The 340,603-nt window shown below is 71.8% G+C and carries 256 protein-coding genes, 2 tRNA genes and 2 pseudogenes (1 of these 260 cut by a window edge); 130 read left to right on the top strand and 130 right to left on the bottom strand.

The genetic code is table 11. The annotated features are described in order from the left end of the window. Positions 1–166: 166 nt before the first annotated feature. Entirely contained in the window at positions 167–1,180 is a 1,014-nt protein-coding gene (locus tag WMF44_RS12105; protein WP_437299285.1) for a hypothetical protein, read from the top strand. A gap of 118 nt (positions 1,181–1,298) precedes the next feature. Next, the gene (locus WMF44_RS12100; RefSeq protein WP_437299284.1) at positions 1,299–2,579 is read left to right on the top strand and encodes a sigma 54-interacting transcriptional regulator; all 1,281 of its coding nucleotides are present in this window, start codon (positions 1,299–1,301) and stop codon (positions 2,577–2,579) included. Positions 2,580–2,587: 8 nt separating this feature from the next. Here WMF44_RS12100 and WMF44_RS12095 read toward each other — a convergent pair whose 3' ends face one another. Beyond that, positions 2,588–3,112, bottom strand: coding sequence for an SRPBCC family protein (locus WMF44_RS12095; protein ID WP_169508844.1), 525 nt, complete (start codon positions 3,110–3,112; stop codon positions 2,588–2,590). Beyond that, the gene (locus tag WMF44_RS12090) at positions 3,099–3,455 is read right to left on the bottom strand and encodes an ArsR/SmtB family transcription factor (RefSeq protein ID WP_436601923.1); all 357 of its coding nucleotides are present in this window, start codon (positions 3,453–3,455) and stop codon (positions 3,099–3,101) included. The genes WMF44_RS12095 and WMF44_RS12090 overlap by 14 nt, the downstream gene beginning before the upstream one ends. Before the next feature lie 317 nt (positions 3,456–3,772). On the opposite strand from WMF44_RS12090, the gene WMF44_RS12085 reads away from it, so the two are divergent. Then, positions 3,773–9,325 (top strand): AAA family ATPase, encoded by a 5,553-nt coding sequence (locus WMF44_RS12085; protein ID WP_437299283.1) that lies wholly within the window; start codon positions 3,773–3,775, stop codon positions 9,323–9,325. Between the two features lie 191 nt (positions 9,326–9,516). Here WMF44_RS12085 and WMF44_RS12080 read toward each other — a convergent pair whose 3' ends face one another. Further along, entirely contained in the window at positions 9,517–10,503 is a 987-nt protein-coding gene (locus WMF44_RS12080) for a LysR family transcriptional regulator (RefSeq protein ID WP_437299282.1), read from the bottom strand. Between the two features lie 204 nt (positions 10,504–10,707). Between WMF44_RS12080 and WMF44_RS12075 the strand changes: the two are divergent. Continuing rightward, positions 10,708–11,298, top strand: a pseudogene (locus tag WMF44_RS12075) (malonic semialdehyde reductase); the annotation flags it as partial. 438 nt (positions 11,299–11,736) lie between these two features. Here WMF44_RS12075 and WMF44_RS12070 read toward each other — a convergent pair. Then, a complete protein-coding gene (locus WMF44_RS12070; RefSeq protein WP_437299281.1) occupies positions 11,737–12,648 on the bottom strand; it encodes a LysR family transcriptional regulator in 912 nt (303 codons plus the stop codon). Between the two features lie 103 nt (positions 12,649–12,751). Between WMF44_RS12070 and WMF44_RS12065 the strand changes: the two genes are divergently transcribed. Further along, positions 12,752–12,949 (top strand): hypothetical protein, encoded by a 198-nt coding sequence (locus WMF44_RS12065; protein WP_437299280.1) that lies wholly within the window; start codon positions 12,752–12,754, stop codon positions 12,947–12,949. Beyond that, the gene (locus WMF44_RS12060; protein WP_437299279.1) at positions 12,934–13,809 is read left to right on the top strand and encodes an NAD(P)-dependent oxidoreductase; all 876 of its coding nucleotides are present in this window, start codon (positions 12,934–12,936) and stop codon (positions 13,807–13,809) included. Before WMF44_RS12065 ends, WMF44_RS12060 begins: the two co-directional genes overlap by 16 nt. A gap of 129 nt (positions 13,810–13,938) precedes the next feature. Here WMF44_RS12060 and WMF44_RS12055 read toward each other — a convergent pair whose 3' ends face one another. Beyond that, the gene (locus tag WMF44_RS12055; protein ID WP_437299278.1) at positions 13,939–14,925 is read right to left on the bottom strand and encodes a LysR family transcriptional regulator; all 987 of its coding nucleotides are present in this window, start codon (positions 14,923–14,925) and stop codon (positions 13,939–13,941) included. Positions 14,926–14,964: 39 nt separating this feature from the next. Between WMF44_RS12055 and WMF44_RS12050 the strand changes: the two genes are divergently transcribed. Beyond that, positions 14,965–15,504 (top strand): peroxiredoxin-like family protein, encoded by a 540-nt coding sequence (locus WMF44_RS12050; RefSeq protein WP_437299277.1) that lies wholly within the window; start codon positions 14,965–14,967, stop codon positions 15,502–15,504. 42 nt (positions 15,505–15,546) lie between these two features. On the opposite strand, the gene WMF44_RS12045 is transcribed toward WMF44_RS12050, so the two are convergent. The 3 genes from WMF44_RS12045 to WMF44_RS12035 form a co-directional block, all read right to left on the bottom strand. After that, positions 15,547–15,948, bottom strand: a complete 402-nt coding sequence (locus WMF44_RS12045) for a YciI family protein (protein ID WP_437299276.1) — start codon at positions 15,946–15,948, stop codon at positions 15,547–15,549. Between the two features lie 191 nt (positions 15,949–16,139). Continuing rightward, the gene (locus WMF44_RS12040; protein ID WP_437299275.1) at positions 16,140–17,693 is read right to left on the bottom strand and encodes a M12 family metallopeptidase; all 1,554 of its coding nucleotides are present in this window, start codon (positions 17,691–17,693) and stop codon (positions 16,140–16,142) included. Positions 17,694–18,119: 426 nt separating this feature from the next. Then, complete coding sequence (locus WMF44_RS12035) at positions 18,120–19,034, bottom strand: helix-turn-helix domain-containing protein (RefSeq protein WP_437299274.1); 915 nt, start codon at positions 19,032–19,034, stop codon at positions 18,120–18,122. Positions 19,035–19,157: 123 nt separating this feature from the next. Here WMF44_RS12035 and WMF44_RS12030 point away from each other — a divergent pair, with 123 nt between their 5' ends. Further along, positions 19,158–19,763, top strand: coding sequence for an ATP-dependent Clp protease proteolytic subunit (locus tag WMF44_RS12030; protein WP_437299273.1), 606 nt, complete (start codon positions 19,158–19,160; stop codon positions 19,761–19,763). Between the two features lie 269 nt (positions 19,764–20,032). Here the strand turns inward: WMF44_RS12030 and WMF44_RS12025 are convergent, their stop codons facing one another. After that, a complete protein-coding gene (locus WMF44_RS12025; protein WP_437299272.1) occupies positions 20,033–21,025 on the bottom strand; it encodes a quinone oxidoreductase family protein in 993 nt (330 codons plus the stop codon). A gap of 91 nt (positions 21,026–21,116) precedes the next feature. On the opposite strand from WMF44_RS12025, the gene WMF44_RS12020 reads away from it, so the two are divergent. Further along, entirely contained in the window at positions 21,117–22,022 is a 906-nt protein-coding gene (locus WMF44_RS12020; RefSeq protein WP_437299271.1) for a LysR family transcriptional regulator, read from the top strand. Positions 22,023–22,113: 91 nt separating this feature from the next. Here the strand turns inward: WMF44_RS12020 and WMF44_RS12015 are convergent, their stop codons facing one another. The 4 genes from WMF44_RS12015 to WMF44_RS12000 all read right to left on the bottom strand — a co-directional run bounded on the left by WMF44_RS12015 (position 22,114) and on the right by WMF44_RS12000 (position 29,524). Beyond that, positions 22,114–22,536, bottom strand: coding sequence for a hypothetical protein (locus WMF44_RS12015; protein ID WP_437299270.1), 423 nt, complete (start codon positions 22,534–22,536; stop codon positions 22,114–22,116). A gap of 144 nt (positions 22,537–22,680) precedes the next feature. Beyond that, on the bottom strand, positions 22,681–25,011 hold the full coding sequence (locus WMF44_RS12010; RefSeq protein WP_437299269.1) for a sensor histidine kinase: 2,331 nt from the start codon (positions 25,009–25,011) through the stop codon (positions 22,681–22,683). Then, the gene (locus WMF44_RS12005) at positions 24,906–26,930 is read right to left on the bottom strand and encodes a bifunctional serine/threonine-protein kinase/formylglycine-generating enzyme family protein (protein ID WP_437299268.1); all 2,025 of its coding nucleotides are present in this window, start codon (positions 26,928–26,930) and stop codon (positions 24,906–24,908) included. The genes WMF44_RS12010 and WMF44_RS12005 overlap by 106 nt, the downstream gene beginning before the upstream one ends. Before the next feature lie 206 nt (positions 26,931–27,136). Then, complete coding sequence (locus WMF44_RS12000; protein WP_437299267.1) at positions 27,137–29,524, bottom strand: glycoside hydrolase family 9 protein; 2,388 nt, start codon at positions 29,522–29,524, stop codon at positions 27,137–27,139. Positions 29,525–29,842: 318 nt separating this feature from the next. Between WMF44_RS12000 and WMF44_RS11995 the strand changes: the two genes are divergently transcribed. After that, entirely contained in the window at positions 29,843–30,109 is a 267-nt protein-coding gene (locus tag WMF44_RS11995; protein WP_437299266.1) for a hypothetical protein, read from the top strand. A 239-nt stretch (positions 30,110–30,348) separates the two neighbouring features. Here the strand turns inward: WMF44_RS11995 and WMF44_RS11990 are convergent, their stop codons facing one another. After that, entirely contained in the window at positions 30,349–31,665 is a 1,317-nt protein-coding gene (locus WMF44_RS11990) for a metallophosphoesterase (protein WP_437299265.1), read from the bottom strand. Between the two features lie 258 nt (positions 31,666–31,923). Between WMF44_RS11990 and WMF44_RS11985 the strand changes: the two genes are divergently transcribed. From WMF44_RS11985 to galK, 3 genes are all read left to right on the top strand, one after another. Then, entirely contained in the window at positions 31,924–32,826 is a 903-nt protein-coding gene (locus WMF44_RS11985; RefSeq protein WP_437299264.1) for a bestrophin family protein, read from the top strand. Positions 32,827–33,002: 176 nt separating this feature from the next. Continuing rightward, positions 33,003–33,827, top strand: a complete 825-nt coding sequence (aroE, locus tag WMF44_RS11980) for a shikimate dehydrogenase (RefSeq protein WP_437301554.1) — start codon at positions 33,003–33,005, stop codon at positions 33,825–33,827. Positions 33,828–33,967: 140 nt separating this feature from the next. Beyond that, positions 33,968–35,080 carry a galactokinase gene (gene galK, locus WMF44_RS11975; protein ID WP_437299263.1) on the top strand — a complete coding sequence of 371 codons (1,113 nt, stop codon included), beginning with the start codon at positions 33,968–33,970 and terminating at the stop codon, positions 35,078–35,080. A 70-nt stretch (positions 35,081–35,150) separates the two neighbouring features. Here the strand turns inward: galK and WMF44_RS11970 are convergent, their stop codons facing one another. The 4 genes from WMF44_RS11970 to WMF44_RS11955 form a co-directional block, all read right to left on the bottom strand. Then, positions 35,151–36,143, bottom strand: a complete 993-nt coding sequence (locus tag WMF44_RS11970) for an NAD-dependent epimerase/dehydratase family protein (RefSeq protein WP_437299262.1) — start codon at positions 36,141–36,143, stop codon at positions 35,151–35,153. Positions 36,144–36,167: 24 nt separating this feature from the next. Next, the gene (locus WMF44_RS11965; protein ID WP_437299261.1) at positions 36,168–36,344 is read right to left on the bottom strand and encodes a hypothetical protein; all 177 of its coding nucleotides are present in this window, start codon (positions 36,342–36,344) and stop codon (positions 36,168–36,170) included. Between the two features lie 430 nt (positions 36,345–36,774). Continuing rightward, positions 36,775–37,290: a hypothetical protein gene (locus tag WMF44_RS11960; protein ID WP_437299260.1), complete on the bottom strand. Its 516-nt coding sequence runs from the start codon at positions 37,288–37,290 to the stop codon at positions 36,775–36,777. A gap of 108 nt (positions 37,291–37,398) precedes the next feature. Beyond that, positions 37,399–39,870 carry a DUF3656 domain-containing U32 family peptidase gene (locus tag WMF44_RS11955; protein ID WP_437299259.1) on the bottom strand — a complete coding sequence of 824 codons (2,472 nt, stop codon included), beginning with the start codon at positions 39,868–39,870 and terminating at the stop codon, positions 37,399–37,401. A 376-nt stretch (positions 39,871–40,246) separates the two neighbouring features. Here WMF44_RS11955 and WMF44_RS11950 point away from each other — a divergent pair, with 376 nt between their 5' ends. Further along, a complete protein-coding gene (locus tag WMF44_RS11950; protein ID WP_437299258.1) occupies positions 40,247–43,006 on the top strand; it encodes an MXAN_6577-like cysteine-rich protein in 2,760 nt (919 codons plus the stop codon). Positions 43,007–43,118: 112 nt separating this feature from the next. On the opposite strand, the gene WMF44_RS11945 is transcribed toward WMF44_RS11950, so the two are convergent. Next, on the bottom strand, positions 43,119–44,093 hold the full coding sequence (locus WMF44_RS11945; protein WP_437299257.1) for a CheR family methyltransferase: 975 nt from the start codon (positions 44,091–44,093) through the stop codon (positions 43,119–43,121). Between the two features lie 272 nt (positions 44,094–44,365). On the opposite strand from WMF44_RS11945, the gene WMF44_RS11940 reads away from it, so the two are divergent. Further along, complete coding sequence (locus tag WMF44_RS11940; RefSeq protein ID WP_437299256.1) at positions 44,366–45,244, top strand: alpha/beta fold hydrolase; 879 nt, start codon at positions 44,366–44,368, stop codon at positions 45,242–45,244. Next, a complete protein-coding gene (locus WMF44_RS11935) occupies positions 45,241–46,089 on the top strand; it encodes a CPBP family intramembrane glutamic endopeptidase (RefSeq protein WP_437299255.1) in 849 nt (282 codons plus the stop codon). The genes WMF44_RS11940 and WMF44_RS11935 overlap by 4 nt, the downstream gene beginning before the upstream one ends. A 91-nt stretch (positions 46,090–46,180) precedes the next feature. On the opposite strand, the gene WMF44_RS11930 is transcribed toward WMF44_RS11935, so the two are convergent. From WMF44_RS11930 to WMF44_RS11920, 3 genes are all read right to left on the bottom strand, one after another. Further along, complete coding sequence (locus tag WMF44_RS11930; RefSeq protein ID WP_437299254.1) at positions 46,181–47,635, bottom strand: glucuronyl esterase domain-containing protein; 1,455 nt, start codon at positions 47,633–47,635, stop codon at positions 46,181–46,183. A gap of 275 nt (positions 47,636–47,910) precedes the next feature. Next, complete coding sequence (locus tag WMF44_RS11925) at positions 47,911–48,615, bottom strand: glutathione S-transferase family protein (protein ID WP_437299253.1); 705 nt, start codon at positions 48,613–48,615, stop codon at positions 47,911–47,913. Beyond that, on the bottom strand, positions 48,612–50,129 hold the full coding sequence (locus WMF44_RS11920; RefSeq protein WP_437299252.1) for an isochorismatase family protein: 1,518 nt from the start codon (positions 50,127–50,129) through the stop codon (positions 48,612–48,614). The genes WMF44_RS11925 and WMF44_RS11920 overlap by 4 nt, the downstream gene beginning before the upstream one ends. A 135-nt stretch (positions 50,130–50,264) precedes the next feature. Between WMF44_RS11920 and WMF44_RS11915 the strand changes: the two genes are divergently transcribed. The 11 genes from WMF44_RS11915 (at position 50,265) to WMF44_RS11865 (ending at position 61,590) form a co-directional block, all read left to right on the top strand. Then, positions 50,265–50,423 carry a hypothetical protein gene (locus WMF44_RS11915; RefSeq protein ID WP_437299251.1) on the top strand — a complete coding sequence of 53 codons (159 nt, stop codon included), beginning with the start codon at positions 50,265–50,267 and terminating at the stop codon, positions 50,421–50,423. Positions 50,424–50,909: 486 nt separating this feature from the next. After that, the gene (locus WMF44_RS11910; protein ID WP_437299250.1) at positions 50,910–51,578 is read left to right on the top strand and encodes a hypothetical protein; all 669 of its coding nucleotides are present in this window, start codon (positions 50,910–50,912) and stop codon (positions 51,576–51,578) included. Further along, the gene (locus tag WMF44_RS11905; protein ID WP_437299249.1) at positions 51,575–53,059 is read left to right on the top strand and encodes a calcium-binding EGF-like domain-containing protein; all 1,485 of its coding nucleotides are present in this window, start codon (positions 51,575–51,577) and stop codon (positions 53,057–53,059) included. The genes WMF44_RS11910 and WMF44_RS11905 overlap by 4 nt, the downstream gene beginning before the upstream one ends. Next, the gene (locus tag WMF44_RS11900; protein WP_437299248.1) at positions 53,056–55,059 is read left to right on the top strand and encodes a hypothetical protein; all 2,004 of its coding nucleotides are present in this window, start codon (positions 53,056–53,058) and stop codon (positions 55,057–55,059) included. The genes WMF44_RS11905 and WMF44_RS11900 overlap by 4 nt, the downstream gene beginning before the upstream one ends. Positions 55,060–55,663: 604 nt before the next feature. Next, entirely contained in the window at positions 55,664–56,032 is a 369-nt protein-coding gene (locus WMF44_RS11895) for a response regulator (RefSeq protein ID WP_437299247.1), read from the top strand. An 85-nt stretch (positions 56,033–56,117) separates the two neighbouring features. Further along, complete coding sequence (locus WMF44_RS11890) at positions 56,118–56,795, top strand: GAF domain-containing protein (protein WP_437299246.1); 678 nt, start codon at positions 56,118–56,120, stop codon at positions 56,793–56,795. A 2-nt stretch (positions 56,796–56,797) separates the two neighbouring features. Next, positions 56,798–57,316: a chemotaxis protein CheD gene (locus tag WMF44_RS11885; protein ID WP_437299245.1), complete on the top strand. Its 519-nt coding sequence runs from the start codon at positions 56,798–56,800 to the stop codon at positions 57,314–57,316. Positions 57,317–57,321: 5 nt separating this feature from the next. Further along, entirely contained in the window at positions 57,322–59,043 is a 1,722-nt protein-coding gene (locus tag WMF44_RS11880; RefSeq protein WP_437299244.1) for a chemotaxis protein CheA, read from the top strand. Further along, complete coding sequence (locus WMF44_RS11875; RefSeq protein WP_437299243.1) at positions 59,040–60,806, top strand: methyl-accepting chemotaxis protein; 1,767 nt, start codon at positions 59,040–59,042, stop codon at positions 60,804–60,806. The genes WMF44_RS11880 and WMF44_RS11875 overlap by 4 nt, the downstream gene beginning before the upstream one ends. Beyond that, a complete protein-coding gene (locus WMF44_RS11870; protein WP_437299242.1) occupies positions 60,803–61,330 on the top strand; it encodes a chemotaxis protein CheW in 528 nt (175 codons plus the stop codon). Before WMF44_RS11875 ends, WMF44_RS11870 begins: the two co-directional genes overlap by 4 nt. A gap of 74 nt (positions 61,331–61,404) precedes the next feature. After that, positions 61,405–61,590: a hypothetical protein gene (locus WMF44_RS11865; protein ID WP_437299241.1), complete on the top strand. Its 186-nt coding sequence runs from the start codon at positions 61,405–61,407 to the stop codon at positions 61,588–61,590. Positions 61,591–61,962: 372 nt separating this feature from the next. Here the strand turns inward: WMF44_RS11865 and WMF44_RS11860 are convergent, their stop codons facing one another. The 5 genes from WMF44_RS11860 to WMF44_RS11840 all read right to left on the bottom strand — a co-directional run bounded on the left by WMF44_RS11860 (position 61,963) and on the right by WMF44_RS11840 (position 65,013). Continuing rightward, positions 61,963–62,529, bottom strand: coding sequence for a hypothetical protein (locus WMF44_RS11860; RefSeq protein ID WP_437299240.1), 567 nt, complete (start codon positions 62,527–62,529; stop codon positions 61,963–61,965). 96 nt (positions 62,530–62,625) lie between these two features. Beyond that, positions 62,626–63,003: a hypothetical protein gene (locus tag WMF44_RS11855; protein WP_437299239.1), complete on the bottom strand. Its 378-nt coding sequence runs from the start codon at positions 63,001–63,003 to the stop codon at positions 62,626–62,628. A 301-nt stretch (positions 63,004–63,304) separates the two neighbouring features. Then, positions 63,305–63,664, bottom strand: a complete 360-nt coding sequence (locus WMF44_RS11850) for an immunity 8 family protein (protein WP_437299238.1) — start codon at positions 63,662–63,664, stop codon at positions 63,305–63,307. Between the two features lie 137 nt (positions 63,665–63,801). Beyond that, positions 63,802–64,347 carry a hypothetical protein gene (locus tag WMF44_RS11845; RefSeq protein WP_437299237.1) on the bottom strand — a complete coding sequence of 182 codons (546 nt, stop codon included), beginning with the start codon at positions 64,345–64,347 and terminating at the stop codon, positions 63,802–63,804. 156 nt (positions 64,348–64,503) lie between these two features. Continuing rightward, the gene (locus WMF44_RS11840) at positions 64,504–65,013 is read right to left on the bottom strand and encodes a hypothetical protein (protein ID WP_437299236.1); all 510 of its coding nucleotides are present in this window, start codon (positions 65,011–65,013) and stop codon (positions 64,504–64,506) included. Positions 65,014–65,623: 610 nt separating this feature from the next. On the opposite strand from WMF44_RS11840, the gene WMF44_RS11835 reads away from it, so the two are divergent. From WMF44_RS11835 to WMF44_RS11795, 9 genes are all read left to right on the top strand, one after another. Further along, the gene (locus WMF44_RS11835) at positions 65,624–66,244 is read left to right on the top strand and encodes a glutathione S-transferase family protein (RefSeq protein WP_437299235.1); all 621 of its coding nucleotides are present in this window, start codon (positions 65,624–65,626) and stop codon (positions 66,242–66,244) included. Positions 66,245–66,309: 65 nt separating this feature from the next. Next, on the top strand, positions 66,310–66,651 hold the full coding sequence (locus tag WMF44_RS11830; RefSeq protein ID WP_437299234.1) for a hypothetical protein: 342 nt from the start codon (positions 66,310–66,312) through the stop codon (positions 66,649–66,651). A 246-nt stretch (positions 66,652–66,897) separates the two neighbouring features. Then, a complete protein-coding gene (locus tag WMF44_RS11825) occupies positions 66,898–67,845 on the top strand; it encodes a hypothetical protein (protein WP_437299233.1) in 948 nt (315 codons plus the stop codon). Continuing rightward, entirely contained in the window at positions 67,839–69,299 is a 1,461-nt protein-coding gene (locus WMF44_RS11820; protein WP_437299232.1) for a protein kinase domain-containing protein, read from the top strand. The genes WMF44_RS11825 and WMF44_RS11820 overlap by 7 nt, the downstream gene beginning before the upstream one ends. 115 nt (positions 69,300–69,414) lie before the next feature. Then, positions 69,415–70,239, top strand: coding sequence for a hypothetical protein (locus WMF44_RS11815; RefSeq protein ID WP_437299231.1), 825 nt, complete (start codon positions 69,415–69,417; stop codon positions 70,237–70,239). Positions 70,240–70,561: 322 nt separating this feature from the next. Then, complete coding sequence (locus tag WMF44_RS11810) at positions 70,562–71,134, top strand: hypothetical protein (protein WP_437299230.1); 573 nt, start codon at positions 70,562–70,564, stop codon at positions 71,132–71,134. A gap of 1,332 nt (positions 71,135–72,466) precedes the next feature. Beyond that, the gene (locus WMF44_RS11805; protein WP_437299229.1) at positions 72,467–75,712 is read left to right on the top strand and encodes a DNA methyltransferase; all 3,246 of its coding nucleotides are present in this window, start codon (positions 72,467–72,469) and stop codon (positions 75,710–75,712) included. Then, positions 75,709–76,533, top strand: coding sequence for a hypothetical protein (locus WMF44_RS11800; RefSeq protein ID WP_437299228.1), 825 nt, complete (start codon positions 75,709–75,711; stop codon positions 76,531–76,533). The genes WMF44_RS11805 and WMF44_RS11800 overlap by 4 nt, the downstream gene beginning before the upstream one ends. A gap of 224 nt (positions 76,534–76,757) precedes the next feature. Continuing rightward, positions 76,758–77,888 (top strand): hypothetical protein, encoded by a 1,131-nt coding sequence (locus tag WMF44_RS11795; protein WP_437299227.1) that lies wholly within the window; start codon positions 76,758–76,760, stop codon positions 77,886–77,888. Between the two features lie 153 nt (positions 77,889–78,041). Here the strand turns inward: WMF44_RS11795 and WMF44_RS11790 are convergent, their stop codons facing one another. Beyond that, positions 78,042–78,845, bottom strand: a complete 804-nt coding sequence (locus WMF44_RS11790; protein ID WP_437299226.1) for an alpha/beta hydrolase family protein — start codon at positions 78,843–78,845, stop codon at positions 78,042–78,044. A gap of 121 nt (positions 78,846–78,966) precedes the next feature. Here WMF44_RS11790 and WMF44_RS11785 point away from each other — a divergent pair, with 121 nt between their 5' ends. Further along, positions 78,967–79,146 carry a hypothetical protein gene (locus WMF44_RS11785; protein ID WP_437299225.1) on the top strand — a complete coding sequence of 60 codons (180 nt, stop codon included), beginning with the start codon at positions 78,967–78,969 and terminating at the stop codon, positions 79,144–79,146. 381 nt (positions 79,147–79,527) lie between these two features. Continuing rightward, positions 79,528–80,871, top strand: a complete 1,344-nt coding sequence (locus tag WMF44_RS11780; RefSeq protein ID WP_437299224.1) for an endo-1,4-beta-xylanase — start codon at positions 79,528–79,530, stop codon at positions 80,869–80,871. A 164-nt stretch (positions 80,872–81,035) separates the two neighbouring features. Here the strand turns inward: WMF44_RS11780 and WMF44_RS11775 are convergent, their stop codons facing one another. Next, complete coding sequence (locus tag WMF44_RS11775) at positions 81,036–81,566, bottom strand: YkgB family protein (RefSeq protein WP_437299223.1); 531 nt, start codon at positions 81,564–81,566, stop codon at positions 81,036–81,038. Between the two features lie 15 nt (positions 81,567–81,581). Here WMF44_RS11775 and WMF44_RS11770 point away from each other — a divergent pair, with 15 nt between their 5' ends. After that, positions 81,582–82,334, top strand: coding sequence for a sigma-70 family RNA polymerase sigma factor (locus WMF44_RS11770; protein WP_437299222.1), 753 nt, complete (start codon positions 81,582–81,584; stop codon positions 82,332–82,334). Then, positions 82,331–82,564 (top strand): hypothetical protein, encoded by a 234-nt coding sequence (locus WMF44_RS11765; protein ID WP_437299221.1) that lies wholly within the window; start codon positions 82,331–82,333, stop codon positions 82,562–82,564. Before WMF44_RS11770 ends, WMF44_RS11765 begins: the two co-directional genes overlap by 4 nt. Before the next feature lie 168 nt (positions 82,565–82,732). On the opposite strand, the gene WMF44_RS11760 is transcribed toward WMF44_RS11765, so the two are convergent. The 14 genes from WMF44_RS11760 to WMF44_RS11695 all read right to left on the bottom strand — a co-directional run bounded on the left by WMF44_RS11760 (position 82,733) and on the right by WMF44_RS11695 (position 100,572). Beyond that, on the bottom strand, positions 82,733–83,893 hold the full coding sequence (locus WMF44_RS11760; RefSeq protein ID WP_437299220.1) for a hypothetical protein: 1,161 nt from the start codon (positions 83,891–83,893) through the stop codon (positions 82,733–82,735). A gap of 158 nt (positions 83,894–84,051) precedes the next feature. Continuing rightward, on the bottom strand, positions 84,052–85,284 hold the full coding sequence (locus WMF44_RS11755) for a FecR domain-containing protein (RefSeq protein WP_437299219.1): 1,233 nt from the start codon (positions 85,282–85,284) through the stop codon (positions 84,052–84,054). Further along, complete coding sequence (locus WMF44_RS11750; protein ID WP_437299218.1) at positions 85,281–85,973, bottom strand: RNA polymerase sigma factor; 693 nt, start codon at positions 85,971–85,973, stop codon at positions 85,281–85,283. The genes WMF44_RS11755 and WMF44_RS11750 overlap by 4 nt, the downstream gene beginning before the upstream one ends. A gap of 467 nt (positions 85,974–86,440) precedes the next feature. Next, a complete protein-coding gene (locus WMF44_RS11745; protein WP_437299217.1) occupies positions 86,441–87,181 on the bottom strand; it encodes a serine/threonine-protein kinase in 741 nt (246 codons plus the stop codon). A 111-nt stretch (positions 87,182–87,292) separates the two neighbouring features. Further along, positions 87,293–88,654, bottom strand: coding sequence for a formylglycine-generating enzyme family protein (locus tag WMF44_RS11740; protein WP_437299216.1), 1,362 nt, complete (start codon positions 88,652–88,654; stop codon positions 87,293–87,295). 350 nt (positions 88,655–89,004) lie between these two features. Further along, a complete protein-coding gene (locus tag WMF44_RS11735; protein WP_437299215.1) occupies positions 89,005–89,928 on the bottom strand; it encodes a hypothetical protein in 924 nt (307 codons plus the stop codon). 428 nt (positions 89,929–90,356) lie between these two features. After that, positions 90,357–91,520: an NAD(P)/FAD-dependent oxidoreductase gene (locus WMF44_RS11730; RefSeq protein WP_437299214.1), complete on the bottom strand. Its 1,164-nt coding sequence runs from the start codon at positions 91,518–91,520 to the stop codon at positions 90,357–90,359. After that, entirely contained in the window at positions 91,517–92,251 is a 735-nt protein-coding gene (locus WMF44_RS11725; protein ID WP_437299213.1) for a methyltransferase domain-containing protein, read from the bottom strand. The genes WMF44_RS11730 and WMF44_RS11725 overlap by 4 nt, the downstream gene beginning before the upstream one ends. 4 nt (positions 92,252–92,255) lie before the next feature. Continuing rightward, positions 92,256–93,371 (bottom strand): type III polyketide synthase, encoded by a 1,116-nt coding sequence (locus WMF44_RS11720; RefSeq protein ID WP_437299212.1) that lies wholly within the window; start codon positions 93,369–93,371, stop codon positions 92,256–92,258. Between the two features lie 453 nt (positions 93,372–93,824). Next, a complete protein-coding gene (locus WMF44_RS11715; RefSeq protein ID WP_437299211.1) occupies positions 93,825–94,217 on the bottom strand; it encodes a hypothetical protein in 393 nt (130 codons plus the stop codon). A gap of 161 nt (positions 94,218–94,378) precedes the next feature. Further along, positions 94,379–95,560 (bottom strand): hypothetical protein, encoded by a 1,182-nt coding sequence (locus WMF44_RS11710; protein WP_437299210.1) that lies wholly within the window; start codon positions 95,558–95,560, stop codon positions 94,379–94,381. A gap of 364 nt (positions 95,561–95,924) precedes the next feature. After that, positions 95,925–98,906 (bottom strand): penicillin acylase family protein, encoded by a 2,982-nt coding sequence (locus WMF44_RS11705; RefSeq protein WP_437299209.1) that lies wholly within the window; start codon positions 98,904–98,906, stop codon positions 95,925–95,927. Positions 98,907–99,214: 308 nt separating this feature from the next. Next, on the bottom strand, positions 99,215–100,120 hold the full coding sequence (locus WMF44_RS11700) for a hypothetical protein (protein ID WP_437299208.1): 906 nt from the start codon (positions 100,118–100,120) through the stop codon (positions 99,215–99,217). Positions 100,121–100,443: 323 nt separating this feature from the next. Then, on the bottom strand, positions 100,444–100,572 hold the full coding sequence (locus tag WMF44_RS11695; protein ID WP_437299207.1) for a hypothetical protein: 129 nt from the start codon (positions 100,570–100,572) through the stop codon (positions 100,444–100,446). Positions 100,573–100,688: 116 nt separating this feature from the next. Here WMF44_RS11695 and WMF44_RS11690 point away from each other — a divergent pair, with 116 nt between their 5' ends. Further along, complete coding sequence (locus WMF44_RS11690; protein ID WP_437299206.1) at positions 100,689–101,369, top strand: hypothetical protein; 681 nt, start codon at positions 100,689–100,691, stop codon at positions 101,367–101,369. A gap of 29 nt (positions 101,370–101,398) precedes the next feature. On the opposite strand, the gene WMF44_RS11685 is transcribed toward WMF44_RS11690, so the two are convergent. Beyond that, positions 101,399–102,490, bottom strand: a complete 1,092-nt coding sequence (locus tag WMF44_RS11685) for an SDR family oxidoreductase (protein WP_437299205.1) — start codon at positions 102,488–102,490, stop codon at positions 101,399–101,401. 60 nt (positions 102,491–102,550) lie between these two features. Here WMF44_RS11685 and WMF44_RS11680 point away from each other — a divergent pair, with 60 nt between their 5' ends. The 3 genes from WMF44_RS11680 to WMF44_RS11670 all read left to right on the top strand — a co-directional run bounded on the left by WMF44_RS11680 (position 102,551) and on the right by WMF44_RS11670 (position 106,499). Beyond that, complete coding sequence (locus WMF44_RS11680; protein WP_437299204.1) at positions 102,551–103,504, top strand: LysR family transcriptional regulator; 954 nt, start codon at positions 102,551–102,553, stop codon at positions 103,502–103,504. A gap of 419 nt (positions 103,505–103,923) precedes the next feature. Continuing rightward, positions 103,924–105,408 (top strand): glucuronyl esterase domain-containing protein, encoded by a 1,485-nt coding sequence (locus tag WMF44_RS11675; protein ID WP_437299203.1) that lies wholly within the window; start codon positions 103,924–103,926, stop codon positions 105,406–105,408. Positions 105,409–105,428: 20 nt separating this feature from the next. Continuing rightward, positions 105,429–106,499, top strand: a complete 1,071-nt coding sequence (locus WMF44_RS11670) for a hypothetical protein (protein WP_437299202.1) — start codon at positions 105,429–105,431, stop codon at positions 106,497–106,499. A gap of 164 nt (positions 106,500–106,663) precedes the next feature. On the opposite strand, the gene WMF44_RS11665 is transcribed toward WMF44_RS11670, so the two are convergent. Continuing rightward, positions 106,664–106,960, bottom strand: coding sequence for an ArsR/SmtB family transcription factor (locus WMF44_RS11665; RefSeq protein WP_437299201.1), 297 nt, complete (start codon positions 106,958–106,960; stop codon positions 106,664–106,666). A 242-nt stretch (positions 106,961–107,202) separates the two neighbouring features. Beyond that, positions 107,203–107,367 (bottom strand): hypothetical protein, encoded by a 165-nt coding sequence (locus WMF44_RS11660; protein WP_437299200.1) that lies wholly within the window; start codon positions 107,365–107,367, stop codon positions 107,203–107,205. Positions 107,368–107,647: 280 nt separating this feature from the next. On the opposite strand from WMF44_RS11660, the gene WMF44_RS11655 reads away from it, so the two are divergent. From WMF44_RS11655 to WMF44_RS11645, 3 genes are read left to right on the top strand one after another with little or no spacing between them, the layout of a single operon-like run. Then, on the top strand, positions 107,648–108,610 hold the full coding sequence (locus WMF44_RS11655) for an efflux RND transporter periplasmic adaptor subunit (protein ID WP_437299199.1): 963 nt from the start codon (positions 107,648–107,650) through the stop codon (positions 108,608–108,610). After that, positions 108,607–109,551 carry an efflux RND transporter periplasmic adaptor subunit gene (locus WMF44_RS11650; RefSeq protein ID WP_437299198.1) on the top strand — a complete coding sequence of 315 codons (945 nt, stop codon included), beginning with the start codon at positions 108,607–108,609 and terminating at the stop codon, positions 109,549–109,551. Before WMF44_RS11655 ends, WMF44_RS11650 begins: the two co-directional genes overlap by 4 nt. Beyond that, positions 109,548–111,764, top strand: coding sequence for a peptidase domain-containing ABC transporter (locus tag WMF44_RS11645; RefSeq protein ID WP_437299197.1), 2,217 nt, complete (start codon positions 109,548–109,550; stop codon positions 111,762–111,764). Before WMF44_RS11650 ends, WMF44_RS11645 begins: the two co-directional genes overlap by 4 nt. A gap of 364 nt (positions 111,765–112,128) precedes the next feature. On the opposite strand, the gene WMF44_RS11640 is transcribed toward WMF44_RS11645, so the two are convergent. Then, positions 112,129–113,067 carry a hypothetical protein gene (locus WMF44_RS11640; protein ID WP_437299196.1) on the bottom strand — a complete coding sequence of 313 codons (939 nt, stop codon included), beginning with the start codon at positions 113,065–113,067 and terminating at the stop codon, positions 112,129–112,131. A gap of 527 nt (positions 113,068–113,594) precedes the next feature. Here WMF44_RS11640 and hflX point away from each other — a divergent pair. The 4 genes from hflX to WMF44_RS11620 all read left to right on the top strand — a co-directional run bounded on the left by hflX (position 113,595) and on the right by WMF44_RS11620 (position 118,170). Next, the gene (hflX, locus tag WMF44_RS11635; RefSeq protein ID WP_437299195.1) at positions 113,595–114,935 is read left to right on the top strand and encodes a GTPase HflX; all 1,341 of its coding nucleotides are present in this window, start codon (positions 113,595–113,597) and stop codon (positions 114,933–114,935) included. 731 nt (positions 114,936–115,666) lie between these two features. Then, entirely contained in the window at positions 115,667–116,335 is a 669-nt protein-coding gene (locus tag WMF44_RS11630) for a class I SAM-dependent methyltransferase (protein ID WP_437299194.1), read from the top strand. Positions 116,336–116,449: 114 nt separating this feature from the next. Next, positions 116,450–117,298 (top strand): AraC family transcriptional regulator, encoded by an 849-nt coding sequence (locus tag WMF44_RS11625; RefSeq protein ID WP_437299193.1) that lies wholly within the window; start codon positions 116,450–116,452, stop codon positions 117,296–117,298. Positions 117,299–117,324: 26 nt separating this feature from the next. Continuing rightward, a complete protein-coding gene (locus WMF44_RS11620; protein ID WP_437299192.1) occupies positions 117,325–118,170 on the top strand; it encodes an NmrA family NAD(P)-binding protein in 846 nt (281 codons plus the stop codon). A 463-nt stretch (positions 118,171–118,633) separates the two neighbouring features. On the opposite strand, the gene WMF44_RS11615 is transcribed toward WMF44_RS11620, so the two are convergent. From WMF44_RS11615 to WMF44_RS11565, 11 genes are all read right to left on the bottom strand, one after another. Then, positions 118,634–119,212 carry a Uma2 family endonuclease gene (locus tag WMF44_RS11615; RefSeq protein ID WP_437299191.1) on the bottom strand — a complete coding sequence of 193 codons (579 nt, stop codon included), beginning with the start codon at positions 119,210–119,212 and terminating at the stop codon, positions 118,634–118,636. Positions 119,213–119,384: 172 nt separating this feature from the next. Beyond that, a complete protein-coding gene (locus tag WMF44_RS11610; protein ID WP_437299190.1) occupies positions 119,385–121,193 on the bottom strand; it encodes an ABC transporter substrate-binding protein in 1,809 nt (602 codons plus the stop codon). Further along, a complete protein-coding gene (locus tag WMF44_RS11605; protein ID WP_437299189.1) occupies positions 121,183–121,905 on the bottom strand; it encodes an SCO family protein in 723 nt (240 codons plus the stop codon). The genes WMF44_RS11610 and WMF44_RS11605 overlap by 11 nt, the downstream gene beginning before the upstream one ends. Positions 121,906–121,912: 7 nt before the next feature. Then, on the bottom strand, positions 121,913–122,530 hold the full coding sequence (locus WMF44_RS11600) for an SCO family protein (RefSeq protein WP_437299188.1): 618 nt from the start codon (positions 122,528–122,530) through the stop codon (positions 121,913–121,915). After that, entirely contained in the window at positions 122,527–124,815 is a 2,289-nt protein-coding gene (locus WMF44_RS11595) for a YncE family protein (protein ID WP_437299187.1), read from the bottom strand. The genes WMF44_RS11600 and WMF44_RS11595 overlap by 4 nt, the downstream gene beginning before the upstream one ends. A gap of 19 nt (positions 124,816–124,834) precedes the next feature. Next, positions 124,835–129,547: a copper oxidase gene (locus WMF44_RS11590; RefSeq protein WP_437299186.1), complete on the bottom strand. Its 4,713-nt coding sequence runs from the start codon at positions 129,545–129,547 to the stop codon at positions 124,835–124,837. Between the two features lie 331 nt (positions 129,548–129,878). Further along, a complete protein-coding gene (locus WMF44_RS11585; RefSeq protein WP_437299185.1) occupies positions 129,879–130,349 on the bottom strand; it encodes a DUF3574 domain-containing protein in 471 nt (156 codons plus the stop codon). A gap of 137 nt (positions 130,350–130,486) precedes the next feature. Continuing rightward, positions 130,487–130,858: a DMT family transporter gene (locus WMF44_RS11580; protein ID WP_437299184.1), complete on the bottom strand. Its 372-nt coding sequence runs from the start codon at positions 130,856–130,858 to the stop codon at positions 130,487–130,489. A gap of 145 nt (positions 130,859–131,003) precedes the next feature. Then, positions 131,004–131,390 (bottom strand): nuclear transport factor 2 family protein, encoded by a 387-nt coding sequence (locus tag WMF44_RS11575; protein WP_437301553.1) that lies wholly within the window; start codon positions 131,388–131,390, stop codon positions 131,004–131,006. Positions 131,391–131,434: 44 nt separating this feature from the next. Beyond that, positions 131,435–132,397, bottom strand: a complete 963-nt coding sequence (locus WMF44_RS11570) for an aldo/keto reductase (protein ID WP_437299183.1) — start codon at positions 132,395–132,397, stop codon at positions 131,435–131,437. A gap of 56 nt (positions 132,398–132,453) precedes the next feature. Then, on the bottom strand, positions 132,454–133,545 hold the full coding sequence (locus tag WMF44_RS11565; RefSeq protein WP_437299182.1) for a type III polyketide synthase: 1,092 nt from the start codon (positions 133,543–133,545) through the stop codon (positions 132,454–132,456). 828 nt (positions 133,546–134,373) lie between these two features. Between WMF44_RS11565 and WMF44_RS11560 the strand changes: the two genes are divergently transcribed. Together WMF44_RS11560 and WMF44_RS11555 are read left to right on the top strand one after the other, a co-directional pair. Beyond that, positions 134,374–134,799, top strand: coding sequence for a hypothetical protein (locus tag WMF44_RS11560; RefSeq protein ID WP_437299181.1), 426 nt, complete (start codon positions 134,374–134,376; stop codon positions 134,797–134,799). A gap of 228 nt (positions 134,800–135,027) precedes the next feature. Then, positions 135,028–136,077: an OmpA/MotB family protein gene (locus WMF44_RS11555; RefSeq protein ID WP_437299180.1), complete on the top strand. Its 1,050-nt coding sequence runs from the start codon at positions 135,028–135,030 to the stop codon at positions 136,075–136,077. Positions 136,078–136,122: 45 nt separating this feature from the next. Here the strand turns inward: WMF44_RS11555 and WMF44_RS11550 are convergent, their stop codons facing one another. The 4 genes from WMF44_RS11550 to WMF44_RS11535 all read right to left on the bottom strand — a co-directional run bounded on the left by WMF44_RS11550 (position 136,123) and on the right by WMF44_RS11535 (position 140,665). After that, the gene (locus tag WMF44_RS11550; protein WP_437299179.1) at positions 136,123–138,759 is read right to left on the bottom strand and encodes a VIT domain-containing protein; all 2,637 of its coding nucleotides are present in this window, start codon (positions 138,757–138,759) and stop codon (positions 136,123–136,125) included. Beyond that, a complete protein-coding gene (locus WMF44_RS11545) occupies positions 138,756–139,229 on the bottom strand; it encodes a helix-turn-helix domain-containing protein (protein WP_437301552.1) in 474 nt (157 codons plus the stop codon). Before WMF44_RS11545 ends, WMF44_RS11550 begins: the two co-directional genes overlap by 4 nt. Positions 139,230–139,352: 123 nt before the next feature. Continuing rightward, complete coding sequence (locus tag WMF44_RS11540) at positions 139,353–139,727, bottom strand: hypothetical protein (protein ID WP_437299178.1); 375 nt, start codon at positions 139,725–139,727, stop codon at positions 139,353–139,355. A gap of 53 nt (positions 139,728–139,780) precedes the next feature. Then, positions 139,781–140,665: a LysR family transcriptional regulator gene (locus WMF44_RS11535; protein WP_437299177.1), complete on the bottom strand. Its 885-nt coding sequence runs from the start codon at positions 140,663–140,665 to the stop codon at positions 139,781–139,783. Positions 140,666–140,763: 98 nt separating this feature from the next. Between WMF44_RS11535 and WMF44_RS11530 the strand changes: the two genes are divergently transcribed. The 3 genes from WMF44_RS11530 to WMF44_RS11520 all read left to right on the top strand — a co-directional run bounded on the left by WMF44_RS11530 (position 140,764) and on the right by WMF44_RS11520 (position 145,244). Further along, positions 140,764–142,728 carry a multicopper oxidase family protein gene (locus WMF44_RS11530; protein ID WP_437299176.1) on the top strand — a complete coding sequence of 655 codons (1,965 nt, stop codon included), beginning with the start codon at positions 140,764–140,766 and terminating at the stop codon, positions 142,726–142,728. Positions 142,729–142,913: 185 nt separating this feature from the next. Beyond that, positions 142,914–144,701 carry a thiamine pyrophosphate-requiring protein gene (locus tag WMF44_RS11525; protein ID WP_437299175.1) on the top strand — a complete coding sequence of 596 codons (1,788 nt, stop codon included), beginning with the start codon at positions 142,914–142,916 and terminating at the stop codon, positions 144,699–144,701. Between the two features lie 240 nt (positions 144,702–144,941). Next, on the top strand, positions 144,942–145,244 hold the full coding sequence (locus WMF44_RS11520) for a hypothetical protein (RefSeq protein WP_437299174.1): 303 nt from the start codon (positions 144,942–144,944) through the stop codon (positions 145,242–145,244). 42 nt (positions 145,245–145,286) lie between these two features. On the opposite strand, the gene WMF44_RS11515 is transcribed toward WMF44_RS11520, so the two are convergent. The 6 genes from WMF44_RS11515 to WMF44_RS11490 all read right to left on the bottom strand — a co-directional run bounded on the left by WMF44_RS11515 (position 145,287) and on the right by WMF44_RS11490 (position 158,091). Next, positions 145,287–147,815 (bottom strand): catalase, encoded by a 2,529-nt coding sequence (locus WMF44_RS11515; RefSeq protein ID WP_437299173.1) that lies wholly within the window; start codon positions 147,813–147,815, stop codon positions 145,287–145,289. A gap of 106 nt (positions 147,816–147,921) precedes the next feature. Then, positions 147,922–150,195, bottom strand: coding sequence for a glycosyltransferase family 2 protein (locus tag WMF44_RS11510; protein ID WP_437299172.1), 2,274 nt, complete (start codon positions 150,193–150,195; stop codon positions 147,922–147,924). A 24-nt stretch (positions 150,196–150,219) separates the two neighbouring features. Continuing rightward, entirely contained in the window at positions 150,220–152,238 is a 2,019-nt protein-coding gene (locus WMF44_RS11505) for a CmcI family methyltransferase (protein ID WP_437299171.1), read from the bottom strand. A gap of 131 nt (positions 152,239–152,369) precedes the next feature. After that, the gene (locus WMF44_RS11500; protein WP_437299170.1) at positions 152,370–152,663 is read right to left on the bottom strand and encodes a hypothetical protein; all 294 of its coding nucleotides are present in this window, start codon (positions 152,661–152,663) and stop codon (positions 152,370–152,372) included. Positions 152,664–152,696: 33 nt separating this feature from the next. After that, positions 152,697–156,056 (bottom strand): phage tail protein, encoded by a 3,360-nt coding sequence (locus WMF44_RS11495; protein ID WP_437299169.1) that lies wholly within the window; start codon positions 156,054–156,056, stop codon positions 152,697–152,699. Positions 156,057–156,060: 4 nt separating this feature from the next. Further along, on the bottom strand, positions 156,061–158,091 hold the full coding sequence (locus WMF44_RS11490; RefSeq protein WP_437299168.1) for an ATP-binding protein: 2,031 nt from the start codon (positions 158,089–158,091) through the stop codon (positions 156,061–156,063). Positions 158,092–158,404: 313 nt separating this feature from the next. Here WMF44_RS11490 and WMF44_RS11485 point away from each other — a divergent pair, with 313 nt between their 5' ends. Then, a complete protein-coding gene (locus WMF44_RS11485) occupies positions 158,405–159,193 on the top strand; it encodes a hypothetical protein (RefSeq protein ID WP_437299167.1) in 789 nt (262 codons plus the stop codon). 173 nt (positions 159,194–159,366) lie between these two features. Continuing rightward, positions 159,367–160,077, top strand: a complete 711-nt coding sequence (locus WMF44_RS11480) for a hypothetical protein (protein ID WP_437299166.1) — start codon at positions 159,367–159,369, stop codon at positions 160,075–160,077. A gap of 3 nt (positions 160,078–160,080) precedes the next feature. Here WMF44_RS11480 and WMF44_RS11475 read toward each other — a convergent pair whose 3' ends face one another. The 20 genes from WMF44_RS11475 to WMF44_RS11380 form a co-directional block, all read right to left on the bottom strand. Further along, entirely contained in the window at positions 160,081–161,925 is a 1,845-nt protein-coding gene (locus WMF44_RS11475; protein ID WP_437299165.1) for a hypothetical protein, read from the bottom strand. A 35-nt stretch (positions 161,926–161,960) separates the two neighbouring features. After that, a complete protein-coding gene (locus tag WMF44_RS11470) occupies positions 161,961–163,295 on the bottom strand; it encodes a hypothetical protein (protein ID WP_437299164.1) in 1,335 nt (444 codons plus the stop codon). Positions 163,296–163,313: 18 nt separating this feature from the next. Next, positions 163,314–164,948 (bottom strand): collagen-like triple helix repeat-containing protein, encoded by a 1,635-nt coding sequence (locus WMF44_RS11465; RefSeq protein WP_437299163.1) that lies wholly within the window; start codon positions 164,946–164,948, stop codon positions 163,314–163,316. After that, complete coding sequence (locus WMF44_RS11460; RefSeq protein WP_437299162.1) at positions 164,945–167,860, bottom strand: phage tail protein; 2,916 nt, start codon at positions 167,858–167,860, stop codon at positions 164,945–164,947. The genes WMF44_RS11465 and WMF44_RS11460 overlap by 4 nt, the downstream gene beginning before the upstream one ends. Position 167,861: 1 nt before the next feature. Then, positions 167,862–170,156: a baseplate J/gp47 family protein gene (locus WMF44_RS11455; protein ID WP_437299161.1), complete on the bottom strand. Its 2,295-nt coding sequence runs from the start codon at positions 170,154–170,156 to the stop codon at positions 167,862–167,864. Between the two features lie 13 nt (positions 170,157–170,169). Then, entirely contained in the window at positions 170,170–170,562 is a 393-nt protein-coding gene (locus WMF44_RS11450; protein WP_437299160.1) for a GPW/gp25 family protein, read from the bottom strand. 8 nt (positions 170,563–170,570) lie between these two features. Next, positions 170,571–172,175 (bottom strand): hypothetical protein, encoded by a 1,605-nt coding sequence (locus tag WMF44_RS11445; RefSeq protein ID WP_437299159.1) that lies wholly within the window; start codon positions 172,173–172,175, stop codon positions 170,571–170,573. A 7-nt stretch (positions 172,176–172,182) separates the two neighbouring features. Beyond that, complete coding sequence (locus WMF44_RS11440; protein ID WP_437299158.1) at positions 172,183–172,902, bottom strand: phage baseplate assembly protein V; 720 nt, start codon at positions 172,900–172,902, stop codon at positions 172,183–172,185. Positions 172,903–172,906: 4 nt separating this feature from the next. Then, positions 172,907–173,968: a phage late control D family protein gene (locus WMF44_RS11435; RefSeq protein WP_437299157.1), complete on the bottom strand. Its 1,062-nt coding sequence runs from the start codon at positions 173,966–173,968 to the stop codon at positions 172,907–172,909. 6 nt (positions 173,969–173,974) lie between these two features. Then, a complete protein-coding gene (locus WMF44_RS11430) occupies positions 173,975–174,139 on the bottom strand; it encodes a hypothetical protein (RefSeq protein ID WP_437299156.1) in 165 nt (54 codons plus the stop codon). 13 nt (positions 174,140–174,152) lie between these two features. Further along, positions 174,153–174,923, bottom strand: coding sequence for a CIS tube protein (locus WMF44_RS11425; RefSeq protein ID WP_437299155.1), 771 nt, complete (start codon positions 174,921–174,923; stop codon positions 174,153–174,155). A 4-nt stretch (positions 174,924–174,927) separates the two neighbouring features. Beyond that, entirely contained in the window at positions 174,928–175,431 is a 504-nt protein-coding gene (locus tag WMF44_RS11420; protein WP_437299154.1) for a phage tail protein, read from the bottom strand. 4 nt (positions 175,432–175,435) lie between these two features. Continuing rightward, a complete protein-coding gene (locus WMF44_RS11415) occupies positions 175,436–178,042 on the bottom strand; it encodes a hypothetical protein (RefSeq protein WP_437299153.1) in 2,607 nt (868 codons plus the stop codon). A gap of 91 nt (positions 178,043–178,133) precedes the next feature. Further along, positions 178,134–178,586, bottom strand: coding sequence for a phage tail protein (locus WMF44_RS11410; RefSeq protein ID WP_437299152.1), 453 nt, complete (start codon positions 178,584–178,586; stop codon positions 178,134–178,136). Between the two features lie 30 nt (positions 178,587–178,616). Beyond that, positions 178,617–180,500 (bottom strand): phage tail sheath family protein, encoded by a 1,884-nt coding sequence (locus WMF44_RS11405; protein ID WP_437299151.1) that lies wholly within the window; start codon positions 180,498–180,500, stop codon positions 178,617–178,619. 27 nt (positions 180,501–180,527) lie between these two features. Continuing rightward, on the bottom strand, positions 180,528–181,427 hold the full coding sequence (locus WMF44_RS11400; RefSeq protein ID WP_437299150.1) for a hypothetical protein: 900 nt from the start codon (positions 181,425–181,427) through the stop codon (positions 180,528–180,530). Next, entirely contained in the window at positions 181,424–182,017 is a 594-nt protein-coding gene (locus WMF44_RS11395) for a DUF4255 domain-containing protein (RefSeq protein WP_437299149.1), read from the bottom strand. The genes WMF44_RS11400 and WMF44_RS11395 overlap by 4 nt, the downstream gene beginning before the upstream one ends. Before the next feature lie 612 nt (positions 182,018–182,629). After that, positions 182,630–182,702, bottom strand: a tRNA-Arg gene (locus WMF44_RS11390). Between the two features lie 177 nt (positions 182,703–182,879). Then, a complete protein-coding gene (locus WMF44_RS11385; RefSeq protein ID WP_437299148.1) occupies positions 182,880–183,947 on the bottom strand; it encodes a hypothetical protein in 1,068 nt (355 codons plus the stop codon). A gap of 157 nt (positions 183,948–184,104) precedes the next feature. After that, a complete protein-coding gene (locus tag WMF44_RS11380; RefSeq protein WP_437299147.1) occupies positions 184,105–184,512 on the bottom strand; it encodes a VOC family protein in 408 nt (135 codons plus the stop codon). Positions 184,513–184,718: 206 nt separating this feature from the next. Here WMF44_RS11380 and WMF44_RS11375 point away from each other — a divergent pair. After that, positions 184,719–184,792 (top strand) — tRNA-Pro (locus tag WMF44_RS11375). A 138-nt stretch (positions 184,793–184,930) separates the two neighbouring features. Next, the gene (locus WMF44_RS11370) at positions 184,931–185,521 is read left to right on the top strand and encodes a serine protease (protein WP_437299146.1); all 591 of its coding nucleotides are present in this window, start codon (positions 184,931–184,933) and stop codon (positions 185,519–185,521) included. Positions 185,522–185,572: 51 nt separating this feature from the next. Here WMF44_RS11370 and WMF44_RS11365 read toward each other — a convergent pair whose 3' ends face one another. Further along, on the bottom strand, positions 185,573–186,367 hold the full coding sequence (locus WMF44_RS11365) for an MXAN_2562 family outer membrane beta-barrel protein (protein WP_437299145.1): 795 nt from the start codon (positions 186,365–186,367) through the stop codon (positions 185,573–185,575). After that, entirely contained in the window at positions 186,364–187,584 is a 1,221-nt protein-coding gene (locus tag WMF44_RS11360) for a hypothetical protein (RefSeq protein WP_437299144.1), read from the bottom strand. Before WMF44_RS11360 ends, WMF44_RS11365 begins: the two co-directional genes overlap by 4 nt. A gap of 365 nt (positions 187,585–187,949) precedes the next feature. On the opposite strand from WMF44_RS11360, the gene WMF44_RS11355 reads away from it, so the two are divergent. The 3 genes from WMF44_RS11355 (at position 187,950) to WMF44_RS11345 (ending at position 193,965) form a co-directional block, all read left to right on the top strand. Then, on the top strand, positions 187,950–191,561 hold the full coding sequence (locus tag WMF44_RS11355; protein WP_437299143.1) for a HEAT repeat domain-containing protein: 3,612 nt from the start codon (positions 187,950–187,952) through the stop codon (positions 191,559–191,561). A gap of 304 nt (positions 191,562–191,865) precedes the next feature. Further along, positions 191,866–193,293: a DUF6600 domain-containing protein gene (locus WMF44_RS11350; RefSeq protein ID WP_437299142.1), complete on the top strand. Its 1,428-nt coding sequence runs from the start codon at positions 191,866–191,868 to the stop codon at positions 193,291–193,293. Between the two features lie 45 nt (positions 193,294–193,338). Further along, complete coding sequence (locus WMF44_RS11345) at positions 193,339–193,965, top strand: hypothetical protein (RefSeq protein ID WP_437299141.1); 627 nt, start codon at positions 193,339–193,341, stop codon at positions 193,963–193,965. A gap of 73 nt (positions 193,966–194,038) precedes the next feature. Here WMF44_RS11345 and WMF44_RS11340 read toward each other — a convergent pair whose 3' ends face one another. The 4 genes from WMF44_RS11340 to WMF44_RS11325 form a co-directional block, all read right to left on the bottom strand. Next, positions 194,039–195,592 carry a M16 family metallopeptidase gene (locus WMF44_RS11340; protein ID WP_437299140.1) on the bottom strand — a complete coding sequence of 518 codons (1,554 nt, stop codon included), beginning with the start codon at positions 195,590–195,592 and terminating at the stop codon, positions 194,039–194,041. Beyond that, positions 195,589–197,106: a M16 family metallopeptidase gene (locus WMF44_RS11335; protein WP_437299139.1), complete on the bottom strand. Its 1,518-nt coding sequence runs from the start codon at positions 197,104–197,106 to the stop codon at positions 195,589–195,591. Before WMF44_RS11335 ends, WMF44_RS11340 begins: the two co-directional genes overlap by 4 nt. Positions 197,107–197,379: 273 nt before the next feature. Next, complete coding sequence (locus WMF44_RS11330; RefSeq protein ID WP_437299138.1) at positions 197,380–198,237, bottom strand: hypothetical protein; 858 nt, start codon at positions 198,235–198,237, stop codon at positions 197,380–197,382. A gap of 406 nt (positions 198,238–198,643) precedes the next feature. Then, positions 198,644–199,516, bottom strand: coding sequence for a hypothetical protein (locus tag WMF44_RS11325; RefSeq protein WP_437299137.1), 873 nt, complete (start codon positions 199,514–199,516; stop codon positions 198,644–198,646). A 403-nt stretch (positions 199,517–199,919) separates the two neighbouring features. Here WMF44_RS11325 and WMF44_RS11320 point away from each other — a divergent pair, with 403 nt between their 5' ends. Together WMF44_RS11320 and WMF44_RS11315 are read left to right on the top strand one after the other, a co-directional pair. Then, entirely contained in the window at positions 199,920–202,613 is a 2,694-nt protein-coding gene (locus WMF44_RS11320; RefSeq protein WP_437299136.1) for a CHAT domain-containing protein, read from the top strand. A gap of 507 nt (positions 202,614–203,120) precedes the next feature. Then, the gene (locus WMF44_RS11315; RefSeq protein WP_437299135.1) at positions 203,121–207,359 is read left to right on the top strand and encodes a tetratricopeptide repeat protein; all 4,239 of its coding nucleotides are present in this window, start codon (positions 203,121–203,123) and stop codon (positions 207,357–207,359) included. Between the two features lie 225 nt (positions 207,360–207,584). On the opposite strand, the gene WMF44_RS11310 is transcribed toward WMF44_RS11315, so the two are convergent. The 3 genes from WMF44_RS11310 to WMF44_RS11300 all read right to left on the bottom strand — a co-directional run bounded on the left by WMF44_RS11310 (position 207,585) and on the right by WMF44_RS11300 (position 213,243). Then, positions 207,585–208,778, bottom strand: coding sequence for a trypsin-like serine protease (locus WMF44_RS11310; RefSeq protein ID WP_437299134.1), 1,194 nt, complete (start codon positions 208,776–208,778; stop codon positions 207,585–207,587). A 454-nt stretch (positions 208,779–209,232) separates the two neighbouring features. Continuing rightward, on the bottom strand, positions 209,233–212,511 hold the full coding sequence (locus tag WMF44_RS11305) for a protein kinase domain-containing protein (RefSeq protein WP_437299133.1): 3,279 nt from the start codon (positions 212,509–212,511) through the stop codon (positions 209,233–209,235). An 84-nt stretch (positions 212,512–212,595) separates the two neighbouring features. Next, positions 212,596–213,243: a hypothetical protein gene (locus WMF44_RS11300; RefSeq protein WP_437299132.1), complete on the bottom strand. Its 648-nt coding sequence runs from the start codon at positions 213,241–213,243 to the stop codon at positions 212,596–212,598. A 247-nt stretch (positions 213,244–213,490) separates the two neighbouring features. On the opposite strand from WMF44_RS11300, the gene WMF44_RS11295 reads away from it, so the two are divergent. Continuing rightward, entirely contained in the window at positions 213,491–215,164 is a 1,674-nt protein-coding gene (locus WMF44_RS11295; protein WP_437299131.1) for a sigma 54-interacting transcriptional regulator, read from the top strand. A 138-nt stretch (positions 215,165–215,302) separates the two neighbouring features. On the opposite strand, the gene WMF44_RS11290 is transcribed toward WMF44_RS11295, so the two are convergent. The 4 genes from WMF44_RS11290 to WMF44_RS11275 all read right to left on the bottom strand — a co-directional run bounded on the left by WMF44_RS11290 (position 215,303) and on the right by WMF44_RS11275 (position 218,511). After that, on the bottom strand, positions 215,303–216,043 hold the full coding sequence (locus WMF44_RS11290) for a hypothetical protein (protein WP_437299130.1): 741 nt from the start codon (positions 216,041–216,043) through the stop codon (positions 215,303–215,305). 262 nt (positions 216,044–216,305) lie between these two features. Further along, entirely contained in the window at positions 216,306–217,004 is a 699-nt protein-coding gene (locus tag WMF44_RS11285; RefSeq protein WP_437299129.1) for a hypothetical protein, read from the bottom strand. A 128-nt stretch (positions 217,005–217,132) separates the two neighbouring features. After that, positions 217,133–217,600 (bottom strand): hypothetical protein, encoded by a 468-nt coding sequence (locus WMF44_RS11280; RefSeq protein WP_437299128.1) that lies wholly within the window; start codon positions 217,598–217,600, stop codon positions 217,133–217,135. A 269-nt stretch (positions 217,601–217,869) separates the two neighbouring features. After that, positions 217,870–218,511: an IS3 family transposase gene (locus tag WMF44_RS11275; RefSeq protein WP_437299127.1), complete on the bottom strand. Its 642-nt coding sequence runs from the start codon at positions 218,509–218,511 to the stop codon at positions 217,870–217,872. On the opposite strand from WMF44_RS11275, the gene WMF44_RS11270 reads away from it, so the two are divergent. Together WMF44_RS11270 and WMF44_RS11265 are read left to right on the top strand one after the other, a co-directional pair. Then, on the top strand, positions 218,486–221,764 hold the full coding sequence (locus tag WMF44_RS11270) for a tetratricopeptide repeat protein (protein WP_437299126.1): 3,279 nt from the start codon (positions 218,486–218,488) through the stop codon (positions 221,762–221,764). The two genes, WMF44_RS11275 and WMF44_RS11270, sit on opposite strands and share 26 nt — an antisense overlap. 77 nt (positions 221,765–221,841) lie before the next feature. After that, the gene (locus WMF44_RS11265) at positions 221,842–223,737 is read left to right on the top strand and encodes a hypothetical protein (protein ID WP_437299125.1); all 1,896 of its coding nucleotides are present in this window, start codon (positions 221,842–221,844) and stop codon (positions 223,735–223,737) included. 54 nt (positions 223,738–223,791) lie between these two features. On the opposite strand, the gene WMF44_RS11260 is transcribed toward WMF44_RS11265, so the two are convergent. After that, entirely contained in the window at positions 223,792–224,556 is a 765-nt protein-coding gene (locus WMF44_RS11260) for a hypothetical protein (RefSeq protein ID WP_437299124.1), read from the bottom strand. A gap of 2 nt (positions 224,557–224,558) precedes the next feature. Continuing rightward, the gene (locus tag WMF44_RS11255) at positions 224,559–225,410 is read right to left on the bottom strand and encodes a CHAT domain-containing protein (protein WP_437299123.1); all 852 of its coding nucleotides are present in this window, start codon (positions 225,408–225,410) and stop codon (positions 224,559–224,561) included. Between the two features lie 485 nt (positions 225,411–225,895). Between WMF44_RS11255 and WMF44_RS11250 the strand changes: the two genes are divergently transcribed. Together WMF44_RS11250 and WMF44_RS11245 are read left to right on the top strand one after the other, a co-directional pair. After that, the gene (locus tag WMF44_RS11250) at positions 225,896–227,107 is read left to right on the top strand and encodes a hypothetical protein (RefSeq protein ID WP_437299122.1); all 1,212 of its coding nucleotides are present in this window, start codon (positions 225,896–225,898) and stop codon (positions 227,105–227,107) included. Then, positions 227,104–228,198: a hypothetical protein gene (locus tag WMF44_RS11245; RefSeq protein WP_437299121.1), complete on the top strand. Its 1,095-nt coding sequence runs from the start codon at positions 227,104–227,106 to the stop codon at positions 228,196–228,198. Before WMF44_RS11250 ends, WMF44_RS11245 begins: the two co-directional genes overlap by 4 nt. A 32-nt stretch (positions 228,199–228,230) precedes the next feature. Here the strand turns inward: WMF44_RS11245 and WMF44_RS11240 are convergent, their stop codons facing one another. After that, a complete protein-coding gene (locus WMF44_RS11240) occupies positions 228,231–228,713 on the bottom strand; it encodes a hypothetical protein (protein WP_437299120.1) in 483 nt (160 codons plus the stop codon). Between the two features lie 289 nt (positions 228,714–229,002). Between WMF44_RS11240 and WMF44_RS11235 the strand changes: the two genes are divergently transcribed. From WMF44_RS11235 to WMF44_RS11215, 5 genes are all read left to right on the top strand, one after another. Further along, positions 229,003–229,623 (top strand): LysE family transporter, encoded by a 621-nt coding sequence (locus WMF44_RS11235; protein ID WP_437299119.1) that lies wholly within the window; start codon positions 229,003–229,005, stop codon positions 229,621–229,623. A gap of 89 nt (positions 229,624–229,712) precedes the next feature. Then, on the top strand, positions 229,713–231,992 hold the full coding sequence (locus WMF44_RS11230; protein WP_437299118.1) for an iron-containing redox enzyme family protein: 2,280 nt from the start codon (positions 229,713–229,715) through the stop codon (positions 231,990–231,992). Positions 231,993–232,001: 9 nt separating this feature from the next. Further along, positions 232,002–234,002, top strand: coding sequence for an asparagine synthase (glutamine-hydrolyzing) (asnB, locus tag WMF44_RS11225; RefSeq protein WP_437299117.1), 2,001 nt, complete (start codon positions 232,002–232,004; stop codon positions 234,000–234,002). Then, positions 233,999–234,964 carry a diiron oxygenase gene (locus tag WMF44_RS11220; RefSeq protein ID WP_437299116.1) on the top strand — a complete coding sequence of 322 codons (966 nt, stop codon included), beginning with the start codon at positions 233,999–234,001 and terminating at the stop codon, positions 234,962–234,964. The genes asnB and WMF44_RS11220 overlap by 4 nt, the downstream gene beginning before the upstream one ends. Further along, positions 234,961–236,385: a phospholipase D-like domain-containing protein gene (locus WMF44_RS11215; protein WP_437299115.1), complete on the top strand. Its 1,425-nt coding sequence runs from the start codon at positions 234,961–234,963 to the stop codon at positions 236,383–236,385. Before WMF44_RS11220 ends, WMF44_RS11215 begins: the two co-directional genes overlap by 4 nt. 5 nt (positions 236,386–236,390) lie before the next feature. Here the strand turns inward: WMF44_RS11215 and WMF44_RS11210 are convergent, their stop codons facing one another. Both WMF44_RS11210 and WMF44_RS11205 read right to left on the bottom strand, forming a co-directional pair. Next, positions 236,391–237,179, bottom strand: a complete 789-nt coding sequence (locus WMF44_RS11210; protein WP_437299114.1) for a CPBP family glutamic-type intramembrane protease — start codon at positions 237,177–237,179, stop codon at positions 236,391–236,393. Between the two features lie 14 nt (positions 237,180–237,193). Next, positions 237,194–238,537, bottom strand: a complete 1,344-nt coding sequence (locus tag WMF44_RS11205) for an MFS transporter (protein ID WP_437299113.1) — start codon at positions 238,535–238,537, stop codon at positions 237,194–237,196. A 343-nt stretch (positions 238,538–238,880) separates the two neighbouring features. Here WMF44_RS11205 and WMF44_RS11200 point away from each other — a divergent pair, with 343 nt between their 5' ends. The 6 genes from WMF44_RS11200 (at position 238,881) to WMF44_RS11175 (ending at position 248,011) form a co-directional block, all read left to right on the top strand. Beyond that, entirely contained in the window at positions 238,881–240,161 is a 1,281-nt protein-coding gene (locus WMF44_RS11200; protein WP_437299112.1) for a hypothetical protein, read from the top strand. A 156-nt stretch (positions 240,162–240,317) separates the two neighbouring features. Then, positions 240,318–241,535: a hypothetical protein gene (locus WMF44_RS11195; protein WP_437299111.1), complete on the top strand. Its 1,218-nt coding sequence runs from the start codon at positions 240,318–240,320 to the stop codon at positions 241,533–241,535. After that, entirely contained in the window at positions 241,536–242,561 is a 1,026-nt protein-coding gene (locus WMF44_RS11190) for a diacylglycerol/lipid kinase family protein (protein ID WP_437299110.1), read from the top strand. Positions 242,562–242,701: 140 nt separating this feature from the next. Next, positions 242,702–244,375, top strand: a complete 1,674-nt coding sequence (locus WMF44_RS11185; RefSeq protein WP_437299109.1) for a serine/threonine-protein kinase — start codon at positions 242,702–242,704, stop codon at positions 244,373–244,375. Positions 244,376–244,382: 7 nt separating this feature from the next. Continuing rightward, the gene (locus tag WMF44_RS11180) at positions 244,383–247,001 is read left to right on the top strand and encodes a Kelch repeat-containing protein (protein ID WP_437299108.1); all 2,619 of its coding nucleotides are present in this window, start codon (positions 244,383–244,385) and stop codon (positions 246,999–247,001) included. Continuing rightward, positions 246,998–248,011, top strand: a complete 1,014-nt coding sequence (locus tag WMF44_RS11175; RefSeq protein ID WP_437299107.1) for a hypothetical protein — start codon at positions 246,998–247,000, stop codon at positions 248,009–248,011. The genes WMF44_RS11180 and WMF44_RS11175 overlap by 4 nt, the downstream gene beginning before the upstream one ends. Positions 248,012–248,026: 15 nt before the next feature. Here WMF44_RS11175 and WMF44_RS11170 read toward each other — a convergent pair whose 3' ends face one another. From WMF44_RS11170 to WMF44_RS11135, 8 genes are all read right to left on the bottom strand, one after another. Beyond that, positions 248,027–248,503, bottom strand: coding sequence for a hypothetical protein (locus WMF44_RS11170; protein ID WP_437299106.1), 477 nt, complete (start codon positions 248,501–248,503; stop codon positions 248,027–248,029). Between the two features lie 365 nt (positions 248,504–248,868). After that, positions 248,869–250,008, bottom strand: coding sequence for a hypothetical protein (locus tag WMF44_RS11165; protein ID WP_437299105.1), 1,140 nt, complete (start codon positions 250,006–250,008; stop codon positions 248,869–248,871). Between the two features lie 116 nt (positions 250,009–250,124). Continuing rightward, positions 250,125–250,499 (bottom strand): response regulator, encoded by a 375-nt coding sequence (locus tag WMF44_RS11160; RefSeq protein ID WP_437299104.1) that lies wholly within the window; start codon positions 250,497–250,499, stop codon positions 250,125–250,127. Positions 250,500–250,554: 55 nt separating this feature from the next. Continuing rightward, positions 250,555–252,009, bottom strand: a complete 1,455-nt coding sequence (locus WMF44_RS11155) for an ATP-binding protein (protein ID WP_437299103.1) — start codon at positions 252,007–252,009, stop codon at positions 250,555–250,557. Then, a complete protein-coding gene (locus tag WMF44_RS11150; protein ID WP_437299102.1) occupies positions 252,006–252,692 on the bottom strand; it encodes a response regulator in 687 nt (228 codons plus the stop codon). Before WMF44_RS11150 ends, WMF44_RS11155 begins: the two co-directional genes overlap by 4 nt. A 58-nt stretch (positions 252,693–252,750) precedes the next feature. Next, positions 252,751–252,987, bottom strand: coding sequence for a hypothetical protein (locus tag WMF44_RS11145; RefSeq protein WP_437299101.1), 237 nt, complete (start codon positions 252,985–252,987; stop codon positions 252,751–252,753). Positions 252,988–253,002: 15 nt separating this feature from the next. Next, positions 253,003–253,500, bottom strand: coding sequence for a Spy/CpxP family protein refolding chaperone (locus WMF44_RS11140; RefSeq protein WP_437301551.1), 498 nt, complete (start codon positions 253,498–253,500; stop codon positions 253,003–253,005). 320 nt (positions 253,501–253,820) lie between these two features. Then, positions 253,821–255,404 carry a hypothetical protein gene (locus WMF44_RS11135; protein ID WP_437299100.1) on the bottom strand — a complete coding sequence of 528 codons (1,584 nt, stop codon included), beginning with the start codon at positions 255,402–255,404 and terminating at the stop codon, positions 253,821–253,823. Between the two features lie 272 nt (positions 255,405–255,676). Between WMF44_RS11135 and WMF44_RS11130 the strand changes: the two genes are divergently transcribed. The 4 genes from WMF44_RS11130 to WMF44_RS11115 all read left to right on the top strand — a co-directional run bounded on the left by WMF44_RS11130 (position 255,677) and on the right by WMF44_RS11115 (position 260,082). Next, on the top strand, positions 255,677–256,198 hold the full coding sequence (locus WMF44_RS11130; protein WP_437299099.1) for a hypothetical protein: 522 nt from the start codon (positions 255,677–255,679) through the stop codon (positions 256,196–256,198). Next, the gene (locus WMF44_RS11125; protein WP_437299098.1) at positions 256,195–257,769 is read left to right on the top strand and encodes a GMC family oxidoreductase N-terminal domain-containing protein; all 1,575 of its coding nucleotides are present in this window, start codon (positions 256,195–256,197) and stop codon (positions 257,767–257,769) included. Before WMF44_RS11130 ends, WMF44_RS11125 begins: the two co-directional genes overlap by 4 nt. Before the next feature lie 97 nt (positions 257,770–257,866). Beyond that, a complete protein-coding gene (gene ltaE, locus WMF44_RS11120) occupies positions 257,867–258,970 on the top strand; it encodes a low-specificity L-threonine aldolase (protein ID WP_437299097.1) in 1,104 nt (367 codons plus the stop codon). After that, positions 258,967–260,082: a tetratricopeptide repeat protein gene (locus WMF44_RS11115; protein WP_437299096.1), complete on the top strand. Its 1,116-nt coding sequence runs from the start codon at positions 258,967–258,969 to the stop codon at positions 260,080–260,082. Before ltaE ends, WMF44_RS11115 begins: the two co-directional genes overlap by 4 nt. Positions 260,083–260,130: 48 nt before the next feature. Here WMF44_RS11115 and WMF44_RS11110 read toward each other — a convergent pair whose 3' ends face one another. Next, positions 260,131–260,523: a hypothetical protein gene (locus WMF44_RS11110; RefSeq protein WP_044964534.1), complete on the bottom strand. Its 393-nt coding sequence runs from the start codon at positions 260,521–260,523 to the stop codon at positions 260,131–260,133. A gap of 241 nt (positions 260,524–260,764) precedes the next feature. On the opposite strand from WMF44_RS11110, the gene WMF44_RS11105 reads away from it, so the two are divergent. The 8 genes from WMF44_RS11105 to trxA all read left to right on the top strand — a co-directional run bounded on the left by WMF44_RS11105 (position 260,765) and on the right by trxA (position 271,506). Beyond that, positions 260,765–261,607, top strand: a complete 843-nt coding sequence (locus tag WMF44_RS11105; RefSeq protein WP_437299095.1) for a hypothetical protein — start codon at positions 260,765–260,767, stop codon at positions 261,605–261,607. 38 nt (positions 261,608–261,645) lie between these two features. Then, the gene (locus tag WMF44_RS11100; protein ID WP_437299094.1) at positions 261,646–263,640 is read left to right on the top strand and encodes an FHA domain-containing protein; all 1,995 of its coding nucleotides are present in this window, start codon (positions 261,646–261,648) and stop codon (positions 263,638–263,640) included. Next, entirely contained in the window at positions 263,637–265,451 is a 1,815-nt protein-coding gene (locus WMF44_RS11095) for a Stp1/IreP family PP2C-type Ser/Thr phosphatase (RefSeq protein ID WP_437299093.1), read from the top strand. Before WMF44_RS11100 ends, WMF44_RS11095 begins: the two co-directional genes overlap by 4 nt. A 16-nt stretch (positions 265,452–265,467) precedes the next feature. Next, entirely contained in the window at positions 265,468–266,562 is a 1,095-nt protein-coding gene (locus WMF44_RS11090; RefSeq protein WP_437299092.1) for a S1 family peptidase, read from the top strand. After that, the gene (locus WMF44_RS11085) at positions 266,562–268,166 is read left to right on the top strand and encodes an FHA domain-containing protein (protein ID WP_437301550.1); all 1,605 of its coding nucleotides are present in this window, start codon (positions 266,562–266,564) and stop codon (positions 268,164–268,166) included. The genes WMF44_RS11090 and WMF44_RS11085 overlap by 1 nt, the downstream gene beginning before the upstream one ends. A gap of 16 nt (positions 268,167–268,182) precedes the next feature. After that, positions 268,183–269,712, top strand: coding sequence for an ABC transporter permease subunit (locus WMF44_RS11080; RefSeq protein ID WP_437299091.1), 1,530 nt, complete (start codon positions 268,183–268,185; stop codon positions 269,710–269,712). Continuing rightward, complete coding sequence (locus WMF44_RS11075) at positions 269,709–270,701, top strand: ABC transporter permease (protein WP_437299090.1); 993 nt, start codon at positions 269,709–269,711, stop codon at positions 270,699–270,701. Before WMF44_RS11080 ends, WMF44_RS11075 begins: the two co-directional genes overlap by 4 nt. 163 nt (positions 270,702–270,864) lie before the next feature. After that, on the top strand, positions 270,865–271,506 hold the full coding sequence (trxA, locus tag WMF44_RS11070) for a thioredoxin (RefSeq protein ID WP_044964524.1): 642 nt from the start codon (positions 270,865–270,867) through the stop codon (positions 271,504–271,506). Between the two features lie 72 nt (positions 271,507–271,578). Here trxA and larC read toward each other — a convergent pair whose 3' ends face one another. After that, on the bottom strand, positions 271,579–273,021 hold the full coding sequence (gene larC, locus WMF44_RS11065) for a nickel pincer cofactor biosynthesis protein LarC (RefSeq protein WP_437299089.1): 1,443 nt from the start codon (positions 273,019–273,021) through the stop codon (positions 271,579–271,581). Between the two features lie 68 nt (positions 273,022–273,089). Next, a complete protein-coding gene (gene larB / locus WMF44_RS11060; RefSeq protein WP_437299088.1) occupies positions 273,090–273,842 on the bottom strand; it encodes a nickel pincer cofactor biosynthesis protein LarB in 753 nt (250 codons plus the stop codon). 165 nt (positions 273,843–274,007) lie between these two features. On the opposite strand from larB, the gene WMF44_RS11055 reads away from it, so the two are divergent. Both WMF44_RS11055 and WMF44_RS11050 read left to right on the top strand, forming a co-directional pair. Further along, positions 274,008–274,760 (top strand): hypothetical protein, encoded by a 753-nt coding sequence (locus WMF44_RS11055; protein ID WP_437299087.1) that lies wholly within the window; start codon positions 274,008–274,010, stop codon positions 274,758–274,760. A 105-nt stretch (positions 274,761–274,865) separates the two neighbouring features. Further along, complete coding sequence (locus WMF44_RS11050) at positions 274,866–276,248, top strand: TldD/PmbA family protein (protein WP_437299086.1); 1,383 nt, start codon at positions 274,866–274,868, stop codon at positions 276,246–276,248. A 249-nt stretch (positions 276,249–276,497) separates the two neighbouring features. On the opposite strand, the gene WMF44_RS11045 is transcribed toward WMF44_RS11050, so the two are convergent. Both WMF44_RS11045 and WMF44_RS11040 read right to left on the bottom strand, forming a co-directional pair. Then, positions 276,498–277,127 (bottom strand): helix-turn-helix domain-containing protein, encoded by a 630-nt coding sequence (locus WMF44_RS11045; protein ID WP_437299085.1) that lies wholly within the window; start codon positions 277,125–277,127, stop codon positions 276,498–276,500. A gap of 199 nt (positions 277,128–277,326) precedes the next feature. Further along, positions 277,327–278,931 carry a lamin tail domain-containing protein gene (locus WMF44_RS11040; protein ID WP_437299084.1) on the bottom strand — a complete coding sequence of 535 codons (1,605 nt, stop codon included), beginning with the start codon at positions 278,929–278,931 and terminating at the stop codon, positions 277,327–277,329. 78 nt (positions 278,932–279,009) lie between these two features. Here WMF44_RS11040 and WMF44_RS11035 point away from each other — a divergent pair, with 78 nt between their 5' ends. Next, positions 279,010–279,354 (top strand): helix-turn-helix domain-containing protein, encoded by a 345-nt coding sequence (locus tag WMF44_RS11035; RefSeq protein WP_044964518.1) that lies wholly within the window; start codon positions 279,010–279,012, stop codon positions 279,352–279,354. Between the two features lie 42 nt (positions 279,355–279,396). On the opposite strand, the gene scpB is transcribed toward WMF44_RS11035, so the two are convergent. Beyond that, positions 279,397–281,007 carry an SMC-Scp complex subunit ScpB gene (gene scpB / locus WMF44_RS11030; RefSeq protein WP_437299083.1) on the bottom strand — a complete coding sequence of 537 codons (1,611 nt, stop codon included), beginning with the start codon at positions 281,005–281,007 and terminating at the stop codon, positions 279,397–279,399. Beyond that, entirely contained in the window at positions 280,994–282,721 is a 1,728-nt protein-coding gene (locus tag WMF44_RS11025) for a segregation/condensation protein A (protein ID WP_437299082.1), read from the bottom strand. Before WMF44_RS11025 ends, scpB begins: the two co-directional genes overlap by 14 nt. 125 nt (positions 282,722–282,846) lie before the next feature. Between WMF44_RS11025 and WMF44_RS11020 the strand changes: the two genes are divergently transcribed. From WMF44_RS11020 to WMF44_RS11005, 4 genes are all read left to right on the top strand, one after another. Then, positions 282,847–285,153, top strand: a complete 2,307-nt coding sequence (locus WMF44_RS11020; RefSeq protein ID WP_437299081.1) for a serine/threonine-protein kinase — start codon at positions 282,847–282,849, stop codon at positions 285,151–285,153. Between the two features lie 10 nt (positions 285,154–285,163). Beyond that, positions 285,164–286,000: a hypothetical protein gene (locus WMF44_RS11015; protein WP_437299080.1), complete on the top strand. Its 837-nt coding sequence runs from the start codon at positions 285,164–285,166 to the stop codon at positions 285,998–286,000. 141 nt (positions 286,001–286,141) lie between these two features. Further along, positions 286,142–286,990: a MaoC/PaaZ C-terminal domain-containing protein gene (locus tag WMF44_RS11010; protein ID WP_437299079.1), complete on the top strand. Its 849-nt coding sequence runs from the start codon at positions 286,142–286,144 to the stop codon at positions 286,988–286,990. Positions 286,991–287,041: 51 nt separating this feature from the next. Beyond that, entirely contained in the window at positions 287,042–287,770 is a 729-nt protein-coding gene (locus WMF44_RS11005) for a peptidylprolyl isomerase (RefSeq protein ID WP_437299078.1), read from the top strand. Positions 287,771–287,842: 72 nt separating this feature from the next. Here WMF44_RS11005 and WMF44_RS11000 read toward each other — a convergent pair whose 3' ends face one another. Further along, positions 287,843–289,003 (bottom strand): DUF6599 family protein, encoded by a 1,161-nt coding sequence (locus WMF44_RS11000; RefSeq protein WP_437299077.1) that lies wholly within the window; start codon positions 289,001–289,003, stop codon positions 287,843–287,845. 11 nt (positions 289,004–289,014) lie between these two features. On the opposite strand from WMF44_RS11000, the gene WMF44_RS10995 reads away from it, so the two are divergent. The 9 genes from WMF44_RS10995 to gcvPA all read left to right on the top strand — a co-directional run bounded on the left by WMF44_RS10995 (position 289,015) and on the right by gcvPA (position 299,771). Then, positions 289,015–289,851: a pilus assembly FimT family protein gene (locus tag WMF44_RS10995; protein WP_437299076.1), complete on the top strand. Its 837-nt coding sequence runs from the start codon at positions 289,015–289,017 to the stop codon at positions 289,849–289,851. Further along, the gene (locus WMF44_RS10990) at positions 289,848–290,450 is read left to right on the top strand and encodes a type IV pilus modification PilV family protein (RefSeq protein ID WP_437299075.1); all 603 of its coding nucleotides are present in this window, start codon (positions 289,848–289,850) and stop codon (positions 290,448–290,450) included. Before WMF44_RS10995 ends, WMF44_RS10990 begins: the two co-directional genes overlap by 4 nt. Next, a complete protein-coding gene (locus WMF44_RS10985) occupies positions 290,447–291,820 on the top strand; it encodes a PilW family protein (protein WP_437299074.1) in 1,374 nt (457 codons plus the stop codon). The genes WMF44_RS10990 and WMF44_RS10985 overlap by 4 nt, the downstream gene beginning before the upstream one ends. Next, positions 291,814–292,413, top strand: coding sequence for a hypothetical protein (locus WMF44_RS10980; RefSeq protein WP_437299073.1), 600 nt, complete (start codon positions 291,814–291,816; stop codon positions 292,411–292,413). Before WMF44_RS10985 ends, WMF44_RS10980 begins: the two co-directional genes overlap by 7 nt. Before the next feature lie 16 nt (positions 292,414–292,429). Next, positions 292,430–296,083 carry a hypothetical protein gene (locus tag WMF44_RS10975; RefSeq protein WP_437299072.1) on the top strand — a complete coding sequence of 1,218 codons (3,654 nt, stop codon included), beginning with the start codon at positions 292,430–292,432 and terminating at the stop codon, positions 296,081–296,083. Beyond that, positions 296,080–296,622 (top strand): hypothetical protein, encoded by a 543-nt coding sequence (locus WMF44_RS10970; protein WP_437299071.1) that lies wholly within the window; start codon positions 296,080–296,082, stop codon positions 296,620–296,622. Before WMF44_RS10975 ends, WMF44_RS10970 begins: the two co-directional genes overlap by 4 nt. 116 nt (positions 296,623–296,738) lie before the next feature. Next, positions 296,739–297,860: a glycine cleavage system aminomethyltransferase GcvT gene (gene gcvT / locus WMF44_RS10965; RefSeq protein ID WP_437299070.1), complete on the top strand. Its 1,122-nt coding sequence runs from the start codon at positions 296,739–296,741 to the stop codon at positions 297,858–297,860. An 88-nt stretch (positions 297,861–297,948) separates the two neighbouring features. Continuing rightward, the gene (gcvH, locus tag WMF44_RS10960) at positions 297,949–298,350 is read left to right on the top strand and encodes a glycine cleavage system protein GcvH (protein WP_437299069.1); all 402 of its coding nucleotides are present in this window, start codon (positions 297,949–297,951) and stop codon (positions 298,348–298,350) included. Between the two features lie 56 nt (positions 298,351–298,406). Beyond that, on the top strand, positions 298,407–299,771 hold the full coding sequence (gene gcvPA, locus WMF44_RS10955; RefSeq protein WP_437299068.1) for an aminomethyl-transferring glycine dehydrogenase subunit GcvPA: 1,365 nt from the start codon (positions 298,407–298,409) through the stop codon (positions 299,769–299,771). A 395-nt stretch (positions 299,772–300,166) separates the two neighbouring features. Here gcvPA and WMF44_RS10950 read toward each other — a convergent pair whose 3' ends face one another. Then, complete coding sequence (locus tag WMF44_RS10950; RefSeq protein WP_437299067.1) at positions 300,167–300,289, bottom strand: hypothetical protein; 123 nt, start codon at positions 300,287–300,289, stop codon at positions 300,167–300,169. A gap of 253 nt (positions 300,290–300,542) precedes the next feature. On the opposite strand from WMF44_RS10950, the gene WMF44_RS10945 reads away from it, so the two are divergent. From WMF44_RS10945 to WMF44_RS10935, 3 genes are read left to right on the top strand one after another with little or no spacing between them, the layout of a single operon-like run. Beyond that, positions 300,543–302,660 (top strand): hypothetical protein, encoded by a 2,118-nt coding sequence (locus WMF44_RS10945; RefSeq protein ID WP_437299066.1) that lies wholly within the window; start codon positions 300,543–300,545, stop codon positions 302,658–302,660. Beyond that, a complete protein-coding gene (locus tag WMF44_RS10940) occupies positions 302,657–304,702 on the top strand; it encodes an RHS repeat-associated core domain-containing protein (protein WP_437299065.1) in 2,046 nt (681 codons plus the stop codon). Before WMF44_RS10945 ends, WMF44_RS10940 begins: the two co-directional genes overlap by 4 nt. A 16-nt stretch (positions 304,703–304,718) precedes the next feature. After that, complete coding sequence (locus WMF44_RS10935; RefSeq protein ID WP_437299064.1) at positions 304,719–305,126, top strand: hypothetical protein; 408 nt, start codon at positions 304,719–304,721, stop codon at positions 305,124–305,126. Positions 305,127–305,276: 150 nt separating this feature from the next. Here WMF44_RS10935 and WMF44_RS10930 read toward each other — a convergent pair. From WMF44_RS10930 to WMF44_RS10915, 4 genes and pseudogenes are all read right to left on the bottom strand, one after another. Next, positions 305,277–305,471, bottom strand: a pseudogene (locus WMF44_RS10930) (adenylosuccinate synthetase); the annotation flags it as partial. A gap of 236 nt (positions 305,472–305,707) precedes the next feature. Beyond that, a complete protein-coding gene (locus WMF44_RS10925) occupies positions 305,708–306,274 on the bottom strand; it encodes a hypothetical protein (RefSeq protein ID WP_437299063.1) in 567 nt (188 codons plus the stop codon). 48 nt (positions 306,275–306,322) lie between these two features. Then, on the bottom strand, positions 306,323–307,096 hold the full coding sequence (locus WMF44_RS10920) for an esterase/lipase family protein (protein WP_437299062.1): 774 nt from the start codon (positions 307,094–307,096) through the stop codon (positions 306,323–306,325). A gap of 107 nt (positions 307,097–307,203) precedes the next feature. Continuing rightward, entirely contained in the window at positions 307,204–309,318 is a 2,115-nt protein-coding gene (locus WMF44_RS10915; RefSeq protein WP_437299061.1) for a hypothetical protein, read from the bottom strand. A gap of 62 nt (positions 309,319–309,380) precedes the next feature. On the opposite strand from WMF44_RS10915, the gene WMF44_RS10910 reads away from it, so the two are divergent. From WMF44_RS10910 to WMF44_RS10890, 5 genes are all read left to right on the top strand, one after another. Beyond that, the gene (locus tag WMF44_RS10910) at positions 309,381–309,908 is read left to right on the top strand and encodes a tetratricopeptide repeat protein (RefSeq protein ID WP_437299060.1); all 528 of its coding nucleotides are present in this window, start codon (positions 309,381–309,383) and stop codon (positions 309,906–309,908) included. A 48-nt stretch (positions 309,909–309,956) separates the two neighbouring features. Further along, positions 309,957–311,354, top strand: coding sequence for a Si-specific NAD(P)(+) transhydrogenase (gene sthA, locus WMF44_RS10905; protein ID WP_437299059.1), 1,398 nt, complete (start codon positions 309,957–309,959; stop codon positions 311,352–311,354). Between the two features lie 267 nt (positions 311,355–311,621). Continuing rightward, positions 311,622–316,646 (top strand): AAA family ATPase, encoded by a 5,025-nt coding sequence (locus WMF44_RS10900; RefSeq protein ID WP_437299058.1) that lies wholly within the window; start codon positions 311,622–311,624, stop codon positions 316,644–316,646. Then, entirely contained in the window at positions 316,643–317,446 is an 804-nt protein-coding gene (locus WMF44_RS10895) for a hypothetical protein (RefSeq protein ID WP_437299057.1), read from the top strand. Before WMF44_RS10900 ends, WMF44_RS10895 begins: the two co-directional genes overlap by 4 nt. Before the next feature lie 171 nt (positions 317,447–317,617). After that, complete coding sequence (locus WMF44_RS10890; RefSeq protein WP_437299056.1) at positions 317,618–318,262, top strand: Uma2 family endonuclease; 645 nt, start codon at positions 317,618–317,620, stop codon at positions 318,260–318,262. Positions 318,263–318,325: 63 nt separating this feature from the next. On the opposite strand, the gene WMF44_RS10885 is transcribed toward WMF44_RS10890, so the two are convergent. After that, positions 318,326–319,420: a hypothetical protein gene (locus WMF44_RS10885; RefSeq protein WP_437299055.1), complete on the bottom strand. Its 1,095-nt coding sequence runs from the start codon at positions 319,418–319,420 to the stop codon at positions 318,326–318,328. A 93-nt stretch (positions 319,421–319,513) separates the two neighbouring features. Here WMF44_RS10885 and WMF44_RS10880 point away from each other — a divergent pair, with 93 nt between their 5' ends. The 13 genes from WMF44_RS10880 to WMF44_RS10820 all read left to right on the top strand — a co-directional run bounded on the left by WMF44_RS10880 (position 319,514) and on the right by WMF44_RS10820 (position 339,092). Continuing rightward, entirely contained in the window at positions 319,514–320,275 is a 762-nt protein-coding gene (locus WMF44_RS10880) for an SDR family NAD(P)-dependent oxidoreductase (protein WP_437299054.1), read from the top strand. After that, a complete protein-coding gene (locus tag WMF44_RS10875; RefSeq protein WP_437299053.1) occupies positions 320,272–320,703 on the top strand; it encodes a RidA family protein in 432 nt (143 codons plus the stop codon). The genes WMF44_RS10880 and WMF44_RS10875 overlap by 4 nt, the downstream gene beginning before the upstream one ends. A gap of 32 nt (positions 320,704–320,735) precedes the next feature. Then, on the top strand, positions 320,736–321,278 hold the full coding sequence (locus WMF44_RS10870; protein ID WP_012234634.1) for a MarR family winged helix-turn-helix transcriptional regulator: 543 nt from the start codon (positions 320,736–320,738) through the stop codon (positions 321,276–321,278). Between the two features lie 40 nt (positions 321,279–321,318). Beyond that, positions 321,319–322,206: an enoyl-CoA hydratase family protein gene (locus tag WMF44_RS10865; RefSeq protein ID WP_437299052.1), complete on the top strand. Its 888-nt coding sequence runs from the start codon at positions 321,319–321,321 to the stop codon at positions 322,204–322,206. Continuing rightward, the gene (locus tag WMF44_RS10860; protein WP_437299051.1) at positions 322,203–323,456 is read left to right on the top strand and encodes an acyl-CoA dehydrogenase family protein; all 1,254 of its coding nucleotides are present in this window, start codon (positions 322,203–322,205) and stop codon (positions 323,454–323,456) included. The genes WMF44_RS10865 and WMF44_RS10860 overlap by 4 nt, the downstream gene beginning before the upstream one ends. A gap of 2 nt (positions 323,457–323,458) precedes the next feature. Next, positions 323,459–324,958, top strand: coding sequence for an NADH:flavin oxidoreductase (locus WMF44_RS10855; RefSeq protein ID WP_437299050.1), 1,500 nt, complete (start codon positions 323,459–323,461; stop codon positions 324,956–324,958). After that, positions 324,936–326,639, top strand: coding sequence for a benzoate-CoA ligase family protein (locus WMF44_RS10850; RefSeq protein WP_437299049.1), 1,704 nt, complete (start codon positions 324,936–324,938; stop codon positions 326,637–326,639). The genes WMF44_RS10855 and WMF44_RS10850 overlap by 23 nt, the downstream gene beginning before the upstream one ends. A gap of 3 nt (positions 326,640–326,642) precedes the next feature. After that, positions 326,643–327,437, top strand: coding sequence for a creatininase family protein (locus tag WMF44_RS10845; RefSeq protein WP_437299048.1), 795 nt, complete (start codon positions 326,643–326,645; stop codon positions 327,435–327,437). A gap of 609 nt (positions 327,438–328,046) precedes the next feature. Beyond that, positions 328,047–329,933 (top strand): DNRLRE domain-containing protein, encoded by a 1,887-nt coding sequence (locus tag WMF44_RS10840; protein ID WP_437299047.1) that lies wholly within the window; start codon positions 328,047–328,049, stop codon positions 329,931–329,933. A 232-nt stretch (positions 329,934–330,165) separates the two neighbouring features. Beyond that, positions 330,166–332,265 carry a L,D-transpeptidase family protein gene (locus WMF44_RS10835; RefSeq protein WP_437299046.1) on the top strand — a complete coding sequence of 700 codons (2,100 nt, stop codon included), beginning with the start codon at positions 330,166–330,168 and terminating at the stop codon, positions 332,263–332,265. A gap of 62 nt (positions 332,266–332,327) precedes the next feature. After that, a complete protein-coding gene (locus tag WMF44_RS10830; RefSeq protein WP_437299045.1) occupies positions 332,328–333,512 on the top strand; it encodes an acyl-CoA dehydrogenase family protein in 1,185 nt (394 codons plus the stop codon). Positions 333,513–333,646: 134 nt separating this feature from the next. After that, complete coding sequence (locus WMF44_RS10825) at positions 333,647–338,155, top strand: HipA N-terminal domain-containing protein (RefSeq protein ID WP_437299044.1); 4,509 nt, start codon at positions 333,647–333,649, stop codon at positions 338,153–338,155. 4 nt (positions 338,156–338,159) lie between these two features. Beyond that, complete coding sequence (locus WMF44_RS10820) at positions 338,160–339,092, top strand: type II toxin-antitoxin system HipA family toxin (protein WP_437299043.1); 933 nt, start codon at positions 338,160–338,162, stop codon at positions 339,090–339,092. A gap of 434 nt (positions 339,093–339,526) precedes the next feature. On the opposite strand, the gene WMF44_RS10815 is transcribed toward WMF44_RS10820, so the two are convergent. Then, complete coding sequence (locus tag WMF44_RS10815; protein WP_044968202.1) at positions 339,527–340,144, bottom strand: SAM-dependent methyltransferase; 618 nt, start codon at positions 340,142–340,144, stop codon at positions 339,527–339,529. 69 nt (positions 340,145–340,213) lie between these two features. Further along, on the bottom strand, positions 340,214–340,603 hold the 3' portion of the coding sequence (gene rplC, locus WMF44_RS10810) for a 50S ribosomal protein L3 (RefSeq protein ID WP_437299042.1). The gene runs 309 nt beyond the window's last position; only the last 390 of its 699 coding nucleotides appear in the window; its start codon lies off the right edge, out of view — the gene reads right to left on this strand; the stop codon is at positions 340,214–340,216.

Raw genomic sequence — 340,603 nt, 5'->3', positions numbered from 1 at the left:
GCGCGCGGACGTGGCGCGATCGCGATCGCGATCGCGATCGGTGGCGCCGGGCGCGATCGCGATCGCCCGCTCGGGCCGAATCACGGGCCTAAGTTACTGAATTTACATTGGATATCGTCGGCACGCGGGCTGCTACGGGGGCGCTCGGAGAGGAGCCCCGATGCCGATGATGAGCCGAGATACCTCCGATACGTCCGTCACGTTCTCCCTCGCGGAGCTCGCGAAGCTCGAGGAGGCGCGCGTGCGGGAGGAGCACCTCCAGCGCGCGAGAGCGCGCGAGAAGGAAGCCCGCGAGCAGCGCGAGGAGGAAGCGCGCCGGCGCGCCGCGGAGGCGGCCCGGGCCGCGGCCGAGGCAGAGACGCAGGCGCGGCGCGAGCGGGAGCAGGCCGAGGCGGAGGCGCGCGCGGAAGCGCGGTCACGGGCGGCGCTCGAGGTGGCGCGCATCGAGGCCGAGGCGAAGGCGCGCCTCGAGGCGGAGAACGCGGCGCGCGCGCACGAGCTGGCCGTCGTCCGCGCGCGCGCCGAGGGACGGCGCCGAAGCCTGACGCACGCGCTCGCCGCCGCGCTCGGCCTCGCGCTGTGCGGCGGCGCAGCGGCCGCCTACGGGGTCGCGCAGCACGTGGCAGGCCTCCAGCGAGAAGCCCAGCGCCTCCGCGATGCTCAGGCGGCGCTGGCAGAGGAGCGCGAGAGCGCGAGGGCGGCCGAGCTCGCGGCCCTCGATCGGCGCCACGCGGCGCTGCGCGGCCGGCCCCTCGCCCGCGACGCCGCGGAGGCGACCGCGACCGCGGAGGCGGCGCGGAACGCCCTCGATCCTCGGGCGCTGGACCACAACCGGCTGCGGGCGTTCGGGGACGCGCTCGACGCGCTGGAGACACGGCTCGACGCGCTCGAGAGGATCGCGGCGCTCGATCGGCGCCACGCCGACCTCGCCGCATGGGCCGCGGAGCGGCGGCGGCCCGAGGCGACGGCGGCGGCCCAGGTCGCCGCGGCGCGCGCGAGGACGCCCGGCGCCGACGAGGGCGCGCTCCGCGCTTACGAGAGCGCGCTCGCCCACCTGCGGGAGGCGCTCTCCCGACCCGCGGCGTCGGGACCGCGACCGCAGGTGGAGGTGGGGCCCCAGCAGCCCAGGTGCACGAACCCGGGCGACCCGATGTGCGGGTTCGACGGGCGGTCTCTCTGAGGCGCTGAAGCCGCGCTTCTCTGCGGGAAGCTCCGCGGAGCTCCGGGCGAACGACACCACCGTCGCCCCCAGCGCTGCGCTTCCACGCTCCGGAGGCGCATGGCACCCTGCGAGGAGAATGGCCAAGGACGTGTCGAGCACCGTCGAGCACCGGAGCCCGGTGCGACCCGAGGCCGGGAGGCGGCGGCCAGCGCTTGTGTGCGCGTTCCCGCGGCCCATGGCGTTCGCGCTGCCCGACTCCGGGAGCGTCATCGGCCGCGCCTGGCTCGCGGAACGCGGCCTCGCCGACGCGGAGGTGTCAGGCAAGCACCTGCGGATCGATCGCGCCGGCGGCGCGCTGCGCGTCGCGGACGTCGGGTCGCGCAACGGCACGTGGGTGAACGGGTCGAGGCTCGCGCCGCGCGACCTCACGCCGCTCGACGACGGGGCGGTGCTGCGGCTCGGGCGGGTCCTGTTCGTCTTCCGCGAGGAGCTCCTCGGCCCGCTCGATCCGGCGCCGCCGGTGGGCGGGCTCGTCGGGCCGTACGGCCTGCGCACCGTGGCGCAGCCCCTCGAGGGCCTGCCGCGGAGCCGCCCCGGCAACGTGCTCATCGAAGGAGAGACCGGCGTGGGCAAGGAGCTCGTCGCGCGCGCCACGGCGGCGGCGCTCGGGCGCGCGGCGCCGTTCGCGGCGGTGAACGTGGCCGGCGTCGCCCGCGGCGTGTTCGAGTCCCAGATGTTCGGCCACGTGGCGGGGGCGTTCTCGGACGCGCGCAGCGCCGCGCCCGGGATCGTCGTGGCCCACGACGGCGGGACGCTGTTCCTCGACGAGATCGGCGAGCTCGATCCCGATCTCCAGGCGAAGCTGCTGCGGCTCCTGGAGAACCGCGAGGTGCTGCCGGTCGGGGCGCAGCGGCCGGTCCACGTGAACGTGCTGGTCGTCGCCGCGACCCACAGGGACCTCGAGGACATGGTGGAGCGCGGGGCGTTCCGGCGGGACCTGTTCGCGCGGCTCGCGATGGCGCGCATCCACGTGCCGGCGCTCCGCGAGCGGCGCGAGGACCTCTTCAGCGTGGCAGGCGAGCTCGCGCGGCGCGCGGGCGTCGCGCTCCCGGCCGAAGCGGTCGAGGTCGAGGCCATGGAGCGGCTGCTGCTCGACCCCTGGCCGAGCAACGTGCGCGGGCTCGACGCGGCCCTCGCGGAGGTGCGCCGCCTCGATCACGCGCCCGGGCTGCGGCTGTGGGCGGTCGAAGAGGTGCTGGGGAAGGCGCCGGACGACCAGAAGACCGCGCTCACGCAGGAGCGCGTCGAGGCCGCCCTCGCGGCCGCCGGGGGCAACATGACGTCGGCCGCGGAGCGGCTCGGCGTCTCGCGCGGCAAGCTGCTGCGCTTCCGCAAGCGCGCTCAGCAAGGGGAGTGAGGATGGCTTCAGGACGATCGCGCCGTCGTACCAAGCGTGACGAGGAGCTCATCGAGCTGCTCGAACGTCTCGCCCATCCCGCTGTACGCGCCCGAGGCCAGGGCGGCGTCGCGCGCTTGCTTCGATCGATAGAGCTCGTGCAGCACCTGCAGCGTCTTGCCGCCTTTTTCCTCGAGGGTCACGGTCGTGACGGCGCCATCGTCGCCCGCTTCGTCGTTCGTCCACACGATGCGCGAATGCGGTGTCACTTCGAGGTACGTGCCGAAGAACGCCATCGGCTGCGCGGCATCATGACCAAAGACCAGGCGGTAGCTGCCGCCGGTGCGAATATCCGCTTCGTAGGAAAGTAGAGGCACGGGCATCGACTTCGGTATCCACCACCGCCTGAACAGCTCCGGCGTGGTCCACGCCTGGAACACGATGCGCGCCGGGGCATCGAAGGTCCGTGTGACGACGATCTCGCGATCGGACTTCGGCTCCACCGTCGTGCGATGACTCGTCAGTTTGGGCTCACTCTCTTTACTTGCGTCCATCGACGTTCTCCTTTCGTTTCAGCTCCTCGATGACCTTGTCCAGCTCGTCGAAGCGTGCGGCCCAGAGCTGGCGGTACCTCTCGATCCACGCCGTCTCTTCGTCGAGCCGGCGCGGGCCGAGCTTGCAGGTACGCACGCGGCCGACCTTCTCGGTGGTGACGAGCCCAGCCCGCTCGAGGACGCCGACGTGCTTCTTCATGCCCGTGAGGGTCATGTGAAACTTCTCGGCGAGGTCCGTGATCGAAGCGTCGGCTCGTCCGAGCTGCTCCAGAACGCCGCGCCGGGTCGCGTCGGAAAGCGCGGCGAAGGAAGCATCGAGGCGGGCACTCGAATACTGAACCATGTGGTTCAGTATCTAACGCGCGAGTCGGCGTCGTGCAAGAGGAGATCGAGCGTGTGCTCCGTCGCGAGCCGACTTTGATTCATCAATTTGCGACCATTTGCAGTGACAGCGGAGATCCCGCTTGAGCGCCAAGGGGTGCGCCAAGCGTCCGGACTCCAGGGGGCGTTCGGAGTTTCCTGACGACCTCACGCGCCTGCACACCCGAGAGCCGCACGAGCTGGGCGTGGGCCAAACTCCGCCGGTGCCAAGTCACACCCTTTGGAATATATAAGTAGCTGGTCGCAGTGCGTCGCGTTGACGAGCGAGCAAGGTTTTCGATGATCGTCGAGAGAGGCTACGCGCTCCGCGAAAAAATCGAGGAAACTGCCGATTTTGCACTGTACCGCGCATACCACGAGGGCGACGGCGTCCCGGTTTTGCTGAAAATCCTGTGCGCGGAAAGATCGACCGGCGCCGAGGTCGTGCGCTTCAAGCACCAGTACGAGCGCATCGCGCGCCTCGCCTCGCCCCGCCTCGTCGCCCTGCGCGGCGTCGAGGCGCTCGCCGGCTCCTTGGTCGTCGTCCTCGAGGACTTCCCGGGCCGCGATCTCGCGCAGATCCTCGCCGCGCGCCCGTCACACAGGATGCCGGTCGGCGAGGCGCTCGATCTCGCGGCTGCGCTCGCCGAAGGTCTCGCCGCGGTGCACGTGGCCGGGCTCGTCCACCGCGATCTGCGCCCGCAGAACGTGCTCGTCGGCGCGCGCGGCGCGGTCAAGATCAATGGCTTCGGCGCCGACGCCGAGATCACCCACGCGCACGAGCGGCTCTACGCGCCGGCGGTCATCGCCGACGTGCTGCCCTACGTCTCCCCCGAGCAGACAGGCCGCATGAACCGCGGTGTCGACTACCGGACCGACCTCTACGCGCTCGGCGTCATTCTGTACCAGATGCTCACGGGTCGGCGCCCCTTCGAGGCCCTGGACCCGATGGAGCTCATTCACGCGCACCTCGCCCTCCCGCCCACGCCGCCCTCCTGCGTCGATCCGACCATCCCCGAGGCCGTTTCCGACATCGTGCTCAAGCTGCTCGCGAAGAACGCCGAGGAGCGTTACCAGAGCGCCGAGGGCCTGCTCGCCGACCTCAATCACTGCCGCGAGGCCCTGCGCGGCGCGGGGACGATCGAGCCCTTCGTCGCGGGCCAGCGCGATCGTCAGGACCTCTTCCGGATCCACCAGAAGCTCTATGGCCGCGAGCATGACATCGAGGCGCTCACCGCCGCGTTCGAGCGCGCGCTCGAGGGGGGCCGTGAGATCGTCCTCGTCTCCGGCTACTCGGGGATCGGGAAGTCCTCGCTCGTACACGAGATCTTGAAGCCACTCGCGCGGCAGAAGGGCTATTTCACGAGCGGCAAATACGACCAATACAACCGCGGCGCGCCCTACAGCGCGGTGATCCAGGCGTTCGACGGCCTCGTGCGGCAGATCCTCACCGAGAGCGATGCGCGCATCCTCCGCTTTCGGAGCGCGCTCCTCGAGGCGCTCGGGCCGAACGCGCAGGTCGTCTGCGACGTCATCCCGTCGCTCTCCCACGTGATCGGCCCGCAGCCGCCCGTCCCGGCGCTCGGCCCGATCGAGGCGCAAAACCGCCTGAATCGGTGCTTCTTGCTGTTCGTCTCGGTGTTCGCGCGGCGCGCGCACCCGCTCGTCCTGTTCCTCGACGATCTTCAGTGGATCGACCCCGCGAGCCTCGGGCTGCTCCGCGCGCTCCTCGCCGACGACTCGCTCGATGCCCTCTTTTTCTGCGGCGCTTACCGTGACAACGAGGTATCGCCCGGGCACCCGTTCATCCTGGCGATCGAGGAGCTCAAGCAAGCCGGGCTCGTCGTGCGCAACATCGTACTCGCCCCGCTCGCGCGCCCGCACCTGATCGAGATGCTCTCGGATAGCCTCAAGCGCAGCGACTGTGGGCCGCTCGCCGATGTGGTGCAGAAGAAGACCGGCGGCAACCCGTTCTTCGTCAAGGAGTTCGTCCGGCCGCTGCACGACCACGGCGTCCTCGCGTACGCAGCCGGATCAGGCTGGCGCTGGGACCTCGCCGCGATCGACGCGCTCGGGTACACGGACAACGTCGCAGACCTCATGGTGCGCACCATCGCGCGCCTGCCGCCGGCGACGGTGAAGGCGCTCAACCTCGCCGCGGCGATCGGCAACCGGTTCGACCTCGACGTGCTCGCCGCGGTGAACGAGTGCTCGCCGGAAGACGCGTACGCCCGCCTCGATCCCGCCGTGAGCGAGGGGCTCGTGATCGCCGGGCGCGGCGGCTACCGCTTCGCCCATGACAAGGTCCAGGAGGGCGCCTACGCGATGATCCCGGAGGCGGACCGACCCGCCTTCCACCTCCGGATCGGCCGGCTGCTCGCGGGCAAGCTAGACCTCTCGGAGAGCCAGAACCTCTTCGACGTCGTCGGCCACCTGAACAGCGCAGGCGACCTCGTGTCGGACCCCGCGGAGCGCCTGCACCTCGCCCGCATGAGCCTCGAGGCCGCATGCCGCGCCGAGGACTCGGCCGCCTTCGGCGCCGCGCTGCGCTACCTGCAGTTCGGCCTCCTGCACCTTCCGGAGGACGCCTGGGCGTCACAGTACCCGCTCCGCCTCGAATACGCGAAGAGAGCCGCCCTGATGCTCTCGCTCTGCGGCCAGCATGACGACGCCCTCGCGATCCTCTCCGAAGGCCTGGAGCGGGCCGCGAGCCGGCTCGATCGCACCGAGGTGCTGCGGCTCAAGATGAACGTGCAGGTGCTCAAGAACGACCTGCCAGCCGCGCTCGCGGAGGGGCTCGAGGCCCTGCGCCCGTTCGGGATCGACCTGCCTCTCTTCCCGGACGACGCCATGCTCGACGCCCAGGTGCGGGCGACGATGGATCTCGTCCGGGAAAGGACGATCGAGGCGCTGCCAGGCCTGCCGCCGCTCGCGGACCCGGAGATCCTCGCCATGCAGGACGTGCTCCAGGAGCTCTTTCTCCCCTGCTACTTCCTGGCCACGAACGACCTCGGCATCACGGTCGCGAAGATCCTCGAGAACACGCTGCGCCACGGGCTCTCGAAGAACTCGATCTTCGGCTGCATGAACTTCGGGATGCTCCTCTGCGCCCGCGGCGACATCGCGCTCGGCTACCGCTTCGGCCGCGCCGCCATCGACCTCGCGGACCGCTACACGGACAAGAAGTCCGAGGCGATGCTCCGCAATATGTGGGGCGCCTTCGTGCAGCATTGGCGAGAGGGCTACGCCGCCTGCAAGGCGTCGCTGGTCGCCGGGGTGCACGCCGGGCTCGAAACGGGCCAGTACATCTGGTCGTTCTACAACACGGCCAATGGCATCACGAACAGCCTCCTGCGCGGCCTCCCGCTCTCCGACCTCCTCGCCGAGGCGCGGAGCTACCAGCCGATGCGCAAGCTCGACGAGTTCAATGCCATCACCTGGGCGGTCGGCGCGGTCGGACAGATCGCGCACCAGCTCTCGGTCGAGACCGAGCGCCCCGCAACGCTCAAGGGGGCGTGGGTCGATATCGACGAGGTGATCGAGGAGTCCCGCCGCATCGACAACCAGGCCTCGTTCTTCTTCGCCCACTTCTACATCGTCATCCTCTGCGTCTTCCAGGGGGCGTTCGAGGAAGCGGCGCGCGCTGCGCTCTTGCCGAACATCGAAATCCCGGCCGTGGCGGCCTGGCATGGCAACCCCGCGTTCCATTGCTACGCAGGCATCGCGTTCACGCAGGCGGCGGACGTCGTCTCCCCAGCGGAGCGCGCGCTCTTCCTCGCCCGCGCCGAGGTCTCCGCCGAAAAACTCTCGCGCTGGGCGGACCTCTGCCCGGAGAACCTGGCGCACCGCCGCGCCCTCCTCCTCGCCGAGCTCGCGCGCGTCCGCGGCGACGCGCGCGCCGCCGGGGACCGCTACGACGAGGCGATCGCTCTCGCGCAGCGCGGCGGCTATCTCCACGACGAGGCGCTCGGCAACGAGCTCGCGGGCCTCTGCTTCCGCGCGCTCGGCAAGGAAACCATCGCCGGCGCCTACCTGACCAAGGCGCACAGGGCGTACGGCCGCTGGGGCGCGACGGCGGCGATGCGGCGCCTCGAGAACGCGTACCCCGACCTCGTCCCGGGCGAGAGCCTCCGCGGCGAGAGGAGCCGGCAGGCCGGCGCCGCGCTCGACGTCGGCTCGGTGCTCAAGGCCTCTCAGGCTATCTCGGGCGAGATCGTCCTCGACCGCCTGCTCGACGCGCTCATGCGCATCATGGTCGAGAACGCCGGCGCGCGGCGCGGCGTCCTCCTGCTCCTGCGTGACGGACGGCTCGTCGTCGTGGCCGAGCACCACATCCGGGATGCGTCGGTCCACGTGCTCGGCGCGGCGCCCCTCGAGGGCCGCAAGGACCTGCCGGCCAGCGTCGTCACGTACGTGGCGCGGACGCGCGAGACCGTCCTGCTCGACGACCTCGCGATCGACGGGCCGTTCGGGGGCGATCCCTGCTTCGCCGGCGGTGCGCCGCGCGCCTCGCTCGCCGCGCCCATCGTCTACAAGGGCCGCCTCGCCGGCGTGATCTATCTCGAAAACGACCTCACCCGCTCTGCCTTCACCCCCGATCGCGTCGAGGTGATCCGGCTGCTCTCCGCCCAGGCGGCCAACTCCATCGAAAATGCGCGCCTCTATGCGGATCTGCAGCAAGAGAACGCGGAGCGACGGCGCGCCGAGGAGGTGCTCCGCCATTCCCTCTCGCTCCTCGAGGCCACGCTCGAATCGACGGCGGACGGCATCCTCGTCGTCGACGACGAGCAGCGCGTCCTGTGTCAGAATCACAGGTTCTCGGCGATGTGGCGCATCCCGGACGAGATCCTCTCCACCGGGTCGGACGACACGTTCCGTACGTTCGTCTGCGACCAGGTCCTCGATCCCGAGGCGTTTCTGCAAAGGATCCGCGCTCTCTATGCCTCGCCCGAGGAGTCCAGCTTCGATGCCATCCCGTTCACGGACGGGCGCGTCTTCGAGCGTTATTCGCAGCCCCAGCGCCTCGGCGGGCGCGTGGTCGGGCGGGTCTGGAGCTTCCGCGACATCACCGCGCGCGTGCGCGCCGAGCAGCAGCGCGATCAGCTCCTCCTGGACGAGCGGCGGGCGCGCACGGCAGCGGAGGAGGCCGTGCACCTGCGGGACGAGTTCCTTTCTATCGCCTCGCACGAGCTCCGCACCCCGCTCACGAGCCTGCAGCTCGCCATTCAATCGCTGGGGAAAAGGCTCGCGCGGGGCATGGACGTCGAGCGCGTGCGCTCCGCGGTCGCCCTCTCTGGCCGCCAGATCAAGCGCCTCACCGACCTCATCGATATGCTGCTCGACGTCTCCCGGATCCAGGCGGGGAGGCTCGAGCTGTATACGGCGCCCGTCGAGCTGCGCGCGCTCGTCGACGAGGTCGTCGCCCACCTCGGCGATCAGATCGCGCAGTCAGGCAGCGTGGTCGCCGTGCGCGCGGAGCAGCCGGTCATCGGCCGGTGGGACCCGCTCCGCCTGGAGCAGGTCGTGACCAACCTCCTCACCAATGCGATCAAATTCGGGGAACGCCAGCCGATCGACATCACCATCACCCGGGAAGATCGGGTCGCGCGGCTCTCGGTGACCGACCGTGGGATCGGGATCTCGGCCGAAGTGCAGGCGCAGCTCTTCGAACGATTTCGCCGCGGCGTCTCGTCGAAGCATTACGGGGGGCTCGGGCTCGGCCTCTACATCACCCGCACCATCGTCGAGGCGCACGGCGGCCGAATTCGCGTGTCGAGTGAGGCCGGCCGGGGCTCGACCTTCTGCGTCGAGCTGCCGCTCTCGACCGAGCGCGCGGGGGATTTGTCGTCGTAGCGGTTACCTGGAGCGGCGTCGTGAGCTCGGCTTGGTCACCTGTCCCTCGGTTTGTCCGTTGCTCCCCGCTCGACGATTCCACGTTGTGACGGCGAGGAAGGCGGCGCACGGGCGACGCGAGGCCGCCCGCCCGCTCTGTTCAGGCCGCCATCAGCAAGGACCGCGCTCCCTCCACAGCCTGCAGGGCGAGGCTATCCGGAGGCGCGCCGAGCGCCGCCGGGCGATCTCGAGCGCGGGCGCGGGCCGCTCTTCGCCGCCCGCTTCGGCTTCGGCGCGTCCGCCCGCGGGAGGAGGTTCTCCCCTCCCCACGCCATCACCGCGTCGATGAAGGCGCGGAGCTGCGGCGGCATGAACTCCCGCTCCGCGTAGACCACCGCGATGTGTGATTCCGCCTGGATCGCGCCTTGTAACACGTGCAGGAGGGCGCCGCTCTCGAGGTGAGGGCGCACGACCTGCTGCGGCAAGAGCGCGATGCCGAGGCCCGCTAGCGCGGCGTCGCAGAGCAGGAGGAGGTCGTTCGTGAAGAGCGCGCCCTCGACCTGGAACTTGCCGCCGGAGGACGGCCAGTGCGTCTGCGGCAGCTCCCCCCGGGCGAAGCCCATCATGCAGCGGTGGCTCCGCAGATCACGGCGCGTGCGCGGCGTGCCGCGGGCCTCGAGGTACGCGGGCGAGGCGACCGCGAGGAGCGGCATGCGCGCCAGCGTCCGGGCGATGAGGCCGGGCTCGAGCGCGCTGCTCGCGCGGAGCGCGACGTCGTAGCCGCCGCGCTGGAGGTCGACGTGCTGGGTCGTGCTGTGGACGTGGAGGCGGACCTCGGGGTAGCGCCGCGCAAAATCGCAGATCATCGCGTTGAAGCTCGTGTCCACCATCGGCGGCACCGAGACGCGCAGCTCGCCGCGCACGGCGCCGTCGGCCTTGCGCACGCTCGCCTCGGCGTGATGGACCGCGTCGAGCACGACGCGGGCGTGGCGGTAGAGCGCCTCGCCCGCGTCGGTGGGGGCGAGGCTGCGCGTCGTCCTGCGGAGCAAGCGCACGCCGAGCCGCTCCTCCAGCCGCGCGAGGCGGCGGCTGATGGTGGCGCGAGGGACGCCGAGCTCGGCGGCGGCGCGGGACAGGGATCCGGCCTCCACGGCCTTCGAGAAGGCGAGGAGCTCGGAGGTCTCGAGGGGTTCGTCCATCTGGATCAAATCCTGGCAGCTGCTTCCAATTGTTGATGCATTGTTACAGGCGTGTCCAGGCCTCAGAATGCTCGCTCATGAACGACAGGGCGCGCACCCCCCCGAAGCCCGAGACCGAGGCCCGCGTCGGCGAGCACGCGCTCGCGACCTGAGGCGGGATCTCACGGAACGACTCGCCCCACCTCACCCACTCACCACCGAGCAAGCACCATGAGCGACCAACTCCTCCAGCAAGTCCTCGTCGAAGCGCGCACCCACAACGGCTGGCTCGCCGAGCCCATCGACGACGCGACCCTGCACCGCCTCTACGAGGCCCTGCGCCTCGGCCCGACCGCGGCCAACAGCGTGCCGGCGCGGATCGTCTTCGTGAAGAGCCCTGAGGCCAGGGAGCGCCTGCGCCCCTGCCTCGCGGAGGGCAACGTCGAGAAGACCATGAGCGCGCCCGTCACCGCGATCATCGCCTATGACACGCGCTTTCACGAGAAGATGCCGAAGCTCTTCCCGGCGCGCCCGACGATGGGCGAGGCCCTCGCCGGGATGCCGCCGGAGCAGCGCGACTTCTTTCTCCTCCAGAACGCCTCGCTCCAGGCCGGCTACCTGATCCTCGCGGCCCGCGCGCTCGGGCTCGACTGCGGGCCGATGGGCGGCTTCGACCGGGAGAAGGTCGACGCCGCGTTCTTCGCCGACGTGCCCTGGAGATCGATCCTCCTCATCAACCTGGGCCACGGCGATCCGGCGAAGCTCTACCCGCGCAACCCCCGCCTCGATTTCGAAGAGGCCTGCCGTATCGCGTAGTCGACCGGCTGCCGCCGCCGACGGCGACGGCTGCACCTGGACCTTCGCTGTCCACGGCAACACCGCGTTGCTCGACCCGCCGGCGCAGCGCCGCGGCCCGCTCACGCTTCATCACTGGGCCCTGGCCGGCGACGGCGGCCACGCCGTCGAGGTCCGAAGCGGCGAGCGCGTCGGCTGCCGCGTCCTCCTGACCATCGGCGAGCGCACCCGCCAGCAAGAGCTCATCCGGCCTGGGGCATGCCGTCCTCGTCGAGCCCTCCGCGGGCTGTGGCGTGAAAGCGGCCCGTGACGACCACACGAAGGAGCGCACCTCCTGCATTCCCGCCGCTGTCACCCGCCAGCGAGGCAGCGGTAGAAGCGTTCGTGCTGGTCGGGAGCCTAAAAAACGCTGACAGCCTGAGCAGCGACAAGAAATGGAGGCCCTGGGCGCCATCTGGTTCAACCCGTCTTTCGTTGCAGTTTCGCGGCGAGCCCTGCGGCGAGGTGCTCGGTCAGCGCGCGGACCGTCGTCGATGAAAACCGTCCAGGGGGGCTCAGCGCAAAGACGGGAGCCGGCGGCGTCACGAAGCCCTCGAGCAGCGGGACGAGTCGGCCGCGCTTGATATCGTCGCGCACGAGCCAGTCGGCGAGCAGCGCCACCCCGAGGCCCTGTCGCGCCATGAGCGCCACTGCCTCGCTGTTGTTGGCGGCGAAGCGACCACGGACAGCGACCGGGACGCCTTTGCCAGGCTCCCTCCCGAAGCGCCAAACGGTCGACGCGTTCGCCTCGCCGTGAACGAGGCACTCGTGGGTCCGCAGGTCGCTCGGGGCGCTCGGGCGGCCGCGCGCTCGGAGGTACGACGGCGCGGCGACGAGCACGCGACCGCTGTCGGCGAGCTTCCGCCCGCGGGCGCTCGTGTCAGCGGGGACGCCGACGCGAATCGCCAGGTCGAAGCCCTCGTCGACGAGGCTCACGTACCTGTCGGTCATCACGAGCTCTGCGCTCACCGCGGGGTGGCGCCTCAGGAAGTCGCCGACCGAAGGGACGATGAAGAGCCGACCAAAGACGACGGGGATGCTCACGCGGACACGGCCGCGCGGCTCCCGGTCGCTCTCGTTGAGCTCGCCGCTCAGCTCGTCGAACGCCGCGAGCAGCTCCCGGGCGCGGGCCATCAGACGCTGACCGGCCTCCGTGACGCGAACCGATCGCGTCGTGCGCTCGACGAGGCTCGCGCCGAACTGCGCCTCGAGCTCGGCGACCCACTTGCTCGCTGTCGACTGCTTGATCTTGAGGTCCCGGGCGGCGGCCGAAAAGCTGCCTCGCTCGGCGAGGCGCGAGAACAACCGCAGCGCTTCAAGTCGATCCATCATGCCCCTTTCGGAATAAGTCCTAGCATGAATGCGACATTTCGTCCCCTCCTGGAATGAGTCATTCCTGCCATGTCGATGACGGCGACCCACCAGGAGGCAATCCGTGACGACCACTGTTGACGAGCTCGACCCCGCGCACACCTACGTCGACCTCAGCGTCCGGCACATGACGATCACCGGCCTCGCGCGGGACGCGACGCTCGAGACCGGCGGCGTCGCCGTCGGCGACGCGGTGAAAACCACGACCTGCGGCTCCAGCGAAAGGGGCGAGCGGCGGAGGACTTCATGTGCAAGCGCATGAGGGTGGCGTTCCTCGGCCTCGGTGCGATGGGCGGGCGGATGGCCTCTCGCCTCGTGAACGACGACATCGAGCTGAAGGTCTGGAGCCGTTCGGGAGTACCGTCGTGGGCGCCGTCGCTGGGCGCGTTCGCCGCGCGAACGCCGGCCGATGCCGCCAGAGACGCCGATGCCGTCTTCGCGATGGTCACGGACGACGAAGCGTCGCGCTCCGTGTGGCTCGACGACGACGTCGGCGCGCTGCGCGGGATGCGCAGCGGAGCGGTCATCGTCGAGTGCAGCACGCTGAGTCCAGGCTGGGTGTCGACGCTCGCCGGGCGCGCGAAGGACGCTGGGCTCGCGCTCATCGACGCGCCCGTCGTCGGCTCTCGCCCGCATGCCGAGAGGGGTCACCTGATCTTCCTCGCCGGCGGAGACGCCGCGGCGCTGGAGCCGCTCCGTCCGATCCTCGGCCGCATGGGCGGCGCGGTGAAGCACGTCGGCGCCTCGCCCGCGGGAGCGTACGCGAAGCTCATCGTGAACACCTTGTTCGGCGTCCAGGTCGCGGCGCTCGCCGAGGTCCTCGGGTTCGCGGCGCGAGCGCGGCTCGATACGGCGGCGCTGATGCACGCGCTCGAGGGGCTCCCGGTCCTGAGCCCCGCCGCCAGCGGCGCCGCGGCGGGGATGCTGGCTCGTCGATTCGAGCCGATGTTCCCGGTGTCGCTCGCCGCCAAGGACCTGCGATACGCGCTCGAGGCAGCGGAGCGGGTCGGCGGCGACCTGCCGGTAAGCCGGGGCGCGAGCGAGGTGTTCGAACGCGGCCTCGCGGGCGGACTCCGCGACGAGAACCTGACGGCCGTCGCCAAGCTCTACGACGAGGAGTGAACCTCGCGCCGAGCGCTCCGTGTCCGACAAGGTCCATCGCTGCTCATCACCTGCGTGTGGAGCCCCCGCGACAGCACGAGCGCCAGCACCATCGGCGCGTGGTCGAGAGGGCCGCCGCTTCGCGCTTGATCACCGAGCGCGGCGCGACCGGGGAGCGGCGCGCCCCGCCGCGTCGTCGAGCCCGAGGCGACGGCGCATCGCCGCGGCGACCCGCTCGCGTGCCCAGCGGTGCGCGGGATCGGCCTGGAACCGCTCGTGCCACAGCAGCGCGAAGGGGACCGGCGGCAGGGCGATCGGCGCCTCGCGGACGACCAGCCCCAGGATCCCCGCCACCGCGTCCACGAGGGGCATCGGCGCGTTCATCAGGAGATCCGAGCTGGCGACGATCATCAGGCCGGCGAGGAACGACGGCACCTCGACGCTCACCCGGCGGACCAGCCCACGCCCCGCGAGCTCGTCGCTGATGACGTTCGGGCGCTCGTTGCCGATCCGCACGACCACGTGGGCGTGCGCCAGCCAGCGCGCGACCGTGAGCGGGCGGTCGAGCGCCGGGTGTCCGCGCCGGCCCGCCACGCCGAAGCGCAGATCGCCGAGCGGGCGGGCGATGGCGCTGCCGTCGACGAACCCCGCCGGGGCGAGCGCGAGCGATGGATCACCCGCCGCGAGCGCCCGCCCGAGATCGGGCGTGACGCTGGAGATCCGTAGATCGACGCCGGGAGCATCGCCGGCGAGGTCGGCGAGCAGCCCCGGCACGAGCGGGATGAGCAGGTCCGGCATCGCCAGCGCCAGCGTGTGGCGGCTCGTGGCCGGGTCGAAGCACGACGGCGGCGCGACGGCGGCCTGCAGCGCCCGCAGCGCCGCCGCGAGCGGCCCGGCGATCGCCTCGGCGCGCGGCGTGGGCACCAGCCCTTCGTCGCCGCGCACCAGCAGCGGGTCGGAGAGCGCCTCGCGCAGCCGCCGGAGCCGGTGGCTCATCGACGACTGCGTGAGGCCCATGCGCTGGGCGGCCCGGGTCACGTGGCGCTCCTCCAGGAGAACGTGCAGCGCGTGCAGATGGCTGGGGTCGAGCCCGTCGAACATCCAATCGAACATTACCATGATCGAGATGAAAATCATCGATGAGCACCATGACGCCGGCCCGCTAGAGTCGAGTCCATGGCCGAAAACGTTCGCTCTCATCGCCTGCGCCCCGGAGACCTCCTCGCCCCGTTGACCCTCGAGACGCTGTGCCACGGGCCGCTCCGGATCCCGTCGGGGGGCCTCCTCCACCTCCAGTTTCGCCGCTTCGCCGGCTGCCCGGTGTGTAACCTCCACCTCCGCACGTTCGCCCGGGGGCGCGAGCAGCTCGCGGCGGCGGCGGTGCAGACCGTCGCCTTCTTTCACTCCTCCGCGGAGACGATGCGGCCCTACCACGCCGATCTGCCGTTCCCCGTCGTCCCCGATCCGGAGCGCCGCTGGTACCGGCAATTTGGCGTCGAGCGCTCCGCGCTGGCGGCGGCGCACCCGAAGGTCGCGTGGTCGGCGATCCGCGGCATGGTGAGCGCGCGGTCCAACCCGTTCCACGGGGAAGGGGGCAAGGACGGGCTGCCCGCCGACTTCCTCGTCGGCCCCGACGGCGCGCTCCTCGACGTGCACTACGGAGCTCACGCCGCGGATCACTGGGAGCTCGAGCAGGTGATCGCCCTCGCGCGCTGACGTGGCGGAGCCGCCCGAGCAGCGCGCCGAGCGAGGGTGAGCTCACAGGAGATCTCTGGGGAGCTCGCTCCCGCTCATCACCTGCCGCACCTCGATGGCCATGTTGAGCGGCTCGCCGCCGAGCCCGGGCGCGGCGGACGCCTCTGCGGCGAGCTCGCAGGCGCGCTCGGGGCTCCCGACGTCCACCACCCAGAAGCCGGCGAGGAACTCCTTGGCCTCGGGGAACACGCCGTCGGTGATGGGCTTGCCGTCCTCGCCGGCGCGCACGAGCCTGGCCTGGTCGGGCGCGGTCAGCGCTTCGATCCCCACGAGCTCGCCCGACTCGCGGAGCTTCTGGTTGAAGCTGTTCAGGAACGCGAGGTGCGCCTGCAGGTCCTTCGGCGGCCAGCTCATCAACGCGTAGGGCTCTCGGGTCGGCACGTGCATCATCAGGAGGTATTTCATCGTCAGCTCCCTTTCAGCGTGCGCGCCCCGCATCGGGCGCGCGTCACAGAGGAGTCGGAGCCCAGGCGGCGTTCTCGACATCGCGGGGGACGATACTCGAAGAATTTCCTGGCGGCTGGCAGACGATGTGGGGAAGAGGAAGACCTGCCCCCCCACATCAAAACAGCCGTCCACGCCGAAGGCTCCGTCCGTCAGCGCCAGTGGAAGTCCCACTCCTGGTTGGCCGCGTCCGGCCGGCACGCGTACACGCCGACCTGCGCGCCGGGATACGAAGCGCCGCCGAAGATATCGACGCACTGCCCGAGCGACTTGATAGGACCGTTCAGGTAGAAGTACTCGTTGTAGAGGCCTCGGCCGCAGCCGTCCCACAAGATGATGGGAGAGCCCGGCACCGGCATGCCACCGGATACGTTGAGGCAGCGGTCGACGGCGAACGTCGCCTTGATCTCGCCGGCGAGGAAGCTCAACGTCTGGTACGATGCGGTGTTGATGCACGGCTTCAGCGTCGGCCGCGTGCCGAGGGGCGGGGTGCCGGGCGGCACGTCGACGCACAGATCGGTGCCCGTCAACTGCAGCCTGCTCGCCGCCGTCGCCGTCCAGCGCTCGCGCGCCGACGGCACCTCGCCGCAGCGGCGCACCTCGAGCGTCGAGCCGGCCGTCGTGCCGGTGGCGACGACGCACATGTTGCCCATGGCCCGCAGGCGCATGCCTTCGAACGAGAACAGCTCGTTGGGCGCGCCATCGATCAGGCCCCACGAGATGAGCGGCGTTCCGGACGTCGGCGAGACCACGCCGCCGCCGACGTTCATGGCGAGCATCTCTCCGCCGAGGGTCGCCCGGAGGTGGTGCCCGCCGGACGAGTGCGGCAGCTTCGACCAGGTGTCGTTGGGGGCATCCATGCACTGCCACGCGACGATGTCCTTGCCCCACTCGGTCGTGCCACCGTCGATGTTCAGACAGCGACCTCCGAGCCCCACGATCGAGCCGCCGTGCTTGCGCCCATAGACGTTCTGTGCGCCGATGACGTCCCAGGGAGACAGCGTACGATTCGTGTCGGCCAGGTTGCTGCAGTAGGTGGCCGCCATGATCGAGTCGGTGTCGGCCACCGGCGTCACCTCGCTGGCCCCCGTGTAGGCGACGCCGCAGTAGCCGCTCGGCAGGCAGACCTTGCCGTCGCCGCTCGCGCACTGGGCATTGGACGTGCACTTCATGCATTGCCCCGTCCAGTCGTCGCGGTCGAACTCGTGTGAGAACCCGAGCGCGTGCCCGAACTCGTGCATCGCGACGACCTCGACGCGGCCGTCGGTCGTGTCGAGCGTCATGTGCTGCGCGCCGCTGGGCCCCGGATAGCCCAGCCCGCTGCGGCTGCCGCCGCCCGCGGTGAGGTGGACGACGAGATAGCCGTTCGTGTTCGAGCCGCAGGGGCCCCAGTCTTCGAGCTTGATGTCCGCCGCGCGCTGCCACGAGTCGTCGACCGCGTCGCGGGCTCGAGCGAAGTACTCGAAGCGCCGCTGCCGCTCGCCGCTGGATACCAGATCGTCGATGCGATAACACACCGGCACCCAGCCGCCGGGCCAGGGGGCGCCGACCAGCTGGAGCGCGTCGTGGGTCGACGCGATCAGCTCCTCGTTCGCGGCCGCTTCGTCGCCCGGCTCGCTCGGTCCGCAGCCGGCGATGGCGGCGGAGACCGCGGCGATGGAGATGGCTGAATGGCGCAGGACGAGCGATGAGAATCTGCGTTTCATCGGATGTCTTCCTTCGTTCTATATCGATTTGAATCGCACGGACCAGAGAGCGCTCGGATACGTTGCGCGCCGCAAGCGCCTCGCCGTCGTCGAGAGAGGCTTATGCGGGCCGCCCGCCGCGGCTGACATCACGTGTCGTCTCGCGCATCGGTCGCTCTCCGGTGGCCGCGCCGCCGCAGGCCCGAGGCGCCCCGTCGGAAGAGGGGTATCCTCGGTGGGGTTGCGCTCGCAGGTTCCCTTACAGCCCCCGGATGCGGGGCTACCGCAGGCTCCCGGCTCGCGGGTCGCAGCCAGCGCGCTCCGCGCTCCGCCGCCGCGTGGATTCGTACCGCCGGATCAGCGATCCCTGACGGGACGGTTCAGCGGCGTAAGTAAGCAGCCTTTCCTACACAGCCCGCGGGCTCCCGCTCCGCCCGGGCGGAGCGCTCACGCCGCCGCGCGGACCGGCGGCAGGCGGAACGCGGCCCCCTCGGAGCGGCTGCGCCGGCGGAACGCGCCCGGCGCCTCGCCCGTGTGCCGCTTGAACGCGCGGCTGAAAGCGAACTCCGAGTCGTACCCGACCTCGGCCGCCACGGCGGCCAGCGAGCCGTCGCCCTCGGCGAGCAGCTCGGCCGCCCGCTGCATGCGGAGCTCGGCGAGGTAGCGGAGCGGCGGGACCCCCAGCTCGGCGAGGAACCGCCGCGCCAGCGCGGCGCGGGAGAGTCCCGCCGCCTTCGCGAGCGCCTCGACGCTCCAGCGCTCGGCCGGCTTCTCCTGCATGAGCCGCAGCACGCGCGCGACGCGACGGTCGAAGGCGCGCGCGCCGCGCCGGTCGAGCCCGCGCGACGCGCGCCCTTCGCGCGCATGCTCGTGGCAGTGCAGCGCGTAGGCGAGCAGCGGCTCGAGCAGCGAGCGCGCCAGCCGGGCCTGCCCCGGGGAAGCCTCCGCGAGCGCGGCGCGCAGCAGGCCCACGACCGCAGAGAGCCCCGGCGCGCGCCGCACCTCGCCGGCAGGCAGGTGGACCACGGGCGCGAGCGAGGCGAGCGCCCCGCCGGGCGCGGCGGCGTAGGTCGCCGAGATCAGCTCCGCCTCGGCGGGAGCGCGCCCGGGCGGCGGCGCGACGGAGCGGAGGCTCTGCTCGCGGGGCCCCGCGCCGCGCGGGCCGAACCCGAGGAGCACGACGTCGCCGGCGTCGAGCTCCAGCGCGCACACGCCGTCCTGCGAGAGGCGAAAGGCGCCCTGCACGACGACGTGGAGGCTCGGCGGATCGCCCGCGCCCGCGCGCCAGGGCGCGCCAGGGTGGCCGCAAAGCCGGGAGACCACCACGCCGCGGGGAAGCAGCCGCTCCATCTCGTCCGCCATGCCCCATGGTTGCCCGCGCCGAGGCCGCTCGTCCAGCGCTCGCTCGCGGATCGAGACGCCCGAGCATGACTCCGCGCCTCGCGGTCATGGCGCGCGGGCGAGGGCCGCAGGAAGCTCGGGGCCATGACGCGCCTCGATTCCACGCCGGATTCCACGCCGAACGAAGAAGCGCTCCGCCGCGCGCTGCCCGACAAGGTCCAGAGCAGCCTGCTGAGGAGCCGGACCGTCCTGATCTTCGGGGAGATCACCAGCGAGCTGGCGCAGGCGACAACCGCGCAGCTCCTCGCCCTCGCGAGCGATGATGGCGAGAAGCCGATCCGGATCCTGATCCACTCCCCGGGCGGGCACGTGGAGTCGGGGGACACGATCCACGACGTGATTCGCTTCATCCGGCCCGAGGTCAAGGTGATCGGCACCGGCTGGGTCGCCAGCGCGGGCGCGCTGATCTTCGTCGCCGCGCGGCGGGAGAACCGGTTCGCGCTCCCGAACACGCGCTTCCTCCTGCACCAGCCGCTCGGCGGCGTGCGCGGCCCCGCGTCGGACATCGAGATCGAGGCGGCCCAGATCATGGCCGCGCGCGAGCGGCTCAACCGCATCTTCGCGGAGGCGACGGGGCAGGCGCCCGCGAAGATCGCGCAGGAGACCGAGCGCAACCTGTGGATGACGGCGCGCGAGGCCCAGGAGTACGGCCTCGTGCATCGCATCATCGAGAGCGCGCTGGAGGTCTGAGCGCGCCGATGCGCCGGTCCCGGAGGATGGGTATGCTGCGCCGCGCGCCGTGAGGGCGCGCGGCGCGGTCAGGGGCGGTGTCCCTCGGAGGCTGCCGGGGCCGGGGAAGTCCACGCCCCACCAGTGATGGTCGAGACGCCTCTCGAGCCAACGAGATGATCGCCGCGATGCGCGAAGCGCGCTGTCCAACCTTCCGGCCCGAGCCGGCACCTCTGCGCCTCGGCCCCCGGCGCGGCGCCTCCGTCGCCGCGTCCTCAGGCGCCGCGTCCTCAGGCGGCGCAGCGCAGCAGGATCTTCCCCTGAACGACGCGCGCCCGCAGCGCATCGAGCGCGTCGGCGACACGCTCGAGCGGCCATGTCGCGTGGACGACCGGCTCGAGCGCCCCGCTCTCGACGAGCGAGAGCACCTCGTCCATCGTGCGCGAGAACCGCTCCGGCGCCTCATCGACCACCGTGAACAGGTCGCTCATGGCGAGCGATACGCTGCGTCCGAAGCCGTCCGCGAGCGCGGCGCCGAGCTCGACGCCCGGCGGCCCTTCGAGGAAGCCGAAGGACACGAGGCGGCCGAAGGGCGCGAGCAAGCCGAGATCGCGCGCGAGCGTCGCGCCGCCGGTCGCGTTGAGCGACGCATCGACGCCGCGCCCATCGGTCAGCGCGCGCACCCGCGCCGCGACGTCCTCGCGGCCGTGGACGATCGCGGCGGCGGCGCCGTTGCGCGTCGCATGATCCACCTTGGAGGCGTCGCCGACGAGCGCCACCGCGCGCACGCCGAGGTGCCGCGCGAGCTGCAGCGCGGCGGTCCCCACGCCGCCGGCCCCGCCGTGCACGAGCACCGTCTCGCCGGGGGCGATCCGGGCGCGCTCGCGCAGCAGCACCCACGCCGTCGCGTAGTTGACGATCGACGCGGCGGCGCGGTCGAGCGGCACACCGTCGGGCACGATCGCGGCCCGGCGCGCCTCGACGTCGGCGAGCTCGGCGAACGCGCCGGTGTGCGGCGTGCCCATCGCGACGACGCGCGCGCCCTCCGCCGGCCCCCGCGCGCCCTCGCCGAGCGCCTCGACCGTGCCCGCGAGCTCGAGGCCGAGCCCCACGGGCCTCGGCGTGAGGGGGAGCTTCCCGTCGGCGAGGAGCAGATCGATGTGGTTTACCCCGGCGAACGCGACGCGCACGCGCGCGTGCCCGCGTGGAACGGGGCCGAGCTCCCGCTCGCCGATCACAGCGCCGCCCGCGCCCGGGCCCGGCCTTAGCAATGCAGCTCTCATCCGTGCTGTCCCTCCGCGTTGAACAGGCCCCAGCGTGCGGGCGTGCGGTCGGCCAGTCCAATGGATGCACCGGATGCTATGCATTCACGCCGTGAATCTCTCTGCGCTCGACCTCAATCTCCTCGTCGTCCTGGAGGCGCTGCTCGAGGAGCGCAGCGTGACCGCCGCCGGCAAGCGCGTGGGCCTGAGCCAGCCCGCGACGAGCAACGCCCTCGGCCGGCTCCGCGCGCTGCTCGGCGATCGCCTGCTCGTCCGGCGCGGCCGCGCGCTCTTCCTGACGCCCCGCGGGGAGCAGCTCCGGCGCGACGTGCGCCCGGCCCTGGACCGCCTGCGGGCGGCGCTCGCCCGCCGCCCGGCGTTCGACCCCGCGGCGCTCTGCGACGAGCTGCGGGTGGGCATGAACGACTACGCCGCGTACGTGCTGCTGCCGCGGCTCGTCCGGCGGCTCCGGGCGCGCGCGCCGAGGGCCAGGCTCGCGGTGCTGCCGTTCGAGACGCGCGACGCCGTCCGGGCGCTCGACGCGGGCGAGGTCCACGTCGGCCTGGCAGTGGAGGGGCCCGGGCTGACCGGGCTCGAGTCCCGGCCGCTCCTGCGCGACGACTTCGCCCTCGTCTGCCAGCCTCCCGCGCCGCGCACGCTGCGCTCGTTCCTCGCGCGGCCGCACCTGCTCGTCTCACCGTACGGCGGGCGCGTCGGGGTGGTCGATCGCGCGCTCGCCGCCCAGCAGCTCGAGCGCGACGTCCACGTCACGCTGCCGCACTTCCTGATGGCGCCGCACCTGCTTTCGGGCACCGATCTCATCGGCGTCCTGGCTGGCGAGGTCGCGCGGGACATCGCCCCCGCGCTGAAGCTCGTCGTCGCGCCGCCGCCGCTCGCTCTCCCGGGCTTCACGCTCTCGGCCGTCTGGCACCCCAGGCTCACGGACGATCCGGCGCACGCTTGGCTGCGCGAGCAGCTCGCGGAGGCCGCGGCCGAGCGGCAGGCGTCGGCGCGGTGACGCCGGGTCGCGCGACGTCGCGCGACGTCGCGCGAGATCGCGCGAGATCGCGCGAGATCGCGCGAGATCGCGCGAGATCGCGCGAGATCGCCTACAGAGGGGCGAACGTGCACGCACCGCCGGCGCAGACGGGCCTGGACGCGAGGCACGCAGGCGTGCCGTAGGGGCAGCCCATCCTCCGATGCTCGCGACACACGGTCGCGTCGAGGTGGACGATGAGGCGCCTCATCTGCTGGACGCCCGCCCGGTTGACCACCTCACCACAGGTGCCGCCGCAGTCGGTGCTCGTATCGACGATGGAGCAATCGTTGTCGGAAGCGCATGCCCGGTAAGCGGCCCGGACACGCTCCACCTGGCCGGAGGCGCGGGCATGCAGCTGCTGACAGGCCCTCCAGTCCACCTCTCTCTCGTCCTCCGTGCGTTCCATCGTGTCGGCGAAGCCCGCGATCGCGAGCCCGAATGAAGCCATGGCAAAGAGCGCGGAGATCCCCAGACGAGTCCGGTTCGTTTTCATGCTGCCTCCATCGCGCGCGTGCTCGTGTTCGCCGGCGACGCGGGCGCATCGCGCGGCGACTCGCGTGTCATGAGGCTCCACCCGCGGAAACGGAAGGCGCTCGACGGCGCGTGCCACGGCACAGGTAACCGCGAAACGCCTGTTCTACGTGCCGAGGCCGCGGCCGCCCGCAGGGTTCGCTGCCTGCGCGGGGTGAGCCGCCGGAAACCACAGCCGGAAGGTCGAGCCCTGGCCCGGCGGGCTCTCCGCGGCGATGCTGCCGCCGTGCGCCTCCATCAGCCCCTTGACGATGTAGAGGCCCAGGCCGAGCCCCGTGTTCTTCTCGCGCGCCCGCGGGGCCTGGAAGAAGCGATCGAACAGCCTGCCGAGATCCGACGCCGCGATGCCCGGGCCGCGATCCTCGACCGTCAGCGCCGCGCCTCCCGACTCCGGACGGAGGGTCACGCGGATGGGCGAGCCGGCGCCGGAGTACTTGGCGGCGTTGTCGAGCAGGTTCGTGAGGATCTGCGACAGCCGGGCCGGATCGACGAAGACCTCGGGCACACGCCCCTCCACGTCGAGGGTCACCGGGTGCTGCCCGAGGGTCGGCTCGATCTCGGTGAGCAGCGCGCGCGTCGCCTCCTCCAGCGACACGGACTGGCGCTCGAGCGAGACCCGCCCGAGCTCGATGCGAGAGACGTCGAGCAGGTCCTGGCTCATGTGCGAGATCCGGCGGCCTATCCGGCGCAAGCATTGGAGTTGCTGGATCGACACGACGACCGAACCGTCCTCGCGTTTCGCGAGCAGCCCGTCCAGGAGCAGCGTCATGGCCGCGACGGGGTTGCGGAGATCGTGAGCGATCACGGCCGCGAACTCGCTGCGCAGGCTGTCCGCCTCGCGATGGGCCTCCTGCGTGCGCTCGACTTGCTGGGCGTAGGCGATGGCCAGCGCCGACTGCGCGGCGAAGAGCCGGACCATACGCTCGTCCTCCTCCGCGAACTCGGCGCCACCGTCCTTGTCGCACAGATAGAAGTTTCCGAACACCTTCTGCCCGATGAGCAGCGGGACGCCGAGGAAGGACGTCATTGCGGGGTGATGCGCAGGGAAGCCGCACGACCGCGGATCGGCGTGGATATTCGACACCCGGCTGGGCCGCGGGTCGTGGATGAGCGCGCCCAGGAGCCCGCGGCCCTCGGGTAAGCGGCCGATGTCGCCGGCGACCTTCTCGGTGATGCCGACATAGATGAAGTCGGAGAGCCCGGTGCCCTCGGCGTCGAGCACCCCCAGGGCGCCGTAACGGGCGCGGGTCAGCTCGCAGGCCTGCTCCACCAGGCGGCGCAGCAGCGCGTGCAGGGGCATGGCGGCCTCGATGTCCATGGCCACGTCGCGGAGCAATCGCAGCCGGCGGGCCTCGCGGCGCTCGGCGTCGCGCAGCCGCGCTTGCCGCAGCCCGAGCGCACAGGCGCCCGCCACGCCCCGGAGCAAGCGGCGCTCGATCCGGTTGAGCTTCCCCGGCTTGCGCCGCGCGAGCCCCAGCACCCCGACACGCTCGCCCCCCGCGCTCAGGGGGAACGCAAACACCGCGTGGAGCCCGAGCTCGAGCAGGCGCAGGGTGCCGCGGAAGGGGCCCTCTGGCAGATCCTCGATGCGCGCGACCTCCTGGATGTCGCCGGTCTCGACGGCCAGCGCCATGACGCTGGCAGCCAGGTTCAGGTTGCAATCTCGCGCGAATACCTCGGGAACGCCGACCGAGGCGACCAGCCTGAGGCGTTCGCCTCCCTCGGTGGCGACGAGAAACACGGCATCGGCGCGAACGGCGGCGGCCACCTCGTCGAGCAGCCCATGGGCCAGGGCCGAGGGCTCGTCCGCGCTGGGCAGCGCGGTGCCGACGCTGGCCACGAGATCGGCGAGCCGGATCGCGAAGGGCTGATCGGCGACGTTCTCGAAGACGAGCAGCGCCTCGCCGGCCGACGCGCGGCAGCGCACGAGCAACAGCAGGCTGCGGCCGGTCGGTCGATCGTACCAGACCTCCTCGTCGCTGAAGGACTCGCCGCGAAGCGCGCGCCGCCACGGCAACTCTCTCTCGGCGAGGACCGCCTGGCTCCCGAGCCGTGATATCTCGAAGCGCTCCGACAGGCGTTCCGGGGTCGGTGACTCCATCTCCAGGAGCTCGCTCAAGGACGCGCTCGCCTGGGCTCCATCCGTGCTGGTCAGCCTCATCACTGGCCAGGGGAGCAACGACTCCACGATCATGCGGGAGCTTTTGGTGCGCCCGCGGGCGACCGTCCAGATCACGCCGGCGGCGAGCGCCGGGCGCATCGGGATCGATGACGTGAGGTCGAGCGGCGGCTCCGCCAGGTCGCGCTCGGCAGGGGCTCCGACCCGCGGACCTACGGCGCCTTGGCGCAGCGGAAGCCGATGCTCCAGCCGCGCGCCGTGGAAGCGCTCGGGCGGCGGTGCGCGGAGCGCACATACTGGCTCTCGACCGTATCCCACCCACCGCCGCGGAGCACACGGCGGGAGTCGTCGCAATCGTCCCTGTCGTAAGGGCAATAATGGCTCTCGGTCCACTCCCAGACGTTGCCGGCCAGGTCCAGGGCGCCGGCGGGCGATGTCCCGGCCGGCGATCGCCCGACGGGGGCGGTCGCCGGGGCCGCGTCGTCGTCGTTGTACATGCGAGGCCACGGCCCCTTCCCCACCTTCTCCAGCCGCTCCGTCAGCATCCGGCTGCACTCGGGCCCGCAGGCGTTGAGGCGCTCGCCCGAGGGAGGCGCGTGGCCCCAGGGGTAGGTCCGAGCGTCCTTGCCGCGCGCCGCGAGCTCCCACTCCGCCTCGGTGGGCAACCGCTTGCCGGAGGCGGCGCAGTACGCCTTCGCCTGGTACCAATCGACGCAGTTGATGGGGTGGTCCAGCGCCTCGGGGCCGTTGCAGAACTGGCTCCAGAAGGAGCGGCCGCTGGGCGTGAGCCCCTCCGACTGGACGGTCTTCTGCGGGCGATCGCAGGCCTTGCAGTCCGAGTAGGCCTTCACCGTCACCTCGGTGACGTCGAGGCAAAACCGACTCACGGTCACGCCATGTCGCGGCGTCTCGTCGCTGGGCGTCTCCGCGTCCGCGTCGGAGCCCATCTGGAACTCGGTGCCTTCGACGAGCACCATGCCGGCAGGGCAGCCGCCCGATCCGGCCGACGGCTCGCGCAGGAAGAGGTACCCCCCCGCGCCCGCGGCGCACGCGGCGGCGGCGAGCGGCGCGGCGCGGCGGAGGCGCCTCTCGCGCGCGCGCTCGCCGCCTCCGCGGCCCCGCGCCGCCGGCCGCTCCGCGGCGCGCTGGTGGAGCACGGTGTGGCCAGCCGCGGTGTCCGGGACAGGGGCTGCCGTCACAGGGCCGCCCGCGAGCGCGCCTGAGCTCTCGAGCGTGCCCGAGGTGACAGGCGCTCTCGCGAGCTCGCCGGCGCCGTGGGGAGCGCCCAGAAGAGCGGCCGGCGCGGCCACGGTCGTGGCGAACGCGGCCGGGTGATGGCGGCCCGCGGGGGCGTCGACATCCGCCGTCCGGACCTCCAGGCTCAGGAACGCGTCGACCATCTCGCGCGCCGACTGGAATCGGCAGGTCGGATCGACGGAGAGCGCCTTGGAGAACCAGTCGTCGATCGACGCCGGCAGGCCCGGCCTCTGCTCGCTGGCGGGGCGGAACCTCCCCTTCAGGACCGCCGCGCCGACGGCGACGAACGAGCTGCCCTGGAACGGCTGCGCGCCGGTCAACGCCTCGTAGAGGATGACGCCGAGCGACCAGAGATCGGAGCGGAGATCGACGTCCTTGCTCCCCTCGAGCTGCTCGGGGCTCATGTACGGCGCCGATCCGATCACCATCCCTGTCTCGGTGAGCGCGGGGTTCGCCGCCGGCACGGCCGTGTCGCCCGCGACCTTCGCGACGCCGAAGTCGAGCACCTTGACGAAGAGCGGGTATCCCTGGCCCCCCTCCGTGATGAAGACGTTGTGGGGCTTGATGTCGCGGTGCACGATGCCGAGCTCGTGGGCGCTCTCGAGCGCGCTCCCCACCTGCCGCGCGAGCGACCTCGCGGTGGCGAAGCTGAGGCGACCGCCGCGCTCGAGGAGCTCGGCCAGCGAGAAGCCGCGCAGGAGCTCCATCACGAGGTACGGCACGGCGCCGTCGACGACGCCGTAGTCCATGACCTGCACCACGTGCGGGTGCGCGATCCGCGCCGTGGCCCTCGCCTCGCGCTGGAAGCGCGCGACGAGGGCAGGACGCTCCGCCGCCCGCTCGGGGCGGATGAACTTCACCGCGACGTCGGTGTCGAGGGCGAGGTGCCGCGCCGCCCACACGACGCCCATCCCGCCCTGCCCGAGAGGCCTCAGCAGGTGCAGCTTGTCCGCGATGACGGCGTCGGCTCGGAGCTCCACGAGGACCAGGCGGATGGTACCACCGGCGCGCCGGCGGCCGCATCGTGGCCGGCGGCGCGCCTGCCGTCAGGCGGGGGAACCAACTCCCCTACCCTGCCGGAAGGATGGAACCGCCAAGGCGCCAAGAGACGCCAAGATGTTTGTATTTCACCTGGCGTCCTTGGCGCGCCTGGCGGTTCAAACGACCCCGCCTCCGGCCAGCGCGGCTACGGCTTCGCCTTCTCGTCGAGGAAGCCGGTCACCCACGCGAACGGTGCGTTCCAGTTGATCGTGATCTCGTTCACGCTCCAGGCCTCGATGTTGTCAACGAAGCACCGCTGCGGGACGCACCCCTTGAGGCCGGCGCTCTGGGCGTGAGGATCCTGGAGCGAGGAGTTCGGGCCGCCGGAGACGGCGCCGGGCGGCGCCTTCGGGAACTTGCTGTTCGCCTGGTGCGACCAGAACCGGTGGTGCGGGTTCTCGAGCGGCTTGTCGCCGTAGCCGGTCACGTACGACTGCCCGAGCGGGTTGCGCCCGAGGAGGTAGTCCATGCCCAGCACCACGCCGTCGAGGTACTTCGGCTGCTTGGTGAAGTCGTGGGCGAGCGCCACCACGAGCATGTTGTTCAGCACGCCCGAGTTCGAGCCCCAGTCGTACTTGCCTTCACGCGTCCGGGCGATGAGCGTCCGGTACCCCTCCTTGTCGGCGATGGCGAGGTACTGGTCGGCCGCCTTCGCGATGCGGCCGCGGATCTCCTTCTGCCACGCCGCGTCCACGTGGCCGGGCACGATCGCCATCGACATCTGGCCGAGCGCGTCGGTGACCCGCCAGTTCATCGACGCCGCGCCCCCTTCGACCTCCGTCGGGAAACGCGCGTTGAGCGGCGAGGCCTGCAGGAACTTCTTGTACTCCGGCTTCCCCGTCGTGACGAAGAGCTCCGCCGCGGCCCAGTAGAACTCGTCCTTGGCGTCCGTGTCGTCGTAGGGCCCACCGCCCTTGTCGCCGCCGGGCGGCGCGTAGAGGGCCGGGTTCTGCTTCGCCGCCGCCCAGGCGCGCTCGGCGGCCTTCAGGCACTTGGCCGAGAACGCCGCGTCCACCGTCTTCCAGATGCGCGCGCACTGCGCCCCCGTGGCCGCGACGTTGAGCGTCGCCGCGGTGCTCGGCTTGTGGAGGAAGCGCGCCTGCTTGTCCTCGTGCGGCGCGAGGCCGAGGCCCGTCCACGACTCGTCGTGCATCTTGTGGTGGACCATGCCGGCGAGCGGCTTGCCTTCCGGCACCTGCATGCCCATCAGGAACTCGAGCTCCCAGCGCGCCTCGTCGAGGATGTCGGGCACGCCGTTCTTGCCCTCGGGGATGTTGAGCTTGCCGTCCGCGAAGTCGGCGCTCGAGGCGCCGATGTGCTTCGTGCGCTCGTACCAGTTGAGCAGCGTCCAGACCGAGATGCCGCCGTTGACGACGTACTTGCCGTGGTCGCCGGCGTCGTACCAGCCGCGGGACGCGTCGAGCGCATACTCGCAGCCGCTGTCCTTCAGGCAGGGCGTGCTCTTGTCGTGGAGGTGCCCCGCCGGGCGCGCCAGCTCGGGCTTGCCGGCGAACGGCATCTTGATCTCGATGCCGCTCCGGTTGTGGTAGAAATACGCGAGCGCGTCGTACTTGAGCTTCTGGTAAAGGCCCGTTCCAATGTCGAACGGGAAGCTCTTCTCCTCGCCCACCTTGAGCACGTAGCCCTGGCCAGGCGCCTTGACGGCCGTGAAGTCGACGAGGTGGACGTGATCGCCGGAGGCGCCGTCCTTTCCGAAGACCTTGGTCTGGCCGTGGGCGACCGCCTTGCCGGAGGCGTCGAGCAGCTCCCACGCGACCGGCGCGGTCGCCGCGCTGTTCACGGTGGCGATCTTGATGGCGCCGGGCAGATACCCGACCTGGTTCACGGCGACCTTGGGCGCCGCCGCCTCGGTCACGGGCGCGGCGGCCTTGAACTGCGGGTCGTCCAGGCGGATGTCGTCGATGCAGACCTCGAACGGCTCCTTGGCCGACGCCATGCCGCCGCCGATGTGGAACGCGAGCTCGGCCGTGGCGTCATCGGCCTTCCCCATCGTGAACTTGCCGGAGAAGGTCTTGGGCTCGGTCCCGAGGATCACGGTGTCCGACCAGTACTCCTCGTAAGGCGGCCCCGACATGCCGACCTTCGGGCGCGCCTTCGTGGGCGAGGACGCCCAGGCCTTGTACTGAAGGGTGTAGCTGTGCCCCTTCTGGATCACCATCTCCCGGTGGCGGAACTGGGCGTCCCAGTTGTTCGACCCCTTGTTCGTCACCGTGACGCAATAGGCCCCCTTCTTCACCTCGGCGCTGCCCGCGCCAGGCGCGGTGAACGAGGTGGTCCAGGGCAGGCTCTTGTTGTCGTCGAAGTCGGACGCCTTGAGCAGGTTGGTCTGCGCGGGCCCTTCGCCCCCCGCGGCGCTCGCGTCAGCGCCCGGGCTCGCGCCGGCAGGAGGGGCGGCCCCCGCGCCGGGGCCCTGCGTTACCACGCATCCAGCGCTCAGGCCGAGCGCGAGCGCGAGCGCGGACACCCGCCCCGCTCGGGGGAGGATCGACTGCTTGAGAAAAAGGTCCTTCATAAGTCCTCGGTTCACGGCTGGGAGCAATCGGCGCATAGAAGGCGGCGATTCCGTCCGTCTTGTCAAGCGCAATCCTTACGGATGCGCGGGTTCGAGGCGTCGCGGCGGCCGTCCCGTCGACCTTCGCCAGCAGCCAGCGACGCGCGACCCGCCGTCACCCGCCATCCCGCGCGGCCCTGCGGAGCGCGGCGATCCCGCGTGATCTGCGGCGCGCGGAAGGCCCAGCAAGTTCGCGCTGGTACCCGTGGCGAGGCCGCACTAACCTCCGCCGCACCTCGCGCCGTACCAGGATGGCGATCGAGCACCCCAGGAGACGACATGGCAAAGCACAGCTTCTCAGTCCCCTTCAACGGTCCCTCTCAAGACATCGTCGCGAAGGCCAAGGCGGCGATCGAGAAGGCCGGCGGCAAGTTCACGGGCAACGAGGGCAAGGGCGACTTCTCGGTGCCGACGCCGGCGGGGACCGTGAAGGGGACGTATGCCGTCTCGGCTCAGAGCTTCTCCGTGGACATCACGGACAAGCCCTTCATCGTGCCCGGCAGCACGATCGAGTCCCAGGTGCGCAAGTTCCTCGAGACGGCCTGAGCCCTCTCGGAGCGCACGCCGGCGAGCGCGCCCGCCCCGGAGCGGGCGCGCGGTGGCTCGCAGCAGGAGCGCGGTGACATCGAGTCGCGACGCTCTGGTGACGGTGACGCTCGACGCGGCCGTGGACCAGACGCTGCTGAGCCATCTCTCTGTGGCTCGCTCAATCCCTGTCTTTTTCGCGTCTTTGCGTTGAAATCGGCTCCGTGACCGCCGCGTTCAAGGCAACGGCGCCTCGCCCGTCACACGCCGTCGCCGGCGAGATGGACCTTGAGCACGCTCTCTTCCGCCGGCACGCCGAGCCGAAGGGGAAACCCGTAGTGCCCTGTCCCGCGGTGCACGTAGAGCCGATCCGGGCCGCGGGCCCACAGGCCATGATCGGGCATCTTCACGAAGAGCTGGAGGGCGGTCCAGGAGCCTCCGAGGCTGACCAGGCCGAGCTGCCCGCCGTGGGTGTGGCCCGAGAGCACGAGATCCCCCTCCCCCTCGCCGAGGTGGCGGAACGCGCCCGGATCGTGGAGCAGGACGAGCCGGAGCGCGCCCTTCCTGCGCGGGTGACGGGCGCAGACCGCCGCCATGCGCTCGGCGCGATCGCGGTAGTGGAAGTCCATCCCGAGGACCTGGACCGGCCCGGCGGCTGTCTCGACGAGCGCCGCGTCGTCCACGAGCAGGCGCGCCCCCGCGCGCTCCAGCGCGGTCGCGACGTGGCGGGGCGACTCGTGATCATGGTTGCCGTGGCACGCGAACACACGCCCCTCCAGGGCGCGGAGCGGGGACAGGGCCTCGGCGAGGTGATCCGCGGTGTCCTGCGACTCCATGGTCAGGTAATCGCCGGTGAGCACGACGAGATCGGGATCGCGCTCCACCGCGCGCTCGCAGATGCCGCGGAGCCGAGCGACCGACATGAACGGACCGAGGTGCGGATCGGTGATCTGGACGATGCGGAGGGGCCGGCGCGCGACGGGCGCCCCCTCGCGCGGGAGCGGGTGGCGGCGCAGCCCGTCGACGGGGGCGCGATCGACGACGAGCTCGATCTCCTCGCGGCGGGCGGTGAGCGACTGGAGGATACCGACGACGGCGAGCGCGAAGGGCACCCAGAGGCCGTACGGCGTGGCCCCGAGCGCGCTCGCGATGGCCCACGGGAACGACAGGAAGATCGCCGCCACGAAGTAGGACGCGGGGATGCTCACGAGCGCCCGGTAGGCGAGCGGCCGCATCCGGGGGCGCGAGAGCAGGAGGAAATGCAGGTACACCGCGCCCTGGAGATACGCGAATCCCGGCGCGAGCGGGCCGACGTGGCCGAAGAGCGCGCACGAGATCAAGGTGTGGATGCCGAGCAGCACGCCGACGAACCGCGCGTAGAGCCCGCCCCGGCGGCGCCTCGCCGCTGCCACGACGACGAGCCAGGCCAGGGCGGAGGCCGCCCAGAACAGGACGATGGGGGACACGAACTTCAATCGACGGCTCCAGGCGATCCAGGCGCACAGGACCACCGTGGTCTGCTCTGCCTGGACGGACGCGGAGTGTCCCGCGTCCAGCGCGTCCGCGCCAGGCGCCACCGGAGGCCGACCGCCTGGCGTGTGACGCGCGTGCGCCCGCGCCGCCCGGCGGCGTTGCGACACAGGCGCCTCGCTGGTAGGGAGGCGCGATGCTCCTCTTCGTGAGCCACGCGCTGCGCGCGCTGGATCCCGGCGATCTGGGCGGCGATCCCGACAGGGCCACACGAGGATCGGCACGTTCGATGAGAGGCTGAGGCCTCTTCACGTCCATGGCGCCTTCCGGTGCTCCGGGAGGGCATCGCCACGAGGGTCGCCCCGATGATCCCCTACACCAGGCGCGCTTGGCTGCCGATGCTGGTCTCGCCGCGGGGCTCCCTGTCGCCGGGCGTGATGCGTCGCGTGCTGGCCTTCGGGGTCATCGCCGCCGCGCTCTGGCTCGCGCACAGGCACATCCCCCGCGTGTCGCTCTCGATCGGCGTTCACGAGGTCGCCGGCGCGGTGATCGCGCTCATCCTCGCGTTCCGCACGAACACGGCCTATAACCGCTTCTGGGAGGGTCGCACCCTCTGGGGCTCGATCGTGAACGCGAGCCGCAACATCACGCGCATCGTGAACGCGCACGCCGCGGTGGACCCGGGCGCGGCGCGCGAGGTCGCCGTCTGGGTGGTGGTGTTCGTCCACGCCGCGCGGCGCTCGCTGCGCGGGCAGGCCGAGCGCCCGGAGATCGACCGGCTGCTCCCGGCGGAGCAGGTCGAGGCCCTCTCGGCGCACCCGCACCCGCCGCTCCGCGCGGCGCAGCAGGTCTCCGAGCGCCTCGCGGCCTTCGTCCGGGCCGGGAGCCTCGAGCGCAACATGGCTGTGTGCGCCGAGGAGCAGCTGAGCGTCCTGGTCAACTGCCTCGGGGGCTGCGAGCGCATCCTCAAGACCCCCACGCCGCTCGGCTACATCCTGCTGCTCCAGCGGGGCGTGGCGCTCTACCTGGCCACGCTGCCCCTCGCCCTCGTCGAGGCGCTCGGGGTGCTGACGCCCGTCGTGACGATGCTGGTGGCGTATCCCGTCCTGATGATCGAGGCGCTCGGCGGGGAGCTCGACGACCCGTTCGGCCACGAGCCGAACGACCTGCCCCTCACGCGCATCTGCGACACCATCGAGCGCGACCTCCTGGGGTCGTCGCCGCTCAACCTGGTGATGGCGTCGAAGGCCGAGAGCTACCAGGACTGAGCGCGGCGCGGCGGTGGCGGCGCCTTTCTCGCCTCTTCCCGAGGAGGGCGGTGGAAGGCGCTCTGCACCTCGGCCGCCGGGGCGCCGCCGCGCGCTCCTGGCAATCGGCTGGACACTATCGTAGATCTGCGGCGCTCGCGGGCGCGGCCCCGCGTCGCCGAGGCCTGGACGCACCCATGACCGATCGCTACGCCATCATCGGCAATCCCATCTCCCAGACCAAGTCGCCGGCGCTGCAGACCGCCTTTGCCGAGCAGTGCGGGCAGGACATGGTGTACGGCGCGATCCTCGGCGAGCTGGATGGCTTCGCCGCCGCCGTGCGCGAGTTCCAGGAGAGCGGCGGCAAGGGCATGAACATCACCATGCCCTTCAAGCTCGAGGCCTTCGCGCTGGCCGACGAGCTGACGCCGCGCGGCCGCGCCGCCGGAGCGATCAACATGTTCACCTTGCGCGCCGACGGCACCGTCCTCGGCGACAACACCGACGGCTTCGGCATCGTGCGCGACATCACCCATAACCTCGGCCGCCGCCTCGAGGGCGCGCGCGTGCTGCTCCTCGGCGCGGGCGGCGCGGTGCGCGGCGCCCTGTTGCCGCTCTTCGACGAGCAGCCGGCCGAGATCTTCGTCGCCAACCGCACCGCCAGCAAGGCCGTGGAGCTCGCCGCCGAGTTCGGCCCGCGTGCCGGCGCCGTCCGGCTCGCCGGCGGCGGCTTCGCCGACATCGCCGGGCGCTTCGACGTCATCATCAACGGCTCCGCCTCCTCCATGACCAACGAGGTGCCGCCCCTGCCCGCCGGCGTGTGGAGCGAGGGCTCCCTGGCCTACGACATGGCCTACAAGAAGGAGCCGACCGCCTTCGTGCAGGCCGCGCGCGCGGCTGGGGTGGGTCAGACAGCCGACGGCCTCGGCATGGTGGTCGAGCAGGGCGCCGAGTGCTTCACCCTGTGGCGCGGCATGCGGCCCGACACAGCGCCCGTCATCGCTGCGCTGCGGCGAGCCTGAGCGGCGCGCCCGGCATGGATGAGCGATGAGCGATGAGCGAGCCCATCGAGCTCAAGCAAGGACGGCGATCTCCCGCAGTTGTGGCTTGACGTCTCCGAGGCATTGGGTTCTTTGTTCGCCGTGAACATGGGTGCGCCGCGATGACGGTGAAGGGCAATGGCTTCGAGGTCGTGTTCGGCCGTCCGGCGAAGGTCCTGGCAGAGGCGCCGGGGCGCGTGAACCTGATCGGCGAACACACCGATTACAGCGGCGGGTACGTGCTGCCGACGGCGATCCCGCAGAAGACGCGCGTCGAGCTCGCGCCCCGGGAAGACAGGCTCATCCAGGTCGCGACGACGAACGTGCACGGCGGCGCCCAGCTCTCGTTCCGCGCCGGCGAGGAGGCGCGACGCGGACTGTGGCTCGACTACATTCAGGGCATCACCGCGGTCCTCCGCGGCCGGGGCGCGTCGATCCCCGGCTTCGACGCGAGGATCGAGTCGACAGTACCGCTCGGAAGCGGCCTGTCGTCGAGCGCCTCGCTGCTCGTGGCGCTCGCCCGCGCCCTGCGGTCGATGCTCGGCCTGTCCATCGACGACGTGGAGATCGCCCGGATCGCGCACGCCGCGGAGCACGACTTCGTGGGCGCGCCGGTCGGGACGATGGATCAGATGGCCGCGAGCCTCGCCGACGAGAGCACGGCGCTCTTCATCGACACGAGGACGCTCGCGTTCGAGCGCATCCCGCTGCCCGCGGAGGCCGAGCTGCTCGTCGTCGACTCCGGGGTAACTCACCAGCACGCGAGCGGCGACTACAAGACGCGGCGCGCGGAGTGCGAGCGCGCGGCCGCGGCGCTCGGCGTCCCGGAGCTCCGGGACGTCGACGCGATCGTGGAGCCGCGCATCGCCTCGCTGCCGGCGCCGCTCGACCGGCGCGCGCGCCACGTCGTGACCGAGAACGCCCGGGTGCTCGCCGCCGTGGCCGCGCTCCGCGCCGGGGATCTGGGCCGCCTTGGCGAGCTCTTCGACGCGTCTCACCGGTCGATGCGCGACGATTTCGAGGTGTCCGTGCCGGCGGTCGACGAGCTGGTGGAGAGCGCGCGGGCGCAGCCGGACGTCTTCGGCGCCCGGCTGACCGGCGGCGGCTTCGGCGGCGCGATCGTGGCCCTGGTGAAGCGCGGGCGCGCGGCGAGCGTTGGGCGGACCGTCGTGGAGGCCTACGCGCGCACGCCGGGCCGCCGGGCGAGGGTGCTTGTAGGCGGGCCCGTCCCCTAGCAGCGAAGCTCGGTGTCGGCGCGAGGCTCGTCCACCACGGGGAGGGGCCTCCGCGGGGAGGCAGGGCCCATCAACCGGGGTACCAGGTGACGCGCGGGTCATCGGGCGCGCGCACGTAGTCGAAGGCGGCGTCCGTGAGCCGCGCCAGGTCGTACTGCGGCCGCCAGCCGAGCAGGAACTTCGCCTTCGAGTTGTCCAGCCAAGTCGAATGGAAGGGCGTCTTCACCCTCACGCTCGGCAGGCCCCGCGTCGCCTCCAGGTAACGCGCCAGCTCCCCGTAGTCCACCGGCTCGTCCATGCAGATGTTGAAGGTCTGCTGGCGCGCCTTTTCATGATTGATGGCCTTGACGATCGCGGTGACCAGATCCTCCACATGCACGAAGTTACGCTTCACCGGCTCGCCGCGTCGGTCGAGCATCACCGGCACGGCGCCCGAGCGGACGTACCCCTCTGCCGCCTCGGTACCGACCAGATCGCGCCACCTCGGCCCTCCGAAGACGTCGTCCCCGAAGGATAGCTGCGCCTTGAAGTCGTCTTTCTCCATGATCCACGGCGCGCGCAGGCAGCATCCGTTGAGCTCATACTGAATATAGTACTGCTCGAGCATGACCTCCTCGAGCACCTTGGACAGCGCGTAACAGCCCGGGTAGGCGCTGTGCCGCTGCGCCTCGGTGACGGGGACGGGGTGCGGATAGAAGAAGTGGCCCATCCCGGCGTCGCCACCGACCAGGATGAATTGCTCGAACGCAGGGCTGACGCGGCAGGCCTCCAGCAGCCAGAACATGCCTTTGACGGCCACGTCCATGATGCTCTCGGGGGTCTCCTTGCTGGTCGCCAGGTGCAGCACGTGGCTCACCCCCTCGGTCGCCTCGTTGACGACGGCCCTGTCCTCGATGGCCCCACGCAGCACCTCCACGCGCGCCGACCGCTCCAGCATGCGGTTATGGCACAGCGCACGGACCTTCCACCCCTCGAACGCGGGGTTCGACAGGAACCTGCGGATGAACGCCTGGCCGACCTTGCCCGCCGCCCCGGTGACCAGAATTCGCTTGGCCTCGATCATTCTATCGCTCCTCACTCTCAAGCATCATCGATGACGACCGTACTCCTCCCCCCTGGCTGCGGGGGCCGAGCGGATCAGGACCTGCTGCATGACGATGAAGACGAGCAGCAGCAGCCCGATGCTGATGTGACGCCAGGGCGACGGCAGCCGTCCATCCAGGTTGATCTCCGCCCGCTCCATGCCCGAGATCATCACGCCCATCGCGGTGCCGGCGACGACCGAGCGAACGGAGTTGGTGCAAAATTCAATCAGACGGCGAATGCCTCGGTACGCGTGGCGAGCCGAGCAAGGCGCAACGACAAGGATGCGTCGGCGCCAATGTGAACGATCACATGGGCACCGTCAATTCCAATCGACCGGCCCGTAAGGTTCCCGAGCCCGAGGGAGCTCGAGGCTGGCGGGGCTCCTCCGGAGCGCCGCGGCGAGGGGGGCGGGCGCTCTCTCCGGCGTCCACCGCGAACGGGAGCCGTCCGAGATCCTCCGCACCGGCGGTGATCCCCAGGACGGCGCGCGCCAGCTCGCGTCAGGCGGCGAGGTGCTCGTGTTTTGATCGAACCGCCGCTCGCCGCCCCCGCGGGGAAAGCCCATGGCGGGCGGCGAGCAGCGCGCCGTCGCGCTGCTCGCCGCGCGCTCACTCCGCGCAGCGTGTCACGTCGCTCGTGTCGGCCTGGAAGCAGGTGACTTCCTCGCCGCCCCCTTCTTCACCGCAGTCCCGATAGTAGTCCGCCACATAGCCGTAGCGGTCGTCGAATCGAACGCTGTCGAGCTCGCAGTCATCGCTCTCGCGCGCGGCTCGGTCGAACAGGGCCTCTACCGGATCCGCTTGCTCGGGCGCCTCAGCGAACGTCCAGTCGCCGCTCGACCCGTCAACCCCGCGCTGAGCGGTGGCGACGACGGTATCGCCGGAGACCGCGGCGAGCGTACAGCCGCCGTCAAAGCCGGTGCCGCAGATCGAGATGACATACTCCTCCGGCCGGTCGGAACGCCACTTCTCGCGGTTTGCGTCGAAATCCGAACCGCTGCAGCCAGAGAGCAACCAACACCCCACCGCCATCAAACCCCATGTTTTCATGCCGGAGGAGCTCAGCAACTCACATGCCAACGCGAGAAGCGAGCGGGGTTGGCCGACGAGGAGGGCGCGACGCATGACGCTCCGATCATGCCCGCTGACCACGGCGCTGGGCCTGCCGTCCCGGAGGTCGGGTGTCCTTCCCCATCAAGCGATGATCGGGTCGACGGCCCATGGCCGTTCCTCTCACGCCTGCAGCACGCGCAGCGACCCCCGCACCACCCCGTAGCTCCCCTCGGCCCGCAGCCCGCGCGCGACCTCGGCCGGCGCCACCTCCCCTGCGAGCAGCCGCCGGTACGCCTCGACCACCCGCCGCGCCCCCTCGGCGTCCTCCCGCACCAGCTCGATCCGGAACCGCCGCACGCCGCAGCTCGCGAGCCTCGGCACGAGGTGCGCCGCGCTCTGGGGCGCCGCGTGGAACACCGTGTTGCGACACCCCACGTCCGCCTCGAGCGGGTGATCCATGCCCGCCCGGTCCCGCAGCGACAGCGCGTGCTGCTCGCACGGGCGGCCGCAGGTGAGGTGATCCTTGCCCTCGGACAGCGTCGCCGCGATCACGCAGTGCTCCATGTGGAAGAGCGGCATCGGGTGGTGCACCACCACCTCGGCGAACGGCCCGAACGGCGAGTCCAGCAGCGACTCGAGCTGGGCGGCGTCGAGATCGAACGACGGCGTGAACGCGGCGAGCCCCCGCGAGAGCACCTCGCGCGCGGCCAGCTTGTTCGTGACGTTCAGTGAGAAATCGCCGATCCGGGGCACGCCCGGCGTGGCGTCGAGCAGCGCGCCGAGGCTGCGGACCAGGATCGCCGCCGGCCCGAGCGAGAGCAGGTAGCGGTCGATCTTCTCCTCGCCCGGCTTGCGGATCCGCGGCGGCGCCACCCCGACGGAGGCTCCGGCCGCCATCAGCTCGCGCGCCGCAGCGCCGAGGCCGACCATCTCGAGGAAATCGAGGTAGACGCCGCTCGCTCCGGCGTCGAGCGCCGCCCGCGCCTGCGCCACGTTGCGGCACAGCACGAAGAGGCCCGGCGCCGGCGGCGGCGCGTCCGGCGGAGCGACCCCGGCGACGAGGGCCTCGGCCGAAAGCGGCGCCGACGGATGGGGGCTGTGCGACGCCTCGATCAGCGCCGCGACGAGCGCCCGGCGGGCGCGGTTGAGCGCCGACGGCGGCACGAGCGCGGGCCCGTCGAGCGACAGCCCGACGCTGCGCAGGGCGAACGGCGTGTCGCCCAGCCGATCCAGCTGCTTCCGCAGCGTGGCCTCGTCGAGCGGCGTTCGATCGGCGCGGCCGAGCGGGGTGTCGACCTCGACCGAGGCCGACGCCCCGCCCTCCGTCGCCGCCGAGAGCCGCGGGCGCTCGCCGAGGCGGCCCTCGAGGCGGACGTCGATCGCCACCCGGCGCGGGGCGCGGTCGAGCGCCTCGCGGACCGCGCGCGTGGCGACGGGGTCGCTCGTGCGAAAGACCCGGCGCCCGCGCAGCCCCCGCGCGCCGCTCAGCACGTCCTCGGGCAGCCGCCGGTCCGGGCCGAGCCAGACCTCGACGTCGCCCCCCGCCGGCGCGCGCTCGACCTCGCGGCCAGCGGCCCACAGGCCCCAGATGCGGCCGCCGATCTCGCCCTCGCCGGCGAACCCGCCCTCCACGAGGATCCCCTCGCCGCGCGCGAGCGGCCGGGCGGCGCGGACGACCACGACCTCGTGGCCGCGCCGGCGCGCGGCGCCGCGCGCCTCGCCGACCTCGATGCCGCGGTGATCGCAGGTGCGGCCGTCGACGAGGCGCTGGTGGTCGACACCGCGCAGGAAGCCGGGGCCCGAGCCCCGCGAGAACGCCTGGAGCGCCGCCTCCCGGTCCGTGGCCCCGGGGCCCGCCCCCTCGCCGAGCGCCGCGTCGATCGCGGCGCGGTAGAGCCGCGCGGTCGCGCCTACGTACTCCGGGCCCTTGAGGCGCCCCTCGATCTTCACCGAGGCGACGCCCAGCGCGACGAGGTCGGGGATGACGTCGGTGGCGTCGAGATCCTCCGGCGACAGGAGGTAGGCCGCGTCGCCGAGGTCGCGCAGCGCGCCGTCGACGACGAGGCGGTACGGCAGGCGGCAGGCCTGGGCGCAGGCGCCGCGGTTGGCGCTGCGGCCGCCGATGGCCTCGCTCGTCAGGCACTGCCCCGAGTAGGCGATGCAGAGCGCGCCGTGGACGAAGACCTCGAGCTCGACGTCGGTCGCCCGGCGGATGGCGGCGATGTCGTCGAGCGAGAGCTCCCGGGCGAGGATGACGCGCGCGGCGCCGAGCGATCGCGCGAGCTCGACGCCGGCCGCGTCGGTGCAGGTCATCTGCGTGGAGGCGTGGATCGGGAGCCCGGGCGCGAGCGCCCGCGCGAGGCGCATCACCCCGAGGTCCTGGACGATGACCGCGTCGACGCCGGCCGCGGCGCACGCCTCGATCGCGCCGCGGACCGCCGGGAGCTCGTCGTCGAACACCAGCGTGTTCAGGGTGACGTAGCCCTTCACGCCGTGGGCGTGGAGGAAGCGCACCGCCTCCTCGAGCTCCGCCGCGTCGAAGTTCGCGGCCCGCGCGCGGGCGTTGAAGGGCGACGCCGCGCCGCCGCCCGCGGCGCCCCCGCGGAGGCCGAAGTAGACGGCATCGGCCCCGCCGCGCACGGCGGCTTCCATGGCGGCGCGATCACCGGCGGGAGCGAGGACTTCAGGGCGCGCGGGCCGCGACATGCGGGCGGTTCTAGCAAGGGGTGGCGCGGTTGTCGCTCTTGTCGCTCCTTGGCGCGGGCCAGCCCTGCCGAAGAGCCTGCCGGACGGCGCGCCTTGACCTCGCTTCGCGACGTGAGGCACGATCGTTCAGCGGCCCACCCGGCCGAGGTGCCGTCGGGTCGCCGGCCGGCGCAGCGAGGCCTCGACGACAGGGGCGGATGAGCGGAGCGGCCACGTCAGCCATCAACCACCAGCGCGGAGCCCGGGAGCCGAACGTCGGAGAGGCGCTCGCGTGCTCCGCCGGCTCGCGCGCGTCGGCGGCGCGTGCCGCAGGGGGATGTCGATGAACAGACACGGATTTCGCTTCGGGCGCGCGCTCTCGAGGGCCGCGCTCTGGCTGCCTGCCGCGCTCCTCTCGGCGGCGTCCGCGTGCGGCGGCGACGACGCCCCGGCGCCGCGCTGCGAGGCTCCCTACTCGGTCTGCGGCGGGGCCTGCGTGGCGCTGCACGCCGATCCGGAGCACTGCGGCGCGTGCGGCCAGGAATGTCCGGCCGGGGAGGCGTGCGTGATGGGCGCCTGCGCGCCGCTCGGGACCGGCGGCGGCGGAAACGGCAGCGGGGGTGACGGCGGCGGCGGTGGTGGCGGCGGTGAGCCAGCCGAGTGCCGCGAGGGCCGCTACGTGATGCGCTGCGGCGACGAGTGCGTCGACACGCGCACCGACCCGGACCATTGCGGCAAGTGCGGCGCGCCGTGCCCGCCGGGCCGCGCGTGCTCCGGATCCATCTGCCGGCAGACCTGCCTCCCGGGCCTCACCGACTGCGCCGGCAGCTGCGTGGACCTCGCCGCAGATCCGCAGCACTGCGGCCGGTGCGATCGCGCCTGCGACCCCGGGCGCCCCTGCGAGGGCGGCACCTGCGCGTGCAGCGCGGAGCCCTCCCAGGACATCGGCTCCGCCGTCCCGCAGCGGGTGAGCGGCACGACGACCGGCGCCGACGACGGCCGCTGGCTGACCTGCGCGGAGCCTGGCGCGGCCGATCAGGCGTTCCTGTTCACGGCGCCTCACGCGGGGACGTACCTCTTCGACACCTTCGAGGCCTCGTACGACACGGCGCTCGGCGCGCTGCGGGCGGACACGTGCGAGGAGCTGGCCTGCAACGACAACGCGGGGAGCGTCCAGTCGCAGATCTCCGTCGATCTCGCCGAGGGCGAGCGCATCCTCGTGGTGGTGAGCGGCGCGCGCGGCGCGCAGGGCGATTTCACGCTCCGCGTGGCCGAGCCCGGGCCGGTCCAGTGCGCGCCGACCGCCCTCGATCCCGTCGTCCCGCAGACGGTGACGGGCACGACCGTCTTGCGCGAGGACACGGTGTTCGCCGACTGCGACATCCGCGCGACCCCGGACGCCACGTACACGTTCACGGCCCCGTCGGACGGCACGTACGTGTTCAGCGGGCACGCCCCGTCGGACCTGATCGTCGAGGTCCGCGAGGACGGCACGTGCACGGGCCGCTCGCTCTACTGCGGCTACGGCAGCGGCGAGTCGAACGCGTTCGCGACGCTCGAGGCCGGTCAGACGGTGCTCGTCGCGGTCGCGGATCCGGCCGGCCCGCTGGCGAGCTTCACGCTGGAGATCGTCGAGGCTCCTCCGTGCCCAGGCGCCCAGATCGGCGGGACCCTGCCGCAGACGGTGACCGGGAACAACGAGCACCTCCGCAACGTGATCTCGGCCTGCGCGACCTTCTCGACCGGGGGCGAGGCGACCTACGGCTTCACCGCGCCGCGCGAGGGCATCTACACGTTCGACGCGAGCGGCTCGAGCTTCCCCGTCCTCATGGAGGCGCGCCGCGCCTCGTGCGCCGGCGATCTCGTCGCGTGCGTCGACGGCCTGTTCGAGCCGGCGCTCATCACGCTCTCGCTCGCGGCCGGCGAGACGGTCATCCTCGTCGTGGACACCGCGGGCCCGACGGGCGACTACCGGCTCGAGGTCGACGAGGTGCTGTGCCCGCTCATCGATCTCGGCTCGACGGTGCCGCAGACGGTCACGGGCACGACGGCGGATCTCTCCGATCACCTCGCGCCGGACTGCGCCTCTCGCGGGGCCCCCGAGGCGACGTATCGCTTCACCGCGCCGGCCGACGCGCTCTACACCTTCGACACGGAGGGCTCGGCGCTCGATACGGTCCTGGACGTGCTGAAGGGCTCGTGCTCTGGCCCCTCGCTCAGGTGCAATGACAACGTGGACCCCGCGGGGGTCATCACCCACTCGCGGGCGAGCCTGTTCCTGTCCGCCGGCCAGACGGTGATCGTCTCCGTGGACAGCGCGTCGGCGAGCGGCGAATACACGCTCAACATCACCCAGCGGGAGGCGCCGCCGTGCCCGCTCTTCGCGCTCGACGGCGTGGTCCCGCAGTCGGTCACGGGCAGCACCGAGGGCTATCCCGATCTCCTGGCGCCCTCCTGCGCCTCGGTGCCCGGCGGCGAGGCGACGTACAGCTTCACCGCGCCTACAGATGGCTTCTACCGCATGAACACCGTGGGTTCCACGGTCGATACGGTCCTGTCCGTGCGCGACGGCGGGTGCGAAGGCGACGAGATGGCCTGCGTCAACGATAGCAGGGACTCGAGCAAGCTCGTGTGGCTCGACGCCGGCCAGACCGCCCTGATCAGCGTCGACAGCCACGGCGCGGAGGGCGACTACATGCTCAACGTGGACCTGTTCGACGGCACCGGCACGTGCGATAAGCCCATCGAGCTCGCGCCCCTCGCCTCCCAGACCGCGACGGGGACGACCAAGGGGAGCCTCGCCAGGGTGGACGCGAGCTGCGGCGGCTTCGACGCGCCTGAGGTGGTCTATCTGTTCACCGCGCCGGAGGCGAGGACGTACACGATCGATACGGTCGGCTCCGACTACGACACCGTGCTCGCCGTCTTCGACGGGGACTGTTATGGCGAGGAGATCGCGTGCAGCGACGACGTGCTCGGGGAGGACCTGCACCAGTTCACGTCGGAGGTCACGGTGTCGCTCGACGCAGGGCAGACCATCGTCATCGTGGTCGACGGCGTGTTCGAGGAATCCGGCGTTTACAAGCTCAACATCCATCCTTAACCGCGCACCGCGCACCGCGCACCGCCCCCGTCGAGCAGCGTCGCGGGTCTATACGAGAGAGGGCGGCTCCGCCGGACGAGCTGCTGTTCAGGAGCGACGTCCCGCAGGAGCGCTACGGGTTACGGCTCCCCTTGAGCCTCGTCGGGGGCTGGAGCCGATAGACGGACGGCGCGACGCATCGCACGCGGGGGTCCGTCCCGTGGAGGCCCTCGGCGTGCCCGAGGAACAGGTACCCTCCGGGTGCGAGGCTGGCGATGAGCTTCGCCACGATCTCGGCCTTCGTCGCGGCGTCGAAGTAGATGAAGACGTTCCGGCAGAAGATCAGATCGAACAGGCCGAACCGCTCGGGCGCCGCGTCGAGCAGGTTGAAGCGCCGGAAGGTGACGATCTGGCGCAGCTCCGGCCCGGCCTTCATCAGGCCCGCGCTTGCGCCCGTCCCGCGGAGCATGTAGGCGCGCAGGCGCTCGTCCGGGATCTCCGAGGCCCGATCGATCGGCCACACAGCGCATCGCGCCCGCTCGAGCGCACGGACGGACAGGTCCGTCGCCAGGACGCCGATCTCCGGAACGCCCGCCGGCGCGCCGCCTGCCCAGCGCGGCGCGCGATCAGCCCTCGCGCCGCTGTGATCGGGGGAGGACAGGCAGTCGAGCAGCGTCATCGCTATCGAGTAGGGCTCTTCCCCGGTCGAGCAGGCCGCGCTCCACGCGCGCAGCGGGCGGCGGACGCGCGCGCGGGGCGCTCCGCGATCCGGCGAGCCGTGGCCCGCGCTCTTCTCCCACGCCGGGAGGATCTCGCGCTCGAGGAGCTCGAACTGCTCGCGTTCCCGGAAGAAATGGGTCTCGTTGGTGCAGATGCAGTCGAGCATGTGCGCGAGCTCGCCCTCGCCGCCCGCCGCGGTCACCCGGCGGTAGTACTCGCCAAAGCTGCGGAGTCCGAGCGCGCGGAGCCGGGGCCCGAGTCGGCAGAGCAGGAGCGGCTTCTTCTGCGGGCCCAGGGAGATGCCCGAGAGGCGCTTGACGAGCCTCTGGAACAGGACGAACTCGTCGTCGCTGAGGGTGCGTGTGCCCGGCTCGGCGACCGCGATCATGGCCTGTCCCCTTCCCCGGCCGGCGCGCCCTCGAGCCGTTGATCCATGCGCACTTGCGTGAAGGCCGGCGCGGGCTCGATCACAAATTCACCACCATCCACCCCCTGACAACACCACCTTACCACGGGAGTCCGTGGCAGCTCCATGCGGAACCGGGCAGCACGAACACGTGCGCTCCCTGGTGCATCGTCCTGACCCCGGTCGGTCTCCGCGTCTTCCCGACACGCGCTGGGCGCCTGGCATCCTCGGTGCGGGTCAACTACCTTGGGGCCATGATCAGCGGCGTGGTGGAGCCGGTCCGGCTCGGGGAGACGGCGCTTCCAGACGGCCGGCGGCTGGGCTGGGCTGAGTGGGGACCGGAGGACGGCATCCCCGTGCTGCTCTGCCCCGGCGGCGCCACGAGCCGGTCGATGGGGTTCGGGGGCGACGTCGTCGATGGGCTCGGCGTGCGGCTGATCTCCGTGGATCGCCCGGGGCTCGGGGCGTCGGACGAGGCCCCGGGCCGCACGCTCGACGGCTGGGCGCAGGACATACGGCGCTTCCTCGAGGCGCGGCGGCTGTCCGGCGTGGCGGCCGTCGGGTTCTCGGCGGGCGCGCCGTTCGCCCTTGCCTGCGCGGCGGCCGGCGTCGTGGCTGGCGTGGCCGTGGTCGCGGGGACCGATGAGCTGGCGAACCCGGTGTTCGCCGATGCGCTGGCGCCGGACGTGCGGCGGCTCGTGGAGCTGGTGGCGACCGACGCTGGGCGCGCGGAGGCGTTCTTCAGCGGGTTCAGCGCCGAGGCGATGTGGGGCTTCGTCCTCTCGACGCTCGCGGACGTCGACCGCGCGGTGTACACCGCCCCGGTGTTCGAGCGCGCTTACCGGCGCGCGATGGATGAGGCGTTCTCGCAGGGCCCGGCCGGCTACGCGCGCGACACGGTGCTGACGATGAGCCCGTGGCCGTTCGATCCTGGGAGCATCCGCGCGCCGGTCGACCTGTGGTACGGCGCGCGGGACACGAGCACGGTGCACTCGCCGGACTTCGGAGCGTCGCTCGCCGGGCGGCTGCGCGCGCCAGAGCGGCGCGTGCTCCCGGAGGCGGGAGGATCGCTGCTGTGGACGCACGCGGAGGAGATCCTGCGCTCGCTGCTCCGGCGCACGCGCGGGCGGTGAGCCCCACGACGGGGAACAACCTGCGCGCGCCGCTGTCCCGCCGGTCCATGCCCCGCCCGGTGGCCCGGTTCTTCCTCCTCGCCTACGCCATCACATGGCTCTGCCAGCTGCCCCTGCTTCTCCAGCAGTGGGGCGCCGGCATCCCTCCCGGCGTCGCCATGGCGCCGCTCGTGCTCGGCGCCGTCGGCCCCTCGCTCGCGGCCGTTGTGTGCGCCTGGAAGGAGGGCGGCCGAGCGGGGCTCTCGGGGCTCCTGTCGCCCCACCCCGCCCCGGCGGGCTGGGGCTACGCGCCGCTCGCCCTGTGCATGCCTGCGGCGCTGCACCTCCTCGGCCTCGCGCTGCTGGCGCTCGCCGGCGGGAGCCTGCCGGCGACGCTGCTGTATACGCCCCTCACGCCGGAACACCGCGGCATCGCCGTCCTCGCCCCGCTGGGTGAGGAGCTCGGATGGCGCGGCTATGCCCTCCGGCGGCTCCTTCCGGCGCAGGGTCCCGTGCGCGCCAGCCTCGTCCTCGGCGTCGCGTGGACCTTCTGGCACCTGCCCGCGCTGTGCCTGCCGGGCGTCCCGTGGTGGTCGTGGGCGCTCAGTCTCGTGTTCATCACGTCGCTGAGCGTGCTGATGACGGCGCTGCACCTCCGATCCGGCGGCAGCGTGCTCGTCGCGTGGGCGGCGCACCTCGGCATCCACCTCGACAACGTCTCTCGCGCGCACATGTCCGGCGACGGCGCCGCGCCGCTCCTGGTCACCACGATCGTCGCGCTCGTGGCCGCGGTCATCACCGCTCGGTGGATGCAGATGCAGACACGAAGCGCCGCCACGGCGCAGCCCGCGCCCCGCCCGGGGTGATGCGGGGCGGCTGAGCCCGAATCACACGAACCTGCGCCCCTCTCCGCGTGCACCTCGGCTCAGGGACGATCGCGCTCCCCGAACAGCGCCATCATTCCAGCGTCGGAGCTTGCCAGTCCACCCAGTCCGCCATGCTGAGCGAGCCGCCCGAGCCCACGACGAATTGACCGGGCGCCTCGCCCTCGTGCTTCAGAAATCTGGCGATGTTCTTGACGAGGAGATCGGTGTACTCGTTCTTGTAAGAGCAATGCGCCATCTCGGCGACCTTCGAGTGGTAGCTGACATTCTTCTCCACGCCCAGCGCCTTGTAGACCTCCGCTCCGGCCGCTGTCGCCGTATGACCGGCGGGGGCGCCCATCTGAGCCTGGTGCGGGTTCTCGAGGACGAGCAGGCCGCGCGGCGCCATCATCGCGATCAGGGCGTGGGTGTCGATCGGGAGCTTGACGGCGTTCGAGGCATTGTTCTTGAAGACGAACGGCTCGAAATTGTTGCTGAGCCAGTTCAGCCCGAAGTAGTTGTGGTCCGTCCGCTCCTTGCCCAGCACGTCGGCGATCCGGTAGGCCGGGACACCGGCGGTGCTCGTCTCGTGGGGGATCGTCAAGGCGATCCGATCATCGAAGGCGCCGATGGCAAATGCTCCCTTGCCGTTGCGCGAGCACCCCGTGACGCCGATCCCGGTCGGATCGATGATGTCGCCCCCCGACGCCTGGAGGACGTCGAGGATCCGGCTGGCGCCCCAGGCCCATGCCATCAAGAGGCCCGCGGAGTGTTCGCCGCCGTAGATATCATAGAACTTTCCCGGGTTCGGCTTTCCTCTCGATTGCTCCGCGGTGCCCTCCCTGCCGATCTCGTTGTGGTTGTAGTAGATGACGGCGACGCCTTGATCCAGGATGCGGCTCTCACCCAGCGTGATGCCGCCGAACCCGCCTTTCCCGCCCACGTTGATGATGGCGGGGAAAGGCGCTTCCCCCTTGGAGGGCAGCACGATGTCGGCGCTGAAGTCGATCTTCTTGCCCTGGGCCTCCACATGCACAGAGACCTTGTTCTCGGTGACGGTACCGGTCACCACGTCCGGCATCGGCTTCTCGCCGTAGATGTACTTCTCGGCCTGCTTGCGTATTTCCTGCCTTCGGCAGTGCCATTCTTCTCTCGTGGAAACGCTGGTTCCGTCGAGCTTCGTGAACGGGTCGGGCAACTTGGAGATCTTGGGCAGAGCGCTTGCTTCCGGCAGGGCGGCGACTTCGCAATCGGCGCTCTCGTTCTCGACAGGCGTGTTGTCCGGACCCATGCCCGAGCTGGTGCTCGACGTCGCGCCGACGCCCGAGCTGGAGCTCGACGTCGCGCCGACGCCCGAGCTGGAGCTCGACGTCGCGCCGACGCCCGAGCTGGAGCTCGACGTCGTCTCGCCACTGCTGGTCGCGCCCTCGCCGCCAGAGCCGCCGGCACCTCCTTGCCCGGATAGGTTCGGCTCGGACTGCCCGCAGGCAGCGGCTGTGAGGCAAAGACCGAGGGCGACACGGGCGGTTCGCGTGGCAAGCGTTCGCATGGATGGACCTCCTGGAGCGAGCATCATCAACGTTCATCGGTTGGATTTGCACTCACCGGAACGACAGCTGATATCGGGGCGCAATAAGACGTCCAAACGCGCTTTCATGTCAAGGACAAGGTGGTGCAACTATTCAGCTCACCACGCAATGAACGGCGGACGATCCTGTCCAATGAGTCCCGGTCGAATGACGGCTCTGGGAGGTTCAGTGAGAATGGCCAACTTCAGCCCGGATGATGTGCCGCATTCACGCCACAGCCAGCGGGGCGGCCGCGCTACGTCGCGGCGGCGAGCGCGCGCGCCTGCGCGAACAGGTCGGGGTGCGCCCGGTCGTGGGACCAGCCCTCGGGGTACGAGGCCACCGCCGAGGGGCGACCGCGCACGCGGCGTTCGTAGGCGTCGAGCGCCGGATAGCCGGCGAGCGACAGCCCGCGCCGCTGCATGTAGGCGAGCACCGGGTAGAACGCGCAGTCCGCGAGCGTGAAGGCGTCCGACGCGATGAACCGTGTCTTCTGGGCCCGCGCGTCCCACAGCGCGAGCTCCCGCTCCACGCCCGAGAGCGCGCCCAGGATGGCGGCTCGCCGGTCCGGCGACACGGCCTCCGGGCCGGCCTCGAAGAGGCCCTCGAGCGGGTCGTAGACACACGCGGTGGCCTCGGACTCCTGCGCGAAGGCGAGCGCTCGGGCGAGCGCGCCGGGGTCGGCGAGCGGCGGGAGGAGCGGCGGGTCGGGATACCGCAGCTCGAGGTACGTCAGGATGGCCAGCGACTCGTTCATGGCGGTGCCGTCGGGCTCCACGAGCACCGGGGCCTGGCCGCGCGGGTTGAGGGCAAGGAACTCCGGGGTGCGCGTCTCGCGGGGCTCCCGCATCACGCGCAGGCGGCGCGGCTCGAAGGCGAGGCCCTTCTCGTGAGCCGCCATCAGGACGCGCCAGCTCGAGATCGAGCCGTTCACGAAATACACCGCGCGCCGCGCGCTCATCGGTCACCCCCGGGCTCGTGCGACGCGCGGAGCGTGCGAAAATTGAGCGCCTCGAAGCCGGGGCGGTACGCGGCGACATCGAAGGTGGGATCGATGTTCTCGGCGCGGAAGAGCTGCAACATCCGCTCTGCCTCGCCGCGCTCCGCCGCCTCGCGCTCCGGCTCGGGGACCGCGGCTCGGGCTCGGGCGCGCGCCTCGGCGTCGGCGCGCTCCGACGCGGGCGCGCCGACGCCCCAGACAGCGCCGGTCGCCGGATCGTGAAACGTGCCGATGTGCCGGAACGTGAGCGAGATGCGCGAAGGCGGCGTCGGGCCGCCGCCCTCACCCTCCGTGTCCCCCTCCTGGCGAATGGCGTGATAGAATCGGCGGTTCGTCTCCAGGTCCATGACGAGCAGCGAGCCGTGCGGCAGAGGGACCTTCTGGACAGCCTCCCCGTCCTCGGCGCGCTTCGGCCGGAGCACCATGGTGCGCTGTCGTCCGAGCGAGACATTGACGATGAACGACGGGCGCACGAGGTCGAGCGTCTTGTCGGAGTGCTCGCTGATCCAGTCGCGCCCCGTGCGGTAGAGCTGGAGCAGGCAATGGTTGAGCGGGTGTCCGACGCGGCGCTCGACCTCCCTGCGAATGCGGTCGACGGCGGGGGTGAAGGGGCAGAGATCGGGCTGCTCGTCGGCCGGGTGCCGATAGAGCGGCATCGCGCCGTCGGGCGAGCGCTCGCCCTGGATCGCGACGAGGCGCGGCACCTCCCCTCCGCGGTGGCGCATCGTCGTCCAGGCGACCTCGCGCTCGACGGCGGCGAAGGCGCCTGCGTCCCCGGCGAGGCGCTCGTCGAGGGCGCCGCACCACAGCGCCGTCTCGCCCGCGCCGATGCCGGCGATGTGCACGGGCCCCGGTCCCTCGGAGAGAAGGTCGGCCCAGCTGCGGCGCCTGCCGCCGAGGCCCTCGATCTCGCGCAGCGCCACGGCGTGTTTGCCCGCGGTCCCCGCCGCGGTCGCGTCCCCGAGGATGTCGACGTCGTAGCCGAGCCGGCGCGCGTCGCGGGCGGCGGCGAGGACACACACGTTGGTCGCGACGCCGCACAGGACCACGCCGATCACGCCCGCCTGCGCCAGCCGGGCGTGCAGATCGGTGTCGCGAAACGCCGAATACCAGCGCTTCTCGACGTGCCACTCCGCGGTCCCCGCGGGGCGCTCGGCGCGCACCGGGACGAGCGCCGGGAACAGCTCGGCGCCCCACGTGCCGCGGGCGCAGCACGCGCTGCCGGTGTGCGTCTGCCCGCGGAGCGCGTCCGGCGCCGCGTCGATCTCGCCGTAGACCGAGGTCACCCACACCACGACCCGCCCCTGCGCTCGCGCCGCGCGCGCGAGCCAGGCCACGGTCTGCGCGAGCTGGTGCGGATCGCAGTGGCGCCTCGAGAACGCGCCTCCCTCCGCGAGGAAGTCGTTCTGCATGTCGATGATCAGCAGCGCCGTGCGCGCAGGATCCCGGGAGGGCGCCCCAGCTCTCACGTCCATCGTGTCCTGGTACCACCGGCCGGTCGCTCGGCCAAGCTCCGGCGCCGCGACGCGGGGCACGCAGCAGAGAGCGCCAGGCCGAGCTCACCCAGGATCACCGAGGCTCCAGCGTCGAACAGGGGAGCGTGAGCCTCCATGACGATCGAAGAGGTCGAAGCTGGGACTCGACAGCTCGTCGAGAGGGCCAACGACACGGATGTCGTGGTCTTCGCGAGGCGCGCGGCGGGTTTTGCAGCAGATGCAGCGGATACGACGCTGGCTTGGCCCTTGCTTCAGCTCGCGCCCGAGCTCTAGGATGAGGAAGTGGTGAAAACCCGACGGCGGAGCACCTCGCGAAGGGGGGTCTTCTGGCACGTGCAGTGCCTCGGCTTGATCATGAGCGCGCGGGCGTTCGCTCAGGCGCCCGACGCAAGCGCCATGGAGCCCGCCCCCGCGCCCCCTGCACCGACACAGCCAGCGCCGGCTCCGCCTCCTCCGCCACAGCTCGCGCCCGCGGAAGCCCCGCCGCCCGCCCCTGCACAGCCTGAACCGGAGCAGCCCGCGCCGCCTCCTCCGAGCGCCGCCCAGCCGTATCCATACCCGTATCCGTATCCGTATCCGTATCCGTATCCGTATCGAACCCCGTATCCGTATACCTATCCATCGCAGCCTTACCCGCCTGGGCCTCCACCGTTCATGCCCCCGCCGGCCCCTGGGCCTCCACCGTTCATTCCCCCGCCGGCTCCCACCGCTGACGCGCCGTCGAAGCCAGCGCCTCCGGCCAAGAGGAAGCCGCGGAGCGTGCCGTTGTCCGTGTTTCGCTTCGGCTACGGCGCCTACGGGAGCGGCACGCTGGATTTTCAGGGCCAGTGCGCCGGCAGCTGCCCGCTGTCCTTGCGCTCCGGGAGGGAGGACGTCGACGATCACACGCCGGTGCTGCTCGGCTTCGATCTGATGTTCGGGCCCGAGCCCGTGAGCCTCGGGTTTGGCTTCTGGTTCACCACGGGCACGACCCTCGAAGGACGAGAGCCCACCGTGCAGGAGCGGGGCATCGGCTGGGAGTTCGCGACCCCCTTCATGCTCGGCGCCGCGGTCCCCGTGGTGGAGTCCCTCGCGGTCCGATTCGGCGCCTTCGCCGGCCCGGAGTTCCTGTTCGCGCACGACGGCAGCGCGCAAGGCAGGGACGGCGAGGCCTACGAGAACTTGTGTGACGACTTGCGGGCCAGCGGGCAAGTCAGCGAGTGCGACGTGACCTATCCGACCCGCTTCAGCTGGATCTACGGGTTCCAGGTCGGCCCTGTCTTCCGCACGTCGCGCCTCAACACCATCGGCGCCGAGCTCCTCGTCCAGCACGTCGATTATCGCCTGTTCGGGATCGACGCGGAGGGACCGAGCTGGCGAGCCAAGCAGACGTACGACTACAGTGCGTGGAGGTTCTGGCTCATGGTCACCGTCGGGATAGGGAAATGACGTTGCGCTACGGGCTCTGGGCGATGGCCCTTTCGCTGGTCGTCGGGTGTGCAGGCGACAGCGGCAAGGCCCCGCCCCCCGACTGCGGCGAAGGCCGCGTCTGCACCTGCGCGCCGGGAGACGACCGGCCTGAATGCAATCCGTGCCAGGAGGGGTACCGGCCCGCGCTGATCGGGTCCGACTGTGTCCCGACCTGCAACGCCCCCGACGTCGACTGCGGTGAGGCGGGAGTCTGCGAGGAGACGGCGAGCGGGGCTGCGTGTCGCTGCGATCCGGGGCACGCGGGCGAAAGCTGCGAGCGCTGCGAGCCAGGGCTCACGCAGAACGACGCCGGCCAGTGCGTCGCCGCGCTCTCGGCACCAGCGCTGCTGACGCTGTCCGTCGTCGGCTCCGAGCGCGTCCTCGGCGCGCTCGTCCCGTCCGGCTGGTCGTTCCGCCCTCTGGCGAGCGTGCCGAGCACCGTGACCGACGTCGCCTATGACGCGGGCTCCGGTCGCGTGTTCGCGCTGAACGGCGGGCGCCTGGCGACCCTCGATCTCGCTTCCGGTGCGGTCATGGACCTCACGAGCGCCGACGTCGATCTCGGGAGCGCGCTGTCGCTGGATCCAGCCGGAAACAGGGCGCTCTCCGCGTCGGCGAACGCCATTTACGGGATCGATCTCGACACGTTCCAGGCCGAAGAGCTCTCCGCGGTGGGCGCTCGCGCGCTCGAGTACGACCCGGGCCGCGCGAGGATCCTCGGCCTGGACGAGGCGGGCGCGACCTTCGAGCTCGCTGATTCCGCGCCGGAGCTCATCGGCCAGGCGCAGGGCTCCGACTGGCTCGCCATGGCCTTCGATCCCGGGAGCGCGCGCGCCTACTTGCTCGGCAGCGAGGCGGAGCGCCGTGAGGACCGACTCCTGCGTTATTGCGCCGGGGCCCTCGCGCGCTTCGGCGCCGTCCCGGCGTGGCACGCGAACCTCGTCGTCGACGCCAGCGGCGGGAGCACGGCGCCGCTCACGCTGGCGTACGAGGGCGCGGATCCGGCGCTGATCGTCGCCGATCTGGGCGCCCAGCCGATCGACGCGGTGACCCTTGCCGTCGACCACCCCGACGCGGCCGTGTGTGTCGTCGACGACGGCGGCGGCGGGGCGGCCGAGCTCGAGATCGCGCTGTCCCCGAGCCTCCGGGCCGGCTTCCTCCTGGTCGCCGCGCCGGGCCGAGCGGTGCGCGTCGACGCGACGGCGCGCCCCGCCGACGCCAGCTACAGCTTCATCGTCCACACCAATGAGGGCCTCAGCGTCTCGGGGCCAATCGAGGGCATCACCGGGCACGACACGGCCTCGTGGGAAGCGCTGGCCCTCGACAGCATCACGAACTTCCCCGAGCGGCGCGCCGCCACCCTCGCGCTGATGGACTGGGCGTCTCAGGCCACCCTCGAGGTTCGCCTCGCGCACGAGCCTGCGGGCAACGCGCTTGCGTGGGTAGCGGAGGTGCCATGAGCGTCCTGCGCGTCTCCTGGCCGCTCCTGCTCCTCCCCCTTCTGGGGTGCGAGGACTCGGTCTCGGGCTTTCTGAGCTGCGGCGTCGAGATGTGCAGCGCCCGGCAGGAGTGCGTCAGCTCGGCGCTGGGCCCGACCTGCGTGTGCACCGAGGGGTTCGTCGGCACCGAGTGCACGACGTGCGCGTCCGGTTACAAGCTGGTCGACAACCGCTGCGCGCTCATCCCGCTCGACTGCGCCGTCAACCCGGAGCGGTGCGGTCCGCACGGCACGTGCGTCGCGACGGCCGGCGCGGACGAATGCGCGTGCGAGGCGCTGTACGAAGGTCGGCTGTGCGATCAGTGCGAGAGCGGCTACCAGGACAACGACGCGAACGGCGACTGCCGCCCCACCTGCGCGGAGGCCCAGCTCGACTGCAAGGCGCCGAGCCGCTGCTCGGACGCGGGCGGCACGGCGCTGTGTGAATGTCCGACGGGGTACACCGGGGACGACTGCTCGCGCTGCGCGCTCGGCTACCGGGACAGCGCGAATGGCTGCGTGCCCACGTGCGCCGCCTCCGGCTTCACCTGCAGCACGAACCAGATCTGCGTCGACACGGACACGGGCGCCCGCTGCGAGTGCGCCGAGGGGTACGGCGGGATCGGGTGTGCGAGCTGCGCAGAAGGCTACCTGCAGGATTCGACGACGGGCGCTTGCCTGCCCTCCTGCGACGGGGCCGGCGTCCGCTGCGGCGAGCACGGGAGGTGCGACGATTCGATCGGCTTCGCGCGCTGCGTCTGCGATCTGGGATACGCGGGGGAGAGCTGTGGAGTCTGTGCCACGAACTTCGAGCAGGGCGCCGGCGGGACGTGCGGCCGCGCCCCCACGGCGAGCGAAACGCTGGTGATGGCGGGCTCCTTCGAGGGGCGTCCGGTGCTCGCCACGCTCGATCCGGGCTCGGGCAGCGCGCTGCCGCTGGCGGAGCTCGAGGTCACGGGGCTGTCGGGCGGCGCGACCCCGCGGGCGCTCTTCGTCAACCGCGCCGGGTCGATCTCGTCCTACGCGCTCGCGACCGGCGCCGTCGAGGACGCCGTGGATGGCAGCGGCGCCGTGGGTCCGCTCGCCTGGGATGGGGCGGCGAACCGGCTCTACGCGCTCGGTGGACCGAGGTCGTTCCCTCTGCTCAGCATCGATCCCGCCGCGAAGACGGTGGTGCCGCGGTTCGAGACGGGGCTGGCCGGGGCGGTGGATCTCGCGTTCGACGCCGCCAACCAGCGGGTGCTCGTGCTGCGCGACACCTTGTTCGCGGTGAGCCTCGCCGACGGCGCGGTGACCGAGCTCGCGCCGCTGCCGCCGGCCACGCTGGGCATCGAGATCGGCGCCGACGGCGCGCTCCTCGCGCTGTCGGCGACCGACGCGGACGAGGCCGCCGCCCGCGTGCAAGCCTGTCGCTCGACCGCGGCCGCGCTCGGTCTCGACGGCTACGCGGGCGCGACCGGCCGCTTCGTCCAGCCGGACTCCGACGTGGACCAGGTGACCCTCGCGGCCGCGACGCCGGACAAGCTGGAGGTGCAAAGCTATCTGGGCCGAGGCGGCGACAGCGCCCCGCGGACCGTGCAGATCACCGCGGACAACCCCGACGCGTTCCTCTGCCTGGCGCTCGAGGAGGCGACCCTGGTCAGCGTGGCGGCCGGGGCGCGGTTTCGGGCGCTCGTCATCTACGCGGCGGACGACCCGATCGAGCTTCAGATCGAGGACGGATTCGCGGGCGGAGCGGTGCCCCTCATCCATCTGGGCGGCTACGCTCCGGTCTTCACGCGCCCGGATCGAGAGGACATCGTCGTCTACACACCAGAGGAGTGGGCCGCGCGCGGGCTGGCCGTCGATCCGCGCTTCCACCGCCCGGGGCCGGGCGTCCTGCACACGCTGGACGGCGCCTTCTCCGTGAGATCGAGCGTGCCCCTCTCGGGAGGCGTCCTTCCCGGAGGGCCGCTGGCCCGCTGGGAGCCGGTCGCGCCATGAAGCGGGATCATTCATGACGATCGAAGAGGTCGACGCCGCGACTCGACAGCTCGTCGAGAGAGCCAGCGCTGCCAGGCCACTGCCCTGAGGCGACGCAAAGCGCGCCTGCTCCATCACCTCCGCCCCTGACGGCTCGCCAGGCTTCGATCTGGCCACGACGCACGCGCGGGCACGTCCACGTCGAACGCTACAACGGACCGCCTGCGCTCACCAGAGAACACCCTCTCCCGACCCATGGGAGCCCGAAGATCTGGCGTGTCCGCCCACGTCGTAAGCGGTCGTACAACACGATGGCTTTGTTGTGTCCCCTTCCAAAGGGTCTATGCGCCTCCGCCAGACACAGACGCTCTCGCCGTGGGGTCCGGCGCTCGCACCCGCGCTGTCGAGAAGGTCGAGGCCCGCGGGCCGGCCCCGCGGGCCCGCCGGCTCGCCAGCCCAATAAAAAGATGCTGTATGTCCGAGTGTTCTTGCCTCGATTGATGTTTACTTGAGGCGTGACCCGAGCGTACCTTGGGCAAAGGCGACGCTCCTTGGGGAGAGGGGGCGCTCGGGCCGCGCGGGCGAGCGCTCGAGTGGCCTTCGTTGCCTGCGAGGGGAGGCGGCGGTGTCTCGAAAGAAGATCCTGCTGGTGGACGACTCGGAGACCGTCCTGATGATGGAGCAGATGATCCTCCGGAAGAGCTATGACGTGGTCACTGCCAAGGACGGCAGCGCGGCGGTGGCCAGGGCGCTCGCCGAGCGGCCAGATCTGATCCTGCTCGACGTGATCATGCCGGCCATGGATGGATTCGAGGCCTGCCGGAGGCTGCGTTCGGAGGAGGCGACGCGGGAGACGCCCATTGTCCTCGTCACGAGCCGAGGCGAGGTCTCGCACAGGGAAGAGGGGTTTCGCTGTGGCTGCTCCGACTACATCACGAAGCCCATCGACTCCCTGGAGCTCCTCGAGAAGGTCAAGAGCTGTCTCGGCGAATGAGGTGAAGACCGACATGTCGCGTGATGGACAAGCGGAATGCGGGGTGGAGCGCGCGGCGCGCCGCGAGCGGTCGTCACGAGCGCACGTGAGCGCGCTCGAAGGGCAGAAGAAGCGGCTCGCGCGGCGCGCCCGCGCGCTCGGCCGGCTGCTCGTCCGGGTTCGGAGGGCCCGTGGGCGCCTCGAGGCCCGCGCCGCCCGCGCCGAGGCGGCGCTCGCGCTCGCCGCCGATCGATGCGCCGACGAGGAACAGCAGCGCTCGCAGCTCGCGAGCCTCTATGTCGCGAGCCGCCGGCTCCTGCCGCTCCGGACCCGTGAGGAGGCGTGCCGCGCCCTCCAGGACATCATCGCGAACCTCGTCGGCTCCGAGGAGATCGCCGTCTTCGAGATCGACGTCAGCGGGGCGGCGAGGGTCGTCGCGGCCTACGGCGTCGATCCGTCGTCAACCGTCCTCCTGGCGCCGGAAGAGGGCATCGTGGGGCGCGTGGCGCGACGGATCGAGCCGTATTTCCGGCAGGGCGCCGCGCTCGGCAGCGACCCGGCCGCCCCCCAGGCCCCCTGCGCGCGCGGCGAGGGCGACGTCATGGCCTGCGTCCCGCTCACGATGGACGAGCGCGTGGTCGGCGTCATCGCCGTCTTCCATCTGCTCTCGCAAAAACCCGAGCTCGGGCCGATCGACAAGGGTCTTCTCGAAGCGCTCGGCACGCTCGCGGCCGGGCCGTTCTGCGCGGGGCGGGAGCGCTGCGGCGCCCTGGAGGTGCGATGACGATGCTCAAGCCCCCGTCGCAGCGGTACGGCGCTGGAGGAGCGCGGCTGAGCGCGCCCCCCCCGAGCAGCCCGCTGCCCCACTACCTCACGCCGGGCAACGTCGTCGCGTCGGGCGAGCCGACGATCATCACCACGATCGTCGGCTCGTGCGTCGCGATCTGCCTGTGGGAGCCGGCGCTCGGCGTGGGCGGCATGAACCACTACGTGCTCCCCAGCTGCCCCAACCTCAAGCTGCCGCTCGGGCGCTTCGGAGACACCGCCTTTCAGCAGCTCCTCGATCGTCTGGCGGCCCTCGGCGCCCCGCCCCGCTCGCTCCAGGCCCGGATCGTCGGCGGCGCCTGCATGATCTCCGCCTTCCGGGAGCGGGACTCGCACCTTGGACACCAGAACGTGGCGGTCGGGCTCATGGTGCTGCGCGCCGCCGGGATCCGGGTCGTCCAGCAGGACACGGGCGGCAGCCAGGGCCGGAAGCTCATCTTCCGCACCGACGACGGCAGCGCCGCCATCCAGCCCCTGTGATCGCGATGGATGCCGAGCGGGCCGCGCTCATGCAGATGTTCGCCGCCGAGACGGCCGAGCACCTCGACGAGCTCGAGAGCGCGCTGCTCGAGCTCGAGCGGCGGCCCGACGCCGGCCACCTGCTGGAGCGCATCTTCCGCGTCGCCCACACGATGAAGGGCAACGCCAGCTCCGTCGGCGCCCACGGGCTGAGCGAGCTCACCCACGCCGCCGAGGACGTGATCGAGGATCTGCACCGGGGCACGCTGCCGGTGACCGGCATGGTGGTCTCGCTGCTCCTCGAGACGGTCGACTCGGCGCGCCGCCAGCTCGCGGAGATCGACGGCGGAGAGGAGCCGCCGGGGTCGACCTCGCTGCCCGCGAGCGTGCTCGAGCGGCTCAAGAGCGCCCGGCGCACCGAGCGCGAGGGCGCCCCCTCGACGCCGAAGGGGGCCACCTCGAGCGCCGGGGACGAGGGCGACCGGAGCTCGGGCGCGAAGACCGTCCGCATCACCGTCGAGAAGCTCGATTGCATGGTCGATCTCATCGGCGAGGTGGCGATCACCCGCAACCGGATCGCGCGCGAGGTAGAGCTCGCGGGCGGCGCCGTCGGCGCGGCGCTGCGGGACGGCCTCGAGGAGCTCGATCGGCTGAACACCAAGCTCGAGGAGGCGATCCGCCGCGCGCGGATGGTGCCTGTCGGCCCCTGGTTCCGGCAGTACGAGCGCGCCGTGCGCGATCTCGCCCGGTCGCACGGCAAGCTCGCGCGCCTCGTGATCGTGCACGGCGACGTCGAGGTGGACACCGCGGTGATCGAGCGCCTCCGCGACGCGCTGACCCACCTCATCCGCAACGGCATCGATCACGGCCTCGAGCCGCCCGAGGTGCGGAAGGCGCGCGGCAAGGACGCGCGCGGGACCATCACCCTGCGCGCCGCGCACGAGGGCGGCGGCATCGCGCTCCGCGTCTCCGACGACGGCGCGGGGATGAACCGCGCCCAGATCGCGGCGCGGGCCAGCGCGCAGGGCAGGTGGCCGGACGCGGACGCGCTCTCCGACAGCGAGCTCTACGAGCTTGTGTTCGAGCCGGGCTTCTCCACCGCCACGACCGTCTCCGACCTGTCCGGCCGGGGGATGGGCATGGACGTGGTGCGGCGCCGCGTCGAGTCGCTGGAGGGCTCGATCGGGATCGAGAGCGCCGCGGGGGCCGGCACCACGCTGATCCTCCGGCTCCCGCTCACCCTCGCGACGATCGAGGGCTTCTCGGTGAGCGCCGCGGGCGAGCGTTATGTCATCCCGCTCCGCGCCGTCGTCGCCTGCGTCGGGCTCCCGCGCGGCGCCCGCGCCATGGGCCCGGGCGGCGTCCTTCACGTGCACGGGCGCGCGCTGCCGTGCGTGCGGCTCCGCGACCTCTTCGGGCTCTCCGGGCCTGCGCCGGCCCGCGAGAGCGTGGTCGTGGTGGCCCACGAGGGGGGCCAGGCCGGCCTCGTCGTCGACTCGCTCGACGGCGAGGGCAGGACGGTCATCAAGCCGCTCGGCCGGCTCTTCCGCCGCATCCGGGGCATCACCGGATCCACGGTCCTCGCCGACGGCAGGCTCGCGCTGATCCTCGATGTGGACGCGCTGATGCACGACCTCACCCGCGGCCGCGCCGGCGGCGGCGAGCTCGCGCCCGGGGATCGATGGCGGCGGGCTCCCCCCTCGGCGGCGCGGGGAGAAGCGATGGATGCGGAGGGAACGACACGATGAACCGGCTCAGGATAGCGCTGCGTCTCTCCCTCTCGCTCGCGTTCATGGCGATGCTCATGGTCGCCATCGCGATCTCGGGGCACCTCGGCCTGACCTCCGTCGCGGAGAAGACGCACGAGATCCTGGTGACGGACGCCCGGGTGCTCGCGGTCTCGGTGCAGCTCGAGCGGGACCTCGTGGATCTCCGCCGCTACGAGAAAGATTGCTTCCTCAGCATGGGAGATCGCCCTGCCCAGCAGGGGTATCAGGAGAAATGGAACGAGGCCGAGGCGCAGACCCAGCGCCAGCTGGACGATCTCGATCGCCTCGTGACGCTGCCCCACGAGCGGGAGTCGGTCGCCGCGATGCGGCGCGACCTGGCGAGCTACGTCGCCGGCTTTCGCCGCGTGATGCAGGACGTGCTCTCCGGGCAGCTGCCCACGTCCCAGGCGGCGAACAACGTGATGACCGGCTTCAAGGACGAGATCCACCGGTTCGAGGCCGCGGTCGAGGGCTTCGCCCAGGCGAGCACGAGGCACATGGAGGCGATGCAGGCGTCCCTGAGCGCCGACGCGCAGCGCGCCTCGCGGGACATGGGCCTCATCGCCTTCGTGGCGCTGGCGGTCGGCGTGGCCGTCAGCGTCCTCGTCTCGCGCAGCATCACGGGCCCGCTGAGCTCGGCCGTTGGGCTCGCCAGGCGGATCGCCGACGGCGATCTGCGGCACCGGGGCGTGGCCGCGGGCCGCGACGAGCTCGGGCAGCTGGAGGAGGCGATGGGGGAGATGGCGGACAAGCTCTCGACCGTCCTCCTGGAGATCCGCACGGGCGCCGAGTCGCTCGCCGCGGCCTCGACGCAGATCTCGGCCACCTCGCAGAACCTGTCGCAGGGCACGAGCGAGCAGGCGGCCGCGGTGGAGGAGACGTCGGCGAGCCTCTCGGAGGTGAGCGGCTCGATCCACAAGAACGCCGAGAGCAGCCAGCAGACCGGCGAGCTCGCCACCGGCGCCGCGGCCGCCGCGGAGCAGAGCCTCGCGGCGGTCCAGCGCACCGTGGCCGCGATGCGCGACATCGCCGAGAAGGTCTCGATCGTGCAGGAGATCGCGTACCAGACCAACCTGCTCGCGCTGAACGCGTCGATCGAGGCGGCCCGTGCCGGCGAGCACGGCCGCGGCTTCGCCGTGGTCGCGAGCGAGGTCCGCCGGCTCGCGGAGCGGAGCCAGGCCGCCGCCAAGGAGATCGGCGCGCTCGCGTCGACGAGCGTGCAGGTCGCCGATCGCTCGGGGCAGCTGCTCGAGGAGATGGCGCCCTCGATCCGGCGGACCTCGACGCTCACGCAGGAGGTGGCGACCGCTTCGCTCAGCCAGGCCGACGCGGTCGGCCAGGTGAACTGCGCCATGCGCCGCGTCGACGAGGTGACGCAGCGCAACGCCGCGATCAGCGAGGAGCTCGCCAGCACGGCCGAGGAGCTCGCGGCCCAGGCGGACGCGCTCTCGGGCATGCTGCGCTTCTTCCAGGTGGGCGACGAGCTCGCGTTCCCCGAGCGCACCCGCGTGCCGCGGGCCCCCGGCGCGGGCGACGCGCGGCGCCTCCCGCCGCCCTCCCGGGAGGGCTCCCCGGCCTCGCCCGGCGCGTCGAACGGCGCCGCCGTGCTCGCGACGCTCGCCCGGGCCAGGACGAACGGGGCCCTGCGCTCCCCCGCGGCGCTGCACGAGGACGCCGAGTTCGAGCGTTTTCCGCCGCGGGGCGCGGATCGGGCCGCCTCCGCGCGCGCGGAGGTGCCGTGAGCGCCGCGCCGGAGCCTCGGTCGTCGCAGTACATCTCGTTCTTCGTTGGCGGCGACGAGCTCGCGCTGGACATCCTCCGCGCGCGGGAGATCGTCGAGCTCACCGCGATCACGCGGGTGCCGAGGATGCCGCAGGCCGTGCTCGGCGTGCTCAACCTGAGGGGGCGCGTGATCCCGGTCATCGACCTCGCCGTCCGGCTCGGGCTCCCGCCGTCGGTGCTCACGCGGCGGAGCTGCATCCTCATCGTCGAGACGGCGTTCGACGGGGAGCTCACCCGGATGGGCCTCTTCATCGACGCCGTGGGCGACGTCGTGGACCTCGACGCGGCGGCGATCGAGCCGCCGCCGCCGTTCGGCACGCGGGCCCGCCAGGGCCACCTCGTCGGCCTCGGCAAGGTGGGCGAAAGGCTCCTTTTGCTGCTCGACATCGACCGGATCCTCTCGCTGGAGGAGCTCTTCGCGGCCGCGTCGCTCGAGGCCGAAGGCGGCGCCCGCGCGGCGCTGCCGGGCGCAGACCACCCCTGACCCATCGTGCCGAGGTCGATTTACGCCTGCTTTACGCCTGCTGTACGCCTGCGGGGCGTGATAGGCTCGCGCCCGTGCCTCGTCACCTCTCCGCCGTCGAAATCCTCCGCTCGGTCCCGGCGCACAACCGCCACGTGCTGCGCGAGCTCGGCGTGGACCTGGACGACCCGGCGGACGCGAAGCTCTTCATCTCGGGCGTGCGCGCCGCCGAAGCGTCGATCGCCGAGCAAGAGCGCTGGGAGCGGGAGCGGCTCGGCTGACGCAGTGGACTCCCGTCCGCGGTCTGCATTCTCCGCATCGTGCGTTGTCGATCTGGCGAGGGGGCGGAAGTCCACGCGCCACGAGAACACGAGAAGACGATCCACGACCTCGCCGCCTCCGTCGCGCTCGCCTGAGCCCGCTGCCGGCCGGGACGCCGCCCACGCGCTCCTGGCGGAGGCCGGTCCTGGCACTCGAGCTGAGCGGCGGCGTGAGCGTGGGCGGGATCCAGGTCGGGACCGAGCCCGAGCTTGCCGTAAGCCCCTTCGTCGGGTGGCTGTGGCGCAGGTCGAGCGATTTCCGGTTTGAAGTCCACAGCGAGCGGGGCCTCTGCCGCGAGCGGGGGCGCCGTGCGCGCCCGAGAGCCTCCGCGATCACGGGTCGTCTCCGGGCTGGAGCGCAAACTCGAGCCAATCGAAGCGTTCGAGCAACGCTGCCTCAGCATCGTCATACTCGGAATTGAAGCAGTGATCGTGCGGGACAGGGATCTCGATCGCGCGCCGTGCCAGGCCGCGCGCCTCAGCATGGCCGACAAACTGCTCGAGCGGGCCGTACGCGTAGACAATGTCGTGGTTGTCGTAAACGATCGTGCTCTGCGAGGGCAACGATGTGACCCAGACGTGATGGCGTCCATCGCGCTCGAAGAACTCCTCGAATTCGCGAAGAAAGCCCGCCACATCTCGCAACTGCATCGGGGCTGGTGCCTGCCGCCGCGCAGGCGTGTTGCCGCAGCGGGACACCACGAGCACGTGGAGAACACCGAACGGCGCCGGCAACGGCCGCAGGAGATCGAGGATGAGGTCGATCTGGCGTTCGGCCGGCGCGAGCACCAGGCGATCGGGGCCCGTGGTGCGCTGGAGATCCCACGCGTCCGGGTATCGATGCGCGACCCAGCGGTTATCGGGCGCCAGCGAACCGAGCTTGTAGGGTTGTACCTTCATGGTGAACGGCCTCAATCGAGCACCGCCGGGGCGCTCACGTGGACGTGCTCGACCGGAACGCCGCGCGCCTCAAACCGCCGTCGAGCGCTCCACCCGTCAAGTCTGTGGCTTCTGGCATCGCGGATCCCATCTTCGATCCTCTCTCCCGTCGAGATCGGCTCTGACCTCCCCGGACTCGTCGAATTGCCAGGCTGAATATCCATAGAAGAACCACTTCTTGATCGGGATCGGTCGCATCCCGCGAAGCTCCTCTGGCGTGTGATGCCAGTGAGGCGGAATCACCGAGAAGAAGAGGTCGTTCGCAACTCGCTTCGCTCGAAGGGACATCGACGAGAAACAGTGCCTGAACGTCCCTCGCGGCGCGACATCATCACAGTCCGGATGAGAGTAGAAGTAACGGACGCCTTGCATCACTTGCCCGAGGTTGAGCGCCGTGTGCTTCGCGTACTCCTCCAGAAAGATTGTCAGCCTCATTTCTCTATCCTCGGACAAGCGGCGTAAAGGTCAGCAGATTCGACCGAAGCCGCGGGACCAGCGCTGTGCAGTTCGTCGCCCTTTGGGGCCTCCCCCACACAAAATCTCACAGACCGACTCTGCGCCGCAAGGCCCCAATGGTGGCCAGCGCGGTCGTGTAAATGCCCCTGACACCGGCGGCGATCGCCGCCTTTCCGGGGGCCGCGAGCGCCGGCTGGGCGGCCGGGCCGGAGGAGGCGCCGCGCGCCGAACGCCGGCGCTGCGGCGCGCAGCGGGAGCGAACAGGAGAGCGCGCGCCGTGTCACGGCTCCCGGTAGCTCTCGTACTCCCAGGCGAAGTAGCGCCGGAGGTTCTCGACGCAGGCGGGCCAGGTCTCGGCCTCGCAGGACGCGACGGTCTGCTCGAGCCAGCGCCAGAGATCGTCGAAGTCGTACCGGCGCATCACGAGCAGGGGGCGGGTGGCCAGGATGCCATCGCGCGCCTCCAGCTGGTCCAGCCCGGCGGGCGTGGCCACCCTGAGGGTGAAGGAATCCGCGCCCGCCCCCTTTCTGGGCCCGATGTCCAGCATCACGAGCTCGGCGAACGCGTCGGGGTCGTCGGGCGCCCACGTCCGGAGATTGGGATGCCCCCAGACGCCAGCGGAGCGGATGACGAGCTTCATGGTCGGGGAAAACGAAGAGCATACCGGCCCTCTGGTCAAGGGCGTCCTGGGCGTCACGCGTGTTTCGCCGCGGAGGCGCTCGACTCCACCTGCGCGCGAGGCGTGGAGCGCGGAGCCACGACGGGTTCATCCGGGAGTCAGCCAGCATCGATCCAGCCGCGCGCGTCGCACCCGTTGCAGGGGAACTCCATGCCGCATCCGGGGACCGGTTCAGCTACGCGTTTGCCGTTGCACTTCGAGCAGACCGACGAACCCGGAGGTGGCTGCGGGATCAGCTCGAGAAGCTCGACGATGCCCGTCTTCCGGGCGCCGGCGATCAGCGCGGAATGTGCGTGCAAACCGACGACCTCGACGATCTCATCGCCGTCCCAGCCACGGAGGTCCTCGAGGACGCGGCCGTCGGAGGTCAGGTAGGTCATCGGTCCCATGCCGGGGTCGAGCAGGAACGCGTCGTACTTCTCTTCAACCTCGTCCTGCCAGGAGCTCATGGCCGCAACGTACCGCCCGGCCGCCTGATCGACGGAAGAAGCTCCAGAGAAGAGGTGTCGAATGGAATCGATGAAGTTGCCGCCCGCCTGCTCGCGCGGCGCGCCGGCAGCACTGCGGATCGCCCGCCGCTGACGTTGCTCAAGACGTCGAGCGCGCAGGCGTTCGAGCAGGGGCGGCGGGATTTCGAAGGGCATGAGAGGACCTCCTGCGGGGTTGCCGTATCTGCCTGACGAACGGTGTTCTTCTGCGTGGTCCCGAGCGGAGCGAGGGCCACATCAGCAGCAACGACCTGGTTAGAGGCTTCTCGCCTTCGGACTTCGCGCGTCGGCTGCAGCGCGTTGTTTGGTCGATCAGCGGCTGCCCAACCATTCCATGAACTCGTTTGCCGTTTCCGGGGACAGCTCGAGCACCGCTTCCGCAACGGCCGGCTGGTTCTTCGAAGCGGCAAGGGCGCTCAACGCACACACAAGGAAGCCAGCGTCCCAAGGTCTTGACGCCGCCGCCGCAACAAGAGATGGCAACTGTGACAACGCGTCGAAGTAAGCCGGGGCAAGATCCTCTGGAACTGCAATATTCTTCTTGGCTCGACAGATCTCCACCCAGGCCGGAAACTGAAAGTACGTGAAATCGGCAGAAGCCGGAGCGGATGCCAACGCTTTCACCACGTGGGGGACCGCAGCAAAAGAAGCCGAGTAAACGTCCCCTTGGTGCGCCAGGGAGCTCCAAAGAGAGAACCAGGGTTCTTGATCTCCCCCCGCAGCGGGCAAGCCATTGAGTTTTCGCAACAACTCTGGAACATCTGAAGCAGCACCGTATGCGTGCTCCAGCTCTGACCATCGAGCACTGGTGAGACTCAGCATCTTCGACCTCGAGCAGCCCAGCGGCCTGGCAATCCCCCGCGGCGCGAAGCGCCGCCGGGTGCGTTGCCGGGTTGAACGGTCAGAAGGAGCATTCCGGTGGAGATGGTCATGTTGCTCTGGCGCGGTCGTTCTGCCTGCCCAACTATCCGTCGATCGGTCAACCGAAGCCGCGGAACCAGGTCTGTCTAGCGCGTCGCATTTTGAGGCCTCCCCCACAAAAAAATCTCACAGACCGGCTCTGCGCCGCAAGACCCAAATGCTGTGCGGCGCCACAGGGAAGATCCATCGAGCACCGGGCGCAGTCGCCGCCTTTCCGGCGGGCCGGGGGCGCCCGGAAGGGCGCGGCGGGCGCGCAGCCGGAGGCATCGCGCCAGGCTGATACAGCAGCCGCCTCATCAGGAGTTTCCGGACACCTACGGCGCCAGCCGCGACATCGGCGGCGTGCTGGGCGCGCACGGCGCCTCGCTTGCGCGAGTTCGTTCGGGTGAAATCGACACGCAGCGCGCGGGGACCGTTCAGCCCTCGCTTGACCTCCGCGGGTCACCCGAGGACCATCCCCGCGGCTACCGGGACGGGTGCCGGGGGCACCGCGGATGGGAGGGAGCACCAGATGATCGACCTGTACACGTGGACCACGCCGAACGGCTACAAGCCTGTCATCCTCCTCGAGGAGCTCGGGCTCGCCTACCAGATCAAGCCCATCGACATCGGGGCCGGCGCGCAGAAAACGCCGGAGTACCTGCGCATCAACCCCAACGGGAAGATCCCCGCGCTTCGAGATCACGACCATCCGAACGGGCCGGTCACTGTCTTCGAGTCGGGGGCGATCCTCATTTACCTCGCCGAGAAGACGGGCAAGCTCTTGCCCGCGAGCGAGCCAGGCCGGTCGCGCGTCATCGAGTCGCTGATGTTCCAGATGGGTGCGGTGGGGCCGATGCTCGGCCAGCTCGGCCACTTTCGCAGCGCCGCGCCCGAGAAGATCCCCTACGCGATCGAGCGCTATCAGAACGAGCAGGACCGCATCTACAAGGTGCTCGACGGCCGCCTCGCCGAGTCCGAGTACCTCGCCGACGAGTACTCGATCGCCGACATCGCCACGTTTCCATGGATCTCCGGGGCCGCGCGCATGGGGGTAGCGCTCGAGCCCTATCCGAACCTCGCGCGCTGGGAGCAGGCGATCAAGGCGAGGCCCGCGGTCGCACGAGCGTTCGCGGCGAAGATCAAGCCCTGAAGGCCGCGCGCAGGTAAAACCTGCAGCGGATCGCGCGGCGCTCGCGTACACTCCCGGCGCTCGGCATGGATCAGCCCGTCCCCGGGGACAGCAGGGCGCAGCAGGCAGACGTCGCGGGCGCGCTCGCGGAGCGGGCCTTCGACGCGCTCGGCGTCCTGCTCCGCGGCTTCGAGGACGCGGCCGAGCGTGACGGGGCGGGCGCGCTCGAGCACGCGCTCGCCCGCGGCCCGGAGCACCTCCACGGCGGCCTGCTCACCGCGATCCTCCGGCTCGTGTTCCTGCTGCACGCCGAGGACCGCGGGCTCCTGCCGGCCTCGGACCCGTACTACGCGGCGCACCTCGGCGTGCGCTCGCTCTTCCAGCAGCTCGCGGCGGAGCGCGGCGCGCGCCCGGGCGCGCTGCGCTGACTGCCCCTGGGCGGGACTGGCAGCGATTCCCGGCGACTGTAGGCGTTGCACAGATGCGCGGCGGTCTCTTTTTTGTGGTGACCCATGAGAATTTGTCGCGCGCAAAGGCAATGCAGCGGGTGAGTTCGTGCGCGGGGGCAGGCTGCGTCCGCGTTCGCTCGTGTTGCAACATGGTGTAGAAGAGCAGCGCCGCGCTGGTGCTGTAGGCGCTGCATCTTTGTCCCCTTCCTGCCTGCACGGTGAACTATGGGCGCTCATCTCCTCTTCGTCTATACAGCGCGAGCCGCAACCCTGTCCGTGGTCCTTGCCGGCGCCTTCCCTCTCGCGGCAGCGGAGCCTCCCCCGCGATCCCGCGAGGTCCAAGAGCTCATCGATGAGGCGGAGAAGGCCGCCAAGCGGCTCGAGCTCGCTCGCGCGCGCGAGCTCTGGGCGCGGGTCAACGCGATCGATCCCTCGACGATGGCCGTGTGTCAGCTCGGGCAATACGATCTGCGCCTCGATCGCCTCGAGGAGGCCGCGGCCGAGCTCGAGGAGTGCGTCGAGAAGATGCCAGCGCCGACCGATGACGTCGAGAGGCGCCGCTACGAGGTGAGGCACGCCGATCTCGCAGCGGTGCGGCAGCGCGTGGCGGAGCTCCATGTGAGCCCGCCGCCAGGCACGGCACGGCTGCTCGTGGACGGTCGCGAGGTCAGCGCGGGCAGCCCTGTCTTCGTCGCGCCTGGACAGCACGAGGTCACGGCGATGGGCGAGCAGGGGCAGATCGTCCGTGCGCTCGTGAAGGTCGAGGCGCGGCAATCGCGCCGCGTCCGCCTCCCCCTCTTTGAGGCCCCGAAGGCTCCCGCCACCAGCGCCCGCAACCCCTGGATCATGGGCGCCGGCGCTGCCGCCTCGGTGGCACTGCTCGGTGCGGGCGTCGGGCTTCGTGTGGCCGGCGACTTCGCCGAGCGCGAAACGGCCGCCAAGGCGGCCCGCCTGTCGGACGGCTCGATGTTTCCGAGCAGCGCGCAGTTCCGCGAGGTCTACGACGAAGCGAACGCCGCCGACACACGGGCGCGCCTGTTCCATGGCTTCGGCTCGGCTGCGCTCGTCGCTGGCGCAGCGCTCGGCGCCGCGACGGTCGTGTACGTCGTCTGGCCGCGGAAAGCCGAGATCCGCCCGCGAGGCGCCGGCGCGGAGGTCAGGCTCGTATGGTAGCCGCCGGTGAGATCTGGGAAGGCCACGAGCTGCTCAGAGAGGAGCGCGGCATGGTCCGTCACTTCCTCGCGCGGCAGCTCGGCGACACGGGAACCCTCGTCTGGTTGCACATCCGCGAGGGATCGAGCCTCGATGAGGGCGTGTTCACCGAAGAAATGGCGCGCCTTCAACGCCTCTCCGACGACGTCCCGGAGGTCGTCCGCGTGCTCTACGGCGGGGTAAAGGGCTCCGTGGCGTGGGCAGCGACCCCGGTGCTCAGCGACGCGATCCCGCTCATCGACGCCGTGCGCGGGATCGCCCTCGGGCCGGCTGCGCTCAAGGTGCTGATCGACGTCGGCCGTTGCCTCGTGCGTGCGCATGAGCGCTCTGTCATCCACGGCGCCGTCAGCCCGGACCGGGTTTTCGTCGTGGGCGATGGCCGGTACGCGATCACGCACTTCGGCTTCGTTCACCTCTTTCAGCTCGGCGCGGAGGAAGCCAGTCAAGATCCGTACGGGTATGCACCGCCGGAGCTCATCTCCGGTGGACGCGTGGGACGTCGGACGGACGTCTACGGTTTCGGCACCATCATGTACGAGCTCTTGTGCCAACGCCCCCTCTCGACATGGACCTCGCCCCCGAGTCTTCCCGTCGGGATGCCTCCGATGCTTCAGTGGATGATAAAGATCTCCCTCGCGGAGAACCCCGAGCGACGGCAGCCGAGCATCGAAAAGTTGCTCGCTGCGCTGACTCCCTTCACCCGGGCGTGGGAGGAGCTCGGCGAGCCGCCGGGACCTGCCCATGCGGACATCCTTGCGGAGCCGCCCGGCGCCCGACCCGAGCCGGACGAGAGCGCGCCGGTCGCCATGGTCGCCATGGAGGACGAGGTGGAGCCGTTCACCTCGGATGAGGAGGGGGGACGAGCCGTCGCGCCGCCCACACCGCGCCCTTCCGAGGCGCCCGATACGGTCAAGAGCGCGATACCGCGAGATGCGCGGGGTGAGGCCACCCTCGCGCCTCCGCTCGCACCGCTGCCGCCTCCGGTGCCCGACGTGCCGGACCTCGATCCGATGCTGCCGGGACCGCCAGCGCCTTCGATCCCTCCGCGTCCGAGCGGTACCCCGGCGCGGCGCTCCAGAGCACGCTCGATCGCCGCGGTGTTCGTGCTGGCGCTCTTGCTGGGCAGCGCGGTGGCGGTCCTCCTCTGGCGGACGCAACCCCTCCGCGCAGCTGCACCGCACCTGGCGCGGACCGTCCTGGTCGCCGCCCTCCGAGCCGGCCGACTTCCCTCTCCTCGGCCTCCCGATCGGCGCCCCGAGCCGCCGCCACCACCACCAGCAGCCGCCGCGCCGCCCATCGCGCCGCGGCCCCGCCCGACCCGCCCCGCCGCTCCTCCACGGCAAGCCTTGAAGTCGCCAGCGCGGGAGTTCGATCCCTGCGACGGCATCATCCCTTGTCAGAACGTCCATTACTGACCAGCGGAAGGGCTTTCCGATGCGATCAACCTCTTGTCTTGCTCTTAGCGCGGCTGCGCTGCTCGGCTGCGGGGAGGACATCGAGATCCCCAGACCCCGGACGGATGATCACCCGGTGTTGCTGTGGGTGGGTGACACGCCGGATTTTCCCATCTGTCCGCGAGGTCGACTCGATTACTGGGATGGCTGGGCCGATGTGTCCATGAATCCTCAGTACCACAACGAATGCGGGCCGTGCGCGTGCGGCCCTGCGGCGTGCGCGCTGCCGGACAGGATGCTGGTGCACGAGGCGCCTCTCTGCGCGGACGAAGGGATCAAGATCGACCTCACCGGTGCAGCCGACCCGCCAGGGCACTGCACCGAGACGTCGCCCTCTGTCCCGGGCGACGCGTTCGCCTCGGTCACCCTCAAGCCGCCCACGATGGCCGACAGGTGCGATCCCGTGAAGGACCTTGTTCCTCCGCCCCTCGACGGGAAGTTTGCACGAGCTTGCCCGTGGACCGGTGAGTATGTGACAGACTTCAAAGGGCTCGCGTGTATTACACCCGAAGACGATGGTTCGTGCCGGCTGGGCTTCGACATGCGCTTCGAGTTTCAGGAGAAGATCCGAGACGCGCGGACCTGCACGCCCTGCAAGTGCGGCAACCCCGTCGGTGGGAGCTGCGTAGCGGACGTGCTGCTCTTCAGCGACGCGAGCTGCTCGAACATGCTGACATCGATCAACGGGATCGGCACGAGAGAAGATGCATGCTACACAACACACGAAGATTCGCCGCTGGCAGGTGTGCGTGTGGTATTCGCACAGGACGAGCCGGGCGCGTGCTCGCCAACAACCGATGTCTCCCTGGTGGACGGCACGATCGAGAGCGGCGAAACACGGATTTTCTGCTGCTCCATCGCAGAACTCGAGGAGGTGATTCATGCCAATGATGAGGATTGACCAAGGCAAGAGGATGGCAGCCGTTCTGCGCTCCGTCGCTCTATCGATGCTGGCCACATGGGTGCCCATCGGCTGCTCCTCGTCGGCCCCTCCCGACCATCTGCCAGAGCCAGATCCGAGCCAGCTCATCCTGCTCTATGCCGGCCCGCCCCAATATGCCCCACGATGCGATCCGCTCGGCGACGGCAACCTTTTGTGGGAAGGCTGGATAGGGACCCCTGGGCCGGAGGAATGCGAGCCCTGCGCGTGTGGACCATCGCGATGCGTGCTCCCGAATACGGTACTCGTGCACTCCTCGCCCCTTTGCTCCCACAGCGACCTCGTGGCCACGATCGATCCGGGCAGCTCCTGGAATGGGACCTGTTTTTCTCTCCGCGAGCCCGTTCCAAGCGACTCCTATTCCTTTGTCACCATCAACCCGCCGGGTGCGTCGGGCTGTCAACCTATCCCCGAGGTTCCTGCCGTGCGGCATACCAACATGGACTTCATCCGGGCTTGTGGCCCAGAAATGGAACTCGTGTTCACGGCGTTCAGCCGTTGTTATCCGCCGCAACCGAACGGAGAATGCTGGGACGGTCACGACACACGGTGGGAGTTCCCCGTCTACAACGACACGCGCACGTGCAGCCCGTGCACCTGTGGCGAGCCGAGCCGCGGCGATTGCCGCGTGCAGACCACGTTGTACGGGCAGGCAGCATGCTCCGACGAGCTCGGAACCATTCTCATCTCCGGACTGGATCGGCCGCTCTGCACGGACACGATTGAGGGGCGGATCGGCGCGGTGCGGTCCATCTTCACGAAGGACGAGCCTACCTGCGCCCCCTCGACCGACTCCACGGTGGTGAGCGGGGAAATCGTCCCCGGTGACACGCACGTGCTCTGCTGCAACCGATGAGACGCGCGTCAGCTAACCTTGCGCCGCGCGCCGCCGGCGGCTCACGCCCTCTGGCAGCTGCGCTCGATGGAGTCCACCCGCTTCAGCACGTCGAACGCCTCGCCGAGGATCGCGTCCGCGTCCATGCCGGCGCGCGTCGTCGCGCGACGCGCAGTCATCCGGCACCGCCTGCCCTACGACTGACGTTAAGCTGTGAGGTCCCGAGGCAGCGCAGCGACCGAGGGCCTCGTCAGCTTCCATGTCCGAGTTGAGCAGCGTCCGGATGGGCACGGCCTACGCAAGCGCATGCTAGCCCGCTGCATCATCGATCCTCGGCCTGAACAGCCAGCTTGTTCCTTCCCACTGCGGTCTTTCATACGCTTGAAGGTCGGCAAACTCCCCGAGAGCGTCGATAGCCTGTGCTTCGGACTTCGGCTTGGGGAAAAGATTGTCCGGAAGCACACTGAGCCCGGTAAAGCGGCCTTCAAGGTCAAACCCTGACGTCACTCCGTGGAGCATACCTCCAGCGGTATCATCGAGGTCTGCCAGAAATCCGCCCCGGACACGAAAGCAATCAGCTCGTGATCGTTGAAATGACAACTCGACACGTGAAAGCGACTGATGCCGTCCGAAGAAGTACAACGATGCCTCGACTTCAAGAGGACCAACGCAACTCTCAAGCGTCAATCCATCCATCTCCCGCCAACTGCGGACTGGCCAGGTTATCCAGTCGCAGAGCAATATGCACGGCCACCCCTCGCCATCTTCCTCGCTCTCCGGTGCGTCCAGGATCGGAGCGAAGTCGATGTTGCAGGACCAATAGATTCCGCGAGGTACGCCCGCGCTCGGATTCTCGAACAAGTGCCCACTGATTTCGGCCTTCCGAGCTTTGAATGTCGGCGCTGTAGCCATCTGTCTGCTCCCGGCGGCTAACTATCATTCGATGGGTCGGCCGGAGCCGCCGGACCAGGTCCGTCGAGTTCGCCGCATCTCGTGACCTCGCCCTCGAACAATCTCACGATCCGGCTCTGCGCAGCAAGGCCGACATGCTGTCCAGCACCATCGGGTAGATCCGTCGAACACCGGCGGCAGCTACCGTCTTTCCGGGGCGCCGGGAGGGAGAGCGCCGCGGACGCGCAGCCCGAGGCGTCGCGCTGGACGACACGGCGGCCGCCTCATCGGGAGGTTGCCGGACACGAACCACGTACCGGTCCGTTGATCGGCCGGCCAGGCCCTGAAGACCGCGCGCGTCGGCCCCGGGAGGCTCCGGAGGGTCGCCCCGCCGCGCCGGCGTTCCGCCGGCAGAACCTGCAGCGGATCGCGCGGCGCTGGCGTACACTCCGGGCGCTCGGCATGGATCAGCCCGTCCCCGGGGACAGCAGGGCGCAGCAGGCAGACGTCGCGGGCGCGCTCGCGGAGCGGGCCTTCGACGCGCTCGACGTCCTGCTCCGCGGCTTCGAGGACGCGGCCGAGCGCGACGGGTCGGGCGCGCTCGAGGACGCGCTGGCCAGCGGCCCGGAGCACCTCCACGGCGGCCTGCTCACCGCGATCCTCCGGCTCGTGTTCCTGCTGCACGCCGAGGACCGCGGGCTCCTGCCGGCCTCGGACCCGTACTACGCGGCGCACCTCGGCGTGCGCCCGCTCTTCCAAGAGCTCGCGGCGGAGCGCGGCGCGCGCCCGGGCGCGCTGCGGCGGCGCTTCGGGGCGTGGCCGCGGCTCGTCGCGCTGTTCCGCGCCATCTTCCACGGGCTCCGCCGCCCCGAGCTGACCCTGCCGGCGCGGGGAGGGCAGCTCTTCGACCCCGAGCGATACCCGTTCCTGGAACACGCAGGGCCAGCGAAACACGCGGGGCCGGCGGAACACGCGGCGACGCGCGCGCCGTGCGCGCCGTCGGTCGACGACGCCACGGTGCACGCGGTGCTCGAGCGGCTCCTCGTGCTCGATGGGCGCCCGCTGTCGTACCAGGCGATCGACGTCGAGCAGCTCGGCGGCCTCTACGAGGCGCTCATGGGCTACCGGGTCGAGCGCGCCGCCGGGCCGACGGTGTGCCTCCGGCCCGACAGGGTCTGGGTGAGCGCGGCCGAGGCGCTCGCGCAGCCGACGGCGCGACGGACGGCGTGGCTCGCGGCGCGGGCGGGCATCTCGCGGCGGGAGGCGGCGAGGCTCGGGGAGGCGCTCGTCGCCGCGGAGACGGCGGCCGGCGTCCTCGAGGCGCTCGGACCGCTGCGCGCGAGGGACACCGACGTGCTCGGGGCGGGGCGGCTGTTCCTCCAGCCGATCGCCGAGCGGCGGCGGACGAGCTCGCATTACACCCCGAGGAGCCTGTCCGCGCCGATCGTCGCGCGGACGCTCGAGCCGCTGCTCCGGCAGCTGGGCGAGGAGCCCGCGTCCGAGGCGCTCCTCCGGCTCGCGATCTGCGACCCGGCGATGGGCTCCGGCGCGTTCCTCATGGAGGCGTGCCGGTACCTGGCCGACCAGCTGGTGGCCGCCTGGACGCGCGAGGCCGCGCGCGGCGACGCAGCGGCGGCGGCGCGGCTCTCCCTGCCGGGCGAGGGCGCCGTGAGCCACGCGCGGCGGCTCGTCGCGCGGCGCTGCCTCTACGGCGCCGACAAGAACCCCTTCGCGGTGAGCCTGGCGAGGCTGTCGCTCTGGCTCGTGACGCGCGCGCAGGACGAGCCGTTCACGTTCGTCGATCACGCCTTCCGGCACGGCGACTCGCTCGTCGGCCTCGACCTGGCCCAGCTGCGCGGCTTCCACTGGAAGCCCGCGGCGCCGGCGCCGCCGTTCCACGAAGAGGTCGACGCCGCGGTGGCGCGCGCGCTCGAGCTGCGGCGGCGGCTCGCCGAGGAGACGGACGAGGCAATCGCCCGAGCCCGGCTGGCCGAGGAGGCGGACGAGGCGATCGCCCGGGCGCGGCTGCTCGGCGACCTCGTCGTGGGGGCGTTCTTCGCGCACGAGAAGGACCGTGACCGGCTGAAGGAGCGCGCTCGGCGGGCCGAGCTCGCGATCGCATGGCTCCGCGGCGGCGGGCCGCCTTCGGAAGAGCTCCTGTCGATGCAGCGGGCGCTCCGCGAGGGGACCCCCGGGGGGCCGCCGCCGCTGCCTGCATTCCACTGGCCGCTGGAGCTCCCGGAGGTGTTCCAGGAGCCGCGCCCGGGCGAGCCCGGCGGCGCCCGCGGGCCGCGGCCGGCGCGGCTCGGCGCGTTCGTCGGGAACCCGCCGTTCCTTGGCGGGAAGCGGATCTCGACGGATCACGGCGAGCGCTACGCCGCGTGGCTCGAGCAGCTGCACGGCGCCACGAAGAACACCGATCTGGCCGCGCACTTCTTCCGCCGCGCGGCCGCGCTGCTCGGGCGCCGCGGGACGGTGGGGCTCATCGCCACGAACACGATAGCTCAGGGCGACACCCGGCGTTCGGGCCTCAGGCCGCTCGTCGAGGCGGGGGGCGCGATCATCTACCACGCCGTGCGCAGCGTCCCGTGGCCGGGAGACGCCGCGGTCCACGTCGCCGTCGTGCACCTCGCGCTGGGCATGTCGCCGGGCGACGGCGTGCCGCCGCCGCGGCTCGACGGCGTGCCCGTGGGCCACATCAACTCGCACCTGCGCGCGATGCCCGAGCGCCCCGACCCGCGCCCGCTCGGGGCCAGCCGGGATCTGTGCTTCATCGGCTGCTTCCTCCGGGGCGACGGCTTCGTCCTGACCGACGGCGAGGCGCGGGCGATCCTCGCGGGTGATCCGGCGTCCGGCGAGGTGCTCCGCCCGTTCCTCGGCGGCGAGGAGGTCAACTCGTCCCCTTCACACAGCCCGCACCGTCACGTGATCGACTTCGGCGAGCGCGGGCTCGAGGAGGCCGGCCGGTGGCCCGCGCTGCTCTCGATCGTGCGGACCCGGGTGAAGCCGGCGCGGGATCGCCTGAAGGGCACCGGCATCGACGCAGGCCACCGGGCGCGCTGGTGGCAGTTCGCCAACACGCGGCCCGAGCTCCGGCGCACGATCGCGCCGCTCGAGCGGTGCCTCGTCGCTGCGCGGGTGACGAAGCACCTTTGCTTCGCCTTCCAGCCCGCGGGCCGGACGTTCTCGGACCAGCTGTGTGTGTTCGCGATCGACGACCACGCGCGCTTCGCCGTCCTCCAGTCGCGCGCGCACGAGACGTGGGCACGGCTGCTCTCCTCGACGATGGGAGAGGGCCTCCGGTACGCGCCGTCGGACTGCGTGGAGACGTTCCCCTTCCCTCGCCCGGACCACCTCGCCGAGGGCGGCCGCGTCGAGGCCGCCGGCGAGCGCCTCTACGCGGCCCGCGCGCGGTGGATGCTGGCGTCGCGGCTGGGGCTGACGGAGACGTACAACCTCATCAAGGACCCGAGGTGCAAGGAGCCGAGCATCGTCGAGCTGCGCGGCCTCCACGAGGAGATGGACAGGGCCGTCCTGGCGGCCTACGGGTTCGACGGCGTGGAGGTCCCCCCGTACGCGGAGCCCGCGACCCCGGGAGAGCGGCAGGCGCGGAGCGCGTTCGAGGACGCGCTGATCGACCGGCTGTTCGCGCTGAACGAGGCGCGCGCCGCGGAGGAGAAGCAGGCTGGAGCAGAGGGCGGGTCGTGACGGAGAACGCCAAGAAAACGGGGTACGCCATTCGTGTTCTCGGAGCGACGCTCTTGCTCGTCCCTGCCTTTGGCTCTGGCGTACTGGTCGGCAGATCGCTCCTGGACCGGAGGACGCCCGCGAAGGAAAGGAGAGCGGAGCCTACTTCGGATCCCTGGATGCGGAGAGACCGGCGAGCGCTCGCTACATGTCGAGAAGAACTGGCCGCCCGTTCGGCGCCGCGAGCGGCCGCCTCGGCGGCCGAGGCTCCTCCGGTCGAAGAGAGACAGGGCACTCCCGAACGAGAAGCCACCGTGGATGAGCTCGAGACAGAGCTGAAACGGTGCAGAAAAAGCGAGATCCTGGTCGCCGCCGAGGTCTGTAGAGCCGCGGTTCGTCAGTTCAAAGCGCTGATGGCCTTACCCAAGGATGGGTTGATGTGCGGGCCGAAATCCAGGTCTGCCGATCTCATCGAGAGAAACTTCGAGAGCTGCGCGGCGCTTTCGGAAATTCCCGCGGATTTTCGCTCGGACGAGCTCACGAAGGAAGAAGCGAGCCTGGTCGCCGAGGCGATCCGGGTTCGTGAGACGCTCACCGAAGACGAGCTGCTCCGCGGCTTGAAAGAGTTCGTCTGGACGTGCACGGAGACGCCCCCGAGGGAGACCTTCAATTCTCCCGAGAGACCCGGCGCGTCGACGTCTAACGCTGTGTGCCAAACGCAAGTCCTGAGAGCGTTCACGAAACCGCGTAGCACGCTTCCGGCGCCAGCACTCCCAACCGTTCCCCTAGCACCGCTTTCTTTCGCCCACACCACACGCACCCGCAGCCACACGTGCGCATAGCTGCGCCCAAGACACCGCGAGGGTCGATCGCCTCGCCTCGTATCCTTGCTCGCGCTCGCGCCTGTCCGGCCGGTAGAGCATGGGGCGACTCTCACGCCGGAGCTGTCGCGCAAGGATCTCGCGCGGCTGGCGCTGGAAATCAAGCAGCCTGTAGCGCTTCGGGTGGCGAGCCTCCCCCATTTTGGATCTCCGGCCAGGCGCGGGAAGTGATAGTCTCATGGATCATGACGAGACTTCATTTCGCGACGCGTTGCTGCGCTGTGCTCGCAGCGCTTTGGCTGCCCGTCATCGCCTGTTCATCGGGCGGCAACGGCAACACAACGGGGAATGGCGCGGTCGGCCAGGGCGGCGGCGGCGCCGGCGGCAGCAGCACCAGCAGCGTCAGCAGCACCAGCACCGGCGACGATATCGGCGGCGACATCGGGCTGACGAGCTCGGGACCGGGCAGCGAGCCGCCGCCCGACGCCGGTCACCAGACGACCTGCGACGACGCGGGCAACTGCACCTGCATCAACATCGCGTCGATCGGCCGCGAGGGCGTCTGGGGCCCGTGCAGCAGCGACAGCACCACGGCGCTCCAGGACTGGCTCAACACGCAGAGCACGGCCCAGGTCGACAACTACAACAGGGAGAAACCCACGCTCACGGCGGAGTTCCTCGCCAAGTACGACGTGATCCTCCTCCAGTGGATGGTGACGAAGGGCGCCCAGAACGACGACGGGGCGCCGTGGCAGTTCTCGCCGGACGAGGTGAACGCGCTCAAGGACTGGGTCAACAACGGCGGCGGCCTCATCGCGCTGAGCGGTTATCAGTGCGATGGACAGGGATGCACCATCCACGACATCACCGCGACCAACCAGCTCCTCTCGTTCACCGACATCCAGTTCAACGCCGACGGCCTCCTGGATCCCGCGCGGAACGGCTGCGCGAACTGCAACTGCTGGGGCGGCTCGCTGCCGCTCGGCGGCGACCTCCCCACGAGCGTGGGCACCTGGAACCAGGACACGCCGCTCGGCAGGAACATCCAGAGCGTGGGCGCCTACATCGCGCGTTCAATCAAATCGACGACCGCGACCGTCGACAGCACCGACGGCAGGAACAACTTCGCGGTGCACGAGGAGATCGGCAAGGGCCATGTCGTCGCGTTCGGCGACGAGTGGGTGACCTACTCGGGCCAGTGGCGCGGGACGGCCGCGTGCCTCAATCCGCAGATGTACACGGACCCGAACAGCCCCTGCTACGAGAGATCCGCGGCGCAGGTCTTCCAGATCTCGCAGTTCTGGTACAACGCGATCAAATACGCGGCGTCGTCGGTCGAGTGCTTCACGATCGAGGACCCGGCCATTATCAATTGACGCCGCGCCGCGAGCGCGACGACGGCGGCTCATCGAGCGCGCCGCTCGTCGCGGACGGCCGGCGTAGGCGTTAACCACGCTTCGGGCCGCGTTCTCCAGCATCCGAACGTTTACGTGGTCGTGGCCGGCGCGCCGTGCGGCGGGCACTCCCCGTCACGGCGCCTTCTGGCGCTGGGCGAGGACCCGCGCCTTCAGCCAACCGTCGATCGCCAGGTCGATCTCCCCGAGCACGCTCTCCCTGGTCCGCCCCGCGGACTTGAGGAGATCGAGCGAGTGGTCGCCGCCCTCGATGACGTGCAGGCTGGCCCGCTGCCCGAGGCGCTTCAGGACGGGCCGGAGGAGCGCGAGATCACACAGCGGGTCGCGCGTGCCCTGAAGGAACAGCAGCGGCGCGGGGATCGCGGGCAGGTGCGCGTCCCGGAGCGGGGCGCGCTTGCCCGCGGGGTGGAGCGGATAGCCGAGGAACAGCAGCCCGTCCGCGCGGACGCCGCGGGCCGCGAGGAGCGACGCGATCCGCCCGCCCATCGACTTGCCGCCGATCACGAGGCGCTCCGGCCGGTCCTCGAGCATCCTCTCGATCGCCGCCTCGAACGCCTTCTCGAGGAGCGGCTGCCGATCGGGCGCCCTCCGGCCGAGCTCCTTGTAGACGAAATTGAAGCGGAGCACGGTGTGCCCGCGCGCTGCCAGCCGCCCGGCGACGTCGACCACGAGGGGCGCGTTCATGTCGTTGCCGGCGCCATGGCCGAGCACGACGGCCACGCCGGAGCGCTTCGCCCGCGTCCTCGGGGCGTGGATCACGCCCGAGACAGGGGTGCTATCGACGATCGGGATCGAGATGGATCGCTCGGCCATGAGGCCCATCCATGCCATGAACCGGCGCCGCTCGTCGAGACGCACGCCGGTCGAACACCGGGAGAGGGCGCGGCGCGCCGTGCTCGGCAGGATCCCGACCTTCACCCCCCCGGATTCCTGGAGGTGCGCTCGCCTCGATCGGGTAGGCATGCGCCGCATGCGGGCTGGCGCGAGGGTGCTCTGCATCCTCCACGCGATCCGTTGTCGCGCCGAGGATCGAGAGGGCATGTCATCTTCACAGCCACCGATCATCGACGGCAAGAGCCTGTTCCAGGGGTTCACCATCCCCGGCTTCCCCGTCGGGTCGAGGCTCTTTCATGGCTTCGCCGCCGGCACGGGCGACGCCACCGCGCGCCAGGAGATCCGGAATGTGACGATCACCTTCCCCTCTCCCCGATGCCTCTGAATGACGGCGCGAAAACACGTCTCGCAACGCGATCAGCGAGGTCCATGACGACGACCTCCCGCTCGATCCGGGCAGCAGGTGCGCCCCAGCAGCAGGTGCACCCCAGGAGCACGGCGAGCCGCGTGTGGGGCGCCCTACCGACCCGGTCTCGGGCGCACATTATCCCCATGTCAAAATTATCAAACAGACCTGGAATTCCGTTCCGGAGCCCCTTATCCTTCGGGTCCGCCTCGTGAAGCTGTATGCTTGGGAGACAGCGGCCGATATACTGCCGGTTCGGCACCACCTCGGGTGCCGCCCGCGCGCGACGTGGACCCGCGGATGATCAAGGCACCAGGTCGCGTGAGTTAGTAAATACATTTTACTTTGGAGCATGCGAGCATGAGATCAGCACCCTTTACACTTCTCCTCTCGGCGATCCTGTGTGCAGTCGGCTGCTCGGACAGCGGTGACGGGGAGACGACCGGCAGCGGCGGCGCGACGGGCGGCACCGGCGGCGGCACGACGAGCACCAGCGACGGCGCGACGACGAGCAGCGGCGAGACGACGAGCACCAGCAACGGCGCGACCAGCGGCACCGGCGGCGATGCGACGAGCACGACGAGCACCAGCAACGGCGCGACCAGCGGCACCGGCGGCGGCGCGACGAGCGGCACGGGCACCGGCGGCGAGGGCACGGGCGGCAGCGATGGTACAGGCGGCGGCGCCAGCGCCAGAGTCCCTGCGGCGAGCGCCAGCACGCTGAGGGAGGCCGGTGAGAAGGCGAACCCCCCGCTGCTGATCGGAGCGGCCATCTCCGGCGGTGGTCTCGGTAACAACGACTACAAGCGCGTCGCCGCCGCCGAGCACAACTACGTGACGGCGGAGAACGAGATGAAGTGGGACGCGCTCGAGCCCAGCGCGGGGAATTTCAGCTGGGGCTCCGCGGACAACATCGTGAACTGGGCGCGCCAGAACAACATGAAGGTCAAGGGCCACACCCTGGTGTGGCACAGCCAGCTGCCTGGCTGGATGAACTCCATGACCGGGAAGGCCAACGTCGAGGCGGCCATGCGCAGGCACATCACCCAGGTCATGGGGCACTTCAAGGACCGGCTCGACCACTGGGACGTCGTCAACGAGGCCGTCCAGACCGACAGCGACACCGGGGTCGGTAATCCCCGCATGAGGCCCACGGTGTTCTACAACCAGATCGGGGAATCGTACATCGACCTCGCCTTCCAGATCGCGAGAGAGCAGGATCCGAAGGCCAAGCTCTATTACAACGATTACAGCATCGACGCGCGCAACGACAAGGTCGACTTCGTCTACAACATGATCAAGGGGATGGTCGATCGGGGGGTCCCGATCGACGGCGTCGGGTTCCAGATGCACATCGGTCCGCCGAACAACGAGGCCACCGGAGCGGATGTGGCGGCGAACTTGAAGCGCTTCACCGACCTGGGCCTGGAGGTGCTGATCTCCGAGATGGACATCAACCGCTGCGGCGGCGTGATCACGGCGGAGGAGCAGCTCACGTACTACCACGACATCGTCGCGGCCTGCTTCAAGGAGCCCAAGTGCACCGCCATCACCTTCTGGGGGATCAACGACGGCAGGTCGTGGCTCAACAGCTGGAGCGGGGCGCTGTGCAACGGGCAAAGCTCGCAGTCGCTGCTCTTCAACGACCAGTACGGGAAGAAGGAGACCTACAACAGGGTGATGAACGCCCTGCTGGGCAAGTAGCCTCCTCCGCGAGCCGCGGCGGCGACGGCGACGGGGAACACCAGTTCACATTCTCAGAGAAAAATTGAACAGGGAGGCGGGGAGACGGGGAGATTGATGGGATTTCACTCCCCGTCTCCCCGCCTCCCTGTGAATCTTCCCGGATAACTCGGGGGGATCGAGCCCTACGCCTCGCGACCTGCGGCGCGCAGCGCCTCCCCGAGGGACCAGACCGAGATCGCCAGCAAGGCCACGTCCTTGATCAGGAACTGACCGAGCGCGCCCATCGCGGGGAACCCGCCGATCTCATCCGCCCACACCCCGGGCGTCGTGATCAGGAAGCTCAGCGTGCTCAGGAACGTCAGCACACCGAGCAGGCTGCCGGCGGCCGCGATCCGAGCGAACCACGGCCGGGACAGGATCGCGAGCCCGATCGCGATCTCCGTGACGCCGAGCAGGTTGGACATTCCCTGGAACCCCAGCACAGGATACGTCCACGAGAACAGCGGGCTGTTCTCGATGAACGGGCGGATCGCCTGCGCCTCGATCCCCGTGAATTTCATGCCGCCGATCCACAGCAGCGTGAGCGCCAGACCAGCGCGGAGCAGGCGGCCGCCGAGGGCCTCGATCCGGACGCCCCACGCGGCTAAGCTGGGCGCGGTGCGGTTCGTAACCTGGACGTCGGCGAGCTGGACGGTACGATCGGTGGTCGACATGGTGGCCTCTCCCTCGTGGATTCGGTCGCTCGGGGCTGCCTCTTCGGCGTCCCCGTCTCCGTCCCTGAGACGCCATGGGGGCTCCGGCTCTTACTTTCGGAGGGAGAATCTTTTCGAGGCGGCCGGATGAACGAGCGGAAGAACGAGGAGTGGTTGCGGCTCCTCCGTGAACCCGGCGCGCAGGCGAGCGCCGCTGTCGCCGAGCTGCGACACATCGTGCGGAGAGGCCTGCAGCGGGCACTGGCCGGACGCGCCGGCGTAGGGGACGCCCTGATCGACGACCTGACCCAGGACGCCACGCTGAAGGTGCTGGGCGCGCTCGATTCCTTCCGGGGCGCCAGCCGATTCACCACGTGGGCGATCACCATCTCCATCCGCGTGGCGCTCACCGAGCTGCGGCGAGCCCGCTGGAAGGACGTGTCGCTGGATCAGCTCACCGAGAGCACGGGCGAGCCGAGCGCCATCGCGGCTCCTGACGCGAACGCCCACGTGGCCAGGGAACGGATGATCGCCGCCCTGTACGAGGTGCTCGATACCGAGCTGACCGAGCGGCAGCGCCAGGCGTTGATCGCCGAGCTCAAGGGGATGCCCCAGGCCGAGGTCGCCGCGCAGCTCGGGATGAACCGGAATGCCCTGTACAAATTGACCCACGACGCTCGCCGCAAGCTGCGACAAGGCCTCGCCGCGGGCGGCTTCAGCGAGGACGACGTGAGAGAAGCGTTCGAACTCCCCTCCCAGGGAGGGATGCCCCCGAGAGGAGCGCCATGAAGCGCCTGTCCCAGGAAGAGATCCGCGATCTGGCCACGGCCGTCCTCGCGACGAAGCCCGACGAGCTGACCTGCGACGAATGGCTGGAACACGCGCCGTGGTACGCCGAGCTCGTCGCGGAGGGCGCGCCGGTGCCGGAGGCGCTGCGCGAGGCAGCGCAGCACCTCGACCTGTGCCCCGAGTGCGCCGAGGAGCTGCGCGCCTGCCTGCTCGCGCTGGCCGCGCGCTGACCGTCGAGCGCCTCCCGCCGTCACGCCGGGAGCCCGAGCCTCTCGTGCTTCGGGCTCCCCTCCGGCGGCCGGAGGCGAGGACCATGACCCCGCTCGTCAGCACGTCCCTGGCTCCGGCGCGCCGGCGCGCCGCCGCGCCGGCGCGCCGGTGCCGGGGATATCACCGGCTCACTGCGGAATCACGATGGGCTCGCACACCCCGCTCAGGCACACGTCGCTGTCCGAGCAGCAGTCCGCGTTGGCCTTGCACTCCCCACCCGACTCCTTGCATTCCCCGCCTCCACCCGGATCTTCACCCGCATCGCTGCCCCCGCCGCCGCCGGCGGGCGGGTCGTCGCCCTCACACGTCGTCGGCGTGGGGCACGGCCCCGGCGTCACGGTGACCGTGTCCGACGGGTACTTGCTCGGAGAGGCGTGCACATAGCTGATGGTCGCGTCGCCGAAGCCGGCGGCGCCGAACGCCGAGGCGCTCACCCACACGTCGTAGACAACGCGGTAATCCCAGTTCGGTGTCTCCGAGTTGGGGGTGTAGCTCTCGTCCGTCTCCGGGGAGTCTTCGAGGTACGCGCCGTACCCGCACGCGTTGAGATCGCGGTCGAGCGAGGTGGTCGCCGCGACGACGGCGCCGGCGTCTCCGAGGAGCATCTTGCCCTCCCCGCCGAGCACGCCGAGCGACGCATACCCCGAGGGGCTCGCCTCGTCGGCCGAGATGTAGTCGACGTAGAAGTCGAGCACGAGCTCTCCCTTCCCGTTCGTCAGCTGGAACTGGGCCTTGTCGCTGCCCACGAGATCCTTGAACGTGTGGCCCCCGTGACCCTTCGGCTTCGGCGCGTCACCGGGCTTCGGGTCGCCGGGCTTCGGGCCGCCAGGCTGCGGGCCGGCGGGCTCCTCGCCGCCGCCCCACCCGATGGCCGTCTCGCCATACGTGTTGTCGACGAACGCGGGGTTGAGCGTCAGCCGCACGTGCACGAGCTCCTCGCTCTCGGCGATCTCGACGACCCGCTCGACGAAGGCCATCGGGGTCGTCGGGTCGCTGTTCGTGTAATAGCAGTCGACCTGGGCGGTCCCGTCCACGGGGACACCCCGGGCGCTCGCGCCGCACGAGAGCGGATCGAGATCCGCCGTGATGGGGTCGCCGGCGCCCGACATGCCGGATCCCGGGAAGCTCGGCGCCGGCGCGCCGCCCTCGTCGTCCGACGGGACGCAGTCTTCCCCGGAGACGATGCGGCCGTCTGCGCCTCCCGTGCCCGATAGGGAACAGCCCGCGCCGAAGGCCGCGAGCGACAACAGCCCACCACAGAACCACCCTGTCAACGCGAATGAACGCATCGGGATCCTCCCAACTCGAAAGCAAGCACGACATGGAGCGCAGCCGGCGAACCCGATCGCCGGCGCGATGATCTCCTCGATGAAGTGAAGGTCGCCGGAGGCGCCGGGAGCAGGCAGGGTTCGTGAAAAAAAATCGAGGCGGCCCCGCGCGCGGGCGCTCAGGGGCGAGCGCCGCCGGGGCGGGAGGCGGACGTGGCCTCCTCGCGCCCGAAGCCCTGCGGGTAGTCCTTGAGGTACCGGCGCGCCTCGGCCGCCGTCCGTTCCTTGTCGCCGAGCATCTCGATCGCGCGCAGGCGCTCCACGCGGGCGATCTCGGCGAGCGGCGAGTCCGGGTAGCGGCCGAGGAGGAGATCGAGCCGCTCGATCGCCCGCCGCGGCTGCCCGCGCCGCCGCGCCGCCATCGCGCCCTGGAGCAGCTCGTTCTCGGCCGTGAGCGAGGCGCGCGACGGGGCCTGGCGCGCGTCGCGCGGCGCGCGCGGATCCCCCTCGCCGGCGCCGTCGCCCCTGCCGCCCTCGCCGGCGGCGCTGTCCTGTCCGGGGTCGCGAGGCGGCGCCGGCGCGTCGCCCGGGCGTCCCTCGGCGGGGCGGTCCGACCGGCGCTCCTCGTCGCGGGACGACCACGTCTCGCCCGGGCTCAGGAAGCGCTCGACCTCGCCGCGGTGCACGGCGACCCGGCCTTCGACGACCGACACGCGCGTCTCGGCCGGCTCTCCCGCCGCGTCGGGGCGCCGCTCGACGGAGAAGCGCGTCCCGTGCACCGTGACAACGGCGTCCGACGTGCGCACCGACAGGCTCGTGCCTGCCGGCAGCGGCGGCACATCGACGGCGATCCTGCCCTGCTCGAGGGCGACGACGTCACCCGCGCGGTCGCGCCCGGCGCCCACCGGCGCGAACCTCACGCGCGTCGAGGGCCCGACCTCGACGGTGGCGCCCGTCGCGAGCGACGCCTTCGCCAGCGCGCCCTCGCCGGTCCGGAGCTCCTCGTCGCTCGCGAGCGGCACGAGGGCCAGCGACGGCGGCGAGCGGGTCGCGCCCCCGGCCGCAATCTCGACCGAGCCCTGGAGCGCCGTCACCTGCGCCGCGGCGGGCGCGGCGTCGCGCGCCCGGACCACGAGGAAGACGCCGGCGGCCGCCGCGGTCAGGGCTGCCGCCAGCGCCGCCGCGCCGAGGGCGGCCCGCTTCCGCCGGGCGACGCCGGCGCGCCGCTCGGCCGCGCCGGCGACGAGCTGGTCGATGCGGCCGGCGATCCGCTGCTGGAGGTACCTCGCCTGGACCCTGGGCAGCGGCGGCACCGGCTGCTCGACCAGCGCCCGCAGCGAGGCCTCCACGCTGTCCACGCCAGCCGCCGCGGCGCGATCCTCCGGGGTGGTGTCAACGTCGTCCTGCTTCATCGTGGCTCCTCGGGTCGAGCGGGGTCGCGTGGCGCCGCCGCCTCGGGTTCACAGCGCGCCTGGAGCTCCCGCCGCCCCCGCGACAGCCGCGACTGGGCCGCGGCCACGGAAACGCCGGTCAAGTCAGCGATTTCCTTGAGGGAATAGCCCATGGCGTGGAGCAGCAGCGCGGTCGCGCGGTCGCCGTCCATCGCCGCGAGGTGCCGGCGCAGGGCCTCGAGATCGCGCTGCGCGCTCAGCTCGCGCTCGGGGTCGGCGCCCTGCGAGGGCGGCTCGGGCCCAGCGCCAGGCTCCGGCGACCCCGGCGTGCGATCGATGACCTTCCGCTCGCGCCGGCGGGCGCGCAGCGCGCTCAGCCCGACATGGCAGGCGATGACGGACGCCCAGCCCGCCAGGCTGCACTCCCCCGCGAACCGGCGTTTGGTAAGTGTGCTCACGATCTGCTCGAACGCGCCCTGCACGAGGTCGGCGTGGTCCTGCTCGCGGCAACCCAGGATCCGGTACAGGGTCCGGTCGACGGCGGGCAGCAGGTGCTCGTAGAGCCGCAGGCCGATCCCTCGCTCGCCCCGCTGGAAGGCGAGCAGGATCTCCTCGTCGCTGGCGGGCGCGGGCGAGGGCTGACCCCCGGCGCCCTGGGCGGAGACGAGCCTGAGCCGGCGGCTCGGGGGGTGTGGCTCGGCGGTTCCCATGCTCATGCACAGTAGCCGGTCCGCCCGAAAGCAGGCTGGTCAGAAGCTGCCTCTCGCGCCGAGGACTGCCCCCGCCGGCGCTGCCTCCAGCACCCCTGCGCTGACCCACCTCTGGCTCGCGCGGAGAACACCTATCACGTTGAAACCCGGAGAATTTTCACGGGGAGGCGGGGAGGCGGGGAGGAAGAAAAAAAATGAAGTTCTTTCTCCTGCCGTCTCTCGCTCCCCGCCTCCCCGCCTCCCCGTGAAATTCCTGCTTTTTCTCGTGCTTTCAACCCGTCTGTCGCGCTAGCGGTGCGGGCGGAGATGCGGCTCAATACCGCCCGTAGGGCGAAGTCGAGGCCGGCTTCGACGGGGACTGCTTCCTGTCGCTCGGAGGTGGCGTGGCTCCGGGCAGCGCGGGCGTGGCCGTCGTCGCCTGGGGCGGCGCCTTCGCGCGGAGCGCGGTGGGAGCGAGGAGGCCGGCGTCACCGCCGGAGGCGGCACACGCGGCGCAGCGGAGCTCGGTGCCGCCGCCGCGGAGGGCGGCGCGCCTCGGGCGCCCAGTACGGGGTGCCCACGAGCAGCGTGTAGGCCATCATGCCGAGCGAAAAGATGTCCGCGGCGGCGGTGAGCTTCGTGTCGCCCTGGAACTGTTCGGGAGGCATGTAGATCGGCGTGCCGATGTGGATGGTGGCGCCGGCCCCGGTCGCGCCGTCGGCGACGAGCTTGGCGATGCCGAAGTCGAGGATCTTCACGCGGACCGAGCCGTCCTCCCGCTGCGTCAGGAAGAGGTTCGCGGGCTTGAGGTCGCGGTGCACGATGGACGCGGCGTGCGTGCGCTCGAGGGCCAGCGCCGTCTGGTAGAGGTAGGTCATCACCTCGGCGGGCGGCAGGCGACCGGCGCGCGTGAGGCGCTCGCCGAGCTCTTCGCCGCGGAGCAGCTCCATGACCAGGAACGGCATCCCGGTCGCCTCGTCGACGCCCGCGTCGAAGACGTCGACGATGTACTCGCTCTCGATCTTCGCCGTGATGCGCGCCTCGCGCTTGAAGCGCCCGCGCATCTCCTCGCTCTGGAAGGGGTGCGGGTGCATGACCTTGAGCGCCCGGTGGCGATCGGTCTCGAGGTGAATCACCTCGTGGACGGCCCCCATTCCGCCGGCGGCGATGAGCCGTACGACGCGATAGCGACGCGCGAAGACGGTCCCCTCCGCAAGTATGACCGACACGGCGAAAGGCTCTCGCGCCGGCCGGGCGGCGTCAAGGAGCCAGGCGGCGCGGGCGTCTCCGCCGGCAAGCCGCCATGCTCGCTGTCAAGGCAGGCGTGGAGGAGGCGATCGCTACCGCGTCTTCACGCACCGGGCCCCGACGAAGTAGTGGCGTTCGAACGGGTACCCGACGATGCGGCTGGAAGAGAGCAGGAACGGCGCACTTTCGTAACAGCCCCCGCCCCGGACCGCCCGGGTCGAGGCGTCGGCCAAACTGGCGCAATCATCGCATTGGCTGGGGTAAAGTGCGTACGAGTCCAGCACCCACTCCCACAGGTTTCCGCTCAGATCCGCCTGCCCCCACTTCCCATCTCCCGCCGGCGACCGCGACCCGGCAGGCTGGATATCGCTGGGCGTACACGCGCCGGGCGCTGACCCGTCCCCGGTGCAGTCATACACCGCATGGCTCGGATCGATCGTCGTCGAGCCTGCCGGCGTCGACCACGGGTACTGCCGCTGCTCGATCCCTCCGGCCGCCGCGTAGTTCCACTCCGCCTCTGTCGGCAGCCGGCCCCCATCCCACGCGCAGAACGCGAACGCCTCGTACCAGTTCAGGCAGTTCATCGGCAGGTGCTCGTTCCCGCCGGGCTCATCCGTCCAGGTCTGGTAGGGCGACTTGCACCCCGCGACGGCGGCCTTCAACGCCGTCGCATCTGCAGGCAGATTGCTTTCCCAGCCCGCATCCCAGCCGGTCCCCTCGATGAGCGGGTGCACCCCCTCTCCCGCCACAGGACGGCTCCCGGGATACGCCTCCACGAACCTCCGGAAACGCCCCACCGTCACCTCGAACCGATCCAGCGAGAACCCGCTCACCGTCGCTGGATACGCCGGATGGTTGTCCCGGTTGAAGGTGCCACCAGGCACCGCCTCGCTCGCGCAGCAGTCCTCGTCGCCCGCTGGCCCGCACGTCGTCGCCATCCCGACACAGCTCGGCGGTGTCGTCCTGCACGTCCCTCTGCTGCAAAGGGGCGCTGCCTCCGGGCACGGCGCCGCGTCCTCCCACTGCCCGCGCTCATCGCACCGCTGCGGCCGGTTCCCCCAGCAGCGAACGACCTCCGGGCGGCACTCCCCGATGCACGTCCCCTCCACGCATGCCTGCCCATCGCACTCCGTCCCGCCCGGCGTGCACTGTGCGCCGCCTCCGTCTCCCCCGCGCCCGCCGGTGCCCGCGCCGCTGCCGGTCCCGCCGCCCCCCTCCCCGCCGGTCCCGCTGCCCGCGCCGCTGCCGGTCCCGCCGCCCCCCTCCCCGCCGGTCCCGCTGCCCGCGCCGCTGCCGGCTCCGCCGCCCCCCTCCCCGCCGGTCCCGCTCCCACCACTGCCGCCTTCCGGCACACGATAGCTGTCCTCCAGCCCCGCCAACGTGGCACACCCGCCCGCCGTGAGCGCCCACGCCGCCCACAGCCATCTCGCGCGCTCGCTCTTCCTCTTCCCCATATCTTCCCCTAAGCCGCCGCCCAGCCGCTGTCCACCGCCGCGCGTGATCGCCTTACTGTTTCTCCCCTTTCGGGCGAGTGTCTCGCTCGAGCGAACCGTCCTCTCCGTCTCCAGCTCTCGCTCATCGCACGTAGCGCCTAGCGCGCGAGCTCCCCGCGCTGCGCGCTCCTGCTCCCCTCGTATCGAGGGTTATGTCGTTCTCGTGATCCGGGGCTCGACGAACAAGACAATGAACCTCATCGAGGGGATGCGCGTCGACCACGCGCCCGGTGCGCGCCGGCCCGTCCCCGGCAGGGCGACAGTTCGCTGCCGCGCGGGGCCCATCGGTGCTGAGGAGGCCGTGGACCTTGTCATGAGCGAATGCGCGGCCTGGCGCACACGACCCTCGGCGGCAGGTCAGGAAGGTCGGGCGCCAGCAGCTCGGCGATGCGGATCCCGTCGGATGCCGTCGCGGGGAGGATCGCGACGCCCCGGACCCGCGCGCGCGTGGGGTGGTAACGCAGGCCGCGAGGCTCGTCGGGGCCGCTCCGGACCTCGGATGTCTTGCCGCCCGCGTTCCCCTCGACCTCGACGAGCGGCACGCCCTCGGTCTCCGTGTGCTTGCGGAGCGCGCCCTGCAGCGCCGGCGTGAGTGATCTACCGAGGTACACGACGGGCGACGTGCACGCGCTCGTGGCCGGACCCGGGGGCCAGTCGCCGACGGCCGGCGGATCGCGCTCGCGCCCTTCCGGATCGTGCCACCATGGAATCTGCACCTCACCGAGCGTCAGCGGGACCTCGACGGGCGCGTTCGAGTAGACCTCGAAGCGAGAGGGCGACCGCGTCTCGCCCGCCGACGCATTGACCCAGAGCCGCTCGCCGGACGCTGCGACGCGCACCGGCCAGGCGCCGCCCGGCAGCGGCACGGCGCTCCACGCTCCGCCCCGCGGGCGGTGAAGCAGCTCCGGCCTCGGGCGAGACGGCGCGGCGTCCGCCACATCTCTCGTCACGACGAGCCACTGCGTCCCGTCGGCGGTGCCCGCGCAGGACGCGATGCGTACTTCCGGGAGATCCTGCTCTTCCCAGCGACCCTCGCCCCACCGGAACAGCGCGTCGTGGGTGCACAGGTACGCCTCACCCGCCTCCGTGCCTGCGAGCTGCACCAGGCTCCACGGCGACTCGTCGTCGAGCGGAAGCGACAGCGGCACCGCCGGCCCGCGCCCCGGACCGAGCAAGAACGCCGCCCTGTCGTCGAAGCGTTGATCGCTTATCACCAGGAGCTGCCCAGCCGTCACCGCCGCCGCTTCATGGCGCTCCCAGCGCTGCGCGACGTTCCCCAGCCGGGGATCGGTCGGGGGGCCGCCGGCGGGGCCCGGCACAGGCGCGCCGAGGGAGCGCGGCTGGACGATGAAGGAGGTTCCGGAAGCAGCATGCCCGAAGCGGAGGATAGCCGGCCCGGCGGTCGTCCGTGAGGGCGCAGCACCGGGCGCAGAACGGCCGTCGCTCGCTCATGGATGGCCTCCAGCACGTCGCGCAGGGCGCGTTACGCGCCTGTCCTCGAGCGCTGAGATCCGGCGTCTGGCGCTCGAGCGACAAACGGGTTGAAACCCCGGAAAAGAGCAGAAATTTGAACCGCCAAGCGCGCCAAGGACGCCAAGCGTGTGTTTTGTCCTTGGCGCCTTGGCGGCTCATTTCTCGCTCGATCAACGTGATCGTCGGTGTCCTAGCGTGTCGCGCAGAGCGGCCCGCGCCCGCCCTGCAACGCGGCCGCCGGCAGCCCGCCGCGCGCGAGCGCCGCCTCGGACACGCGCGTTCGCCCGGCCACGGCCGCCATGAGGCCCGGGCAAAGGCGCGCCGCCGCGCCGAGCGCCGCCTGGCCGGGCCGCCGCACGAGGCCGTGAGAGAGGCCGGTCGCGAGCAGCACCTGCCCGAGCACGTCGCGCGAGAGCCGGCGCTGGAACGCCTCCGCGCTCGCCCCTTCGAGGTACGCCGTGGCCGCGAGCCGCGCGCTGTGCAGCGCGATCGACATGCCGTCTCCGGAGAAGGAGGGGATGACCGCCGCCTGATCGCCGAGGCGCCATATCCCGTCCGCACGGCGCTGGACATGGCCGTACGGGATCGCCGAGAGCGCGAGCGGCCGCGCCCGGCACGGCTCCGCGCCCGCGAGCCGCGCGTCGAGGTGCGGCGACCCCTCGCGCATCGCGCAAAGGAGGCGGTCCCAGCGCTGCCCGAGCGCGGCGAAGCGGCCCTTGCGGACGAGGAGGCAGAGGTTCGCCCGGCCGCCCTCGACCGGCTGCAGACCGGCATAACCGCCCTCGAACAGCACGAGCTCCACGTGCCCGTCGAGCTCCGCCGCCTGCCGCGGCGACAGGCGCCAGTGCAGCTTGAAGGCGACGAGATCGTCCTGCAGCCCGGAAGGCCGCCTCAGGCCCCGGACGTCGTGCTTGCCGGTCGCGAGGAACGCGGCGCGCGCCTCGATCGCGCTGCCGTCCTCGAGCCGCGCCCCCCAGCCCGCGCCCGCCCGCGCGAGCGCCTGGACCCGGACGCCCCGCCGGATCGACGCGCCCGCCGCGGCGGCGCGCGCGAGCAGCGCCTCGTCGAGCACGCGGCGCGACAGGCTGAGCGCGGAGAACGGCAGCGCGGCGGCCGCGACCCGATCGCGCTCGACAAGGCGCACGGCCTCGATGGGCACCGCGCCGAGCGCCGGAAGATCGAGCCCGAACGACGCAAGGTAGAGCGCGGCCTCGCGCGACAGGAACTCGCCGCAGACCTTGTCCGCCGGGCTGGCCTCGCGCTCGATCAGCGCGACCTCGCGCCCCGCCTGCGCAAGGAGAAGCGCGACCGCCGCCCCGGCCAGGCCCCCTCCGACGACGACAGCGTCGTTCACGGGACCTTGAGCCTCCCGACGGTGAGCCGGAACGGCATCCACCACCGGACCTCGACGGCGCGCGGATCGAGCCCGGCCTCGGCGATGAGACGCCGCCAGTCGCTCGCCGAGAAGGCGCGGGCGATCGACACCGGGCCGTCGTGCTGCACGAAGCGGTGCCAGCCCGCGAGGCGCGAGAGGTGGCGGAAGAAGTGATAAGGCAGCGGGTGGCGGTGCAGATCGTTGATGAACCAGCCGAGCCGCGCCTTCGCCTCCATCCAGGCGAGGAAACGGACGACCCCCGGATCGGGGAGATGATGCGTGAAGAGCGAGCTCAACACGACGTCGATGCCGCCGGGCGGCTCGTAGGCGAACGCGTCGGCGGTGACCCAGGTGATCGGCCGGCCCGGCGGCGTCGCCTCGGCGGCCGACCGGCGCGACCACGGGTTGAGGTCGACGCCGGTGAGCGAGACGGCGATGCCGCGGGCGCTGGCCCACGCGTCGATCGCCCGCAGCATGTCGCCGTGGCCGCTGCCGACGTCGATCACCTCCAGCGGCCGGTTCTCGGGCAAGCCGCGCAGGCCGCGCGCGACGAGGCGCTCGAGGAACGCGAACGTCGGCCGGTGAGCGAGCGTCAACCGGTTGACCTGCGCCAGATCGACGAGGCAAGCGCGGAAGTCCTCGAAGTCGACGGGCTGGGTATCCATCAGCTCGTCGAGCGTGGATCGACGCGAGAAGTCGAGGGCGCCCATCGGTCTAGTCCGTATGGAACAGCATCGTCTCGGCGGTCAAACCTGGACCGAACGACATGGCGCACCCGCGCATGCCCGGCCGCGCGTCCGCGACGATCGACTGGAGCACGAACATGAGGGTCGCCGAGGACATGTTGCCGAAGCGCGCGAGCACGTCGCGCGACGCCGCGAGCGCCGCCGGCCCGAGCTCGAGCGCGTGCTCGACCGCGTCGAGCACCGACCGCCCGCCGGGGTGCACCGCCCAGAGGTCGATCTCGCCTGGCGCGGCGCCGTCGAGGATCGCGCCCGCGGCGGCCCTGAGCCCCCGGTCGATCGCGGCCGGCACGCGGCCGGACAGGAACATCTCGAAGCCGAGGTCGCGGATGTTCCACGTGATGAGCTCGCGCGTCCCGGGCACCACGACGGCGTGGAGGCGGTCGAGCGCGATCCCTTTCGGCTCGGCGCTGACCACGGCCGCGGCGCAGCCGTCGCCGAACAGGAGGAACGACAGCATCTGATCCATGGCGATGGCCTCCTGCAGGTGCAGCGTGCACAGCTCGACGTTCACAACGAGCACGCGCGCCTCGGGCGCCGACCGCACGATATGCCGCGCGAGCTTCAGCGCGTTGATCGCCGCATAACACCCCATGAAGCCGATCATCGTGCGCTCGACCGACGGATCGAGGCCGAAGCGCGCGACGAGCTCGAGGTCGATGCCCGGCGCGGAGAAGCCGGTGCACGACGTCACGATGACATGGGTGATCCGGCGCGCCGCGCTCCCGAGGTCGAGGCCGGAGACGGCCTGCGCGGCGAGCTCCGGCGCGTGCTTCTCGTACAAACGCATGCGGTCCGCGGTCGTCGGGAAGCTGCCGCGCAGGTAGAACCGCCCCGCGTCGATCGAGGCTCCGCCCACCTCGACGCTCGGGGCCAGCACGGAGAATCGGTGTGAAATCTGCGCCTTGTCGGCCATCCGCCCGAACAGCACGCGGCTGCGCTCGTCGCTGAACAGCGTGCTCGCGAACCGGACAAAGGAGGAGTGCACGTCGTGCGGCGGCACGGCCGTGGCAATGCGGTTGATGTAGGCGGTTACCGGCGGCCGTCCCTCCGCGTCCGGGCCTCGGCAGGCATCATCGCCGTGCATCAGGCCTCTTCGCGAGTCGTTAAAATTGGTCACGCTCGCACGAAGCGGGCACGGAGCATGCCACTTGCGGAGCCGCGCAGCCGACCGGCGGAGGGGGAACGTGGCGTCCGCGACGTCGACCTTGCTGGTGCCCGCAGCTGCCGGCTGCGCGCCGGCTATCCACGCTGTCCTGGTCGCACCCCGTCCAATCACCGTGCCGGCGCGCGCGCCCGCTCAGCTTCGCGCGAAGGCGACATGCGGCCCGCGCCGTGGCGCGAGAGGTAAGAAGTTGAACCACGGCGCGGGTGGCGGTCGATTACCTGCCAGGTAATGGGCCCTTCGCGCGGACCCACGCGATGGCGAGCTGCGCCGGGGGCTCCCTTGTGGACGGCGACACGTCGGGCGCTGTCATGGCGGCGCCATCGTGAGCCAGTCTGCCGCCGTGCACGACGCCGTGGTGCGCCCTGCTGCCTGTCAGCTCCCGAAGGCCGCGAACCGCCCCGTCCGCGCCTGGATCACCTCGTCGAGCCAGCGCAGCAGGCCCGCCAGCGGCGGCTGCTCCTGCGCCTCCCGGTGCCATCGCCGGATCTCGCGGCGCCCGGCAGGTGTCTCGATGTCGAAACAAACCTGCGTCTCCCCGGGGACGCCCATTCGCTTCGACGCCGCGTCCACCGTCGCGGCAGAGCCCAGCAACCCATCGAGCGCCGCCAGCTCCGACTCCGACAGGGGCTCTGGTCCCCGGTGGATCTCCTCCCCGAGCGCCTGGCCCGCGAGCGTCACGCTCCCCCCGGCGTCGACGCTCACCACCCACGCGCCAAACCGACCGTTCGGGCCGTACGCCGCGCCGCCTCGGAAGACCATCCTCATGATGACGAGCATTGTGCCCCGGCGAGCCGAAGCTGAACAGCGTGGAGTCGACGGCGTCCCGGCGCCCCACAGCCGGTACCGGAGAGCACGTCGGCCTGATGGATCCGAGTCATGCGTCCGCTTTCCGGGAGGCGGCCGCGGGACGGCCGCCTCCCGGCAGGTCAGCAGGCGTGGAACAGGTTCGCGAAGTAGGCCTGCGTGAACTGCGTGTCCACGAGAGACCCGCTCGCGTTGAAGCACCGGACACCGACGTCGAGCAGGTCCGGATCCGAGGCGGGGGTGCTCCAGCCGGTCACGTTGCAGTATTCGGGACCCGTGCCGTACGCGGTGGCCAGGGCCGCGCCGCTCGGGACCGCCGTGCCGCTGCCCATCTTCGGATACTTGATCAAATAGCGCCCTGTCGAGAGCCGCTGCGCGGTGAGGATCTCCGTGATGTCGTTGCACTCGGACGTGATGCGGTGGTGCTGGAACGCGAGCGAGGGCGTGTAGCTCGCCGCGGTCGGGTTGTGCGCCCACACGAAGCCGCCGCTCTCGGTCGCCGCGTCACGCACGTCGCGGAGGTACCTGAGCGAGAAGCGCGAGTCCGCCGGCACGCCGCCCGGACCGAAGCAGCGCACCTCGACGTCCGTGTCCGCCCCCACCCGCTGCCATTCCGCCGTCTTGCAGTACTCGGCCCCGGTCCCATACGCCGTCACGAGCATGGATCCGCCGTCCGACGCCTGCCCGGCGAGCGTGACGATGTAGCGGCCCGTGCGGGTCCGGTTGACGGTCGACGGCGCGCCCCACTGATACGTCGGCGAGGGGGTGAACACACCGGTGCTGGGCCTGTCCACCCACACATAGGCTCCGTCGCTCGAGACCGCCGTGCCCCCCGCGAAGCGGGCATACGAGACGACGAAGGGGGAGTTCGCCGCCTGGCCAGCCGCCGTATGGCAACGGATGTTGACCTGGAGCGCCGCCCCGGCGGTCCCCCACGAGGCCACCTTGCACCGCTGGCCGTCTCCACCCGCCGCGTTCACCTGGACGTTGCCGCCGCTTCCGCTCAGGCCGTCGAACGTGGCCGTGTACACCCCGACCCCGGAGCTCGCGACACGCGTCGCGCCCCCGGACGAGTTGAACGATCGCACCGGGACGAGCGCGGATCCGTTGTAGAAAGCCCACCCGGCGGCGTCGCCCGTGCGCAGCGCTTCTTCGCTCGCGCCAACGCTCTCGCCCGCGGGCTCTTCCACCATGGGCTCCTCCGCCGGCGCGGCGGCGCACGCCGGCGCGGCCGCCGCGAGGAGCAGCGCGAGAACGGACCGGGGACCACGGCGGAGCGACTCGATCGTCAGATTCGTCTTCATGTGTTTCTCCATGGCTGCCATCGCGGCCTTCTCTGGCCGCACGACCCGAGGGCGGAGCTCCGCTGTCGAGGGCGACAGCGGCTCTGCCCTCCTCTGCGTCGGGCGCCGTCCCCACCATTCGCAACGGCTGTGCCAGCGCGTTCGGGCCGAAAAGCCGGGGCATCGCGCCAGCCGTGGAGCGCCGTTGCGCGCGGGGCTGCGCAACTGCGCGAGCGCTCGCTCAACGAGCTCTCAACGCGCTCTCAACGCGCTCCATGTCGTTGCTCTCCCCGCCGCCCTGGCTGCCCGCGGCCACGTCGAGATCGCGCTGCACGCCACTGCGGACGTCACGTCCCTGAGGCGCTGGCCTCGGAGGACGCGCCGGCTACGGCGCCTCGACCACCGTGCGCGACGCCTTCGCCAGGATCACGTCGGGGAGCAGGAACGGCACCAGGTGCGTCTGGTTCTTTCGCCAGAGCTCCGCCTGATCGCGGAAATGTGGGCTCTCGGCGTCCCAGACATTGCCTCCGGGAATGGCGTTCCACGCTTTCGGCCCCGCCGGGTCGAGCTCCACGACGAGCCGTTGCGACGGGCCGTTGACGTACCGGAAATCCGGTGACTCGTCGAGCGCCCACGAGAGGCGGTAATCCGAGGAGTCCACCGCGAACTGGTCGCCGCCACGCGGAAAGCCGCCGCTCCAGAGGGGATCGCTCGGCGGAGGGATGCTGAGGCTGCCGAAGAGGGGGACGAGCGCGTCGAAGGTGACCGTGTGAAAGGCGCCCCAGCGTGGCGCCGCGGCCCCGGAGCCGCCCTGTTGCTCGAGCCAGGCGAGGGCGTCGAGCAGGGCGCGCAGCACGCGCTCGTCCCTGGACTCGACCGCTGGCGTGCCCATGTCGTCCCACAGCGCGCTGTCCTGCGCGGCCGGATCGAAGGTGGCGAGCTGCTCCCGATCGGCGGAGAACAGGTGGAGGAGCGCCTTCGCCGAGAGCTCCCGGGAGAACGACGAGAAGCCCATCTGGCCGAGCTCGTCGCCCAGCACCCGGCGCACCACCCGGACGAGCCAGAGGTTGAAGACCAAGGTCGCCTCCGAGGCGCGGGCGTCGATCGCGCCGGGGCCATCCCCCTCGTCCGCGAGCGGCATGGCGGTATCGAGATCGATGCCGGCGGCCGCCTTGTAGTCCGCCTCCTTGCCCCAGCCGTCGAGGAGCGCCCGCAGGGCGACGATGCGCTGCGGGTCGTAGGCGGCGTCCGCGACGATCGCGCTCAGATCGGGGTGAGTACCGGGCGTCTTGCGCTCCGCCTCGGCGCGGTCCACGGCGCGGAGGAGATGAGGCACGAGCCTCGCGCCGAGCGCCGACTTGATATCGCCCTGGATCGCCGCGCAATCCTCCGGCGACAGAGGTCCCTCGTGGGCATCGATCCGCTCCTGGATGCGGCCCTCGCGAAAACCGATGTCGAAGCTGCAACCCAGGTACATGGGGGTGCCGTCGGGGAGCGTGCCGTTCGATGGATCGTTGTCCAGAGAGTCCCCGATGGGGTCGTTGTTCGCCGTGGCGATGTATCCCGCCGGCGGGTTCTTCGCCCGGGGGATGAGGTGCTCGGGGAGCGTCCCCGTCCACTCCGCGGTCCCGTCGCCGGGGAGCACCATGCAGGGGAGGACGCCCGTATAGGTGGCCGCGTCCCAGGCGAACGCCTCAGGAGACCGCGTCGGGATCGCCGCGTGCGTCGTCCAGAGGATGTCGCCCGCGGCGTCGCCCATCACCCAGTTCTGCGCGCCGACGCTGAACTTCGAGAGCGACTCCTGCGCATCATCGACCGAGCGAGCGCGCAGCAGGCCGAAGATGGCCTCGAGCTCCTTCGTCGGCGCAAGCCCCGTCCAGCGGACGCTGAGCGCCCCCACGGCCGGGTCCGGATCCACCACGGCGTGGTCGACGATGGTCGGCAGCAGCGGGCCGTGATGGGGCACGATCGGGACACGGTAGGTATAGGGCTCCCTGCCAGCGATCGCGATGACCTCCTCGACCGTCTGGAGGGGCACTGGATTGCCCTTGAAGAGCACGGCCTTGCCGTCGGGCGTGAGCTCCTCGGCATAGACATCGGTGACATCGTACATCGCGACCGTCGCTCCCCACCCGACGTGCTCGTTGTGGCCCAGGATGATCCCCGGAATCCCGGGGAAGGTGACGCCCCCGACGTGAACATCGCGGCTCGCGTCCTTGCCCTCGGGCGCGGTGACATGGATCGAGACGGCATACCAGACGGCCGGCGCGCTCAGCGACAGGTGGGGATCGCTGGCCACGAGCGCGTGCCCCGTCGCGCTCCGGCTCGCGTGGATGGCCCAGTTGTTCGAGCCGAAGCCCTCCGGGGCGACCTTGCTCCTGGCGCGCTGGACCGCGCTCAGGTAGCCGGTCAGCGACGACATGAGCTTCGCGCGGCCCGGCGCGGCGCGGCCCGGTCGTCGCGCGCGAGGCGCTCTCTTCGCTGCCTTGTCCTCCGCCTTCTGCGCCTCCTCCCGCGCCGGGGAGGCGGGGTAGCCGCTGCTGGTCACCGCGGGCTCGGAGGGGGCGAACCGCAGGAAGTCCCGCTCGAAGCCGGCGCGCTTCTGCGCGAGCGGATCGGCGCTGCTCGACGCGAACGTCGTCCGGGCGGCGTCGAAGAACCGCTGCATGGTGATGTCCAGCTCGGCGTCGAACGACAAGAGGTAGCTGTGGAAGCGGCTGATCACGAGCGAGTCGACGCCGCTCCAGTCGGTGAACGCCTTGGCGGGCATCCCCGTCGCGCCTTCGGGGAGGAGGATGTCCCCGGCGCGGATCTTCCTGAACACCTGGGTCACCCCGTCCGCGTAGGCGTCGAGCATCTGGCGGAGCTCCCCCTCGGGGAGCGCGCCGTACTGCGCCCTGGCGATCCGACCGAGCCCGACATGGCGGAGAGCGATGTCCTGATCGATGGTGGTGGGATCGAGATCGCCGAAGAGCTCTGCGAGCCTCCCCTGGGCGGTGCGGCGCAAGATCTCGAGCTGGAGCGCGCGGTCGCGCGCCGTCAGATACCCTTCGACGCGCATCGCGTCCACGAGGTTCTCGGCATAGATATGGGGCCTACCGTCCCTGTCCTGGACGACATCGACGGCAGAGAGCAGGCCGTCGATGGTGAGCCGCCCGTCGACGGGCAGATCCGGCCGATCGCCGAGTGGACCGAACGTCGCCGAGGAGGGCGGGCTGCCGTCGGGCGCGCCCGCGTCGGGATCGCTGGGCGCGCCCGCGTCGGGCGCGCTGCTGCCGGGAGCAGGGTCGTCCGAGCACCCGAGCACGCCCGTGAGCCCGGTGACCAAGGCGAGGACGCAATGTGCCGAAGACAATGACAGTCGCATGAACGCTCCTTGGTAGGATGGAAGCGAGCCACCGCGGCGGTGTCGTCGGGCGACGCGGTGGCTGGAACAGCACGTCGTCAAGCGAGGTAGGGTTCGGAGCTCCTTTCGCGGCAGCGTGGGCCAGGGCACGACCGGCAAGAGGGAGCGTGCCTTGGCGCGGTGTCTGGGCCAGCATGACGATGCCATGACGGGAGCGGAGGCGGAAGGAGTACAAGGCATGGCATGAGGCCGCGGATGTGGCGCCGCTCTGCCGCCAGAAGATCCATGCCGGGTGGTGACGGGCGAAGGCGCGCCAGGACGCCTCCGCCTCACTCGGTGGTGCAGTCGGGCGCCGAGCTCGGGTCGGCCACCCACGCCGCGAGGCGCGCGGTCCCGGCGTCGCCCCACGCGTCGTGAGCGAGCTGATTGAGCCGGCACCACTCATGACGCGTCTGCTGGATCGCGAGCGACTTCGCCGCGAGGTGCTGCTCGACGCGATCGGTCAAGGAGGTCTTGTCCTTGCTGAGCTCGTCGTGGGTCATCGCCGCCGGGGGCGGACAGTCGTCGCCTGGCTCGTAAGCGACCGTGCCCGAGACAAGGCCATAGGCGGTCGTCCGCCGCTCGTGGAAGGTCACGATCGCGTACTCCGGGTACGGCGCATCGTCGTCGCGAGTCACCGACGTCCCCCTCGGCTTCTGGCCCTGCACGACGATGAAGCCCGTCGACGGCACCGCGGAGTACGGAGGGAGCGCGGGGAACGCCGCGAGCGACTGGTCCACGAGGGCGTCGCCGCCGAGCTCGACCCAGTTCGTGTGTGCGTAGAAGTCCTGCACCGCGTGAAGCGAACGGGAAAACGCCAGCAATGCCAGCGCATCACCACCCAGCTGCGCGACGCCCGGGCCCAGCGCCGCCACCGCCTCGGCTTGCTTCTCGGCGATGAACGCGGCTCCTCCGCTGAAGTTGCAGTCATCGAAGTGAGCAGCATTGCTGAAGTGGAACGCGGCGTCCGTCGACACATTGCCGATCTTCAGAGCGCTGATCACCGCAGGCTTCAGGAACGCCAGCGCGGTGCTGGTGATCTCTTCGTGGTTCGGCTCACCCGGTGCCGTTGAAAACGCATCGGAGCTCTCTCCGAGCGCCTCGGCCGTTCCAGGCTCGCCGGCGCAGCCGAGCGTCAGCGAGAACCCCGTGACTCCCACGATGAACGCAGCGTGCTGATGAATACCTTGCAGCATGCCTTGTATAACTGCAAAGCGCGGTCCAGGCGTGCGGGCTGAGCGTTCGTCGAGAGAGACGCGCGGAAGGAGCTTGCGTGAACGGGCTCACGCCCGATGAGCGCACCTCATCGCCTGTCATTCCCGTCCACGCGCGAACCGCACGCGTGCCTCACTGCGGCATTCCGCCACACGCTTCCCCAACGACGCAATGGCGTTCCGTCGTTGCTCCGCCGCCTCGGGCGGCCGCCCCTCCGCGAGGGCCCGCCGGTCCTCGAATGTCGGTCACGTAGGTCATCGCGGGCTCACGGCGGTGGAGTGAAAGCGGCCCCCTCGATGCATGGTCATGTGCGGCGGGCGGTCGGGACCTCGTAGGCGAACGAGCCGCGCTCATCGAGGTGGTAGGCGGAGACGTCACGGTCGATCTGCCGCCCGCCGGCGCTCGTGAACATGCGCCGGGGGAAGACGCGCACGCGGGCCTGCGCGGCGCCGGAGAGCAGCTCGAAGCGGCCGGCGCTGAAGCGTCGGCCGCCTCGCGCGCACGGGCGTCGCCCTGGCCGGGCGAGGCCCTCTGAGCGATCATGCCTTCGTGGAAGCCCTGCTCCTCTCCGCGCTGGGTGTCGCGCTGGCGTTCGGCCTCGGCGGGGCCGGGCTTCGATGGGCGCTGAGGCGCGCCGAGCGAGAGCGCCTGCGCCGGGCGCGCGTCGAGTCGATCGCGCAGCTGCGGCCAGCCCGCTTTACCGCCGCGAGAGGCCGAGCGGTGCCCGTCGGCGAGCCGCTCGTTTCGCCCTTCAGCGGGCGCCCGTGCGTCGCCTTCCGGGTCGTGCGCTGGCGGCAGGAGCGCAAGGGCGGCTTCGGCCCCAACGGCATGGGCTTCGTCTGGGTGGTCGACGACGACGCCGAGTGGGCCCCCGACTTCGCCCTCGACGACGGCACGGGCCAGGCGCTCGTCCGCCCGAGCGGCCACGTGCGTTTCGACCTCGCGGACGCGGAACCGCCCCCGGACGCCGCCGACCACATCGACACCTTTCGCAAGCGCTACGGCCACGAGCGAGCGTCGTTCTTCGCCGGCTTTCACGGCGCTGTTCGCTATCGGGAGACGGTCATCGAGGTGGGGCAGCCCGTGCTCGTCGCGGGCACCGCCGCCGTCTCGATCGGGCTCGACGCGAACGACGAGCGGGACGGCCATCGCGCGCCGCCTCGGCCGATCGAGCTTCGGCCCGACGACGAGCCGCTCTACATCGGCGACGGTCGACGACCGGACGCGTGATCCCTATGTCCACCGGCCCCGATCGTGGATCAGGCGACGGAGGACGCCGGCCGGCGGCCGGGCGCATCCCCGGGTGCGGCGCGGAAGCGCGTCGCCACCAGGTAGTCACACCAGCGCTCCACGCTGGCGTGGATCGGCGGCATCACCAGACCGACCGCGCGGGCGTGGGCTTCGGCCGCGCTGGTGTCATACACATCCTCGGCGAGGAACGACAGGCTCTCTCGCGTCACCCCGGTGAGCGCCTCCGGCAACAGGCGCACAAGGCCGAGGGGCAGCACCCACGCCGGGGGGCTGCGCCTCAGGTGGGCGGCGATGCCGCGGACCAGCGCGGGCAGCCGCGGAGTCGCCTGGTCGAGGACGCAGAGGTCCTGTTCCGCGGTCTCCGGGCGCTCGGGCACGCTCGCGAGGAAGCGCGCCAGGTAGTCGACCGTCACCAGCGGCAGGAAGGTGCGCTCGCTGCCGGCCAGGGCCGGCAGGCGGCCCCGCCAGAGCTGCTCGACCATCTCGCCGACGCCCGTGAGCTGCGTGGTCTCGCCGGTGCGCGAGTCGCCGATGACGCTGCTCGGATGCACGGCCGTCCAGCGCAGCCCGCGCTCGGCCGCGAAGCGGCGCACGGCGAGGAACGACTCGTGCTTCGACCCCTCGTACGCGCCGTGGTGGCGGTAGAGCCGGTCCCGCGCTCGCTGCGTCAGCGCGCTCTCCGCGCCCGACCGGGCGCTCGCGTGCATCATGCGGTAGCCGCCGAGGTAGACGAAGCGCCGCAGGTGGGGCCGCCCGAGCGCCCACTCGGCCGCGTGCAGCGAGCCCTCGACATTGCAGCGCCGCGCCTCCTGCACGCCGAGCCCGAAGGCGAAGCGCGCCGCCAGGTGATAGACGTCGCGCACCTGCTCGAAGCGCTCCGACAGACCGAGCGACGCCGCCTCGACGTCGCCCTCGACCACCAGGAGCCGCCGCGAGTCGCCGCCGTGCGCGTCGACGAACGCGGCAAGCTCGGCGGCCCGCTGCCGCGCCCGGCGCACCGGCGCTGCCACGGCCTTCGTCCGGGTCAGCTCGGCCAGCAGCCAGCGCCCGATGAACCCCGTACCCCCCGTCACCATGACCTCGACATCGCACGCTCTCATAGGCCGCCCAGCATGCGTCGCTGGACCCATGAGGAAAATGGGATGTATCTCATGCCAGGCATGAGCGAGATCGATGTCCGGAGCATCAACCTGAACCTCCTCCCCGCCCTCGAGGCGCTGCTCGTCGAGGGCAGCGTCAGCGCCGCGGCGCGCCGCGCCCACGTCAGCCAGTCGGCGATGAGCCACTCCCTCGCGCGCCTGCGCGAGCTCTTCGGCGATCCCCTCCTCGTCCCTCTCGGCCGCGGTCTCACCCCCACGCCGCGCGCGCAGAAGCTCCGCGCGGCCCTGCCCGCCGCCTTCGAGCACCTCCGCCGCGCCCTCGCTTCCCCCGAGCCCTTCGATCCGCGCACCTCGGCGCGCACCTTCCGCGTCGCCACCGTCGACTACTTCGAGCTCACGACGCTGCCCGACGTGCTCGACCACCTGGGCGAACACGCCCCCTTCGTCCGCCTGGAGATCGAGCGCTTCTCCCCTGACGTCACCCCCGCGCTGATCCTCGGCGACATCGATCTGGCCCTGTTCGGCGCCTCGCAGCCGGTGCCGGCCGCCGGCCTCCGCCGCGCCCCGCTCTACCAGGATCCCTTCGCCGTCATGGCCCGTAAAGGCCACCCGGCGATCAAGCGCCGCCTCGATCTCGACACCTATGTCGCCCTAGGCCACGTCCTCGTCAGCGTCGAGGGCCACCGCGACGGCGCCGTCGACCGCGCCCTGGCCCGCCTCGGCAAGGCCAGGCGCGTGGCCCTGCGCCTGCCTCACTTCATGTCCGCGCCCCTCGCCGTGCGCAGCTCCGACCACCTCTGCACGATCCCGAGCAGCGTCGCCCAGCGCGCCCGCGAGCTCTTCGGGCTTCGGGTGTTCGCGCCCCCCTTCGAGCTGCCCGCCGCCCAGGTCGTCGCCGTGTGGTCGCAGCGCCACGACGACGACCCGGCGCAGCGCTGGTTCCGCGACCTCTTCTTCTCGGGCCGCGCCCTCTCGCCGCGCCTGCGGGCCCTGATCCGAAGGGGCGCGGCTTGATCCGGGGATGTTCTATGGCTGCGCCGCCTGACCACGGCGGCGTCGGCGGGTGCGAGGGTGTCATTCTTGGCAGGGTAAGGAGTGCCACGAACATCGAGGAGCTGACTCTCGTGAATCCATCGAAACAGCGAATCGCAACGTGCGCCAGTCGACACGTCCGTGCGCATCTCGCAAGAATCGACATTTCGCAAGAGCCGAGAACAGTCCATCTGAGCGGTACGCGCGGCGCGCGAACGTTACGAAAAGTAGCACAAAATCAGCTTGAAGACGACCGGCAAAGTGGGGAATAACTTTGGCGGCACTCGCGGGTCGGGCCCTCGTCCGCCATCCCATCGCCCGACCCCAGCGGGATCCTGTTTCACGACACCTCACGAGGAGCGCTCAACATGCGTCTACGCACTGCACGTCCCACGATCTCTTTGGCTTTGTTCGCAGTGCTGCCCTGGATGCTCGCCGCCTGCGGCAGCGAAGGCGGATCGGGGGATCCCAGCGGTTCAGGAGGAAGCCCTGCAGCCAGCACGGGGGGCGTCGGCGCCAGCGGCAGCGGCACCGGAGGGACGCCGACGGGAACTGGTGGGCCGTCCTCTTCGAGCGGTACCCCGACCGGGACCGGCGGCGACGCGACGACGGGCGAAGGCAGCACCGGTGGTGGGGGCCCGGCCGGAACGGGCGGAGCGCCGGGAACCGGTGGTGCCGGGGGCAGCGGCGACGGCGGCAACGCCGGGAGCGCCGAGTGGGGCGAGGTGGAAAACCCTGGCGCCGGGTGCACCGTCGGACCGATGCCGAGCGTCGCTTCGCTCACAGCGAACTCGAAGCTGCCGGACCCGTTCAAGAAGATGGACGGCAGCCGCATCGCCAGCAAGAGCGAGTGGGCCTGCCGGCGCGAAGAGATCCTCCAGCAGGCGTACAAGTTCATCTACGGCGACAAGCCCGTCCCGGCAAAGGGAGCCGTGACCGGTACCGTGAGCACCAGCAGGATCACGGTCGAGGTCAAGGACGGCAGCGGCAGCGGCTCGTTCAACCTCACCGTGAACATGAACGGGGCGACGGCGCCCGCCCCGGCCATCATCGGCTACGGCGGCCTGAGCGGCATGCCGGTTCCGAGCGGCGTCGCGACGATCACCTTCTCCGCAATCGAGTCGCAAGGCACGAGCGGCGCGAAGAACGGGCCGTTCTACAGCGTGTACGGCTCGAACCATCCCGCGGGTTACCTCACGGCACAGGCCTGGCAGATCAGCCGCGTCCTCGACGTCCTGGAGCAGAACCCCGGCGTCATCGATCCGCGCCGGGTGGGTGTGACGGGTTGCTCACGCTGGGGCAAGGGTGCCTTCGTCGCCGGCGTGCTCGACAACCGCATCGCCTTGACCATCCCGGTGGAGTCGGGTCTCGGCGGCACGATCGGCCTGCGCCTCGTCGAGGTGCTCGATAGCTACAGCGGCTCCGAATGGCCTTATCATGGCATCAGCTACGTCCGCTGGCTCTCGGAGGTGGCGCTCGGTCAGTTCACCACGGGCAACAACGCCGGGGCCGACAACACGAACAAGCTGCCCGTCGACATGCACGAGATGATGGGCCTCATCGCGCCGCGCGGCCTCTACATCGTGGACAACCCGAGCACCATGTACAACGGGCTCGATCGGAACTCGGCGTGGGTCACCGCCAACGTCGGCAAGATGATCTTCGAGGCGCTCGGCGTCGGAGACCACATGGCCTACACGGGCGCAGGTGGGAGCCACTGCAGCTGGCGCTCGCAGTACACTGCATCCCTCAACGCCATGGTCGACAAGTTCCTGAAGGGCAATAGCGCCGCGGCGACGGGCAATTTCGCCACGGACCTGCCCAACAAGCCCAACCACATGGATCACATCGACTGGACGGCGCCGACGCTCGCCGGCGAGCTTTGATCCAGCGCGGAGGTAAACGCATGAACCCTAGCTCGTTCCTCTCTCTCGGGGTCGCCCTGGCCCTGACGCTGGGCGCCTGCGGCCCTGGCGAAGACGGTGACGCCACGGGCGGCACCGGAGGTGGTGGAGCCTCGGGCGCCACGGTGGGCTCGGGCGGCCAGAGCTCCGCGGGAGGCGCCGGCGGCACGCCGGAGACCAGCGGCGCCTCATCGGGCGGCGCCAGCGGCGGCACGACGTCGACCGCCGGGCCGAGCGGCAGCACCTCCAGCGGCGGTGGAGCCGGAGCGGCCACCAGCGGAGCGACGGGGTCGGGCGGCGCTCCGGGTGGCGAGTGCACGCGCGAGCTCCTGGATGGCCTCCTGGACGACTACTTCGCCGCCCTCGCCGCCGGGGATCCTTCCAGCCTACCCCTGGCACGAGGCGTGAAGTTCACCGAGAACGCCGTGCAGGCCGAGATCGGCACGACGGACTTCTGGAAGAACGCTGGCGAGGTGAAGCATTCCCAGCGTGCCCTGGATACCGAGGCGTGCAGCGTCGGCGCTCAGGCGGTGATCCCGGAAGGCGGGAGGGATCTTCCCATCGCCCTCCGCATCAAGGTGGAAGGCTCGGAGATGACGGAGATCGAGACGATCGTCGTCCGCCCGGGCGACTACACGGCATCCTTCTCGGTCGCCTCGAATCCAGCCGCGATCATCGCCATCGCGGACGACATCGGCTGGCACGACGAGGTCCCGGAGGCCCAGCGGGCCACCCGGGAAGAGCTGACGAGCTGGATCGACAAGTACTTCCGCGCGTTCCCCTCCGGCGTCTGCAACGTCACGGGAGACTGCAAGCGCCTGGAGAACGGGGGCGGCAACTTCGCTTGCGGCGCCGGAGCATCCTGCAGCGCCGGCGATCCTGGGTCCGGCGGCACCTTCACCCCGCGCGTCATCCTGGCCGACGAGGTGCGCGGCATCGCCATCGGTCTCACCATCTTCGACTTCATGACGGACGGGCATCTGGACATGCATATGATCAAGATGTCCGGCGGTCAGGTGCACGCCGTCCACGCCATCCTGCGCGACACGAACGGCAAGTCAGGCTGGGAGTGACGGCGACCTCCCTCGCCGCTCGCGTCGAGCCGCTCACCGGTTGACGCTCAGTAAAGTACAGCGATACGGCAAGCAAAGATCTGGCTTGACGTCTCCGAAACGTTTGGACTTCCTGCTCGCTGGACACGCGCGCGCGGCTGGCTATGCCCGCGTGCGCGCGTCGCTCAGGTAGTAATCGCGCTGCGCCGGATGCGCGCCGTGCTCTCGGAGGCGGTGACGCTCTGCCAGACATCCTCGATGGGAGCGCGAAAGCTGCGCGTGATGCGGTACTCGCGCTCGCGCCCGCGCTGGACGTCGCGCACGAGGCCCGCCTCGCGCAGGACGCGCAGGTGCCGGCTGACCGCCGGGCGGCTCACCGGAAACGCGCCCGCGATGCCGCCGGCCGAGGCGGCGCGGTCGCGCAGCATCCGCAGGATCTCCCGCCGGATCGGATCCGCCAGCGCCTGGGCAACCGCGTCCATCGGACGAATGCGTAACTGATCTGTTACGCATTAATCAAGCCGCACGACGCAGCTTCTCCCGCTCCCTGCGCGGCGAGGCCGGCGAGGAAGCGCGCGAGCCCCGCCGCCGGAGCCGCCGCCGAAGAGATCACGAACGAGCGCCGTACTCCTCCTGAGCGCGATGCGCGGCTCGTCGCGGAGGACGTCAGAGCTCCCAGCGCCGCCGGGTCCGGTTGAACCCGGCGGCGCTGGGATACCGCATCTCACCGGTTCGAGGCCCCGCAACGCGGGCAGCAGCAGCAGCAGCCGCCGCGCCGATCGCCCACTCCGCCGGCCACGAGGTCGAGCTCGTCGAGCTCGAGCTCCACGATCTCCTCGTCCACTCCAATCACGGTCTCTTCGGCCGCTCCAATCGCCTTGTCCATCATGATTGTTCCCTCGCTGCCAGATCACATCGACCCGGCGGCGGTGCCCCTAGCGAGCCGTGTGCCAGCCTTCGAAGCTCGCGCCGCGCGCCGCAGATCCCCGCAATCGCAGAGCCCAGCAAGCCGGCTTGCACACGCGGGCGCTCTGGCCGGCCGAGCGCGGCGTCAGCCGTGAACGTGAGCAACCCGTTGCGCAATTGAGCAACTCATGAGCTCAGCGCCCCCCACGACTGGCGCTCTCCAGCGCGCGCGCGCCGGCACATGCGTTGCAGCCCTGGCCACGATGCTCTGGCCCTACAGGAAGCAGCAGCTCGCCATCGCCGGCGCTGCCCTCGCCGTCCCGCTCGCCGGCGCGCTCGCCCTGGCCGGCCTGCGCGCGCCGGACGTCGCAGCCCTCCAGCCGCATCTCGGCGCCTTCCGCGCAGCGGCCCTGCCGGCCACCCCGGCCGTCACCGGAGCTCGCCGGGACACCGCCTTAAAGGCGCCGCCCGCTCACCGGGGCTTCGTCGGCGTCCTCCTCTCGCATCGATCGGTCAACCTCGCCGCGCGCAACGACGGACGCCTCCGCGCCGTGCACGTGCGCCTCGGCGATCGGGTCGCCGCCGGCGATCTCCTCGCGACCCTCGATCTCCAGACCCTCCGCTCCGACACCGCCGTCGCCACAGCGGCCCTCCGGGGCGCGGAGGTGGCGCTCGACCGAGCCGGGGAGGAGCTCGCCGAGGCCGAGGAGCGCCACCGGAGAAAGCAGGCGCTCGCCGCGGAGGGGCTCGCCTCGGGCGAGGACCTGTCGGCCTCGGAGCACCAGACCGCGGTGGCGAGGCTCCAGGTCGACGCCGCCGCCGCAGAGCTCCGCGAGAAGCGCGCGCGCGTCGGCCAGCTCCGCGGCGTGGAGGCAGACACGGAGATCCGCGCTCCCTTCGCCGGCCGGGTCGTGGCCCGCTACGCCGAGCCGGGCGAGAGCGTCAGCACGACGCTGCCCATCCTGCGGCTCATCAGCGACGACGGGCTGCTCGTCCGCTTCGCCGTCCCCGAGGAGCACCGGGCCGAGGTGGACGAGGGCGCCAGCGTCCGCGTCCGCGCGGGCGGCCTCGAGCTCCGCGGCACCGTCGAGACGATGGCTCCGGAGATCGACGCCGTGTCGCGGGCCCTCGTGGTCGAGGCGCGCATCGAGCCCGGCGACGCGCCGCGCGAGCCGCTCGTGGCCGGCGAGATGGCGCGCGTCTTTCCGGCAGAGGGCGCGCCGTGAGCCGCGCCGCCAGGATCTTCCGCCCCGAGGCGCTCGAGTTCTCCGCGGCCGGCAGGAGCGCCGAGGGCGAGGTGCTCGCCCTCGCCTCCCCCTGGACCGGCTGGGCGTACTGGCTCGTGCTGCTCGCCTTCGCCGCCGCGCTCCTGCTCTGCGCCGCCGCCCAGGTCCACCAGATCGCGAGCGGGCCCGCCGTCGTCCAGATCGCCGGCCGGAGCGACGTGACCGCCGCCGTGGCCGGCTCGGTGAGCGCGATCGAGGTCCGCGCCGGGCAGCGCGTCGAGGCAGGGCAGCCGCTCGTCCGCCTCGAGGCCGCGCGCGAGTCGGCCGAGCTCGACCGCCTCCAGCGCGAGCTCGACGTCCAGCTCGTCAAGCTGCTCCGCGAGCCGGCCGACCAGGCCGCGCGGCAGGCGCTCGCGTCGCTGCGCGCGGAGCGAGAGCTCGCCGCCGTGAAGCTCGAGGAGAAGACGATCCGCGCGCCGCACGCAGGGCGCGCCGGCGATCTCCGCATCCGCAGCGGCCAGCGCCTCGAGGCGGGAGACGTGGCGCTCACGCTGCTCGGGGATGACGCGCGCGGCTCGGTCGTGGCCATGCTGCCGGGCCAGTACCGCCCGCAGCTCCGCCCGGGGATGCCGCTCCGCTTCGAGGTGACCGGGTACAGCTACGCCTACCTCGATCTCGAGATCGCGTCCGTGGGCACCGAGCTCATCGGCCCGGGTGAGGTGCGCCGGTCGCTGCGCCAGCCCATCGCCGACACGGTGAAGACCGACGGCCCCGTCGTGCTCGTCGAGGCGCGCCTCCCGTCCGGCAGCTTCCGTGTGGACCAGCGGTCGCTCGACTTCTATCCAGGGATGAGCGGCGTCGCCGAGGCGAAGGTGCGCTCCGAGAGCCTCCTCATCGCGCTGATCCCCGGGCTCCGCCTGGTCGACGGAGGCCGCCGATGACCGCTGCCGGCGACACCGGCGGGCTCGCGGCCCGGCTGCCGGCCTTCAAGCGGCTCCGGATGACCGCGCGACCCAGGCGGATCCCGTTCGTGCAGCAGCTGACCGACACCGAGTGCGGTGTGGCCTGCCTCGCGATGGTGCTCGCCTATCTCGGAAAGAGCGTGGGCCGCGAGGAGGTGCGCGCGGTGCTCGCGGCCGGGCGCGACGGGACGAGCGCGCGGAAGATCGTCCAGGCCGCTCAGCACTTCGGGCTCCGCGCCCGCGCGGTGAAGCTGAAGCTCGAGGCGCTCGCGCACCTCGCCCCGGGGGCGATCCTGCACTGGGACTTCAACCACTTCGTCGTGTTCGAGCGGCTCGGCGGGCGCGGCGTGGACATCGTGGATCCCGCGGTGGGCGGCCGCCGGGTGCCGCTCGAGGAGGCGAGCCGGCTCTTCACCGGCGTCGCGCTCGTCTTCGAGCCTTCGGAGCGGTTCGAGCCGCGCGCCGCGGCGAAGGGCCGTCGCCCGGTCCACCAGGTGCTCCTCGCCTCCGGCAGCTGGGCGCGCATCTTCACCACCTCCTTTTTCCTCCAGCTGCTCGCGCTCGCCTTTCCCCTGCTCACCGGCGCCGTCGTCGACCGCGTCGTGCCCCGGGCCGATCGCCACCTGCTGCTCGTCGTATCCGTCGGGCTGGCCTCGATCGTCTGCTTTCATTTCCTCGCGTCGATGGTCCGCTCGCACCTGCTCCTGAAGCTCCGCGCGATCTTCGACGCGAGGATGACCGCGAGCTTCCTCGACCACCTCATCTCGCTCTCCTACGCCTTCTTTCAGCGGAGATCTGCGGGCGATCTCATGATGCGGTTGAACAGCAACACGACCATCCGCGAGATCCTCACCGCCGGCGTCCTCTCGGCGCTGCTCGATGGAGCGATGGTCCTCCTGTACCTCTTCCTCTTGCTCCTGGTGAGCGCCACGCTGGGCGCCGTCGTGATCGCGCTCGGCGCGCTCCAGATCGCGGCCGTGCTGCTGGTGCGCCCGAAGCAGAAGGAGATCAACGCCGCCTTGCTCACGAAGCAGGCGCGCCTCCAGGGCTATCAGATCGAGATGCTCGCGGGGATGGAGACGCTCAAGGGCATGGGATGCGAGCAGCGGGCCGAGGTCCACTGGTCGGACCTCTTCGTCGAGGTCCTCAACACCTCGTTGCGGAGCGGCCGGCTCAGCGCGCTGTCCGAGTCGGTGAGCGCCACGGTGAGCATGGGCGCGCCGCTCATCGTCCTCTTGATCGGCGCCAGCCAGGTCCTGAGCGGCGCGCTCTCGCTCGGATCGATGCTGGCCCTCAACACGTTCGCCGTCGGCCTGCTCAACCCGCTGTCGAGCCTCGTCGCCACCGCCGCACAACTCCAGCTCCTGGATGGCTACGCTGAGCGCATCGACGAGGTGATCCGGGCGCCGGTCGAGCAGGAGCCGACCGCCGCGCGCGCGCCACACCAGCTCCGCGGCGCCATCGAGCTCGATCGGGTGTCGTTCCGCTACGGGCCGCTCGATCCGCTCGTCGTCGACGGCGTCTCGGTGCGCGTGGCCCCCGGCCAGCTCGTCGCCATCGTGGGGCGCTCCGGGTCGGGCAAATCGACGCTGGCGAGCCTCCTCCTGGGCCTCTACGCGCCCTCCTCGGGCCGGGTCCTCTACGACGGCGCCAACCTGCGCGAGCTCGAGCTGCGCTCGGTCCGGCGGCAGCTCGGCATCGTCTCCCAGCGCCCTTATCTGTTCGGCACCTCGATCAGGGACAACATCGCCTTCTCCGATCCGGACCTGCCCTTCGAGGCGGTCCAGCGCGCGGCGGAGCGGGCGCAGATCCACGACGAGATCGCGAAGATGCCGATGGGTTACGAGACGCTCCTGCTCGACGGGGGCGGGTCGCTCTCCGGCGGCCAGCGGCAGCGCGTCGCGCTCGCCCGCGCGCTCGTCCGCGAGCCGGCCATCCTGCTGCTCGACGAGGCCACGAGCGCCCTCGACGCGATCACCGAGCGCAAGGTGCAAGAGCAGCTCGCGAGCCTCCGCTGCACGCGCGTCGTCATCGCCCATCGGCTGAGCACGATCCGGGACGCGGACGTCATCCTGGTCATGGACCAGGGCAGGCTCGTCGAGCGGGGGACCCACGCCGAGCTGCTCGTGCAGCAGGGCCTGTATGCGGAGCTCATCGCGGGCCAGCTCGCCGCTCACGAAGAGGTCATCTGAGCCGCCCGGCCTGCCCGGGGCGCGCACGAGAATATAGCGTCGTCTTTCCAGGAGGACCGGATCGCATAGAAGAATGTTATGCCCGCTCGACTCGACCCGGAGGCTGAACGACTGAAGTTTCCTGACATCCACAAAAGCGATTGAACCTCCTGCCCGCCCAGACGGCCACGAGCCCCCTGCCGCGCGCCGCATGATTGACGGCCTCTGGCGGGAGCGCCAATGAATGTACAAGCCTGGCGCCGGTCGCCCCCGTCGAGGGCACGAATGCGTCTCTCCTTCGACGGGTCGCTCGCGCTGGACACATCGGCTTCAGCCGCAGCAGGGCCGACATCCTCGAGCGCATCGATTACGTCAATCAGCCGAATCAGCGCAGGCGCAGCTGCACCCCCAGCATGCCCGTGAAGCCGCCCTTCGGCAGCGCCGCCTCGGGCTTCGGGTGGACGCGGAGATCGGTCTGGTGGATCCGCACGAACGCCTCGGCGCTCCCGAGGAGGGCCACGCTGCCCTCGGCGGGCCATACGAGGTCGATCGCCGTGCGCGTCCCGAGGGTCCACCCGTGCCCTGTCTCTTCGGGCTTCTTCGGGTCGCCCGGGGAGGCGATCACCCAGTCGGCGGCGGCCTCGACCCTCGCCCGGACGAGCGCGTCGAGCGGCGTGATGGGCGCGGCGATGCCGCCGCCGCCGCCGAGCGCGAGCCACTGGACGGACAGCCCCGGGGCCGGCTCGCGCAGGGCCGTGGCATAGGACGCCGAGAGGGCCCCGAAGAACCCCGAGCGCCGGTCGAGCGCCGTGGCCATGACCCAGGCGCCGGCGCGGGCGGGGCCCGCGGCGCCGGCGGGGCCGCGATCGAGCCCGTTGCCGACGAGCCCGCCGGCGGCGAGGAACCAGCCCAGCGGGCGCGCCGGCGGCGCGGCGGCCGCCGGCTCGATGCCGGCCGCCGCCGCGCCGGTCGGCTCGGGCGGCGCCGGGGCGCCGGCGCGCTCCGACGCCAGGGCCGCGACCAGCAGCCCCGCGGTGCGGTAGCGGTCGGGCAGCGGATCCTCCTCGCGGAACTCGATCTCGCGCGACGACAGCGTGCCTTCCGGGGCGCCAACGGAGGCGACGTCGACCCGCAGGCGGCGGTGGTCCGGGCCGTCCAGCCAGACGACGGCGAGCGCCCGGACCGGGGTCCCGGCGCGCTTCGGGTCGCCGAGCGCGCACCCGCCGCCGCCGGCGGCGCGGGAGCACGCCTCGACGAGGAGCGCCGGGAGCTCGCCATGCACGGCAGGGCCCGACGCGATGTCGACGACGATCGGGGCCGGCACGAGAATCTACCCGGGGCCGACGCTACCGAGCGGGAGGGGCGAAGGCAAGCCGGCTCCGGCCGCCGGCGGGGTGACCGACCCCACGTCGACGCGCAGGTCGAGGACGACCCGGCGATCGTCGCGGGTTTGATCGAGCGCAGCCAGGCCGCGATCGAGGAGCTGAAGCGCGACATCCGAACCAGGACCGGAACGGCGCTGTTCGACTTCCTCCTTGAGGACATCCGAGCTGGTGCGGCGGGCGCGCTCGCCGGTTGTCCCTGGTCACCGGATACGATAAACTCAGTCCATGGCCACCGCCTCCCTCCGGCTGCGCTGAGCAGGACAGCGCGTCCCACGCCGCGCCCCGCGCGTTCCGCGCAGGCGCGCTGGTCTGCCGCGCTGTCGACCCGTCCCTGAACCCCTTGTCGGAGGTCGGGGGCGTGATGCGCGCGCGGACGCGGGGGGACGCCATCCGGTAGCCCTCGCCGGCATCTGCTCCTGCTCAGCGCTCGACGACCTCCTCGGACGTGTTCGCCGGAGGTCGTGTCATGCCTGCATCGAAGCGCTCAACCCGCGCGTGCCGCAATTCCCCTGTTCACGAGGCGATCGTCATCGCCGTTCAGCTCCCGGAGGCCGCAGAGGCCGATGTTCATCGATCGCTCGCCGAGCTCAAGCAGCTGCTGCTCGGCCTCGACATCACCGCCGTCGCGGAGGTCGTCCAGAAGAGGAGCGTGCGCTCGTCCCCCGCGTATCTCGGCGAGGGGAAGCTCCGCGAGCTCGCCGCCCTCACGGGCGGCACAGGCGAGGTACCGAGGGGACCGGACGCGCGCCGGGCCGACCGCGCGGCGTCCCAGCCGGCGGAGCGCCTCGTCGTCGTCGCCGACGACGAGCTCAGCCCCGGCCAGCTGCGGAACCTGCAGGCGGCGCTCGGCGTCGACGTGCTCGATCGGACCGCCGTCATCCTGCGCGTGTTCGAGTCGAGGGCCCGCACCCGCGAGGCGAGGCTCGAGATCGAGCTCGCCCGGATCGAGTACGAGCTCCCGCGGATCCGCGACGATCACACGCTCGGCGATCGCGAGGGCGGCGGCGGCCGCGCCTCCCGCGGCCACACGAACGTCGAGCTCGCCAAGCAGCGCGCCCGGGACCGGATGGCCGCGGTGCGCAGGGAGCTCGAGCAGCTCAAGGAGAGCGCCGGACAGCGCCGCCTCGCCCGCGCAGACAGCTTCCGGGTGGCGCTCGTCGGCTACACCAACGCGGGCAAATCGTCGATCATGCGCCAGCTGACGGGCAGCGACGTCCTCGTCGAGGACAGGCCCTTCGCGACGCTCGGGACGACGGTGCGCCAGCTCTCGCCGCCGGCGACGCCGGCCGTGCTCGTCGCCGACACGGTGGGGTTCATCCACCGGCTGCCCCATGCGCTCGTCGCCTCGTTCCACTCCACGCTCTCCGAGGCGCGAGAAGCGTGGCTCCTGCTCCACGTGGTCGACGCCGCCGATCCAGCGTTCCGCTCGCAGATCCGCGTGACGGAGCAGGTCCTCGCGGACATCGGCGCCGCGGAGACGCCGGCGCTGCTCCTGCTCAACAAGGCGGACCGCCTGGGTCGCGAGGAGCGCGACGCGCTCGCCCGCGAGCACCCGGGCGCGCTCCTGATGAGCGCCCTCGATCACCGGGACGGCGACGCGCTCCGGGCGCGGATCGAGGCCTTCTTCGCGCAGCACCTCGTCGAGCAGACCGTCTCGATTCCCTACGATCGTCACGGCGTGCTCGCCGAGCTGCGCGATCGGCTCCAGGTGGTCCGGGAGGAGTACGGCGACGAGGTCTCCGTGACGGTCCGCGGCACCCCGGAGGCGCTGGGCAAGCTCGCGGCGCGGCTCTCCGGCGGACGATAGCGCGATCCTGCTGGTCCCGATGAGCAGGAGTCCACACCTGCTGCCGGGTCCTCGGAGGACGATTGGGTCGAGACGTTTCCCGAGGGAATTCGAGGCGAGCGGCAGCCGGGTCAGTCGTCAGGGGCAGGCCATCTTCTTGGGCCAGCAGAAGTCGCCGCAATGACAGTCTTTCGATGCCGGGCAGGGTCCGCAGCTCTTGATGCCGAGCGGAACACACCGCCCGGGCTGCCAGCCCTCAGGGTGAAACTGGCAGTATTCGTTGCTCTGACACTGGCAGCTGCCATAACACGTGACCCATTCAGGCGGCGGGCCAAAGTCGACGTTCAGGCAAATTCCTTCGCTACAGTACCATCCGAGCGGGCAATCACAGTCCACCGAACAGCTGGTATGCGCCTGAGCGCTCTCGCCGAGACCCTCGTCGCTGCTGTTTTGGTCGATGCTCACCATACAGCTGGCCGACAGAGCGATCGCGATGACGGCGCTCATTCTTCGAAGCATGTTGCGCATGCACACTCCTCTCGGAGTGAGAAGACACTACGCCGCGTGCTGGGGGTCAAGTTGTTTGGCCCCTCACGGGCAGGAAATCCAAACGCGATCCGACCGTCGAGCTCCTCGTAGCGGCCATCCCACCTGCCGTACAGCCACGCTGCACGCGCTTGTGAACATAGAGCACCAAGCACGATCCGCTGAACCGCCTATAAATCCAATGGATCCAGTTGTTTGGATCGACCATGCAATCTTTCTACACCACGCAGGCGCAGCAGCGTAACCTGCTGCGCATGACCTTCGACCGCGCATACTGGGAACAGCTCTGGACAAAGACGTTGCGCGAGCACCCGGACAAGGTCGCGCAGCGTCCGCCGAACGCGCACCTGATCGCCGAGGTCGCCGGCCTTCGTCCGGGGCGTGCGCTCGACGCGGGCTGCGGTCATGGAGCGGAGACACTGTGGCTCGCCGCACACGGATGGGAAGTCACGGCGGTCGATTTCTCGGCGAGCGCGCTCGCTCATGGTCAGTCGACGGCCGAGGCGTTGGGAGCGGACATCGCAGAGCGCATCGCGTGGGTCGAGGGCGATCTGGCCGTGTGGACGCCGCCGCGCGACCACTTCGACCTGGTGGTGTGCCTCTATGTTCATGTCGCGGGATCGGTGGAAGAAATGGTGAGGCGCATGGCGAGCGGGGTCGCGCCGGGCGGCGCGTTGTTCATGGTCGGCCACCGTCCGATCGACCCCGCGACGGGAAAGCCGACGGCGGCGGCGAGTCAGGTGCAAGTCTCCGTCGAGAGCGCGACCGCCGGGCTCGATCCGAATGGGTGGGAGCGCGTGGTGGCCGAGGAGCGGCCGCGCGCGGTCGCGGGGACGGGCGTCGATGCCGTGATCCTCGCGAGGCGCGTGACGTGAGCCCACGGGCCGTGACGTGAGCCCGCGGGCGCACGCCTCGCGGAGCATCGCCGAGCCCCGGAACGCCATGCGATGATCCCGGGCCATGCTCGCGCGCCTCCGGGGTTGAACGCCGTGACCGACAGCCACTCCTTCTACCACGCAATCCCGCCGCCGGAGCCGCTGCGCCCGTTCATCCGCAGCCTCTGGATCTACGACAGCTACCGTCCAGAGCACCTCGTCGATCGGGTGCTGCCCACCGGGACGCTCGAGATCGTCATCCCCCTCGGCGGCAAGCGGCTCTCCTGGACAGAGCCGAACGGCCGCGACGGGACATGCCGCACGGCCCTCGTATCCGGCCCGCGCCAGTCCGCGTTCGACGTGCCCACGGCTCCTCAGGCGCGGCTCGTGGGGGCGCACTTTCACCCCGGCGGCGCGTGGCCGCTCTTCGGCCTCCCGATGGACGCCCTCACCGACCAGCACCACCCGCTCGACGATCTGCTCGGCGCATCCGCGCGCGATCTCGTGGAGCGCATCGACGGCGCGGCGACGAACATGGAACGGCTGGCGACGCTGAGCGCGTATTTCCTCGATCGCGCCCGGGCGCGCCGCGCGTCGCACGCCGCCGTGACCGCGACGGTCCGGCGCGCGGCGCGCGGCTCCACCGAGGGCGCGATCGCCGCGGAGGTCGCGGCCTCGGGGCTGAGCCACCGCAGGTTCATCGAGCTGTTCCGTCGCGAGGTCGGCCTGACGCCGCGTGACTTCCTCCGCGTCCAGCGGTTCCAGCGGGCGCTCGACATCGCCGCGCGGAGCGGGCGAGCCGGGGCCGATCTCGCCTACGAAGCAGGGTACTCCGACCAGTCGCACTGGATCCTCGAGTGCCGGAAGCACTCGGGCCTGACGCCGCGCGAGCTCCTCGCCAGGCAGCGGGGCGCGCGCCCCATCCCGCCGGCCGAGAGGGGTCAAATGCTTCCTATTCGCTGACCTGGCGCGCGATCCAGGCTGCGCGCATGCACATCATCTTCGGTTCCAGCGGCGTCGTGGGGAGCGCGGTCCTGGCGGAGCTTCACCGCAAAGGGCTGCCCGCGCGCGGCGTCTATCGTTCGAGGAGGCCGGCCCACCACGCCGGCGAGGTCGCGCGCGTCGATCTCGAGACCGGCGACGGCCTCGACGCGAGCCTCCGCGGGGCGACGACGGTCTTCCTCGCGACAGGAGACATGCTCGATCAGGTCACCGCCGAGCTGCGCGTGGTCGAAGCGGCACGGCGCGCCGGAGCCCACCGGCTCGTCAAGCTCTCGATCATGAGCGCGGAGAGCGAAGCGTTCTTCTATGCGCGCGTCCATCGCGCGATCGAGCGCGGGGTCGAGGCCTCCGGGATCGCTTACACGCTCCTCCGGCCAGGCGGCTTCATGCAGAACTTCATCAACTACTACGGTCACGCGATCCGGACGGAGGGTGTCCTCCGCCTGCCGTGCGAGGACTTCGAGGAGAACGTCATCGACGCGCGCGACATCGCCCGCGTGGCGGCCGAGTGCCTGTCGTCGGACCGCTTCGAGGGCGAGGCGCTGACGCTTTGCGGGCCGGAGCCGCTCTCGTACGCGTCGATGGTCGCCGAGATCTCCGGGTCGACCGGCCGGAAGGTCACCTTCGCGTCGATCTCGGCGGAGGCGTTCCGCGCGGCGATGCTGCCGTATGCGGTATCCCAGGAGCACGTCGACGGGATCACGGCGATGCTCCGCTTCCATCAGGAAGGTCGGGGGCCGAAGACGAGCGACGCGGTGCTCGACGTGACCGGCGCTCGGCCGCGCTCCTTCGCGGAGTTTGCGCGCGAGCACGCGTCGAGCTGGCTCCCGTAGGGCTGCGGCGAGCTTCCCGGGCGAGGTCGTCAGGGGCGGGCGCCCTCGCCTTCTGGTCGGTCCCAGCGACGTGTCGGCGACACCTGTGGTGCCCTCGACAGCCGCCAACGCTATCCTGCGGGCATGTCCGGAGCCGCTTCCGCCCGTCGCCTCGCCATCGCGGACGATCTGTTGGCCATCCCCGAGCGCGAGCGTTTCCACGAGGTCATCGGTGGCGAGCTCGTTCGCAAGGCCATGTCCCCGAAGAAATCCACAGCAGGGAAGACAACCCACAAGGGCGTGAGGGGCGCAAGAGGAAGTCAAAAACCATCGCGCCTCTGGTCCCTTGCGCCCCTTGCGCCCTTGCGGTTGAATCTTGACGTGATCGATCCTCTGGGATCGGTCTCGCGGTCCGCGCAACAGCCACGGTGGCTACCGATAGGCCGACCTCGTGGCGAATACGGGCGCGCGGCCTCCGCCCACGTCAGTCGCCGGCGAGCTCGAACGCGCCTTCGCACACCGCGTCGATCGAGAGGGTAGCGCCGTTCGCCAGCGTCAGCGTGTCGCCGGCCTCCAGCACCCGGTAGCGCCAGGAGCCATCCGCCTCGCGACGATAGTGCTCGACCCGCGCAGACGTCTGCGAAACGAGAACGTAGTCGGTCAGCGAGGCGAGGCGCTGGTACGCCGCCCACTTCTTGCCGCGGTCGTGGGGCTCGGTGCTCTGCGAGAGGACCTCGACAAGGATGCACGGGTTCGTGAGGACATCGCTCGTGCCAGGTTCCGTGTCCACGGGGCCGCACACAACGACCGAGTCCGCATGGACGTAGCGCTGCCCTTGCTCGGCCGAGATCCGCTGATCGGACGTCAGCACATGGCACCCCTTGCCGCGAACGGCCGCTCGAAGCTCCGCGATCATGGCGCCTGACAGCAAGTTATGCCGAGGGCTGCCACCCGCCATCGCGAACACCTCGCCGAGATGGTACTCGTGCTTCGCAGGCTGGCTCCGCTCCCACGTCAGGTACTCCGCGGCGCTCATGTTCCGCATCGCGGCGGGATCACCCATGGCGCCGAGCCTAGCGCGACCCCGCATGGGGAACCAGCCCCGGGGAGGCTCCCATCACCCTGGGTCGCTGAGCTCATCGGCTCGGGCGAGGACGCGCGCGATGGCTGCGCTCGCCCTGGTCACGAGAGCACGGTGCGTGGGCAGGGAGGACCGATGTCGGGATCGCCCCGCCCTACGGGACCACCTCGATCCACTCCGACGCTCGCACGGTGGTGTCGGACTTCGGATCCATCCAGAGGAGGCTCGCTCCGAGGACACCGGTCCGGCGGTTCCGGGCGAAGGTCACGGGCGGCGCCGGGCCTGCGTCGAAGTCTCGCAGCCGCTCGAGCGCCGCGATCAGCCCCTCCCGCGTCGCGTGGGCGCCGGCGCGCTTCAGCGCCTCGATCGCGATCTGCGCCGCGACGTAGGCGCTCGCCTGGACCCCGAGCGGCCCCGGCGCCACGCCCGCCCGGCGCAGGAAGGCCCGCAGCGCGTCCTCCGAGGCCCGCTCCCGCTCGCCCAGGGAACCTGGGTGCAGGAACAGCACGCGGCCCGCGAGGTCGCGGGACAGCGCCCCGGCGTGGCCGGCGATCGAGCCCGCCGAGGCGTAGATCGGCACGGCCGATCCGGCGGCGTCCAGCGCGGCCCGAGCGCTCGCGAGCTCTGCGCCGGGGCCCCAGAAGAGCACCGGCTTCGCTCCATGCACACGCGCCGCATCGGCGACGTCGCGCGGCGAGAGGCGGCCTGGCTCGAAGGGCAGCGTGGAGAGCGGCGGGAGCTCGCGATGGGCGGCCTCCTCGCGCGCGCCCGACGCCCAGGCCTCGCCAGCGCGGTCGCGCGTGTGCACGACCAGCGCGGCCGCAGCCGCGTTCACCGGAGCACCGGCGAGGTGCTTGACCGCCACGCGGGCCAGCACGTCGGGCCCCGGCAGCACCTGGAACACCATGTCGTCGGCCCCTGCCGCGACATCCCGCGCGCGGCCAGGGGCGCCGCCGGCCAACCCGGGTGCGCCCGCCACCGGGGCGCCGCCGGCCAACCCGGGTGCGCCTGCCCCGCTGGCCAACCCGGGTGCGCCTGCCCCGCTGGCCAACCCGGGTGCGCCCCTCAGCGCCAAGGGCCCCACGAGCGGCGCCCGCTCCTCCGAGAGGCGCGCCCGCAGCGCCGGATCCCCGTCGAAGGCGCTCCCCACCAGCGCCAGCACGCCCCGGTCCAGGAGGCGCGCCGTCGCCCCGGCCTCACCCGACGGCCCGGCGCTGTCCTCCACGCGCAGCTCGAGCCGCCGCCGGTAGATGCCGCCCTGCGCGTTCACCTCGGCGAACGCCGCCCTCAGCACGTCGCGCGCGGCCGCGCCCACCGGCGCATCCGGCCCGGTCAGCGGCAGCGCGGCGCCCAGCGCCACCGAGCCCGCGGTGACGCCAGGGTCCAGATCCCGGCCGACGCAGCCCAAATATTCAACAAGATCCGACAGATCCGCCTCTGCCAGGTGGTACCGCGGCATCACCGGGCTCAGCCGCTGCCCCGCGGGCCCTCGCCCCTCGCCGATCGCCGTCGCCAGGGCGGCGGCGGTCATCGTCCCGTCGCCTGTCCCCCTGCCCTGCCCTGCTCCCCCACCCCGCTCGCCGCTGGCCGCCAGGCGCCGCTCGGCCGCGAGCGGCGGTGCCGTGACGCCCCCCTCGGTCGTCCCCTCCCCGCTGGGGCCGTGGCAGCCCGCGCAGGCGGCCTCACGGCCGGAGAGCGCCGCGGCGCCGCCGGCGATCGCGCCCTCGATGGCCCGGCCGTCCTCGGTCGCGCCGCGCTGGTAGATGCGCTTGCCGCGCCGGGCAGCCGGCGAGAGCTCCTCGCACGACGCCGCCTCGCCCGCCGCAGGCGCGTGCGCCCGGGGCGCTCGCTCATCACGGCCGAGCGCCCACGCCGCGGCCGCGCAGATCCCCACCGCCGGCACCGCAGCCAGGAGGCGGAGCCGCGCCCTGCCAGGACGACGTGCCCCCGGCCTAGCCACCATCCACGCTCCGCGCCGCTGCCCCTTGCGGCGGTAGGAACGCCCGGACCTCGTCCGCGAGGCGCCCCGGCGGCGCGATGCCCTCGACCCGTGTCCAGCGGCCCTCCGCCTCGCGCCCGATGAGCGTGATCGGCGCGTGCCGCTCCTTGATCGGCGCGCGCCCCCCGAGCGCGTCCAGCACCCGGTTCACGCGCTCGCGCCGCCCCGTCAGGAAGGACCAGCCCTTCCGCCGGCCGAACTTCTCGGCGTAGGCGTTCAGCCGCTCCGGCGTGTCCATCGCGGGGTCCAGCGAGATCGAGACGAGCCGCACCTCCCGGTCCAGCGCGCCGCCGAGCTCGGCCTGGAGCCGGCCGAAGATGGCCGTCATCGGCGAGCAGATCGTCGTGCAGGTCGTGAAGATGAAATTGACGGCGAGCACCCGGTCCCTGGCGAGCTCGCGCAGGCGGACGGGGCGGCCGTCCTGATCCACGAGCTCCTCGTCCAGCACCTCGACGCCCGTCGCCAGCGAGGCGCGCACCTCCGCCGCGCCGTCCGCGGAGAGCCCAGGTGGCCCCGCGGCAGCGGCGACGTCCGGAGGGCGCCCAGGCGGCCCCGCGGGAGCGGGGGCGGCGTGCTCGCCAAGAGTCTCGCTCCCGCCCCCGCGGCCGCACGAGGCCGCGGCGAGCGCGCCGGCCAGGACCAGCGCTTTCGATGCACCGAGCAACAGGAAACGCATGTCGGCCTCACCGTGGGTCGTTGAGGTGCTGGACGGCGCGCGCGAGCGCCTCGGGCTCCTCGGTGGCGAACGCCTTCAGCCACATGCCCGTCGACGTGTCGCCGACGAGCAGCGTCATCGTGTGCTCGTCGGGCCGCTTCACCTGGCCGCCGAGGCGCTTCAGCACCGTGGCGACGTTCTCGGGCGTGCCGGTCAGGAAGTACCAGCCCTCGCCCGCCTTGAACTTCGCGGCGTACTCCTTCAGCGCGGCCGGCGTGTCGTTCTCCGGGTCGACCGTGATCGTCAGCATCGTCACCGCCTGCCCGCGCGCCCGCAGCAGCGCCTGCACGCGCGCGAGGTTCGCCGTCATCGTGGGGCAGACGCCCTTGCACGAGGTGAAGGCGAAGTTGATGAGCACCTTCCGGCCCCGCAGCAGCCCGTCGTAGAAGCGGTGCGCGCGGCCGTGCTGGTCGACGAGCTCGGTGTTGGTGAAGTACCGCGCCGCGGCGGCGTCGTCCTCCCGGGAGACGCCGCCGATCTTCATCCGCTCGACGCGCGGCGCCTTGCCCTCCGCGGGCGTGAAGCGCGCGGCCGAGAGGATCGCGAGCGCGAGGGCCGCCGCGGCGAGGGCCGCCCCGGGCCTCATCGCGCACCTCCGCCCTGCGCGCCAGCGCCGCGCGCGGAGACCCGCAGCGGGACGAACGGGAGCGCGCCGACAGGCGCCCCGCGCCCAGGGACGGCGGCGAGGAAGCGGTACTGGCCCGGCGCGGGCGGGGTGAACGCGACGGAGAACGTGCCGTCCCCCTCGGCCCGCGGCGCGCCGCGGAAGCGGTATCCGGCCGGGAACCGGACGACCATCACCTCGATGTCCTCAGCGTCGAGCGCGTCGAGCGGAGGGCCCCCTTCGCCGGCGGTCGCGCGGAAGCGCAGCGTCGCGGGCTCGCCCGCCGCGAGCCGCAGATCGGGCTCGAAGAGCGGCGCGATCGCGATGTCCTTCACGGGATCGCCCCCGCAGCCGGACGCGTCTGCCTCGCCGTCGCCCGGGGCGCAGCGCGCGGGCGCCACGGTCGCCTCGAGGCACACCCCCGTCCGCGGGCGGTCGAGGAGGAGCTCGACGTCGTAGAGCCCCCCCTCGCCGAGGCGCACCGTTGTCGCGTACACGCCCGGACGCACCTCCTTGAGCGACCTGTCCTCGACGAGGATCGATCGCGGCTCGCGGCCGTAGCTCGGCAAGGTGCCGATCGGGGCCATCATGCCCTCCACGTAGACGTAGAGCGCTTTGTCGGCCGGGCTCGCGACGAGGGCGCCGTTGCCCTCGGGCAGGGGCGCGATGGGCGTGGCGAGCGCGGCCGGCCCTGGCGGCGCCGCGGCGGCGAGAGGCGGGCCCTGGCCGACAGCGATGTCGACGAGGGGCGGGGCCGCCGGGCCGCCGAGGGCCGACCGGTCGACGAGCGAGACCCGCGCGGCGCCCCGGTTGCGGATGTAGGCGAAGGACCCGGTGAAGGTGACCGCGTCCGGCGCGGCCAGCCCGGTGAGCGTGTGCGCCACCGCGCCCGTCGCGCCGTCAAGAACGGCGACCTCGTTCGCGGACGGGTTCAGCGCGAACGAGAACCGCCCGCGCGGGTCGAACTGGAGCGCGCCGAGCCCGGCCTTCAGGGCGACGCGCCCGGCGACGGCGCGGCGCGCGACGTCGAGGATCACGACCTCGCCGCGCGCGGCGTTCGCCGCGTGGACCACGCCCGCTTCATCGCTCGCCGCGATGGAGACGACCCCCTCGCCCACCGCGATCTCGCCGAGCGGCTCGAGCGTCTCGCCGTCCACCACGGCCACCGACTCGCCCTGCTGGCTCGTGATCCACGCGGCGCGGCCGCCGCCGGTGAAGGCGATCTCGTGGTGGCCCGGGCCCACCGGGAGCGTCTTCAGCACGTCCGTCGAGCGGGCGTCGATGACGCTCACCGTCCCGTCGCCGTCGTTGCCCACCCAGACCGTACGCCCGTCGGGGGCGACAACGACGCGCGACGGATCCTGGCCGACGGGGACGTTCGTCCGGACGAGCCCCCGCCGCGTGTCGACAACGGCGAGGCCGTGCCCGCCCCGGAGCGTGACGTAGAGGCTCTCCCGGTCGGGGTGCATCACGAACGAGACGCCGCGGCCCGCGAGGCTGACAACGCTCCGGAGCTGCGTCCTGGCGAGGGCGACCTGCGGGTTGATGGCCGAGAGGGTGTTGTCCTGGTTCAGCGTCCAGAGGAGGTAGGCGTTCATGTCGACCTCGGGGCGCACGGACAGGAGGCCCGCCATGAAGCTCTTGATCTTCCCCCGGCACGCCGCCTCGTCCGGCACTGCGTCGACCGCGCCGCTGGCGAGGCTCGCCGCGGAGGAACCGCTGGCGAGGCTCGCCGCTGGCGCGCCGCTGGCGAGGCTCGCCGCTGGCGCGCCGCTGGCGAGGCTCGCCGCTGGCGCGCCGCTGGCGAGGCTCGCCGCTGGCGCGCCGCCGGAGAAGCGCGCCGCGGCGGCGCCGTCCGCCCCGGCGCGGCGCGACATCCAGCCGAGGGGCGTGAGGCCACGGACCGGCGCGCCCGTGGACGCGTCGGTGATGGTGAACTCGGCCACGACGTCGGAGCCCGCCACCGCCGCGGCCGGCGCCGCCCCGAGGCCGGTCCCCCCGCCCTGCTGGCCGCGATCCAGCGGCCGCAGGGCGAACGCGATGGAGAGCCCATCGCGCTCGACCCGGCTCTCCTGCAGGGGAGCCGCCGGCTCCTCGGGCTGCGCCGGCGGCGCGAGCTGCGCCGGCCGCTCGGCCCCCGGGTCCTGCGAGGCAGGGAGCGCCTCTCTCCGGCCGCAACCGAGCGCCGTCGAGGCGCCGAGCCAGGCCAGCGAGAGCCAGAGTCCGCGCGCGCCCATCGAGGCGCCGTCCACCGAGATCCGTCGCATCACAGGCCCCTCCTCCCGCTCACGGCTTGACCCGCCAGATGCCCCAGAGCCCGCCGGTGAGCATGGCGTTCGACTGGTCCATGTAGAGGCGATCGCCGGGGACATCGAACATGCCGCCCGACCTGAAATAGGGAGTCACCGTCCACGCGGTCATGGGGCCGATGCCGCCGTGCGCGCTCACGGCGAAGCTCTTGCTGTTACGGCCCTGGTACCGGGATCCCGAGCCTTGCGCCCACGGGTTGTACGCCCACTCCGTGTTCGAGAGCCCGAACGAGTGCTGGCGCCGGTGCCCCGAGGCCTGCAGCACCCGGAAGCGCACGCGGTCATAACGCCCCGCCGTGAAGATCGGCGTCGCCGGATCGCCGCGCCCCGCCGAGCTGAAGACGCCGCTGACGTCGAGGCCCGGGCGGGTGCCGAGAGGCGCGTCCGGCCCCACGCCGAGCCGCGCCCAGATGGGCTCGGCGCGGTAGTTGAACGCCTTGTGGCCCGTGAAGTCGGGATCGGGAGGGCCAGCGACGTTCGCGAGGGTGGCGCCGCAGCCCAGAGCCGGGTTGAGGCAACGGAAAGCCTCCTGATCCGACTGCAAAGGCACCTCGTCCTGGTAGAGGAGCACGAACTCGCGGAACCAGATCTCGGAGCCGTTCTCGTCCCGGTACTTCACCTGGGCCGCCGCGCGGGAGTCCCGGCTCGGGTACCAGACGGCGCCCTCCGGCTCGACGATCAGCGCGCCGATCCCCCCGTGCATCGGGTGGTTCACCACGTCCGCCATGTCCTTGAGGTTCACGGCGCCGAGCTCGATGGGCTGCCAGCGGACGTCTCCCCGCGCCGTCACGGAGATGTCGCCGGCATACCAGGTGTACGTCCGCTGCTTCCCGCGCTCGACCGTCTGATCGGGGTTTTCGCCCACGTTCGCGCCGTCGCTCGCCGTGACGTCATACGCCACGAGCTGCGGGTGCAGCGAGACGCGGTTCGACGGCTTCACCTGGTTGACGTTGAACCCGTCGACGATGGGAGCGTTGTAGTTCCAGTGAGGCGACTTCGGCGGATCCTCGGGCAGGTCGTTGACGAGCGTGACCTCGACGCACTCGCCGGCCGCCGCGCGCAGGACGAGCGGCTCGGGCGGGCGCGCGCCCGAGCGCAGGGCGGCCAGATCCTCCTCGAGCACGAACAGGATGGCGTTGGGATCGTGGAGCCCGTACGTCGGGTTGTACGTGAGGCGATCGCCCGGCAGGTTGCCCTGCGCGGTGATCGCGTGGACGACATACGCCCTCTTCTGCGCCTCCGGCGGGCACACCTCGACCTCCCGGCGCCTGCCCCTCGGCAGCGACGCGCCCGAGAGCGGCAGGAGATCCGCCTGCCGCTCGCCGTGGACGCGCAGGATGCCCCACCGCCCCTCCCAGAGATCGTCCGTCGGCGCGCCCGCATAGAGGTAGTCCGCGCCGCCCGCCGCGTTCTTCCGGAAGAGGGGCGCCGCGTCGAGCGCGAGGTCCGCCTGCTCCGAGACGCCGATGGCCTGCCCGTTGGCGTAGCCGCTGTCGGGATCGGTCGGCTCGTTCAGCCACTTCTTCCCGTGCACGGTGAACACGTGCTGCTCCGCCTGCGCGCCCTGGGTGAGGCGGATCAGCGTGCGATCGCCGTCGTACGCGCGGAGCAGCGGCGTCGCGGGATCGCCGTGGACGCGCGAGCTGAAGACGTTGTGCATGGCGCCGGCGTCGCCGCTCTTCTGGACGACCGCGCGCGTGCTGCAGTTGCGCTCGGCGATCCGGAGCGGGATCGGCTCGTTCCGGTAATTGATGAGCCCGACGCCCGAGTCACGCCACGAGATCGCGTCCGGGGTGGAGGGCCCATGGGTGATGGCCACCGGCAGCGGCGCCGGCGCCTGCGACGACGGGTTCACCGGCCGGCCGCACTCGTCGTAGACGGGGCCGTAATCGGCGATGCTCAGGTTGAACTCGCGGAACGGGCTCCGGGGGTCGCCCGGGGGAAACAGGATGTCGGCGCGGTAGCTCGTCGGCCCGCCGTCGCTGCGATCGCCGAAGAGCGCTCCGGTCTCCGGATCGCGCCAGATCGAGCCGGCCGGCTCGACGACGAGCCCGCCGTAGAGCCCGTGGTGCTGGTGCGACGAGGCCGAGAAGTGATCGTGGGTGAAGGCCGTGCTCAGCGCGCGGTCCTGGCCGGCCTCGCTCAGGATCGGATCGGCATACCAGCGCTGTGTCGTGGTCTGCGCCCCGAGCGACGGGCTTGCCATGCGCGGGTGGCGCGTCGGGTCGTCGAGCCGCACGCGCGCCCCGGGCTCGCCGCTCCTGACGCCGGCGGCGAGGGCCCCGCCGAGCGCGTTGGCCGCCTGGATGCGCGCCACCACCTCCTCCATCGCGAGGGCCCCGTCCTCGTAGTTGAAGCCGTTCGCCCCACCGTCCGAGGAGGTGACGTCGAACTTCACGAGGTGGATGTGCTGGCCGATGACGTCGGTGGGCGTGAAGACCTGGAAGTCGTCCGCCGCGAGCGCCGCCGGGATGAGGTTCGTCGCGTGGAACACCACGCACTCGCCGGATTGCGCGCGGATGAACAGCGGCTCCGGCGCCCTCGTGCCGTCGAGGGTGGCCTCGACGTCCTTCTCGAGGACGATCATGCGCGCCTGCGCGTCGTGCCAGCCGGCCCGGTTCACGGGGGCGTTGGTCTGGACGTAGGCCGCGCGGTAGGTGCGCACCGGCGCGTCCGGCGGGCACGGGTCCGCGAAGGGGGCGCCCGCGGCCGGCGGCTGGCCGTTCACGAGGAAGAGCGCCGGCTTGCCGGCCGCCGTGAAGGCCGGGTAGCCCTTGACGGGGAAGCCGTAGCGCTCCGGCGCGCGCACGGCGCCCGGGAACGCGCCCGCGTGGAAGTTGGCGGCCGCCACCTCCGACGGGGTGCCGTCCTTCGGCAAGAGCTGCACGTCGGCCCTGGAGAGCTGCACGTCGAAGAGGCCGCGGCCGCCGACCGCCGCGCCCCCCGGCGGGACGTTCGCGATGTAGTGGCGCGGGAGCCCGCCGTCATGCTCCATGTCGCGGGGCGGCTGCGACGGCCGGTGCCCGGCGACCGCGGCGACGTAGAACGGATAACCCGGCATGGGGTCGCGCTCCACGGTCTTGCCGTCGGCCATCCTGACCGACGTCCGCTCGTAGGTCGGCATCGGCGCCAGCGCGACGCCGGGGATCGGCACGACCGCGGGCGTGGGCGTCCCCGCCGCGAGCTCGCCGTCCGGGAGCGAGCGGTCCGGCGTGCCCGCCTCGAAGACGTCGTGAGTGCGCCAGAGCCCCCACATGCCCTGCGCGAAATGGGCATACAGGTGGCAGTGGAGGATGGCGTCTCCCACGGTGAGGTTGCGGTTGCCGCCTCCGCCATAGGCGATGTCATACGTGTAGGCGGCCCTCGGGCCGATGGTCTGCGAGTCGATGTACGCGCTCTTCTCGTTGCCCGGCGACCGCAGCCACTGGTGGCCGTGGAGGTGGAAGACGTGCGTCTCGCTGGGGCCGGCGTGGAGGTTCCTGATACGGACGGGATCCCCGAGGTAACCGTGGGATACGTTCGAGGGGTCGTCCGGATAGAGGGCCTCTGTCGCGTTGCCGGCGTCGTCCCGATCGATGTTCAGCGCCGGATCCCCGTTGACCCACGAGCTCAGGAAGAACTCCTCGAACTTGCACTCCTCGCAGCGCTTGCTCGGGCCGATCTTCTGCTTGTTGGCGAAGACGGCGCTGCCCAGGCTGGCGGCGCCGTAGTTGATGCCGAAGCCGGTGCGCACGCCGTTGTAGCGCGGGTCCGCCTGGTACTCCGCGATGGGCTGCACGACGCTCAGGATGTCGTGGAAGAGCACCGTGAACTCGCGGAAATAGCCCATGTTCTCGGAGGCGGGGGAGCCGGCCTCCGTCTCGTCGAAGCCCGCGATGATGGCGTTGACGTCGCCGTGCACGATCTCGCCGGCGTCGTCGATCATCTTCAGGATCGGCCGGCCGGACGCGTCGGCCGCGTCGTAGTCGATGCGCGGCGTGCCGTCCGGGTTCGAGGGGCTCAGGGAGGCGGCCGAGAGCTCGGCGGCCGTCACCTGCGAGCGGTACGCGACAGCGCCCGGCGGCTCGACGGTGACGGCGCCGTACAGCGTCTGGGAGACCCGCCGCCCGGGCCCGGGCTCCGAGCCGACCATGGCGCCGCCGCTGTGCATGAGGAACGTGCCCTCGCGGCCGGCGAAGAGCTCGTACCTGCGCGTCTCGCCCGGCGCGGCCAGCGAGCTCTCGTTGTTCCCGACGTCGCCTGCGAGCGCGTCGATGTTCCGGATCTGGAGCCCGACCACCTGGATCGAGGCGTCGCGGGTCGACGTGGAGGTGCTCGGCAGCGCGCCGGTCGCGGGCGTGAGCCAGTTGGTGAACGAGATGGAGAGCCTGTCGCCGGCGTTGACCCGCAGGACGAGGGGCCTCGGGCGCTTGCCCGGCCGCAGCGTCGCGTTGCCAGGACCGACGGGCCTCGACGGATCGGCGGCCACCACGTCCCGGCGGAGCGCGTACACCATGCCCCCGGGGTTGAACGCGCCGAGGCGATCGTAGACGAACATCTGATCTATGGCCACGACGTCCGCGAACACCGTCCTTCCAGACGCGGATGCATGGAAGTCGTAGCGCACCTCATCCTGGCTCTCCAGGACGCTCTCCTCCTCCGGAGGAGGCCCTTCGGAGCCCGAGCACCCAAGGACAGCCACACTCACCATGGCCCATCCGGACCGCCAGCGAAGCCTCATCAGCACGGGGATCTCCTTGCTCCTTTGGAGCCGAGCAGGAGCGCTCGCGTCGAACGCTTTTTGTATGAACGCCAGGCACGAGCACGCCGACGGATGCGCGCAACGCAATGCGCGGCCACCCGCCGACCGAAGCCTGGCAGTTGTAATAAAACTCTGTCTCCCAGCCCCCAGCTGGTCAAGAATCTTCGCGTTCAGGCCCCCGCCGAGCCGCGAGAACAGGCGCTGTTCCGAACAGACATGCGCGGGACACGCGCTGTCCCCGCGGCGGGCGGAGCTCGCCCCAGAGCGGCGGTTTCAGGCGTCAGAAGCCGACGCAGACGGGCTCGTCGATGCGCAGCACGGATTCCTGGTTGAAGCGAGCCTTGTATTCCTTGCGGATCGCGTCGATGGCGTCCGAGGCGACCTGGCCGCCGTCGTGGAGGAGCATGATCAGCCGGCTGTCCTCGCGGATGAGCTTCCCCGTCGTCGCGAGGTACTGGCCGTCGACATCGAACTGGGTGAGCCCGTCCTTGAAGCGCGGGGTGATCGCCGTGTCGACGAACTGCTGCCACTCCGCCTGCGTCACGGGGGGCAGCTCGAACCGGTCCAGGCCGAAGAAGAGCTCGGTGCGCGTCATCGGATCGCCGCGACCGCAGGCGGCGCCGGCCGGGCCGGGCGAGGGGTGCGCGGCGTCCTTCGGGGTGCCGTGGCACGCAGTGGTCGCGAGGGGCGTCGCGAGGGGCGTCACGAGGAGCACGGCGAGCAAGGCACGCGGGAGCGTTCGGCTGCGCATGGCGGCGGTCTCCGGGGTGAGGGCGTTCGGGCGCGAGGCGCGCGCCACCGTACCACGGCCCCACGCCGAGGGCGGGCGGACCCGGCAAGCCGGTCCGGCGCGGTCCGACGTCGCGCCGCGGAGGCCGGCCGGAGGCCCTAGGCGATGTTGTACGCGAGCAGCGCGATCCCCGCCGCGATGAGGACGATGCCGCCGATCTGCAGCGCCGTCAGCGTCTCGTGCAGGAAGTAGACGGAGAAGACCGAGATGAGCAGAAAGCCGCCCGACGTCATGATCGGATAGGCGATCGACAGGTTGATGCGCTTGAGCGCCAGGACGTAGAACAGGATGTTCGACGCGAAGAGCACGAGCCCCAGCACGAGGTGATAGTTCTTGACGAGCGCGAGGCCCTTCTCGACGAGGGACAACCCCTCCATCGAGGTGACGCGCCGCGACGCCAGCTTCATCAGGATGTTCGCTGTCGCGTTGAAGACGAGGGCGATGATGAGGAAGAGGTAACCTTGAGCCATGGCTGACGTGCGGCGAGCGCGCTCCCCGGGGAGCTCGCCGTGCCCGGGAGGGCACCGGCGCGGCGCGCAGCAGTAGCAGATCCGGGAGGATGGCGGGAACGACAAAGGGCGGGGCGAGGCCCTCGCGGCGCGGCCCCTCGGCGCCTCAGGCGGGCGGGGCGCCGCTCTCGTCGCCGAGGAAGCCCATCACGGTGGCCACGTCGTACGCGTTCTCCCAGTGCTCCGTGATCAGGCCCCCGCGGAAGCGCCAGACCCCGCAGAACGGCATCGCCAGGCTCGCGCCGCCGAGGTGGGCGCGCAGCACGCCGAACGCGGCGCCGAAGTGATCGTTGGCGAAGATGTGCTGCACGTCCATCCGCAGCGTGCCGCCGGTCATGCGGATCAGCTCGCGCTCGTGGGTGGCGGCGGCCGCCTTGCCGACGACGCGGCCGGCGGCCCTGTCGCGGCAGAGCTCCCGGTGCGCTGTGTGCAGGACCATGTCGTCGGCGACGAACTCCCCGATGCGCGACAGATCGGCGTAGAGGGTGCGCAGCTTCTGGACGTTCGGGTGGGCGGCGCTGGTTGGCTGCTGGGTGCTCACGGCGTCTCCTTCGTGTGGGCGGACCCCGATTCCGACGCCGAGGGACGCCACGTCTTCGCGGCGGCGGCGGCGTCCTCGATGGCGGCCAGCTCGCTCTCGTCGAGCTTCATGTCCGCCGCGCGACAGTTCTCTTCCAGGTGCTTGATGGACGAGGTGCCGGGGATGGCGAGGATGGACGGCGACCTGTGCAGCAGCCAGGCGAGGGCCAGCTGGGCGGGCGTCGCGCCGCGCTCCTTGGCGAGCCCGGAGAGGACGCTGCCGGGCTTGGCGAGGTCGCCGTGTCCCATGGGGAACCACGGGATGAACGCCATGCCGTGCTGCTCGGCGTACCGCAGCGCCTTCTCCCCCGAGCGGTCCGCGACGTTGTACAGGTTCTCCACGGCGGCGATCTCGGTGATCTCGCGCGCCTTGGCGAGCTGCTCCACGGTGACCTCGGGCTGCCCGGAGAGGCCGATATGGTGGATCTTGCCCTGCTCCTTGAGCCGCGCGAGCTCGCCGAGCTGATCGGCCAGCGGTACGGCCGGGTCGATGCGGTGGAGCTGATAGAGCTCGATGCGCTCGAGCCCGAGGTTCCGCAGGCTCATCTCCACCTGCTGGCGGAGGTACGCCGGACGCCCGCACGGGACGATGTACGGGCGCCCCTGGACGGTCCAGTCCTCCGGTCCGGAGCGCAGCAGCCCGCCCTTGGTGGTGATCACGAGCCCCGCCGGGTACGGATGGAGGGCGCGGCGGATGATCTGCTCGTTGGTGTCCGGGCCATAGGCGTCTGCGGTGTCGATGAAGTTCACCCCGAGGTCGACGGCGCGCCGCAGGAGCCGGACGGCCGCGTCCGGGTCGGCCGGCGGCCCCCAGTAGCCCGGCCCGGTCAGGTACATGGCGCCATAACCCATGCGGCAGACGGGACGGTCGCCTCCGAGCATGAACTTCAGCGACGGCGTCTTGAGCGATGCGTTGGTCATCAGCCTTCCCTTCCCCTTCTCACACGATTTTCATGGCAGGAGCGACAGGGCCGCTGTCACGCCGCGGAGGACGAACGCGCTCCGCCCCTGCTCTGGCCGTGATCGTTCACCCAGGAGCCGACGGCCATCTCCGCCGTGATCCCCGGGCCGAACCCCGCGATCACGCCGCGCGCGCCGTCGGGCATCGGCCTGTCCGCGAACAGGCGTCCCAGGGAGTCGAGCACCACCGCGCTCGCGATGTTGCCGTATTCCGTCAGCGTGGCCCTGCTGTACCGGAACGACTCCTGGGGCACCTCCAGGTACCTGCACAGATCGTTGAGGATGCGCGGACCGCCCGCGTGGACGATGTAGAAGTCGAGGTTGCCCACGTCCCAGCCGTGGCTCGCGACGAGCCGGCGCATCACGGGGGCGAGGGGCTTCATAGTCCCGGGGACCCGCTTGTCGAGCCGGAAGTGAAACCCGGTGTCCTTGACGGCGTACGAGATCCACTCCTCGGTGTCCGGGATGAGATACGCCTCGTTCCGCTCCAGCCGGATGCCGGTGCCTCCGCTGCCCCGGACGACGACCGCGCCCACCGCGTCCCCGAAGAGGCCGTCGGACAGGAGCGATCCGACGTCATCGTCCGTCGGCTGGTAGCAGAGGGAGCAGAACTCGCAGGCCACGATGAGCACGTTGGCCTCCGCATGCGCAGCGCAGAAGTCGTGCGCGCGGCTGATGGCCGCCGCCCCGGCCGCGCAGCCGAGCTGCGCCATGGGGATCTGGCGCGTGTCGTGCCTGAAGCCCATGGCGTTGATCAGATAGGCCGTCATAGACGGCATCATGAAGCCGGTGCACGAGACGAAGATGATGGCGTCGATGTCCCGCGCCGTGAGCTCGGCGTTCTCCAGCGCCTGCCGTATCACTGGCGGCACCCGACGCTTGGCCTCCCGTTCGTAAATTCTATTTCGGATCTCGAACCCAGGGTGAGCGAGCGCCTGCTCCAGAGGCTGCACGATGTGGCGCTTCTGCACCCCGGTGCCGTTGATGAGCCGCAGCACGAGCTTCAGCTGCGGGTTTCTCGCGTGCAGCCGCTCCGCCAGCTTCAGCGTGTCTTCCCGCGTGATGATGAACTCCGGAACCGCGACCTCCGGCCTGCACAGTGTGGCCATACTTCCCCCCTACACATGATGAACTCGGAACGTCCGCCGTCGGCCGAGCCGCAGCGAACGGCGCCATGGATCGGCACACGGAAGCAAGGACGTCGCGTCGATCGACCGCGCCGCCGGCTCTACAAAGCCCGGAGTTCCCTCCGGACGCCCATGGCGCCGCAGCGTCGGGCCGCCAACGATTCCATCGAATACCGCAGGAAACACACATCGTCAATGGAAGGCGTGCGATTCCTAACAAGCCCTGTCCGACCAGCGAACATCCGACTCGACATCCGTGCTCAACGTCGATTGTGCCTCATCCGCGCGCGATCTGCGTGCGATCTGCGCGCGTTCCGCGCGCGCGTGCGTCCGCGCTCCCCGGCGGAGCGCAGCGCGGGCGGCGGCGCCCCCCGCCCCGCGCGGCGAGCGCGCCAGACGCACCCGGGTCTGCCCCGGGCAAGCCACCTCTCGCGCTCGCGGCGGACGGCGCCCCCTGCGGGCGGAGCATTGGCGCGCACACTCAGAGTTGCAGTCTCGCGGGAGCGCCCCCTCGGCGTCGGCCGGCGGCGCGCGCGAACATGGGTGTTCGCGCGCGAACGACCGATGAAGTGATGCCCTTTATCGGAGCCCTGCTATCGTGGGGTCAGGGGCCGCTGTGGTCCGCCTCCACACTACCCCGGCAGGTGCCATTCCTGCTTTTTGCCGTCAACTTCGCCTCGCGACGTAAATCCACCGATGCCTGCCGCTGCGACGAGCGGCATGGGCTCGAGATGAACAGCGCCTCTCGCGCGGGGACGAAGGCCGAAGGACGAAGGCGAGAAAACCGTTAAACGACGACGGGGATCCACCGTGAGCGCGCACAACACGACATCGCTGCATACGGACAGCACGACGAGCACGACGACGCCCGCATCGGCCGAAAACCACGAAAGCCACGCGATCGACAGGCCATCGCTCCGGAGCGCAGCGCCTCCGGAGCGCGAGCCGACGCTGCGCCGAGCGCCCGAGGACGGCCAGGGGCGAGGCGCCGACACCCGGATGACCGCGAGCCTCTTCTCGACGTCGACATCGAAGACGCCGGGAGAGATCGACTCGGCGATGAAGATCCTGGCCAAGTCGGTCGCGCGGGAGCTGAGCAAGCATGGATATGGCCCTCGGGAGGCGATCGTCCTCTCGACGGAGCTCGTGCGGCTCATCTCTGCCGAGCTCGAGCACCGCAGGAAAGCGCACCAGGCCTCGCTGCCGAACGGCGCCGGCCACGAGCGGCTGTCGTAGGCAGGCACACCCCCATCGCAAGCGAGCGCGGGACCGCGCGCGGGCGGATCGCTCCCGGAGCGGACCGGTCCCTCGGCCCGGTCCCCTGCCGGGGTCTCCGAGGCCGGGGCGCGCCCCGGCCCGGCCGCGCCTTGTGGGATCACCGCCGCTCGGATAGGCTCCCGCCCGCTCAGCGCACCGGCGCGAGAAGGATGGATCCGGATGATCCGGCGAGAAGGAGCCTGCAAAGTGCAATTGCCTGTTTCGGGTGTCGCAGCGGTGAGCGCGAAGGGGCGCGCCGAGGCCTCCCCTCCCCGCGCCCTCCGGGCCGCTTTCGCCGGGCGCGGCCTGGCCGCGCTGGTCGCGTCTGCGCTCCTCGCCGGGTGCGGCTACACCGAGTTCGAATGGCAAGCTCAGCTCGACCGGTCCGAGCGCCTCCAGCGCGAGCTCGTGGCCAGCCAGGCGCGCGTCCGCCAGCTGGAAGAGCAGGGCCCGCGCGGCGGCGCCGCGGCCGATCCACACTGGGCGAACGATCCGATCTCGGGCCTCGACGTCGGGCCGGGCGCGACGCCGCCGCGCGGCGAGCCGGCCGGGGCCCGCCCGGCGCCGGAGCGCGACAGCGACGTCCTCAGGGCGTTCCTGCCGGTCGCCTCCGGAGACGTCACGGTCGCGCCGCGCGACGGCCGCGTGGTCATCTCGATCCCGAGCCGGGTCCTGTTCAAGGGGAACCGCGACGCGCTCTCCCCGGCGGGGGAGAAGGTGCTGAGGGACATCGCCGCGATCATCCGCAGCAACGAGCCGCTCAAGGGCCTCGACTACCAGGTCGTCGGCCACACGGCGAGCGGCACGCCTGGCGTGGCGTGGCGCAACGGCTGGGACGTGACGGTCGCCCAGGCGCGCGCCGTGCTGCTCTTCCTGGCGCAGCCCAAGGAGGCCGGCGTGCCCCTCGCGCGGCTCAGCCTGGCGAGCTTCGCCGATCTGCCGCCCGCCGACGCGGGCGGCGGCGCCCCGGCGCAACCGCAGGAGCCGCGCGTGGAGATCGTGATCGAGGGGACAGCGCAGCTCCCGGAGGGCCCCGCTCGCCCCGCTGGCGCGGCCCCGGCTGGTGCAGCACCGGCCGGAGCGGCCCCGGCTGGTGCGGCCCCGCCTGGCGCAGCCCCGGCTGGCGCGGCTCCCGCTGGCGCGACCCCCGCTGGCGCGGCTCGCCCGGCTGGCGCAGCACCGGCTGGCGAGCCTCGCCCGGGCGGTGCGACCCGCCCGGGAGCCGGCACGAAGGGCGGGGACGACACGTATCCGTGAGCGCGGCTCGAGGGCTGCCGCGGCCTTCCAGCCGCGGCGAGCACTTCATGCGCCGCGCAGCGCGTCGACCCTTCTCCTGAGCGCCCCGGCGTCCCCGATCTCGCTCAGCAGCGCGCGCACCGCCTCCGGGGCGGCGGCCGCCACGGCGTCGCGGACCTGCGCCCGCAGCCGCCGGCCGCTCGCGACGAGGTAGGCCGCCGCGAGCGCCGCGGCCACCTCCCCGTCGGCGCCGCCGCGCTGGAGGAGCGACGCGGCCAGCGCGCAGAGCGCCTCGATCGCCTTGGCGATCTGGGCGCCGTAGATGGGGTGGGCCGAGTCGACACCCTGGTCATGGCAATCCGCGAGGCACAGGGCCGTGCTGGAGAGCCGGCCGAGATCGGTCGAGTCGCCGCGCTCCCACAGCCCGGACGCGAGCTGCTCCTCGAAGAGGCGTCCCAGGCCGTCGCCCTGGGACGGGCCCCCGTCAGGAGCGACGCTCGGCGCCGGCGCGGCGGCCGGCGCCGGGGCCGGCGGGGGCACGTGGTGCGGCGGCGGGGGGCCGCCCGGCGCGGCGGCGGCCGGGGGCGCGACCCAGCTCGCCGCCCGATCCCGGTCGGCCGAGCCGCCCGCGGCCGCGGCCCCTGCGCTCGGCTGGAAGAGCTGCTTGGCGCGCGCCAGCAGGCCGCTCGCGGCCGGCGCCGGCCTGGGCGGGCCGGCGGGCGCCGCGGGAGCGGGCGCAGCGAGCCTGGACCTCATCACGACGGGGCCGCCCCGCATCGGGCCACCCCCGCCCATCGACATCGAGGCGTACACGGCGGCCGGCGCCACCGGACCGCGGTGGCTCGACATCCCCCACCCCGCCGGGGCGCTCACCGGCACGGGCCGCGCCTCGGGTTGCCCGTGGGCGCGCCGGTCGCCCGTCCGCCGCTCGATCACCACGAACGACGCGTGCTTCGACGCCACCCGGTGCCGGACCGCGAGGTCCACGATGCGCTTCCGCATCACCTCGGCGCGCTTGCCGGAAAGCCCGCGCTCCGACTCCTCGAGCTCCCGCACCCGCGCGCCCGCCCACAGCGCCTCGAGCCCGGGCCGCGACGCCTCCGCCGCGAGCTCGACCGGCACCTCGACGAGGAAGCGCTCCCCGCGCAGGGTCCCGCGGAGCGAGAGCCGCCCCATCCCCGGCTTCCCGTAGCGGCCGTAGAGCACCCACGGCTCCCCGTCGACGAGCGCTGGACGCTCGGCCGGCGCGAGCTCGCCGACGTCGATCCCCTCGAAGCGCGCCTCGAGCCCTGTGACCCGGACCGCCGTCGCCCGCGCGAACTGCGCCGTGACCTTCTCGTCGATGCGCTCGCCCGGGTGGATGAACTCCGCCGCGCCCTCCGTCCGGCGCGCGAGATCGCTCACCAGCACGTCGCTCACGTTCGTGCCGATGCCGAACGCGTAGAACCGCACCCCCTTGCCCCGCTGGACGACGCGATCGACGATCTGCGCCTCGTTGCCCACCTGACCGTCCGTCAGCAGCACGACGACGCGGTCTCGCTCCGCGTCGCCGAGCATGTCCACGGCCGCGAGCAGCGGATTCAGCATCTCCGTCCCGCCGTCCGCGCGGAGGCCCTCGACGAACGCGTCCGCGGCCTTCAGGGTCGCCTGCGTGAACGGGGCGAGCGACGGATCGAGCGCCCGGAAATCGCTGGAGAACGCGATCACCCCGAACCGGTCCCCCTCGGCGAGGTGGCGGAGGCACAGCCGGAGCGCGCGCTTCGCCTGGTCGAGCGACTCACCCTGCATCGATCCCGACACGTCGACGACGAACACGACGTCGCGCCGGGAGGAAGCCCGCTTCGCGTGTGCATGCGTGTGCGTCTCGTCGAAGAGGTCCGGCACCACGGTGAGGGCGAAGGTCCCCTCCTGGCCAGGGGTCCTGTCGCACACGACGCCTGCCTGCACGCCCGGCGCGCCCGCCGCGAGCAGCACGATGTCCCGATCGAGCGCGGCCTTGTCGTTCCGGAGCGAGACCCGCTGGCGATACCCCTCTTCGCGGCGCACCGAGAGCGCGTGCGAGGGGCTCTCGATCGCGACGTCGCGCCCGAGATCGAAGACGATATCCACGGTGATCCCGTAGTCGACCCGCGCGATCCCGGGGGAGATGCGGTCGGCGTCGGGCACGTCGCCCGTGGGCTCCTGGACGCCGTGCGCGGTCCGGTCGCCCCCTGTCGCGCCGGGGATGTAGCGGGGCGCGACGAGGGTCGGGATCATGAGCCGCAGCGCCCCCTCGTCGGCCGTGAGCGCCTGCACGAACGCGACCTCGACGACCGTCTCCTCCCCGGGCAGGAGGTTGCCGACGCTCGCCGTGAACACGTTGCGCCGCTCCTCGTCGAGCAGCGCCGCGCCGTGGCCGGTGGCGATGGCCTCGTCGTAGGCCTGGAACGCCGCTTCGCGTTCCTTGACCTCTCCCTCGAGCCTGCGGCCGGCGCACTCCATGGCGAAGCCGGCGATGCTCGCCTCGCCCGGGAGCGGGAAGGTGTAGATCGCCTCGATCGGCCGGCGCTCCTCGTTCCTGTAGCGCTGCCGCACGACGAGCCGCGCCGCGCCGCCGAGGACCTCGCCCGAGAGGGAGACGCCGAGCAGCGGGACCGGGTGGCCCTCGGAGGTGCGAAGACACGACATCGGCGACGGGTGCGAAGGATCGTGGGAGGGGTTCATCGCGAGCCTTTCGGGGCAAGGGTTGTGTAACGAGACTCGATATCGAGGGCGATGCGCCGCGAGCGCTCCGGGGCGTCGGTCCGCACGTGGAGCTCCACCCCGTCGGCGATCTCGACCCGCTCCCAGTGCGCGCCGCGCGGCGCGCCGGCGGCGGCGGCGGGGGGCGGCGCCGCGGCGGCCTCCTCCGGGGCGGCGCAGCGCGCCTCCAGGCCGTGCGGCGGCGCCCCCGCGGCGATTCGCTCGATCTCTTCCAGGTCTGCGCCAGCGAGGCGCGCCTGGATCTCCTCGAGCGGCAAGTGCGCCTGCTGGAGGACCCTGATGGCGCGGAGCCGCGCGAGGTGCTCTCGCCCGTAGGAGGTGTCCTTCCCGCGGAACTCCGGCGCCGGAAGGAGGCCGCGCTGCACGTAGTACCGCACCGTGCGCGGCGCCACCCCCGCCTCGCCCGCGAGCTCGTCGAGCTTGTACGTCATCACGAGGGGCATCCTGCATCGAGACACTACAACTGTCAAGTATACAGCTATAGTTCCTCCGCGCACCGGCATCTCGAGCGGAAAATTGAACAGGGAGGCGGGGAGACGGGGAGATCTGGGATTTTACTCCCCGCCTCCCCGCCTCCCTGTGAATTTTCCCGAATAAATTCGAGTGGATGCTTCAGAGAGAATGGCGCGAACGGCGAACGCGAGCTCACAGGCGTAGCTGGTCCCTGACGCTGCGCTCGCGCCGCAGTCCTTCTCGAGCGGCGACTGCGCGCCTGCGTCGGTGACGCCCGACGCGAGATCCTCCTTGAGCACGGAGACACAGGTGTTCAACGACCGCGGGTCGAGCCTGGTCCACGTCAGCTTGCTGGGCGCCGCGCGCTCGGCGCGAGCGTCGTCGGCGCTCGCGAACCTGTGCAGGAGCTCGATGCCCTGCGTCCCCAGCGGCCTTCTTATCTGGCCCTCGTTCGACGTCAGCCCGACGTAGACCATGTGCCCCGCGAAGCCCGCGGCCTCGTCCGTGACGCTCGTCCGGATCGCGCTGGCTACAGCTTCCCGAGCGACGCGCGCACGTGCCCGATGAACACCTTGATCTTCGGTATCTCCGACAGCGCCCCCGGCACGCTGAGCCGCACGGGCCGCTCCTGCCCGACCACGTCGGGCAGCACCGGCACGAGCACGTCCGGCCCCACGTCGGGGTCGGGCACGAGCGCGTCGGGGACGAGGCCGATGCCCAGGCCGGAGATGCAGCAGTGCCGGATGAAGTGGATGTCCGTCGCGATGAGGGCCGGCTCCACGGTGAACGGCGCCCCCCGCCATGTCCGCCAGGTGCGCGCGTCCTCGCCCGGGGCCTGCCACGCGAACAGCTCATGGTGCTTCAGATCCTCGATCGTCTGCGGCGTGCCGCGCTTCTCCAGGTACGCGCGGCTCGCGATGAGCCACTCGCGGACGCGCAGGACGACGTGCGATATCCAGTGTCCGCTCGGCGCGTCCTCGCCGAAGTGGACAGCGATGTCGATGTCCGTGAGCGCCTCCCCCAGCGGATCGTTGCTGAAGCGGCAGTGGACGTGGAGCCTCGGATACGCGCCGCGAATGGCGGCGAACAGCGGCGTCATCATGTGCGGCGGCAGCCCCACGGGCAGGATGACCCGCAGGGTGCCCGAGGGCGCGTCGCCCACCTCCCGGATCGAGGCGAGGAGCGCGGCCGCCTCCTGCACCATGCCGCGCCCCTTCCGGGCGAGCACCTGCCCGGCCTCGGTCGGCACGACGCCGTTCCGCACGCTCTCCAGCAGGAGGACGCCGGCGCGCGCCTCCAGCGACGCGACCTGACGCCGGAGCGTCGTGCGCGACGAGCCGAGCGCGCGGGCCGCGCCCAGGAAGGAGCCGGCCTCGACCACGGCGAGGAAGGCGCGAAGCTCTTCGAGGTCCATACACCCTGCCACTGTCCGCATTCTAGCCAGGGGTGACCGTCTTCGGCCATCCACATGCGGCGCCGCTCGATAGTGTCGCGCAAGGAGGAGACAAGTCGATGGCACGAGACGATTCGCACGCGCTCACGCGCACAGGCGCGCTCGCGGCGCTGGCCCTCTCCCTCGCGGCGCCCGCGGGCTGCGGCGGAGGCGAGGAGACGAGCACGACGAGCTCGACGAGCACGACGCCGCAGACGACGTCCACGTACGAGGACCCCCCCGAGCTCCAGCCGGGCGCGGATGGAGCGTACGAGCTGCGCTTCGGCCCGAGCGAGGTCGAGATCGACGGGCGGCGGTTCTGTCTCCGCGCGTACAACGGAATGACGAGCGGCCCCACGATCCGCATTCCGAAGGGTGAGGATCGCAAGGTCCACGTGACCCTGCATAACGACTTCACGAAGAGCGACTTCCGCGAGATCGCGAGCATGATGGGCCATGGCAACAGGTCGTGCCACGACTTCAACCTGACGAACTTGCACGGCCACGGCCTGCACGTGCAGCCCAACTTCGCGACGGACGATCCCGCGGACCCGTGCGAGGGCGACGGCTGCGCGCCCGAGGGGAGGTATTTCGGCGACCACGTGCTGCACGCGGTGGGGCCGGGCGAGAGCGCCCGGTACCGCTGGGACCTGGACGAGGACGGGATCCACCACGAGGGCACGGACTGGTACCACCCTCACATCCACGGCTCCACGGCCATCCAGGTCATGGATGGGGCCGCCGGGGCGCTCCTCATCGAGGGCGCGCTCGACGAGCTGCCCGGCATCGCCAGGGCCAGAGAGCGGGTGATGGTCATGACGCAGGTGCCCATCGATCACGAGAACACGGTGCCCTTGAAGGAGGGAGAGGCCTGCACCGAGGACAACCTGTCGGTGACCGACTTCCTCGCTGTCGAGTCGCTCCGGGCCACGCTGATCAACGGCAAGCTCAGGCCGCGGCTCACGACGCCGCCCGGGCAGGTGGAGCGCTGGCGCATGGTCTACGCGGGCAGCCCGGACGAGATGGGGATGAAGCTCCACGTCGCGAAGGACGCCTCGTGCTCCGATTTCGACAAGGCGCCCATCGAGACGACGCAGATCGCGCGCGACGGGCTGACGCTCCCGCAGCTCTACAGGAGCGACACGGTGTGGGTCTCCCCCGGGTACCGCGCCGACGTGATGGTGAAGATGCCTGAAGGCAAGCAGACGCTCTGCCTCGTCGGGCGCCGGCCGAACGATCTCCTGGGGAGCGTGATCGCGATCGTCGACGTGGACCCGAGCGCGGGCGAGCCCACCGAGGTGAACCTGCCCGCGGAGGCGGACGTGGCCGCGCTCGCGCCGCCGACCTCGTGGACCGGCACGGTCGACGGGAAGGAGATGGAGGTGAGCTGCGATTCGGTCGAGGCCGTGCACCAGAAGGTGGTGCTCCTCGTGCCCACGCCGGGGAGCAAGCCGCCGGATCTCAGCAGCGACGTGGCGCTCATGTCCTGTGACCCGGGAGACCACCCGCACGAGGTCGATCCGGACGCGCCTGTGTGCATCTGCCCGGATCCGAACATCAGCTGCCGCAAGTTCGACGAGCGGCGCGCCCGCGGCTACCGGAGCGATCGGGTCATGACCGTCGGGAGCGCGGAGCGGTGGGAGATCCGCGCGTTCGACGGGCACCCCTTCCATATCCACATCAACCCGTTCCTCGTGTGCCCCAACACGTCGAACAAGGAGCCCAACTTCGCCCACTGGCGAGACACGATGTGGGTCCAGGTCGAGGACGGGCCGCGCGACGTGATCATGAACCCCCGGAAGTTCACGGGCCAGTTCGTGGCGCACTGCCACAAGCTGAACCACGAGGACGAAGGGATGATGGAGCTCGTGGAGATCTGCGCCCCGGGAGATGAGGAGTGCCTGTGTCAGGGGACGGACGAGAGCGGCGCGTGCATCTCCCAGGCAGGGTGTCAGCCGGACGATCTCGCGTGCCAGTTCGCGAAGACGGCGACCGACGCGTACCCGGCGCCGCCGCCGCCGAACCTGGAGCTCTGCGGGCCGTGATGGCGCGGCGGCGCGCCGCGCCCCTCCTCACGTGAGGGAAACGCCGCCTGCCCGCCTGCGCCCGCGCGCATAACGCACGCTCGCACGCGCAGCCGCGGCACGCAGCGCGCGGCGCCGCGAGGCGGCATGTTTGTCGCACGGCGCGCAGGGTCGAGCTCACCTGCGAGCTCGGACTGGGGGAAATCATGGCCCAGACCGTCGGCGAGTTCCTGCTGAGGCGCCTCGTCGCGTGGGGTGTCCGGCGCGTCTATGCCTATCCAGGCGACGGCATCAACGGGATCGTCGGGGCGTTCCACCGCGTTCCGGACCTCCGGTTCATCCAGGTGCGGCACGAGGAGATGGCCGCGTTCATGGCGTGCGCCCACGCGAAGTTCACCGGCGAGGTCGGCGTGTGCCTGGCGACCTCGGGGCCCGGCGCCATCCACCTCCTGAACGGGCTCTACGACGCGAAGCTGGACCACCAGCCGGTCGTGGCCATCGTCGGCCAGCAGGACCGCGCCGCGCTCGGCGGGAGCTACCAGCAGGAGGTCGATCTCCTGACGCTCTTCAAGGACGTCGCGCACGAGTACGTGCAGATGGCGTCCTCTCCCGTGCAGCTCCGCCACCTCATCGACCGCGCGATGCGCATCGCCAGGGCGGAGCGCACCGTCACCTGCGTCATCGTCCCCAAGGACGTCCAGGAGCTCGACGCCGTCGAGCAGCCCCCGCACACGCACGGGACCGTGCACACCGGCGTCGGCTACGCCTCGCCGCGCGTGGTGCCGAAGGAGGAGGACCTGCGGCGCGCGGCCGACCTGCTCAACGCCGGCAAGCGGGTCGCGATGCTGATCGGCCAGGGCGCGCTCGGGGCCGCGCCGGAGATCGTGCGCGCCGCCGAGATCCTCGGGTGCGGCGTCGCCAAGGCGCTGCTCGGCAAGGCGGCGCTCCCCGACGACCTGCCCTGGGTCACCGGCGCCATCGGCCTGCTCGGCACCAAGCCGAGCTGGGAGATGATGGCCAACTGCGACACGCTCTTCATGGTCGGCTCGAACTTCCCCTACCCGGAGTTCCTGCCGGAGGAGGGCAAGGCGCGCGGCGTCCAGATCGACATCGACGGCCGGATGCTCGGCCTGCGCTACCCGATGGAGGTCAACCTGATCGGCGACAGCGCCGAGACGCTGCGGGCGCTCATCCCCTACCTCAAGCTCAAGACCGACCGCTCGTGGCGGCGCAAGCTCGAGGAGAGCGTCGCCGACTGGTGGAAGGTGCTCGAGGCGCGGGCGATGAACGACGCCGATCCGCTGAACCCGCAGCGCGTCTACTGGGAGCTGTCGCCGCGGCTGCCCGACGGCTGCATCCTGACCGCCGACTCCGGGACGTCGGCGAACTGGTACGCGCGCGACATCAAGATCCGGTCTGGGATGATGGCCTCGCTCTCGGGGACGCTGGCGACGATGGGGCCCGCGATGCCGTACGCGGTCGCGGCGAAGTTCGCCTTCCCCGACCGCCCTGTCGTCGCGATGGTCGGCGACGGCGCGATGCAGATGAACGGCATCAACACGCTCATCACGGTCGCGAAGTACTGGCGCGAGTGGAAGGACCCGCGCCTCGTCGTGCTGGTGCTCAACAACCGCGACCTGAACATGGTCACCTGGGAGCTGCGCGCCATGAGCGGCGATCCCAAGCTCGAGGCGTCCCAGACGCTGCCGGACTTCCCGTACGCGGCCTACGCCGAGGCGCTCGGGCTGCGCGGCGTGCGGATCGACCGCCCGGACCAGGTCGCGCGCACGTGGGACGAGGCCTTCCGGGTCGACCGGCCGGTGGTGGTGGAGGCGATCACCGACCCGGAGGTCCCGCCGCTGCCGCCGCACATCACCGTGAAGCAGGCCGCGATGCTCACGTCGGCGCTGCTCCGGGGCGACCCGGGCGGGCGCGGTGTCGTCCGGCAGGTGTACCGCGACATGATCGAGAGCTGGATCCCGCAACGGCGCTGACGGAGCGCGCCGGCCGGCCCCGAGGCGGAGGCGCTCGCGGACGAGCTCCCGCGCGCGATCGACGGTGACGACGGCGAGATCCGCTCCGCCGCGGGCGACCGGGCGCTCCACGCGACCGACGCGTTGAACCGGTGTGGTCCGCGTCGCCGCGGGCGACTGGGCGCTCCACGCGACCGATGCGTCGAGCCGGCGAGCGCGCTGGTGCACCGATGGGGAACGGCGATTGCAAATGCAGGGCCCATGGAACCATCCGGTGTGATCCGGTTCGATCTGGAGAGGGTCTCTCGCTCCCTCGGCGAGCGTGGCCATGTCTGCGCCGAAGCCGTTTCCGCGGCGCCGCCAGGCCTCGCCGAGCCGATCGAGCGCAGCGAGGAGCGGCTCGCGGGCGATCGGGCCACGGCGAAGGCGAACCTGCGCGTGATCAAAGGCGGCGCCGCGCCCACAGCCAAGCGCGTCGCCGCCGCCGCGGCCGTCGCGCTCGCCCTGGGGACCGCCGCGGCCGTGGCGGCGCGCGCACGTCGCGAGCGCCGGCGCCTCTGGTGAGGGGCACGAGGCCCAGACGAGGTCAGGGGGCGCCGGGCCGGGTCACACCGCCGGCGGCTCGGTCTGGCGTTGCCACGCGCGGTGCATGGCGATCGCCTTGACGAACGCCGGCGCCGCCGCACCCACGGCGTCGTCCCGCAGGACGAGCAGGCCCGGGTCGGCCCCCGCGGCGGCCGCGGCGGCCTTCATGCCGGCGGCCTCGGCGAGCGGCGCGGCCGACGCTGGCACGAGCAGCGGCTTGCAGTGGCGGTACTGGAGCTGGACGAACTCGACAGCGAGCCCGTCGCGCGCCAGCGCCGCCGCGCCCTTGCCGGGCAGCAGCGCCGCGGCGTCGAAGAGAACGCTCGGGGCCGCCTCGATCGTGACCTCGACCGGTAGCTCGTCGCCCTCGGCGGTGCGCACCACCCCGAGGCACGCGCCGACATAGCGGGGCACCGCGCCCGCCAGCAGCAGCGCCTCGTAGAGCGCGCCCGCCTCCGCCCCGCTCACGCCGTCGGCGACGACGAGCGCGACGCGGCGGCCGAGGATACGGCCATCGCCGGGCCGGGCGAACAGCGACAGGGCCGGCGACACCGCGACCTCGGGGTCCTTGACGGGCGGCGCCACCATCGAGAGCGGCTCGGGGAGCGGCATGCCGAGGTCGGCCGCGACGCGCGCGGCCAGCCCCTCGTCGACGTTCCGCAGCATCCGGACCATGCGCTCGCGGATCGCCTGCGTCTGCACGCGCGTCAGCTCGAAGCGGAAGGCGCGCGCGATGTGCGCGCGCTCGACGGGCGCCTGGCTCGCCCAGAAGAGGCGCGCCTGCGTGTAGTGGTCCGCGAACTTCTCGGGCTTCGCGCGCAGCTTGCTCGGCTCGGTCGCGGCCTGCTGCGCCAGGAGCCGCTCGGCGACCGAGGCGAAGCCGCGCGCGCCGGCCTGGAAGGGGCAGCCACCGGCGAGCGAGTTGGGCTCATAGTTCACGCGGCCGCGGTTGATCGCCTGGCGGTGGAACCCGTCGCGCTGGTTGTTGTGCACCTCGGCGACAGGCGCGTTGATCGGGATCTCGTGGAAGTTCGGCCCGCCGAGGCGCGAGAGCTGCGTGTCGAGGTACGAGAAGTTGCGCCCCTGGAGCAGCGGGTCGTTCGTGAAGTCGATGCCAGGCACGATGTGCTGCGTGCAGAACGCGACCTGCTCCGTCTCGGCGAAGAAGTTGTCAGGGTTGCGGTTCAGGACGAGCCGGCCGACGGTGCGCAGGGGCGCGAGCTCCTCCGGCACGATCTTGGTCGCGTCGAGCACATCGAAGCTCCACCGCTCGGCCTCGGCCTCCGTGAACGTCTGGATCTGCAAGAGGTACTCGGGGAACGCGCCGCCCTCGATGGCCTCCCAGAGATCGCGGCGGTGGAAGTCGGGGTCGGCGCCCGCGATCTTCACCGCCTCGTCCCAGTCGAGCGAGTGTGTACCGAGCACGGGTGTCCAGTGGAACTTCACGAGCGTCGCCTCGCCGGCCGCGTTGACGAGCCGGAAGGTGTGCACGCCGAAGCCCTGCATCGTCCGGAAGCTGCGCGGGATCGCCCGGTCGCTCATGTGCCACATGATCATGTGCATCGACTCGGGCATGAGCGAGATGAAGTCCCAGAAGGTGTCGTGCGCGCTCGACGCCTGCGGCATCTGGTGGTGCGGCTCGGGCTTGACGGCGTGCACCACGTCCGGGAACTTCATCGCGTCCTGGATGAAGAAGACAGGGATGTTGTTGCCGACAAGATCCCAGTTGCCCTCTTCGGTGTAGAACTTCACGGCGAAGCCGCGCACGTCGCGCACCGTATCGGCGCTGCCGCGCTCGCCCGCGACGGTCGAGAAGCGCACGAAGACAGGCGTCCGCTTGCCGACCTTGGCGAAGGGCGCGGCCTTGGTGAGCGAGGTGATGTCCTCGGTGCACTCGAAGTAGCCGTGCGCGCCCGAGCCGCGCGCGTGCACCACGCGCTCGGGGATGCGCTCGTGATCGAAGTGCGTGATCTTCTCGCGCAGGATGAAGTCCTCGAGCAGCGTCGGGCCGCGCAGCCCCGCGCGCAGCGAGTTCTGGTTGTCGCCGACGGGCACGCCCTGGTTCGTCGTCAGCGCCCGACCGAGCGAGTCGACCCGATGCTTCTGCAGAGGCCCCTGGTTCGGATTTTCGCCCGGCGCCGCCTTGGCGCCGTTCTTCTCGGACTCGTTGCTCTCGGTGATCGTGCTCGCTGTCGCGTCGAGGTTCTCGGGCTTCGCCGTGGCACCTTGCGGCGGCTGTGGCATTTTGCCGCGTAGCGCGTACTCGGCGCCTTTGTTCACGTTCTCGGGGATCGCGGCGACGAGCGCTTCCGTGGCGTCGACCTTCGCGTCGAGGCGGTCGGCTGCTGCCGCGTGGCGCACCCGGGCGTCCTCACTGCTCGTCCCGCTGCCGAGCGCGGTCGCCGCGCGCTCGAGGAGGCTGCGTTTCGTCCGTGCCGCCCGCGGCTTCGCCGACGGGCCACCCATCGATTGCTTCGCGCTGCCCGCGCCCTTCTCGGTCGGCGCCGGCACACTGGACGACGGCTTCGCGGGGTCTTTGCGTTCGGTCATGAGATGTCCTCCGGGGAGCCGGGCTTTCAGCAAAGGGCGCACCAACACGCGCCCTGGCAGGGCGGCGGACACAGCCGGATCGGGACCGTTGCCCGCAGGCAGACGCTCACCGCAATCGGGTACACCAGGCGGCATGGAGCCTGCGTCCTGCGCCGTTGAAGTGCAGCACCCTCGCACGTCCACCTCGCCAGCGCGCGCCGCCGCCGTCGGGCTCGGCCCGCTCGGCGTGCAGCTGCACGTTGTAGGCGGGGTCGAGCGCGGCGCCGGCGCCGATGCTGGCGAGGGCGAGGTTGAGCGCGGCCTTGTGACGCCACCTGACGTCGCGGCGCGCATGCACCCATTGCACGATCCCGGCGGAGGAGCGGATCCACCCGTCGACCGCCTCCAGACCCACGCGGTCCGCCACGAAGAGCCCGTCGTTCACGACGTGGGGATACGCCGCGAGGGAGGGGTCTCCGCGCGTAAATGAAGAGAGCTCCCCAGAGGTTCCATGATAGATCGACGTGAAGGCCGCAGCGAGGGTCGCAGGGCCGCGGGGCATGGCCTCGGGCGCGATGAGCACTTTCCCGGCCGGTAGCTGCGCGTGCAGCTCGAAGAGCTCGGCGAGCGAGTCGAGCACGAGCAAATCGGCGTCGAGGCACAGGTACTGCCGCGCATCGACGGCGCGGGCCATCGAGTAGAGCGCGCCTTTCAGCGCGGGGGACGGGGCGCGCGTCGCGCGGCAGCGCACGATCTCCGCACGATGCCGCACGGCCACCCGCTCGCAGGTTGGCGACACCCCCTCGATGAACACCACCTTCATCACGTCGGGGATGCCGCCATTGCGTTCGATGGAGTCGAGCAGCGCGTCGAGGAGGCTCGCGTGCGCCTCCCCCGCGACGACAGCCACGCAACGCTCCGCGCGGAGGGGCGCGTCGGGGAGCGTCACGTCCGCGGCGTCGAGGCAATCGCGGAAGGCGTCGCGCCCCGCCGGTGGCGGCACCTCGCGCGCAGCGGCTGCCCCCGAGGCTGCGGCGCGGTACCGCTCGACGGCGGCCCCCGGCATCGCCGCCGGCGCCTCGACGCGGCACCAGCCCGAGCTGTCGAGGAAACGCCCCGCGTCGAAGCGCCACGCGTTGCGCCCGTGGCGTACATAGACGAACACGCCGCCGTTCCCCACGCGCTCAAGCCGAGCCCCGCGGGTCGTGAGCGCCCGGAGCAGGGCGGCGTCCTCGGCGAGGTTCGTGTCAGGATATCGGACGCCGCCATCGAAGAGGGACCTGCGGAACATCAATGTCCCTCCGTGCACGTCTTCCACGAACATCCGCTGGTGGAGCCGCCTCGACGTGCCCCAGAACTCCCCCTCGGGCAGCTTCAGGGTGTAGGCGTTCTCGAGCCCCGTGACGTCCGCGCGCCCCGCCGCGATGGGCTCGGCCTGGAGGCGCAACCGCTCGGGGCCGTACCAGTCATCGTCGTCCCAGTGGGCGATGAGCTCCCCCGTGGCGCTCTGGCACGCGACGTTGCGCTTCGCGCCGATGGACATCTTCTGCGGGAGGCGCACGTAGCGCACGCCGGGAGCGCCCTCGCAGAGGTCGCCCACGGCATCGCCGCCGTCGTCGACCACCACGAGCTCGCGATCGGGCAGCGTCTGCGCGGCGAAGAGCTCCAGCGCGAGCGTCACGAAGGGCCTCCGGTCGGCCGTGGGCATGATGCACGACACGCGAGGCAGCCTGGGTGAACGCTGCGGCTGCCCGTCCGCGCCCCTCGCCGAGGGCAGCGCGTCGGGGTCCACCCGCGTCCACGCGCTGCTCGCGGGGCGCTTGGGCGACACGTTGCCCGGGTGCACCGTGGCGACGCAGAGGCCAGGATCCGCGAGGTCGACGAGGCGCCCGCGCGGCACCGAGCGCACGAAGCGGGTGTCCTCGCCCACCTGCACCTCGGCGAAGGGGTTCTTCTCCCAGAAGGCCTTTCGATACGCGAGGGTGTTGCCGGTGACGTACGCGTCGGCGCCGCGATACTCATAGCGCCACGCGCGCCCCGTCGCGGGCTCGTGGTACCAGGTCGTGCGGCTGCCGCACGCGTCGGCGTCGCGCGAGCGCAGCGCCTCGAGCTGTACGCGCACGCGCCACGGGGGGTACCAGTCGTCGTCGTCCCAGTGCACGATGACCGCGCCCTGCGCCTCGCCGCAGAGCGCGTTGCGCTTTTCGCCCAGCGAGAGCTTCCGAGGATGGCGCAGATAGCGTATCCGCGGGTGCTCGGGCACGAGGTCTCTCACCGCGTCTGCGCCGTCGTCGAGGATCACGAGCTCGATCGCGTCGATGTCCTGCGAGAGAAAGCGCTCGATCGCGCGCGGCACGAAGGCGCGTCGATCGTGCGTGGGCATGATGCAGGTGGCGAGCATCGGTCGGCAGCGTCGGCGCTCCGCTCACGACGGCGTGGCGGCCTCACGGGTGCGGCGGTTCTCGATCACGGCGAGGCCCAGACGGTCATCTTCGTGGATGCCGGACTCCGCCGTCCACAGGCGCGTGACATCATAGCCCGCGGCCTGGATCCGCAGGAGGGCTTTGCCGACCGTGCCGTGCGCATAGATCGCGTCGTGGATCAGGATCAGGCCTCCTGGGCACACCAGGCGTGACGCCAGCTCGAACTCGGCCCAGACGTGCTCCTCGGTGTGGATCGAGTCGAGCAGCGCAGCCTCGTACCGCTCCCCGGCCTCCAGCGCGGCGGCCATCCCCTCGAGCGAGCCCACCGTGCGCTCCTCGATGCACCGGCGGATGGATTCGGGCAGCATTTTCCACATCTCGCTCCGCTCCGCGTGGCGGTAAGGGTCGAGGGTGACGACCCGGCCCTCGGCGCGATGAGCCACCGCCGACGCGAGGCAGGCGGCGGAGATGCCGCGGGCGGTGCCCGTCTCGAGGACGCGCACGCATCCATTGGTGCGCACCAGGTAGTGGAGCAACGCCAGCAGAGGGAACGTCGAGGGGTCGGCCACCCGGGCGGTTGTGGCGTCGGTGACGCCGTAGAACGACCAGGCGAGCGATGCGAGCCCGAAGCGCCCGATCCACGCGCGCAGCGCGTCGAGGAACGCCGCGTAGGGGTCGCCGCCGCCTCCCCCCGTGAGGGGGTCGGAGACCCGCACGAACTTGTTGCGCTGCTCCGGGTACTTGCGCCGGCCCACGCCGCTGAAGTGGAGCACCCGCACCGGCCGGCCGTGCCACTCGGCGCGCGCGCGGCCGTCGCGATCGGCCCACTCCACGTCCTGCGCGTGGAGCTGGAGGTTCCAGGTCGGATCGAGCTCGACGGCGCAGTCCAATCGGGCCAGCGCCAGGTTGAAGATGAACTGGTTACGCCACCAGTTGTCGCGTCGCTGGTCCACCCACGCGACCGCTCCGGGGAGCTCTCGGATGAAGCCGTCGAGCGCGAGCATCGCCGAGCGTTCGGCCGCGAACAGCCCGTCGTTGACGGCGAGCGGGTACGCGAGCTCGGCGCCGGTGATCTTCAGCGCCTTCAGGTCGTTCGCGTTGCCCCAGTACGCGTCGCGGAACGCCTGGCCGAGGTTCGCGAGCCCCCGGCTGTTGCCCTCGCGGCACACCAGGATGCTCCCGCTGGGCGCCGCCTCGAGCGCGGCGAAGATCGGGCGCAGGTCGCCCAGCACGAGCATATCGGCGTCCAGGCAGAGGTACCGCTCCGCGTCGACCACACGTGCGACCGTGTAGAGCAGCGCCTTGCTCGTCGCGTTGATGCGCGCGTGCGACCGGCACGGGACGAGCGTCGCGCCGTACTTACCGGCCACCCTCACGCACTCCGCGTCGGCGTCGAGCGCGAACACGACGAGCAGCGCGTCCTGGCAGCCGCCGTGGGCGTACAGCGACCCGAGCATGTCGTCGAGCAGCTCGGTGTACCCCGGAGACACCACCGTCGCGATGCAGCGCCGCGCGGACGGCGCCACGCGAGGCAGGGTGATCTCGGCGCGTCCCAGGCAATCGAGGAGGCGCTCCGCGGCGCGCGCCGGCGGCGCCTCGTCGAGCACCGGGTCGAGCCAGACCGCGTGGCAAAACTCCCAGCGGCTCGTGCGGATCTCGAGCTCCAGGGTGTTCGCGCCGCGCACGTCGGCGACGAGCTCGCGCGGCGGCGCTCCCGCGAGCACCTGAGGCACGACAGCGACGAGGCGGCCGTCGGCGAATACCGAAAAATCCGCGGAGGAGCGGCCCGGCGGCACGTCGTCGTTGAGCGCCACGTGGCAGCGGAGGGCGCCGTAGCGCCCGCCGAGCGGGAAGCGCACGCGCGAGGGCGGGTGCGCGCTCAGGGCATGCGAATACGAGCGGTCGGCGACGCGCACGGCCTTGTTCTCGTAGCCGAGGCTGCCGTGGAGACCGAGCTGGCCATAGCCGACACGAACCTGGGTGGGCGTGAGGTCGGTGAGATACACGGGAAGGGGCTCCATCGCGCGGGGCGTCTCCTGGCGCCGATGGTCGTTGAAATGCCCCTCGCGTTCAAGCCACAAGGTGCGTTAGGCCCGAGCTTGACCGCGGGCGTGACGATGCCTCCCGCGGGCTTCCAGGAGCTGCTCTGCCCTCACCCGTCGCCATCCAGCGGCTCCTCGAAATCGAGGTGGAGGTCGTCGTACAGATCCTTCAAATACGAACGCGCCTCCGCATCGTTCACGACGAAGCGGTTGGCCTCGTTCTGCACCAGCTTGGTGAGCGTGCCGGAGGGCAGGGTCGTCGACAGCACCTCTCGGAACGCACGTGACAGGTCGACGCGGTAGGGGTGGTTTGGCGGAAAGAGCTCTAGCACCCGCGTCGTGCCCAGGATGTCGAGCTCGTACTGGTGATAGTGCGCGCGGAGGAATATCTCCAGCAGCTCCAATGCTTCTCTCTGAGCGTCCGTCACCATACCACCTCAGGCGTGCGGCCACGCCGTCTCCACCATGAACAGCTTGTTTCTTTCGTCCGAGGCGCGAATGATCGCCGACACCTTGGTCAGCGGGACGCCTAGCTTCACCACCACCATATTCGAGTCAAGCTCGTATCCAATGCCCAGGTTGTTCGGGAACGCGTGCGTGACCTTTATTTCCTTCTTCGAGTTCGCCGTCAGCGCCGCGTCGATCTCCGTGATGTTCTTATTGACGGTATTGACGACCGCCACTTCCAGCTCGTGATTGTCGTTGAAGCGGGTCTTGGCCGGATCGAATATGTTGCGCGGCCCGCCAGCCACCTTGCCGCGCCACTCCTTGGTCATGCTGGCGGCCGCAACGGCTGCTCTATCGTTCGGATTGACCGCTACCCAATAGGCATGCTTGGTGGTGTTATCCGCAAGCAACGGCTTGAGCCTCGCCTCCTTCTCCGTGCGTGCCTGCTGCTTCTCAGGGTCGGCGGGCCAGTTCCTTCGGTTCTCCGCGATCGCGTCGTCGACGAATTTCTTCTGCTTTTCGTAGTAGTCCACCAGTGCTGCTCGGCCGGCCGCAAAGTCCTGCCGCCGCTTGATCAAATCCGCCTGCATGTCGGCATCGGCCATGTGCTGGCCGTGCCTGGCTATCAGATGCACTTGCTTCCCGTTAACGAGGACCACGCCCTCATGTGCCTTGATGCCCCCCGGCGCGAGCTGCCATCCACCGGGACCCACCAGGGGCGTTGGCACGGTGTCACCCTCTGGGTTTATCGCGCCATGCACGTGCACCACGTCGTGCTTGGGTCCACGGCTGTCGACCACGATGTCCAGGGCCGTCATCTGGTATTTCTTCTTGATCGCGGCGAGCCCGGCTCTGATCTTGGGCTGGGGCTCCTTGCTCCGGAGCAGCGCACTCGCTTCCGCCAATGCCCGATCAAGATCGCGCCGCTGCTCCGCCTCGGTGCGCTTGTCCTCCTTCTGCCCCTTGAGCTTCCCGACGATCTTCTTGACGACGTTGAAGACCTTATCGATCACGAAATCCACGGCCTTGCCGACCTTGGCCTGCACCTTCGTGATAAAGCTCTTCACCTTCGCCGCAAGCCCCCCGAGGCCGAGCAGGCTCGCGAGGAACCCGATGAGGATCGGGATCATCCTTGAGAGCGCCTGCTCGATCCACGCCGCGGCGCCGCCCACGTCGCCGTTGGCGATGCGGTCGACCGAGTTCACCACCGACTCGATGAAGTCGAGGATGCGGCTGAGGTTCGCCGCCAGCCACGCCCCGACGTTGTAGACCATGATGATGGCCTGAATGATCGCGCCGGCGGGGTTGAACATCGACGCGATCTTGGTGATCGCCGACGTGATCACCTTGGTGATGACCCAGTCGAGGATGGCGTCGATCACCATCCCCTTCAGGTCGCCGACGAACGCCTCCATCTCCGCCCAGAGCGCGGCCGGGCCGGACGTGAAGAGCTTCATCAAGATCTCGACGACCTTCTCGAGCACCGTGACGGCGCGCTCGCCGATCTTCTTGACGATCTTCGGCCGGATGTTCGCCCACGTCAGGCCGAGCACCCCCAGCACGAGCTTCAGGATCGACGGGAGCGTCAGGTCCGACGGGATCTCGACGCCGGCCTTCGTCAGCTCGCCGAAGAGCCATGTCATGAAGCCCTTCTTGATGTGCGTCCAGATGTTGCCGACGAAGCGCGAGATGCCCTGTTTGATCGCCGAGAGCAGGTTGCCGAGGAACCCGATGGGGTCGGCGACGATCTTCTTGACGACGCCGGCCGCCTTCTTGAACAGCGACACCACGCGATCGGCGAACTCCGCCAGGATCTTGACGATCTCGCCGATCTTGTCGGCCAGGCCCTTCAGCGCGCCCTTGTTGGCCTCCTCCATCTCCTTGGCCGCGGCGTCGGCCTTGTCCGAAGCATCCTTGTATTTCTGCGCGAGCTTCTCGGCGAGATCCTGCGCCTTGTCGTCGATCGACTGCTTCAGCTCGTCGAACCTCGACTGCACGTCCGCCTGGGCCTGCTGCCCCACGGCCCTGAGGCTCGGCGACAGGCCCGCGACGTACGTCTTCACCTCGGCCTGACCCGCGGCCACGATGGCCTTCGCCTCGGCGAGCCGCTGGTCGACCATGCCGGCCACCCGCACCGCGACCGCGTCCATGTTCGTTGTGAAGCGCTGGCGCGCCCGCGCGATGATCGCCTTGATCTCGGGCGGCGTGTCGCGGAACAGGTCGGCGATCCAGCGCGCGCCGCCCGTGATCCCGCTGTAGCGGTCGGCCTTGAAGCGGTCGATCTCCGCGTTGGCGCTGCTCTTCATCGTCGCGAGCGCCGCGTCGGCGCCGGCGTCGAACACGGCCATCACGTCGGCCTCGAGCGTGCTGAGCTTCGCCTCGACCTTCGCCTTGGTCTTGTCGAAGATCGCGGCGATCGTGTCGGTGACCTTCTTGCGCTCGGCCTCGTCCTTCTCCTTGGCGAGCTGCTGCCGCGACTTGGCCTTGTTGCCCGTAGACGCCTTCGTCGCCGTCAGGGCCGCGAGCCCCTTGCCCGAGTCGCCCGTGGCGCCCGCCTTCGCCTGCACAAGCGCCTTCTGCTCGCCCGCGCGGTACTTCGCGGGCCCCGCTGCAGCCGTCTCCTTGGCCTTGTCCCGGGCCGTCAGCACCGCGCTGAAGCGAGGATCGTTGGCCTTGGTCATCTGCGCGGAGGTGAGCTCCGCGTCCTTCATCTTCTGGTCGGCCGAGGCCGACGCGTCCTTGGCGGTCTTGTCGACCTCGGCCTGCGGCTTGGGCGCGGGCATCGCCTCGGCGCCCGCCACCGGCGGCGCGGCGGTCGCGGGCTCCGATGGGAGCGGCGACACCTCCTTGCCCTCGATCTTCGCCGTATCGGGCGGCGCCTTCGTGGCCTGCTCCGTGGGGCCGGAGGCGCCCTCCTTCTGCTGCTTGACGTTGCTCGCGACAGAGCCCTTGATCTGCCCGCTCTCGCCGCCCTTCATGAACTTGTCGGCGTCGTCGAGGTTCTTGGGCATCACCTTGTCGATCTCGGCGCGCAGCACGGCGAGGAAGCCGCCCGTCGTGGGCTTCTCCGCCTTCGCGTCCTTGATCTCGTCGACCTGGTTGGCGCGCGCCCCAGCCACCTTCTCGTTCGCGGGCGCCTTCGCCGCGGCCTGCGCCTCCGCCGCCTTTCTCGCGGCCGGCGGGCGCTGGCCGACCTTCTTCGCGCTCGCCTGCAGCTGCGCCATCACCTTCAGGAAGCGCGGGTCCTTCGCGGCCTTCGCGACCCGGACGCGAGGCGAGCGCACCGCAGGCGTGACGATGCCTCCCGCGGGCTTCGGCGACGGAGGGAACAGCCGCGCGGCGCCGGCCATGGGCTCAGCGACCCCCTTGCCTTGCGAAGTCCGAGAGGTGCCGCAGCGGGCACTGCCCGCCCGACTTGCGGTATTCGCGCACCACCGCGGCCTCGAGGTGTGGGTTGCTCACGAGCGCGCCGACCTCCGCCGCGAGCAGCGCGGCGTGGAGCACCGCGTTCCGGATCTGCCCCCCCGTGAGCTGGCACCGTGAGGCCACCTCGGCCAGCAGCGCCCCGTCGACCGCGTGCTCGGGCGGGAGGTGAAGCTGCCAGAGCGCGTGACGCTCCGAGGCGTCGGGCGCGCGAAAATCCACAACGACATCCATGCGGCGCTGAAAGGCCGTGTCGATGTGCGACCCCGCGTTGGTGGTCACCACCACGATGCCCTCGTACGCCTCCAGCCGTTGCAGCAGGAAGTTGGTCTCGAGGTTGGCGTAACGGTCGTTGGAGCTCTGCACCCCGGTGCGCTGCGCGAGCAGGGCGTCGCCCTCGTCGAGCAGGAGGATCACGTCGAGCTCCTCGGCGAGCGTGAACACCTGGTGCAGGCTCTTCTCCGTCTCGCCGATGTACTTGTTCACCACCGAGGCCAGGTCGACGCGGTAGAGCTCCATGCCGAGCTCCGCCGCGAGGACGCGCGCCGCGAAGGTCTTGCCCGTGCCGCTCGGCCCCTGGAACATCGCGCGCACGCCCGGGTTGAGCCCGCCGCGCAGCACCGGCCCCACGCGCTCGCGGATCGTCTCCCGCTGGCGGCAGCGCGCCTCCAGATCGCGCAGGTCGCGCAGCGTCTCGGGAGGCAGCGCGAGGGACGTCCACGCGCCCTCGCACGTCACCCTGGCGGCGAGCGTGTCGAGCGCCTGGCGGTGCAGCGTCTGCGCGGCGCGGCGGACGTCATCGAGGGCGACCTCGCGGCGGCCGTCGAGCCGGGCGAGCGAGCGCGCCACCGGGGCGGCGCGGCGGATGTGCCCGCTGGTCATGCGGAAGCGCGACGCGAGGTCGTCGAGGGCAGAGCAGGGCGCGTCGCCGAGCGCCGCGCGCCAGTGGGCACGGCGCTCGCCGGCCGCGGGCATCGCCAGCGTGAGCGTGAGCGCGCCCTCGACGCCGGGGCCCCGCGCGCCCCCCTGCCGCCCCATGACGACGCCGAGCAGCTCGCCTCGCTCCGCGAGCGCCGGGACATCGATGGTCTCGCCGGGCCCCGCGTCGAAGACCGCCACAGGGACGGCGTTCAGGAGCGTCGCGAGGGACCCGAGCGTTCGCCAGCGGTCGTCATCGACGCGCGCGAGGCCCCGCGCCTCGAGCACGCCGCGCCCGACGGCGTGCGCGACCGCGCCGAGGAGCGTCCGGCGGCCGCAATGGCGAGGGCCGCGGACGAGCAACGCCCTCACCTCCCCCGAGGCGAGCAGCTCGGGCAGGCGCGCGAGCTCGCGGCGCAGCGCCTCGGGCGCGATGAGCCCTCCGAGCGGCACGAGCGCCTCGCGGGGCCGATGCGTGAGCCACGCCGCGACGCCGTCGCTCGCCTCGCCGCGGAGCGCGTCCCACACCGGAGCATGCACATGGAGCTGCCATTGCGTGCGCGGCGCGTCCGGGTTGAGCACGCCGACGAGCCCGAGCTCGCGCAGGCGCCGGAGGCGGGCGCGCACCTCCCCGCGATCGACCTCGCCGCGCCACCACGCATTGACGAGCCCGAGCGTGGGGCGCTGCTGTCCGGAGGTGCCCTGCGCGGCGTCGAAGAGCAGACCGAAGCGCGGGTCTTCTTCCTGAAGGCCCAGCAGAAGGAGCAGCGTCAGTGCGTCGTGGTCGAGCCCCGCGGCCTCCCGCAGCGCGCGCAGCGGCAGGTGCTCGCCCGTGCCGCGCTCGAAATCGGCGATGGCCGCGGGCCACCACCCGGGATCCTCGATCGAGCCCTCCGGGAGCTCGTCGCGGTACCCCGCGAGAAAGGGGAGCTGCTCGAGGAGGGCGTCGACGCTCTCGAAGCCGCGGGCGGCCTCGCCGATCACCCGCGCGACGGCCGCGAAGAGGTGCAGCCGAAAGTGCTCTGCGGCTCCCTCGCTCAACATCGATTCCGCCACCCCTCCCATCTGCACCAGGCGCCTGAAACGCCATCGTTATGCCCCGTCATTCTACGACCGCATGCGCTCCCAGGGCCATCAGGTTCATCGCCGCGGGTCATGAAACCGATTGACCGGGCGCAATCGAATGTGGCACGGTGACGGCCGACATTCAGTAGGTGAAGAGGGTTCTGGGGCTTCACGACCATCGCCGGGTGCTGCACCTGCAACGAAGCGCAGGTGACGAGGTGTCGATCGTTCGGGACCGCCGGAGCCTCCTCACGGGGTGCACGGTTTCAGCTCTTGAGAAGGAGACGAGCGAATGGCCACGGTGTTCCCGCGCGTTCGGCCGGGCGATCTCATCACCGCCCAGCAGTTTAACCTCCTCCTCGATGCGCTGGAAGCCCTGGCCTCACGCGTTGAAAAGATCGAAGGGGAGGAACCGACGGCCGTCCGCATCGACGCGTTCGAGCCCCCCGGGCAGCAGGAGGTCGGGCGCAACGTGACGATCCGCGGCGCCAATTTCGTCGTGCCCATGTACGATCCGGTCCTCGGCACGCTGCGCAATATCATCCGCATCAACGAGGTCCCGATTCCCGTGGAGAGCTATGTGTTCACCTCCACGGGAACCAGCGCATCGAGCCTCAGCTTCCGCGTGCCCGATACGGTGCTGTCGGGGGGGGGCGCGTCGGGCGCTTCATTCGTCGTTTCGGTCGAGAACGAGAACGGACGCGCCTCACGCAACTACACCTTCGTCCGATCGACCGCGACGCAGCCCTCGCCGACAATCAGCGAGGTGAGGGGCCCCGGCTCGGGCACCAACCTGATCATCGGCCAACCGGTGACGGTGCGCGGGGCGAACTTCGCCGGCAACCAGACGCGGATCGAGCTGCTCTACGTGGACGGCACGACCGAGGTCGTCTACCCCAGCGCCACAGGCGAGCAGCCCATCGCAGTCACCGGCTCGAGCACAGAGCTCAGCTTCGTTTTTCCGGACACGAGACCACGGATTGGGGTCAACCTGACGGGCCGCGAGGTGTCCGTGCGGGTATCGGTCACGGGTGCGCCGCAATCCGCCCAGGCAGACGCACGAGTCTTCCCTTCAGGCTAGAACAGCGATCATGTTGAAACCCGGAGAATTTTCACAGGGAGGCGAGGAGGCGGGGAGGAAGAAAAAAAAATGAATTTCTCCCTCTTGCCGTCTCTCCCTCCCGCCTCCCTGTGAAATTCCTGCTTTTTCTCGGGGTTTCAACCCGTTTGTCGCTCTAGGAGTCACGAGGTACCATGCGGTCGCTCAAGAAGTTCCTCGTTCTAACGCTCTCGCTCCTCGCTGCAGCCTCGGGGGCTGCATGCGCCAAGAACCTCCTCAGGGTCACCGTCCCTGCGCGCGCCGCGAACAGCGCGTCGATTCACGCGGTCGACATCTGGATCGACCAGACGCCCATCCGATTGGAAGATGGTGGGCCCTTGAGCACGGGCGACGACGGCACGGCGTGGGAGGGCCCGCTCAGCATGGAGATCAAGGACCATACGGGGAGCGAGCCCACGCAATTCCTTCCTGCGGGCTCCGACTTCGCCGTGAATTATGGCGCCCCGACGGTCACGGCGCTCTTCGCGAGCGGCGCGAGCGCGGTGTTGATCCCTCCCGCGAACATTCCCGCGGATAGCCCGACCAACAACGTCCGCCGCAACCGCTACCGCCTCAGGCTCACGCTGGCTCACGCCGCGCGCAACGCGGCGACGTGCGAGATCACCGACCCGGCGCCCCCTCAGAACTGGGAGATCGTCCTGAAGAGCACCGTCCCGAGTCGGTTCTGCATCGTGAGCATGGCGCCCGCCGGACCGCCCTGCGCAGGTACGCCTGCGGTGCTCGACGGCGGGAGCCTCGCCGGGCTCCAGGTGATGCAGCTCGAGAACAGCAGCGGCCCCATGCCCACGATCCAGGGCGTAAACAATTGCCAGGACGTCCTCGCCGACAACCCGCTGCCCCCCTGACGCTCACCCCTCGAACCAGAACGCCACGTACCTCCCCGCCGCGGGCACCCAGCCCACGTCGCGGTCGATCCCCGCGCGCCTGACCTCGATCGGCAGGTCGGCGAGCGACATCGTCACATCCACTCGGCTCGCCGTCGCGCGCACGCGAGCCCTCCGCAAGAGCATCACCTCGACGACCTCGCCCCGCGACACGCCCAGCGCCTCGGCGAGCCTCGCGCGCACGTGCGGGATCAGGCCCGCGATCCAGCGGTCGATCGCGCGCCCTCCCGCCGCGCTCGAGCTCTCCGCCGGCGCCACGCCGTCGTCCACGAGCCACTCGTCGGGGAGCGTCCACCCCTCGGGCGCATCGAAGCCCTCCCCGGGCGCCTCGAAGCCTGCGCGCCCCGCGAGCGCCGCGAGTAAACCCCACAGGGGGTCGTCCTCGTGCCCCTCCCCGAGCAGCGCGCGGCCGGCCAGCGCGAGCCAGTCCCACAGAGGGAGCGAGATACCCGGCTCTCGCGGCGTGAAGCAGTCGCCATAAAGGCCCAGCCTGATACCCACGTAGACAAGGAAGAACACGCCCCCGAGCGCCGTCTCGATCTCCCATGCGTCGATGGCCTCGTAACTCGGCTCCTCGTCGCCGGGCTCGGCGTGCTCGGCGCGCTCCTGCGCGCGTGCTGGCCCGGGGCGCGGCGCAGCGGGCTCCGCGCCCCTCCCTGCTGCAACGTCGTCTCGCGCCCTCTCCCGAGACAGCGAGACGCCCGCGGCGGCCTCGACAGCATCGCTCCTGGACGCCTCCCGGACGCTGCGCCCTTCGCTGGTCTCTCGCGCGCCGGCCGCCGTCGTCGGCGGCGCCGCGGCCGCCTGCTCCGAGCGATCGCCGCGCGGCGCGACCTCGCGCGCCCGGTCGACCTGCATCGGCGCGGCGGCGCCCGGCGCCTCCTCGGGACCGCTCGCGGCCGTCCGCCCGGCCATCGCCGTGGACTGCGCGCCCTCGCTCGTAGCGCCGGGCTCGCGCGCCTGCGCGCCCGCCTCACCCGCGGGGGAAAGGGCGCGCGCGGCGGCGCCCGCGCCGCGCTCCGGCCACGCGCCGTGCACCCGCCGCCGCGCGGCCTCTGCAAAGGCGCCGCTGCGCACCCGCGACGGCGCGCGCACCAGCATCAACCCCACCAGCACCAGCGCGTCCGCGTAGGTCTCCCCGGTCATCCGCTCCGGCACCACGGCGCGCCACGTGAGCTCGCCCCGGTCCTCTCCGGGCGCGCGTGCGCTCGCAGCGCCCTCCGGCGCCGCTTCAAACACGGCGCGCAGCGCCGGAAGCCCGTGCACCTCGAGCATCGGGAGCAGCACCGCGCGTCGCTCTTCGACCGTCAGCGCCTCGATGAAGCGCACCGCGTCGCCGCTGCGCGCGAGCACCGACAGCGCTCCCGGGACGTGCTCCGGCGCCTCGCGCCAGGCCCCCGCCACGAGCCGCTCGGCGCCGCCGGCGTGGAGCCGCCCCGCCCACCACCAGCGCTCCGCGATCACCCCGTCACACGCGTCGCGCGCGAGGCACGCGAGCATCTCGGCGTGGTCGTTGAAGAGCACGGCCTCGGCCGCTGCGGGCACGGCCTCGCGCGCGGGCCGCGCCGCGCCGCGCGCCACGCGATCGACCTCGGCCTGGAGCGCCCGCTCCCACGCGCGCAGCACGGACGCGTCGACGCCGCGGTCGAAGACGGCCGACGAGCGCACGCGCAGCGAACGCACGATCAGCACCGCCGTCGGGGGCAGCCACGAAGGGCGCAGGTCCACGGCCCCGAGCAGGGACTCTGCGCGAAGGCGCACGGCGAGCGGATCGCGGGCGCCGCGCACCCGCATCCGCTCGACCGTCATGGCATCTCCGCGCAGTAGGGCCATATCCCCCGAGGTTATGAGTACGTGGCGTAGCCCCAGTGAGACACGTTGAATGGCGCGCCGCCGTGATAGGGGACGGCCCCGCGCGCGAAGATCACGTAGGGCTGCACAGCGCTCCCGGGCGCGCGCACCGCCTGGATGTTCTCGCGCACCTGGTAGATCCAGAACATCTCGTCGGTGGCTGTCGACACGGCCGCGTGGCGCAGCGCCTCTTCGAGGAGCCCGCGGACCCGCGAGCCTTCGATCACCGTGTGCGCCTCGAACGCCGGCGGCCCCTCGGGGATCGCGCCGCCCGTCGGTCGGAGCGTGAGGCCGTGGAAGAACTCCGCGACGGAGAACCCTCCGCGGGAGGGATTGCCCACGACAGGCAGCACGCCCACGGGCGGGAGGTGCGTGAAGAACCGCGACGCCCTGAGCTCCTCGGCCCTCACCTTGCGCTCCGCGAGGCTCATGTGCAGCAGATCGTCGATCTGCTCCTGGAACTGCACGAGCAGCGCCTCGGACTCCGCCCTCGACGCGTCGGAGAGCAGCGGGCTCCAGCGATCGCCGCGGTCGCGGAGCGCGATCCGCCTGCGCACCGACCATCGGTCGACGAAGACGAACCCCGCCCCCGCCTTCCAGTAGAAGACCGCGAGCGGCACCTCGGCGTCGGGGATCACCTTTTCCGCGCGGAGGTCGTCGACAAGCCGCTGTCTCGTGGGCGTGCCGAAGGGATCGCGGGCCATGTCGAGCGCGTGCTCGTGGTCGAAGCACCGCGACGCCAGGCGGCTCCGCAGCCTCTCTTCCTCGTCGGCGCCGAAGGCGCTGGCCGAGAGGCGCCTCGTGATGCAGCGCGTCCGGAAGGTCACGCCGTCGATGAGGTACTTCGCGTTGCACGCGCCCGCGCTGCTCCCGAGGCCCGTGACCGGCGCCCGGCCGCGTGTCCCTTGCGCCGGTCCGATCGTTACGATCCAGAGGTCCCGGCCGCTGAGGTAGTCGCCGCGCGCGGGCTCGTCGCACACGTGGAACAGCCCCGCGCCGCCGTCGCCGGACACGGGGCTCACCGAGGACCGGGACGTGGGGGAGAGCGAGATCTCCAGGCCCTCGGGGACATGCAGCGGCACCCCTTCGCGGTTCACGGCCAGGCCGGCCTCGACGCGCAGCACGGGCTCGGTCGCGGCGCCCGCGCGCGAGACCTCGAGGCCGTGCACGACGCCGTCGCCCAGGGCCACGCCGAGCAGCGCCCGCGCCTCCCGCTGCGCCTGCTGCTCCTGCTGCAGGTCCTCGGCGGAGAGCAGACGCCCATTGAAGAACTTGATGGACTGGATCCCGCCATCGAGCAGCGGTTGCAGCAGTTGCGCGGTGTTCATGACGCTGGTTGCCTCCCGCTAAGGCGCGATCCTCCACGCCATGATGTCGATCTGCAAGACGAGCTTGGTGACGTTCTCGCCGTTGCGCTGGCACCGCAGCAGGAACCTTCCGGCGCCCCGATTGGGTTCTGTGAACGGCTCGGCGATGTTGACGACGATGTTGGCGCCTCGGTCCTCGGGATTCAGCACCGGCATCGCATGCACTGCGAAAAAGAACTGCGCCGGATCGATATCAGGCATCTTGAAATCGATCTGCACGAGCGGCCCCAGCAGCCCGCCCGCGATGGAGATGGCCCGCATCCCATTCACGTCCGGTCCATCCACGATGACGTTGCCAGCCGTGATCGTCACCGTGCGCGAATCCCCGGCCGGGCCGGGTGCGCCCGTGGCTCCGGTGGGTCCAGCGGGCCCCGTAGGTCCGGTGGGCCCGGCAGGCCCCGTCGCGCCGTTGGCTCCGGCAGGCCCCGCAGGCCCAGTGGGCCCGGCAGGTCCAGTCGCTCCAGCGGCCCCTGGCGCGCCGCTGGCTCCAGCAGGCCCCGTGGGCCCGGCAGGCCCCGCAGGCCCAGCGGGCCCCGGCACGACCGGCCCCCCGGTGCCCTCGCGCATCACGTCGGCCGTGCACAGCAGGTACTCTTTGTAGAAGTCCGAGTGCAGGAGGAACGGCCGCTCGCTCTCGTCGATCGTCACCGAGAGCGGGTCTGCCGACAGCTCCCAGCGCGCCGCGGCGTCGAGCACGTTGCGCACCACCTGCACGTGCAGCGTCGCGAGCAGGATCCCCGAGGGCACGTTGCGCTCCCGCGAAGGGGGCTCCCCGGTCGCGTCCTGCCCCGGCGCGAGCCAATCGGCGTTCGACCGCAGCTCGGTCACGTACAGCCTCAACGCGGCCCGCAGCCAGCGCTCGGCCTCGCTCCGCGGAATGGTCAGGCCGAAGGGCGGCGGCGTTTGCATGAACGGCGGTCCCGGAGGCGAGCTCGCGGCCGCGGCCGCGCGGATCGCGTCGAGGAAGTCCTCGAGCTGCCCATCGACGGGCGACGTGTCGACGATGGGGACCCTCGCGAGCCAGCACGCGAAGCCGTGCGCCCCCTGAAGCTCGATCTGCTGCGGTGGGCGGAGCGAGAGCGTGAGCGAGAACGCGTCCTTGATGCGCGCGTCGACGAGCACGTCGTCCTCGCTGCGGCACGGCTCGCCCGGGATGGGCCGCTTGTCGGTCGTGCACTCGGCGTAATCGAGCACCACGTGAACGGTGAGCGCGCCGGTGTCGGCGGGCGAGCCCGCCACCACCGCCTCCGCCACGGCATTGCGGTGCGCGCTCCGCTCTCGCTCCGACGCATACCCCCCTGACCCGAGCCAGGTGTCGAGCTGCGCGCATTGCTCCGCGGCCACGCGCACGATCTCGCCCCGGGGCGTGGCCGCGACCCCCGGCCGCACGACCACCTCGAGCGCGCTCGCGGCGCCCCGGGTCGTCACCTTCAGCCCGCGCACGGTCCCGTAGCCCAGGAGGTCGCGCACGACGTGGCGGAGCGACTCGGCGTGCCAGGTCTGCTCCTGCACGAAGTCGTCGACGCCGAGCACCATTCCCAGCGTGTAGTTCACGCGTTTGTGGGGATCGATCACGATGGGCCTGAGCCTTGACGACGGTTCGAACACACTCATGCGCTCGTCTCCTGTGAAACCCCTTGAACCTTCTGAAGCGTGCTCTCCGAGATGCGCCTCCGGTCGACGGCGCCGTCGGGCAGCGCGGTGGCGACGTACGCCTGCGCCAGGTAGCTCCTGCCAGCCACCGCGGGGGGCAGGAGGTCGGGCGCGCGCCCGCCGAGGTCGACGAGGGTGTCGTGCCCGAGCCGCGCGCGCCCCACGCGGAACATCGCCCAGTAGAACATCACGTTGAAGGTCGTGTGGGCGGGCTTCTCGAGCGCCACGACGCGCTCCGCGACCCTGAGCCGCTCCCGGAGCGCGGCCTCGTCCGCGGCCCCGCCCGGCGGCACCGGGACGAGCACCGTGAAGCGATGGGCCGTCCTCCGCGTGGGGCGCACCGCGGACTCGTAGCGATACCAGTCGTCGAGCAGCCGCGCGTTGCCTGCCAGCGGGTCCGGGTACATCACCGCGCCGAAGCCCGCGGCGTCCGTGCCGTGCGCGGCGCGGAGCGCATCGATGCTCCGGTACCGGCTCTCGAGGTAACCGCGCCAGCCAGGCTCATCGACCCCATCGGGCAGGTCGGGCAGCGCCAGGACGCCGCGCACGAAGGCCCGCCACGCGTCGGCGTCGGCGTCCCCGACGCGCGCGCGCGTCCGAAAGGTCTCGGGGATGGGCGCCTCGGGCTCGCCCGCGCGGCGCGGGCCGTCGGACGGCTCACCTCGGCGCCAGCGGTCGAGGAAGAGCCCATAACGCTCCAGGAGCGCCCCGAGGCCGTCCGAAGGCTTCCAGGGCTCTCCCGGGTCCACGACGGCGAGGGTCTCCTCGGGGTCGCGGCCGCTCGCGTCGCCCAGCAGCGCCCCGGGGAACTCCCTCGCCCTGAACTGCTCGACGACCCGCACCCCGAAGGGCCCGTACGCGTCGGCCCCCTCGTCCGAGAAGAGCCGCTCGTCGACGCATTCGCTCGTGGCGAGCGCGACCGCCGCGCGCAGCCCCCGCACCGTGCCCCGCATCTGGAAGAACTGCATCGCGTGGCGGATGAAGAGGCGCCGGCGCCGGTCGTCCCACGTCGGATCGAGCAGCACGCCGAACCACGAGGCGAGCCAGTCGAGCGCCTCGGGCGGGCACGAGCGCACGTCGAAGAGCATCTGCCCGGCCGCGATGCGCCCCTCGATCGCGGTGAAGGTGCCCTCGAAATTCGCCATGAAGCGCTCGAGGAACCCGCTCACGTCGTGATCGCGGTACACCCCCGGGAGGTACCGGTCCCGGTACGAAAACCGCGGGTACCACACCCGCAGCGCGCGCAGCGAGGGCGACCGCACCCCGTCGCCCGAGAGGCGCAGGCGCAGCTGGAGGTACCGCCCCCGGGCGTTCTGCAGGAGCACTTCCCATGTCCCCTCGCCCTCGCGCTTGCCCTGCGGCACGAAGGGCAGCTCCGAGCCATCGCGCCGCCTGTACGTGAACGCCGGCTCGCGCTGCCACGCGCCGAGCGCGAGCGCGTCCTGCTCGTCGTTCGCCCGACTCCACACCTCGACCGAGGCCCCGCCGGGAATGGCCCCGTCGAGGTCCAGCTTGTGCCACACGCACCCTGGCTCGCGGCTGTCGAAGCTCCGGGTCTCGATCTCCCCCTCGGCTTCGAAGCGCGGCCGCTGCTGGATCACCAGCGGGATCCAGCGCCCGCCGGAGTCGTAGTGCACGCGCCCCGCGGCCGTCACGAGCCCGAGCCCCGCGTGGAGGCGCATCGGCACGTAATCGGTGTGCGCCACGAGCCGCACGGGCGGCGGAGCGTCAGGGGCGTCGGGCGGAGCGCCCGCGGGCTGGTCGACCTCGAGCCTCACGCGAAACGCCTGGTTTCCATGGCTCGACGTGAGGAACACGTCACCTGTCCACGGCCACGGGCAGCCCGCGTCGGGCACGAACGCCACGTCGAACGCGTGCGGCGTGAGCTCGGGCACGTCACCCGGCGATCCCATCGCCTCGTCGCGCGTGCCCTCCCAGAGGAGCTCCTGGAAGCGCGAGACCGAGAGCTCGGCCACCTGGGCGCTCGTGACGGCGCCCTCGCTCGTCATGTGCCGGATCAGCCTCACCCGCGACTCGGCCCCGGCATGATCGAGGACCATCACCGACCCGTCGGGCAGCCCCTCGATCGCGATCGGATCGCCCGAGAGCGCGTCGAACGCGTCGCCCGCGTCGACCGGGCGCGCGGGCTCGACGCTCTGTTCGCTCGACGCCGGCGCCGGCGCCGACGGCGAGAAGCCCCCCGGCGCCGAGGCCGTCGAGGAGGCGCGCCGCACGACGCGGAGGTGGCGGTCGAGGCGCCAGTAACGGCCCCTGATCCCTCGACCGGGATCGCCCCTGTCCAGGATCCACAGGCCGCCCTGGGGCGCGAGCGCGATATCCCGGATCCGGAGCGGCAGCACGCCGGGCCACAGCATCTGGATCGGCTCGCCGCCGCCGAAGAGGTCGAACACGAGCAGCCGCACGGAGCCGTCGTCGCCGTGCGCGCCCGCCACGAGGTAGTGGTCGTCGGTCACCGCGAGGCCCGAGAGCAGCCAGCGCGGCGGCTCCGCGTCGGGGGCCGCGGGCCCGAACGCGCCTGTCTCGCGCTCCGCGCGCGCCTCGGCGGGCACGGGCCAGAACGTGGCTGTCTCGCGGCTTCCCGACGAGGTCACAACGATCGCGCGCTCGGAGGGATCGATCCAGTACCAGTTGCCGTAATGGTCCATGGCGGCGCCGCGGTGGTCGCTCGCGCTCGGGATGCGGTCGCTCCGGCCTGTACGAAACCTGAATGTCTTCGCGCGGAGCGAGACCTCGTTGCGCGCGGCATTCCACACGACCCGATCGTTCGTGAGCGGCGACGACTCGGTGCCAGGGACGCCCCAGTCGTCCTGCCCGAGGAGGAGGTGGTACCTCGTTCCGTTGACGTCCTTCATATCAGCCGCACACCTCGGGCACGACGGGCACAGGCAGGTACTCGCCGCTCATGGTCGGCCCGCCTCGCAGCTCGCTGAGCGGCAGCGGATCGCCGTCGATCACCGAGAGCGCCGCGAGCCTCGGGAGCTGGAGCCCCACGAGATCCACCGAGGGCGCCGGCGTCGTCTCCGCGCCTCGCCCGAGCACGACGGGCTTGACCAAGAGCACGCCGGGGACGCGGCTCGCGACCGCCATGATCTCGAGCGCCAGCACCGATTTCCGCAGCGGCCAGCCGCGGCGCACCTGCAGGAACGTGGGCTCCGGGGGCGCGAGCAGCGCCGCTTCCTTCTCGATGTTCTCGACGCCGGGCGCCGGCAGCGGCGAGAGGAAATCCCTCACGGCGAGCCGCACCGCCTCGACGACATCGTGGACGCTCGCGCCGGGCACCGCCTCGATACCGATCGAGACGGTCACGTCCACGTACTCGGGGCCCCTCAAGATGAGCTCGGTCGTGACGAGCCGCCGCGGGTCGAGCCACGCGCACACGGCGTCGATGAAATCGCTCGTGGCCTCCGGGGCGTCGGCGTGCAGCGGGTCGAAGCGCGGCACCACCATGACGGTCACCACGCCGGGCGCGTCGGTGATCGGCTCGCCGCCGCGCACCGGGCGGAACGACGGCAGCACATCGACGCGGCCGATCGCGACGCCCGGGGTGCGCCAGGTGATCGCCTCGAAGTCGGCCACGGTGACCAGGCGGTCGCGGTGCTGGAGGTACCGCGTGATCTGCTTCTCGCCGTCGTCGACGCGCTCGGCGTCGGCGCCCCCCCAGGTCGCGACGGGGTTCGAGACGGTGACCCCCGCCGGGAGCGCGGGCGCGCTGCTCACGGCGAGGGCGCCCACGTTGCCCGCGGCGCCGACCGAGCACTCGTAATCGACGACGAGCCTGGCGCCGCGCGGCGGCCTCGCGCCGCGCTGGCCGTCCCCGAAGCGCAGCTCACCCGCCTCGGCGTCCTCGACGAAGACCTTCGACGGCGCCGGCGTGACCTGCCGCCGCCCAGGCGGGAGCCTCGGATCGGGCGCCGGCACCTCGGGACCCGCGGCGAGCAGGTCGTCGATGGCCGCCCACGCCTCGAACGCGCTCGCCGTCGGGGCGCGCACGCGCAGCCGCACGCTCCCCGGAAGAAAGGGCCTGCGCGCGACCGTCACCGCCTGATCGGGCTCGCCCGTGCCGTCGGGCAGCGCCTCGTTGAGCACCCGCTCGCGCTGCGCGACAGGCACGGTGTTGATCCCGGCCCAGAGCACGCGCGCCGCCGCGGAGCCGACCATCCGCACGCGGAGCCAGGTGATGAGCCGCTCGTCGAGGGTCGTGTCCTCGAGCGACGGCGGGAACTCCCCGACGCCGGCCTCCGTGGGCTCGACGTCGTCCCACATGCCGAAGCGGCCCTCGGGCGGGAGCATGACCTCGACGACCCCGGGCTCGAGCAGCACGTTGCCCGACGGGCTCGCCGTCAGCGGCCTGTACTGCGGCGTGCGGAGGCCGCCGGCCGTCTGCACGGACCTGCTGTTCTCGTCGATCCACGGCACCTCGTAGAGGAGCCTCGCCGTGGAGGCGGCGCCCGCGCCCGTCATCGGCGTGACAGCGCGCCCGGCGTCGTCGACGACAGGCACCCAGCCCAGCGTGAGCACCTTGCCCGCGATGAGCCTCCGCGCCTGCTCGACGTCGTCCTTGGGGCGCGCGAGGAGGGCGATCCAGAGCGCGTGGCCCACGGTGCCCCCGAGGTCGACGCCGGAGGGCCCCGCGGTCTCCAGCGGCGTCGTGCGGTAGAAGCGCGCCGCGGCGCCCGATCGCTCCTCGGTGGCGGATCGGTAGAGATCTTCGTAGTACCCCTTCGCCTCGGCGGAGAGGTCGGTGACGTCGGCTTTGTAAAATGCCTTGGCTTCGATCGGGAGCACGTCGACGCCGCGCCCCGTCACGAAGGGCACCGCGCCTGCGCGCACCTCGACGCCCCGGGTGAGCGTGTGCACCGCGAGGGGGCCCTTCTCGTTGGCGAAGGCCACGAGGCCCTGCGCCGCCGACGCGGGCTGGAGCGGCACCCCGAGGAGCGACAGGAACTTCAGTCGATTGCGCTCGGGGATGAGGTTCGCGCGATAGAGCAGCGACTCCGTGAGGAACGCGAAGACCTCGATGAGCGTGACGCCTGGGTCGCTCTTGTTGAAATTGGTCCACTCGGGGTTGTGGACGGGCACGCGCGCGAGCGCCTCGTCAACGAGGTCCTGGAACTTGCGTTCATCGATCGTAGGAATGCGAACAGGCACCGCGCGCCTCCTCTTATCCAGCCACGCCCACGCTGAGGCTCACGCGCTCGACCGCGCTGGTCGCCACGAGCCTGTAAGTCACCGTCGCCAGCACCGCGCGCGGGTCGTCGGGCTCTTCCTCCACGGTCACGGACTCCACGGCGATCCTCGCCTCCCAGTCCTTGAGGGCGACGGTGATCGCCTCCTCGATGGCCCTGCGGGTGGTGACGGTGTTCGGCTCGAAGAGGAAACGCCGGAGGCCCGCGCCGAAGTCGGGCCGGAGGAGCCTCTCGCCGGGCTCGGTCAGGAGGATCACCCGGATCGCGTCGCGGATGTTCTCTTCCCCCACGGACCACGCGACCCTCCCGTCCTCGCCCACGCGAGGCGGGAACGAGATGCCACGACCATAGAGTTTCCCTGCGTCCATGACCGTCGTCACTTTCTCTTGATGATGGGGAAACAGAAGCGCAGCAGCGGGAGCCACCAGAACACGAAGTTCAGGAGGATCATGAAGATCATCAGCACGATGAAGGCGCACAGCGTGATGATCGGGATCGAGAACGAGCAGATCTCGCCGAGCGTGAAGGGCTCCTCGGAGCCCGCTTTGCCGTCGAGGAGACCCTTCATGTTCGACGCCTGGCTCATCTGCTTGCGGAGCTGATCGGACAGGAGGAATGCCACGCCCTTCCTGAACTTTCGCAGCCCCTTGAGCGACGTGTCGACAGGCAACGCGATGCGCACGGCCCGCGCCGGCGCGTCGGGATCGAAGAAGGGCGCGATGGTGAACTCCGCCGATCGCGCGCTCACGAGGTCGGGGTGCGGGGGCCGGCACCTCGTCCGCCGGTACACGCAACGGAGGACGTAACGCGCTTCGCCGTCGTCGAGCTGCGGCAGCTCCATGGCCCCGGGGCGCGCCGGATCGCCCCCGGCGGGCGCCGGCGCCGGCGTGGCCGCGAGGTGCTCCTTGATCGCCTCGTCGAGCGCGCGCGCGAAGGTATACACATCGAGCGCGACGTTCCGGAGGTTCACGGTGATCGAGCTCGTGCCCTCGCCCTCTCCGGTGATCTCCGCCCATTGCGAGAGCGCCTGCGCGAGCTTGTCGCGCACCCCGGTCGCGGGAAGCAGGTCGTAGAGCGCCCGGGCCTTCGGGGCCGTGGAGGGCGGTCGTGAGGCGCCCATCACCGAGGGCGCGTACCTCGTGAGCAGGTCGGCGAGGTCGAGGAGAAAGAAGCGCGTGACCTCCTGCTCCATGCGCTCCTCGGCGTGCCGCTCGGCGGGGGTTTGCGCGAGCAGCGTCCGCGGGGTGACGAGCGCCTGGAGCCCGCCGATGACGCGCGCCCGCGCCTCGACGAGCTCGGGGTCCGTGAAGGGCGGCTCGGGGACGCCGGGATGCGGCGCGCCCGGCGCCGGCGCGGCCTCCTCCGGGAACACCTCGGGCACGGCCTCGCGCGTCGCCACGAACGTCTCGCGGCTCGAGGTCGGGATGAGCCCCGCCCACAGCCTCCGCGTGCGCCCGTTCTCGGTGAAGGGCACCATGAACAGCGGCAGGAGCTGCTCCCCCTCGGCCACCTCGCCGAGCTTCGCGTCGCCCGCGATCGGCGACCACGTGTGGCGCTTCTGCGCGTCGGTCACCCAGGCCATCTCGCGGGCGTCGCTCTTGCGGAGCCGCCGGAGCACGAACCACGCCTCCTCGCCCTTCGCCGGGTCGACGCCGTGATCGGGGAGCCCCGGCGTGTGGCACACGAGGCTCGCGATCACGAGGTTGAAATGCCCGTGCACGGGTTGATAGAGCCGGAGCGCGGCGGGCGTGGGGGGCCAGTCCCCCGGCGCCCCGGGCGGCCTGGCGCGGTAGGTCTTCTTCGTGGCGATCTTGCCGGCGAGATCCGCGGGGCGCTTCGCGAGGAGCGCCGTGAGATCGTCCATGAAATCGTCGGAGTCGAAGCGCAGGAGATCGGGGGCCGCGATGACCCCGGGCGCCACCGCGCGGCCTCGCCACAGGGGCGCCGCGGTCACCCAGCCGATCTCGTGCTTCGTCGTCACGCGCGCCTCACCAGATGTTCCCCGCGCCGGGCGTGTACGACGCGCTCACGGTGGCGTTGGTGATGTTCGTGTCGGACTGCACAACCCCGCTGAACTTCGACATCCCTGCGTTGACGTTCACCATCCCCGCGGTCACGTCCATCTTGGCCCCCGCGTTGATCGTGAGCTTGCTGGCCGTGAGGGTGACCCCGCTCGCCTCCATCTTGAGGGTGTTCCCGTTTGCGTCCGCGATCTCGACGGTGCCTGGGCCGTCGCGCATCGTGAGCTTGCAGCCGCCGGGGGTCTCGAGGATGAGCTTCTCCTGCCCGTCGGTGTCATCCATGGTGACCTTCACCCCGTTGCGCGAGCGGAGCACCTTGAGCGGGTTCTTCCCCGCGCCATCCATCGACTCGGGCGGGCCGTCCTTTCCGTTCCAGAGCCCGCCGATCACGTAAGGCCTGCGCGGGTCGCCGCCCTCGAAGGCCACGAGCACCTCGTCGTCGAGGTCGGGGATCCACCACGCCCCCCGCTGCTTCCCCGCGCCCATCGCCGCGATGCGCGCCCATGCCTCGTAGCCGTCGCTCCCCGACGGATCCGGCGACCACGGGAGCGCGACCTTGACCCGCCCCTTGCCCGCTGGGTCCTTGATGTCGCGCACCTGCGCGGGGTAGACGCCGTACCACCGACCGCCCAGCCCCGAGGGGATGCGCTCATCGATCGTCGACTCCAGAGGGTCACGTTGCGACATCGGTCTATGGCCTCCCAATCCCAGCGCGCTCGGCGCGAAACTCCACCCTGAGCCCGCCCTCGTCGAAGAGCCATCGCACCTCGGCGAGGTGGTAGGTGCCGCTGAACAGGGCCCCGAGGCCATCGAGCTTCACCCTCGCCCCCGCGCGGAGCTGCGCGTCGGGCGCGGCCACCCCCTCGCCGACGACGAAGCGCCTCGCGCCATGGCGGAAGTGCGCCTCGGCGCGCGCCTGGGTCTCCCCGTCGCTCCAGGTCACCCCATGCGCGACGACCTCCTTGCGCTCCGAGAGCTTCGCGCGCAGCACGCTCGCGCCGCTCTCGTCGTTCCCGAGCTCGGCCTGGATGGCGCTGTCGGTTGCCTCGTACGAGAGCGCCCGCTTGTCCTCCGGATCCCACCCGGTCGCCTTCACCGCGGTCCGCTGGTGCGCGAGATCGGCCGTCACTTTGAACGACCGGAGCGCCGCCCCATAACTCAGCTCCACGGGGCTCGACGACGCGCGCGCGCGCGACCTCGCCCGCAGCGTTCGCCCGTCGACGTGGAGCTCGGCGTCGATCGCGCGGGCGCGCCCCTGCAAGAACGCGAGATCGCTCTGGTTGACCTGCGCGAGCACCTTGTGGGTGGGCCCCTGGAGCTGCACGTCGGGCTGCAGCCCGTGGTCCTGCGCGACGCGCTGGAACACGGCGTCGTCGCTCATGTGCTCGAACACCCGCGAACGGCGGGTCATGCGGAGGTCCTGCAGCCTGTCGTCGGCGAGCACGATGATCTCGGGCGCCGAGCCCTCGGGGAAATGCCCCTCCAGCGCCATGATCCGCCCGTCGAAGACGGTGTCGGTCCCGTAGCGCACCTGCATCCCTTTGCCGAAGTCGAGCGTGCGGCGATCGAAATACAGAAAGTCCTTCGTCTGATCCTTCGTGCCCCAGTTGCCGAACGTGGCCTCGCAGCGCGAGGGGCCGCCGGCCTCCTCGATGATCGAGAGCGCGATGAGCCCCCGGCCGAGCTCCACCTCCTCGCTCCCCTCGATGAGGAACGTCGGCCGAGCGTCCTTGATCGTCGCAGGCGCGTTCATGGCGGCTCAGTACGCCCTCACGCGCAGCGCCCGCCGCGCTTGCCAGACGAGCGCTCGCCGCAGCTCGTTCGGGTCGACGGGGGGCGGCTTCCCGGGCGGCGCCGCCTGTGACGTCGGCGCGGGCGCGGCAGGCGCGGGGGCGACCTCGAACTCCTTGATGACGACCGACATCAGCGCTCCCTCCTCAACGCCTCAGCCCCACGCGCGGAGGCTGCGGTAACGGCGGCTGCGATACCGCGATCGACGGCGGCTGCACCGAAGGCACACGCACGTTCAGGTCGAGGAGCGTCCCTGGCGCAAGGCTCCTGGGGTTCTCGATCTTGTTGGCCGCGGCGATCGACTGCCAGTCGTTGCCCTTGCCCTTCGCGGCCGCCATCTGTTGCACGGACCCGTTGCTCGGCGCCGCGTCGAGCGGCTTCTGACCGAGGTTGGGCGCGCCCGGGGGCGCCGACGCCGCCTTCGCGCTGCCGAACGCGAACTTCGTGATCCGTTGCTGCGACAGGGTGAAGGTCACGCTCGCCCGGAGCGGCCGCCCGTCGTTGGAGAAGAACTCCAGCGACTCTTCGAGCGACTCCATGATCCCGTCGTATTGAAAGGTGCCCCACCCGAAGCGCGCCTTCGGGGGCACGAACTTGTTCTTGTCGCTCTTGTCCTGCTCGGGCGTGATGAAGGCCGCGACCTTCTCGGTCAGCTTGCGCACGTCGTCGACGCCGTCGGAGCGCACGGTCACGTCGAACCAGAGCTGCACGGCGAGCTTCGTCGTCCCCGCGCCGACGAACTGCTGCGGGTCCTTCTCGCTCTGGTTGCCGCCGCCCTGGGGCTGGGCGATCTGGTTGGCGAAGCTCACCTTGAGGCTCTCGGGGTTGAACTGGACGACGACCCGCTCGCCCTGCTCCTTGCCCGACGTGTCGACAGCGACGAGGAAAGCCTTCTCGAGCACCACAGGCGCTGGCATCGTCTCAACCTCCCTGCCCTGGCGGCCGGAGCCGCAGGGACTCGTACGCGAGCTGGAACTCCTCGATGGCGACCATCCCGTCGCGCGCGTTGAGCGGCGGCGCCTTGAGCTTCACCGGCACGCAGCGCGACAGCTCCCACGACGCGCTCACGGCCCGCTGGGCCTCTGGGCTCGCGGTCTGTCCGGCGGCGTAGAGCACGACCACCGCGTCGGCGCGGAGCCCGGGGCTCTCGACCAGCTTGTCGAACCACGTCCACAGGTCGAAGTTCGCGGTCATCCCGCGCTTGAGGGTGAGCGTGCCGAAACCCATCGGGCCCGTGAGGCGCACCTGCCGACCATTGTCGCCGCCCTGGCGGATGGTCTTCACGTCCATGGTCATCTCGAGCCCGTCGCACTCCGCGAACGCCGCGTTGCATACGCGCGGCACCGTGCCCGGCACCGAGATCTCGATGGCGAAGGCGAAGCCCATGAAGGGCCGCGCAACCTGGTCGGTCTCGCGCTCGGCCATGGCGTCAGCGCACCTCCGCGACCGCGGTGACGTCGCCGCGCTGCGTGAGCCGTACGGTGATGAAGCTCAGGGGGATCGACGGCGCGACCTTGAGCTCGATCACGAAGCGCCCTTGATTGACCGCCGACGGCGGGTTGAGCGCCGTGTCCGCCCGCACCTGGTACGCGGCCTCGGGGCTCCGCCCCGCGAAGGCTCCGGCGCGAAAGAGCTCGGAGAACAGGCGCTCGAACGAGCCGATCACCTCTCGGCGGAAGAAGTCGTCGTGCGGCTCGAACACGTACTCCGCGCCCTTCTGGAGCGCCACGCGGCGCAGGAAGCAGAGGAGCCTCCGGGCGGTCACCGACACGAGGTCGGGGTCGTCGGAGAGCGTGTCCGCGCCGAGCGCCACGAACCCGCGCGCCTCCTGGCGCAGGACGTTGACCCGCGCGTCGAGGAGGGCCTCCCACCGCGACGGGGAGAGCGCGGGCGAGAGGGCCACCACGTCGGCCAGGGCCTCGTTCGCGGGGGAGATCCACGCTCCCCGGCGGATCGCGCGCGAGGCCAGCACGCCGGCCGCGGCGCCGTCGGGCGGCGCGCGCCGGGCGTTCCCCCGGTGCGTGGGCTCGAGCACGACGGGCCAGGGGTGGACGAGCATGCCGTAGCTGAGCGCTTCGGGGGGGAGCCCGGCGCGGTCGGCGGGGTCGTCGTAGGAGCGCAGCCGCGCCGCGTGCGCGATCGCCTCCGCCTCGCGGAAGCGCTCGGGCAACGAGAGCACCGCCAGCAGGTCGCCGCGCGCCGCGCACATCCTCAGGAGCACGCGCTGCACCCGCGCGAGCGCGTCCGCCCCGTCGTCGGCGTCGCTCAGGAGCGCGCGTTCGGGGGTCGTCACCCTCACCGAGACGATGCTGGACCAGCGCCCTGCGACGCCGTCGACCACGGCCCGCACCTGGTAATGCCACAGGCCCGGCGAGCGCCCGAACACGGGGAGAACGCGCACGTCGGCTGTCGCGTCGCCCCCCGCGCCGGGGCCTTCGTACAGGACGATCGGGTCGTGGAGGCGGATCTCCCCGCTCCCACGCTCGAGCGAGGTGCTCTCCCGCACCACGTACGTCGCTCCATCGGTATGCGTCCAGCGCAGGGTGAACGCGCGCGCGCCGACGGGGAGCGCGACCGGACCTTCCGGCGGGTCCTCGCGCGGCTCGACCGTGAAATTCCGTGGGGCGGCGGGCCCGCGATCGGACGGGCCGAACGCGCCGGCGGGGGCCTCTTCAGGGGGGCATCGCGGCGGGGTCGGCCATCGGCTTTCGTCGCAGCCGCAGCGCGCGACAACGCGCGGCTCGCTGGGGGTCGCGACGTCGAAGCCGAGCGCGAGGTCGACGGGCGCGGAAGCGGCTTCCCAGCCGCGGTGAGCCGCGTCGGGGGCCGCGATCAGCGTCACCTCGTCGATCGCCCAGACCGCGTGCACGCCCTGGAACGGCGCGCCCTGCGAGCGGTCGTGCGCGCGGAGCACGTGTTCGGCCTCGATCGCCACCTGGTGGGGCAGGAGGTCCGCGAGGCCCTGAGCGACGAAGACGGCGGCGTCGAAGCGCGCGAGGCCATCGCGGGTGAGCGCCGGTGCGGCGTGCTCGAGGGGGGCGCCGTACGTAGGCCACGGCCCCATGGCGAGGGGGAGGGCGGCCGTGTCCGTCGCGCCGGCATCACACGGGCGGCGCGATGCGAGCGGGAACCTCGGCGCGAGGAGCTCGCGGCGAAAGGCGGTATGATGCTCGAAAGGCCACGGGTCATCCCGCTGGAGCAGGTCGAGATCGCGCGGGAGCGCCTCCCACCACCGCGGGTGCGCGCGGTGGAACCCGAGGCCGCCGAGCCGGAAGCGCTCCTCGCCTTCGATGCGCACCCTGAGCTCCATCTCGATGCGGTCGATGCGCACCGCGGCGCCGGGTGGGAGCGCCGCCGGGGCGCCGGAGGGGGTGGTTGTCGTGGGCGCGTCGCCGCTCGCGGTCGCGAGGCGGGTGAGCCACCGGGCGGGCGTGGCGCCCACGATCTCGATCCTGCGCGAGCCCCTGGAAGCGCGGCCGTCTTCCTCGATGCGATCCACGAACAGCCACGCTTCCCAGCTCGACGTGGCGCCGGGCCAGTGCGAGACGGTGACGCGCACGAGGTCGCCCGGCGAGACGCCCGAGGCCGCGTCGACGACGAGCGCGAGGCGGGGCGTGGAGGCGGCGAGGGCAGCGAGCCACGAGGCCGTCCCCGGGGCATAGGCGGGGTCCGGGCGCAGCGCGGTGGCCTCGAGCGATGCGCCCACGACCGCCCGGTCGGACCAGCTCCCAGGCGACCGCGCCTGGAGGGTGATCCCCGGGCCCGCGGGGTTGTTCATGTCGATGAGCCCCGGCACCGCGAACTGGTTGGTCGTGGCCTGAGCGCCTGTGACGCGCACCACCCAGCAGCGCTGGCCCCCGTTGCGGAAGAAGTCGCGCACGGCCGCGCCGAGGCGTGAGGTCACCACCTCGCCGCGACGGCCGTCCCACGCGAGCTCGAGATCGTCGCCGAACACGTCGGCGAAGCGCCGCGGGTCTTCGATGAGCACGGGGAGGTCGCACGGCCCCGACGCCGCGAAGCCCACGAACGCCGCCACGTCCATGCGCGGTAACGCGCCCGGGCGGGGAGGCGGCGCTTCGAATCGTACGCCGGGCAGACGTCGGGGCGCGCGGGAGCTCATCCTCGGGTCAGGACTCCAGCACGAGCTGTTCGTAGGCGAGGGTCATCTCTTCCATCGCCACATCGCCGCCCTTCGCGTTGAAGGGCCCCGAGACGTACTTGATGATCCTGGCGTTCTTGAGGGTCCAGGTCATCACGGTCTCGTGGGCCTCGTTCTGGAGGCTGATGGTGATCGACGGGCGGACGGCCTCCTTGTCGCCGCGGCGCACCTGCTCGACCCAGTCGTAGAACGACCGGTACCCCACGATGCCGCGCTTGAGGGTCACGTCCGTGGCCTTGTTGAGGCCAGTGTACTTCCGGACGTTGTTTTCCTTGTCGTTGCCCGCGCGGTACTCGGCCACGGCGAACTCGGTGCCGAGGTTGCTCACCTCCTGGAACGCGGCGTCAGGCCCGTCGGTGCCCGTGCCGAGGTCCACGAGGAAGTTGAACTGCATGTACGGTCGTTCACGCTGCACTGGCATGGATCTCACTCCCTCCGTTGCGAGCTGGCATCAGACCTTGCGGTCGCCCGTCCACTGCCCGATGCGAAAGATCACGAACTCCGCGGGCCTGAGCGGCGCCACGCCGATGAGGCACACGAGCCGCCCGTTATCGAGGTCGTTCTGCGTCATGGTCGACCGGTCGCACTTCACGAAGAACGCGCGCTCGGGCCGGTCGCCGAGCAGCGCGCCGTTCTGGTACTCGTTGAAGAGGAAGTCCTCGATGGTGCGCCGCACGTTGGCCCAGAGCCGCTCGCCGTTCGGCTCGAACACGGCCCACTGCGTGCCCTTGTCGATCGAGTGCTCGAGGTAGGCGAAGTAGCGCCGGAGGTTGACGTACTTCCACTCCGGGTCCGAGCTGATCGTGCGAGCGCCCCAGAGCCGGTTGCCGCGGCCCTCGAAGAAGCGAAAGCAGTTGACGCCCTCGGGGTTGAGCACGTCCTGCTGGCTCTTGTTGAGGGTGACCTCGAAGCCGAGCGCGAGGCGAACCACCTCGTTGGCGGGGGCCTTGTACACGGCGCGCTCGACGTCGTTGCGCGCGTAGATGCCCGTGACGAACCCGCTCGGCGGGAGCGCGATGGGCGCCCGCGTGATCGGGTCGAGCACCTTGACCCAGGGGTAGTAGAGCGCTGCGTAGGTCGAGTCGAAGCGGGCCCTGTACGCGCGCACGGCGCCGATCGCCTGGTTGTTCATGCTGTCGAGCACGGCGATGCGGTAGCGCATCGTCGCCGCGTGGGTGACCAGGTGGCCCGCGATGGTCGCGGCGACGTCCGAGTCGGTGCCGAACGAGGACCCCGGCGCTGCCACGATGGAGATGTCGTCCAGGTCCTCGAACTGCTTGAGCCCCGTCTTGCGCGCGTTGGCGGGGTTCTCGGCGCCTTCGTACTCTCCCGGCTCGGGCAGCGCGCCGTCGTTGCCGCCCTCGAGGGTGACCTCGAGCGCGCCGTGGTCGGCAAGCGCGTCGACGTACGTGGTCACCGAGGTGGCCGCCGCCAGCGCGGAGGAGAGGCCGAGGTTGCTGTTGATCAGGGCCTCGGTGAGGCCGACGCCGTGATCGAGCCCGTCCCCTGCGGTGATGACGATGGGAATCGCGCGCAGCGGCGACGGGTCGTCGAGATCGAAGCCGAAGCGCGAGGTGATCGCGTCTCGGGCCCCGTCACGCTGGTGCGAGGGGTCGAGGGCGAGGCCGTCCCAGGTCTCGTCGGCCCCGGGGCCGTACGACACCTGGACGCTGACGGTGACCAGGCGCACGTCGCTCGCCGCGGTCAGCGACGTGAGCAGGATCTCGCCAGGCCCGCGCTCGCCGTCGCGCGTGAAGGCCCAGACCCCGTCGGCGCTGCGGCGGGCGATATAGAAGGGGCTCTGGCCCGGGGAGAGGGGCGCATTGGCGTCCTGCCACAGGAGCACCACGTCGCGGTCGGTCGCGCCGCGCAGGCGCGCGTCGGCGCCGCTGCCGGTGCGCACGTTCTGCCCGGCGCGCAGCGTGAGGCGAACGCGGACGTTGCCGCCCGATCCTGGGTACCGCGCGCGGATGGTGAGATCGTCGTCGACGGGGCTGCCCGCGGCGAGGGTGGCATGCGCGATGCCGTCGTCGGTCGCGGACCTGGGCCTGAAGATGCGGGAGATGTAAAGGCGCCGGCCGCCCTCTGCGAAGAACGCCCTCGCCGCGTGCCAGAGGAAGTTGTGCCGCTCGGCACTGCCAAAGTCGAGCTTCTGGCCGTCGCCGTAGATGCGCTCGAACTCGCCCAGGCTGGTGACGATCTCGGGGACGAGGTCGAGCGGCCCATAACGCGAGGGGCCGACGAAGCCCGCGGTCGAGGTGCTCACGCCCTCGATCGACTTCGACCGGAACGATGTCTCTTCGACATAGACACCGGGTGACAGGTACTCGGGCATCTATTCTTCTCCCTCGTCGATGAATGGTCAGATCACGGTTCGAATCCAGAGCCGCCCGTCGGAGGCGCCTTCGGTGCGCAGCACCTGCTCGTCCCTGTGGCGTAACTCGAAGTCTCTCAAGGGCTCCTCGGGGCTCAGCCGGAGGAGCGCCGTGGTCGGCGGCTGCGCGAACACCGCGGCGAGCTCGGGCGCGTCGCCGCGGCGCGCGCCGGCGGCCGGCGGCGCGTAGCGGACCACCACCTCGATGTTCCAGCGCCATTCGGATGGGCTCGCGCCCGCCGAAGGCGACCCGAGCGGCGATCCCGACGACACGACGAGCGTGTCGGGATACGGGAAGATCACGGCCACGCGGCCGCGCTCGTCCGACATGCCGCGCCCAACGAGGCGCCCCGAGGCGAACACCTCGACGAGGGCGCTGGCCGCGGGCTCATCGCCGTCGACCGCGAGCTCGGCGCGCACCACCGCGAGCGCGCGCACCGGGCGCGAGGGCGCGACCGGCAGCGGGATCACCCCGGGCGGCGCTCCCGCGGAGAGGGCGCGCGCCTCGGCCGCGAGCCCCGCCGCCGCAGGCCAGTCATAGAGCCCTCGCACGGGCAGCGTGACGCGCAGCCGCACGGGCAAGAAGCGCCTGGCGGTGTCGCGCACCTCGACGACGAACGGCCTGCGCGGGGAGAGCGCGGGGTCGGCGCCCGACGCCACCGCCTCCCAGTACCTCGCGTCGCCCGCGCCTCGCTCGAACGCAGCCATGAGGGCGAGATCGTGGAGGGCCCACACCCCCGAAGCATTCACGCTGGCGGACCGAGGGCGCGAGGGCAGCGACTCGGGCCACGCGGAGACGGCGAGCCCGTCGCGCACGAGATCGCGATTCACGTCGTCCCAGAAGCGCAGGCCGAGCGGGGCGACGCGGGTCATCACGTCGGCCGTCACGGCGACACCTGCGGCCCTGCGACGAACTCCCTGGTTTGGACCGGGCCGTGCCGCGATTCGGTCTCGGTCGTCTCGATGGGCACCGCGCGCGCGACATAGGCCGCCGACGTCTGCATGCTCGCCTTGGCGACCTCCCAGACGTTCACGTGGTCCTGGAGGGTCAGCGGCTCGAACGTGACCTGCACCTCTTCGTCTTCATGAAACGGAGCTGCGGTGGTGCCGTAATGGTGGTTCAGCACTGCAGCGCGGAGCGGGCCGAGGTCTTCGAGCTGCCGCATCACCCACACGAGCAGGGCGCTCTGCTCCCTCGCGTCGCGCCCCCAGGCCGTCACGAGGTAATGGAAGTCGATCGGCAGCGGCGCGCGGAATCGCTGCCCCTGGGCGTTGGTGCGTGCCTGAAAGTTGTGCCGAGACGGGCTGACAGACACGCGGTAGAGATACACCGTCGCGCCCTGCGCCGGCGGGGTGCGGAGGTCACGCACGAATGTGAATGGCGCACGCTGAAACGTCTCGGAGCTCTGGAGGGCTGCGCCCTCGAGGAGCTTCGCGAGCGTCTCGCCGATCGCGGCTGCAGCGTGGTGCGTAGCCAAACCAGCCCCCCCGTCCAGAGAAAGGACTACCCCCTCGGCGAGGCCTCACGAGGACCTCGCACACCCACTCAGAGCTGTCCGCAATGTAACGTGGGGGGCGCGCTTGGTGTCAACCAGTAAATCGTCAGGACGGACACCGGTGAGTCGATGACGATGACATCCGCCACCCCGATCGGGTCAGCGGCTCCGCAATCGCAATCGCAATCGCATACACTATTGCCCGACGGTGACGGCCACATCGTTTGCGACGAGCAATCCGCTCACGATACGAACGACGCGATCGACTCGAGCGACGAACACCGGTGAAAGCGCGCGTTCGGTGCGCGGCCGCAGGCGCAGCTCGTCGGGCCGCCCCTGGCTTGCTCCGCCGGCGCGGAGGCGGCGGCGACACGCGCTCGAGCAGCCACGGCGGCGCGGTGCACCTCGCCGGCCGGGTCCTCCGATGCGTAGCGATTCCCGCCGGGCCCGCGAGGAGAGCTACGGCGGGCAGCGAAGGCGCCGCGCCGCTGGAAGGAGCACCGCACCGCCGCGGCGGTCCATGGGCCGATCGAGCAACCCACAATCGGCCCATGGCACGCGGGCTCGTTCTCGTAAGTGCCCGAAATCCTTCGGCACCCCCGGCAAGAATTGAACTTGCGACCTTCGGTTTAGGAAACCGCTGCTCTATCCACTGAGCTACGGGGGCAGGGGCAACAGCCGCTACGGGCGCCGGACCCTGGCACACCTCGCCTCACGCATCAAGCCAGATCCCCAGCCACGCCCTCGTCCAGCCCGCTCTTCCGCCGCGCCCCACCGGCCCGCGCTCCTCCGGCGGCCACCATCCCGCGCTCTTCCGCTTTCCGCCGCCCTCCGCGCGCCACGATCACTTCCACACCTCGCCCCAGAGCGCCGCCCCGATCGCCAGCGCGCCCGCGCCCCGCATCAGCCCTGCCCGCAGCGCCGCCACGGCGCGCTCGCGGTTCCCCCGCACCACCCGGGCGATCTGCTGCGCCCCCCGGTAGGCGTGGGTCGGCCTCACCACCTCGACCTGCACCTCGTCCCCGAGGCCGAGATCGATCCTCTCCCCCGTCCCCTTCCCCCCGGACCACGCAGCGCTCCCCGCTGCGCCGTCGTCTCCCGCCGCCATGACCCCCGTCGCCCCCGCCTCGATCTCCTCTGCGATCCGCTCCGCGACCTCGTCCCCCGCCCCGCTCCGCTCCCGCGGCAGCTTCAGCACCCTCGCGATGTCCATCGCGTCCAGCGCGCACAGCCCCGCCACCACGGCGAACCCCATCGCCGCCACGAGGCGCCCCAGGTCGGGCGCCGCCGCCCCCGCCAGCCCCGACCCCAGCTGGAGCGCGACCGCGATCACCGCCGCCGTGGCCGCCCACACCGCACGCCGATCCGAGAGCGCCACGATCGAGCCGGCGCGCGCCCGCCCGACGCGATTCGCCGCAATCAGCACCACCGCGAGCGCCGGAACGAACGGCAGCGCGAACACGGCGCCGAACGCCGCGCCGACGATCATCCCTGCCGGCCCCGCCACGAGCCCGATGGTCATCCCGTTCACGACGCCGGCCACCACGATGGCCCACAGCGCCAGCACGCCCGCCACGAACGGCCCTCGCCGGGTCCACTTCCCCGGCGCGTCGACCCACGGCAGGCCGTCCGCCGGCGCATCGCCCGCGCCGAACGCCATCGATCCATCGCCCGCGCCGAACGCCATCGATCCATCGCCCGCGCCGAACGCCATCGATCCATCGCCCCAGACGCCTCCGATCCGCGGCGTCAGGTAGTGGCCCAGCAGCGCCGCGACGATCGGGGTCACACCCGCGAGCAGGAAGCGGGGCACGAGCTCGTCCATCTCCAGAACGTCGGCCGTGATCCAGCCGCCCACGAGCCCGATCGCCCCGCAGGGAAACACGAGCGGCACGGGCGCATCGGGCGACATGGAATCGGACGTTGAACGCGGCATATCGAAACCCTCCGGCTCGTTCGTTCCCCTTCGACGCGCAGGCCCTCGAGCAGCTTCCAGGTCCCTGGCGCGCCGCCCGACCTTCCATCATCTCACCACGGCGCTCCACGCGCACTGCACACGGTGCGCGCCATCAGCCCGGCTCCGCCTGCGGGTGCGGGTAGTGGCTGAGCGCCACCAGGTTCCCGTCGGGATCGCGCGCGTACATCGTGTAGGCGCTCTCCCGCTCGACGACCGCGCCGCCCGCGGCCAGCCGGCGGCGCCACGCCTCCCGCTCGGACGGCGCGATCCCCAGGGCGACGCAGTGCCAGCCTGGCGCCTCGTCCGCGCGCATCGGCCCGGCGGCGCCCGCCCGCTCCACGGCCAGAAAGGCGCCGCCCCCGAGCTCGAGCCACACCGACCGAGGCGCTCCGGCCTCGTCCGTCCAGCGCCGCACCACCGGCAATCCGAGGACGCCCGCGTAGAACGCCTCGGCCCGCACCAGGTCGCGCACGACCACGGCCAGGTGATGGACCGACAGAGACGCGACCGTCCCGCTCATACTGCGCCCTCATTTCAGCGCCTTTCATGCGGCGACGCACCTGGAAAGCCACGCGGACGCCACGCGGCCGACGCCTCGCCGACGCCGGGCGCTCGATCGGCCAGCGCCGGGCGCTCGACGCGGTCGACGCGGCTGACCATCGATGCGACCTGTCTTGCCCCGGCAGGGCGCCTCGTCTATGGTCCCGCTCGCGGACGCGCTCTGCCCGGGGAGTCGCACAGTCCGGTAGTGCACGAGCTTTGGGTGCTCGTTGTCGCGGGTTCAAATCCCGCCTCCCCGACCCTCTCCGACGATCCTCGCCCCTCGCGAGCCGGGCGGCCCCGGCCCTGCGGCTCAGCTGGATCGCCGCTCGCGTCGCCATCGCACCCGCCGCGCATCGAACTTGGCCTCCTCGGGTCCGCTGCGCATAGTCCCGCCGATGTCGACGCCCGTAAGACTCCTGCTCGGCGCATGTCTCTCCCTGTCCGTCGTCGCAGGGTGCGGCGGGCCGCAGACGGCCGCCCCGGCGGCGGCTCCGGCGCCGCGCGCGCAGAGCGCGGCGCCGCCCAAGCAGGCGGTGCCCGCCGGGCAGCTCGCCCGCGCCGACGTCGACCGGGTGCTGCTGGCGGGGCCGCCCTGGATCCTGCGGCGCGTGCCGGTCGAGGAGGTCGTCCGGGCGGGCGCGTTCATCGGCTGGAAGATCCTCGCGCTGCCCGCGGACTGGAGCAACATCGAGCTCAAGACCGGCGACATCGTCACCCAGGTCAACGGCGCGACCCTGGAGCGCCCGGACGACCTGTTCGCGGCCTATCGCGCCCTGGCCAGCGCCAGCGAGCTCAAGATCACGTACGAGCGCGAGGGCGCCGCGCGCGAGCTCGTCGTGCCGATCTTCGGGGCCCCGACCAAGGAGACCGTCGAGGCCTTCGCGAGCGACAGCCCCCCGCGCCGCGCGACGACCGCCCGGCCGCGGGGAACGACGGTGATCGAGGAAGACGACGGCGGCGCGCCGCTCGAAGGCAGCGCGCCGTGAAGCGCGTACCGGCGCCGCGCGCCGCGCGCGTCCATCGCGCGGCGCCGCGCCTCACATGTCGAAGGCGAGCCCCAGGACCCACGTCGAGGTGCCGACGTGCATCTGCGGGCGCGAGCCCAGCCCGTCGAGGTTCGCGAACATCCACTCGCCGAACAGGTACGTGTGGTTGATGCCCGTCGTCTCATCGAGCTGGGAGGCCGAGCGGCGGTCCAGCCAGTTGAGCGCGAGCATCCCGCCGAACGCGAGGTGTGTGCCCCACGTGATGCCCTCGCCCCGGACGCCAGCGGGCTCCGGCGTGACAGGGCCCGACGTCGACGTCCATAACCCCATCCCCAGGCCCACCTTCGCGTAAGGCACGATCGGAACGCCCGTCTTGCGCATCAGCTCGTCGGCGCGCAGGACGGCGGACAGGTGCATCGGCATGATGGTGAGCGAGGTCTCCTCTGCATCGGCCCTGTCGTCGCTGCCCGCCACGAAGGCCTTCGCCGACGCCGACGTGTACCCCCATCCGATCCCTGGACCGATCACGCCGACGTACGGGATCCGGAGCGGCAGCCAGTCGACCTCGACCCCGAAATAGAAATTCTGGCCGTCGCCGAAGGTCTTGTCGTAGGGGCCCGCGCCGGAGAACTCCTCGTCGACCTCGGGAGAGTACGGGGCGAAGCGGAGCTCGAACGCGAAGCTCTGAGGAGACGCATAGCGCTCCTCTCGCTGGATCCTCGAGCGATCGTGCTGCCGCCAGTCGCCCATCCCGGGGCTCGTCTGGGCGCCGGCGACGGATGCGGCGAGGAGCGCCGCGCTGCCGGCGAGGCAGGCGGCCGCCAGATGACGGAGATGACAGCTCATTCGCTCTCCTGCGTGAAGGAACGCGCGTGCGCGTGCGCGTGGCGTCGACGGCGACGGCTCCTGCGCAACAACCCGAGCGCCGCGCCGGCCGCGACGGCGGCGAGCGGCGCAGCGGCCCACCGGCCCGCCCCCACCGGCCCTTCGATGCTGCAGAAGCCCCCACCGGCTTGCCCGCCGGCGTCCCGGTACTGCTCGAAGAACCCGTCGACGTCGGTCGCGGTCGCACAGGAGATCGCCGACAGCGGCCCGGCATTGCCCACCTGGTCATAGGCCGCGACGCCGACGACATACGACCTGCCGTTGACGATGTTCTCCGTGGCCTCGCCGCGGCTGCCCCTCCCCACGCTGCCGCACCGCTGCGCGGAGTCCGGGATCTCCCCCGGCACCAGGAGCGACGACTGGCAGCCGGAGCTGCCGCCGCTCGTCGTTCCGCCGCCGGCCCCCGCCGCGCCGCCGCCTCCGCCGGCTGCCCCGCCGCCGGCTCCCGCCGCGCCGTCGCCTCCGCCGGCTGCCCCTGCCCCGCTCGCGTCAGGCGAGGGCTGCCCGCCGTCGTCGCAGTAGAGATAGTAGCCGAGCACTTCATCGGCCTCGTTCTGCGTGTAATCGACGAGGATACGCCCATCGCCGGAGTGCGCTTGCACGTTCGTCGGCGGCTTCGGGCCCTGGAGGTCCACCTTGGTCTGCTCCCATGTCGCGAACTCCGGCTCGCTGTCGTCCGCGGAGGAGAGCCGCAGGAAGTACACGATCATCTTGACCGCCTCGGTGCTCCCCCGCGACGTGACCTCGCAGTCGTTGGCGCCGAGGAGCTCCTTCGCGATCTCCTTTGCCGGCAGCGTGACGACCACCGTGTCATCCACGCCGGGCGTCACCGGGAGCCGCTTGCAGTAATCGCCGGGCTGGCGATTCTCGGCCTGGGTGCAATCCGTCGACTCGGTGACCCACACCTCGAGGCTGTCGCTGCTCGTCGGGTTGGTCAGCGTGAGCGTGAGCTCCAGATCGTTGCCGGTGACGCAGTCCTCATGGCTGATCCAGAGGGGGTTCTGCGCGTCCGGGCGAGTGACCTTGGTGCGCACCACCTGGCTGCTGATGGTCACCGTCGCGCCGGCCTGTCGCGCGCCTCCGGCGAGCGCCGCCGCCGCGAGGGCCACCGCGCACAGCCGGGGGAGATGCCGCCGCCCTCGCGGCCGGAGCCGGACGGGATACCTTGTCGTGTCCATGGGCGCGTCCTTTCAGCACAGCTCGTACCACGCCGCAAATGCCCCGCACAGCCCTTCGAACGGCGCGGAAATCGTTCGTGCGCCCGCGTGCGCCCGCGCCGGATGCCGCGTCGAAAGCGCCCTCGGAGGGCCCCCCGCGGTCCCGTCGGAGGCGTCCTTGGAGGCGTCCTCGACGCCCCACCTCGGAGGCTCGGAGGCGCGCCGCATGACGAGCTGGCCAGGGTCGCCGTCCATTCCTGACAAGTTGGCATCGGCGCCGCGGAGCAGCAGGGTGAGCGGACCGCCGCGCAGCGCCATGGGCCGGCGGACGGGCTGCGTGGCCCGAAACACGCGCTCTTCGAGAGAGCTCGGCTAGCTTGAGGCAGGTGGATTCGACCGACGCCGCTCCCCCGCAGCCGGGCTCGAAGGCAGGGCCGAGCGCGAAGGAGCGCGCGACGGCGCCGGAGCCGGCGCGCGCCGGGCAGCCCGGCCAGCCCAGCGCGCGCCCGGAAGGCGCGCCCGCGTCCCCCGCGTCCGGCGCCGCCCCGTCGGTGCGCCCGACCTCCAGCCGGCCCAGCCGGCTGGCGCCGAGCGGCGCCGCCCCTGACGCCCACACCGCCGTCCTCGGCGTCCCCCTCACCCGCGTCGAGCTGCACCGGACCGCGCTGCTCTTCTGCCTGCTCTTCCTCGCCGCCCTCCTCTTCGTCGTCGGCCGCTCCGCGCGCGACGCGCTCTTCCTCACCAGGTTCCCCGTCACCTGGATCGCGCCGATGTGGATCGTCTACGGCGTCGCCTCCGCCGTCGCCGCGCTCGCGTACGACCGCGTCGCCCGCCGCCTGCCGCGCGCCCGGCTGTGCGTCGCCTTCGCCCTCTTCGGCGCCGCCACGTTCGCGCTGCTGCGCGTCCTCATCGGCCAGGAGGTGCGCGGCGCGATCCTGGTCTTCTACATCTGGTCCGAGATCATCGCGAACTTCACCGCCGTGCTCGTCTGGGCCGTCGCCCAGGACCTGCACGACCCGCGCAGCGCCAAGCGCCTCTTCGGCCTGATCGGCAGCGGGCGCGTCGTAGGCACCGTCGCCTGCGGCTTCGCGACGGGCGCCGTCGTCCGGTGGATCGGCACCGAGAACCTCCTGTTCGTGCTCATCGCGGCGCTCCTCGCCATGGCCGCGCTGACGACCGCGCTCGCGCGGCGCTACCCGCTCGCGCGCCCCCCGTCCGGCGACGAGGAGCTCCTCCAGGCCCGCCTTCCGCGCATGGACGTGTGGCGATCGCGCTACGCCCTCACCCTCGCGCTGCTGACCTTCCTCCTCTTCACGGTCCTCACGATCGGCGACTACCAGTTCAAGGCGATCGCCCTCACGGCCTACCCCCACGTCGACGACCTCACCCGGTTCATGGGGTTCCTCTACGGCGCCGTCGGCGTGGTCGGCCTCCTCGTGCAGCTCGTCGCGACCCCCCGGGTCCTCCGGCGCCACGGCGTGCTCGGCGGGCTGCTCGCCATGCCGGCCGCGTTCACCGCGAGCACCGTCGCGCTGCTCGCGGCGCCGTCGCTCGCCTGGGGCGCGATCCTCAAGCTGAGCGACAACGCGCTGCAGCTCACGATCTACGACGCGACGATGCAGCTCCTGTTCTTCCCGTTCCAGCCGGCGCTGCGGGAGAAGGTGCGGACGCTCGTCTCCACGATCGCCAAGCCCCTCGGCTACGGGCTCGGCGCGCTGATCCTGCTCGCCGTGGCGCCCACCGCCGCGACGGGCGCCGCGCTCGTCGAGGAGGCCGCGTGGATCGGCGTCTACTCCCTCCCGCTCTGCGTCGCGTCCATCGCCCTCCTGCCGCTCGTGCGGCGCGGCTACTTCGACGCCATGCGCCGGACCTTGATGCGCCGCCAGATCGAGCCGGACAGCGTCGCGTACGGCCCCCAGACGCGCGCGATCCTCAAGGAGGCGCTCTACAGCCGCGCCATGGTGCAGGTGCTCTTCGCGGTCGACCAGCTCCAGCAGCTCGACCCGACCCTCGTGCGCGAGGCCGTGCCCGCGCTCGCGCGCCACGGCTCGGCCAGGGTGCGCGCGCTCGCGGTGCGCCTCGCGGCCGAGCTCGAGCACGAGGAGGGCGCGAGCATCGCGCGCGCGGCGATCCACGACCGGAACACCGACGTCCGCGTCGCCGCCGTCGAAGCGCTCGCCGCGCTGCTGCGGGAGGACGCCCACGACGAGCTGCTCGCGCTCGCGCGGGAGGGCGCCGCGCCCCGCGCCGCCGCGGACGCGCCCGGCGGCGAGGCGCTCCGGGCCGCCGCGATCGCCGCGCTCCTGCGCTACTGCGGCCTCGACGGCATGCTCGAGGGCGCGCCGCGGCTGCGCGCGCTGCTCGACAGCCCGTCGCCCCGCGATCGCGCCGCCGCCGCCCGGATCCTCGGCCTTGTCGGCCACGCGTCGCTCCAGCGCGCCCTCGCGCGACTCATCGGCGATCCCGACCCCGCGGTGCGGCGCGCGGCCGTGCGCTCCTCGTCGAGCGTCGCCGACCCGCGCCTGCTCCCCCTGCTCGCGGACGCGCTCGCCGAGCGCGCCCTCGCGCCGGCCGCGGCCCGGGCCATCGAGGCGCTCGGCGACGACGCCATCCCCGAGCTCGCGGCGCGCCTCGGCGACGACGGCACCCCGCGGGCCGTGCGGCTCGCGATCCCGCGGGTGCTCGCGCGGCTCTGCAGCCACGACGCGCTCGACGTGCTGCTCGCCCGGATCGACCACCCGAACGAGGCCCTCCGCCAGAAGGTGCTCGCGTCGGCGTCGCGCCTGCGCCTCGCGCTGCGCGCGCCGCCGGCGCCTCTGCGCGTGATCCGCGCCCGCATCGACGACGAGACGGTGGAGCACGTCCGCACGCGCGAGGCGTACATCGCGGTGCGCCCCCGCGTCGCCGGGGCGCTGCTCGATCAGCACCTGCTCCGCCGGCTGCGGAAGGGGCTCATCCGCGTGCTCCGGCTGTGCGAGCTCGCCTACCCGCGCGAGGTCGTCGCCCTCGTGCGCAACCACGTCTTCGGCCCGGATCCCGCGCTGCGGGCCAACGCGTTCGAGGTGCTGGAGTCGCTCCTCGACCGCCCGCTGCGCGAGCGCCTCGTCTCCCTCGTCGAGCGGCTGCTCGAGCTGTCCGCGGCGTTCCCCGGGAGGCCCGTGCCGCCGGAGGCCGGGGTCATCTCCTGGATCCGCCACGAGATCGTGCGCGGCGACCCCTACAGCGCCGCGCTCGCGCTCGATGCCGTCGCCCGGAGCTCCATCTCCGGCGCCGCCGGGGACGCGCTCGCCGCGACCTACGATCCGGACCCGCTGGTCCGCGAGGCGGCCGCCATCGCGGTCGCCGTCACGTCGCCGCCGGGCGCCCGCGAGCGGCTGGACGCGCTGCGGGCCGATGAGGATCCCGCGGTGGCCCGTTACGCACGATACTGGGCGGTCACCGGCGGCACCGGCATCGACCCCGAGGACGAGATGTACACGACGATCGAGAAGGTCCTGTTCCTGCAGCGCGTCCCGCTCTTCTCCCGCGTGGCCGGCGACGATCTTGTGGCGCTGGCGCGCGGCTCGCTCGTCGTGTCGCTGGCCCGGGGCGACGTCATCTTCCGCCAGGGCGAGCCTGGCGGCGCGCTCTACTCGATCATCTCGGGCGAGGTGAGCCTCACGCTGGACGGCCGCGAGATCGCGCGCCTCGGCGCGAACGACGTGTTCGGCGAGATGTCGCTCTTCGACAGCGAGCCAAGGGCCTCGACCGCGGTGGTGACCGAGGACGCGGAGCTGCTCCGGGTCTCCGCCGAGGATTTCCACGAGGCGGTGCGGGAGACGGCCGAGATCGCGGACGCCGTGATCCGGGTGCTGAACCGGCGCCTGCGCGAGGCCGACCGCAGGCTGGCCGACGCGCACGCGCGGCTGTCGCTCCTTCCGAGGCCGCCGGCGCTGCCCGGGAGAGCGCCGCCTCCGGGGGACGAGACGCCGGCGCTCGACGACAGCGACCTCGATTGAGGAGCGCCGACGCCTCAACCTCGGTCGGGTGCGCCCGCCCGTGCCTCAACCTCGGTCGGGTGCCCGGGTGCCCGTCCCTCAACCTCGGTCGGGTGCCGGTGCCCGTCCTCAACCTCGGTCGGGTGCCCGTCCTCAACCTCGGTCGGGTGCCCGTCCCTCAACCTCGGTCGGGCACGCCAGCGCGGCGCTCCGGAACGTGGCCTGCAATGTGCAACGTCGGCCGCGCAGGGACGTCTGAAGAGATCCGAGGGCGCCCGAGGCCAGCCCGACCTCTCCCTGGCACCCCCCTCCAGAAGGACCCATCATGCTGCCGATGCCTTTCCCGCTGTCCGCTTCCCCCTTGCGCCCTGCCCCCGCGGCGCCGGGCATCCCCGGGGCCCGGCTCCGCCGGCTCGGCGGCGCCCTGCCGCTGCTCGCCGCGCTCATCGCCGCGCCCGCGAGCGCCGCCGCCCAGCCCCCGTCGGTCCAGGTCGACGTCCACGTGAACGCCGAGATCGAGGCGGACGAGTACGAAGACACCGACCCGAGCGCCCTGGTCGAGTTCCAGCAGCCGCTCGCCGCGTACGGCACCTGGATCGACACCCCGGGCTACGGCACGGTCTGGGTGCCCTCCGCGGTCGTGGTCGGCCCGGATTTCGCGCCCTACCAGACCGCGGGCCACTGGGCGCTGACCGACGACGGCGAGTGGCTCTGGGTCAGCGACTACGCGTGGGGCCACATCCCCTTCCACTATGGCCGCTGGGTCTGGATCTCCTCCCACGGCTGGGCCTGGATCCCGGGGCGCACGTACGCCCCGGCGTGGGTCGTCTGGCGCGTCGGTGACGCCGGCTACGTCGGCTGGGCCCCGATGCCGCCCACCTACTATTGGAGCAGCGGCGTCGCTGTCTCGCTGTGGACCGTTCCCCCCGCGGCGTACGTCTTCTGCCCGACGACGCACGTGTTCCATCGCCACGTCCACACGCACGTCGTCCGCGATCGCGAGGTCGTCCGGCGCGTCGCCGCGCACTCGCACACCTACAGGCCGGCGCGGCCGACCGCGAGCAGACCCGGGCGCGCCGACGTCCGCCCGCGCGGCGATGGGGGCGCGGGCCGCTCGAGCCCGCCCCACGGCATCCGTCCTGGCGGCTACCGCCCGGCGTCGCCGTCGCTCGTGGAGGCCGGTGTTCCCTCCTCGGCCGCCCCGAGGCACCGCGACAGGCCGGATCCTCGCGCCCTCGCTTATTCGCGCAGGAGCACGACGCCGAGCGCGCGCCTCGCGCCCCCTCCGGCGCGCCGTCCGGCGTCGCCCGCGGGCGACGACCGTCGCGCGGCGCCGGCGCTGCGCACGCCGCTGCATCCGCGGAGGACACCCGGCGGCGACGCGCCGGCCCCGATCGCCAGGCCCGGCCTCCCCGCGCGGGGCGTCTCCGACGCGGGCGCGCTGCACCGCGCAGGCGCGAGCCCATCGCACCGGCCCTCGCGGCCGGCGGTCACGCCGCCGTCGCCCGCCCCTGCCCCGGAGCCGCCGGCGGCCCCGGCGCCGCGCGCCGCCACGCGTGCGCTCCCGCACCGATCGCCGTCGGCCACGGCGCCGCGACCGCTGCCGCAGGCGACGCCGGCGCCGCAGCCGATCGCGAAGCCGCGCGCGCTCCCGAGCGCGCCGTCGTCCCCGCCGCGCCCCAGGATCCACCTTCCGTCAGGTCCGGCTCCGGGGAAGACCGCGCCGCCGTCCGGTCGCCCGCGGTCGAGGTAGCGCTTGGTCCACGTCTTGCGACGTCCACGAGCAGGAGCAGATCCGATGACTCTTTTCGCTGACTTTGTGAAGCGTCGTTCACTGGGGCTGTGGTCGTTCCTTCTCGTCGCCGCGCCCCTCGCCTCGGCCGGCTGCATCATCGTCGACGAGGACGGCGACCACGATGACCATCACGCCCACGACGACTGGGACGACGGCGACGACGACACCGTTCCCCCGCCGCCCGCGGACGACGTGCGGCGCGTCGCCATCGACACGGACGCCACCCTGAGCACCGAGCCGGGCGAGGGCGTCGGCATCTTCGTCGAGTACACGGAGGGCGGGACGTGGACGCTCTGGACGACCTGCGACACCAACACCTCCAAGGTCGTCTGCAGCTTCGATCTCTATGCCTCGGTCGACACGGCGTCCGAGCTCATCGATCTGGCGGGGATCGAGATCGAGAAGACGGACGCGACGCGCCTCGTCGACATCGGCGTCGCGTATTTCCACGCCGAGACAGGCTCGGACATCGACGCGATGACGTTTGCCACCACCCCGGGCGCCATCGTCCGGCTGGAGGCCTACCTCGACGGGGCGGAGGAGCCCCGCTTCGTCTACTGGTTCGGCGACGGCGTCCTGCACGAGGGCGCGCCCAGCAGCCCGATCGACTTCGAGCCGACCGTGCCCTGAGGGCGCGATCCTGCCGCCCGCTCCCCCCGCCGCCCGCGCGGCGGGAGGAGCGCCCGGCCAGGGCGCGCGCCGCTCAGGGCTCTTTCTTCGGCTGGATCGGCTGCCCCTCGACGTCCCACGCCTCCGGCTCGCCGAGGCCGATCCCCTGGAGCTGCGGCAGGATCTCCTGCCGCGGTCCCACGACAACGACGGTCGCCGTCTTCGGATCCACGGCCCTCGCGAGCTCCGCGAGGCTCGCCAGCGTCGCGCTCTGCCGCGCCTTGCTCGCGTCGCCGTCGAACGTCTCCGGCAGCTTCAGCCGCGCCAGCGTCCCGAGGCGCTGGGCGGTGCGGTTCACGGTCTCGTAGGCGGAGACGAGCTCCGCGCGGTCCTGCGCCTGCACCTTCGCCAGCTCGTCCCGGGTCAGCCCGGAGTCGGCCATCTTGGCGAGCTCGGCGAGCATCTCCTTCAGGGCGGGTCCTGTCGCCTCGGTGACGACGGAGGCCCGCGCCACGAACGCGCCCGGCAGCCTCGTCTCGGTGAACGCCGAGCCGGCGCCGTAGGACCAGCCGTGATCCTCGCGCAGGTTCTGGTTCAGGCGCGACGTGAACGAGCCGCCGAGCGCGGAGTTGATCAGCTGGAGCAGCGGCCGCCGAGGATCGCCCGCCGCGACCCCCTCCCGCACGGCCGCGATCACCGACTGCGGCGCCCCCGGGCGGTCGACGATCACCAGCCGCGGCGGCTTCCACGCCGGCGCGGCCGCCGCGCCCTGCGCCTCCGCCGCGCCCTTCGCGGCCGGCGCGGCGCTCGCCGTGGCGCCCTTCGCCGACCAGGTCCCGAGATCGCGCGAGAGCGCCTGCTGCAGCTCGTCCCGGGTGATGTCGCCGACCACGGTGATCACCGCGCGGTCCGGGCGCCACGCCGCCTTGTAGAACGCCTTCACGGCCGGGAGCCCGATCGACTTCGCGTCCGCGAGCAGGCCGTCGACGGGGTGCCCGTACGGCGTGCCCGGCCCGTGGAGCGCGGCCATCGAGACAAGCCCCGAGACCCGCGTCGCGTCGTCTCCGCGCTTCCTGAGGTCGTTCTGCCAGAGCTCGCTGACGCGCTTCCACTCCTTCGCCTCGAACCGCGGGCGCGCGACGACGTCGGCGAGCAGCGAGAACGCCTTGTCGAAGTTCTTCTTCAGCACGGAGAGCGTCGCGACGCTGCCGTCGGCGCGCGCCCCGACCGAGAGCGTCGCGCCGAGGTCGTTGATCGCGCTGGACAGCTCCACCGCGCTCCGCGTCCCCGCGCCCTCGTCGAGCATGTCCGCGGTGATGTGCGCGAGCCCCGCCGCGCCCTTCGGATCGTCCGCCGATCCCGACGCGACGCCGATGGCCACGGACACGATCGGCAGCGTGTGGCGCTCGAGCAGCCACACCTTCGCGCCGTTCGGCCCGTCGAGCACCACCGGCGCCGGCGGCGTGAACGGCTGCGGCTTCGGCAGCTCCGGCTTGGGCCCGAGCGGGTCCGCGGGCTTCGCGGCCGCCGGCGGGGCGCTCGGGCGCGGCGCCTCCGCCCGGGCGGCGGACTGCGCCGGCGTCCTCGGCTCGCAGCCGAGGGCCGCGGCGACCAGCGCGATCATCGCGCCTGCGTGTCTCGCTCTCATTTCGTCACCGCCTTCTTCGCCTCTTCGCTGCCCTTCGGCACGACCCGCAGGATCACCCGGGCGTTGGGATCCAGGGTGCTCTTCGCGTACGCCTGCAGCGACTCCGCGGTCGCGTCGCGGTAGCGCTTCAGATCCTGCTCCACGAACCCGGGCTGGCCCTTCGACGTCTCGTACCGGTTGAGCATCGAGGCCCGGCCGGCGACCGACTCGAGCGCCATCACGAAGGCGGTCTCGTACTGGTTCTTGGCCCGATCGAGCTCCTCGCGGCTCAGCTTCGCGTCCCGCACCCTGGCGAGCTCGGCGTCGATGGCGGCCTCGACCTTCTCGAGCGGCACGCCTGGCCGCGCGATCGCCTCGACGGTGAACGTCGAGCCGAGATCGCCGGAGCGCTGCACGGCGCTCACCTCCTGGGCGAGCTGCTTGTCGTAGACGAGGGCCTTGTAGAGGCGGCTCGCCTTCCCCTGATCGAGCGCCGTGGCGAGGAGGTCGAGCTCGGCGTCGCCCGGCGCGAAGTGCGCGGGGCTGTGCCAGGCCATGATCACCTTGGGGAGGTTCACGTTGTCCTCGATCGTCCTGCGCACGACGCCGCTCAGCTTCACGGGCGAGGGCGTGGTCGCCGCGGGGACGGGCCGCTCCGGGATGCCGCCGAAGAGCCGCTCGATGAGCTCGCGCGTCTTCTGCGCATCGAAGTCGCCGGCCACGACGAGGGAGACGTTGTTCGGCACGTACCACCGCCGGAAGAACGTCGTGACGTCGTCGACGGTCGCGGCCTGGAGGTCCTCGTGCGAGCCGATCACGGGGTGGTGGTAGGGGTGTCCCTCCGGGTACATCAGCGAGGGCATGAGGAGGTCGACCTTGCCGTAGGGCTCGTTCTCGCTCGTCTGGCGGCGCTCGTTCCGCACGACGTCGCGCTGCGCGTTGAGCTTCGGGAGGTCCATGCTGTCCGCGAGCGACGAGAACCGATCGGCCTCGAGCCAGAGCAGGAGCGGCAGCGCGTGGGCCGGCGCCACCTCGTGGTAGGCGGTGCGGTCCTCGCTGGTCCACGCGTTGTTCCAGCCGCCCTCGGCCTCCATCCAGGCGTCGAACTGCTTCGTGGGGACGCGGCGCGTGCCCATGAACATGAGGTGCTCGAACAGGTGCGCGAAGCCGGTGCGCCCCGGCTCCTCGAACCGCGAGCCGACCTTGACCATGAGGTTCAGGGCGACCATCGGCAGGGCGCGGTCCTCGTGGAGGATCACGGTGAGGCCGTTCTTGAGGGTGTACTTGGTGTACGGGATGTCGAGCTTCGGCGGCTGGGAGGCCGCGGACTGAGGCGCCGTGGGCGCGGATGCCGGGGCCGCGGCCGGCGCAGCCTTCGGTGCCGCAGCTGGAGCGGCCTTCGGCGGTGACGACGTGGCCTCGGGCGGAGCTGCTGGTGCGGGCTTCGGCCCGGACAGAGAGAGAGCCGCGGCCACGGCGACCAGGATCGGCCCGGTGGAGCGCGGGAGCGGCGGGTGACGCGCGCGGGTCTGCATGAGCCCGAGGGTTGCGCCGGTCGCGGGTGGGGCGCAAGCGGGCGGGAGCATGGATTGCGGAGACGCGCCCGGCCAGCGGGTGCGGTTGTCAAGTTGTCACGAGGGATGGACGCACCGCCGATGCAGAAGGCGAGCACGGCGCGGACGGGAGGGCCGGGCTCACGCGGGCCGAGCGGCGGCCGATGTCACGGGCGCCGCGGGCGGAGATGGCAGGGCTTACGAGGGCCGAGCGACGGCCGCGGTCGCGGACGCCGCGGGCGGAGATGGCAGGGCTTACGAGGGCCGAGCGACGGCCGCGGTCGCGGACGCCGCGGGCGGAGGCGCTGCCTGCGGCCGGTTGTCGACCGCCTTGCCCGCTGCGGTCTTGCGGGCCTTTTCCCGCCGCGATGCAGCGCGCCGGCGCCGCTCGTAGGCGCTCGTGACCTCGCGGACGACCTCCGGATGGCGGCGAAAGACATGCGCCGCCGTCTTCCGGATGGCGCCGACGCGCTCGATCATGAGGTGAAGGAGCTGGTTGCGGACCGCGGCCGCGGCGGCCGAGGTGTCGCGGTCGGGGATCGTCTCCAGCGCTCGCCGTTGAAGATCCTCCGCGAGCTTCCTGGCCTCGGCGATGAGGCGGACCTCGAACTCCTCGTCTGCCTCGACGAGGCGGTCCTCGAGCGACGCCGCGAGCCCAGCGTAGTCGCGGAGCGCCTGGGAGAGGGCGCTGGAGCGCTGGCCGTCCTGCGCGTGAAACTCCTTGATACGCGCGAGCTGCGCGTCGGCGGGCTCGTCGACGTCGTCGTCGAGCAGGAACTCGATCGCCGACTCGAGCTCATCGACAACGAACCTGGCGCGCTCTCCGAGGTCGGCCACGGCGGGGTCGACGATGAGGAGCAGCCGAGTCTGCGCCTCCTGCACGGCATGCACGATGGAGAGCAGATCGTCGCTGCTCGAAGCCGGCAGGCGGCTCTTGACGCGCTTGAGACCCGGGCGATCGCCCTCGGGCTCCCAGTACTTCTTCACGAACGCCGCGGCGGAAACCGCCTCGCGCAAGGCGACGTCGTACGGCAGGCTCAGCGGGTTATCGGTCCGCCCCAGCTCGGCGGCGGCCTTGACCCAGCGATCGTAATCCCTTCCCTGCTTGGCCATGATGATTGCCTGATCCCTCCTCCTGCGTCCCACACCCCCTCCGGGCGCGGCGCGGAGACGTGAAGATGAGTCCGCTGGGAACGCTGTCCAGAGCAGACGCACGATCCGGACGCGAGCGACGGCTCCAGGAGGGGAAAGGGCCGGGGTGGGATGTCCTGATGGCCAGCTGCATGTCCTGATGACCGGCGACGTGTCCTGATGGCCGGCGACGTGTCCTGATGACCGGGTGCCGTGTCCTGATGACCGGGTGCCGTGTCCCGATGGCCGGGTGCCGTGTCCTGATGACCGGGTGCCGTGTCCCGATGGCCGGGTGCCGTGTCCTGATGGCCGGGTGCCGTGTCCTGATGGCGGACCGGGTGCAGCGGCTTCTCTCGCTGTGTGCGCCCGGAGGATGTGAGGAGCGCGTTCAGGCGGCGGTCGTGGCGAGGAGCTCCCTGGCGTCGCGGATCACCGCGGCGCGACGGATCCAGCGGTCCAGCTCGTCGAGGTCGGTGCTCGCGAGGACGCGCTCCCGGACATCGGCGGGGATCTCCAGACCGCGCGCCTCCAGGAAGGCGAGCACGTCCTGCGCCTTGGCTTCTATCTTGCCCTTCGCGACGTAGCTGCGCGCGAACTCGCTCTGAAACTGGTATCCGGCCTTCATCATCGCCTCCAATCTCCGCCTCGCCGCTTCGTTCAGCGAGGATAGCACCAGGTCCCCGTAGACGGCGCGGCGCTCCTCGCCGAGCTCGACGACCGCCGCCAGGAACGCCGTGCCGATCGCTTCACCCGCCTCGCCCTGGCCGTGCGCCATCGCCGACAGCACGACCACCTCGGGCGCTGCCTTCGCCTGCTCAGCGTCCGTGACGACCGGGACGGCCTCGGGCCCGAGCACCAGCGGCGTCAGCGTCGCGCCGGGATGGCCCATGGCGATCACCCGCGAGCACCACCGCGCCATGTCCTGGTCGGTCGTCACGACCAGCAGCCAGGTCGGGCAGCGGTGCTGCGCCCTCGTCTGCGCAAGGTACACCGGCCAGACGTACGGCTTGTCCGGGTCCACGCCGAGCTGGACCTCGACCACGATCGCCATCGCGGGCCGCTGCTGCTCGCCGACCAGCAGCACGACCACGACATCCGCCCGGCGGTCCGAGGGCACGATCTCGGCCAGATCGGAGGACACCACGCGCGCCTCCGTGAACGCCGGCACCGGCTGGCCGAGCGCGTCCTGCAACAGCTCGGCGGCCAGCGTCGGCCGGTTCTTGAACAGCTCCACCAGGGCTTCGTGGGTCACTGAGGGCATCGCGGATCTCTCGGGTCTCGGGTGGGTACGGTCGTGCTGGCGTGTCGAGCGGCGCCCCCGTGCGCGCGGTGATCCCGCGCGCGCCGGAGCAGCCGCCTCCCACCCGATGAATTCCGGGCAGGCTCCCGGATCGGTCACGCCGCGGGAGGGGCGTGGGCCCCGACGTCAGGGCAGCGGCGGGCGCGGCCGACCAGAGGGCACCGGCCGGCCGGCTGACATGTCAGCCGCTTCGCCTGGCATGTCAGAAGGCGTGGTGGCGGTGGCGGCGGTTCGGAAGCGCGAAGGGGTGGGCAGGGCGCTCGCTGCGCTTCGGGCGCGCACCTTGCTCTACGCTCGCGGGCGGGGACAGCTTCGTTCTCGTCCTGGAGCGGCTTCGAGGGATCCTCGCGCGGAGGCGTGGCGCATGCGACGTGACCCGGGAGCATCGGTGGTGGGCGACAGCGGGCGGCGACCGGACGGCGCGCGAGGGGGGACGCGCGAGTTGCGGACGAGGGCGGCGGGAGGGCGAAGGCGAGCGCGCTGGTGGGCCGCCACGGGGGTCGTGGTGCTGGTGGCGCTGCTCGGCGCGCCGCGGGGGGGCCATGCGCAGAGCGCCACGCCCTCGGCGGATGCGCTGGAGGAAGCTGCGCGGCTCAACCGCGACGTCGAAGCCCTTTACCGTCAGGGGCGCTTCGATGCGGCCATCCCGGTGGCGGAGCGCGTGCTCGGGATCCGCGAGAACGCGCTGGGGAGAGAACATCCCGCTGTGGCGACGGCGCTCAACAACCTCGCCGTGCTGTACCGCGCCAAAGGAGACTACGCGCGCGCGGAGCCACTCTACCGCCGCGCGCTCGCCATCCAGGAAAAGGCCCTCGGCTCCGAACATCCCTATGTCGCCACCTCCCTCAACAACCTCGCCGCGCTGTATGCCACAAAAAGAGACTACGCGCGCGCGGAGCCACTCTACCGCCGCGCGCTCGCCATTCAGGAAAAGGCCCTCGGCTCCGAACATCCCGCTGTCGCCACCTCCCTCAACAACCTTGCCTTCCTGTATGCCACAAGAGGAGACTACGCGAGCGCGGAGCCACTCTACCGCCGCGCGCGCGCCATCCTAGAGAAGACCCTCGGCTCCGAACATCCCGATGTGGCCCAGTCGCTCAGCAACCTTGCGGCGTTACACCAGACGCGCGGCGATGCTCCCGGAGCGCTCCGGCTGACCGAGCGGGCCGCGAACATCCAAGATCGCAACGCGGCCATCCTGCTGACCACCGGAAGCGACGAGCAGAAGCGCGCCTTCATGGCGACCCTCCGCGGGACCACGGACGCCGCCATTTCTCAGCATGTCCAGTTTGCACCCGACGACGTGGCCGCGAGGCGCATCGCCGTCACCACCGTCCTCCGCCGCAAGGGGCTCTCGCTCGACGCGATGGCCTACGGCCTGGCTGCGCTGCGCCGGCGCGCCGGCCCCGAGGATCACCGGCTGCTCGAGCAGCTGAGCCGCGTGAGCGCCGAGCTGAGCACGCTGACGTGGCGGGGACCGGAGCCCCGACGGCCGGGACAGGCACCCGAGGACCACGACAACGCCCAGCTCGCGCAGTACCGCGCGCACCTGGCGCGCCTCGATGCCGAGCGGCAGACGCTCGAAGCCGAGATCGGGCGCCGCAGCCCGGACGTCAAGGCCGAGCTCTCCCCCGTCACCCTGGCGCAGGTCCAGGCCGCCGTGCCCGACGGCGCAGCGCTCGTCGAGCTCTTCCGGTACAAACCGTTCAACCCGAGGGGAACCAAGGCAGCCAACACGCGCTGGGGCAACGCCCGCTACGTCGCGTACGTCCTGCGGCGCAGCGGTGACATCGCGTGGGCCGATCTCGGCGAGGCCGCGCCCATCGAGGACGCCGCGGACAGGCTCCTCCTCGCGCTGCGGCGCCCGGCGGCGGATCCGCGTCCTGCAGCGCGCGCCCTCGATGCGCTCATCATGCAGCCCATCCGCCGCCTGCTCGGCCCGACACGCAATGTCCTGCTCAGCCCCGATGCGGCGCTCAATCTGGTGCCCTTCGGGGCGCTCCTGGACGAGCAAGGCCGCTACCTGGTCGAGCGCTATGCGTTCACCTACCTGTCCAGCGGGCGCGACCTGCTGCGCCTTCGCGCGACAGCACCGTCGCGGGAGGGGGCCGTCGTCATCGCCGCGCCCGACTATGATCACGCCGCTGCCCCCGCCAACCGGCGCGCGGAAGACGGTCTCTCGTCCAGCTCAGCGCAGGCGCCAGCGCATTTCGCTCCCCTCGCCGCGGCAGCCGCCGAAGGACAGGCCGTGCGCCAGCAGCTCGCCGGCGCTCGCCTGCTGCTCGGCCAGGCGGCGACCGAGAGCGCCGTCAAGGCGCTCCGCGGACCGCAGGTGCTTCACATCGTGACCCATGGCTTCTTCGTATCCGGCCATGCGGCCCCGGAACCTCCTCGGGGGCTCCTGACCGTGAGTTCGCGCGGGCCGCGCGCCATGGGCGGCCTCCGTCTTCACGTCGACAACCCCCTGATCCGCTCCGGTCTCGCGCTCGCCGGCGCCAACCGAAGAGCCTCCGGCGACGACAACGGCATCCTGACCGCGATGGAAGCGTCGCTGCTCGACCTGAACGGCACCAAGCTCGTCGTCCTCTCCGCGGCCGAGAGCGGCATCGGCGAGGCCACGAGCGGCGACGGCGTTCACGGCCTGCGCCGCGCCTTTGCGATCGCAGGAGCAGAAACCCAGATCCTGAGCCTCTGGAGCCCCGATGACGCGGCGACGCGCGCGCTGATGCAAGGCTACTATGCGCGCCTCAAGGCCGGCGGCGGCCGGAGCGAGTCCATGCGCCAGGCGCAGCTCGCCATGCTGGCCGCCCCGGAGCGGGCGCACCCGTATTACTGGGCGAGCTTCATCGTCTCGGGCAACGGCGCCGCGCTCGACGGCCGGCCGGTCGAGCCCACGTTCGCTCAGGTGCATCCAGGCGCGCGCGGGTGCAGCTGCGCGGTCGGGACGCAGCCGCCCACGGGGATTGCCGGCACCTCGGCCGCGGCGCTCCTCGCCGCGCTGGCCGTGGCACGGCGGCGCCGCCGCGGGGCCAGCGGCGCGGGGGCTCGCCGAAGGTAAGCGCGCGAGAGCTCCTGCGCCCGGCGGCGCTCAGCGACGCAGCCCGGGCAACCCAGGTGTCGGCCTGTCCCACTTCATGGGGTTTCCGAGGAGCGTCGACGCAAGCCCGGCAGCGGCGCTCCTCGCGGCGGAGGCGATCCCAGCGCAGCGGCCCTGCGAGGCGCGGCGTGGGAAGTGCGGCACTCGCTACGGCCAGCAGGTCGACGTGCACGAGGGCGCGGACCACAGGAGGGCGCCGGCTGGCCGGCTGACATGTCAGCCGCTTCGCCCGGCGTGACACAATGCGCGCTGGCGGCGGTTCGGCGCGGTGGAGTGAACAGCCCGCTCACGGCGCTCGGACGCGCCCCGGCGCGCACCTTGCAATGCGCTGGCGCACGGGGATAGCTTCCTGATCGTCCTGGAGCTGTGTCGAGGAATCCTCGCGCGGAGGAATGGCGAATGCGACTTGACCCGGGAGCATCGGGGGTGCGCGAGAGCGCGCCGCGAACGTACGGCGCGGGAGGCGGGATGCGCGGACTCCGGGCGGGGGCGGCGGGGGCGCAGCGGCGCGCGCGCTGGTGGGCCGCCACGGGGATCCTGCTGCTGGCGGCGCTGCTCGTCGCGCCGCGCGGGGGCCATGCACAGGGGGCGACGCCATCGGCGGATGCTCTGGAGGAGGCCGAGCGGCTCAACCGTGATGCCGTAGCCCTCTACGGCCAAGGGCGCTTCGATGCGGCTATCCCGCTGGCGGAGCGAGCGCTCGCTCTCCGAGAGAAGGCGCTCGGCAGCAAACATCCCGATGTGGCCACGTCGCTCAACAACCTCGCCACGCTGTACAGAGCAAAAGGAGACTACGCGAGAGCGGAGCCGCTCTACCAGCGTGCGCTCGCTCTCCGAGAGAAGGCGCTCGGCAGCAAACATCCCGATGTGGCCACGTCGCTCAACAATCTCGCCGCGCTGTACAAAGCGAAAGGAGACTACGCGAGAGCGGAGCCGCTCTACCAGCGTGCGCTCGCTCTCCGAGAGAAGGCGCTCGGAACAGAACACCCCGACGTGGCGAACTCGCTCAACAACCTCGCCTTGCTGTACAGAGCAAAAGGAGACTACGCGAGAGCAGAGCCGCTCTACCAGCGTGCGCTCGCTCTCCGAGAGAAGGCGCTCGGAAGAGAACATCCCGATGTGGCCACGTCGCTCAACAACCTCGCCGAGCTGTACAACGCGAAAGGAGACTACGCGGGAGCGGAGCCGCTCTACCAGCGTGCGCTCGCTCTCCGAGAGAAGGCGCTCGGAACAGAACACCCCGACGTGGCGAACTCGCTCAACAACCTCGCCGCGCTGTACAAAGCGAAAGGAGACTACGCGAGAGCGGAGCCGCTCTACCAGCGTGCGCTCGCTCTCCGAGAGAAGGCGCTCGGCAGCAAACATCCCGATGTGGCCACGTCGCTCAACAATCTCGCCGCGCTGTACAAAGCGAAAGGAGACTACGCGAGAGCGGAGCCGCTCTACCAGCGTTCGCTCGCTCTCCGAGAGAAGGCGCTCGGAACAGAACATCCCGACGTGGCGAACTCGCTCAACAACCTCGCCGAGCTGTACAACGCGAAAGGAGACTACGCGAGAGCGGAGCCGCTCTACCAGCGTGCGCTCGCTCTCCGAGAGAAGGCGCTCGGAACAGAACATCCCGACGTGGCCACGTCGCTCAACAACCTCGCCTCGCTGCACCACACGAAAGGAGACTACGCGAGAGCGGAGCCGCTCTACCAGCGTTCGCTCGCTCTCCTAGAGAAGACGCTCGGCAGCGAACATCCCGATGTGGCCACGTCGCTCAACAACCTCGCCTTGCTGTACAGAGCAAAAGGAGACTACGCGAGAGCGGAGCCGCTCTACCAGCGTGCGCTCGCTCTCCGAGAGAAGGCGCTCGGAAGAGAACATCCCGATGTGGCCACGTCGCTCAACTACCTCGCCGCGCTGTACAAAGCGAAAGGAGACTACGCGAGAGCGGAGCCGCTCTACCAGCGTTCGCTCGCTCTCCTAGAGAAGACGCTCGGCAGCGAACATCCCGATGTGGCCACGTCGCTCAACAACCTCGCCGAGCTGCACCACACGAAAGGAGACTACGCGAGAGCGGAGCCGCTCTACCAGCGTTCGCTCGCTCTCCTAGAGAAGACGTTCGGCAGCGAACATCCCGATGTGGCCACGTCGCTCAACAACCTCGCCGAGCTGTACAAAGCGAAAGGAGACTACGCGAGAGCGGAGCCGCTCTACCAGCGTTCGCGCGCTCTCCTAGAGAAGGCGCTCGGCAGCGAACATCCCGATGTGGCCACGTCGCTCAACAACCTCGCCGAGCTGCACCACACGAAAGGAGACTACGCGAGAGCGGAGCCGCTCTACCAGCGTGCGCTCGCTCTCCGAGAGAAGGCGCTCGGAACAGAACACCCCGACGTGGCGAACTCGCTCAACAACCTCGCCGCGCTGCACCACACGAACGGAGACTACGCGAGAGCGGAGCCGCTCTACCAGCGTGCTCTCGCTATCCGGGAGAAGGCGCTCGGCAGCGAACATCCCGATGTGGCCACGTCGCTCAACAACCTCGCCGAGCTGCACCACACGAACGGAGACTACGTGAGAGCGGAGCCGCTCTACCAGCGTGCGCTCGCTCTCCGAGAGAAGGCGCTCGGAACAGAACACCCCGACGTGGCGAACTCGCTCAACAACCTCGCCGCGCTGTACAAAGCGAAAGGAGACTACGCGAGAGCGGAGCCGCTCTACCAGCGTGCTCTCGCAATCCGGGAGAAGGCGCTCGGGAGAGAACATCCTCTGGTAGCAACATCTCTCAACAACCTTGCGGATTTGCGCCAGGCGCGCGGCGATGCTCCTGGAGCGCTTCCGATGATCGAGCAGGCCGCGAACATCGAAGATCGCAATGCTGCCATCCTGCTGACCACCGGAGGCGACGAGCAGAAACGCGCAACCATGGCGACCCTCCGCGGAAGCACGGATGCCGCCATTTCCCTGCATGTTCAGTTTGCACCGGCCAATGTGGCGGCGAGGCGCCTCGCCCTGACTACGATGCTTCGCCGCAAGGGGCGCGTGCTCGACGCGATGACCCTCGGTCTCGCGGCGCTGCGCCGTCGCGCGGGCCCCGAGGATCGCCTGCTGCTCGACAAGCTGAGCCGCGTGAGCGCCGAGCTGAGCACGCTGACGTGGCGTGGGCCGGAGGCGCGACAACCGGGGCAATCGCCAGAGGACTACGACAACGGGCAGCTTGCGCAGTACCGTGCGAACCTGGCGCGCCTTGATGCCGAGCGGCAGACGCTTGAAGCAGAGATCGGCCGCCGCAGCCCGGAGCTGAAGGCCGAGCTCTCTCTGGTCAGCTTGGCGCAGGTCCAGGCCGCCGTGCCCGACGGTGCAGCGCTCGTCGAAGTCTTCCGGTACCACCCGTTCAACCCGAGGGGAACATTGGCTGCCAACACGATATGGGGCAAGGCACGCTACGTCGCCTACGTCCTGAGGCACGGCGGCGATATCGCCTGGGCCGATCTCGGCGAGGCCGCGCCCATCGAGGACGCCGCAGAGCGGTTCCTCCGCGCGTTGCGGCGCCCGGCGTCGGATCCGCGGCCCGCGGCTCGCGCCCTCGACGCGCTGGTGATGCAGCCGATCCGCCGCCTGCTCGGTCCAGCGCGCCAGGTCCTGATCAGCCCCGATGCGGCGCTCAGCCTCGTGCCCTTCGGTGCTCTCCTCGACGAGGAAAGCCACTATTTGATCGAGCGCTACGCGTTCACTTACGTGCCCAGCGGGCGCGATCTTCTGCGCCTTCGTGCGACAGGACCGCAGCGTGAAGGGGCCGTCGTCATCGCCGCGCCAGACTACGATCACACAGCTGCTCCCGCCGCCCGGCGCGCCGACGACAGCACGTCGTCCAGCGAGGAGCAGGCGCCAGCGCACTTCACTCCCCTCGCCGCGGCGGCCGCCGAAGGCCAGGCCGTCAGCCAGGAGCTCGCCGGCGCTCGCCTGCTGCTCGGCCAGGCGGCGACCGAGAGCGCCGTCAAGTCGCTGCGCGGACCGCAGGTGCTTCACATCGCGACACACGGCTTCTTCGCGTCCGGCCAGGAGGCCCCGGAACCTCCACCGGCGTTCCCGGACGTGGGGTCGCGCGGGCTGCGCGCCTTGGGCGGCGTCCATCTTCACATCGACAACCCCCTGCTCCGCTCCGGCCTCGCGCTCGCCGGCGCCAACCAGAAGGCCACCGGCGACGACAACGGCATCCTGACCGCGATGGAAGCCTCGCAGCTCGACCTGAACGGAACGAAGCTCGTCGTCCTGTCGGCGTGCAAGACCGGCGTCGGGGAGACCCCGAGCGGCGACGGCGTGTACGGCCTGCGACGCGCGTTCGTGATGGCAGGCGCAGAGACTCAGGTCCTGAGCCTCTGGAACGCCGACGACGCGTCGACCCGCGAGCTGATGCACGGCTACTACACGCGCCTCAAGGCCGGCGGCGGCCGGAGCGAGTCGATGCGAAAGGCGCAGCTTGCGATGCTGGCGGCCCCGGAGCGGGCGCACCCGTACTACTGGGCGGCCTTCATCGTCTCGGGCAACGGCGCCGCGCTCGACGGCCGGCCGGTCGAGCCCAGCTTCGCTCAGGTGCATCCCGGCGCGCGCGGGTGCAACTGCGAGGCTGGACCGCAGCCGCCCGCAGGCATCGCAGGCGCCTCGGCCGCGCTCCTCGCCGCCGCGACCCTGACGCGGAGGCGGCGCCGCGGAGCGCGGTGAACGACGCGGGACGGCGCCCTCCCCTCGCTGCGCGCGCCTCGCTCCTCGAACCGCCCGCGCCGCCCGTAACGCTTCATCGCCTGCTGGACGATCTTCCGGCCCACGCCGGCAATCTCGGCAGCGCGAGGCATTGCCGCCCGTCGCCTCGAGCGATCGCCAGGCTCACGCCGAGCATATCGCCGAAGCGCTCGGGCGCCGCCGGGAAGCACGGCCCAGCCAGCCGATCTAGAGTGGGTGGATCACGATGCAGCCTGGCCCGATGACGCTGTCGCACTCGTCCACGATGCCGTCGCAGTCGAAGTCCTTGTCGCTGTACGGCGCGGCCGAGCACTCGCCTTCGAAGACCCGCTCGCCGAACTTGTCGATGACGGTCGCCTGCTTCAAGAACGTCTGGGCAGGCGCCGAGTCGACCGAAGCGTGGCGCTGGCCAATCGCCCAGCAGCCGCCGAGGAAGCACATGATGTCGTCCCACCGCGTGGTCGGGTACGTACCGCTCGCGACGCCACACAGGCTCGTAAGAACGCCAGGGTACGAATCGGGATACTCCCATACGAATTTTGTCACGAGCGGCCCGCCCGAGTCGCCCCCTTCGATGCCACCGTAATCGCCCAGGCTCGCAGCTGCACCCGTCCCAACAATGGGCAGCATTCCGAAATCCAACGGAATTGCGACCGGGATGGGCAAGAGCCAATCCTTGACATAAAGATCGCCCCCCGTCGGGCTCGTGTCGCGGTGGTAGCTGCCGTCGATGCTCTCCCGCCTCAAGTCGCTCCCGCCGCCAAAACCCACAATCTTGCCCAAAAAGTCGCCGCTCTGCGGGCACTTGACGCCAGACATGTACGTGCCACCCACGTAAGGATGCAAAGGCTTCACGAAGCTCATCGGAACTCGCCTATCGAGCTTGATCAGCGCCAGATCGCGAGACGCGTCGTAGTTGGAATCGAACGGCCCAAGCTGGAGCTGCGTCTTCTTCATCACGAGGACGTCGCCGCTCTTGGCGTTGGTGTGCTTGTATACCCTGGCCCTCGAATCCTCCGGGTCGACCACCCCCTCGGGCAAGATCGTGATGTCGTAGTCGGACGAAATGCCATGGCCGAAAGACGTCTTGAAGCCGTTCGCAGTGTAGCCGGTAATACAATGGTTCGCGGTGAGGACCCACCTGGGCGAGATGAGCGTACCCGAGCAGCCTCCGACTTTCACCGTATAGGCTGCCCAAGAGCTGCTCGCACCGTTGTTGATTGCAGCAGCGGCTTCAGCCGTTTCTTCTTCGTCGACCTCAGACACCGCATCCTCGAATGCGGCCTCCTCCTCTTCGGGCCCGACGCAACCCATCATCATCAAGGAAGCACACACCGCGGACACCGCGCGGATCGAGGTACGAGCAAAGTGCGTCGCGCTGTCGTCGGACACGGAATTCATGGGATCCCTCATGGTCGTCTCCTGGGGTGACAAGATGTTGTTGCGCGGAGAGAGAAACGCTTTCCGCTCTCCACGGGAACGTCACTTAGCATCTCGTGTGCCAGTGACGGCGACGACCTCGCCTCGGATCCTTCAAGGGACATGGGCTGCACTCCCCCCGCGGTGCAATGCCGGCGACGACCGTCGCCCTGATCCGATCGATGCGACAGGCGCAGCTCGCCATACAGGCGGCGCCGGAGCGCTCGCACCCGCACGACTGGACTGGGCCAGCTTCATCGTCTCGGGCAACGGCGCCGCGCGACCCATGCTCGCCAGCCGCGCGACCCCCTCGCCGGACTCACACCGCCGACGTCGCCGCCGCGCGCTGACGTGTCAGCCACCGCTCCTGACACGGCATGAACATGTCAGCCCCCGCCGACCGGCACGCCCGCGCCCTCGGCAGCCCGCCTCGCCTCTATCTCGCCCCCTCCCCTCCAGCTCCCTCGAACGCCTCCGCCGCGGACAGCACATCCATCCGTTCGTCCCATCGCTCGTGCGGGATCCCCTCCGCCAGCGCCCCGAGCGCCCCCCGGAAGCCCGCCCGCGCCTCGGGCGCGACCCGCCCGAGCAGACCCAGCGCCTGCAGCCCGATGCCCGGCACCTGACACGTCATCGCCTCCTCCGCGAGCTTCGCCACCTCGCCCCCCTCCGCCCGCGCCCCAGCGGCCAGCGCGAGGCACCGCGAGAGCAGCGCCCCCGACGGGCGGTCCATCCCCCGCCACAACCTCGCCGCTCGCCCCCCGAGCTCCGCGGCGATCGCCGCGCGCTCCGCGCGATACGCCACCGCCGCCTCGGTCAGGCACACGAGCGCCTCGAGCTGAGGCACGCCGACGCGCACGATCGCCTCGACCAGGTCGAGGTCGGGCTCCGCCGTCTCGCCCATGCGGTACCGAGCCGACCGCACAAGCCACTCGGCGCGCCCCTCGTAGTACGAGTTCCTGCAGCGCGCCGCGAGCTCCCGCGCCGCCTCCGCCCGCGCGGCCGCATCGCGGTGCCGGAACGCCTCCAGCAGCGCCGACGCGGAGCTCAGCATCGCCGCGATCCGCCCCGTCTGCCACGGCTCCGAGGCGGCCGCCTCCGCGTGGAGCGCCGCCGCCTCGTCGAAGCGCCCCTCGACGTAACGAAGCCGCGCGCGGCCCTCGACAAGGCAGAGGCGCGCCATCGGGTGCCCGGCGCGCTCGGCCCACGCGTCGACCTCCACCAGCGCCTGCGCCAGCATCAACGGCGAGTTTCGCCACGACACGGCCACGATCCGGACCCCGTGCCGCCGCCGCTCCAGCTCCGGATCCGTGAACGGCGGGATGTCATCGGCCAGCTCGCGCGCCCGGTCCCCGCGCGGCCCCAGCCCGGCCAGCGCCGCCTGCACCAGGAGCTCGAGGCGCGCCACCTCCGGGCCGCGCACCACCGCGCGAGACAGCTCGTAGAGCACCCTGTCCATGGCGCGCGGCGTCCCCTCCGCAAAGGCGATCTTGACCCACGCCGAGAGGATCGCGAGCTCGGCCTCACCCGCCGCGTCCACGCCCGGCCGGCGCGCGACAAGGAGCGCCTCGCCGATCGCGGCCACCGCCTGGCCCAGCATCCCGGCCGACGCGCGGCCCAGCGCGACCTCGATCGCCTCGCGCGCCGCCGAGAGCTCCTCGTTCCCCGCCAGCAGGTGAAACAGGCGCCCCTCCTGCCCGGGGCGCAACACGCCTGCAATCGCGCGGTGCGCCTTGATCCGGCGCCCCGCGGGCCACGTGATGTCGACCTGGCCGAGCGGCTCCACGCGATCGCCCGCCAGTCGCCGCGCAATCCCGCGGCGCACCAGCTGGTCGCACTCCGCCTCGACCTTCCACACCGGTCGCCCCATCGCCGCCGCGAGCTGCTCGAGGTCGAGCTGGTGCCCGGCGAGGGCCAGCCACTGCATCAGCTCTCCGAGGTGTGGCTCGTCCTCCAGCAGCGGCCCGTCGACGACGGGCGTCGTCTCCCGGAGCCCCGCGCTCAGCCGATCGAGCGCCTCGCGCTCCACCGCGAGCGTGGCGCCGTCCCAGCGCGCGAGCCCGAGCCGGAGCCAGAGCGTCAGCTCGGCCTCCACCCGCGCGGGGACCCCCTCCGTCCGCTCCCACAGCGCGCGCGCGGCGTCCTCGCGCAGGTGGAAGAGCCGGTCCGGCCCCGCGAACAGCGGCCGCAGCGCCGCCTCGTCGAGGGGATCGAGCGCGATCACCGCCGCGTGCAGGGACCCAGATGGCGCGCGCGGCCCGCCGGCGAAGGCCCGGACGAGCGCGCCCTCGCCAGCTCGACAGCGCTCCAGGACCGCGGCCGACCAGGGATCGAGCCGGTCCGCGTCGTCGGCCAGGATCACCACGCCATCGGCGAGCGCCTGCTGGAGCTGGCCCGCTGCCCAGGCCGTGACGTCCTCCAGCCGGAGCGCGCTCTGCTCCTCCATGGCGCCGAGGAGCGGGTGCAGGCTGCCCAGCGGCGCACGGGACGGCAGCAGCGACACGACGCGCAGCCCCGCCTGCTCCAGCGCCTCGCCCGCATCGCGGAGACAGCGCGAGCGGCCTACGCCCGGCGGACCCACGACATCGACCGGGCGCCGCCCGCGCGCCGCCTCGACGACGGCCCGCAGCGGCGCGGGATCGCCGAGGCGAGGCAGCTCGGGCCCATGGCGGCGCGGCACCCGGCCGCCCCGGAGCGCGGCCAGCGCCTCGGCCGCGGAGCGGAAGCGGTCCTCCGGCCTCTGGGCCAGGAGCCGGTTGATGACCTCGGCGAGCTGCGCCGGGATGCCGGGAGCGACCTCCTGGATGGGCACTGCTGGCCCTGACAGCCGCGCCAGCAGGAGGGCTTTCACCCCCCGCACCTCGTGGGGCACGCGGCCGGTGAGCGCGCGGTAGAGCATCACGCCGGCGGCATAGAGATCGGCGCGTCCGTCCACCGCCGCGCCCGCAATCTGCTCTGGCGCGAGGTAGAGCGGCGTGCCGAGCACCTGGTTGGCCTGGGTGAGCCGCGCGCCCGGCTCGCTCCAGAGCGAGATGCCGAAGTCGAGCACCGTCGGACGCCCCTCGGCGTCGACGAGCACGTTGTCCGGCTTCAGATCGCGGTGAACGATGCCCGCGGCGTGCACGCGCGCGAGGACCTCGAAGAGCGCGAGCGCGGGCGCGGCGATGTCGGCCCATGCGCGGCGAGACGGCGGCGCCGCGTCCGGGGTCGCGCCTCCCGGGAACGGCGCGCCCTCCACGCGCTCCATGACGAGGAAGGGGCGGCCATCCTCCACCCCCTCGTCGAGCAGCTGCACCACGCCCGGCACCCGCAGCATGCGCAGCGCGGCGATCTCTCGGCGCACGCGCGACGAGAGATCGCCGGCGCTGCGGTGCATCCATTTCAGCGCCACGGGCCGGCCCAGCACGAGGTCCTGGGCGGTCCACACCTCGCCGAACGATCCTGCGCCGAGGGGCGCTGTGAGCTGATAGCGCCGCGCGATCACCTGACCCGGCGCGATGCTGCTTCTCGGCGTCGCGTCGGCCTCGTCGTGCAGCTCCGCCATGGCCGTGCGGGCGCCTCCGCCGAGGAGGCGCGCCTCGCGCGCGGTGTCGCCCAGACGGCTCGTGTCGCCGCGCGCGCCGTGCTCGTCGCCATCCCCCTCGGCCTCGACGGACGGCCCGGAGACGGACGCCTCCGTGTCGAGGAGCGTTCGATCCGCGTCGGGGCCCGGCACGAGGCGCGAGGTTACCCTGGTGCAAGAAGCGCCAGCAACGTCGAGGAGCGCGCCGCGTCCCCGTCCGTCCGGCGCGCTGCGGGCTCAGGGTTTTGCGGGCGGCGTCTTCTGATGATGGTTGACGCACCCGGTGATCGCGAACGTGCACCCCGGAGCCCAGCTCTGTCTGGCCACGTCGACGAACGCCTCGAGCGAGCTCGCTTCAAGGGCTCCGGCCGAGATCGTCGCCGGCGCAGCTCGACCAGCCGGCTTATAGGCCGCCGGCAGCATCCAGTACTCGACGCTGGACTCGTCCGCGAGGCCGCGGACGACGAACGCGAGCCCCAGCGCCGCCTGCTGCTGGCGCACCTCGATGATCCTCCCGCCCGGATCGAGCTGCCGCGGCGGGCTCGGGTAAAAGGTCGGCGGCGGCAGCTTGGCAGCGGACGGGATCCGACTCCAGCCGATGCCCTGGTAGGTCTTGCCGTAACCATACAGATCGGCTTGCGCCCAGACGTAACAGGAGCCCGGCCGCCACAGGCCCTTCAGGCCCGCCTGCCAGTCGACGAGCGACCAGCCCGCCATCGACGCGGGCGGCGCACGGACCGTGAACTCGTTCTGCGGATCGCGGTAGAGCAGCCAGCGCTGGAGCTGACCCTGGCCCTGTCCGACGGTGAAGGCGTAGCCGATCACCTCTTCAGAGCCAGCGCTGACGATCTGAACGGCACCCAGTTCAAGCTGACCTTTGAGCATTCTGCTTCTCCTCCTGTGGGAAGGGCGGCACGACGCGCCGGCGGGCGACGAAACCTCCGAGGCCGTCGAGCGCCTCGACGCCGGACGGATCCGGCGCGCTGTCATCGTCCTGAATCGTCCCGCGTCGAGCGGCGTCGACCCCTCGCGCCGAGATATCAGCAACCCGTGTGCCACCGCGAGCGCGCGCGGGGCGCGGGACCGCGGCCACCTTGCAGCGGCCGCACGGGGGCGCCTACCATGCGCTCACATGGGATCAGGCGCGAAAACGGCCCTCGGCGAGACCACGCTGGGCGGTCAAGGGAGCTCCAGCGCCGTGGCCGTCGCCGCGACGACGCCGGCCCTCACGATCCTCTACCATCCTCGCCCCGATCGCGTCGGCGAGCGCGCGCTGCTCGGCGAGCTCGCCGCGGGCAAGGCAGCCTCGGTGTCGCGGGTCGGACCCGCATTCGCGGCAAAGGGGCAGTCGCCCGGGTCGCCGCTCGAGGACGGGCACCTGAGCCGGCGGCCTCTCCGCCTGTCGGCCGCGCGCGGTGACGGCATCCGGCTCGAGATCGGCGACAGCGGTACGGCGGTCGTTGCACAGGGCCGGCGGGTCCGAGAGAGCATCGTCTTCTCCGCGGCGCAGCTGAAGCGGGGTGTCGTGCTGGAGCTCTCCCGCCGCGTGGTGCTGCTGCTCCATCGCACGGGCGGGCTCCACCCGGTGCAGCAGGAGCCCGCGTCCGAGGGCGATGTCCGGGACCTCGTGGGCGAGAGCGACGGGCTCCGGCGCGTGCTCTGGGACATCCAGAGCGTGGCCGATCTCGACCTCCCCGTGCTGCTCCGCGGCGAGACGGGGGTGGGCAAGGAGCTCGTGGCGCGCGCCGTCCACGCGGCGAGCCGCCGAAAGGGCCGGCCCTTCGTCGCGGTGAACCTCGGCGCCGTCGCTCCGAGCCTCGCGATCGCGGAGCTCTTCGGCGCCGAGAAGGGCTCCTTCACAGGCGCCGACCGGCGCCGCGCGGGCTATTTCGAGCAGGCCCGCGGCGGAACGTTGTTCCTCGACGAGATCGGCGACGCGCCGGCAGAGCTCCAGGTGGCGCTCCTGCGCGCGCTCGAGACGGGGGAGATACAGCCCGTGGGCGCGCAAGAGGCGCGCAAGGCGGACGTCCGGGTCATCGCGGCGACGGACGCGGACCTGGAGGCGAAGGTGGCGAGCGGGACCTTTCGAGCGCCGCTCCTGAACCGGCTGTCGTCGTACGAGATCTGGATCCCCCCGCTGCGCGAGCGCCGGGACGATATCGGGCGCTTGCTGGCGCGGTTCTTCCGCGAGGAGCTCGAGCGGATCGGCGAGGCGCACCGGCTGGATCCGGCGGCGGCGACGGACACGCCGTGGCTGCCGGCGTCGCTCGTGGCCCGGCTCGCCGAGCACGACTGGCCTGGCAACATCCGGCAGCTGCGCAACGTGGTGCGGCAGCTCGTCATCGGCAGCCGCGGCCAGGAGCGCCTCACGGTGGGCCCCGCGGTGGAGCGGCTGCTCGGCGAGGGCGCGCCGGCCGCGGAAGCGATCCTCGAGGAAGAGCCGCCGGCCAGCGCTCCGGAAGGGCGCGCTCCGGAAGGGCGCGCGCCTGAGGCGGAGGTCTCCCTGCCTCCTCCGCCAGGGTCCGGGCGGAAGCCGGCCGACGTGTCGGAAGCCGAGATCGCCGAGGCGCTCCGCGCGGCCCGGTGGGATCTGTCGGCTGCCGCGGCGCGACTTCAGATCTCGCGGCCGTCGCTTTACCTGGTGCTCGAGCGCTATCCCCGGTTCCGGACGGCGCGGGATCTCACGGCCGAGGAGATCCGCGCGTGCCACGCGGCGTGCGGCGGTGATGTGGGGCGCATGGTCGAGCGGCTGGAGGTCTCGGAGCGGGCGCTGCGTCGGAGGCTGCGGGAGCTGCGGCTCGCGTGACGGCGCGGCGCCTCCGGTAGCAGCCCGTCGGACGCAAAGCGCCGCTGACGTGTCGCCATGGCGCCATGCGTTGCGGATCGAGAGCAAACGCGCGCGCGTGTGTGCGCGTTAATCGATCTTGTGCTGTGAAGATCCAGCCTAGAGCGGCCTTCCCACCACCGAGAAGATGTAGTCGTCCCGCAGCCCTGAGCTCGGAGTCGGCGAGTGCGAGAGCTGCTTCCACCCGAACGGCGCCTCGGCGTGGTCCGACCAGTAGTTCCGCTCGGGCTGTGTGCTGTCGCGGCAGGTAGCGACGCACATGGTGCTGGATCCGTCTTCCGTCATGCGCACGCCGAGGTAGCCGAAGGGCTTCTCCTCGGTCAGCTGGAGCGGCGGGTCGATGGGAACGGTGATCGGCCGCCGTTCCTCATCGCCGGATGACCCGGACACCTCGATGACCCGGACGTCCGCGGGGCTCTCGTCAGGTACCATGGAAGGCGACGCGAAGAGCACGACCTCGTGGGCCGCACCGGAGCACGCCACATAGCGGAACTCCTCCACGCTGAAGGGCGTCTGCGCCTCGAAGCGTCCCAGTGCAACGGCGCCGATCTCCGCGGGCGCGGGCCCGACCGCGCCCCGCTGTCGCCGCTGGAAGCCGCTGCAGTCCGCCGGCGTCGCGATGGAAAGGATGACGCGACCGTCGGGTGAACCACCGGCTCCACCCTCCCCGGCCTCGCCACCCAACCCGGTGCCTGAGCTGACGGTGCCTGATCTGACGGTGCCGCCAGAGCCGCCACCTCCCGTACCCCCTTCGCCGCCGGAAGACGCGGGCGGAGGAGAGGAGACGTCGCTGCAAGCGACAAGAGCGGAGCCGATCAGAATCCACGTCATGAAACGCATGCGGTTGTCTCCTTGATAAAACGACACTTGTTGCCATGCAAACGCCCGAGTCATTGCTCGTGGCGGGCCAGGAGTCCGCCGCGGTGCCCCCAGCCGGCGAACCATGGGGCGCTGGCGTTTCCATGACGGACTGTCGTTCCCCCTGAACACGCCAAGCACGCGGCGTGCCGAGTGCGGCGGGCGCCGCGGCCCGCGCGACCGCGAAGCCTGACAGCGCCGCGTCGGGGCGCCGCCGCTGTAGGCGGGCGCGCGGGGCCGCGTGTCAGCGGTGGGCGAGGCCGGCCCGCTGCGTCGCGCAGTCGAAGACGATCTTCGACTCATAGGGCGCAGAGGGGTCCTCGGGGGGCGGCACCGAGATGCTCTTCGCACACCTCTCCCGGTAGGGACGCCCGGCGAGAAAGCCCGCGTCGTCCATCACCTCGGGCGTGTAGGAGGGCCACCGTATCGTGGCCGCACAGGAGGTCGTGCGACAGTCCACGTCCACGACCTCGAGCCCCCGGCCCGGCGCGATCGCGTCGAGGTCTGCCTGGAAGCTCTCCTCCGCCCTCTCGGCCCATCCCGGGTCGCGGCGCTGCTGCGCGTGTGCATCGAGGACGCCCGTCCACCAGGCGGTCTCCTCGCGGCGCATCGCCTCGAGGTCGCGCGGCTCCGCGTCCTCGCGCCCCTTGTTCGGCGCGGCCTCGGGGCCATCATCCTCCTGTGGGGCGGCGGCGCTCTCGAGATCGGCGATGCGGCGCTCCAGCCGTATCACCCGCTCGGAGTCGCCATGCCCCGCGGCGCGCTCGGGCGCCGGCTCCTGGATCACGCCCGCCTCGCGGGAGGGCGCCTCCCGTGGAGGCCGCTCTTCGGCGGGCGCGGGCCTGAGCTGGCTCACGAGCGAGACTATCAGCGCTGCCGTGGAGAGCCCCATCAAGGCGAGGCTCGTCCGCGAGGAGCGCAGGCGGGTTCGTTCGTCGTTCATCGTCGTTCCTCTCCCTGTCGTGCCGGAGGTCGCGAGCTGGAATCGATGCGGAGGGAATGGCGCAGCCGGGGCCGCGCCCGCCGGCCCATGAGGCCAGCGGGCGCGGCCCGCGGATGCGGGCGAGCGGCTCAGGTGTCGGTGAGCTTGATGCCGAAGAGGCGGCTTTGGGGGCCGAGGATCACTTCGGCATAGGGGAACCAGTACCAGTAGCTCGGGTTCTGCAGGACGGTGGTGGTCACGTCGGGGTGCAGCGTGGCGAAGGTGTCGCTCGACTCATCGTTGCCGTCGCATACGTAGCTCAGGCCCGACGGGGCCTTGACGCACGCTCTCGCGCTCGAGACGCTCCCGGTGACGTTGTGCACGTACACCTGCAGGTCCACGATGTTCTCGTGCTCCAGCAGGCTGTCCGACGGCAGCGTGCAGGTGATCTTGGAGGAGCTGGTCAAGCTGGGGTTGAGCACGAACGGGCCCTCGTACCCGCAGTAGCCGACGCCGAGCCGACGCCCAGCCGCCGAGGCGTCGCCGGAGTCGAGCATCACGAGCGAGCCCGCGCAGAGGCATGCGATCGCACCCAGGGTCTTGATCATCGTATTCATGTTGATCCCTTGTGGTTATGGTTTCGTCATCGCGGCCGTCCAGTTGGCCACACGCTCGTATCCAGCAAGGCGTGGGCCAACGGGCATAGGCGCGGATTGGCGGCATTGCTGACAGCAGGACCAACGCCCGTCCCCTGAAAGGGACGAGGTCTCCCCCATGGGAATCCCATGGACAGGACGCCCCCGTCATCGCCGCGAGAGTTCGAATGCGCGAGCCATTCAGCCCGAGGGGATCCTCGGTCCTTCCTGCCCCGCTTCCGCGGACAGCCTCACGATGCGGCGAGCGCGGCCACGTAGGTCCTCAATTCGAGCTGGATCGGGCTCATGTAGGCGAGCCGTGAATGCCGTCGTTTCAGATCGTCGAAGTCGTCGATGTAGCCTCCGACGGCGGCGATGGCGGCCGCTCGTGTCGGGTAGCGCTCGTGCTCGACCAGCTCCGCCTTCAGCGTGGATTCGCGCCTAAAGGTCGATCCGGGGCGTGAGAAGTCCGGCGCAGCAATCGGTGCGCTCGCCGCGGCAGGCCATGGGCGCGAGGCGAGAGGCGCGGGGGCGTGGACGACCGGAGGGCGCCGGCCGGCCGGCTGACGTGTCAGCCGCTTCGCCTGGCGTGTCAGGAAGCGGGGTGGCGACGGTCGGATGCGGGGTGGGGCGAGCAGGGCGCTCGCTGCGTCCCGGCGTGCCCCGGCGCGCGCCTTGCAATGCGCTGGCACGTGGGGATAGCGTCCTGATCGTCCTGGAGCAGTGTCGAGGAATCCTCGCGCGGAGGAATGGCGAATGCGAGTTGACCCGGGAGCATCGGCGGTGCGCGAGAGCGGCCGGCGGCCATACGGCGCGGGAGGCGGGACACGCGAACCGCGGGCGAGGGCGGCACGGGGGCAGCGGCGCGTGCGCTGGTGGGCCGCCACGGGCATCGTGGTGCTGGCGGCGCTGCTCGCCGTGCCGCGCGGGGGGCAGGCGCAGGGTGCCACGCCATCGGCGGATGCGCTGGAGGAGGCTGAGCTGCTCAACCGTGACGTCGTGGCCCTCTACGGCCAGGGGCGCTTCGATGCGGCGATCCCGCTGGCGGAACGCGCGCTCACAATCCTAGAGAAGGCGCTGGGCAGAGACCATCCAGATGTGGCGACGGTGCTCAATAACCTCGCCGCGCTGCACAAGACAAAAGGAGACTACGCGAGAGCGGAGCCGCTCTTCCACCGAGCCCTCGGAATCACAGAGAAGGCGCTCGGCAGCGAGCATCCCGATGTGGCAACATCGCTCAACAATCTTGCCGTGCGGTACGCTGCAAAAGGAGACTACGCGAGAGCGGAGCCGCTCTACCACCGAGCCCTCGGAATCCGAGAGAAGGCGCTCGGCAGCGAGCATCCCGATGTGGCAACATCGCTCAATAACATCGCCGCGCTGTACCACACCAAAGGAGACTACGCGAGAGCGGAGCCGCTCTACCACCGAGCCCTCGGAATCACAGAGAAGGCGCTCGGCAGCGAGCATCCCGATGTGGCAGCGTCGCTCAGCCGCCTCGCCGTGCTATACGACACAAAAGGAGACTACGCGAGAGCGGAGCCGCTCTACCACCGAGCCCTCGGAATCCGAGAGAAGGCGCTCGGCAGCGAGCATCCCGGTGTGGCAACATCGCTCGACACACTCGCCTTGCTGTACGCTGAAAAAGGAGACTACGCGAGAGCGGAGCCGCTCCACCACCGAGCCCTCGGAATCCGAGAGAAGGCGCTCGGGAGCGAGCATCCCTATGTGGCAACATCGTTCAACAACCTCGCCTTGCTGTACCACACAACAGGAGACTACACGAGAGCGGAGCCGCTCTACCACCGAGCCCTCGGAATCACAGAGAAGGCGCTCGGCAGCGAGCATCCCGATGTGGCAACATCGCTCAATAACATCGCCGCGCTGTACCACACAAAAGGAGACTACGCGAGAGCGGAGCCGCTCTTCCACCGAGCCCTCGGAATCACAGAGAAGGCGCTCGGCAGCGAGCATCCCGATGTGGCAACATCGCTCAATAACATCGCCGCGCTGTACCACACAAAAGGAGACTACGCGAGAGCGGAGCCGCTCTTCCACCGAGCCCTCGGAATCACAGAGAAGGCGCTCGGCAGCGAGCATCCCGATGTGGCAGCATCGCTGTACAATCTTGCGGTGTTGCGCCAGGCGCTCGGCGATGTTCCTGGAGCGCTTCGGATGATCGAGCAGGCCGCGAGCATCCAAGATCGCAACGCTGCCATCCTGCTGAACACCGGAGGCGATGAGCAGAAGCGTGCCTACATGGCAACCCTGCGAGCGACCACGTACGTCGCCGTTTCCTCGCATGTTCAGTTTGCACCGGCCGACGAGGCGGCGAGGCGCCTCGCCCTGACCACGATCCTCCGCCGCAAAGGGCGCGTGCTCGACGCGATGACTCACGGCCTCGCGGCGCTGCGCCGTCGCGCCGGCACCGAGGATCGCTCGCTGCTCGACAAGCTGAGCCGCGTGAGCGCCGAGCTGAGCACGCTGACCTGGCGTGGGCCGGAGGCGCAACGACCGGGACAATCGCCCGAGGACTACGCCAAGGGCCAGCTTGCGCAGTACCGAGCGAACATGGCGCGCCTCGATGCCGCGCGGCAGACGCTGGAAGCAGAGATCGGGCGCCGCAGCCCGGAGTTGAAGGCCGAGCTCTCGCCGGTCAGCCTGGTGCAGGTCCAGGCCACCGTGCCCGATGGGGCAGCGCTCGTCGAGCTCTTCCGGTACGAGCCGTTCAACCCGAGCGGAACGCTGGCGGCCAATACCCTGTGGGGCAAGGCCCGCTACATTGCGTACGTCCTGCAGCAGAACGGCGACATCGCCTGGGCCGACCTCGGCGAGGCCGCTCCCATCGAGGACGCCGTCGGCGCTCTCCGCAAAGCGCTCGCCCGCGCCGCGACCGATCCAAGGCCGGCCGCGCGCGCCCTCGACGCGCTGGTCATGCAGCCGATCCGCCGCATCCTCGGCCCGATGCGCCAGGTCCTGCTCAGCCCCGATGGCGCCCTCAACCTGGTGCCCTTCGGCGCGCTCCTCGACGAGAACGGCCGCTATCTCGTCGAGCGCTACGCGTTCACCTACCTGCCCAGCGGGCGCGACCTCGTGCGCCTCCGTGCAACGGCACCAGCCCGCCAGGGCGCCTTCGTCTTCGCCGCCCCGAACTACGATCGTCCGGCCGCGACATCACCCCCGCGCAATACGGGAGATCCACCGTCCGATACAAACGTCGCGATGTGGTTCCCACCGCTCGCCTCCGCCGCCGAAGAGGGTCGCGCCCTCGGCCGGCAACTCCCGGGCGCGCAGGTGCTGCTCGGCGCGGACGCGACCGAGCGCGCGGTCAAGGCGCTGCGCGGCCCGCGGCTGCTCCACATCGTGACCCATGGCTTCTTCCAGCAGAACCAGAAGGAGCCTCACGCCCCGCCTCAACCGGTTCTCCTGGACGTCGGCTCACGCGGCCTGAACGCCTGGGGGAGCGCGCTCCCGCACATCGAGAACCCGCTGCTCCGCTCGGGCCTGGCGTTCGCGGGCGCCAACCGGCGGAGCACTGGCAACGACAACGACGACGGCATTCTCACCGCGCTCGAAGCCTCGCAGCTCGATCTGAACGGCACCAAGCTCGTCGTCCTGGCCGCGTGCGAGACCGGCGTCGGCGACGCCAGGAGCGGCGACGGCGTCTACGGGCTGCGGCGCGCGCTCGTGATGGCAGGAGCCGAGACCCAGGTCATGAGCCTCTGGAAGGTCAGGGACGACGCGACCCGCGAGCTGATGCAGGCCTACTACGACCGGCTGCTCGCCGGCGGCGGTCGAGGCGAGGCCCTGCGCCAGGCCCAGCTCGCGATGCTGGCGAATCCGGATCGGGCACACCCCTTCTTCTGGGCGAGCTTCATCGCCTCCGGCAGCGACGCGGCCCTCGACGGCAAGAAGGTCGACCCCTCCTTCGCCAGTGTCAGACCGCCCCCCGGCTGCAGCTGCGATCTCGCGGCGCAAGCTCCTGCCGGCTCCGGCGCTGCTGCGGCCCTCCTCGCCGCCTGCGCCCTCGCGCGACGCCGACCGCGGCGCGGAGCGCACCGCGAGCGACGCCTTCGTCTCACCCTGCGCCCCACCCGATCAGGCCCTGCCACCGCACCCGCAAGCGTCGCGCCTGTCGTGCCTTGATCCTGGTCGGTGCGGAGACGCCCGTGATACAGCATCTGGAGCGCCGACGAAGAGGCCATCCTGGATCCGGAGAGCCGATGAGCCAGCAGGCAACGCCCGCGGGAGGGGACAACCCCAAGGAGCCCTTCGAACCGGTCCAGGCCAGCGATCCGTCGAACACCGGCGTGGCGATGGCGCCCGGCGCCCCTGCCCGCATTCGTGTCCCCACGAGCGGCTCGCTCCGGAAGGTGATCGACGCGGTCCTGAAGGGCGACGCGGATCTCGATGCGTTCTGCCACGACCACCACGCCGACGTGTACCGCCGCTTCAGCGACGGCATGGAGCGCGGCCGCAAGATCACCCTGCTCCTCCAGCACGCCCCGCGGGCCGCCGTCCTCGCTTCCCTCTGCGAGGCGCACGGGGCGGCCATGAAGCAGCACGAGCACCTCCTCACGTGGTCGCCGGCGACGATCGCGCCGCTGTCGTCGGTCCAGACGCGGCCGCGGCGCCTCGCCGCCGGCTTGCTCGGCCTCGTCGCCATCGCGCTCGCCGCATGGAGGCTCTCCGCGGCCCCCGACGCCCGCTCCACGATCGCTCGCCGCGGTGTCCTCGAGGCCTGGAGGGAGTGGGCCGCCACCCACCGCGCGATAGAGCCCTTCGCCCCGCAGGAATGCGGCATCGTCCTCGGCGGCCCCTGGATGGCGACCCCCGCCGGCGACGCGCTCTGCCGCGAGCTCCGGAAGCTCCCCGACGCGTGCGCTGTGCGATGCGTCGCTCCGCCGCCGGACGTGACGACCGCAAAAGCGGCCCCGCTCGACCGCGCGGCGAGGAGCGCCGGCGCACTCCTGATGGCCGAGATCGACGAGAAAGGGGTAGCGAAGGTCACCCCGCTGGGCCGCCTCGCAAAGGAGCCGCTGCTCGGACGGCGGATCGAGCTCGATATCGCCGCCGAGGCCGACAGGAAGCGGGCCGGGATCGTGATGAGCGCCCTCGCACACCTCGCGGCACCGCGGGGAGACCTGGTCGCCAGCAACATCGCGTGCCCCGTGGACCCAGCGGCCCCGCTCGACCGGATCGCGCTCCTCGCGCTGCTCGCCGTGCCCTCCTGCGAGTCAGCGCAGATCCGCTCGCTCGACCTGAGATGCGCCAGCGGGACGACGGTCTCGGACGAGGACTGCGCGCTCGCCCGCTACATCGACGCCGAGCTGCATCTCGCGGACACGCGGCGCGCTCGGTCCATCCTCGCGGAGCTGCGGGATCAGGGCGCAGCGCGGTTCCGGACCGTGGCGAAGCTCCTCCTGGCGCATCTCGATTGCAAGGAGCACGCGTTCCACGAGGCAGCGACCGCGCTCCGCGAGCTCGCGGAGGGCGCCGATGCCTGCGTGCTCGCCCACGTCTCCGAGGCGGCCGCGTGTGTCGCCTCGTCCGCCGGGCCCGGAAAGGTCGACCCGGAGATCGCGCGGCTCGAAGCGCTGCCGATCGACCCGAAGAGCGAGTGCCCCGCGCGAATGCGCGCTCGGGCGCTGGCGCGGCGAGGGTACTGGAGAGAGCAGGGCAAGCGATGGAGCGACGCGCTCGCCGACTACGAGAAGGCGTGGCACCTGTTCCAGGATCCGCTCTACGGCCTCAACCTGGCGGCGATGTGGCTTCAGAACGGCCAGCCGCAGGAGGCAGCAAAGGTGCTGTCCGAGGTGGACTGCGACGCCGGCGGGCCTCGGAGCTGCGAGGCCACGGTGGCGCTGCTCCGCTGGATCACGGCGGGCGACGCGCTCGAGAGGGCGTCGGCGAAGGACGCGCTGCTCCGGCTCCACGAGCAGCGCGGGGCCAACGAGGCTGTGCTCGGCGCATCGACGGACGCGCTCCTGCGCGCGCTGGCATGCCCCGGCCCGCCGAGCGCCGACTGCCTTTACGATGTGCTCACGCGCTCCTCGGCGCGAAACGCTTTGCTCAAGGCGTTCGACGCTGCAGAGCGCGCGCGCCTGCTGCCGCGCTAGTACCGCGGGTCAGAAATCCGGGCAGGATGTCTGAAGCGCGGATTGGGCGGTCCGCTAATCCCCCTTCACGGGGCAGGGCACGAGCACATAGTAGGTCTGCCCGTCCGGCGCCCATGCGGCGTCAGCGATCGGCACCCCGCTGAAATCCTGGAACACCACCGGCGATTTCCCGCGAACGGGCTCGACGTCCAGGAACGACGCCGTGCCGTCCCAGCTCGGGACGAGGCACTTCCGCCCGCCGTCCAGGCAGCGAGGCGCGCTGTAGCGCTCGAAGAACGCCTCCTGGCTCGACAGGTACCGCTCGTCGGTGAACGGGCTCGCCGACAGGATCGCGCCATCGCCGATCACCAAGAGCCAGAGCTGCTCGTCCTGTGCGCCATCGGGCCTGGCGGCGACGAGGAGCCCGAGGGGTGAAGCCTGCCTGTCGAACGCGAGCAGGCGCGTGATGCCGAGCACCGGATCGTTCCCTGCGAGCCGCGCGGGCATCTCGCCCGTCGTGCGGCTGACGTGCACGACGCCGGCTCGCAGGAAGAAGAACCGCGGATCTCCCCCAGGTGCAGGGAGGAACGCCATCGCCTCGAAGCACCCTGGAAGCACGGGCCTGGCCGCCCCGAGCGCCTTGCCCGCAGGGGGCTTCGAGGGCAGCGCTAGCAGGTGACGGTACCCGAGCGGCGGCTCTTCGCCGCGGTGCTCGGAACCCACGGCCCAGCCGATGACGGCCGTCGGATGCAGCGCCGCTGCGACGCCGGCCGGCGGCCGTGACGCCGCGCCGCCGCACCCGAGGAGCAAGATCGCCACGAGTGCCAGCGCACCACGCATGGTCACGCCTGCTCGACGAGGCGAAGCGACGCCGCGTCGACGCCGGCCTTCACCTTGAGCCGCGGTATCCGATCCTCCGGGATCTGGTGCAGCCGCAGCGCACTGCATCCGAGGCGGAACGCCTCGTCGACGGTCCGACCGAACCCGAGGGCCCGGTAGAACGACGCCGCGAACTCGGTCGCAGCGAGATCGCCGATCGGCTCGTGCATGCCGACCGCGCACGCGACGTGCTGCGTGAGCGCCTCGGCCAGCGGCTCGGAGTAGCAGGCGTTGAGCACCACCATCTGAAGGTTGTCGCCGAGGATGCCGATGAGGTCCGAGAGCGCGCCCTTGTCGACGAAGGCAATCCCGCCCTCGCTGTCCTCGAGGACGATCTTCTCGTCATGGGTCCCGTGCCCGCTGAAATGGAGGACATGCGGCCGCTCCTCGAGGAGCGCCAGCTGGAGATCGTCGGGTCGAACAGCCCACCGGGAGGCGAACGTCACCGCGTCGCGGTGCGACGCCGAGCGAATCCTGTCCTCGATCTGACGGATCTCGCGGCCGAGCCCGAGCTGGGTCGTGCTCCGCGGGTTGGCCGCCAGGAAGAGCACCTTGATGCCCCCGCCGGCGGACGGGAGCGCCCGCCCGGGCGCCGGCGAGGCGTCACCCCCGGCGCCCGGGTCCTGGAGGAGCTGCGCAAGGCGCTCGGGATCAGCGTGGTCGAGCAAGAGGGTGACCTTGCGGACGCGCTGCATCCCGTCCGAGAAGCGACGGTACACGTCGGGGAAGTGATCGCTGCAGAAAGCATCGAGATCCGCGTCGCTGCGGAGCGCCTCCCCGATGAGCGCGCGGAGCTTGGGCTGAGGGAGCTTCACGGGGAGAGCGTACACGCGTTCCGGACACGAGAGCAGCCACGCCTCGCGCGGGGTCGCGGCCGTCGCCGTTGCCTCGCCCTGCGGGGCCGCGGCGCGCGGCACCCACGCGCTGCTGCCGCGCCCCCCAGCGCCGTCAGCCGAACCGCAGCCGACGCGAACACGCACAATGACGAACCGCCCGCAGCCTGCTGTGAAGAACCCTGCGCGCCTGGGTAATGCATTGCTCCCCAAGCAGCGGCCGCCGCGCTGACCGCTTCGCACCTCGCCCCCGCGAAGAAGTCGGAACATTCTAAATTCTCGGAATTTTCGGACACGCGGCGCGCGCTCCGACACCGTGTGGCAGGGCACGACGCGTGCTTTGTCGCCGCCGGCGCCAGCAAAGCGCCTGGTGAAGCGCTCGCATACAGCGTGGACAGCTTTGCCGCCGTGGAGCTCCTTTGCCTCGTGAGGGTGCTTTGAGACGACGTCTGCCTTGGATTCACGCGTTGCTCGCCTCCTTATCGGCGGCGATGCTCTGGTCCGCGCCTGCTCGCCCCGGCGAGCCGCCGCAGCTCTCCTGGGACAAGCCGGTTCGCTGCATCAAGTCGCCGAACGGCGGCGCGGTGCGCGTTCAATGCGAGCCAGGCCCGGACGGCGAGCGCTGCCTCGTCGCGCCCGATCACCTGGCCCACGACAGCGGCGCGCTCGACAAGGTGCAGCCGTGCAACGTGGTTGAAGACGTCTCGGCCTACCAGGCCCTGACCGCGCGCGGCGCCCGCCTCGTCGCCGCGATCCCCGAGGCGCCGCCTGGCTACGCGCGCTCGGCCGAGGGCAAAGCATTTCAGGTCAAATTCGATCTCCTGAACCGGCTTTACCTGGGCGCGTCCTGGCTGCCCACGTTCCATGGAAACAACGGGCTCCCCGTGCCCGCGAGCTTCCCCCTGGGCCGCGGGAGGGCCGAGGCCGGCATCCACGTGAGCGTGCTCTCGACGCGCTACCGCGCGCGCCATGACATGCGCATCCTCGAGGGGACAGCCACGTTCGACGATCTCGAGCTCTCCGGGGTCCTCTTCAGCTACGATTACCAGCACGTGCACCGGCGGCCGGCCCACTGGCTCAGCACCTTCGTGGGCAAGCCGCGGCTTCACCCGATCTCGCCGCGGATGGGCTGGGGCTTCCGGGTGGTGTCGGTGAACGACCGCCCCCCCGCGCGCCGCGACACGCTCGACGTGGAGTTCGCCGAGGTCCACCTCGCGTGGCATCCGTGGCAGTCGAACGACATGTACAGCCACATCCGGCTCGAGGCGGGCGCCGATCTGGGAGAGTACTGGGAGCGTCGATCGGAGATCGACGACGGCCTGGACACCGGCGCTCTGTACATCGGTCCGACGAGCGCCCTCAAAACGCGCTTCAGCCTCGGCGAGGGCGGCCTCCACGCGCTCTCGACAGCGTTCACCTACCGGCGCCCGAACATCGCGGCCGGGAGCGGGAGGGGAGAGGCGATGAACCGACTCGAGGCCACCATCGCCTACGAGGGGATCCTCCTCGCGATCAACGATCAGCCCATCTCGCTGCGGCTCGCCGCGATGGGGGTGAGCCGCAACGACCTCGACAGCGACATTCGCGACGTGGAGGTCAAGGCCGCCGCGGGCCTGCGGGTGTCGTTCTGGGCTCCCCCACGGGTGTTCGAGCCGATGCCCGCCTTCGAGGACCCGTGACGGCCCGGCGCCTCGCCGCGCTGCTCGTCATGGCGGCGGCCGCGGCGCTCTCCCCGCGCGCCGCCCGCGCCGAGCCGGCGCGCGGGGAGAGCGCCGCCCGCGCCGAGCCGGCGCGCGAGGAGAGCGCCGGCCGCGCCGAGCCGGCGCGCGAGGAGAGCGAGCGCGCGGGCGGCGGCGATACCGCCGTTTCCGAGGAGGGCCGGCGCTTCCGCGTGCGCTTCGACCCGGCGAGCCGGGTGTGGCTCGGCGTCGCGTCCGCGCTGCACCGGGGCGCGGGCGGGGCGATCGCGATCGAGCCCGAGATCGACGCGGGCCTTTCCTACCGCGCGCGCAGCGTGACGGGCTCCGGGCGTGGCCGCGTGATCTGGCAGGCGGATCACCGCGTCCTCGCCGGCCGGGTGTCTCCGGCCGGGCAGGCGCTCGACGGCGTGCCCGCGCTCGACGCGGCGCTTTATGGCGCGTCGTTCTTGCGGCACGACGAATCGCCGCGGGTGGTCTTGCCGATGTCGCCGCCGATCGCGGTCCCCTTCCCCTTCGACATCGGCGTGGAAGCCGAGGTGGGACGGGTGAGCATCCCCTCGATCCCGCGGCGCGAGGGCGAGGGATCGCCGGCGCCGCTGATCCGGGTCGGCGTGGCGCGCGCCACGGCGATCCTCGATCCATGGCGCACGGGCGAGCCGGGCCGCAGCTTCGAGATCGGGCTCGGGGTCCGTTACGACATCGACGCTTACGCCGAGTCCCCCTCTCCCCGGGCCGCGCCCGCGCGCCGCACGCTCGGTGAGCCAAGGGTCGTCCACCGGATCGCGCCCATGACCGCGGGCTCGCTGCGGCTGCGGCTCCAGAGCGGCGACGGGCTGACGGTCTTCGATGGTCGAGGCGACGTCGTCCCGCACTGGACGAGCGAAGAGCGCTGGCGCGTCCTCGTGCGCTCGGCCGCGCACGTCGAGAGGATCCTGGCCGCGATCGACGATCAACCCATCGCCGCGGTGCTCGAGGGCGAGTACCGGCTGCTGCCGCCCGCCCTCGACATGCAGGCCGTCCATGATCTGCGCGTGAGCCTCGGGCTCGCGTTCACGCTGGCGCTGCGATAGGGCGACGGCGGGGTTGCAACTGCGAGGAGAGTCTACCCCGGGCGCCGATTCTGCCGCGCGCCGGCCCAGGCGCCGAACAGGGTGCCGCCGATCGTGAGGACAGTCGAGACGAGCGCCCGCGTCACGGAGGTCTCGTCGCCCACGACCACCCATCCCAGCACGAGCGAGAGCGCGATGAGCACCCACGCCAGCCGGTACTCCATGCGCCGCGCGGTGCGGGCGCAGACGTAGCCACCGAGCGCGGAACCGAAGGTGCCGAGCACCATGAGGGTGTTCGTGACGCCCTCCGAGGGCGACGTGAGTACCTTCGCGAGACCGCCGTCGGTCGCGCCCATGGACGCTACGAACACCGCGTAGACGATCAAGAACGCAGTCCCGAGCACCATCGTGAGCCCGAGGTCCGCGAGCACGCCGAAGAGCAGCGCCTTGGCAGCGGATCCGTGCGCCCGCGCCGGCCCAATGTCGAGGTTCGCCTGCGGGGGCTGGAAAGGATTGGGGGCCGACCTCTCGCTCATGACGGTGGCAGTCTCGCCGCCTGCGCCCCCCGCGGTCCACGGGCCGGGCCGCCCGCCTTCGCCTCCTCGCAGGCCGCCGCCATCCCCGGGCCCGCGACGTAGCGATCGAACATGATGACCGACATTCGACTGGTCTCCTTGTCGTGTGAATGAACCCCGACCCAGCGCCGCCGGCCATACCCCTCCTGGCTACGCCAGCGGAGGCCAAATCATCTCAAGGGCATGGATCCGCGCTCAAGTGAAAGCACGAAGCGCACGCCGATGAAGCGCACGCTGGTAATGATGAACCATGGCGCTCGCGCTCGTCGTGGGGTTCCTGCTCGGTTATCTCGGCACGATCCCGGCGGCGGGGCCGCTGGCCGTCCTGCTCGTGGCCGCCGCGCTCGCGGGGCAGCCCCGGCGCGTCTTGCTGCTCGCCATCGGAGGAGCCCTCGCGGAGGGGCTCTGGGCGCTCGCCGCGGCGCGCGGGCTCGGGTGGGTCCTCGAGGCGCACCCCGCGATCGATCGCGCCCTGCGAACGGGCGGCGCCGCGCTCGTCATGGCGATGGGCCTCGCCCTGGCGCTCGCGCCTCGACGCGCCGCCGAGGCGCCCTCCTCCGGGCGCGCGACATCGGCGCTCCTTACCGGGTTCGTCCTCGTCGCCTTCAATCCGTCGTTCCTGGCGTCGTGGATCGCCTCGTGCGCCGTGCTCCGCGCGTACCCTGCCCTCGCGCCCGCCGTCGCGCCGGCCCACGCGGTCGCGCTCGCGGTGGGCGCCGCCGCGGGCGTGGTGAGCTGGTTCGCGACGCTCGGGCGATTGCTGGCGCGCTACCGCGAGCGGCTCGGCGCATGGCACGGGCACCTTGTGCGCGGCCTCGGCTGGGCGCTGGTGGCGCTGGGGCTCGCGGGGCTCGTGCAGCGGCTCGTGTGAGATCCGTGCCCTGTGTGGACGCCGGTCGCGCGCCCGCATAACGTCGTTCGGATGCGGGTAGACGCCGGCAGCCTGCGTCGTCCGGTCGTATGAACGCCCTTCATACCCTCGCATCAGACCGCGCGGCGAGCCCTGGGTCGCGCGCCTCGGGCGCGTCGCCGCGCGCGATCTACCGCAGGCTGCGGGCCGGCGAGCCGGCCCCGGAGGATCTCGCGGACGAGCCCGCGCCGGAAGCCGGAGCCCCCGACGGCATCGAGGCGTTCTTTGCGGCCCTGACCGCGCTCCGCGACGAGGACGAGCGATGCGGCGCCTCCAGCTCCGATGACGCCGAGCCGGCGCGGGTCCTGCTCGGCTATGCGCCGACCGCCCTGCTCGACGGGTGCTGGCTCGCCGCGGCGGTGCGCGTGCGCCACGCCGACGGCGCGCTCGGCGCGGCTTGCCTCGACGCGTTCTACCTCGAGTGCGGCGAGGGCGACCCCGCGCGGCACCACGGCGCCCTGTACGGCGCCGCGCTGGCCGCCGCGGGGCTCGCACTGCCGGATCTAGGGAGCCCCGGGTTCGAGCGCTCCGTCTGCCTCGCCGACGCGGATTTCGCGCTCGCGATCCCGGGGCTCCGCGCCGCGCAGCGCGGGGACGCGAGGCTGCCCGAGGCGCTGGGCCACCACGCGGCGGCCACGGTGCTGGGCCTGTCCACCGCGGTGCGCCGGGCCGCTTCGCGCGCGCGCTGCGACGGCCTGTACTTCGCCGAGCACGCGGAGGGCGCGGCGACGGCACGCCGGGCCCGCGATCTCGCGCGGCGGTGCCTCGAGGCGCACGCCGCGGGCGGGGCGCCGGACTGGTCGCGCGTGTGGCGCGGCGCCTGGTCGCTCTGGGCCGCGCGGCGCGCGTGGCTCGCGTCGCTCCGGCCCGCCGCCGCGCCGTCCGCGTGGGAGGCGATGCTGGCGCTCGTCGAGGCGAAGGCGCGCCACGCGTTCGGATTTCACGGCCGCGTCCGGCTCGACGGACAGGCGCTCGACGACGCGCTCGATCCGGCGCGGCTCGACGCGCGCCGCGTCCTCCTGCGCCTCGCGCGCTCGCCATGGATCGTGCCGGGGAGGCCCGACGAGAGCCCGCTGGTCACGCGCTCCGTGCAGTTCGGCGGGCCGATGTTCGGCGTCTTCACCGACGCCGAGGTCGACGTGATGCGCGCCTGGATCCGCGCGCTGATCGAGGCGCCGGAGCCTCCGGCCTCCGCCCGCGCGATCCGCAGCGCGGAGGAGCATGAGGGCTCGCCGCGCGTCGATCACGACGGGGCCTCGATGGACGTGAATCGCCGAGGAGGATCCACCCCTCGCGCGCAGGCGCGCGCAGGGCTCCCCCTGCCGGAGCTGTACCACCGGCTGCTCTGCGCCCGCGGGCCCGGGGACGTGGACCGCGAGGCGGGCGCGCTCGCGCGGGCGCACGTCGAAGCGATGCTCCGCGAGGTGCACGGCGAGGTGTCTCCCGCCCGGCTCGCCGCGGATGGGCGCTGGCCCTGGTCCGCCGCGGGGCTCTCGCGCTGGGTCGACGCGCGGCTGCGCGAGCAGATCTTCGAGGAAGGGCACGCCCATGCGCACTCCACGGCGGGACCGCATGCGGCCCCACACCCCGCGCGCGAGCACACGCAGCCCACGGGCGGCGCGGGCATCGCGCGCGAGATCACGCGCGACGAGGCCGTCTGGCTGCTCACCCAGCTCGCGCCGGCGGCCGTGATCGACGGCGCCTGGCTCCAGGGCATGACGGCCCCCGGCGCGCTCCACACGCCGGTCGCGGCGCTCCTGCTCCGGATCTACCGCGACGAGCTCGGCGCGGGCGTGCCCGCCCAGCACCACGGCAACGTGCTGCGCAGGGCGCTCGCGGAGCAGGGCGTGACGCTGCCGCCGTGCGACGCGCGCGCGTTCGTGGAGCGGGGCGATCTCCTCCCGCAGGCGTTCTCGATGCCCGTGCTCTGGCTCGCGTTCGCGCAAAGGTCCACGGAGCTCTTGCCCGAGCTGCTCGGCCTCAACCTGGCGATCGAGATGGCCGGCATCGGCCGCGGGTACGCCATGGCCGCCGCGCTCCTGCGGCGCCACCGGATCGACCCGTACTTCTTCGACCTGCACAACACGATCGACAACGCCGCGTCGGGGCACACAGCGTGGTCGATCGAGGCCATCACCCGGCTCATGGACGCCTGCGCGGCGCCCGGCGACGCGCTCGCGATCGAGCGCGCAACGCTGCGGATCTGGCGCGGATACGCCGCGTACGCGCGCGCGAGCCGGCCGCTCGTGCGCGCCGTCGCGGTGCGCCTCGGCCCACGGCTCGGCTGGCGCTGGCTCCGGCGGCACCTGCTCGGGGACACGGGGAGGTAACGCTCGATCATGTGCGGCATCGTCGGAGCGCTGGACCTCGCCGGGCGACGCACGTTCGATCCCGCGCGCCTCGACCGCATGGCGGCGAGCGTGCGGCACCGCGGCCCGGACGACGGCGCCTCTTTTTCGGCGCCAGGGATCGCCATGGCCACGCGGCGCCTCGCCATCGTCGACGTCGCGGGCGGCCGCCAGCCGATGGCCGACGCGGGCGGCCGCGTGTGGGCCTCGTACAACGGCGAGCTGTTCAACCACGCCGAGCTGCGCGGCGAGCTCGCGGCGCGCGGGCACACGCTGCGCACGCGGTGCGACACCGAGCTGTGGCCCGGGCTCTACCTCGACGCGGGCGAGGGCGCGTTCTCCCGCGCGCGCGGGCAGTTCGCCGTGGCGCTCTGGGATCGCGAGGCGCGCACGCTGCTGCTCGGCCGCGACAGGATCGGGATCTGCCCGCTCCACTACGCGGTGGCGGACGGCTGGCTCCTCTGGGCCTCGGAGATCAAGGCGATCCTGGCGAGCGGGCTCGTGCGCCCCGAGGCCGATCCGGCGGGCATCGACCACGTCTTCTCGCTGTTCGCCGCGGGCACGCAGCGGACGTGCTTCCGCGGCGTGCGCTCGATCTGGCCCGGGCACTACCTCCGCGCGCAGGGCGGCGCGGTGGAGCAGCGGCGCTACTGGGACCTGGATTTCCCGGCCCAGGGCGAGGAGCGGCGCGTCGCCTCGCTCGACGCGCTGATCGAGGAGACGCGCGCCTGCCTGCGCGACGCCGTGCAGCGCCGCCTCGTCTCCGACGGCCCGGTGGCGACGTACCTGAGCGGCGGGCTCGACTCGACGCTGGTGCTCGGCCTCGCCCGGGAAGCCCGCGGCGACGCCCCCATCGCGTCGTTCACCGTCGGCTTCGACGGCGCCGGGCCCGACGAGCGCCGCCGCGCGACCCGCAGCGCGGCGCGCCTGGGGGCGCGGCTCGAGACCCTGGTGCCCTCGCCGACGGAGATCCTCGAGGCCCTCCCGCGCGTTGTGGAGGCCGCCGAGGGCCCCGTGATGGACACGGCCGACGGGTGCGTGCTCCTGCTAGCCGAGCGCGCCGCGCGCCGGGGGTTCAAGGTCGTGCTCACGGGCGAGGGCGCGGACGAGGCGATGGGCGGCTACGTCTGGCACAAGACCCACCGCGCCATGGAGCGCCTCGCCCGCGTCCACGCAGCCTTGCCGCGCGCGATCCGCGGCACGCTGGCCGAGCTCGCGGCGCCCGGCACACCCGCGCCCACGTTCCAGGACCACTTCGGCGACGTTCGCCCGAGCCTGCTCGACCTGTACGAGCCGCTCTCCCGCGCGCGCTGGCTGTTCTATTCGGATACGATGGCCGAGCGCGTCGCGGGCCACGACCCGTTCTCCGAGCTCGACATCGCGCCAGCGCGGATGCGCCGCTGGGATCCGCTGAATCGGTCGCTCTACGTGGAGTACAAGCTGATGCTGGCCGGACACCTCCTGGTGGGCAAGGGCGACCGCGCGGCGATGCGCTCGGGCGTGGAGCACCGCTACCCCTTCCTCGACGAGGCCTTCGTCGACCTCGCAAGCGGCCTCTCGCCGGCGTACAAGCTCCGCGGGCTGCGGGAGAAGTGGCTCCTCCGCGAGGTGGCGCGGCGGGCGCTCCCGCGCGACGTCGCCGACCCGCCCAAGGGGATGTTCAAGGCCCACGCGCTCTGCGCGCTCGGGCCCCAGCCCCGCTGGATCGCGCAGCTCGTGAGCCCCGAGTCGCTGCGCAAGACGGGCTACTTCTCGCCCGCGAAGGTCGCGCGCGAGCAGCGCTTCCAGCGGCTCCTGCCCGCGCTCGCCCCGCGGCGGATCGTCGCCGACGGGAGCTACTCCGCCGTGGTCACCACGCAGCTGTGGCACCACCTCTTCCTCGGCGGCGGGCTGTGCGAGCTGCCCACGTGGTCGCCGCCCGCGGCCGGCCCAGCGCCCGCGGCCACAGACGAGCGCGCGGTCGCGTCGATCGAGAGGACGGTCCCATCGTGAGCCTCCAGCTCTCCGCCGATCCCGCGCTCTCCGGCCACGAAGGCAGCCCTCGCACGCCGCCTCACGACGGAGAGGCCGCCGCGAGGGAGGACCGGCTCCACGCGGCCGTGCGCCGGCGCTGGGACCGCATCGACTGGACGCGGCCGATCCCGCCCGAGGCGCTGGTGATCCCCGAGGCGCACTACATGGACGTCGCGGGCCTCGGGCTCACCGAGCGCCAGCGCGTCGCGATCAACCGGCTGTTCGCGTGCTTCACGTGCGAGCTGTTCATCCACTTCGAGGGCTACGTCATCCGGTACCTCGATCGGTCGGCCCACCGCGCGCCGTACCTGTCCGCGCCCGTCGTCGCCCGCTTCGTCGCCGAGGAGCGCACGCACGCGGAGATGTTCCGCCGGCTTTTGCACAGGCTCCGGCCGGATCTCTACCCGACCGACGCGGCCCCGCCGCGCTTCCTGCGCTGGGGCCGGGGCGACGACGCGGCGCTGCGCCTCGCCCCGGCGGGCACGTTCTTCCTGCTCGCGTGGTACTTCGAGGAGATCACGCTCTTCGTGCCGCGGGCGATCGAGGCCCGGCCCGACCAGAGCGCGGCGCTCGTCGCCGAGATCATGGCCCTGCACGCGCGCGAGGAGGCGCCGCACGTCGCCATCGACGAGCGCGTGCTCCTGCACCTGAACGAGCGCTGTCCGCGCTGGCTCGCCGCGATCCAGACGGCCCTCGCGCTGCCCTTCCTCGTGTACGTCGACGGCGTTGTCGGCGACGCCTGGCGCCGCCTGGTGGCCTCGGCCGGCAGCGAGCTGGGCCTCGACGCCGCGCAGCGGCGGCGGCTCGGCGCGCGCGCCCCGACGCAGTCCGATCGCTGGGGCACCGAGAGCTTCACGCGCAAGCTGGAGGGCCGCGAGCTCGCGGGAGCGCGGCCGCTCTGCTGGGCGCTGCGGCGCGCGCTGCGCGCGGATGCCGCGTGAGCTCCGGGCTCGCGTACATCGGCGACAGCCACGGCATCCTCTCCGCGTGCCGCGACCTCATCGAGGCCGCCGAGCGGAGCGTCGTCCTGCAGATGTACCTCTTCGCGGCGAACGGCGACCAGACAACGCTGCTGCCGCGCCCGGGCGCGTTCCCCTACGCCGACACGGTCGCCGACTGGCTCATCGCCAAGAAGCGCGCCCGGCCCGAGGTGACCGTCGTCGTGATCCTGGACAGCAACACGCCCGCGAACCCCGCCCTGACGCGCCGCCGCGGCGCGCTGGTGCGGAGGCGCCTCGCGGACGCGGGCGTCCTCGTGCTGAACGCCTGCCTGTTCGGCGCGCGGTTCGACCGGCGCCGCCGGCTCCTGCCCCGGATGAACTTCCACCTCGACCACGCGCGCGGGCGCGTGCCGATCGAGGACTGGGTCGAGCACCAGAACCGCTGGCAGGTGCTGCACAACGTCGAGGATCACCGGAAGAACCTGGTGATCGACGGCGGGCGCGCCGGCGCGATCACGTCGCACAACTTCATCGACGCGGCGTTCGACTGGCACGAGAACCTGTTCTGGCTGACGGGCGACGTGGCCCGCCGGCTCTGGCGCGTCGCGATGGCGGCGATCGGCGAGGCGCTCACCATTCCGCAGGCGATCGGCGCCGAGGGCCGCGCCGCGCTCCACGCGCTCGTCGCAGGCGCCGCGCGCGCCGGGCGCGGGCCGGACGATCTCGGGACGGAGCGCGACTCCCCGGCGCCCACGCTCGCGCCGGTGCCGGGGTACGCCGGCGGCCTGCGCGTCCCCCTTCCGCCGCCCGGCGCGCTCACCGCCGCGGACGACGAGACGTGCGCGCTCGTCGAGCATGAGGCGATCCGCGCGCGCCTCACGGACCTGTTCGACGGCGCGGAGGCGGGCGACGAGCTCCTCGTCGCGACAACGTACCTCTCGGACCTGCCGATGCTCGAGGCGCTCGAGCGCGCGGCGGCCCGCGGCGCCCGGGTGCGCGTCCTGATCGACTCCATCGACGCGCTCCCGCTGCCGCCCGCGGCGGCGTGGCTCATCCGCAACCTGGTCAACCACCACGGGATCACCCGCGCGCTCGAGGCCGAGGCGCGGTGGCCGGACCGCTTCGCGCTGCGCGTGCACGACTCGCGCGGCGGGGCGATGATGCACCTCAAGACCGCGGCGCGGCTGGGCGCTCGGCCGATGCTCGTGGGCGGTCAGGCCAACTTCACGCCCAACTCGTTCTCGCGCGCGTGGCTCGAGACCGACCTCGAGACCCGCGATCCGGCCTTCGTCGCCGCATTCGCGGCGCACTTCGAGCGGCTCTGGGGTCTGCCGGCCTCGCGGCGCACGTCGAGCGGCCGGGGGTCGCGGGCGCGCTCGGCGCTGCTGGGCGCGTTCGAGCTGCTCGGCCTCCGGCCCTGACGCGCTCAGCGGAGCATGCCGATCACCAGGGCGGCGATCGTCGCGTCCGCGACGATGTGCGCGAGCACGGGCGCGAGGAGCCCGCGGGTGTGCTGCCGCAAGAGGCCCAGCATCACGGCCCAGCTGCCCGCCAGGAAGACGCCCAGCAGCCCCCGCGGGAAGCCGTGCGCGTGCTGCGCGCCGAACGAGGCGGCCTGCAGGACCACCGCGACGCGCGCGCCCCACGCCGCCGCGAGGCTGGGCTGGAGCACCCCGCGCCAGATCACCTCCTCCAGCGTGGCGTTCAGCACGGCGAAGACCGCGCCTCCCGCGATGAGCACCGGCGTCGACACCTGGAGCAGCTCCGAGCCGGTGATGTCGCGGAGGTCGGGCCGGGCGAGCGCGAGCCACCCGACGAGCGCGACCGGCGTGACGCCGCCGACGAGCGCCGTCCAGCGCTTCGGGAGCCCGCCGGCCGCGCGCCAGCCCTCGGGCGGGCGCAGCGCGGGCGCGAGCCGCGCGAGGCCGCCGTAGGCCGCGAGCGCCAGGATCATGGCGAGCTGCCAGACGACGCCGAGGCGCATCGCCACCACGATGCACGCCACGAGCGCCGCGACGGCGCGCGCCGGCCCCTGCGCCACGCGGGCCGCGAGCAGCGCCACCAGGGCCGCGGCCACGGCGACGGCGAGCGTCGCGCGCGGGAACGCGGGCGCGTCGAGCGCGGCCTGGAGCGCCAGGAGGCCGAGGGAGACCAGGCTCAGCGCGCGGCCTGTGCGCGCCTTCGGCTCGGAGGCGGCGGACGTGGGCTCTTGCATCGGGATCGGTAATGCTAGTCGCGCGGCACCAGGCGCGACAGGACGACCCCCGGGATCGACGCCGCGAACGCGATCGCGAAGAACGCCGTGAACCCCGCGCTGGCGGCCAGGTAACCGCTCGCGCTGCCGGCGAACGTCGCGGAGACGGACATGAGCGCCGACCCGATCGCGAAGTGCGACGACTTGTACCCGTCCACGCAGCGCCGCATCAGGAACACCGCGAGCACCGCCGTCCCGACGCCTGCGGCGAGCTGCTCGAGCGTGACGAGCGCGACGACCCACGGGAGCGACGGCCGCGCCCACGCGAGCGCCACGTACAGCAGGATCGCCAGGCTCTGCACGAGCGCGATCGGGAAGATGGTCCGCGCGAGCCCCCACCGCTTGATGATCACCCCGCCGAGGATCGAGCCGGCGATCGAGGCGACCGTCCCGACCCCGCCCACGTTGCCCCGCGCCGCCGTGTCGAGGCCGAGGCTCTTCAGCAGCGGCGACGACATCGCGAACATGAGCGCGTCCCCCGCCCGGTAGCAGAGGATGAACGCCAGGCTCGACGCGATCTGCGGCTGCCGCAGGTACACACGGAACGGCTCGACGTAGCGCCGCAGCCCGGTCGCTCCGGGCGCGGCGCCGGCGCCGGGCGTCGCGGCCGGGCGCGGCAGCCCCGCGGCGTGCGCGATCGCGAGCAGCGCGAGCCCGCCCGCCGCGACGGCGAACGCCGCGCCGAAGGACGCCCAGCCCGCGAACGCGACGAGCAGCGCGCCCGCGAGCAGCGCGAGCCGGTACGCGCCGACCCGCAGCCCGGAGAACGCCGCCTGCGCGTCCTTGTCGAGCGCCTGCAGGTAGAAGCCGTCGACCGCGATGTCGTGCGTCGCCGCGGCGACCGCGACCGCCCCGAACAGCGCCGCCACGAGCCATATCGCGCCGCTGTCCGCCGCCGCAGCGAGCCCGAGGACGATCGCGGCGAGCGCAACCTCGACCGCCACGAGCCAGCGCCGCGGGCTGCCGTGGAGGTCGACCAGCGGGCTCCAGAGGAACTTGAGGTTCCACGGGAGCCCGTAGAGCGACGTCAGCCCGATGATCTCCAGGCTCGCCCCCGCCGCCGTGAAGAACTCCCCCGCCACCTTGTGCGCGATCGCGTAGGGCAGGCCCTCGGCAAAGTAGGTCGACGAGATCCACAGGCCCCGGCTCGCCCCTCCCGCCGCCACGCCGGGCGCCGCCGCCACGCCGGGCGACGCCGCCTCACCGGGCGCCTCCGAGGAGGCGTCACGCCTCGGCGCCTCCGCTCCCGGCTCGGGCAGCGCGGCGCGCGCCGGGACCGCGGGCTCGACGGGCTTGTGGGATGTAACGGCAGCCTCCACGCCTTCTCCGCACCCTTACACGATGCGCCCTGGGACGGAGCAAGTTCCAGGACGCCCGACCGCGGAAGCAAACACGACGCCGTGAGGCCGCGACGCCGTGAGGCGGCGAGGACGCAGCGCACTCCATCGCGAGCGACGCTGTGGTATCGGTCCGGCATCTGGTTTACACGGTGAACTGCATGCGACGGGCTCACGCTCCCTCGGTGTCCCCTTGCCGTCACGGCGGCGACGCCGATCGTGGCGCTTCGTGCCGCTCCGGCCGTGCGGCCGCGCTCGCGCGCGCCGACCTCGCGCCGACCCGGCCGGCGCCTTGGCCATCTCCGGTCTCTCCGAGGGAGCCAGCGTGAACGAGTACACCCGGCGCGAGGAGGTCCGCGCCACCTTCATCGCCTCGGCCATCCTCGTCCTGTGCATCGCCGTGGCGGTCCTCCGGCTCGTCACCGTGGAGGGCAGGCTCGTCCCCGACCCGGGCGCGCGGCGCCAGGCCGAGGAGTCCGAGGCCCGCGTCGCGCCCGCGCGGGCGTGCGCCCTCGCCGGCGAGAAGCTGATCGTCGAGATCGACCTGTTCAAGGCCGCCGCGAAATCGGCGCGCATGCCCGACCCGGGCCAGGCGCCCCCCGCGCCGCCGCCGGCGGCGACGACCACGAAGGGGCGCCCGCCCCGCAACGCGCCGCCGCCGCCGAAGCCCAAGGAGCCGGACAAGCAGGGCGCGTGGGCCTCCGCCCAGCCGCTCTACAAGCAGGTCAAGACCCTGGCGGGCTGCCGCGAGGCGACCGAGGCGCTCCTCGGGGCGCGGGTGAACGCCATCCCCGCCTGGGAGGCCATCGCCAAGGCGGCCGCGATCACGCCGCCGGGCGCCGCGGAGGCCGAGCAGTTCGAGGCGGCGAAGCAGCTGCTCTCGCTCGTCGCCGACATCCCGGCCGACAAGGTCGCGCAGGCCACGAAGGACGCCGAGGCGGCGTTCAAGGCGAACGCGGAGCGCGACCGGGATCGCGCGCTCACCGCGGTGGTCCGCGAGCCGCTGCCCCAGGGCGTCTTCTCGCGGCGCGTGGCCGTGAGCGTCGGCGTCGGGCTGACGGTCTGCGCCCTCTTCATCAGCTACCTGGGCGTGCGGGCCGCCTCGATGCGCCGCCTCGCGACGCTGCTCCCGCTGCGCGAGGCGGTCCGCAGCGGGCGCCCGGGCATGCAGGCCGCGGAGATCCTGAAGACCGCCGCTGCGCACAACAGCGGCGAGCCCGGCCTCGTGATCGGCGCCGCCATCGGCGGGTTCTCCGCCGCCCTCCTCGCCCCGAGGGACGCCGACCTGTTCGTCGCGGGCGTCATGGCGGGCCTCCTCATCGGCCTCGGCGCGCAGTGGGCCTTCCGCCTCGCCCTCGGCGCGGGCCGCTGGCGCGCCCGCACCACGGAGCTCGCCGAGGTCGAGAAGCCGGCCATCCCCATCGTGCTCGTCCTGAGCGGCGTGAAGCCCGGCCTCGAGCTCGAGTTCGTCCAGTTCCTCCGCTCGCTGCCCCCCGCCGACGCCGCCGCGGCGGTCGAGAAGCTCGCCTCCCAGGCCGAGGAGCGCATCCTCGCCGCCGCCGACGCGGGCGCCGCCCTCACCCACGGGAAGCCGCCGCCAGGGTGACGCCGGCAGCGTGACGCCGGCCAGCGCAGGGGGCGCGCCTGCCCCCTGCACGACCCCAGAACGCCCGCGGGGTGTCCCCGCGAACACAGCGCGGCGGCGGCCCTGCACCGAGCGCTCGATCCGCACGCCGTTCCATGGAATGGAGGCGCTCCCGACATGAGACACCCCCTGCAGGCCCGCCGGCCGTCCGGGCGATGGGCGCTCCTCTCGCTGCTCGCCGCCACCTGGTGGCTCGCCGCGCCCCCTGCAGCGGCGCAGGACACGGCCGCTCCGAAGGTCGCCGCGCCGCAGGCCGACGACGCTCCGCCCGCGACGCACGTCGCCTCGCTGCAGGTGGACGGCCCTCCGGCCGCCGCGCCGCAGGCCGACAGCCCTCCGGCGGAGGACGGCGCGCCCCCGACGGACGGAGCCGCCGGGGCCGGCGCGCTGTCGGGCGGCACCGGCGGCGCCGGCGGCGCGGCCTCGGAAGCGCGCGATCCGGCCGAGCGCAGCGCGGCGCGGCGCGACAGGCCCGGGGCGACGAGCAGCCGCCCCACGCCCCCGAAGAAGCGCCGCGGGGACATCAACCCGTGCATGACGCCCGATCCGGGCTGGGGCGTCTACGACCGGTGGTCCCGCGCGCCCTCGATCGGGCAGATGATCATGCCCCACCGGGGCGGGGTCACGAAGCGCGGCGGCTTCGACGTCATCATCCACTTCCACGGCCACGAGGCGCTCCGGAAGGAGTTCGTCAAGACCGCCGAGGGCGCGGTCCTCGTCGGCATCGATCTGGGCATCGGCTCGGGCGCGTACTCGAGCGCGTTCTCGGCGCCGTACGTCTTCGAGAACCTGCTCGACAGCATCGAGCGCGCCGTCGCGAAGAAGACCGGCAAGAAGAAGGCCTACATCCGCAAGCTCGGCCTCTCATCGTGGAGCGCGGGCTACGGCGCCGTCGAGCAGATCCTGCGGCAGCCGGCCGGCAAGCGGGTCGACGCCCTCGTGCTGCTCGACTCGCTCCACGCCGGGTACGCCGACGAGCGGCAGCACAAGCTCAAGGTCGCGCAGATCGAGCCGTTCATCGCGTTCGCGAGGCGCGCCGCGGCGGGCGAGGCGTTCATGTTCATGAGCCACTCCTCCATCCTGCCGCCCGGCTACGCGTCGACGGCGGAGACGGCGGACTTCATCGTGCGGCAGCTGCGGGGCAAGCCGAGGGGCTCCTCCCGCGCCGACGTGCTCGGCCTCGACATGATCCGGCGCTTCGACCGTGGCGACTTCCACGTCCGCGGGTACACCGGCGACGACAAACCCGATCACTGCGCCCACCTCGGCCTGATGGCGGACGTCGTGCGGGTCCACCTCAACCCGCGGTGGAAGTCGCCGCGAGGCCGGCGCTAGATGGGCGGCATCGGCGTCATCATCAACCCCCGCTCGCGGCAGAACCTGAGCGATCCCCGCGCCGCGGTCCGGCTCGCGCGCGCGCTCGGCGACCACGGCGTCGTCCGCGCCGCGCGCTCCCGCGAGGATCTCGCCCGCATCGCGGAGGACTTCAGGAAGCTCTCCATCGACGTGCTCGGCATCTCCGGGGGCGACGGCACGAACCACGTCACCATCACCGGCTTCCTCGACGTCTACGAGAACGAGCCGCTGCCGCCGATCGCCTTCCTGCGCGGCGGGACGATGAACACCGTGGCCAACGCCGTGGGCGTCCCCCGCGGGCGCCCCGACGGCCTGCTCGCGGGGCTCATCGCCCGCTACACCGACCGCGGCCGGCACCCGCTGCGCTGGATCGAGCGCCACGTGATGCAGATCGGCGCCCACTACGGCTTCATCTTCGGCACCGGCTGCGTCCACGGCTTCATCGCCGAGTACAACCGCAGCGAGGAGCGGAGCGCGCTCTGGGCCGCCAAGGTCCTCGCCCGCGCGAGCGCCGCCGTGCTCCTCAACACGGGCACCCAGGTCGCCGCGCGCTGGCAGGGCCGCGTCCACTTCGAGGACGGCTCGGCGTTCCCGGACCGCGACTACCTCGCCGTCGCCGCCGGCACGGTGGACCAGATCGGCCTCGGGTTCCGCCCGTTCCACCGCCATGACGAGCGCCCGGAGAGCTTCCACATGCTGGGCATCCACACCTCCGCGCTCGGCTTCGTCAGGAAGCTGCCCGACATCTGGCGGGCGCGGCCGATGGGCGAGGCGCACACGTTCGAGAAGATCGCCCGGCGCGCGGTGCTCGAGGCCAGGTCGGGCGTGGTCCACTACGTCTGCGACGGCGACGTGCACGAGCACGCGGGCCCGCTCACCGTGCGCATCGGCCCGCGGGTGAAGATCCTCGTGGAGCACAAGTCCGGCCATCGCCCCGCCCGGCCCGCGTCGCACGATGTGGGCGGCCGCGGCGAGCGCGCGCATCCCTGCGGAATCGTACGCTGATCATGCATGGATCACGCGCTGACCATGCACCGACGGCGCGGCGGCGCGCGGGCAGGCAGCGGCGCGCGGGCGGGCAGCGACGTACGGGTGCGCGAGACCATGGCTGTGGGAGGCCAGCAAAGTTAGACTGCGTTCGCTCCATGCCGCCGCGCTCCTCCTCCGCGCCCGCCTCGTCGACGGACTCGACCCCGCGGCACGAGAGCGCGAGCCGCTCGTTCGCCTCTTCTGCGGCGTTCCCGCGCGCCAGCGCTCCGGACTCGCTCGACCCGGAGCTGATCGATCCGTCCCTCGTGACACCGCCTCCGGAGGCCAGCGCGCCGTCGCCCGCTCCGGGGAAGGCGGCGCGGCGCATCTACCGCGAGGGCGACGTGATCGGCGGAAAATACCGCCTGCGCTACGTCCTCGGCGAGGGCGGCATGGGGATGGTGTGGCTGGCCCACAACGACGTCCTCAACATCGACGTCGCCATCAAGTTCATCCGGCGCGAGGTCAACTCGACCGAGGCGACGGTGCGCCTCCACCAGGAGGCGCGCGCCGCCGCGCGGATCGATCACCCCTCGATCGTCCGCGTGATCGACTTCGGGGAGTCCGAGCACCGCGACCCGTACATCGTGATGGAGGTGCTCCGGGGAGAGCAGCTGGTCGAGGCGATCGAGCGCAGGAAGCGCTTCTCGCCCACGGCGGCGCTCCGCATCCTCCTGCCCATCGCGAGCGCCGTCGCCGCGGCGCACGACCGGAGGATCGTCCACCGCGACCTCAAGCCCGAGAACATCTTCCTCGTGAAGAACGATCGCGGCGACATCACCCCGAAGATCGTCGATTTCGGCATCGCCAAGGTGTGGAGCGAGACGGCGAGCGGCGAGATGACCAAGGCGGGCACGGTGCTCGGCAGCCCCGATTACATGTCGCCCGAGCAGGCGCGCGGCATCACCGACGTCGACGGGCAGACCGACGTCTGGGCGTTCGCCGTGGTGCTCTACGAGACGATCACCGGCCAGAAGCCGTTCCAGGGCGGCAACTACCACGACCTCGTGGCGGCGATCCTCGTCAAGGATCCGACGCCGATCACCGCGCTCGGCGTGGGCGACGAGGCGCTGTGGGCCATCATCGCGCGCGGCCTCGGGAAGGAGCGCTTCAACAGGTGGCGGACCATGCGCGAGATGGGCGTCGCGCTCGCGCGCTGGGCGATCGAGAACGGCGTCGTGGAGGACGTGACCGGGACCTCGCTCGCCGTGCACTGGCTGAGCGACGGCGAGCAGCGACCCCTCTCCGAGCGGCCGGCGGTGCGGGCGCAGCAGCGGCGCATCTCCGAGCGGCCGGCGGCGCGGGCGCAGAGGAGCAGCGAGGACCACCGGGAGGTCGCTGTACACCCTGTCCACCAGGGCGCCGCTCGCCCGACCGGGGATCGGCGGCGCGCCGCCGTCGTCGCGGCGGCGGGGCTGGCGACGCTCGTGATCCTCGGCGCCGCGCTGTTCTCCCTGCGCGCCATGACCGCGCGGGACGGCGGCGCCGAGCCCGCGCCCGCGGCGCCGCCCGCCGCGTCGCAGGTCCAGCCGCAGGCCGCCGCCGCACGATCGAGCGAGCAGCAGAGCCCCGCGCGCGAGAGCCTCCCCGAGCCAGCCCGCACGGCCGAGCCGCAGCCCTCGGCCGGCGCGGCCCGCCTCGGACCGGCGGAGAGCCCCACCGCGAGCGCCCCCGCGCGGGGGCCCGCGCCGGCGCCCCGGAGCGCCGGCGCGCGACGGACCGCGCCCTCGCGGGCGGGCGCGAAGACCACTGGCGCTGCCTTGCCGGTCCCGGCCCGGCCTAACTTCTAGCGTCGCGATGTCTCCCCAGGAAAGCCCCGCGCGCGAGGCGCGACACCGAAGGCCCACGACCGGCGCGCGCTGGCCGCTGCTGCTCGCGCTGGCCGTGCTCACCGGCGCCTGCTCGCTGCTCGCGGAGAGCGCCCTCTCGGACAAACCTCCCGAGGGCGGCCAGGGCGCGACCTCGACGGGCGGCGGCTGCGCGCCCGACTGCCCGGACGGCGCCTGCTGCGGCGGGACGTGCGTCGCGCTGGACACGGACCGGGAGCACTGCGGCGCCTGCGGCAACGCGTGCGGTGACGGGGAGTCGTGCTGCGGCGGGTCGTGCACCAACGTGCTGAACGATCCGTCGCACTGCGGCGCGTGCGGCGTGCCGTGCCCGCACACCCTCTGCGTGGGCGGCCACTGCTCGTCCGAGTGCGTCTTCGGCTTCGACAACTGCGACGGGAACGTCGTCACCAACGGCTGCGAGGTCGATCTCAAGAGCGATCCCGAGCGCTGCGGCGGTTGCTCGCTCCGTTGCCCCGCGGGCGCGATCTGCGACGGGGGGCAGTGCGCGTGCGCGCCGTCGCTCCTCGACTGCGACAACCTCCACGACACGGGGTGCGAGATCGACGGCTCCTCGGATCCCGCGAACTGCGGCGCCTGCGGCGTCACCTGCGGGCCGAACATGGAGTGCCGCGCCGGCGTGTGCGGGTGCGCGCCGGGGTACGCTGACTGCAACGGCTCGCCCGACGACGGCTGCGAGGCCACGCTCGGGACAGAGGCGGACTGCCGGGCCTGCGGGGACGCCTGCGCGAGCGGCATGATCTGCGGTGGCCCCGGCGGCTGCGCCTGCGCGAGCGGGCGCCTCGACTGCGACGGCGCGCCCGGCTGTGAGGCGATCGCCATCGATCCGACGACCTGCGGCGCGTGCGACGTGCGGTGCGCGCCGGAGGCGGCCTACTGCGACGGCGCGGCGTGCGCGGCCGGCTGCGCCGCCGGCCTCGTCGCATGCGACGCCTCGTGCGTCGACACGCAGGTCAGCCCGTTCCACTGCGGCGCGTGCGGGGTCGCCGCGGGGCCGCACCAGCGCTGCGACCGAGGCGAGCTGGTGTGCGACGAGGGCTTCGCGGACTGCGACCCGGTCGCCCCGGGCTGCGAGTCCGATCTCACCAGGGATCCGCAGCACTGCGGCGCGTGCAGCACCGCCTGCAAGCCGGGCGCCGTATGCGTGTCCGGCGCGTGCGCGTGCGGCGCGCTCACGCCGCGCGACTGCGGCGCGGCGTGCCGCGCCTGCTGCTCGAACGAGGACTGCTCGGACGGCGACGGTTGCACCGCCGACGTGTGCGAGGACGGCGGCGCGAGGTGCAAGAGCACGGGCTGCGCCGACGGAGAGCAGTGCTGCAGCCTCGTCGCGTGCCGCCAGTGCTGCACGAGCGCGGACTGCAGCGGGGGCGAGATCTGCTCCGGCGGCGCCTGCATCCCGCCCTGCGGAGGCGGCCTCGTGGCCTGCGAGGGCAAGTGCGTCAGCCTGGGCTCGGCCGAGCACTGCGGCGCGTGCGGGAACGCCTGCCTGAGCGGGCGCGAGTGCCGCAGCGGCGCGTGCACGCCCGCGTGGGTCCCGATGACGAAGAGCGGCGCGCCCGCGCCGCGGCAGATGGCCGCGGCGACCTGGATCGGGAACGCGCTCTTCCTGTGGGGCGGCCGCACGTCGGCCGCGGACGTGAGCGACGGGGCGCTCTACGATCCGGCGCGCGACACGTGGTCGACGCTGGGCAACGAGGGCGCCCCCTCGCCGCGCGTGCTCGCGGCCGCGGCGTGGACGGGCTCCCGGGTGCTCGTCTGGGGCGGCGGCGCGTTCGCGAGCCCCCTCGGCCTGTCCACCGGCGGCGTGTACGACCCGGCGGCGCGGACCTGGGGCGCGATGAGCACCACCAACGCCCCCGCGGCGCGGCGGATGCCGATCGGCGTGTGGACCGGCACGCGCCTCCTGATCTGGGGCGGCTCCGCGGGCGGCGCCCCGGTCGCCGGCGGCGGGCTCTACAACCCGGTCACCGACGCATGGACGCCGGCCTCCAGCGCCGGCGCAGCCCCGGCGCGCGAGGGCGTCGCGTGGGCCTGGTCGGGCACGGAGCTCTACCTGTTCGGCGGGGAGGCCGGCGAGGCGACCACGAACGAGGGGTACGCCTACAACCCCACCACCGACGTCTGGCGGTCGCTGCCCAGCGCCGGCGCGCCGAGCCCGAGGACCGAAGCGTTCGCGGTCTGGATGGGCGATCGGCTCCTCGTCTGGGGCGGGCAGGACCAGGAGGGCGTCGCCCGCAAGAGCGGCGCGATCTACGATCCGGCGGCCGACGCGTGGCGCGGGATCGACGACAAGGGGGCCCCGTCGGAGCGCAGCCGCGTCGAGCGGCGCACCGGCTGGACCGGGTGGACCGGCGCGCACGCCCTCGTCGCCGGCGGGCGGAGCGGCGTGACGCTCAGGCGAGACGGGAAGCTCTACGATCCGATGACGATGGCGTGGGGAGCGAACATGTCGGCCGCGGGCAAGCAGCACACCTACGGCGTGGGCGTGTGGACGGGGACCGAGCTCATCTTGTGGTCCGGGCTCGAGGGGTTCTCGCTGGTGCCGGACGGGGAGCGGTTCAGGCCGTGACGCCGCGGCGGACGCGCGCGCCCTCGGGCGTCCTTTCGCTCCTCGTCGCGGCCGCGATGCTCGCCGCGCCCGCGCCCGCCGCGGCCCAGAGCGCGGCCGACGTCGCCGTCGCGCGCGAGATCTTCATCGAGGCCTCCGAGCTCGCCAGGCAGGGCCGCTGGGAGCAGGCGCGGGAGCGGTACGAGCGCTCGCTCGCGATCAAGCGCGCGCCGATCACCCTCTACAGCCTCGGGGTGGCCCAGCAGCAGACGGGGCAGCTCGTCGAGGCGCTCGAGAGCTTCCGCGCGTTCCTTGTCGAGCCGTCCGCGCCTGCGACAAAAGGGTACGAGAAGCTCGCGCGGCAGGCGATCCAGGAGCTCGAGCACAAGGTCGCGGCGCTCGAGCTGCGGCTCTCCCCGGGCGACGCCGTCGGCCTCGAGGTGAAGATCGACGGCGTCGTGGTGCCCGCGGCGGCGCTCGATCGCCCGCGCCCGGTCAACCCGGGGGATCACACGGTGACCGCGAGCGCGCCGGGCTACCGCGAGGCCGAGCGGAGCGTCGCGGCGGCGCCGGGGAGCCGCGCCGTCGTCGTGCTGAGCCTCGAGCGCGAGGTCGCCGCGCCGGCGGCGCCCGCCGAGCCGAGGGTGTCCTCGACGAGCGCTCCAGCGAGCGTCGCGCCGGCCAGACCGGTCCTGCGCGGCGCCCCGCCGAGCTCCGCGCCCGACGCTGTGCCGAGCCGCGTGGTGCCGATCGTGCTGCTCGCCGGCGGCCTGACCACCGTGGCGGCCGGCGCGGCCATCGGGCTGCTCGGGGTCGCGAGCGCGTCGGACGCACCGACGCGGGACGGCGACGCGGCCGACGCCGCGCGCGCCCAGGCGCTCGCGGGCGACATCGTCGCCGGCGCCGGCCTCCTGGCGGCGGGCGTCGGCGTGCTCGTGATGGCCTTCGATCGCGATCCCGCCGGCGCCCCGCGAAAGCAGCCCCCGCCGCGCGCCGCCCTCGAGCCGTTCCGCCTCACCGTGCGCTTCTGACCTCCGGCGCGGGAGCTAGGCCTTCGGCATCTCCCTGCGGTCGAGGTTCACCACCACGAACGCGCCGTAATTCAGGACCGTGAGCGAGTCCTCGTCCACGATGAGCACGCGGACGCACTGGGGCGGAGACGGCGCGAGCAGGTCGACGTACGGATCGAACGGCGCCTCGTCCACGGGCGGCAGCACGGCGTGCAGGAACTCGTGGAGCCGCGCGCGGTGGTCGACGAGGACGCTCGCGCCCGGCGCCTCCGCGCTGCCCCGCGCGTCGATCCGGAAAAACGCCCGGCGCGCCGCCGGGGACACGACGAGGATCGCCGCGTCCGTCACCTCGATCTCGCTGGACGTGCACAGCCGCTCCACGCGACGGCTCACGGCCTCCTCCACCGTCTGGAACAGCCGCAGCCGCCGGCGCTGCCCTTCCGTGAGGCCCGGCTCCTCGATGTACGCCTCGAGGCTGCATCCGCGCATGTTCCGCTCGCACCCGTACGTCATGCGTCTGCACGTGGCTCGGTCTGCTCGCCCGCCTCTGGCAGCCGGGTCGGACAGCCGTCACGCCTCCCCGCACGGGCGCTCATGCACGGGATTAGCCAACCCCCCCGGCACCGCGGCGCCGCTCCAGGGTTGGCCGTGGCTGCCATGGATTCCATGGCTCGCGGGCAGCGACCGGGACGCACGCCTGCGTCCTGGAAGGCAGCAGGGCCGCGGGGCGGGAGATGCGGGCGCGAACGCTCGCACGGAAGTGCACAGCCAGAAGGGCGATGCGCTCACACCGCCCGATGCGCGAGAGGCGCTCCGTGTGCCCCGGGCGGCAGAGTGTGACCCTGGCGAGCGCTGCCGCGCCCGCCCGCGGACCGGCGCTACTGCGCTGCCGGCGACGCGAACTTCGCGGTGAGCTCCACCTGGGCCACGCTGCGCTGAGCGGCCTGCTGGCCGGTGGCGCCGGGCGGCACCAGCAATGCCTGGAGCCGCTGCGAGGCGTCGGCCACGCCGGGCGCGAAGCTCGACGGCGACCAGGTGAGCGTGCCCTTGCCCGAGGAGTCGAGCCGGTCGATGGTCATCGTGACCTCCCCGTTCGGGCTCGGCAGCTTGAGGTCGGCCCCTTCCGCGTACTGGCGCGTGTCCACGCTGAACGAGACGACGCCTCCCTCCACCTTCTCGATCTTGAAGACCCGGTACCGCAGCACCGGCAGCTGCGCGCCCGACGCCACCACGCGATCGGTGACCATCCAGTAGGCGCCCGCGCCGACGGGCTTGTCCGGCAGCGGCGGCGTGAGGAGCGTGATCGCCTCCCCGAGCGCGCCGATCAGCGGCTGGAGCCCGGGATCGGCGTCCTTGGAGAGCTCGAAGTGGACGTTGCCGACCACGTTCGCCGGCGAGAGCTCGTACCGCAGCGCGCTCCCCTTCAGCTTCGCGAGCGCGTCCGCGAGCTGCTTCGGCGGGCCGCCGATCGACATCGAGGCGAGCGTCGCCGACGTGATCTTCGCGATCACCCTCGTCGGAGCCGCGCTCGCCGTCGACGCCACGCGCGCGGCCGCGCCCTCCTTGGGTGCGTCCGCCGGCTTCTCCGCCTTGAAGCTCACGCCGAGCTCCAGGTTCGGCAGCCCCTGCGGCCCGCCCATGCGCAGCCCGAGCGTGATGTCGAGCTTCTGCTCGGATTTCGGGTCGATCTTCGGGGCGAGGCTGGCCCGCGGCTCGCTGCCGTCGCCGATGACCTCGATCTTGTAGGGCACGTCCTTCGGCAGCGCGGCGGCCGCTTCGGACGCCGAGAACACGCCGCTCTGCGGCGGCCCGTCCGCCGCAGAGCCCGCCGCTGGCCCCTTCTTCTCGGTGCTGCCCGACGCCGCCTCCGCGAGCTCCGCGCCCAGCTTGCCGCCGACGACGGGCAACGCCGGGCCGGCGTCGAGCGCGCCGGCGTCGGCGGCGACCTGCGCCTTGCTCTTTTCCCCCTCGCAGCCCGCGAGCCCCGAGAGGGCGACCGCCGCGAGCGTCGAAGCCATGACCCAGCGCCACCGAGTGTGCATGACGGCCGGGTGTAGCCAAATCGGGCGCCATCTTCCAGCGCTCCGTTGCGTTGAGCCGGACGGACGGCACCCGCCGGGGCGGGGCCCCGCGTTCAGGCCCGCCGCGCGGTCTTGAGCCCGCCGATGTGCTCCAGGAGCTCGAGGGGCCGGAACGGCTTGGCGTAGTAGGCGGTCGCGCCGAGCTTCAAGGCGCGGGCGCGCGCCTCGTGATCGTCGAGGGCGCTGATCACGATGATCGGCAGGCTGGAGGTGCCCGGGTGCGCGCGGAGGCGCTCGCAGACCTCGAAGCCATCCATGCTCCCGGGCAGCATCAGGTCGAGCAGCAGCACGTCGAAGGGCTCGGTCAGGGCGCGCTCGACCGCCTCGCGGCCGGTGCCCACGCCGATCACCTCGTGACCACTCGCTCCGACCAGCGCCTCGATCATGCGCCGGATCGCGTCCTGATCTTCGCAGAGGAGGATTCGCATGGTCGCGAGCACGGGGAGCGTCGCACCCGCCCCATCGCGCGGTCAAGCGGGAACGCTACGCGCGGCGAGGGCGGGCATCTCCGTCTGCTCTGTCTGGTCTGGTTGCTCTGTCTGCTCTGGTTGCTCTGTCTACTCGGGTTGCTTCCCCGTCGCGTCCCTGTGGGCGCGCGGCGCTGGTTGGCGGATGCAGCGCGAGTTCGATGCCGACGCGCGCCCCGCCGCCCTCGCGGCGCTCGGCGAACGCGCGGCCCCCGTGCGCCTCGGCGATGCGCTTGCACAGCGCCAGGCCCAGGCCGAGCGAGCCGCGCTCGGCCCCGCTCTCGCCGCCCTGCGCCCGCTCGCGCCGGAAGAACGGCTCGAAGATGCGCGTCTCCTCCCCGTCCGCGAACCCGGGCCCGCGATCCTCGACCTCGAAGACGACGCCGCGCTGGCCGCCGGGACGGACCCGCAGCCGCTCGGCCCCGCCAGCGTGCGCGCGCGCGTTCTCCAGCAAGTTGGCGAGGGCGCGCGCCAGCAGCGTCGCGTCCGCCTGGAGCGCCGGCGTCCCCTCGACGACCTCCAGCAGCGTCGGGTCCAGCCCTGCGCGCTCCAGGGCGCGGATCCCGGCCTCGGCCGGGTCGAGGCGGGTCACGGTGAGGGCCGCGAAATCGAGGCGCGAGCTGGCCAGGAGGTCGCCGACGAGCGCGTCGATCTCCATGACCTCGCGGTCGAGGTCGTCGAGCACGCAGGCGCTCGGCCCGCCGCCCTCGCGGGCCATCTCCGTCAGCAGGCGGATGCGGGCGAGCGGCGTGCGGAGCTCGTGCGACACGGCGGCGAGGAGCTCTCTCTGGTCGGCGATCTGGCGCTCGATGCGCGCGGCCATGTCGTTGACCGCCTCGGCGACGACGCCGACCTCGCCCTGCTGCCCGTGGCAGTCGAGCCGGACGCGGCTCGACAGCTTGCCGGCGCCGATCTCGTGCGCGACGTGGGCCAGATCGACGAGCGGGCGGGCGAGGCGGCGCGCGATGAGGCCCGAGGCCCCCCACATGACGATGGCCACGGCGAGCAGCGGCAGGGCGAACCGGAGCGAGCCGCCGGAGCGGCCGCGCGCAGGGCAGAGGAGCACGGTGCCGAGCGGCCCCCCTTCGTCGCGGACCGGGGCGACCAGGGTCTGCGCCCGGCAGGGCTGGCCGTACCTGGCGAGCCGCCGCCCGGTCGCGTCGACGAGCTCCAGATCGATCTCGAGATCCTCGGCGAACGCGCGGGCGAGGGTGTCGCGGGCCGCGGGATCGGCCCATACCCGCTCGAACCCGTGGGCCACGAACGACTGGGCGCGGGCGTGCTCGCGCCGCCAGCCGGAGTTGCCGACGCGATCGATGGCCCCGATCGTGGCGACCGCGGCGAGCGCGGTGATCAGGATGGTCGCGCCGAACCACATGAAGATCCGGCGGTGCAGCCGCGCGCTCACGAAGCGGCCGATCGAGACCTTGCGCCCGTTCTCGTAGAGCCAGGACCGGTACCTCCTCCTCACACGCGGTCCTTGGCGAGCACGTAGCCGACGCCGCGCACCGTCTTGATGAGCCTCGGCGACCTCGGGTCGTCGGACAGCTTCTGCCGCAGGTGCGAGATGTGCACGTCGACCGTCCGCCCGCCGACGTTGACGTCGCCGCGGCCGGCCTCCTCGAGGAGCGCCTCCCGGGCGACGACGCGGCCGGCGCGCCGCGCGAGGGCGACGAGGATGTCGAACTCGATGCCGGTGAGATCGGCGGGCTTGCCCGACACGGTGACGACGCGGCCGGGCACGTCGATGGCGATGTCGCCGGCCACGATCCGCTCGCCGGCGGCGTCGGGCGTGGCCCGCCGGAGCACCGCGCGGAGGCGCGCGAGCAGCTCGCGCGGGCTGAAGGGCTTCGCGATGTAGTCGTCGGCGCCGATCTCGAGGCCGACCACGCGATCGGCCTCGTCGCCGCGGGCGGTGAGCATGAGGATCGGCATCGAGCTCTTCTGCCGGATGCGGCGGACGACCTCGATGCCGTCCATGCCCGGCATCATCACGTCGAGCAGGACGGCGTCGAAGGTGCCCGCGGCGAGCGCCAGAAGGCCGCGCGCGCCGTCGCACGCGACGGTCACCGCGAACCCGTTCTGCTCGAGGTAGCTCGCGAGCAAGGCGTGGAGCCGGGTGTCGTCGTCGATGAGCAGGAGCCGCAGCGCCATGGAAGGACCCGGGGGGCAGGAGCGGCGGCGACCGGCCGCCGCTCACCCCTTGTATAGCTCAGGGGCCCGCGCCGGTGTCGGCGTCGGCCGCCGCGGGCGCGTGGACCGCGCGCGCGGCGCCCCGCGGCCAGGAGCGCTCGGCCTCCCGCGCGGCGTCCACGCAGATGGACGCGACGTGGCGCTGGAAGGCGTCGCGGCGGGCCTCCGCCCGGCAGCGCAGCGAGGAGAAGCCGGAGGCGTAACCGGCGACGGTGCCGAGCGCGAGCAGCGCGATGGTGATCTGGCGTCGCATCATGGTCTCATCCCTCCTTCACGCCCACCGGCCGTGGGTCCTGTAGGGATCGTCGCCGCGCCACCCGGCCCTGCCGGACCACATGTCGCGGAACGCGGCCGGCCCGATCTCGATGAGATCGGCGAGCTGCTCGCGCTGGCGGTCCTCGAGCACGGCGTGGACCTTCCCGAGCGCGCCGACCGAGGCCCTGCGCAGCGACTCGATGGCCGTGTCGTGGCGCGCGAAGAGCTCGCCGAGGCGCGTCTCGTCGAAGCTCGGGCTCCGCATCGCCGCGGCGACGTCCGCGCGCGTGCTGCGGATCTCGCTCCGCTGCGCCTCTGCGGCGGAGCGGAGCTCGTCGATGGCCGCGACGATGACCTTCTCCTGCGTCGGCGTGGTGCCGAGCCGATCGAAGAGGAAGGACAGGAAGAAGCGACGGCGGAAGCCGTGCCCCCCGAACCCGCGCCGCCCGAAGAAGCGCGGCCCAGCGCCCCAGGGCGCCCCGCAGTCGTACCTAGAGCCGCGCTTCAACGTCATGACGAGGCCTATCAGACAGGCCGTTCCAACCACGAATCCCAGCATGATGCGTACCCTCCGTGAGCGTCTCCGCCGTCGATCCGTGCACGGGGCGCGTACGCGCGGCTTCGGTTCGTCCGAACGCGGGCGCCGCCCCGGGCAGCAACGACCGGAGCCGCAGACGCGCGGCTCCGGGACACCTCGAAGCTGCGCATCGCGTGTGAAGGATGTTCAGGAGCGCGTGTGAAGAAACATGAAGACCGCCGCGGGCAGCGCGGCGCGGCGCCGTGACGGAGCGGCGCGCCACCCGCTCGCGGACGGCGCTCCGCGCTCCGGTGGCGCTACTTCACCGACTCGACGTCGCCGATGTCGTCGAGATCGTCCTTCGGTTTCCCGTCGCCCGAGGTCGCCCACGGGTTCGTGCGCTCGCTCTCGGGCACACCGCTGTCTCCGTCGGCGTCGTCCTCCTCCTCTTCGAGGTCGTCGAGCGACTCGACCTTGGCCCCGTCCGGCGAGGCGCTCGGCGCAGGCGGCGTCGACGCGCGCACCGCCGCCGGGGGCGCGGGCGGCGTCGACGCGCGCACCGCCGGGGGCGCGGGCGGCGTCGACGGGCGCACCGCCGGAGGGGGCGGCGTCGATGCGCGCGCCGACGAGGTGCCAGGGTCGCTCGGGAGCCTGTTGCGCGACGGCTCCCCCCCCAGCGGTGAGACCGCCGCCGCGGCGCCCGCCGCTGCGAGCGGCCTCGCGGCGATCGCGCTCGGCGGCGTGATGCTGCCGGCGGCCTTCGGCCCCGCGGGGGAGCCGGCCGGCGGGCTGCTCACCGACGCCGCGAGGCCCCCCGGCGGCGAGCCGGCCGCCTCGGAGGGCGCGGCGCTCGCGGCCGCCTTGCCGGCCTGGGCCGCGTCGGGCCCGCCGCCGGACGAGCCGGAAGCAGGCGCCGACGCGGGCCCGCCGCCGGACGACACAGGCGCGGACGCCGCCGGCGCCGACACGGGCCCGCCGGACGCCGACGCCGCCGGCTTCGCCACCGGAGCGGAGACCCCCGGCGCCGATGCAGGCGCGCCCGCCCCGGCCGGCGGAGCGGCAGCCCCGCCGCGGCCGGACGACAGCTCCACGGGCGCCGCCGCCTTCGGCGTGGCGGCCCGCGGCCCGTCGAAGCGCATCGCCTTCTGCGCGAGCTGCACAACGGGGAGGATGTCGCGCGGCGGGATGTTCGCGGCGATGACGTCCGGCCCGGCGATCGCGAGCTCACCGTCGGCGTGGAACGGCACGCCCGGGCGCTCGCGCTCCTGCTTGAGCCGCGCGTTGTCGATGGCGACGCGGATCTCGAGCGGGATGCGGGTCTGCCACAGCCGACCGTCGATCGCCGTGCGCACGTCCCACGGCGTCAGGATCGGCGTCCTGCCGATGCCCTCGAACGGGCTGCGATCCGCGAGCAGCGCCTTGAGCAGCCAGGCGACGATCTCCTGGAGCTGCGGCGTGTCCTGATCCCACGGCATCGAGTCCCGGAAGAACTGCCAGTAGCCGCCGGCCGGGCCGTACACCGCGAGATCGCGCGGGTCGAACGCGTCCTCGAACGCGCGCGGGGTGATGTCGCCCTCGTCGATGACGGAGTCGATGAGCGCGCCCTGGAAGTCGGGCGTCTTGCGGCGGGCGGCCTTGGGCGAGAGGCCGGTGAGGGACGTCGTGATCTGCTGGCGCACGTCGCTGCGCTCGCGGAACCAGCCCATGCGCTCGACCGCGCCGAACTGCTCGCGCAGCTTGACCGGCGTCCACCACGGCAGATCGAGCTCGCGCAGCCGCGCGATCAGCTCGGCCACGAGCTGCAGCGCCGGCTCGCTCGCGAGGTGCACGCGCGCCTCTCTCCTCAGCGTCTCGTCGTCCTTGCTATCGGGATCCCGGTGCTGCAGCGATCGCTCCGCCATCGTTCCTCCGTGCTCCCCCGGCCGCACTGCTCAAATACCAGAACCGGATCCGCGGCGGACAGCCAGCCCACACGCGACCGCGAAGAGCGATCCGCGCGCCGCGCTCGACGCGGCACGGCGCGCGCCTTCAGCGGACCGTCGGGATGTCGTTCTGCAATGGCACGCGAACAGCCCTTCCGCGTGGCCGCGCCAAGCGCCCGGGATCACCCGACCCCGTCGCGCGCCGCCTTCGACCTCGGCGCGGCGCCGATCCGGGCTAGGCTCTCGCGGCCATGCACGAGGACGGGGGAGGGAGCGCGCCCGGGCGCGCCGCGCGAGGGCTCGAGCGGTGGGAGCGCGCCGGGCGCGGGCTCTCGCCGTGGGCGCGACGCGTCGCGTGGGCCGCCGCCGAGGCGATGCTCTGCGACGAGGACGAGCGCGGGGAGCTCGCCCCGCCGGGCGCCGAGGTGTGCGAGCGCGCGGTCGCGGCGCTGGATCTCGCGCTCGGGCAGGGCAGCCCCGAGACCCGGCGCAGCTTCGCGCTGCTGGCGGCCTGCCTCGACCTGCTGCCGCCCTTCGTGATCGGCGCCTTCGGCCGGATGAGCCGGCTCTCGCTCGGCCGGCGGCTCGCGTACCTGGAGGCGCTCGAGTCGAGCCGCTCCGGGCTCCTCGCGATGCTGCTCCTCGCCTTCAAGGTGCCGATGTGCATCGCCGCCTTCGAGGAGGGCGCGGAGCTCGCGCTGACGGGCTTCGACCGCGAGAGCACCGCGGCGCGGCGCCGGCTGCCCGGGCTCTGGGCCGGGGGCGGCGCGTGAACGGCGGCATCGCGTCGAGCGAGCCGATCGTCAGCGGGCGCGACCTGCCTGCGGGGTTCGACGAGCCGTGCGACGTCGTCGTGGTCGGCTCCGGCGCCGGCGGCGCGGTCGTCGCCGCGCTGCTCGCCGAGGCGGGGCGGCGCGTGATCGTGCTGGAGGAGGGCCCCTACGTTCGCCCTGACGACTACAAGCGCTGGAAGCCCAGCGAGTCGGTGCGGCGGCTGTTCCGCGAGGCCGGCCTGTTCACGGCGTTCGGCGTGGGCCAGACGCCGATGATCTCGCTCACCCTGGGGCGCGCCGTCGGCGGATCGTCGGTGGTGACCGGCGGGGTGTGCTTCCGCATCCCGGGCAGCGTCCACGCGCGGTGGACCCGCGACCTCGGCCTCGACGAGCTGTCGGAGCGCGCCCTCGAGGCGGCGTACGACAGCGTCGAGCATCGGCTAGAGGTCCGCGAGGTCCCCGAGGCGCTGCGCTCCGCCTCGACGGCGCGGCTCGTCGAGGGGGCGAGCCGGCTCGGCATCCCGATGCGCCCGCTCCGCCGCAACACCGGCGACGCGTGCGAGGGCAACGGCCGGTGCAACTTCACCTGCCCCGCCGGGGCGAAGCGCTCGGTCGACGTCGCCTACCTGCCGTCGGCGACCGCGCACGGCGCGCGCGTGGTCGCCGACGCGCTGGTCGAGCGGATCGCCGTGAAGCGCGGGCGCGCCGCCGGCGTCGAGGGGAGGCTGCTCGGCGGCGAGCCGGGGGCCCCGCCGCGCCGGTTCCGGGTGCGCGCGAAGGCGGTCGTCGCCGCGTGCGGCACGCTGCACACGCCGCTGCTCCTCCGCACGTCGGGCGCGTTCGGGGCGAGCTCCGGGCTCGGCGACGGCGTGACGCTGCACCCTGCCGTGCGCGTGGTCGCCCGGTTCGACGACGCGCTGAACGGCTGGGACGGCGCGCTCCAGAGCGTCTACTCCGACCACTTCGACGCCGAGGGGATCAAGCTCGTCGGCGTCTACTCGGCGGTGAACGTGCTCGCGGCGGGCCTCCCCGGCGTCGGGCCCGCGCTGCGGCGACGGGCCGCCGCGCTGTCGCGCTGCGCCGTCTTCGGCGCCATGATCCACGACGAGGGCGGCGGCCGCGTCCGCCCCGGCCCCGGGCGGGAGCCGCTCGTCTCGTACGCGATGGCGCCGCGCGACCTCGCGCGGCTCCGCCGGTCCATCACGATCCTCAGCGAGATGGCGCTCGCCGCCGGCGCGCGCGAGGTCTACACCGCGCTGCTCGGCGCGCCGCCGGTCACGTCGATGGACGCCGCGCGCGCGGCCGAGCGCGCGTCCATCGACGCGCGCCGCATCGAGTGCATGGCGTTCCACCCGCTCGGGAGCGCGCGGGTGGCGAACGATCCGCGGCGCGGGATCGTCGATCAGAGCGGCGAGTGCTTCGCGCTGCCGGGGCTCTTCGTCGCCGACGGCTCGATCCTCCCCACGAGCATCGGCGTGAACTCGCAGGTGCCGATCATGGCGATGGCGACGCGCATCGCGTGGCGGATGGCCGAGCGGTTCCCGCGGCTCGCGGCGGCGAGCCCCGGGTAGCGGGCGCGGCGCCGCGTAGCGGGCGCGGCGCCACGTAGCGGGCGCGGCGCCACGCGGTGCTACAACGTCGGCCGACGCCGACAGCCGAGGTTCCAGGATGCAAGCGACGATCGATCTCCGCTCCGACACTGTCACCCGACCGACCGCGGCCATGCGCGCCGCCATGGCCGCGGCCGAGGTCGGCGACGACGTGTACCGGGAGGACCCTACCGTGCGGGCGCTCGAGGAGCGCGTCGCGGAGCTCACGGGCAAGGAGGCGGCGCTCTTCGTGCCGAGCGGGACGATGGGCAACCAGATCGCGCTCCTCTGCCACACGCAGCGCGGCGACGAGGTGATCGCGGGCGAGGGCGCGCACTGCGCGTTCTACGAGAGCGGCGCCGCGCCCGCCTGGAGCGGCGTGCAGTTCGTCTTCGCCGGGCGCGGCGGCCTGTTCAAGGCGGCCGACGTCGAGGACGCGATCAAGCCGCCGCAGTACTACCTCCCGCGCACGCGCCTCGTCGCGATCGAGAACACCCACAACCGCGCGGGCGGCCGGGTCTTTCCGCAGGAGGACGTGCTCGCCATCGCGTCGGTCGCGCGCGCGCACGGGCTCGCGCTGCACCTCGACGGGGCGCGCCTCTGGAACGCGGCGGTCGCCACCGGTCGAACGCCCGCCGAGCTCGCCGCGCCGTTCGACACGGTGAGCGTCTGCTTCTCGAAGGGCCTCGGCGCGCCCGTCGGCTCCGCGCTGTGCGGCAGCGCCGACGTGGTCCGCGCCGCGCTGCGCTTCCGGAAGATGCTCGGCGGCGGCATGCGGCAGGCCGGCGTGCTCGCGGCCGCCGCCCTGTACGCGCTCGCGCACCACCAGGGCCGCATCGCCGAGGACCACGAGGCCGCGCGCGCCATCGCGCGGGCGATGCGCGCGGCGGCCCTCCGCGCGGCGGCGCCGTCCGCGACGGGCGCGCCGCCCGCGACGATCGAGGAGCCCGAGACGAACATCCTCTACATCGAGACGCCCGGCATCCCGGCGGAGCGGCTCGTCGAGGCCGCCAGGCGGCGCGGCGTGCTCGTGGGGGCGACGGGCCGGAGCGCCGTCCGCGCCGTGACCCACCTCGATCTCGCGCCGGAGCAGGTCGCGCCCGCGGCGAGCGCCCTCGCCGAGGCGCTCGCCGAGGTGCTGGCGCTGCCGCGCGATCGCGGCGCCGAGGGCGCGCGCGCATGAGCCGCCGCCCCACGAACTCCCCCGCGCCGGCGCTCGCCGTCGCGATCGCGATCGCCGCGCTGCTCGGCCCCGCGTGCGCGCCGGCGCGCGGCGACGCCTACCTCGCCGCGATGAGCGCCGGCGAGCGCGCCTACCACGCGGGGCGCTACCGCGAGGCGGCCCGCTCGTTCGACGACGCCGCGTCGCGGGCGCTGCGCGTGAAGGACCGCGACGAGGCGCGCCTGATGCAGGCGCGCTCGTTCGAGCGCGCGGAGTCGTGGGGCGAGGCGCGCGCGTCGTACGAGCGGCTGCTCGCCGACTCGCCGCGCGGGCCGCGCTCGGAGCGCGCGGAGTTCGAGCTCGCCGATCTCGCGATCGAGCACGGCGACGCGGACGCGGGCTACGCGATGCTGCTGGCGGCGACGCTGCGCCGCCCGTCGCACGGGCTCGCGCGCAACGCGCTGAAGCGGCTCATCCAGCGCGAAGAAGACCGCGCCGGCGCCGCGGGCGCGCTCGCGTGGCTGCGGCAGCACGGCCCCGCGCTCCGCGGGACGGAGCTCGATCAGGACGTCGCCTACCACACCGCGCTCCTCCTGGAGCGGAGCGGCGATCGCGAGGCCGCGCTGCGCGCGTTCGTCGCCGCCGCGCGCGCGCACCCGTACCCCGTCGGCAGCTTGACGGACGACGCCCTGTTCCACGCGGCGGAGCTCGCCGCGTCCCTCGGGCGCCCCGAGGAGGCCATCGGCTACCTGAGGGAGATGCTCTCCGCGCGCGAGCCGGCCGTCACCGGCAGCTACGACCGCGGGAAGTTCGACGACGCGCAGCTCGAGATCGCGCGCCTCTACCGCGACGCGCTCGGCGATCGCGCGGCCGCGCGCCGCGAGCTGCGCAAGCTCTACACGGACCACCCCGCGTCCATCCTGCGCGACGACGCGCTCTGGGCCGAGGCGAAGCTGTGGCGCGAGGAGGGCCGGAGCAAGGAGGCGTGCGCCGCCGCAGCCCGGATCGCTCGGGAGCTCCCTGACTCGCGCTACGCGCGCTGCGCGCACGCGCTATGTCCGTCGCTCCCTGCGGCGCCTCGCCCGTGCGCGGACTACATCCTCCGCGAGCTCGACGGCGGGAAGGACCCCTGACGCGGGGACGCCGCGCGGCGCGTCGCCGCGGCGGCGGGCCGGCCGCGCTCAGTCGTCCTCGTCGTCCTCGGGCTCCAGCTCGGCGTCGTCGTCGTCGCCGTCCTCGTCCTCGTCGTCGGCGAGATCGTCGTCGTCGGCCTCGTCGAGGTCGTCGTCGTCCTCGCGCGGCTCGTACTTCAGATCGATGCCGATGTCGCCGAGCTGGGTCTCGAGGAGCTCGAAGAGCTCGTCCACGTCGTCGCCCCCCCACTCGTCGAGCACGTCGGTCAAGAACTCAAAAAAATCACCGCTGTCCAGACGACGCTCGATCTCTTCGACCTGCTCCTCCGAGAACGCCTCGAGGACGTCCTCGCGCAGCGCTTCGGTGTCGCCTTCCTCAACGGCATCCGCCGCAGAGAGGCGGATCTGCTTTACGGCACGCTTGTCGAGGTGAATCTCCATGAAGGTGGCTTCGTTTAGGCGACCCTCGCAGCTGCCGTCAAGCGGCGTATGGTGTCGAGCTTCAAGAGACCGCTCGCCTCCGCTTTCCGTCGCGTCTTTTCCCGGGGGCGCGGCGAGGCGCGGAGCTTCCCCAGGCGACCGCGCGCGCGCCCACGTCGGAGGTCGGCGCGGGCGCGCCCCGGCGCCCGCGCGGCGGAGGAGCGTTGCCGGCGGCAGATCTCTCGCGTATCTCAAACAACTCGTGCGTTTGCGATCTCCGCCCGGCGCGCTCTGGGCCGCGACCATCGCGGCCGGCGCCCTGCTGTCCTTGACAGCGCGGGCCGCGCCTCCGCACCCCCAGGCCGAGGGCGCCCTCCTCGGCGCCGCGCCAGGCGCTCCCGCCGGCGGACGGACGGGCGAAGGCCCCGGCGATGGGACCGCGGACGTGCGCGCCACGTCCGCCGGGAGCGCTCGGCTCGACGCGGCGGGGGACGAGGCCGCGGCCGAGCAGGAGCCATCGCCTGCCGTCAAGCCGCGCGTCGAGCTCGCCTCCCGACCGCCGCCGCTGCACGTCGAGTACGTGCAGTACGGCGTCGCCCTCGTGGCCGAGATGAGCCTCGATCCTGGCGCTGCCTGCCCGCGCTCGGGGCCCTTCTACGCGTGCATCCTGGGCAGCGGGGGCGGGCTCGCGATCCGCGGCGGATACCGCTCGCCGGGCCCCTGGTACTTCGGCGGCGCGTACCAGTTCACCAAGATGGACTCGAGCAACCTCTACCGGCTTGGAATCTTCCAGCAGCTCCGGGCCGAGATGAGGTACCTGCCGGACATCGGCTACCGGGCGGCTCCCTACTTTTCCGCCGGGGTCGGCGGCGTCGCCTACGGGAACGAGTGGGGCGTCGAGACGGGCGGCGCGCTCATCTTCGGCGGCGTCGGGGTCGAGCTGGAGGTCTCGCGCCGCGCGGTGCTCGGCGTCAGCTGCGTGTACCGGCCGGTGCTGCTCGCTGGCTGGAGGGACACGGCCAACTACGAGCGGGCCACCGCCATCGCGCAATTCGTCGGCTTCGAGCTCCTCCTCGAGGTGCGGACCGAGGTCGGCCGGCGCTGAGCGGTCCCCCTGTCCGCTCGAGAGAACGCACCGGCTACTTGACTCGACCGTCGCTCCGCGGTCCCCTCGGCAGCGTGATCTGCGACGTGTGCGGCCGCGACAACGCTGGCGATCTGACGTTCTGTCAGGATTGCGGTCGACGGCTGAAGGCTCGAGAGGCGCGGGTCGTCCCGCCGACGCCGCCGAGCGGCTTGCCGCAGGTGTCGCTCCCGGCCCTGCCGGCGCCCGCGCAGGCCGAGACGCCGCCGGCGAACGACGCCCGCGCGGCCGCCAGGGCGCCGGCGCCTCGCGGCGCGCCGGGGCGCCTCCGCCCGGAGGCGCCCGTGTTCTCCTTCAGCCCGCTCAGCTCGGCGAGGACGGAACCAGCGATGCCGGCGGCGCACGGCCGCGCCGAGGGCGCCTCGCGCCCGGCGCGCGAGGGCGCCGCGACGCCGGCTGCTGGCGCGCTGGACAGCGCGATCCAGATGGTGCCAGCCCTGCAAGGGCCGAGGGTCACCGAGCGGGGTGACGCGCCCGCGCCGCCCGCGACGCCCTCGATCACCGACGCGCTCCTGGGGCTCTCCTGCGCGAACTGCAACGGGGAGAACCCTCCGGGCTACCGCTTCTGCGTGACGTGCGGCGCGGCGCTGAACAGGAGAGACGGCGGAGCCCCGGCGGGCGCCCCGCAGCCGCTGAGCCAGGTGTCGAAGCACGCCAGGGGAGAGCGCGGCGAGCCAGGCACCGCGCTCTCCCCTGGCGCGCCGTACATGGCGCCCGCGCCCCACGAGGAGATCGGGACGACCGCGCGAGGTCTCCACGACGTCACGCCCGCCGCGCCCCGGCACGCGCCGCCCGCGGAGGCCGCGCCGCCGCCAGCGGCGCGCGACGAGCGCTCCGGCGCCGGAGACGCGCATCAACGGGTCGGCGCGCCGGCCAGGCCGGCTCCGCCCCCGCTGCCCCCGGTCGCCCTGCCCCCGGCGCGGCTGCCCCCGCCCGCGGCCAGCGGGAGCAACGCGGACAAGATCGTCGGCTCGCCGGTCGTCGACATCGCGTCGTCGCAGCGGGCTCCCGTCCCGCCGGTCGAGTGCGCGCGCTGTCGCGGTCAGTGCCTGGCGGGCACGCGGTTCTGCAAGTATTGCGGTGCGCCCCTCGAGGGCGAGCGGCCCGCCTCCGAGCGCCCCTCCAGGGCCGCCTCCGAACGCCCGCAGCCCGCGCCCGCGCTCGCCCCGGACGCCCGGCGCGACCCGCAGCGGCCCCCGCAGACTGCCGAGCCCGCCGGGCCGATCTCCGAGGCGAGCAGCGCGCCGCCGGCCTCCCAGCGGCCGCTCGCGCCGCTGCGCGCGTCCCTCTCGGTTCGCCCGCCGGCGTGGGTTCCGGCTGACACCCAGCCGACCCGAGCGCTCGAGGGCAAGCTCATCGTGATCGTCGAAGACGGGACCGAGGGAAAGAGCTTCCCCCTCGCGGGCCCCCAGATCGACATCGGCCGGACCGAGGGGGATATCGTCCTCGAGGACGACCAGTACGTCTCGCCGCGGCACGCGCGGATCATCCCGCAGGAAGGGTCCTGGGTTCTCCGTGACCTGGGCAGCGTCAACCGCATCTACCTCCGCATCCGGAAGACGCACCCCCTCCGAGATGGCGACTTGCTCCTCCTGGGCCTCGAGGTGTTACAGTTTCAGACCGTGAACGACGGCGAGCGAGGCCTCGGCCATGCCATCCAGCATGGAACGTTGCTGTTTGGCTCGCCCGCCATCCACCGCCGGGCGAGACTCTGCCAGCGGACGGTGGAGGGCGTGACGCGGGACGTGTACCACCTCTACCGGGATGAGACGGTGATCGGACGGGAGACGGGAGACATCGTATTCACGGCCGATCCGTTCCTCTCGCGACGCCACGCCGCCATCCGGAGGAACCCGGCCACGGGGGAGTTCACGCTCAGCGACCTGGACTCGTCGAACGGGACCTACGTCGCCATCCGCGAGGACGTCAGCCTCCTCGATCGCGATTTCGTGCGCATCGGGCAGCACCTGTTCCGCGTGGATCTCCCCCGATGAGCGACCAGACCGTCCGCGAAACGCCGACCGAGGCGCTGGAAGTCGAGGGGCTCCCCGGCGCGACGTCCGCAGGAACCGACTCGAGCAGCCACGCCGGCAAGGCGCTTCATGACTCCCCGCACGGCGCCGCGTCGCTCGAGCCCGGCAAGGCGGGGTCTGTGGAAGCAGGCAAGCCCGTGAACTGGAAGCCCCCGCCGCTCAAGACGCGTCCGGCCGCGAACGCCGCGCAGAAGGCTGGCATCGCCGTGAAGCCCGTGAAGGCGCCCAGCGCATCGAGCCCGGAGAAGGTCGGGCGGAAGCTCCCTCCGCCGCCGCGCGTGCGGCTCACCGCTGGCGGGTCGCGCGAGGAGGACGCGGATGGAAGCGCCGCACGATCGGACGACCACGGAGACGCTGTGACCCCCGATGCGCCGCCGGCCGCCGCTCAGGCGCACGCCTCCCTCGCGGCCGCGTCGTACGACGGCGCGCTCGACGAGACCCCTGCCGCGGAGGCCGCCCTCGGCGGCGCTGCCGGGCGCTTCGCGGGCGAGGCGCCGCCGGGGGGTGGCGAGCCGGACGAGGGCGGGCAGCGCCCCGACGGCATGGACGGCGCGGCGACACCGCCCGACGAGCCGCGTCGCCCCGAGGTCGTGCTGCGGCTGTTCGGCAGGACCGACGTGGGCCAGGTCCGCGAGCACAACGAGGACAACTTCATCGTCGCGGATCTCACGAAGGCGAGCCGCGGCCTGATGGAGATGGATCGCTACCAGGTCGTCGGCGAGCGGGGCGCCCTGCTCGGCGTGTGCGACGGCATGGGCGGCGCCGCGGCCGGCGAGGTCGCGAGCCAGCTCGCGGTCGACATCATCTACCAGCGGATGAGCGCCGCCGGTCCCCCGGAGGACCACGACGAGCTCGCGGCGCGGCTGGTGCAGGCGATCGAGGCGGCGGGCCTCCGGATCTTCAGCGAGGCGAAGCTCGATCGGACCCGGCGGGGGATGGGGACCACCTCGACCATCGCCGCGCTGATGGACGATCACCTGTTCCTCGGCCAGGTCGGCGACAGCCGCGCGTACGTCCTCCGCGGCGATCGGCTCGTGCAGGTGACGCGCGACCAGTCGCTCGTGAACCAGCTCATCGAGGCGGGCCAGCTCACCGAGGAGGAGGCCGAGACCTTCGAGCACAACAACATCATCCTCCAGGCGCTCGGCACCGCGGACTCGGTGCAGGTCGACCTCACCTTCGTGGAGCTCAAGCGGGGCGACACGCTGATGCTCTGTTCCGACGGGCTCTCGGGCATGGTGCGGAACGAGGAGATCCGCGAGGTGCTGCGGAGCGTCGACGATCCGATCGAGGCCTGCAAGGTGCTGACGGATCGGGCCAACCAGGCCGGCGGGCACGACAACATCACGGTGGTGGTCGCGAAGTTCGACGGCGACGGGCTCGCCCTGCCGGAGCTCGAGGACATCGAGGACCTCCGCTACCAGAAGTACGCGCTGCCCGAGCACCTCCTGGCCCAGAACGCCGCCGCGTCCGAGCCGGCGCGCAAGGTGAAGGAGCTCGACGAGAAGAAGATCTCGCAGCGCCCCCCCTCGCCGAAATCGTGGCTGAGCGGCGCGGACAGCGACATGGACGACGACGGGGACGACTACGACCACGTCGCCTCGCCCCTGCCGGCCGACGACGCGCTGGACGAGCGCAACGCCCGCGCGCCCGTCCAGGGCGACGAGCCGATCATGATCCCGACCGACGGCGCGCCGCAGTGGCTGGTGATCTTGATGATCGTGAGCGCCGTCGCGTGCGTTACCATCGCCGGCTACTACCTGCTTCGTTAGGGTACGCGTGGCGCACGTGCGCGCGCCCCCCACCGCGATGCTGCGCAGCAACGACAAGCGTGGCCGGCAGACCCCGGCCGCCCCGCAGGAAGAGCGGCCCCCCGGGCGCCCGGACGCGGACGGCCGCGTCGACGTCGAGACCGCGCAGCGCATCGTCAAGGATGCCGTCGTGCAGGCGATGCGGCGCGAGGAGAAGGCGCTCGCGCTCGTGCGCGCCAAGGCGGACGAGGCGAGGCGCAAGGTGTCGCGCCACAACCTGATCCTCGGGCTAGGCGTCGCCGCGGCGCTCGTCGCCGTGGCCGTGGCGTTCGTGGTCACGTACCGCTCGCGCCAGGCGGCCGACGCGCTGGCGCGCGAGGTCGGCCTCGGGATCGCGCCCGCGGCGCGCCCGTCGGGCGCGATCCCGGAGCAGGTGCTCTCGGGGCGCGCCATCTTCGAGCAGAACAGGCTGGCGCTCTACGTGATGGGCTACAAGGTGGACAACCGCATCGGCGGCTGCTGCTCGGCGTTCGCCATCGCGCCCGATCTGCTCGCGACGAACGCTCACTGCGTCCGCGACTGCCGCGCCCGCGGCGGCACCTCGATCGTCACGCAGAACGACTCGATGGGGAAGATCCGCTTCCCCATCGTCGCGATGTCGGCCCACCCGGCGTACAAGCCGGGGCAGGCGGGCGCCGGCTCGCCGGACGTCGCCCTGCTCCGGATCTCCGGCAAGGCGACGCGCACGGTGAAGCTCGCGAACGACGCCGAGCTGCGGGCCATCGGGCCGGGCGACGACGCCTATGTCATCGGCTTCCCCGGCCGCCTGATGGACCCGCTGAGCCCCTCGGCGACGTTCCTGCAGGGCCGCATCGGGCGCGTGACCGGCATCGACGAGGAGGCGACGACGCCGGACCGAGCCGTCCTGATCCAGCACGACGCCGTCACGCGCGGGGGCAACAGCGGGAGCCCCATCTTCAACCAGTACGGGCACGTCATCGGCATCCACGCGGCGCACATCGACGACGAGGACAACGTCACGATCGACGGCCGGAAGGCGACGGTGACGCAGAGCTCGCCGTTCCGCATCGGGATGCGGATCGATCTGCTGCAGGGGGTCCCGGCGCCGTGATGTTACGCGTCGTACATACCTTCGGGCGCAACGCCGGTTCCGTGGAGATCCATGACCGGCGCGCGGTGCGCTTCGGCCGAGCGCCGGACAACGACGTCGTCTTCGACCCGAACCACGATCGCGACGCGAGCAGCCACCACGCCGAGGCGCGCCTCGAGGCGGCTGGCTGGGTGCTCTACGACCTCGACAGCCGCAACGGGACCTACGCGGGCGGGCAGCGGATCAAGCGGCACCCGATCGCGTCGGGCGACGAGATCACGTTCGGCGCCAAGGGCCCGCGGGTGCGGCTGGAGCTCGTCGAGCGCCGCACGTCGGGTCCGCCGCAGGCGCACGCCGTGGCGCATCACCCCTCTCCTGCCGCGGCTTACCCTGCGCCAGCGACGGGCCATCCCGCGCCCGCCGCGTACCCCGTGCCTACCGCGGGCTACTCCGCGCCCGCCGCGTACCCCGTGCCTACCGCGGGCTACTCCGCGCCCGCTGCATACCCCGCGCCTGCTGCGTACCCCGCGCCTGCTGCGTATCCCGCGCCCGCTGCGTACCCCGCGCCCGCTGCCGCCTCCCCTGGGCACGTCCCGGCGGCGCCGCCGGCCGGAGCTCGTCGGGTCGGCGAGCGGACGATCGCCATGATGATCTCCTCCGCCGTCGCGGCCGCCACGGGGCGCGCGAAGCCCCGCGGCACCGTCGAGATCAACGCCATGCTCCACAAGGAGGTGCACGCCGCGACGGCAGGCCAGCGCCGCACGACCTACATCCTCGCCGCGCTCCTCGTGCTCGCGCTCGCCAGCCTCGCCGCGCTCATCGTCTACAACCGCTCCTCCCACGACGAGATCAGCCAGCTGCGGGAGGAGCTCGCGGGCCTCTCGCCGGAGGACCCCCGGCGCAAGGACATCGAGCGCCGCCTCGGGACGCTCCACCCCTCGAACGCCAACTTCGGGCGCAACCTCCACGACCGCTCCAGGAAGGGGATCTTCATGCTCGCCGCCGGGCGCGAGGGGTTCTGCACGGCGTTCGCGGTGCGGCCCTCCGTCCTCGTGACGAACGCCCACTGCATCACCGCGGCCAAGCGCCGCGGCGGCACGATCGCGGCGCTCGAGAACGAAGGCCGGGGCCAGATAAGCTTCGCGGTGACCGGCATGCGGACGCACCCGCAGTACCGCGACAGCGCGGATCAGCTCACCCCGGACATCGGCACCGTGACGATCGCCGGGCGCGCGGCCGCCGTGCTCGAGCTCGCGACGCGGGAAGAGCTCGCCGCGGCCGGCGCCGGCGACGACGTGTACCTGATCGGCTTCCCGGAGCGGCTCACGGACACCGCGAACCCCGTCGCCACGTTCCTCGCCGCCAACATCGGCCGGATCACGGGCGCGAACGGCCGGCCCGCGCCCGCGGCGGAGGCCTGGCTGATCCAGCACGACGCCCGCAGCACGAGCGGCATGAACGGGAGCCCCATCTTCAACGGCCAGGGCAAGGTCATCGGCATCAACGCCGGCGGGTACCTCGAGGGCAACGACGAGACGATCTCTGGCCAGAAGATGGAGGTGGTAAAGGCCTCCCCCTACAAGTTCGGGATGCGCATCGACCTGCTCGACGCCATCCTGCGCTGACTCCGGGCCGAGAGAGATGCTCCGCCACGCGCTCCGCAGGCTCCTCTGGACGCTGCCGACCCTCGTCGGCGTCTCGCTGCTGACCTTCTTCGTGCTCTCCTTCGTCCCGGATCCGACGGACGACCCGCTCCTCGCCAGCTCGCTCTCCAGCGCGGAGCTCGCGCGGCTCCGCCGGGAGCGCTTCCTCGACCTGCCGCGCTTCATCAACCTGGAGCCGCGCGACGTGCGCCGGCGCGCCCTCGCGGCCGCGCAGGCCATCGCGGCCGGCGGCGGCGACGCGGCGGCCGCCGCCGACGAGCTGCGTCGCCTCGGCGGCGCCGCGCTGCCGCACATCCTGCCGCTCGACGCGCTCGCGCCCGAGCCGCGCACCCGCGTCGCGCTCGCGCTCGCGCCCGTCGCGGCGCGGATGGGCCTGCCGCGGGCCGACGACGCCGCGGACCCGGCGCACGCGGTCGCGTTCTGGACGCGCTTCTGGGACGACCGCGGCATCGAGTTCCGGAGCGCGTCGGTCCGGAGCGCCGTGCGGCGCCTGGTCCGCTACGGCTCCGCGTCGCGCGCCGCCGAGCTGCTGGAGCTCGACACGTTCGCCCTGCAGGCGGTGATCGCCGCGCTGCAGCCGCCGCGCGACGCGGCGACGCTCGAGCAGGCGCGCGCCCTCGTCGACGTCGCGGCCCACATCGCGGAGATCGACGACCGGATCGCCCCGGGCGACGACCTCGCGGAGGCCCGCGCGTGCGTCACGCGGTGGAGGTCGTTCTGGAACGTGTACCGCAGCGACTTCGAGGTGTTCTCCGGCCCGGCGCAGCTCGCGGCGACCGTGCTCGAGACCCGCTACGGCAAGTGGGCGCTCGGCGCGGTCACCCACCGGCTCGGCGTCGCGGCGACCGGAGAGCCGGTGCTCGACGAGCTCGCGCGGCGCGCGCCCGTCACCCTCGCGCTCGTCTTCGGGGCGATCGCGCTGGCCTACGCCGTGGCGATCCCGCTCGGCGCGCTCAGCGCGGCCTCGCAGGGCCGGCGGAGCGACTCCGCGATCGCGGCCGCCGTGCTCACCGCCGCCGTCCTCCCGACCGCCGTCGTGGCCGTGGCCGCCGCGCTCCTCTCGGGCGGCGCGCGGTCCCTGCTCCTGCCGACGTGCCTCATCGCGCTCTCGCTCGTCGCCGCGCCGACGCGGCAGCAGCGCGCCGCGCTCGTCGCCGTCCTCGCGCAGGACTTCGTCCGGGCCGCGCGGGCGCGAGGCGCCGGCCCCGCGCGCGCCATCGCCGTCCACGGGCTCCGCAACGCCGTGCTGCCGGTCGTGACGCTCGCCATGCTCGAGCCGCCGATGGCGCTCGGCGGCGCCTTCGTCGTCGAGCGCGTCTTCGAGCTCCACGGGCTCGGCGAGCTCACGCTCCTCGCCGTGCAGGCGCGCGACGTGAGCTGGCTCATGGCCATCTCGATCGGCGCCGCGGCCATCGCCGCGCTCGGCGTGATCGCGACCGATCTCGCGTATGTGCTCGTCGATCCGCGGCTCGGCCCGGCGGTGCTCTCGCGGAGGAGCGAGGCGTGACCCACGCGACCGCGTTCCTCCGCCGGATGGTGGGCAGCAAGCGCGTCGCCATCGGCGCCGTGCTGCTCGGCGTCCTCGCCCTGCTCGCCATCTTCGCCGAGCTCCTCGCCGCCCCCGCGCCCATCGCCTGCTTCGGGCCGGGCCGCGCGGAGATCCTGCCCGCGGTCACCGAGGGCGCCGCGCTCGAGTCGCTCACCGAGGCCGAGCTCAGGGTGCGCTTCGAGGGCTTCGCGATCTGGCCGCCCATCCGCTACGGCCCGGAGCAGCGCACCGACGCCGGCCCGAACGCGTCGCCGTCCCTCGACCACCCGCTCGGCACGGACTTCGAGAGCCGCGATCTCGCCGCGCGGCTGATCTACGGCGCGCGCACGGCGCTCGGCCTGTCGCTCAGCGCGGTGCTCGTGGGCATGTTCCTCGGCGTCGTGCTCGGCGGGCTCGCGGGCACGCTGCGCGGCGCCTGGAACGACGGCCTAGTCCGCCTCGTCGAGACGGTCGACACCTTCCCGGCGATCCTCGTCGTGGCGATCGTGCGGGCGATCGAGCGCGAGCCCTCCGCGCTGTCGCTGGTGCTCGCGGTCGCCTTCGTCCGCTGGGCGGAGATCGCGCGCCTCGTGCGCGCCGAGGTGCTGCGCGCGTCGAGCGAGGAGTACGTGATGGCCGCGCGCGCGCTCGGCAGCACCCGGCTGCGCGTCTTCTACCGCCACATCCTCCCGAACGCGCTCGGCCCCGTGATCGTGAGCTCGGTGCTCGGCGTGGCGTCCGTCGTCCTGCTCGAGGCGGCGATCTCGTTCCTCGGGATGGGCGCGCCCGCGCGCGTGGCCTCGTGGGGGGAGACGCTGGGCCAGGCGGCGCGGCACCCGAGCGAGATCCGGCTGCTCGTCTTCCCCTTCGTGCTGCTCCTGGCGACGGTCGGCGGCTCTTACCTCATCGCCGACGCCCTGCGCGACTCCATCGATACACGCACCGTGCGCGCGCGCGTCCCGCGCTGACGGGGCGGGACGCGGGGGCCGCACGTCCGCAGGCAGCCGCCGGCCGTGCAGCGCTCTCGCGCGCCGAAATTGCGCTGAAATCGCGTTCATCTCCGCGATCTCGGCGGCGGAGCCCTCGCGCCGCTCGATCTCGCAGGAAAGGCCCGCTATGAATTCGCCCGCCATGGCCGTTCCCGAGATCAACGAGCAGGAGTTCGAGCGCGAGGTGCTCCGCAGCGAGTTGCCCGTGCTCATCGATTTCACCGCCACCTGGTGCGGACCGTGCAAGACGGTCGCGCCGGAGGTCGACGCCATCGCGCGCGAGCTCGAAGGCAAGGCCAAGGTGGTCAAGGTCGACATCGACCGGTCGAAGCGCATCGCCACCACGCTGCGCATCCAGGCCGTCCCGACGTTCATGGTCTTTCATCGAGGCCGCCCGGTGGCCGCCGAGCAGGGCGTCCTCAACCGGAAGCAGCTCCGCGAGCTGCTCGATCCGTTCCTCCCGCGCGCCGAGGGCGCCATCCGGGCGGCCGAGCTGGCGCAGCTGATCCGGGAGGGCCAGGTGGTCCCCGTGGACACGCGCGAGACCCCCGCCTACGGCCGCGCCCACATCCCGGGCGCGGTGCACATCCCGATCGAGGAGATCGAGGGCCGGCTCGCCGAGCTCCACATGCTGGCCGGCGCGCCCGTCCTCTATTGCCGCTCCGGCGACAAGTCGAAGGACGTCGCCGCGAAGCTCGCCGAGGAGGGCGTGCCCGTCGCGTTCCTCGAGGGCGGCTTCCTCTCGTGGGAGGCCGAGGCGCTGCCGATCCAGCGCCCCGACTGACCGCTGCCGCAGGGTGGCGCTGCGCCGCTCGGCGAGCGCGGCGCCGCGCGGCAGCCCCTGCGCGGCGCGGCGTCACCCCTTGGCGGCCGACAGCGCCGCCGAGACGACCTCGCGCACCGGCACGCCGTGCGTCCTCGCCGCCGCGGCGCAATCGTCGAACTCCGGCTTGATCTGCGGCGGACCGAACGGCCCCTCGCTGATCTTCACCCGGATGGCTCCGTACGCCGTCTGCACCGTGGTGATCCGCCGCGGCCGCTCGGTGCGCGCGACAGGGATCTTCCGTAGCCCGATGCTTGTCGTCTCGCGGAGCAGCGCCGTCGCGACGGCGTCGGCCTGGGGGGCGGCCGCGAGCGCCGCGATCGTCAGGGCGGGGCGCCCTTTTTTCATGGTGATCGGCGCCGCCCAGGCGTCGAGCGCGCCCGCCGCGAACAGCGCCTCGATCGCGTGCCCTGCCACCTCGCCCGTCAGATCGTCGACGTTCGCCTCGACGATCACGTGCGACGCGCTGCCGAGGCTCTCGTCTCCCCCCGTGCGCGTCCCGAGCACGACCCGCAGCAGGTTGGGGCGGTCCGGCAGCTCGCGCTGACCGGCGCCGAAGCCGATCCGATCGGGGGCGAACGTCGGCCAGCGCTCGAACCGGGTCGCCAGCGTGGCGATGATGGCCGCGCCCGTGGGCGTGACCAGCTCGGCGTCGAGCTCGACGCCGTAGGTCGGGACGCCGCGGAGGCACGCGACCGCCGCGGGCGGCGGCAGCGGGAGGATCCCGTGCCGCGCCTTCACGAACCCGCGCCCCATGGGCAGCGGCGATCCGACGACCTCCGCCCCGATGTGCACGATCGCGGCGGCGGAGCCCACGATGTCGACGATCGCGTCGACGGCGCCGACCTCGTGGAAGTGCACGTCTTCCAGGCGGATCCGGTGCACGGCGGCCTCCGCCTCGCCGAGGCGCCGGAAGATCCGGCGCGCCAGCGCGGCGACCGGTGGATCGAGCGGCGCGGCGGCGAGCATGGCGTCGATGGATCCGTAGGTGCGCTCCGGCTGCGGCGCCTCGACGTGCACGTCGAACGAGGTCGCCACGATGCCGCTCCGATGGGCGTGCCCGCGGTGCAGGTGGAACCCATCGAGCGGCAGCGCGGCGACGGCGCGCTCGATGACGAGGAGGGGCACCCCGAGATCGAGCAGCGCGGCGATGGTCATGTCGCCCGCGATCCCGCTGAACGCGTCGAAGAACAGGACCTTGCCCGTGCCCGCGCCCTCCTCGAGGAGCGGCGCGCGCGGATGATCGTGCCCGTGATCGTCCCCGTGCGCGTGCGCGTGCCCGTGGTCGTGATGGCCCCCGTGCCCGTGCGCGTGCGCGTGCGCGTGCGCGTGGTCGTGCGCGTGGTCGTGGTCGTGCCCGTGATGGTCCCCGTGCCCGTGATGGCCCCCGTGCCCGTGATGGCCCCCGTGCCCGTGGTGGTGCTCGTCTCCGTGCGCATCCCCGTGCGCGTGGTCGTGATCGTGCCCGTGTCCCATCTCTCGCCTTCTCCGTTCCCCCGGGCGCCTTCGCCGCGCGGCGCTCCCGCGGTCGCGCTCGTTCCGAGCTACTCCTTCGGCAACATGCGATGCGCCACCATCGCCGCGCCGAAGCCGCTATCGATGTTGACCACGGCGACTCCGGAGGCGCACGACGTGAGCATGGCGAAGAGCGGGGTGAAGCCGCCCAGGGCAGTGCCGTAGCCGACCGACGTCGGCACCGCGATCACCGGCGCCGCCACGAGCCCGCCGACCACGCTGGGCAGCGCGCCTTCCATGCCCGCGACAACGATCACGGCCGACGCCTTGCGCAGCTCCTCGACGCGATGGAGGAAGCGGTGCAGCCCCGCGACCCCCACGTCGTACAGCCGCTTCGCCTCGAGGCCCACGGCGCGCAGCGTCTCGATGGCCTCCTCGGCGACCGACAGATCGCTCGTGCCCGCGGTCACGACGGCGACCGCCCCGGCGGCGCGCCTCGGCGGCGGCGCGACCTCGATGCTGCCGGTCCGCGCGAGGGGCACATAGCGGAACGCGGGCAAGAGCGCCGAGACCGCCGCGCCCTTCGCGGCGTCGACCCGGGTCACGAGCACGTTCTGCCCCGCCCCCGAGATCTCCCCGGCGATCAGGGCGATCTGCTCGGGTGTCTTCCCTTCGCCGAAGATCACCTCGGGGACGCCCTGCCTGAGCGCGCGGTGGTGATCGACGGTCGCGACGCCAAGGTCCCGGAAAGGCAGCCCTCGGAGGGCATCGAGCGCCTCCTCGACGGCAAGCTCGCCGGTCCGAACGCGCTCAAGCATCTCCCGGACGAGGCGCGGCTCCATGTGCGCAGCCGCTTAGCGCGGCGGCGTTCCCAGAGCAAACGTTCCGCCCAGACTGCCAAGCCGCGCCCGGAAGAGCCCTTGTGTGGGCCGCTCGATCCGCCCTGGTCAGGAAAAGGTCCAGGCACTTTGCTCAGGAGGGGGCGACAGGACTACTTTCGGCGCCGCGTGCCCGCCTTCGTCGCTCCCCTCGTCGGCTTTGCTCTCGGTGCGCTGCTCGCCTGGTTCAGCGCTGCAGCCCCTCACCGCCTGGGCGCGCTGCGCGCGTCGGAGCCTCGACCAGCGCCGGGCACGCGCGCTCGGCCGCTCGCGCTCGTCTCCCTGTTCGCCTGCCTCGTCTTCGCGCCGGTCTGCGCGTACTTCCTCGTGTTCGCCCCTGACTGGAGCTTCGCGTACCTCGTCGACACGCGCCGCATCCCGTCCGCCGTCGACCTCGTGCTCGTCCTCGTCAATGCCGCCTCGGTGCCCGCCGGGTTCGCGGCCGCGAACCGCTTCGCCGGGAGCGCTGGCGGCAGGTGGACAGCGCAGCGCGCGGTCCGCGCGCTCGCCGTCCTCGCCGGCGCGCCGCTGTCGATCGCCCTGGTCGCCGTCCTGGCCCTGTCCCGGCGGCTCGCGCTCGACGGCACCTACCGGCAGGTCGAGGGCGACTTCGGCGTCCACCCGGTCGCCGGCGGTCCGCTCGGGTATGCGCTCCTCTGGATGTACACCATGCTGGCCGCCGGCTTCGCGGTCACCGTGAGCGCCCTGCTCCGGCGCGAGCCCGCGGGCCGCGCGCCGAAGGCCGAGCCCTCCCCCGGCGAGCGCCCCCGCTCCGTCCAGAGTAAGCCAGCGCCTGAGGTCGTTTTGCCCCGGCCCGCCTCGACACGCCCCCAGCGGCGGCTCGGCGTCGGCAGCGGCGGGCGCTCCAACCGGCCGGGCTGAGACGCCCCTGGTGCGCGCGGGGCCGAGACGCCCCTGGTGCGCGCGGGGGAGACGACCGCGTCACCGCGTTGACGGAGCCAGCCCGCTCCACCACCCTGTCGCCCCATGTCCGAACGAGCCCGCGTGGAGCAGCAGGTCGAGGAACTCATGGAGCTCGCCGAGCAGGTGGTGACGCGCGCCAGGAAGGGCGGCGCCGACGTCGCGGAGGCGATCGCCCGCTCCGGCTCCGAGCTCACCACCAAGGTGCGCCTCGGCGAGCCCGAGCTCGTCGAGGAGGCCGTCCACAAGGGCCTCGGCATGCGGATCATCAAGAAGCAGCGCGTCGCGCTGACCTCGACGTCCGACCTCACGCCCCGCGGCATCGATCGCTTCGTGGCGGACGCGCTCGAGCTCGCCGACATCTCCCAGGAGGACGCGTTCGCCGGCCCCGCCGATCCGGAGCTCATCGCCAAGGGGCCGTTCCCCGCGCTCGATCTCTACGATCCCTCGGGCGGCGAGGTCACGGCCGCGCAGGCGATCGACATCGCGCGCCGAGGCGAGCAGGCCGCGCGCGACGCCGACCCGCGGATCACGAACAGCGAGGGCGCGACGTTCTCGCGGAGCGCGGGCGCCTTCGCCCTCGTCCTGTCCGGCGGGTTCCGCGGCGGCTTCGCCGGCTCGTACGCGCAGCTCGTTGTCTCCCCGATCGCGGACGACAGCGGCGACAAGAAGCGCCGCGGCTTCTACTTCACCGGCCGGCGCCACCTCGCCGACCTGGACGCCCCGGACGCCGTGGGCCGCGAGGCGGCGCGCCGGACGCTGCGCAAGCTCGGCGCCCGCAAGGTGGCGACCTGCGAGGCGCCCGTCGTCTTCGACCCGGACGTCGCCCGGTCGATGCTCGGATTGCTCGGCTCCTGCATCATGGGCAGCTCGGTCTGGCGCAAGTCGAGCTACCTCGTCGGCCGCGAGGGGACACGCATCGCCAGCGATCTCATCACGGTCGTCGACGACCCGCTGATCCCGCGCGCGCCCGGCTCGCGCCCGTTCGACGGCGAGGGCCTCCTCGCCCGGCGCAACGTCGTGGTCGAGCAAGGCATCCTGAAGACCTACCTCTGCGACAGCTACAGCGGCCGGAAGCTCAAGCGCCCGCCGACCGCCAGCGCCTCGCGCGGCGCTGGCGGCGGCGTCGGGCCGTCCACGTCGAACTTCCTCCTCCAGCCCACCTCCACGCCGGCGGCGGAGATCGTGCGTTCCACGCCGCGCGGGCTGTACGTCACCGAGATGATGGGCTTCGGCTTCAACGCCGTGACCGGCGACTTTTCCCGGGGCGCGTCCGGCTTCTGGATCGAGAATGGAGAGCTCGCCTACCCAGTGAGCGAGGTAACCATCTCGCTGAACCTTGACGAGCTCTTGCAGCGGATCGACGCCGTCGGGGACGATCTGGATCTCCGGACGTCAACGTGCTCACCGACGTTCCGGGTCTCCTCCATGACCATCGCTGGAAGCTGAAGCGCCTCCGTCCGAGGAGCCTTGCTCCTCGGGCGTGTCTTCTTCCAGGAGACGCCGAAGCGGACTCGACAGCGGGGTTGCGAGCGACCCATCAACCGGCCCCGGGTTGTGCTGCAGGAGGGGGTTCTGACCTCAGCGGCTCGCTCTGCAGTGCTGCAGTGCTGCGGCTCCTGGCGGAGCCTCCTCGGGCGCGACCGGCCGTCCTAGCCCAGCCTCTTCTGCTGGGCGTAGGACGGCCGGGGCCCTGGCTCAGCGCGAGGACCCGCCTGCGGCGAGGCTCCGCGGCGGCTCTTCCGACGCCGGACCGCTCGCCGCCTGGAGGGGCGTCGCCGCCTGCGCGGCCGCTTCGGGCACGAGGAAGCCCTTCAGCTGCTGCGCGTCGCTCCGGCCGATCCGGCCGACGAACGACGGCAGGCTGATCGGCTCATCCGACAAGGCGACGAAGGTCCCCTGCGAGTTCGCTCGATGGAGCGCCTCGAAGAGGGAGGGGACGTCCACGTCGCTGGACACCGCCCGCACGTCGACGATGTACACGTCCGCGGGGTCCGCCCCCGCGAAGATCAGCGCGTCATACGGGTGGCTCGCGTGCCGGATGGGCACGCCTTCCCCGAGGGCTCGCGCCACGTGGGCCATCGTATCCTTGGTGCCGATGGCCATCATCGACTTGGAGGTCGCCTTGGCGAGCTCCCGGGGCACCGAATAGCCCCATGCACGGAGGAACTCAGCCACGTCCGCAGCCTTGAAGCGCAAGTGTCTCCCCGGCGTACGGAAATGGGCAATCCTCCCCCGATCTACCCAGTTGTGGATTGTCTTCAAGTCGACCTCGCACAAGGCTGCGAGGTCCGATGCCGTCAACAGCTTTTCACGAACACCAGCCATCGCCGAACTCCACGCGAAAGGCACCTGCCGCACAGCTCGCGTTCACAGCGCGGCAGCGTCTCCTCAGGTGGCGGCCCCCCCACCCGTCTGTCTACTCGATTGAAACCTAGCTCTCATAGACGGGTCCGTCACCCGCTTTGCTCGAATTTTCTCAGCCCCATGGCGAGTTCGCCCCGCGCGGAGGCAAACTCCCCATCCTTCAGGGGATCTCCTGGTTCATTATGTTCACGCGACCGGGCGTCGGCCAGCTGGTCGCGAAAGAGCCAGCCGAGCCGTCTGGAGCGCGCGGAGCGACGCGGGCCAGGCTCATTCCCGGCTTTGGCACGGGCGCGGCGGGCGACCTGGACAAGACAGCACCTCCTCGATCCTTCAATTTGAGCGGTTCTCCCGAGTTCGACAGCCCGTGGCTGCCAAGTTTGGGGACGCGGAGAAGAAGCGTCTCGGGAGGAGGCGGAGGATCGAGCTCATCATCAGGAACGTAGTCCTCGTTGACGACCAGAGCGTACGCGCCGGGCATGAACGAAATAGGGGGCAATTCGGTCTCGCCACCCACATCGGCGAGTACGACCCCTGTGAGCTCAGCAGGGACGTCACCGTCATTGTAGAGCTCGACCCACTCCTGCCCTGGCTCTGGCCCGACAGGGTTCGCCAGCACCTCGTTGATGATCACATGGGGCATGGGCGCGAGCGTCATGGCCGAGAACGTCCGGCGCTCCACGACCCCGGCGTTGTCGATGGTCGCAAGGACGAGCTCCACGGGGCTCAAGGGCGGCAGGGGAGCGAGGACGAACGGCTCGCCCGGCGGTACCGCGAGCACTTCGTCGAACCCCGCGCCCGCGATCGCCCAGAGCAGCGGCGCATCCGCCGAACGAACGAGGATCCGATCGTCGGCGACCCGAGCACAGCCCGGCCCGAGCGCGAGCTCGTCCGGCGCACACGCCGCCGCGATGGCGGGAAGCGGATCCGATTCCATCATGAACGGACGTGGATCGAGGCTCACTGCCGCCGGCTCGCCCGGGAGCGCGGCGGGAGGCCCCACGAGGCGCACGCCGTCGGCCTCGGGCGGCGCCGTGGCGGTTGGCTCCCCTTCGAAGCGCAGGCAGCGCGCGCCGATGTCGTCGACGGCGCCGCGGCGCAGCTCGCCCGCCGGTCCGCCAGGCGCGAGCGTCGCCGCAGCGACCACCTCCGGGAGGGGCGCGTCACCACACCACACCCCCAGGCCGAGGGTCGCGCCGGCCTCGGGCGGCGGCCAGAGCCGTGAAAGCACGGGCGGCGAGCCCGCCGTGGCGATCTGGATGTGGTGCGAGAACACAGGGCTGCCGCTCGCGATGGCGTAGGTCTCCCCGGGGGCGAGCGGGGCGAGCGGCGCCACGGTCAGCGAGAGGTCGCCAGGGGGAGTCCCGTTCAGCCAGGCGATCGAGGGGACGACGCGCTCCGACAGCGCCGTCGACAGCTCGCCTCGCTCTATCTGCCGGAGGTGCGCCGCGCTGAGCTTGCCGCGGACGACCAGCGCACGGGCGGGATCGACGCTCCCGAGCGCGGCGCCGGGGAGGAGCACGCGCGCCCGCAGCACCGGAGGCGCGGCGTCCAGCGGCGAGGCGGGCTCGATCTGGAGCTCGGGGCTCGGGTCTGCGGGGCCGGCGACCTCGGCGTCCTCTTCGTGACCGCCTTCATCGAGCTGCGGGGGGACGACGAGCTCCGGCGCGCAGGACAGGGGGGAGGCCACGAGCGGCGCGAGCGCGAGCGGCAGCGCGCGGAGCGCGCGGGGAGTCCACGAGGGGCGAATCGGGCAACGATGGGTCATGACGCGGAGTTCGGCGGGAGCTCGCTGCCGGTTGCTCGACGTCGCTTTCTTTTTTCGAGGCCGCTACCCTCGCCCCGCATGGCCCCCGAGGACATCAAGAAGCTCCGGCAGGAGCTCGGCTGCACGGCCCGCGAGCTCGCCGGAGCGCTGGGCATCGAGCAGGAGACCGTGCTCGCGTGGGAGCACGGAGATCTCTTTCCCACGAAGCGCTTCGTGGGAATGATGGAGGAGCTGCGACGAAAAGGTCCGGAGGCGATCCCCCGCAAGAAGAGGAGACAGGTCGCCGCCTCGCCGCTCCAGGTGCTCGCCGATCCCGAGCTCTGGCGGCTCTTCCGCAAGCTCCTCGCCCACCCCGAGCTGAGGAGCGCCGCAACGAAGCTGGCCGAGGCCTATCCGGATCCGACGGATGCTCCACCGCCGTGAGCAACGGGGCGACGCGCTGGACGTTCAGACAAGGGCGAACGTTCAGTCCTCGTCGTCTTCGTCATCCTCATCTTCGTCGTCCTCGTCCTCGTCCTCGTCCTCGTCCTCGTCCTCGTCCTCGTCCTCGTCTTCGTCGTCCTCGTCCTCGTCCTCGTCTTCGTCGTCCTCGTCCTCGTCGTCCTCGTCGCCTTCGTCTTGGTCTGCGTCCTCGTCGTCTTCGTCGTCCTCCTCGTCCTCGTCCTCGTCGTCCTCGTCGTCCTCGTCGTCCTCGTCGTCTTCGTCGTCCTCGTCGCGCCGTTCCTCCGCGACGTCGTTGGCCTGCTGGAAAGCGTCCTTTTCAGCAGGCTCACCAAGCGCTGCGTCCGCTCCCACGACAGAGATCTCCTCAGACATTTCGTCTTCCCTTGCTTCCATCGTGACCTCTCCCTCCCGCGGCGCAGCAGACGACGCGCCGACGTCTTCCGATAGGTTCTCGCCCCCACTGGCGACGCTCGTCCGGAGCGATCCCTCCGCGCCGGCGAAGCTCTCCTGTCCCGGTGTCACCACCCCCGTCTCGGGCGGCTCTTCGCCGAGCTCACGCTCATAGGCACGGCGCGACTCCTCGGTCAGCTCGGTGAACTCGCGCAGGGTGGGCAGCTCGCCGAGCGCCTTCAGGCCGAAGAACTCGAGGAACTGCGCCGTCGTGCCGTACAGCATCGGGCGCCCAGGCTCGTCCTTCTTGCCCAGGATCCTCACGAGGTCACGCTCCAGGAGCGACTTGAGCGCCGCGCCGGAATCCACACCGCGGATCTCGTCGATCTCGGGCCTCGTGATCGGTTGCCGGTACGCGACGATCGCGAGCGTCTCGGTCTGGGCGCGAGACATCTTGACCGGCTTCTGCTCTGTCACCTCGCGAACGAAGGGCGCAAATGCGGGGCTCGTTCGAAAGACGTACCCTCCGGCGACCTCGTCCAGACGAAATCCTCGTCCGTCGTACTCCGCGACGAGCTCGGCCAGCAACTCTCGCACGACGCGGTGCTCTGCGTTCGCCGAACGCGCGAGATCACGGGCCGGCACCGGTCGCTCCGCCACGAAGATGAGCGCTTCCAACACTCCCTTCAGGTGCTTGCGCGCGACGGCAGAGAGCCCGGGCGCCGTGGTTGCGCTCCGGACAGGAACGTCGGCGCGGCGCGCCGGATGACCGAGCTGGTCCCATGCGCCAGCGCGGAAGCGAGCGAACGGATCTTGCCGTGTCCCTTTCGGTGCACGCGGCTCCTTCTTCCCGCCCCTCGGCTTCTTCGTTCCGCCGAGCCATGCGTGCGCCGCCGCCCTCAGCCGCGCCGGCGTGGCCTGCACGCCTGCCTTCGCCGGCGTGCCCTGCCCTGCCGTCTTCGGCGCGCGCGGCTCCTTCTTCCCGCTCCTCGGCTTCTTCGTTCCGCCGAGCCACGCGTACGCCGCCGCCCTCAGCCGCGCCGGCGTGGCCTGCGCGCCTGCCTTCGCCGGCGTGCCCTGCCCTGCCGTCTTCGGCGCGCGCGGCTCCTTCTTTCCGCCCCTCGGCCGCTTCGTTTCGCCGAGCCATGCGTGCGCCGCTGCCCGCAGCCGCGCCGGCGCGCCCTGACCTGTCGTCGTCTTCGCTATGCGCCGCCGCTTCGCCGCGGCATCAGCCACCGTCACGGCCACTCCCTGCGTCTACCTCATCCACCTCTGCCGGCGGCGCTGCGAAGTCCTCTGCGGTCGAGTGCGCGTTCGGGCCCACAACCGCATCGCCGCGCTCCGCCTCTTCCGGCGCCGGACCGGCATCGGCTTCCATCGCGTCCACCAAAGGCTCGCCCCCTGCGACGTCGTGCGCACGGCTCGTCTCCTCCGCCGTCCCAGGAAGCTCCGTCCCCGATGCTTCGCCGCTCGATTCCTCGGCTGGCTCGGCCAGCTCCGGGCCCGTCGGTTCGCCGGTCGGTGGCTCCACGGGCTCCGCCAGCTTCGCGTCACCCGCCTCGACATTCCTCTCTTCCACGGGCTCGACCAGCTCCGACCACGCCGGTTCGCTGCTCGACGCCTCCCCTGCTTCCACGGGCTCCGGTTCTGCTTCCGCGACGCTGGCGCCCTCCACCTGCTCCACAGGCTCGACCAGCTCCGACCACGCCGGTTCGCTGCTCGACGCCTCCGCTGCTTCCGCGGGCTCCGGTTCTGCCTCCGCGACGCTGGCGTCCTCCACCTGCTCCTCGACCAGCTCCAGGCTCTCCGGTGCGCCGCTCGGCGCCCCCGCGAGCTCCGCTTCCGACAGTTCTTCGCGCGCCTGCTCGACCGGCTCGACGAGCTCCGGCCCAGCCGGCTCGCTTCGCCCCACCTCGACGGCCTCCGCGACCTCGCCCTCGGCGGCAGCCGGCGGTGCTCCTGCCTCCTCGCTCCCCGCCGTCTCGATCGGCTCCGCCGCCGGCGCGACGTCCTCGAATCCGTCATCCGCCACCGGCGCGCCATCGGCTACCGCGAGCTGGATGTGAATGGGCGCCAGCGAGTCCGTCTGATGGACCCGGATGAGCCTCAGCTTGCACATCTCGAGCACGGCCAGGAACGTGATGACGACCTCGAAGCGAGGGATCACTCCCCCCTTCGAGACGCTGTCGAGCAGCAGATCCTCGAACCGCATGGCGCGCCGCGCGGAGAGCTTCTCCGTGAGCTCGACGATGCGATCCGTGATGCTGATGCGATCGAAGACGACCTCATGATCAATCTGGACGTTCGTCCGCTTCAGCACGCGCTCGAACGCGTCCAGCAGGCTGAAGATGGCCGTCTGCGCGAACGGAGCCGGGCCCTTTGGCACCTCGCTCTCGCTCATGCCGCGCGTGAACACGTCGCGCCCGAGCGTCCCGCGCTCGGCCAGGTCGGCCGCGGCGACCTTGTACTTCTGGTACTCCAGGAGCCGCCGGACGAGCTCCTCCCGCGGATCCTCCTCCTCACCCGGCATCCCGTCGTCGTCCTGCCCCGCAGGCACGCTCGGCAGGAGCATCTTCGACTTGATGTGCGTCAGCGTCGCCGCCATCACGAGGTACTCGCTCGCGAGGTCGATCGAGAGCGAGCGCATGATCTTCAGGTACTCGAGGTATTTTTCCGTGACGAAGCTCACGGGGATGTCGAGGATGTCGAGCTCGTGCTGCTGGATGAGGTGCAGCAGCAGGTCGAGCGGACCCTCGAACGTGGGGAGCGTGACGACGTACTCGCCCTCGCGCGGCCCCGCATCGGCCGCCGGCGAGGCGACCTCCCGGGGCGGCGAGGCGGCCTCCCGGGCCGGCGAGGCGGCGGCCTGGCGCGCGGCGGGCGCAGGGGTGGCACCCGCGTTGCCGCGCCCTTTCCCGCTGCGCGCCCGTGCTGCGCCCGCCTTGGAACCGCTCACGCCGCGACCGTAGTCGCAAGGCGCCGGTCGGTCCACGTCCGAGCGTCCTCGGGCGCCGCGGCGCGCCGAAACGCCGCTCCGTCCGAGAATTTATGGCGGGAGCGGTGCTAGGATCAGCGCCGTCGATGGAGCCGTCCACCGCGAAGAGCTGCCCCTCGTGCGGCGAGCGCTACGACGCGGGCGTTCTCTACTGCCCGCGCGACGGCACCCCGCTCGCGAGCTCGCGCAAGAGCCCCACGTTCGGCGCCGCGGAGCGCGACCCGTACGTGGGCATCACGCTCGGGGGGCAGATCCAGACGCGCCACCTCATCGGCATCGGCTCGATGGGCCGCGTCTACCGCGCTTTCCAGGCCGGGATCGAGCGCGACGTGGCCGTGAAGATCCTCCACCGCGAGCTCAGCGGCAACGCCGAGCTCGTGAGCCGCTTCCACCGCGAGGCCAAGATCTCGAGCCGGCTCGTCCACCCGAACGTCGTCCAGGTCCTCATGACCGGGAGCGTGCCCCCCACCGCCGACCCCCGGATCGGCGGGGAGCTCTACCTCGTCATGGAGCACCTCGACGGCATCTCGCTGCTCTCCGCGCTCGCCGCGGCAGGGGCAGGCGGTGAGAGCGAGGCGCTGCCGCTCCCGAGGGCGCTCCACATCGCCCTCCAGGTGTGCGACGCGGTCGGCGAGGCGCACGCGCAGGGCATCGTCCACCGGGATCTCAAGCCCGAGAACATCATGCTCGTCCGCCGCGGCGAGGACCCGGATTACGTGAAGGTGCTCGACTTCGGCATCGCCCGCCTCGACTGGGCCGACAAAGCGATGACCACCCAGGCGGGGCTCATCTTCGGCACCGCCAAGTACATCTCGCCCGAAGGCGCCGAAGGGCAGCGGGTCGGTCCGCCGGCGGACGTCTACTCCATCGCGACGATGCTGTACCAGTGCCTCGCGGGGCGCGCCCCGTTCGAGGGCGACTCGCCCGTCGCGCTCCTGGTCCAGCACACGCACGCCCCGCCGGCGGACCTGCGCAGCATCGCGCGCTCCAGCTACGTGCCCGAGCCCATCGCGCGGATCGTGATGCAGAACCTCGCCAAGAAGCCCTCGGACCGGGCCCCCGACGCGCGCGCCCTCGGCCGCGATCTCGCCCTCGCCGTCCGGGCGAGCGGGCTCGACCCCGATGAGATCGCCGCCCAGCCCGGGCTCCTGCGCGCCAGCGCGGTCATGAAGCTGGCCTCGAAGTCGCGCACCAAATCGCTCGATCTCTCCCCCGCGCTCGCCGCCCAGATCGGCGGCATCGCCGCGCCGACGCTCGAGAGCGCCCACATCGGCGACCTCGATCCCCGCCTCCCGGGGGGCGAGGCAGCGCGCTACAGCGACCCCGCGTCGCACCGCCGCGAGGAGGAGCGCTCCTCCTCCAGCGGCGTCGAGCGCGCTTCGTCGAGCTCGATGAGCTCGGCGCCCTCCTGGACCACGCCGCTCGCAGCGCCGTCCCAGGCCGAGCGGCCTTCGAGCGGCGCGCGGCTCGGCGGCGCGTTCGCCGAACCGGCGGAGCGGCTCGACGCCGGAGCGCGCGCATCGTGGAGCGCCGCTCGCCACGGCGGCGCGGCGGACGAGCCCGCGCGCACGGCGATCGGCCTCGGCATCGATCCCATGCGCGACGCCGCGCCCGTCCCGTCGACCATGCAAGGCGTCGAGTCCGCGGCGCGGCCGCTCCCCCGTCGGGCGATGATCGCGCGCGCGACCGCCCTGCTCGCGTGCGCCAGCGCGGTGGGGTTCGTCGTGTTCCTCGGCGGGCGGCACCTCGGCGCCTTCGGGGGGCCGGCCGCGCGCGACACCCTCGAAGCGCACATCGAGCGCGCGCGCGACTGCATGGGCAGGCACGCCTGGGACACCCCGCCCCGCGAGAACGTCAAGGAGATCGTCGCGCAGGCGCTCGCGCGGTGGCCGGGAGACGCGCGCCTCGCCGAGCTCCGCCGCGAGTCGTCCGAGCGCATCGTCGCCGACGCCCTCGGGCGGAAATACGCGGGCGACAAGGCCGGCGCCATCCGGCTGGCGAAGCTCGCGCTCGAGCTGCAGCCGGCGCTCACCACCGCCCAGCACCTCGTCGCCGAGCTCTCCGGCGGCCCGCCGGGCGCCGCCCCGGCGCCGCCACCTCACGTCGCTCCACAGAGCTCGGGGCCGCAGGCCGCAGGCCCCGACCGCAGGCCTGCGCCGCGCCGCCCCGCGCCGGCCGAGGTCCGCGGCGCGCCCCAGGGCCAGCCGCCGGCGCCCGCCCCCCGGGGCGCGCCGGCCCCGTCTCCGACGCCGGGCGCCGCGGGTTCGCCCGGCACAGGCGCCGCCTCGCCGCCGGCCAGCGCCGCACCTGCGCCGGTCCTTCCGCCCTCGCCGCCGCCGCTGCCCACGGACGCCGCCTCGCCGCTCCCCTCGTCGACGGGTCCTTGGTTATAATCCAGAGAAGGTGAGTCCAGGCGGCCGGTACCCGACGTCGCAAGCGCCCGCCAACGCCCGCGCCGGGCGGGGCGGCCGGGCAGCGCTTGCGGGGCGTGGCAGCGCGCGAGCGGCGAGCTCGCGCGGCGCCGCGTGCGCCGCCGCGCTCGCCGCGCTCCTGATCTCCGCCCCCGGCCGCGCCGACGAGAGCAGGGCCGCCCGCCGCGCCGTCGCCGCGCGCGAGCGCGGTTTCCCCTACACCATGGTGGAGGTGAGCAGCGGCGTGATGACGCTCCCGGGCGCCGACGTCTGCCCCGTGTCGCTGTCTCCGGGCGCCTGCGAGCAGGGCGAGACGAGCGTCTCCCTCGGCATCCACAACCTCTACCGCTTTCGCGACATCGGCTTCGGCGCAGGCATCTTCTGGGCGGCGACGCTGGCCTCCGACGCCGCGCGCGGCGCGCGCAGCCTCCAGCGCGATCACGCGCGCAGCTACTTCATGCTCGACGGGCTGTTTCGCTACTACGCCCTCCGCATCCGCAGCTCGGAGTGGTGGGCCGGCGTGACGGTCGGCGGCGTCGTCGTCAACGACTCGTGGTCGGTCGAGGCCGATCGCAACCCGTACTCGGACACGGCGTACGTCGGGCCCAGGGCGGCGACGATCGGCACCGAAGGTGTCGCCGCGGGGCTCGCGATCGGCGGCGACTGGGCCTTCGCCGACAACTGGAGCGTCGGGAGCCACATCCGCTACTCGAGCTGGTTCCTCCCCGAGCAGCGCAAGGTCTCCCCGACCGGCGATCTCGCCTCGCTCTCCGAGCGGGTCGACATGTTCAACATCGGCGTCCTGATCGCGTACCGCCTGGCGCTCTGACGCCGCCCGAGGCGCCGCCCGCGGCGCCGCCCGCGGCGCCTCGCGCCCTGACGCCGCGCCCCGCTCGGCGGGCGGCAGTTGACGCGACATCGCCAGGTCGGTACGCCTGCCCGGCCGTTTCCATCCTGCGAGGAGCCCCCGATGCCGCTGAATCTCTCGAAGGTCGGCTACACGACCCAGCCCAGCGCGTTCACCTTCAACTGGAAGACCCTGGCCACCTACGCGCTCGGGATCGGCGCCAAGCGCGAGGAGCTCGAGTACCTGTACGAGGGCGCGCCGGGGGGCATGAAGGTCTACCCCACGTTCGGCGTGATCCCCTCCCAGGGGACCGTGTTCGAGGCGCTCGAGGTGGCCGGGGCCGAGCTGGCGCTCATCGTCCACGGAGGGCAGACGCTCCGGGTGCACCGCCCGATCCCGACGAGCGGGACGCTGTTCACGACCGCCACGCTGGCGGGCATCTACGACCTCAAGAAGTTCGCGCAGGTGATCGTCGAGACGAAGACAACGCTCGACGACGAGCCGCTCTTCGACACGGTGTGGTCGATCATCGTGCGCGGCGTCGGCGGCTTCGGCGGGCCGCGCCCGCCGCACGCCGAGTCGGAGGCCCCCGTGCCGAAGGACCGCGAGCCCGACTGGGTCGTCGAGCAGGCGACGGCGCCCGAGCAGGCGCTGCTGTACCGGCTCTCGGGCGACGAGAACCCGCTGCACGCCGATCCGGAGGTCGCGGCGAAGGCGAGCTTCACGCAGGGCCCCATCCTGCACGGCCTCTGCACGTACGGCTTCGCGGCGCGCGCGATCATCCAGAAGGCCGCGGGCGGCGACGCGAGCCGGCTGCGGGCGTACGGCGCGCAGTTCCGCAAGCCGGTGTGGCCGGGCGACACCCTCATCACGCGGGGCTGGGCGCTCGACGGCGGCAAGGTCGCGGTGGTCACCTCTGTCAAGGATCGCCCCGATCCGGTGCTCACGAGCGCGTGGGCGGAGATCGGCTGACGGCCGGCGTGGTCGCGTGCTAAGGGCCGAGGCCCGGATCAGGGAAGCGTTATGAGCAAGACGAGCGAGAAGGACAGGGCCAAGGACGACGAGGACCTCGACGAGGCCGGGTCGACCGACGAAGGCAACGACGACGACGGCGAGGAGGAAGAGGCGAAGGCCACCGCGGCCCGCGGCCGTGGACACGGCCACGCGCACGACGACGACGACGACGCGGAGGACGACGGCGCCGAGCCTGAAGATCCGTACTGGTGGGCGCCGCACGCCGTGCTCAGCGCGCTCGTGCTGATCGGGCTCCTCGGCTTCTTCGGCATGTTCAACAAGACCCCGCTCGCCCGCCTCGCGGCCCCCGTCGCCCCGGAGCCCGACGAGCACGAGCACGCCACCGCCGCCGCTCCGCCGCCCGCTCCCACGCCCCGCCCCCGCCCGGCGCAGTCGGCGCAGGCGCCGAGGGAGATGTTCGGCGCGAAGCACCTGCTCGTCATGTACAAGGGGAGCCGCCGGGCGCCCCCGACCATCGAGCGCACGAAGGACGAAGCCAAGGCCCGCGCGACCGAGGCCATGACGAAGGCCAAGGCCGATCCGGGCAAGTTCGCGGACGTCGTGAAGGAGTACTCGGACGAGCCGGGGGCGGACAAGCGCGGCGGGGACCTCGGCAAGTTCCCGAAGGGCGCGATGGTCCCGGAGTTCCAGGCGGGCCTCGAGAAGATCAAGGTCGGCCAGGTGAGCGAACTCGTCGAGACGGCGTTCGGCTACCACGTCATCCTCCGCACGCAGTGAGCGCGCGGCGCCGCCGGGGCCGCGCGCTCACTGCGTCGCGAGCCCCGGGCGGCTCGACCCTTCCCGCCGCGGTCAGCGCGCCGGCGCGCTGACGAGCTTCTTCAGCCTCGCCGTCTTCTCTTCCTTGGTCAGCGTCAGCTTGGCGTGCTCGTCGGCCGTCATGCCGTTGCGGAGCACGCGGGCCTCGTCGCCGATGCCGTAGACGGTCTTGTCGGCGCGCGCGAACACCCACTCGGTCGCGGAGCCCTCGCCGTCCTTGTTCATGAGGCGCACCGAGCCGTCGCCGATGCCCTTCTCCCTGGCCGCGCCCGGCAGCTTCGCCAGCGTCGACAGCACGTCCTTGGCCTGGTCGACGTCGTCACGCACGATCGCGACCACCCGGTAGCGCTTGTCGACCTCCTTGTAGTAACCGAACGCGCCGGGCCCGGCGCCATCCACCCCGAGCACGTCCTTGGTCTCGTAGCGGATCCCGAGCGGGATCATGTTGTCCCTGGGCAGCGCCATCGCGGCAGGCGGCAGCGACGGCTCGCCGGGCAGCTTCGCGCCCATCTCCTTCACGAGCCCAGGCAGGACCTTCTCGCTCGACGACTTGAGCGCCGCCTCGGCCAGCGCCTCGTCGTTGTAGGTGATCTCGGCGAGGTACTGCCCGCGCCAGAGGTACGCGTTCCCGACCCCCATCGCGGCCGCGCCGCCCCCCTCGATCGCGCGGGGCGTCGCCTCGTCGGCGGGGTCGCCGTCGCCCACGGTGCGCTTCGTGAACATCCCGTAAGCGCCCTCCGTGGATCCGAATTTTGAGAGGTGGACGTCGACGGTCGCGGAGCCGCCCTCGCCGCTCACGTACCGCGCCTCGACCACCCGCCGCACGCCGAATCCCTTGTAGATCTCGCACTCCCCGTCGAACATGTCGCAGATGCTGTCGAGCGGCAGGGGCGCCGATTCGCCGAACGTCTTCTCCCCGCCGTTCGGGTCGAGGCAGAACCCGCCCGTCGTGCGCGGGAAGAACGGCGCGCTCGCCGCGTCGCCGATCGTCCCCCCGCCGCCGGCGCAGGCGGCCGGCTTCGCGGCCGGCGGAGGCGGCGGCGGCGCGCCGAGGCGCTCTTCCTTCTTGCTGCAGCCCGAAGACAGCGCGGCCACGAGCGCGCCGGCGAGCAGCGCGCAGCGCCACGCCCGGGAGCGCATCGGCCTCCCGGGGCACGCGCGCGTCGCGCCCGTCGCGCGCGTCGCAGCTGACACGCTGTGGTCCAATGGGCCTCTCGGTGAACACCTTTCGGGCGGGAATCGCATGGCCCGTTCGCCTTGCACCTTTTTTCATAGCGCCGCAATCGTTAGCGCCCGCGGCGAATCGCTTTGAGAGATTCACCATGAAGTTCAATGACTTAGCGCCGACCGCCGAGGGCATACAGCTTGCCTTTGCCGGTCCTTTGGTGCGCCCTCCCTCCTGTTCGCGACCTCCTCCTCGTGATTCCGATCGACCGCGGGCCTGCGCTCCGGGGCAGCGCGCGCTGCGCCGCCGTGGCGCGCGCGGCTTCACCCTGCCGGAGCTGCTGGCGGTGGTGGTCCTCATCGGCATCCTGGCGGCCGCGGCGTCGCCGAGCTTCGTGAGCGGCATGCGCGATCGCCGCGTGAACCGCACCGCGATGGAGATCAGCGGCATCTACCGGCTCGCGCGCTACCAGGCGATCGGGCGCGGGGCGGCGGTCCTCGTGCGGTGGACCGCCTCGACAGGCGTGTTCCAGGTGCGGCAGGCGAACGTCGACAACATCGCCGCCGGCTCTCTGATCGCGACGAGCTGCCTCAGCGTCGCCAACTGGATGGACCCGGCCCAGACCCAGCCGGTCACGACGCTCCAGACCATGGGCATCGAGCTGGCGGCGATGCAGCTGCTCGATCCCACCGGCGTGGCGCAGGGCGACGCCGACGTCTGCTTCACGCCGCGGGGGCGTACGTTCGTCCGCTACGCCCCCGCCGGGGCGTTCGCGCCGCTGCTCGGCGCGCTCCGGGTGAACGTGACCAACACAAGGACCGGCCTCCAGCGCTCGGTCTTCGTCCCGCCGAACGGCGTCGCGAGGCTCGGGCTGTGAGCGCGGCGCGTGCGAGGAGGGCGGCGAGCCGCGGCTACACGCTCATCGAGGTCATGGCGGCGCTCGGCGTGCTGGCGATCGGCGCCACCGGGGTGCTCGCGCTGCAGAAGGCGACGCTCATCAGCAACACGAACGCGCGCAACCTCACGATCGCCAACAGCATCGCCATCACCTGGGCAGAGCGGCTGCGGGTGGACGCGCTCCAGTGGAACGAGCCCATGCGGGTGCCCGACATCAACAGCGACACGGACTGGCTCGCGCTCAGCACCACCGCCCCGTTCACGAAGGTGACCCCCACGGAGATCACCGCGCTCGGGTCGCCGAGCGCCGACGTGCTCGGGGCCGACATCTACGCGGGCGACACGTCGGCGTCCGCGTTCTGCACGCACGTGCGCTTCCGCCAGTTCAACGATCCCGTGTCGGGCACGCGGATCTGGGACAGCCTCCTCCGCGCCGAGATCCGCGTCGTCTGGGAGCGCAACGGGAACCCGATCGACTGCGGGGTCGACCCGCTCGCCGTCGACACGAACCCGGGGCGCTTCGGCGCGGTCTACCTGACGACCGGCGTGCTCCGGAACACGAGCGAGGACAGGCAATGACGACGAGCCGACGCACCACCCGCCCGCGCGCGCGGGCCTCAGGACAGCGAGCTTTCACGCTCGTGGAGCTGCTCGTGGCGATGGCGGCCGGCCTCGTCGTGTCGCTGGCGGCCTTCCTGCTCTCGAAGAACGCGACGCGCTTCTTCCAGAACGAGGCGAGGGCCTCCGCCTCGCACCTCGCGGCGACGCTCGGGATGAACCGGCTCACCGCGGACCTGCAGCGCGCGGCCTATCTCTCGTCGCCCAACATCCTCCAGGACCCGGAGGTCTGCCAGGTCCCAGCCTCGCCGGCCGGCCTGAAGCGCCTCGCCGGGATCTCGATCCTGCCTCAAGGGTCGGTGGACCTCCACGGGTCGGAGCTCGACCAGAGCGTCGCCAACGGGCTGAATCCGGACTCCATCATCATCGGCGGCAGCTTGAACAGCACCGAGCTGTTCGAGTTCAGGAAGATCAGCGATGAGACGGGCGACTGGGTCGTCGAGCTCAACCCGAACAGCTCCGCCGTGCAGCGCACGCTCGCGCGCGCGCAGGGCGGCGGGCAGAGCCTGACCCAGATCTTCGCGCCTCGCCGCTTCCTGCGCATCATGGTCCGCGGTCAGGAGAAGTTCCTGTATGGCGTCATCGACCAGGTCAACGTGATCGACAACCCGCCCACCCAGATCCACATCACGCTGAAGGCGGATCCCGGCCTGCCGACGCTGGTCGGGCTCGCCGATTGCGGCGTGACCCCCGGCGGCTCCACCGGCGACGGAGGATGGGTGAACGTCGTCTCCCGCGTCCGCTACGACATCCGGAGCCTCGTCAACAAGGGGACGGCCTACGACGCTCTCGTGGCGCCCATTTCGACGGACCTCGGGACGCTCACCGGCGACAACGGCCGCACAGAGCTCGTGCGGGTCGAGCTCGACGAAGAGGATCAGGAGATCCCGGGCACGCTCGAGCTCATCGCGGAGTACGCCGTCGATCTGAAGTTCGGGATCTCCGTCGCGCAGGAGAGCACCGTCCCTGGAGTGACCAACCCGCAGATCACGCGGTATCCCATCATGGCGACCGACAACGCGCTCGTGTACGGCACCGCCGCCGCGATCGATGTCGGACCGCCCGGCACGCCGCAGCGCGTGCGGTCGGTCCAGGTCCGGCTCTCGACCCGCACCCGGGCGCCCGATCGCGACGTCGCCCTCACCGCCCCCGGGGACCCCGATGGCATGGGCCCGGATGGCCGCAGGCTCAGGTTCCTGATCCCCGGCATCGCCGCGGGCGCCAACACCTATGGGAACACGGCGCCCTCCGGATCGCCGCCGGTCTACGCCCGGATGCGCACGCTCTACGCCGACATCGCGCTCCCCAACCAGGCCTACGTCCCATGGTGAACACAAGCATCGCCCGGTCCCGACGGCGCTCCCGCGAGCGGGGCGCCGCCGTCTTCATCGTCGTGCTGGTCATCACGATGCTCACCGCGATCGGCCTGTTCGCGGCCCACGCGGCCACGCTGTCGACCATCGCCAGCGGCCACGAGCGCCGGATGACGCAGACCCACTATCTCACCGAGTACGCGATGCAGCTCGCGATCGCCGAGATCGAGCAGAAGGGAGGCCTGGAGGTGATCCCCAGGTCGACGAGCTGCTCGGTCATCACCGACGAGTGCTGGTCGCTCCTGCCGCACACGTTCGACGCGGCAGAAGAGCTCCTGGAGCCGCCCACGGCCGGCTCGCCGGAGATGCCAGGGAGCCTTGGTCGCGCCGACGTCCAGTGGATCGCCAAGGTGGAGATCACGGATAAGATAAGGCCTGCGATAGGGAACCGCGCCGGCAGCGACATGGGCGGCCCGAACCCGGTGAGCGTCGATTACTGCACGGTCACCATGAGCGCGCGGCTCATCGCCTGGCCCGACGGCTCCGCCATCGCGACGGCGGGCAGCCAGGAATCCATGTCTGTCGTTGCCGATATCCTCTGCTCGAAGTGACGAACCGGAGCGCACGATGCGAAACCTGACGAAGGTCCTTGTCACCATGAGCTCCGCGGCGACCGTCGGCCTCGTCGCGGGGCGCGCACGCGCGCAGGCGATGGATGTGGAGCCGCCGCTGCCCAACGTGCTCTTGCTCGTCGACACGTCGGGCTCGATGGAGAAGACGGTGGCGGGCGAGGACCCGGAGTGCAACCCAGGCACTCCCCCCACCTCCGAGGACCGGAAGAGCCGCTGGACGAAGCTCGTCGAGTCGCTCACGGGCCCGATCCAGGACTTCAGCTGTGTCGCGCAGCCCCGCACGAGCACCGCGTTCGTCAACGAGTTCAGCCTCGGGGGAGAGCCGCCCTACGACAGGAACTACTACATCCCGTTCCATCGCATGATCTCGGGCCACTGCACGAAGGGCCCGGGGGCGACCTACGATCTGGTGGGCGAGCATCGCTGGGACAACGCGGCCACTCCCTGTACGACGCCGTTCACGCAGCTCAACTCCGGCCTGCTCGACGTCTATCAGGACCGGATCCGGTTCGGGCTCATGACGTTCGACACGCTCCCCGACGCGAGCACCGGGCTCCTCTCCGGCGCTCCCGATCCCGTGGGCGGCATCGAGGGGATGTGGAGCTACTTCCTCGGGTTCGAGCCCGGCCCGGGACTCCCGGCGCGGGGCAACCCGCCCGCCTGCGCTCCCGCGGACATGGAGGTCGGCGCCAGGAACCCGTCCGCGCCGCTCTGGGAAGGGCCGCTCATCCCCTTCCCGACCTACACGGCGGACACCACCGAGATCCGCAGCGTGAACGAGAGCATCCAGAACGCGCTCATCGCGATGCGCCCCTACGGCGCGACGCCGCTCGCCGGGATGCTGTCGGACGCGCGCGACTTCATCCTCAACGACGCCTCGACCTGGAAGAGCCGGCCGCTCGGGCCGCGCGACGATCCGTTCATCAGCGGCGGCTGCCGCAAGACCTCGATCGTGCTCATCTCCGACGGCGAGCCGAACCTCGACCTGCGCCCGACCTGCACACAGGGGCCTGGCCCCGGCCCCGAATTGACGGGCTGTCCCTACGAGGAGCCGCACGTCCTCGCCCAGTCGCTCAACTCCCACGTCAACCCGAACCGGCGCGTGCCGACGTATGCCGTCGGGTTCGGCCTTACCACCCAGGCGCGGCAGGAGCTCGGCGATTCGAATTTCGATTGCGCGACGATCTCCAGCGCTGATTTCCTGCCCGCCGGGCGCTGCGACAACGCCGCCGGCGCGGTCAAGGCGTGCTGCACGCTCTCGCGCATCGCCATCGAGGGCGGGACCGACCGCGGCTATTTCCCGGACGACGCCAACGAGCTCTCCGCGGTCATGTCGCGGATCTTCGCGCAGATCGCCGCGAACTCGACGAGCCGCACCCTCCCCGTCTTCGCCAACGCGGCCACGACCGCGAACAACGGCAGCACCGACGCGGGGGTCGCCTACCAGTTCGCCTCCTCGTTCAGCCCGCCGCCGGACGGCTCGCTCTGGAGCGGCAACCTCGAGCGCAAGCGCTTCGTCTGCGAGCCCGTGAGCGGCGTCATGACGACGCAGCTGAAGGACATCGACCCCGGCAAGGGCGATGACTTCGCGGCCAACGTCAACTCGAACACCGGGGAGCCGCGGCGGTTCTTCACCGTGATCGGCGAGCTCGACACCACCGCGCAGCGCATCTGGTCGCGCCGGAGCATCCGCCCCGGGGCCGCGGCCGCGAACGCGGACAATCTCAGCGACTACACGGGCACGATGACCGGCAGCGGCGCGCCCGCGCAGGCGACGGCGTTCGCGACCGAGCTCTCCAGCGCGTCCCGCGCGCTCGACCTCGATCCCAGCGCGGCAGTCCCGCCGCAGTGCTCGGGCGGGCTGCAGGCGACCAACGCCGCGGACTGCGCCCGGCGCCTCATCGAGTGGGAGGTCGGCCAGCCGATGCCCTCGGGCATCGCCTCCCGCGACGGCAACGAGCTCGGCAGCATCTATCACTCCACGCCGGTCGTGGTGGGGCCGCCGAACGACTACATCCCCGACGAGTCCTACCGGGCCTTCGCGGAGCACCCCGATCAGGCGAACCGGCCGCTCGTGCTCTACACGGCGACGACCGACGGGCAGCTGCACGCCTTCCAGGTGACCGCGGCAGACGCGGACGACGAGCTCAAGGTGGACAAAGTCGAGAACAACGAGCTCTGGTCGTTCCTGCCGCCCCACGTGCTCCCCCGGCTGCTCGCGACGTTCAACCAGCAATCGCTGCTGCTCGACGGCGCGCCCGTCGTGAAGAACGTCGTCTTCGAGCGCACGTCGGCGCAGGTGAGCAACGCCAGCGCGAAGTGGAACACCGTGCTCGTCGCCAGCGGCGGCGCGGGCGGCAGCTTCTACTACGCGCTCGACGTGACGAACCCGAAGGCGCCGAAGTTCCTCTGGCAGCTCTCCACGGACGATAGCGGCACCCCGCTGTTCGGCGAGGCGACGCCGACGCCGGCGATCGGCATGGTGGAGATGCAGGACGGCGCTCACATCAAGGAGATCGCGGTCGCCATCCTGCCCGGCGGCTCCGCCCCGCTCGACACGAGCCAGCCCGCGTGCAACCGGCAGAACGCGACGCCCCCGCTCTTCCATCCGAAGGGCACCCTGACGGTCCGCGACTCGGTCCGGTGCTGGGGCAGCGCGGGCACTGGCGGCCCCGTCGGCCCGGCGCGCTCGCTCACGATCGTCCGGCTCGACACGGGCGAGATCATCCGCACGTTCCGGGGCCGCGTCGACGAGGCCCCGGGCGGGATCGCCTCGCGGACCAAGCGGGTCGACTTCGACTCGCCGATCACCGGCGTCCCCGTGCCGTTCCCGGCGGGCGTCGGCGAGGTCGCCGAGCGCATCTACGTCGGCGACGCCGACGGGACGCTCTGGCGCGTCAGCCTGACGAGCACCAACCCGGACGACTGGACCGTGGACCTCGCCTGGGACGCGTACTCGTTCCCGGGCGACGACGCGTCGAAGAGCCAGCCGATCCAGACGACGCCGATCGTGAGCACCGATCCGCTCGGCAACAAGGTCATCCTGTTCTCCACCGGCGATCAGGAGGCGTTCACGGCGAGCGCCGCCATCGAGACGCGGGTCTGGTCGATCACCGAGAAGCCGCACAACACAAGCCTCCGCTTCAGCGAGAACTGGGTCGTCCCCTTCACGGGCGGCCAGCGCGTGACCGGGCCCATCTCCCTCTTCAACGGCTGCGCGTACTTCGCGACGTTCACGCCCGTCGCGCCCGGGACCTACGTGTGCGCGGACGGGCGCGGCGCGATCTGGGGCGTCGACTACCTGCTCGGCAACACGGACTCGCCCGCGCTCCCGAACGGCTGCCTCGTCGTCGATCCGCTCGCGCCTCCGGAGCGCTTCGAGCTGCAGTCGCCGGGCACCATCGTCTTCGGCGTGGCCGTGACCCAGAAGCCGACCTGCGTGGATACGGAGAACTACACCGATGATCCGTACTTCGGCCCGCAGACGATCGTCCGGCACTCCACCCCGCCCGAGTACCAGCTCGTGTTCCACACCGGCGCGGCGGGCGACGCGGACGCCCAGGGGGGCGCGACGCGAACGAGCACGAGGACGCTGCAGCGGCCGCGCAAGGTCGTTAAGATCGACTCGTGGGCCACCCTCATCGAATGAAGCGAGCCAGCCTGTCGCGCGCCGCCGGCGCGCTCGCCGCGCTCGTCGCATGCGCCTCGGCCGCGCCCGCCTGCCGCGGCGACGCCGGCGCGCCGGCGCCGGCGCCGCAGGCGAGCGAGGCCGCGGCCCCGAAGCCGCCGGTCGACCAGGCGCTGCCGGGCGAGCTCGCCGAGGGGACCGAGCAGGCGTTCGGCCTGCCCATCCCGCGCCGCATGAAGGTGCGCGCGCGCTTCGCCGATGCCGTCTTCGCCGTCGGGGAAATTCCTGCCGAGCGGGTGGCGAACTACGTGCGCACGCGCGTCCTCGCCGGAAATGTCGAGACCGGGCCTGCGAAGACGATCTTCTCGCGCGCCACGGTGAAGAGCGCGCCGCAGCGGATGATCCGGATCGAGGTCGTCTCGCGCGCGCACGTCTCGGAGCTCGTCATCCGCGACGAGACCAGGCCGCCCGCGGAGCAGGGCCTGTCGGTCGAGGAGCGCTGGCGCCGCAGCGGGCTCACGCCGGCCGGCAAGGTGATCGATCCCACCCGCCTCGAGTGAGCGCGAGAGCGGCGGCCTCGACCTCCGGCGCCGCGGGGGCCGCTGCGCCAGTCGGCGCCAGTCGGCGCCAGTCGGCGCCAGTCGACATCTCCGACCTTTCGAAGTAGATCGCGGCCGTGTCGACCAAGCCGCTCCCCACCGCTCCGCTCCGAAGGACGCCGCTCTACGACGAGCACATCAAGCTCGGCGGCCGCATGGTCCCGTTCGCCGGCTGGGAGATGCCGGTCCAGTACAAAGGCGTCACCGAAGAGCACAAGGCGGTGCGCACCGCCGCCGGGCTGTTCGACGTCTCGCACATGGGCGAGATCATCCTGAGCGGCGAGCACTCTGGACAGGTGGTCGACTACCTCGTCACGAACGACGTGAAGAAGCTGGAAGATGGCCACGCGCTCTACACGTGCGCGTGCAACGAGGCCGGAACCATCCTCGACGACCTCATCGTGTACCGGATCGACGCGCGGCAGTGGCTCATCGTCTGCAACGCCTCGAACCGCGACAAGATCGCCGCCCACATCCGGGGCGCTGCGCAGGGCCACTGCAGCTTCGAGGACGCGTCGGATCGCACGGCGATGATGGCGCTCCAGGGGCCGAAGGCGCTCGATATCGTCGCGCTCGCGGGCGGCGACGGCCCCGCGCTGCGCGAGCTCGCGCCGTTCCACTTCCGCGACGCGACGCTCGCCAACGTGCGCTGCACCGTGGCCCGCACCGGCTACACCGGCGAGGACGGCATCGAGATCTTCTGCTCGCCGTCCGACGCGCAGCGGCTCTGGCGCGCGCTCGTCGAGCTCGGCGGTCCGCTCGGCCTCGAGGCGACGGGCCTCGGCGCGCGCGACACGCTCCGCCTGGAGGCGCGCCTGTCGCTGTACGGCAACGACATCGACGAGACGACGAACCCCATCGAGGCGGGCCTCGGCTGGGTGGTGAAGCTCGACAAGGGCGATTTCGTGGGGCGCGCCGCGCTCCAGCGCATCAAGGACGAGGGCCCCGCGCGCAAGCTGGTCGGCTTCGAGATGACGGGGCGCGGCATCGCGCGCCACGGCTACCCGCTGCTCGACGTGAGCGGCGCGAAGGTCGGCGTCTGCACGAGCGGCAGCCCGGGGCCGACCGTCGGCAAGAACATCGGGCTCGGCTACCTGCCGGCGCCCATGGCGGCGGTAGGGACCGCCTTCCAGGTGGACTGCCGCGGGCGCACGGTCGAGGCGGTCGTGGTCAAGACCCCGTTCTACAAGCGGGCCTGACCCGCGCCGAGGCGCGCCGCGGCGGTTCGATCCGAGCGACCGCGCGCGGCGACCAGAGATCCAGGTTGGCAAAGGGAGAAGAAGTCACATGGCGAGCGACAATGTCCGAACGGACCGGCGGTACACGAAGGACCACGAGTGGGCCAAGCAGGAGAACGATCTCGTCGTGATCGGGATCACCGCCTTCGCTGTCGAGCAGCTCGGCGACATCACGCTGGTCAACCTCGACGTGAAGCCGGGCGACACCATCACCGCGGGCACGGCGTTCGGCACGATCGAGAGCGTCAAGACGCTGAGTGATCTGTTCGCGCCGGTGAGCGGCAAGATCCAGCGCGTGAACGCGGATCTCGAGAGCCGCCCCGAGCTCGTCAACGACGACTGCTACGGCAAGGCGTGGATGATCGAGGTCGTCCCCTCGGACCAGGGCGAGCTCGGCGCGCTCATGGATCCCGACGCGTACGTTGAGCTCCTGAAGACCGCGGCGCACTGAGCGCCGCGCCCCTCCGCGTTCCGCATCACCCTCCCCGTTTCCCGCTGCACAAGACCATGCGCTACCTGCCCCACACGCCCGAGGAAATCAGCGAGATGCTGCAGGCCGTCGGCCTGTCGTCGCTCGAGGAGCTCTACAGCGCGATCCCGGAGGAGGCGCGCCTCACGCGCCCGCTCTCGATGGAGCCTTCGCTCGACGAGGCCTCGCTCATGCGGCACCTCGAGGAGCTCGCCCAGAAGAACCGCGCAGAGCGCATGCTCTCGTTCCTCGGCGCCGGCGCCTACGAGCACCATTTCCCGCCGGCCGCCGATCAGCTGCTACTCCGCAGCGAGTTCTACACGGCCTACACGCCGTACCAGCCCGAGGTCTCCCAGGGCACGCTCCAGGTGATCTTCGAGTTCCAGACGATCGTGAGCGAGATCCTCGGGCTGCCGATCGCCAACGCGTCGATGTACGACGGCGCGAGCGCGCTCGCGGAGGCCGTGCTGATGGCCCGCCGGCTGACGGGACGGGAGCGCACGGTGCTGTCCGGGGGCGTGCACCCCGACTACATCGGCACGGTCGAGACGTACGTGCACGGCATCGGGTCCGGCAAGGCGTCGCTGGTCGGGGTCGACGTCGGCCGCGACGGCACGGCGGACGTCGAGGCGCTGACGCGGGCGATCGACGAGACGACCGCCTGCGTGGTGGTCGGCTATCCGAACTTCTTCGGCGTCGTGGGCGACATCCGGAAGGTGGCCGAGGTGTGCCACCAGAAGGGCGCGCTGCTGATCACGGTCACGCTGGACCCGTACGCGCTCGCGCTGCTCGAGTCGCCGGGCGCGCTCGGCGCCGACATCGCGGTGGCGGAGGGCCAGCCGCTCGGGCTGCCGCCGCAGTACGGCGGCCCCAACGTCGGGCTGTTCGCGTGCCGGAACGACCGCAAGTACCTCCAGCAGGTGCCCGGCCGGCTTGTCGGCGAGACGGTCGACAAACACGGGACCCGCGGGTACGTGCTGACGCTCGCGACGCGAGAGCAGCACATCCGCCGCGAGCGGGCGACGAGCAACATCTGCACGAACAGCGGCCTCTGCGCGACGGCGGTCACGATGCGGATGTGCATGCTCGGCAAGCGCGGCTTCGTGGAGGCGGCGAAGCAGTGCCTCGCGAAGGCCGAGCACCTGAAGCGGGAGATCGCGCGGCTCGACGGGTACTCGCTGCCGATGTCGGCGCCGACGTTCCACGAGTTCGTCGTGAAGGTCCGCGGCGGGGACGCGGGGAAGCTCACGCGGGCGCTGGCCGAGCAGGGGATCATCGCGGGGCTGGATCTCGGGCGGATCGACGCGCGGCGGCGGGACGAGCTGCTCGTCGCCGTGACCGAGCGGCACAGCCGGGCGGATCTCGATCGGCTCGTGGCGGGGCTCGCGGGGTTCACGCCCTGAAGCGGACGAGGCGGTTCCGAGCCGAGCGGGGCGGCGGCTGAGCGGAGCGTAGGGCGGCTGGGGGAGGGTGTGCCGAGCTCCCTCGCCGGGGGCCTACCGCCCCGTTGGTAGCCGTCGCTGGACAGGTGAGCCCTGCGGCCCGCTGCAACGCTTGATGCAAGCGTTGCAACGGGCGACTCGGTCGCCGAGTCGGCCCTTTCAAGCCTTGAGATCGCCGACTCGGCGGGCCAGCGGGGCGGATCAAGCCTTGAGATGGCCGACTCGGCCGGCCAGCGGGGCGGATCAAGGCTTGAAATCGCTCGCTCGGCGACCGAGTCGCCCGCTTCAAGGCTTGAAACGGGGACTCGGGCGCCCGGGAAGGCGATCTCAACGCGGGGGAGCGCTCACCGCCTTCGTCAGCGCGAGGCGACGTCTCGGCGATGCTGCGCGGGCGACGGGTTCGGCCACAGCGGCAGGAGCGACTGCCGGTAGACGGTGAGACGCAGCAGGTCGACGCCCGCGATGACGCCGAACGCCACGGCGTCGTCCGTCCCGTAGCTCCCCTGGAGCGAGAGGCTGATCCGAGCGGTGCCCCCAGCGTGAGCGCGCCGGCCACGCCCGTGAAGCCCAGACCCCGGTTCGCCTTCAGGCGCGACTCCACCGGGCTTGGCTGCCGGTCGCGACGTACATTCAGCACCCTTTACTGAACTCGCGATCAGGCAAATTCGATGGTGCCTGTGGATGCGGCGCCAAGACATTCGGACTCGCTTCGCATGACAAAGCGTGGACCCCATGTCCATGCTCTACCGCGGCGATGGCTCGCGTCGCACCGGCCGAGCCATGGTTGCCATGCTCCAGCGCATCGCCGGCTATCCACCTCCTCCTGCGAGCAGCGCCACCGCTGAGGGAGTCCGCGCCGATAGAGTGCCTATTGCTGCCGCTCGCGGAATCGCCGTCGGTCCGGATGGAAGCATCTACTACTCCGAGCGTTATATGCATCGCATCCGCAAAATCTCGCCCGACGGCTTCGTCAACACGATCGCCGGCGTCAACGCGCAGGCCGGATTCAATGGAGATAACCAGCCTGCGACACAGGCGTTATTGAACCAGCCTCGGCGACTCACGATTGGACCCGACGGTACCATCTATTTCATCGACGAGAGCAACTACCGCGTCCGCAAGATCTCGCCCGATGAAATCATCACCACTGTCGCAGGCAACGGTCTATTAGGCACTCGACCGCCCGACGGTGCGCTCGCCACTTCCGGCTCCTCGGGCTCCGTGTATGGCCTCGACGTTTCCAGCGACGGCAACCTCTACCTGGCATTCAACAATTCTATCCGCAAGGTGGCGCCTGATGGGATCATCACGACGGTTGCAGGCTCATGGAACACCAACGCTAGTGTCAGCTCCGGCGACGGCGGCCCCGCTGTCGATGCCCGATTCCGTTCGATCTATGACATGGCGCTTGGGCCGGACGGATCGATATACATCTCGGAGTCCTCCGGACAACCGTGGGATGGTTACCGGATCCGGCGGATCGATCGCAGTGGGATTATCAACAAGATCGCGGGCACCGTCGAGACGACCACATCCGAGGATGGGGTGCCCGCGATCTCGGCTTCGATCGGTGTTCCCGACTCACTGGCGGTCGGACAGGACGGCAGCGTGTACTTCGCCGCGCTGTCTGGCGAGCTGCTGCAGGACAATCTCATCCGGCGCATCTCGCCCGATGGGGTACTCACCACGTTCGCCGGAAACCGAGCTCCTCGCCCTTGGAATTGCAATGCTTGCGGTCTTGGCGGCCCTCCGACCGCGGCCTGGTTCTTACAAGTGACCGATTTGGCCGTTACTCCAGATGACCGCCTGATATTCATCGATGGCAGCGGCAGCTCCTCCTACATCGGCCGCGTCGACATGGCGCTCCCGCGCATCCAAGCGGCTCACTTCGCGATCGCGAGCGATGACGGGACCGAGGTGTACATCTTCGACCAGCAGGGTAAGCACCTCGTCACTCATGACACTCTCCTCGGCACCGTGCGCTACGAATTCGGTTATGACGCCAAGGGGCGGTTGAGCACGATCACCGATGTCGACCAGCAGGTCACGACCATCCAGCGCAACGCAGACGGCTACCCGACGGCCATCCTCGCGCCGACCGGGCAGAGCACCGCGCTCACCCTCGACGCCGAGCACTACCTCTGGAAGGTCACGAATCCGGCGAACGAGACGACGACGCTCTCGTATTATCCGAACAGCGGGCTGCTCCAGTCCCTCGAGGACCCGCTCGGCCGGCTGCACCAGTTCGAGTTCGACGCGAAAGGACGCCTCATCAGGGACGAGGATCCGGCGGACGGCTACAAGCAGCTCACCCGGACCGAGACGCCCAACGGCCACCGTGTCACGGTCACGACCGCGATGGGGTTGACCCGCGGATACGAGGTCGCGACGCTGCCGGACGGCAGCAAGCAGCGCATCCGCACGGGATCGGACGGGCTCTCAACCGTCGAGCAAATCAGCACGAGCGGAGCCAGGACGACCACGGCGGCGGACGGCACCGTGACCTCCATCGAGGTGAACGGGGACCCGCGCTTCGGCATGCAGTCCCCGTTGGTCAGCAGCGAGGTCACGACGACCCCCCTTGGACGAACAAGGCAAGTTACCCGATCGCGCTCGGTGGTCCTCACGGCGCCGACCAACGCGCTGACCCTGAGCTCGTTCACCGAGATCATGTCGATCAACGGGCGAGCGTCCTCTCTCGTGTTCAACAAGGCCACGAGGGCGACCGTCCACACATCCCCTGCGGGGCGCCAGTCCACAATCACCCTCACCCCCGAGGGGCGCACCCAGCGCATCGCGGTGCCCGCAATCCTGCCAGTGATTTCACGTACTATCCGGATGGTCGCTTGAGCGCGCGATCCCAGGGATCCAGGACGTGGACGTACACGTACGAAGACAACGGCTGGCTCACGACGGCAACCGATCCACTGCTCAACACCGTCTCTTTGCTTCACGATGCGGTCGGCCGCTCCACGCAGGTGACGAGGGCCGACGACGAGGTGATCGGAACGAGCTACTATCCCGGCGGACTCGTCCACACGGTGACGCCGCCGGACCGGCCGGCGCACACATTCGGTTATACGCCGGCCGATCTCCTGGAGGAATACCTGGCTCCGGCCGTCGGCGGTGCTCCCGGGGATACCTCGTGGTCCTACGATCTGGACGGCATGCTCACGAGCTCGGCGCGGCCGGGTGAGGCCGCGACGGTCTACACGCGGGACCCGTCTACGGGTCGCCTCAGCCAGGTGGCGCTGCCGCTGGGGATGGGCACCATCAGCTACGCCTATCATCCGTCGACTGGAAGACTCACGACCATCGCCAGTCCTTCAGGTATCTCGCTCAATTTTGCCTACGATGGCATGCTCTTGACCAGTCTGACGTGGACAGGAGCCGGGTTCGGGGGCAACTCCTCGAGTGTGCAGTGGGTCTACGACAATGACTTCCGCATCGATACGGAGACCGTGGGCAGCGGTGCGACCATCAACTTCGACTACGATGCAGACGGCCTCCTCACCCAAGCGGGCGGGCTCACGCTCTCCCGGCATCCCAACAACGGGACGTACACCGGGAGCACGATCGGCGTCGTGAGCGATACAATCAGCCGCGACGCCTATGGCGCAGTGGCGACGTACGTTGCGCAGGCGAGCGGCTCGACGCTGTACGAGGTGACATCTACGCCCGACGCTCTAGGGCGCATCCAGAGCATGACGGAGACGATACAAGGGCAGACCGCGACGTACGAGTATGTTCGCGACCTCGCCGGCCGTCTTACCGACGTGTATCGCGATGGCGTGATCGCGGCGCACTACGATTACAACGCGAACGGGAATCGTCTGTCGCGAACGTCGTCCGCGGGGACGGAGAGTGGTACGTATGATGACCAGGATCGGCTCCTGAGCTATGCGCTCAAGACCTACGGGGTAAGCTCGGCGGGCGACCTTACGAGCATCACCGATACGGTCACGGGAGCGACGACGACGCTCACGTACGACGCACGCGGTAACCTCCGCCAGGCAGTTCTGGGCACCGGTGACGTGATCGACTACCTGGTGGATGGGGGGGACCGCCGGATCTGGAAGAAGAAGAACGGCGCGGTGGTGCAGGGGTTCATCTACCGCGACGACCTGCGACCCGTGGCGGAGCTCAATGCCGCAGGCGCGGTGGTGGCGCAGTTCGTCTACGGTCAGGGTCGCAATGTCCCTGATCTCATCCTGAAGGGTGCGGCGACCTACCGGATTCTGACGGACCATCGGAACAGCCCGCGTCTGGTCGTCAACATCGCGACCGGAGCGATAGCGCAACGCCTCGACTATGATGAGTTCGGCCGCCTCCTCCAGGACACGAACCCGGGCTTCCAGCCGTTCGGCTTCGCCGGCGGGCTATACGACGCCGATACGAAGCTGGTGCGCTTTGGAGCGCGCGATTACGACGCGGAGGTGGGGCGGTGGACGGCGAAGGATCCGATCCGGTTTGACGGCGGGGACACGAACCTGTACGGTTACGTGCTCAACGATCCGATCAGCTTCACGGATCCGAACGGTCTCGGCCCCGTCGGGTTGTTGGATTGCCTTCTGAGCGGACGTAGCTTGGCGGATTGCTGGGGAGAAGAGAAGGCCAAGTTCGGTTCTAATTCTGGATCCGATTCTGAGCCTGGGTCCGATTCTGGGCCGGGGTCGCATCCTGGGGAAAGGCCGAAACCGAAGAATGGATTTGGGATGTGTCCCGCGAATCCATACCGGGATCCGCCGGAACCCGATTGGAAGAAGAAGATGAAGAGCTGCAGCGGGACGTCCGGTAGTGCACGCGTCAAGTGCTGCGCGGACGTGTGCGACGCGCGCGATATTGGCGCGGTCGCCAGTGGCCTGTGCTTTGCTCAATGCCTGGTGCAATGAGCACTGTGAGCGAGAGATGAACAAGTCGATCGACGAGATTCTTGCCGAATTCACCAGTGGGTATGGTCCTGAGGAATTTTGGATCCTCTCACTGAGCGACGCCGAGATTCTCGAGCGACTGCGGGCTATCGGGGATCATCCATGCTCCGCCTTGGCCGAATACCTTGAATCGTTGCTCGTTCGGGTCCAAGCTGATCCAGCGTCGATCAAGCGCGAGCTAGAGGAGTCAGCGGGTTCCGTACCTGGTAGTTTTACGAGTTGGCTAGATCCCAATGAGAGGACGGCCGACGGCCTCGATGCATGGGTCGCCTATCATCTGGCCAATTGTCGGGCCATCGCCCGAAGCTTGATCCTGAATTGGGTCAAGCAGGAGTCCCACTCGTCGAGCGTGGCCCCCTCCTCGACCCCCTCCGATACGGAATGATCTACCGCGGCCTGCGGCTGCGTTAAGCCGTCATCGACGGACGAGCGCCGGCCGCGTGCCCGCGGGCGCCCCACACCCGACCGCGCCGCCGCCAGCGACGGACTCGTCGGCGGGGCGCCCACGCAGGCGGCGGCCCTTAGCCCAGCCGCATCACGCGAACGCGTTGCGCCGCACGACCGTCGCCCCGCGAGCCGCGCCGACCGACACGCCGGTCTCCTTCTCGACCAGCTCCACATAGTGCCGCGCCGCTGCCGGCAGCTCCGTCATGGAGCGGGCGCCGTCACTCGGCTCGCTCCACTCGGCCACCGACTCCAGCACCGACTTCGCCGTCGCGATCTCGTCGACCCTCCGCGCGTGACATCCGATCCGGCGCGGCGCAACGTGAATGAACGCGAGGAGGAGGAGGATCGCAAGCGCGGCGACGACATCCCTGACGCCCCACTGGCCGCACCCTGCCGGGGCACGACTTCGCCGGCCAACCGGCGTCGGCGGTGCCAATGCGGTCGCGTGCCCGGTCCTCGACTGCCCCCTGCCCGCCTGAATGACTCCCCGTCGCGTCCGGAGAGACGCTCGCGCGCCCCTCAGCGCGAGGCGACGTCCTGCCCGCGCTGCTGCGCGGGGAACGGGTTCGGCCACAGCGGCAGGAGCGATTGCCGGTAGACGGTGAGGCGCAGCAGGTCGACGCCCGCGATGGCGGCGAACGCCATGGCGTTGTCGGTGCCGTAGCTGCCCTGGAGCGAGAGGCTGATGCCGAGCGGCGCCCCCAGCGTGAGCGCGCCGGCCACGCCCGTGGAACCTGCGCCCCAGAAGCGGCGGTAGCCGCCCGCGTCGAGGGCGAGGCCCAGCTGGCCAGCCTGGAAGCCGCGCGTCGCGACCCGGGCGAGCAGCGCGAGATCGATGCCGCTGTCGAGGATCGGCGTCGCGCGCACCAGGCCGCCGACGATGACGGGCGCGTCGGGCGTGGTCCCGACGCCGACGTCGCACGACAGCGCTCCGTCGAAGACGAGATCGCTCTCGCCCTGCTTCCAGCCGATCGCGCCGGCGCCCACGAAGGTCCACGCGGAGGCGTCCGCGCGCGAAGGCGAGGACCAGGCGAGCGGGGCGAGCAAGGCCCCGACGGCGGCGAGGCAGGCGATGGGCGAGCGCACGCGAGCGAGCTAGCACGAAGCGCCGAGCGGCGATAGGTCAGCGCGCGTTCAACGCAAGGTGCCGCGCCGCGCGACGATGTGCCGCGCCACGAGCGCGGCCACCTCGGGATCGAAGAGGAGCGTGTTGTGCCCCCGCCCCTCCATCACCCGCACCGCGCCGCCCGGCAGCGCGTGCGCGATGGGCGAGCGGACCAGCGTGTCGGCCCCCGCGACGATCGACAGGTGCGGGACGCTCGACCGCGCCGTCCCGAGCAGGACGCGCCGGAGGACCGGGCTCGACGCGTCGAGATCGCGCGCGCCGCCGAAGCCGAGCAGCCCTGCGCGCGGGATGCCGCCGAACGGGCTCGCCATGGAGATGGTCTGCACGACGCGCGGATCGCCGACCTCCTGCGCGAAGAAGCGGCACACGATGCCGCCCATGCTGTGGCCGACGAGGTGCAAGCGCACGCCGCCCGGCAGCGCCGCGACGAGCGCCCCGAGGCGCGCCGACAGCGCCTCGACGCCGGGCCCCGGCGCGTAGGACATCGTCGCCGTGTGGACCGACCACGGCGGCTCGGCGCGCGCCGGGTCCGTCCGACCGCGCGCCCGCGAGGCGCGCGACATCGCGGCGTGGCGCTCGATCGCCGTGCGCAGCGGCCGGAGCACGCCGGCGGAGGCGAAGAGCCCGTGGAGGATGACCACCACCTCATCGCCGTCGCGCGCCCCGTCAGGGATCACCGGCGCGAGGGTGTCGTACGGCAGGAGGACCGCCTGCCTCGCGAACGAGGCCACCTCCCTGCCAGCTGTCGCCGCGAAGGCCGACGCACGGAACCACCTCGCCACGTGGTGGCTCTTACCATGGATCCGTCGCGCGACGTCCCCGTGGCTCACGACGCGCTGTGTCGCGGGCGCGCGCCGCGAGGACGCCGCGCGGACGGCGAGGAGGCCGATCATGGCCTTAGCAGCCAGACATGGAAGCTGCGGAACGTCCCCCGGAGCGCGCGGATCCGGACGATGTCCCCCGGCGCGACGTCGCGCAGCGGCACCCGGATCTCGGACCAGCGGTCCAGAGGGCGCTCTGGCACCTCGACGCGCGCCTCGTCCGCGGCGCGCTCGACCGCCACGCCGATCGCGATCGGGCCGCCCCCGTCGGTGCGCAGCGCGAGCACGGCGGGCCCGCGGGCGCTCGCGTCGGCCGCGTCGGCCGCGTCGGCCGCGTCGGCCGCGTCGGCCGCGTCGGCCGCGTCGGCCGCGTCGGCCGCTCCGATGGCGAACGACTGCTCGCGCCCCTCGGGGATGATCCTGCCGGCGTCGAACCGCGGCGCTCCGCCGCCGTCGCTCCCGTCCCGCAGCACGGCGCCGACGACCCAGCCGCCGCGCGGCGACGGGAACGCGTAGCCGTGCGTCCGCTCGTCGACCAGGTCGGCGATATCCACCTCGTCGATGGCCCCGTCGCGGCGCTCCCCCGGCGGGGCGAGCGCCGACCAGTCCGCCTCGTAGATCACCTTCTCGTCCGCGGCGCACATCACGTTGTCGTCGATCTTCACCGCGTCGACGCGCCGGCCGAAGACGTCCGCGAGCCCGCCCCACCACGAGGGGTACAGGGCGAAGACGTCGGGCCGCTCGGCGGCGTCGAGCCGCTCGATGAGCTCGACGACGGCCGGCACCCCGTGCACCGAGGCCCGCGCGAACGGCATCCCCCGGTACCCGCCGAGCCCGAGCCCGTCGATGGCCGGGATCCCCGACAGGTACGGGATCGCACCCGCGTCGCCGAGCAGCACCCGCCGCGGCGCTCGGTGTTGGCGCGCGCGCGCGGCGAGGCGCCGCGCGACCTCGACCTGCTGCCCGGCGATGTTGGCCGAGGATCGGGCGAAGTGGTCGATCTGCCGCGCGAACCACGCCGAGGGCGCCGCGAGCGCCGCGAGCGCGAGCGCCGCGGCGACGCCGGCCGCGAGCCGCCCCCGCCGCGCGAGCGCCTCGGTCCCGAGGGCCGCGGCGACGAGCAGCATCGCGAGCGCCGGGGCGGCGTAGCGGAGGTTCTGGTAGCGCGCCGTCGTGTTGAGCGCGACGAGGAGCAGCGAGCCGTAGGCGCCGATCAGGAGCGGCACGGCGAGGCGCCGCGTCCGCCGGTCGAGCGCCGCGATCGCGCCGAGCAGCGGCAAGAGGAAGGCGTAGGACGGGCCTCCGAGCGCGCTCTCCAGCGCCTGCACCCGCAGCGCGGCGAGGTTCTTGATCACCTCCAGCGCCTTCTCGAGCGGCGCCGGGTACGGGTTCGAGAGGATGAGCTTGCGCACCGCCCCCGCCGCGCTCCACTCCCCCGTGAGCGCGCGGTTCGCGGCGGCCTGCACACCGAGGAGCAGCGCGGTCGGCAGGGACGCGCGCGCGAGCGACGCCGCCGCGCCCAGCGAGCCCGCCGCGTGGGCCACGGCGACCGCGAGCGGCGCCGCGAGCGCGACGGCCTCGGGCCGCGTCGCGACGAGCAGCGCGGCCAGGAGCCCTGCCCGGAGCTGCTCGGCCGGGCGCTCGGCCGGCGGGGCGAGCTCGGCGCGCCGCACCGCGACGAGCGCCCGGCCCATCACCGCGCCGAGCAGCGCGACCTCCATCCCGGAGAACCAGCTCCAGTCGAGCAACGGCACGGCCACGACGAAGAGCGGCGCGGCCCAGGCGACCCAGCGGGAGGAGGCGGCGCCCGGCCCGCCGCGGGGCTCGAGGAGCCGCCGGAGCGACCGGCAGAGATCGAGCAGCGCGGCGCACGCGAGGAGCGCGGCGAAGAGGCCGAGCCACGCGCCGCGAAAGCCGAGCAGGTACCCGGGCGCCAGGGCGAGGGGGTACGCCAGGCTGGTCCCGCCCGAGGAGTAGCCGTTGCCCGGGATCCACGAGAACGGGTGGCCGAGGGCCGCGGCGCGGGCGAACCCGAAGTGGATGTAGACGTCGTCGAGGGGCGCCGGCCAGACGCCGCCCGTCCTGGCGAGCGCGGGGCCGTAGAACGCCGCGGCGGCGCCGAGCACCGGGATCGCGGCGCTCGCGTGCCACAAGAGCGGCCGGATCCACGGCGGGCGCCTCACCGCCCGGCCGGTACCACGAAGGAGCCCGGGACGGCGCGCCGAATCTGGCTAGACTGCGCGCCATGGTGCTCAGAGCCGTGGTGGACGAATCGATCGACGCCGCCCACTGGGAGGCCGTCGAGGAGGCGGCCGAGCTCCTGCAAGAGGAGCAAGTCCAGGAGGCGCTCGTCGCGCTGCGCGACGTGATCAAGGCCTCCCCGTCGAACCCGTACGCGTACAACCTGCTCGGGCACGCGCTCTACGAGCTCGGCCAGCTCGAGCCGGCGCGCGACGCGTACCGCGCCGCCGTGCGGCTCGCGCCGAGCTTCCTCGGGGCGCGGGTCGGCCTGTCGCACGCGCTCCGCCGCCTCGGCGACACGGACGGCGCGATCGCGCAGGCGAAGGAGGCGCTCCGCCGGTTCCCGAAGGACGGCGAGGCGATGCACGCGATGGGGCTGGCGCACGCGGCCCGCGGCAACCGCGCGCTCGCGCGGAAGCACCTCCAGGGCTTCCTCGACGCGGGCCCGGAGGTCGAGGCCGCGATGGAGGTGCGGCAGATCCTCGAGATGCTCGGCGTCGGGGGCGACGACGAGCCGCTCCAGTTCGAGTAGCCTTCTCCCGGCGCACGCGCGCTCGGCGCGCCGGAGGCAAGGAACTCGATGGTGACCACCCCGCACTTCGATCTCATCATCCTCGGCACGGGGCCGGGCGGCGAAGGCGCCGCCATGACGGCCGCGAAGCACGGCAAATCGGTCGCGGCGATCGAGCGCTACACGCGGGTCGGCGGGGGCTGCACCCACTGGGGGACGATCCCCAGCAAGGCGCTGCGCCGCGCGATCTACCACATGAACCTGATCAACCAGAGCCCCATCTACAAGCGGATGGATGTGGTTCCGGAGTACCCGTTCGCCGAGCTCCTCGCGACGGCGAACCGCGTCATCGACGAGCAGGTCGATCTGCGGGAGAGCTTCTACGACCGGAACCGCGTCCGGCTCGTCCCGGGGCAGGCCAGGTTCGTCGATCCGCACACGATCGAGGTGGAGGGCGACGGCGGCCAGCGCCGGCGGTACGCGGCCGACAGCTTCGTCATCGCGACCGGCTCGCGCCCGTACCGGCCGGCCGACATCGACTTCAGCCACCCGCGCGTCTTCGACAGCGACACGCTGCTGCGCATGGATCACACCCCCCGGAGCATCACCATCTTCGGGGCGGGCGTCATCGGCTGCGAGTACGCGTCGATGCTGCGCAACATGCAGGTCGCCGTGAACCTCGTGAACACGCGCTCCCATCTCCTGGAGTTCCTCGACGACGAGATCACCGACGCGCTCGGGTACCACTTCTGCGACAAGGGGATCCGCGTCCTGAACGGCGAGGAGCACGAGGCGGTCGAGGCCACGAAGGAGGGCGTCGTGCTCTCCCTGAAGAGCGGGAAGAAGCTCCGGAGCGAGGTCTTCCTCTGGGCCAACGGGAGGTCGGGCAACACGGCCGATCTCGGCCTGGAGAACGTCGGCATCACGCCGAACAAGCGCGGTCAGCTCGAGGTGAGCGAGACCTTCCAGACGAGCCAGCCGCACATCTACGCGGTCGGCGACGTGGTCGGCTTCCCGGCGCTCGCGAGCGCGAGCTACGACCAGGGCCGGTACGCGGCCAGCCACATCTGCGGCCACGCCGACGACAAGCTGGTCCGTGACATCCCCACGGGCATCTACACGACGCCCGAGATCTCGTCGCTGGGCAAGAGCGAGCGGGAGCTCACGGCGGAGAAGGTGCCCTACGAGGTGGGGAAGTCGACGTTCAAGACGCTCGCGCGCGCGCAGATCACGGGCCAGCAGGTCGGGATGCTGAAGCTGATCTTCCACCGCGAGACGCTCGCGCTGCTCGGCATCCACTGCTTCGGCGAGAACGCCGCGGAGATCATCCACATCGGGCAGGCGATCATGTCGCAGCCTGCGCCGCACAACACGATCCGGTACTTCGTGAACACGACGTTCAACTACCCCACCATGGCCGAGGCCTACCGCGTCGCGGCGCTCGACGGGCTGGGGCGCGTGTTCTGAAGGCGCGGCGGGGCGGCGCTCGGAAGATCGAGAACCCAGGCCCATCCCTGAAATCGGTGGCCCGCCTGGTTTGGCATCTGGTGTGCTGCCAGGGAGGACGATGCTCCGGCGACCGTTTCCGGTCCGCCGGGGGCTCCCAGCTGCCTCCGCCGCACCGTTTCCGATCCGCCGAGGGCTCCTGGCTGCCTCCTCCAGATCGTTTCCCATCCGCCGGGGGCTCCCAGCCGCCTCCTCGGGGGCGGGGGTCTGGTACGGTCCCGGGGTCCTATGTCATCGATCTCTGCAGGCGCCGAGGAAAGCGTGCCATCCAGCGAGCCCGGCTCGGACGATGCCGGCGCCTCCGATGTTCCGACGGATCTCCTGACCGAGGCGGCGGCGCGTGCCGGGCTCGGCCCCGAGGTGGCAGAAACGCTGGCGAGGTGGCTCGCTGCCCAACTCGTCGGCGATCGGTTCGCCCGGCTGGAGCAGGCTGGCGCCGGCGTGGAAGGCGGGATCCCGCTTGCGCGGGTGTTCGTCGATCTGGAGGTCGCGACGACGCCTCAGCCCGAGCCGTCGGAGTCCGGCGCGCCCGTCCGTGGCTTCGTGGATCGTGTGCTCCAGCTGCAGCCTCGCCGGCTCGTGGAGCGGGCGAGCGGTGCACGCGTGACCGGGCGCCGCGCGACCCGCGAGATGGCGACAACCGCGGAGCTCGCCGAGCACGGTGATCCCCCGGAGCCGATGACCGGATTCGTGCTGATCGGCGGCCCAGGGCAGGGAAAATCGACGCTAGGTCAGCTCCTGTGCCAGCTGCACCGCGCTGCGCTCCTCGCGCCGCGGGCGGCTCAGCTCGACGAAGAAGCTCGCAAAGCGGTGGAAGCGTTCGCGGGCCCCCGGGCGCAGGAGGAGCTCGGACGGCCGATCGCGCCGTGTTTGCCGGTGCGCCTGGTGCTCGCCGAGGTGGCTGCCTGGCTCGCGGCGCGCGGCACCCCCGGCGAGGCAGCGACAGAAGAGGCCGAGGCCCCGCTGGCGCTGCTGGAGTACCTCACCGCGTCGATCCAGGAGCGGACCGGGCGAGTCCTCGCTCCCGCTCAGCTGCAGCGGCTCCTGGTGGCGTGCCCGTGGCTTCTGGTGCTCGATGGGCTGGACGAGGTGCCGGCGTCGAGCGACCGCGACCGGATGCTGACCGCGGCGCGCTCACTCGTCGCGTGGCTCCTGCGCGGCGGGGCGCGCGGCCTCGTGGTGGCGACGACGCGGCCGCAGGGCTACGCGGGCGAGCTCGAAGGCTTCGGCCTCGCGCTGCAAACGCGCTACCTCGTTCCGCTGTCCAAGGCGCGCGCGCTGGCATACGCGGAGAAGCTCGCGGAGGCGCGCTTCGCCGAACCGCCCGAGCGCCGGAAGAAGGTGCTGGAGCGGCTCCGGCTCGCCGCCGAGGAGGAGGCCACGGCGCGCCTGATGCGCAGCCCGCTCCAGGTGACGATCATGGCCACCCTGGTCGATCGCGTCGGCCGGGCGCCGAGGGAACGCTGGAATCTCTTCCGCGACTATTACCGGGTGATCTACGAGCGCGAGATGGAGAGGACCGTCGAGGGCCCCGCCAGCGCGGGAGTCCGGGTCGCGCTCAACGACACGGCCGAGCTCCTGCGGAGCCACCGGGCGTACATCGATCGGATCCACGCGAACGTCGCGCTGCTCCTGCAGGTGGAGTCAGAGCGCTCCGGTGGCACGGCGGCGCTGATGACGGCCGGCCGACTGGAGCAGGTGATCGACGCGGTGCTCGCCGAAGACGAGATCGAGCCGCAGGCGCGGCGAGAGCTCACGGGCCGCATCGTGCAGGCGGCGCGGGATCGCCTCGTGTTCCTCGTCGAGCCGCAGCCCGGCCGCTTCGGGTTCGAGATCCGCTCACTCCAGGAGTTCATGGCCGCCTGGGCCCTGGCAAGCAAGGGTGAGGTGCTGCTCGAGAAGCGCATCGCGAGGCTGGCCAAGGCGGCGAGCTTCCGGAACGTGGTGCTGTTCCTGGTGAGCAAGTGCTTCACCGAGCTCTCGGATCTGCGCGACGCCTTCACGGAGCGGATCTGCCCGCAGCTCAACGACGATCCGGAGGACGAGACGGCCCGCGCCACGCTGGCGGGCTCGATGCTGGCGCTCGATATCCTCGAGGAGGGCTCCGCGCTCGAGCAGCCGAAGTACGCGCGGCGGCTGATGGAGATCGCCACGCGCCTCCTCGATCTGCCTCCTGGTCCCGAGCACATCCGGCTTGCCGAGATCCAGGCGACGAGCACGGTTGACACGCTCCGGGGGGCTCTCCTCCATCGTCTCACGGATGGATGCATACCTGCCCGCCTCGCGGCATGGCTCAGCACCATCGTTGCCGCCGAGCTCGGCGTCGACTGGGCTTATCAACTCGCGGATGCGCACTGGCCAGCCGATGGCGAGACGCGACGCTCCATTGTCGTCGCTGTCGCTGAGAACACAGGCACCATGAGCCCTTGGCTTCATCAACGTGTATGCGAAGCACCAGAAGACTTCACGCCCCACTTCCTGGAATCGGCGCTGGACGACACCGCTCTCGCACACAACGAGACACCATCACCTTCCTGGCTGACCGCCGTAGCCGGCATCATCGAGCCATCAGCACGCTCCCCCGACATTCACGTTCAGTTCGATGGATTTGACACAGACGCCTACATCGATCTCTCACCACTGGGGAGCGCCATCACCGCATGGCAAGACCTGGCCAATGCGCGACTCACCGAACCTTCGTGGACCGCCTGGACCGCAGCTGCCGAATTCGCCGTCGATCCCTCCGCGCGGTCGCTGGCCAAGGCCCTCGGTCAGCTTGCGGAGCACGGCGCGTTAGAGAAGCTTGGCCGGTGGTTCTCCTCCTATGTGCCATGGCCGCTGGCTGCATGCCTGGAGACATCGTCGTCCCCAGCAGACCTGGCCCGGATGTCTCAGTTAGCACGCTCCGGCGTGCTCGGAGACCGATCCGACTGGCAAGCAGCCGAGGCCAGGTGGACTAGCCAGGGCGTCCGATGGGATGACATTCTAAGCCTGACGGACGAAGAAGCTCCGTTCGGGGCGCGGATTGCTGCGGAGGGATTTCCATCGCCCGCCCCACACGGGATTGCGCTGAGGCTGTCCGACACGGACAAGGACCGCTGGACCACAGCGCTGAGAAACGACTTTGCCGCCGCAAGCACAGCGGCAATTCGCCGCGCCGTCGCAAGGATACTCCTCTATGCATGCAAGTGGCTCGGGCGAGCCGGGAAACGCTTGAGCAAGCCGTTCTCGCCTGATGAGCTTGCCAGCCTGCTGGGCGCAACCGAAAGAAGGCTATCGCCCTACGCACTCGTCGCCGGCGCAGACCTGAGCGCAAGCACGGCAGCTTGGTACGACGCCCTCGAAAGCGCAACGCACATCGAGCCGGACTGGCGAACCGATCTCTATACCCTTGAGACACACAAACAAACTTCCGATGCCATCCAATGGATCGCCACTCTATATTCGGCGCAGCCATCTCGAGACGCTCTCGTCAGGCTACTCGGTTTGATGGCCGTTCACGGCTACGGGAGTCCGAGGGGGCTCAACCCGACGCTGCTGCAACCGGAACGATTCGCGGACGCTGATACTCGCGTCGCAGCGGTTCTGCTGATCCTGGCACAGGGTCAGCTAGTCCAGGACGACCCCGAGGTCACCGCCAGGGAGCTGGTCGAGCACTGGTCGGCGGAGGTGTTCCCGCTCCACAAGCTCTCTCGCTTCTTTCAGTTCCTGTCCTTGCTGCTGGATCGCGACACGCTCGACCAGGTTCTCCTCGCGCTCTATCGCCACGCGCTGCCCAGGAGCTGGTCGCTGGCAGGCGCGCTCATCGCGCTCCTCCGGGATCGCCTCCGGCAACGCGCGAGCGGCCTTGATGATCCCGCCCTCTGGGATCACCTCCGGCTGCCGCTTCCGCTCCCGCTCCTGTTGCCGGTGCCTGGCACGGAGCCGGCTGGACCCATGTACCTGCGGCGGATAAACGTCGAGCGCGTCCGGTCCATCACCTCGATCCAGTGGGAGCTGCCGCGCGCCGAGCGCGGCCCCGGCTGGCACGTGATCCTCGGCGAGAACGGCGCCGGCAAGAGCTCGTTCCTGCGGGCCGTCGCGCTCTCCCTGCTCGGCCCGGACGCGTCCGGCGCGCTCCGGCAGCCGTGGGGCGAATGGGTGCGGCGGGACGCGACGAGCGCGCGCGTCGAAGCGCGGCTCTCGTACGAGGTGACGCCCCACGACCCGCACCCCAACCCGCCGGGTCTGCACCCGGCCGCGGGACAGGACGGCAGCGACATCCGCACCGATCTCTCGCTCGATCTGATCCTGGAGCTCGCGCAGGCGGGCACCGAGACGAAGATCTTCGAGCAGACCGAGGCCGCACGCGCGCTCTTTCGCCGCGCCGCGGGCGCCTTCAGCGCGGCGTACGGGCCGTTCCGCCGCTTCTCCGACGGAGACCCGGCGTACGAGAAGATGTTCATGGACCAGCCGCGCGTAGCTCGGCACATCTCCCTGTTCGACTCCCGCATCGCCCTGACCGAGAGCCTCGCCTGGCTGCGCGAGCTCCGGTTCAAGCAGCTCGACAACAAGCCGGAAGGTGCGCTCCTCGATCCGTTCAAGAAGTTCGCGAGCGACGCGGGCCCCCCGTTCTTCCTGCCCCATGGAGCCCACCTGGCCGACGTCTCCTCGGACGGCGTTACCTTCGTCGACGGCAACGGCTTCGAGATCCCCGTCGAGGATCTCAGCGACGGCTACCGCGCCGTGCTCAGCCTGACCTTCGACCTCATCCGGCACATGGCCGCGGTCTTCGGGCACGAGCGCGTCTTCGACCCGGAGGACCCGACCGTCGTCCTGCCCGGCGGCGTCGTGCTCATCGACGAGATCGACGCGCACCTCCACCCGAGCTGGCAGCGCCAGATCGGGCACTGGTTCAAGAAGCATTTCCCCAACGTCCAGTTCCTGGTCACCACCCACAGCCCGCTCGTGTGCCAGGCGGCGGACACCGTGTTCCTGCTGCCGGCGCCCGGCAGCGACGAGGAGGCCCGGCGGGTCGAAGGCGTCGATTTCGAGCGCCTGCGCTACGGCAACGTGCTCGATGCCTACGGGACCGATGTGTTCGGCCGAGGCGTCACGCGTTCCGAGGAGGGCAAGCGCCTGCTCGAAAAGCTCGTGGCCCTGAACCGGAAGGAGCTGGAACGAGGCATCTCTCCGGAGGAGATGGAGGAGCAGGAGCGGCTCCGGGCGATCTTCCCCACCTCGGCCGTCAGCACGCGCCGCGGGGCCGCGTGATCCACGTGTGCCTGTCCTCGTGCCCGGACGGCGCCGAGGCGGCGCTGAACGAGCTGCGCGATTACCAGGCCGAGGTGGACGACGAGCCGTCGTACGCCGGGCAGGTCGAGGCAGCGCAGCGCCTCTGGGACAGGAAGAGGAAGAACAAGCCCATCTCGGTTGCGCGCGAGATGCTCCTGCGCATGTGCCCGAGCTCCCGCTACTGCATGTTCTGCGAGGACTCCCGCGGCAGCGACGTGGAGCACTTTCGACCCAAGGCGCTCTACCCCGAGTTCGTCTTCGCCTGGGCAAACTTCCTGTACGCCTGCAGCCTGTGCAATCCGTCGAAGTCGAGCCGGTTCAAGGTGTTCCGCCCCGATGGCACGATCTTGGATGTCACCAGGAAGCAAGGCGCGCCGGTGATGGCCCCGGAGCCCGGCGAGGCGCTCCTCATCGATCCGCGGCACGAGGACCCGCTCGATCTCATGCACCTCGATCTGTCGACAGGGCGCTTCGACGCGCGCCACGAGGCAGGCCTCGCGCGCGAGCGAGCGCGCTACACGGTCGACCTGCTCGGGCTCAACGAGCGGGAGTACCTGTGCGCCGCGCGCCAGGACGCCTTCGAGGCCAACGAGAGCTTGCTTCGCGACATCGGCGCGCTCCGGCAAGCAGGACGACCGCAGGCCGAGATCGCGAGGAAGGTGAACGCGCTCCGCCGGCATCCGCACCGGACCGTGTGGGACGAGATGAAGCGCCAGCGGGAGAAGGTCCCGAATCTCAATGCGCTGTTCGGGGCAGTTCCCGAGGCGCTCGGGTGGTGAGCAGCCATAGCCGCTCGCATGCTGGGTGCGGACGAGCCTTCGACTCTGCAGGGTGCGCCCGGATCGTCCGGCGTGGCGCGGAAGCCGCCGGGACGAGTCGCGCGAAGTCCAACCGCGTGGGTTGCCGGCGCGCCGCCCGGCGGTGATACTCCTCCGAAGGAGCACGCTGTCATGGCCGCCGCTGCACCCCTCCTCGCCCCCCCCGCCGAGCACGCCGATGCGGCCGCGGCAGACGGCTCGGAAGACCAGCTCATCGTCCTTCATGACGTCTCGTGGGAGGAGTACGAGGCCCTGCTGGCCGTCCTCGGTGACCGCGCCGGCGTGCGGGTGACGTACTGCGACGGAGTGCTGGAGCTGATGAGCCCGGGCGGACCCCACGAAGGACGGAAGACGATCCTGGCCCGCCTCGTCGAGGCCTACGCGGAGCAAGCGGAGCTGCCACTCAGCGGGTACGGCAGTATGACCGTCCGCAGGCGGCTCGCGGCGCGGGGAGTGGAGCCGGACGAGTGCTACGTCTTCGGTTCGGTGGAGGACGGGGGGATCCCGGAGTTCGCGATCGAGATCATCGAGAAGAGCGGGACCATCAACAAGCTGTCCGTGTATGCAGGGCTCGGCGTGCCGGAGGTCTGGTTCCTGAAGAAGGGGAAGCTCTCTCTTCACGTCCTCGGCCCGGATGGCTACGCCGAGACGGAGCGAAGCCGGTTCTTGCCGGGGCTCGACACCGCGGCGCTGACGGAGTTCATGGTGCGCAAGGGTGACCAGACGACGGTCGTGCGCGCGTGGCGAGCGATGCTCCGCGAGCGCGGCCAACGGTGAGCGCGATCCGCTGAGCGGCAAGGCGCCGCCTCCGCCGCTACCCCCGCTCCCCTAGCCTCCCCCCTACCCCCCGCCGCTCGCCCGCGCCGCGCACGCCGCTGCGATCGCCTCCGAGCCCGCCTCTCGCGCCACGATCTCGCACGCGCGCCACGCCGCGAGCCGCTCCGGCCCCGCGGCGCCCCGCGGCGCCGCCGCGACCCGCGCCTCGACCGAGCGCGCGAAGGCCTCCAGCGCCGCCTCGTCCCCGCGCTCCGACAGGAGCGCGCCCAGCGTGAGCGCCGCGTGCGCGACCTGCCGCTCCGCGCCCGGGTACATCTCCTCCGCGAGCGCCTCGACGAGCGCCGGGAGGTCGCGGCGCGCCGCGGCCTCGCGCGCCCGCACCTCGGGCGCCGCGGCCTCGGCCCCTGCGACGCCGAGGCGCCGCTCCAGGTAGCCGACCACCGAGCGGGCGACGCGCTGGAACGAGGCGAGCCCGTCGGTCGGCGCCTCGAGCACGCCGCCCCCGGCGCGCGCGCCCGCGACGTCGAGGTCGAGCACGATGACGAGATCCTCCCGCTCCCCGATGACCACGAGGTCGCGCGCCCAGTCGAGCGAGCGCTCCTCCGCGAGCCACGCCGTCGCCCGCGCGACGTCGCCGCGCGGCAGGATGAGCGTGCCGTCCGGGAGCGCGATGCCGTCCGCCGCCGCGTAGAGCGCCGCGAGATCCGGCGGCTCGGCCAGCGCGAGGGACCACGCGCCCGCCCCTGCCGCCGGGGGCCGCGCCTCCACGCCGGCGCATGCGAGCAGCGCGGCGACGCGCGACGCGAGCGCGCCGGCCGCGCTCTCGGCGTCCGCCGGCAGCTGCAGCGGCAAGCCCCTCGCCACGGCGTGCATCTCGGTGCCGCGAGGCGGCGCGAACGTGTCGCCGGTGCCTTTCGGGTCGATGCTCTCGGTCATGTAGACGCCCTTCGGCGCGAAGCCGTCGCGGGGCGCGACGAACAGGCGCGCAGCGTAGTGGATCGGATCGACCACGTCGACGATCGACTGCGCGAGCGAGATCGCGGGGTGGAGCGCGTGCTCCGCGCCCCGGCGATCCGGCGTGGCCGTCGAGCTGGACCATACCGCCCTCGCGGCGGCGGCGCAGATCGTTCGGCCGCGCCCGCTCTGGTCTTCGTCCATGCTCTCCGCCCACTACGTTCCAGACGACGCGCCGCGGGCCGACGAGGGTGACTTCGGCTTGTGCTTCATATATATATGATTTAGGTGCTCCGGATGTCCCTGGAAGGCAGGATCGCGCTCGTCACGGGTGGGGGTCGCGGCATCGGCCGGGCGATCGCCGAGCGGCTCGCGCAGGGCGGCGCGCGCGTCGCCGTCGCGGGCCGCACGCAGGCCGAGATCGAGGAGACGGCGGCGGCCGTCGGGGGCGTCGCCGTCCGGCTCGACGTCGGCGATCGCGAGGGCGCGCCGCCGGCCATCGCCGCGCTCGAAGCCCAGCTCGGGCGCATCGACGTGCTCGTCAACAACGCGGGCGTCGCCGAGAGCGCGCCGTTCGACAGGACCAGCGACGCGCTCTGGGACCGCATGCTCGCGGTCAACGTGACCGGCGCCTTCGCGCTCTGCCGCGCCCTGATCCCGAAGATGATCGCGCGCGGGTTCGGGCGCGTCGTCAACGTCGCCTCGACCGCCGGGCTCGTCGGGTGCGCCTACTCGACCGCGTACTGCGCGTCGAAGCACGCCATGGTCGGCATGACCCGCGCCATCGCGCTGGAGATCGCCCGGACGCCGGTGACCATCAACTGCGTCTGCCCCGGGTGGGTGAACACGAGGATGGCGGACGAGGCGATCTCCCGCATCGCCGAGAAGACCGGGCGGGGCGAGGACGCGGCGCGGCGGTCGCTCGAGTCGATGTCGCCCCAGGGCCGGATGGTCGAGCCCGGCGAGGTCGCGCTCGTCGTGGCGATGCTCTGCAGCGACGAGGCGCGCAGCATCCATGGCCAGGCGATCCCGGTCGACGGGGGGCAGGTGATGCGGTGAACGGCGATCTCGAGATCGTGCAGCCGGCCGGGTGGCCCGCGCCGCGAGGCTACGCCAACGGCGTCGTGACGAGCGGCAGGACGCTGCACATCGCGGGGCAGATCGGGTGGGACCCGGCGTCCGGGCGGTTCCGGAGCGACGATCTGGCCGAGCAGTTCGCCCAGGCGCTCGACAACGTGCTCGCGGTCGTCGCGGCCGCCGGCGGGGCGCCGGGCGACGTCGCGCGCATGACCGTCTACGTGACCGATCTCGAGGCGTACAGGGGCTCGCTCCGCGCGATCGGCGCCGCGTGGCGGGCGCGGTTCGGCAAGCATTTCCCGGCGATGGCCCTCCTCGGCGTCGCGGGGCTCGTCGAGCGGCGCGCGCTCGTGGAGATCGAGGCCGTCGCGGCGCTCGACGCGCGCCGCGGGGGCGGGGGCGGCCCGTGAGGCGCGGGGCGCCGGCGAGGCGGCCGCTCGCCGTGGTCCCCCCGCCGGAGAGCGCGCGCGGCGATCAGGCCGCCGTGCGCGCCTGGGTGCGCATCCTCGCGGTCCACAAGCGCGCGCTCGCGGCCATCCGGGAGGACCTGGAGCACGAGATGACCCTCCCGCGCTTCGACCTCCTGGCGAACCTCGTGCGCAGCGACGGGCAGACGCTCGCGTCGCTCTCCCGCAGCATGCTCGTCACGGCGGGCAACCTCACCGGGCTCGTCGATCGCGCGGCGCGCGACGGCATGGTCGAGCGGCGGGCGGACCCGAGCGACCGCCGCGCGTGGCGGGTGCACCTGACCGCCAAGGGGCAGCGCGCGTTCCGCGACGCCGAGCGGCGGCACGCCGCGCGCGTGGCGAAGGTGTTCTCCGGGCTGAGCCCGGCCGAGCTCTCCACGCTGACGCGGCTGCTCGACAAGCTGCGCACCACGCTCCGCGAGCCGGACATGCCCGTCCCGTCGCGCCCCGGCAGCGCCCGCGCGCACGCCGAGCGGAGCGCGCGGAGCCCCCCGCGGCGCACGCGGACGAAGCCCTGATCGCGCGAGGCTCGCGTCCGGCGCGCGCCGGACCCAGGAGATGCCCATGACCCTCACACCCCGCTCCTTCCAGCTCGAGATCAGCCGCGGCGTCGCGGAGATCACGCTGAGCCGCCCCGACCGCCTGAACGCCCTCACCTTCGAGGTCTACGGCGAGCTCACGGCCACGTTTCGCTCGCTCGAGCGCTCGGCCGCGCGCGCGGTCGTGCTCACCGGAGCGGGGCGCGGCTTCTGCTCGGGCGGCGACGTGGACGGGATCATCGCCGAGCTGTTCGCGCGCGACGCGCGGGGGCTGCTCGAGTTCACCCGCGCGACCGGCGCGCTGATCCAGAGCATCTGCGAGCTCCGGCGCCCGGTCATCGCCGCCGTCAACGGGGTCGCCGTCGGCGCGGGCGCGGTGATCGCCGCCGCCTGCGACCTGCGCATCGCCGCGGCGAGCGCCCGCTTCGGGTTCATCTTCCCCAAGGTCGGCCTGTCCGGCGCCGACATGGGCGCCTCGTACCTCCTGCCGCGCATCGTCGGCCAGGGGCGCGCCGCCGAGCTGCTCTTCTTCGGCGATCTCATCGGCGCCGACGAGGCGCTCCGCATCGGCCTCGTGAACCGCGTCGTCGCCGACAGCGACGCGCTGGGCGTGGCGCGCGGCTGGGCCGAGCGCCTCGCGCGCGGGCCGGCGTTCGCGCACGCGATCACCAAGCAGATGCTCGAGAGCGAGCGCACGATGCCCCTCGCCGCCGCGATCGAGGCCGAGGCGCAGGCGCAGGCCATCTGCATGGCCCACCCCGACTTCCGCGAGGCCCACGAGGCGACCAGGGCGAAGCGCCCGCCGCGCTTCGAGGGCGCCGACCTGGGCGACGCGCCGGCCGCGCCCGGCGACGCCGACGCGCCCCCCACCCCGCGGTCCACCGGCCAGGAGACGCCCCGCGTATGAGCGGGCTCGCGCTCTCCTCCGCCGAGCTCCCCGTCTTCTTCGAGGAGCGCCATGCCGCGCTCGCCGCGCGGCTGACGCCCGAGGCGCTCGCCCCGCTCGCGCGGCTCGCCAGGGCGCACGACGCCGCCGCCGTGGCGCGCGGCATGGGCGAGCCGCTCGGGCTCTACGCGCACCTCGTCCCCGAGGCGCTCGGCGGCGCGCCGAGCGGCAGCGGCCGCCCCGCGGACGCGACCGCCGTCGACGTGCGCTCGCTGGTCCTCATCCGCGAGGCGCTCGGCCAGGTCGCCCCGCTCGCCGACGCGATCTTCGCGGTGCAAGGGCTCGGCTCGTACCCGATCGTGCTGGCCGGCAGCGACGCGCAGCGCCGCGCGATCTTGCCCGACGTGCTCTCGGGGCGGCGCATCGGGGCCTTCGCGCTGACCGAGCCCGAGGCGGGCAGCGACGTCGCCTCGCTGAGGACCGAGGCCCGCCGCGAGGGCGACGGGTGGGTCCTCGACGGCGAGAAGGTGCTGATCTCGAACGTGCCGCTCGCGCACCACCTCGTGGTCTTCGCCCGCACGGGCGCGCCGCCGCGCGACGGCGGGCGCGCCGCGATCACGGCGTTCCTCGTCGACAGCGGCGCAGAGGGCGTCGCCTCGGAGCCGCTGCCGATGTCGGTCCCGCACCCGATCGGCCGGCTCCGCTTCGACGGCTGCCGCGTGCCCGACAGCGCGCGGCTCGGCGAGGTGGGCGGCGGCTTCAAGCTCGCGATGCAGACGCTCGACGCCTTCCGGATCTCGGTCGGCGCGGCGGCGAACGGGATGGCCGCGCGCGCCCTCCGCGAGGCGATCGCCCACGTCACCCGGCGGAGGCAGTTCGGAGCGCCCCTCTCGGAGCAGCAGATGGTGCGCGCCTACCTCGCCGAGATGGCGACCGAGCTCGACGCGGCCCGCCTGCTCGTCGCCCGCGCGGCCCACAAGCGCGACACGGCTGCGGCCGGCGCGGCGGCGCGCGTCTCGACCGAGGCGGCCATGGCGAAGATGTTCGCCACCGAGGCGGCGCAGCGGATCATCGACCGCGCCGTCCAGCTCCACGGCGGCATGGGGGTCATCGAGGGGACCGAGGTCGAGCGGCTGTACCGCGAGATCCGGCCGCTGCGCATCTACGAGGGGACGACGGAGATCCAGAAGCTCATCATCGCGAAGGGCATCCTCGAGCGCGCCGCCGCGGAGCCCCCGGCCGACGAGCGCGCTCGCGGCGGGGCGCGGTAGCCATGTGGAGGCCGCGGGAGCGGATCCGCCACGCGCTGCCCCGCGAGGAGCCTCCGAGCGCGGGCGAGGCGGCGCGCGCGCGCCTCTTCTCGCCGCTCCGCCTCGCCTCGGGCCTCGAGCTCGCCGAGCGCTCGTGGGTGCCCGCGATGGTCCCGTGGCGCGCGACCGAGGAGGGCGTCGTCACGCAGGACGTGCTCGACTGGTACGGCCGCTTCGCCGAAGGCCAGCCCGGCGCCCTCGTGGTCGAGGCGACCGGGATCCGCGACGTGCCGAGCGGCCCGCTGCTCCGCGCCGGGCACGATCGGTTCGTCCCGGGGCTCCGGGAGCTCGTCCGGACGGTCCGCGCGCGGAGCGGCGGCAGGACGCGCGTGTTCCTGCAGCTCATCGACTTCCTCCGCATCCGCAGGCGCCCGGCGAAGGACAGGTTCCTGCGGGAGTTCCTCGAGATCACCGGCGCGCACCGGCGCGCCCTGTCCGCGGCGCTCGGGGAGCCGCCGCTCCGGGACGCGCCGGAGCGCGACGTGCGCGAGCGGCTGCTCGCGCTCGACGACGCGCGGCTCGAGGCCGTGCTCGCGCCCCGCGAGCTCGAGGCGCTGCGCTTCGGCGAGCGCGAGCGCGTCACCGACGTCGCGCTCCCTCACCTCCGCGATCTGCCGCGGACGCTGCCGGGCCTCTTCGCCGCGGCCGCCGTGAGGGCGCGCGAGGCGGGCTTCGATGGGGTCGAGCTCCACTACGCGCACGCCTACACCATGGCCTCGTTCCTTTCCGCGCTGAACACCCGCCCGGACGGCTACGGCGGCGATCGCGAGCGCCGCGCGCGCCTCCCGCTCGAGGTGTACGCGGCGGTGCGCGCCGCCGTCTCCGCTCGCTTCACGGTGGGCTGCCGCTTCCTCTGCGACGACATCGTCGCGGGGGGCAGCCGGGTCGACGACGCGGCGTTCTTCGCGCTCGCGTTCGCGCGCGCCGGCATGGACTTCCTCTCGCTGTCGACCGGCGGCAAGTTCGAGGACGCGAAGCAGCCCAAGGTCGGCGAGGCCGCGTACCCCTACACCGGCCCGAGCGGATACGAGTGCATGCCGACCGCGATCTCGGACGCGGCGGGGCCGTTCGGGCGGCAGGTCCCGAAGCAGGCGCAGATCCGGCGCGCCCTGCGCGAGGCCGGCCTCGGCACGCCGGTCGTCGTGGCGGGGGGGATCTGCACGTTCGCCCAGGCCGAGGCGATCCTCGCGCGCGGCGAGGCCGATCTCATCGGGGCGGCACGGCAGACGCTCGCGGATCCCGACTGGTTCCTGAAGGTGCGGCTCGGGCGCAGCGGGGAGGTCCGACGTTGCATCTATTCCAATTACTGCGAGGCGCTCGATCAGCGCCACCGACCCGTGACGTGCCAGCTCTGGGATCGCGAGGGGCTCGACGAGCCGGGGGTCGCGACCACGGAGGGCGGAAAGCGCCGGCTCACGGCGCCGCGATGGAGGCGTGACGATGACCGCACCGACGTTCCCTGACGAGCTCAACCTCGCCGACTACTTCCTGTTCGATCGGCTGCGCGAGGGGCTCGGCGACAAGGTCGCGCTGCTCTTCGGCGATCAGCGGCACACCTACGCCGACGTCGCCGAGAAGGTCCGGATGCTCGAGGCGCACCTCGCCGTCGAGGGCGTCGCGCTCGAGCAGCGGGTGCTCATCGTCCTGCACGACTCGCCCGCGTTCGTCTGGGCCTTCTTCGCGGCGCTGAGCCACGGCGCCGTCGTGGCGATGGGCAACCCCGAGGCGCCCGCGCCCGACCTCGCGCACCTCGTCGAGTACACGCGGGCCGCCGCGGTCGTCACGATCCCGCGCGTCGCCGAGGCGCTCGCGCTTCAAGGCGCGCTCGCGGCCACGGACGTCCGCACCGTCGTGCTGGTGCCCGAGGTCCCGACCGGCGGCGATCTCGAGGCCGATCTCCCGGTCTCGCCGGCCCTCGCGGCGCTGCGGGGCACCTCGCTCCGCGGCGCCCTCGCGCAGGGGCGCGCGGCGCTCGCGGCGAAGCGCGCCCCGGCGGGCCCCCGGCCCACCCGGCGCGACGACATCGCCATCTGGCTCTTCACGTCCGGCTCCACCGGCAGGAGCAAGGCGGCCATGCACACGCACCGCGACTTCGCCTTCAACACCGAGCGCTACGCCAAGGCGACCGTGGGCTACCGCAGGGACGACATCACCGTCTCGGTGCCGCGCCTCTTCTTCGGCTACGCCACGGGCACCAACCTGATGTTCCCCTTCGCCGTCGGCGCGACGTCGGGCCTCTTCGTCGAGCGGCCGACGCCGGAGTCGCTCGCGCGGTACATCGAGCGCTATCGCCCGACGGTCGTCACCAACGTCCCGACGATGATGGGCAAGCTGCTCGATGACGACGACGCCCGCGCGGCGCGCGGCGCGCCGCGCCTCGACCTCTCCAGCGTCCGCTTCCACCTGTCCGCGGGCGAGGCGCTGCCGCCGGCGCTCCTCGAGCGCTTCCGCGCGCGGTTCCACGCCGACGTCTATGACGGCATCGGCTCCGCGGAGATGTTCCACATCTACTGCACGAACCGCCCCGGCGACGTGCGCCCGGGGTCGCTCGGCCGCGTCGTGGAGGGGTACACGATCAAGATCCTCCCCTCGGACGCGGCCGGGCCGGGCGCGCCCGAGCTCCCGCCCGGCGAGACAGGCGTCATGTGGGTGAAGGGCGACTCGGTCGCGCTCGGCTACTTCCAGGATCGCGAGAAGAGCTGGAGCACCTTCCACGGCCACTGGTGCCGCACCGGAGATCTCTTCCGCATGGATGCCGAGGGCTACCTCTGGTTCAGCGGGCGCGCCGACGAGCTGCTCAAGGTGGGCGGCGTCTGGGTCGCGCCGGTCGAGGTGGAGGAGTGCCTGACCGAGCACCCGGCCGTCAGCCTCGCCGCCGTGATCGGCGCCGAGGAGGCGGGCCTCGTGAAGCCGAAGGCGTTCATCGTGGTCCGCGACGACGCGCGAAGCCGCGTCGCCACCGGCGAGGGGCGGGCCGAGCTCGCCCAGGAGCTCAAGGCCTTCGTGAAGGACCGGCTGAGCAAGCACAAGTACCCGCGCTGGGTCGCCTTCGTCGATGACGTCCCCAGGAACGATCGCGGCAAGGTCGATCGCAAGGCGCTCCGGCAGCGCGAGGCCGCCGGCGAGAACCCGGCGGGCCTGTAGCCCATGCAGGCCGCGCCGCGCCTCGCGGAGCTCACGACGGAGGAGCTCGCCGCGCTCCTGTCGGGCGGCGCGCCGTGCGTCGCGCTCGTGCCGGTCGGGTCGGTCGAGCCGCACGGCCCGCACCTGCCGCTCGGCACGGACACGCTCATCGGCGAGGCCGCGGCCGAGCAGGCCGGCCGCCGGCTGTGGGCGCGCGGCGTCGCCGCGCTCCTCGCCCCGTCCGTCGGTTATGGCGTGACCGACTTCGCGGCGGGCTTCGCCGGCGCCATCTCGATCCCGGCCCCCGCGCTCACCGCCTTTCTGCGCGCCGTCGCCGAGGCCTACCTGTCGGCCGGCCTGTCGCATGTCTGCTTCATCAACAACCACCTCGAGCCCGAGCACGACCGCGCCGTCCGCGCCGCCACCAGCGGCCTGCCCCTGGGCCGCGCCTCGGTCGCGTGCCCGCTCGCGCGCCGCTGGGCGCGGACGCTCTCCGCGGAGTTCCGGAGCGGCGCCTGCCACGCGGGCCGTTACGAGACATCGCTCGTCCTCGCCGCGGCCTCCGCGCTCGTCCGGAAAGACATCGCCGAGGCCCTGCCGGACCTCGGCCTGAGCCTGTCGGAGGGCATCAAGGCAGGAGCGAAGAGCTTCCGCGCGCTGGGCATGGACGCCGCCTACACGGGATCTCCGCGCGAGGCATCCGAGGACGAGGGCCGCGCGTTGCTCGATCTGCTCGCGACGATGATTGTCACCGAGGTCGAAGAAGGCCTCTCCGGCGTTTCCGGCCACGAACCCGCGCCAGGAAGAAGCAGCAGGTAACCCAACGAGCGCTCAGGTAGACAAAAGCAGGCACTCCTGCCCCAGCACCACCCCCTCACGCTCACCTGAACGGCAGAATCCGCCGTCGACTCACGCGCCCCGGCAAGCGGATCAGGCTGTTCAGGCCGTTCGAACTGATGTGGCTGCTCATGTCGCGCGGCACGCGCAAACGTGGGCAAAACGTGGGCAAAACGTGGGCAAAACGTGGGCAAAACGTGGGCGAACCGCGAGCAGAACGTGAGCAAACGTGAGCGGCATTGCAGATGCGCCTCGCGGCGCTCGACAATCACCAAGCACTCGATCAATAATGCTTAGTTTTGCTCCGACGTCACAAGCAACATCAACAGGATTTTGACGACAATCCTCGATTCCCAATTGACGCGTTCAATTCCAGGCCGTACAACGGTATCGTTTTCCTCGCGCGCTGTTTGACGCCAGAACGATCCGACGGCTGACCTGATGAAGGTGATGCTTTACGGCGCGCAGGCAGATGGTGGTTTTGGCGGGGGCGCTCTCTGGCGTTCCTGCGCGACGGCATCACACGCAGCCTCGCGGGCGGAGCTGGCCCGACGACGCGGATCGGAGAGCATCATGAGGAATCGAACGATCATGAGAGGGTCTCGGCATCTGCTCCTGGCGTCTCTCGCCGCCGCCTCCGGCGCGGCGCTCGCCGGGTGCGTCGGCGCACAAGACGAAGGTGACGAGCTGCTCGGTGAGGCGCAGCAGGCCGCGACGGTCTGTGTGACTCTCCAGCGCACCGGGACGACGGGCGTGGTCAAGGATGCCCTCATCAATTCGACCTACCCCACCTACACCCCCACCGGAGCCGACATGTACGCTGGCGAGAGCTCCGGCTCCCAGCTGCGTGGGCTGATCGCGTTCGATCTCTCGTCGATCCCTGCCGACGCCACCATCGTCTCGGCGGATCTCTACCTCAACCTCGGCGCCTCGACCCCCGACGTGATGCGCGTGCACCGGGTCACGACGCCCTGGGACGAGAACACCGTGACGTGGAACTCGCACTCGACCGCCTGGGATCCCACCGTCCTGGGGACCCTCACGGCGAGCTCGGGATACACGTATACTTACCACACGCTCAGCCTCACCAGCACCGTGCAGAGCTGGGTGAACGGCACCGTCTCGAACAACGGCGTGTTCTTCGAGCAAACCCTGAATCGCACCCACATCCGAACGAGCGAGAGCTCGCTGGATCGGCGGCCGTATCTACGCGTCTGCTACGACAGCGAGACGGGGGGCACGACGGCGACGTCGAGCTCCAGCTCCTCGACGACCTCCGCCACGACGTCGAGCTCCAGCTCCTCGACGACCTCCGCCACGACGTCGAGCTCCAGCTCCTCGACGACCTCCGCCACGACGTCGAGCTCCAGCTCCTCGACGACCTCCACCACGACGTCGAGCTCCAGCAGCGCGGGCGGCGCGGGGGGTGCCGGCGGCGCGGGCGGCGCGGGGGGTGCGGGGGGTGCCGGCGGCGCGGGCGGCGGAGGCGGGGGCGGCGTGCCTGGCCTGCCGATCAGCTGCAACAGCAGCACTCCTGGCGCAGGTGCCAATTGCGGCGTCGAGGGGGGCGATAATTGCTGCTCGACCCTTCCGGTCCCGGGCGGCACGTTCAACCGGCTCAACAACGCGGGTCTTCCGGCGACGGTCAGCAGCTTCTACCTCGACAAGTACACGGTCACGGTGGGGCGCTTCCGGCAGTACCTCGAGCAGACCGGCGGCCCGACCCAGGCCAACCCGCCGGCCGCCGGCGCGGGTGCGCACCCGAAGATCGCGAACAGCGGCTGGGACCCGTCGTGGAACGGGTATCTCGCGGCCAGCACGGGCGCGCTCAAGACGGCGCTCATCTGCGATCCCTATGGATGGCCGTCCTGGAGCGACACGCCGGGAGCCAAGGAGAAGAAGCCGATCGTCTGCGCGACGTGGTACGAGCTGTTCGCGTTCTGCGCGTGGGACGGCGGCCGGCTGCCGACCCAGGCGGAGCTCAACTACGCCTCTGCCGGCGGCGACGAGCAGCGCATGTTCCCGTGGGGCGGCTCGAGCGTCGAGAGCATCATCGGCGTCAACCAGGACGGCTCCACGGATGTCACACGGTATGCCTCCTGGTGCTGCCAGGGCGACGGCACGGTCGCGGGGGATGGAGCGAACCGCTGCCTGGGTGAGCCGTACCCGAGCAACTATCCCTGCGCGCACACGGATCTCACGGACGTCGGCAAGTTCCCCCAGGGCGCCGGGCGGTGGGGGCAGCTCGACCTGGCTGGCAACGCGTACAAGGCCACCCGTGACGGTTCGGACAACTATCAGCTGCTGATGCCCTGCAACGACTGCTCGCGGCTCGACAACAGCTCGAGCGCGCGCTTCATGCACGGCGGCAGCTTCCTGGCCGCCGGGTACAAGCAGACGACGGACTTTCGGGCTTCCTACGCGGGCACCTCGCGGCGCTACTACGTCACAGCGACGTGCGCGCGCGATCTCCCGTGACGCCGCTCCGGCCGGCGGCCCGGCGAGGCGACCGCGCGCCGCGCGCCGCGCTGGTGAAGCCGGCGGGCGCGGGTCCGCCGCGCACATCGCGCGAGGGCGCCCGCCGGCCCTGCCGGGCCTCCCAGGCGGGCGCCTCCTGCCGGCGAGCCGCTCGCTCCCGTGCCCTCCCGCTCTCCTGAGTGACCCCCCCTTGAACTTGGCCCTCGCCGGCGCCCCTTGATACGCGCGCTCCATGCGCGTGAGAGGCGTTTTCCTCCTGCCGGCGATGGCGCTCGCGACGCTGAGCGTGAGCTGCCCGCGTCCTGCCTCCGAGCCCGCCGCGACGTCCCCGGCCCCTGCGCCCGCCTCCGCCGTCACCGCGCCGCTCGCCGCGGCCGCGCCGGCCGTCGCTGCCCCGGCGCCCTCCGCCGCCCGCGCGGAGGACGCCGCGCTGCCCGGCGAGGAGGCCGCGACGGCGCCGGGCGCGCTCGCCGCGACGCCGGGCGGCGACCCGCTCGCGTTGCCGGCGCTGCCGCCGGAGCTCGTCGATGACGGGTCCGACAAGCTGCCCGAGATCGATCCTCCCCCGGCCACCTCGCCGACGGCGGCCGAGGAGGAGGTCCACGAGCTCGCGAGCGTCGCCAGGGAGACGTGGATCTTCGCCGAACCGCGCTGGACCAGCCGGCGCATCGGGTACCTGCGCGCCGGCGCCGTGGTCGCGCGCAGGCCGGAGCCGTCCGGCAGGACGTCGTGCGCCGACGGCTGGTACCACATCGAGCCGAACGGCTACGTCTGCATCGGCGCCAGCGCGACGCTCAACGTTCACGACCTCGCGGTCGAGGCATCGTCGCGCCGCCCTGTCCGCCTGTTCGCTTCGCCCCCCTTGCCGGTCGTTCGTGGCGAGGCCGCGCCTGGCGCGGCGCAGGCGGGCGAGGCCGCGCCTGGCGCGGCGCAGGCGGGCGAGGCCGCGCCTGGCGCGGCGCAGGCGGGCGAGGCCGCGCTTGCCGCAACGCAGCCGGACGCAAACGCACTTGCCGCGACGCAGCCGGGCGCAAACGCACTTGCTACAACGCAGCCCGGCGAGACCGCACTTGCTGCAACGCAGCCCGGCGCAAACACACTTGCCGCGACGCAGCCGGGCGAGACCGCACTTGCTGCAACGCAGCCCGGCGCAAACACACTTGCCGCAACGCAGCCGGGCGAGACCGCACTTGCTGCAACGCAGCCCGGCGCAAACGCACTTGCTGCGACGCAGGCAGGGGACGCGACAACCCTGCTCGGCGGCCTGCCCTACACGTACGTGATGTCTCGCTCCCCCACCCCGCCGCTCTATGCGCGCCTTCCGGACGAGGACGAGCAGCGCGGCGCCGAGCCCGACCTCGGCGGGCACCTGCTCCGCGCCGCGACCGCCGCGCGCGCGCCTGACTTCGTCGCGCCGCCGCCTCCGGACGCGACCCCCTCGGTCCTGCTCTACGGGCGGCCGGCGCCCGGGCTCGCCGGCGATCGCCGCTCTCCCGACGCGCTCGTCCTGGGCCGCGCCCGGACGCGCTCCGGCTTCGCCCTGCTCTCGACGTTCGATCACGACGGGCGCCGCTTCGGCCTGACGACCGACCTCGCCGTCCTGCCGCTCGACCGCACCCGCGTCATCCGGCCGAGCGCCTTCGCCGGGCTGGTGCTCCCGGAGGGCGTCACCTTGCCGGTGGCCTTCGCCAGGCGCCGCCACGCCGCGCGCCTCGTCCCGGGCGAGCGGGGCGGCGTCACCCGCGCCCCGCTCCGCTTCCGCGAGGCGATCCCGCTGTCCGGCGCCTCGCGGCGCCTCGGCGGCATCGACTACCTCGAGGCGCGGGACGGCTCGCTCGTCCGCTCGGACGAGGTCGTGCGCGTCGACCCGCTCCCCAGGACGCCAGCGTGGGCGGTGCGCGGGCGGAAGTGGATCGACGTCTCGATCGACAAGCAGAGCCTCGTCGCCTACGAGGGCACCCGCCCGGTCTACGTGACGCTCGTCTCGACGGGGGCGGACGGCCTCGGCGACCCCAAGACGACGCGCTCTACGATCCAGGGGCTGTTCCGCATCCACACGAAGCACGTCACGGTCACGATGGACGGCGACGAGGAGGACGAGGATCCGTTCGACTTCCGCGACGTGCCTTTCGTCCAGTACTTCACGGAGGGCTTCGCGTTCCACGCGGCCTACTGGCACGACGATTTCGGCACCCCGCGCAGCCACGGTTGTGTGAACCTCTCTCCGCTCGACGCCGCCTGGCTGTTCGAGTGGACGACCCCCGAGGTCCCGGCCGAGTGGCACGGCGCGCTCTCGTTACGGAAGGGCACGCTCGTCTCCATCCGCCCCTGAGCCGGCGGCCCGCCGGCGCTGCCCCTTCCGCGCCGCGCGAAGGCACGCTACACGCTCGATCCATGGCCATCCAGGAGCCCCTCTCGCTCGATCAGCTCATGGCGATCGATCCGCTGCTCTCCGAGGAAGAGCGCATGATCCGCGACGCCGTCCGTCGCTTCGTGCGCGAGCGGTACCTGCCGCGCGCCGCGGACCTGTTCGCGCGCGAGGAGTTCGCGACCGACCTGATCCCCGAGATCGCCGCGCTCGGCCTGCTCGGGGGCTCGCTGACCGGCTACGGCTGCGCCGGCATGAACTCGGTCGCTTACGGCCTCGCGCTGCAGGAGCTCGAGTATGGTGACAGCGGCCTGCGCAGCTTCGTGAGCGTCCAGGGCTCGCTGGCGATGTATCCGATCTGGAAGTACGGCTCCGAGGCGCAGAAGCAGCGCTGGCTGCCGAAGATGGCCGCCGCCGAGCTGATCGGGTGTTTCGGCCTGACGGAGCCCGACAGCGGGTCGGATCCGAGCTCGATGAAGACCCGCGCCCGGAAGGACGGGAGCTCCTACGTGCTGACGGGCACGAAGATGTGGATCACGAGCGCCCCCATCGCGGACCTCTGCGTTGTGTGGGCCAAGGTCGACGACGGAGGGGCCGAGTCCATCCGCGGCTTCGTGGTGGAGCGGGGAATGAAGGGGCTGGAGACCCCGCTCATCCACGGCAAGATGAGCCTGCGCGCGAGCCCGACCGGCGAGATCGTCCTGAACGAGGTGCGCGTGCCGGAGGAGAACGTGCTGCCGGGTGTGGTCGGCCTGAAGGGCCCGCTCGGCTGCCTGACCCAGGCGCGCTTCGGCATCGCGTGGGGCGCGCTGGGCGCCGCGCGCGCCTGCTACGAGACGGCGGTCTCCTATGCGCGCGAGCGCGTCCAGTTCGGCCAGCCGATCGCGTCGCGGCAGCTCATCCAGTCGGAGCTCGTGGAGATGGCGACGGAGATCGCGAAGGGGCAGCTCATGGCGCTGCACTTCGGCCGGCTGAAGGACACGACCGGCATCAGCCCGGTGCAGGTCTCGCTCTGCAAGCGCAACAACGTGGGCTGGGCGCTCAAGATCGCGCGGACCGCGCGGGGCGTGCTCGGCGCGAACGGGATCTTGCTCGATTACCCCGTCATCCGGCACATGCTCAACCTCGAAAGCGTGTACACGTACGAGGGCACCGACGAGGTGCATTGCCTGATCCTCGGCAACGCGATCACGGGACACAACGCGTTCTGATGCGAATCGCGCGGGTGGCCTGCGCTGGCGGGCAGCTGCGCGCGTGACCCGCCGCGCGCCGAGGTAGGGCTCGCCCGCCGGCCAGGCGAGCGAGAGGAGTCGTGGTACGCTCGCGGCCTGGAGGCTAGCGGAGCGTGGTCCATCGGAAGCCTGTCACCCTGCTGCACCTGTCGGATCTGCAGTTCGGCCCGCACCATCGCTTCGAAGGGCCGAGCTCGCCCGGCAGTCTTCTCCAGCGCCTTCGCGACGACCTCGATCGGCTGCGGGAGGAGGACGGGACGCGTCCGGATCTCGTTCTCCTCACCGGCGACCTCACCGAATACGGCATGAAGTCGCAGTTCGATCAGCTCCTCTCGTTCGCCCACGGGCTGACCGAGGTCACGGAGCTACCGCCGCGCCGGGTCGTCGTCGTGCCCGGAAACCACGACGTCAACTGGAAGCTCTGCGAGGCGTACTTCGCCGAGCGCGCGGGCAACGAGGAGCGGCCGTTGCTCCCGTACTGGCCGAAGCTGCGGCCTTACGCGGAGTTTTTCGCCCGCTTCTACGAGGGGCAGACGGGGATCCAGTTCACCGAGGCGGAGCCGTGGACCCTGTTCGAGTACCCCGACCTCCGGGTGGTGGTCGCCGGCGTGAACTCGGCGATCGCCGAGAGCCATCGGCCCGAGGACCACTACGGCTTCGTCGGCGAACAGCAGCTCCGGTTCTTCGCGGGCAAGCTGCGGCCGTACAAGGAGCAGGGGTTCCTCAGGATCGCGGCGATGCATCACGATCCGCTTCACCCGGGCGAGGTCGAAGCCGCGAAGCAGGACGCGAAGGACCTGAAGGGGATGCTCCGGCCCTACCTGAACCTCGTGGTGCACGGGCACCTCCACGAGGAGCAGCTGGGGTGGCTCGACAACGACGTGCCGGTCCTCGGGATCGGCAGCGCGGGCGTGAAGGTACCGGAGCGGCCGCCGGAGGTGCCGAATCAATACCAGATCGTGCAGGTCTACCCGGATCGGCTGGCGTATGGCACGCGAGCCTATGTCCCTGACCAGAAGCGGTGGATCGGGTGCTTGAGATCCGACCCGGAGGGGCGCGCGTGGCGGGTCGAGAAAAGGGTGGGGTTCGAGCGGGTCGCGGCAACGTTTTCGGGTGGTGTTGAAGCCGCCGTGGCGCCACTCGCTGATCTCGCGCAGATGGTCGATGCGTACCGCCGCCACTGGGCGAACGCGTACCGGCGGGAGGCGCTGTTCGACCTGGCGACGATGGGCGAGGACGCGGACATCCCGGCGGGACTCGATCTGCTGCACGTCTTTCTCCCCCAGACCGCGCGGCGCGAGCCGCCGCAGCTGGTTCTGCCGCGCGATCTGGGCGGCGACTTGCTCGAGGAAGAGAGCCTCGTCGGCGTCCCGCGACGGCCTCGCTCAGAGGATGCGATGGCTCGCATCGCCCTCACCGGTCCACCACGCCCGATCGATCAGGTCGTGACCTCGCCGGGAGAACCCTGGGTCCTGCTCTTGGGCGCGCCAGGGGCGGGCAAGAGCGCGCTCACGCGCTGGCTCGTCCTCAGGCTCTCTGCTCCAGGCGAGTCACTCGGCGACCTGCCCGCCGACCGCGTACCGGTGCGCATTGAGCTCCGCCGGTTTGATCTTCATTACCGTTCGTGTCGGCAGGCGGGCCGCTCGTGCGACTTCTTCGATTACCTCGACGAGGTCCATCGGGAACGCAACCTCTCGCTCCGCGGAGAACCGTTGCGTCGGCTCGCAGATGCAGGGCGCCTCCTGTGGCTCTTCGATGGGCTCGACGAGGTGGCTGACCCGCACGCCCGGCGGGACTACGCCGCCATGATCGTGGGTTTGCGTGACCGCTACACGGGGCGGGGCGTAGTGACGAGCCGGATCGTCGGCGCTCGCCCGGCACAGCCGCTCTTCCAGCAAGCCGGATTTGTGACCTACACGCTGCGCGAATTCGATGCGCAGCAGATCGATGCCTTCCTGGAGCGCTGGCATGGCCTCGCCTTCCCCAGCGCGCCCGAGGCCGCGGCGCGGAGGCTGGAGCGCCTTCGCCAGACGCTCAAGGAGAGCAGGCCCGTGCGCGAGCTGTGCAGCAATCCTCTGCTGCTCACGCTCATCGCGCTGCTCAACCGCGGCGCGGAGCTGCCCCGGCAGCGGCACCGGCTCTACGAGCGCGCCGTCGACCTCATGGCCGAGCAGTGGGAAGCGAACAAGCTCCTGGCCGCAGCCGGCGCGGTCCAGTTCGATCTGGCCAGCAAGAAGCGATTCTTGCGGAAGCTCGCCTTCCTAATGATGACGGAGCTCACGGGCGGCAGCGGCAACGCCGTCCGGCAGCGGGACCTGATCGCCTTCGCGGCATCCTTCTGCGCCGAGGCATACGGGATCAGAGCCGAGGAGGCGCAGGCGAGGGCCGAGCAGCTCATTCAGCACCTGCGGGAGAGGAACTACATCCTCGCCTTGATCGGCGGGCAGACATTCGGGTTCGTGCACAAGACGTTCCTGGAATACCTCGCCGCGGAGGAGATCCATGCTCGGTTTCGGACCCATGAATGGGGGCTCGACGAGGTCAAGGCCGTCTTCAGGAAGAACTGGCAAGACCAGACGTGGGAGGAAACGTTGACCCTGATCTGCGGAATGATCGAGGAGGAGCGCCCGCAGCAGGTGATCGAGCTGCTGCAGTCCGTGCTAGAGGACGTGGATCCCTTTGAAGAATATAGAATATTCCACTTCGCATCGTTCGCAATTCGATGCATGGCCGAGATCCGCTTGCTCGATCAAGAGCCTGTTCGTTCTTTCGCGCGCAAGCTCACCGATTGCATTCTCGGCTATCACTTTACCCCCTGGTTTCCCACGAACGATCTCCCTTCGGCGCTCCGACTGCGCGGACCGGAATGGCCCGACACCGCACGCATCATCGCCGCCGCCATCGAAGCAAACCCGCACCCCAACGACCAGAACAATTTCTTTATACTGAATCAATGCGCATTTGCGGTTAGCACAAAACAAGAACGCGTCACACGACTAACAGAATTTGTCTTCAACCAGACAAACGAATCCCATTTAAGCAATGGAATCATGGAAGCAGGGCGCCTGGGAGAGTGGACACCCGCCGAGACATCATTACTGCGTGACGCCATAGAGAAGCTCAAAGAACCGACAAAGACCAAGGCGTGGATCGCGCTCCTCAACAGTGGCATGGCCTGGGCAGCAAGCCTCGTCGCCGCGGTTATGCGTGGCCACGAGGATCCGCGCTTGCGTTACTCTGCGGCGCTCGCGCTGCTACGTATTCCCGAGTGGCGAAGCGAAGCGGTGAGCACCGTGGTAGACGTGCTCCGCTCCGGGAGCGACCAAGTATCGAGCGAGAACTTCGAACTTTTGCTGGAGGCTGCGGAAGTGCCGCCCCTTCGCGAGCAAGTGCGTTCTTTACTCCACGTCGATAGCGATCGCGTGAGGGAGTGGGTCGCCCGAGAGATCGCTCTACATTGGCACGACGAGGAAGCCCTCTCGATTTGGATGGAAGCGTTTTTCAGCGAAGGAGACGAATCGTTATTCAAAGGCGTTGACATTACCACAGTAGAAAGACTAGCTCGCGAGCACACTACGGTGCAGCAAGCCCTGTCGCGCGCGCTGGATGATCTCACCAAGGTTAAGAGGCTCTACGCGAGGATAGTCATCGCGCAGTGGATGGCCACGCGCAACGATCCTCGTGGCATCGAAGTATTGCGCGAGATAGCGTTCTCCAAGTCGTTATTCGCTCAGCTCCGCCGGTCGGCAGCGGACGCTCTGCTCGATATCCATTCGGAACGCCGACTCGGCGTCGACGCACTCATTCTGCTCATCCGCGATGGAACAGGCTTCCAAGCAGAGCTTGCATTCTATAATCTATTCCAGCGCGCGCACAGTATACCGGAGGCACTCGCTGGACTCTGGCGTCTCATCGAGGGCGATTTCCGTGACAATCTCCGGCTGATGGCCTGTCAAATGCTGCCCTCTCCCGACGGCGGAGATAGAACCGAAGCCCTCCGTCATATTCGCCAGCTCGCTGCAACTTCGGACGATGAGGCCGTCCGCGTTCGCGCCGCCGCGTATCTCCGTGACAAGAGCCTTCCCGATGCCGAATGGCGCCCCGTCCTCGTCCGTCTCGCCCGGCACTCCAAGCGCGGCTCCACCCGCCTCCTCGCCGCGAAAGCGCTTCGCGACGAGGCGCGCATCGCTCGCCTCGCTGCTCGCTCCACGAGCAGCAAGGTCCGCAAAGATGCCGCCGCAGCTCTGGAGCAGCTCCGCATCTACCGCGCCCTCCTAGAGGTCGGCCGGCCCCGCCGCGGCATCGTCTCGCTCGACGGCACACGCGCCGGCGTCATCGAGGAGATCCCCGGCGGCTCCCGCTTCACCTACGACCGCGCCTACCTCGCCCGTCCCGACGCCATCCCCCTCTCCCCAACCCTCCCGCTCCGCCCCGAGCCCTACGAGAGCCGCGGCCTTCACCCCTTCTTCGAGAACCTTCTCCCCGAGGGCTGGCTCCTCGACCAGACCTGCCGCAAGCTCGGCCTTGACCGCACCGACGCCTTCGGCCTGATGCTCGCCACGTGCGCCGACTGTGCCGGCGCGGTGGAGATCGTACCGGACAAGCTCTCGGTGGCCGCGTAGCCGCATGAGCGTCTGCCTGATCTGCCTGGGCGAAAGCCCTCCCGACGACTCCGGAGGCCGCTACCACCGCGCCTGCCTGCGCCAGCTGTTCGGCGTCGAGGAGGCCCCGCGGATTGATCTGGATCTCCTCCACCTACCAGCCCGAATCCAACCCGAGATCGGCAAGATGTCGATCTCCGGCATGCAACGAAAAGCGCTCATGCGGCTGTCGAAGGACAGGAGCTGCCTCGAGGTCGCCGACAAGAGCAGCCGTTACATCCTCAAGCCGCAGCTCGAGCGGTACTCCCATGTGCCCGAGAACGAGCACGTGAGCATGCGGATCGCCGTCCTCGCCGGCGTGCGGGTGCCCCGCCTCGGCCTGTTCCACCTCGCGGACGGGAGCCTAGCGTACGTCATCAAGCGCTACGACCGCACCGGCGGCAAGGAGCCACGCAAGCTCCATCAGGAGGACTTCTGTCAGCTCGCTGGTCGACCGGCCCACGAGCGCGACAAGGGAACTGCGGCGGAGTGCGCGGGCATCGTGGCGCGGTACTGCGGTGAGCCCGAGGTCGAGTTGCGCCGGCTCTACCGGCACATGCTCGTCGCCTACTGGATCGGGAACGGCGACATGCATCTCAAGAACCTGTCTCTCCTGCGCGGAGCCGATGGCATCTATCGACTGGCGCCGGCCTATGACCTGATATGCACCTGGATCTACGGCGACAAGACGCTGTCGTTACCCCTCGGCATCCGCAACAAGGATCTGCGTCGCGATCACTGGCTCGACCTCGCCGAGCAGCACATGCGCCTCCCACGCGCCGATGCCTCGACGGTCATCGACGCGATGCTCGGCTGCACGAGCGAAGCGCTGGCCTTGCTGCAACGTTCGCCGATGCCGGAGGAGATGCGGAAGAGCTATGCGCGCCTTCTGAAGAAGCGAAGCCGCGCGCTCGCATGACGGCAGCGCATTCCACGCCCCGGAGCGCCTCTCATCGGGAAACGGTCGATCCATCGGCAGGCGTAGGCTCCCGCCGAGGGTATTCGCAGACAGCGCGGGAGACGGACCGCCGTTCGCATGGGGATAAATCAAGACAGCCGTAGGCCCCCGGAGAGGGTGTTCGTGGGGCGGCGTGGGGGACGGACCGTTGTTTGAGCCCAATTGACGTTCTATCTCCGGCGTGCTGTGCACGCCGGAGATAGAACGTCAATTGGGCGAGTTCGGTGGGGCCCCCGCGCCGCCCCACGAACACCCTCTCCGGGGGCCGGGCAGTCCAGCAAGACCTCCCCTCCTCTCCGCTCCGCTCCCCTCCGCCCATCTCCGGGGACCGCCCCTCCCGGCGACATCCCCCTTCCGCTTCCGCTCGCCCGGAGACGCCTCCGCGCTCCGCTCCCCTACCCCGTCTTCCCCGCCGCCTTCCGCTTCAGCCCCACCAGGAAGATCTCCACGCTGCTCGCCCGCGTCCCCTCGGGCCGGATGCTCCGGACCTCCTCGCAGAGGTTCCTCAGCGCGTCCCGGGCCTTCACGAAGTCCTCGCTCATGAAGATCTTCCCGACGAACGCCCCACCCGGCGCGAGCAGCGCCTCGGCCACGGCCACGGCGCGCATGAACAGCTCGTAGCTCCGCGCCTGATCGGCGATCTTGCTGCCGCTCGTCGCCGGCGCCATGTCCGACAGCACCACGTCGTACGGCGCGAACTGCGCGAGCGCCTCGTTCGTCAGCGACAGCGCGTCCCCCTGCACCACCGTCGCCTGCGGCCCGAACGCCGCCGTGATCGGCGACAGATCCACCGCGAGCAGCTTGCCCCCCGCGCCGATCCGCTGCGCCGCGTACATCGACCACGACCCCGGCGCGGCGCCCAGGTCGAGCACCCGCTGGCCGGGGCGGAGCAGCCGCACCCGGCGATCGATCTCCTCGAGCTTGAAGACGCTGCGCGCAGGATAGCCCTGCGCCTTCGCCGCCTTCGTGAAGGCGTCAGGGCGCTTGTACGGGTTCTTCGGCTTCTGCGACACGGAGGGACGCTCGGCGGGCACGACCGGCGGGGCGCTCGCTCATGGGAGCTGCCCCGCCGGCGGCCGGGATCAGCCGCCCTTCTTCTTGGTCGGCTGCTGCACCGGCACGATCCCCTTGCCGCCGCGCTTCTTCACGGCGCCGCGGATCGTCACCACCTGGTTCTTCGGACCGGGGACCGGACCCTCGATGAGGATCAGGTTGTCCTCGGGGAGGAGCTTCACGATCTTGAGGTTGAGCGCGCTCACCGTCTCGTCGCCGTAGTGGCCGGGCATCTTCAGGCCGGGCAGCGTGCGGCCGGGGGTCATGTTCGTACCGATCGAGCCGCCGTGGCGGAAGTACTCGTGCGTGCCGTGCGAGTTGACCGCGCCGGCGAAGCTCCACCGGCGGATGACGCCGCTGAAGCCGCGGCCGCGCGAGCGGCCCTGCGCGTCCACCCGCTGGCCCACCTCGAAGATCTC

Origin of the sequence: Sorangium sp. So ce426 (genome assembly GCF_051475585.1) — a bacterium.
In the GTDB taxonomy this organism is placed as follows: domain Bacteria; phylum Myxococcota_A; class Polyangia; order Polyangiales; family Polyangiaceae; genus Sorangium; species Sorangium cellulosum_B.
Note: the sequence above shows the minus strand (reverse complement) of the source record. Positions and strands in the feature narration are given on the sequence as shown.

Excerpts from the sequence above, each read along its gene's own strand:
- WMF44_RS11925 (WP_437299253.1), bottom strand. The coding sequence starts at position 48,615 with ATGAGCGCGCGGCGCGCGGTGTATTTCGTGAACGGCTCGATCTCGAGC.
- WMF44_RS11340 (WP_437299140.1), bottom strand. The coding sequence starts at position 195,592 with ATGAGAGCGAGACACGCAGGCGCGATGATCGCGCTGGTCGCCGCGGCC.
- WMF44_RS11850 (WP_437299238.1), bottom strand. The coding sequence starts at position 63,664 with ATGAAGCTCGTCATCCGCTCCGCTGGCGTCTGGGGGCATCCCAATCTC.
- sthA (WP_437299059.1), top strand. The coding sequence starts at position 309,957 with ATGGTGACCACCCCGCACTTCGATCTCATCATCCTCGGCACGGGGCCG.
- WMF44_RS11325 (WP_437299137.1), bottom strand. The coding sequence starts at position 199,516 with ATGCCCTCAGTGACCCACGAAGCCCTGGTGGAGCTGTTCAAGAACCGG.
- WMF44_RS10975 (WP_437299072.1), top strand. The coding sequence starts at position 292,430 with ATGCGAAACCTGACGAAGGTCCTTGTCACCATGAGCTCCGCGGCGACC.
- WMF44_RS11335 (WP_437299139.1), bottom strand. The coding sequence starts at position 197,106 with ATGCAGACCCGCGCGCGTCACCCGCCGCTCCCGCGCTCCACCGGGCCG.
- WMF44_RS11960 (WP_437299260.1), bottom strand. The coding sequence starts at position 37,290 with ATGCGTCGCGCCCTCCTCGTCGGCCAACCCCGCTCGCTTCTCGCGTTG.
- WMF44_RS10855 (WP_437299050.1), top strand. The coding sequence starts at position 323,459 with ATGTGGAGGCCGCGGGAGCGGATCCGCCACGCGCTGCCCCGCGAGGAG.
- WMF44_RS11135 (WP_437299100.1), bottom strand. The coding sequence starts at position 255,404 with ATGGCGGAGCGATCGCTGCAGCACCGGGATCCCGATAGCAAGGACGAC.
- WMF44_RS12050 (WP_437299277.1), top strand. The coding sequence starts at position 14,965 with ATGGCCGAAAACGTTCGCTCTCATCGCCTGCGCCCCGGAGACCTCCTC.
- WMF44_RS11360 (WP_437299144.1), bottom strand. The coding sequence starts at position 187,584 with ATGGACACGACAAGGTATCCCGTCCGGCTCCGGCCGCGAGGGCGGCGG.
- WMF44_RS11615 (WP_437299191.1), bottom strand. The coding sequence starts at position 119,212 with ATGGGTGATCCCGCCGCGATGCGGAACATGAGCGCCGCGGAGTACCTG.
- WMF44_RS11080 (WP_437299091.1), top strand. The coding sequence starts at position 268,183 with ATGCTCCGCCACGCGCTCCGCAGGCTCCTCTGGACGCTGCCGACCCTC.
- WMF44_RS11700 (WP_437299208.1), bottom strand. The coding sequence starts at position 100,120 with ATGCTGCAAGGTATTCATCAGCACGCTGCGTTCATCGTGGGAGTCACG.
- WMF44_RS11260 (WP_437299124.1), bottom strand. The coding sequence starts at position 224,556 with ATGCGTGGTGCGCTGGCACTCGTGGCGATCTTGCTCCTCGGGTGCGGC.
- WMF44_RS11275 (WP_437299127.1), bottom strand. The coding sequence starts at position 218,511 with ATGCCCGTGGCGGCCCACCAGCGCACGCGCCGCTGCCCCCGTGCCGCC.
- WMF44_RS11545 (WP_437301552.1), bottom strand. The coding sequence starts at position 139,229 with ATGACGTACAAGCTCGACGAGCTCGCGGGCGAGGCGGGGGTGGCGCCG.
- WMF44_RS11530 (WP_437299176.1), top strand. The coding sequence starts at position 140,764 with ATGGCACGAGACGATTCGCACGCGCTCACGCGCACAGGCGCGCTCGCG.
- WMF44_RS11490 (WP_437299168.1), bottom strand. The coding sequence starts at position 158,091 with ATGTTGAGCGAGGGAGCCGCAGAGCACTTTCGGCTGCACCTCTTCGCG.
- WMF44_RS11345 (WP_437299141.1), top strand. The coding sequence starts at position 193,339 with ATGACTCTTTTCGCTGACTTTGTGAAGCGTCGTTCACTGGGGCTGTGG.
- WMF44_RS11705 (WP_437299209.1), bottom strand. The coding sequence starts at position 98,906 with ATGCGACTGTCATTGTCTTCGGCACATTGCGTCCTCGCCTTGGTCACC.
- WMF44_RS11570 (WP_437299183.1), bottom strand. The coding sequence starts at position 132,397 with ATGACCAACGCATCGCTCAAGACGCCGTCGCTGAAGTTCATGCTCGGA.
- WMF44_RS11595 (WP_437299187.1), bottom strand. The coding sequence starts at position 124,815 with ATGCGACGGATCTCGGTGGACGGCGCCTCGATGGGCGCGCGCGGACTC.
- WMF44_RS12055 (WP_437299278.1), bottom strand. The coding sequence starts at position 14,925 with ATGATTTTCATCTCGATCATGGTAATGTTCGATTGGATGTTCGACGGG.
- WMF44_RS11630 (WP_437299194.1), top strand. The coding sequence starts at position 115,667 with ATGCAATCTTTCTACACCACGCAGGCGCAGCAGCGTAACCTGCTGCGC.
- WMF44_RS11755 (WP_437299219.1), bottom strand. The coding sequence starts at position 85,284 with ATGAAGCAGGACGACGTTGACACCACCCCGGAGGATCGCGCCGCGGCG.
- WMF44_RS11315 (WP_437299135.1), top strand. The coding sequence starts at position 203,121 with ATGCGCGGACTCCGGGCGGGGGCGGCGGGGGCGCAGCGGCGCGCGCGC.
- WMF44_RS11605 (WP_437299189.1), bottom strand. The coding sequence starts at position 121,905 with ATGCGTTTCCTGTTGCTCGGTGCATCGAAAGCGCTGGTCCTGGCCGGC.
- WMF44_RS11470 (WP_437299164.1), bottom strand. The coding sequence starts at position 163,295 with ATGAACACCGCGCAACTGCTGCAACCGCTGCTCGATGGCGGGATCCAG.
- WMF44_RS10890 (WP_437299056.1), top strand. The coding sequence starts at position 317,618 with ATGGCCGCCGCTGCACCCCTCCTCGCCCCCCCCGCCGAGCACGCCGAT.
- WMF44_RS10910 (WP_437299060.1), top strand. The coding sequence starts at position 309,381 with ATGGTGCTCAGAGCCGTGGTGGACGAATCGATCGACGCCGCCCACTGG.
- WMF44_RS11485 (WP_437299167.1), top strand. The coding sequence starts at position 158,405 with ATGGCCACGGTGTTCCCGCGCGTTCGGCCGGGCGATCTCATCACCGCC.
- WMF44_RS11820 (WP_437299232.1), top strand. The coding sequence starts at position 67,839 with ATGGTAGCCGCCGGTGAGATCTGGGAAGGCCACGAGCTGCTCAGAGAG.
- WMF44_RS11795 (WP_437299227.1), top strand. The coding sequence starts at position 76,758 with ATGACGAGACTTCATTTCGCGACGCGTTGCTGCGCTGTGCTCGCAGCG.
- WMF44_RS11885 (WP_437299245.1), top strand. The coding sequence starts at position 56,798 with ATGCTCAAGCCCCCGTCGCAGCGGTACGGCGCTGGAGGAGCGCGGCTG.
- WMF44_RS10985 (WP_437299074.1), top strand. The coding sequence starts at position 290,447 with ATGACGACGAGCCGACGCACCACCCGCCCGCGCGCGCGGGCCTCAGGA.
- WMF44_RS11780 (WP_437299224.1), top strand. The coding sequence starts at position 79,528 with ATGAGATCAGCACCCTTTACACTTCTCCTCTCGGCGATCCTGTGTGCA.
- WMF44_RS11040 (WP_437299084.1), bottom strand. The coding sequence starts at position 278,931 with ATGACCCATCGTTGCCCGATTCGCCCCTCGTGGACTCCCCGCGCGCTC.
- WMF44_RS11440 (WP_437299158.1), bottom strand. The coding sequence starts at position 172,902 with ATGTCGCAACGTGACCCTCTGGAGTCGACGATCGATGAGCGCATCCCC.
- WMF44_RS11550 (WP_437299179.1), bottom strand. The coding sequence starts at position 138,759 with ATGAACCCCTCCCACGATCCTTCGCACCCGTCGCCGATGTCGTGTCTT.
- WMF44_RS11210 (WP_437299114.1), bottom strand. The coding sequence starts at position 237,179 with ATGCAAGAGCCCACGTCCGCCGCCTCCGAGCCGAAGGCGCGCACAGGC.
- WMF44_RS12040 (WP_437299275.1), bottom strand. The coding sequence starts at position 17,693 with ATGAAACGCAGATTCTCATCGCTCGTCCTGCGCCATTCAGCCATCTCC.
- WMF44_RS11230 (WP_437299118.1), top strand. The coding sequence starts at position 229,713 with ATGAACGCCCTTCATACCCTCGCATCAGACCGCGCGGCGAGCCCTGGG.
- WMF44_RS11115 (WP_437299096.1), top strand. The coding sequence starts at position 258,967 with ATGAGCCGCCGCCCCACGAACTCCCCCGCGCCGGCGCTCGCCGTCGCG.
- WMF44_RS11760 (WP_437299220.1), bottom strand. The coding sequence starts at position 83,893 with ATGCGTTCATTCGCGTTGACAGGGTGGTTCTGTGGTGGGCTGTTGTCG.
- WMF44_RS12095 (WP_169508844.1), bottom strand. The coding sequence starts at position 3,112 with ATGGACGCAAGTAAAGAGAGTGAGCCCAAACTGACGAGTCATCGCACG.
- WMF44_RS11150 (WP_437299102.1), bottom strand. The coding sequence starts at position 252,692 with ATGGCGCTGCGGCTCCTGCTCATCGACGACGACACCCGGCTCCACGCC.
- WMF44_RS11505 (WP_437299171.1), bottom strand. The coding sequence starts at position 152,238 with ATGGAGCCCCTTCCCGTGTATCTCACCGACCTCACGCCCACCCAGGTT.
- WMF44_RS10820 (WP_437299043.1), top strand. The coding sequence starts at position 338,160 with ATGAGCGTCTGCCTGATCTGCCTGGGCGAAAGCCCTCCCGACGACTCC.
- WMF44_RS11875 (WP_437299243.1), top strand. The coding sequence starts at position 59,040 with ATGAACCGGCTCAGGATAGCGCTGCGTCTCTCCCTCTCGCTCGCGTTC.
- WMF44_RS12035 (WP_437299274.1), bottom strand. The coding sequence starts at position 19,034 with ATGGCGGACGAGATGGAGCGGCTGCTTCCCCGCGGCGTGGTGGTCTCC.
- WMF44_RS11495 (WP_437299169.1), bottom strand. The coding sequence starts at position 156,056 with ATGGCCGGCGCCGCGCGGCTGTTCCCTCCGTCGCCGAAGCCCGCGGGA.
- WMF44_RS11655 (WP_437299199.1), top strand. The coding sequence starts at position 107,648 with ATGCTCTGGCCCTACAGGAAGCAGCAGCTCGCCATCGCCGGCGCTGCC.
- WMF44_RS11970 (WP_437299262.1), bottom strand. The coding sequence starts at position 36,143 with ATGATCGAGGCCAAGCGAATTCTGGTCACCGGGGCGGCGGGCAAGGTC.
- WMF44_RS11860 (WP_437299240.1), bottom strand. The coding sequence starts at position 62,529 with ATGAAGGTACAACCCTACAAGCTCGGTTCGCTGGCGCCCGATAACCGC.
- WMF44_RS10835 (WP_437299046.1), top strand. The coding sequence starts at position 330,166 with ATGCGCGTGAGAGGCGTTTTCCTCCTGCCGGCGATGGCGCTCGCGACG.
- WMF44_RS10970 (WP_437299071.1), top strand. The coding sequence starts at position 296,080 with ATGAAGCGAGCCAGCCTGTCGCGCGCCGCCGGCGCGCTCGCCGCGCTC.
- WMF44_RS11005 (WP_437299078.1), top strand. The coding sequence starts at position 287,042 with ATGAGCAAGACGAGCGAGAAGGACAGGGCCAAGGACGACGAGGACCTC.
- WMF44_RS11725 (WP_437299213.1), bottom strand. The coding sequence starts at position 92,251 with ATGGGCGCCCTCGACTTCTCGCGTCGATCCACGCTCGACGAGCTGATG.
- WMF44_RS12025 (WP_437299272.1), bottom strand. The coding sequence starts at position 21,025 with ATGAGAGCTGCATTGCTAAGGCCGGGCCCGGGCGCGGGCGGCGCTGTG.
- WMF44_RS12000 (WP_437299267.1), bottom strand. The coding sequence starts at position 29,524 with ATGAAGGACCTTTTTCTCAAGCAGTCGATCCTCCCCCGAGCGGGGCGG.
- WMF44_RS11995 (WP_437299266.1), top strand. The coding sequence starts at position 29,843 with ATGGCAAAGCACAGCTTCTCAGTCCCCTTCAACGGTCCCTCTCAAGAC.
- WMF44_RS11140 (WP_437301551.1), bottom strand. The coding sequence starts at position 253,500 with ATGACGTTGAAGCGCGGCTCTAGGTACGACTGCGGGGCGCCCTGGGGC.
- WMF44_RS11805 (WP_437299229.1), top strand. The coding sequence starts at position 72,467 with ATGGATCAGCCCGTCCCCGGGGACAGCAGGGCGCAGCAGGCAGACGTC.
- WMF44_RS11435 (WP_437299157.1), bottom strand. The coding sequence starts at position 173,968 with ATGAACGCGCCTGCGACGATCAAGGACGCTCGGCCGACGTTCCTCATC.
- WMF44_RS11825 (WP_437299233.1), top strand. The coding sequence starts at position 66,898 with ATGGGCGCTCATCTCCTCTTCGTCTATACAGCGCGAGCCGCAACCCTG.
- ltaE (WP_437299097.1), top strand. The coding sequence starts at position 257,867 with ATGCAAGCGACGATCGATCTCCGCTCCGACACTGTCACCCGACCGACC.
- WMF44_RS11670 (WP_437299202.1), top strand. The coding sequence starts at position 105,429 with ATGAACCCTAGCTCGTTCCTCTCTCTCGGGGTCGCCCTGGCCCTGACG.
- WMF44_RS11955 (WP_437299259.1), bottom strand. The coding sequence starts at position 39,870 with ATGGAAGCCGCCGTGCGCGGCGGGGCCGATGCCGTCTACTTCGGCCTC.
- WMF44_RS11430 (WP_437299156.1), bottom strand. The coding sequence starts at position 174,139 with ATGTCGGTCGTCATCAAGGAGTTCGAGGTCGCCCCCGCGCCTGCCGCG.
- WMF44_RS11350 (WP_437299142.1), top strand. The coding sequence starts at position 191,866 with ATGCTGCCGATGCCTTTCCCGCTGTCCGCTTCCCCCTTGCGCCCTGCC.
- WMF44_RS11715 (WP_437299211.1), bottom strand. The coding sequence starts at position 94,217 with ATGAGGATGGTCTTCCGAGGCGGCGCGGCGTACGGCCCGAACGGTCGG.
- WMF44_RS12085 (WP_437299283.1), top strand. The coding sequence starts at position 3,773 with ATGATCGTCGAGAGAGGCTACGCGCTCCGCGAAAAAATCGAGGAAACT.
- WMF44_RS11185 (WP_437299109.1), top strand. The coding sequence starts at position 242,702 with ATGCCGCCGCGCTCCTCCTCCGCGCCCGCCTCGTCGACGGACTCGACC.
- WMF44_RS11940 (WP_437299256.1), top strand. The coding sequence starts at position 44,366 with ATGATCAGCGGCGTGGTGGAGCCGGTCCGGCTCGGGGAGACGGCGCTT.
- WMF44_RS10995 (WP_437299076.1), top strand. The coding sequence starts at position 289,015 with ATGGGCCTCTCGGTGAACACCTTTCGGGCGGGAATCGCATGGCCCGTT.
- galK (WP_437299263.1), top strand. The coding sequence starts at position 33,968 with ATGACGGTGAAGGGCAATGGCTTCGAGGTCGTGTTCGGCCGTCCGGCG.
- WMF44_RS11915 (WP_437299251.1), top strand. The coding sequence starts at position 50,265 with ATGACGATCGAAGAGGTCGAAGCTGGGACTCGACAGCTCGTCGAGAGG.
- WMF44_RS11945 (WP_437299257.1), bottom strand. The coding sequence starts at position 44,093 with ATGATCGCGGTCGCCGAGCCGGGCACACGCACCCTCAGCGACGACGAG.
- WMF44_RS11610 (WP_437299190.1), bottom strand. The coding sequence starts at position 121,193 with ATGGTGGCTAGGCCGGGGGCACGTCGTCCTGGCAGGGCGCGGCTCCGC.
- WMF44_RS11170 (WP_437299106.1), bottom strand. The coding sequence starts at position 248,503 with ATGACGTACGGGTGCGAGCGGAACATGCGCGGATGCAGCCTCGAGGCG.
- WMF44_RS11370 (WP_437299146.1), top strand. The coding sequence starts at position 184,931 with ATGTCGACGCCCGTAAGACTCCTGCTCGGCGCATGTCTCTCCCTGTCC.
- WMF44_RS10885 (WP_437299055.1), bottom strand. The coding sequence starts at position 319,420 with ATGGACGAAGACCAGAGCGGGCGCGGCCGAACGATCTGCGCCGCCGCC.
- WMF44_RS11590 (WP_437299186.1), bottom strand. The coding sequence starts at position 129,547 with ATGGTGAGTGTGGCTGTCCTTGGGTGCTCGGGCTCCGAAGGGCCTCCT.
- asnB (WP_437299117.1), top strand. The coding sequence starts at position 232,002 with ATGTGCGGCATCGTCGGAGCGCTGGACCTCGCCGGGCGACGCACGTTC.
- WMF44_RS12090 (WP_436601923.1), bottom strand. The coding sequence starts at position 3,455 with ATGGTTCAGTATTCGAGTGCCCGCCTCGATGCTTCCTTCGCCGCGCTT.
- WMF44_RS11045 (WP_437299085.1), bottom strand. The coding sequence starts at position 277,127 with ATGGCTGGTGTTCGTGAAAAGCTGTTGACGGCATCGGACCTCGCAGCC.
- gcvPA (WP_437299068.1), top strand. The coding sequence starts at position 298,407 with ATGCGCTACCTGCCCCACACGCCCGAGGAAATCAGCGAGATGCTGCAG.
- WMF44_RS11235 (WP_437299119.1), top strand. The coding sequence starts at position 229,003 with ATGGCGCTCGCGCTCGTCGTGGGGTTCCTGCTCGGTTATCTCGGCACG.
- WMF44_RS11930 (WP_437299254.1), bottom strand. The coding sequence starts at position 47,635 with ATGCGAACGCTTGCCACGCGAACCGCCCGTGTCGCCCTCGGTCTTTGC.
- WMF44_RS11265 (WP_437299125.1), top strand. The coding sequence starts at position 221,842 with ATGAGCCAGCAGGCAACGCCCGCGGGAGGGGACAACCCCAAGGAGCCC.
- WMF44_RS11450 (WP_437299160.1), bottom strand. The coding sequence starts at position 170,562 with ATGGACGCAGGGAAACTCTATGGTCGTGGCATCTCGTTCCCGCCTCGC.
- WMF44_RS11165 (WP_437299105.1), bottom strand. The coding sequence starts at position 250,008 with ATGGCTTCGACGCTCGCGGCGGTCGCCCTCTCGGGGCTCGCGGGCTGC.
- WMF44_RS11620 (WP_437299192.1), top strand. The coding sequence starts at position 117,325 with ATGCACATCATCTTCGGTTCCAGCGGCGTCGTGGGGAGCGCGGTCCTG.
- WMF44_RS11520 (WP_437299174.1), top strand. The coding sequence starts at position 144,942 with ATGGAACCATCCGGTGTGATCCGGTTCGATCTGGAGAGGGTCTCTCGC.
- WMF44_RS11750 (WP_437299218.1), bottom strand. The coding sequence starts at position 85,973 with ATGGGAACCGCCGAGCCACACCCCCCGAGCCGCCGGCTCAGGCTCGTC.
- WMF44_RS11195 (WP_437299111.1), top strand. The coding sequence starts at position 240,318 with ATGAGACACCCCCTGCAGGCCCGCCGGCCGTCCGGGCGATGGGCGCTC.
- WMF44_RS11600 (WP_437299188.1), bottom strand. The coding sequence starts at position 122,530 with ATGAGGCCCGGGGCGGCCCTCGCCGCGGCGGCCCTCGCGCTCGCGATC.
- WMF44_RS12080 (WP_437299282.1), bottom strand. The coding sequence starts at position 10,503 with ATGGACGAACCCCTCGAGACCTCCGAGCTCCTCGCCTTCTCGAAGGCC.
- WMF44_RS11950 (WP_437299258.1), top strand. The coding sequence starts at position 40,247 with ATGAACAGACACGGATTTCGCTTCGGGCGCGCGCTCTCGAGGGCCGCG.
- WMF44_RS11385 (WP_437299148.1), bottom strand. The coding sequence starts at position 183,947 with ATGTCGCCCGATGCGCCCGTGCCGCTCGTGTTTCCCTGCGGGGCGATC.
- WMF44_RS11290 (WP_437299130.1), bottom strand. The coding sequence starts at position 216,043 with ATGCGTTTCATGACGTGGATTCTGATCGGCTCCGCTCTTGTCGCTTGC.
- WMF44_RS11420 (WP_437299154.1), bottom strand. The coding sequence starts at position 175,431 with ATGGCCGAGCGCGAGACCGACCAGGTTGCGCGGCCCTTCATGGGCTTC.
- WMF44_RS11405 (WP_437299151.1), bottom strand. The coding sequence starts at position 180,500 with ATGCCCGAGTACCTGTCACCCGGTGTCTATGTCGAAGAGACATCGTTC.
- WMF44_RS11465 (WP_437299163.1), bottom strand. The coding sequence starts at position 164,948 with ATGAGTGTGTTCGAACCGTCGTCAAGGCTCAGGCCCATCGTGATCGAT.
- WMF44_RS11920 (WP_437299252.1), bottom strand. The coding sequence starts at position 50,129 with ATGGACGTGAGAGCTGGGGCGCCCTCCCGGGATCCTGCGCGCACGGCG.
- WMF44_RS12105 (WP_437299285.1), top strand. The coding sequence starts at position 167 with ATGATGAGCCGAGATACCTCCGATACGTCCGTCACGTTCTCCCTCGCG.
- WMF44_RS10830 (WP_437299045.1), top strand. The coding sequence starts at position 332,328 with ATGGCCATCCAGGAGCCCCTCTCGCTCGATCAGCTCATGGCGATCGAT.
- WMF44_RS11300 (WP_437299132.1), bottom strand. The coding sequence starts at position 213,243 with ATGCTCAAAGGTCAGCTTGAACTGGGTGCCGTTCAGATCGTCAGCGCT.
- WMF44_RS11900 (WP_437299248.1), top strand. The coding sequence starts at position 53,056 with ATGAGCGTCCTGCGCGTCTCCTGGCCGCTCCTGCTCCTCCCCCTTCTG.
- WMF44_RS10900 (WP_437299058.1), top strand. The coding sequence starts at position 311,622 with ATGTCATCGATCTCTGCAGGCGCCGAGGAAAGCGTGCCATCCAGCGAG.
- WMF44_RS11280 (WP_437299128.1), bottom strand. The coding sequence starts at position 217,600 with ATGAATACGATGATCAAGACCCTGGGTGCGATCGCATGCCTCTGCGCG.
- WMF44_RS10845 (WP_437299048.1), top strand. The coding sequence starts at position 326,643 with ATGCAGGCCGCGCCGCGCCTCGCGGAGCTCACGACGGAGGAGCTCGCC.
- WMF44_RS11740 (WP_437299216.1), bottom strand. The coding sequence starts at position 88,654 with ATGGGGAAGAGGAAGAGCGAGCGCGCGAGATGGCTGTGGGCGGCGTGG.
- WMF44_RS11680 (WP_437299204.1), top strand. The coding sequence starts at position 102,551 with ATGAGCGAGATCGATGTCCGGAGCATCAACCTGAACCTCCTCCCCGCC.
- WMF44_RS10880 (WP_437299054.1), top strand. The coding sequence starts at position 319,514 with ATGTCCCTGGAAGGCAGGATCGCGCTCGTCACGGGTGGGGGTCGCGGC.
- WMF44_RS11710 (WP_437299210.1), bottom strand. The coding sequence starts at position 95,560 with ATGAAGACGAATCTGACGATCGAGTCGCTCCGCCGTGGTCCCCGGTCC.
- WMF44_RS11585 (WP_437299185.1), bottom strand. The coding sequence starts at position 130,349 with ATGCGCAGCCGAACGCTCCCGCGTGCCTTGCTCGCCGTGCTCCTCGTG.
- WMF44_RS11310 (WP_437299134.1), bottom strand. The coding sequence starts at position 208,778 with ATGAATTCCGTGTCCGACGACAGCGCGACGCACTTTGCTCGTACCTCG.
- WMF44_RS11085 (WP_437301550.1), top strand. The coding sequence starts at position 266,562 with ATGTTACGCGTCGTACATACCTTCGGGCGCAACGCCGGTTCCGTGGAG.
- WMF44_RS11320 (WP_437299136.1), top strand. The coding sequence starts at position 199,920 with ATGCGACGTGACCCGGGAGCATCGGTGGTGGGCGACAGCGGGCGGCGA.
- WMF44_RS11295 (WP_437299131.1), top strand. The coding sequence starts at position 213,491 with ATGGGATCAGGCGCGAAAACGGCCCTCGGCGAGACCACGCTGGGCGGT.
- gcvH (WP_437299069.1), top strand. The coding sequence starts at position 297,949 with ATGGCGAGCGACAATGTCCGAACGGACCGGCGGTACACGAAGGACCAC.
- WMF44_RS11240 (WP_437299120.1), bottom strand. The coding sequence starts at position 228,713 with ATGAGCGAGAGGTCGGCCCCCAATCCTTTCCAGCCCCCGCAGGCGAAC.
- WMF44_RS11775 (WP_437299223.1), bottom strand. The coding sequence starts at position 81,566 with ATGTCGACCACCGATCGTACCGTCCAGCTCGCCGACGTCCAGGTTACG.
- WMF44_RS11540 (WP_437299178.1), bottom strand. The coding sequence starts at position 139,727 with ATGGTCTACGTCGGGCTGACGTCGAACGAGGGCCAGATAAGAAGGCCG.
- hflX (WP_437299195.1), top strand. The coding sequence starts at position 113,595 with ATGCCTGCATCGAAGCGCTCAACCCGCGCGTGCCGCAATTCCCCTGTT.
- WMF44_RS11475 (WP_437299165.1), bottom strand. The coding sequence starts at position 161,925 with ATGACGGTCGAGCGGATGCGGGTGCGCGGCGCCCGCGATCCGCTCGCC.
- WMF44_RS11765 (WP_437299221.1), top strand. The coding sequence starts at position 82,331 with ATGAAGCGCCTGTCCCAGGAAGAGATCCGCGATCTGGCCACGGCCGTC.
- WMF44_RS11285 (WP_437299129.1), bottom strand. The coding sequence starts at position 217,004 with ATGAACGACGAACGAACCCGCCTGCGCTCCTCGCGGACGAGCCTCGCC.
- WMF44_RS11785 (WP_437299225.1), top strand. The coding sequence starts at position 78,967 with ATGTCATCTTCACAGCCACCGATCATCGACGGCAAGAGCCTGTTCCAG.
- WMF44_RS11720 (WP_437299212.1), bottom strand. The coding sequence starts at position 93,371 with ATGCACGGCGATGATGCCTGCCGAGGCCCGGACGCGGAGGGACGGCCG.
- WMF44_RS11050 (WP_437299086.1), top strand. The coding sequence starts at position 274,866 with ATGTCCGAACGAGCCCGCGTGGAGCAGCAGGTCGAGGAACTCATGGAG.
- aroE (WP_437301554.1), top strand. The coding sequence starts at position 33,003 with ATGACCGATCGCTACGCCATCATCGGCAATCCCATCTCCCAGACCAAG.
- WMF44_RS10945 (WP_437299066.1), top strand. The coding sequence starts at position 300,543 with ATGTCCATGCTCTACCGCGGCGATGGCTCGCGTCGCACCGGCCGAGCC.
- larB (WP_437299088.1), bottom strand. The coding sequence starts at position 273,842 with ATGGAGCCGCGCCTCGTCCGGGAGATGCTTGAGCGCGTTCGGACCGGC.
- WMF44_RS12100 (WP_437299284.1), top strand. The coding sequence starts at position 1,299 with ATGGCCAAGGACGTGTCGAGCACCGTCGAGCACCGGAGCCCGGTGCGA.
- WMF44_RS12015 (WP_437299270.1), bottom strand. The coding sequence starts at position 22,536 with ATGAAAACGAACCGGACTCGTCTGGGGATCTCCGCGCTCTTTGCCATG.
- WMF44_RS11035 (WP_044964518.1), top strand. The coding sequence starts at position 279,010 with ATGGCCCCCGAGGACATCAAGAAGCTCCGGCAGGAGCTCGGCTGCACG.
- WMF44_RS11855 (WP_437299239.1), bottom strand. The coding sequence starts at position 63,003 with ATGAGGCTGACAATCTTTCTGGAGGAGTACGCGAAGCACACGGCGCTC.
- WMF44_RS10935 (WP_437299064.1), top strand. The coding sequence starts at position 304,719 with ATGAACAAGTCGATCGACGAGATTCTTGCCGAATTCACCAGTGGGTAT.
- WMF44_RS10850 (WP_437299049.1), top strand. The coding sequence starts at position 324,936 with ATGACCGCACCGACGTTCCCTGACGAGCTCAACCTCGCCGACTACTTC.
- WMF44_RS11845 (WP_437299237.1), bottom strand. The coding sequence starts at position 64,347 with ATGCCCTTCGAAATCCCGCCGCCCCTGCTCGAACGCCTGCGCGCTCGA.
- WMF44_RS11515 (WP_437299173.1), bottom strand. The coding sequence starts at position 147,815 with ATGACCGAACGCAAAGACCCCGCGAAGCCGTCGTCCAGTGTGCCGGCG.
- WMF44_RS11380 (WP_437299147.1), bottom strand. The coding sequence starts at position 184,512 with ATGAGCGGGACGGTCGCGTCTCTGTCGGTCCATCACCTGGCCGTGGTC.
- trxA (WP_044964524.1), top strand. The coding sequence starts at position 270,865 with ATGGCCGTTCCCGAGATCAACGAGCAGGAGTTCGAGCGCGAGGTGCTC.
- WMF44_RS11665 (WP_437299201.1), bottom strand. The coding sequence starts at position 106,960 with ATGGACGCGGTTGCCCAGGCGCTGGCGGATCCGATCCGGCGGGAGATC.
- WMF44_RS12030 (WP_437299273.1), top strand. The coding sequence starts at position 19,158 with ATGACGCGCCTCGATTCCACGCCGGATTCCACGCCGAACGAAGAAGCG.
- WMF44_RS12045 (WP_437299276.1), bottom strand. The coding sequence starts at position 15,948 with ATGAAATACCTCCTGATGATGCACGTGCCGACCCGAGAGCCCTACGCG.
- WMF44_RS11410 (WP_437299152.1), bottom strand. The coding sequence starts at position 178,586 with ATGCCAGTGCAGCGTGAACGACCGTACATGCAGTTCAACTTCCTCGTG.
- WMF44_RS11645 (WP_437299197.1), top strand. The coding sequence starts at position 109,548 with ATGACCGCTGCCGGCGACACCGGCGGGCTCGCGGCCCGGCTGCCGGCC.
- WMF44_RS11660 (WP_437299200.1), bottom strand. The coding sequence starts at position 107,367 with ATGATGGACAAGGCGATTGGAGCGGCCGAAGAGACCGTGATTGGAGTG.
- WMF44_RS11830 (WP_437299234.1), top strand. The coding sequence starts at position 66,310 with ATGGATCAGCCCGTCCCCGGGGACAGCAGGGCGCAGCAGGCAGACGTC.
- WMF44_RS12060 (WP_437299279.1), top strand. The coding sequence starts at position 12,934 with ATGTGCAAGCGCATGAGGGTGGCGTTCCTCGGCCTCGGTGCGATGGGC.
- WMF44_RS10860 (WP_437299051.1), top strand. The coding sequence starts at position 322,203 with ATGAGCGGGCTCGCGCTCTCCTCCGCCGAGCTCCCCGTCTTCTTCGAG.
- WMF44_RS10980 (WP_437299073.1), top strand. The coding sequence starts at position 291,814 with ATGGTGAACACAAGCATCGCCCGGTCCCGACGGCGCTCCCGCGAGCGG.
- WMF44_RS11130 (WP_437299099.1), top strand. The coding sequence starts at position 255,677 with ATGCACGAGGACGGGGGAGGGAGCGCGCCCGGGCGCGCCGCGCGAGGG.
- WMF44_RS11880 (WP_437299244.1), top strand. The coding sequence starts at position 57,322 with ATGGATGCCGAGCGGGCCGCGCTCATGCAGATGTTCGCCGCCGAGACG.
- WMF44_RS11565 (WP_437299182.1), bottom strand. The coding sequence starts at position 133,545 with ATGGCCACACTGTGCAGGCCGGAGGTCGCGGTTCCGGAGTTCATCATC.
- WMF44_RS10840 (WP_437299047.1), top strand. The coding sequence starts at position 328,047 with ATGAGAGGGTCTCGGCATCTGCTCCTGGCGTCTCTCGCCGCCGCCTCC.
- WMF44_RS11190 (WP_437299110.1), top strand. The coding sequence starts at position 241,536 with ATGGGCGGCATCGGCGTCATCATCAACCCCCGCTCGCGGCAGAACCTG.
- WMF44_RS11460 (WP_437299162.1), bottom strand. The coding sequence starts at position 167,860 with ATGAAGGACGTCAACGGAACGAGGTACCACCTCCTCCTCGGGCAGGAC.
- WMF44_RS11965 (WP_437299261.1), bottom strand. The coding sequence starts at position 36,344 with ATGGGCGTGATGATCTCGGGCATGGAGCGGGCGGAGATCAACCTGGAT.
- WMF44_RS11525 (WP_437299175.1), top strand. The coding sequence starts at position 142,914 with ATGGCCCAGACCGTCGGCGAGTTCCTGCTGAGGCGCCTCGTCGCGTGG.
- WMF44_RS11580 (WP_437299184.1), bottom strand. The coding sequence starts at position 130,858 with ATGGCTCAAGGTTACCTCTTCCTCATCATCGCCCTCGTCTTCAACGCG.
- WMF44_RS11330 (WP_437299138.1), bottom strand. The coding sequence starts at position 198,237 with ATGGCCAAGCAGGGAAGGGATTACGATCGCTGGGTCAAGGCCGCCGCC.
- WMF44_RS11905 (WP_437299249.1), top strand. The coding sequence starts at position 51,575 with ATGACGTTGCGCTACGGGCTCTGGGCGATGGCCCTTTCGCTGGTCGTC.
- WMF44_RS11480 (WP_437299166.1), top strand. The coding sequence starts at position 159,367 with ATGCGGTCGCTCAAGAAGTTCCTCGTTCTAACGCTCTCGCTCCTCGCT.
- WMF44_RS12070 (WP_437299281.1), bottom strand. The coding sequence starts at position 12,648 with ATGATGGATCGACTTGAAGCGCTGCGGTTGTTCTCGCGCCTCGCCGAG.
- WMF44_RS11510 (WP_437299172.1), bottom strand. The coding sequence starts at position 150,195 with ATGCTCGCCACCTGCATCATGCCCACGCACGATCGACGCGCCTTCGTG.
- WMF44_RS11425 (WP_437299155.1), bottom strand. The coding sequence starts at position 174,923 with ATGCCAGCGCCTGTGGTGCTCGAGAAGGCTTTCCTCGTCGCTGTCGAC.
- WMF44_RS11685 (WP_437299205.1), bottom strand. The coding sequence starts at position 102,490 with ATGAGAGCGTGCGATGTCGAGGTCATGGTGACGGGGGGTACGGGGTTC.
- WMF44_RS11110 (WP_044964534.1), bottom strand. The coding sequence starts at position 260,523 with ATGGAGATTCACCTCGACAAGCGTGCCGTAAAGCAGATCCGCCTCTCT.
- WMF44_RS11145 (WP_437299101.1), bottom strand. The coding sequence starts at position 252,987 with ATGATGCGACGCCAGATCACCATCGCGCTGCTCGCGCTCGGCACCGTC.
- WMF44_RS11835 (WP_437299235.1), top strand. The coding sequence starts at position 65,624 with ATGATCGACCTGTACACGTGGACCACGCCGAACGGCTACAAGCCTGTC.
- WMF44_RS11535 (WP_437299177.1), bottom strand. The coding sequence starts at position 140,665 with ATGGACCTCGAAGAGCTTCGCGCCTTCCTCGCCGTGGTCGAGGCCGGC.
- WMF44_RS11985 (WP_437299264.1), top strand. The coding sequence starts at position 31,924 with ATGATCCCCTACACCAGGCGCGCTTGGCTGCCGATGCTGGTCTCGCCG.
- WMF44_RS11840 (WP_437299236.1), bottom strand. The coding sequence starts at position 65,013 with ATGCTGAGTCTCACCAGTGCTCGATGGTCAGAGCTGGAGCACGCATAC.
- WMF44_RS11180 (WP_437299108.1), top strand. The coding sequence starts at position 244,383 with ATGTCTCCCCAGGAAAGCCCCGCGCGCGAGGCGCGACACCGAAGGCCC.
- WMF44_RS11020 (WP_437299081.1), top strand. The coding sequence starts at position 282,847 with ATGGAGCCGTCCACCGCGAAGAGCTGCCCCTCGTGCGGCGAGCGCTAC.
- WMF44_RS11160 (WP_437299104.1), bottom strand. The coding sequence starts at position 250,499 with ATGCGAATCCTCCTCTGCGAAGATCAGGACGCGATCCGGCGCATGATC.
- WMF44_RS11095 (WP_437299093.1), top strand. The coding sequence starts at position 263,637 with ATGAGCGACCAGACCGTCCGCGAAACGCCGACCGAGGCGCTGGAAGTC.
- WMF44_RS10865 (WP_437299052.1), top strand. The coding sequence starts at position 321,319 with ATGCCCATGACCCTCACACCCCGCTCCTTCCAGCTCGAGATCAGCCGC.
- larC (WP_437299089.1), bottom strand. The coding sequence starts at position 273,021 with ATGGGACACGGGCACGATCACGACCACGCGCACGGGGATGCGCACGGA.
- WMF44_RS11365 (WP_437299145.1), bottom strand. The coding sequence starts at position 186,367 with ATGAGCTGTCATCTCCGTCATCTGGCGGCCGCCTGCCTCGCCGGCAGC.
- WMF44_RS11010 (WP_437299079.1), top strand. The coding sequence starts at position 286,142 with ATGCCGCTGAATCTCTCGAAGGTCGGCTACACGACCCAGCCCAGCGCG.